This is a genomic window from Salmonella sp. SSDFZ69, assembly GCF_004010755.1.
GTDB lineage: Bacteria > Pseudomonadota > Gammaproteobacteria > Enterobacterales > Enterobacteriaceae > Salmonella > Salmonella enterica.
In genome coordinates this window covers 2,412,202-2,873,574 of the sequence record NZ_CP034831.1, presented here as the reverse complement: position 1 = coordinate 2,873,574, position 461,373 = coordinate 2,412,202, and the positions used below count along the sequence as shown (strand labels likewise).

The window sequence follows — 461,373 nt, the reverse complement described above, 5'->3', positions numbered from 1 at the left end:
ATGTTAAACAACCCCATCCGGCACGGAGCCAGGTGGACGTTAAATATGAAACCTGAAGATTAAACATGACTGAATCTTTTGCTCAACTCTTTGAAGAATCCTTAAAAGAAATCGAAACCCGCCCGGGTTCCATCGTTCGTGGTGTTGTTGTTGCTATCGACAAAGACGTAGTACTGGTTGACGCCGGTCTGAAATCTGAGTCTGCCATTCCGGCTGAGCAGTTCAAAAACGCCCAGGGCGAACTGGAAATCCAGGTTGGTGACGAAGTTGACGTTGCTCTGGATGCAGTAGAAGACGGCTTCGGTGAAACTCTGCTCTCTCGTGAGAAAGCTAAACGTCACGAAGCATGGATCACGCTGGAAAAAGCTTACGAAGATGCTGAAACTGTTACCGGTGTTATCAACGGCAAAGTTAAGGGTGGCTTCACTGTTGAGCTGAACGGTATTCGCGCGTTCCTGCCAGGTTCTCTGGTAGACGTTCGTCCGGTGCGTGACACTCTGCACCTGGAAGGCAAAGAGCTTGAATTCAAAGTAATCAAGCTGGACCAGAAACGTAACAACGTTGTGGTTTCTCGTCGTGCCGTTATCGAATCCGAAAACAGCGCAGAACGCGATCAGCTGCTGGAAAACCTGCAGGAAGGCATGGAAGTTAAAGGTATCGTTAAGAACCTCACTGACTACGGTGCATTCGTTGATCTGGGCGGCGTTGACGGCCTGCTGCACATCACTGATATGGCCTGGAAACGCGTTAAGCATCCGAGCGAAATCGTGAACGTTGGCGACGAAATCAACGTGAAAGTGCTGAAATTCGACCGCGAGCGTACCCGTGTATCTCTGGGCCTGAAACAGCTGGGCGAAGATCCGTGGGTTGCTATCGCTAAACGTTATCCGGAAGGTACCAAACTGACCGGTCGCGTGACCAACCTGACCGACTACGGCTGCTTCGTTGAAATCGAAGAAGGCGTTGAAGGCCTGGTTCACGTTTCCGAAATGGACTGGACCAACAAAAACATCCACCCGTCCAAAGTGGTTAACGTTGGCGACGTAGTGGAAGTGATGGTTCTGGATATCGACGAAGAACGTCGTCGTATCTCCCTGGGTCTGAAGCAGTGCAAATCTAACCCGTGGCAGCAGTTCGCAGAAACCCACAACAAGGGCGACCGCGTTGAAGGTAAAATCAAGTCTATCACTGACTTCGGTATCTTCATCGGTCTGGACGGCGGCATCGACGGCCTGGTTCACCTGTCTGACATCTCCTGGAACGTTGCAGGCGAAGAAGCAGTTCGTGAATACAAAAAAGGCGACGAAATCGCTGCAGTTGTTCTGCAGGTTGACGCAGAACGTGAACGTATCTCCCTGGGCGTTAAACAGCTCGCAGAAGATCCGTTCAACAACTGGGTTGCTCTGAACAAGAAAGGCGCTATCGTAACCGGTAAAGTCACTGCAGTTGACGCGAAAGGCGCAACCGTAGAACTGGCTGACGGCGTTGAAGGTTACCTGCGTGCTTCTGAAGCATCCCGTGACCGCGTTGAAGATGCGACTCTGGTTCTGAGCGTTGGCGACGACGTTGAAGCTAAATTCACCGGCGTTGATCGTAAAAACCGCGCAATCAGCCTGTCTGTTCGTGCGAAAGACGAAGCTGATGAGAAAGATGCCATCGCAACTGTTAACAAACAGGAAGATGCAAACTTCTCTAACAACGCAATGGCTGAAGCATTCAAAGCAGCTAAAGGCGAGTAATCCTCTGAAACTTCGGGCCTTTTAGTCCGAAGTATAACGAGATTACTTGACAGATTGCAGGTTTCGGCCTGTAATCAAGCACTAAGGGCGGCTACGGCCGCCCTTAATCAATCTCACGGCTGCAGCCAATTTGCCTTTAAGGAACCGGAGGAATTATGACCAAGTCAGAATTGATTGAAAGACTTGCAACCCAGCAATCTCACATTCCCGCTAAGGCGGTTGAAGACGCGGTAAAAGAGATGCTGGAGCATATGGCCTCGACTCTTGCGCAGGGCGAGCGTATTGAAATCCGCGGTTTCGGCAGTTTTTCTTTGCATTACCGCGCGCCTCGTACCGGACGTAACCCCAAGACCGGCGATAAAGTGGAACTGGAAGGAAAATACGTTCCTCACTTTAAACCGGGTAAAGAACTGCGCGATCGCGCCAATATTTACGGTTAAGTTTTAACGCAAAACTTGAACCCGAAAAAAGCACCGTCAGGGTGCTTTTTTCATTTATACGCCGTCAGGCGCAAACGCTATTCGACCGAAAACTGGAAAACGTTTCGCATTTTTTGCTGCGTCTTACATTTATCAGGTAAAAAACCTGGAATCCGCGCCGTATAGCACAAAATCCCCTCCAGACAATGGCGTCCTGAACCTGCACACTTTCCCGCACAGGGAGGTGTCTATGAAGATAACGACGGTCAGCGTATGCGTAGTATGCGGAATACTTCCGCTCATGATATTGCCAGTATTACCTGACACGTGGATTCTCGCGGTGCTGTTTTGTCTGGCATGTTTGCTTTGCCTCATACCCCATCACTATGCGCGCTACGCGGCATTAACTTTGCTCTTTTTCATGTGGGGGATATTTGCCGCCAGGCAGGCCATCTGGGCGGGAAACGTCCTGCCCGCCGCGACGCAGGAGGCGACAGTCGTCATTACTGCCACCGATCATATGACCACTCATTATGGGCGAATCACCCATTTGCGCGGAAAGCCGCTCTTTCCTGCTGTAGGGATTGTCCTGCATGGCCAGTACTTACCCACGGAAGTGTGTGCCGGACAACAGTGGGCGATGACGCTGAAGGTCAGAGCGGTACACGGACAGCTTAACGAAGGCGGTTTTGATAGCCAACGTTACGCGCTGGCGCAGCATCAACCGTTGACCGGGCGTTTTCTACAGGCTAAAGCGATTAACCCTGAGTGTAGCTTGCGAGGGCGCTATCTTGCTTCGCTTCGCGCTACGCTTGCGCCTTATCCGTGGCAGCAGGTTATTCTGGCGTTGGGAATGGGGGAGCGGGGAGCGGTGTCGCAGGAGGTGAAGGCCGTTATGCGCGATACGGGGACGGCCCATTTGATGGCGATTTCCGGCCTGCATATCGCTTTTGCCGCGTTATTGGCTGCCGGATTAATCCGTGGCGGACAATTCTTTTTGCCGGTCAGATGGATTCGTTGGCAGACGCCATTGCTGGGCGGCATTCTTTGCGCGATATGTTATGCCTGGCTTACCGGCTTACAACCGCCTGCGCTGCGCACGGTGGCGGCGCTGAGCGTCTGGGGAGGATTAAAATTAAGCGGACGACAGTGGAGCGGCTGGCAAGTCTGGTGCTGCTGTCTGGCCGCGATTATTTTCGCCGATCCTGTGGCGGTTATATCACAAAGTCTTTGGCTGTCAGCATTTGCGGTTGCCGGCCTGTTATTCTGGTATCAGTGGTTTCCTGCGCCAAACGGAAATTTTCCACGGGGCTTACGTTGGTTGCTTAACCTGCTTCACCTACAGGCAGGCATTACACTTCTGCTTTTGCCTCTCCAGGTGGCGCTTTTTCATGGCATAAGCGTTACCGCAATGCTGGCGAATCTTTTTGCCGTACCCTGGGTCACATTTGTGACGGTTCCACTCATCCTGGCGGGAATGATTCTGCATTTAACCGGGCCGTTTTTTCTTGAAGAGTGGGTATGGTACCTGACCGATCGCGCGTTAGCCGCGCTATTTTACCTGTTGAATGCTTTACCGCAGGGCTGGGTGAATATTGATAACCGTTGGCAGTGGCTGACGTTTTTGCCCTGGCTAATGCTTATCGCGTGGCGATTAAACGTCTGGCGTACCTGGCCGGCGGTCTGTTTATGCGGGTTATTGTTGATGAGCTGGCCACTCTGGCGGCCGATAAACGCCAGCGGATGGCAGGTGCATATGCTGGATGTCGGTCAGGGGCTGGCGATAGCGATCGTCAGGGGCGATAAAGTAATACTCTACGATACCGGTCGGGCATGGCCGGAGGGCGACAGCGGGCAACAGGTTATTATTCCCTGGTTGCGCTGGCATAATCTGACGCCGGAGGGCGTTATTTTGAGTCATGAGCATCTGGATCATCGGGGCGGGCTGCGTTCGCTACAGCAGGTCTGGCCGTCAATGTGGATTCGCAGCCCGTTAGGCTGGCAGGGACATTTGCCCTGTTTTCGCGGCGAGCAGTGGCAATGGCAGGGGCTAACGTTTCAGGCGCACTGGCCGTTACGCGAAAGTGCCGATCGAGGAAATAACCGTTCTTGTGTGGTCAAAGTGGATGACGGTGTACATAGCATCCTGCTCACGGGCGATATCGAAGCGGGCGCTGAACAAAAAATGCTAAGTCGTTACTGGCGACATCTTGCGGCGACGTTTATCCAGGTGCCGCATCATGGTAGTAATACGTCGTCGTCGCTACCATTTATTCAGCGCGTACATGGTGAAGCGGCGCTGGCGTCCGCATCGCGCTATAACGCATGGCGGCTGCCGTCCCGCAAGGTAAAACAGCGCTACCGACAGCAGGCGTATCAGTGGTTTGATACACCCCACCAGGGGCAAATTTCGCTGCTGTTTTCTCCGCAGGGCTGGCGCATACAAGGCTTACGGGATCAAATTTTACCTCGCTGGTATCATCAGTGGTTTGGCGTGTCCGAGGATAACGGGTAGAATATGCGGCTATTTCAACAAATGCTGGTTTTTTGAATGCATAACGATAAAGATCTCTCTACGTGGCAGACCTTCCGCCGACTGTGGCCAACCATAGCGCCTTTTAAAGCAGGTCTGATCGTGGCGGGCATAGCGTTAATTCTCAACGCAGCCAGCGATACCTTCATGCTATCGCTCCTCAAGCCATTACTGGATGATGGTTTCGGTAAAACGGATCGCTCAGTGTTGCTGTGGATGCCGCTGGTGGTTATTGGGCTGATGATATTACGAGGCATCACTAGCTATATCTCCAGCTACTGTATTTCATGGGTGTCAGGCAAGGTGGTAATGACCATGCGCCGTCGCCTGTTTGGCCATATGATGGGAATGCCCGTCGCCTTCTTTGATAAACAGTCTACCGGTACGCTGCTGTCGCGTATTACTTACGATTCAGAACAGGTTGCCTCTTCTTCATCTGGCGCGCTGATTACCGTGGTGCGTGAAGGGGCATCGATCATCGGATTGTTTATCATGATGTTCTATTACAGCTGGCAGCTGTCGATCATCCTGGTTGTTTTAGCGCCGATTGTGTCGATTGCGATTCGCGTTGTCTCAAAGCGGTTCCGCAGCATCAGTAAAAATATGCAGAACACGATGGGACAAGTGACTACCAGCGCTGAACAAATGCTGAAAGGACACAAAGAGGTACTGATTTTCGGCGGTCAGGAAGTCGAAACTAAACGCTTTGATAAAGTCAGCAATAAGATGCGACTGCAAGGCATGAAAATGGTCTCTGCCTCGTCAATTTCCGATCCTATCATTCAGCTCATTGCCTCGCTGGCGCTGGCGTTTGTCCTCTATGCTGCGAGCTTCCCAAGCGTAATGGATAGCCTGACGGCAGGGACCATCACCGTGGTGTTCTCCTCCATGATCGCGCTGATGCGTCCATTAAAATCGCTGACAAACGTTAACGCGCAGTTCCAGCGTGGGATGGCGGCTTGTCAGACGTTGTTTGCGATTCTGGACAGTGAACAGGAGAAAGATGAAGGTAAACGTGTCATTGACCGCGCGACCGGCGATCTCGAATTCCGCAATGTGACGTTTACTTACCCGGGCCGTGAAGTGCCGGCATTGCGTAACATCAATTTGAAAATTCCTGCCGGGAAAACCGTGGCGCTGGTGGGGCGTTCCGGATCGGGTAAATCAACTATCGCCAGTCTGATCACCCGTTTCTACGATATTGATGAAGGACACATCCTGATGGATGGTCACGATCTACGCGAATACACTCTAGCCTCTCTACGTAATCAGGTGGCGCTGGTTTCGCAAAACGTGCATCTGTTTAACGACACGGTCGCCAATAACATTGCTTATGCCCGGACGGAAGAATACAGCCGCGAGCAGATTGAAGAGGCGGCGCGCATGGCCTATGCCATGGACTTTATCAACAAGATGGATAATGGCCTGGATACCATCATCGGCGAAAACGGCGTACTGCTTTCCGGCGGTCAACGCCAGCGTATCGCGATCGCCCGCGCCTTACTGCGCGACAGCCCGATTCTGATCCTTGATGAAGCTACGTCCGCGCTGGATACCGAGTCCGAACGTGCGATTCAGGCCGCGTTGGATGAGCTGCAAAAAAACCGTACCTCTCTGGTGATTGCGCACCGTCTCTCCACCATCGAACAGGCGGATGAGATCGTTGTAGTCGAAGACGGTATTATCGTTGAGCGCGGCACTCATAGCGAGTTGCTGGCGCAACACGGCGTTTACGCCCAGCTACATAAGATGCAATTTGGCCAATGATTGCGCGTATCTGGTCGGGTGAATCCTCGCTATGGCGGTTACTGCTGCCGCTCTCCTGGCTGTATGGCCTGGTGAGCGGGGCGATTCGTCTGAGCTATAAGCTTGGTTTGAAACGCGCCTGGCGAGCGCCAGTACCGGTGGTTGTGGTAGGGAATCTTACGGCTGGCGGTAACGGTAAAACCCCCGTAGTTATTTGGCTGGTGGAAAAGCTGCAACAGCGTGGCGTGCGCGTGGGGGTCGTTTCCCGCGGCTACGGCGGGAAAGCTGCCGCTTATCCGCTACTTCTGACGCCGGAGACGACAACCGCAGAAGCGGGAGATGAACCGGTATTGATTTATCAACGGACCGGCGCGCCTGTCGCGGTAGCGCCTGAACGCGCCGCGGCGGTGAAAGCGATTCTGGCGGCGCATAATGTGCAGATTATTATCACCGACGATGGGTTGCAGCATTACCGGCTCGCGCGAGATATTGAAATTGTGGTGATTGACGGCGTGCGCCGTTTTGGCAACGGCTGGTGGCTTCCTGCCGGTCCTATGCGCGAACGCGCCAGTCGCCTGAAAACCGTAGACGCCGCTATCGTCAATGGCGGCGTCGCCCGGGCGGGCGAAATCCCCATGCAGCTAGCGCCTGGACTGGCGGTGAACTTACGTACGGGAGCGCGTTGCGATGTGGCGCAACTGAGCAATATTGTGGCGATGGCGGGCATCGGTCATCCGCCGCGCTTTTTCGCGACGCTGGAAGCCTGTGGCGCGCATCCGCAAAAGTGCGTCCCGCTGGCCGATCATCAAACGCTCGCCCCTGCTGACGTTCAGGCGTTGGTCGGTGAAGGACAGACCCTGGTAATGACGGAAAAAGACGCGGTGAAATGCCGTGCTTTTGCCGAAGATAACTGGTGGTTCTTACCGGTTGATGCGCGTTTGTCCGGTGAGCAGCCTGATAAGTTGCTTGAACATATCACCTCGCTGGTTCGCTAGCGTCCCCCAATGCAGCGGCAGTGATGAATTTATGGAGTCATGAATGTCATTGCCGTACCTTTCTCTTTCCCAGGCCCGGTGTCTTCACCTTGCTGCGCAGGGGCTATTGAAAAAGCCACGCCGTAACGTGCTGCCTGGCGATGTTCTTGCCGCCATCTCACGCATGGCGTTGCTGCAAATTGATACCATCAATGTTGTCGCACGTAGCCCCTATCTGGTGCTGTTTAGCCGTCTCGGTTCGTACCCGCAGGCCTGGATGGATGAGGCGCTGCGACGCGGCGAGTTAATGGAATACTGGGCGCATGAGGCCTGTTTCTTACCACGCCGCGACTTTAAACTTATCCGCCATCGTATGCTGTCGCCGGAAAAAATGGGCTGGAAATATCGCGCGGCATGGATGCATGAGCACGCGGAGGAAATAGAACAGCTAGTGCGGCATATTCAGGAGCACGGTCCGGTGCGATCTGCCGATTTTGAACATGCGCAGAAAGGCGTCAGCGGCTGGTGGGAATGGAAACCACATAAACGCCACCTTGAGGGTTTATTTACCGCCGGAAAAGTCATGGTTGTTGAGCGGCGTAATTTTCAACGTGTATATGATTTAACGCCCCGTGTGATGCCGCACTGGGATGATGAACGCGATGGACTGTCACAGCCGCAGGCGGAAAGCATGATGCTGGATAATAGCGCGCGCAGTCTGGGGATTTTCCGTGAACAGTGGCTGGCGGATTACTACCGCCTGAAACGTCCTGACCTTAAGGGATGGCGGGAGAGCCGGGCGGAACAGCAGCAGATTATTCCGGTCGAGGTGGAAACGTTGGGGCGGATGTGGCTTCATGCCGATCTTCTTTCGCAGCTGGAACCGGCGCTGAATAACGCCTTAAAGGCGACCCATAGCGCAGTGCTGTCGCCTTTCGATCCTGTGGTATGGGATCGCAAGCGGGCAGCGCAGCTTTTCGGATTTAACTATCGGCTGGAATGTTATACGCCTGCGGCGAAGCGCCAGTACGGTTATTTTGTGCTGCCGCTATTATACCAGGGCCGTTTAGTCGGGCGAATGGATGCCAAAATGCACCGTAAAACGGGGGTGCTTGAGGTTATCTCGCTGTATCTGGAGGACGATATCCGCCCTGGCGTTAATCTGCAAAAAGGAATCTGGCAGGCTATTAGCGCGTTTGCTGCCTGGCAACGGGCATCGCGCGTGACGCTGGGACAATGTCCGCCAGGCCTGTTTAGCGCCATGCGTCATGGCTGGGAAATAGACCCTGCACCCTAACCGATTATGTTAATATTGAAGGATTCACAATCCGGTCCATCTGGAGGAACTATGGATCATCGTCTGCTTGAAATCATCGCCTGCCCGGTATGTAACGGCAAACTCTGGTATAACCAGGAACAGCAAGAATTAATTTGCAAACTGGACAATCTCGCTTTCCCGTTACGCGACGGCATTCCTGTATTGCTGGAAAATGAAGCTCGCGCCCTGACATCTGATGAGAGTAAATCATGAGTTTCGTCGTCATCATTCCGGCCCGTTTTTCATCTACCCGACTGCCAGGCAAACCATTAGTGGATATTAATGGTAAGCCCATGATTGTTCATGTCCTGGAGCGGGCGCGCGAATCTGGCGCGGAACGCATTATTGTCGCGACCGATCATGAAGACGTGGCTCGTGCGGTAGAAGCGGCTGGCGGCGAAGTGTGCATGACGCGCGCCGATCACCAGTCCGGCACCGAACGGTTGGCGGAAGTGGTAGAGAAGTGCGGATTCAGCGACGATACCGTTATTGTGAACGTTCAGGGCGATGAGCCGATGATCCCGGCGGTTATTATTCGCCAGGTCGCGGAAAATCTGGCGCAGCGCCAGGTTGGCATGGCGACGCTGGCGGTGCCGATTCACAGCGCCGAAGAAGCGTTTAACCCGAATGCGGTAAAAGTCGTGCTGGATGCTGAAGGCTATGCGCTTTACTTTTCCCGGGCGACGATTCCCTGGGATCGCGATCGCTTTGCAAAAAGTCTGGAAACGGTAGGGGATACTTGCCTTCGTCACCTGGGCATTTATGGCTATCGCGCGGGATTTATCCGCCGTTACGTGAGCTGGCAACCCAGCCCGCTGGAACATATTGAAATGCTGGAGCAACTCCGTGTGCTGTGGTACGGCGAAAAAATTCATGTCGCCGTCGCCAAAGCGGTGCCCGGCACGGGCGTAGACACCGCCGACGACCTGGAGCGCGTGCGCGCTGAAATGCGTTAACATGATCCTGTTCATGATCGTCTTAGACGGTCATGAACAGCGCAGTATGATAGCGCAAAGATGAATACTCACGTCTGCTCATCAGTGGCGGCTTTCTCGTACCGTTACGATTTTCCTCATTTTTCTTTTCTTCCCTTGATCTGATACGGGTGACATCTGTCCATACGACGCTCATTATTAAAGCAGTAGCACTAATGGGGGTAATCTGGAATGGAACAGTTGCGGGCCGAACTCAGTCATTTGTTGGGTGAAAAACTTAGCCGTATAGAGTGCGTGAATGAGAAAGCGGATTCCGCATTGTGGTCATTATATGACAGCCAGGGCATTCCGATGCCGCTGATGGCGCGAAGTTTTACCACTCCCGGCGTTGCGCAGCAACTGGCATGGAAAACCTCAATGCTGGCGCGTAGCGGTACGGTGAGGATGCCGGTAATCTATGGCGTATTGACGCATGAAGAGCATCCTGGTCCGGATGTGCTGCTGCTGGAACGGCTGCGCGGTGTGCCGGTCGAGGCGCCGGCGCGCACTCCGGAACGCTGGGAACAGCTAAAAGATCAGATTGTCGAAGGATTGTTAGCCTGGCATCGGCAGGATAGCCGCGGTTGCGTTGGCGCCGTAGACCATACTCAGGAGAATATCTGGCCTTCCTGGTATCGTCAGCGGGTGGAGGTGCTGTGGACGACGCTAAATCAGTTCAGCAATACCGGCCTGACGATGCAGGACAGACGCATTCTGTTTCGTACCAGAGAATGTCTTCCTTCGTTATTTGAAGGGTTTAACGACAACTGCGTACTGGTGCATGGCAACTTCTGCCTGCGCAGTATGCTTAAAGACGCCCGTAGCGATCAGCTTCTGGCGATGGTCGGCCCCGGGCTGATGCTGTGGGCGCCGAGAGAGTTCGAACTGTTTCGCCTGATGGATAATCCATTGGCGGAGGGATTGCTTTGGCATTATCTGCAACGCGCGCCAGTGGCGGAGTCATTCATCTGGCGGCGTTGGCTCTATGTGCTGTGGGACGAGGTTGCGCAATTGGTCAATACCGGACGTTTTAACCGTACCAATTTTGATCTGGCGGCGAAATCATTACTCCCCTGGCTTGCCTGATATGCCTTTCAGCCATTGCCAAAGTCGCCCTAATGTTTCATACCCAGCGCGATCGCTGTGCATCAGCCAGACCGGGGACGGAATTGCCCGCTCCCAGGGATTGAGCGGCGAATCGATCGCCAACTGATTCGCCGGCGCGGGAAGCGGATTCAGCCCGGCATGCTGAAAGAAAATCATCGCACGCGGCAAATGCGAGGCGGAGGTTACCAACAGGAAAGGGGCGTCGCCGATGGCCTGCTTAACGGCGGCGGCTTCTTCTTCCGTATCTTTTGGCTTATCCAGCGTAATAATATCGCTACGCGGTACGCCCAGCGACTGCGCCACCCGCGCACCGACTTCCGCCGTGCTTACCGTATTGGTTTTTGCTACGCCGCCGGTAAAAATCAGCCTGGCTCCCGGATTCGCGCGCCACAGCCGAATGCCTTCCGCCAGCCGCGGCAAGCTGTTGTTAATTAAATTAGAGCTCGGCGCCCACTGCGGGTTCCAGGTATAGCCGCCGCCGAGAACCACAATATATTCCACCTTTTGCGGACCCTGCCAGGTAGGGTAGCGGTTTTCTATCGGACGCAGCAGATGGTCGGAGACGGGTTGCAGGCTTAATAGCAATAGCGCCAGCCAACCTACGCTGATAAATACTTTTCCGGTTTTTTGAAAGCGGCTAAACCAGAGCAGCGCCAGGCCGACGCCAATGATCAGCAACATCAGCGGAAGCGGCAATAACATACCGCCAATCACTTTCTTTAGTGTAAAAAGCATCCTTTTTGGTTCCTTTTTTAACCATATAGCGGAGGATTAACGGTGATATTACACCAGACAGGTTCATTCTCGCCGCGGCTGTGACAAAATAGCGGTTTTATCAGATAACGCCTGAGCCAGCCTGTGGAGAGTCCGATGCAGGATCGCAATTTTGATGACATCGCTGAAAAGTTTTCCCGTAACATTTACGGCACGACCAAAGGACAACTGCGGCAAGCCATTCTGTGGCAAGACCTGGACCGCGTGCTGGAGGAGATTGGCGGGCGAAAACTGCGGGTACTGGATGCCGGCGGCGGCGAAGGGCAAACGGCGATTAAGATGGCGGAACGCGGCCATCAGGTGACGTTATGCGATCTGTCTGGCGAAATGATCGCCCGCGCGCGGCAGGCGGCCGAGGCAAAAGGTGTGAGCAAAGACATGCATTTTATACAATGCCCGGCTCAGGACGTCGCTTCGCATTTGGAAAGCCCGGTTGATCTGATATTGTTTCATGCTGTGCTGGAGTGGGTAGCCGATCCTGTCGGCGTATTAGAAACGCTCTGGTCAGTATTGCGCCCTGGCGGCGCGCTGTCGTTGATGTTCTATAACGCTAACGGTTTGCTGATGCACAATATGGTGGCGGGTAATTTTGACTACGTGCAGGCGGGGATGCCTAAACGCAAGAAGCGCACGCTGTCGCCTGACTACCCGCGCGACCCCGCGCAGGTGTACCAGTGGCTGGAGGCGATTGGCTGGCAGATTACCGGTAAAACCGGCGTGCGTGTGTTTCATGATTATCTGCGTGAAAAACACCAGCAGCGTGACTGTTATGAGACCCTGGTCGAACTGGAAACGCGTTATTGCCGCCAGGAGCCGTATATTAGCCTTGGGCGCTACATTCATGTCACCGCGATTAAAAGCCCGGCGCTAGCCGCAGATGCAAGGATAACCTATGAGTGAATTTTCCCAGACAGTCCCCGAACTGGTTGCCTGGGCCAGAAAAAACGACTTTTCCATCTCGCTGCCGGTAGACAGACTTTCCTTTCTGCTGGCGGTCGCCACGTTGAACGGCGAACGCCTTGACGGCGAGATGAGTGAAGGCGAGCTGGTGGATGCATTCCGCCATGTGAGTGATGCGTTTGAGCAAACCAGCGAAACCATCGGCGTGCGCGCTAATAACGCGATTAACGATATGGTGCGTCAACGTCTGCTGAACCGCTTTACCAGCGAGCAGGCGGAAGGCAATGCGATTTACCGATTAACCCCGCTCGGGATTGGCATCACCGATTACTACATTCGTCAACGCGAATTCTCTACGCTGCGTCTTTCTATGCAGTTGTCGATTGTGGCCGGCGAATTGAAGCGCGCGGCGGATGCGGCAGCGGAGGGTGGCGATGAGTTCCACTGGCATCGCAACGTTTACGCGCCATTGAAATATTCGGTGGCGGAGATTTTCGACAGTATCGATCTCACCCAGCGCATCATGGATGAACAGCAGCAGCAGGTGAAAGATGATATCGCACAACTGCTGAATAAAGACTGGCGGGCGGCGATTTCCAGCTGTGAACTGCTGCTTTCCGAAACGTCCGGTACGCTGCGCGAATTGCAGGATACGTTGGAGGCGGCGGGCGATAAGCTGCAGGCTAACCTGCTGCGCATTCAGGATGCCACGATGACGCACGACGATCTGCATTTTGTCGACAGGCTGGTGTTTGACTTACAAAGTAAACTCGACCGCATTATCAGTTGGGGTCAGCAGTCTATTGATTTATGGATCGGTTACGATCGTCACGTGCATAAATTTATCCGTACCGCGATCGATATGGATAAAAACCGTGTCTTCGCCCAGCGGTTGCGCCAGTCCGTGCAGACTTATTTTGACGATCCGTGGGCGCTAACTTACGCGAATGCCGATCGTCTGCTGGATATGCGCGATGAAGAGATGGCGTTGCGTGACGATGAAGTCACCGGGGAGTTGCCGCCGGATCTGGAATATGAAGAGTTTAACGAGATCCGCGAGCAGTTAGCGGCCATCATTGAAGAACAGCTGGCTATCTACAAAACCAGACAAACGCCACTGGATCTTGGGCTGGTGGTGCGCGAGTATCTGGCGCAATACCCGCGCGCGCGTCATTTCGACGTGGCGCGTATTGTTATCGATCAAGCGGTACGTCTTGGCGTAGCGCAAGCAGATTTCACCGGACTGCCAGCCAAATGGCAGCCGATTAATGATTACGGAGCCAAGGTACAGGCGCATGTCATTGACAAATATTGAACAAGTGATGCCGGTTAAGCTGGCGCAGGCGCTGGCGAATCCGTTATTTCCGGCGCTGGATAGCGCATTACGTTCGGGCCGCCACATTGGGCTGGACGAACTGGATAATCATGCCTTTCTGATGGATTTTCAGGAATACCTGGAAGAGTTTTACGCGCGTTATAACGTGGAGCTGATTCGCGCGCCGGAGGGGTTCTTCTACCTGCGTCCACGTTCTACCACGCTTATCCCGCGCTCGGTGTTATCCGAACTGGATATGATGGTCGGTAAAATTCTCTGCTACCTCTATCTTAGCCCGGAGCGTCTGGCCAACGAAGGGATCTTTACTCAGCAAGAGTTGTACGACGAGCTGCTTACCCTTGCGGACGAAGCCAAACTGCTAAAGCTGGTGAATAACCGCTCGACGGGATCTGACGTTGATCGTCAGAAACTGCAGGAAAAGGTGCGTTCTTCTTTAAACCGCCTGCGTCGTTTGGGCATGGTATGGTTTATGGGCCACGACAGCAGCAAATTCCGCATTACCGAATCGGTCTTCCGCTTTGGCGCGGATGTCCGCGCCGGCGACGATCCTCGCGAGGCGCAGCGTCGTCTCATCCGCGACGGGGAAGCGATGCCCATTGAAAACCATCTGCAACTTAATGATGAGACCGAAGAGAATCAGCCGGACAGTGGAGAGGAAGAATAATGATTGAACGCGGTAAATTTCGCTCGCTAACGCTGATTAACTGGAACGGTTTTTTTGCTCGCACTTTTGACCTGGATGAACTGGTCACGACGTTATCCGGGGGCAACGGCGCCGGGAAATCCACGACGATGGCGGCGTTCGTCACGGCGCTGATCCCGGATCTCACATTACTGCACTTTCGTAACACCACGGAAGCCGGCGCCACCAGCGGTTCGCGCGATAAAGGTCTGCACGGTAAGCTGAAGGCGGGCGTCTGTTACTCCATGCTCGACACCATTAATTCCCGCCATCAGCGGGTGGTGGTCGGCGTGCGTCTGCAGCAGGTCGCTGGGCGCGATCGCAAAGTGGACATCAAACCGTTCGCTATCCAGGGGCTGCCGATGTCGGTACAGCCGACACAACTGGTGACGGAGACATTAAACGAACGTCAGGCGCGCGTACTGTCGCTTGCTGAGCTGAAAGACAAGCTTGACGAGATGGAAGGCGTGCAGTTTAAGCAGTTTAACTCCATCACCGATTATCATTCGCTGATGTTTGACTTAGGGATTATCGCCCGTCGTCTGCGCTCCGCTTCCGATCGTAGTAAATTCTATCGTTTGATAGAGGCCTCGCTGTACGGCGGGATCTCCAGCGCCATTACCCGGTCGCTACGCGATTATTTATTGCCGGAAAACAGCGGCGTGCGCAAGGCGTTCCAGGATATGGAGGCGGCGCTGCGCGAGAATCGACTCACACTGGAAGCGATTCGTGTTACCCAATCCGATCGCGATCTGTTTAAGCATTTGATCAGCGAAGCCACCGATTATGTGGCGGCGGATTATATGCGCCACGCCAATGAGCGTCGGGTTCACCTTGATCAGGCGTTGGCGTTTCGACGCGAACTGTACACATCGCGCAAACAACTGGCGGCGGAGCAGTACAAGCACGTCGATATGGCCCGTGAGTTGGGCGAACATAACGGCGCCGAAGGTTCTCTTGAAGCGGATTACCAGGCGGCGAGCGATCACCTGAATCTGGTGCAAACCGCGCTGCGCCAGCAGGAAAAAATTGAACGCTACGAAGCGGATCTTGAAGAGCTGCAGATTCGACTCGAAGAGCAAAACGAAGTAGTGGCGGAAGCCGCCGAAATGCAGGACGAAAATGAAGCGCGTGCCGAAGCCGCCGAGCTGGAAGTCGATGAACTCAAAAGCCAGCTTGCGGATTACCAGCAGGCGCTGGATGTACAGCAAACGCGCGCGATTCAGTATAACCAGGCGATATCAGCGCTCGCCCGCGCTAAAGAACTTTGCCATCTGCCTGATCTAACGCCGGAAAGCGCCGCCGAATGGCTGGATACTTTCCAGGCAAAAGAGCAGGAAGCTACGGAAAAACTGCTGTCGTTGGAACAAAAAATGAGCGTGGCGCAAACCGCGCACAGCCAGTTTGAGCAGGCTTATCAGCTGGTGGCGGCGATCAACGGCCCGCTGGCGCGTAGCGAAGCCTGGGACGTGGCGCGCGAGCTGTTACGGGACGGCGTGAACCAGCGTCATCTGGCGGAACAGGTACAGCCGCTGCGGATGCGCCTGAGCGAACTGGAACAGCGGCTGCGCGAGCAGCAAGAGGCGGAACGTCTGCTGGCGGAGTTCTGTAAGCGACAGGGCAAAAATTTTGATATTGACGAACTGGAAGCGCTGCATCAGGAGCTGGAAGCCCGCATCGCGTCCTTGTCTGATAGCGTATCGTCAGCCAGCGAACAGCGTATGGCCTTGCGTCAGGAGCAGGAGCAGCTTCAATCCCGTATCCAGCATCTGATGCAACGCGCTCCTGTCTGGCTGGCGGCGCAAAACAGCCTGAACCAGCTTAGCGAACAGTGCGGCGAGGAGTTTACGTCCAGCCAGGAAGTGACCGAATACCTGCAACAGCTACTGGAGCGTGAGCGCGAAGCCATTGTCGAACGCGACGAAGTGGGCGCGCGTAAAAATGCGGTTGATGAAGAGATCGAACGTTTAAGCCAGCCGGGCGGCGCGGAAGATCAGCGTTTGAATGCGCTGGCGGAGCGTTTTGGCGGGGTACTGCTGTCGGAAATCTACGATGATGTCAGTCTTGAAGATGCGCCGTACTTTTCCGCACTGTATGGCCCGTCGCGCCATGCGATCGTCGTACCGGATTTATCGCAAATAGCCGAACAGCTTGAAGGTCTGACCGACTGCCCGGAAGATCTGTACCTGATCGAAGGCGATCCGCAGTCTTTTGATGACAGCGTATTCAGCGTTGACGAGCTGGAAAAGGCGGTGGTCGTGAAAATTGCCGACCGTCAGTGGCGTTATTCGCGTTTCCCGTCGCTGCCTATTTTTGGCCGCGCGGCGCGTGAGAACCGTATTGAGAGTCTCCATGCGGAACGGGAAGTGCTTTCCGAGCGCTTTGCCACGCTCTCGTTTGACGTGCAGAAAACCCAGCGTTTGCACCAGGCGTTCAGCCGTTTTATCGGCAGCCACCTTTCCGTTGCCTTTGAGGACGATCCGGAAGCGGAAATTCGCCGACTGAACGGGCGTCGCGTCGAACTGGAGCGCGCGCTGGCGACGCATGAAAACGACAACCAGCAGCAGCGCCTTCAGTTTGAGCAGGCGAAAGAGGGCGTTTCCGCGCTTAACCGTTTGCTGCCGCGGCTGAATTTATTGGCCGATGAAACACTGGCCGATCGGGTCGATGAAATTCAGGAACGGTTGGATGAGGCTCAAGAAGCGGCGCGATTTGTGCAGCAATATGGCAACCAGTTAGCCAAACTGGAGCCGGTGGTTTCCGTTCTGCAAAGCGATCCGGAACAGTTTGAGCAGTTAAAAGAAGACTATGCATGGTCGCAGCAAATGCAGCGTGACGCGCGCCAGCAGGCTTTTGCGCTGGCTGAAGTCGTCGAACGTCGGGCGCATTTCAGCTATTCCGACTCGGCGGAAATGCTGAGCGGCAACAGCGATCTCAATGAAAAGCTGCGCCAGCGACTGGAGCAGGCGGAAGCCGAGCGTACCCGCGCCCGCGAAGCGTTGCGCAGCCATGCCGCGCAGTTAAGTCAGTACAGCCAGGTTCTGGCCTCGCTAAAAAGCTCTTATGACACGAAAAAAGAGCTGCTTAACGATTTGCAGCGCGAATTACAGGATATTGGCGTTCGCGCCGACAGCGGGGCGGAAGAGCGCGCCCGCCAGCGTCGCGATGAACTGCACGCCCAGTTGAGCAATAACCGTTCGCGTCGCAATCAGCTTGAGAAAGCGCTCACCTTCTGCGAAGCGGAGATGGAGAACCTGACCCGTAAGCTGCGCAAGCTGGAGCGCGATTATCATGAAATGCGCGAGCAGGTTGTGACCGCGAAAGCCGGCTGGTGCGCAGTCATGCGGATGGTGAAAGACAATGGCGTGGAACGCCGTCTGCACCGTCGTGAGCTGGCTTATCTGTCGGCGGATGAACTGCGCTCCATGTCGGATAAGGCGTTGGGCGCGCTGCGCCTGGCCGTCGCGGATAACGAACATCTGCGCGACGTATTGCGTCTGTCGGAAGATCCGAAACGCCCGGAACGTAAAATCCAGTTCTTTGTGGCCGTTTACCAGCATCTGCGCGAACGTATTCGTCAGGATATTATTCGTACCGACGATCCGGTTGAAGCCATTGAACAAATGGAGATTGAGCTGAGCCGTCTGACGGAAGAGCTGACATCGCGTGAGCAAAAGCTGGCGATCAGTTCCCGCAGCGTGGCAAACATTATCCGCAAGACTATCCAGCGTGAGCAGAACCGTATCCGTATGCTGAACCAGGGTTTGCAAAGCGTCTCGTTTGGCCAGGTGAATAGCGTGCGGTTAAACGTCAACGTGCGTGAAACGCATGCCACCTTGCTGGATGTGCTTTCAGAACAGCAGGAGCAGCACCAGGATCTGTTTAACAGCAATCGTCTGACCTTCTCCGAAGCGCTGGCGAAACTGTACCAGCGTCTGAATCCGCAGATCGATATGGGGCAACGCACGCCGCAGACCATCGGCGAGGAGCTGCTGGACTACCGTAACTATCTGGAAATGGAAGTTGAAGTTAACCGAGGGTCCGACGGCTGGCTGCGTGCGGAATCCGGCGCGCTATCAACGGGGGAAGCTATCGGGACCGGGATGTCAATTCTGGTGATGGTGGTGCAAAGCTGGGAAGACGAAGCGCGCAGACTGCGCGGGAAAGATATTTCGCCATGTCGCCTGCTATTCCTCGATGAAGCGGCGCGTCTGGATGCGCGTTCTATCGCCACGCTGTTTGAACTATGCGAACGTTTGCAGATGCAGCTCATCATTGCCGCGCCGGAAAACATCAGTCCGGAGAAGGGCACGACCTATAAACTGGTGCGTAAAGTGTTTCAGAATACTGAGCATGTTCATGTTGTCGGGCTGCGTGGCTTTGCGCCGCAGCTTCCGGAAACGCTTCCCGGTACGCAGACGGAAGATACGCCTTCAGAAGCGAGTTAAACACGGCAGAAACGATGACGTGCCTGATGGCGCCTCGCTTATCAGGCAAGGCCGGATAAGTCGGTTACGCCGCCATCCGGCACAACAAGTTCTGTTTTATCATTAGCCTGGGGCGGCGAAAGCCGCCTTTTTCTTTATCTGAAAAATCTCTCCGGGTAGTGCATTTTCTTTAAACTTCTTTACATTAGGTTAGGCAAAAACGTAACGAACTTTATATACTGGAGTTAAGCCTGACGAGTGAGCAGGCTGACTCGTCATACTAAACAAAAGCATTGGTTGCGGTTGACCCGCGCTGCGGGCAGCGCAGTCATGCGGAGTATGATAACGAAAACAGGGGGCAAGGGATGTTGCTTAACAAGATGTGTGGTCGTTGTCTGTCGGCAATCAGTTTATGCCTGGCCGTAACATTCGCTCCACTGTTCAATGCGCAGGCCGATGAGCCTGAAATGATACCTGGCGATAGCGCCGTTGCCGCGACGGATCAGGCTGGGCCGCAGAAACAATCAGCCGCGACGGCGATTATGGCCGGGATTCAGCCGCTGCCGGAGGGCGTTTCAGCCGAGAAAGTCCGGGCTGATTTACAGTCGCAGCTTCCTTCCGGCTATACGCCGGTCTATATGAGCCAACTGACATTGCTGTATGCCGCGCGCGACATGAAGCCCATGTGGGATAATCGCGATGCGGTGAAAGCCTTCCAGCAACAGTTGGCGGAGGTGGCGATTGCCGGATTCCAGCCGCAGTTTACCGCCTGGGTGGCATTGTTGACCGATCCCGCCGTAAACGGTATGGCGCGCGATGTTGTGTTGTCAGACGCCATGATGGGCTATCTCCATTTCATTGCGAATATCCCCGTCAAAGGCCAGCGCTGGTTATATAGCAACAAACCTTACGCATTGGCGACGCCGCCAGTCTCGGTGATTAACCAGTGGCAAATCGCGCTGGAAGAGGGCCAGTTGCCGATGTTTGTCGCCAGCCTGGCGCCGCAGCATCCACAGTATGCGCCCATGCATGACGCGTTGCTGAAGCTGGTGGCGGACTCTCGCCCGTGGCCGCAGTTGGCCAATACCGCGACGCTGCGCCCGGGGCAATGGAGTAACGATGTGCCTGCGCTGCGCGAAATATTACAGCGTACGGGGATGCTGGATGGCGGTCCAAAGATAGCCTTACCCGGCGATAACACTGCTGATAGCGCCGTCGTCAGCCCCTCCGCCGTGGTCGACGAAATATCGGTGGCGCAGCCGGTCGACGAACCAACGGCCCGCCGTAGTAAGTCGGCTCCGGCGGCACGCGCCTACGATCGTGAACTGGTCGAGGCGGTAAAGCGTTTTCAGGCATGGCAAGGGCTGGGGGCGGATGGCGTTATTGGCCCGGCGACGCGTAACTGGCTTAATATGACCCCCGCGCAACGCGCAGGCGTACTGGCACTGAATATCCAACGTTTACGCCTGCTGCCGGCGGAACTCTCTACCGGTATTATGGTAAACATTCCCGCTTATTCGCTGGTCTACTATCAGAATGGCAACCAGGTGCTGGCTTCGAGGGTGATCGTCGGGCGTCCCGATCGTAAAACGCCGATGATGAGCAGCGCGCTGAATAATGTGGTGGTGAACCCGCCGTGGAACGTTCCGCCCACGCTTGCGCGTAAAGACATTTTACCGAAGGTGTGGAATGACCCAGGCTATCTGGAGCGCCATGGCTACACCGTGATGCGCGGCTGGAACAGCAAAGAAGCGATCGATCCGTGGCAGGTTGACTGGGCCACCATTACGCCATCGAATCTTCCGTTCCGTTTCCAGCAGGCGCCAGGCGCGCACAATTCGCTGGGGCGTTATAAATTTAATATGCCGAGCTCAGATGCGATCTATCTGCACGATACGCCTAACCATACTCTCTTTCAGCGTGACGCCAGGGCGTTAAGTTCCGGCTGCGTGCGGGTCAATAAGGCCTCTGAACTGGCGAATATGCTCTTGCAGGATGCTGGCTGGAACGATGCGCGGATCTCAGGCGCCCTGAAGCAAGGCGACACGCGGTATGTCAATATCCGGCAGAACATTCCAGTAAATCTTTACTATCTGACCGCGTTTGTCGGCGCAGATGGACGTATGCAATATCGTACAGATATTTACAATTACGATCTCACAGCGCGATCCAGCGCACAAATTGTGCCAAAGGTTGAACAATTAATCAGGTAAATGAAGAAGTTCTGGTAAATATGTTGTCCTAATGTTTGGCTTCAACGGGGCGTTTCGCTGTAGACCCCCGTTGTGGCTGGGGGAGGGCCATCTTGACGCGGGCTTTATCGGCAGTTAAGGTGCCTTTCGTGCGCCAGAAGTGCATATACAACAACCTTTAAGTCGACCGGGCCGTTCAGAAGTCTGTGCCAGCCGATCATGTCTGCTTAAAGGTAGAAGTGTATTAACGATAACATTGACCTGTAGACCTGATTATCATGGACAAATTTGACGCTAATCGCCGCAAGCTGCTGGCGCTTGGTGGTGTCGCTCTCGGCGCCGCCATCCTGCCCGCGCCAGCGTTTGCCACACTCTCGACCCCACGCCCGCGCATTTTGACGTTAAACAATCTCCATACCGGAGAGTCAATCAAGGCGGAGTTTTTCGATGGAAGAGCCTACATTCAGGATGAATTAGCAAAGTTAAACCATTTTTTCCGTGACTATCGCGCGAATAAAGTCCGATCAATCGATCCCCGCCTGTTTGACCAACTTTACCGACTTCAGGGGCTGTTAGGGACGCGTAAACCTGTGCAGCTCATCTCAGGCTACCGTTCTCTTGATACCAATAATGAATTACGCGCCCGTAGCAGCGGCGTAGCGAAAAAAAGCTACCATACAAAAGGGCAGGCGATGGATTTTCATATTGAAGGCGTGGCGCTGAGCAATATTCGCAAAGCGGCGTTATCTATGCGCGCAGGTGGTGTAGGATATTACCCACGTAGTAACTTTGTGCATATTGATACCGGGCCGGCGCGGCACTGGTAATCAGCGAGGCTTAATCAAAGGAGCAGTATGAACTATCGTATTATTCCGGTCACCGCGTTCTCCCAGAACTGTTCATTAATCTGGTGCGAACAAACTCGGCTGGCGGCGCTGGTCGATCCGGGCGGCGACGCGGAAAAAATTAAACAGGAAGTGGACGCCAGCGGCGTGACGTTGATGCAAATTTTACTCACGCATGGGCATCTCGATCATGTCGGCGCGGCGAGTGAACTGGCGCAGCATTACGGCGTTCCTGTTATCGGTCCGGAAAAAGAAGATGAGTTCTGGCTGCAAGGACTGCCGGCGCAAAGCCGCATGTTTGGTCTGGATGAGTGTCAGCCGCTGACGCCTGATCGCTGGTTGAACGACGGCGATCGCGTCAGCGTGGGGAATGTGACGTTACAGGTGTTACATTGTCCGGGACACACGCCGGGACACGTGGTTTTCTTTGATGAACAGTCGCAACTGCTGATCTCCGGCGATGTGATTTTCAAAGGTGGCGTCGGGCGCAGCGATTTTCCTCGCGGCGATCACACCCAGTTGATTGACGCCATTAAGCGTAAATTATTGCCGCTTGGCGATGATGTGACCTTTATTCCTGGCCACGGCCCGCTCTCTACGCTCGGATACGAGCGTCTGCATAATCCCTTCCTGCAAGATGAGATGCCGGTCTGGTAAGCAGAATGAAAAAGCCTGCAATGTGCAGGCTTTTTTATCGGTCACGCCAGTCGGCAGCTTTTTATAGTACCGCGACAATGGCTTCGCACAGCGGCGCCATATTATCCGGGGTCATGCCCGCCACGTTCACGCGACCAGAAGCCACGGCATAAACGCCAAACTCTTCACGCAGACGCAGCACCTGATCTTTGGTCAGACCGCTGAATGAGAACATCCCGTTCTGCTTGATAATAAAGCTGAAGTCACGGTTCGCGCCTTTTTCCTGCAAGGTATTCACGAACAGTTGACGCATACGCTGAATACGCTGGCGCATGTCCGTCAGTTCCTGTTCCCAGATAGCGCGCAGGGCGTCATTACTCAGGATAGTCGCGACGATGGACGCGCCGTGCGCTGGTGGGTTGGAGTAGTTAGCGCGAATGGCGGATTTCATCTGGCTAAAAGCGCGATCCACGGTTTCCGCATCGGCAGCCACGAGGGTGCAGGCACCGACGCGCTCATTATATAAGCCGAAGTTTTTGGAGTAGGAGCTGGCGACAATGAGCTCTTTATGCAGCGCTGCAAAGGCGCGCAGACCTTCCGCATCTTCTTCCAGGCCGCGGGCAAAGCCCTGGTAGGCGAAATCGAATAGCGGCAGCCACCCTTTTTCAACGGAAAGCTCAGCCAGAACCTGCCACTGTTCCAGAGTAGGGTCAATGCCGGTTGGGTTATGACAGCAACCGTGGAACAGAACCACATCGCCGGCCTGTGCTTCGCTCAGGCTGGCTTGTAGCGCTTCAAAATCCAGCGTGTGATTTTCCGCATCGTAGTAAGCGTACTCCCGAACTTCCAGGCCGGCAGCGTTAAACACGCTTTTGTGGTTCGGCCAGCTGGGGTTGCTCACCCACACCCGTTTTACCGGAGTATTTTTTGCTAAAAAGTCGGCGGCAATGCGTAACGCGCCGGTACCGCCCGGCGTTTGCGCCGTGCGTGCGCGCTTATCGTTAATCAGCGCGCTGCCTTTGCCGAACAGCAGTTCCTGAGTGCAGCGAGCAAATTCCGGAATCCCGTCAATGCCGAGATAGTTTTTCGTCGTTTCATTTTCCAGTAAATACTGCTCGGCTTTTTTAACGCTGGTGAGCACCGGTGTTTTGCCGGTTTCATCTTTATATACGCCAATGCCAAGGTTAATTTTCCCTGGACGGTCATCGGCGCGAAACAGATCGGCCAGGCCCAAAATCGGGTCGGCAGGAGCGGCGGTTATGTTCTCAAACATGACGAGGTTCCATTATAGTTACAGAAGGGAAATCCGCTATCAGGTTAACGGCAGATTTACAAAATGCCAACCGTTAGCGCTAAAAAGCCCGCCTGTTTTTGAAAGACGCACATTTTCTCTAAGAGAGATAAAAAAACAGGACCGAAGTCCTGTTTTTGAGGCATAAAACAAAGGGGTCTGCTGATCAGAACTGGTAAGTAATACCGACAGCCGCCTGATCGTCGGTGCCAACGTAGCTGGAGCTGTAGTCGTTTTCGTCCAGCAGGTTGAAACGGTAGTCAACCCATACGTTCATGTTTTTGTTGAAGTAGTAAGTCGCGCCCGCCTGAATATATTTCGCCAGATCGGCCGAGCCGTCGGCGCCGTTCAACTGCTTACCTTTACTCTGCACATACGAGATTGCCGGACGCAGGCCGAAGTCAAACTGGTACTGAGCGACCACTTCCAGGTTCTGCGTTTTGTTTGCCATTTCCACGGTATCGGTAACCGTATTTTCAACAATGCTCATATTGCGGGTTTCAGCATATACGGCAGCCAGGTAGACGTTGTTTGCATCATATTTCGCGCCAACGGCCCATGACTCTGCGCGATCGCCATTACCATCGCGATCCTGCTGATCGTTAGTACGCTTGCTGTTGCTGTACGCTGCGGTGACGCCAAAGCCGTCGAACTCATATGCCATGGTGTAACCTACGCCATCGCCATTCTGAGAGTTAATGCTGTGGTTGTCCTGATTTTTACCCTGATACTGGATACCGAAAGAGAGACCGTCCACCAGACCAAAGAAGTCAGAGTTACGGTAGGTCAACAAACCGCCAGCACGGCTGGTCATGTAGTTATCAGTATAGGCGCCGCCCCAGGTTTCGCCGGAGAAGTAGGGGGCCATATCGGTATAGGATTCAACATCGTAAACGATACCGTAGTTACGACCATAATCGATTGAACCCACTTCCGCGTATTTCAAACCCGCGAAGGCCAGACGGACCAGATTCGAGTTCTGCTGTTCGCCTTCAGCGCGGTCTGCTTTAGTACGGTATTCCCACTGACCGAAACCGGTCAGATCGGTGTTAATCTGCGTTTCCCCTTTAAAACCAATCTGGGCATAAGTCTGGTCGGCATTTTTGCTATCGCCGGTCGTTGTCCATACGTGACGACCCACGGCTTTACCGTACAGATCCAGCTTATTACCATCTTTATTATAAATTTCTGCTGCGTTTGCGGTTGCAGCAGCCAGCAGGGCAGGGATCACCGCTGCCAGGATTTTGCGCTTCATCATTATTTATTACCCTCATTGGTTTTTTTATATGACACCTGCCACTGCCGTCAATAAATTCCGTCAATAAAACTTTACAGAAATATTGATGAGAGTTTGGTGTCTTTATGTGTCTGACAGGCATCTTTCCATTCAAACTAACGTTTCGCTACCGTGAAAGTGCTACAAATATAAAGATTTAGTTTCAAAAGGAAAAAATATGTAAACAAATGTTATTTTCGCGGAACTTTGTGAACAACGTCAAACTTCCCCTGAGTTCTCGCTTTGGTTTGATCATTTTTATTTTATCGCTATGATTTTATTGCATTTATTGGTTTGGGGCACCGTTGTGTCTGAAAAAGCAGCAGACGAGCTATTTCATAAAAATAGCCATTTAGAAGTCTTGATGTCTGAAATTGTGGTGAAAAATTGTGCTATTAGAACAGAAAAATCTAATCCGCAATAAAATTAAGGATTAATTTTTATGTGTAAATATTTTAGTGAAATATACAGTAACAAGATGTGGTAATTCAGAGGGTTGTAATTAAATTTATTTACTTATCGATAATAAAGCTGACATTCAGGCGAAAAAAAAGGCCAGCATAGCTGGCCTTGAGTGTGACGTAAAAATCAGAAGCTGGCGTTGCGTGGGGTCCGTGGGAACGGAATAACATCGCGCACGTTTTGCACACCCGTGACGTAAGCGATAAGGCGTTCAAAGCCCAGGCCAAAGCCGGAATGCGGTACAGTACCGTAGCGACGCAAGTCGCGATACCACCAGTAATCCTCTTTATTCAGCCCCATTTCGGCCATACGGGCATCCAGCACATCCAGACGCTCTTCACGCTGGGAACCACCGATGATTTCGCCGATTCCTGGCGCCAGCACATCCATGGCCGCCACGGTTTTGCCATCTTCGTTAAGGCGCATGTAAAACGCTTTAATTTCCTTCGGATAGTTTTTCACCACTACCGGCGCTTTGAAGTGCTCTTCCGCCAGATAGCGTTCGTGTTCGGAAGAGAGGTCGACGCCCCAGAACACCGGGTTTTCAAATGTCTTACCACAGCGTTCCAGAATGGCGACCGCATCGGTGTAATCCACCTGAGCGAAGTCGGTGGAGACAAAACGCTCCAGACGAGCGATAGCGTCTTTATCCACGCGTTCGGCAAAGAACTTCATGTCATCCGCACGCTCTTCCAGAACCGCCTTGAAGACATATTTCAGCATGGCTTCCGCCAGACGGGCGTTGTCTTCCAGATCGGCGAACGCCACTTCCGGCTCCAGCATCCAGAACTCCGCCAGGTGGCGGCTGGTGTTGGAATTTTCCGCGCGGAAGGTCGGCCCAAAAGTATAGATTTTGGACAGCGCACAGGCATACGTTTCACCGTTTAGCTGGCCGGAGACGGTCAGGAATGATTCTTTGCCAAAAAAGTCTTTGTCAAAATCTACTCTGCCCTGGTCGTTACGCGGCAGGTTTTCCAGATCCAGCGTTGAAACGCGGAACATTTCGCCAGCGCCTTCGGTATCGGAAGCGGTAATCAGCGGGGTAGAGACCCAAAAGAAACCCTGCTCATCGAAGAAGCGATGCAGCGCCTGCGCCAGAGTATGGCGGACGCGCGCTACCGCGCCAATCAGGTTGGTGCGCGGGCGCAGATGCGCGACTTCACGCAGATACTCAATGCTATGGCGTTTTGCCGCCATCGGGTAGGTATCCGGATCTTCCACCCAGCCTGCGACCTCTACTTTCGTGGCCTGGATTTCGAAACTTTGCCCCTGTCCCGGCGACGCGACAACCTTACCTGTTACTACCACGGAGCAGCCTGTCGTCAGGTGTAATACTTCTTCATTATAATTGGGCAGAGAATTATTAATGACAGCCTGTACAGGATCAAAGCAGGAGCCGTCATAAACGGCGAGGAAGGAGATGCCAGCTTTTGAATCTCGGCGGGTACGCACCCATCCGCGCACGGTGACTTCTTGGTCAACGGCTACGCGGCCCTGGAGTACGTCGGCTACAGGCACAACGCTCATAATATTCTCTCTAGTTAATAGTCGGAAAAAATAAACACTTGTCCACCCGAAATGGGGGTATTCCTATGTTACCTGGCATCTGCAATCAGACAAGCAGAAATCGCATCTGGAAGCAGGTTTTCAGAAAGAAACCTGTAAAAAGTTCGCACCTGCTCGCGAACCATTGAGAATTTAGGCTGGTTTTGCAAGCTTTGCGCACGTTACTCGATCAGGACGCGCATCTCTTGCTTGGCGTTTTGCATCACGACAATCGTTTTAAAAGACTTAATATTGCCTGAGGAAAAGAAAAGCTCACGGGTAAGCGTTTCATATTCCGCCATGTCACGAACATTGAGCACCAGTAAAAAGTCGAAATCGCCCGTTACGTAGTAGACCTGCTGCACCTGCGGGCAACTGACAAACCGTTGACGAGCCTCTTCCAGTAAATTGAATCGCTCGTTTTCGATCACCACCTGCACCACAATCGTGACCGGGCGTCCCACTTTGCCAGCATCAACAAGGCTGACATTGCCTTTAATTATGCCCGCCTCCACCAGTGCCGCGATACGACGATTCACTGCCGAAGGTGAAAGATTGACCTGTTCGGCGATTTCCCGCTGAGAAAGACGATTATCGCGCTGCAATAATGTCAGAATGTTTTTATCCCAGGCGTCAAGCTTCATATCGCAAATAACCTCTTTAATGTGATGACTATCACTGTGCGCAATTTTGCCGCGTCCAGGCCGTTAAAAAAAGGTGAAAATTGCACGACGATGGGCATTTTCGCGCCATTTAACAGCAATAAGCATAGTACTATCATAATCAGCGGAATAAAGAAAAGGACGTAATAGATATTGTGCGACTCTTTTATCAGTACGTTTATTAAAGTGAGCATAACCACTACTACAGCCACAAAACGCGAGTTCTTTACTTGTTTCTACTCAATAATTGCCAAAAACGTATTATTTCAATAAATAAACTTTAACAAAAGGTATCATTATGCATGAGCTTATTAAATACCAGTTTAATACACGTCGGAAAAAATATGGTACAGGAGCGGCCTTAAGTTTGCTTAACGGAAATGTTGGGCGTGAGGTGTTAGCATTTCATAAAAAATTACCCAATTATGCCGTTACGCCGTTACATAATCTGGCGCATCTAAGCCGGCGGCTTGGACTAGGGTCCATCCATATTAAAGATGAGTCCTGGCGTTTTGGTCTGAATGCTTTTAAAGGTCTGGGCGGCTCTTATGCTGTAGGAAAATATCTCGCTGATAAATTGCAATGTGATATTAACTCGTTAAGTTTTGCTGCCCTTAACACTCCTGAGATTAAAGAAAAAATTAAAGATTGTGTTTTTGTTACCGCGACGGATGGCAATCATGGCCGTGGTGTGGCGTGGGCGGCAGAGCAATTAGGTCTAAAAGCCGTCGTTTATATGCCTAAAGGATCATCGTTAATCCGGGCAGAGAATATTCGCCATCATGGAGCTGAATGCACCATCACCGATCTGAACTACGATGATGCAGTGCGACTGGCCCATAGAATAGCGCAAACAAAAGGCTGGGTGCTTTTGCAGGATACAGCCTGGACAGGGTATGAAGAGATCCCAACGTGGATTATGCAAGGCTATATGACACTAGCGGTTGAAGCTTATGAGCAGCTCGCAGAAACAAACAGTCCGTTGCCAACCCATCTTATTTTACAAGCGGGGGTGGGATCGTTTGCTGGCAGTGTTATGGGTTATTTTGTTGAAAAAATGCAGGAAAATATACCTAGTATTATTGTGGTTGAACCGCATCAGGCCAACTGTCTTTATCAATCCGCAGTTATGAATGATGGTCAACCTCACTGCGTCACTGGCGATATGGCGACGATAATGGCCGGGCTTGCGTGTGGGGAGCCGAATATTATCAGTTGGCCTATTATTCGGGACAACACCAGTTGTTTTATTTCCGCTGATGATTGTCTGGCGGCTAAGGGTATGCGCATTTCTGCCGCGCCGCGTCCAGGCACTGATATGCCTTTTATTTCCGGCGAGTCCGGAGCTATTGGCGTAGGGTTACTTTATGAGTTGATGAACAATATGCATTATCAGGATCTTGCTAATCGCTTACAGCTTGATGCCAATGCTCATGTTTTGCTTATTAGCACCGAAGGCGATACGTCCCCAGATATTTATGAAGATATAGTCTGGAACGGACGCAGTGCTTAAACATTACGACTAAAAAATTAGATAATAAAGGCAGCATGTAAAAAACGCGTTTTTTATACGCATAATAAACCTAATGCAGGAAGCAAAACTTCATAACAATATACCATTAAAACGGCATTTAGTGAGTAAGGGATGCTCCTACCCGCTGACTTTCCAGTTTAGTGTTGTTGGCAAAATTCAGGATTACGCTGAACTGGAAAGATTATTTCTGAGACTGAACGAATTAATTTAAATCCGAGGTCATTATGTTAGAGCAACTTTCACAACTCTTTGAATTTCTATGGGGTGGCCCATTATTTTTGTGTGTTATCGGCATTGGCTTTTATTTCACAGTACGCCTCAAATTTTTCCAGATTATCAATTTAAAAGAAATTTACCGTAATACAATTGGTACACTTGCCGGAAAAAATAAACAAAACACTACTGGCGAGGCAGCGTCTAAAAAATCCTTAAAATCAATAGAGGTGGCTGCCACTGTGCTATCCGGCTCATTAGGCGCGGGAACGATCGCAGGTGTTGCTGCGGCTATTGCGGTTGGCGGACCTGGGGCAATTTTCTGGATGTGGATCATTGCGGTCGTGGGTATGATGACCAAAATGGTTGAAGTGACGCTGGCGGTGAAATACCGAAGTAAAGGTGAGAATGGCGAATATTATGGCGGCCCAATGCATTATATTAAGAAAGGGCTCAATAAAAAATGGCATCCCCTGGCAGGATTATATGCGTTTGCATTAATGATTCTGGTTATTACGGATGCCTGTTTTGTGCAAACTAATACGATGGCGGCGGTCATTCACTATACGTTTGACATCCCAACAAGCGTCATCGGGGGATTTATTGTCATCGTAGGCGCGTTGGTTATTTTAAAAGGACTCGCCAGTCTTGGTAAATTCTGTACGATTGCACTTCCACCGATCACCATTGCCTATTTCATTGGTGCCGCTGGTGTAGTGGTATTGAATATCGAGGCTATCCCACAGGTTATAAAAAGTATTTTCTATTATGCCTTTGCCCCTGCGCCAGCAGCCGGTGGCTTTGTCGGGTCAACCATCATGATGGCCATCAGTAAAGGAGCCAGTCGCGGAATATTCACTAACGAAGCCGGCATGGGTACCTCGGCCACAGTACATGCTACTGCCAACGTGGATTACGCTTTCCGTCAGGGAATGTGGGGGGCAGTGGAAGTATTTTTTGTCTCAATGATTACCTGTAACTTTACCGCATTTGCTGTACTTGCTTCTGGTATGTGGACAGACGGCAGTTATCAAGGTATTCAGATTATCTTTGCCGCCTTAAAAGAAACATGGCATCCGATTATTGTTCAGGTTCTCTGTCTCGGTGTGGCGTTGATTCTGTTTACTTCTTATCTTGGTTCATATATTAAATTTCGCACTTCGATAAACTATATCTTTGGCGATAAGCTAGAACGCATCATTAAATGGCTATATTTTTTGCCGCCACTGATTGCCGTTAATATGGAAATCCCGGTAATCTGGTTAATGGCTGATATTGCTGTCGGTTTTCTGGTTATCCCCAACGTAATTGCTCTGTTCTTGCTGCGTAAAGAATTTATTAGCGAATTCAATATATTCAGAACGCGTACACAGCGGGACACTAATTCTGTAAAAACAACGCAAATCACGCACGTAAATATGTCGAAGAGTGAAGGGAAAGAGGAGTAACCATCGCGGCCAGAACAGGTAAGATGGTCAGAAGAGTAACAAAGCGCCCACTTTCCGGGCGCTTCGCACAGGCATGGTTAACTTGCTTTACGCACCTGCGGGAGATCGAACGCTTTACGCAGCGCGCGCACAAACGCTTTATCATGACAGATCGTTTTACCGGGGCTGTCGGAAAGTTTAGCCACCGGCTTTCCGTTACATTCCACGAGTTTAATCACGATATTGAGCGGTTTTACCTGAGGGATATCACAGGTCAGTCGGGTACCGATGCCGAAGCTTAACTGCACGCGAGAGGCGAAATGGCGATAGAGCTCGACCGCCTTTTGCAGATCAAGGTTATCTGAAAAGACCAGCGTTTTTGTCAGCGGATCAATCCCCAGCTTTTCATAATGGGCAATCGCCTTTTCGCCCCATGCGACAGGGTCTCCTGAGTCGTGGCGTAACCCCTGATAACGGCTGGCGAATTCAATGCCGAAATCGCGTAAAAACGCATCCATTGTAATGCAATCTGTCAATGCGATACCAAGCTGGTCCGGATATTCGTTAAGCCAGGCGGCCAACGCGGCACGCTGGCTGGTCGCCAGGTCCGGACTGATTTGTTGATGCGCCTGGAACCATTCGTGCGCCTGAGTGCCCATCGGCGTCAGCGCCAGGCGACGCGCGAGATCATAGTTGCTGGTGCCGACGAACCATGACTCCTGCTGGAGACGTTTAACTATCGCCTGCTGCACTTCACGAGAGAAACGGCGGCGGGTGCCGAAGTCCATCAGGTGGAAGCGGGACATATCGAGATTGGCGGTTAACGCAGTGAAATCAACCAGCTTACTTTCCAGCGCGTCGAGCGCCTGATCAACACCCGCGTTTGGCGAGCGGTAGTGATGAACCAGCTCACTGATCACGGCCAGCAGCGGCACTTCCCACATAATGACTTCACGCCACGGGCCAGTTAAGCGAATATTCAGCTTGCCGTTATCGTTGGTGACACAGACTTGAGCCGGGTTATAGCGAAACTCGCGTAACCAGTTCAGATAATCCGGTTTAAAAAAGGGCAGGCCGGAGAGCCACTGGAACTCGTCCTCCTGGAGGCGCAGGTGCTGCATCGCGTCCACCTGCTCGCGAATAGCATCGGCATAAATACCCAGCAGGTCGTCGCCACGGCAACGAAACTCAGCCGCTACCTGCACATCATAGTAGTGGTGAAAAACGGCTTGCTGCATATGCAACTTATAAGCATCTGTATCCAGCAACGAGTGCAGAACAGGAGAAGCGAATTGTGTCATAGGTGCGCTGTTGCGTCCTCTCACGGGAGCGTTTAGTACAATAAACAACTAAGAAAACCGCTGGAGTATACCTTGTTTAGCGATTTATTGAACCCCGATCACACCATAAGCTGTCTTTAGGGTCGAGCGCATTTCGTGCCCCATGTTATAAAAATGTAGCAAATAGGCCGTTTGTGCCTGAAAAGATGAACATTCTGCGTAGCGCGATTTGCGCAACAGGAATAGACTGGAGTCGACACTCTACACAAAGATGCGAAAGGTTTTTTATGACACAACAGCCACAAGCCAAATACCGCCATGACTATCGCGCGCCGGATTACCAGATTACTGATATTGACTTGACCTTTGACCTCGATGCCGAAAAAACCGTGGTCACCGCAATAAGCCAGGCTGTTCGTCATGGCGCGCCTGATGCGCCTCTTCGCCTTGATGGGGAAGATTTAACGCTGGTATCTATCCACGTCAACGATGCGCCGTGGACAGCATATAAGGAAGAAGAGGGCGCGCTTATCATCAGCGACCTGCCAGAGCGTTTTACGTTACGCATTGTCAACGAGATAAGTCCGGCGGCGAATACGGCGCTGGAAGGATTGTACCAGTCCGGCGATGCGCTCTGTACCCAGTGTGAAGCGGAGGGCTTCCGCCATATTACCTGGTATCTTGACCGCCCGGACGTACTGGCGCGATTTACCACCAAAATTATTGCCGATAAAAGCAAATATCCGTTCCTGCTTTCCAATGGCAACCGTGTTGCGCAGGGTGAACTGGAGAATGGCCGTCACTGGGTTCAGTGGCAAGATCCGTTCCCGAAACCGTGTTATCTGTTTGCGCTGGTGGCCGGTGATTTTGACGTGCTGCGCGATACCTTTACCACCCGCTCCGGGCGTGAAGTCGCATTAGAACTGTACGTTGACCGCGGCAATCTGGATCGCGCGCCGTGGGCAATGACCTCGCTGAAAAATTCCATGAAATGGGATGAAACGCGTTTTGGGCTCGAATATGACCTCGACATCTATATGATTGTCGCGGTGGATTTCTTTAATATGGGCGCGATGGAGAATAAAGGTCTCAATATCTTTAACTCCAAATACGTGCTGGCGCGAACCGATACCGCGACGGATAAAGATTATCTCGATATTGAGCGCGTGATAGGTCATGAGTATTTCCACAACTGGACCGGCAACCGCGTCACCTGCCGCGACTGGTTCCAGTTGAGCCTGAAAGAGGGGCTAACCGTGTTCCGCGATCAGGAGTTTAGCTCTGATTTGGGGTCACGCGCGGTGAACCGCATCAGTAACGTGCGTACCATGCGCGGTTTACAATTCGCGGAAGACGCCAGCCCGATGGCGCATCCTATCCGCCCGGATAAAGTAATCGAAATGAATAACTTCTACACCCTCACCGTTTATGAAAAGGGTGCGGAAGTCATTCGCATGATCCACACGTTGCTGGGTGAGGAAAATTTCCAGAAGGGGATGCAGCTTTATTTTGAGCGCCATGACGGCAGCGCCGCGACGTGTGATGACTTCGTACAGGCGATGGAAGATGCTTCTAATGTCGATTTGTCCCATTTCCGCCGCTGGTACAGTCAGTCCGGCACGCCGATTGTAACGGTAAAAGATGATTATAATCCGGAAACCGAGCAGTACACGTTGACCATCAGCCAGCGCACTCCGGCGACGGCGGATCAGGCGGAGAAGCAGCCGCTGCATATTCCATTCGCCATTGAACTGTACGATAACGAAGGCAACGTCATTCCGTTGCAAAAAGGTGGTCATCCGGTCAATGCCGTGCTGAACGTCACGCAGGCGGAGCAGACATTTACCTTCGATAATGTCTACTTCCAGCCTGTTCCGGCCTTGCTGTGCGAGTTTTCAGCGCCGGTGAAACTGGAATATAAATGGAGCGATCAGCAGTTGACGTTCCTGATGCGCCATGCGCGCAATGATTTCTCCCGTTGGGATGCGGCGCAAAGTCTGCTGGCCACATACATTAAACTGAATGTGGCGCGTCATCAGCAGGGGCAACCGCTATCGCTTCCGGTGCATGTCGCTGATGCGTTCCGCGCAGTACTGTTGGATGAGAAAATCGATCCGGCGTTGGCCGCAGAAATTTTAACGCTGCCTTCGGCCAATGAAATTGCGGAGCTGTTTGAGGTTATCGACCCGATCGCCATTGCGCAAGTTCGTGAAGCGCTAACGCGTACGCTGGCGGCAGAACTGGCGGATGAGTTCCTGGCTATCTATAACGCCAATCATCTGGATGAGTATCGTGTTGATCACGGCGATATCGGTAAGCGCACGCTGCGCAATGCTTGCCTGCGCTTCCTGGCGTTCGGCGAGACGGAGCTGGCTAATACGCTGGTCAGCAAACAGTATCGCGACGCCAATAATATGACCGATGCGCTGGCGGCCCTGTCTGCTGCGGTGGCGGCGCAGTTGCCGTGCCGCGATATGCTGATGCAGGAGTATGACGATAAGTGGCATCAGGACGGCCTGGTGATGGATAAATGGTTTATCCTGCAATCCACAAGTCCGGCGGAAAATGTACTGGAAACCGTACGCGGCCTGCTCAAACACCGTTCTTTCAGTATGAGCAACCCGAACCGCATCCGTTCATTAATTGGCGCGTTTGCTGGCAGCAACCCGGCGGCGTTCCATGCGCAAGACGGTAGCGGATACCAGTTCCTGGTCGAGATGCTGACCGATCTGAATAGCCGTAACCCGCAGGTAGCATCTCGCCTCATTGAACCGCTGATTCGTCTGAAACGTTATGATGATAAGCGTCAGGAGAAAATGCGCGCGGCGCTGGAGCAGTTAAAAGGACTGGAGAATCTTTCCGGCGATCTGTACGAGAAGATAACTAAAGCGTTAGCCTGACAGTATCCGTTATAAAGAGGTAAGACATGCCCGGTAAGCGTTAGCGCTGCCGGGTATTTTTTTGCCGGACGATGACGCTCGCTGGCGAAACGTGAAGTGAGAATGAAGGAAAACGATTGCTATTTATTGCCGTAGGTCAATTCCCTTTTGCCTTGTTATCGCCCATAATACGCCCCCGGTTTGCACACCGGGAATCCAGGAGAGTTCATGTACTATCCCTTCGTTCGTAAAGCCCTTTTCCAGCTCGATCCAGAGCGCGCTCATGAATTTACATTTCAACAATTACGCCGCATTACAGGTACGCCGCTGGAAGCGCTGGTGCGCCAGAAAGTACCGACAAAGCCGGTTACCTGCATGGGACTTACCTTTAAAAATCCACTGGGGCTGGCTGCCGGTCTGGATAAAGACGGGGAGTGCATCGACGCGTTAGGCGCGATGGGGTTTGGCTCCCTGGAAATCGGCACCGTGACGCCGCGCCCACAGCCGGGTAACGATAAGCCGCGTCTTTTTCGTCTGGTGGATGCTGAAGGTCTGATCAATCGGATGGGCTTTAATAATCTGGGCGTCGATAACCTGGTCGAGAATGTTAAAAAAGCCCATTTTGATGGTATTCTGGGAATTAACATCGGTAAAAATAAAGATACGCCTGTCGAAAATGGCAAAGATGACTACCTGATTTGTATGGAAAAAGTCTATGCTTATGCGGGTTATATCGCCATTAATATTTCTTCGCCGAATACGCCAGGGCTACGTACGCTCCAGTATGGCGATGCGCTGGACGATCTGTTAACTGCCATTAAAAATAAGCAAAACGATCTTCAGGCGATCCACCATAAATATGTGCCGGTGGCAGTAAAGATCGCGCCGGATCTTTGTGAAGAAGAATTGATCCAGGTTGCCGATAGCCTGCTTCGTCATAATATTGATGGGGTGATTGCGACAAATACCACCCTCGATCGTTCTCTGGTACAAGGAATGAAAAATTGCCAGCAAACGGGGGGATTAAGTGGCCGGCCATTACAATTAAAAAGCACAGAAATTATTCGCCGTTTATCCCAGGAGTTAAAGGGACAATTGCCTATTATCGGCGTCGGCGGCATTGACTCAGTTATCGCCGCGCGCGAGAAGATAGCGGCAGGAGCTACGCTGGTACAAATTTATTCCGGCTTTATTTTTAAAGGCCCGCCATTGATTAAAGAAATCGTAACGCACATCTAAACTTTAGCCTTTATCAGACAACCAGGGCTTTATTTCCGGCGCTGGTTGTTTTATATTTCTCCACTGTTGCTTATTTAGACATTTTAGGCTTTTATTATTGGGGTAATAAACGAAGCGGCAAAAGGACAATGCTGTTACGAGTTGCTTAAAAGCGGGAGAGAGGTAATGCGAATTAAACCTGACGATAACTGGCGCTGGTATTATGATGAAGAGCACGATCGTATGATGCTCGATCTCGCCAATGGTATGCTTTTTCGCTCGCGCTTCTCTCGTAAAATGCTTACGCCGGACGCGTTTTGCCCGACCGGTTTTTGTGTGGATGATGCCGCGCTCTATTTTTCCTTTGAAGAAAAATGCCGGGATTTCGAATTAACCAAAGAGCAACGCGCGGAGTTGGTATTGAATGCGCTGGTGGCGATTCGCTATCTCAAACCGCAGATGCCAAAAAGCTGGCATTTTGTAGCGCATGGCGAAATGTGGACCCCGGGAACGGGCGATGCCGCAAGCGTCTGGTTAAGCGATACGGCGGAACAGGTTAATTTGCTGGTCGTTGAGCCGGGAGAAAATGCCGCGTTGTGTCTGCTGGCACAGCCGGGCGTGGTGATAGCAGGCCGAACCATGCAGCTTGGCGATGCGATTAAAATTATGAACGACAGGCTGAAACCGCAGGTTCACTGTCACAGTTTCAGCCTTGAACAAGCGGTTTAATTTTCCAGTCGTAACGCGGTCTTAGGCACGCAGCTACAGCTCAGAATCGTACCATCGTCATCCATAGCCGATTTTTTCAGCGGACTTACTTCGCCTTCCAGCAAACGTATCCGGCAGCAACCACAGATACCAGCCCGGCAAGAATACGGAATACGAATCCCCTGATTCTCCAACTGTTCCAGTAGTACCTGTTGATTATTCCCGCAGAAGGTTTGCCCCTGCCAGTCGATGGTTACACTCGCGTCCGGGTGTTTATCTGGCGTAACGCTGTCGTCGACCGTTGTGGCGCCATAAGCTTTTGCCGGAGCTGTCGCCAGAATCTCCACTTCATCGCCGACGCGAACGACGCCGCTATTGCGGGCAATCAGATTCTGACCGAAATCCACATCGCCATTGTCCTGGGCGGTACGAAAAGCTTGCAGTGTCGCCAGCGGTTCTCCGGAAGGATGTTTTTGCCCCTTTTCAGGGCTGACGGTTGTAAAAATACAGCGGCTACAGGGCTTCACGACGTCAAAAATCACATCGCCAATGCGAAGCACTTTCCAGCTATCTTCCTCCCAGGCCGCTACGCCGGAAACCACTAAGTTTGGGCGAAATTGTTCCATTTGTACGCCTGCCGGACAACGCTGTTGCAGATCGCGCAGCGAGGCTTCGTTGGTCAATAAATACGGGTAGCCATCGGCAAATCCCAGCGGCACCGCGTTATGTCGTTTGACCCGGCGCGTCAACTGCGGCCCAACCCAGCGCAACTGGACATCGCGGGAGAAAAAGCCGCTCAACCATTGATTAATCGCCGTCGGGGCGACGCGAGCGGTAAAATGGTTTCCCCAGACCTCGGTCGGCGCATCCTGCGGGGTGAAATCCGTAAAGCGAACCAGCGCGCTACTGCCGTCTGGCGCGGTCAAATGGAGGCCGTCGTGTAAGGGAGAAGGGGTAAAACGTACCATTTGTGGAAACTGGCGGGCGGTAATAAATGTGCCGTCAGGCTCGGTCACCATGAAGATGCGATCAAAAGCCAGGCCGCTGATATCTGCCAGCGCATGAGTCAGGCCAATGCCGCGCATGGATTTGACCGGATGAATAAAGAGCCGTGATAACGTCGCCACCGTACAGTCCCTCAAATGAAAATAAGCCTTCAACTTTATGACATGGGCGTGAGATTAGCTATAATGCGCAACAATTTTCTTAGCGTAAAAGTGACAATATGAATTCTCTGTTTGCCAGTACGGCCCGCGGGCTGGAAGAGCTGTTAAAAACTGAACTGGAAAAACTGGGCGCCGTAGGGTGTCAGGTTGTTCAGGGTGGGGTCCATTTTCAGGGCGACACGCGGCTTATTTACCAGAGCCTGATGTGGAGCCGCCTGGCCTCGCGTATTATCCTGCCGATGGGTGAGTGCAAGGTCTACAGCGATCTCGATCTTTACCTCGGCGTTCAGGCGATAAACTGGACAGAGATTTTTAATCCTGGCGCGACGTTTGCGGTGCATTTCAGCGGCCTGAACGACACCATCCGTAATAGTCAGTATGGCGCGATGAAAGTTAAAGACGCGATTGTCGATGCGTTTACGCGGAAAAATCTTCCGCGTCCAAATGTGGACCGCGAATCGCCGGACCTCCGTATTAACGTCTGGCTGAATAAAGAAACGGCCAGCATTGCGCTGGATCTCAGTGGTGATGGCCTGCACCTGCGCGGTTATCGCGATCGCACCGGGCTGGCGCCAATTAAAGAGACGCTGGCGGCAGCGATTGTTATGCGTTCCGGCTGGCAACCAGGTACGCCGCTGTTCGACCCTATGTGTGGTTCGGGGACACTGTTGATTGAGGCCGCGATGTGGGCGACCGATCGCGCGCCGGGCCTGCACCGTGGTCACTGGGGATTTAGCGGCTGGGCGCAGCATGACGAGACTATCTGGCAGGAAGTGAAAGCCGAAGCGCAGACCCGGGCGCGTAAGGGGCTGGCGGAGTATTCCTCTCATTTCTACGGTTCCGACAGCGATGCGCGCGTCATTGAGCGGGCGCGCAGCAACGCCCGTCGCGCCGGTATCGGGGAGCTTATCACCTTTGAAGTGAAAGATGTGGCGCAACTGAGTAATCCATTGCCGAAAGGCCCGTATGGTACGGTGATCAGTAACCCGCCTTACGGCGAACGTCTGGACAGCGAACCGGCGCTGATTGCGTTGCACAGCCTGCTGGGCCGTACCATGAAAAATCAGTTTGGCGGCTGGAACCTGTCGCTGTTCAGCGCTTCGCCCGATCTGCTGGGCAGCCTGCAATTACGTGCCGACAAACAGTTTAAAGCCAAGAATGGCCCGCTGGACTGCGTGCAGAAAAACTATCATATTGCGGAAACCACGGCGGACAGTAAGCCGGCGACGGTGGCGGAAGATTACGCTAATCGCCTGCGTAAAAATCTTAAAAAGCTGGAGAAATGGGCGCGCCAGGAAGGGATTGAATGCTATCGCTTGTATGATGCCGACCTGCCGGAATATAACGTGGCGGTAGACCGTTACGGCGACTGGGCGGTGATTCAGGAATATGCGCCGCCGAAAACGGTGGATGCGCAAAAAGCGCGGCAGCGTCTGTTCGATATTATTGCGGCAACCTTGTCAGTGCTCGGTATTCCGCCGAATAAACTGGTGTTAAAAACCCGTGAACGGCAAAAAGGAAAAAACCAGTATCAGAAAATGAGCGAGAAGGGCGAGTTCCTTGAGGTCAGCGAATATAATGCGCGCTTATGGGTAAATCTGACGGATTATCTCGACACCGGTCTGTTCCTCGATCACCGTATTGCCCGCAGAATGCTGGGAGAAATGAGCAAAGGCAAAGATTTCCTGAATCTCTTTTCTTATACCGGCAGCGCCAGCGTACATGCGGGTCTGGGCGGCGCGCGCAGCACCACAACGGTGGATATGTCCCGTACCTATCTGGAGTGGGCCGAACGTAATTTGCGTCTGAACGGACTGAGCGGCCGCGCGCATCGCCTGATTCAGGCCGACTGCCTGGGCTGGCTGCGCGAGGCGAATGAACAGTTCGATTTGATCTTTATCGATCCGCCGACGTTCTCTAACTCAAAACGTATGGAAGAGTCGTTTGATGTTCAGCGCGATCATGTCGCGTTAATGAAAGATTTAAAACGCCTGCTGCGTAAAGGCGGCACCATCATGTTCTCAAATAATAAGCGCGGATTCCGTATGGATCTGGAAGGGCTGGCGGAACTGGGGCTTACCGCACAAGAAATTACGCAAAAAACGCTCTCCCCGGATTTTGCCCGTAACCGTCAGATTCATAACTGCTGGCTGATCCGCGCCGCCTGAAAGGAAAAGTAAATGTCATTAATCAGTATGCATGGCGCATGGCTGTCGTTCAGCGACGCGCCGCTTCTCGATAACGCAGAGTTGCATATCGAAGATAACGAACGCGTCTGTCTGGTGGGGCGTAACGGCGCCGGGAAATCCACCTTGATGAAGATCCTCAACCGCGAACAGGGTCTGGACGATGGACGTATTATTTATGAGCAGGATCTGATCGTCGCGCGTCTGCAACAGGACCCGCCCCGTAATATTGCGGGCAGCGTCTATGACTTTGTCGCCGAAGGTATCGAAGAACAAGCGGAATACCTCAAGCGCTATCATGAGATTTCCCGTCTGGTGATGACCGATCCCAGCGAGAAAAACCTCAATGAAATGGCGCGCGTACAGGAACAGCTCGATCATCATAATCTGTGGCAGCTGGAAAACCGTATTAATGAAGTGCTGGAGCAGCTTGGACTCGATCCTAACGCCGCGCTGTCGTCGCTCTCCGGCGGCTGGCTGCGTAAAGCCGCGCTGGGTCGGGCGCTGGTCAGCAATCCGCGCGTATTGTTACTGGATGAACCGACTGACCATCTGGATATCGAAACTATCGACTGGCTGGAAGGGTTTCTGAAAACCTTTAACGGAACGATTATTTTTATCTCTCACGATCGTTCGTTTATTCGCAATATGGCAACCCGCATTGTCGATCTCGATCGTGGCAAACTGGTCACCTATCCGGGAAATTACGATCAATACCTGCTGGAGAAAGAAGAAGCGCTGCGCGTAGAAGAATTACAAAACGCGGAATTTGATCGCAAACTGGCGCAGGAAGAAGTCTGGATTCGCCAGGGTATCAAGGCGCGCCGCACCCGTAATGAAGGGCGCGTGCGGGCGTTAAAAGCGATGCGTCGTGAACGCAGCGAGCGCCGGGAAGTGATGGGCACGGCGAAGATGCAGGTCGAAGAGGCGACGCGCTCCGGTAAAATCGTTTTTGAGATGGAAAACGTCGATTACCAGGTAGAAGGAAAACAACTGGTAAAAGATTTCTCCGCTCAGGTACAGCGCGGCGACAAGATTGCGTTAATTGGCCCGAACGGCTGCGGTAAAACCACGCTACTGAAACTGATGCTGGGACAGCTTCAGGCTGACAGCGGGCGCATCCACGTAGGAACGAAGCTGGAAGTCGCCTACTTCGATCAGCATCGCGCCGAACTGGATCCGGAAAAAACCGTGATGGATAACCTTGCGGAAGGCAAGCAAGAGGTGATGGTAAACGGTAAGCCGCGCCATGTACTGGGCTATTTGCAGGACTTCCTGTTTCACCCCAAACGGGCGATGACACCCGTCCGCGCGCTTTCCGGCGGCGAACGTAACCGTCTGCTGCTGGCACGACTATTCCTCAAGCCGAGCAATCTTTTAATTCTCGATGAACCAACGAACGATCTTGACGTCGAAACGCTGGAACTATTAGAAGAATTAATTGATGGCTATCAGGGCACGGTACTACTGGTCAGCCACGATCGGCAATTTGTCGATAATACCGTGACGGAATGCTGGATTTTCGAGGGCGGCGGCAAAATCGGACGTTATATCGGCGGCTACCATGATGCGCGTGCGCAGCAAGAGCAGCATCTGGCGACGAAACAGCCGATGGCGAAAAAAAATGAGGAAGTTATTGCCCCTAAAGCAGAAATTGTAAAACGTGGCAGTAGCAAACTAAGCTATAAACTGCAGCGCGAGCTGGAGCAGTTACCCGGTCAGCTTGAAGACCTGGAAGCGAAGCTGGAAGCGCTACAGGCGCAGGTTGCGGATGCGGCCTTTTTTAGCCAACCCCATGAGCAAACGCAAAAAGTTCTGGCCGATTTAAGTCAGGCGGAGCAAGAACTTGAGCAAGCCTTCGAACGTTGGGAGTATCTTGAAGGCCTGAAAAACGGGGCATAACGAAAGGAGCGCCTATGTGTGAACATCACCATGCTGCGAAGCACATATTGTGCCCGCAATGCGACATGCTGGTGGCTTTACCCCGCCTCTCGCATGGGCAAAAAGCAGCATGTCCACGATGCGGCGCAACGTTAACGACCGAGTGGGACGCGCCCCGGCAGCGTCCTACCGCCTATGCGTTAGCGGCACTATTTATGTTGCTGCTTTCTAACCTTTTTCCCTTCGTGAATATGAATGTCGCGGGCGTCACCAGCGAAGTCACGCTTCTGGAAATCCCCGGCGTCATGTTTTCTGAAGATTACGCCAGCCTCGGCACGTTCTTTTTGTTATTTGTCCAACTGGTGCCGGCATTTTGCCTGGTGACCATTCTATTACTTGTCAACCGCGCCAGTCTGCCGTTGTCGGTAAAAAAAACGCTGGCAAGGATCTTTTTCCTCCTCAAATCGTGGGGAATGGCGGAAATATTTCTCGCCGGGGTGTTGGTCAGTTTTGTTAAGCTGATGGCCTACGGCGATATCGGCATCGGCAGCAGTTTTATTCCCTGGTGCTTATTTTGTCTCGTTCAACTGCGGGCGTTCCAGTGTGTCGATCGCCGCTGGTTGTGGGATGATATCGCCCCGCAGCCTGTACTGGCGCAGCCGTTAACGCAGGGGATTACCGGTATCCGGCAGTCTTTGCGTTCTTGCGCCTGCTGTACGGCGATCCTGCCTGCGGAGAGTCTCGTCTGTCCGCGTTGCCATACGAAAGGCTATGTCCGGCGTAAAAACAGTTTGCAGTGGACGCTGGCGTTATTATTTACCTCGATCATGCTTTATCTGCCCGCCAATATTTTGCCGATTATGATTACCGACTTACTGGGCTCGAAAATGCCGTCGACCATTCTGGCTGGCGTGATTTTGCTGTGGAGCGAGGGGTCTTATCCGGTGGCGGCGGTTATCTTTCTCGCCAGTATTATGGTGCCGACGCTAAAAATGATCGCCATTGCCTGGCTTTGTTGGGATGCGAAAGGCCACGGTAAGCGCGACAGTGAACGGATGCATTTTATTTATGAAGTAGTGGAGTTTGTGGGGCGCTGGTCAATGATTGATGTCTTTGTCATTGCCGTACTCTCTGCGCTGGTGCGTATGGGAGGGTTAATGAATATTTATCCTGCGATGGGTGCGTTGATGTTTGCTTTAGTCGTCATAATGACAATGTTTTCTGCGATGACCTTTGATCCGCGTCTGTCGTGGGATCGTGAATACGAACCAGGCCATGAGGAGTCCTGATAGCATGGAACCTAAAAAAGGGGAAGCCAAAGTACAAAAGGTGAAAAATTGGTCGCCTGTCTGGATATTCCCGATTGTTACTGCGCTTATCGGAGCCTGGATTCTGTTTTATCACTACAGCCACCAGGGACCGGAAGTGACCTTAATTACCACCAATGCGGAAGGCATTGAAGGCGGAAAAACGACGATCAAAAGTCGCAGCGTGGATGTCGGCGTGGTTGAAAGCGCGACGCTGACTGACGATCTGACCCATGTACAAATCAAAGCACGGCTTCATTCCGGTATGGAGAAGTTGCTGCATAAAGACTCGGTATTTTGGGTCGTAAAACCGCAGGTGGGGCGTGAAGGCATCAGCGGGCTTGGGACGTTGTTATCAGGCGCGTATATTGAACTACAACCAGGAAGTAAGGGCAGTCAGCCGGAAAGCTATCAGCTTCTTGACTCACCGCCGTTGGCGCCGCCCGATGCCAAAGGTATTCGTGTGATTCTGGACAGCAAAAAGGCCGGTCAGCTCAGTCCCGGCGATCCCGTTCTGTTCCGGGGTTATCGGGTAGGGTCCGTTGAAACCAGCTCTTTCGATCCGCAAAAACGGACAATGAGTTATCAGTTGTTCATTAAGGCGCCAAACGATCGATTGGTCACCAGTAATGTCCGATTCTGGAAAGATAGCGGTATCGCTGTGGATCTGACATCGGCGGGAATGCGCGTGGAAATGGGATCGTTGACGACGTTGTTTGGCGGCGGCGTGAGTTTTGATGTGCCGGAAGGACTTGAGCAGGGGCAACCCGTCGCCGAAAAAACGGCGTTTAATCTCTACGACGATCAAAAAAGTATTCAGGATTCGCTGTATACCGATCATATCGATTACCTGATGTTCTTTAAAGATTCGGTGCGCGGATTACAACCCGGCGCGCCGCTGGAGTTCCGCGGTATTCGTCTGGGGACGGTAAGCAAAGTGCCTTTCTTTGCGTCTAAAATGCGCCAGGTATTTAACGACGATTACCGTATTCCTGTGCTGGTGCGCATTGAACCGGAGCGTCTGAAAGCGCAATTGGGAGAAAATGCGGATGTTGGCGCGCATTTGACGGAACTGCTTAAGCGCGGTTTACGCGCTTCGCTTAAAACCGGTAACCTGGTGACCGGGGCGCTGTATGTCGATCTGGACTTTTATCCTAAGGAGCCGCCGATCACCGGGCTACGCGAATTTGATGGTTATGAAATTATTCCCACCGTCAGCAGCGGCCTGGCGCAAATTCAACAGCGACTGGTGGAAACGTTGGATAAGATCAACAACCTGCCGCTGAATCCGATGATTGAACAAGCGACCAATACGCTGTCTGAAAGCCAGCGTACTATGCGTCGGCTGCAAACCACGCTGGATAATATGAACAAGATTACCTCCAGTCAGTCGATGCAGCAGCTTCCGGCAGATATGCAAACGACGTTACGCGAACTTAACCGCAGTATGCAAGGCTTCCAGCCTGGATCGGCGGCGTATAACAAAATGGTGGCGGATATGCAGCGTCTCGATCAGGTGCTTCGTGAGTTACAACCGGTGTTGAAAACTCTGAACGAGAAGAGCAACGCGCTGGTATTTGAAGCGAAGGATAAAAAAGATCCTGAGCCTAAGAGGGCGAAACAATGAAAAAATGGCTAGTCGTGATAATGGCGTTCTGGCTGGCGTCATGTAGCTCCGGCGGAGAGAATAAAAGCTATTATCAGCTCCCGATAGCGCAAAGCGGTGTGCAAAGCACCGCAAGCAAGGGCAACCGTCTCTTATGGGTAGAGCAGGTTTCCGTACCTGACTATCTGGCAGGTAACGGCGTGGTGTATCAAACCAGTGATGTCCAGTATGTGATTGCCAATAACAATCTGTGGGCCAGCCCGCTGGACCAGCAATTACGTAACACGCTGGTGGCGAATCTTAGCGCCCGGCTTCCTGGCTGGGTCGTCGCTTCCCAGCCGTTGGGAACCACCCAGGATACGTTGAACGTTACCGTAACCGGATTCCATGGACGTTACGATGGTAAGGTTATCGTCAGCGGGGAGTGGTTATTAAACCACAACGGACAACTGATTAAGCGGCCTTTCCATATCGAAGCCAGCCAGCAGAAAGATGGCTATGATGAGATGGTCAAAGTACTGGCAAGCGCATGGAGTCAGGAAGCAGCCGCTATCGCAGATGAGATAAAGCGCCTTCCCTGAGATAAAAGTAATGTAAATTTAACCGCTTCAGGTCGTGCGCCTGAGGCGGTTTTTTTATTTTTGACGCCGGAAAAATAGTTGTTATGGCTCACATTTTTTGTACAAATGATTTACCGTATAGCTCACAAATATGACATTGGTGTGAATTTTGCGCATTGACGGGCGATCCATTTAGAGGTATTCGTGTAGTGTGATTGCACATTTTGTAATCACTGTTTTCTTTTCCACCAGATACAAATATGAGGGAAACGAGGCATGAAGAGACAAAAACGAGATCGCCTGGAACGGGCACATCAACGTGGATATCAGGCCGGCATCGCCGGACGATCAAAAGAAATGTGTCCCTATCAGACGCTGAATCAACGGTCATACTGGTTGGGAGGTTGGCGACAAGCCATGGAGGACAGGGCGGTAATGGCCTGATTCTGTCTCTTTAGAAAAAGAAACCTCCGCAGTGCGGAGGTTTCGCCTTTATTGGCTTTGCAAGCATGATACCGATAGCGCGGAATATCAATTCAACACTTAGAACGCGGAAGTATCCTGGAACAAACCGACTTTCAAATCGTGTGCGGTATAGATCAGACGACCATCAACCAGAACCTCACCGTCCGCCAGACCCATGATCAGGCGACGGTTTACGATACGTTTGAAATGAATGCGATAGGTGACTTTCCTGGCTGTCGGCAGAACCTGGCCGGTAAATTTCACTTCGCCCACGCCCAGAGCGCGGCCTTTGCCTTCGCCGCCCAACCAGCCCAGGTAGAATCCCACCAATTGCCACATAGCATCCAGACCCAGACAACCGGGCATCACCGGATCGCCGATAAAGTGGCATCCGAAGAACCATAGATCCGGATTGATATCCAGCTCGGCTTCAACATAGCCTTTGTCGAAATTGCCGCCCGTTTCGGTCATCTTAACGACGCGGTCCATCATCAGCATGTTCGGCGCAGGGAGTTGCGGCCCTTTAGCGCCAAACAGTTCACCACGACCAGAGGCAAGAAGGTCTTCTTTTGTATAGGATTCGCGTTTATCTACCATGTTTTATGTAAACCTTATTTTATTGAAGCACGCAGGATAGCTAACACGTGTACGCTGAACAAGTCCGATCAGTTCGGAATAAAAGCGTTCAGCCAACGTAATGGCCACGGGAAACGATGACGGCCTTCCTGTTGCGTCGCCTGCGCGATACGCTCCTGGATAGTCTGCATCAACGTCGTTTGACCTTCGCCATCCCACACCAGATTTAACAGTAGCGGTAAGGCGTCGGTCACGTCGTCTACCGCCCAGATAGTGAACTTATCTTCTTTAACCGCTTGCAGCAGTTCAGATTTAAGACTGAGATGGCGGACGTTGGCGGCAGGGATAATTACGCCCTGTTTACCGTTTAATTCCCGCTGCTCGCAGATGGCGAAGAAACCTTCAATTTTTTCGTTTAGCCCGCCCACCGGTTGCGCGCGACCAAACTGATCGACCGAGCCGGTAATCGCAATGTTTTGATTCACTGGCACATTGGCCAGCGCGCTGATGAGCGCACATAATTCCGCCATTGAGGCGCTATCGCCATCCACTTCGCTGTAGGACTGCTCAAAGGTTAACGAGGCAGAGAAGGGAATTTGTTGCTCCAGCTGCAACTCCGACATCAGGAAGGCCTGCATAATCATCATTCCCTTAGCGTGGATATTCCCGCCAAGTTCGGCCTTGCGCTCAATATCGTTAAATTCGCCATCGCCGATATGCACAACACAGCTAATTCGCGACGGTTCGCCAAAGGCGCGCGGATGCCCGGGAAATTCAATGACGGAAAGCGCATTGATTTGTCCAACGCGTTCGCCTTCGGTTTCAATCAGGATCTGCTCTTGCAGAATCTCATCCTGCATCCGTTCCGCCAGAAAGCCTTCTCGCCATTCGCGTCGGGCAAGCATCAGGCTGAGCGCTTCTGCGCCGCAGGTATCGCCTTCGCATAAAGGCGACGCCTCCTTAAACTGGCGGGCTATCCACAGTGGGCAAAGAGGCAGCGTATCCTGTTCGCCGGTATAGCGCACAGCCTCGCGTATCAGAACGGGCCAGGCGTCCGGTGCCGGAGGGGGCAAATTATCGCGTAAAGCGATACGCGTCACCCATTGACACCACAGGGTCATAGCTTCTGCGTCCGCTATCTGTAAATTGTCTTCAAATTCACTGTAGATAGCCTGTTCCGCGAGCTCCGGTTCCATCTCCTGAAAATCAGCCAGTGATTCACGTTCGCCAACCAGAATCACCTTCAGTTTGAGCGGCATTGACGGCACGGAGACCGGTAATGGACGCGACTCGTCAAAGGCCACCCAGTCAAAACGCTCGCGGCTAACGATGGCTTTCAGACGCATCCACAGTAACGGCTGCGCCAGAAGGGTTCGTAAGGAAATAATCAGCACGCCGCCGTTCGCCTGATGAACCAGTCCCGGCTGCAGGATAATGTCGCCGTTATACTGCCGCAGGCAACCAAAGAGCTGTTCGGCTTCGACCCAGTCCGCGCTGACGACTTGTGTGACGGTGGCAAAGTTGTCTTGCGCATTCTGCGCGGCGCGGTAATGAACAGTATGCCCGGAAACGTCATAATGTCCGCCGGTTAATTGTCCGGCATCGGTTTGCAGAGCGCGGACGGCATCTGAAAGTAAAGTGAGATACTCTTGCTCTTCAGGCGCTTTAGTCAGCATAAAAGAGGATGATGCCCACGGCTGTATAAGTTGCTCAAGCGCAAATTGCAGTCGTGGCTGAGTATCACTGAGTAAGGTGTCGTTTTCGTCAGTCGCGTGTGGCTGTGCAAATATCTCCTGATAGCTTTCGCTATCCGGAACCAGATCACGCCATGCAAGTTTCGTAATGGTCAAAGTTGAGGTTTTTTAGTCTGTTGTAAAAGGGGGGATTATAGCCTAACCCGTCACGCTGCACACGCGGAAAGCGAATGCAAAGTAATATGAAGACGTGTAACCATTCACAGGTTAGAGATTCTTTTCTTCAGATGGCTAAAAAACTGATATTCTGATAACAGTTACACGGTAACGTTGGGATCGCAATGAAATATCAACAACTTGAAAATCTTGAAAGCGGTTGGAAATGGAAATATCTGGTGAAAAAGCACCGCGAAGGGGAGTTGATCACCCGCTACGTGGAAGCCAGTGCTGCCCAGGAAGCCGTCAATTTGTTGTTGGCCCTCGAAAATGAACCGGTGCGGGTAAATGTCTGGATAGACAGGCATATGAATCCTGCCTTGCTTAATCGGATGAAACAAACCATTCGGGCAAGACGCAAACGACACTTCAATGCGGAACATCAGCATACGCGCAAAAAATCTATCGATTTAGAGTTTATGGTCTGGCAGCGTCTGGCGGGCCTTGCGCAGCGACGCGGTAAAACATTATCCGAAACGATAGTGCAACTGATAGAAGACGCGGAGCATAAAGAGAAATATGCCACGCAAATGACCACGTTAAAGCAGGATTTACAGGCGTTATTAGGCAAGAAGTAACGCTGAAAGGCGTTGTCACCCAGACCAGAGCAAAAAACCCCGCGACGCGGGGTTTTTTATCAGACGGAAACTTAAGCCTGCGGCTGAGTTACCACGTCTTTAACGCCTTTAACTTCGATCTCTACGCGACGATCCGGAGCCAGGCAATCGATCAGGGCAGCGCGAGGTTTCACGTTGTCACAGGTGTTGCCGGTAACCGGGTTAGATTCGCCCATACCACGTGCGGAGATTTTGTCAGACGGAATACCTTTGGAGATCAGGTAATCAACAACAGACTGAGCACGTTTCTCGGACAGACCCTGGTTGTAAGCGTCAGAACCGATACGGTCAGTGAAGCCCAGAACGACAACGGAACCGTCTTTCGGATCCAGGTTGCTCAGCTGGCTGTACAGCTGATCCAGAGCCTGCTGGCCTTCCGGCTTCAGGGTAGATTTGTTGAAGTTGAACAGTACGTCAGACTTCAGAGTGAAGTGCTTGGTCTGTACTTCCGGAGCCGGAGCCGGTGCCGGAGCGACTACCGGAGCAGCTTCTTGCTGGCCGAAACGGTAGGAAACACCTACGCTCAGCAGGCCGTTGTCCGGACGGGTGCCGATGGTGTTGGCATCACCGATGTTGTTAGTCCACTGGTATTCCAGACGGGTTGCGATTTCAGGGGTGATGGCATACTCGATACCGCCCGCGAATACCGGGGAAACGCCGGTGTCGTGGTCTTTAGTAGACGGGCCGCCAGGGACGTTAGACTTGGTGTCTGCACGCCATACCATACCACCCAGACGGGTATAAACGTCCAGATCGTCAGTGATTGGATAACCCAGTTTAGCGGTCAACTGAACGCCCTGAGCTTTATAAGCGCCATTGATGTTGTCGCCTTTGTACGGCATACGGCCTAACCAGTCGTAGCCCATTTCAAAGCCAACGTACGGGTTAACCTGGTAACCACCAAAAGCACCTGCGCCCAGTTGGTTTTCATGAGTCGGGCCATCATTGTTAATGAAGCCGGTGTCATGGTACTGAGACCAGCCCAGTTTAGCACCAGCGTACCAGGTGTTATCTTTCGGAGCGGCCTGCGCTACGGTAGCGAAACCAGCCAGTGCCACTGCAATCGCGATAGCTGTCTTTTTCATTTTTTGCGCCTCGTTATCATCCAAAATACGCCATGAATATCTCCAACGAGATAACACGGTTAAATCCTTCACCGGGGGATCTGCTCAATAGTTACTCTACCGATATCTACGGCTTATGCTGAGCACCCCTGGCGATGTAAAGTCTACAACGTAGTTGGAAACTTACAAGTGTGAACTCCGTCAGACATGTGAAAAAAACATGACGGATATACACATCATTTAACAGTTTCAGATGATAAATCGTACAGCAAAAATTGCGGAAACCGCTTCTGACAAGCGTTCTCGCAAAAAAAACGTTAGCACTCAAAGGAGATACGTTCGCGTAAAAAAAAGTCCAGGATAAATCCTAATTTTACTTAATGATACAAATTAGAGTGAATTTTTAGCCCGGAATGCTGTCTCCTGGGTAAAGCGTGCGCACGTATAGGGCGCATGATAAACCCTACCGCATTACCTACCTTCGCTGCTTCAACCAGGCTGGCATGTTCTTCTTCTGTCAGTTCTTCAGTCATCCAACCAATTACCACGCTGTAATTTCCTGTACGCAAAGCGCGGATCATCGACTCCAGCGTATGACGAGGCGCAAGCTGGCTAATTTGCATCACTTTCGTTAATGGCAAACCTGAAGACTGTACCCATTCACGGCTGAGCTTTTGCTGCGGCGTGAGCCAGAGCTGCCAGCGTGATTGTTGGCCTAACTGACGGAGTAAAGGCAAAAGCAGGAGTTGCGCCATCATGGGCTGGTCTTCGTGGTAGACAACTTCACTGACCAGTCCTGCCGCGGCATTTTCCGTAGCGGTGCGCGCAGCGTTGTGGGTAGTGGTAGGAAATGACGAAGAACGATTTGCATAACCTGAAGTGTACATAATCAATCCAGCCCTGTGAGTTACTGTATATTCATACAGTACCCCTGTGGCGATGAAAGATCAACTCTATTTTCGGAAACTGTCTCGCAATTTTTATTCTTAGTGGCGTCAAAAATAAAAATCATCTTGCTCGCGGAGTATAAGTTGCCTATTTTCGTCATTAACGGATCCGTTACTGCAAATCATTCTTTTACTTTATGATTTAAAAGGAATTTTATGAGAGCACTCTCTTATGACAGGATCTATAAATCGCAAGAATATTTGGCCTCTTTGGGGACGATCCAGTATCGATCTTTATTCGGTAGCTATAGTCTGACCGTGGAGGATACCGTCTTTGCGATGGTGGCTAATGGCGAGCTTTATCTCCGCGCCTGTGAAGAAAGCGTACCCTACTGTGTGAAGCATCCTCCCGCCTGGCTCATGTTTATGAAATGTGGACGTCCCGTTATGCTCAACTATTACCGGGTGAATGAAAGCCTGTGGCGCGATCAGCAGCAGCTGGTGCGTTTATCGAAGTATTCTCTTGACGCGGCAATGAAGGAAAAACACAGCCGTATTTTACAGCACAGACTCAAAGATCTCCCCAATATGACCTTCCATCTGGAAACATTGCTCAATGAGTCAGGGATAAAGGACGAAAATATGTTACGCATACTGGGCGCGAAAATGTGCTGGCTAAGGTTGCGACAAAGCAATCCCTTGCTGACGGTGAAAGTTTTGTATGCCCTGGAAGGCGCAATTGTCGGCGTACATGAAGCGGCGCTCCCGGCGAGTCGTCGCCAGGAGCTTGCCGACTGGGCTCATTCGCTTACGGCTGGGTAATTAATGTAGAAGTCGGCGGTGAAATTTGCCGTTGCAAGCGTCCAATCTCGGGCAGTAAGGCAATGAGCAAACCAATTTGTTGAACAACCAGAGGTTCTTTGCTGTCCGGACGTGTTTCCAGTGACTGAACTCGCTGCTTTAAACCCTCCAGCGCCTGGTGTACGCGCTGTTCGTCTTCAGGTTGATGATGAAGCGCATCATCAACGTAGCAGACCGCGTCATCCAGAAGCCCCAACACGTCCGGATTACTGAGCTTTTCGCGGTGCGCGCCGAGGGCGGAGATATAGCTGGTAAAAGTGTGATTGAGGCAAAGCAGCCTGAACGCCGCCTCCCGGGTTTCAGCCGTGACGTCGGGTTCGCTCGACATATTAGAAACCACGGATGCCAGTTCTGCATCGCGGTTGTGCGCGTCGCGTCTGGCAATGCGATAGGCCAGGCGGTTATCCCGTCCCTGGTGATATTGCTCAAGGATCGCATCAAGGTAGCGGCAATTAGCATCGGTGGCGCGCTGGAGTACCCGGGGAAGGTTGCGAAAGCGCCAGTCCGGCCAAATAAAGCTGACCGCAGCCCAGGCGATAGCGCAGCCAATTAACGTGTCGACGACGCGCGGTAACGCTACCTCGAAGCCTTCGCCCAGGAGGTTAAAGCAGAGTAATACCAGCAGGGTGATGAACATCGTCGCATGGGCATACTGCACATTACGGAATGCGAAGAAAAGCACGCCGGTAATCACCAGCAGAACTAACTGTCCTTCAAGCGAAGGGACAAACCATAAAATCGGCAGGCCGATCGCAACGCCTACCAATGTACCGATAATCCTGAGCGCAAGGCGATGGCGGGTCGCGTTATAGTTAGGCTGACAAACGAACAGGCTGGTGAGCAATATCCAGTACCCGTGGCGCATCCCGGTAATTTGGATGAGAGCATAACCGATGCACAATACCAGCGACATGCGTACCGCATGGCGAAAGAGAGCGGATTCCGGGGTAAAATTACGGCTCAGACGCAGCCAGATGTCGCTAAACCCGTGCAGGCTATCATCAGCCAACTGGTTTTCTGACTCATTGCGCGGCATTGCCTGGGCCTGCTCCGACTCGATCGTCGCCAGTTGCGCATCAATAGCGCGTAGGTTGGTTAATAAGAACCCAAGCGTATTTAACAGCTCTAAAGAAGCGCCGCTGGCGCGCATACGTTCAAGCGCGGCGTCAATGTGGGTAAAGACGCGTTCAAAACGCGGATCATGCTGGTACGGCGTACGCAGTAAGATACAGCGCGCCAGCTGCGTACAGGCCTGCGCCTGCATCGACATCAGACGCTGAAAGCGGAACATGACGTCGCTATGGCGAAAATAATCGCGCAGTGTCTGGTATTGAATATGCGAAGAACTGGCGCGTTCATGAATATCCTGCGCCACAAAATAGTAATGGAGGGTGCGGCGCGTACCGCGTTGACCGCGATCGCCGCGCAGGCGACTCAATAACGACACTTTCGTTTGGTTCAGCGTCGCCATTAACTGCCCGTTCGCTAACGCTAAATCATAGAGCGGCGCCTGGCTTTCATCTTCAATATCAGGATCAAACAGACGTGATTTCAGTTCCAGATAGTGCGCTAACTGTTCGTAACTGCGTGCCAGATTATCCTGCAACGGACGGATCGGAAATAGCAGATGCCCGGTTAGCGTCAGTAGGTTATACCATACTGCGCCTGCCAGCAGGAGCAGTGGTTGTTGATACCAGTGATCGTATAGAGAGGTACCCAGCATCGTATAGATGGCAATGAGTAACGCGCCGAACGCGATGGTGGCATAGCGTTGCCCTAATCCTCCCAACAGAATAAACCCGCTGGTGGATAACGTTAAGCCCAACGCAAATAGCCACGGCCAGGGAAAGAGCAGCTCCACAGAAGCCGACGCGATAAAAAAGCAAATTAAGGTAATGATTAAATTACGCAAGCGTCCGGCAAGGCGGTCGTCGAGATCGGTTAGCGCCGCGGCAACCATACCGAGCGTGAGCGGGATGGTAAGTTTGACGTCGCCCAGCCACCAGGGCAGGGCGGTGGTGCCGCACAGAGCGATAAAAATGCGGATGTAATACAGCCAGGTACTGTTCCAGGTATAACGGCGAATCAACGGACTTAACATAAAGGCTATTTGTCCCGATCATTCAAAACGGCGGCGCGCGTTAGCTTCTCGCGCGGCGCGAGCGGTTTCTACAGAGACGACGCGGCGACCGACAGGCCAAAGCGCAATCGCGGCAATTTTAAAGTTCGCAATACCGACAGGTATCCCGATGATAGTGACACACTGCGCGATACCGGAGGCAATGTGCATCAGGCATAGCCACCAGCCGAAAAAAAGTAACCAGAAAATATTCAGCAAGGTACCGCCAGTATTCATTAATACGCTTTTCGCCGCCGGATTAAGTTCGTCAACGTGAATGGCTTCATTACCGTAAGGGAACAGGGACAGTTTGGTTATCTCCCAGCAGGAGCGGGTCAACGGCAGGGTAAAAATAAGCACAATACTGACCAGCGTCGCCAGCAGCCAGGCCAGCGTAGTGGCAAAGCCGCCCAGTACAAAGTTTAAAATATTCAGAACGGTACGCATAAACCCTCAGTTCATTCCGGTTTTCTATCACTGCGGGCAATTGTAACGTTTTTTTAGACTGGAGCACGTTTTCTCTGGCGGTTACACTGATAAGCACATCTTTACGTCTGGATTCGCTGAGTCATGGAACTGAAAGCTACTTCTCTTGGAAAACGTCTGGCGCAACACCCGTATGATCGTGCCGAGATCCTCAACGCTGGGGTGAAAGTGTCTGGCGACAGGCATGAATATCTTATTCCATTCAATCAGTTATTGGCGATTCACTGTAAGCGTGGGCTGGTATGGGGCGAGCTGGAGTTTGTCCTCCCGGAGGATAAAGTCGTGCGTTTGCACGGTACCGAGTGGTCGGAAACCCAGCAATTCCATCGCTATCTGGACGCGCACTGGCGTCGCTGGAGCCAGGAGATGAGTGATGTCGCCGCGCAGGCATTACAAGAGCAATGGGCGCGTATTAGTGAGCGAACGGGCGAAAACCAATGGCTTACCCGTGAACGCGTTCGGGGGCTGGAACACGAAATTCGCCAGACGTTTGCCGCTTTGCCGCTGCCGGTCTCACGTCTGGAGGAGTTTGCTCACTGTCGCGAGATATGGCGTAAGTGTCTGGCCTGGTTACAGGATAGCGAGGGAAGTCGGCAGCAGCATAATCAGGCGTATGCTGATGCCATGCTGGAAGCGCATGCCGACTTTTTTACGCAGATAGAATCTTCTCCGCTTAATCCTTCCCAGGCCAGGGCGGTGGTTAACGGCGAATCATCGTTACTGGTACTGGCGGGCGCGGGAAGCGGTAAGACCTCGGTGCTGGTGGCGCGCGCGGGTTGGCTGTTGGCGCGCGGACAAGCAGATGCGGGGCAAATTCTTTTACTGGCGTTTGGTCGCAAGGCGGCAGAGGAGATGGATGAGCGTATCCGCGAGCGCTTACATACGGAAGAGATTACTGCCCGTACGTTCCATTCGCTGGCGCTGTATATTATTCAGCAAGGCAGTAAAAAAGCGCCGGTTATCAGTAAGCTGGAAAGTGACGCCACCGCGCGGCATCAGCTATTTCTGCACACCTGGCGTCAGCAATGTAGCGAGAAAAAAGCGCAGGCCAAAGGCTGGCGTCAGTGGCTGGAAGAGGAGATGCAGTGGGTAGTGCCGGAAGGTAATTTCTGGGACGATGAGACATTACAGCGGCGTCTGGCCCCTCGCCTGGATCGTTGGGTCAGTTTGATGCGTATGCACGGCGGCGCGCAGGCAGAAATGATCGCTGGCGCGCCAGAGGAGTGCCGCGAGCTGTTTGGCAAACGCATTAAGCTGATGTCGCCGCTGCTAAAGGCCTGGAAAAGCGCGTTGAAAGCGGAAAATGCCGTTGATTTCTCCGGGCTGATCCATCAGGCAATGGTGATCCTCGAAAAAGGGCGTTTTATCAGCCCGTGGAAGCATATTCTGGTCGATGAATTTCAGGATATTTCCCCGCAACGGGCGGCGCTGTTAGAGGCGCTGCGCAAGCAGAATAGCCAGACTACGCTGTTTGCCGTTGGCGATGACTGGCAGGCGATTTACCGTTTTAGCGGGGCGCAGCTCTCCTTAACGACGGCGTTTCATCAGACGTTCGGCGAGGGCGAGCATTGCCACCTGGACACCACGTACCGCTTTAACAGTCGGATTGGCGATATTGCCAATCGCTTTGTACAGCAGAATCCGCACCAACTTAAAAAACCGTTAAATAGTCTGACCCCAGGCGATAAAAAAGCGGTGACATTATTGGATGAAAGCCAGTTGGACGCGTTACTGGATAAATTATCCGGCTATGCGAAGGAAGATGAACGTATCCTGGTGCTGGCGCGCTATCACCATCTGAAACCCGCGAGTCTACAAAAAGCGGCGACTCGCTGGCCGAAGTTACAGATAGACTTCATGACTATCCATGCCAGCAAAGGCCAACAGGCCGATTACGTGATTCTTGTCGGATTGCAAGAGGGTAACGACGGTTTCCCCGCCCCGGCGCGAGAATCCATTATGGAAAGTGCGCTTCTTCCTCAGGTTGAGGATTTTCCGGACGCTGAAGAGCGGCGTTTGTTATATGTGGCGTTGACGCGCGCGCGTGCGCGGGTCTGGCTGCTTTTCAATAAAGATAATCCCTCGCGCTTTGTGGAGGCGCTTAAACAGCTGGATGTGCCAGTGGCGAGGAAGCCCTAAAGCGCGGGCGGTACAGCATCCCGCCCGCGTAGCGGTTATTTCAGGCGCTCGGCCAGATAACGCGCATAATCCGGAATAAGAATATCTACAGCGTCATTAAAATGCGGGGACTGGATGATAAAGTCCGCCGTTGAGACGTTAGTGGCGACAGGGATATTCCATACGGTGGCCAGACGCAGTAGCGCTTTGACATCGGGGTCGTGCGGTACCGCGTTAAGCGGGTCCCAGAAGAATATCAATACGTCGATTTTCCCTTCTGAAATGAGCGCGCCAACCTGCTGGTCGCCGCCCATCGGGCCGCTCAGCATCGCATTAACGTCCATACCGGTTGCGCGCTGGATCAGATTCCCCGTGGTGCCGGTTGCATAAAGAACGTGTTTTTCCAGCAACGGCTGATGGCGTTCCACCCAGTTCATTAACATCTGTTTGCAGTGGTCGTGAGCAACCAACGCGATATGTTTGCGCGTCGGCAAGGTGCGAGTCGTCAGTTCCATAATTCGATTCCGTAGTTAACCTGTCTACAGATTACTGGAAGCGCTTGATGCTGCAAGAGAAAGACAAAAAAATTGCGCGCTGGGACAACTCATATCAAGAGGGCGGCTGTTTTTCCGCCCATTGCAGAAAATGATGGCGTGTCTGCGGGTCGGCCAGTCGGAACCAATATTTCAGCCGTTGTTCTGTCAGAGTTTGTGATTGCGGCGGTACGGTATCAAGCTCTGAGACGTCGGAAAGTAATGTGCTGTCGTCTGCCATCATCGTGGCGAACTGAGGAAGCGAGGCGCGTTTCGCCGATTTATTATAACGCTCGGTCTCTATTTCATAATCGACCACTTTAGCCGTAGAAGTAATGGCCAGAATATCGAGTTTTACCGGAATGGGCATGGCGTCGCCGTCCAAAAGCGCCAGACGCGGCGCCGCGTTAAAATGCGAGGCTTCGCGCTCGTTTTCCAGCCGCGGGAGCTGGAAATTGACCTGACTTATCAACTGGGTATCGAAACTTATCACCAGCGGCGGAGAAATATAAAGCCGCTCTTCATTACCGGACAGGCGGATGGTTTTTTCCACCCGGAAAACGAGTTGATGCGGCCCGTTTTCCAGTTCGATGCTCTCTGCGCCGCGTAATAAAGAGCTGGACACCTTTTTGCCGTCCAGCACCAGCAGATCAACCTCATTAGACAAACGGAGCGTTGTGGCAAAAACAGTCACCGGCAAACAGAGAGCAAGGAAGGTGGTTAGCGCGCCGGTTTTCATAAGGTTCTCCTGTCCAAAGGCCGTCTGGCTAATAATGTATCGAAATTTTTCTTAGATCATGTTTACTAACATATAGACATATTTTGGCGTTTTGCTCTCATACATCGGTATGGGATGAATGGTTGCTATGTCAGGTTTGTCGTACACTTTGCAAAACAGCCAGGAGAAAGATGATGAAAGAGACCGATATTGCTGATGTTTTGACGTCCACTCGCACTATCGCGCTGGTAGGTGCGAGCGATAAACCCGATCGTCCAAGTTATCGGGTAATGAAATACCTGCTTGAACAGGGCTACCATGTGATTCCGGTTGCGCCAAAAGTCGCGGGTAAGACATTGCTGGGGCAACAGGGGTATGCCACGCTGGCGGATATTCCCGAAAAAGTCGATATGGTGGATGTTTTTCGCAACTCTGAAGCTGCATGGGGCGTCGCGCAGGAAGCTATCGCCATCGGCGCAAAAACGCTGTGGCTACAGCTTGGCGTGATCAACGAACAGGCGGCGGTACTGGCGCGGGATGCAGGCATGACCGTGGTGATGGATCGCTGCCCGGCGATTGAGATCCCTCGCCTGGGGCTGGCGAAATAAAAGTTTAAATGGCCGGATATCGCTCTCCGGCCTTTTACATACAATCAGTTACGTAGTCGCGGCGCCTGAAGCTGCTTGCGAATGGTACGCGCCAGTTCATCCATCGATGGCTGTTCTGGATGCTCGTCCCGCATTTCGCTTCGCAACTGGGCCTCGGCCAGATAAGTATGCACTGGCTGACCATCATCATCTTCCATTACCACGTGGTACCACGGAGCGGCGCGAAGTTCGTCGTTAACCGCCAGTTCATCAGGCGACGGTTCATCAAGCGAATATTCCGGGTCGATATCGACGACCACTCCGAGGTAACCTAACAGGGAATGGCGGACCTGTTGGCCGATACCGAATTTGCTGGCTATCATAGTCACCTCCCGGGAAATAGATACCCTTTATATGAGGATACTATTCCACTTTTCAAGTTACATGACGCGACAGGCAAACCCTTTCAGATACAGCCCTTCCGGGTAGGTGGCGATCACCGGGTGATCGGCGGCCTGACGGAACTGCTCTATAAATTGTACATCACGACCGGCATCTATTGCGGCATCGGCAATGATTTTCTGAAATAAATCGCTGGTCATCAGTCCGGAGCAAGAGAATGTCAGCAGTATGCCGCCCGGATTGAGCAGTTGAATCGCTAACATGTTAATGTCTTTATAGCCCCGGCAGGCCCCCATTAACTGGCTTTTATTTTCGACGAATTTGGGCGGGTCCATGATGATGACGTCGAATTTTTCGCCGTGTTCACGGTAAGCGCGCAGCAACTTAAACACGTCATCGCGCACGAATTCGGCTTTGCTCAAGTCCAGTTGGTTCAGTTCAACGTTTTGCCTGGCGATATCCAGCGCATCCTGTGAGGTATCCACGCTGACAACCTGGCGACAACCGCCCATTAATGCCGACACGGCAAAACCGCCGGTATAAGAGAAGCAGTTCAGTACCCGCTGATTTTCCACGTAGCGGCGCGTCGCCAGACGACTGTCGCGCTGATCAAGATAATAACCGGTTTTGTGGCCGCCCTGGATATCGACCAGTAATTTCATACCGTGTTCTTCAATTGGCAGAAGCGCAGGCGGCAGTTCGCCAGTGACCGGACCTTGCGTCAGCGCCATCCCTTCTTTTTTCCGCACGGCGACGTCGCTGCGATCGTAAATAGCGCAATCCGGATAGCATGTTTGCAGAGCGCTAATTAATGCGGCACGTTGATATTCGGCCCCGGCGCTGAGCAGTTGCAGCACCAAAAAATGACCAAAACGATCGATAGTGACGCCAGGCAGGCCATCGGACTCACCGGCGATCAGACGATAGCTATCCAGGCCGTCTTTTTTTGCCAGCCAGTCGCGCCACTGCTGCGCCTGGCGCAGGCGGCGGGTGAAAAACGTAATATCAATGGATTCTGCTTTATCAAATGTCCAGACGCGCGCGCGGATCTGGGATGCTGGCGACCAGGCGCCGCGTGCTAACCACTTTCCCTGATGGTCGACGATATCGATAGTTTCACCGAGGTTGGCTTTGCCTTCCAGGCGGGAGACGGCGCCGGAAAAGACCCATGGGTGGCGGCGGAGTAAAGATTTTTCTCGCCCTTTGCTGAGGACTAAACGGGGATATTGCGGAAATGTAGATTCAGTCATGCGGAGTAACCTCTCACAAACAGTGACGCGAGCCGGATAATAGCTCCAGCCAGGGACCGTGAAAACGAAATGGCGCGTAGGGTAGCACAGATAAGAGGGGCAATCACCAGCGTATGGTGGTGAGCGTTTCTGCACAAAATAGAATCGTAAAGGCACAGTTTCTTCAGCGGGCGCTTTTTATAGTGTTATTTCTTTATATGAAGAAGGAAATACAATGAAAACAGTCTTCTCTTTGACCGCAGCCGCAATGATGGCATTAAGTGGCAGCGTATCTGCCGCGTCGGCGTTTAGCCTCAGTAGCGCGGATATTCCGGCGGATTTTCGTTTAACGCAACAGCACGTCTTTAAAGGATTTGGTTGTAGCGGAGAAAATATTTCGCCGCAGCTGAGCTGGCGCAATTCGCCTGCCGGAACCAAAAGCTACGCTATTACCGTCTTCGATCCTGATGCGCCCACCGGAAGCGGCTGGTGGCACTGGACGATGGTGAATATTCCTGCGCAGATTCACGACCTGCCGACGGGGGCTGATAAAAAAACGTTACCCGCTGGAGTGGTGCAGGGACGGAATGATTTCGGTTATGCTGGCTTTGGCGGCGCCTGTCCGCCGCCGGGCGATAAGCCTCATCGCTATCAGTTTACTGTGTGGGCGCTGAATACGGCAACACTGCCGCTCGACAGTGAGTCGAGTGGCGCGTTGGTAGGGTTTATGCTGAACGCGCATGTGATTGCGAAAGCACAATTCACGGCCACATACGGAAGATAAAACAGAGGACGGCACGGTGCAGGAGATGCATATTCGACATCAGGATCTTACGACGGCAGAGGTGCGTTCCAGTCATCTGCACCGTTTGCATCGTGTTACGCTTTTTTCCGCCGCTATCTGCCATATTACGCAGGGCAGTAAAGTCATCATTCAGGATGATAGCCGCCTTGTCGCCGGGTCGGGCGAGTTGATTATTATTCCGGCGAACACGCCGCTGGAGATTATTAATCAGCCTGCGCAGAACGGTTTTCGCTCCGACCTGTTGTTACTTTCACCGGAGATTATTGCTCGCTTTAAAACGATGTACGTTCAGGATTATCCACCGGCAAACCTGACATCGCTGTGTACGCCGATGAGCCGTAGCCTGACATTTATGTGGGAGAACGTGTTGGATGCTGTGCGCCAGGGTTTACCCGTTGGGCTACAGGAACATCAGGCGATGGGGTTACTGTTAGCGCTTTTGCATGATGGCGCGGCAGGACCGCTGCTTATTGAACGGCGTTACACCCTCACGGAGCAGGTGCGGCAACTGATTATGCTCTCGCCTGCTAAGCTATGGACAGCCCAGGAGATAGCCCGCCGTCTTGCTATGGGAACATCGACGCTGCGTCGGCGTTTGCAGCGCGAATCGCAGAGTTATCGACAAATTGTTGAAGAGGTGCGCATGTCCTGCGCGCTTTCTCAACTGCAATCGACGACGCTGCCGATCGGCGAAATAGCGCTACGGTGCGGTTACCTGTCGGGGTCGAGATTTACGGCCAGATTCCGCCAACATTATGGGTGTCTGCCCAGTCAGGTACGTTAAGTATGTCCTGTATGAGCCTCCACCACTGATTATGAAAGGAGAACCATCATGTCGAACGTCTGCATTATCGCCTGGGTTTATGGTCGAGTTCAGGGAGTCGGGTTTCGCTATACCACGCAGCATGAGGCGCAGCGGCTGGGGTTAACCGGCTATGCGAAGAATATGGATGACGGAAGCGTAGAAGTGGTGGCCTGTGGCGACGCGGTGCAGGTGGAAAAACTCATCAAGTGGCTGAAAGAGGGCGGGCCGCGCTCTGCTCGTGTGGACAAAATCCTTACTGAACCGCACAGCCCTCGCGAGACGCTAACAGGCTTTAGTATTCGGTATTAAATACATTTTACCGGCTTGGGCAGACCGGCGATTTTGGTCGCTTGCTTTGCCGGGCCTTTCGGGAACAGACGATATAGATAGCGGCTGTTGCCTTTTTCTTCGCCGAACTTATTCGCCATCGCTTTTACCAGCATTCGGATGGCGGGAGAGGTATTAAACTCCAGGTAAAATTCGCGCACGAAGCGCACGACTTCCCAGTGTTCCGCAGAGAGCTCAATGCCTTCATTGGCGGCGATAGCGACTGCCAGCGCTTCACTCCACTGCGTCGTCTCTTTCAGATAGCCTTCGCTATCAGTACTGATTTCTTTACCTTCAAAGATCAACATAACGTTTCACTGCGTAATCAACACGGACGGCAGTGTAGCAAAAAATAAAGCCCTGCATAAGCAGGGCTGGAAGAGGGGAATGTCGATTAGTCGCGGCTGGCGAAGCCCAGAATGCTGAGCAGGCTGACAAAGATGTTGTACAGCGAAACGTACAGGCTGACGGTCGCACGAATATAGTTGGTTTCACCGCCGTGAATGATGTTACTGGTTTCATACAGGATAGCGCCCGAGGAAATCAGGATAAACACCGCGCTAATCGCCAGGTGCAATGCAGGTAGTTGCAGGAAAATATTCGCCACCATACCAATCAGCACGACGACGATCCCGGCCATTAACATACCGCCCAGGAAAGACATATCCTTACGGGTGGTCAGAACGTAAGCGGAGCAGCAGAAAAATACTAACGCGGTACCACCCAGCGCCAGGCCAATGACATCGCCCATGCCTGCTGACAGATAGGCGTTAAGAATCGGGCCCAGGATATAGCCGAGGAAGCCGGTAAACGCAAAAGCAGACAGGATACCGACCGGCTTATTGGCGGTTTTATAGGTCAGGAACATCAGCCCATACATACCGACCAGCGTCAGAATCAGGCCGGGGGAGGGCAGCATCAGTACCGTACTGGCTGTCGCGGTAATTGCGGAGAAAGCCAGCGTCAGGCTCAACAGAAAATAGGTGTTGCGCAGTACTTTGTGCGTACTCAGTAGCGAGCTACGATCACGCGATGATGTAATGATACGATCCATTAGTCACTCTCTTATGACAGATGTAATTAATAAAGGAGAATAATAAAAACAGTCACTGTCACCCAGTGGTTTTACCCATCTTTACGCATTCGTTTACGTTTAGTTTCCTTAAGAGATTTCAGGTGATTACCATCGTTAAAACGGTCTTCTCATGCCTGGCGCTACGCCATAAAACAGGCGGCAGCTTCAACCACGCGTTACCGATAAAAAATTGATAATCACAGCGGTAAAACAGCGGGGACGATCAACACGTATTCAGCCAGTTTTTGTGTTGAAGAAATGGTCAATGTGCCGCTATTTCAGGCAATTAACGAAAATTTGCCTGTTTTTCACGCAAACGAACACATTCGGTCTTTACATGACGCACCGGGATGTTTATAGTGCGCCTCATTCCGGAAGTGTGGCCGAGCGGTTGAAGGCACCGGTCTTGAAAACCGGCGACCCGAAAGGGTTCCAGAGTTCGAATCTCTGCGCTTCCGCCAGATTAAACAAGGGGTTACCGAAAGGTAGCCCCTTTGTTTTTTGGGCGCTTAGAATATAGTTAGAAAATACTGCCAGAACATTTCCCGAAAAAACGGACTACGTGGGTTTTTAGTTTCTTTTCGTTTCCTGATGTGTCTATTTATTGAAGATGTAGACCATTCTGGGAGGTGAAGGATGCCCCATCTCTTTCAGAATAATGTTGGTATATTCGACAACAGGGCCTCTTGGATGATTTTCTTCTTTATCCTGAAGATGGGTCAGTGCATGTACAACTTCATGAATAAATGAACGTTTTGTGTCAAAAAGTTGTCTTCCTTCGTTACTTTCATAATGTTCGGTATATGAATCATCAGAATCGTCCAGATTGAGACAAATAACTTTCCTGCCTTCTGAAAGTTTGAAGTGTTCCTGAGCCACGGTAGTTTCAAAGGCTTCGCCTGCCCCCAGTAGCCAGCGCTGCTCCACATCATGTAGTTCTTTTTCATATGCGTAATTCATCAGTCTGCGGAATGTTTCGCTTTGGGTATACGCATTTTGAAGTACGGAGGATAGTTCATCGTAGCATTCGTCATAAGTGTCGTCATCAATTTCTGTATCAGGGTCTATTCCACCCGCGCCTGAGATAAGGTACTTCACCACACACTCTGGCTCCAGACGGAATTCACTGTTTATGGCAAGGCTGTCATGAGCAAGGCGTAGCCGTGAGGGGTTTGGTACATGTTCGGGAATATCGGGGAAAACAGGTGTATCTGCGGTATTTAATCCATATGTGGATACTCCGCTTTGAGGTATTAATCTGTAGGTGACCGGAAGCATAATTTCTTATTCCCTGACTACAATTATGAATTATTTAAATTAAACAATAATAGTGTTTTTAGTTAATGTGCCACATACAGATAACGCTATGATTCAGACAAAACCAACAAGTAATACGCTGAAAATGTTATTTATAATGAAACTTAGGGGTGGGGTTTGTTTAATAAAACAAGGGGGGCTTCTGCTTGAATACTTCTTGTTTATAAAATCCCTTTATCTCGACTAAAATATCGGATGGGGGAAAAGCGTTTTATCATTGTAATCCGGGAGTGGAGTAGGGGTATGTTGACTACCTGTCAGATCGGCTCCTGTTAATGCTTTCGCTAAAGTTAGAGCTATCTTATCTAATTTTGCACCATTTAGTTTGGTGTCAGTTAAGTCTGAGCCGAATAGAATTGCAGCGGTTAAGTTTACACCGGACATGTTAGCGCAAGTCAGGTCTGCGTGAGTCAGGTTTGCTTTAGTCATGTTTGAACCCATTAGATTTACAGCGTGTAGATTTGCACAACACAAATTTGCACCGACTAAATTTACATTAGAAAGAGTTGTTTCACGGAAATCTGCATTAGAAGCATCTATTTTTGACAAATCTTCCCCCTGGAAATCTTTATGAGCCAGGTTTACTCCGCGCAGGTTCAGAAAACCATCCTCGGTTATAAGTGAATCAGGCTGTTGTATATTATGTTTACTCATCAGCTTTAACATTCGACATACATTCCAAAATCTCTCACTATCAACGTTATCCGTTACAGTTTTTCCATTTTTGTTCACTTCAATAATGACCATGGGATCCGTATTTTCGGATGCTGCTCCACATGACAGACATATAGTACACCCGTTGACGTCCTCCAGAAATATTTTATTACCATCAAGGAAAGCATCTTTATTTACATATAATAATGATGTGGTCAGTTTTCCAATTACCTCCCGAAAGCATCTTTCATTGCTTCTTCTTACTCCACCACAGGTAAAAAAATTGACAAGCCACTCCAGTATACCGCGTGGTGAAGTTGCACTTTTCATTGCTTCTTTCGTACCGGTACCGGCCGCATGCAAATATCTTAATATATTTTCTGGGGACGCGTTAGTTATTGGCATTTTGATTCCTTCTTATGGAAGTGAGCCGATTCCTTATAGGTGTGAGTCAAGTCACATTTATACAAGGAATAATAAAAAAAGATATAAGGTGATTTTTGTATTTAGAGCTTTGGTTGAGTATGAGTAGGTGTCTGGCATCTGACAAGAGGCGATGATATCTGCCATAACGGTGAAGCAGAAGTAATATCACCCGTGAATAATAAGATTATCCTTGCTATTGACTTCCTTCATTTCCAGCATAGCTTACGCTTCATCATCATTGAATAAACAATTAAGTTTGTTGAGCGAAAATTTACTTAAAGAAAAAATAATAAGTACCAATATTTTTTGCAGCATTTCAACTTATAGCAGAATAAATGTGCGTAGATGGCGTAAAAACCTGATGAGCAGGAATACTTACACACTAAAAATGCTCCCGCAAACAGAGCAAAATGAGAAAGAGGAACGTTTGCCCCTTACATCTCCACCAAAGATTCTGGTTTTGTCTCTTGTAAAGGGCATACGTATCGCGTTTTATCTCATTAAGAAAGTATGTTGACGTATTAAATTATGCATAATGCTCTTTCAATTGCTTCACGTTTGAAATGAATAATTCAAAACCAGTGAGCGCCTCTTCTTCGGTACTGGTTTGCGGCAAGCGATAAAGCGCCACTAAAGCAGTATTGTCTGCGTCAGCGCCGATAGTGACGGCGCTGGTGTAGTTAAGACGTAAAAAATGCTGCAAAGTCAGGATGTCGTCAGGCAGTGGCATAAAGGGACAGCACATTTCCAGTGTATGATCGGATTCATTAAAATAAACCTGTATCCCATCATCAATGATAAGCAGTGGCTCATCTTCTGGCGCATCCAGGCCTAACGCGTCATATAAACGATTTAATAGACTTTCCATATAGTTACCTCAAGACTCAAGATGTGATTAATGAAGAAATACCTTTTACTGACTGCCAAATATTTTCATCCCCAACTCGTTTTTGATAGGAAAGATTGAGCACCTCTGGCGATAAATTTTTCATTACTTTGTTTCCCGCCCCGCCCGTATTTTGTTTCTGAATCTCCAGGTTACCGCTATTCAGTAATACTTTTTGGAAAATTTTCTGTCCACCGCTATCTGGAAGACTACCAGGCGCACTTAACATATGGGTCTGATGTAAAGAAATGTGCTCTCGCTTGATTTCTGAATCCATCATCCCTGTACGATCTTTGCCGCTTTTACAATTCCAGGCGGGCACCGCGTCAATTTCATAGGCTAACATGGCAAGGCGTTGTGCGAGTTTATAGGGTTCGCCGCCATCTTTATGATGTTGGTTATTTTTCCAGATATCCTTAATCTGGCGCGCTAATGTATTGACGACCTCATAATTATCCGGGTATTGCGCCAGCCATTCGCCAACCCAGCCACCTGGTCTGGCTTCAGGGCGTAAATCATTGCCTAATAACTGATGTAGCGCTTCGGCATTATATCTATCCGATGCTTTAAGGCCAAAGCCGAGCTTGAGCGCTAGCTCATTAACACCCACATTAAATGCGGCGACGTCCGGTTTTATTTTTACCGTCTGTAGATCGCCATCTTTATTGCGGATTTTTAAATGAATCATTTTTCCCGGCTGGGTCAACGATTGCCATGCGCGCATTTGATCCTCGACCATCGTTCCCTCTTTGCCGAAAATATTCGACGCGGTGAGTAACCCGACGGATACCAGTTTCAGGCTTACCGCTTCGCCCGCTAAGGCTCTGTTAAGCAACTCAGGTTTACTAAAAAGTGCCGCAGTTAATACTTCTTTGGCTTTGTTTTCAGCGCCGACCTGACGCAGAAGCGGATCTTTTTCATGATAGGGGGAAAGCACGCCATGACGTATCCCGCAAAAAAGCGTTTTATCTTTACCGTCCTCATGTACACTCACCGTGGACATCCACAAATTATTGGCGTGATGAATATTCCTGGTATCCCAACTGCATACGCCCTTTCCCTGATAAGCACTGGGAAAGATATCTTTTGCGCCGATTTTCATCTCTGCGGCAGGGAGCTGCGTGTTGGTATAGTGATGCCCGTTATGCGTGAGTGTATTTTTTATGGTTTGCCAGGGCTGGTTATTAAGCTGCTTGACCTGAGCATCTCTAAACGCTACTGCCGCAAAGCGATGAGCTTCTTTTGCAGGTAAGCCATCCTGCTGCTGAGTGCGTGCTGCAATAAGTTCGATAAGATTTTTCTTCAATGCTTTTGCCGCGGCTTCTTCTTGTTTTGTTGCTGGCCGGTCCGCTTTAACTTTGGCTAACTCCATTTGGTTTGCCATTGACGTTAGAACCGGGTCTTGTTTACCCAGAACGGTTGCCGCGACGGTAAGAAGATCGCGCTGTAAGTTATAGAGGTTATGCAGCGAGTGGTTAGACGTCTTCTGATGCTGTAGATAATTCCCCCATGTCGCGCCGGGTTCTCGCAGGACAATAATTTCCGGGCGAACGTCGGGCGCTTTAGCCGGCGCTTTGCCCTGGCCTGAGAGAATCTGCATTCCGTTGTATAAGGTTTTTTGTAGGCTTTTAAAAGCCTCCTGGGTTTTTAGTGAAGCTGAGTGATAGAAGCTCTGTATTTGCATAGCGTTTTTAATATTCCTGAATAGGGGAGTGGGAACATTCAACAGGGTTAACAACCCTTTAAAAGGATGTGACTTTTATGCACCAGGAACTTTAAAAAAATGTCCTTTTTAATGAGGAAACGCTTCTGATCAGGCGGGGAGGCATCCTGACGTCCATACGTAGTGGCGATCATGGGGGGAGATCGGTACATCAAATGTTCATAAAATCTACAAACTTCACAATTTATGGCACAACTTTTATTGAAAACCTACCTTCTTGACTCAGATCAAATTCACCGATTTACTCCTGCGTAAAGTAACGGCGTTACATCAAATGTTATACAGGTGTGTGTATGCCAGCAAAGCCCCGGACAAGTAAGACCGTGACGAAGAATATTCGTTTTTCCTATTCCATGCTTGAACAGATAGAATTCGCGTTGAAATCTGAAAAGACGCGGAATTTTTCAGCATGGGTAAAAGAGGCCTGTCGGGAAAAGTTATGTAACACGGGACATAAGTTGTAGTTATCGTTTTATGCGAGAGGAGGCGGCCATTTTGAAAAGAACAACGTGCTTATATACCTCCTGGTTTTTTGCCGCTTTTGTCTCTCTGCTGATATTTGCCTGGAGTGTCATAAACTATCCTCTCTATGAATCCATAATAATTATTGTCTTTTATATCTGGCTAATTCTGGTGCCGCTTTATCTTATTGTGTATGAGTGGCTAATAGATTGTCATTGAATTTATGGTTGCGTACTTGAAAAGTGATATTTCATATCTGTGCGGTAAGTCATTGTCGTAATAATATTATTGGTCAGGCGACGGGCGAGCGTCTGCGCATTTTGCATCGTTTTATCTTCAAAATTTTGCAGTAAGCGTTGCGCTTCTTTCGGATGCGACGCATATAATCTCAGATAGCTCTGTTCCATCTTATACTGCTGCTTAGCTGTTTGCTGTTCAAATGTTTTCCAGGCGTGTTGCACATCTGGCGCAAACGCATTGTAGTCCTGCATAACCAGCGTTTGCAGCGTGCGGAATGTCCAGTAGGTAGAGTCGTTGCTCGCCCGATCGGTTCCTTTATCATCTCCGGGTTGATAATGACGCATTCCCTGATAATAGGGGAGATAGACGCTAAGAGATGGCATTCCATAGGCGATGTATTCTACATTGCCGATAGCCTGCGGTAATTTCGGTCTGACCTGTAAAATATGTGACTCCTGGGTACGAAAAACGGATATGGGTCGCCATGGTTCTTGTGGGTTATGACTGGCATAAGGGTCGTGCGACGTTCCCTGATAGTGATTGCGTAACGCGTTTTTTACTGCCGCTACGCTAATTTTCGTTATTGGCGTTAAAAAAACAGGAAATGTTTCCCCTTCGCTAACGACCGTATCCAGATGCGGATTAAACTGATGTTGTAGCGTCCAGACGCGCGGATAATTATAGGTGGTATCGTTTTTGTTATCCTGCGAATAGGCTTGATGAAAGTCGAATTCGCCGCGGGCCGGATCATATAATCCCTGCTTTTTCGCAAAGCTTACTAACGTTGGTGACGCCATATAATTCGCGTTATCATTCGGATCGTAATGGCGTAAACGTCCCTGATTGGCGGAAACGAAATAGCTATCTGCCGGAAGTCGTACTGCCAGCCATTGATGACCGCTTCCCGTCTCCAGATACCATATCTCTTTGCTATCAATAAACGCGACGCCGAAACCTTCGCCCGCGCCTTTTTGTTCAATAATGTCTCCCAGTAATTTGGCGCCCTGACGCGCCGATTGCGCCACTGGCAGGATCACGGACTCAATGGCGTCTTCCGTGATTCCCGTTTTTGTCACGTAAGGATCGGCAGCCAGCGCCGCTCTGCCGTTATAAATGGTTTCCGTTGCGCTCATTCCGACGCCCGCCGAATTGAAACCGGCTTCACCCATGGCGTTATCGTTAGTATCAAAGTCATGAATTGCCGTATAGCGCATCGCTGTCTCCGGAAGCGGCCAGCTAAAATTGTTCCGATGTGCTTTATACTCGCCTTGTTGATGAAACGCGACGGGATGAATAACCTTATGCTTGGCGTTATTTGCCGAGCCATCTTCGTTGCGCGCGATAATGAAGGAGCCGTCAGCCGAAGCCTGATTGCCTACCAAAAGGGTAGTACAGGCGATGGCTTTACCCATACCCAGCAGCGTAACGGCGAATGCAAGATACTTTTTCATAAAGGTTCCCACTGAATAACGCGTTATGGGATGAATTGACCCTGGATTGGAAACCGAGAAAGTGATCGAGCCAGCAATATTCTTTGCCGGCATCCTTTATTTTCTTTTTATTGAGGTTGTATTGATAACCACAGCTCTGTGGCAGGGAAGGGAAACAGAACCTGTACTGACCTTAGCTATCACCGCTATCGGGCAGACGAACCGAAAAGATATTATGTTCATCGGCATAGCGGTAAGATGCCGAACCACCGTGTAATAGAGCAATCGCGTTAACTAACGATAACCCCAGGCCGAAACCGGCAGTGTGGCGGGCATTATCTCCTCGCCAAAAACGCCGGAAAAGCTTATCCGCATCGGCGGGGTGGCTGCCCGGATTAGCGACCCGAATTTCTGCAACGTTATCATCATAAGCGCTTTCAATACGTATCACGGCGTTTTCATCAGAATAACGGATGGCATTCGTCAGCAGGTTTGAGAGCACTCTTTGTAATAATATTTCGTCAGCCCATACCGTTCCCTGACATTGATTTATAAAACAGATGCGCTTCTCTTCGGCAAGGGGGCTAAGATAATCCAGCATATTTTCGACCAGCGCATTGAGCGAAACAGGCTGTTTTTTTACCGCTATATTCTGGTGCTCCGCGCGTGCCAGAAAGAGAATATTTTCTGTCAGTCGCGACAGTCCCTCCAGCTCTTCAATATTATCGACAAGGGCTTGTTGATACTCTTCGGCGCTGCGTTCCTGACTCAGCATCACCTGGTTTTTCCCCAGTAAAATATTAACCGGCGTGCGCAGCTCATGCGCCAGATCGTCGGCAAATTGGTTCAGGCGTTCAAAATCGTCGGAAAGCTTCTGGCGCATGGTATTTAGCGCTTGTCCAAGCGGTCTGAGCTCGACGGGTAACGCCTGTTCCGCCAACGGCTGGCGAAGTGTGCCGCTATCTGTCGCCGCGGTGAGTCGGCTGAGCGACGTAATGGCCCGCAGCCCGTTTCTGATGACTAATGGACTGAGCGCCGAACAGACGAGGATCGCGATAAGGCTAATCAGCAAACTGTTGCGGCGATATTGCGCCAGCATTTGCCGCCTTTCCGTCGCCAGCCTGGCGATAGTAAGGGTCAGTGGGTCATCGCCGCTTCTGGCGTTTACTCGTACCGCGGTCAGCTCCGTGCCTTGCACCGCCTGGCGAAATAAGGTTTCGCGGGTGATGTTTTTAGCCAGCGGAATCTCGTTAAAGCGTTGGTCGGGGATGCCGCTATGATTAATCGCAACATTGTGGCCTGTTGCAGAATGGATCAATAAGATATCCTGCTTCGTATCCACCATCCGATTGAAGTAGAGCGGCAGATTTTCCGGCCTGGCGCCATCCAGTAACAGTTGCTGCATTTGCGCCGCCCGATTTATTAGCGTCATATCATCCCGATACGTTAATTCTTTGCTCAGCGCGTTATAGAGCGTCCAGCTAATGCCGGTACAGGCGAGGATAAGTATGGCGATAAAAGAAATTGTCAGGCGCAGCGTCATTGATAACTTAACCATTCTGCGACGTTTCCGCCTGTAATCGATAACCCATCCCCCGGACGGTCATAATGAGCTTCTTTTCAAATGGATCGTCTACTTTGGCGCGCAGCCGACGAATCGCGACATCAACGGTGTTGGTTTCACTATCAAAGTTAATTCCCCAAACTTCGCTGGCGATCGCGGTTCGGGGCACAATTTCTCCTGCCCGGGACGCCAGTAACCAGAGGAGCAGGAATTCTTTGCGGGTCAGGGAAATCGGTTTGCCATTTCGTGACACCGATTGCTTTGTGGCATCCATGTCCAGACCATTGATCGTCAGTCGGGTAAAGACCGGGACATGCTGTCTGAGTTGAGCTCTCACCCGGGCCAGCAGTTCGGCGAAGGAAAAAGGCTTAACAAGGTAATCATTAGCGCCCGCCTCAAGACCTTTGACGCGATCCTCAACCGAGTCGCGCGCCGTCAGGCAAATAACAGGGGACTGATGCGCAGTGCGTAACGCGCGTAAAACCTGCCATCCATCAAGCCCCGGCAGCATAATATCAAGAATAATCAATGAATAATGTTCCTGAAGGGCCAGGTGTAATCCGTCTCGTCCATCACAGGCATAATCAACCACATAGCCTGCCTCCGTGAGTCCCTGACGTACCCACTCAATGGTTTTCTGGTTATCTTCAATCAATAAAATCTTCATCAACGCAGTATGCCATAGGCTTGTTAGCGAATCCGTAAATCTCCAACAAGATGACATAATTGTCATGTCCGTGTAAGGTTAATCCTGGACGCACCAGATATATTTTCCTGCATCAATACCGTAAAGGAGTGAAGCATGAAACGATATATACTGGCTACCGCGATAGCATCTCTTGTTGCAGCCCCGGCAATGGCGCTGGCCGCTGGCAACAATATTCTCAGCGTACATATTCTCGATCAGCAAACAGGCAAACCGGCGCCCGGCGTGGAGGTGGTACTGGAACAGAAAAAGGATAACGGATGGACGCAATTAAACACCGGGCATACCGACCAGGATGGACGTATTAAAGCACTGTGGCCCGAAAAAGCTGCCGCGCCGGGGGATTATCGCGTTATTTTTAAAACCGGCCAGTATTTTGAAAGTAAAAAACTGGATACGTTTTTCCCGGAGATTCCCGTCGAGTTTCATATCAGCAAAACGAATGAGCACTATCATGTGCCGCTGTTATTAAGTCAGTATGGTTATTCAACCTATCGCGGGAGCTAATTTAGAGCCTATCCCATTAGGGCTATTTTACTTGCCATTTTGGACCTGGGCAGTGCTCGCCAAAACGCGTTAGCGTTTTGAACGCCGCTAGCGGCGGCCCGAAGGGCGAGCGTAGCGAGTCAAACCTCACGTACTACGTGTACGCTCCGGTTTTTGCGCGCTGTCCGTGTCCAAACTGGCTGCGCCAATAACGCCTGGTGGGATAGGCTCTTAGATTGTATTAATCGCCGCGATTTATGGCGAGCAAACATCGCGGCGGGAATAAAAATCTTCAGCGTATCGACTCTTCTCCCACAAGCAGTGGTTATCCCGCTTGTGGGCATGAGTGACGGTTAAACAGGCGCTTCCATCTCAAGTCTGACCGGATGAAAACGGCGTTTGAAATAAATCAGGCCATGCCCATCCTGGCTAAGAATAATATTTTTGATCGCCACCAGATACACCAGATGCGTGCCAATGGTTTGTACCTCGCTGATCTCGCCTTCAAGACCGGCCAGCGCGCCGTTAAGTACCGGCTGGCCCAGCGGCCCGTTTTGCCAACATGGCTGGTGAAAACGCTCTTCCATCGCCATCCCCGTCATACCGGCAAAGTGGCGCGCCATCAGCTCCTGCTCATGGTTAAGTACATTAATGCACAGCCTGCCGTTGCCCTGAAAGACGGGGTTCATGGCGCTATTGGCATTAATACATACCATCACGGAGGGCGGCGTATCGGTGACGGAACAGACCGCTGTTGCGGTGATACCGCAGCGTCCGGCGTGACCCGCCGTGGTTACGATGTTGACCGCTGCCGCCAGACTTGCCATCGCATCGCGAAAACGCAGACGTTGTTCATCTACTTGCATGAGAACCTCCTGCCGCGTTATTTCAGCAGCTTATCCAGTTGATTGATGTCGTCGTTATTGTGCAAATGCGAAACCGTCCAGCCATTCTGATCGTATTCGGAGAGGCAGCGATCGACCATTGCCATCATCTTATCCATATTGCCGGAGCTCTGGGCCTGACGCAGGCACTGCAGACGAATTTCATCCTGGCTGCCCGAGTAGTTAATCTCGTACAGCTCATGGCGACCGCCAAACTCGCTGCCGATGGCATCCCACATCAATTTAAGAATTTTGATACGTTCAACATGGTCCATTCCGTTAGAGCCGCGTACGTATTTCGCCAGGTACTGGTCGATTTGCGGATTATTCAGATCGCGGGCGCTGGAAGGCAGGTAAATCAGGCCGCTGGTAACGTTACGTTCAATAATATTTTTAATTTTCGCGTAGGCCATTGGGGCCATCACACGATAGGTTTGCAGCGCGGCGTGGTCCGGTAGCCAGGCGCCGTTTACCCACGGGGTTGCTTCAGAACACATAGAATCGCTCAATGCCCAGAACATATTGCGCCAGGCTACGACTTCGCCGAGATCGGCCTGCACGCCCCGGAACTCTACGGTACCCGTACATTCGAGCGATTTTTTCAGCAGCGCGGTAATGAAATCAAGTTTAACCGCCAGACGAACACAGGCTTGCAGTGGATACATACGGGCAAAACCGCCTTCCATCGTCCAGCGACGGCAACGATCAAAATCACGGTAAATTAATACGTTTTCCCACGGGATCAGCACCTTGTCCATCACCAGAATGGCATCGTTTTCATCAAAGCGGCTGGAGAGTGGATAATCAAACGGCGAGCCCGTCGCGCCCGCGACCATTTCATACGAGGCGCGCGAAATAAGTTTTACGCCTTCGGCATCCATTGGCGCGACAAACATCAGAGCGAAATCCGGGTTTTCGCCCATCACCTGGGCTGAGCCGAAACCAATCATGTTGTAGTGAGTCAGGGCGGAGTTAGTGGCGACGACTTTCGCCCCGCTGACAATAATCCCGGCGTCCGTCTCTTTCTCCAGCTTGATATAGACGTCTTTCACTTCGTCGGCAGGTTTGTGGCGGTCAATGGGCGGGTTGACGATAGCATGGTTAAAGTACAGGCCGGTCTCCTGAATGCGGGTGTACCAGTTGCGGGCGTTCTGCTCAAACTGGCCGTAGAAGGCTGGGTTAGCGCCCAGAGCGCAACCAAAGGCGGCTTTGTAATCCGGTGTGCGTCCCATCCAGCCGTAACTCAGGCGTGACCACTCGGCGATAGCATCACGCTGTTGGCGCAGATCGTCAGCGCTTTTCGCCACGCGGAAAAATTTATGCGTATAACCGCCGCTGCCGGTATCAGTATTCCAGCACAGGGTATCTTGCATCGACGGTTTATGTAATGCGTCATATAGTTGTGCGACAGAGGCTGCGGCATTGCGGAATGCCGGATGTGTCGTAACATCTTTAACGCGTTCGCCGTAAATATAAATTTCCCGCCCGTCCTGCAGGCTTTTTAAATACTCTTCGCCCGTTAACGGACGCTTGTTATCAGTACGAAAATCTTCAGGTTTCATTGCGGCCTCTTCCTCGTTAATCGGAATGTTTTGTTAATAATATGTTTCTTATTTGTTGTTTAATTGAATAGGCAGAAGCGTAAACTGTGAAGAGACTTTCAGGACAACGGCGGGTACTTTTCAGATGAACGTCGAAGAAGAAGAGTAAAATGCGATCGCCGTCAACGTTGTAAGCGGGAGGGGGTTCCCGTGTCGGCGGCGTGGGAAGGTAAGAATACTATGCTTCCGCTTCGCTATCAGGATGCTGGCGCCCCAGAGCAATAAGATCGTCCAGCAGCAGCATCAATTGCTGTGTTTTTTCGGGCGTGAAATCGGCCTCAATTTTTCGATAAGCCTCTTCTACCTGGCTTCGGGCACGGGCGTACAACGTTTGTCCCTGCTCCGTCAACATGACATATAACTTACGCTGATCGTTAACCGGCTTGAGTCGCAACACCAGTCCGTCTCGCTCCATGCGCGTCAATATTCCGGTCAGACTTGGACGCAAAATACAGGTACGAAAGGCCAGCTCGTGAAAATCCATAGAGGGGCTATCGGCCAGGATTCGCACAATGCGCCATTGCTGGTCGGTCAGATTGTGGCTTTTAACGATGGGGCGGAAATAGGTCATTGCCGCTTCGCGCGCCTGAAGCAAGGCGATGGTTAATGAATCATGCATAAGCGTTTCTCTTTTGCAGAATTATTAATACCTGAATAATCGTGTTTACCGATGTGAGCTATGACATCTGTTTTATGTCCAAAGTTTAACAGAAACAAAGGCTTTTATTTAACTGTTTGATATATATGTATTTAATAATAAATTTGTGAAAATATTGTTAATCACATCACAAATACTTTACTTCAGCTTGCTAAATGTACAGCGAAAGCATAAATCTAATCATTAATATATTAATGAAATCACAGCCCGTTAAATCGGCCTGAGGAGTTTATGTATGAAGGGTACTGTTTTCGCCGTTGCGTTAAACCATCGCAGTCAGCTTGATGCCTGGCAAGAGGCTTTCTCTCAGCCTCCCTATAATGCGCCGCCTAAAACCGCAGTGTGGTTCATCAAACCGCGTAATACGGTGATTCGTCACGGCGAACCCATTCCTTATCCGCAGGGAGAAAAGGTACTGAGCGGCGCGACAGTGGCGCTCATTGTGGGGAAAACCGCCAGCCGGATACGCCCTGAAGCGGCGGCGGACTATATCGCCGGGTATGCGCTGGCTAACGAGGTCAGCCTGCCGGAAGAGAGCTTTTATCGCCCGGCGATTAAAGCGAAATGTCGCGATGGCTTTTGCCCGCTGGGTGAAATGGCACCGCTGAGTGATGTGGATAACCTCACCATTATCACGGAAATCAACGGACGAGAAGCGGACCACTGGAATACTGCCGATTTACAGCGTAGCGCCGCACAGCTGCTTAGCGCGTTAAGTGAGTTCGCTACGCTTAACCCTGGCGATGCGATCTTACTCGGTACACCGCAGAATCGCGTTGCGCTGCGTCCCGGCGATCGGGTGCGTATTCTGGCGAAAGGTTTACCCGCTCTGGAAAATCCGGTTGTCGCAGAAGATGAATTCGCCCGCCACCAGACGTTTACGTGGCCGCTGTCAGCGACGGGAACGTTATTTGCGCTGGGGTTGAACTACGCCGATCACGCCAGCGAGCTGGCATTTACGCCGCCGAAAGAGCCGCTGGTATTTATCAAAGCGCCAAACACCTTTACCGAACATCACCAAACGTCGGTGCGCCCGAACAACGTCGAATATATGCACTACGAAGCCGAGCTGGTCGTGGTGATTGGCAAAACGGCGCGTAAGGTGAGCGAAGCCGAAGCTATGGAGTATGTGGCCGGTTACACCGTCTGCAACGACTACGCGATCCGCGACTATCTGGAAAACTACTACCGTCCGAATCTGCGGGTAAAAAGCCGCGACGGCCTGACGCCGATAGGCCCGTGGATTGTGGATAAAGAGGCGGTTTCTGATCCGCATAACCTGACGTTACGCACCTTTGTCAACGGTGAGCTGCGCCAGGAAGGGACGACCGCCGATCTGATCTTCAGCATCCCGTTCCTGATTTCTTATCTGAGCGAATTTATGACGTTGCAACCGGGCGACATGATTGCCACCGGTACGCCGAAAGGGCTGTCCGATGTGGTGCCGGGGGATGAAGTTGTCGTGGAAGTAGAAGGCGTGGGTCGCCTGGTTAACCGAATCGTCAGTGAGGAGAGTGCAAAATGAAGAAGATAAATCATTGGATTAACGGCAAAAACGTTGCAGGTAACGACTACTTCCAGACCACTAACCCGGCGACCGGTGACGTGCTGGCGGAAGTAGCCTCCGGCGGTGAAGCAGAAGTGAACCAGGCTGTCGCGGCGGCCAAAGAGGCGTTCCCGAAATGGGCCAATCTGCCGATGAAAGAGCGCGCGCGCCTGATGCGTCGTCTGGGTGACCTGATTGACCAGAACGTACCGGAAATCGCGGCGATGGAAACCGCCGACACCGGCCTGCCTATTCACCAGACTAAAAACGTGCTGATCCCGCGCGCCTCGCATAACTTCGAATTCTTCGCCGAAGTGTGCCAGCAGATGAACGGCAAGACCTATCCGGTTGACGATAAAATGCTCAATTATACGCTGGTGCAGCCCGTCGGCGTCTGTGCGCTGGTGTCGCCGTGGAACGTGCCGTTTATGACCGCGACCTGGAAAGTCGCGCCGTGCCTGGCGCTGGGCAACACCGCGGTGCTCAAAATGTCCGAGCTGTCGCCGTTGACTGCCGACAGGTTGGGCGAGTTGGCGCTGGAGGCAGGAATTCCGGCAGGCGTGCTGAACGTGGTGCAGGGCTACGGCGCGACGGCGGGCGATGCGCTGGTACGCCACCATGACGTGCGTGCGGTGTCGTTTACCGGCGGTACCGCCACCGGTCGCAATATCATGAAAAATGCCGGCCTGAAAAAATACTCGATGGAGCTGGGCGGCAAATCGCCGGTGCTGATTTTTGAAGATGCCGACATTGAGCGCGCGCTGGACGCCGCGCTGTTCACCATCTTCTCGATCAACGGCGAACGCTGCACCGCCGGGTCGCGCATCTTTATCCAGCAGAGCATTTACCCTGAGTTCGTGAAGCGCTTTGCCGAACGCGCGAATCGCCTGCGTGTCGGCGATCCGACCGACCCGAACACCCAGGTCGGCGCGCTGATTAGCCAACAGCACTGGGAAAAAGTCTCCGGTTATATCCGCCTCGGCATTGAAGAGGGCGCAACGCTGCTGGCGGGCGGTGCGGAAAAACCCACTGGCCTGCCTGCGCATCTGAAAGGCGGTAACTTCCTGCGCCCAACCGTGCTGGCCGATGTCGACAACCGTATGCGCGTCGCGCAGGAAGAGATCTTTGGGCCAGTTGCCTGTCTGCTGCCATTCAAAGACGAAGCGGAAGGGTTACGTTTGGCGAACGACGTCGAATACGGTCTGGCCTCTTATATCTGGACCCAGGACGTGAGCAAAGTATTGCGCCTGGCGCGTGGGATTGAAGCCGGCATGGTCTTCGTCAACACCCAGAACGTCCGCGACCTGCGCCAGCCGTTCGGCGGCGTGAAAGCCTCCGGTACCGGGCGCGAAGGCGGCGAATATAGCTTCGAAGTGTTTGCGGAAATGAAAAACGTCTGCATCTCAATGGGCGACCATCCTATCCCAAAATGGGGAGTTTGATATGGGCAAGTTAGCGTTAGCAGCAAAAATTACCCACGTGCCGTCGATGTATCTTTCTGAACTGCCAGGAAAAAATCACGGTTGTCGTCAGGCAGCCATTGATGGGCATATTGAAATTGGCAAGCGTTGCCGCGAAATGGGCGTTGACACCATTATCGTATTCGACACCCACTGGCTGGTGAATAGCGCTTACCACATTAATTGTGCCGACCATTTCCAGGGCGTCTATACCAGCAACGAATTGCCGCACTTTATTCGCGACATGACCTATGACTATGACGGTAATCCGGAGCTCGGCCACCTGATCGCCGACGAGGCAGTCAAACTGGGCGTGCGCGCTAAAGCGCATAACATCCCGAGCCTGAAGCTGGAGTATGGCACGCTGGTACCGATGCGCTACATGAACAGCGACAAGCACTTCAAAGTGGTCTCCATCTCGGCGTTCTGCACTGTGCATGATTTTGCCGACAGCCGCAGACTGGGCGAAGCCATTCTCAAGGCGATTGAGAAATATGACGGTACCGTAGCGGTATTCGCCAGTGGTTCTCTGTCGCACCGTTTTATTGACGACCAACGGGCGGAAGAGGGGATGAACAGCTATACCCGCGAGTTTGATCATCAGATGGACGAGCGCGTGGTCAAGCTGTGGCGCGAGGGCAAATTCAAGGAGTTTTGCACCATGTTGCCGGAGTACGCCGACTACTGCTACGGCGAAGGCAACATGCACGACACGGTCATGCTGCTGGGAATGCTGGGTTGGGACAAATACGACGGCAAGGTGGAGTTCATCACCGACCTGTTCGCCAGCTCCGGTACCGGCCAGGTGAACGCTGTTTTCCCGCTGCCTGCGTAAGGGGGGGTTATGCCGCACTTTATTGCTGAATGTACTGAAAATATTCGCGAGCAGGCTGATTTACCCGGCCTGTTCAGCAAGGTAAACGAGGCGCTGGCCGCCAGCGGGATTTTCCCCATCGGCGGTATCCGCAGTCGCGCCCACTGGCTGGATACCTGGCAGATGGCTGACGGTAAGCATGATTACGCGTTTGTGCATATGACGCTGAAAATCGGCGCCGGGCGCAGCCTGGAGAGCCGTCAGGAAGTCGGCGAAATGCTGTTTGGGCTGATTAAAGCCCACTTCGCCGACCTGATGGAGAACCGCTATCTGGCGCTGTCGTTTGAGATTGCCGAGCTACATCCGACGCTCAATTACAAACAAAACAACGTACACGCGTTATTTAAATAGCACACTCTTTCGCCCGGTGGCGCTGCGCTGACCGGGTCTACAAAAAAACGATGCACGAAGCAATACCGAACCGTAGGCCGGGTAAGACGCACCCGCGTCGCTACCCGGCGCAGCAGCACCGAATGACGTAACAGGAAGCAACTATGCTCGATAAACAGACCCATACCCTGATCGCCCAGCGACTTAATCAGGCTGAAAAACAGCGTGAACAGATTCGCGCAGTGTCGCTGGATTATCCCAACATCACTATTGAAGATGCCTATGCCGTACAGCGCGAATGGGTCAATATCAAAATTGCCGAAGGGCGCACGCTCAAAGGCCACAAAATCGGCCTGACCTCAAAAGCGATGCAGGCCAGTTCGCAAATCAGCGAACCGGATTACGGCGCGCTGCTTGACGATATGTTCTTCCATGACGGCGGCGATATTCCCACCGACCGTTTTATCGTCCCGCGTATTGAAGTGGAGCTGGCGTTCGTGCTGGCGAAACCGCTGCGCGGCCCTCACTGCACGCTGTTCGACGTCTACAATGCCACGGATTATGTGATTCCGGCGCTAGAACTGATTGACGCCCGCAGCCACAACATCGACCCGGAAACCCAGCGCCCGCGCAAAGTGTTCGACACCATTTCCGACAACGCCGCCAACGCCGGGGTGATCCTCGGTGGTCGTCCCATCAAACCAGACGAGCTGGATCTGCGCTGGATTTCCGCGCTGCTCTATCGCAACGGCGTGATCGAAGAAACCGGCGTCGCCGCAGGCGTGCTGAATCATCCGGCCAACGGCGTGGCGTGGCTGGCGAACAAGCTTGCCCCCTACGATGTCCAGCTTGAAGCCGGGCAGATCATCCTCGGCGGCTCGTTCACCCGCCCGGTGCCGGCGCGCAAGGGCGACACCTTCCATGTCGACTACGGCAACATGGGCGCGATCAGTTGCCGGTTTGTGTAAGGAAAAAACGATGAAAAATGCTTTCAAAGACACGTTAAAAGCGGGGCGTCCGCAAATCGGTTTGTGGCTGGGGCTTGCCAACAGTTACAGCGCTGAACTGTTAGCGGGCGCCGGCTTCGACTGGCTACTGATTGACGGTGAACACGCGCCAAACAACGTGCAGACGGTGTTGACCCAGTTGCAGGCGATTGCGCCTTATCCCAGCCAGCCGGTGGTGCGTCCGTCATGGAACGATCCGGTACAGATTAAGCAACTGCTCGACGTCGGCGCGCAAACGCTGCTGATACCGATGGTGCAGAATGCCGATGAAGCGCGAAACGCCGTGGCGGCTACGCGTTATCCGCCTGCCGGTATTCGCGGCGTGGGCAGTGCGCTGGCGCGGGCATCGCGCTGGAATCGCATCCCGGACTATCTCCACCAGGCCAACGACGCCATGTGCGTACTGGTGCAGATTGAAACGCGTGAGGCGATGAGCAATCTGGCGTCAATTCTCGACGTGGATGGCATTGACGGCGTGTTTATTGGTCCGGCGGACCTCAGCGCCGATATGGGCTTTGCCGGCAATCCGCAGCACCCGGAAGTGCAGGCGGCGATTGAGAACGCCATCGTGCAGATACGCGCGGCGGGGAAAGCGCCGGGGATTCTGATGGCCAATGAAGCACTGGCGAAACGTTATCTGGAACTGGGGGCGCTATTTGTCGCCGTCGGCGTTGACACCACGCTGCTGGCGCGCGGCGCGGAGGCGCTGGCGGCGCGCTTTGGCGCAGAAAAAAAACTGTCCGGTGCGTCCGGCGTCTATTAAGCCTGGCCCGGTAAGCGTAGCGCTACCGGGCAACCGTAGTACCCTACAAAAATTCCCATCAGAGGAAAAAAAATGAGCGACACATCATCTGCACTTCCGGAAAGCCCCGAGTCTGTCAGTTCGCACAACGCGCTCAGCACGGGTCAACAAACCGTCATAAATAAACTGTTCCGCCGACTGATCGTATTTTTATTCGTGTTGTTTATCTTCTCGTTTTTAGACCGTATCAACATCGGTTTTGCCGGGTTGACGATGGGGCAGGATCTGGGGTTAAGCGCCACCATGTTTGGCCTTGCCACGACGCTGTTTTACGCCACCTACGTCATTTTCGGCATTCCCAGCAACGTGATGTTGAGCATCGTCGGCGCCCGCCGCTGGATTGCGACCATTATGGTGCTATGGGGCATTGCATCTACCGCCACGATGTTCGCGGTGGGACCGAAAAGCCTGTATGTGCTGCGAATGCTGGTGGGCATTACCGAAGCGGGCTTTTTGCCAGGAATATTGCTCTATTTAACCTACTGGTTCCCGGCATTTTTCCGCGCCCGCGCCAACGCATTATTTATGATTGCCATGCCGGCCACTACCGCGTTGGGGTCGATTGTCTCCGGCTATATTTTATCGCTGGACGGCATATTCAATCTGCATGGATGGCAGTGGTTATTCCTGCTGGAAGGATTTCCGTCAGTTTTGTTAGGCATTATGGTCTGGTTTTACCTGGATGATACCCCGGCAAAAGCCAAATGGCTGACGGCAGAGGATAAAAAATGTTTGCAGGAGATGATGGATAATGACCGCCTGACGCTGGTTCAGCCGGAGGGGGCCATCAGCCATAACGCCATGCAGCAGCGTAGTCTGTGGCGCGAAGTATTCACGCCAATTGTACTGATGTATACGCTGGCCTATTTTTGCCTTACCAATACGCTTAGCGCCATTAGTATCTGGACGCCGCAAATCCTGAAAAGTTTTAATGAAGGCAGCAGCAATATCACCATCGGCCTGCTGGCGGCGATCCCGCAGATTTGTACTATTCTGGGCATGATTTACTGGAGCCGCCATTCGGACAAACATCAGGAGCGTAAACATCACACGGCGTTGCCGTTCCTGTTTGCCGCCGCGGGCTGGCTGCTGGCGTCGGCGACCGACCATAACTTGATCCAGCTCCTGGGGATCGTGATGGCATCCACGGGTTCCTTTAGCGCGATGGCGATCTTCTGGACCACGCCGGATCAGTCGATCAGTTTACGCGCCAGGGCGATAGGCATTGCGGTCATCAATGCCACCGGCAATATTGGCTCCGCACTCAGCCCATTTATGATTGGCTGGCTAAAAGATATCACCGGTAGCTTCAATAGCGGACTCTGGTTTGTCGCTTCTCTGTTAGTCGTCGGCGCCGCCATTATCTGGCTCATTCCCATGAAAGCATCGCGTCCGCGCGCCACCCCTTGAGGAGAAACTATGTGCCAACGTGCGATCGCCAATATTGATATCAGCAAAGAGTATGACGAAAGCATGGGCAGTAACGATGTGCATTATCAGTCGTTTGCTCGTATGGCGGATTTCTTTGGTCGTGATATGCAGGCGCATCGCCACGACCAGTTTTTTCAAATGCACTTTCTTGATACTGGGCAGATTGAGCTACAGCTCGACGATCATCGCTATTCGGTGCAGGCGCCGCTATTTGTGCTTACGCCGCCCTCGGTGCCGCATGCTTTTATTACCGAATCGGATAGCGATGGTCATGTTCTGACGGTACGCGAAGAGCTGGTTTGGCCGCTGCTGGAAGTGCTTTATCCCGGCACCAGAGAGGCCTTCGGCCTGCCGGGAATCTGTCTGTCGCTGGCGGATAAACCCAACGAGCTGGCGGCGCTCAAACATTACTGGCAGCTAATTGAGCGGGAGTCCACGGAACAACTGGCTGGCTGCGAACATACCCTGGTGCTACTGGCGCAGGCGGTATTTACCTTGCTGTTGCGTAATGCGAAGCTGGACGATCACGCCGCAACCGGGATGCGCGGTGAACTGAAACTTTTTCAGCGCTTTACCCTGTTAATTGACAACCACTTCCATCAGCACTGGACGGTGCCCGATTATGCCTGCGAGTTGCATATTACCGAATCTCGTTTGACCGATATTTGCCGACGTTTTGCTAATCGCCCGCCTAAACGCCTGATTTTTGATCGGCAATTACGCGAGGCGAAACGACTGCTGCTTTTTTCCGACAATGCTGTCAACGAGATCGCCTGGCAATTAGGTTTTAAAGATCCGGCTTATTTCGCCCGTTTCTTTAATCGCCTTGCGGGCTGTTCTCCTTCGCAGTTTCGCCAACGTGAAGTTCCCTCTTTTCTCAACTAAGAAGAGTAAAAACATGATGAAAAAAAGCGTCGCTATGCTGGCGGTTTGTATGCTGGCGCAAAGCCACCTTGCCATTGCTGCCGGTACTCCTGCGCCTCAAGAGATCAACATTGTTTTACTGGGCACCAAAGGCGGGCCTTCTTTGCTCAATACAGCCAGACTACCGCAAGCGACGGCGCTCACTATCGGCGATAAAATATGGCTGATAGATGCCGGCTACGGCGCCAGTCTGCAACTGGTGAAAAACGGCATTCCACTGCGCAACATCAATACTATTTTGCTCACCCATCTGCACAGCGACCACATACTGGATTATCCTTCCTTGCTGATGAATGCCTGGGCAAGTGGTCTGAAAGACCATACCATACAGGTGTATGGCCCGCCGGGAACCCAGGCGATGACGAAGGCTAGCTGGAAGGTCTTTGACAGGGATATCACGTTACGCATGGAAGAAGAGGGGAAACCCGATCCGCGCAACCTGGTTAAGGCGACCGATATTGGCCAGGGCGTCATCTATAAAGATGAACTGGTCACAATAAGCGCGCTGAAAGTGCCTCATTCCCCTTTCCCGGACGGTGAAGCGTTTGCTTACCGTTTTGATACCCAGGGTAAGCGAATCGTCTTCTCTGGCGATACGTCCTGGTTTCCGCCGCTTGCAACATTTGCCCAGGGGGCGGATATCCTGGTACATGAGGCGGTACATGTCCCCTCGGTAGCAAAACTGGCTAATAGTATTGGCAACGGAAAAACGCTGGCTGAAGCGATTGCGTCGCATCACACCACGATTGAAGATGTCGGTAAGATTGCTCGCGAGGCCCACGTGAAAAAACTGGTGTTAAGTCATCTGGTGCCTGCGACGGTTGCGGATGACGTCTGGCAACAGGAAGCCATGAAAAATTACCCGGGCCCTGTCATTGTCGGTCATGACAATATGACGATAAGCGTACCGTAAGTATCAGGGCAGGGGTAAACCCACGGGCTGACATGATGTCAGCCCGTTATGCTTTTGGCGATCAGCATGACGCGCAGAGCTTTTGTCTAAAACATTATTTTTTCTAAACACTACTTGCTGATTTTTATGCACAATAAAGGTAAGATGATTGCTCTGGTGAAATATTACGAAATAAGAATGTCACGGATGGAATTTATACAGTGTTAAAAGCAATGCGTTTCTTTGTCTGCCGGCCATCAGTAATATCCTCTGTACCGGCTCCTCGTTGCCAAAGTGAAGGTTAGATTAAACGAATCAAAAAACATCCGAACTGTACAATTTTTATATCAAACATATTTAACTGCAAAATACTGCAAACGTGCGCGAATACACTTAATCAGTAGTATGGCTAATGCATACTTTATTTCCTAAACTTTCTTATTATCTATTTGAATATTTCTGGTTAAACCAAATGGACAAACGGATACCAGACACTCGAAAGGATAACTGCAGGCTTCTGGTTTAGGATTGCAGTTACCAGGACAGTGGCTATTTTCTTTAAGCGATTTCCATAGAACAGGATTAAACCTGGTAACGTTGTAAACAGTAACGGGATAAAGTTTATCGTTTATTAAGACCCCCTTATTAAAGGGGATGATAATGCTACCTGGAGGCATGTAAACATCTGCCTGATACCATAAGGTCAATCTAAGATTTTTTAGGCTATGTATGCATGAGAACGACACTCCGGTAGAGGGACTTATAACTGTATCAACGACCTTCCATTCCATTACAGAAACCTTTTAAGTGAAATAGTCAATGGTGTAAATTACATTTTCCGCAAGCCTATTCAGGATAGATGAAAATCTGAGAAACATAACTCGTTGAAAACGATCGTTTTTTATTGACCACTCTATTTATATTGATTTTTTAATAAGTTATTTATTTTATGCTCTTATTTTGTTTACATTCTATTACATTTTTGTATTTTAGGCGTGGTGTAAATATTGGGCGGCAGTGGATGTTATAACGCTCAATTATTAAACTGTAAGTGACTGTTGTATTTCTTATTTATAAATACCGCAACCTGTAAGCGTAGCGGTACATTTTACCCGGCATTGACAGGGAGAAGGTGCGTATCAACCAGAGAGTACAAAACAGTGAAAGAATATATTCTTCAGGCAATAAATGATCGCTAACGTGTAAAAATAACCGACGTATCTAAAAAATGTGAACGTGTGGCTGGTCTTTATTTAAACGATGATCTTCGCAATGGCGCATTAATGGCTGACATTGGCGGTTCGTTGATCGGGTTGTGCGCGGTGAAAGGCTATATTTCTTCCGTTGGGGGAAGTATGTCAGAGGCATTCTGGTATTATACCGGGTGCATGTAAATCCGGGGTGGGCAGAAAGCCCACCCTCGGTTTATTGCCTTTATCGTGGATTAGGGATGCGAGATAAAGCGAGAAAGGCGTTGCAGCAGTAACCGGTTTTCTTCGCGCAGCCGTGAATTCTCTTCCAGCAGCGTTAACGCGACCGCGATCCCAGGCCAGTCGAGCGCCAGCTCCTCGCGTAAGCGTAGCGCGCGTTGTACCACGCTCGCTGCGCGATCGTCGAATTGCCAGTCGGCGTTATCGTCTTCGTAAGGCTCAATTACGCCAAGTCCGACGATTTCGTTTAGCTCCTCTTCCGTCACGCCGGTGTGCAAACAAAATTCGGTGATGGTAAAGGTGACAGTGATGTTAGCCATTATGCTTTCCCCCATTGCTGGCGTGGGTCAAAGGACGACTGCGCGTCCGCCAGTTGTTGCCACAGGGCAGCTGTCTTCTCGTCAGGTTTCGGCGGCATAACGATTTTGATGATGGCATAGAGATCGCCAGTGTGCTTTTTACTGGCTAATCCTTTTCCTTTGATACGCAGCCGCTGACCTGCCTGGCTGCCGGGGGGAATGGTTAGCAAAATACGCTCTTTAAGCGTTGGCACAGACACCTTAGCGCCGAGCGCCGCCTCCCATGGGGCAAGCGGAAGGACGACTTCCAGATCCTGATTGACGATATCAAAGAGCGGATGCGGGGCAATATGGATAACGAGCCATAAATCGCCATTAGGTCCGCCGTTTTCCCCCGGCGTGCCCTGGCCTTTCAGTCTGATTCGTTGCCCGTTGCTGACGCCAGCCGGGATTTTCACATTCAATGTTTTGGGAATTTCCCGCTCCACCAGGCCGAACGCGTTATAAACGGGGACGGAATAGCTAATCGTACGCTGGTGCTCTTCCAGCGTTTCTTCCAGGAATACCGCCACTTCAATTTCGATATCATGACCGCGTGCGGCGTGGCGGTGGTGCGAATGACGACCGTGCTGACCAAAAATAGACGAGAAAATATCATCAAAATCTTCGGCGTTATACGGCTGGCCTTCGTGTTGCTGGAACTGGCGATTAAATTGTGGATCGTTACGGTGTTGCCATAACTGGTCATACTCGGCGCGCCGTTGCTCATCACTCAGCACTTCCCATGCTTCAGCAACCTCTTTGAAACGGGCTTCGGCATCGGGTTCTTTGCTGACATCTGGATGGTACTTGCGGGCCAGTCGGCGATAGGCGGTCTTAATCGTCTTGAGATCGTCCGTCGGTTTCACGCCCATAATGGCGTAATAATCCTTAAGTTCCATAGCATCATCTCGCTAAATCAATACATACAGAAGGGACCCCAAAAAGGTTTCTCCACTAAGTGTAGGGTAAACCTGAAAAGTGCGTATGAAAACACCAGTTATATCATTAGTAAGAATAAATTACGTTGTTCGACTATCAGAAGGTTGCGCAGCGCGCCGACATAACTTTACAGGGGAAAGGTTGCCAAAACCGCGCCAGTGGCTAAGATAACTCGCGTTAAACAGTGAGGGCGCAATGGCGAAACAACAACGGATGGGCTGGTGGTTTCTTTGCCTTGCATGTGTCGTGGTAATGGTTTGTACCGCGCAACGCATGGCGGGCCTGCACGCCTTGCAGATGCAGGCGACGGCCTCTGCTGCGGTGGTCAGCGCTCCCTCCTCGACAGATGACGGCTCGCCGGTCACCCCCTGCGAATTAAGCGCCAAGTCGCTGCTGGCGGCGCCTCCGGTACTCTTTGAAGGCGCTATCCTTGCGCTTTGTCTACTGCTTTCCTTACTGGCGCCTGTCCGGGTCATGCGCCTGCCGTTTTCGCCTCCACGGGCTATTTCGCCGCCCACATTACGGGTACATCTACGATTTTGTGTCTTCCGTGAATGACAGACCGGTTATTGCTAACGGTTAATTACTCATTCACGGAGAAAAAATATGATGATTTTGTTCAGGCGGATACTGTTCTGCCTGTTATGGCTTTGGCTGCCCGTCTCCTGGGCGGCGGAAAGCGGCTGGCTGCGTTCGCCCGATAACGACCATGCCAGCATACGGCTACGTGCCGATACGTCCGCTAACGGTGAGACCCGGCTGTTGCTGGATGTCAAACTGGAAAACGGCTGGAAAACCTACTGGCGCGCGCCGGGGGAAGGGGGCGTGGCACCCTCTATCGCCTGGAAAGGCGACATGCCTGAGGTAAGCTGGTTCTGGCCAACCCCCTCGCGCTTTGATGTGGCGAATATCACCACCCAGGGATATCACGACGAGGTGACCTTTCCGATGATCGTGCGCGGTACGCCGCCGGCGACCTTGAGCGGCGTGTTGACGTTATCAACCTGCAGCAATGTTTGTCTGTTGACCGATTACCCCTTTTCCGTGACGCCTACTGTGCAGAATGCCGATTTTGCCCATGACTATGCGCGGGCGATGGGTAAAGTTCCGCTCCGCAGTGGACTAACGGACTCGCTTGACGTCGGCTATCGCCCGGGAGAACTGGTGGTCACTGCTACGCGAGCGGCGGGCTGGTCATCGCCCGGGCTCTATCTTGACACCATAGATGACGTCGATTTTGCGAAGCCTCGCCTGCGCGTAGAGGGCGACAGGTTACAGGCGACGGTGCCGGTGACGGACAGTTGGGGCGAAAAGGCGCCCGATTTGCGCAACAAATCGCTGACCCTCGTGTTAGCCGATGGCGCTATCGCCCAGGAGAGCACGCAAACCATTGGCGCTGCGCCAGCGCAAACGCCGGACAATGCGGCGCTACCTTTCTGGCAAGTTGTAATGATGGCGCTGATCGGCGGACTGATTCTTAATTTAATGCCCTGCGTACTGCCGGTTCTGGGCATGAAACTTGGCTCTATTTTATTGGTAGAGGAAAAAAGCCGCTCTCACATCAGGCGACAATTTTTGGCTTCGGTCGCCGGTATCATTGCGTCATTTATGGCGCTGGCGGCGTTTATGACCCTCCTTCGCCTGTCAAACCATGCGCTGGCCTGGGGAGTCCAGTTCCAGAATGCATGGTTTATTGGTTTTATGGCGCTGGTGATGTTGTTGTTTAGCGCCAGCCTGTTCGGGCTTTTTGAGTTCAGGCTTCCCTCATCTATGACCACGAAACTGGCCACTTACGGCGGTAACGGTATGTCGGGACATTTCTGGCAGGGGGCATTCGCCACGCTGCTGGCGACGCCTTGTAGCGCGCCGTTTCTGGGCACGGCGGTCGCCGTGGCGCTCACGGCGTCGCTGCCGACGCTGTGGGGGCTGTTCCTTGCGCTTGGCCTGGGAATGAGCGCGCCGTGGCTACTGGTCGCGATACGACCAGGGCTTGCGCTACGTTTACCGCGCCCCGGGCGTTGGATGAATGTCCTGCGCAGGATCCTCGGTCTGATGATGCTGGGATCGGCTATCTGGCTGGCGACGTTACTCCTGCCGCATTTCGGCTTCACTGCGTCAAAGAGCGCGCAAGACACGGTTCAGTGGCAACCGTTGAGTGAACAGGCAATCCAGTCGGCGCTGGCGCAGCATAAGCGGGTATTTGTCGATGTCACTGCGGACTGGTGTATTACCTGTAAAGTGAATAAATACAACGTCCTGCAAAAAGAGGATGTGCAGGCCGCCTTGCAACAACCGGATGTTGTGGCGCTGCGGGGAGACTGGACGCTGCCGTCCGATGCCATTACAGATTTTCTGAAAACGCGTGGCCAGGTCGCCGTGCCGTTTAATCAGGTATATGGCCCCGGCTTGCCGGAAGGGGAGGCACTGCCCACTTTGCTGACCCGCGATGCGGTATTACAAATGTTGAAAAAAGCGAAAGGAATAACCCAATGAAATACATGATTGTTTTGCTGCTGGCGCTGTTTTCGACGCTGAGCATCGCACAAGAAACCGCTCCTTTTACGCCGGATCAGGAAAAGCAGATTGAAAATCTGATCCATGCGGCGTTGTTTAACGATCCTGCCAGCCCGCGGATAGGCGCTAAACACCCTAAGCTGACGCTGGTGAACTTTACGGATTACAACTGCCCGTACTGCAAACAGCTCGATCCGATGCTGGAAAAGATTGTGCAGAAATATCCTGACGTTGCGGTCATTATTAAACCGCTGCCATTTAAAGGAGAGAGTTCCATACTGGCGGCGCGTATTGCACTGACCACCTGGCGCGATCATCCGCAACAGTTCCTCGCGCTACATGAAAAACTTATGCAAAAGCGCGGTTACCATACGGATGACAGTATTAAACAGGCCCAGCAGAAAGCAGGGGCGACGCCAGTGACTCTGGATGAAAAAAGCATGGAAACGATACGCACTAATTTGCAGTTGGCAAGGCTGGTCGGCGTGCAAGGAACGCCAGCGACGATCATTGGCGACGAGCTGATTCCGGGCGCAGTGCCCTGGGATACGCTGGAAGCGGTGGTGAAAGAAAAACTGGCGGCTGCCAATGCCGGGTAAACTGCGGCGTTGGCTGCGTGAAGCCGCGGTTTTTCTGGCGCTCCTCATCGCGATAATGGTGGTCATGGACGTCTGGCGCGCGCCGCAGGCACCTCCGGCGTTTGCCGCGACACCGTTACATACGCTGACGGGAGAGTCGACAACTCTGGCGACCTTGAGCGAGGAACGCCCCGTACTGCTCTATTTTTGGGCCAGCTGGTGCGGGGTATGCCGCTTTACTACGCCTGCGGTCGCTCGCCTGGCGGCGGAAGGGGAAAACGTCATGACCGTTGCGCTCCGCTCCGGCGATGACGCTGAGGTTGCCCGCTGGCTGGCGCGCAAGGGCGTTGACTTCCCGGTCATCAATGATGCTAACGGCGCCTTATCCGCTGGATGGGAAATCAGCGTGACGCCAACGCTGGTGGTGGTTTCACAAGGTCGGGTTGTGTTCACCACCAGCGGCTGGACCAGCTATTGGGGCATGAAGCTTCGGCTGTGGTGGGCAAAAACGTTCTGAATATGCGCCGGGGTTTCCCGGCGCTAACGCGTTTACTGTAAGAAAAACCCCCGTTTTGCGAAATCGTTCCCGGAAAAATGATCCATTTCTGTCACACTCAGAACGATTTGATAACAACAAGAGGTCATAGGGATGAAAAAATCATTACTCGCTGTTGCTGTGGCAGGGGCTGTTTTGTTGTCATCCGCCGTACAGGCGCAGACAACGCCGGAGGGTTATCAATTACAACAGGTGCTGATGATGAGCCGCCATAATCTGCGGGCGCCGCTGGCGAATAATGGCAGCGTACTGGCGCAGTCGACGCCGAACGCCTGGCCGGCGTGGGACGTTCCCGGCGGGGAACTGACGACGAAAGGCGGCGTGCTGGAAGTCTATATGGGACACTACACACGTGAATGGCTGGTCGCGCAGGGGCTGATACCGTCGGGAGAATGTCCGGCGCCCGACACGGTATATGCCTATGCGAATAGTTTGCAGCGCACCGTCGCCACCGCGCAATTTTTCATTACCGGCGCTTTCCCCGGCTGTGATATTCCTGTTCATCATCAGGAAAAAATGGGCACTATGGACCCTACCTTCAATCCGGTGATTACCGATGATTCCGCCGCGTTCCGGCAACAGGCCGTACAGGCGATGGAAAAGGCGCGTAGTCAGTTACATCTTGATGAGAGTTATAAACTGCTTGAGCAGATAACGCATTATCAGGACTCGCCGTCCTGCAAAGAGAAGCATCAGTGTTCGCTAATCGATGCGAAAGATACCTTCAGCGCGAACTATCAGCAAGAGCCTGGCGTGCAGGGGCCGCTTAAAGTAGGGAACTCGCTGGTGGATGCGTTTACCCTGCAATATTACGAAGGGTTTCCGATGGATCAGGTCGCCTGGGGCGGGATCCACACCGATCGGCAGTGGAAGGTGCTGTCAAAACTGAAAAACGGCTATCAGGACAGCCTGTTTACCTCACCCACGGTGGCGCGCAATGTCGCTGCGCCGCTGGTGAAGTATATCGATAAGGTGCTGGTTGCCGATCGCGTTAGCGCGCCGAAGGTTACCGTGCTGGTGGGGCATGATTCCAATATCGCGTCGCTGCTGACGGCCCTGGATTTTAAACCCTATCAGCTCCATGACCAGTATGAGAGAACGCCGATTGGCGGTCAGCTTGTCTTCCAACGCTGGCATGACGGCAACGCTAACCGGGATTTGATGAAAATCGAGTATGTCTACCAGAGCGCCCGGCAGTTACGTAACGCGGAAGCGTTAACGCTCAAATCGCCCGCGCAGAGGGTAACCCTGGAACTGAAAGGATGTCCGGTGGATGCGAACGGCTTCTGTCCGCTGGATAAGTTCGATAACGTCATGAACACTGCTGCAAAATAGCCATATGCCCCCGCGCAGGCGGGGGCGTTTGTGTTATACGTTTTTACGTTCGATGATTTGTTCGCCCCAGAAGAGCGAGTCTTTGTCCGTTTTCTCAAAGGCTTTGATCAGCACCTCATCGCTACCTTCTTCCCATATTTTTTCTGCCAGTTTCTCGTCATAGTGAGCGACTTCAAAAATGGCTTCGGCAATTTCCGGCGACGTATTACGCAGGCTTGCCCATTCGCCGACGCGGTGCGCTTTTGCTTCTTGAGTTGGCATTCGAATCCTCCTGTTGAAGATTAGCCGTTGAGTTTGACTGCCAGACCGGCGACGTATTCCCCCTGATAGCGAGCGATAGAGAGTTCCTCCTGGCTTGGTTGACGTGAACCGTCGCCTCCGGCGATAGTCGTTGCGCCGTAAGGCGTGCCGCCGCGAACCTGGGAGACGTCAAAGAGTTCCTGTGCGGCATAGCCTATCGGGACGATCACCATCCCATGATGGGCAAGCGTAGTCCAGGTCGAGGTGATGGTCTGCTCCTGGCCGCCGCCCGTTCCGGTAGAACTGAACACGCTGCCGAGCTTGCCGTATAGCGCGCCGGATGCCCACAGTCCGCCGGTTTGGTCCAGGAAGGTACGCATCTGGCCTGACATATTGCCAAACCGGGTTGGCGTACCAAAAATAATGGCATCGTAATCCGCCAGCTCCTGTGGGGTGGCAACCGGTGCGTTTTGTGTTTTACCGCCAGCTTTTGCGAAGATTTCAGGCGGCATTGTTTCTGGCACACGCTTTATAATGACCTCTGCGCCGTCGACTTTCTTTGCCCCTTCCGCCACCGCGTGCGCCATGGTTTCAATGTGTCCGTACATGGAATAATAGAGCACCAGAATCTTTGCCATTTGTACTACTCCTCAGATTAATCAGGTGTGTAGCGATTCGCTACGTCTATTTAAAGATATGCCCTCCTGTGAAGAGTGCAAATTTCAGCGCCATTTCTTTGATTTATAACAATAATTAATTTGGCGACCTTTGTTGCAAAATGATACATTTTTAAGCGCTTTGATTTTTCCAAATATAAGAATAACTTATTTATTTCTTATGGTTATTATTCTACGTATTCGGCTTCCGATGTTGCAGAATATTTCGGTAAGCGACCTACCACGGCGTTTTTTACTATGCTTAATGTTACGCGGCGTTACTGATGATATCGTTCATACGCTGCGCGAGGAGATACTCCTCATTACCTATGCAATATGATGTCTAATCTATGACGGAGGTCAGTAATGGCAAACCATCGTGGCGGTTCCGGTAATTTTGCGGAAGACCGCGAAAGAGCATCAGAAGCAGGTCGTAAAGGTGGTCAGCACAGCGGGGGCAATTTTAAGAATGACCCGCAGCGTGCATCCGAAGCAGGCAAAAAAGGGGGCAAAAGCAGTAACCGTAATAGCTAGCCTGCGTCACAACAGCAAGACGCTGAGCGTTTCACGCTAAAAAGCGTCATGCGCCACCGCCGCCGGATTTCCGGCGGTTTTTTTGTTTATAAGCCGGATTTGGTATGCTTGCGTCCTGACAAAAAGGAGAGGGCGCATGTCGCAACGCACAGAGAAAAAAATCGGGAAACGCTCGCAGGCCACCGGTGCAAAACGGCAGCTTATCTTAACCGCCGCGCTTGCTGTTTTTTCCCAGTATGGTATCCATGGCGCGCGTCTTGAGCAGGTCGCCGAGCGGGCAGGCGTCTCCAAAACCAATCTGCTTTATTATTATCCTTCGAAAGAGGCGCTGTATGTCGCGGTAATGCGACAGATCCTGGATGTCTGGCTGGCGCCGCTCAAGGCGTTTCGCGCAGAATTTTCCCCTCTGGAGGCCATCAAAGAGTATATCCGTCTCAAGCTGGAAGTTTCGCGTGATTATCCGCAGGCGTCGCGGCTCTTCTGCATGGAGATGCTGGCGGGCGCGCCGCTCTTAATGGAGGAACTGACCGGCGATCTAAAAGCGTTGATAGATGAAAAATCCGCGCTGATTGCCGGATGGGTGCACAGCGGGAAACTGGTGCCCGTCTCCCCGCACCATTTGATCTTCATGATTTGGGCCGCCACGCAACATTACGCCGATTTTGCCCCTCAGGTTGAGGCGGTAACCGGCGCGACGCTTCGCGATGAAGCCTTTTTTAACCAAACGGTCGAAAGCGTTCAGCGCATTATTATTGAAGGGATTCGCGTGCGTTAACCGGCTGGCGGCAGTGGGCAGCTCAAATCACCCTCTTCACATTGCAGCAGCGAGGCTAAAAACGCTTCGCGTTCGTTCGTTTTATCGGTCAGGCACTGGCTGGCGATCATGGGTTGCACGCTGCCGCCCTCCGTACCTGAGCGAATCAGAGCGCAATCGGCGTCCCGCAGTGCAATCCATGCCACCTGCGCTTTTTGCAACAGCTCGCGCTGCGGCGGTTGCGCACGCTTAATCGCGCTTTGATAGGTTTCGTTCAGCTTTTTATCTGCCGCCTGGTATTGCGCGGCGGCGCAGCGATTCATTTCCAGCTGCGTACTGGCGCTGGCACACTCATCGGCCAACGCCTGACTGCTGAACAACAACGCCGCGCAGGTAAGGAAAATTCGTTTCATACGGTCCTCTGACGCGAGTAAAAAGGCTCCATTGACGGAGCCTTAATTAACCACAGTATTAGCCAATTGTCATCAGGCTGGCATTACCGCCAGCGGCGGCAGTGTTTACGCTCAGCGAACGTTCAATATAGAGCCGTTCCAGCAGTATATTGCTTTCGCCGCGGGCGAACCCCTGTACCGACACTATCGCGCCTTCGCGGGCGGCGACGGCTTCGCACACGGTTCGCAGCTTGTCGGAGTCGCCGTGGAAAATCACCGCGTCAAACGGCTGCGCCATCAGCGTTTCCGCTTTCGCAAACTGGACACGCGCCGCGACGGCGGCGGGGAGACGTTTCGCCAGATCGCGGTGGAAGGCGTCGTCTGACCATAGCGCCTGACTGCCGACGGCGAGAACGGCGGCAAGCTGCGTCAACGCGTCCTGTTCGTCATCAGCCAGGCATAATACCCGTTCACGCGGCAACAGCGTCCAGGTATTACGCTCGCCGGTCGGTCCCGGTAGCAGGCGCTGCGTGCCGGCCTGCGCCAGATCGGCGAATTGTCGGCAGAGCGTCTGTAGCGCCGGGCGATCCGCCGCCCATTGCGTCAGGGCGGTCAACGGCGCGAGTAGCGTGGTTTTAAGCTGCGCATCTACCGGGTAACGCGCATCCTGACGAGTCAGCGTCGTATTGAGCGCATTGGGCGGGCGGTGTGCCAGCAGGCGGTAGAGATAGAGCGGCCCTCCCGCTTTTGGCCCGGTACCGGACAGTCCTTCGCCGCCAAACGGCTGGACGCCGACGACCGCGCCCACCATATTACGGTTAACGTACAGGTTGCCGACATGGGCGGAACCGGTGACTTGCGCAATGGTTTCATCAATACGGGTATGTACGCCCAGCGTTAGCCCGTAGCCGGAAGCGTTAATCTGTTCGATAAGCTCCGCCAGTTGGTTACGGTTATAACGCACGACGTGCAGCACGGGCCCGAAGACCTCTTTTTCCAGTTCTGCGAAGTTTTCCAGCTCAATAAGCGTGGGCATAACAAACGTACCGGTCTGCCATTCCTGCGCGTCATCGCTGTTTTCACGCGCGGCCTGGAAAACCGGGCGGCCTTTGGCGCGCATCGTCTGGATATGACGTTCAATGTTGGCTTTGGCCTCGCTATCGATCACCGGCCCGATATCGGTCGTCAGACGGCCTGGATTCCCCATCCGACACTCCGCCATCGCGCCGCGTAACATTTTCAGCGTATGTTCGGCGATATCGTCCTGCAAACACAGCACGCGGAGCGCGGAACAGCGTTGTCCGGCGCTGTCGAAAGCGGAAGCCAGCACATCCACGACCACCTGCTCGGTGAGCGCGGAAGAGTCGACAATCATAGCGTTCATACCGCCGGTTTCCGCAATCAACGGAATAGGGCGGCCCTGGGCGTCAAGACGCGTGGCGATGTTGCGCTGCAACAACGTCGCGACCTCCGTGGAACCGGTAAACATCACGCCGCGTACACGCGCATCGGCGGTAAGCTGGGCGCCGACGGTTTCTCCCCGTCCCGGCAACAGTTGCACGACGCCCGGCGGTACGCCCGCTTCCAGCAAAATGGCAATGCCCTGGGCGGCAATCAGCGATGTCTGCTCTGCCGGTTTCGCCAGAACGCTGTTACCTGCCGCCAGCGCGGCGGCGATTTGGCCGGTGAAAATGGCCAGCGGGAAGTTCCACGGACTGATGCAGACTACCGGCCCTAACGGGCGATGCGTTTCGTTATCGAAATCGTCACGCACTTGACCGGCATAATAATGGAGGAAGTCTACCGCTTCGCGCACTTCGGCAATGGCGTTGCTGAACGTTTTCCCCGCTTCACGCACCAACAGGCCAATCAACTGCTGCATTTGGTCTTCCATCAATACCGCCGCCCGCTGCAAAATGGCGGCGCGTTCTTGCGGCGGCGTCGCAAACCAAACCGGCGCCTGATTGACCGCGTTTTGCAATGCCTGTTCAACCTCGCTTTCTGTCGCTTCGCGTCCCCAGCCGACAATATCTTTCGGTTCCGCCGGGTTGATAACCGGCGTCATCTCACCGTCGGCCACCGGTTGTTCCAGCACAGGTTTGGCCTGCCATTTCTGCATGGCGTTGCTTAACAGGGCAGAAGAAAGCGAGGCGAGGCGATGCTCATTCGCTAAATCAAGTCCGGCGGAGTTTATCCGACCTTCGCCGTACAGATCGCGCGGCAGCGGAATTTTCGGATGCGGTATGCCAGCCTGACCTTCCTGCTGCGCCAGTTTTTCCACGGCCTCGACCGGGTCGGCCACCAGTTCATCGAGCGGTAGGGTGGCATCGGCGATGCGGTTGACAAAAGAGGTGTTGGCGCCGTTTTCCAGCAGGCGTCGTACCAGATAGGCCAGCAGGGTTTCGTGTGTTCCCACCGGCGCGTAAATACGGCAGGGACGGTTAAGTTTTCCGTCCGCCACTTTACCGGTGACCTGTTCATACAGCGGTTCGCCCATGCCGTGCAGGCACTGGAATTCGTACTGACCCGGATAGTAATTTTGCCCGGCCAGATGATAAATCGCCGCCAGTGTGTGAGCGTTATGGGTCGCGAACTGCGGGTAGATCAGATTAGGTACGGCGAGCAGTTTTTTCGCGCAGGCCAGATAAGAGACATCGGTATACACTTTGCGGGTATAAACCGGATAGCCCTCCAGCCCTTCCATTTGCGCGCGTTTGATTTCGCTATCCCAGTAGGCGCCTTTCACCAGACGAATCATCAGCCGACGGCGGCTACGGGAGGCCAGATCGACTAAATAATCAATGACCAGCGGGCAGCGTTTCTGGTAAGCCTGGATCACAAAGCCAATGCCGTTCCAGCCCGCCAGTTCGGGTTCGAAGCAGAGTTTTTCCAGCAGATCGAGCGAGATCTCCAGACGATCCGCCTCTTCGGCGTCGATATTGAGACCAATGTCGTACTGGCGCGCCAGCAGCGTCAGGGATTTCAGGCGCGGATAAAGCTCCTCCATTACCCGATCGTATTGCGCGCGACTATAGCGTGGATGCAGGGCGGACAGCTTAATCGAGATGCCTGGCCCTTCGTAAATACCGCGACCGTTAGACGCTTTGCCGATGGCATGAATCGCTTGCTGGTAAGAGACCATATAGGCCTGCGCATCGGCGGCGGTTAACGCGGCTTCGCCCAGCATATCGTAAGAATAGCGGAACCCTTTCTCTTCCAGTTTTCGGGCATTCGCCAGCGCCTGAGCAATGGTTTCGCCAGTCACGAACTGCTCGCCCATTAAACGCATCGCCATGTCGACGCCTTTGCGGATTAACGGTTCGCCGCTCTTGCCGATAATGCGGTTCAGCGAGCGCGATAGATTGGCTTCGTTATGCGTTGAGACCAGTCGGCCGGTAAAGAGCAGCCCCCAGGTGGCGGCGTTTACAAACAGCGACGGGCTACGGCCAATATGCGACTGCCAGTTGCCATTACTGATTTTGTCGCGAATTAACGCATCGCGCGTAGCTTTGTCGGGAATACGCAGCAGCGCTTCCGCCAGACACATCAGCGCAACGCCTTCTTGCGAAGAGAGGGAAAACTCCTGCAACAGGCCTTGCACCATACCCGCGCGACCGCTGGCGGATTTTTGATTGCGCAATTTCTCCGCCAGTTGATACGCCAGTTTATGCGCCTGCTCAGCGACAGGCGGCGACAGGCGCGCCTGTTCCATTAGCATTGACACCGCATCGGTTTCCGGGCGGCGCCAGGCGGCGGTGATGGCGGCGCGAGAGACGGATTGGGGAAGAATCTGTTCGGCAAACTCCAGAAAGGGCTGATGCGGCTCATCCTGCGGCGCGACCGGCTCCTCGCTTTCATTTGCCGCGCCGGCAAACAGCGCAGGTAGCTCCGGTAGCGTATCGCTATTTTCCAGCTTGTCCAGATAGCTAAAGATTGCCTGTTTTATTAACCAGTGCGGCGTGCGATCGATACGCGACGCGGCCATTTTGATCCGTTCGCGCGTGGCGTCGTCCAGCTTAACCCCCATCGTGGTGGTTCCCATACCCTCTACTCCTGTTATTCGCTCTGTCTGCTAACCAATAGTTAGCGGAAAATATCCACTATGTTGCAACTTTGTGCAACCGCGTTAAATGTGACCTGCGTTGCAAGCTTAAAAATGAATAAATTGTTAAAAAAAGAAAGTGGGAGTCTGACGGGGAAAACCATCTGGATTTATTTTCTCTGCGGTAGTTAACACTTTTAAAAGGTGCAACCGCAAAAAATGTGAGAGAGTGCAACCTGGAGAAAAATAGTATCCCTCTGCAATCAAATTTGATGTAAATGGTGTGTTAAATCGATTGTGAATAACCACCGCTTCCGGCAGGATACGGTCGCCCTGGTAAACATAACACCCTTGCCACGTTCCGGCAGGGTACAAAACGGCACGCTACGGTAGTGCCAATAAATAAATTTGGAGAACCTTGATGGCTATTAGCACACCGATGTTGGTGACATTCTGTGTCTATATTTTTGGCATGATATTGATTGGGTTTATCGCCTGGCGCTCAACCAAAAACTTTGATGACTATATTCTTGGCGGTCGCAGCCTGGGGCCGTTTGTTACGGCTTTATCAGCCGGCGCGTCGGATATGAGCGGCTGGCTGTTAATGGGGCTGCCTGGCGCTATCTTTCTGTCGGGGATCTCTGAAAGCTGGATCGCCATTGGCCTGACGTTAGGCGCATGGATTAACTGGAAGCTGGTGGCCGGGCGCCTGCGCGTGCATACCGAATTTAACAATAACGCGCTCACGCTGCCGGACTATTTTACCGGTCGGTTTGAGGATAAGAGCCGAGTCCTGCGTATTATTTCCGCGCTGGTCATTCTGCTGTTTTTCACTATCTATTGCGCATCAGGTATTGTCGCTGGGGCACGACTGTTCGAAAGCACCTTCGGTATGAGCTATGAAACCGCACTGTGGGCGGGGGCCGCGGCAACCATTATTTATACCTTTATCGGCGGGTTTCTTGCCGTTAGCTGGACGGATACCGTTCAGGCCAGCCTGATGATTTTTGCGTTAATCCTGACGCCGGTGATGGTTATTGTCGGCGTAGGCGGTTTTAGCGAGTCGCTGGAGGTGATCAAGCAAAAGAGCATCGAGAATGTCGACATGCTCAAGGGGCTGAATTTTGTCGCTATTATTTCTCTGATGGGCTGGGGACTGGGTTACTTCGGTCAGCCGCATATCCTGGCGCGCTTTATGGCGGCGGATTCCCATCACAGTATTGTTCATGCGCGTCGTATCAGTATGACCTGGATGATTCTGTGTCTGGCGGGCGCGGTGGCGGTGGGCTTCTTTGGCATTGCGTACTTTAACAATAACCCCGCGCTGGCCGGGGCGGTGAACCAAAACTCAGAACGCGTATTTATTGAACTGGCGCAGATCCTGTTTAACCCGTGGATTGCCGGTATTTTGCTGTCTGCTATCCTGGCGGCGGTGATGTCGACGTTGAGCTGTCAGTTGCTGGTATGCTCCAGCGCGATTACAGAAGATTTATATAAGGCTTTTCTGCGTAAAAGCGCCAGCCAGCAAGAGCTGGTATGGGTAGGGCGAGTGATGGTGCTGGTGGTAGCGCTGATCGCCATTGCGCTGGCGGCGAACCCCGATAACCGTGTGCTGGGGCTGGTGAGCTACGCCTGGGCTGGATTCGGCGCGGCATTTGGGCCTGTTGTCCTGTTTTCTGTGATGTGGTCGCGTATGACACGTAACGGCGCGCTGGCGGGAATGATTATTGGCGCGGTGACGGTTATCGTCTGGAAACAATATGGCTGGCTGGATCTGTATGAGATTATCCCTGGCTTCATTTTCGGCAGCCTGGGGATCGTAATCTTTAGCCTGCTAGGCAAAGCGCCGACAGCAGCGATGCAGGAACGCTTTGCAAAAGCGGACGCGCATTATCATTCCGCGCCGCCGTCGAAGCTACAGGCGGAATAACCGACATGTCCGATAGCATTATTGCCATCGGACATATTTTACCAGGCGGCGTTATACGCCTGCCTGGTCCTCTGATAAGTCCCGTACCGATTGACTGAAGATGTTCAGGTAAATGAGGACGCACTCTCAAACTATTTTTAGCCCTTGAGCGCCGTTAACGCGGGCGTAATACGTCTCGAGTAATCACTAACTGGCCATATATGAAATCGCCTGTTAATGGTACCAATAGCCTTGGCGCAATAGAGTAATGACAAAAATTAAAACGAGTTAGCGTTACCGGCGTAAGTATGCCGCACAAAATTTTGCATAAATAATGCCGTTTTAGCGATGGGAGAGAGGACACGTTAATTACTCCGTTTTAACCTTTTATATGTTGAATATTCAATGGGTTATGGGGAGTTTCACCATTAATACCCATAGTAGCTAATGATTATCTTTTTTAGTCTTCTGCCGATGAAATAATCGTGTAATCTTTCTGTAAGAGACTGACAATGACGCAATAATGTTTGGTTAATGTTTGGTGAATATATTGTTGCATTATTGATGTTTTGTGTTGTACTTAGTAGTAATAGCGGTAGTTCCCCGGCAGTGATGGTCACTCACTATGGAGATCGCGAATGGTAATGTCCGCACCAGGACACATTGTTTACAGTAGTTACAACACCCTGTACGGACATTCTCTCTCCGGTGGTGGTCTTGTCACCTTAAAAGCTCTCATCATTTCTCTTACTGTCCATACCCATGACGTCATATGTGGTGCGCGTAGCCGTGTGTGGCGTCGTTTCAAAAAGCAAGCTAAGGCTTACAAGGAAGCCAACCCTCAGATGTGTGTGCGCATAATCGCGTTCAAGAGAACGCGGGTGATGTATACCTACAACTCAAGGTGCTATCCATGGGAAGACAAAAAGCAGTGATCAAAGCTCGTCGTGAAGCAAAGCGTGTGTTGAGACGAGATTCGCGTAGTCATAAGCAACGTGAAGAAGAATCGGTCACGTCACTGGTACAGATGGGCGGAGTAGAAGCCATTGGCATGGCGCGCGATAGTCGCGATACCTCTCCTGTTAAGGCGCGAAATGAAGCACAGGCGCATTATCTGAACGCTATCGACAGTAAACAGCTTATTTTTGCGACCGGCGAAGCCGGCTGTGGAAAAACATGGATCAGTGCGGCAAAGGCGGCAGAAGCATTGATTCATAAGGACGTCGAGAGGATCATTGTGACGCGTCCGGTATTGCAAGCTGATGAAGATCTTGGTTTTTTGCCCGGTGATATCGCTGAAAAATTCGCGCCTTATTTTCGTCCCGTCTACGATGTCCTGCTTAAACGGTTGGGGGCGTCCTTTATGCAATATTGTTTGCGCCCGGAAATCGGTAAGGTAGAAATTGCCCCGTTCGCCTATATGCGTGGGCGTACTTTTGAAAATGCGGTCGTGATCCTCGACGAGGCGCAAAATGTGACTGCGGCGCAAATGAAAATGTTTTTGACGCGACTAGGCGAAAATGTCACGGTCATTGTCAATGGCGATATTACGCAATGCGACCTGCCGCGCGGCGTGCGTTCCGGGTTGAGCGATGCGTTGGAACGCTTTGAAGAAGATGAAATGGTAGGGATTGTGCATTTCAACAAAGACGACTGCGTGCGCTCGGCGCTTTGTCAGCGAACGCTCCACGCATACAGCTAATATAGCATTGACTTTCAGAGCCCGGGAGACCGGGCTTTGTTGTCTATAAAGCGTCCAGCAGACTCATGGACAAAAAAGGAAAATGACGCCTGTACGTGAAGGGAACTATTTTGTCATGTCCAGGGCATTCATTGTCCGTAATTTGCTTTCTCGGGCCTGTTCCGGCGAGGACTGTACAAGAAGGGTATAGAGCAGGTCAAAGACGAAAAGCTGCGCGGCTTTCGTACCGATCGAGTCACCCTGCAACATTCCTTGCCGATTACCATTGATCAGGCAAAAATCGGCTTCTTCACATAATGGAGAACCCAGATTATGGGTAATGGCGACTGTGGTGGCGCCAGCCTGTCGGGCTAATCGGAGTGAATGCACTGTTTCTGGCGATGTGCCCGAGTGACTGACACCCATCGCGACATCGCCTGCTTTTAATAGCGTAGCCTGCATGTACATAAAATGGTTATTGCTTACCGCATCGCCCCGTAAACCAATACGCATTAGCTTGTGTTTCATATCCAGCGCCGTGATCCCCGATGAGCCCACACCAAAGATATAAACTGAGTGACAGTGACGTAGGGCGTCCACGACACCGAGAACCTGTTGCATATCAAGCAGATTTAGCGTTTCAGATAATACATTACTAATGGTGTTCTGCAATTTTAAACCAATGGCGTGGGCATCGTCGGATTCGCTAACTTCGGCATCCAGTAGAGGACTACTGTCATCAGACTCGGTAGTGGCAAGTTCAATGGCCAGGTCCATTTTAAAATCCTGAAAACCTTTATAGCCCAGGGTGCGACAAAAGCGAATAACCGTGGCTTCTCCGGCCTGTGTGTCGCGCGACAAATCGGCAATAGATGACTGTGTCACCTGTCTGGGGAAGGCTAAAATATATTGCGCAATACGCTGGGAGGCACGTGTCAGGCTTTTTTGCATAGCACCCAGAGTGTCAAGGATTTTTCCGGGTTTAAGACGTGGGGGTTGAGGCTCCATATAGTTCCTGCTCTTGAGGGCTGATTGCGGCACAAAGCCTGCAATATCGAACAGAGCAGAGCCTATCAAGTCTGCGGCATGAAAAAAAGCGCGATGTAAGTAAAGGAGGGGGAATATTTACATCGCGTTGCCAACTTATGACAGAACATCACTGGAGAGTAATCTGTTTGCTCTTACGGTGTTTATAGCGCGCCATCTGACGGATGGTTTATATCTGGCCCGGTATTGTCGCCCCGGGCGTTGGCGTCACCGTGTGCTGTGTCGGTATAGCGTGGTATCATGAAATCATAATGTCACCTTTGGCTCAGGTTTTTCATCCAGCGTCAATGGCGGTGCCGGGGCAAATAACGGGGCGAAAATAACGCCGCTGATCACCACGCTTAGCGAGCCAATGACCCCATAAAAGAAGAAGTTAAGGTCAGTGGCATAGCGTGCGCCCAGCACGGTAATGACGCTGATAATAATTCCTAAAACCGCACTCCCGGCATTTGCTCGTTTAAAGAAAATGCCCAGCATGAACAGACCGGTCATTGGCCCTCCCATCAGACCTATCAGACTATTAAATGCATCCCAGATTTCTGATTCATCGGCCATGACCAGCCATACCGAGGCCGCGCTACTTATCAGGCCCGCGACCAGAATAACTAACTTAGCTATTTTCATACGGTTTTCTGGCGTTCTTTTTTTATGACTCAAACGCTGATAGATATCGGAATTAAAACAACTGGAAATGCTGTTTAAGCTGCTGGAGATGCTGGACTGCGCGGCAGCGAAAATAGCGGCGATTATCAACCCTGCAATGCCGACTGGCATTTCGGTGACCACGAATAAGGGCAAAATGCCGCCAGTGTTGAATCCCGCCGGTAATAATTGTGGATGTTGCTGATAGTAGACAAACAATGCCGAGCCGATAGCAAAAAAGAAAACAGGGATCACAGCAACCAGTTTGGCATTTGTAAGTAATGTTTTCTTCGTTTCCTCTATGGAGTCAGTCACGATATAGCGTTGGACCACATCCTGACTGGCAGTAAATTGCTGAATATTGGCAAACAGAAAACCAATCATCAATACAGGTACTGTGCTTTCCGTCCAGCTCCAGTGGAACTGCGTAGCCGGAAAGAATTTATCCGCCTGCTGCGTCACCGTAAAAATTTCACCAATGCCGCCCTGGACTTTGAGACATATCACTATAAAAATCAGTATCGCGCTGCCAGAAAGTAAGAGGCCTTGAATAACATCAGTCCATATTACTCCTTCAATTCCACCCATCCAGGTATAAATGATACACATCACGCTAATCAACAGTACCAAAATCACCGGGTCTATAGCGATGAAGGGGCGCAAGGCCAGCACGGTGAGGAAAGTGATAATGGCGATACGTCCGATATGAAACAACATAAATGACATGCTGGCGAATAGACGGCAGCGCACATCGAACCGTGCTTCGAGATATTCATAGGCTGATGTGACTTTCAATTTCCGAAAAAACGGAATATAGAAATAAAAAACCAGCGGTAAAACTGCGATAGCCAGATACTGACCAATGATAAACGTCCAGTCGGAAGTAAACGCTTTGGCAGGAATTGACATAAATGTAATTGAGCTTAACGTAGTAGCAAATACACTGACCCCAGCCGCCCAACCAGGAACCCGGCCACCACCGCGAAAATAATCGTCTGCTGTTTTTTGCCGTCTTGAAAAATAGACACCGACTAACATCATGGCCAGGAGGTAGCCAAATAATACAAGATAATTAACGATGCCGAAAGAATGTGTAATCATAGTTCTTTCCTGCTTATGGTTTTGAGTAGAGTTGCGGTCATCGTCTGTGTATTTTTATCTTCCCATCATTCAGACGATACGATATTCAGATCAAGTAATAGTTTTTGTTAATCTCAATGACGCTAATCATGAGATGTAAAAGGCAGAGCATTTATGCTCCTGATGCCAAGACGTATGTCCTGCCGGATACCTGAAATAGCAGCTATCTGATATTGCGTTCAAACAGGCTTCAGGCCTGGGTATCGTATTTGCCGATAGCATTATTAACGTCGGATTATTCTCTGAGACATACATATCAATAGTAAGCGTGTTCATTTTCTTTTCCTGTTCAGCGTTTTACTGCGTGACTGAACCACTGACAGATATGCTCGATACGGGTGATAGCGGAACCAACGGTAACTGCCCAGGCACCATGCTCAATAGCATTGGCCGCCAGTGCAGGCGTGTTATAGCGCCCCTCGGCAATAACACGACAACCTGCATGGCTCAGTTGTGTCACCATTGCCAAATCTGGCTCAACCGGCGTGATGGGGCCGGTATAGCCAGACAGTGTTGTACCAATGAATTCGATTCCTTTCTGATGGCAACTTATGCCTTCATTCACGGTTGAACAGTCTGCCATCGCCAGTAATCCATGCAGGCGAATACGTGTCAGTAAACTATCAATATCAACCGGGCGAGAGCGGAATGAGGCATCAAAAGCGATAATATCGGCACCTGCCTGCGCCAGGGCGTCAACATCCTGTAAATATGGAGTGATACGGACTGGCGACCCTGTAAGGTCACGTTTAATTATCCCAATAATAGGAACAGAAAGATGGGGACGAACAGTCCGCAGATTCTCAATGCCTTCAATGCGCACAGCGACCGCACCCGCCGAAGCCGCTGCCTGTGCCATTGCAGCCACAATTTCAGGTTTATCCATAGGGCTGCCTGGTACCGGTTGGCATGAGACAATCAGCCCACCGTTTTCGTGTACACTTTGTTCCAGCCTGGCTAATAGTGACATCCAGTTCCGCCTTATATGTTTTGAAGTTTTGCTCCGTTTTATGTTATGCTGTGGAGTGTTGCTGCATCAAGCAAAAAGATAGAAAAATGTGAACACAGTCATAAGGTATGTTTGTTATTCAATTACTGCGCCAGCGGATTTGAGGCTATAACCTGAAGCTACAAGACAAATACAATTCACTCTGATGGCAGCATGCTGTATTTTATTAACTGCTTCCGGCATAAAGATAAAATGCTCAGAAGGAGCTTATACGCCACGGGATAGCCAGTATGAAATGCATCACATAATTCTTGTTGTATTTATTCGAATGCTATCACTAATGAGTTTGACCATAACAGGTCACCCATAATCACTTCTAACATCACCATGGTGTGCTTTTACCTCGCACATGATAACCCCATGTAATTATTTTTAGCGCTTGGTCACATTTTGTCATTATCATTGTTGAAATTGTGCACCATAAGATCACTAATGATGAAGCTTTACTCCAATTGTATTTCTTCGCATGGGGATGCAGATGAAAAATTTTAAGAAAATGATGACGCTAATGGCGCTATGTTTATCAGTCGCTATCACCACATCAGGATATGCAACGACGCTTCCTGATATACCAGAACCACTGAAAAATGGTACTGGCGCTATTGATAATAATGGCGTGATTTATGTCGGCTTAGGTACCGCAGGGACATCCTGGTATAAAATTGATCTTAAAAAGCAACATAAAGACTGGGAGCGTATAAAGTCGTTTCCTGGTGGAGCTCGTGAGCAATCCGTGTCGGTATTTTTAAATGATGAGCTTTATGTTTTTGGTGGCGTAGGGAAAAAAAACAGTGAATCACCGTTGCAGGTTTATAGCGATGTGTACAAATACTCACCGGTGAAAAATACATGGCAAAAAGTTGACACTATATCTCCAGTTGGATTAACAGGGCATACGGGAGTAAAATTAAACGAAACGATGGTACTTATTACCGGAGGGGTTAATGAGCATATCTTTGATAAGTATTTTATTGATATAGCGGCTGCGGCTGCGGATGAAAGTGAAAAAAATAAAGTCATCTATAATTATTTTAATAAACCTGCCAAAGATTATTTTTTTAATAAAATCGTATTTATCTACAATGCTAAAGAGAACACATGGAAGAATGCCGGTGAGCTGCCAGACGCGGGGACGGCAGGATCGTCATCGGTAATGGAAAATAATTTCCTGATGCTGATTAATGGTGAGCTCAAACCGGGTTTACGTACCGATGTGATTTACCGCGCCATGTGGGATAACGACAAGCTAACATGGTTGAAGAACAGCCAGTTACCGCCATCGCCTGGAGAACAACAGCAAGAAGGGTTGGCCGGAGCATTTTCGGGCTATAGTCACGGTGTCCTGCTTGTCGGTGGTGGCGCGAATTTTCCGGGAGCAAAACAAAATTATACCAATGGAAAGTTTTACTCCCACGAAGGAATAAATAAAAAATGGCGAGATGAAGTCTATGGTTTGGTTAATGGCCATTGGCAATATATGGGTAAAATGAAACAACCTCTCGGCTATGGTGTATCAGTAAGTTATGGTGATGAAGTTTTCCTTATTGGTGGTGAAAATGCTAAAGGGAAACCTGTTTCGTCTGTAACCTCCTTTACCATGCGTGATGGTAATTTATTAATAAAATAATTTTTTAAATACAAAAATAAAGTTAATTGATGAGCGGAGTATTTTATGAAAATCAATAAATATCTTCTGGGTATGGTTTCGTTTATAGCATTTTCATCATATCTACAAGCGGCAACCCTTGATTATCGGCATGAATATGCTGATAGAACCAGAATTAATAAAGACCGTATTGCTATAATTGAAAAGCTTCCTAACGGCATTGGTTTTTATGTCGATGCCAGCGTTAAATCGGGAGGAGTAGATGGTGAGCAGGATAAGCATTTAAGCGATCTCGTCGCAAACGCTATAGAACTGGGCGTAAGTTATAATTATAAAGTTACGGACAATTTTATTTTGCAGCCTGGATTTATATTTGAAAGCGGTCCAGATACTTCAATTTATAAGCCTTATTTAAGGGTGCAATATAATTTTGATTCTGGTGTTTATATGGCTGGTCGTTACCGTTATGACTATGCAAGGAAGACAGCTAACTATAGTGATGATGAGAAAACGAATAGATTTGATACTTATATAGGTTATGTTTTTGATGAGTTGAAATTAGAATATAACTTTACCTGGATGGATAGCGATCAAATTAAATTTGATAACAAAAAAACAAACTATGAACATAATGTGGCTTTAGCCTGGAAACTGAATAAGTCATTTACACCATACGTTGAGGTCGGAAATGTAGCGGTGAGAAATAATACCGATGAGAGACAGACCCGTTATCGCGTTGGATTACAATACCACTTTTGAGAAAGGTTAAAGAGTTACTGTACTAATCTTTGCTTAGTATTCATATCGATAATCTTATAGCCCGTGGCTACGTTACAGAACGTTAGACTTTGTCTTGAGTATTCACGTCCTTAACGTAGCTACGGATAAGGATGATAAACAATGAATATACGTCTTACATAGCTACGATCTCAGGCGGTTGTCGGAAAGTGCCGGTTGATTGTGTCTTATTCGGCAATTGATATGACTTAAAAATTAATTCCGTAAGCATTTCAGACGGTAACAGCAAATAAGGGTTTTATTGTGATAGCAAAATTCTTCCCGTGGTATAGCGAGATAACTCGTCCACAAAAAAATGCTTTATTTTCAGCATGGCTGGGTTACGTTTTTGATGGCTTCGACTTTATGCTGATTTTCTACATTATGTATCTGATCAAGGCTGACTTAGGATTGACAGATATGGAGGGCGCATTCCTTGCCACAGCGGCCTTTATTGGGCGACCATTTGGCGGGGCGCTATTTGGTCTGCTGGCAGACAAATTTGGCCGTAAGCCGTTGATGATGTGGTCGATAGTTGCCTATTCTGTAGGTACAGGGTTAAGTGGCCTGGCTTCCGGTGTAATTATGCTGACGCTTAGTCGCTTCATTGTCGGTATGGGGATGGCGGGGGAGTATGCTTGCGCTTCTACTTATGCCGTGGAAAGTTGGCCAAAGCATTTAAAATCTAAAGCGAGCGCATTTCTGGTTTCAGGTTTCGGTATTGGTAACATCATAGCAGCCTATTTTATGCCGTCATTTGCCGAAGCGTATGGTTGGCGTGCTGCTTTTTTTGTCGGTTTGCTACCCGTCCTTTTAGTAATCTACATCCGGGCCAGGGCTCCTGAATCTAAAGAGTGGGAAGAAGCCAAACTCAGTGGTCCCGGAAAGCATTCACAAAGTGCCTGGTCAGTTTTCTCTTTGTCAATGAAAGGGCTATTTAATCGAGCTCAATTTCCACTGACATTATGTGTATTTATTGTTCTGTTCTCTATTTTCGGCGCAAACTGGCCGATCTTTGGTCTACTGCCTACATATTTGGCGGGAGAGGGCTTTGATACGGGCGTGGTCTCTAATTTAATGACGGCGGCGGCATTCGGCACTGTATTGGGAAATATCGTTTGGGGTCTGTGCGCAGATAGAATTGGTTTGAAGAAAACGTTCAGCATTGGTCTTCTCATGTCCTTTTTATTCATTTTCCCGTTATTCAGAATTCCGCAAGATAATTATTTACTGCTGGGCGCATGTTTATTCGGTTTAATGGCGACTAACGTAGGTGTTGGCGGGTTGGTTCCCAAATTTCTCTACGACTACTTTCCTCTTGAGGTTCGTGGTTTGGGTACTGGGCTGATTTATAATCTTGCTGCGACATCAGGCACATTCAATTCAATGGCGGCGACCTGGCTTGGAATAACAATGGGGCTAGGCGCTGCGCTAACGTTCATTGTTGCTTTCTGGACCGCAACAATTCTACTCATTATTGGCCTATCCATTCCGGATAGACTAAAAGCACGTCGTGAAAGTTTTCAATCAACAAAAGAATTTTAATAGAGGATAAATGATGACGAAATACGGTGTTGTAGGTACAGGTTATTTTGGCGCTGAACTGGCGCGATTTATGTCTAAGGTTGAAGGGGCGAAAATCACTGCGATTTACGATCCGGTAAATGCGGCTCCGATAGCGAAAGAGTTGAACTGTGTCGCCACTGCAACGATGGAGGCGCTTTGTACCCATCCTGATGTGGATTGCGTAATTATTGCTTCACCAAATTACTTACATAAAGCGCCAGTCATTGCGGCGGCTAAAGCGGGTAAACACGTGTTTTGTGAAAAACCTATCGCCTTAAATTACCAGGATTGTAAGGATATGGTTGATGCCTGCAAAGAAGCTGGTGTTACCTTTATGGCGGGTCACGTTATGAACTTTTTTCACGGGGTTCGCCACGCTAAAGCGCTCATCAAAGCTGGTGAAATTGGTGAAGTTACACAAGTTCACACTAAACGTAATGGTTTTGAAGACGTGCAGGATGAGATCTCATGGAAGAAGATTCGCGCAAAGTCAGGTGGGCATCTGTACCATCACATTCACGAGCTAGATTGTACACTGTTCATCATGGATGAAACCCCATCCCTGGTTTCAATGGCGGCGGGGAATGTTGCGCACAAAGGTGAAAAATTTGGTGATGAAGATGATGTTGTCCTAATCACCCTTGAGTTTGAAAGCGGTCGTTTCGCGACACTTCAGTGGGGATCATCGTTCCACTACCCTGAGCACTATGTATTAATTGAGGGCACGACAGGTGCAATTCTCATTGATATGCAAAACACGGCGGGTTATCTAATAAAAGCGGGCAAAAAAACACACTTTCTTGTGCATGAAAGCCAGGCGGAGGATGATGATCGTCGCAACGGTAACATATCCAGCGAGATGGATGGCGCAATCGCTTATGGTAAACCCGGTAAACGTACGCCGATGTGGCTCTCATCAATTATGAAACTGGAGATGCAGTACTTGCATGATGTGATAAACGGTCTGGAGCCAGGCGAGGAGTTTGCTAAATTGCTAACGGGAGAAGCGGCGACAAATGCCATTGCTACCGCTGATGCTGCGACGCTTTCCTCAAACGAGGGGCGCAAAGTTAAACTCACTGAAATTCTTGGCTAAAATTGAAAGCCGGATGGTGGTGTTATTGGCCGGTGGCGCTGCGCTTATGTAGACCGGATAAGGCGCCCGTGAACTGTGCCGCCATCCGGCAATGGACGGGTCATATGTGAAAAAAAAGCCCGTACTTTCGTACGAGCTCTTTCTTGAATATGGCGGTGAGGGGGGGATTGACTCGCTGCGCTCGCCCTTCGGGCAGTCTCCTCGCAAGCTCGTCGTCTGTCCAACTGGCTGCGCCAGTTGTCGAACCCCGGTCGGGTGTTCTCATCCCCCCTTGGTTTGGGGGATACATATAAGCAAAAAGCCCGTACTTCTGTACAGGCTCTCAACTTAAATATGGCGGTGAGGGGGGGATTGACTCGCTGCGCTCGCCCTTCGGGCAGTCTCCTCGCAAGCTCGTCGTCTGTCCAACTGGCTGCGCCAGTTGTCGAACCCCGGTCGGGTGTTCTCATCCCCCTTGGTTTGGGGGATACATATAAGCAAAAAGCCCGTACTTCTGTACAGGCTCTCAACTTAAATATGGCGGTGAGGGGGGGATTCGAACCCCCGATACGTTGCCGTATACACACTTTCCAGGCGTGCTCCTTCAGCCACTCGGACACCTCACCAAATTGTCGCTCCAGCATTACTGGAACGGGCGCTAATGTAGGGAAATATCTTTTCTACGTCAATCAACTTTTTTAAAAAAAAGCGCGTTTATACAAACTTCCACCAATCTGTGGTTTTAATAAGCGAAAACTGCTTTTTTTGCCCGCGCCGGGAAATTTGCTATGCTGCACATCCCGTTGAAAACGCTGATAACAGGCGCAATCACATTCCGCACAATACTGCTCAGGAGATAACATGGAGATAATTTTTTATCACCCGACATTTAACGCCGCCTGGTGGGTAAATGCGCTGGAGAAGGCTCTCCCACATGCGCGCGTTCGTGAATGGAAGGTCGGTGATAACAACCCCGCAGACTATGCGCTTGTATGGCAGCCCCCGGTTGAAATGCTGGCCGGAAGACGCTTAAAAGCCGTCTTTGCGCTGGGCGCGGGGGTGGATGCAATTCTGAGTAAATTAAATGCGCATCCGGAAATGCTGGACGCCTCCATTCCTCTATTCCGTCTGGAAGATACCGGAATGGGCCTGCAAATGCAGGAATATGCCGTAAGTCAGGTATTACACTGGTTCCGTCGTTTCGATGATTATCAGGCGCTGAAAAATCAGGCGCTATGGAAACCGTTGCCGGAATATACCCGCGAAGAGTTTAGCGTCGGTATCATGGGCGCAGGGGTACTGGGCGCAAAAGTGGCAGAAAGTCTACAGGCATGGGGGTTCCCGTTACGTTGCTGGAGTCGTAGCCGCAAATCCTGGCCTGGCGTGGAAAGTTATGTTGGGCGTGAAGAGCTGCACGCTTTCCTGAACCAGACGCGGGTGCTGATTAATCTGCTGCCGAATACGGCCCAAACGGTAGGAATTATTAATAGCGAATTGTTGGATCAATTGCCGGATGGCGCTTACGTGTTGAATCTCGCGCGCGGCGTGCATGTTCAGGAGGCGGATCTGCTGGCTGCGCTTGATAGCGGTAAGCTAAAAGGCGCGATGTTGGATGTCTTTAGCCAGGAACCGTTACCGCAGGAAAGTCCATTATGGCGCCATCCGCGAGCCGCCATGACGCCGCACATTGCGGCAGTCACCCGTCCAGCGGAAGCCATCGATTATATTAGCCGCACCATTACCCAGCTGGAGAAGGGAGAGCCGGTGACGGGGCAGGTGGATCGGGCGAGAGGATATTGATATCAACCCGGCGCGGGCCGGGTTTCGCTAAAAAACGCTGGCGATACCTGCTATCCTTGTCGGAAATGACTACAGGAGAGAGCAATGTATCCCGTTGACCTGCATATGCATACCGTCGCCAGCACTCATGCCTACAGTACTCTGAGCGATTATATCGCGGAAGCCAAACGTAAAGGCATTAAACTTTTTGCGATTACCGATCATGGTCCGGACATGGAAGATGCGCCGCATCACTGGCATTTTATTAACATGCGCATCTGGCCGCGTCTGGTTGACGGCGTGGGGATACTGCGTGGCATTGAGGCGAATATCAAGAACATTAACGGTGAAATTGATTGTTCCGGAAAGATGTTCGACTCGCTGGATCTGATTATCGCAGGCTTCCATGAGCCCGTTTTTGCGCCACATAATAAAGAAACCAATACCCAGGCGATGATCGCGACCATCGCCAGCGGCAAGGTGCATATAATTAGTCACCCCGGAAATCCAAAGTATCCAGTGGAGGTTAACGCCATCGCGCAGGCGGCGGCGAAACACCATGTAGCGCTGGAAATCAACAACTCTTCTTTTCTGCATTCGCGTAAAGGAAGTGAAGATAATTGCCGCGCGGTCGCTGCCGCCGTACGCGATGCGGGAGGCTGGGTAGCGTTAGGCTCTGATTCCCATACGGCCTTTACGCTTGGCGATTTCACCGAATGCCGGAAAATTCTGGATGCGGTGAATTTTCCGGAAGATCGAATCCTGAACGTCTCGCCGCAGCGCTTACTGGCCTTTCTCGAATCACGCGGTATGGCGCCTGTACCGGAATTTGCCGAACTTTAATCGTTATTTATGGGAAGATATCAATGAATGAGTTTTCAATCCTGTGCCGTGTGCTGGGATCGTTGTTTTACCGCCAACCGCAAGATCCTTTACTGGTTCCGCTGTTTACGTTAATCCGTGAAGGTAAACTGGCGGCAAACTGGCCGCTGGAGCAGGATGACATGCTGGCGCGTTTACAGAAAAGCTGCGATATCACGCAGATTTCCACTGATTACAATGCGTTATTTGTTGGGGAAGAGTGCGCGGTAGCGCCATACCGCAGTGAGTGGGTCGAAGGCGCGGAAGAGTCTGAGGTGCGTGCTTTTTTAACGTCGCGAGGGATGCCGCTGGCCGATACGCCTGCCGATCACATTGGCACTTTATTGCTCGCGGCCTCCTGGCTGGAAGATCAGTCTGCCGAAGATGAAAGTGAAGCGCTGGAAACCTTATTTGCCGATTATCTGCTTCCCTGGTGCAATACCTTCCTCGGTAAAGTTGAAGCCCATGCCGTTACGCCATTCTGGCGCACTCTGGCGCCGCTAACGCGTGATGCGATAGGGGCCATGTGGGATGAACTTCAGGAAGAAGATGAAGAATAATGTGATGTAAATCACCATTAACTGCAACGACTTTTACATCATTGCATAAAATGTGTGCGCGATCTCATTAATGTGCCGCTTTTCTGTTATGATGCGCGCCATGAACATACTTCTTTCTATTGCTATCACGACGGGCATCCTTTCTGGAATATGGGGATGGGTGGCCGTCTCCCTGGGGTTACTAAGCTGGGCCGGTTTTTTAGGCTGTACGGCTTATTTCGCCTGTCCGCAGGGCGGCTTTAAGGGATTGTTGATTTCCGCTTGTACGCTGTTAAGCGGTATGGTGTGGGCGCTGGTCATTATTCACGGTAGCGCGCTGGCGCCGCATCTGGAAATTGTCAGTTACGTGTTGACGGGGATCGTGGCATTCCTGATGTGTATCCAGGCAAAGCAGCTATTGCTTTCTTTTGTTCCGGGAACATTTATCGGCGCCTGCGCGACATTTGCAGGGCAGGGTGACTGGCGGTTGGTATTACCGTCGCTGGCGCTGGGGCTAATCTTTGGCTATGCCATGAAAAATAGTGGGCTATGGCTGGCATCACGCCGCGAGCAACATTCAGCGAATACGGCGGTCACAAAATAAAAAAGCGTGGGGTTCTTCCCCACGCTTTGTCGTATTCATCAGGATTCTGGCGGTACTGACAGCTCACGGTATTTCACCAGAATATCATTTTGCCTGTCCGCTTTATTCTGCAAATCCCACAGTCCGCGATCGATACCATCATTAATGAGGAAGATAACGCCGGTTTCAATGGCTGACATCAGACACAGCATCACCGGTTCGTTCGAGGTATAGCCGATTTCGCCTTCCAGTAAGCGCTGGTAATCAATAAAACGGAACACGCCTGCCTGTACTTCATAGGAAAGGATCGTTTTACTGGTGTTCACCGAAGAAAGGATCTCGCCCGTACTGACGTTAACCACGCGCAGGTTGACAGCAATCTGATCCAGCTGATACTGCGTATCGGCGCCAATACCGAAATATCTTGCGCCGACCCCGCCGGATTTGACGTTACTTTCATAACCAATAATAGAACCTTCCACCATAATATTTGCCGCCGTCAGCGACTGAAGCGGGATACGGTTATTCATCGCCACGGTGCCGTTTTCCTGGGCTGCGCGAATAATTTTCCGTTCATTCAAAAGATTCTGTAAGCCTTGTCGTTCCAGCGGGATAAACCAGCGCGAATCTTTCAGCGCAGTGACCAACATAGCGGTGGCGCTCTGCGGCACAGCCGTAGAAAAGTTACTTGCCGGGTAAGGTTTAAATTGGCCCGTTTCATCCTGAATGTTATATACCGAAACAAAGATCTTACCGGTGGGAGCAGGTAAGTGCGTCAAATCTTTGTAACTTTGTGCGCGGGGCATTAATGTCGGTTTCGCAGCTTGTTTCGGCGGGGCAGTTAAGCATCCGCTCAACAATAAAACGGCAACCAAAATAAGTAAGCGCGGCATGATTTATATCCTTTAGTGACTATAGCTTAAAAATCGGTTGACTGAGTTTGTAAACCTGACACTTCGATGGTCGAGGTTCTTCCCGTTTTTCTGTCCGTGACGTTGAGCTGGAGCTGTCCGTCGCGATTAGCGATATCGATAATAAAATCGTTGGTCACCATACGTCCTGGTTTCCCGGTATTAATATTGGTCAACAAGCCGCCCAGAATTTGCGATTGAATAGCCTGTGTAAAGTTATCCAACGCTGAGGGGGTTTCGATACCAAAATCGTTATCATAAGCGGGGTCTTTATATGAATTTTGCGCCTGGGCGCTATTCAATAAAAAGGAACCGTTATTGGGGTTTCCACCAAAGTTAGGATTACGGAACTGGAACGTCATATTTCCAGCCCAGGTTAATGGCGAAAAAAGCATGAGCAGCACTACTGCATGTTTAACACGCATGACAGCCTCCGGATAAAAATCATGTTTTAGAATTCATCACGCGCTAAATCACTCGTACTTAATAGCGTTTGATCTATTTGTCGGCGATTTAATGCTTCCTCTGTTTGCGCTAATGCGAAGACGACGGTTTTCTCGAAGTCTCTTTTCATTGGAAATAAAAAGGTCTGGAAAATAACGTCCTGATTTACCGTTATGGTGATCCAGCTTCCCCAACGCGCACTGGGTCTTTCATTAATGGTCAGATTGCCGGTGTATTCGCTTTCCCATTTGTCGCTGAATGCACGATAGAATTCATGTCCTATCGAAGAGACGGTATGGTCGGTTAACAATCCGGGAACCTCGACTTCAACTTCATTGGCATGCAGGTTTCCGGTAGCGAACAGTAACTCTGCTGCTACAATCCAGGTCAGATAGCGTTTCATGGCCTTACCGCCTGAGATTATCGTTTGCCCATGAAACTGCCTGGGTGCGATTTTTGACAGCTATCTTTTTGAAAAGATTATAAAGATGTGTCTTAACCGTATTCTCGCTGATAAATAGCGACCTGGCGATTTCATTATTAGAGGCACCAATACGTAACTTATTGAGGATCTCTTTTTCGCGATGAGTGAGTAATGCGGACTCGGTGCTGTTGTAGCGGTAATTTCCTGAGTGTGTAATCAGGTAACTGGCTAATTTTTGTGAAAAATAGCATTCGCCCCGCAGAATACCCTGTAATCCGCTGACCACGTGTTCCTGGTCTTCAGTGGCGTAAAACACGCCGTTAATATGAGGCCAGTTTTCAATTTCACGGTAGGGATAATCGTCAGGGGTATTTAACAATAATGTTTTTATATTATTGTTTTTGCGGCTTAAATTATCCTGCCAATAGTGGATAAGCTTCTTATCCGCTTCCATCATATCCATTAAAACAATGCAACCGGCTGAGATATCTTCCAGAGAACGTTGAATATTATGCAGTTTTCCGGTTATGGCCAGCGATTGCTTTAAATGTTGCAATAATGCCGTAGCTTGCAGAGATGGCTTTGTGATCAACAATAGTGTGTGACCATGACTACTATGGACTTCATTAAACATGATGAAACTCCACTTTTTTTAATCGCACATCTGACAGCTGCCCCCATAAAATAAAGGCACCAGAAGTACTGACAGATGTTGCACTGCTGTGGGTTGAAATAGCCCATTATCCAGAAAGAGAAAAATATTTACGAAAATACTTTTAACTGTTTTCAATCTAGCCATTACAAATCTTAAAGCAAGTGTTAAACTTGTAACAAGATGTAAAAATATATATTAAAATGTTGTTTTTGGGTTTTTTTGAAGTTTAGATTTGATAGTAAAGTTGTACATTTCGCTGTTATTGCATAGATTTAAAAAATCATACAAATTATAATAATTCATTGATTTTTAATCATTTTAATTATTGTGTGTCATGTTTTGATTTTATTTTTTCTTAAAATTTGAGACGTGGCATTAACCTGGACAGCACAAAGACAAAAAAAACGAAGTGTGTCACGTCTTGTGCGTATTGCCCCCATAGGAAGCATAAGAACATCCCCATGGCGGCATAACACACACCAACACTTCATTTTTTGGGTTCGCGATACACTATCTTCTATGGCCAAAAATCAATTATAAAAAATCACATGGCTATCGTTTTATTAGCACTTTGGTATGAGCTTAAATAACAAAATACCACGCGTGGGTGAGTTATTAAAAATTTTTCCACGGACATACTCTTCATCGTAACGACGCGTTAACAAAAAACGCATGTCGCTAACAAGGTAATAGATAATTTTCGCTATGTACGACCAGGTCCAGGGTGACAGCATGAAAAACAAATTGTTATTTATGATGTTGACAATACTGGGTGCGCCTGGGATTGCAACCGCGACAAATTATGATCTGGCTCGTTCAGAATATAATTTTGCGGTAAATGAATTAAGCAAGTCTTCATTTAATCAGGCGGCCATTATTGGTCAAGTCGGCACGGATAATAGTGCCAGAGTACGCCAGGAAGGATCAAAACTATTGTCCGTTATTTCACAAGAAGGAGGAAATAATCGGGCGAAAGTCGACCAGGCAGGGAATTATAACTTTGCGTATATTGAGCAAACGGGCAATGCCAACGATGCCAGTATATCGCAAAGCGCTTACGGTAATAGTGCGGCTATTATACAGAAAGGTTCTGGAAATAAGGCCAATATTACCCAGTACGGTACGCAGAAAACAGCAGTTGTAGTGCAGAAACAGTCGCATATGGCTATTCGCGTCACCCAACGCTAATACCGTTACGACTTTTAAATCAATCCGATGGGGGTTTTACCATGAAACTTTTAAAAGTGGCAGCATTCGCAGCAATCGTAGTTTCTGGCAGTGCTCTGGCTGGCGTCGTTCCACAATGGGGCGGCGGCGGTAATCATAACGGCGGCGGCAATAGTTCCGGCCCGGATTCCACGTTGAGCATTTATCAGTACGGTTCCGCTAACGCTGCGCTTGCTCTGCAAAGCGATGCCCGTAAATCTGAAACGACCATTACCCAGAGCGGTTATGGTAACGGCGCCGATGTAGGCCAGGGTGCGGATAATAGTACTATTGAACTGACTCAGAATGGTTTCAGAAACAATGCCACCATCGACCAGTGGAACGCTAAAAACTCCGATATTACTGTCGGTCAATACGGCGGTAATAACGCCGCGCTGGTTAATCAGACCGCATCTGATTCCAGCGTAATGGTGCGTCAGGTTGGTTTTGGCAACAACGCCACGGCTAACCAGTATTAATTTAGCGTCTGCGCTAATAAAAAAACAGGGCATAAGCCCTGTTTTTTTTCGGGAGGAAATTATGCATACTTTATTGCTCCTTGCCGCACTTTCAAATCAGATTACGTTTACCACGACTCAGCAAGGCGATATTTACACGGTGATCCCTCAGGTCACATTAAACGAACCCTGCGTCTGTCAGGTGCAAATTCTCTCTGTGCGCGACGGCGTCGGGGGACAAAGCCATACACAGCAAAAACAAACGCTATCTTTACCTGCTAATCAACCGATTGAGTTGTCTCGTCTTAGTGTAAATATATCTTCAGAGGACTCGGTTAAAATTATTGTTACTGTTTCGGACGGACAATCACTGCATTTATCACAACAATGGCCGCCTTCTGCACAGTAGTTTTTGATGGTGGCGGAAATGGATTGGCTGACCTGGGTATAAAGAGGCGATAAAAGCGTCTCATCGTCTCGGCATGTCGCTATAAGGTAACGCCGAACCCTCGAGGATGACTAATCATTGAGGAGTTAACATGTCCGTAATCAAGAAAAATATCCCTGGCATAGGCCTGTGTATCTGCGCTTTTTTTATCCATTCTGCGGTAGGGCAACAAACGGTACAGGGCGGCGTTATCCATTTTCGCGGCGCGATTGTTGAGCCACTGTGCGATATTTCTACTCACGCCGAAAATATTGATTTAACCTGCCTACGCGAAGGTAAAAAGCAAATGCACCGGATTGACCTTCGGCAGGCATCTGGATTACCGCAGGATATTCAGTCCATTGCGACGGTACGGCTGCATTATCTCGATGCGCAAAAAAGCCTGGCGGTGATGAATATTGAGTACCGTTAACGGCGGTGTCATAGATATAAAAAGAGCGACTCTGTTGAAAGCCCTGCTGTACACTTTGCAGATAAGGTGAGACAAAGGGGGGGTTATGACATCACGTCTTCAGGTCATACAGGGTGATATCACTCAACTTAGCGTCGATGCGATTGTGAATGCCGCTAACGCATCATTAATGGGCGGCGGTGGCGTAGACGGCGCGATTCATCGCGCGGCGGGGCCGGCATTGCTGGACGCCTGTAAACTCATCCGTCAGCAACAGGGCGAATGTCAGACGGGACATGCGGTTATCACGCCTGCTGGCAAGCTTTCGGCAAAGGCGGTTATTCACACAGTGGGGCCCGTCTGGCGAGGCGGCGAACACCAGGAAGCTGAGCTACTCGAAGAGGCATACCGGAATTGTTTGCTGCTTGCCGAGGCGAATCACTTTCGTTCCATCGCTTTTCCGGCAATCAGTACCGGCGTTTATGGCTATCCACGCGCCCAGGCCGCTGAAGTCGCCGTCAGGACGGTTTCAGATTTTATTACCCGTTACGCTCTGCCTGAACAGGTATACTTTGTCTGTTATGATGAAGAAACTGCCCGGCTTTACGCAAGATTACTTACTCAGCAAGGCGACGACCCTGCCTGATAAAACACGCCTGGAGCGTGCCGTTGAACCGCTATGCGCGCGCCATCCCGGAGAGTGCGGCATTCTCGCGCTGGATAACAGTCTGGACGCTTTTGCCGCCCGCTACCGCCTGACCGAAATGGCGGCGCGGACGCTGGATGTGCAGTATTATATTTGGGAAGACGATATGTCCGGGCGGCTGCTCTTTTCGGTACTGCTGTCGGCGGCGAAGCGCGGCGTTCATGTTCGTCTGCTGCTGGATGATAACAATACGCCTGGTCTGGATGATACGTTGCGCTTGCTGGATAGCCATCCTAATATCGAAGTTCGTCTGTTTAATCCTTTCTCTTTTCGTACGCTACGCGCGCTGGGATATTTGACGGATTTTGCGCGGCTGAATCGGCGGATGCACAATAAAAGTTACACTGCCGACGGCGTAGTGACGCTGGTCGGTGGGCGCAACATCGGCGATGCCTATTTCGGCGCTGGCGAGGAGCCGCTATTTTCCGATCTGGACGTGATGGCCATTGGCCCGGTGGTCAATGATGTCGCCAATGATTTTGAACGTTACTGGCGCTGTAGTTCAGTGTCGACATTGCAGCAAGTATTATCCCTTTCTGAGCAGGAACTGACGCAGCGTATCGAACTTCCCGAATCCTGGTATAACGATGAGATCACCCGCCGTTATCTGCATAAGCTGGAAACCAGCCAGTTTATGGCGGATCTCGATCGCGGAACGTTGCCGCTGATTTGGGCAAAAACACGCTTGCTTAGCGATGACCCTTCTAAAGGCGAGGGGAAGGCGCAGCGCCATTCGCTTCTTCCGCAGCGATTATTTGACGTGATGGGGTCGCCGACGGAGCGTATCGACATTATTTCCGCTTACTTTGTCCCTACGCGCGCAGGCGTGGCGCAGTTGCTTAATCTGGTCAGGAAAGGCGTGAAGATCGCCATCTTAACTAACTCTCTGGCGGCCAACGATGTGGCGGTCGTTCACGCAGGGTACGCGCGCTGGCGAAAGAAGTTACTGCGCTATGGTGTGGAGCTCTACGAACTGAAACCGACCCGCGAACATGAAACCGCCGTACATGATCGCGGACTTACCGGGAACTCAGGTTCCAGCTTACATGCTAAAACGTTCAGTATTGATGGTAGTAAGGTGTTTATCGGGTCGCTTAATTTTGATCCCCGTTCAACGCTTTTAAATACCGAAATGGGCTTTGTCATTGAAAGTGAAACGCTGGCGACGCTTATCCATAAGCGTTTTACACAGAGCCAACGCGATGCGGCCTGGCAACTGCGGCTGGATCGCTGGGGACGAATTAACTGGATCGATCGTCAGCAAGAAGAGGAAAAGGTGTTAAAGAAAGAACCCGCTACGCGTTTCTGGCAGCGAGTTCTGGTACGGTTGGCGGCAATTTTACCTGTGGAATGGTTGCTGTGAACCCGCGCGCGGAAAACTACCCGATCGCGGCGCGGCTTTCTTGTTTTACCGGCGGTTTACCTGAAAAGAGAAATTTCAGGAGCGGGATGCGTAAATGAATTTCATACAGAATTAACGCAATACCCATAACAAATATCAGCCCGCACAAGAACCCGATCAGGTTGGAGGAGATATGCGGCGTAATATACGCGCCAAAGAAAAGCGTTAAGGGATGATGCACCAGATAGATAAACAGCGAAGCATTCACGAAATAGGTGACACGCGCGGACTGGAAGTTTAACAAGCGATGCCCCAGTGAGAATACCACGTTCACCATCCACAGCCCCATTACCATCGTAATCACGGATTCGGTTTCGTACATCCAGGCGTCGCCGCTCCCATAACGTTGATTCAGCAGATACGCGATAAAAGCAACGGCAGCGCCTAAAGTGCATCCGCGTGAGGGCGTGGTGAAGCGCGCTTTCAGATCGGGGTGAATGAAGGCCAACGCGCCGAGAATAAAAAATGGCACATAAAATAGCGTTTGCATCACAATAAAATTGAACATGCCGTCACTGAGGATTGCCGGATATACGATGAAAATAATGCGCCTGATAGCGGCGTAAGCCATCCCCAGCAGGAAAAAAATAAGCGAAAGCCTGGCCAGTGAAATAGCGGCGGGACGAGGCTTGCTTGTTTCCTGCCTTTTTTGGAACCAGGTAAAAATCCCGATGCTGACGGTGGTTAATATCACCAGCACCAGTAAAAACCACAGATGTGAAATGAGTTCCCACGCTAACGTATTATATTTTTCATAGGCAGAGAGTGTAGGCCAGTTCTCTGTTTTCTCTTTGACATATTGCAACAGGATAAATTGCGGCAAGGTAAGCAAAGGGATTGCGGTAAGCATAGGAATACCCACACGTTCTACCCGTACTTTCCACCAGCGTTTTAACGGATAACGTAAAAACAACATGTACGAAAAATAACCAGAAATAACAAAAAACACCTGCATACGAAAAGCGTGGATAAAATCGTTAAACAGGGTTAGCCACCACGATGGCGTGGCGCTATTGACATGCCAACTGTGAGTGGAATAGATCAACGAGATATGAAAGGGAATCCCTAACAACATCAGCCATGCGCGGATAGAGTCAAGAAAATATTCACGCGGCGCGGGTACAGAGCTCATATAAGGTCACGTATTCTCAGATTTTTCACCTTATCCATAAGGCGAATTATAGTTACATTCGGTAGCAACCCTACACCAACTCCGACAACCTGTCTCCAGGATAAGCACGCAAAGTGAAAACAGGCGCGGGAGGTGCTTAATCCATGAGCCAGCGCGCTGAACAAAGCCTGGATTCAGTTGTCGTAATGCCTGATTATCCATTAAAATGGATCGGATCGATATAAGCACACAAAGGGGGAAGTGCTTACTTATTATGAAACATAAACGACAAATGATGAAAATGCGTTGGTTGGGCGCAGCTATTATGTTAACGCTCTACGCATCATCGAGCTGGGCGTTCAGTATTGATGACGTGGCAAAACAAGCTCAATCTTTAGCCGGGAAAGGCTATGAGGCGCCTAAAAGCAACTTGCCCTCCGTTTTCCGCGACATGAAATATGCGGATTATCAGCAGATCCAGTTTAACAGCGATAAAGCCTACTGGAACAACTTAAAGACCCCTTTTAAGCTCGAATTTTACCATCAGGGGATGTACTTCGATACGCCGGTCAAGATTAACGAAGTGACGGCGACGACGGTCAAAAGAATCAAATACAGCCCGGATTACTTCAATTTTGGCAATGTTCAGCACGATAAAGACACGGTAAAAGATTTAGGCTTCGCCGGGTTCAAAGTTCTGTACCCCATCAACAGTAAAGATAAGAACGACGAAATCGTCAGTATGCTTGGCGCCAGCTATTTCCGCGTTATCGGCGCAGGCCAGGTATATGGCTTATCTGCGCGCGGCCTGGCGATTGATACCGCCTTACCATCTGGTGAAGAGTTTCCCCGCTTTCGCGAGTTCTGGATTGAGCGTCCAAAACCCACCGATAAGCGTTTGACCGTCTATGCATTACTGGATTCTCCGCGCGCGACCGGCGCTTACCGTTTTGTGATCATTCCTGGCCGCGATACCGTGGTGGACGTGCAGTCAAAAGTCTATCTGCGCGATAAAGTAGGCAAGCTGGGCGTTGCGCCATTAACCAGTATGTTCCTGTTTGGGCCAAACCAGCCGTCGCCGACGACCAACTATCGTCCGGAACTGCATGACTCGAACGGCTTATCCATTCATGCGGGTAATGGCGAGTGGATTTGGCGTCCGCTGAACAATCCAAAACACCTCGCTGTGAGCAGCTATGCAATGGAAAACCCTCAGGGATTCGGCCTGTTGCAGCGTGGTCGCGAGTTCTCGCGCTTTGAAGATTTAGACGATCGCTACGACCTGCGTCCAAGCGCCTGGATTACCCCGAAAGGCGACTGGGGCAAAGGTAAGGTTGAACTGGTTGAAATTCCGACCAATGATGAAACCAACGATAACATCGTCGCTTACTGGACTCCGGATCAACTGCCGGAACCGGGTAAAGAGATGAACTTCAAGTACACTCTGACCTTCAGCCGCGATGAAGATAAACTTCATGCGCCGGATAATGCCTGGGTGCTGCAAACACGCCGCTCAACGGGCGACGTTAAACAGTCGAATCTGATTCGCCAGCCCGACGGCACTATTGCCTTTGTGGTGGATTTCGTTGGCGCCGACATGAAAAAACTGCCGCCGGATACGCCTGTCGCTGCGCAAACCAGCATTGGCGATAACGGTGAAATCGTTGACAGTAATGTACGCTATAACCCAGTCACTAAAGGCTGGCGTTTAATGCTGCGCGTGAAAGTCAAAGACGCGAAGAAAACCACGGAAATGCGTGCCGCATTGGTGAATGCCGATCAGACGCTAAGTGAAACCTGGAGCTACCAGTTACCTGCCAATGAATAAAACAACTGAGTATATTGACGCACTGCTGCTTTCTGAACGTGAGAAAGCGGCATTGCCGAAAACTGACATCCGCGCCGTGCATCAGGCGCTGGATGCCGAGCATCGGACTTACTCGCGAGAAGACGATTCACCGCAGGGTTCCGTAAAAGCCCGCCTTGAACACGCCTGGCCGGATTCATTGGCGAAGGGGCAGTTAATTAAAGATGATGAAGGGCGCGATCAGTTGCAGGCTATGCCAAAAGCGACGCGCTCTTCGATGTTTCCCGATCCCTGGCGAACCAACCCGGTTGGCCGTTTCTGGGATCGTCTGCGTGGGCGGGATGTAACGCCGCGCTATGTTTCTCGTCTGACAAAAGAAGAGCAGGCGAGCGAGCAAAAATGGCGTACCGTCGGCACTATACGCCGCTATATTTTGTTAATTTTGACTCTGGCGCAAACCGTCGTCGCGACCTGGTATATGAAGACCATTCTGCCTTATCAGGGATGGGCGCTCATCAATCCTATGGATATGGTGGGGCAGGATATTTGGGTCTCCTTTATGCAGCTCCTGCCCTACATGCTGCAAACCGGTATCCTGATTTTGTTTGCCGTGCTGTTCTGCTGGGTGTCAGCCGGATTCTGGACGGCGCTGATGGGCTTCCTGCAACTGCTTATCGGGCGCGATAAGTACAGCATCTCCGCGTCTACGGTTGGCGATGAGCCCCTCAATCCGGAACACCGGACGGCGCTGATCATGCCTATCTGTAATGAAGACGTTAGCCGCGTTTTCGCCGGTCTGCGCGCGACCTGGGAGTCCGTTAAAGCCACAGGCAACGCCGCGCATTTCGACGTCTATATCCTTAGCGACAGTTATAACCCGGATATCTGCGTGGCGGAGCAAAAGGCGTGGATGGAGCTTATCGCGGAAGTGCAGGGCGAAGGCCAAATTTTTTACCGTCGCCGCCGCCGCCGTATGAAACGCAAAAGCGGCAATATTGACGATTTTTGCCGCCGCTGGGGCAATCAGTACAGCTATATGGTGGTGCTGGACGCGGACTCAGTGATGAGCGGCGAGTGTCTGAGTGGGCTGGTGCGCCTGATGGAAGCGAATCCAAACGCCGGGATTATCCAGTCTTCGCCGAAAGCGTCGGGAATGGATACTCTGTATGCCCGCTGCCAACAGTTCGCGACCCGTGTTTATGGGCCGCTGTTTACCGCCGGGCTGCACTTCTGGCAGTTGGGGGAGTCGCACTACTGGGGGCACAATGCCATTATCCGCGTGAAGCCGTTTATCGAGCACTGCGCTCTGGCGCCGCTGCCGGGAGAAGGTTCGTTCGCCGGATCGATTCTTTCCCACGACTTTGTGGAGGCGGCGCTAATGCGTCGGGCAGGGTGGGGCGTCTGGATTGCCTACGATCTCCCCGGTTCCTATGAAGAGCTGCCGCCAAACCTGCTGGATGAGCTTAAACGCGACCGCCGCTGGTGTCACGGCAACCTGATGAACTTTCGTCTGTTCCTGGTGAAAGGAATGCACCCGGTGCATCGCGCCGTGTTCCTGACGGGGGTAATGTCATATCTGTCCGCGCCGTTATGGTTTATGTTCCTCGCGCTTTCTACCGCGCTGCAGGTCGTTCATGCGTTAACAGAGCCGCAATATTTCCTTCAGCCGCGCCAGCTTTTTCCGGTCTGGCCGCAGTGGCGTCCGGAACTGGCAATCGCGCTGTTTGCGTCAACGATGGTGCTGCTGTTCCTGCCGAAGCTGCTCAGTATTATGCTGATCTGGTGTAAAGGCACCAAAGAGTATGGCGGTTTCTGGCGCGTTACGCTGTCGCTGTTGCTGGAAGTGCTGTTCTCCGTGTTGCTGGCGCCGGTGCGTATGCTGTTTCATACCGTGTTTGTGGTCAGCGCGTTTCTCGGCTGGGAAGTGGTCTGGAACTCACCGCAACGCGACGATGATTCTACGCCGTGGGGAGAAGCCTTTATGCGTCACGGCTCTCAACTGCTGCTGGGGCTGGTCTGGGCGGTGGGTATGGCGTGGCTGGATTTACGCTTTCTGTTCTGGCTGGCGCCGATTGTCTTTTCGCTGATTCTGTCGCCATTTGTTTCGGTGATCTCCAGTCGTTCAACGGTAGGATTACGCACCAAACGCTGGAAGCTGTTCCTGATCCCGGAAGAGTATTCGCCGCCTCAGGTGTTGGTCGATACCGATAAATATCTGGAGATGAATCGCCGCCGTATTCTGGACGATGGCTTTATGCATGCGGTATTTAACCCGTCGCTGAATGCGCTGGCGACCGCGATGGCCACCGCGCGTCACCGCGCCAGTAAGGTGCTGGAAATAGCCCGCGATCGCCATGTGGAGCAGGCGCTAAACGAAACGCCGGAGAAACTGAACCGCGATCGGCGTCTGGTTTTGCTCAGCGATCCGGTGACGATGGCGCGTTTACACTATCGGGTCTGGAATGCGCCAGAGAGATACTCTTCCTGGGTAAACCATTATCAGTCTCTCGTCCTGAATCCGCAGGCGTTGCAGGGGCGAACATCGTCAGCGGGATAAGGTCTGGAGTGAGGTGAAAAATACCGGCGTGATGCCGGTATTTTTATAGTGAAATGAGGTATCAGGTGCGTATATTCGCGGTGAGCATAATGGTGATTACCCTGAGCGGCTGCGGCAGTATTATCAGCAGAACGATCCCCGGACAAGGACACGGCAACCAGTATTACCCTGGCGTGCAGTGGGATATGCGTGATTCCACATGGCGCTATATCACTATCCTCGATCTGCCCTTCTCACTGATCTTCGATACACTGCTACTGCCGCTCGATATTCACCACGGGCCTTATGAGTAATTAACGCTCATCCCATTCGTCTGCCGCAGTACGGCCTTCCTCGGTATCAAGCGGGGGTTCAAGCTGGAATTCCCCTTCATCCCATTCATGCAAGGTATTCTCTTCCTGCCACTCCTGGCGGATCTCTATCTCATCATAATCGCCGTCAAACACGCTCTGCGCGGCTTCACCACTCAGCATCGGCAGACATTCGCCATCTTCACCTTCATCGGCGAAAAATTCGACCTGCCACATAATGTCCCCATCCTGCAGTACATATTTCTGAACGTTGAACTGCTGCACATTCGCTTCATCTTGTTCGAGGCCTGGATGGTCAGCCAGAAATTCTTCCCGGGCTGCATCGATAGCTTCTTCCAGCGTGGCATACATGGTCATCAGTGTCTCCCTTTGATTTGACGAGGTATTTAGGGAAAGAATAGCTGATTCTGTGATATTGCAAGTATGAAAGCGCAAAAATCATTCTATTGCCAGTCTGCGCCGTCGTAAGCTGTTCCATGAATAGATGGCATTGAACAACACCACGCCTGCCGTGACGCAGAATACGGCGCGGAAGCCATAGCTCGCGGAAATTGCGGCGCCCATGAGAGGGCCGGTGACGTTGCCGATATCGCGGAAAGATTGGTTGTAACTGAATATGCGCCCGGCTATCTGGTTGGTAGAGTTGTAAACCAGCAGAGTTTGAACGGCTGGCAGCAGCGCGCCATCCGCCGCGCCAAGCAGAAACCGCAATAGCGCGAGCTGCCATGGCGTTTGCACAAAAGACATTGGAATCAGCAGCAGTACGGAAATAATCAGCGCGACGATAAGGATCTTTTCCGGGCCAATTCTGTCGCCAAGCTTGCCGAGCCGGGGGGCGCTAAGTAATGCCGCCACGCCGGGAACGGACGCTATCATCCCGCTAATGAACGCAATATTACTGACATTTCCCGCGAGTTCGCGCACATAGAGCGTCAGGATGGGCGCAATAGACCCCGTCGCCACCTGAATAATCAGCGTGGTGACAAACAGGCTTAACACCAGGCGGGGATTTTTTAACGAGGCGACCACTTCCCGAACGTGAAGCATCTCTTTTTTGCTCACCGGCAGGAAATTCTCGCGAATAAAAAAGAAGGTGAGCAGAAAACAGATAAACAAAACGCTGGCGGTAATAAAAAAGACCGGGCGAAGGCCGTAATGGTCGGCGAGCAGACCGCCCGCAAGTGGGCCAAGCAGAGCGCCGCTGACGCCGCCAGTAGAGAGCGTCCCTAACGCCCAGCCGCTTTTATGGCGTGGCACCTGAGTGGCGATGAGCGCATTGGCGTTGGGAATAAATCCGCCCAGCAGGCCTAATAACGCGCGGAGGATCAGAAATTGCCAGATATTTTGCGCCATGCCCATTAACAGCATCACAATGGCCATGCCGAGAGCGGAACGCAACAGCATGATCTTACGTCCTTTACGATCCGCCAGGCCGCCCCAAAAAGGGGAAGCGATAGCTGAAAAGAGGAACGTAATACTAAAGACCAGCCCGGACCACATGTTGAGCGCGCTATGGCCTGTTACGCCGAGTTGCTCAACGTAGAGAGGGAGAAAAGGCATGACCAGACTGAATGCCGCGCCGGTTAAAAAACAGCCCAGCCAGGTAACGGTTAGATTGCGTTTCCAGTTTATGGGGACATCAGAGGGTGACATAGCGTTCCACAGTATGATGCGCGGTTTGCGCTATCATCAATTTAATTATGAGCGTACTAATTATAATTATGCGCCGACCTTACCAGCCTCGCAATGTGGGGAGCTTTTAAAGCTAAAAGAGGGGAAAAATTGCAGCCTGACGGCTGCAATCCTGTCAATAGCGCGACGGTACGCCTTCAGGGCGAGTTTTAAAGCGGCGATGCAACCACATATACTGCTCTGGCGCCATCATAATGCACTGCTCAACAATCTTATTCATCCATGCGGCAGTCGCTTCTGCGTTCTCCAGCGGAGGCGAATATTCCGCAGGAAGAATGATCAGTTCGTAGCCTTTTCCATCGGGTTTACGGCGAGGCACGAAGGGGATAATACAGGCTTTAGACATGCGCGCGAGCATCCAGGTACCGGAGGTCGTGGCAGCCTGGTCGACAGCGAATAATGGTACAAAAACGCTGGCGCGCGGGCCATAATCGTGATCCGGCGCATACCAGATCAATTCGCCGCTTTTCAATGCCTTAACCATGCCTTTCAGATCTTTGCGATCCAACATTGATTTATTGGAGCGTAAGCGTCCCCAGGTCTGTAACCAGTCGAGCAACGGATTATCATTCGGGCGATAAACTCCGATCCCCGGGTTATGCATACCAAACATGCGGGCGCCAAACTCAAGGGTAAGAAAATGTATTCCTACCAGAATGAACCCCAGCCCCTGCGCCTTAACTTCACGGATATGCTCCAGACCGCTCGCTTCCATCCAGCGGTTCACTCGCCGATCGGGCCAGAACCAGGCCATGCCGGTTTCCATCACGCCCATACCGACGGATTCAAAGTTTTTGACCACCATGGTGTGGCGTTCCTGCGCGCTCATTTCCGGAAAGCATAATTCAAGGTTGCGATAGGCGATTTTTGCGCGGCGTTTCATTACGCGTCGCGCCAGGTGGCCCAATGCGCAACCCAATTTATAGATGACCGGGTAGGGGAGTTGCACGACCAACCAAAGCGCGCCTATACCCAACCAGGTTAACCAATAGCGCGGGTGCAGTAAGGCCACGGAGAACTTAGGCAACTTCGTCATTTCTATCCTGTCTTTCAACGAACAATTCCCCGTATTCTCGCATCTTTTTGCGTTGAGCAAAAATATGTAGCAGGAGAGTGGCGATTAAATCGACAATTGTTGTTAATTATTTAGTGTAAAGCAGGAAATGTAGCGCAAAATGTGTGGATGTAAATTGGCGAGACTTGCCTTATCATGCCTGCCCACTTTATTTTTTGCTGATTGCAGGATACGTACACCATGCCAGTGTTACACAACCGCATCTCTAATGACGAGCTGAAAGCCAAAATGCTGGCGGAAAGCGAGCCGCGTACGACAATTTCTTTTTATAAATATTTCACTATCGCCTCGCCGCAACAGACGCGGGACGCGTTGTATCAGATGTTTACGGCGTTGGACGTTTTTGGTCGCGTTTACCTGGCGCATGAGGGCATCAATGCGCAAATCAGCGTGCCGCAAAGCAAGGTCGAGACCTTTCGTCAACAGCTTTATACGTTCGACCCCGCGCTGGACGGGGTGCGTTTAAATATCGCGCTGGAGGATGACGGAAAGTCATTTTGGGTGCTGCGTATGAAAGTTCGCGACCGTATCGTCGCTGACGGTATTGACGATCCGAGTTTTGACGCCAGTAATGTCGGCGATTATCTGAAGGCGGCAGATGTGAATGCGATGCTGGACGATCCTGACGCGGTCTTTATTGATATGCGCAACCACTATGAGTATGAAGTCGGCCATTTCGAAAATGCTCTGGAAATCCCGGCGGATACGTTTCGTGAACAGTTGCCAAAAGCGGTTGAAATGCTGCGGGAACATGCAGATAAAAAGATAGTGATGTACTGTACCGGCGGTATTCGTTGTGAGAAAGCCAGCGCCTGGATGAAACACAACGGTTTCAATAAAGTCTGGCATATTGAGGGTGGCATCATTGAATACGCCCGTCGCGCGCGCGAGCAGGGGCTTCCCGTTCGCTTTATCGGCAAAAATTTTGTATTTGATGAGCGAATGGGCGAACGAATCTCGGATGAGGTTATCGCGCATTGCCATCAGTGCGGCGCGTCCTGCGATAGCCATACCAACTGCAAAAACGACGGTTGCCATCTGCTGTTTATCCAGTGTCCGCAGTGCGCCAGTAAATTTAACGGCTGCTGTAGTGAACAATGCTGTGAAGAGTTGGCCTTGCCGGAGGAAGAACAGCGCCGACGTCGCGCGGGTCGCGAGAACGGCAACAAAATTTTTAATAAATCGCGTGGTCGGCTTAATAGCAAACTGAGCATTCCCGATCCGGCTGAGTAATATTTTGCCGGATAGCAGCGTAAAGGCCGCTATCCGGCATTTCGCCAGGCGTTACTTCTGCTGAACGCCTTCTACTGAGATGATAAGCTCAACCTCTTGTGAGGCCGGGCCGAGATCGGTAGTTATATTGAAATCCTTCAGCTTAATTTTTCCTTCGGCCTCAAAGCCCGCGCGCTTACCGCCCCACGGATCGTCGCCCTGGCCCATCAGCTTCGCTTCCAGCGTTACCGGTTTAGTCACGCCATTGAGCGTCAGATTGCCGGTAATATCCAGTTCATCGCCCTCTTTTTTCACGCTGGTAGAGGTGAAGGTTGCCTGCGGGAATTTCGCAACATTAAGAAATTCCGCGCTACGCAGGTGTTTGTCACGTTCGGCATGGTTAGTGTCGACGCTATTGGTGTTAATGGTCACGTTCACTTTGTCTGCCGACGGATTTTTTTCGTCAAAAGTGAACGTGCCGTCGAAATCTTTAAAGGTGCCGTATAGCCAGCTGTAGCCCAGATGCTGGATGCGGAAATTGACGAACGCATGTTGGCCTTCTTTATCAATTTTATACTCCGCCGCCACGGCGGAACCGGTCGTGAATAACAAGGATGCGAGGGTGAATCCCAGCAGGTTTTTTTTCATTTTTGAGCTCCATAGTCAGATGACGACATTCCTGTCATACGTTTCAGTGTGTCGTCTTTATCGATGAAATGGTGTTTTAGCGCCATAACCCCATGCGAGAGCGAGATAATGACCAGCGACCAGGCAAACCACAGATGCAGCGTTCCGGCGATGTCAGCCTGCGCGCCCGCGTCCGTAAGCGTGGCCGGAATCTCAAACCAGCCAAAGACGCTAATCGGTTTACCGTCGGCGGTGGAAATCAGGTAGCCGCTAATGATTATCGCAAAGAGCAGGAGATACAGGAGAAGATGACCCGCGGCGGCGCCAGCGCGCGTTAAACGGGAATAGCTGGTCAACGCAACGGGCGGTGGCGAATAAAGCCGCCAGATAATACGCACGATCAGCGCCATCATCAGTAACATGCCAATACTTTTATGTATTTCTGGCGCCTGGTGATACCAGCCGTCGTAATAACTGAGCGTGACCATCCATAAACCCAACGCAAACATGCCATAGACCACCAGGGCGGTCAGCCAGTGGAGCGCGGCGGAAACCACGCCATAACGCTGTGGAGTATTTTTAAATTGCATAAACACACCAATGAATATTTCACGAGAGAATGAAAATGGCGTGGAAAAGCGCCGAATGCAACTTATAAATAAGAATTTGAATGATATTTATTTTTATTTCAATAATTTTGATGTTGTTTGCGGTTCAGCTTCAGAAGTTTCGAGATATTTCACTCCTGTAACCGCGCAACGGCAGGAACTGGCATTATTGCCGTGCTTCAACGTTATGAAATAAAAAGTGAGGAATTTTCAGGAAGTGTCAGTTAACGTCAATGAAAAGCAATCAGAAGAAAAGGAGATAAACAATATCCATCACCGCCAGCAGTGACCAAAGAATAACGTAAAGCATGAAATGTTCGCGAATATTATTCATCAGAAAATGAAAGAGACGGCGCATAGCTTACCTTAATAAACAGCCCCTTTACGGGGCCGACAAATTATTGGCTAAAACGGGAAAGCCGGAACGGCGTCAGATCAAAGGAGGATGTTTTTCCCAACGCAAAATCCGCAGCGATTTCTCCTAACACCGGGGCGAATTTAAAACCATGTCCGCTGAGTCCAGTGATGACAAGCGTGTTCTCATGGCCAGGCAGCGTATCGATAATAAAATCCTCGTCCGGCGAATTATCATAGGTACATGCCGCCCCATGTAAACAACCGCCGATACCCGGCAGTACGTTACGCAGGAAAGGAAATGCTTCCGCGCCATCGCTGGCAACGGCGGCAAAGGGCTTGCGCTCTTCCTGAGCCTGTATTAGCTGTCCGCCATTGTGTTTGCCGATTTTTAACTCGTCGTTCTCCGCCGGGAAGCCGTAATATTGATCGCCGTTGGGCATTTCGCCGGTAAAGGCCGGAAAGCGGTTTTTAGTGCTGTAACGTCCATCCGCCTTAAACCAGGCAAAAACTTTACGTACGGGCTGAACGGGCAGCTCCGGTACCAGCGTTTTGACCCAGGTGCCCGCGCTAATCAGCGCCTTGCTGGCGTGGTAGCAGCCTTCACTCGTCTCTATCGTCACACCGTTATCATCATGGTGAATATGGCTTACCGGGCTGTTAAATAGCTGTGCGCAGCCTGCTTCTCGGGCCAGACGAAGCCATGTGGTAATGGCTAATTCGCTGCGCAGGAAACCGGAGTCAGCTTCAAACAGCCCGATATAATTATCGGGCACGCGAATTTCCGGCCAGCGCGTCATGAGGGCCGTCGCGTCCAGGCGCTCGACGTTCAATTGCCACTGTTGTGCGCTTCGTGCGACGTTGGCTAAGAAAGCGGAATCGGCCGGGCCGAGGTTAACGACGCCGGAGCGGACAAAAATAGGCTCTTCATTGTGTGTGGAGAGTTCATCCCAAAGCGCCTGGGCGCGAAGCACCAGTGGGACATATTTTTCGCCTTCACCATAAGCGTGGCGGATAAGTCGGGTATCGCCGTGGTGGCTGCCCTGTTGATGAGGCGGCATATGCGCATCGGTCATCAGGACCTTTAGCCCGGCGCGGGTGGCGTAATAACCAGCGGCGGCGCCAACCGAACCGCTGCCGATAATAATAAGGTCGTATTTCATCAGCTTCTCTCTGCTATCGCGATGATTTCAGGGTAAATAACTGCGCTGAGATATACAAGCCAGAAATAAGTGAGGCACCTTACGGTGCCTGAGAGAGGGGGAGCGCGTCACGCTAATGGCGACGATACTCGTTTTCCTGGTAATCACCTGATTCTATTTTGGCGATGCCGGCTTCTAATATTGAAATAAATTGCCTGGCTACATCTGTCGTTAACCAGAGCGTTTGACCAACTTCAGTCCCTTCCGGTTCCGGACGATTTGGGGTCTGGTAGTGTAAACGCAGCATCAGCGCATCATAGCTATCGACGGTGCTGATGTCCCATCCTACAAGCGGATGGGTCTGAATGACTTCATTATTCTTTTCCATCATGCCCCCTTGGTACGTGTTATAAGACAACGGTTCTCGAGGTTCAATGCGTGTTTTTCTTCTGAAGCAACTTCAGTATACCAATTAATAAGGCTATTCACTGCGTTTTTAAAGAGACCGGAGGATAAATTTCTCTTTTTAAGAATTATATGAACAATAAAGCGGCAGTTCATTCATATTTTTTTAGGATGTTGTGCAATTATTTTGAGGGTCAGGCGAAATATTCATCAGTTGCGCAAATAAAAAAGCCGGGGCGACCCGGCAAACATACATCACTGCATATCATTTTTTATTCATTGATGAACCAGTCATCAGCGCTCTCCCAGGTCTCCTGGAGAATCTCGCTAATGCGTTCTTTGTCCTCTTTTGATGCGCCAATGACGGACAAGTTGTTGGCGGTAGCGTAACGTACGGTGACGTTACCCAAGTTCTCAGGAAAATGATGGCTAATACGACGGGAGAGTTCGCCCGCCAGCGCATCAATCGCACCGGCAGGCAGAGGTGACGTTTTGGCTATAGTGACTTCAATACGCATAATGGCCCCCTGTTGAATATACTGGATATATATACAGTTAAATCCAATATATAGCAACAGGTAAGCGCATTTTTTATTTTTTTACTGACCAGCGTACTGTTTCACCCGCTAAAAAAGGCACCAGCGAATCATCAGCCAGCGCGATATTTTCCGGTACCTGTTGTTCATCGCGAACCAGTTCCACCCACCCCGTATTCACCGGCAGGCCATAGAATTGCGGGCCATTCAGTGAACAGAACGCTTCAAAGTGCGCCAGCGCGTTCATTTCCTCAAACACGGCGGCATAACTGCCAAGGGCGGAGGGGGCGTTGAAACAACCGGCGCAGCCGCAACTGGTCTCTTTACGATGACGTGAATGCGGCGCTGAATCCGTCCCCAGGAAGGCGCGCGTAAAACCACTGGCAACCAGGTCGCGTAACGCCTGCTGGTGAATATTGCGTTTCAGAATCGGCAGACAGTACAGGTGAGGACGAATGCCGCCGACCAGCATATCATTACGGTTAAACATTAAATGTTGAGGCGTAATGGTAGCCGCCAGGTTGTCGTTGCCGTCACGGACATACTGCGCGGCATCTTTGGTCGTGATGTGCTCAAAGACCACTTTAAGCGCGGTCAGACGCTGGCGTAGCGGTTCCATTACGGTGTCGATAAAACGCGCTTCGCGATCGAAGATATCAACCTCCGCATGGGTCACCTCACCGTGGACCAGCAATGGCATTCCGAGTTTTTCCATCCGCTCCAGTACCGGCATGATAGCGTCGACTGACGTTACGCCATGACTGGAGTTAGTGGTGGCATTGGCCGGGTAAAGCTTAGCCGCAGTAAATACGCCTTCATGGAAACCACGCTCCAGTTCATCGGCATCGAGCGAATCCGTTAAATAGCAGGTCATTAACGGCGTGAAATCATGCCCGGCGGGCACCGCATCGAGAATACGCTGGCGGTAGGCGATCGCTGCATCAACGGTCGTGATGGGGGACGCCAGGTTCGGCATCACGATAGCGCGACCATAAATTTCGCTGGTATAGGGTACGACCGTTTTTAACATGTCGCCATCGCGAAGGTGAACGTGCCAGTCGTCCGGGCGGCGGATCTTTAAAACCTGGGATGGTGCAGTCATTAATAAGCTCCGGCTGAGGAATAGTCTTTTTGCCGGAAACAAAGGATAAGCGGAAACGTTTTCGTTTGCACGTAAAAAAAGGGCGCGAGCGCGCCCTCCGAAATCAATTGGTGAAAGGAATAACGATTTCACCAGGTTTAACTTCAATGCCTTTCGCGAGTTTCTTCGCTAACGCTTCGCCTTTACTGCTGTCCTCACGCAACACGTAAGAGGGCCGCTGGTTAAAGTAGCTACGTAAAGACTGATTTAAATAGGGCAGGAGCGTTTGTAGCACCGATTGCATTTTCTCCGGCGTCACGGTGGCATCTACTACTTCCATCTCCTGAAGATAGATGGCGCCTTTTTCTTTATCAAAGACCGGCAGGGCTTTTAGCTTGAGTTTCATCGTCGCTTTTTGACTGCCAAACAGGGAATTCATATCCAGCCTGGCATCGCCAGTAAGGGTGACTTTATTAGGTTCTTCCCGACCAATCTGGCTGACAAGGTTAGTCAATACGATATGCGCGTCGGCAATGCCGGGCAGACCAATATCTTTTGAGAAATTATTCCGTTTTTCAAGCGCTTGATTGATTTCTTGTTCGCTAATGGTGTATTGCGTAAGTTGATTACAACCCACTAACAGGCCGCTAACTACCAGCGCAGCGGCAAAAAAAAACTTTTTCATGGCGTTCCTTAGCATGTTGCCTGTGCCCTAATCTTGACACAAAGCAGCATGTCGCGCCAGCGGACATGGTGCCACTAGAAAAAGCTGAAAAAGGCGGCAAGAAAGGGTTGCCGCCTGGCGGGAGTTAGATAGCCATTGAGGAGAGTAAATTAATTTGCGTCTGCTTCGCCATATTATCGCGATAGTCCGCGACTTTTGTCGGCCAGTGGATACCGGCGACCAGCGTCAGATTACGCAGAAGCGGAAACAGATGAATATCATCTTCCGATAATTCGCCGTTAACGGCGTTAGGCTGTACGATGAGTTTATCCAGCAAACGTAAATCATCGCCGATCTTTTTAATCAGTCCGGCAGAGTGCGCAAGATGGTTGTCAAAACTGCCAGATGAGGCCTCTTTTTTGCGGATAAAATACTGGCGCGCCGCAGGGGTAGAAAATTCATCGAAAGCGGATTTTGCAAATCGCGGCAGCAGTAGCTGATTAACGTAACCGTTAACTTTGCGCAACCACTCTTCAATGGCTGGATTGCGTTTCCCGGTTAACAGCGGTTTGCCGTCGAGGTTGTCGACATAATGTACAATATCCATACTTTCAGGAAGGTAGCGACTATCATCTTTTTGCAGGATGGGCACCATCTTTTGACCAATCATCCGGGTGGGCGTCGCCTCGTCGTCATTTTGTAACACGTTAAGTTCAACGGGGATGTTCTTCAGGCCGAAAATCATGCGGGCTTTAACGCAGAAAGGGCAATGATCGTAAATATAAAGCTTCACGTTTCTCCTCCATTTGACTGCCGGTATCTGACCAGTATGGAGGAGATAGCGACAGGTATCAAATCAGGCGCCGGGTTCCAGCATCCGGCGCGGCGTGCGTTTATGACTAAATTGCCAGCCTAAAGCCAAAAAGGTGATGAAACCGATAATACCGAGCATCATCCACGGTAGTTCAGGCTGCGCAAACGCTTTACCCATATCAAACAACCAGCCGCCGCCGATATAACCAATCGCGCCGCCAATGGCTAATCCCAGACGGCTAAAGCCCATATAGCTTCCCCGCGCCCTCGCGTCCGCGAGCGACGCGCTGAGCGTTTCGCGCGCCGGTTCGGCGATAACCGAGCCGATGTAGAAAGCGCAAATAAGCGTAAAAAGCTGCTGTAAATTGCCCACCATCCCGATGGGGAGCATGCTCAGCGACATGACGAGCAAACCGGCCATCAGCCGATGCTCCAGCCGAAAACGCTTTTCGCTCCAGCGGGCAATCGGGTAGAGCAACGTCAGCGAGAGACACGCCTCAATAGCATACATCCATTTCACGGCAGCAGGCGAACCGGCGATATCGTTTACCATAATCGGCAGCATTAACATGACCTGTACCGCCAGCATATAGTAGCCCGCCAGCGTCAGCACGTAGGTGACAAACCTTTTATCGCTCATGACGCGGCGCATTCCTTCACGCACCGGCGTTCTGACCGTTGATAGCTTCCAGGCCGGAAGCAGCCATGCATTGAAAAGGGCGCATAATATGAACAAAATAGCGCCTGTCGCGCAGACCAGGCGAAAATCGTATTGTAGCAACCAGCTTCCCAGCAGCGCGCCAATCACCGCGCCCGCGCTGTCCTGCATCATCAACAGAGAGAAGAAGCGGCCCCGTTGCTCCGGACGAATTAATTTGACCACCAGCGCTGAACGCGGCGGGTCGAAAAGCGTACCGCCGAGACCGGAAAGAAAGCAGGAAAACCACAAGAGCCAGGGCTCATGCGCGATACCCATGGTGGCAAAGCCTGCGGCGCGCATCAGCATACCGGTGACAATCATCGGTTTCGCGCCAAAGCGATCGGCGATGGCGCCGCCAAAAATGCCCAGACCTTGTTGAATAAACTGGCGCAGGCCGAGCGCGATCCCTACCATTACGGCAGCCCACCCCATTTGATCGACAAAGCGAATAGAGATGAGCGGGAAGACGACGAAAAAACCCAGCACCACTAACATGTTATCGATGAGAAGAAAATATTTACCCAGGTTCCTCGCCTGCGAGACGCGCGACATTTCCCCTCCCGGGAAATAAAAGATGAGCGTCTTCTATTCTGCGGCGGCGTTTCGTTTTTTCCTACCGTTAGCGGGACAATATTTTTTTATCAAAAGTCCTTTTTAATCGAGAGTTTTCATCAAAATGTGGCAGCAATTCAAAAAATGACGATTTGCGCTTTTCACAGAGCTTGGTTGCGCAGGTATAGTAATGTTACTGGCGTGCTGAAGACGTTACAGGAAGGAGTAGGTATAGAATGTTTGGCTATCGTAGTAACGTGCCAAAAGTGCGCTTAACCACCGATCGTCTGGTGGTACGTTTAGTGCATGAGCGTGATGCCTGGCGTCTGGCCGATTATTACGCGGAAAATCGTCATTTTTTAAAACCCTGGGAACCGGTCCGTGATGAAAGTCATTGTTATCCTTCAGGATGGCAGGCGCGTCTGGGAATGATCGGTGAATTTCACAAACAGGGCTCCGCCTTCTATTTCGCGCTACTTGATCCGGAAGAAAAAGAAATTATCGGCGTGGCGAATTTTTCCAATGTGGTGCGCGGTTCTTTTCATGCCTGTTATCTGGGCTATTCCATTGCGCAGAAGTGGCAGGGGCAGGGGCTGATGTTTGAAGCCTTAACCGCTGCGATTCGCTATATGCAGCGCACTCAGCATATCCACCGTATCATGGCGAACTATATGCCGCACAACAAACGTAGCGGCGCGTTGCTGGCGCGGCTTGGCTTTGAGAAAGAAGGCTATGCGAAAGATTACCTGTTGATTGATGGACAATGGCGCGACCATGTCCTGACGGCGTTAACCACGCCGTTATGGACGCCGGGGCGTTGAGCGGCTTACGGAATGAGAGGCAAAGGGAGAAAACGATGAAATATGAATTAACCGCCACTGAAGCGCGAGTGATTGGCTGTCTGCTGGAAAAGCAGGTGACAACGCCGGAACAGTATCCGCTTTCCGTCAACGGGGTGGTGACAGCCTGTAATCAGAAAACCAACCGTGAACCGGTGATGAACCTGACGGAACAAGAGGTACAAGAACAGCTCGATAACCTGGTGAAACGCCACTTTTTGCGTACGGTCAGCGGGTTTGGCAATCGCGTCACCAAATATGAACAGCGTTTCTGTAATTCCGAATTTGGCGATCTGAAACTTAGCGCGGCGGAAGTGGCGCTTGTCACTACGCTGCTGCTGCGCGGCGCGCAAACGCCCGGCGAGTTGCGTAGCCGGGCGTCGCGGATGCATGAATTCAGCGATATGGCGGAAGTTGAATCCACGCTGGAACGGCTTGCCAGTCGTGAGGACGGCCCGTATGTCGTCCGTCTGGCGCGTGAACCGGGTAAGCGCGAAAGCCGTTATATGCACCTTTTTTGCGGCGACGTCGATGAACTGTCTCTCCAGACGTCTGCGCCGGAAAGTGCGTCGGGCGATCTTCAGTCGCGCGTCGAAGCGCTGGAAAGCGAAGTGGCGGAGTTAAAGCAGCGGCTGGATTCTTTGTTAGCTCACCTGGGAGAGTAATGTGAGAACATTACGGATTGGCATTGTTGGGTTAGGCGGTATTGCGCAGAAGGCCTGGCTGCCGGTATTAACCAACACCGCCGGATGGACGCTACAGGGCGCCTGGTCTCCTTCGCGGGATAAAGCCTTACGTATCTGCGAAAGCTGGCGCATACCGTATGTGGATTCGCTGGCGAATTTAGCGTCCGGCTGCGATGCGGTCTTCGTCCACTCCAGTACCGCAAGCCATTATGCCGTGGTCAGCGAACTTCTCAATGCCGGCGTGCATGTTTGCGTGGATAAACCGCTGGCGGAAAATCTACGTGATGCCGAACGGCTGGTGGCGCTGGCGGCGCAAAAAAAATTGACGCTGATGGTTGGCTTTAATCGCCGTTTCGCGCCGCTGTACCGCGAACTGAAGACGCGCCTCGGCACTGCGGCGTCACTGCGTATGGATAAACATCGTACCGATAGCGTCGGGCCGCACGACTTACGTTTTACTTTGCTCGATGACTATCTGCATGTCGTGGATACCGCTCTGTGGCTGGCGGGCGGCGAGGCGCGCCTTGCCAGCGGCACGTTGCTCACCAGCGAGTCCGGCGAAATGTGCTATGCGGAACATCATTTTTCCGCCGACAAACTACAAATTACCACCAGTATGCACCGGCGCGCCGGAAGTCAGCGTGAATCGGTCCAGGCCGTCACCGACGGCGGGCTGTATGACGTGACGGATATGCGTGAATGGCGCGAAGAGCGCGGGCAGGGTATTCTCATCAAACCCAGTCCGGGTTGGCAAACGACGCTTGAACAGCGTGGTTTTGTCGGATGCGCGCGGCATTTCATTGACTGCGTACAAAATCAGACGGTTCCGGAAACGGCGGGGGAGCAGGCGATTTTGGCCCAGCGCGTCGTGGAGGCGCTGTGGCGGGACGCCATCAGCGAATAACCCTCTGTAACATCTGGCGGTAGTAATTCATCGTAATCCAGGTACTATACCCTCAATAATTCGAGTTGCAGAAAAGCTAACGCACATGCAGCTCGAAGTATGGCGGGTATATATGCCCACTCTACACAATACCTCTTTTCACAGTGAATAATGGCAAACCGTGGGGGAGTCTGTAAGGCCTGATAAGACGTTTTAACGTCGCCGTCAGGCGCGGTGATACAGCCGGATACGGCAGAAGTTGCGTTATCCGGTCGATGGATCAGCCATGCAGGAGTTTTACGCCAGGGTCTGGAATACAAAAGAAATGAATTTATTGAAATCGCTGGCTGCCGTCAGCTCGATGACTATGTTTTCACGCGTGTTGGGCTTTGCCCGTGATGCGATTGTCGCCAGAATTTTTGGCGCAGGGATGGCGACCGACGCCTTTTTTGTGGCGTTTAAACTCCCTAATTTACTACGCCGGATCTTTGCCGAAGGCGCTTTTTCTCAGGCCTTTGTGCCTATCCTGGCGGAATATAAGAGCAAGCAGGGTGAAGAAGCGACGCGGATCTTTGTCGCTTACGTTTCCGGCCTGTTGACGCTGGCATTGGCCGTCGTGACGGTGGCCGGTATGCTGGCCGCCCCGTGGGTGATTATGGTAACCGCGCCGGGTTTTGCCGATACTGCGGATAAATTCGCGCTGACGACGCAACTGCTGCGGATTACGTTTCCCTATATTCTGCTGATCTCGCTGGCTTCACTGGTTGGCGCCATTCTCAACACCTGGAATCGCTTCTCTATTCCCGCTTTTGCGCCGACATTTCTTAATATCAGCATGATCGGTTTTGCATTATTCGCCGCGCCATACTTTAATCCGCCGGTGCTGGCGTTAGCCTGGGCAGTCACCGTCGGCGGCGTGCTGCAACTGGTGTATCAACTTCCGTATTTGAAAAAGATCGGTATGCTGGTGCTGCCGCGCATTAACTTTCGCGACACCGGGGCGATGCGGGTGGTCAAACAGATGGGGCCGGCGATTTTGGGCGTTTCCGTCAGTCAGATCTCCCTTATCATCAATACCATTTTCGCCTCGTTTCTGGCCTCCGGCTCGGTCTCATGGATGTACTATGCCGATCGGTTGATGGAGTTCCCGTCCGGCGTGCTGGGCGTGGCGTTGGGGACCATCCTGTTGCCGTCATTGTCGAAAAGCTTTGCCAGCGGCAATCATGATGAGTACTGCCGCCTGATGGACTGGGGGCTGCGTTTGTGCTTTTTACTGGCGTTGCCAAGCGCGGTAGCGTTAGGCATTCTGGCGAAGCCGCTGACGGTCTCGCTGTTTCAGTACGGTAAATTCACCGCCTTTGATGCGGCGATGACGCAGCGGGCGTTAATCGCCTATTCGGTGGGGCTGATTGGCTTGATCGTCGTAAAAGTGCTGGCCCCGGGCTTCTATTCTCGCCAGGATATTAAAACGCCGGTGAAAATCGCCATAGTGACGTTAATCATGACGCAGTTAATGAACCTGGCGTTTATTGGACCGCTGAAACACGCCGGGCTGTCGCTCTCTATTGGTTTGGCGGCATGTCTCAATGCGTCGCTGCTGTACTGGCAACTGCGCAAACAGAATATCTTTACGCCACAACCGGGTTGGATGTGGTTCCTGATGCGTCTGATCATTTCCGTACTGGTGATGGCCGCCGTATTGTTCGGCGTGTTGCATATTATGCCGGAGTGGTCGCAAGGGTCGATGCTATGGCGTTTGCTGCGTTTGATGGCGGTAGTGATCGCGGGTATCGCGGCCTATTTCGCCGCGCTTGCCGTGCTGGGCTTTAAAGTGAAAGAGTTTGTTCGCCGGACGGCGTAAATTCAGTGCCTGATAGCGCTGTGCTATCAGGCCTACAAGGCATTCAGGCCGGAAAGGCGCAACGTCGCCATCCGGCAATGATTAGATAGAAATTTTTTTACCGCCGCGGTGAGAGACGGAAGTCTGACCGTCAGCCCCGTACAAGGTCGGCTCCTGGTGAGGTTTCAGCACCTCCAGCGCCTGTTGATTACGCTCGATTTGCCCTTCCAGCAGCCAGCCGTTGTGCTGGTTGAGGTCGCGAAGATGCTGCGTTTTTTCGGTAATCGCCTGCCAGCGCTCTGCAATGTCATCGTTTGCGCTACGCTGCGCGTTCTGCTCCAGACGGCGCTGTTGTTCCAGATAATCCAGCGTCGCCAGCAACGAGCTTTTTTCTTCTGTAATACGCTGTAGCTGGCTGCCGTTAATCTGGCCTACGGAAAGCTGTTGTTGCTCGGCGTCCATCACCGTCTTCAGGTCATTCAGGACGGTGGTCATCTGGTCAAGTATTTCTGACAAACGAGTCATACGCTTATTTACTCTGTAAGTAGCTCTGCGCCTCGCGAATGAGCGAGTCTGCTATTTTTCCCGTATCCATTTTTAACTCACCGTTACGGATAGCCGTTTTTAATGCTTCGACGCGTTCCATATTAATGTCGCTGACGCCTGGCTGCATGAGCTTCGCTTGCGCGTCGCTTAACGTTACGCTGGCGCTCGTCGCGGCGGACGTTTTTTCCTGACGCGTTTTTTGTACCGGCGTATCGCTGGTTTCGCGCGTCTGGACAGTGCTAACGGGTTTCAAAGGTGAGGTACGGTCAATGCTCATTTATTTATCCTCATCGAGGGTTACGTTGTAGCGGCCAGCTACCATCATGGTTGAATATCTCATCGGCAGCCGCGACAAAATCTTTACACAATTATAGGTTAATAAGAATATTCCCATCAGAATCGACGGTTCCACTCACGATTTGACCCGATGTCATGCGTACGCGCGCATTTTGCGCGACGGCGGCATTATTCATCGCCTGACCTTCCGCATTGACGCTAAACCCCTCGCCATTGGCGATGACCTGTACTCGTTGCCCCGCTTTGACGCGCCAGGCCTGACGTATCATCGTAAGCTGTACCGGCTGCCCGGGAGCGAGATCGCGCAAACTGACGGCATCCTGAATCTGACGGATATCCAGTACCGTCCTCGGCGGTAACTGATCCAGCCTGCCACGTTTTAGCGTGACGTTGGCCGGCGTCAATTTTCCGCCGCGCGCGACGGGCGCGGCAACGGCGACATAATTGCCGGTCGCTTGCACATTCACCTGCAAATAACGTTTTTCATTGGCGCAGCGCGCCACCACATTGACGTTGCCCCACAGCTTCGCGCTGCCCGTCATGCTGAAGGCTGGCTGCTCGCAGCTCGGCAGCAGATTGGGCGATGAACGGAGCGTGACAACCACCTCGTCGCTGAAGCCAGCCAGACGCTGGGAAAACCACGTGGCCAGCTGGGCGTTGATGTCCTGCGCCATTGTCAGGGGGCTGAACAGCAAAGCCGCCACGGCGAATCCTCGTTTTAACGTTTGCATGGTACTTCCCCCTGGTTGATGTCATGACAGGATTCTACCCGTGTGAAGCAAGCATCAACGCAATAAATAGCGACGCATTTTGCGTTTATTCCGGCGATAACGCGCGCGTGAAGGCATTTAAGCTGTCGGCTGAATTTTGCCATTTGCGGAGGAGATATGCTCGACAGGCTCGATGCCGCCTTACGATTTCAGCAGGAAGCGCTAAATCTGCGCGCGCAACGTCAGGAAATATTAGCGGCGAATATCGCCAATGCCGATACGCCGGGGTATCAGGCGCGCGATATTGATTTTGCCAGTGAGTTAAAAAAGGTGATGGTGCGTGGACGGGAAGAAACCGGCGGCGTCGCGTTAACGTTGACTTCCTCTCACCATATTCCCGCCCAGGCGGTCTCTTCTCCCGCAGTGGATCTGCTTTACCGCGTACCCGATCAGCCTTCTTTGGATGGTAACACCGTAGATATGGACAGGGAACGTACGCAGTTTGCGGATAACAGTCTCAAATATCAGATGGGGCTTACCGTTCTGGGTAGCCAACTGAAAGGCATGATGAATGTGCTACAGGGAGGAAACTAATTCGTGGCGCTGTTAAACATTTTTGATATTGCCGGATCGGCGCTTGCCGCACAGTCCAAGCGGTTGAACGTTGCGGCCAGTAACCTGGCGAATGCGGATAGCGTCACCGGCCCGGACGGACAGCCTTATCGCGCCAAACAGGTGGTTTTTCAGGTGGACGCCGCGCCGGGTCAAGCCACTGGCGGGGTAAAGGTCGCCAGCGTGATTGAAAGTCAGGCACCGGAAAAGCTGGTTTATGAGCCAGGCAACCCGCTGGCGGACGCTAATGGTTACGTCAAAATGCCCAACGTCGATGTGGTCGGCGAAATGGTTAACACGATGTCAGCCTCGCGCAGCTATCAGGCAAATATCGAAGTCCTGAATACCGTAAAAAGCATGATGCTTAAAACGCTGACATTAGGCCAGTAAAGGAGGCGCGTATGTCTATTGCCGTAAATATGAATGACCCGACCAACACGGGCGTCAAAACGACGACCGGCAGCGGGTCGATGACCGGAAGCAACGCTGCCGATCTGCAAAGCAGTTTCCTGACCTTACTGGTCGCGCAATTGAAGAACCAGGACCCGACTAACCCATTACAAAATAATGAGTTAACGACACAGTTGGCGCAAATCAGTACCGTGAGCGGCATTGAAAAACTGAATACGACGCTGGGGGCTATTTCCGGGCAAATCGATAATAGTCAGTCCCTACAGGCGACCACGCTGATTGGACATGGCGTTATGGTGCCTGGCACCACAATTCTGGCGGGTAAAGGCGCGGAAGAAGGGGCCGTGACGTCCACGACGCCGTTTGGCGTGGAATTGCAACAGCCTGCGGACAAAGTGACGGCAACCATTACCGATAAAGATGGCCGGGTGGTACGGACGCTGGAGATCGGTGAGTTGCGAGCCGGGGTACACACCTTTACCTGGGATGGTAAGCAAACGGACGGAACAACGGTACCGAATGGTTCTTACAACATTGCGATTACCGCCAGCAATGGCGGGACGCAACTGGTGGCGCAGCCGCTGCAATTCGCTCTGGTACAGGGCGTGACGAAGGGCAGTAACGGCAACCTGTTGGATCTGGGTACCTACGGCACCACCACACTCGACGAAGTTCGGCAAATAATCTAAGCCCTTACACTTATCAGGAGTCAGTCATGTCTTTTTCTCAAGCGGTTAGCGGCCTGAACGCTGCGGCCACCAACCTTGATGTTATCGGTAATAACATCGCCAACTCCGCCACCTATGGCTTTAAGTCCGGTACGGCATCATTTGCCGATATGTTCGCCGGTTCCAAAGTGGGGCTGGGCGTAAAAGTGGCGGGGATTACCCAGGATTTTACCGACGGTACGACAACGAACACCGGGCGCGGGCTGGATGTCGCGATTAGCCAGAACGGTTTTTTCCGCCTGGTAGACAGCAACGGTTCCGTGTTCTATAGCCGCAACGGCCAGTTCAAACTGGACGAGAACCGTAACCTGGTCAATATGCAGGGGATGCAGTTGACCGGCTATCCGGCCACCGGTACGCCGCCGACCATTCAGCAGGGGGCGAATCCTGCGCCGATCACCATTCCGAACACGCTGATGGCGGCGAAATCGACCACCACCGCGTCAATGCAGATCAACCTGAACTCAACGGACCCTGTACCGTCTAAAACGCCCTTTAGCGTGAGTGATGCGGATTCGTATAACAAAAAAGGCACCGTCACCGTTTATGACAGCCAGGGTAATGCCCATGACATGAACGTCTATTTTGTGAAAACCAAAGATAATGAATGGGCTGTGTACACCCATGACAGCAGCGATCCTGCAGCCACTGCGCCAACAACGGCGTCCACTACGCTGAAATTCAATGAAAACGGGATTCTGGAGTCTGGCGGTACGGTGAACATCACCACCGGTACGATTAATGGCGCGACAGCGGCCACCTTCTCCCTCAGCTTCCTTAACTCCATGCAGCAGAACACCGGGGCTAATAACATCGTCGCCACCAATCAAAACGGCTATAAGCCGGGCGACCTGGTGAGCTACCAGATTAACAACGACGGCACCGTGGTTGGCAACTACTCCAACGAGCAGGAGCAGGTGCTGGGGCAGATTGTGCTGGCTAACTTCGCCAACAACGAAGGTCTGGCATCCCAGGGCGATAACGTCTGGGCGGCGACGCAGGCTTCCGGGGTTGCGCTGCTGGGGACTGCCGGTTCCGGCAACTTCGGTAAGCTGACGAACGGCGCGCTGGAAGCCTCTAACGTGGATTTGAGTAAAGAGCTGGTGAATATGATCGTCGCGCAGCGTAACTACCAGTCGAATGCGCAGACCATCAAAACTCAGGACCAGATCCTCAATACGCTGGTTAACCTGCGCTAAGCGCCTGACGGGATAGCTTAATGGATCACGCAATTTATACCGCTATGGGGGCGGCCAGCCAGACGCTTAACCAGCAGGCGGTAACGGCCAGCAACCTGGCTAATGCCTCAACGCCGGGCTTTCGCGCGCAGCTTAACGCGTTACGCGCGGTGCCTGTTGATGGCCTCTCTTTAGCAACGCGCACGCTGGTTACGGCGTCGACGCCCGGGGCGGATATGACCCCGGGTCAGTTGGACTACACCTCCCGTCCGCTGGATGTCGCGTTACAGCAGGACGGCTGGCTGGTAGTGCAAGCGGCGGATGGCGCTGAAGGATATACCCGTAACGGGAATATCCAGGTGGGTCCGACCGGGCAGTTAACCATTCAGGGACATCCGGTTATCGGCGAAGGCGGCCCGATTACCGTTCCTGAAGGGTCGGAAATCACCATTGCGGCAGACGGCACGATCTCCGCGCTCAATCCCGGCGACCCGCCAAACACGGTGGCGCCCGTTGGGCGACTGAAGCTGGTCAAAGCGGAAGGCAATGAGGTGCAGCGGAGCGATGACGGTTTATTCCGCCTTACCGCCGAGGCACAGGCTGAACGCGGGGCGGTACTGGCCGCCGACCCGTCAATTCGCATTATGTCGGGCGTGCTGGAGGGCAGTAACGTCAAGCCGGTTGAAGCCATGACCGACATGATCGCCAACGCACGTCGTTTTGAAATGCAGATGAAGGTTATCACCAGCGTAGATGAGAACGAAGGGCGAGCTAACCAACTGCTGTCGATGAGTTAATACAGGACATTTTATGATCAGTTCATTATGGATCGCCAAAACCGGTCTGGACGCGCAGCAAACCAATATGGATGTGATTGCCAATAACCTGGCAAACGTCAGCACCAATGGTTTTAAGCGTCAGCGCGCGGTATTTGAAGATCTGTTGTATCAGACCATCCGCCAGCCGGGCGCGCAGTCGTCCGAGCAGACGACGCTGCCTTCAGGGCTGCAAATCGGTACCGGCGTGCGTCCGGTCGCCACGGAGCGTCTGCACAGTCAGGGGAACCTGTCGCAGACCAACAACAGTAAAGATGTGGCGATTAAAGGGCAGGGCTTTTTCCAGGTCATGCTGCCGGACGGTACGTCTGCTTATACCCGCGATGGCTCTTTCCAGGTGGATCAGAATGGTCAACTGGTGACGGCGGGCGGTTTTCAGGTGCAGCCGGCAATCACCATTCCGGCCAACGCGTTAAGCATCACGATTGGCCGCGACGGCGTGGTCAGCGTGACCCAGCAGGGGCAGGCCGCGCCGGTTCAGGTCGGGCAGCTTAACCTGACCACCTTTATGAACGACACCGGGCTGGAAAGCATCGGCGAGAACCTCTATATCGAAACGCAATCGTCCGGCGCGCCGAACGAAAGCACGCCGGGGCTCAACGGCGCGGGGTTGTTGTATCAAGGGTATGTCGAAACGTCGAACGTTAACGTGGCGGAAGAGCTGGTGAATATGATTCAGGTTCAACGCGCCTATGAAATTAACAGTAAAGCAGTATCGACGACCGATCAGATGCTGCAGAAACTGACGCAACTCTAAGGGGCCGCCGGTGGGGGATACGCCACCGGCTCCCTGATTTTGAAGATGAAGGTAATGCAAAAATACGCGCTTCACGCTTACCCAGTTATGGCCCTGATGGTCGCGACGCTGACAGGATGCGCCTGGATACCCGCTAAACCGCTCGTGCAGGGGGCGACCACGGCGCAGCCGATACCTGGCCCGGTACCGGTGGCGAATGGCTCCATATTTCAGTCTGCGCAGCCGATTAATTATGGCTATCAGCCGCTTTTTGAAGATCGTCGACCGCGTAATATCGGCGATACGCTCACGATTGTGTTACAGGAAAACGTCAGCGCCAGTAAAAGCTCGTCGGCAAATGCCAGTCGCGACGGCAAAACCAGCTTTGGTTTTGATACGGTACCGCGTTATCTGCAGGGATTATTCGGTAATTCCCGCGCGGATATGGAGGCCTCCGGCGGCAACTCTTTTAACGGCAAAGGCGGCGCGAATGCCAGCAATACCTTTAGCGGCACGCTGACCGTGACCGTCGATCAGGTTCTGGCCAATGGCAATTTACACGTCGTGGGGGAAAAACAGATCGCGATTAATCAGGGAACGGAATTCATCCGCTTCTCCGGCGTGGTAAATCCACGCACCATCAGCGGCAGCAACTCTGTTCCCTCGACACAGGTGGCGGATGCGCGGATTGAATATGTCGGGAACGGCTATATTAACGAAGCGCAAAATATGGGCTGGCTGCAACGTTTCTTCCTTAATTTGTCGCCGATGTAAGCGAGGTGTATGTGTTTAAAGCTCTTGCAGGAATCGTTCTGGCACTGGTTGCCACTCTGGCGCACGCCGAGCGTATCCGGGATCTGACCAGTGTCCAGGGAGTACGGGAAAACTCGCTGATCGGCTACGGGCTGGTGGTCGGGCTGGACGGTACGGGCGACCAGACGACCCAGACGCCATTTACCACCCAGACGCTGAATAACATGCTGTCACAACTGGGGATTACGGTCCCCACCGGCACCAATATGCAGTTGAAAAACGTGGCGGCGGTGATGGTGACGGCGTCGTATCCGCCTTTTGCGCGACAGGGACAAACGATCGATGTCGTCGTTTCCTCAATGGGGAACGCTAAAAGTCTGCGTGGCGGGACGTTATTAATGACGCCGTTAAAAGGGGTGGACAGCCAGGTGTATGCTCTGGCGCAGGGCAATATTCTGGTCGGTGGCGCGGGCGCTTCCGCAGGCGGCAGTAGCGTGCAGGTTAACCAGCTTAATGGCGGACGCATCACTAACGGCGCGATTATCGAACGCGAGTTGCCGACTCAGTTCGGCGCTGGCAACACCATTAATCTGCAATTGAACGACGAAGATTTTACGATGGCGCAGCAAATTACCGACGCCATTAACCGCGCCCGCGGTTACGGCAGCGCCACTGCGCTTGATGCGCGAACGGTACAGGTGCGCGTGCCCAGCGGCAACAGCTCGCAGGTGCGTTTTCTGGCGGACATTCAAAATATGGAAGTCAACGTGACGCCGCAGGATGCAAAAGTCGTGATCAACTCGCGTACCGGTTCGGTGGTCATGAATCGGGAAGTCACGCTGGATAGCTGCGCTGTGGCGCAGGGCAATTTGTCAGTGACAGTCAATCGCCAGCTCAACGTCAACCAGCCGAATACGCCATTTGGCGGCGGGCAGACCGTGGTGACGCCACAGACTCAGATAGATTTGCGTCAGAGCGGCGGATCGCTACAGAGCGTGCGTTCCAGCGCCAATCTGAACAGCGTAGTGCGTGCGCTGAATGCGCTTGGCGCGACGCCGATGGACCTGATGTCGATTTTGCAGTCCATGCAGAGCGCGGGCTGTCTACGCGCCAAACTGGAAATCATCTGATGATCGGAGACGGTAAATTGCTGGCCAGCGCGGCCTGGGATGCGCAATCTCTGAACGAACTGAAAGCGAAAGCGGGCCAGGACCCGGCGGCGAATATCCGTCCTGTGGCCCGTCAGGTGGAAGGGATGTTTGTGCAGATGATGCTGAAAAGTATGCGTGAGGCTTTACCCAAAGATGGTTTATTCAGCAGCGATCAGACGCGTCTGTATACCAGCATGTATGACCAGCAGATCGCCCAGCAGATGACCGCCGGTAAGGGATTGGGGCTGGCGGATATGATGGTTAAACAGATGACGGGCGGGCAGACGATGCCTGCAGATGATGCGCCGCAAGTACCGCTTAAATTCTCCCTGGAGACGGTAAACAGCTATCAAAATCAGGCGCTGACCCAACTGGTGCGCAAAGCCATACCGAAAACGCCGGACAGCAGCGATGCGCCGCTCTCCGGCGACAGTAAAGACTTTCTGGCCCGGCTTTCGCTCCCGGCGAGGCTGGCCAGCGAACAAAGCGGGGTGCCGCATCATCTGATTCTGGCGCAGGCGGCGCTGGAGTCCGGCTGGGGGCAGCGGCAAATCCTGCGGGAGAATGGCGAACCCAGCTATAACGTATTTGGCGTGAAAGCGACCGCCAGTTGGAAAGGGCCGGTGACGGAAATCACCACCACTGAATACGAAAATGGCGAAGCGAAAAAAGTGAAAGCGAAATTCCGCGTCTATAGCTCGTATCTGGAGGCGTTATCGGATTATGTCGCGCTGTTAACGCGTAACCCACGCTACGCTGCCGTGACCACTGCCGCCACGGCAGAGCAAGGCGCAGTGGCTCTGCAAAACGCCGGATACGCCACTGACCCGAATTACGCGCGTAAATTGACCAGCATGATTCAGCAGTTGAAAGCGATGAGTGAAAAGGTCAGCAAAACCTACAGCGCGAATCTCGACAATCTCTTTTAAATTGCTCAAGTCCACGTAGTCGCTGCCGATAACAACGAGTATTGAAGGATTAAAAGGAACCATCATGTCCAGCTTGATTAATCACGCCATGAGCGGACTTAACGCCGCGCAGGCCGCGTTAAATACGGTCAGTAATAACATCAACAATTATAACGTTGCGGGTTATACCCGGCAGACAACTATTCTGGCGCAGGCAAACAGTACGTTAGGGGCTGGCGGCTGGATAGGTAATGGCGTTTACGTTTCAGGCGTACAGCGCGAATATGATGCGTTTATCACTAATCAGCTACGCGGCGCGCAAAACCAGAGCAGCGGCTTGACCACGCGCTATGAACAGATGTCGAAAATCGACAACCTGCTGGCCGATAAATCCAGCTCACTGTCTGGTTCGTTGCAGAGTTTTTTTACCAGCCTGCAAACGTTAGTCAGTAATGCGGAAGATCCTGCGGCGCGTCAGGCGCTGATTGGTAAAGCGGAAGGGCTGGTAAACCAGTTCAAAACCACCGATCAGTATCTGCGCGATCAGGATAAACAGGTCAATATCGCGATTGGCTCCAGCGTGGCGCAAATCAACAATTACGCGAAGCAGATAGCTAACCTGAACGATCAAATCTCCCGTATGACGGGCGTAGGCGCGGGCGCATCGCCGAACGACCTGCTCGATCAGCGTGATCAGTTGGTCAGCGAGCTTAACAAGATCGTTGGCGTCGAGGTGAGTGTACAGGACGGCGGCACCTATAACCTGACGATGGCCAATGGCTATACGCTGGTGCAGGGGGCGACGGCGCGTCAGTTGGCGGCGGTTCCCTCCAGCGCCGACCCGACGCGAACGACTGTCGCTTATGTCGATGAGGCCGCCGGTAACATCGAAATTCCGGAAAAGTTGCTGAACACCGGTTCGCTCGGCGGGCTACTGACGTTCCGTTCTCAGGATCTGGATCAGACTCGTAATACGCTGGGCCAGTTGGCGTTGGCGTTTGCCGATGCGTTTAACGCGCAGCATACCAAAGGTTATGACGCCGACGGCAATAAAGGGAAAGACTTCTTTAGCATTGGCTCGCCGGTGGTATATAGCAACAGTAATAATGCCGATAAAACGGTATCGCTAACCGCTAAGGTGGTCGACAGCACGAAGGTTCAGGCGACGGATTATAAGATTGTTTTTGACGGTACAGACTGGCAGGTTACTCGCACTGCGGATAACACCACCTTCACGGCGACAAAAGATGCTGACGGAAAACTGGAGATTGACGGTCTGAAAGTGACGGTAGGGACCGGCGCACAGAAAAACGACAGTTTTCTTCTCAAGCCGGTCAGCAATGCTATCGTCGACATGAACGTTAAAGTGACGAATGAAGCCGAGATTGCGATGGCGTCTGAGTCAAAACTCGATCCTGACGTGGATACCGGCGACAGCGATAACCGCAATGGTCAGGCATTGCTGGACTTACAAAACAGCAATGTAGTGGGCGGCAACAAAACTTTTAACGATGCTTACGCCACGTTGGTCAGCGATGTGGGTAACAAAACGTCAACGCTGAAAACCAGCAGCACCACGCAGGCGAATGTGGTTAAACAGCTTTATAAACAGCAACAGTCGGTTTCCGGCGTTAACCTCGACGAAGAGTACGGCAATTTGCAGCGTTATCAGCAGTATTATCTGGCGAATGCGCAAGTATTGCAGACCGCGAATGCGCTGTTTGATGCGTTATTGAATATTCGCTAAAGGAGAAGGATGACATGCGTATCAGTACCCAGATGATGTACGAACAAAATATGAGCGGCATCACTAATTCTCAGGCCGAATGGATGAAGCTGGGCGAGCAGATGTCTACCGGTAAGCGCGTTACCAACCCATCTGACGATCCGATCGCCGCGTCGCAGGCGGTAGTACTCTCTCAGGCGCAGGCGCAGAATAGCCAGTACGCCCTGGCGCGTACGTTTGCCACCCAAAAAGTGTCGCTGGAAGAAAGCGTACTCAGTCAGGTGACGACGGCGATTCAAACCGCGCAGGAAAAAATCGTCTACGCCGGAAACGGCACGTTAAGCGACGATGACCGCGCGTCGCTGGCGACGGATTTACAGGGCATCCGCGATCAGCTGATGAACCTGGCAAACAGCACTGACGGCAATGGTCGCTATATCTTTGCCGGGTATAAAACGGAAGCGGCGCCATTCGACCAGGCGACAGGTGGTTATCATGGCGGCGAGAAAAGTGTTACCCAGCAGGTGGATTCCGCACGCACGATGGTAATTGGCCATACGGGAGCGCAAATTTTTAATAGCATCACCAGCAATGCGGTGCCGGAACCGGATGGCTCGGACTCCGAAAAGAATCTGTTTGTCATGCTCGATACGGCAATTGCCGCACTCAAGACCCCGGTGGAAGGCAATGACGTGGAAAAAGAAAAGGCCGCTGCCGCCATTGATAAAACCAATCGCGGCTTAAAAAATTCGCTTAATAACGTCCTGACCGTTCGTGCGGAACTGGGAACGCAACTGAGCGAACTCAGTACGCTGGATTCACTGGGAAGCGATCGTGCGCTGGGACAGAAACTGCAGATGAGCAACCTGGTAGATGTGGACTGGAACTCGGTCATTTCCTCCTACGTCATGCAACAGGCGGCATTACAGGCGTCCTATAAAACGTTTACCGACATGCAGGGAATGTCGCTTTTCCAGTTGAACCGGTAACGCCTCTTTTTGAAACATATCACGAAACTGGATATGTTTTGTCTGCCCGCGCCATCCACCCCGGCGCGGGCATTTTTTTAGTCGTCATTGAGTTAGTGGTCATATTGTCGCGCCCGTAGCGACGCCATCCGTACGTATTATCCCGCCCGATCTCATAAACGCCTGGAGTGACTAAAAGACGCCATGGGGTGAGGCATCGCCCTGTAAGGGGCATAATAAATATCCTCCGGCATAGCCGGAGGTTTTTCTGATGCGCCTGTAAGGCTCTCTTACCAGCCGCGCCCTAACAGGCGCATACGATCTGACATTTGCATCAAACTTCGTTACTTACGGCCCGTAAACGGGCTGCCCGGATAAGGGATCGATAATTGCTCACCCATTTTATCCTCTTCAAGCTGGTGCTTTATGTAGTCCTGTATCTTCGCCGTGTTCTTACCCACCGTATCGACATAGTACCCTCTGCACCAGAACTCCCTGTTCCTGTATTTGAATTTTAGATCCCCAAACTGCTCGTAAAGCATCAGACTACTTTTACCCTTCAGATATCCCATGAAGCTCGACACACTCATCTTCGGCGGGATCTCCAGAAGCATGTGAATATGATCTGCACAACATTCTGCTTCCAGAATTCGTACGTTTTTCCATTCACACAATTTTCTTAATATGCTGCCTACTGCCCTACGCTTCTCTCCATAGAACGCTTGTCTTCGGTATTTGGGCGCGAAAACTATGTGATATTTACAGTTCCATCGGGTGTGCGCTAAGCTCTTTTCGTCCCCCATTGGGACCCCCTTTTGATTTCTTGTTGAACTTTTGCAGTTGCCAGACCGCAAGATGTTTTAACAAATCAAAAGGGGTTTTAATAACTGGCTTAAAGCTGAAAGCTTTCCGGAACCCCCAGCCTAGCTGGGGGTTTTCCATAGACAAAAAAGCCGACCTGGCGGTCGGCTTTGTATCAGCATTTACATCATTCTACCGGCTGTGGGCGTGTCGCCGGGGCGCTGGCATGACGTGTAGCGCTGTGTCCGCCTGCCGCGCCTTTACCTTCAAAGTGGAAGGAAGGGCGCTGCCAGTCGCTATGGTGCGGGGTTTCCGGCACATATTCCGGCGCTGGCGCACGCGTCATCGGCGCGCTGGCGTGGTTATGATCGTCGTCAACGCAGACAACGTCCTGCGGCTTTTCCACTACCTGGGCCGGTGCGATAACTGTTTCTTCTGCCGTGTGCTCCACAACAGCCGCTTCCGCTTTTGTCTCTTCTTCTGGCTCGACAACGACAACATCAGCCACGTTTTCAGCCACCGTAATGGACGCGTCGGCGGTTTCTGCTACCGGTTCGGCGTCAGCAATAACCTCTTGCGCCACCGGCGTATCGCTTTCGGCAATCAGTTGCGGCTGTTCATCAACCGGCGCGGCAATGACTTCCGGATGCGTTGTCTCGACCTCGACGACTTCCGGCGCCTGTGGTTCGGCGACGGTCTGCGGCTCAACGGCAACGTTTTCTACCGCCTGTACCGACGCTTGTGGTTCTAACGCTACGGTCGCAGCGATAACCTGCGGTTCAGCGACAACCGGTTGTGGCAGCGCCAGATCTGCTTCACGCTGCTCTTCAACAACCTGCGTTTCCTGAGGACGGACAATCGGGTAGCGGATCCAGACTTTACCGGACGCCATTTCCGGCGACGCGCAGGCGACGGTTAACGGCATCGGCGATTGTGTCGGGTAGCGCTCGTCACGATAGCGACGGCGACGCTGACCGCTTACGCGCAGGTGGCGCGGAGAACGGCGGGAGCGACGCGGCATACCGGTATTATCGCGAGGTTCTACGCTATCATCCTGCTCCGGCGCGATATCGGCGACGACAGGTAAATCAACTTTCGCCAGCTCGGTACGCGGCGCTGGAACGGGCTGTTCAACGTTTTCAACCGGGCGTGGTTCGTCGACGACGACCGGCGTGTCAACCGTTTCAACCACTGCGCTGTTGGTAAAGCGGACTTTCTGATTAAGCTGACGCTGCTTGCGGCGCGGCTGAACCTGCTGAACGCGTTCTTCCTGCTCGGTCTCCTGGACAGGCTGTTCTTCGCGGTTAAGCGCTTTTACTTCCTGCTGCGCCTGGCGCTTGTCATCATTGCGGCGGCGGCTTCGTTCGCGACGCGGCGTCTGTTGCTGCTCATCGCCGGTTTTCACTTTTTCCGCCGTTTCCTGCTGGCGGGTATCGCGCGCTTCCGCATTTTGCTGCTGCGCCTGGCGACGGTTACGACGATTATCGTCGCGGCTCTCGCCGCCGTCACGTCCGGCACGGTTATCACGGGTGTCGCGGCGTTCGTTACGATCGCGACGGTTGTTCTGCCGTGGCTTGCGACGATCCTGCTGACGCTCCGCTTTTTCTTCCGCTTTCGGCGCGGCTGTTTCGACGGCTTTCGTTTCTTCACCGCTGAACAGTTGTTTCAGCGCGTTAAGGAAGCGGCTAAACAGACCCGGCTGGGCAGGCTGCGCGGCGGCAACATTATCCTTTTTCGCCGTGGCGACGCTAACCGCCGGTTCGACAGGCGTCGGCGCCGGAGGCACATCTGGCATAGCGAATGTCGCCAGCGCAGGCTGTTCCGGGCGTTTACGCTCGGCGTACTCTTCTTCAGAAGGCAGCGCCATCGCTTCTTCGTGCAGCTTCGGCAGCATGTAGCTCAGGGTCGGCGTTTCTTCCCCTTTGCGTACGCGCAGCACGGAATAGTGCGGCGTTTCCATCTGATCGTTCGGGACGATGACACAGCGGACGCCATCCTGACGCGTCTCAATAGCGTTCACTGCCGTCCGTTTTTCGTTAAGCAGATAAGAGGCGATCGGCACCGGAACAATGGCATGGACTTCCTGCGTATTCTCTTTCAGCGCTTCTTCTTCAATCAGGCGCAGAATGGACAGCGACAGAGATTCGTTATCGCGCACGGTGCCGGTACCGCTACAGCGCGGACACACGTGATGGCTGGATTCGCCCAGCGACGGGCTCAGGCGCTGACGAGACATTTCGAGCAGGCCGAAGCGGGAAATATGGCTAATCTGAATACGCGCCCGGTCCTGACGTACCGCTTCACGCAGACGGTTTTCTACCGCGCGCTGGTGACGTACCGGCGTCATATCGATAAAGTCGATAACGATCAGGCCGCCCAGGTCGCGCAGACGCAACTGACGGGCAATCTCATCGGCCGCTTCGAGATTGGTGTTGAACGCGGTTTCTTCGATATCGCCGCCGCGAGTCGCGCGGGCGGAGTTGATATCGATGGCGGTTAACGCTTCGGTACTGTCAATGACGATGGAGCCGCCGGAGGGCAGGCGCACTTCACGCTGGAACGCAGACTCGATCTGCGATTCGATCTGGTAATGGCTGAACAACGGGATTTCACCGGTGTATAGCTTAATTTTGCTGCTAAAATCCGGGCGGCCCAACGCGGCGATATGCTGACGCGCCATTTCCATCACTTTGGGATTGTCGATCAGGATTTCACCGATATCCTGACGCAGATAGTCGCGAAACGCGCGTACGATGACGTTGCTTTCCTGATGGATCAGGAACGGCGCGGGACGGCTTTCAGCGGCTTTCTGAATGGCTTCCCAGTGTTTCAGGCGGAAGCTTAAATCCCACTGCAACGCTTCGGCGGATTTACCCACGCCTGCGGTACGCACGATAAGCCCCATCCCTTCAGGAAGTTCCAGGCTGGCCAACGCTTCTTTTAACTCGGTACGATCGTCGCCTTCAATGCGACGGGAAATACCACCCGCGCGCGGGTTATTCGGCATCAGTACCAGGTAGCTGCCCGCCAGACTGATAAAGGTGGTTAACGCCGCGCCTTTGTTGCCGCGCTCTTCTTTATCGATTTGAACAATGACTTCCTGGCCTTCGCGTAACACGTCTTTAATGTTCGGGCGACCATGAGCGCTGTAGTTAGCGGGGAAATATTCGCGGGCAATTTCTTTTAACGGGAGGAAACCGTGGCGTTCTGCGCCGTAATCAACAAAAGCCGCTTCCAGGCTCGGTTCAATACGGGTAATTTTGCCTTTATAGATGTTCGCTTTTTTCTGCTCGTGTCCGGGGCTTTCTATATCCAGATCGTACAGACGCTGCCCATCTACAAGGGCGACGCGCAACTCTTCCTGCTGAGTCGCGTTGATTAACATTCTTTTCATCGTAACTTACTCATTATTCTTACGTTGACGACTAAGCTGCGGGCATGGTGACGCCTTACCGGGCATGAACCGATGGCCTCGTGACTATTTCGCGTCGCCAACCTCACGGTTATCGTCAGCTCAAAGAGGCGCAGAGTGTCGGTTGCCTGTATTTCATACGGAAACACAGCGCAATTATCAGGGAAGCAGCCTGGGCATTACTCTCCAGAGAAGATCCTATCTACCGGTAAGGACTGCAACCCGCAGCCCGCTAACTGTCTGAAAAATCAATACGTCTTACGCCATTGCTGCGTTGATGATCGGTCAGACAAAATGGGTTATTCCGCTAAACTTTTTGTTTTAACAAGTTTCGGTGCGGAAACCGCATCATTATTCCACTGCTAACCTTGTTATAGCAAGATGACTTTTACCATTTATCACCCGCTTACTCACAGTTTTTTCACCAGCGTGAGCCAATCGCTTTAATAACCAGCAAAACCGCAGTGAAAAATGTTCATCCACTGGCGTAGACGTCTCTATAAGCATAGAAAAATGTGTGGCGCGAATCTCACAGGCTATTTAGAATCGCCCCCCATGAAAACAGAAACGCCATCCGTAAAAATTGTTGCTATCGCCGCTGACGAAGCGGGGCAACGCATTGATAACTTTTTGCGCACCCAACTGAAAGGGGTACCAAAAAGTATGATTTATCGCATCTTGCGTAAAGGCGAGGTGCGGGTGAACAAAAAACGCATTAAACCGGAATACAAACTGGAAGCGGGTGATGAAGTCCGCATTCCGCCGGTTCGCGTTGCTGAACGCGAAGAAGAGGCCGTGTCGCCGCATTTGCAAAAAGTGGCGGCGTTGGCGGACGTCATTTTGTATGAAGACGACCATATTCTGGTGCTGAATAAGCCTTCCGGCACCGCCGTACACGGCGGGAGCGGGTTAAGTTTTGGCGTCATCGAAGGGCTGCGGGCGTTGCGTCCGGAAGCGCGATTCCTGGAACTGGTGCATCGTCTTGACCGCGATACCTCCGGCGTGCTGTTGGTGGCGAAAAAACGCTCCGCGCTGCGTTCGCTGCATGAGCAACTGCGCGAAAAGGGAATGCAGAAAGATTATCTGGCGCTGGTGCGCGGCCAGTGGCAATCGCACGTTAAAACCGTACAGGCGCCATTATTAAAGAACATTCTGCAAAGCGGCGAACGCATTGTCCGCGTGAGCCAGGAAGGTAAACCGTCAGAAACGCGCTTCAAGGTGGAAGAGCGTTATGCCTTCGCCACGCTGGTGCGCTGTAGCCCGGTCACGGGCCGTACGCATCAGATTCGCGTACATACCCAATATGCCGGTCACCCTATTGCGTTCGACGATCGCTACGGCGACCGTGAGTTTGATCAACAGCTTACCGAAGCGGGAACCGGTCTTAAACGTCTCTTTCTGCACGCCGCGGTGCTGAAGTTCACACATCCGGGAACGGGCGATGTCATGCGCATTGAAGCGCCCATGGATAACGCCCTGAAGCGCTGTCTGCAGGTGCTGCGTAACGCAAAATAGTTCCTCTCTCGGGCAGGTTATCTGCCCGAATCTCACTTTTCTCATAATATTTTTGTTTTGCTGTATCCGACGCATTTTTACCGTTGTGTACTGTTTATTCTTGCGATCCGGATTTCGGCGTGTTTAAGGACGAACAGATGGCCAATACTAGCTGGATGCGCTCATTTACTCAGCGTTGGGGAAAATACGTTATCGTGCCGCTCGTGATCGCGATGTTGGCCGGTTGCGAAGGGAAGGGCGATAGTTCACGACGGGCTTTCGTTGAGTATTTGAATACGCAAATCATTACGTCTCCCGTGGTGGGCGTCTGTGAGTTGACGCCAGCCCAACGTCAGGCTTTTGGTCATTACGCCGATGACTACGATGTACTATTAACTGCCTACGGGCAAATCTTTGCTGTGGTGTATGAGACCGGCCAGGAGGATAAGATCACCGGTGTTATCCAGTCTGAGCGTGATAATCTGGTTTTCCTGAACGAGCTACGTGTGGCTCGTGACGTAAACAATCGATTTATCCTTCGGTTGAAAAATGTGAGTAGTGAAAACAGAAAAAAATATTCTGCTTTAAAGCTCCCCTCTGATGTGAAGCCTGTCTTTGACGCTGCGTGGAATAAAACCGTAACACCGCTGGATGAGACGATGACTCGCTATTATTTTCTGCGCGGAAAGCGGCTCGACCAACTGGTCGCAATGGGCGAGTTTCTGCAAAAACAGGGAAATAAAGTCCGCTTTGAAACGAATGGAAAAGCGGTTTTTGCCGACCAGGCAGCAAAAGAACACTTTCAGGATCAACAAGTTAATTTTTTCATTACGCAGAATGATATAAACCATCTTACGCAGCAGATGGTTGAATTTATAAATAGTCAACAAGATGCGGCTGATGCTGGCGGCGTTAATTAAAGGAATGTGTCGTGAGGTGAAGCAATGTTAGGGGGGGCGTAAACTCATCGCGAGATGGAATTTAACGAGTCGCAAAGGGAAGGTTTCAGGACAGTAAACGTCCTGAGAGTTGCTCGCGAGAATAAGTTTGTAAGCCGCTTTTGACGCCGTAGAGCGCGTCAGGCGAGTATTGAGAACATGTGTTTTTACAAAACTGAACTGAGATGGGGAATTCATTAACGCGCACGTACACCGCTGTTGATACCCTATGGGATAAAACGCACCGTACATCGGTTCGTAATACCAATGCTTTTTTTCTGGTCGGTGAATGGATTGACCAGGAAACGGGCCCGCACGAAGAGAGTGAAGATCGGCAGGCGCTAAATTGTTCACAACAAGCGCTTTCCAGTTGGTTAGAACTGGAAGCGGTCGAAACTGCTCCCCAATAAACGGGAGATAACTACCAACACGTGCAGAAACGGCTTTTAGCGGTATTTGAAAAGCCTACAGAATATCCGTTTACTGCAGTAGCGGGTTGAAGCCTTCCCGTCGCAGCATCTGGCACAGAGCAATAAGCGGCAAGCCGATCAGCGTGTTCGGATCGCGACCCTCCAGGCGCTCAAATAATGCAATGCCTAAACCTTCGCTTTTAAAACTTCCCGCGCAGTGCAGCGGATGCTCTTTACGGACATAGTCGTCTATTTCCGCTTCGCTTAAATGGCGAAAATGAACGTCAAAAGGCTCCACTTCGGTTTGTAAGTGCCCGGAGGCGGAGTTATACAGTGCCAGTCCGGTATAAAACGTCACAATATTTCCGCTGGCTTTGGCTAATTGCTGACGCGCTTTTTCTTCCGTCAGCGGTTTGCCGGTGATTTCACCGTCCAGAACACAAATTTGGTCGGAGCCAATAATCAAATGATTCGGGAAACGCGCGGCGAGCGATTGCGCCTTCGCCTGCGCCAGCCGCAGCACCAACTGACGCGGCGCTTCGCCCGGCATGGGGGTTTCATCAACATCCGGCGCGGCGCATTCGAAAGGAATCGTCAGCTTTTCCAGCAGCGCGCGACGCCAGGGAGAGGTAGACGCAAGGATGAGACGGGGCATATTTTTTCCCTCAGATATAGCGTAATGATGAGAGCCATCTTAAACTATGCTCTTCGGTCTTCAAGCCTGTCATACTGACTCGTCTTGAGCGAAAATAAGTCTGTAACCCGCAATGTGTGCGAATTATTGGCAAAAGGCAACCGCAGGCTGCCTTTTTCTTTGACTATATGACGTTACGAAGTTAATATGCGCGCCCTATGCAAAAGGTAAAATTACCCCTGACTCTTGATCCGGTTCGTACCGCTCAAAAACGCCTTGATTACCAGGGTATCTATACCCCCGATCAGGTTGAGCGCGTTGCCGAATCTGTAGTCAGTGTGGACAGTGATGTGGAATGCTCCATGTCGTTCGCTATCGATAACCAGCGTCTCGCCGTTTTAACCGGCGATGCGGTCGTTACGGTGTCGCTCGAATGCCAGCGTTGCGGGAAACCGTTTACCCATCAGGTTCACACAACGTATTGTTTTAGCCCTGTCCGTTCCGACGAGCAGGCTGAAGCACTGCCGGAAGCGTATGAGCCGATTGAGGTAAACGAATTCGGCGAAATCGATCTGCTGGCGACGGTTGAAGATGAAATCATCCTCGCCTTGCCGGTAGTTCCGGTGCATGATTCTGAACACTGTGAAGTGTCCGAGGCGGACATGGTCTTTGGCGAACTGCCTGATGAAGCGCAAAAGCCAAACCCATTTGCCGTATTAGCCAGCTTAAAGCGTAAGTAATAGGTCTTCCCCGCGGACGCAGGGATAAACCGTAATTGAGGAGTAAGGTCCATGGCCGTACAACAGAATAAACCAACCCGTTCCAAACGTGGCATGCGTCGTTCCCATGACGCTCTGACCGCAGTCACCAGCCTGTCTGTAGACAAAACTTCTGGTGAAAAACACCTGCGTCACCACATCACTGCCGACGGTTACTACCGCGGCCGTAAGGTCATCGCTAAGTAATCGCGCGATACTCGATGCCTTTTGCATCACAGGCGTGCCTGTGGTGTAAAAGCCGAAGAGTACAAGCGTGATAAAGCTTAGTGAGGATTTCTCCGCGTAAGCGGAGAACACCGAACCAGGCAGCGACGATACCTTGACACGTCTAACCCTGGCGTTAGATGTCATGGGGGGCGATTTTGGTCCTTCCGTGACGGTGCCTGCAGCATTGCAGGCACTGAACGCTAATTCGCAGCTCACTCTTCTTTTAGTCGGGAATCCCGATATTATCACGCCATTACTTGCCAAAGCTGACTTTGAACAACGTTCGCGTCTGCAGATTATCCCTGCACAGTCAGTTATTGCCAGTGATGCCCGGCCTTCGCAGGCGATCCGCGCCAGTCGCGGGACATCCATGCGTGTGGCCCTGGAGCTTGTGAAAGAAGGCCGAGCCGAAGCTTGCGTTAGCGCCGGTAATACCGGGGCGCTGATGGGGCTGGCGAAATTATTGCTCAAGCCTCTTGAGGGGATTGAGCGTCCGGCGTTGGTGACGGTATTACCGCACCAGCAAAAGGGCAAAACGGTAGTGCTTGATTTGGGTGCCAACGTCGACTGTGACAGTACCATGCTGGTGCAGTTTGCCGTGATGGGCGCCGTTTTGGCGGAAGAGGTCGTCGGGATCAAAAATCCCCGCGTGGCGCTACTCAATATCGGGGAAGAAGAAACCAAAGGCCTCGACAGTATTCGCGAAGCCTCTTTAATGTTAAAAACAGTCCCAACCATCAATTACATCGGCTACCTTGAGGCGAATGAGTTACTGACGGGAAAAACCGATGTACTGGTGTGTGACGGCTTTACAGGCAATGTCACACTTAAAACGATGGAGGGGGTTGTCAGAATGTTCCTTTCACTGCTGAAATCACAGGGCGAGGGGAAAAAACGGTCGTGGTGGCTGCTGTTATTAAAACGTTGGTTACAAAAAAGCCTGACGAGGCGATTCAGTCACCTCAACCCCGACCAGTATAATGGCGCCTGTCTGTTAGGATTGCGCGGCACGGTGATAAAAAGTCATGGTGCGGCCAATCAGCGAGCATTTGCAGTCGCGATTGAACAGGCAGTGCAGGCGGTGCAGCGACAAGTTCCTCAGCGAATTGCCGCTCGCCTGGAATCTGTATACCCAGCCGGATTTGAACCGCTGGACGATGGCAAAGGCGTAAACCTGCGGGCGCACAGATAATATCGCTGTCTCCCCGGCGCCGCCAGCGTGCCAGACGTTTACAGGTAACGGTATATAACCGAAAAGTGACTGAGCGTACATGTATACGAAGATTATTGGTACTGGCAGCTATCTGCCCGAACAAGTGCGGACTAACGCCGATCTGGAAAAAATGGTTGAGACCTCTGACGAGTGGATTGTCACTCGTACAGGTATTCGTGAACGCCATATCGCCGCGCCGAATGAAACTGTCGCGACGATGGGCTTTACCGCTGCGAATCGCGCGATTGAGATGGCGGGGATCGATAAAGACCAAATTGGCTTGATTGTGGTGGCTACCACATCAGCAACGCATGCATTTCCAAGCGCGGCATGTCAGATTCAAAGTATGCTCGGTATTAAAGGTTGCCCGGCGTTTGATGTCGCGGCAGCGTGCGCAGGTTTCACCTACGCGTTAAGCATCGCCGACCAGTACGTTAAATCCGGCGCGGTTAAACACGCGCTGGTGGTCGGTTCCGATGTATTAGCCCGCACTTGCGATCCTGGCGATCGCGGTACGATCATTATTTTCGGCGATGGCGCAGGCGCGGCCGTACTGAGCGCTTCTGAAGAACCGGGTATTATCTCCACTCATCTTCATGCCGATGGCCGTTACGGTGAATTACTGACCCTGCCGAATGCCGATCGCGTAAATCCGGATAACCCGATTTACCTGACGATGGCGGGCAATGAAGTCTTTAAAGTGGCGGTCACTGAACTGGCGCATATTGTCGATGAGACGCTGGCGGCTAATAACCTGGATCGCTCAGAACTCGATTGGCTGGTGCCGCATCAGGCTAACCTGCGTATCATTAGCGCGACAGCGAAAAAACTCGGCATGTCGATGGACAATGTCGTCGTCACGCTGGACAGGCACGGCAATACCTCCGCGGCTTCTGTGCCGTGCGCGCTGGATGAAGCTGTGCGTGACGGGCGAATTAAAGCCGGTCAGCTGGTATTGCTTGAAGCCTTCGGGGGTGGATTCACCTGGGGCTCCGCGCTGATTCGTTTCTAGTATAAGGATTTAAACATGACGCAATTTGCATTTGTGTTCCCCGGTCAGGGTTCTCAGAGCGTTGGGATGTTGGCCGAAATGGCGGCAAATTACCCTATCGTAGAAGAAACGTTTGCTGAAGCTTCTGCGGCTCTGGGATATGATCTGTGGGCGCTCACCCAGCAAGGTCCAGCGGAAGAACTGAATAAAACCTGGCAGACGCAGCCGGCGTTATTAACCGCTTCCGTCGCGCTTTGGCGCGTTTGGCAGCAGCAGGGCGGTAAAATGCCTGCGTTAATGGCAGGTCACAGCCTGGGCGAATATTCCGCGCTGGTTTGCGCTGGCGTCATCAACTTTGCTGATGCCGTTCGTCTGGTGGAAATGCGTGGTAAATTCATGCAGGAAGCGGTTCCGGAAGGTACTGGCGGCATGTCTGCGATCATCGGTCTGGATGATGCCTCTATTGCTAAAGCCTGTGAAGAATCTGCCGAAGGGCAGGTTGTATCGCCGGTTAACTTTAACTCGCCGGGACAGGTGGTTATCGCCGGGCATAAAGAGGCGGTAGAACGCGCGGGCGCAGCCTGTAAAGCCGCTGGCGCGAAACGCGCGCTGCCGCTGCCGGTGAGCGTACCGTCGCACTGCGCGCTGATGAAACCAGCGGCAGATAAGCTGGCGGTTGAATTAGCCAAAATTACCTTTAACGCGCCAACGGTGCCGGTAGTAAACAACGTTGACGTGAAATGTGAAACCGATGCCGCCGCTATCCGCGATGCGCTGGTTCGCCAGTTGTACAATCCGGTACAGTGGACGAAGAGCGTGGAATTTATCGCGGCGCAGGGCGTTGAACATCTTTATGAAGTGGGTCCAGGTAAAGTCCTCACTGGTCTGACGAAACGTATTGTCGACACCCTGACAGCGTCGGCGCTGAACGAGCCGGCGGCGCTGTCTGCGGCACTTACGCAATAAAAGAGGAAAACCATGAGCTTTGAAGGAAAGATTGCGCTGGTGACTGGTGCAAGCCGTGGCATAGGCCGCGCAATTGCAGAGACTCTCGTTGCCCGCGGCGCGAAAGTTATCGGGACTGCGACCAGTGAAAATGGTGCGAAGAACATTAGCGACTATTTAGGTGCTAACGGGAAAGGTTTGATGTTGAATGTGACCGATCCTGCATCTATTGAATCTGTTCTGGAAAATATTCGCGCAGAATTTGGTGAAGTGGATATCCTGGTTAATAATGCCGGTATCACTCGTGATAATCTGTTGATGCGAATGAAAGATGATGAGTGGAACGATATTATCGAAACCAACTTATCATCCGTTTTCCGCCTGTCAAAAGCGGTAATGCGCGCTATGATGAAAAAGCGTTGTGGTCGCATTATCACTATTGGTTCTGTGGTTGGTACCATGGGAAATGCAGGTCAGGCAAACTACGCTGCGGCGAAAGCGGGCCTGATCGGTTTCAGTAAATCACTGGCGCGTGAAGTTGCGTCCCGTGGTATTACTGTCAATGTTGTGGCTCCGGGTTTTATTGAAACGGACATGACGCGTGCGCTGTCTGACGATCAGCGTGCGGGTATCCTGGCGCAGGTGCCTGCGGGTCGCCTCGGCGGCGCTCAGGAAATCGCCAGTGCGGTTGCATTTTTAGCCTCTGACGAAGCGAGTTACATCACTGGTGAGACTCTGCACGTCAACGGCGGAATGTACATGGTTTAATCACGATTGAAAAATATTTGCGTTATTAGGGCGAAAGGCCGCAAAATAACGTAAAATCGTGGTAAGACCTGCCGGGATTTAGTTGCAAATTTTTCAACATTTTATACACTACGAAAACCATCGCGAAAGCGAGTTTTGATAGGAAATTTAAGAGTATGAGCACTATCGAAGAACGCGTTAAGAAAATTATCGGCGAACAGCTGGGCGTTAAGCAGGAAGAAGTAACCAACAATGCTTCTTTCGTTGAAGACCTGGGCGCAGATTCTCTTGACACCGTTGAGCTGGTAATGGCTCTGGAAGAAGAGTTTGATACTGAGATTCCGGACGAAGAAGCTGAGAAAATCACCACCGTTCAGGCTGCCATTGATTACATCAACGGCCACCAGGCGTAAGTGAACATCTCCAGGCGGTCGTTCGACCGCCTGAGTTTTATCTTTTTGTCCCACTAGAATCATTTTCCCTCCCTGGAGGACAACCGTGTCTAAGCGTCGTGTAGTTGTGACCGGACTGGGCATGTTGTCTCCTGTCGGCAATACCGTAGAGTCTACCTGGAAAGCTCTCCTTGCCGGTCAGAGTGGCATCAGCCTGATCGACCATTTCGATACTAGCGCCTATGCAACGAAATTTGCTGGCTTAGTAAAGGATTTTAACTGTGATGACATTATCTCGCGCAAAGAACAGCGCAAGATGGATGCCTTCATTCAATATGGAATTGTCGCTGGCGTACAGGCCATGCAGGATTCTGGCCTTGAAGTGACGGAAGAGAACGCAAGCCGTATTGGCGCCGCTATCGGCTCCGGTATCGGTGGTCTCGGTCTGATCGAAGAAAACCACAGTTCGCTGGTAAAAGGCGGACCGCGTAAGATTAGCCCGTTCTTTGTCCCGTCGACGATTGTTAACATGGTAGCAGGCCATCTGACTATCATGTATGGCCTGCGTGGGCCAAGCATCTCTATTGCGACTGCCTGTACTTCAGGCGTGCATAACATCGGCCATGCCGCGCGTATCATCGCCTATGGCGATGCGGACGCGATGGTGGCAGGTGGCGCAGAAAAAGCCAGTACGCCGCTGGGCGTAGGCGGTTTTGGCGCAGCGCGCGCGCTGTCGACCCGCAACGATAACCCACAGGCGGCGAGCCGTCCGTGGGATAAAGAACGCGATGGTTTTGTACTGGGCGACGGTGCCGGTATGTTGGTGCTTGAAGAGTACGAACATGCAAAAGCGCGTGGTGCGAAAATCTATGCTGAAATCGTCGGCTTTGGTATGAGCAGCGATGCTTACCATATGACGTCGCCGCCGGAAAATGGCGCAGGCGCTGCGCTGGCGATGGTTAACGCGTTGCGTGATGCCGCGATTGAGCCTGCTCAGATTGGCTATGTCAACGCGCACGGCACGTCGACGCCTGCCGGCGACAAAGCTGAGACGCAGGCAGTTAAGTCAGTCTTTGGCGATGCTGCAAGCCGAGTGATGGTGAGCTCGACCAAATCGATGACCGGCCATCTGTTGGGCGCCGCAGGCGCAGTAGAGTCTATTTTCTCTATTCTGGCGCTGCGCGATCAGGCCATTCCGCCAACCATTAATCTGGATAACCCGGATGAAGGTTGCGATCTGGACTTCGTGCCGCATGAAGCGCGCCAGGTCAGCGATCTGGAGTACGCTCTGTGTAACTCCTTTGGCTTTGGCGGAACTAACGGTTCCTTGATTTTTAAAAAGATCTAAGTTAAGCCAGAGACAGACATTAATAAAAAGGTCCGCTTGTCGGGCCTTTTTTATCAGGCATATCACCTCTTGTTCTGCGTTATTCATCCTGCCACACTAGCAGGCGACGGATAAGGAGCCACTATGTTTTTAATTAATGGCCATGCGCAGGATCAACTTGCTGTAAGCGACCGGGCGACGCAGTTCGGCGATGGCAGTTTTACGACCGCACGTATTGTTGATGGCAACATTTGCCATCTGGAAGCGCATCTTCAGCGCTTGCAGGTTGCCTGTGAAAAATTACGGATCGCTTTTAGCCATTGGTCGACCCTTCGGCAAGAGATGACAATGTTGGCCACAGGGCATGATTCAGGCGTGTTGAAAGTGATCATTAGCCGTGGCAGCGGCGGCCGGGGATACAGCGCCATGAATTGTCAGGCAGCTACCCGAATCCTCTCCGTTTCTGCTTATCCCGCTTATTATTCTCAGTGGCGTAAGCAAGGCATCACTCTTACCCTTAGTCCCATACCGCTTGGGCGCAATCCTTATCTTGCCGGATTAAAACATCTGAACCGTCTCGAACAGGTGTTGATTCGCTCTCATCTTGAGCAGACGGACGCCGATGAGGCGCTGGTTCTTGACAGCGAGGGATGGGTTACGGAATGCTGTGCGGCTAATTTGTTCTGGCGTACAGGCGACATTGTTTTTACGCCGCGTCTGGATCAGGCTGGGGTGAACGGCATTATGCGACAATTTTGTTTACGCCAACTGGCGCAATCTCCTTTCCAGGTTCTTGAAGTACAGGCGAGAGAGGAGGCAGTCAGGCAGGCGGATGAGATTATCATTTGCAACGCGCTAATGCCGATTATTCCCATACGCGCCTATCACGGGACGTCGTATTCTTCGCGAACACTGTTTCAATTTTTAGCCCCATTTTGTGAGCATCCGAATTAGTTATGAAAAAATTGTCAGGCGTTTTCCTTCTGCTGTTGGTTGTGCTGGGTATTGCCACGGGCGTGGGGATGTGGAAAGTTCGCCATCTGGCGAACAGCACGTTACTTATTAAAAACGAGACTATCTTTACGCTCAAGGCGGGAACGGGTCGGCTGGCGCTTGGTGACCAGCTTTATGATGAAAAAATCATTAATCGTCCCCGGGTATTTCAGTGGCTGCTGCGCGTGGAGCCTGAGTTATCGCACTTTAAAGCAGGAACTTACCGTTTTACGCCGGGGATGACCGTACGGGAGATGCTTGAGTTGCTGGAGAGCGGCAAAGAAGCGCAATTCCCGTTGCGGTTTGTGGAAGGGATGCGCCTTAGCGATTACCTGAAACAGCTACGAGAGGCGCCGTATATTCGCCATACATTGCCGGATGATGACTATGCCACTGTCGCTCAGGCATTAAAGCTTGCGCACCCGGAATGGGTAGAAGGGTGGTTCTGGCCTGATACCTGGATGTATACCGCCAACACCAGCGATGTCGCTATTCTCAAGCGAGCGCATCAAAAGATGGTGAAAGCTGTCGATACTGTCTGGAAAGGTCGGGCCGAGGGGCTGCCTTATAAAGATCAGAACCAACTGGTGACAATGGCCTCGATTATTGAAAAAGAGACGGCTGTCGCCAGCGAACGCGATCAGGTGGCCTCAGTCTTTATTAATCGCCTGAGAATCGGTATGCGCCTTCAGACCGATCCCACCGTGATTTACGGGATGGGGACGAGTTATAATGGTAACTTGTCGCGTGCGGATCTGGAAAAGCCGACGGCTTATAACACGTATACCATAACCGGGCTGCCGCCAGGACCGATTGCATCGCCCAGCGAAGCGTCATTGCAGGCGGCGGCGCATCCGGCGAAAACGCCGTATCTCTATTTTGTGGCCGACGGTAAAGGCGGTCACACATTTAACACCAATCTTGCCAGCCATAATCGGTCAGTGCAGGAGTACCTGAAAGTGCTTAAGGAAAAAAATGGGCAGTAATTATATCGTCATCGAGGGCCTGGAAGGCGCCGGAAAAACCACTGCGCGCGACGTGGTGGTGGAGACCCTTGAGCAACTGGGTATTCGTAATATGATTTTTACCCGTGAGCCGGGCGGTACGCAGCTTGCCGAAAAACTAAGAAGTCTGGTGCTGGATATCCGATCGGTAGGCGACGAAGTGATTACCGATAAAGCGGAAGTGCTGATGTTTTATGCCGCTCGCGTACAGCTCGTCGAAACGGTAATCAAACCCGCGCTGGCGCAAGGCATATGGGTGATCGGCGATCGCCACGATCTCTCGACCCAGGCGTATCAGGGGGGAGGGCGCGGCATTGATCAAACCATGCTGGCGACACTACGCGATGCCGTGCTGGGCGATTTTCGCCCTGACCTGACGCTGTATCTGGATGTCACGCCGGAAGTCGGGCTAAAACGCGCCAGAGCGCGCGGCGATTTGGATCGCATTGAGCAGGAATCTTTTGATTTCTTTAACCGGACTCGCGCGCGCTATCTGGAACTGGCGGCGCAAGACTCGCGTATCCGCACCATTGACGCGACCCAGCCGCTGGATGCCGTCATGCGCGACATTCGCGCCACGGTGACGAAGTGGGTGCAGGAGCAAGCGGCATGAAATGGTATCCATGGTTACGGCCCGCCTATGAAAAACTGGTAGAAAGTTACCAGGCGGGACGTGGGCACCATGCGCTACTGATTCAGGCCTTACCTGGCATGGGCGACGAGGCGCTGTGCTATGCGCTGAGCCGTTATCTGTTATGCCAGCAGCCTGAGGGCCACAAAAGCTGTGGGCATTGCCGTGGCTGTCAGCTTATGCAGGCTGGCACGCATCCGGACTATTACACGCTGACGCCGGATAAAGGCAAAAGCAGCCTCGGCGTAGATGCGGTACGCGAGGTCAGCGAGAAATTGTACGAGCACTCCCGTCTGGGCGGCGCGAAGGTGGTGTGGATTGCGGATGCGGCGCTATTAACCGACGCCGCCGCCAATGCGTTGCTCAAAACGCTGGAAGAGCCGCCGGAGCAAACCTGGTTTTTCCTTGCCAGCCCGGAGCCTGCTCGTCTGTTGGCGACATTACGCAGCCGCTGCCGGCTGCATCATCTGGCGCCGCCGTCCGAATCGTATGCGATGTCATGGCTGTCGCGAGAAGTGACGGCGTCACAAGAAGCATTGCTCACGGCGCTACGCCTGAACGCGGGGTCGCCCGGCGCCGCGCTGGCGCTGTTGCAGTCTGAACGTTGGGCGCAGCGTGAGGCGCTGTGTCAGGCGTTGATGGACAGTTTACATACGGGCGACTGGTATGCGGTATTAACGGCGCTCAATCATGAGCAAGCCCCGGCGCGCCTGCATTGGCTGGCGACGCTGCTGGTAGACGCGCTGAAACGTCAGCACGGCGCGTCGTACCTGACAAACGTTGATGCGGACGCGGTTGTTGCCGCGCTGGCGGGGCCGCTATCCCCGGCGCGTATTCAGGCAATCCTGAACGATGTTTGCCATTGTCGTGATCAATTACTTCATGTGACCGGATTAAACCGCGAACTGGTATTAACCGATCTCATTCTCCGCATCGAGCATTACCTGCAACCAGGCACCTTGTTGCCTGTTCCTCATCTTTGAGAGAGACATTATGTTTTTAGTCGACTCACACTGCCATCTTGATGGTCTGGATTATCAATCTTTGCATAAGGACGTGGACGATGTGCTGGCGAAAGCCGCCGCGCGCGATGTGAAGTTCTGTTTAGCGGTGGCGACGACGCTGCCGGGGTATCGCCATATGCGCGAGCTGGTGGGCAAGCGCGATAATGTGGTCTTTTCCTGCGGCGTGCATCCGTTAAATCAGGATGAAGCATATGACGTAGAAGAACTGCGCCTCCTTGCTGCAGAAGACGATGTGGTGGCGATGGGCGAGACCGGGCTTGATTACTTTTACACGCCTGAGACCAAAATCCGCCAGCAGGCGTCTTTTATTCATCATATCCAGATTGGCCGCGAATTGCATAAACCGGTGATTGTCCATACTCGCGACGCGCGTGCCGATACGCTGGCTATCCTGCGCGAAGAAAAAGTGACGGATTGCGGCGGCGTACTACACTGTTTTACAGAAGACAGAGAAACGGCCGGCAAATTGCTGGATCTGGGGTTTTATATCTCTTTTTCCGGCATCGTAACGTTCCGTAACGCTGAACAGTTGCGTGATGCGGCGCGCTATGTGCCGCTGGATCGGTTGTTAGTCGAGACCGATTCTCCTTATCTGGCGCCGGTGCCGCATCGCGGTAAAGAGAACCAGCCTGCGATGGTACGCGACGTCGCAGAATATATGGCGGTATTGAAAGGGGTTGCCGTTGAAGAACTGGCGCAGATCACCACCGATAACTTTGCTCGCCTGTTCCATATTGACGCGTCTCGCCTGTCATCAATCCGTTAAACGAGTTTTTTTAAAGCTCGTAATTAATAAGCAAAGCGCGTAAAGTTCACCGCCACAAAAGGGGCGGTGAGCGAGCTTATGGAAACATTCGGAAACTCATTTTGGCAGAATGTGATACTTTTTAGGCTATCTGGCGCTGAAACGTGATAGCCGTCAAACAAAATCAGACGTATTTATTTTACTCTGTGTAATAAATAAAAGGGCACTTAGATGTCCTGTCCACGGCGGGGTTCTCCCCCCTCGCCAATGCGTGAGAACGTAGAAAAGCACAAATACTCAGGAGCACTCTCAATTATGTTTAAGAATGCATTTGCTAACCTGCAAAAGGTCGGTAAATCGCTGATGCTGCCGGTATCCGTACTCCCTATCGCAGGTATCCTGCTGGGTGTCGGTTCCGCTAACTTCAGCTGGCTGCCAGCCGTTGTATCGCACGTTATGGCAGAAGCGGGCGGATCTGTTTTTGCCAATATGCCGCTGATTTTCGCTATCGGCGTGGCGTTGGGCTTTACCAACAACGACGGCGTTTCGGCTCTGGCGGCGGTAGTAGCGTATGGCATCATGGTGAAAACCATGGCTGTGGTTGCGCCGCTGGTTCTGCATTTACCTGCTGAAGAGATCGCCGCTAAACACCTTGCTGATACGGGTGTTCTCGGGGGGATTATCTCCGGTGCGATCGCTGCGTATATGTTTAACCGCTTCTACCGTATCAAACTGCCTGAGTATCTGGGCTTCTTTGCGGGCAAACGCTTCGTGCCGATCATTTCGGGTCTGGCCGCTATTTTTACCGGTGTGGTGCTGTCTTTCGTATGGCCGCCAATCGGTACGGCTATCCAGGCGTTCTCGCAGTGGGCGGCTTATCAGAACCCGGTTGTCGCGTTTGGTATTTACGGTTTTATCGAGCGTTGCCTGGTGCCGTTTGGTCTGCATCATATCTGGAACGTTCCTTTCCAGATGCAGATCGGCGAATACACCAACGCAGCGGGTCAGGTATTCCACGGCGACATTCCGCGCTATATGGCGGGCGACCCGACGGCAGGTATGTTGTCTGGCGGCTTCCTGTTCAAAATGTACGGTCTGCCGGCTGCGGCCATTGCTATCTGGCACTCTGCTAAACCGGAAAACCGCGCAAAAGTGGGCGGTATCATGATTTCCGCCGCGCTGACCTCGTTTTTGACGGGTATTACCGAGCCTATCGAGTTCTCCTTCATGTTCGTGGCGCCGATCCTGTACATCATTCACGCGATTCTGGCAGGTCTGGCATTCCCGATCTGTATCCTGCTGGGGATGCGTGACGGTACGTCGTTCTCCCACGGTCTGATCGACTTTATCGTGCTGTCCGGTAACAGCAGCAAATTGTGGCTGTTCCCGATTGTTGGCGCCGGTTATGCGATTGTGTACTACACCGTGTTCCGCGTGCTGATCAAAGCGCTGGATCTGAAAACGCCGGGTCGTGAAGACACTACTGATGACGCAAAAGCGGGCGCGACCAGCGAAATGGCGCCGGCTTTGGTTGCGGCGTTTGGCGGTAAAGAGAACATTACTAACCTGGATGCCTGTATCACGCGTCTGCGCGTGAGCGTAGCCGATGTAGCGAAAGTGGATCAGGCTGGCCTGAAGAAACTGGGTGCGGCAGGCGTTGTCGTCGCGGGTTCCGGCGTTCAGGCTATTTTCGGTACGAAATCCGATAACCTGAAAACGGAAATGGATGAGTACATCCGTAACAGCTAAGCAGTAATGATGTTGGGGAGAATTAAGGCAGCCATTCGGCTGCCTTTTTTAATGGCGCTTTACATGCCGCTCTCCGACAGTCTGTCAGAACTGATAATTGGCGGTGAGGCTGACGTTACGCGGCGCGCCGTAAACAATGGAACCATCAATATTGGTGTCGTAGGTTTTATCAAACAGGTTGTTGATGTTTCCCTGTACGGAAAAATTTTTCGTCACCTGATAGCGGGTAAACAGATCGACCAGCGCATAGCTGCCCTGTTCGGCGCGGAAAGTACCGTACGGCGTCGTGGTATCTTTGTAAACCCGATTCTGCCAGTTCACGCCGCCGCCGACCGTCAGCTCCCGTATCGCCGGCAGACGATAGCGGGTGAATAACTTCACGCTGGTGCGCGGAAGATTAGGGTTCACGGCGTTACCTTCATTGTCCTCGGCAACATACCGGGTAGCCCCGAAAGTCATCTGCCAGTTATCGGTAATTGCGCCGTTTACTTCAAATTCGACGCCTTTGCTCACCGTTCCGTCAGTAGACTTCCAGGCAAACTCCCCATTACTGCCAGGGATGGGAATAGTGGTTGCCTGAGCGACGTTATTCTGCTCAATGCGGAACACGGACAACGTGGTGGTGAGGCGGCTGTTCATCCAGTCGGACTTCAGACCCGCTTCATAGTTATTACCGGTAATCGGAGCCAGATATTGACCCGCTTTGTCGCGTTTATTCTGCGGCTGAAAGATAGAGGTATAACTGGCATAAGCGGACCAGTTGTCGTTGATATCATAAATCAGCCCGGCATACGGCGTGGTATGGTTTTTCTCCATGCTGTAGGTCAGTGTATCAACACGCCAGTTGGTATAACGAGCGCCAAGAATCAGATGCAGCGGGTCGGCCAGCGAAATGCGCGTAGCGGCATACAGCGATTTCATATGCGTGGTATCGTCCTGCGCCAGATTTTGTGGCGCCCAGTGGGTTTGGGGGAAATTACCGTTAAAGGCGCTGAAGTTGCCAATGTCGTCCGGAAAGACGTTCGCCCAGGCGCTAAAATAGCGGTTATTCTGTTTACTATAACTGCCGCCAAACATCATATTGTGCTGACGGCCAAACAGCTCATAAGCGCCATCGGCAAAGAGATCTATGGCATCTACTTTGCGCTTGCCGCTGTTCCAGCCCGTACCGCCGACCACGGGGTAGCTTGCGCCATAAGGACTCACCAGCGTACCTGTCTCTTTATCGACTAACGCATCGATATACATCATTTTACTGTCGAATTTGACCTCAGTATGGGTCGCATTCAGGGTCGCCTGCCAGCTTTCGGCAAAACGCTGTTTAAGCGTGACGAAGAATTTATTTATCTCTTTGTTGTTATAAGCCCAGTCCGGGGCGGTACTACGCGCGCGGTCATAGCTATTTTTGCTGCCATCGGTGTTCCAGCGCGGCAGACCGCCCCAGGTCGGGCTGTTGACATCAATTTTTTGATATTCATAACCGGCTGAAAGGCTGGTAGTTGCACCCAGATCGGCATCGATAATTCCGGAAAAGAACGCTTTCTCACTGTTATAGCGGTCCAGCCAGGAATCATTATTCTGATAACCCGCCACGATGCGCCCACGGACATTACCGTCTGCGGTGAGCGGACTTTGCAGATCCATGACGTAACGCTGCTTATTCCAGCTACCGTATTCTGTGGAGACGTTACCTTTGAACTCCCGACTGGTGGCGTGTTTACGGATCATATTAATTGAGGCAGAAGGATTGCCGGTTCCGGTCATCAGCCCATTCGCGCCGCGAACCACCTCCACGCGCTCATACAGCGCGGTATCCGTTAGCGCATCGCCCAGATTCCAGCGGGACTCAAAATACGTTGGAATACCGTCAACCATATAGTTGTCAATTTCAAACCCGCGCGAGTAATAGCTGATGCGATCGGAGTCAGCCTGGCTTCCGCTGATCCCCAGCGTATTGGTCATCACCTCGCCCAGGGTTTGCAACTGCTGGTCTTCCATACGCTGTTGGCTGACAATACTGACCGACTGCGGGATATCGCGCTGAGTCATCGGCATTTTGGTGCCCGCTGCGGGCGTTTTCACGCTGTAATCCTGTTCTTCACGGTTTACGGCGTCAGCGGTCGTCGCGCCTTCGACAATAACGGTATCCTCAGCCGCGAAGGCGGCAGGCATAAATGCCATCGCCATACCCATAGCTAACAGCGACGGTGCGGCGGTGGACGGAAGGTGTTTGTCCCGGCGGTATTGAATGAAAGACATCTGAAAATCCTTGCTTGTTATTGGGGTAAGTTCAGGACGTATGACGTTGAACCTTTTCATTCTTTGCTAGTTAATGCGCATAAAAATGCAAATGAGAAATATACGCATTTGTATTAAATGTGTAAAACGGTATAACCAGGGAAACTAGAAATATTTTTTAAGCGTACAAAGGCGTCATGGCAGGGGGATATGGCGGTAAGTCCAGCATGTAGTCATTTTTCGCTTAATAAATCGTGGGTTAAAGTTGAAAGAGCGTCGGTAACTCGCTCATACTCTATACTCGCAGTATGGCTCGGCGTAGCATGTGCGCTGCAAGGGCTATTATGAAAAAGGAAAACGTCGTGGCAGAAGAAACTATATTCAGCAAAATTATTCGTCGTGAAATCCCTTCGGATATCGTTTATCAGGATGAGCTGGTCACCGCCTTTCGTGATATTTCACCGCAGGCGCCGACGCATATCTTGATTATTCCCAATATCCTGATCCCAACCGTCAATGACGTGACGGCGGAACATGAACAGGCGTTAGGTCGGATGATCACCGTGGCGGCGAAAATCGCCGAACAGGAAGGCATTGCCGAAGATGGGTATCGTTTAATCATGAATACCAACCGTCATGGGGGCCAGGAGGTTTATCATATCCATATGCACCTACTGGGCGGCCGCCCGCTAGGCCCGATGCTGGCGCATAAAGGCTTGTAAGTATGATCAAAGGATGCATCGCGGTTTCTCTGGGCTTGCTGCTGCTTACCGGCTGCCGGTCACACCCTGAAATTCCGGTAAGCGACGCGCAGTCGCTGGTGATGGAGTCCACGGTTCTGGCGGCGGGCGTCACCGCAGAGCCGCCTGAACTGACGGCGTCTGATATCCAGCCATCAGCCTCTTCCCGCGTCTATAACGAAAGGCAAGAGCCCATAACCGTTCATTATCGGTTTTACTGGTATGACGCGCGGGGGCTGGAGATGCATCCGCTGGAGGCGCCGCGTAGCGTAACCATACCCGCGCGTTCGTCGGTAACGCTATTTGGCAGCGCCAATTATCTGGGGGCGCATAAGGTCAGGCTTTATCTTTATTTGTGAGGAGTGAATTTTGATGACAAAAATGCATCGCTACGCCGCCATCGCTGCGCTGGCGATATTTCTCTCCGGGTGTATGGCGCAACGTCAACCTGCGCCAGTTGAAGAGGTAAAACCAGCGCCAGAACAACCCGCGCAGCCGCCGCAGCCTCCTGTTGTGCCGTCTGTGCCAACGATTCCACAGCAACCGGGGCCGATCGAACATGAAGATCAAACGGGCCAGCCAGCGCCTAAGGTGCGCCACTATGACTGGAACGGCGCGATGCAACCGCTGGTCAGCAAAATGTTGCAGGCTGATGGCGTGACGGCCGGAAGCGTATTGCTTGTTGACAGCGTGAATAACCGGACGAATGGGTCGTTAAATGCGAACGAGGCAACGGAAACGTTACGTAATGCGCTGGCGAACAACGGTAAATTTACGCTGGTGTCCGTACAGCAACTCTCGATGGCAAAACAGCAGTTAGGATTGTCTCCGCAGGATAGTCTGGGAACGCGCAGTAAAGCTATTGGCATTGCGCGCAATGTCGGGGCGCAATATGTACTTTACTCCAGCGCATCCGGTAACGTTAACGCGCCTGCATTACAGATGCAGTTAATGCTGGTGCAAACTGGCGAGATAATCTGGTCAGGTAAAGGTGCGGTCCAACAACAATAATCCCTTAACGCGCGACGAGATCCTGTCGCGCTATTTTCCCCAGTATCGTCCCGCCGTCGCCACATCGCAGGGGCTAAGCGGCGGGAGCTGTATTATTGCCCACGATACTCACCGTGTCGTGCTGCGCCGTCATCACGACCCTGACGCTCCACCAGCCCATTTTTTACGTCATTACCGCGCCTTATCCCAATTGCCGGCCAGTCTGGCGCCGCGAGCGCTTTTTTATACTCCAGGCTGGATGGCGGTAGAATATCTGCATGGTGTGGTAAATTCCGCTCTGCCAGATGCCGACGAACTGGCGGCCTTACTGTATCATTTGCATCAACAGCCGCGTTTTGGCTGGCGTATCGCGCTATCGCCACTATTGGCGCAGTACTGGTCGTGTTGCGATCCGGCAAGGCGTACGCCGTTTTGGTTGCGGCGGCTCAAACAGTTGCAAAAAAACGGTGAACCTCGCCCGCTGCGGCTCGCGCCTTTGCATATGGATGTCCATGGCGACAATATAGTATTAACGTCCGCCGGGTTGAGACTGATTGACTGGGAGTATGCCGGCGACGGCGATATTGCGTTGGAGCTGGCGGCAGTATGGGTTGAGGATGAACGCCAGCACCGACAACTGGCAGACGCTTATGCCGCGCGCGCGCGAATCGACGCCCGGCAGCTATGGCGACAGATACGATTATGGCACCCCTGGGTCATTATGCTAAAAGCAGGGTGGTTCGAATACCGCTGGCGACAAACCGGCGAGCAACAATTTATCAGGCTGGCCGATGAAACCTGGCGCCAGCTACGTATGAAAGGATAAGGAGAGCAGTGTGGGCCCAGTAATGTTGAATGTCGAAGGATGTGAGCTGGATGCGGAGGAGCGCGAGATACTGGCGCATCCGCTGGTTGGCGGGCTTATTCTGTTCACGCGTAATTACCATGACCCGGAACAGCTGCGCGAATTAGTGCGCCAGATTCGGGCGGCATCGCGTAACCATCTGGTGGTGGCCGTCGATCAGGAGGGCGGGCGCGTACAGCGTTTCCGTGAAGGGTTTACCCGCCTGCCCGCGGCGCAATCTTTTTTTGCGCTGCATGGGCTGGAAGAGGGGGGACGACTGGCGCAGGAGGCAGGGTGGCTGATGGCCAGCGAAATGATCGCGATGGATATTGATATCAGTTTTGCGCCAGTGCTGGACGTCGGGCATATCAGCGCGGCAATTGGCGAGCGCTCCTATCATGCCGATCCCGCAAAAGCGTTGGCAATGGCAACGCGCTTTATTGACGGCATGCATGACGCCGGGATGAAAACGACCGGTAAGCATTTCCCCGGCCACGGCGCGGTCACGGCGGACTCCCACAAAGAGACGCCGTGCGATCCACGTCCTGAAACGGACATCCGTGGCAAAGATATGTCGGTGTTCCGCACGCTGATTAGCGAGAATAAACTGGATGCGATTATGCCTGCCCACGTGATCTACCGCGCTATCGATCCACGCCCGGCAAGCGGTTCGCCGTACTGGCTGAAAACGGTGCTGCGTCAGGAGTTAGGCTTTGACGGCGTCATTTTCTCCGACGATCTGTCTATGGAGGGCGCGGCGATTATGGGCAGCTATGCTGAGCGCGCTCAGGCGTCGCTGGATGCGGGTTGCGATATGATTCTGGTCTGCAATAATCGTAAAGGCGCAGTCAGCGTGCTGGATAATCTGTCGCCGATCAAAGCAGAACGTGTTACACGTTTGTATCATAAAGGTTCATTTTCACGCCGGGAGCTCATGGACTCAGCACGCTGGAAAACAGCCAGCGCCCAGCTCAACCAGTTACATGAACGCTGGCAGGAAGAAAAAGCAGGTCATTAACTCGAGTTTTCGTGAGGGTGCCAGATGATTATTTATTTACACGGTTTTGATTCAAATAGTCCGGGCAACCATGAAAAAGTGTTGCAATTACAGTTTATCGACCCGGATGTTCGGCTGGTAAGCTACAGTACGCAGCATCCTAAGCACGATATGCAGCATCTGCTGAAAGAAGTGGACAAAATGTTGCAGTTGAATGTGGACGAGCGCCCTTTAATCTGTGGCGTGGGGCTGGGCGGTTACTGGGCGGAGCGGATTGGCTTTTTGTGCGATATCCGTCAGGTGGTTTTTAACCCGAACCTGTTCCCCTATGAAAACATGGAGGGGAAAATCGATCGCCCGGAAGAATATGCGGACATCGCTACAAAGTGCGTGACCAACTTTCGTGAAAAAAATCGCGATCGTTGTCTGGTGATCCTCTCGCGTCATGACGAAGCGCTGGACAGCCAACGCTCAGCGCAAGCGCTTCACCCGTTTTATGAAATTGTGTGGGATGAGGAACAGACTCACAAATTCAAAAATATTTCGCCGCATTTGCAACGTATCAAAGCGTTTAAAACGCTGGGATAACGCCCCCGGCAATATGGCGTTATCAGTGACCGGATAACCAGCCTTGCGGCTGGTTTTTTTATGCTCAATTCTCGCAAACTGTCTATCTTTTCAGCATGAAAACTTGATGCACATCAATTTTGGTATGACCAATGCACCGTTCATGCTATTCTCATATCAGAAGCTTATTCTCATTAACGTAACTTGTTGTTAATTAAAGGCTATGCTAATAACTTTTAATTAACAATTGGTTAATAAATTTAAGGGGGTCACGTTGACTACACCATTAAAAAAGATCGTGATTGTCGGCGGCGGCGCTGGCGGGCTGGAAATGGCGACGCAGTTAGGCCATAAACTGGGGCGCAAGAAAAAAGCGAAAATCACGCTGGTAGACAGAAATCACAGCCATCTGTGGAAACCATTGCTGCACGAAGTAGCGACTGGCTCTCTGGACGAAGGCGTGGATGCGCTGAGCTATCTGGCTCATGCGCGTAATCATGGTTTCCAGTTCCAGCTGGGGTCGGTGATGGATATCGATCGCGAAGCGAAAACCATCACCATTGCCGAGTTGCGTGATGAAAAGGGCGAACTGCTGGTGCCGGAGCGCAAAATCGCGTATGACACGCTGGTGATGGCGCTGGGCAGCACCTCTAATGATTTCAACACGCCGGGCGTGAAAGAGCACTGTATCTTCCTCGATAACCCGCATCAGGCGCGCCGTTTTCACCAGGAGATGCTGAACCTGTTCCTCAAGTATTCGGCTAATCTGGGCGCGAACGGTAAGGTCAATATCGCCATCGTTGGTGGCGGTGCGACGGGGGTTGAGCTGTCGGCTGAACTGCATAATGCGGTAAAACAGCTGCATAGCTATGGTTACAAGGGGCTGACCAACGACGCGCTGAACGTGACGTTGGTTGAGGCTGGCGAGCGTATTCTGCCTGCGTTGCCGCCGCGTATCTCCAGCGCCGCGCATAATGAACTGACCAAACTGGGCGTTCGCGTGCTGACGCAAACTATGGTCACCAGCGCCGACGAAGGCGGTCTGCATACGAAAGAAGGTGAATATATTCAGGCCGATCTGATGGTGTGGGCGGCGGGTATCAAAGCGCCAGATTTTATGAAAGAGATTGGTGGTCTGGAAACGAACCGCATTAACCAACTGGTGGTGGAACCGACGCTGCAAACCACGCGCGATCCTGATATTTATGCGATTGGCGACTGCGCTTCCTGCGCACGTCCGGAGGGAGGTTTTGTGCCGCCTCGCGCTCAGGCGGCGCATCAGATGGCTACCTGCGCGATGAATAACATTCTGGCGCAGATGAATGGCAAACCGCTGAAAGCTTACCAGTATAAAGATCATGGATCGCTGGTCTCTCTGTCCAACTTCTCTACCGTGGGTAGTCTGATGGGGAACCTGACCCGCGGTTCAATGATGATTGAAGGACGTATCGCCCGCTTCGTGTATATCTCGCTATACCGTATGCACCAGATAGCGCTGCATGGATACTTTAAAACCGGCCTGATGATGCTGGTGGGCAGTATTAACCGCGTCATTCGTCCGCGCCTGAAACTGCATTAATTTCTCTGCGCCTCACCGGCTGCTCGCGCCGGTGAGCGCTTCTCCATCTCTTGCTTCGGAGTTGTCCGAATCCTTCAGCTTTACCGCCTCATCCCGCATTTTTCATCCTCATTCCGATTGGCTTTGTTCGCATACTGGTTGCAAAATTGTTACCAATAGCAACGAAGGAGGAACTCCCGTGAATAAATCAATGTTGGCGGGTATAGGGATTGGCGTAGCGGCTGCGCTGGGTGTGGCGGCAGTGGCCAGTCTCAACGTATTTGATCGTGGTCCGCAATATGCGCAGGTGATATCGGCTAAACCGATTAAAGAGACGGTAAAAACGCCGCGTCAGGAGTGCCGTAATGTTACGGTCACGCATCGCAGACCGGTTCAGGACGAAAACCGTATTGCCGGCTCGGTGCTTGGCGCAGTAGCAGGCGGCGTGATTGGACATCAATTTGGCGGCGGTCGTGGTAAAGATGTGGCGACGGTCGTCGGGGCGCTGGGCGGCGGTTATGCTGGCAATCAAATCCAGGGATCAATGCAGGAAAGTGATACCTACACTACCACGCAGCAACGCTGTAAGACGGTGTATGACAAATCTGAAAAGATGCTTGGCTACGACGTGACCTACAAAATTGGCGATCAGCAGGGCAAAATCCGCATGGATAAAGACCCCGGAACGCAAATTCCCCTCGACGGCAATGGCCAACTGGTTCTGAATAACAAAGCATAAAAAAGCTGTACTCTGCAAGTTAGCCCCTCATTCGCTCAGGCTGAGGGGCTTTTTTTATCCGAAGCCGCGTCGTTCAGGACTTGAGCAGTTCAGGCCAGATGCGCAGAGTCGTACGCGTAATTTGCATCAGTTGTTCGAAGGTGGCACCTTCACGGGCGCTGATCGACATTCCCTGTAAAATACAGTTTATATATTCTGCGAGCGCCTGCGGGTTACAGTGCGCCGGAATTTCACCGCGCTCCTGACGTTGGCGCAGAAACTGGATGAGCGTCTGTTCCTGCATGGCGTGGCGTGATTTTACCGTGCGGGCGATATCGCGCGAGGAGGCGGCCAGGGTGGCGGACGTATTAATCATAAAGCAGCCAGCCGGCGTGTCTGTACTGGTAAAGCAGGCGGCAATTTCTGTGAAGTAATCTTCCAGCGCCGATTCCACGCTTTTCTCTTCACAAAAGAGCTGGGCTTCGTGCTTTGAGGCAAAGCGAGTGATGTAGCGATCCAGGACAGCGCGAAATAATCCTTCTTTGTTAGTGAATTCCGCATAGAGAGTAGGCGCTTTCGCCCCGGTAGCCTCTACGAGATCGGCAAGCGAAGTTGCTTCATAGCCGTGCTGCCAGAAGAGAGTCATGGCCTTATCAAGCGCGGCTTCCCTGTCGAACACTTTTGGTCGGCCACGGCTTTTCTTCGCGCAACTCGTGGTATCCGTTGTCATGATGCCGTTGTACCTGTTTAAAGAGCGGTCTCTCTATTATAAAAACAAACCACTTCTGGCTCCAGAGTATTCATTAGAAAAATAAATCAATTCTATTCACATGAAAAATAACATCTTTATAAATTATATAACGATCATTATAAAAAGAAGTTGACGTGTGATGTAGATCACATCTATGATTAACTTATCGATCGTTAAGTTAATGCTTACGACACCCATTCATCTGCTAAAGGTCATCACTATGAAAAACGTAAAAACCCTCATCGCTGCTGCCGTACTGAGTTCGCTCTCATTCGCCAGCTTCGCCGCCGTTGAAGTTCAGGCAACGCCAGAAGGTCAACAGAAGTTCGGCACCATTTCCGCGAATGGCGGCACGAATCTGGGCTCGCTGGAAGATCAGCTGGCGCAAAAAGCGCAGGAGATGGGGGCGAAGTCTTTCCGTATTACCTCTGTTACCGGCCCGAATACCCTCCACGGTACGGCGGTAATCTATAAGTAAGCATTAACCCTCATTAATGCCGCTGCGATTGCCACAATAAAAAGAAAAAGCCTCGCGATGCATCGCGAGGCTTTTTTGTCGGTCAGCTATTCACGCTTACAGCGACTGCGGTTTCGCCTCTGCTTGACGGGTTACATCCACCGGCATTCCGGAACGCACTTCCATAACATGTTCCATCACCGCAGCATCGGTCTGCGGCGCGTCCTTAAAGGCCTGCATCGGGCCATTCAGCACAATCGGCAACACCTGCGGATCGTCGCCTATATTTTTAGACAGCGGCTGATGAACTTCCACCAGTCGCACGCCGCCTGGCTCCACCGAGGCTTTAATCGGCGTATTGATAATATTCACTTTGGTTCCCGGCGTGACCTGACGGAACAATGTCTCTATATCACCGTCGCGCAGACGGATACAGCCGGAACTGACGCGCATACCAATGCCAAAATCGGCATTCGTGCCATGTAACAGATAGACGCCGCCGTAGGCCGCTAAACGAATCGCGTGATGCCCCATTGGGTTATCGGGACCGGCAGGCACCACGGCGGGGAGATCGATGCCTTGCGCTTTATAACGGGCGCGAATATTGGCGGTCGGCGTCCAGGTTGGATTGGCGCGTTTATCCGAAATGGTCGTCACCATCGTTGGCGTCAGGGTATCGCCGCCCAGTTGGCCAATCCCGATAGGGTAGACCGTGACCGTATTTTTCCCCGGTTGATAATAGTAAAGCCGTAATTCCGCGAGGTTAATGACGATACCTTCACGTGGCGCGTCCGGTAGCAGCGTTTGCAGCGGAATCGTTAGCACGCTGCCTGCGCGTGGCACGTAAGGATCAATGCCGGGGTTGGCCTGTAACAGGGCTAAAAAGCCCACGTTATATTTTTTGGCGATCGCCTCCAGCGAGCCGCCGTCGTCTTCAACGACATGGAATTTATTTTCTCCCACCAGTCGACTGCCGGGGGGCGGAAGAGGCCACGTATTCGCCTGCGCGGGAAGGGCAAGCATGATGGTCGCGGTAAGCGCAAGCAACGCCCACCAGCGAGAGAGTCGCGTATTGTTGAACATTATAATAAACCCATGATTATTATGTGGTTATTTTTATAAAAGAGGAAATAAGAATTATGGCGGCTGGCTGTGTCTGGAACTGCAGGGAAGTGCAAAGAATTTGTAAAGATTAGGCCGGACGCAGAGTAATGACGCCCGGCCTGACGCTTATGCAATAGCGTTTTCTTCCAGTTGCTGCATAAACTGGCGTACCCAGTCTATACGCGTTTTACGTTCGCTTAAATCCTGAATAAACTTGAGGCGCGTCGGACCATCCAGACGGAAATGCTGCGGCTGTTTTTGCAGCAACCCGATAAGCCAGGCGGGGTCAACGTGGTTTTTCTCGGCGAACTCAATCGTTCCGCCTTTCTCGTTACCCTCCAGTTTTCGGATGCCGAGCTTTTGCGCCTGTTGGCGCAGGCGGGCGATATCCAGCAGATTACGCGCCGGATCGGGCAGCAGGCCGAAGCGGTCGATCAATTCCACTTTGATCTCTTCCAGCTCGTTTTCGTTCTTCGCGCTGGCAATGCGTTTATAGAATGACAGCCGGGTATTAACATCCGGAATAAAATCATCCGGCAGTAACGACGGCATTCGCAGCTCGACTTCCGTTTGCTGACTGGTGAGATCTTCCAGCGAGGGTTCGCGGCCTGCTTTCAGCGCATCGACGGCGTTTTCCAGCAATTCCATGTAGAGTGAGAAGCCGATGGTTTCCATTGAGCCGCTTTGCTCTTCGCCAAGCAGTTCGCCCGCGCCGCGGATCTCCAGATCGTGAGTCGCCAGCGCAAACCCGGCGCCTAAATCCTCCAGCGACGCAATCGCCTCCAGCCGTTTTTGCGCATCGGTGGTCATGGCCTTAGGATGTGGCGTCAACAGCCAGGCGTAGGCCTGGTGGTGCGAGCGCCCAACGCGGCCACGCAGCTGGTGCAACTGCGCGAGGCCGAAATGATCCGCGCGTTCAATGATGATCGTGTTAGCGGTGGGAATGTCGATCCCCGTTTCGATAATGGTAGTACACACCAGCACGTTAAAACGTTGATGGTGGAAATCATTCATGACCCGTTCCAGCTCACGTTCGCGCATCTGCCCGTGGCCTATAGCGATTCGCGCTTCCGGCACCAGTTCCGCCAGCCGCTCTGCGGCTTTCTGAATATTTTCGACGTCATTGTACAAATAGTAAACCTGACCGCCGCGCAGGATTTCACGCAGAATCGCTTCCCTTACCACCAGGCTATCATACTCACGGACAAAGGTTTTTACCGCCAGACGACGGGCAGGGGGGGTGGCGATAATGGAGAGATCGCGCATACCGCTCATCGCCATATTCAGCGTCCGCGGGATCGGCGTCGCCGTGAGCGTCAGAATATCGACATCGGCGCGCATCGCCTTAATTCGCTCTTTGTGGCGCACGCCGAAACGGTGCTCTTCATCGACAATCAGCAGGCCGAGGTCGCGCAGCTTCACATCGCTTTGTAGCAGTTTATGCGTACCGATCAGAATATCGATCTTACCCTCGGCGGCTTCCGCCAGGATTTGCGTCTGCTCTTTGGCGCTGCGAAAGCGGGACAGCATCTCAATGCGTACCGGCCAGTTGGCGAAACGGTCGCGGAAGTTGTCATAGTGTTGCTGCGCCAGCAGCGTAGTCGGCACCAGTACCGCTACTTGTTTATGGTTTTCCACTGCCAGGAACGCGGCGCGCATCGCCACTTCGGTTTTGCCGAAGCCGACGTCGCCGCACACCAGCCTGTCCATCGCCAGCGGTTGGCACATATCGCTCAATACGGCGTTAATCGCCTGTGCCTGATCGGGCGTCGTTTCAAACGGGAAGCTGTCGCAGAATAACTGATACTGCTCACGATCATGCTTAAAGGCAAAACCCTCTTTTGCCGCCCGTTGCGCATAAATATCCAACAGTTCCGCTGCGACATCGCGCACTTTTTCCGCCGCTTTCTGCCGGGCGCGCGACCAGGCGTCGCCGCCCAGTTTATGCAGCGGCGCACTTTCTTCCGCGCCGCCGGCATAGCGGCTAATCAGATGCAATGAGGAGACCGGCACATACAGTTTGGCGTCATTGGCGTAGGTGAGCATCAGATACTCACCCTTGATGCCGCCAGCCTCCAGAGTGGTCATGCCGGCATAGCGTCCAACGCCGTGCTCCAGATGCACTACCGGTTGACCGACGTGGAGCTCCGCCAGGTTACGAATCAACGTATCCGGGTTGATCGTACGACGGGAATCCAGGCGGCGACGCGCCACCCGCTCACCCAAGAGATCGCTTTCACAAATCAGCGCCAGATTGCGTTGGGTGTCGATAAAGCCATGTTCTGCGGCGCCAATCATCAGATAGCGTCCCGCATCCTGCGCCTCGTCCAGGCGTAATATTCGCTTCGGCGCGATTTTTATGCGAGCCAGGAGCTCTCCCAGCGCTTCGCGGCGTCCTTCGCTTTCCACCGAAAAAATCACCGGACCGCTGAAAGATTCGAGGAACTTACGCAGCGCGTCCAGCGGCGCTTTCTGCTGTGCCTGGATAGCCAAATCCGGTAATTTCTGGAAACCGAGATTGGTATTGGCGGCTTTTTCCGGCAGATGGTCGGTTTTAAGCTGGAGGCGAGGCCAGCGTTTAAGCTCGGAAAAGAGCTCATCTACCCGTAGCCAGAGGGCTTCCGGCGGCAAAAGCGGGCGCATAGGATCGACGCCGCGATTTTCAAAACGCGCCAGCGTATCGGCCTGAAAGCGTTCGGCGCTGGTTTCCAGCGAGCCAGTATTCACCACCAGAGTATTGGCGGGGAAATAGCTAAATAATGGCGGTAACGGTTCGCTGAAAAAGAGCGGCTGCCAGTATTCGATCCCGGCGGGCAGGGTGCCTTTGCTGACCTGCTGATAGATGTGCTCGGCGTCGCGTTTTACCTCAAAGGTATCGCGCCACTGGCTACGGAAAAGCTCAATAGCGGCTTTGTCGGTAGGAAATTCGTGCGCGGGCAACAAATTGATGGCCTCGACCTCCTCCAGCGTACGTTGGGTATCCGCGTCAAACAGACGCAGGCTGTCGATTTCATCATCAAAAAAGTCGAGGCGATAAGGCTGTTCGCTGCCCATCGGAAAGAGATCCAACAGCGCGCCGCGCGTCGCGTATTCGCCATGCTCCATCACCTGATCGACATGCCGATAACCGGCGCTGTCAAGCTGCGCGCGCAGAGCGTCGCGGGACAGCCGCTGGCCTTTTTTCATCACCAGCGCATGACCATGCAGATAGCTATGCGGACAAACGCGCTGCATCAGGGTGTTTACCGGTACAATCAAGACGCCGCGCTGCATTGACGGCAACTGGTAGAGCGTGGACAGGCGCGAAGAGATAATTTCCTGATGCGGGGAGAAGCTGTCATACGGTAGCGTTTCCCAGTCCGCCAGGTTCATCACCATCTGATCGGTAAACTGGCGGATTTCATCATGCAATCGCAGAGCATTTTGCATGTCAGGCGCTATGAGTACCACCGGACCGGCATGGCGTTCGGCTATCTCCGCCACCAGCGTAGCGCAGGCGGCACCGGTAAGTTCGCCCAACTGGCGCTGATCGCCCGCTTTTGTCGGCAGCGTGTAACGTTGTTTTTCAGGCATAACGGTTGTCAGTATCTCTTTTTGTTTTACGCCGCACTCTACGCGTCACCCTTCAGGCTGCTTCATGGTTGGCTGCACGCCAGGACAGCATGAAGGACTCAGGTATTCAGGGGCATATGACTGATAAGCAATGTTCTTTATTATCCGCGATCGTTGTTTATTAGCAAATTGAATCCGCCGCATAACACGCCGAACAGGTAAAGTATGAACATGTAAGTGACTTGATTTGTCGGCCTTTTTCAGAATAGCGCTGACGAACTCTTACGGTTCAGACATTTACGCATTCCGCTTTCGCTTATATACTCGGGACTTTGCTAACAGCAACCAGACGGATTACATGTATCAACCTGTCGCTCTATTCATCGGCCTGCGTTACATGCGCGGGCGTGCAGCAGATCGCTTCGGTCGCTTCGTTTCCTGGCTTTCCACTATCGGCATTACCCTGGGGGTGATGGCGCTGGTCACGGTATTGTCGGTGATGAACGGTTTTGAGCGCGAACTGCAAAATAACATTCTTGGTTTGATGCCTCAGGCCATCCTCTCTGCTGAACATGGCTCTCTTAACCCGAATCAGATGCCGGAAAAAGCGGTGAATCTGCAAGGCGTTAACCGTATTGCGCCGCTGACGACGGGCGATGTCGTACTGCAAAGCGCGCGTAGCGTTGCGGTTGGCGTGATGTTGGGTATCGATCCGGCGCAAAAAGATCCGTTAACGCCGTATCTGGTCAATGTGAAGCAAAGCGAATTACAGCCGGGTAAGTATAATGTCATCCTCGGCGAGCAGCTCGCCGGACAGTTAGGGGTCAACCGCGGCGATCAGATTCGGCTAATGGTGCCATCTGCCAGCCAGTTTACGCCAATGGGACGTCTGCCCAGCCAGCGTCTGTTTACGGTGATTGGCACATTTGCCGCCAATAGCGAGGTCGATGGCTATGAAATGCTGGTCAATATTCAGGACGCGTCGCGTTTAATGCGCTATCCGGCAGGCAATATTACCGGCTGGCGTCTATGGCTGGATGAACCGCTGCAAGTCGATACCCTCAGCCAACAGACGCTGCCGCAAGGCACTAAGTGGCAGGACTGGCGCGAACGCAAAGGCGAGTTGTTCCAGGCTGTGCGCATGGAAAAGAACATGATGGGATTGTTGCTGAGCCTCATCGTGGCGGTCGCGGCTTTTAACATTATTACTTCGTTGGGTCTGATGGTCATGGAGAAGCAGGGCGAAGTGGCGATTTTACAAACTCAAGGGCTGACGCCGCGACAAATTATGATGGTCTTTATGGTGCAGGGCGCCAGCGCCGGGATTATCGGCGCGCTGTTGGGCGCCGCGCTGGGCGCATTGCTTGCCAGCCAACTGAATAACCTGATGCCGATCATCGGCGCGTTTCTGGATGGCGCTGCGTTGCCCGTGGCGATAGAGCCGTTACAGGTGATCGTTATCGCTCTGGTGGCAATGGCCATTGCGCTGCTTTCTACGCTTTATCCTTCCTGGCGCGCTGCCGCCACTCAACCCGCTGAGGCTTTACGTTATGAATAAGATCCTGTTGCAATGCGACAACCTGTGCAAACGCTATCAGGAAGGCACCGTACAAACCGACGTGTTGCACGATGTCAGCTTCAGTATCGGCGAAGGCGAAATGATGGCGATCGTCGGCAGTTCCGGTTCGGGTAAAAGTACGTTGCTGCATCTGTTAGGCGGGCTGGATACGCCTACCTCTGGCGATGTGATTTTTAGCGGCCAGCCGATGAGCAAACTCTCTTCTGCGGCAAAAGCGGAATTACGTAACCAGAAACTGGGGTTTATCTATCAGTTTCATCATCTCCTGCCGGATTTTACGGCGCTGGAAAACGTGGCGATGCCATTATTGATTGGCAAAAAGAAACCGGCGGAGATTGATGCTCGGGCGCGAGAAATGCTGCACGCCGTAGGGCTGGAGCATCGCGCAACCCATCGACCTTCGGAACTTTCCGGCGGTGAGCGCCAACGTGTCGCGATAGCGCGCGCGTTGGTGAATAATCCGCGTCTGGTACTGGCGGATGAGCCGACCGGTAATCTGGATGCGCGTAATGCCGACAGTATTTTTGAGCTTCTGGGCGAGTTAAATCGTCTGCAGGGAACCGCGTTTCTGGTGGTGACTCACGATTTGCAACTGGCGAAACGTATGAGCCGCCAGCTTGAGATGCGCGATGGCCGCCTGACGGCGGAACTGAGCCTGATGGGGGCGGAGTAATGGCGTCGCCTTTATCATTGTTAATTGGCTTGCGTTTCAGCCGTGGACGGCGGCGCGGCGGTATGGTTTCGCTCATTTCCGTCATTTCTACCATCGGTATCGCGCTGGGCGTGGCGGTATTGATTGTCGGTTTAAGCGCGATGAACGGTTTCGAACGCGAGTTGAATAACCGTATTCTGGCGGTGGTTCCGCACGGGGAGATTGAAGCGGTCAATCAGCCGTGGACCAACTGGCGTGAAGCGCTGGCAAAAGTGCAGAAGGTGCCGGGCATTGCCGCCGCCGCGCCGTATATCAATTTTACCGGCCTGGTAGAGAGCGGGGCGAATTTGCGCGCCATTCAGGTTAAAGGCGTCGACCCTAAGCAAGAGCAGCAGCTTAGCGCGTTACCGTCATTTGTGCAAAATCACGCCTGGGATCATTTCAAAGCGGGCGAACAGCAGATCATTATCGGCAAAGGCGTCGCCGATGCTCTGAACGTGAAACAGGGCGACTGGGTGTCCATCATGATCCCCAATGCGAATGCCGACCATAAGTTGCTCCAGCCCAAACGCGTGCGTTTGCATGTCATCGGGATTCTGCAACTGAGCGGCCAGCTCGATCACAGCTTCGCCATGATCCCGCTTGAGGATGCGCAGCAGTATCTGGATATGGGGTCCAGCGTTTCCGGTATCGCGCTTAAAGTCCATGACGTGTTTAATGCGAACAAACTGGTGCGTGATGCGGGTGAAGTGACTAACAGCTATGTCTACATTAAGAGCTGGATCGGCACCTATGGCTATATGTATCGCGATATCCAGATGATTCGCGCCATTATGTATCTGGCGATGATTCTGGTGATCGGCGTGGCCTGTTTTAATATCGTTTCCACCTTAGTGATGGCGGTAAAAGACAAAAGCGGCGACATTGCGGTATTAAGAACGCTGGGGGCGAAAGATGGTTTGATTCGTGCCATTTTCGTCTGGTACGGACTACTGGCGGGCTTGCTGGGCAGCTTGATTGGCGTGGCGATCGGCGTTGTCGTTTCGCTTCAGCTTACCGCCATTATTAATGGGATTGAAAAGGCGATCGGGCATCAGTTTTTGTCCGGCGATATCTATTTTATCGACTTCCTGCCATCCGAATTACATTGGCTGGACGTTGTTTACGTACTGGTCACGGCGTTGTTGTTAAGCTTACTGGCGAGCTGGTATCCGGCGCGGCGAGCGAGCAACATTGACCCTGCGCGAGTATTGAGCGGCCAGTAATCGCGGAATATAAAAACAAGGAGCGGTGATGTATTACGGGTTTGACATTGGCGGAACAAAGATTGCGTTAGGCGTATTTGACTCAACGCGGCGGCTGCAGTGGGAAAAACGGGTTCCCACGCCCCATACCAGCTATAGCGCCTTTTTAGACGCCGTGTGCGAACTGGTCGCGGAAGCCGACCAGCGATTTGGCGTAAAAGGGTCGGTAGGGATTGGCATACCCGGTATGCCGGAAACCGAAGACGGCACGCTGTACGCCGCGAATGTCCCGGCAGCCAGCGGTAAGCCGTTGCGCGCCGATCTCAGCGCCCGACTGGATCGCGATGTGCGTCTGGACAATGACGCTAACTGTTTTGCCTTGTCCGAAGCCTGGGATGATGAATTCACGCAATATCCTTTGGTTATGGGGCTTATTCTCGGCACCGGCGTCGGCGGTGGCCTGGTGCTAAACGGGAAGCCGATTACCGGTCAGAGCTATATCACCGGCGAGTTTGGCCATATGCGTTTGCCGGTTGACGCGCTAACGTTGATGGGGTTTGATTTTCCTCTCCGCCGTTGTGGATGCGGCCAGATGGGCTGCATTGAGAATTATCTGTCCGGGCGCGGGTTTGCGTGGCTATACCAGCATTATTATGATCAATCGCTGCAGGCGCCGGAGATTATCGCGTTGTGGGAGCAGGGCGATGAGCGGGCACACGCGCATGTTGAGCGCTATCTGGATTTACTGGCGGTTTGTCTGGGGAATATACTGACGATTGTCGATCCCGATTTATTGGTGATCGGCGGCGGACTATCGAACTTTACGGCAATAACAACGCAACTGGCGGAAAGACTGCCGCGCCATCTCCTCCCTGTTGCCCGCGCGCCGCGCATTGAGCGTGCGCGGCATGGGGATGCAGGTGGGATGCGCGGTGCTGCTTTTTTACATCTTACCGACTAATCAAAAAAAGAGGTTGTTATGCAGTCGCGTCGGTTTCATCGATTAAGCCGCTTTCGTAAAAATAAACGTCTGTTGCGTGAACGTCTGCGCCAGCGGATCTTTTTCAGAGACAGAGTGGTGCCGGAAATGATGGAAAACCCAAGAGTATTAGTCCTTACAGGTGCAGGAATTTCTGCAGAGTCTGGTATTCGTACGTTTCGCGCGGCGGATGGCCTTTGGGAAGAGCATCGGGTTGAAGATGTGGCCACGCCGGAAGGATTCGCCCGTAATCCGGGGCTGGTGCAGACATTTTATAATGCCCGCCGTCAGCAGCTTCAACAGCCGGAAATACAACCCAATGCGGCGCATCTGGCGTTAGCGAAGCTTGAAGAAGCGCTTGGCGATCGCTTTTTGCTGGTGACGCAAAACATCGACAATTTGCATGAACGCGCGGGCAATCGCAACATCATTCATATGCATGGCGAGCTGTTGAAGGTGCGCTGTTCGCAAAGCGGCCAAATTCTGGAATGGAACGGCGATGTGATGCCGGAAGATAAATGTCACTGCTGCCAGTTCCCGGCGCCGCTACGTCCGCACGTGGTGTGGTTTGGCGAGATGCCGCTTGGCATGGATGAAATTTATATGGCGCTGTCGATGGCGGATATTTTTATCGCCATTGGCACATCCGGTCATGTCTATCCGGCTGCGGGTTTTGTGCATGAAGCAAAACTGCACGGCGCACATACGGTGGAACTGAATCTTGAGCCAAGCCAGGTCGGCAGCGAGTTTGAAGAGAAGCACTACGGCCCGGCAAGCCAGGTTGTGCCGGAATTTGTTGATAAATTCCTGAAAGGGCTGTAGTGCTGTTTGCCCGGTAACGCCTTATCCGGCCTACATTTCACGTTACGTTCATCTGTAGGCCCGACAGGCGCTTTGGCTGAATTAGCGTCCTGCTTTTAGCTTCTGATAATACTCTTCATAAATGGCGCTGGCGTCGCCGACATCGTTTTGCCACTCGCCTTTGCTGATGGTTTGCGCATCCGGATAGAGCGACTTATCATTGGCGACCTCCGGGCTTAACAGCTTACGCGCCGCCAGGTTGGGGGTAGGGTAGCCGATGGTTTCTGCCACCTCTTTCGCGACGTCAGGACGCAGCAGGAAGTTGATTAGCTTCAGCGCGCCCTCTTTATTTTTCGCGTTCGCCGGAATAGCCAGGCTATCCATCCAGAAAATACCGCCTTCCTTCGGCCAGACGACCTCCAGCGGCGTGCCAGCCTGACGAGCAACGAAGGCCGAACCGTTCCACACCATCCCCAGATTGACTTCTCCTTCCATATACGGATTCGCCGGATTATCGGAGTTGAAGGCCGCTACGTTCGGCATCAGTTTTTTCAACTCTTCATATGCCGCTTCGATCTCTTTCGGATCGGTAGTGTTACCGGAATAACCTAGCTTGCGCAGCGCCATCTGGAAGACTTCTCGCGCATCGTCGGTTAAAAGCAGGCTGTTTTTATATTCCGGTTTCCACAAGTCAGCCCAGCTGGTAATGGTTTTTGGATCGATAGCATCGCTGTTCACGCCAATCGCCGTTGCGCCCCAGATATACGGGACAGAATAATCGTTGTTGGGGTCAAACGGTTTGTTGAGCATTTCCGGATCGAGGTTGTGGAAATTGGTTAATTTCGACTTATCGATCTTCTGGATCATGCCTTCTTTGCGCATTTTGTCGACATAGTATGTAGAAGGAACAACCAGGTCATACGCGCCATCTTTATAGGTTTTGAGTTTGGCATACATGGTTTCGTTCGACTCGTAGGTCGAATAAATCACCTTAATGCCGGTCTCTTTAGTGAACTGTTCCAGCAGGCCCGGCGGTACATACTCAGTCCAGTTATAGAAATAGAGCGTGTCGTTGTCGGAGGCATGAGCGGCACTCATACCCAGCGCCAGGGCGCCCGCCGCGAGCAGGTGGCGTGACCATTTTTTCATTTAACGTCCCCTGAATTACGGGCCTTATCGGCCCTTGGTTTTATCACGAGCAATAAGCTGGCTGGCAATGACCATTACCAGAGACAGCACCAATAAAACGGTCGCCAGCGCGTTCACTTCTGGTGAAACGCCGACTTTTACCATGGAATAAATCTTTAAGGGTAAAATTTCATAGCCCGGCCCGGTGACAAACGACGAGACCACTACATCGTCCATCGACAACGTAAAGCTCAGCAACCAGCCCGCCGCCACCGCCGGCATCGCCAGCGGCAGAATGATTTTGCGTAAAATCGTTACCTCACTGGCCCCCAGGTCTTTTGCGGCTTCCAGCATTCTGACATCAAAGCCTTTCAGGCGCGAATAGACCGTGACGACCACAAACGGCAGGCTAAAGGTGATGTGCGAGAACAGCAACGACCAAAAGCCCAGTTGAATGCCGAGTAACATAAACAGCACCAGCAGGGAGATCGCCATCACGATATCCGGCGACATCATTACTACAAACAGCATCCCGCTGACGAATGGCTTCCCGCGAAAGCGGTAGCGATAAAGCGCCACCGCGGTTAACGAGCCAATCAACGTGGCGAAGGTCGCTGAAAAAATCGCCATCGTCAGTGAATGTTGAGCGGCCTGCAACAGACTGTCGTTATTGACCAGTAGTTCGTACCATTTAGTGGTAAAGCCCTGCCAGTTAATGCCGAACCGCGAACTGTTGAAGGAGTTCACGATCAGAATAATGATGGGAATATACAGATACGCATAGATGGCAGTCATGAAACCGCCACGGAGCAGCCGACCGATCATTCAAGTTCCACCTTCTTATTCAGAGGATGGGGTGCTTTTAGAGTATTGAAAATGATCAATTTTTTCTCTTCTCCAAAATCTCTCCAAAACGTCTCGCGGTTATCAGCAGCCGGGAAGAAGCAAGCTGCCGCTTGAAGCCGCGAATTTTACAACAAATTGCCAGACGAGCGGGAAAAAAAGGCCATTTAAATGACTATTCTCATCCGATCCGGTCATATGCGGCATTATTGCACCAGGCAAGAGGTTACTCTGTAGGCAAACATGGAGTACGTGAGTAAACCCTGAACGTGACGTTTGAGAAAGCGTCGTCTGATTTTATAAAAAACAACATAAACAGCCGCTTTGTTGTTCTGAGCGAACGTGTAGCGTGGTTAACTGTTCTTCCGCCATTTTTTGTATAGCCTGGGGGGCTATTCTAAAAATGGCGTGAAAAACCTGATCAGAGAGGGTTTCGATTATCTCAGCTAACATGCTTAGGCTGGCGCTGGGATCCGTTACAAGGAACGCCTGAAACGTCTTATCCGCCAGTAAAACCTCTTCTACCATTTTTTCAATAGGTATGTGGGTATGTGGTGGTGGTATTTCAAGCTGTTTTAAGCCACACATCGTCATTGTTTCTAAAAATGCGTTTTGCTGAGTACTTTCGGATATATTCGCATGCTGTAAAATGCGCGTTGTCTTTTCAATCCCAGACTGAATTTTCGCTGCCAGGTAGGTTACCTTTTCTTGCGTTTTCCACTCATCTAAATGTCCTTTTCTCCATTCAGAATATAAATACCCCTCTATGTTGTCTAATGGAACCGATAATGTCGGCGCGCCAGCAGGGTTGAGACATAATGTCGAAGGGAGGGGGTAATCTACGATTTCGCTATATCTTGTATTAATCATGGCCGTCATTTGTGGATGCGATTTTAAAATGTCCGGGCGATCTTTTATTAAAAAATAAGCATTCCCCATGACTTCACAGGTAAAGGCATCGGTATTTTGAGTGATACGTAACAATTCGTTCTCTTCGTTTTGATCCATGATGCAAAGAATAATAGTGTCATCATTTTCATTAGGATTATAAACCTGAAATCTATCTCTTTGTGATGCGCAGGCTAACTCTTTTAACTCAAAAAAAATCTCTGTAAGCCGCTCTCGTGTGGGGGTGCGATCGGCAAACAACATCTCATGTAGACAACGGTCCGCTTTTGCTTTGCCAGTAGAAAAAAAGAAGTCTTTAATTTTTTCCCATAAAACTTTCCACCATGCTTCTTTCGTATTCCTTGGGGAGTTGGTAAGGATTTCACTTTTTAAAAAACCATTCCCTATAGTAATCGGCATATTAATCTCACTTAAACTGGAGTAAAAATGACTACATAATTGATTAAATCGACCCTTTTTATCTCAACTGCGGGCGCATCGGATGTAATATAATTTTTAAAAGAGACTGACAATCAGTATAAAACCTGAGAGCTTCGCGTATAAACGCATTACTGTCTGTGATAGCGCCGCTACAGGTAAAAATAAAAGAAGGCATGGCGCGGATGATGTTGTAGATTTGCAATACTGGCGGCAACTGCTTTCATGCGTTTTTTATGCCGGAGGCATGAAGTTTACCCTTGAATAAACTTCATGCCTGGATGCGTGTGGATTTGTTAGCGTTGCGCAATTAATCGCTTATATCACTCACCTTCTTATTCAATAAGCGGGAAGCCCGCCAGTAAATCAACAGCATGAGTCCCATCACAATGGTCAGCGTAATGCTGGTCGCCGCGCCAAACGGCCAGTCGCGAATATTCAGGAACTGTACCTTAATGACGTTACCAATCAGCAGGTTTTTCGCGCCACCCATTAAATCGGAGACGTAGAACAGGCCCATTGCCGGTAGCATCACGAGCAGGCAACCGGCGACAATGCCCGGCATGGTTAATGGAATAATGATGCGGATGAACGTTTGCATTTTACTGGCGCCGAGATCGCGTGCGGCCTCCAGTAGCGGTTTGTCGAGCTTCTCAATGCTGGAGTAGAGCGGCATGACCATAAACGGCAGCAAAATGTAAACCAGGCCGATAATAACGGCGCTCGGGGTGAACATGATGCGAATCGGCGTATCAATCACGCCCAGCCACAGCAGGAATTCATTGAGATAACCTTTAGTGCTCAGGAATATTTTTAGCCCATAGATGCGGATCAGTGAGTTGGTCCAGAAAGGAACGATCAGCAAAAACAGCAATAACGGACGTATCTTTTCCGGTAACTTCGCCAGGAACCAGGCAAAAGGATAGCCCAGCACCAGGCAGGAGAGGGTGGCGATCAGCGCCATATTCAGAGAGTGCAGGAGCACTTCAAAATAGAGCGGATCGAGCAGGCGTGCGTAATTATCCAGCGTAAAGACCATCTTGACGAAACTGGCGTCGTCACGGGTCAGAAAGCTGGTGCCAATGATCATCAGGTTGGGCAGAAAAACAAACAACACAAGCCAACCGACGATAGTGACAATCACTACATTCTGGAATTTACTTGTGTTCTTCATCAGCCAGTACGACCTCCCAGCTTTCTACCCAACTAATGGCCATTTTTTGGTCAAGTGAATGGTCGAAGTCAGGATCGTCTTCGTTGAAGAATTCGCTGACCATCACCATTTTGCCATTTTCCAGTTCAACCACCGACTCCAGCGTCATACCTTTATAATTGCGCTCGCGCACGTAGCCGATAAGCCCTTCGATGTGGTTATCATCGTTGATCTCTTCGACGCGTAGATCTTCCGGTCGCAGCAGGACGTTCAGTTTTTGGCCCGGTTCGACAGCGAAATTGACGTATATATTGCACTCCCGACCTTCTACGCTGGCGCGGACGCGCTGTTCATCAAGCCGTTCAATGACGGTTGCGTCAAAGCGGTTAATTTCGCCGATAAAACCGGCGACAAACAGGTTTTTTGGCTCTTCATAGATTTCACGCGGCGTGCCGTCTTGCTCAATCACGCCATTACGCATTACCACGATACGATCGGACATGGTGAGCGCTTCTTCCTGATCGTGAGTGACAAAAACAAACGTGATACCGAGTTTACGCTGTAATGCTTTAAGCTCGTTCTGCATTTGTTTGCGCAATTTATAGTCCAGCGCGGAGAGCGATTCATCCAGTAATAACAGGCGAGGTTTATTCACCACCGCGCGAGCGATAGCCACACGCTGCTGCTGTCCGCCGGATAGCTGGTGCGGTTTACGTTGTGCAAACTCTTCAAGCTGCACCATACGCAGCGCATCGGTCACGCGAGGCGCTATCTCGGCGGCTGGCGTTTTTTGCATCCGTAAGCCAAACGCGACATTTTCAAACACCGTCATATGCGGAAATAAAGCGTAGCTTTGAAATACGGTATTTACATAACGATTTTCGGCGGGAACGTGGGTGATATCCTGGTTATCCAACATGATATGCCCGGCATCAACGGTTTCCAGGCCGGCAATCAGGCGAAGAACGGTTGTTTTACCGCAGCCGGAAGGGCCAAGCAGCGTGAGGAATTCGCCATTGTTAATGGTCAAATCCAGCTGTGAAATGACCTCTTTGCCATCGAAACTTTTGCTAATTCCCGACAAAAGCACCAGCGGTGAAAGCGAACGCGGTTGATTATTCAATTTCTTACTCTGTCCCATGTAAACGCAACGGATGGCTGACCGCTGCGGGGTTTGTGGTTAACCACCTTAATCACTCTTAATGAGGGCGGTCATTCTACGGCAAACCACTGTGATCGCCAATCCTTGTTGCGAATTACTGACTTAGCTTTATAGTCAGAAAGCGTGTCAAAGTGAAATATTCTTGTTTGCAGGGATAAAAGTGACCTGACGCAATATTTGTCTTTTCTTGCTTATTAATAATGTTGTCACGAAAAGTGAGGGTGACTGCATGGATAAACTACTTGAGCGTTTTTTACACTACGTATCGCTGGATACCCAATCAAAGTCGGGTGTTCGGCAGGTTCCCGGCACTGAGGGGCAGTGGAAGTTACTACGTTTGCTCAAACAGCAGCTCGAAGAGATGGGGCTGGTTAACATTACATTAAGTGAAAAAGGGACGTTGATGGCGACGCTCCCGGCCAATGTTGAGGGGGATATTCCCGCCATTGGTTTTATCTCCCATGTGGATACCTCTCCGGATTTCAGCGGTAAAAACGTTAATCCGCAGATTGTCGAGAATTATCGCGGCGGCGATATAGCATTAGGGATTGGCGATGAGGTGTTGTCACCCGTGATGTTCCCGGTACTGCATCAATTACTGGGACAGACGCTGATTACTACCGATGGTAAGACATTGCTGGGCGCGGACGATAAAGCCGGTGTTGCGGAGATCATGACCGCGCTGGCGGTGCTGAAAGGTAATCCTATTCCCCACGGCGACATTAAAGTGGCGTTTACGCCTGACGAAGAGGTAGGGAAAGGCGCGAAGCACTTCGATGTTGAGGAATTTGGCGCGCAGTGGGCCTATACGGTCGACGGCGGCGGCGTGGGCGAACTGGAGTTTGAAAACTTCAATGCCGCCTCGGTGAATATCAAAATCGTCGGCAATAACGTGCATCCTGGTACGGCGAAAGGCGTGATGGTCAATGCGCTGTCGTTGGCGGCGAGGATTCACGCGGAAGTGCCGGCGGATGAAGCGCCTGAAACCACTGAAGGTTACGAAGGGTTTTATCATCTGGCCAGCATGAAAGGCACCGTTGACCGGGCCGAAATGCACTACATCATTCGCGATTTCGACCGTAAGCAGTTTGAAGCGCGTAAACGCAAAATGATGGAGATTGCCAAAAAAGTCGGTAAGGGGCTGCATCCGGACTGCTATATCGAACTGGTGATTGAAGACAGTTATTACAATATGCGCGAAAAAGTGGTTGAGCATCCGCATATTCTCGATATCGCCCAGCAGGCCATGCGCGACTGTCATATTACGCCGGAGATGAAACCGATTCGCGGCGGTACAGACGGGGCGCAACTGTCGTTTATGGGCTTGCCGTGTCCTAATCTCTTTACCGGCGGATATAACTATCATGGTAAACATGAGTTTGTGACGCTGGAGGGGATGGAAAAAGCGGTACAGGTGATTGTACGTATCGCGGAGCTGACGGCGAAGCGCGGCCAGTAGCGAATGTTACGCATTGTGGTGAAGCGTTTTATTATTTATGGCGGGATATTTTCCGCCATCAATTTTTCTGCCTGGAGCGCCGAATATCCGCCTTCCTGGTCCCAGCGCCAGCAACAATCTGCAGCATGTTTTATGACCGGCGATGAAACCTGCATGACGTTTATTGATGATGCGGTGAGGCTGGCCTCGCGGCAATATGGCAAACGCTCAATACAGCTTGTTCGTAGCCTGCTATTACAAAGCGATATTTATCAATGGCTGGGTAAACCTGAATTAACGCCGCAAATGCTGCTGCGAGCGCGGGCAATCATGAAAACATTTCCGGCGGGCACTTATCCGGGCGATCGGGCCGATATGTTTGAACACCTTGCGGCCTTTAATGTTTACAGTGACGATCGCCATATAGAGTATTCATCTACAGAGCAGTGGCGATACGAGATCAAGGTTGATTACCGTCAGCGAATAGCCTGGCAAGAGCAGGCATTAACGTGGCGTCTTAAAGACAAAAAGGCATCGACGGAGGCATTGGTTTATACCTTAAACAGGATGCGCGACGCTTATTCTGATGCGCTGGAAGAGCGGGATGTCGAATGTGATAGTGCGCGTAAAGCCTATTATTTGGCGAAGATAGACGCAACGGAGCGGCAGTGGTTGGGCGTTATTTTACGGGATAAAACCTGGGATAATCGTGAGCGCGTCGCCTCTTTTTTGCAGCAGAAAGCGGATATTGCTTATAATGCAGGACATATTAGCGAGGCGATTAATGCGCTAAGTCAGGCGCTAAAAATTAAGCAAACGCTTTATGGCGCCGAATTCGGCGAAATGACGGTTGACAGCAATAATCTTGCTGGCTTTTATGCACAGGGCCATCATTATAAGGAAGCGAAAGATCTCTACCTTAAACTTATCGCGTATTACCAGAGCCGTTTAACGCCAATGGCGACGGTAATATCACGATTACGCTTTTATTTGCCCGAAAACATCGACCTGGACAGTACTTCCCTCTATCTCCCATTGCTGGAAGAATATAAACGTCGGCAGTCTGACGTATCAATGGTGTTGTATGGTATTTCGCTGCTTTATCAGAATAATCAACAGCTTGAACAAGCAAAAGACTTTGCGGAACGCGCCTTTACGCTTGATGCCGTAGCTTATCCAGCAAAGATGCAGTATGAACGATTACAGCAACTGGCTAATATTGCCGAAGGTCTTGGCGATAACGTACTGGCGCGGCGCTATCGGCAAATGTCATTTCGCCATCGAATGGCCCACTCGATTTATCCGGGCGATCCGCAATATAACGATTTCGCCAAACCTGGCGGCGATCGTTGTGGATAGTTTGCGTCAGCCCGGCGGTCGCCGGGCATTGCGATGTTCTTATCCTTCGAAGAACCAGTACCCGCTATTCACCAGCGCCGCCAGCATCGCGAGGAAGGACGGGTCTTCCAGCGCATCGCCGAAGTTTTCAGCGGTCAGTGCAATATGACTGGCGAGCGCCTCCAGAGCGGGGCGATGCGGAGAGTCTATTTTTTCGCCATTCGCATAGACCTCATCGCCGATACGCAATACGCGAAGCCCGCCGAGACGTACTAATACCTCGCCTTGCTTTAAGGCATCGTAAATTTCATCAGGCTGATACGGCGGCTCCGGCGGCGCAATATCCAGTTCGTGGCGTGACTGAGAGAGAAACTCGCCAAGCCACTGTTGGAAATGCGCGGGTTGATTGATCAAATCGAGCATCATATTACGCAGTTTATCCATCTCCTGCGGCAGGATATCCGCCGGATGCTTGCGGGACGGCATATCCGGATCGCTGTAGTATGTATTGCCCAACTCCCGTTGCAGGACGTAGTCGGCAAAACCGCTGATCAGCTCACGGCTATTGGGCGCGCGAAAACCGACCGAATAGTTCATGGCGTTTTCCAGCGCATAGCCTTCATGCGGGAATCCTGGCGGAATATACAGAATGTCGCCCGGCTCCAGCTCTTCATCAATAATGGCCTCGAACGGATCGACTTGTAACAGGTCGGGATGCGGGCAGTGCTGACGCATTTGCAGCTTTTCGCCCACGCGCCAGCGACGGCGACCGGTTCCCTGGATAATAAACACATCATACTGATCCAGATGCGGGCCAACGCCGCCGCCGGGAACGGAAAAGGAGATCATCAGATCGTCGATACGCCAGTCCGGCAGAGCGCGGAACGGGCGCATCAAGGCGGCGGTGGGTTCGTGCCAGTGGTTTACCGCCTGTACCAGCAGCGACCAGTTGCTCTCACCCAGATGATCGTAGCTTTCGAAAGGGCCATGGCTGACCTGCCATTTGCCATCCTGATGGCTAACGAGACGGCTGTCGATTTCGCTTTCCATCGCCAGCCCCGCCAGCTCATCCGGCGAGAGCGGATCGATAAAGTTGCTAAACCCACGTTTTAAGACCACCGGGCGTTTTTGCCAGTGGCGTTCAAGAAAGTCGGGCCAGTTAAGAGTTAATTGGTATTCCATGTTAAGTATCCGCAGGCTGGTATCTGACACCGATTATAACGGATGCTTAACGAGATGCGTGGAAGAACGCGCAGAAATGTTTATTCCTCTTTCTGTGTGGGATGCTGTCGGCCAAAAACGACCTCCATACGGGCGCCGCCGAGCAGACTGTCGCTGGCAATGATCTGCCCGGCGTATTGTTCCGTAATCTCGCGCGCGACAGCCAGCCCCACGCCTTGTCCTGGTCGCAGGGTATCGGCGCGCTGACCGCGATCAAACACCAGGGAACGTTTGCTGTGGGGAATGCCTGGGCCGTCATCTTCGACGAAAATATGCAAATGATCGTCGGTCTGGCGAGCCGAAATCTCGACAAACTCCAGGCAATATTTACAAGCGTTGTCCAGTACGTTGCCCATTACTTCGACAAAGTCGTTTTGCTCGCCGACAAAACTGATCTCTGGTGAAATATCCATACTGATATTCACCCCTTTACGCTGATAAACTTTATTGAGCGCGGAGATCAGGTTATCTAACAACGGCGCGACGGGATGCAGTTCGCGGCTTAACAATACGCCGCTACCGCGCATACTGGCGCGATGCAGATAATAGCCGATCTGCTGGGAAATCCGGCTGATCTGTTCCAGCATCACCGGTTCAGCTTTGCTGACGCTCATCTTTTCGTTGCGTAAAGAGCGTAACGTACTCTGCAAAACCGCGAGCGGCGTTTTTAAACTGTGCGTCAGGTCGGTCAGGGTCGTGCGGTATTTGTTATAACGTTCACGCTCGCTTTTGAGCAGTTGATTAAGGTTGCGCACAAGGCTGGTCAGCTCACGCGTCGTCTCCGGATTGAGCATTTCGCGGTGATGATCTTCAAGCTCGCGGACTTCCCGCGCCAGCGCCTCGATAGGGCGTAAGCTCCACCAGGCGGCGATCCATAGTAAAGGAATGACTAACAGTAAATTGGCGGCCAGCACGTATACGAACCAGCTCCACACCATATATGAGCGTTTTAGCTCTATCGGAATGGTATCGACCACCACGATGGTTAACTGCGGCATCCGCGCCGTGGCAGGATAAATATTTACCGCTACCGAGTGGGTCATCTCCGCATCATCGTCATCTTCACGTACTTCTTTGAGTTTTTCCTGCGCGGAATGGTCTTCGCTCAACAGCGTGCTGGTGGCGTCTACGTTGGTTTCAATTTCATGGAAGCCGTTCGTTTTTAACCATTCCGGTTGAATGCTTTTAATCAGCCAGGGAATGTTGCGCTGCGTCCATAATAATTTGCCCGTTTCATCGTAAATCAGGGTCATGGTCGGGCTTTGCATGTCCAGATTTTCAGGCAGCTCAACGCTGATTTTATTATTTTCCCATTTGGCGAGGGTATAAAACAGGTTGCTTTCGCCGCGCAGCAAACGAAAGGTGGTTTTATCAAAACTTACGCTATAGCCGACCAGCGCCACTATGCCATATGCCAAAGAAAGCACCAGCACGACGCCGGCTGTCGCCAGCAAAAAACGAACCCGCAGCGACAGCGGCAGAAAATGGCGAGCAAATTTATTCATTAGCGCAATTCAAAAAGATATCCTTGTCCGCGTACGGTGGTAATGACATCGTGCGGATACTGGGCCTGTATTTTTTTCCGCAGACGCCCCATGAGAACATCAATGGTATGACTTTCCCGCAGTTCCGCATCCGGATACAGTTGAAGCATCAGCGAATCCTTGCTGACCACTTTACCGTTGTTACGGATAAGCGTTTCCATAATGGTGTATTCGAACGCCGTGAGTTTGATGACCTCTTCATTGACGGATAATTCCCGACGTGAGAGATCCACCTGGAAAGGCGGGATGTTGATCACCTGGGAGGCCAGACCGCTATTACGGCGCATTAACGCCTGCATACGAGCCATTACCTCTTCGATGTGGAATGGCTTCGTTACGTAGTCATCGGCCCCGGAGCTGAGAACCTCGACTTTATCCTGCCAGCCTTCGCGCGCGGTTAACACCAGAACCGGCAGTGAAACATCACTGCTGCGCCAGCGGCGTATCAAGGAAAGGCCGTCTTCATCCGGCAGACCTAAATCGACAATAGCGATATCCGGAAGGTGTTCATTAAGGTAGTAATCAGCTTCCCTGGCATCTTCTGCGGCATCGACCTGGTGACCTGAATCCTGGAGCTGAACCTTCAGGTGGTGGCGTAATAATGCATTATCCTCTACAACCAGTACGCGCATCATCTCTTCTCCCTTGTGTTAACAATAAGAACAGTCTAGCGTTGATTATGGTGCTTTGGGGATAAACAGTTAATAAACCAGACAAATAGTCACCCTCTTTCTGAAGAAAAGAGGGTGAGGCAGACATTATTTAAGTTCGTCGACCAGAGTCACAGCGCGACCGATATAATTTGCCGGCGTCATGGCTTTAAGGCGCGTTTTTTCTGCTTCCGGCAGGGCCAGACTATCAATAAACTGTTTCATTCCTTCGGCATCAACACGCTTGCCACGGGTCAACTCTTTCAGTTTTTCATATGGTTTTTCAATACCATAGCGGCGCATGACGGTCTGGATCGGCTCGGCTAATACTTCCCAGTTGTGATCCAGTTCGTCAAGCAGATGATCGCGGTTTACTTCCAGCTTGCTGACGCCCTTCAGGGTGGACTGATAAGCGATAAGCGCATAGCCGATGCCGACACCCAGGTTACGCAGAACGGTTGAGTCGGTCAGATCGCGCTGCCAGCGGGAAACCGGCAGTTTGTTTGCCAGATGGTGCAACACTGCATTAGACAGACCGAGGTTGCCTTCTGAGTTTTCAAAGTCAATGGGGTTAACTTTATGCGGCATAGTAGAAGAACCGATCTCCCCGGCGATGGTTTTCTGTTTGAAATGGTTCAACGCAATATAGCCCCAGACATCGCGATCGAAATCGATCAGGATGGTGTTAAAGCGCGCGATACAGTCAAACAGTTCCGCAATATAATCATGCGGTTCAATCTGGGTGGTGTAAGGGTTCCACTGGATGCCCAGCGAGGTGACGAACTCTTCGCTGAACTGATGCCAGTCAACTTCCGGATAGGCGGCGATATGCGCGTTATAGTTGCCTACGGCGCCGTTAATTTTACCGAGGATCTCCACCTGGTTGAGCTGGCGGAACTGACGCTCCATACGGTAAGCCACGTTAGCCATTTCTTTGCCCAGCGTAGACGGGGTGGCAGGTTGACCGTGGGTACGGGAGAGCAGAGGAATATCGCGATACTGCGTGGCGAGATCTTTAACCGCGTTAATCACCTGACGCCAGTAAGGCAGGATCACTTCATCGCGCGCGGTTTTGAGCATTAACGCGTGCGACAGGTTGTTAATGTCCTCAGAAGTGCAGGCAAAGTGGATAAATTCGGAAACGTCATGTAGCGCCGGGATCGCGGCGACTTTTTCTTTCAGAAAATACTCAACCGCTTTCACATCGTGATTCGTGGTGCGCTCAATGGTTTTAATGCGCGCGGCATCTTCTTCATTGAAGTTTGCCACAAGCGTATCCAGGTAACCGTTTGCGTCGGCAGCAAAAGCAGGAACTTCCTTGATCGCTGCGTGCGCGGCTAATTTCTGCAGCCAACGTACTTCGACTTGTACACGAAATTTCAGCAAACCGTATTCGCTAAAAATTCCGCGCAGCGCGCTGACTTTATCGCCGTAGCGTCCATCGACAGGGGAAACGGCGGTCAGTGAGGATAATTCCATAGATCATAACTCCGGGGTTAAATGAGCAAGAATTTGTTTTGCCTGAGTCGTCAGGCGATGACGAGAAAACATAAGTTGTAGGCGACCACCGCCTACCTGATGCCAGAGCACGGCTGCACGGATGCCTGCCAGTAGCGAGGCGCGGACTTTGGCCTGCACCTGCGGACTTTGCAGAACGGCCGGGGAGCCCGTCACCTGAATGCGCGGGCCCAATGGGCTAATCACATCCACGTAGATGCCCGCCATGGCGCTCATTAACGTGTCTGACTGTAAATCAAAATGATCAAGCTGGCGCTGCAGGCCGTTAATGCGATCGCCTAACGTATTCAATGCGCCTTTGGCGGATGACAGCTTGCGCTCCAGCACCATCAGGCTAAGCGTATAACGCGTCAGTTCGGCGTTAAGTCCTTGTCGGCTGCTGGCATTCAGCACGCCGAGCAGTGTTTCCAGACCAAGACGCAGGTTGGCTTCGCTGCCGCCGAACACGCCCAGAGTAGAACTGGGATTCATATCAATGACACTGTTGAGTGAAACGTGCAACGCGTCGGCATCACAGTGCCCCTGGTGCGCCAGTTGTTGCACCAGGCGTGCCGACTGGCAAATGCCAGACAGCGCGAGGGTGATGTCATAATAATTCTTTGCCACAATCACTGCTTCCTTGTATCAAATAAAATACACTTCATCTTTATAAGCCGCTTTGAGGCGACTTGAATGGTGTTGTGTATTGAATAATCAGACCGTCAGCGGCAGTCGCTGCTCGATAATGCCGCCGCCCAGGCAGACTTCGCCGCTGTAAAAGACAGCGGACTGGCCCGGCGTAACGGCGGCAACCGGCTCGTCAAAAATGACCTCGATACGATCGTCATCCCGCGCGTTAATCGTGCACGGAATATCGGTCTGGCGGTAGCGGGTTTTTACCGTACAGCGCAGGGTGCCGGTGAACGGTTCGCGATCGACCCAATGTAGCTGCTGGGCGATGAGGCCTACCGACATCAGGCGTGGGTGCTCATGCCCCTGGGCGACAATTAACACATTGTTTTCAACGTCTTTATCCACCACATACCAGGGGTCTTCGCTACCGTCTTTGGTGCCGCCGATTCCCAGCCCTTTACGCTGACCGAGCGTATGATACATCAGACCCTGATGCTCGCCGATTTCATCGCCGTCAACGGTAATGATTTTCCCCGGCTGCGCAGGCAGATAGCGCCCTAAAAAGTCGCGGAATTTGCGCTCGCCGATAAAGCAGATACCGGTAGAATCTTTTTTCTTTGCGGTTACCAGCCCCAGATCTTCGGCGATTTTACGCACCTGCGGTTTTTCCAGCTCGCCAACCGGGAACAGACTTTGCGCAATCTGCTCATGGCCAAGTGTGTAGAGGAAGTAGCTCTGATCTTTGTTGCCGTCGAGCCCGCGCAACAACCGGCTTTTGCCGTTTACATCCGCGCGGCGAACGTAGTGACCGGTGGCGATATAGTCGGCGCCTAAATCTTCTGCGGCAAATTCAAGGAAGGCTTTAAATTTGATCTCTTTATTGCACAGAATATCCGGGTTCGGCGTACGGCCTGCTTTGTACTCTTCAAGGAACAGTTCAAAGACGTTATCCCAATATTCTGCGGCAAAATTAACGGTATGCAGTTCAATGCCAAGCTTATCGCACACGGCCTGCGCGTCAGCCAGATCGGCTGCTGCGGTACAGTATTCCTCACCATCGTCCTCTTCCCAGTTCTTCATGAACAGGCCTTCTACCTGATAACCCTGTTGTTGCAACAGCCAGGCGGAAACGGAGGAATCGACACCGCCGGACATGCCGACGATCACTTTTTTTGGGCTTTCTGACATTGGAATACTCGCGACATTGAACTTCAAGGCGGCGTATTCTACCACGCAGCCCTTTACTTGACACCCTCTGTAAACGGCCAGTTAAATTCGCCCACTATAGATAAGGGGTAACGTTGTCCCGTTTGATAACTGCGAATGCTTTCAGCCACCAGCGGAGAACGTAAATTCGGCGCGTTCAGAATCTCGTCGGCGCTCACCCAACGGCAGCAATCGATGTCATTGTCATGGGGTTCGGTCGCGCAAATATGATCAAGCTTGATAGCGAATAAAAAGCGCAGGAACGGGGTCTTATCCGGCGCAATCCACTGATGCATACGGATAAAATACTGTGGTTGCGCCGTGATGCCAGTCTCTTCCCACAGTTCACGCGCGGCGGCCTGCGCCAGCGTTTCATCTGCCTCCAGGTGTCCGGCAGGTTGATTCCATAACGATTTACCGTTGATGGTCTCTTCCACCACCAGAAATTTATCTTCGGCATGTACGATGCAGGCAACGGTCACGTGCGGCTTGAACATAGGCATCCTTATTAAAGCGGTTTATCAATGTGGTCATAGATCGCGTCAAGCTGTTTCAGACGCTCGTTATAAGCTTTTGTCAGGCAGGTGACGTCGGCCTTGCACTGCTGACGCTGTTTAAGCCAGCTCTGCTGGGCGTCCTGCAGGGCGCCGCGACTGCCCATCGCGAACAACCCTTTCAGAAACTGATATTTGGTGTGCATTTCCACGTCTTTATCATTCAGCGTCAGGTGCGCGCAGATAGCCTTTTCATCCGCAGCCTGCGCTTTCTGGCAGTCGAAGCTGGCCGCATTAACGGATAACGGTGTTAATAAAGCAAAAGCAATGAGAAGCCGTTTCATCTGTCTTTCTCCTGTGCGATCTCGCGCCACTGTCCATTATCGAGGCCGTTGAGCGTGTAGTCGCCCATGCTGTAACGAATTAATCGTAGAGTGGGATGACCGACATGCGCTGTCATGCGTCTTACCTGGCGGTTGCGGCCTTCATATAAGGTGACTTTTAGCCAACTGGTGGGAATATTCTTCCGTTCGCGAATCGGCGGGGTGCGCGGCCACAGCCAGTCAGGCTCCGCGACAATCTCAATACCGGCGGGCAGGGTAGGGCCATCGTTGAGCGTGACGCCAGTACGAAGCGCCTGTAGCGCTGCATTATCCGGGATACCTTCTACCTGAACATAGTAAATCTTGCCGGTGCGTTTGCCCGGTTGCGTGAGGCGCGCCTGCAGCGCGCCGTCATTAGTCAGCACCAAAAGCCCTTCGCTGTCGCGGTCCAGGCGGCCTGCGGCATAAACGCCTTGCACAGGAATAAAATCTTTTAACGTGCGGCGACCTGCTTCATCCGTGAACTGCGGCAACACATCGTAAGGTTTATTGAACAAAACCACGCGTTTTGGCTGGTTTTCTTTCCGTGATTTAGATGCTTGTCGTGAGCTGAATCGCTTAACGTAGTGATTTCTAAAAGAAGTTTTTTGCATGGTGTTTTCAGAACTTATTAATTGCCGCATTATAGCGCAATAATGAGTGTCTTTCATGGCGGCAAACAATAGGGTAGTATTGACATGCTCATTACAAAACATTAACAAAAAATTGCTCTAACGCAGTCGTGCAGCAGGACGCCATTGCACATGCAGCGCGATGACAGACGAGCAAACCAGAAGCGCTCGAAGGAGAGGTGAATGGAAAGCAAAGTAGTTGTTCCGGTGGAAGGTAAGAAGATCACCCTGCAAAACGGCAAACTCAACGTTCCTGAGAATCCGATTATCCCGTTTATTGAAGGCGATGGTATCGGTGTTGATGTCACTCCAGCCATGCTTAAAGTGGTCGATGCCGCCGTCGAGAAAGCCTATAAAGGCGAGCGTAAAATTTCCTGGATGGAAATTTACACCGGAGAAAAATCCACACAGGTTTACGGCCAGGATGTCTGGCTTCCCGCTGAAACCCTTGATTTAATTCGTGATTACCGCGTAGCGATTAAAGGTCCGTTGACCACGCCGGTTGGCGGCGGTATCCGCTCTCTGAACGTTGCCCTGCGTCAGGAGCTTGACCTGTACGTTTGTCTGCGTCCCGTTCGTTACTATCAGGGCACGCCAAGTCCGGTGAAACATCCGGAGCTGACCGATATGGTCATCTTCCGTGAAAACTCTGAAGACATCTACGCCGGAATTGAATGGAAAGCTGACTCTGCAGACGCTGAGAAAGTGATCAAGTTCCTGCGCGAAGAGATGGGCGTGAAGAAAATTCGCTTCCCGGAGCACTGCGGTATCGGTATCAAACCGTGTTCTGAAGAAGGCACTAAACGTCTGGTTCGCGCGGCGATTGAATACGCTATTACCAACGATCGCGATTCCGTTACGCTGGTACATAAAGGCAATATCATGAAGTTCACCGAAGGCGCGTTTAAAGACTGGGGCTACCAGTTGGCGCGCGACGAGTTCGGCGGTGAGCTTATTGACGGCGGTCCGTGGCTGAAAATTAAGAACCCGAACACGGGTAAAGAGATCGTGGTTAAAGACGTTATCGCCGATGCGTTCCTGCAACAGATCCTGTTGCGTCCGGCGGAATACGACGTTATCGCCTGTATGAACCTGAACGGTGACTATATTTCCGATGCCCTGGCGGCTCAGGTTGGCGGTATCGGTATTGCACCGGGTGCGAATATCGGCGACGAATGCGCGTTGTTTGAAGCGACTCACGGGACTGCGCCGAAATATGCGGGCCAGGATAAAGTCAACCCAGGCTCCATTATTCTGTCTGCGGAGATGATGCTGCGCCACATGCAGTGGTTCGAAGCGGCGGATCTGATTGTTAAAGGTATGGAAGGCGCGATTGCCGCGAAGACCGTGACCTATGACTTTGAACGCCTGATGGAAGGCGCTAAACTGCTGAAATGTAGTGAGTTTGGCGACGCGATTATCGCAAATATGTAATAACGATAATTGTTAAAAACAAAAACGGGGACTTAACGTCCCCGTTTTTATTGTCTATGGAAAACCCCCAGCTAGGCTGGGGGTTCCGGAAAGCTTTCAGCTTTAAGCCAGTTATTAAAACCCCTTTTGATTTGTTAAAACATCTTGCGGTCTGGCAACTGCAAAAGTTCAACAAGAAATCAAAAGGGGGTCCCAATGGGGGACGAAAAGAGCTTAGCGCACACCCGATGGAACTGTAAATATCACATAGTTTTCGCGCCCAAATACCGAAGACAAGCGTTCTATGGAGAGAAGCGTAGGGCAGTAGGCAGCATATTAAGAAAATTGTGTGAATGGAAAAACGTACGAATTCTGGAAGCAGAATGTTGTGCAGATCATATTCACATGCTTCTGGAGATCCCGCCGAAGATGAGTGTGTCGAGCTTCATGGGATATCTGAAGGGTAAAAGTAGTCTGATGCTTTACGAGCAGTTTGGGGATCTAAAATTCAAATACAGGAACAGGGAGTTCTGGTGCAGAGGGTACTATGTCGATACGGTGGGTAAGAACACGGCGAAGATACAGGACTACATAAAGCACCAGCTTGAAGAGGATAAAATGGGTGAGCAATTATCGATCCCTTATCCGGGCAGCCCGTTTACGGGCCGTAAGTAACGAAGTTTGATGCAAATGTCAGATCGTATGCGCCTGTTAGGGCGCGGCTGGTAAGAGAGCCTTACAGGCGCATCTGAAAAACCTCCGGCTATGCCGGAGGATATTTATTATTAGCATTCGAACGGTTATCAAAATTTTATCAAAAAAATTTATCAAAACTCCCTCAATTCTGACCGCAATAGTAATCCATCCTTTACGCCGATCGTCATGATAACCTGAGACCCCCTGAAAGCTGATAGTTACCGATTTTGATTGTGGTGGTTTTCTTTATGATGTGTGGTTTGGCTATTTTTTGAAAGTGCCTTACCAGATTTATTGTTATTATCAGGGGATTATTTCAATAAAAGGTGATGATTTATTGCCTGCAATAGTGGGTAGATTAAGCATTTTATGAAATTATTAGTGTCTTTATTTGCACTTCTATAAGGCTGTTAAGATGTGTTGAAATATCAGCCTGGTAAAGAATACGTCAGCGAAAGTGAATGCTATATTAGTCATAAAAATTCAGGAGACATATGCTCAAACTTATCTTCTACAGTGGAAGTGTGAAGGTTCCGGAATATCTGGAAACAGATAAGGAAAAAAATGTCGGACGTACTCCTCTGTCTTCAGACATTCAGCAAATTAAAAATTTTGTTGAAGATGTTCCGCCATTTCCAGAAAGCAGAGCGGCGAGAGGTTCTGTAAGCGCAGCGTACAGGCTTTCTTTTGACGAAGTGTTTTGCGGTCTCAGCAATGAAGAGCGTAAAAAGGTGTATGGTCGCCTTTTTGGAAAACAAGTACTTGCGCATATTCATTCCAGGTGTCAGCGCGACGCTGACATAATAAGAGAAAAAGCGCTCAGGCGGATAAGTCGTGAGTGTGGTGCCGAAATAGATTGCGCTCTCTTACTAAATAAGATGGTGGATATTTTACAAAATGCCCGGCTGACAATAAATTTTAATGCAGCAAAAATTGACTTTGTCTCTCTCTTAAAAAATAAAGAATATCTGAACTCTTATGCATTAGGTTGCAGACCGGGAGATTTACCTGCTTATAATGTCGGGCGTGATTCAGTTGAAACTAAAGCATTTGAACTGGAGAAGCTTGCAGATTCACCTTATGCCCCATATGGTCAGACAGGCGGTTTTTCCGTTGCATATACTCCCAACAGTAAAACTTTTAGCCCTACAAGCAGACCAATTTATGCTGCACTGGACTTTCTGAACGGTGAAAATGGAGGTGCCAGCGCCTATGGGAAATCATTTTTTGAATTAAATGATAATGTAAAAACAAATTGTACATTCTCACCTTTTGATATCTACGGCCACAGATTTGGCCTGGATACTAGTAAATTATCTACATTTTGCCATATGGAGAACCTGATTGCATCCTGTCAAAATGATTTTTTTGGTTATAATTGCTTTAAGAGTTTGGTTAAAATGGCTAAGGGCGAAAAATTTTTAGCTCATTCTAATTATGGTACAGGCTATGAAGGGAATTATATAGAGGCTCATATTCATGGTGATGTATGTTTATTCAGAGATATAAAGCACGTTTATTTGTCTTTGCAAGAAAACTCTTACTCGGAAAGTCAACTATATGATTATGCAAAACAAATAAACCAGGCGCTTAATAGAGACTGCATAATATTATATTGACAAGCTTATTATCAGGCTCTTTAAAAGAGCTTTAAATGATCATGAGCACATACTTCTTAAGGTAGGCAGTAACTGCTATCTGTTTATATTTATTAGCTTAGGATCAATCTGGCAGATACCTGGTGGCGCTCCAGTATGGCCTGGCAAAATGGAGGAATATGGACCAGCAGAAGCGCCTGCTGGCTATCGATATTCCTGCTCATCAGGTTTTTACGCCATCTACGCACATTTATTCTGCTATAAGTTGAAATACTGCAAAAAATATTAAGGCTTATTATTTTTTCTTTAAGTAAATTTTCGCGCAACAAACTTGGATGTGGGAATATTTGAAATGTCATTGTTTTATACTAGATCTCAGAGACCTACAACTCACAACTTTATTAGATCATCTTTCTGAACATATTACTTTTCTGGCGGTTATCAACAATAGGCTGACTAAATTGCCGGACACTTTATCTGGAGGGTACAGACGGATTACGCGGGTAGGATCACTACACCGGAAAAAGATTGCTAATTAATAAGATGTCGTCCATGATTCAGTTGGATGATAATGATTTATTCCCCACTCTTTGATCCTATAATAGTCATCTGATAGTTATCCAGAACGTTCTTACAGAGGGTGGGCTTGTTAAATAATCATCAAGTTATTAATGAGTTATGTCCTGCTTTACTGAAAATGAAAACCAGTAGACAGACGACGGCGATCAATATGAGTCGGAAGTGCCTGTGTTATTCCCGTGGCGTGAATTCTGTAACTGATAAAGTAGGTGTGGCTTATTATCAGTAATGAAATTTTTTATATATGTATTATTACTATTCACAGGTAATTTGATTGTTTGTTGTGAGTAACATTGTGTTGAAGTAAACCATGATAGACTGGATTGTGATGTGATGAGATATAATGAATTTGTGCTTTGTTAATTATTTTAAAGGTACAGGAGAGTAGTATGTATATAAATAAGTTTGTGCCTGTTTATACATTATTAATTCTCATTTATTCTTTTAATGCCAGCGCTGAGTGGACAGGAGATAATACGAACGCCTATTACTCAGACGAAGTTATCAGTGAATTACATGTTGGTCAGATAGATACTAGTCCTTATTTTTGCATAAAAACGGTTAAAGCTAACGGTAGTGGTACACCAGTTGTTGCATGTGCGGTATCAAAGCAAAGCATATGGGCACCCTCCTTTAAAGAACTTCTTGACCAGGCAAGATATTTTTATAGTACAGGGCAATCCGTAAGGATTCATGTTCAAAAAAATATCTGGACCTATCCGCTTTTTGTAAATACCTTTTCAGCAAATGCTCTTGTGGGACTATCATCGTGCAGTGCGACACAATGCTTTGGACCCAAGTAAGAGGGGAGAAGAAATAATGAAAAAGTTAATATTCTTAACCTTATCTATAGTTAGCTTTAATAACTATGCAGTAGATTTTGTGTATCGTGTGGACTCAACCCCGCCGGACGTTATTTTTCGCGATGGGTTTTCACTACTTGGGTATAACCGTAACTTTCAGCAATTTATCAGTGGAAGGTCATGTAGTGGTGGAAGTAGTGACAGTCGCTATATTGCAACAACCTCAAGTGTTAATCAAACATATGCTATAGCCAGAGCGTACTATTCTCGCTCAACATTCAAAGGTAATTTATACAGATATCAGATTCGTGCAGATAATAATTTCTACAGCTTGCTCCCATCCATCACCTATCTGGAAACGCAAGGTGGTCACTTTAATGCTTATGAAAAAACGATGATGCGATTGCAAAGAGAGTATGTTTCCACATTATCTATTTTACCCGAGAATATTCAAAAGGCCGTGGCGCTTGTTTATGATAGCGCAACAGGTCTGGTAAAGGATGGTGTAAGCACAATGAATGCCAGTTATTTAGGTTTAAGCACTACGTCTAATCCTGGCGTGATACCTTTTCTTCCGGAACCGCAGACGTATACCCAACAACGAATTGATGCATTCGGCCCATTAATAAGTTCATGCTTTTCAATAGGTAGCGTATGTCAATCACATCGAGGGCAAAGAGCTGACGTATACAACATGTCTTTTTATGATGCAAGACCTGTAATAGAACTTATACTTTCTAAATAAATGAAACTTACCTATGTTGCCTATTAAATTAAACAGACCGTTTATTAGTGGTCTGGTTAATATTGTTTATTAAGTTGGTTATCCACTTAAATATAAATTGTTTATATACTTCAATAGTTTTTTATCAGATTCATTGCATTATCAATCATAGCATTCAGGTACGTATTTTATTAATATTAGAAGGAGTCATTATGACTAAAGATGAAATCTTTGCAGCTATCCTTAGTAGAGAAGGCGGTTACGTTGATCACCCTGACGACAGGGGGGGCCAACGCATTGGGGTATAACCCTGACGACGGCCCGGGCTAATGGCTATATGGGGGATATGCGGAATCTTACCCGTAATCAAGCATTAAAAATCCTTGAGGCAGATTATTGGTATGGTCCACGACTTGATCAGGTTGCCATTATCTCTCATTCTATCGCAGCTGAGCTTTGTGATACTGGTGTGAACATGGGACCCTCAATCCCGATTAAGTACTTCCAGCGTTGGCTTAATGTTTTTAATGATCAGCAAAAAATTTATCCGGATTTGATAGCAGATGGTCAGATTGGGCCACGGACGCTTTCGGCACTAACATTTTTTCTCTCTCACCGGAGAGATGAGGGCGAAATGATACTTATCCGGGCATTGAATTGTAGTCAGGGACAACGCTATCTGGAGTTAGCTGAAAAGCGCCAGGCGAATGAGTCATTTGTTTATGGATGGATAAAGGAACGAGTAAGGTTGTAATTCCCTTACTTACCACTATGGCGGTTTGTGATGATAGCATATAATGATATATTCACACAGAGAACTGGTGAAAGCCACTAAGTCTCATTATTACTATATTAAGGCGTCAGGTTTTTCTATAGTTCTTTGTGTGTTAAAAACGAGAAATTAATTATGTTGTATGGTATGAGAATGATAGTATTTCCAGCCAAATATTCTTACGGCTAAATACATTATTATCCTTTTCCATTTTGGCACGCCCAGAACTTTCATCCCATCCAGGAATATGAGATCGGACTCTTTTCTGTTACGTAATGGATAATGATACAGGTAGTCATGAATGATTGCCGCTTTGGCATATTCACCATCCGGTGGCAATAATGACCAGAAAATACGCGGAACAGTGGCAAGGTCGGTAACGAATCCTACCGGTACTTCAATGACATCATTTTTATCTTCACTGAGATAAAACCTGAATGGCTCATAAACACGCCATTTATAATGACCTAACATTTCCATAATTGCTGGACTGGTAAAACAACTCATAATTTTACCTTATAATAAATATATATTCTGCACCTTACGCTCAAAGTACATGTCGTCAACGCTATTTACTCATTAACAGCTTCGTGCCAAAAAGGCTACGGGATAATGATCAGAAGCGAGTTGTGGATTACGTAATGCTTCAACCCTTTGTGAATAAGGTGCTCGATCGACAATGACCCCATAATCTAAAATACCACCGCCAATTTGCGTGGGTGCTGTAGGTGCGAGTACGGTTACAACTCGTTCCAGGTGCTCAGTCATCAGGTCATTTTCAAGTCTGTCTGGGCTGCGATTAAAATCCCCGGCAAGAAACCAGGATAAATGCCGCATCTGAGGTTGTCTAAAAAAATTAATGGTAACCCTGACAATAGCTGCAGCATCCGGACCTCCACTAGCCAGTGCGTGCGCTGTCAGAAAAACATCATTACCCAGTCCGATGCCAATGACGGGGCGAGATGCGACAGTTGTCGGACGCAAGACATAAACATTATCCGCTCTTTGTCTGGAAACTATTGCCAGATTAACACGGCGTGCTCCAACATCAATAGCCGAGTGGTAGATATATCTTATATCCTGACGGCTGGTGGTTCCGAGATTCCAGGTGTATTCATCAATGGGAATACCCACTCCAAAAGGCTGAATATGTCGTCCGGTAGGAACCGCTGAGGTGGGAACAGCACCGGCCTCCTGTACCATAAGAATATCCACACCGGCAGTACCACTTAAAAGCTGTCTGACATTGACATTCCATTTACTTTCTGTAGATGCTGAAGAGCCTTGAAGATTCCAGGTCATAACTTTGTAGTCACTGATATTAGCGCAGGCAAAAGAAATATAGCTGCAGATGATCATGGTCAGAAGGAAAAAAACAGGTTTTTTCATGATATCTACTCTCCCGATTATTACTTCTTTATCTGAATGATGTATGTGTTCATAACCCAGTGTTTCATGACGTTGATTTTATTCTGGCAATGCCTGACTTGTTTCTGGTTCTATGTCTTGTGCAGATAGTAAGATACATAGTCTAACGTCAATAAAACTAAAATAGATGTCTATTACAGAGGTAAAATGATAGTTTATTCAGTACAATCAATTAATTATTGTTAATACCAAAGAGACAACTATAGATAAACAACTAACTGAATTTAAAACTACATTCACTTATCTCATTGTAACTGTATTGGGTTGATTTATATGCGGAAATAGAGATTCGATATCATTAGTACTTTATAAGTAAACATAAATTTTTCATTACCAGGATTATTATATCCCTGTGTGGAAGGTAACATTTCATCTATTCTCATTCTTGTAATGACACAGTAAATTTGGTCACCTGATTAAAGGTGATATTCTCACCTCAACACAAAACAGGTGACTTAATGAACAAGAAAACCGGACAAATTAATGGATACATCTTGAACGACGACAATAGCGTCAGACCTCACCATTATAACGGTGCACTGATGCCGGAAGAACCTGAGAACAGGTACCGTTTTTACTGTAAAACCGTGACCAATAGTGTCGATGCGCAGCAAAACGTATAATTCGTTGATAGGGCGTACAGGCGTGGCACTGGGCAAAACGTTCAGTGGCAAGGACTGGCGCTGGAGCAGTCGGCATTTGGCAAATAGCATGTTGACCATGCGATAAACGCCAACTTCCGCTACATGTTCTGAGTGGTGGCGTTTGCGTTATATCGTCACAGACAGCGCCTCAGGGCGCTGTTTTCGATCGGACATGTCGCTTTCGCAGGAGGGGACGTTATTCGGCGACCAGCCACATATCAGCCTCTTCAAACATCTCTTCCAGCATACGGTGCAGTCGTTCTTTCTCGGTTTTTGTACAGTCACTGTTTAATGCGTTCGCCTGCATTGGCTTAACTTTCACTTGCGCATCGGGAAAAAGTTGATGTACGCGTTTTGTGAGTTCATTGAGGATGATTTCGCGTGCGCCTGGCAAACCTTCAACATTTCGCTTGTCATAAACGAGTTCGACGAACATCGCCATTTCCTTTTTACTGGTTGGATGACCAGTATTTAAGCTGGGTATATAACTGGTGTCAAGGTTTAGCCGCCGTTTTGTCATCCTGACGTTGCGGACGTGACCGCACGTGGAAGTAAAGGTCGCTAACCTGTTATTGTGTCATGAGGTTAGCGGCCCTCTCTTCACAGCGATGTCCTGCTACCTGATGGTAAATTCCAGGGCGCGACTAAAATCGCAATCGGCCAACACAACAGGGTCGCCTTTTCTGACAATAATGCTATTTGTGCCCAGGCATTTTCGGCTCTGTTTCCCCTTAATTTTGTTATCATCAGTGAGCCAGCGCTGGTTATCATTACCCGTGCATGAATAAAGAATGATTGGTGTGCCTTCTTTTGTACCTTGTCCTGCGGCATCCAGACATTTCTCACCCTGCGTGATTCTGTCTCGGTGAAATGAGAAAAGCTGAGATTGCACATGCTTACACTCCCGCAGCGTCAAACGATTCTGTTGATCTGAACCTGTATCAAGGCACAGACCATCAGTTGTCCGAATTTGTTCCGCGTCATTTATGTAATAACCACCGGAATTAATTTGGTTTTGTGTAATGACCGGGAACGACAAATTAATACTATAAGGTGCGGGTAAGCCGTTCGTCGTACATCCACATAAAATAGAGGAGAGGCAGAGAACCAGTGTGGTTTTTCCTGAAAGCAAAGTCATTCAATTATTACCCTAAAAATAAATAGCGTTACAACTATATTGGCGATTTATACCCACTGAATATGACGTAGCATTGAGCGACAATAGAGATAATTCCGATAGAATCACATAAATACTTCGGTTAAATGCGCGCAGCCAGCCACTCCTGTGACGATGGGTATATAGCGTTAAATACTTTTGCAATATTAGATGCTATCACAGTGAAAAACGGCTGTACATTTCTTCACGTTAAACAAAGTGAGAAGGGGGGGACACACGATATATGATAAAAGAGGTCACAGGAGTCATTAGCAAAATAAATCTTTTAGATTTTCGCCACTGAAAACATTCTGCAGCCTTTCAGGCAAAGCCTCATAGCAGACTGCGGAGGTATACGGGCTCGCTAAATTTTTCTGAAAAAATGCCGAGTGACGAATTATGAAAGATAAACGTTGGCGGCGGTAGGTCCGCGGAGGCCATTAATACGACAAAACTCAACGCGTATACCGGGGATAAGCGCTTCTGTTTCGTGTTGGCGACATGCTGAAATGTGGACCTGAACATCTTTGCGTCCATCGGAGGGGGTGATGAGACCTTTACCGCTCTTACAATCAAAGGTTTTGACAATTCCTGTCATTTTACGAGACAAACAAATTCCTTAATGGGGATAACGAGGCGCACTATACACGTCAGGAAAAATAATGCCAGCTATATTTGATGACAATCAAGATTTCCGGATGGCTAAAAGTGGTCGTTCGGCACCATTGTAGATAAATAACATTATGTTCTGGAGAAAGTATTCCCTTTCCTGGCGTCGTTGGGTGGTGCGGACATCATGGGTTTTGTCGTCGGGCAGGATGGTGAACTAATCTGCCTGGCTTGCTTTTTATCAGTATTTGTAGGTGGTTGCGGGGTTTTACTACCAAAATCGTAGATAAAAATATCCCATGATGCCTGTTGTAAATCAGAACAATGGCCTGAACTGGCCAAAACATGGAATGAAAAAATAAGTAATGACCAAAGCATAAAAGCATGATGTTTCATAGCACCTCCTGTTATATGTAATGACTTGTGAAGTTCATCTAATGAATTATGGAACGTCATTGGCATTTTTTATTCAACGAAGAGTTAACCACTCTTAATAATAATGGATTTTATAGCGAAATAGACTTTTTTATCGCGCGTTCAATATTTGCGTCCGTTATTATTTTTCTGGAATGTAAATTCTCTCTCAACACAGGTGATATTTATGTTGGAATTGTGGTGTTGATTCTATTCTTATAACAAGAAATGTTGTAACTGATAGACATATTAAAAGATTAAATCGGAGCGGGAATAAATCGTGCTAAGCATCATCGTGAATATGATTACAGCGCTGCGATGGCATATACGGTATTGCGGCTGGAGCGTCACGTGAGGACTGTGAAGCACAATGCGATATGTTCTGGTTATATGGCGAGTTTGCTTAATGACATGTTTTAGCCGTTCGGCGTCAGGTTTCTTAATGTAGTTGTGATGTTTTTTCTTTAAATATCAAAGAGTTGTATGGTGAACTTGTTGTTCTATAGTGGCTAAACACTTTATGGTTTCTGTTAAATATATATGCGTGAGAAAAATTAGCATTCAAATCTATAAAAGTTAGATGACATTGTAGAACCGGTTACCTTAATGAGCGATAGAGCGCTTTGGTAGTAAAAATATCTTTCAGGAAGTAAACGCATCAGGAGCGATAGCGGTGAATTATTCGTGGTTTTGTCGATTCGGCATAGTGGCGATAACTGAATGCCGGATCGGTACTGCAGGTGTTTAAACACACCGTAAATAATAAGTAGTATTAAGGAGTTGTTATGAAAAATATTATTTTATCCACTTTAGTTATTACTACAAGCGTTTTGGTTGTAAATGTTGCACAGGCCGATACTAACGCCTTTTCCGTGGGGTATGCACAAAGTAAAGTTCAGGATTTCAAAAATATCCGAGGGGTAAATGTGAAATACCGTTATGAGGATGACTCTCCGGTAAGTTTTATTTCCTCGCTAAGTTACTTATATGGAGACAGCCAGGCTTCCGGGTCTATTGAGCCTGAAGGTATTCATTACCATGACAAGTTTGAGGTGAAGTACGGCTCTTTTATGGTTGGGCCAGCCTATCGATTGTCTGACAATTTTTCGTTATACGCGCTGGCAGGTGTCGGCACGGTAAAGGCGACGTTTAAAGAACATTCCACTCAGGATGGCGATTCTTTTTCTAACAAAATTTCCTCAAGGAAAACGGGATTTGCCTGGGGCGCGGGTGTACAGATGAATCCGCTGGAGAATATTGTCGTCGATGTTGGGTATGAAGGAAGCAACATCTCCTCTACAAAAATAAACGGCTTCAACGTCGGGGTTGGATACCGTTTCTGAAAAGCATAAGCTATGCGGAAGGTTCGCCTTCCGCACCGCCAGTCAATAAAACAGGGCTTCTTTACCAGTGACACGTACCTGCCTGTTTTTTCTCTCTTCGTCATACTCTCTTCGTCATAGTGACGCTGTACATAACATCTCACCAGCATAAGCACAGATAAAGGATTGTGGTAAGCAATCAAGGTTGTTCAGGTAGGTGATAAGCAGGAAGGAAAATCTGGTGTAAATAACGCCAGATCTCACAAGATTCACTCTGAAAAATTTTCCTGGAATTAATCACAATGTCATCAAGATTTTGTGACCGCCTTCGCATATTGTACCTGCCGCTGAACGACTACTGAAAAGTAGCAAGGTATGTATTTTATCCAGGAGAGCACCTTTTTTGCGCCTGGCAGAAGTCCCCAGCCGCCACTAGCTCAGCTGGATAGAGCATCAACCTCCTAAGTTGATGGTGCGAGGTTCGAGGCCTCGGTGGCGGTCCAATGTGGTTATCGTATAATGTTATTACCTCAGTGTCAGGCTGATGATGTGGGTTCGACTCCCACTAACCACTTCAGTTTTGAATAAGTATTGTCTCGCAACCCTGTTACAGAATAATTTCATTTATTACGTGACAAGATAGTCATTTATAAAAAATGCACAAAAATGTTATTGTCTTTTATTACTTGTGAGTTGTAGATTTTTCTTATGCGGTGAATCCCCCTTTGCGGCGGGGCGTCCAGTCAAATAGTTAATGTTCCTCGCGAACCATATTGACTGTGGTATGGTTCACCGGGAGGCACCCGGCACCGCAATTTTTTATAAAATGAAATTCACACCCTATGAGTCAGAGCGGTGTCTTTTTACATCAGGTGGGCAAGCATAATGCAGGTTAACGTGAAAGATACGAGAAATAGCAGAGACCAGTGATTTCGTTTATGGCCTGGGGATTTAACCGCGCCAGAGCGTATGCAAGACCCTGGCGCGGTTGGCCGGTGATCGTTCAATAGTGCGAATATGAATGGTTACCAGCCGCTGCGAATTCTACCTGGGTCACTTAATAAAGCAAAACATTTAAACGCTCAACAACGACAATTCAGACAGTTCGAACTTTTCTTTAAAAATAGGATTAACCATGTTCAAAGGTGGTTACTAATTAGCCATTATACTATGGTAGTGATTCACATATTCTTTAACGTTACGTTACAGGAAGGTTGAAGTGGAAATGCCTGATGAGCCTTCAGGCATTTCTTAAGGTTAGTTAGCTAAGGAACAGTTACTGAGAACAGGTTTATCATCACCTTCCACCAGTTCAGCCGTTTTGCCTTTGGTATAAAGTTTATAAGTATAATTTTTGTCTATGGCTTCGTAATTTGCTCCGGAGGCCATTTTCATTAACCGCATCGGGATCATCTCGTTTACCTGACTGATAATCGCATAGGCGTTTCCAGCCTCGGTGTTGACGTAAATCACCTCCATAACCTGGTTATCATTACAGGTGTATATAGATTTAGAAATCTCCTGCGAAGCTGCTATAGAGGTGGTACTGGCGCTAAGCGCAGCGAGAAAGAGGGTAAATGGGATCAATTTACGTTTCATCATTAGTATCCTTTGTGCATAAAATTGTCGTTAATTCCCTGAAGAACGGGAGATAAAGCGGCATCAATACGATGAATGCTGTAGTATTCCTGTTACTGACGAAAAGTGCGCCAGAAAAGCGTATTATAATTTATCCATCACTGACATATGTGATGAGTAGACAAATCTTAAAATCATAAACTATAGGCTGCAAATCATTATGGCGCGATAGAAAATGATTGTCACCACTGCTCAATACTATGGCATAAAAACCGAAGAAAACGGTACTGTTCACTGTCTCGTTTCATACGGTATCTGTCAGTGAAACTATTTCTTCAAATGATGGTCTTTTTATTATCGATCAGATAATGGCATCAACAGGGGTTATTCAGGAGTATATGTGAAAAAGTGGCTTATAGGAGGGATATTGATCGCAAGTTTTCTGACCGGTTGTCTGATGTGGCACAACATTGATAAATGGTTTAATAAAGATATCGAATTTTTCTACGTCGGAGACGATAGCTAAAATTCCTGTGAGTTGGCAACGGGTGTCATATCTTCAGGTATGGCGCCCGGAGTAGCCGGGCGCAAATTGTAGGTGTATAAATGTCATTTCATTAAAATTTTAGCGACAACATGGACAGTCACTACCGCGTGCTAGCGACCCTCTGAAGTCACAAGATGAATAAGCCAGTTTTTTGTTTCAGCGGTGACTGAAACATATTTTGCTCCTGGTGGGCTTACCGCCAGTTGCTGAAAAAGACAACGATGATGTAACTGTTGCAGAGACTGACGAATACGACGACCGTGAATTTTATTTTTGGCGACCATATTTCCTCCCAAAAGGCCGCCCGAAGGCGGCGCTGGGTTTGATAATGGAGAAGGGCGTTGGTCACTGCCATAACCAACCTGTATACACTAATGCAATTGATAATCATTATCAATTGTGATGGTGAAGAAAAATTGTAAAGATGAAGGGACAGCGGAAATGGCAATGAACGGGATGAGACTTTTCGTTAACTACTTAAATTCGTGACTAAAAAAAGGCTTTTATAGACTTGAAAATGTTTTTTCCGTCCCTATGTAGTCAGTGGACAAGCAATGCTTGCCTTGATGTTGAACTTTTGAATAGTGATTCAGGAGGTTAATGATGGCACTCAGAACCTTGTCAGCACTTCCCGTGTTTGCTGATTCTCTTTTCTCTGACCGTTTCAACCGTATTGATAGACTTTTCAGTCAATTAACAGGAGATACGCCAGTCGCTGCGACGCCAGCTTACGATCTGCAAAAGCGCGATGCGAATAACTATCTGCTTACCGTGAGCGCTCCTGGCTGGAAAGAGGAAGAGCTTGAAATTGAAACGGTTGGCGGCAACCTGAATATTACGGGTAAACACACTGAAGAGACGGTAGAGGATCAGACGCACTGGATTTATCGTGGTATTCGTAAGGCGGATTTCCAGTTGAGTTTTTCTTTGCCTGAACATGCTAAGGTGAATAATGCGAAACTGGAACAGGGCCTCTTGTTGGTCGAGATTTACCAGGAGATCCCTGAAAGCGAGAAACCGAAAAAAATTGCCATAGAAAGCAAACCAAAGGCGATTGAACACAAATCATAATCGCGTTAATAGAGGCCCGTTTAGACGGGCCTTCATTGCCTGTAGCGAAAAGTATCCCGTCATGCTTGTAGGCACAGATCGCTAAATATTATAGCCCTGACCTCTATATTATCCCGTGCCACTGACCTCGTCGCCATTGGACGGCGGTAAGTTGGAATTATCCGCGAGGTCAGTCCAATTTTTGTCCACTCTCGACATTCTGCCTGTTATGGGCGCGATATCTGAACATAAATTCGTATAGCAGTTCATCGTTTTCACCGCGTTGATGCTATTTCTGCTAACACTACTTTCATACATAAAAAAGCTGATGCTTTTTACCTTATTTAATAGAGGCAGGTATGAAATTAGCGCTCGTCAATCGGCAGGTCATTTTACCGGAAAGCAGAACCGAGTCCTTCCAGTGCCATGCCTCTACGCTTGTTCGCTTACCGTGCGGTACGCTCGTGGCCGCATGGTTCGCGGGGTTGCGCGAAGGAAGCGAAGATACAGCCATCTGGCTATCTCGCTATGAACATAATATCTGGACAACACCGCAGCGAGTGGCGGCACGCGAGGGGGAAGCGCACTGGAATCCGGTGTTATTTTACCCGTCGGATAAATTGTGGTTATTTTATAAAGTAGGCAGCGACGTACACGTGTGGAAAACCTGGTTTATCACCTCCAGCGATCGAGGATTTACCTGGAGTACGCCAGCTCCGTTGGTTAACGATGATATTTTGCCGCGCGGTCCCGTAAAAAATAAACTCCTGCTGGCATCAAATGGCGCCTGGATTGCGCCAGGGTCGATTGAAAGTCCTGAACGGTGGAGGGCATTTGTGGATCGATCCTCTGACGAAGGAAAACACTGGAATATCTCTTTTGTTCCGCTGGAGCCTGATAACGCTATTTCCGGGACAAACGTAGCGTTGTGGGATGGTGTAAAAAAGGGGATGTTGTGGGAATGTTGTCTGGAAAACCTCCTGCGCTGGGATGGCGTTATTCAGCCTACGCTGTGGGAGTCTTCTCCGGGGCATATCCATATGTTGTTACGAAGCACACGCGGGGCAATTTTTCGCAGTGATTCAATCGACTATGGCGCTACCTGGTCTGTTGCCCGCGCGACATCTTTACCGAATAATAATAGTGGTATCGATCTGGTTAGTATGCAGGACGGTACGCTGATTCTTGCGTTAAATCCGGTCAACGGCAACTGGGGAAAGCGCTATCCGCTTTCACTGATTGCTTCCCAGGATAATGGCGAATCATGGCTACCGCTACTGGACCTGGAAAGTGACCACGGTGAGTATTCTTATCCCGCTATTATTAGCGAGGGCGGCGTCGTACATATCACCTACACGTGGAACCGGAAAAATATCGTATATTGTCGATTACAAACGGTATAAGGCGCTATCAGTCGAAACCGATAGCGCTGGAATAATAATGCCTTGCCCGGCGTGCTCTCTCACGCCGGGATGGCCGAAATAGTCATGATTTACCGGGTAACATCCTTGAAAATGTATCATCTTTTTGTATGTAATGGTGAAACAACGCCGCTGCTGCATGCATGGCAATCAGGAAATAGCCGATATTGGCCAGCATTTCATGAATACGCTTTATATCCGATTTTAGGGTGCTATCTGGCGTCAAAAATACCGGTACAGTAAAACCAAAAAAGCTCCAGCTTTTCCCGCCTGACGCCATCATCGCGACGCCCAGCAGCGGTAAGGCGAGAAAAGTGAGATAAAGCGCGATATGCATTAATTTAGCGGCTACGTGCTGCCAGTGAGGAGGGGGAGGCGTAATGACCGGATCCGGGTATTTGTGTTTAAGATATAACCGTAAAAACATCAGCGCCCAGACCAGAACGCCCATGTCATAGTGCATGTCTTTCATAAACAGGTAAACGCTGGAGCCTTTTGGCGCCCACCCCCGTAACTCAATAGCCGCATATGCGATGCCTGTCAGGAGCAGTGTTAACCAGTGAAGCGTTATTTGCAGTCTTGAGAAATGTGCCATTATTATTATCCTTTATTAACAACTGCTTGTAGGGTATGCGTAAAATCTTAACAGAACCTTAAAGCGGGGGCTGAGTCGCAAGGAACAGACAGAGATAGCGGCACGTAAAATGGGATAAAAAGCCGGCGGCATCGCCGGCTTACTGTTGTTATTGTCCTCTTACGACAACACAGGTTTTACCATAAAACGGATATGAGCCTGTAGTTTCATAATCAACACTCGACACTAAAGAAATATCGCCCGCTTTTTTCGCTGAATCAATAGATGCGTCGCCGGTATTTACAATACCCAATACCGTTTGCGCACACGTTTTACCGGTTTTGGTTGCCGGGAGACTCGTGGCAGTAATTGGCCCTTTAACATCCGTATATAAGCCAATCCCTGTCGGTGATGGTCCTGTAGCACACCCCGTTAAAAGAGAACCAATAAAGATAATTGAAAAAATGTGTTTTTTATTTGTCATGGGATTAGTCCATTATAAATTAATAGAAAACTTACCGTCCGAAAATGTCCGGACAGTCATTTAAAAAGTGGTGTATATTAAATATGCGATATTACTCTTTGCACCCTCCTGTTGATGTCGTACCTGATGGACAAATATCCGTTGAAGCCGGATATATTCCCCATGCCGTGTTTTTATAACTTGCGCATCCTGTCAGCAATGAGAACAGTACGGCTAAAAAAATCATCACGAGCCCTGGCGGCGTTAACATTTTTCGGTTGGACTCCATAGCATGTCATTTCATCGGGTTGCCATATGACTGGCGTTCTGCTGGTAAGTTTCATTAACGCCCGGTTCGTTTAATATTGGTTTAGGTTTAAAGCCAGGAAGCGCTAATTACGATACCTTCTTACATTTCAATACTGACTAATAACGTTGAGAAAATGAACAGCGTCGGATGGGAAGACGTAATACAGAATAGAAAGGAAATAAGAGAATAAGATGGCGTTAATTAACCCGGTATTCCTGGCGTCATTTCCCTTGCGTTTTATCCCCGTCAAAAGCGGCCTTTAGCCCACGTTGGCGCTCCCGACGTTTGTGCGTATGATGTTTTTAAAAGATCGTCATACTTTCTGTTCTGCATCAATTTTTTCCTTACAAATGCTCGCCATAATGTCGTCCTCAGGAGGTCTCCCGACGTTTATGCTGCGCCGGGAGAAACAAAAACAACGCATAATCTGGGACAAATTGATGATTAAAGGCAAACTGGCGCTCGTGACGTGCGCACTGACTCTGGTATTCACTTCGTCGCTTTTCGCCGCGTCGGACACGGCAGACGGTCGTACCCTGAAGCTGGCCATTGGCCCTGAGCCAACGGAAGGCTTTGATCCTATGCTGGGCTGGAGCCACGGCAGCTACTTATTGCTTCATGCGCCGTTGCTTAAGCAAAACGCCGACATGAGTTGGGGTAATTTACTGACGGAAAAAGTGGATACCAGCCCCGACGGTAAAATCTGGACGCTAACCTTAAAGCCCGGGCTGAAATTCTCCGATGGCTCGCCATTAACTGCCGAAGATGTCGTATTTACATACAACAAAGCGGCGAAGAGCGGTGGTAAAATTGACATGGGCAATTTTAGCCATGCGCGAGCGCTGGATGCGCGCCGAATTGAGATGACGCTGAGCCATCCGCAGAGCACCTTTGTGAATGTACTCGGGTCGTTAGGGATTGTTCCGGCCAGCCGTTATGATGAAAAAACGTTCGCCCGCGAACCGATAGGCGCCGGTCCATACCGACTGGTCAGCTTTCAGCCGGGTCAGCAACTGATCGTTGAAGCTAATCCCTGGTATGCGGGTAAAAAGAATGACTTTAACCGGCTGGTTTTTGTCTTTCTGGATGAAGATAATGCTTATGCCGCCGCGCGCAGCGGACAGTTAGGTCTGGTGCGCATTGCCCCTTCTATGGCGGTGGCCCCGCAGCAGGATAATCTTAAACTCTGGGTACGCGATAGCGTTGAAAACCGGGGCATTGTCTTCCCGATGGTGCCTGCCGGTAAAAAGGATGCTAACGGTTATCCTGTCGGCAACGATGTGACCGCTGATGTCGCTATCAGACGCGCAATTAACTATGCCATTAATCGTAAGCAACTGGCGGAACAGGTGATGGAAGGCCATGCGATACCCGCTTATAGCGCGGTGCAGGGATTGCCGTGGCAAAATCCTTCAGTGATATTCAGCGATGGCGATATTGCAAAAGCGCGCGCCATCCTGGAAGAGGCTGGCTGGAAGATAAACCGTGCGGGCGTGCGTGAAAAAGCAGGTAAAGAAGCGCGTCTGACCTTATGGTATGCCAGTGGCGACAGCACCCGGCGGGATCTGGCCGAAGCGGTGCGCGCCATGTTACAGCCTTTAGGCATTGTCGTCTCGTTGCAGTCGGGAAGCTGGGAAACCGTAGAGCGCCATATGCACGCTAACCCTACGCTGTTTGGCTGGGGAAGTCTGGACCCGATGGAACTCTTCCATCACTACAGCAGGAAAGCCGCTGGTGTGGAATATTATAACCCGGGCTATTACAGCAACCCTGCGGTAGAAGCACATCTGAAACAGGCTATAGATGCGCCTGACTGGCAAAAGGCGATTCCTTTCTGGCAGCAGGTTGAGTGGGATGGGAAGCAGGGCGCGGGCGTTCAGGGCGATGCGGCATGGGCATGGCTGCTTAATATTCAGCATACCTATCTGGCCAACCCCTGTATTGATCTGGGAAAAGGCGCGCCAGAAATACACGGTAGCTGGTCGGTGTTAAACAATCTTGATGACTGGACCTGGACCTGTCGGTGATGAAATTGTTCTTCAGTCATTTTTTGCGGCTGATTATTCTGTTGGTGCTGGTGGCTGCCGGCACCTTCATTTTGCTTAGCTTTTCGCCCGTTGATCCTATCCGCGCTTATATTGGCAACGATCTGCTCCATGTTCCGCCAGAACAATATGCGCGGATTGCGGCGCGCTGGGGGCTTGACCAGCCGCTGTGGGAGCGTTTCGGTCACTGGTTTTGGCGTCTGCTCCAGGGTGACATGGGGTATTCCATGCTGTTCAACATGCCTGTCGCCAGCGTGATCCGGGAACGTTTTGCGACGTCATTCGCGCTGTTGGCAGGCGCCTGGCTATTGTCTGGTGTGCTGGGCGTGACATTGGGTTTTCTGGCCGGACGTTTTCTCCACCGCTGGCCGGATAAGATGATTTGCCGTATCAGCTACTTATTGTCATCGTTGCCCACTTTCTGGATAGCAATGCTGTTGCTGGCGCTGTTTGCCGTCCGCTGGCCGGTATTACCTGTTTGTTGCGCCTGGGACCCCGGAAATAATGCAGGAACAGCTCTTTTATCGGAACGTTTACGCCATCTTGTGTTGCCGGTATGTGCGTTAAGTCTGTTGGGCATGGGACAAATTGCGCTGCATACGCGAGAAAAAATAGCCAGCGTAATGAAGAGCGAATTTATTCGTTTTGCGCGCGCTCAGGGGGATAAAGGATGGTCGCTGTTACGTCACCAGGTGTTACGTCATGCGATTACCCCAGCGCTCTGCTTACAGTTTGCTTCTCTGGGCGAACTGATGGGGGGGGCGTTACTGGCAGAAAAAGTCTTTGCGTATCCGGGGCTGGGGCAGGCCACTATCGATGCCGGCCTGCGTGGCGATGTCCCGCTACTCATGGGGATTGTTTTATTCTGTACGCTATTAGTGTTTGCCGGAAATACGATTTCAGCCTGGCTTGTGGTGGGGCTTAATCGATCGCTGGAGCGTCCCGATGCTCTATAATCCTGCCCCGACGTTGTTTCGTCTGATCCTCTCCGTTACCTGTCTGCTGTTTATTGCCGGATACGGTTATGCCACGTTGAGCCAGCCGCCAGAGGTTAATCTGCTTGCCCGGCATCTGTCGCCTGATATCCAGCACTGGTTTGGCACCGATAATCTGGGGCGTGATGTATGGCTTCGTTGCTTTCAGGGGGCCTTCACCAGTTTACAAATTGGCGTTGGCGCCGCGCTGTGCAGCGGCGTTATCGCGCTAGTGATGGCGGCAGCGGCGCGCATTCATCCCCGGCTGGACCTCCTGATGCGGCTGATAACCGATGCTATGCTCGCCATGCCGCATTTACTTTTGCTGATCCTTATCTGTTTTACGCTCGGCGGCGGTAAAAGCGGCGTCATTGCGGCCGTGGCGTTAACGCACTGGCCCCGTCTGGCGCTGATTCTGCGCGCCGACGCGGAGCGGGTAGCGCAGAGTGACTACCTGACACTGACCTATCGTCTGGGGCATGGACACCTTTATTGCTGGCGATATCACTATTTTCCGGCGCTATTGCCGCAATGGTTGACGGGAACGTTATTGATGTTTCCTCATGCGGTATTGCACAGCGCGGCGTTAAGTTTTCTGGGGTTTGGGCTGGCGCCGCATGAGCCTTCGCTGGGGCTGTTGCTGGCGGATGCGTTACGGTTTATTAGCCATGGAAACTGGTGGCTGGTGCTGTTTCCCGGCCTAATGTTATTCACGCTGGTGATGCTCTTCGATCAGTTTGCGCGCGCCATTCAGCGGCTGTGGTTAAGGAGTGACGTATGCTGAGTTTACAACAGGTTACGCTGGAAAGCGCGCGTTATCGCTGGTATGGCGCGAGACGCTGGTCGCCGTTATTACAGAATGTCTCTTTTGATATCGCGCCCGGCGAAATGGTGGCATTGGTTGGCGGCAGCGGGGAGGGAAAAAGTCTGCTGCTGCAATGCCTGCTCGATCTGCTGCCGGAAAACTTACGCTTTCGGGGGGAGATTACGCTTGATGGCAACCGGCTGGACAGACATACCATCAGGCAGCTTAGGGGCAATACGTTTAGCTACGTGCCGCAGGGGGTACAGGCGCTTAATCCCATGCTGAATATCAGAAAACATTTGAACAGAGCATGTCATCTGACCGGACGCGCCTGGGATGAGACGCAAATGGTACAGCTATTACAGCAAAGCGATCTTGCACCGACAGTCCTGGAACGCTTTCCCCGCCAGCTCTCCGGTGGGATGGCTAAACGAATTCTGGCGTGCCACGCCTCGCTTAGCCAGGCACGTTATATTCTCGCGGATGAGATCACCGCCTGGCTTGATACGGCACTGGCAAACCAGTTGCTCGAGCACTTGCGAGGTCTTTGCAAGCGGGGATGCGGCGTGCTGTGGGTGACTCATGACCTGCTGCTGGCGGCGCGGTATGCCGATCGCATTGTGGCGCTGCATCAGGGTTATATCACGGACAATATCCGCTGCGAGCAGTTACAGCCGGAAGAGATGAGTGAGCCGTTAAAACGGCAATGGCAAGCATTGCCTGAACTAAGCCCGTTATTTATGCCGACCGGAGAGGGAATAGAATGTTGAGCTGCCGCGACCTCGTTATTCGTCAGGGCGGGAAAGTCTTATGGCAGAACCTGACGTTTACGATTTCTGCCGGTGAACGGGTAGGAATTCATGCGCCAAGCGGAACGGGGAAAACAACGTTGGGGCGCGTCCTGGCCGGATGGCAAAAGCCGACGGCGGGCGACGTTCTGCTGGACGGCAGCCCGTTACCCCTGCATCAGTATTGTCCGGTACAGCTTGTTCCCCAGCATCCTGAACTGACGTTTAATCCCTGGCGAAGCGCCGGAGACGCTGTGCGTGATGCCTGGCAGCCTGATCCGGAAACGATGAGGCGTTTGCATGTGCAGCCCGAGTGGCTGACGCGTCGGCCAATGCAGCTCTCAGGCGGGGAGTTGGCGCGTATTGCGATACTGCGCGCGCTTGACCCACGAACGCGTTTTCTGATTGCCGACGAAATGACGGCGCAACTCGATCCGTCTATTCAAAAAGCGATATGGGGATACGTGCTTGAGGTGTGCCGCAGCCGTTCATTAGGGATGTTGGTGATTAGTCATCAGTCTGCGCTACTTGATCAAGTCTGTACCCGCCATTTACAGGTGGAATAGCCGCAAGTCGTTTCTCCGCATTGCCGTGTCGCCGTTAACGCACCGGGAACCCATGGGTTCCCGGTATTGTCGGCAGAGATTTTACTGCATGACGCGTTTATCTGCGTTTTTTGCATCAGCGGTATTACTGTAGTCCCTGGTCTCTTCAACCTGTACAGGGGCTCTGACGACCAGACTTGGCAGCGCCAGTTCGATATCATTCTCAATGAGTTTTTCAATAATACGGATATTTATCTCTTGCTGAATATCCATGTATTTATTGTAATCCGCGGTATTGACGATATGCACCACCTCATAGGTCAGCCGATCCTGACCAAAGGCCAGTAGATGGGCGCGGTCGAATTGTGTTTCGCCGACATCGGTAATAATCTTTTTCACCATATCGCCGATGAGGCGTAACTTTTCCGGCGGTGTCGCAGTGGCGACGCCAAAAGTAAACACGATACGACGCGTTTGCATCCGCTTATAGTTGTGTATGGTTTGCTGCAACAACTGCGCGTTCGCACAAACGATCTGTTCGCCGCTGAGGCTACGGATGCGAGTGGTTTTCAAACCGATATGTTCAATCGTACCGGCTACATCATTAAAGACGACGAAATCGCCGATCTCGAAGGGCTTATCGAAACCAATCGACAGCGAAGCGAAGACATCGCTCAGAACGGTTTGTACCGCCAGGGCAATAGCAATACCGCCCACGCCGAGGCTGGCTACCAGTGCGGTAATATCCACGCCGACGTTCGCCAGGATGGAGAGCAACATCATAGACCAGACGAGCACGCGCAAAATCATACCAAGAATGACTAACGTCACCGGGTTTTTATTGGAGCCTGGGGCATACAGTAAATGACGCATCCATGACTGTACGCCCTGATCAAGCCAAATCGCCATTTGAATCGCAACCACTAAAAACCAGGCGTGAGAGAGGGTAGAGAATAACCGGTCGGGCAGGGCGACAAAGCGCAGGCTAAAGAGAAATGCGGCAAAAAAGATTAGCATCTTACTGGTCTTTTTCAGCATCTCGAAAACAATAGGCCGCAGCCGCCCATGAGCATCATTCTTTTTATCCGGGCGTTGTAGCGCTTTATAGACCACATTAAGTAGCCAGTTGATGAGCCAGTAAGTAATGAGGGTGACGAAAAAAACGACCGCCAGATTGATCCAGAACGTCGTTGACATCAGCATCGCAACGATATTTAGTCGTGCTAAATACTCCATTTTACCTCCGATGAAAAGCAGATGAACATTACAGTATAGACGTCACATCACGGAGGCCGATTTCCGGCTTTACTATTGCTGTTTTATTCAGCACTTTTGTTCAAAAAGTATGAAAAAGAGGGGTAGCCGTTTGGCTATCCCGGCGTTTCTGTGCAGACTTATCTACTCCTCTTAATAAAATAAGGAGTCATTTATGCAACAAGAACATCGTGAGTGTATTGAGCAGTGTTATGAATGCGCGGCGGCGTGTGATATCTGCGCCTCTTCTTGTCTGCGTGAAGATAACGTCGAAATGATGAAGCACTGCATCCAGTTAGATATGCAATGTGCGGCCATTTGTCGCCTGGCGGCGCAATTTATGGCATTGGAAAGCGAGTACTCACAAAAATTATGCCGCCTGTGCGCGGATATCTGCAAAGCCTGCGCCGAAGAGTGTGCAAGGCACGATCACGACCATTGCCAGAATTGCGCGCGGGCATGCAGCCAATGCGCAGACGCCTGCCTTAAAATGGCCGCGTAATTTTTCTTCCGCCATTAGCTCAACCGGATAGAGCATAGAGCTTCTACCTCTAAGGTTCGGGGTTCAATTCCTCGATGGCGGACCAGTTGATATCAAAAAAGGCCACCTGCGCGGTGGCCGCTGAGTTTCTGTTGAAATAAATGCAATGTTATAATATAACAATCATCTTTCTAAGAAAGATGAGGGTAACGTTTTGGTGATTCATTTAAAAAAACTGACAATGCTTCTGGGAATGCTGTTGGTAAATAGTCCTGCCTTCGCGCATGGTCATCATGCTCATGGCACGCCGATGACGGAGGTTGAGCAAAAAGCGGCAGCGGGTGTGTTTGATGACGCTAATGTACGCGATCGCGCGCTCACCGACTGGGATGGTATGTGGCAATCCGTCTATCCTTATCTGGTCAGCGGCGAGCTGGACCCTGTCTTCAGACAAAAGGCGAAGAAAGACCCGGAGAAAACGTTTGAGGATATTAAAGCGTATTATCGCAAAGGATACGCGACGAATGTTGAGACGATCGGCATTGAAAATGGCGTCATAGAATTCCATCGCGACAATAACGTTGCATCCTGTAAATACAACTATGCCGGCTATAAAATTTTGACTTACGCATCGGGTAAAAAAGGGGTGCGCTATCTGTTCGAATGTAAAGATGCGAATAGCAAAGCGCCTAAATATGTTCAGTTTAGCGATCATATCATTGCCCCGCGCAAATCGGCGCACTTCCATATCTTTATGGGAAATATCTCGCAGCAGGCATTGTTGCAAGAGATGGAAAACTGGCCTACCTATTATCCTTATCAGTTAAAGGCGAATGAGGTCGTTGACGAAATGCTACATCATTAAGTCTGATTGCAATGTTAAAAGCTCGCTATTCATAGCGAGCTTTTTTCTGCCGTTATGCCATATTTCTGGCAATCAATATAAAAAATACCTGCGCCCCGGAGCAATGATGACGCTGTCCATACCGCCCTCGATTCAATGCCAAACGGATGCGGCGTGTCGCCTGATTACTCGTGTCACAGGCGATACGTTGCGTGCTATTCATTTATATGGTTCCGCTGTCGCGGGCGGTCTGAAGCCAAACAGCGATATTGATCTGCTGGTGACAATATGCCAGCCGCTGACGGAGACCCAACGCGCAACGCTGATGCAGGAATTGCTGGCGCTTTCATCGCCGCCGGGGGCGTCGGCAGAAAAACGCGCTCTGGAGGTCACTGTCGTGCTTTATTCGCAGCTGGTTCCCTGGTGTTTTCCACCTTCCAGGGAAATGCAATTTGGCGAGTGGCTAAGAGAGGACATTTGTCAGGGGATTTATGAACCAGCGCAGCAGGACTGGGACATTGTGTTACTGATAACCCAAATTCTGGAAACCAGTATACCGCTAAAGGGCGAACGCGCGGAACGGCTGTTCACGCCAGCCCCTGCGGCGCAGTTGCTGAAGGCCTTGCGTTATTCCCTCGACCTTTGGCAATCCACGGCAGATGTGCAGGGAGATGAGTATCATATCGTTTTAACCCTGGCGCGTATCTGGTACACCCTTTCTACCGGGAGATTTACCTCTAAGGATGCGGCGGCTGACTGGCTGTTACCTCAGTTGCCAGAAGAGTATGCTGCTACGTTGCGTGCGGCGCAGCGTGAATATTTAGGTCTGGAGCAGCAGGACTGGCATATTTTGCTGCCTGCGGTCGTACGCTTTGTGGATTTTGCGAAAGCGTACATCCCCACGCAGTTCACATAAGATGCCCCAGGACGTCTGTCAGGTTGCGCAAACGGCGTTCCTCAACTACTACTTAATAGGTTCTCATCGCTGAAGTAAGCAGATGATCTTATGCGGGCCATCGAATGGATATTTCCACATGGCTCTCGTTTTGTTGAGGTGGATATGACTGGTTCCGCATCATCTGTTTTAAAGACAGATACAAGACTATTGAGCGAAAACCTGTTTCTTAATTATGGTCTGGAGTCCTTATTTAAGGACGTCGCAATAATAGCTGGTAACGTAAATTATATTATTTTTGATATCGACGATTACTACACCGTACAGCAGTATATTACTTCCGCATTTAAAACGGTACTCATTGGGATTGTTACCCATAATGAATATAACTTTATTGATGAACATCATGCTATATATCGAATAAAGGTCGATGCCTCTATTGCTGAGTGGCGCGAATTACTGATTTTGGCCGCTGCTGGTCAATTTTTTCCCAGGTCAGAGAAAGTCAGATTAACGGCGAATGAAAGAAATGTTTTGGCGATGCTTGTTAAAGGAATGGATATCCGACAAATAAGCTGTGAGCTGAATGTACATTTAAAAACTATTTACTCAGTACGCTACCATGTTCTGACTAAATTAGGTTGTAGAACAGTTCTGGATTATCAAATACTGTCCGTCTCTAAAGCCTTTATGCACTGGCTTACAATAAATAATGTTGATAATGCAATTTCCCATGTAAATAGTAAGGTCGTTACTTAATAATGATTTGCTTCTGATGGCGTTTAGGTTCACTATGCTTTCTTACATCATCATGAGGCCAGACAGGCATGGCTACTTTTAGTATTAGCGCAATGGCGGCGCAGTGTGGTGTCACAACAGCAAATATCAGGTCCTGGGAACGCTATGGCCTGCTTCAACCTACCAAAGATGAAGCTGGCAATCGTTTTTATTGCATAGAAGATGCTATCAGAATACAGCATATTATCGACGCGTTAAGCAAAGGCTTTTCATTAAAAGAGATTAAACCTGCCCTCTATGGTGAAGAAACGCATTGCCGCTCGGGATGGTTATTCTACCAGGAAGAGATTTTAGCGCAGTGTAGAAAATTCGAACCCGCCAAATTGCGAAAATTACTCTGGCGTTATGGTCGGGAAATTCCGCCGTGTATCGTAATTGAGTCAATACTGCGTCCTTTACGGCTGTGGTTGTCCGCAGGCGATGATGATGCACGCCGATTTGAAAAGGCATTACTGGATACTGCGATTATTGAATACGCCACGTTCCAGCTAAGTAGCGTACGAAAGGCGCCAGCAGGCACAATGCTTATTGCTGCGTTTTCGCTGAACGACCCCATTGAGCTATGGCTGGAAACGATTAAATATTGTAGTGAAGGTATGCGAGTTGAAGTCATCCCCTGGCAAGCGCCGATGCCCGATCTTTTATCAACGTCTTTCGAGCATATTGTTCTGTGGCATGATGAGACATTAACTCCCGCGCAGGAAAATCTTATTCAGGCTTTAAAAGAATCGGGTAAATTTAGTCTTCATGTGAAAAATGGCTCAGGCTTAACATTACTGCCAGCCGTATACCGGCAGCATGAGATGCCAGAAAGCATGCAGCATGTTGCACCGCAAATCCATGCAAACGGCTACGAAAAATCAGGCACCGCACGTTGAGGCATCTGCATTATTAACGAACAGGGGAGGAGTAACCCCCTCCCTTGTTTATACCCTTCATACTTCAAGTTGCTTATATGTTGGCTACGGATTACTCGGCCCATCCATGGGCCTCGCCCTGACGGGCCGTCGCACGCGACGTTCAAATCTGCTCCCGGCAGATTTGTCGTTCACCCCAGTCACATCGTTATCTATGCTCCTGGGGACTCACTCCCTTGCCGCCTTTAAGCAACTCGAATTATTTTGGGTATATATTAGATGTCGTCAGGTGTCTGAAACAAAACGGCTTCTAAGGCATTACGGTAAATATCAAGCTGCACTACGTCTTTTTCTGTTTCCAGTTTTTCAATAAGTTTGGCGATGATATCCTTATTTGAGACATGCTGCTGCGATTGCAATAGTTCGTAAGTAATTTCCTGAATAGCTCGCTGTTCACATAACATATGTGCAGAAAAAGGATTGCCAGTACTATTTTGTTCGTTGACTAGTGTAATGGTAGTCATATTTCACCATATTCGATGTAAATTGAAGCCGATCTCCCTGAGCGGGGGAGAGAAATTAGTGACTTATTAAAGTTAGACCTATATCATAAAACTGTAATAAAAAATCATAAAAACGTGATATGCATCACATTTGTGTGATTTGTTGTATATTTTATACACTTTAAATGAAGGTGAAGATTCCGCAGAATCAACGGCCTGTTCTTTTTATCACTCCAGTTTAAACGAATAAGCATTAATACCCATCTGTAATAATTACTTAATGTTATCTTAATAAAGGTAAATTACTGTCAGGCCTCCGTAAAAGGAGGTTGATTAATGATTCGTCATATCGCCATTTTTCTTTGTTCTTTATTGATGTGCAGCACCACTTTTGCCGATTCGGTAACGTCGGTATCGCTTGGCGCGCTCTTAACCGCGCTCAATGAACGCATGTTATTAATGAAAGATGTGGCTGCTTATAAAATGAAGCACCATCTGCCGATAGAGGATTTCACGCGTGAACAAAATGTTTTTGCCGAGGCTGAAGAAGAAGCGAAAAATAACGGTCTGGACCCGCATTCGATAACCCCTTTTATTCGTTCGCTAATGGATGCCAGTAAAGCGATACAGTACCGCTATTTAGCGCAGTGGCGAACCGGCCCAGAACCCTCCTTTCCTATACAAACCTTGTCGGTCACCCGGCAACGTATTCGACAACTTGATAATCAAATGTTGATCATTATCAGCCAGCGCCTGATGGTCGGCGCTTTCAGCCATGAGGATATGGTGTGGCTGAGAACGCACTTTAATGCGCCGAATCTGAATGAGAGCGATATCAGTGATGTGTTGGCATCTCTGTCTTTGGTGCGACGCGCGCGTTAATTCCCCATGAGGAAACGTGGGCCAATACCTGGTGATTGCCTGCGGGGGGCGCGATACAAGAACGTTTTTGGGTGATGTGGATATAAGCGTGGTGGAATAGCGGCTGGAGAGACGTGGTTTCGCTTCCCATCTTCCGGTGCATTCGTTAGCATACTGTTTCGCAGCTAAGCGTAAATGTTTTCAGGAAGAGGTTAATGTGTTCGCGGAGTATGGTGTTCTGAATTATTGGACGTACCTGGTCGGGGCGATTTTTATCGTTCTGGTGCCGGGGCCGAATACGCTTTTTGTGCTTAAAAACAGCGTGGGACGCGGGGTTAAAGGAGGATATCTTGCCGCATGTGGCGTGTTTATCGGCGATGCGATATTAATGTTTCTGGCGTATGCGGGCGTGGCGACGCTGATCAAAACAACGCCGGTTCTGTTTAACATTGTTCGCTATCTCGGCGCGTTTTATCTGCTCTACCTTGGCGCAAAAATCCTTTACGCCACGCTGACCTCAAAAGGGCGTGCGGCGACGGAAACGGTAGTTCCTTTTGGCGCTATTTTTAAGCGTGCTTTAATTCTTAGCCTGACGAATCCTAAAGCCATACTTTTTTATGTTTCCTTTTTTGTGCAATTTATTGACGTTACTGCGCCGCATACTGGGGTGTCATTTTTTATTTTGGCTACCACCCTTGAAATTGTCAGTTTTTGCTATCTGAGCTTTTTAATTCTTTCTGGCGCTTTTGTAACCCACTATATTGGTACCAAAAAGAAACTGGCAAAAGTGGGCAATTCTTTGATTGGCCTTCTTTTCGTCGGGTTTGCCGCCAGGCTGGCAACGCTCCAGTCTTAACCCCCTGGACCCGTCGTCAACGGCGGGTCATTGCTCTCCTTTCGGTTTTATTGCGTGGAAAACAGCAAAATAGTAACCAATAAATGGTATTTAAAATGCTGTTTTTGGAGCGTAACCTTTTTACGACAGCGATGAGATTATCGCTGAGTAACCTGCGGGAAGAGGGAAGCAAATGCGGCAAATTCCACAAAATCATATCCATACACGTTCCACGCCCTTCTGGAACAAAGAGACGGCGCCTGCCGGAATTTTCGAACGCCACCTTGATAAGGGAACGCGACCCGGCGTTTATCCTCGCCTCTCAGTGATGCAGGGGGCGGTCAAATATCTCGGATACGCTGATGAACATTGCTCTGAGCCGGAAGAGATCATGGTGATCAATGCCGGCGAGTTTGGCGTGTTTCCTCCGGAAAAGTGGCACAATATTGAGGTCATGACGGATGATACCTATTTTAACATCGACTTTTTTGTCGCGCCGGAAGTACTGATGGAAGGGGCGACCTCACGAAAAGTCATTCATGCCGGGAGAGAATAATAATGGGAAAAGCTACTTATACCGTCACGGTCACGAATAATAGCAATGGCGTCTCTGTGGACTATGAAACGGAAGCACCGATGACGTTGCTGGTACCTGAAGTTGCGGCAGAAGTTGTGAAGGATTTGGTCAATACCGTGCGTTCCTACGATACCGAAAACGAACACGACGTTTGCGGTTGGTAAGGATCTTGTAGTATCTATTTGATATAAAGTGATTTTTTAAATCAGAAGCCGCATCGCGCGTCGCCAGCGTGATGCGGTTTTTGCGTATTGAAAAGCGCTGTTTATTTACATCAGACATGGGTTGAAAAGAAACATTAAGAAAACATTAAGAATATCGCATTGTTTGCTAATGAGAGCGTATTCATAAAACTTATGATTGGGTATTAAAAACCAGAAGAGTCTTATAATCATGAAACTCGATACCCGATTAACTTCGTCAGCACTTACTCTTGCGCTTGCCGCTGTGGTCATCCCGTTTACAGCGGACTGGCAATTGCCTTTGCTTAACGGCGTGGTGGTCCGATGGATTGAAAACGGACAAGCGTTATGGTTACTGTTTGGGGCGCTATTTACCGCCTGGTATATACGGCCACTTTCCCGTCCCGAAGGGGCAAAGCAGTTTTGGCTATGGGCTGTTGTCTGGTGGGTGGTGCTATTGGGTAGAAGCACCAGTTGGGGGCGTGACTATTTCCCTGACGAGCCGCGTATGCTGTTCAGAACGATTTCAGTGCTATTAATTGCTGCGTTAGTCTTGCCAGTCCTGTTTTCTGCCGGGCTACGTAAGGAGATTGTTCGTCGTCTGCGGGACGTTCCTCTGCCATTGTGGCTGTTTACCGTGACGGCATGTTCATATCTGATTTCCGACACTGTCGAGCATCATCGGTGGTTGTCGCCGATATTCCTGCATAACGCTCGTTACACAGATTTGATTGAAGAGCTTTATGAAGTGCCATTTATGATCGGTTTGTTTATGGTGACCGTGGGTTTTATGCAGCAGGACAAGCAGGATGAATGTACTGCGCTGGAGATGACCCCGTATCACGCAAAATAGCGCGGCTGAAAAAGACCATGAATTCGGCATGGGATAGATAGCGGTTAGCAAAAAAAGCCCGCACTCGGTGAGGCGGGCAAATAATACTGGAAGCAATGTGAGCAATGTCGTACCGAACAGGTGGGTTATAAACTCAACCACTCGGTATTGATAAAGATAATCGTTATCATTAATGATTGCAACCCTGATATTTATGCGCTTTTATCCACGACGCTAAAAGGTGATGGATATCACAAACTTCACTTTCCTGACGATGTGCTATTCTTTTTAACGGCAAATAAACCGCTAACGTTAAGACATAAGTGAGGAAAAAATGGGCATTCTTTCATGGATTATTTTTGGACTTATTGCGGGTATTTTCGCTAAGTGGATCATGCCAGGTAAAGATGGCGGCGGATTCTTTATGACGATCATTCTGGGGATCGTTGGTGCGGTAGTCGGAGGATGGATCAGTACGTTCTTTGGCTTTGGCAAAGTGGATGGTTTCAACTTCGGCAGCTTTGCAGTCGCGGTGATCGGTGCGATTGTCGTGCTGTTAATCTACAGAAAAATCAAAAGCTAAACGCAGAACTTTCAGAGATAATAAAGGCTACGACAGGTAGCCTTTATTATTCAAAATGAATTTACCACCAGCCCAGTTCGGTACCCGCCGCCGCAATTAGCGCGATGCCCATCAACACCATCGTTGTTTTCCTCATGGTTATGCTCCCGGCGCGGCGTAACCGCCAATAAAAAACCATGCCAAAAATAATATTGCCGTAATGAAAATGACGACAGGGAAGAGGATACCCACTCTCATGCTATTACCTTCACTGTTCAGGGGGCGCCAGAATAGCAGGGTTTTCTCAGCGACAAAAGGTCGGTTGCTTTGTGACAGGGCGTGGCTATTACTGACTTAACCCGGGATAAACACCCACTAAAGCGCTGACAGAAAGTATGGAAATAGCGTACCCGCCAGGTTATCCTGGACAAAATATCGCTTTAAGGAGTCGTTATGAAATTTACGTGGATTGCGTTGCCAGGCGTATTGCTGCTGAGCGCTTGTTCATCGTCGCAACCCAACGCCCCCCGGCCGCCGCGCATTGGGATGCCTAATCCGGCAGCCGTCTACTGTGAGCAACAGGGCGGTACGCTGATGCCGGTGCAGACCCCACAAGGCGTGCGTTCCGATTGCAAATTGCCCAATGGCGAAATCATTGATGAGTGGACATTATGGCGCAGAGAGCACCCTGATACGAAAAAGTGACAACCTGCGGTCCGACGGGATATGATTAAGAACAATCTGATAATGAGTTTCATGCGGCGCAAGAAAATATGTTTCAGTTAAAGCCGGGCGCGTTGGCAATAGTTATTGGCGCTAAAACACCCGCCGGACGGCAGAATATTGGTAAATCGGTTGAGCTATTTTGCCTGTGTCAACCCGGAGATGAATTCATTAACCCGGTAAATGGACACGTCACCTTACTGCCGAAAGAAGCGCCTCGGGCGCTGTGGCTGGTCACGGGCGATGTAGCCTCCGCCGATGGCCAGCACGGTTTTGCCTGGGTGCGGGCAGAACATTTGATGCCGTTGTCCCCGGACAGACAACCAGGCCAGGCGGCGGCACGACAATCACAGCTCTCGTAGCCACTCTGCCAGCACAATGGCATGGTTCTGGCGAGTATCTTTAGCGGCGTATAGCAACGTTAGCGGTTGGTGTCGGGCAATATCCGCCAGACGTTTGCCTTCTTGATGCTGTTGCGCAAGTTCTGCCCGGTATTGCTGCGCGAAGTGGTTAAAATCAATCAGTTCGCTATGAAAGGCTTTGCGCAATTCGGTGGAGGGCGTAATGGCCTTATTCCATTCATCATAGACCAGCGCTGCTTTTTTAATGCCTCGCGGCCATAGCCTGTCAACCAATACCCGATAACCATCGTCTTTTTCCGCCGGGAAATAGACGCGCTTACACTGGATTCGCATTTTTCCCTCCTGTGATGGTGTCGCTTACGGTACTTTTGTCGGATAGCGGTAATGATTTTAATGGATCAGGCCTGATAAACGAAGCGTCATCAGGCATTCAAGTGGGTATCAGGTTTATTTATGACGCTATCTCTCGATCGCGTCCAGCGTAGAGGCCGAAAATCGCCATGATGATAGCCAGAACCGTCACGCCTGACAGCGGTAGATACCAGCTACCGCTGGCATCATGAAGTTTTCCCATGACGGGCGGCCCACATGCCGCCAGTAAATACCCGACCGACTGCGCCATGCCGGAAAGCGCCGCCGCCTGATGCGCCGAACTGGCGCGCAGGCCGATAAACGTCAGGCCGAGGATCATCGTCGCGCCTGAACCGAAGCCGAACAGTAGCGTCCAGATGATCGCCTGGCCCGGCACAAACCAAAGCCCCGCCGCGCCCACTGCGCACAATAGTGAGACCAGCGCGGCAATCCAGCGTTGATCGTTAAAGCGATGCAAAATAAGCGGAATAGCTAACCCAGGCGCCGCGGTCGCCAGTTGCAGCAGGCCATGTAGCGATCCTGCCTGTGCTTCGCTGTAACCGTGGCTGATGAGTATTGTTGGTAACCAGCCGATAATCACATAATAAATCAGTGAGTTAAGTCCCAGAAACAGAGTAACTTGCCAGGCTAAAGGCGAACGCCAGATACCGCGTTCATGTAATGCCCGGGAGCTACTCAGGTTAGCTGAGCGGGTAGTGCGCCACTGCGGCAACCAGATAAGAAACGCCAACAGCGGAAACAGCATCAGCATTAACAGCGCGCCGCGCCAGCCAAAACCGTGCAACGCCAGCGGAACCACCAGCGCAGACCCCAACGCGGCGGCGGCGCCCATCGTCAATGAATACGCGCCCGTCAGCCTGGCGACATGTTGTGAAAAATCGCGCTTAATCAATCCTGGTAGCAGCACATTACCCAGCGCTATCCCGCACCCAATAATGGCAGTTCCGGCAAACAACAATGCAGCGGAGGGCAGGGAGCGGAGGGCAATACCCGCGCAAATCAGCAGCATTGCGGCAAACAGACTTCGTTCCATCCCAAACCGGCGGGCAATACCGGCCGCCAGCGGCGAAACCAGCGCAAACGCCAGAAGCGGCAAGGTTGTTAGCAGGCCCGTCTGGGCGGTGGAAAGACCGTAATCCGAACGGATTGTCTCCAGCAACGGCGCAGCGCCGGTAAATGTTACGCGCAGCGTAGTGGCTATCATCAAAATACCGGCAATCAGTAAAGCGCCCTGTTTGCCGCGTGGTGAAAGGGCTGTCGTCATCGTTTTCTCATCTCGTCAGGCGAGGCGATACCTTAACAGTTTTTACTGTTTGGATGAATCAAGCTAAAATGACAATTTATCGCTAAAATCGGACAATATAATGATTGGCCTGAGACTGGACGGTTACGATCCCGACCTTCACCACGATGCCGCTGTGGCCTTTTGTATTCGCGCCAGGGATGATGAACTGTTTAGCCCTCGCCATCAGCATCGCAAGGGACAGTTGATTCTCGCTCTGCACGGCGCGATTACCTGCGAGGTGGAAAATGCGATGTGGATGGTTCCGCCCCAGTATGCCGTCTGGCTCCCCGGCTCGCTGCCGCACAGTAATCATGTGACCGCAGGGGCGGAACTGTGCTTTTTATTTATTGAACCTGCAGCGGTCGTCATGCCGGAGCGTTGCTGCACGCTGAAAATTTCGCCGTTATGCCGGGAGTTGATTTTGTCGCTGGCGCGCAGAACCGATTCCGAAAGAGCGCAAATGCCGACGCAGCGCCTTATTCAGGTGTTGTTTGATGAACTGCCGCAGCAGCCGCAGGAACAATTGCAATTACCGGTATCGGGGCATCCGAAAATCCGCCAAATGGTTGAGACAATGGCGCAGGAGCCCGCGCGATGGAATACATTAGGGCAGTGGGCCAGCGTATTCGCGATGAGCGAGCGTAACCTTGCCCGGCTGGTCGTCAAAGAGACGGGACTAAGCTTTCGTCGCTGGCGTCATCAGTTGCAATTAATCCTGGCGCTACAAGCGCTGATCGCGGGACGTAATGTACAACAGACGGCGCAAATGCTGGGTTATGATTCCACCACGGCATTCATTACCATGTTTAAAAAAGGCCTGGGGCAGACCCCAGGCCAGTATCTGGCGGGCGAGTTACTGCTTCCCCACAATTAAAGAGACCAGCCCCGCCGCAATCAGTGGGCCGACCGGCACGCCGCGAAACAGCGCGACGCCAAGTACCGTACCGACCAGCAGCCCGGCGACGAGCTGCGGTTGGTTTCCCATCAGCGTAATGCCGCGACCGCCCAGCCAGGAGACGAAAACGCCGACGGCAATCGCGACCAGCGATTTCCAGTTCACAAAAGAGTGGATCAATGTGGAGGGCGGTAGGGTTCCGCTGGCGATGGGAGCCATTACGCCGATGGTCAGAATGATAATCCCGACGGTGAGTCCCTGTTTTTCAATCCAGGGAAAAAAGGTATTCAACGGGGTTACGCGGACAATAATCAGCACCAGAATTGAGACGGCGACAGTGGTGTTGTGGCTGATAAATCCCAGAGCTGCCAGTCCGAGCAGGATCAGCAGAGTGACATCAAACATTATGGTTTCCTTGCCAAAAAGTAAGCCTGACTACTTTACGCCCAAACGGGAAAGCGCACAGGCCTTTTTAACGATTGATGCGGATTTCAGGCAACTGCCTGAAAGACAATCTCTACGTGAAAAACGGCGTTATCATTAAATTGTCATCAACGCCGCGTATTGCTAACAGGTGAACCGTCATTGTTGTCTTCCTGAGGATACAATTATGTACGATCCACCGTTTCTTGAAGCGCTGATGATTACGGCGTCGTTTTTCGCCATTTTTATCATTATCGTTGTGTCGGTATTGCTCCTTGAAGAGGGAGGGGACTAAGCCGTTGGCGATGACTGAAAGCGGCGGAAGACTGCCAGTTCTGGTCGGGCGATGCGCAGATAGTCCTGTGTATTCATAATGACTGATTTTTCCAGCAGGCCGGCATTAAAGGCAATTTCATCGAAACGCTCAAACAGGAGCGGATCGGCGACCAGTTTCAGATTAGGGTGAAAACTGAAAGGCGGGATCGCGCCAAAAACGCAGCCGGTCAGCATATCGACTTCCGCCGGGCTGGCAAGGGAAGCGCGTAAGCCGCCCAGATGTGAAGCAAGCTGAGAGAGGTCGGCTTGCTGATCGGCCGCCAGAATAGCAAGAACGTGCTGGTTGACGCCGTTGCCTTTGACTTTACAGACCAGCGCTTTTGCGCCCTGGCCCAGCGCAGTACCGCGTATTTCAGATACCGCTTCGCATTTCCCTACCGCTTCATGGTTCACCACACGATAGCGCGCGTTCTCCTGGGTTAATAAAGCCACTAAACGTTGGTGTGTAGCGACACCCTTCGCGACTTCAGTCATTTCGGCCATTTCTCACTCCTGGTGCAATATGAACATTTACTGCGAAGCACTATGATGAACGATGTTGTTTTTGTTGTTTGTTCAGATAGAGCTGCGCATCGGAAGCCTGGTAGGCATCATTAATCGTATCATTGGGCTGCATATTATAAATCCCGGCAGAAAAATGGACTGTCTTATCCGGTGCGATAATTTGCAGGTTACGAATAATACGCTCCGGCAGATGGATAGCCAAATCCGCCGCGTAATCAACAAGAATAATACAGAACTCATCGCCGCCGAGGCGAATGGCGTAATCGCTTTTACGAATCGATGTTTTAATCGCTTTCGCCAACAGGGTTATAATTCGGTCGCCTTCCTGGTGCCCCTGGGTATCGTTGATCAGTTTTAACCTATCGCAATCAATAGCGACAAATGTCACTGGCGTCCCGGTATTGACCAGGCGTTGCAGTCGCTGTTCCAGCACCGGTGTTAATATTTTACGGTTGTAAAGCCCGGTCATGGCATCGCTAATATTTTCGCGTGTGACGTTGCGATAAAGCCGAAAGTGCATCCGTACCATATTAAGCAGGAGCGCCGTTGCCAGTAAGTAAAAGGCCAGCGCTTTCCAGGACGAGACAAGGAAATAGGTTAAATCAAGGGACAACGAAACGCGCAGTCCACCCGGGATATCATGGCTATAATTCACATATTGAAACAGATTATTTTTGCTTTGATTAATAATAATTTCTTTTCCGGAGTCCATATCCTTTAGTGTTACGTTAAGATAACGCCAAACCAGCGGACGGTCCTGGGTATAAAAAATATTTTTTAAATTATCCTGGTTAACATCCACCATCACGATACCTTTTAACGTTCCCGCCAGATAGACTGGCGTTAAAAAGCTCATGACGTTTTCCTGGGTAATATCATCCATGTAAATACTTGAAATAACCGTACGGCCGGTAAAAAGTTTATCTATATCTTTTCTGTTAATACCCATTGTGCCTTTTTGTAAAAAAGTCCAACGATGCATGGCGAAGCGCCGTGAGTTGATTAAATCATAGAAATAGACATAATGTTTATTTAAATCAACGTAATAACGGAATTTAAGCTCCAGTGTGCCCAGCCCGTGACTGTGGTCGTCCTGCGAACGGTTGATGCTTACCGCCTGATCAAATGCAGGCAGTAAAAGGGCGTCATCAAGATTATCGGTACATTGTGTAGCGGCAGTTTGCAGGGTGCCATGTAGCGCCGGGTAATTATGCCGGGTCAGGTTGACGCCGTGCGTACCGTTAATAGCCTCAAAGGCGTCGCAAAACGCGCGGCGTTTTTCTGCGGTGACGGGGTCTCCCGGCGCTTCAAAAGTTCGCATCAAATGTGCGGCGATGCTTTGATTCTGGTACTTATCGTACAAAAACGACGAATCGGCTCTCTCCATGATATAACGCATATAGGCATTCATTGCCCTGTCGCTGGCAATAAGTTCGTAAATCAGGAAGGACGATGTCAAAACGATGACGCTTGCCGAGATAAAGTGCCTGAGCGCTTTATGATGCAAATTCATGATGAACTACAGCCCTGAAAGTCGGATACGTTAGTTTACCATAGCGATGAGAATTCCTCTAATAGACTGTTTAAAAATAAAACGTGTTGATGTTATGGAATAAAAATCATTCTCGGTTTAATTACGGCAATAATTCGATGTGTTGATATTTTCAATGGTTATTAATGGTAGCGAAAGTAAATTTTCAGGTAACGATGTTACGTTATTTCTTTTAAAAATAGGAAAACCATTATTATTACCGTGAAAGGAGCGTCGAGCGGTAAGGATAATTTAGTTATTCTCTTATTCCTGTAGGGGGAATGATGAAAAAGTTGAAAGAAATGGCTGCTATCTCGCTTTTTACATTATTGGCGGCGGGTTTTTCCGCATCGGTTATGGCAGACGACCAGGCGCCTGAAAGAGTTCCAGCAGCTAAAGTTAAGCCCGTTGGTGAACATGTACACTGGTGTACTCTCTTTGGTCCAGGTGATATGGAGTTGCCGCCGTTGCCAGACAGGGGATGGCCGTGGTGTTCTTAATATTAACGCAAAGGCATAGCGCTAACGAATCAATTTGTAACATAGGCCAGAACAGCTTCATTCACGCTATACGCGGATAATGACGTCAGCCGCGAAGGGTGAACGTTAAGTTGCTAATAAACCTGCCCGTAATAACAACGGGCAGGTTTAGGATTATGCACTTTGATTGGCGCTCTGTTTCTGAAACAATTCGCGGAATACCGGATAAATATCCTCCTGATCGCGAATATGCTGCATGGCGAAGTTATCGAACGTCGCCTGCAGATGTTCATACTCGCGCCATAAGGTCTGGTGGGCGCGGCGGGTAATCTCGATATAGCTGTAATAGCGCACTACCGGCAGCAGCTTTTTCGCCAGAATCTCATGACACAGCGGTGAATCGTCGGCCCAGTTATCACCGTCTGACGCTTGCGCCGCATAGATGTTCCACTGACCGGGGTCGTAGCGCTCTTTAACCACTTCGTCCATGAGTTTAAGCGCGCTGGAGACAATCGTCCCCCCGGTCTCTTGCGAATAAAAGAACTCATGTTCGTCCACTTCCTTCGCCTGGGTATGGTGGCGGATATAAACCACTTCTACGTTCTTATACGTTCGGCTCAAAAACAGATAAAGCAGAATGTAAAAACGCTTGGCCATATCTTTGGTTGCCTGGTCCATCGAACCCGAGACGTCCATCAGACAGAACATCACCGCCTGGCTGGAGGGCTCAGGCCGTTTTTCATAATTTTTATAGCGTAAATCAAAGGTGTCGATAAACGGCACTCGCTCGATTTTAGCCCGTAGTTCGGCAATCTCCCGACGTAATCGCTCCTCTTCAAGCAGTTGCGCTGGTTCGCTGTGGCTGATGGTCTCCAGTTCCGTTTCCAGGGCGTGCAGTTCGCGGCGTTTTCCTGCCGTCATTGCTGTACGGCGCGCCAGAGAGTTTTGTAGCGAACGTACCACGCTGATATTGGCCGGTACGCCGTTTGAGGTGAAACCGGCGCGGTGAGTTTTATACTCGTTAAGCTGGCGATGCTGGTTTTTCTTCAGATTAGGCAGCGCTAAATCTTCAAAGAGCAGATCCAGATACTCATCTTTTGAAATCTGAAAAACAAACTCATCCTGGCCTTCGCCGTCCTGGCTGGCCTGACCTTGACCGCTACCGGAACCGCCGCCGCCACCGCCTTGCGGACGCTCAATGCGATCATTCTGGATAAAGTGATCGTTACCCGGATGGACGCGATGGCGCAGACCGCCGCGCCCCTGATGAAACATCGGTTCGCTAATATCATCGGTTGGAATAGAGACGGACTCTCCGCTGTCGACATCGGTCACAGAGCGTTTATTAATCGCTTCGGAAATCGACTGCTTAATTTGTGCTTTATAACGACGCAAAAAGCGCTGGCGATTCACCGTGCTTTTATTTTTGCCGTTAAGACGTCGGTCTATGAACCAGGTCATATGCCCCCCGTACTGCCAACTGAGCGCCTGTTCTGTTAGTGCCGGATAGCGCTAACGCTTAGCCAGTCTATAGAACATTACTTTGTAGGCCCGGTAAGCGCAAGCGCCACCGGGCATTAACATCACGACGATTTACGCACGCGCAGGTACCACTCGCACAGCAAACGAACCTGCTTACGGGTATACCCTTTTTCCATCATCCGATCGACAAAGTCGTCATGCTTTTTCTGCTCGTCAGTCGACGTTTTGGCGTTAAAAGAAATGACCGGCAACAGCTCTTCAGTATTAGAGAACATTTTTTTCTCAATCACCGTGCGCAGCTTCTCGTAACTGGTCCAGTTTGGATTACGGCCGCTATTGTTGGCTCTGGCGCGCAGGACAAAGTTTACTATCTCATTACGGAAATCTTTCGGGTTACTGATACCCGCTGGTTTTTCAATTTTTTCCAGTTCGGCGTTCAGCGACTCGCGATCGAACAGTTGACCGGTATCTGGGTCGCGATACTCCTGATCCTGAATCCAGAAATCCGCATAAGTCACGTAACGATCAAAAATGTTCTGCCCGTACTCAGAATAAGATTCGAGATAGGCCGTCTGGATCTCCTTGCCGATAAATTCGGCGTATTTCGGGATCAGGTAGCCTTTCAGGAACTCCAGATAACGCTCAGCTTGCTCCTGCGGGAACTGCTCGCGCTCGATTTGTTGTTCCAGAACGTAGAACAGATGTACCGGGTTTGCCGCCACTTCCGCATGGTCGAAGTTGAATACGCGGGAGAGGATCTTAAAGGCGAATCGGGTGGAGAGACCGTTCATCCCTTCGTCCACACCCGCATAGTCGCGATACTCCTGGTACGATTTAGCTTTGGGGTCGGTATCTTTCAGGCTTTCACCATCATAAACGCGCATTTTCGAGTAAATACTGGAATTTTCCGGCTCTTTCAGGCGGGAAAGAATCGAGAAGCGCGAAAGCGTTTCCAATGTGCCCGGCGCGCAGGGCGCATGAGCCAGCTCGCTATGATTAAGTAGTTTCTCGTAGATTTTGATCTCTTCGGAGATTCGCAGGCAATAAGGCACCTTCACAATATAGACACGGTCGAGGAACGCTTCGTTATTTTTATTGTTACGGAAAGTCACCCATTCAGATTCGTTTGAGTGGGCAAGTATGATGCCATTAAAGGGCAGGGCGGAAATACCTTCCGTACCATTGTAGTTACCTTCCTGAGTTGCGGTCAGCAAGGGGTGCAGCACCTTAATAGGCGCTTTAAACATCTCGACGAACTCCATGATCCCCTGGTTAGCGCGGCATAGCGCGCCAGAGTAACCATACGCATCCGGATCGTTCTGGGCGTGATGTTCGAGTTTACGAATATCCACCTTGCCGACCAGCGCCGAAATATCCTGGTTGTTTTCATCGCCGGGTTCCGTTTTGGCGATGGCAATCTGCTCCAGAATGGAGGGCCAGACTTTCACCACGCGGAATTTAGTAATATCGCCGCCAAACTCATGCAGGCGTTTGGCCGCCCACGGGGACATAATCGTACCGAGATAGCGGCGCGGAATACCGTACTCTTTTTCCAGAATCTGCGCGTCTTCCTGCGGATTAAACAGGCATAACGGATGATCGTTGACCGGACTACGCTCGCCGTTGGCGCTTAAAACATAAATTGGCACGCGCTGCATTAGCGATTTCAGCCGTTCAGCGAGCGATGATTTGCCACCCCCCACAGGTCCCAGCAAATAGAGAATTTGCTTCTTCTCTTCCAGCCCTTGCGCCGCATGTTTCAGATAAGAGACAATCTGTTCAATCGCGTCTTCCATGCCGTAAAACTCTTCAAACGCAGGATAGCGAGCAATAACCCGGTTGGAGAAGAGTCGGGAAAGTCGGGGTTCCTGGGCAGTGTCGACCATATTAGGCTCGCCGATAGCCATTAATAGCCGCTCTGCCGCGTTGGCATAAGCACTGCGATCTTGCCGACAAATGGTAAGAAAATCCTGCAGTGTGAACTCTTCGTCCTTGGCAGCTTCGTAACGCTGGCGATAGTGATCGAATATATTCATGATATGCCATCCTTTCGTTTTTTCGCACATGTTAAGAGCCGTTCATATGAATAGTAGAGGCTCCCGGAAGAGGTAGACTGAACGCCGTCTCTGCTAAGGAAAAAAAAGCAACTCTCATGCCATTTTATTGGTCAGAAGATCAACGTGTCCGGTGATACACCTTCTTAACATTAAGCGTAGATGGCATTTGCAAAACTTGCCTGTACGCGTCAGTGGATTTCGATGACATATCAATAACTCATCAGGTAGAAAAGGCTGGTGGATATCAGAAAAAGCGTTCCCGGTCACATAACGATCATCAGCCGATCATCTGAAAATAATCGGTGGTGGTGATATTAAACGGTTACATTGTGTAAAATAGTTGGGCTTACAGGTATTGGCGGTTACACTTTTGCCGCAGAACATTTGAATAAGGAATTATGGATTGTGACCAAACTTAAACTTCTGGCTCTTGGCGTGTTTATTGCAACATCCGCCAGCGTCGCGCACGCTGAAAGCAACCTGACGTTGGGCGCAGGCGTTGGTGTGGTTGAACACCCTTATAAAGATTACGATAGCGATGTTTATCCGATACCGGTCATCGCTTATGAAAGCGAAAACTTCTGGTTCCGTGGTCTGGGCGGCGGGTACTACTTGTGGAATGACAATGCCGATAAGTTGTCAATCATGGCATACTGGTCCCCGATGTACTTCAAACCGGGCGACAGCGATGACCATCAGTTGCGTCGTATGGACAGGCGTAAAAGTACTATGATGGCGGGCGTTTCTTACTCGCACCACACCCAGTATGGATTCCTGCGTACCTCACTGGCAGGGGATACGTTAGATAACAGTAACGGTATTGTCTGGGATCTGGCCTGGCTGTATCGGTATACCAATGGCGGGCTGACCTTAACGCCAGGTATCGGGGTTGAATGGAATAGCGAGAACCAGAACGATTACTATTACGGCGTATCACGTAAAGAATCTTCGCGTAGCGGCATGCGCGGCTATAACCCGAACGATAGCTGGAACCCGTATCTTGAACTGAGCGCTAACTATAATTTCGCCGGTAACTGGAGCGTATATGGTACTGCGCGCTACACCCGCCTGTCGGATGAAATTACCGACAGCCCGATGGTGGATAAATCCTGGACCGGTATCCTTTCTACTGGCGTGACCTATAGATTCTGATTGATTGAATTTGCCGGAAAAACCACGACAAAGCCTGCGTTATGCGGGCTTTGTGCTGTCTGAAACGCGAACATGGCGGCTTGCATAAATGCGCTGTTGACCGGGTATGGCGCAGCCTTACGTGATTTATACTTTGTTACATCAATTTAAAAAACTAGCCTTTTATATGAAAAATCCAGGTGATTACAACTGCGCTAACAATTAGCGTAATAATTGTTGCAATGCTGGCTGATATCGCCCTGTCACGTCCCGCTTATGCTATACCCATTCTTCACAGCGAGTAAGACGAATGAGCATAGTATTCAATACCGTAGCCAAGCCCAGCGGCAGTCTGTGTAACTTATCCTGCAAGTACTGTTTCTATCTTGATAAACCCCGGGGCCAGCGCGTCATGTCTGACGATGTGCTGGAGACGTATATCCGCCGGGTAATTGATGATACGCCATCATCAGAGGTCTCGTTTTGTTGGCAGGGGGGAGAGCCGACGCTATGCGGTCTTTCTTTTTATCAAAAAGTGGTGCGCTTGCAGCAACGCTATGCCAACGGCAAAACTATTTACAACAGTCTGCAAACCAATGGCGTATTAATCAATGAAGAGTGGGCGGCTTTCTTTGCGCAGCACCAGTTCCTGATTGGTATATCGATTGATGGGCCGCAAGTCGTTCATGATAATTACCGGAGAACGCCGTCAGGGCGGGCGTCTTTTTCCCGAGTCGTTAATGCTATCCGCCTTCTGCAGGCAAATGATGTCGAGTTCAATACGCTCACTGTCGTGAATGATGCATCATGCCGCCATGGCAACGCTATTTATCATTTTTTGACGCAGGAACTGGAAAGTAAACACCTGCAATTTATTCCCATTGTTGAGCCGCTCGCGCAAAAAGCGCAGCGTTCTTTGACGTTATCTGACAATGAAGATTCGCCTTCGCTGATGCCCTTTTCCGTCACGCCTGAAGGGTGGGGCGCCTTTATGTGCGATGTTTTTGATCAATGGATACGTCACGATGTCGGACGCATATTCGTACAGCTTTTTGACAACTTACTTGGCGTCTGGATGGGGGAGCCCGCCACGCTTTGTACGATGCAGTCGACCTGCGGGCAAAGTTTGCTGGTGGAGCAGAATGGCGACGTGTTTAGCTGCGACCATTTTGTTTTTCCCGCCTATAAACTGGGCAATCTGCAGCAACACTCTTTAGAAGAAATGGCGGCTTCTCCTTTTCAGCAGCAGTTTGGCGCGGCTAAAGCAAACCTTTCTTCACGCTGCCAGAACTGTACGTGGCGCTTTGCCTGTCACGGCGGTTGTCCGAAACATCGAATTTGCATGGACGGCGGCGAACGGCAAAATTATCTCTGTAAAGGATATCTGGAGTTCTTTCAACATGTGACGCCCTATATGAATGTGATGCGTCAATTATTACTGAATCAGCGACCCGCCGCGCATATTACCCGCATCGTCGACATGATTGCGGATGACGTTCGTCAGTGACAAGAAAATCGCCCCCTTGCGCGGTATGATGCCGGACATTACCGTAGGGTCTAAGAGTCCTGTATTGTTTTACCGTCGAGTGACATTGAAAAGGAAATGAAATCAGTGAAAAACGTAACGTTTTGCGGGCAGGTGACGCTTCCTGCCATCGGACAGGGAACATGGTATATGGGCGAGCGCGCGGATCAACGTCAGCGCGAGGTTTCGGCGTTGCGCGCGGGGCTGGATTTGGGGTTACGCCTTATTGATACGGCGGAAATGTATGCCGACGGCGGGGCGGAAAAGGTCGTGGGCGAGGCGCTGGCAGGGCGACGCGATGAGGCATTTCTGGTGTCAAAAGTGTACCCGTGGAACGCTGGCGGCCAGAAGATAGTTGCCGCCTGTGAAGAAAGCCTGCGTCGTCTGAAAACAGATTATCTCGATCTCTATCTATTGCACTGGGCCGGAAACTTTTCATTCGAAGAGACCGTTGAAGGTATGGAGCGGCTAATCGCGCAGGGGAAAATTCGCCGTTGGGGAGTCTCTAATCTTGATTATGACGATATGCAGGCGCTGTGGCGCATCCCCGGGGGACAGCAATGCGCGACAAATCAGGTGCTCTATCATCTGGCGTCACGCGGTATTGAGTATGATTTATTGCCGTGGTGTCAACAACAGCGAATGCCAGTGATGGCCTATAGCCCGCTGGCGCAGGCTGGCCGGTTACGTAGCGGTTTACTGAATCATCCGGTGGTGAATGAAATTGCGCAAGCGCATAACGCTACGGCGGCGCAAATCTTACTGACGTGGGCGATTGCGCATCCGGGCGTGATGGCGATCCCGAAAGCTGGAAGTACAGAACACGTGAAGCAAAATGCGGCGGCGCTTGAGATCGCCTTGTCAGCAAACGAACTTGCCTTACTGGACAACGCCTGGCCTGCGCCAAAAGGGAAAACCGCGTTGGATATGGTGTGACGCCGGATAAAATGTGTAAGCGCCGCCATCCGGCAGGTCATGCCTGATGGCGGCTGACGCCTTTCAGAGCCTATAGCAACGCCGTTATCCATTCACTTTTAGCGTTTAGCGACGCAGATAGTCTGCGCCAGACGAGAGGGTTTTTCTTCTGTGGCTTGTTGCGGCGCAGTAGCGTAAACCGTTTCAACGCAGACAAACGTTTTATAGCCGTCATCCGGCATGTCGCCCATGCTGATGGACAACGTCGGGCCAGGGTTCCAGCCTACGACGTTAAGGTGATGGTGGTGAACTACATCAATCGTGCGGTTTAATGTCGCATCGTGGATCACGCTACATGCTTCAGGATTGAGGTAAACGCGATCGGTACGGTCCGGAAAGGTTTGTATACCGTCGGCCAGGACATCTTCTTTAGCGTCGTTAACTTTATCAATAAACCGATCGCCGAGTCCGCTGACCTTAACGTTGGCGATGTCGCCAACGTTAAAATAGCTGTGGAGCGCGGATGTGGTTGCAAATTCGCCATGCGCTTCCAGTTCAATTTCACAGGTTTTACCCACTTTAAAACGTGCCAGCAGCGTGAAATCGTGCGGCCAGTATTTCCGGGTGGCCTCACTGCTTTGCAGCTCAAATGTCAGCATTACGCCATTATCATCTTCATTATGCGCTTTTAGCGCCCACGGAAGATTACGCGCAAAGCCGTGTGACGGCAGACCCTGTTGAGCCGCAGGTCCAAACCAGGGCCAGCAGATCGGTACGCCGCCGCGTAGCGCCACGCCGGTTTTGAAAGGCGTATTATTACTGAGCCACAATACCTCTTCCTCGCCAACGGGTTTCCAGGAGAGAAGGTGCGCGCCCTGTAATGCAAAAGAGGCTTTCACCTGCGGATGGTCAACGACGATCAGATCCAGGTCATCAAGCTGACGACGGGAAAGGACAGGGGTAAGCTGTTCGATAACCGGGAGGGCAAAAATTTTATTAATCATTACGCAATCCTCTTAACCCTAAATAATTCGAGTTGCATGACAAGGCGCTTGTGCCTTGACCAGTGCTTGCGCTGGCCCGTAGAGGCGAGGCCGCAGGCCGAGTAACGCGGCAAGTGAACGACAAATTCATCGGGAACGAATTTGAACAACCGTAGGTCATCTCCGGCCAGGGACATGGACATCCCTGATTCATCCCGATAAGTTCGACTTCCGTCAGTGATTCGGGTGAGAAAGCATAGCCAACACACCTGCAACTTGAAGTATGACGGGTATATCTTTAAGCAAAAAAAAGAGCGACCTGAGTCGCTCTTACCAATGACTGTGTCATCTCAACTTATTTGGAGATGTGAGCAATCAGGTCCAGTACTTTGTTGGAGTAACCGGTTTCGTTATCGTACCAGGAGACCAGTTTCACGAAGTTGTCGTTCAGCGCGATGCCTGCTTTAGCATCGAACACGGAAGTGCATACTTCGCCGTTGAAATCGGTAGATACAACGTCGTCTTCGGTGTAACCCAGAACGCCTTTCATTTCGCCTTCGGCAGCAGCTTTAACAGCAGCTTTGATCTGCTCGTAGGTAGCCGCTTTTTCCAGACGAACGGTCAGGTCAACAACAGATACGTTCGGAGTAGGAACGCGGAACGCCATACCAGTCAGTTTGCCATTCAGTTCCGGCAGTACTTTACCTACCGCTTTAGCAGCGCCAGTAGAGGACGGGATGATGTTCTGAGATGCGCCGCGGCCGCCGCGCCAGTCTTTGTGAGACGGGCCGTCAACGGTTTTCTGGGTTGCGGTAGTCGCGTGAACAGTGGTCATCAGACCTTCGATGATGCCGAAGTTGTCGTTGATAACTTTAGCCAGCGGCGCCAGGCAGTTGGTGGTGCAGGAAGCGTTGGAAACGATGTCCTGGCCTTCGTATTTGTCAAAGTTAGCGCCTTTAACAAACATTGGGGTGTTGTCTTTAGACGGACCCGTCAGAACCACTTTTTTCGCGCCAGCGGTGATGTGTTTACGCGCGGTTTCGTCAGTCAGGAAGATACCGGTAGCTTCAGCCACTACGTCAACACCAACTTCGTCCCATTTCAGGTTAGCCGGATCGCGTTCAGCGGTAACACGGATTTTTTTACCGTTAACGATCAGATGACCGTCTTTCACTTCAACAGTACCGTCGAAACGGCCGTGAGTGGAGTCATATTTCAGCATGTATGCCATGTACTCTGCGTCTAACAGGTCGTTGATTGCAACGATCTCGATGTCAGAACGTTTCTGAGCAGCACGGAAAACAATGCGACCGATACGGCCAAAACCGTTGATACCTACTTTGATAGTCATATATTCCACCAGCTATTTGTTAGTGAATAAAAGGTTGCCTGTAAAATTACAAAAACCTTACGCAGCGTCAAGCGGAATCGTGTCAATCATTGCGACAAATCAATCCTCTGCACAACCTTTGCGCGGCTGATTCGCCTCACTCTTCCTTTCGGCTTGAAACCACATGGGGGCGCCGCCCCGAATTTTAAAGGCCAACCGAGATAATAATGTGACATCAGTCACGATTCGTGAGCCGCCATTTCGCAATGATCAAGTTTAGAACAAAAGTTGGTACTGAGGTGTTAATGTTTTGTTAGAATCGGTCAGGCAATGTGAGCACGTTTAAAGTGAGATGTGAGCAAATGGCTAACCAACCTTCAGCAGAAGAACTCAAGAAAAAATTGTCCGAAATGCAATTCTATGTGACGCAGGATCGTGGCACAGAACCGCCATTTACCGGACGCCTGCTACATAATAAACGCGATGGGGTTTATCACTGCCTGGTCTGTGATACGCCGCTTTTTCACTCCCACACCAAATACGATTCAGGCTGCGGCTGGCCTAGCTTTTACCAGCCCGTCAGCGAAGAGGCGATTCGTTACATAGACGATTTTTCTCATGGCATGCAGCGTGTCGAAATTCGTTGTGGTAACTGCGATGCGCATCTCGGACACGTTTTCCCGGACGGGCCGCAGCCAACCGGTGAGCGCTATTGCGTTAACTCGGCCTCGCTGGCCTTTTCTGACGAGAAAAACGGCGATCAACTGAAAGGCTGAAAAAACGATTCAGCAAATTATTCCACAGGAGCGGACACATCATGAATCTTGATGAGATCATTAACAGCATGACGCCGGAAGTGTATCAACGTTTATCCACCGCCGTTGAGCTGGGTAAATGGCCGGATGGCGTGGCGTTGACGCCGGAACAGAAAGAAAACAGCCTGCAACTGGTGATGCTATGGCAGGCGCGGCACAATACCGAAGCGCAACATATGACGATCGATACTCACGGTCAGATGGTGATGAAAAGCAAGCAGCAGCTCAAAGCGGATTTCGGTATTACGTCAAAGCCGATTGCGACATTGAAAATGCAGTAACGGCAGCCGGATTAAGAGGTAGCCGCCATCCGGCGGTTTCATTGCCGATGCGTTGTGCTTACCGGGCCTGCACATTGCTGTCAGGCACAGGCCCGCCATATTTTTACCCATTACGCTTAATGTCCAGCGAGTCCGCCAACTGTGTCGCTAACTGATTATTGTCATCGGTGCCTTATTCCCAGAACATTGCGCCAGCCAGCCCGCGCTTTTTAATCTGTTTTGTTAGAAGCGCTCTCCAGCCTGCGTTGAGCTTTGCCTGGTAGCGACGCTGACGTGACGTATCCGGCCCAAAGATCTATGCAATGGTCTCACTGTTGCGTGATGTATTGACCGGATACGATACCTGCTCCGCTACCTGGCGACAGCCTGGCCCTGCGTCTCTTCCCAGTCTGCCAGCGTATACAGCGTCGCGCCTGCCGCCGACATCTCCATAAACGCGTGTGCGCTATCCTGCGGGTGAATATTCACGCCGCGACAGCCATCGGTGATAACGTTAACGGCATAGCCCAACTCTAGCGCATCCAGCACCGTAAATTTTACGCAGTAATCGGTCGCCAACCCCATCACGATAAGCTCGGTAACGTCATGCTCGCGAAGCCAGGTATCAAGGGTAGTTTTCTGCCGATGTTCGTTGTCAAAAAACGCGCTGTAGCTATCAATCAGCGGGTTTTCACCCTTATAGATGCAGGCGTCAATCGCATGTTGGTTAAGCAGGGGATGTAACGCCGCGCCGTCGGTATGTTGAACGCAGTGATCCGGCCAGAGCGTTTGCGGCAGCCCGTCCAGCTCTCCCTGACTATAGGGTTCCGCCTGATGCTGGCTGGCGAAGCTGCCATGCTGCGCGGGATGCCAGTCCTGGCTGGCCAGCACCGGAATCTGCCGGGGCTGGCACCAGTCAATAAGAGCGTTGGCGATGTCGATGGTGCTGTCGCCTTCCGCTACAGCCAGCGCGCCGCCGGCGCAAAAGTCATTTTGCAAGTCGACCAGTAATAAGGCCCGGTTTGTCATTATCTTCTCCTTGTCGTCGGGATTTTTTAATCATCCGGCGTCAATTCACCACGCAAGTTTTGCGCCATCGCGCTACGAATCGCCTGAGTGTCCAGACCCTGGCTTAACAAATAATGCAGTTTGGTTAAGGTAGCTTCGACGGTCATATCGGCACCGCCAATCACGCCAGCGTGCGCCAGCGCATTACCGGTAGCGTACCCGCCCATATTGACTCGCCCTGACATGCATTGCGTCAGGTTAACCACCACGATGCCGCGCGAACTGGCCTCTTTCAGCTCCTGTAAAAACGCTTTATTTTGCGGCGCGTTGCCTACGCCATAAGAGCGCAGAATCAGCGCTTTTACCGGCTGACGCAGAAAGTTACGTACTACCTCGGCGGAAATCCCCGGATAAATCGTCACTACGCCTATCGGCTGCGGCGTAATAGGGTGCACGATTAATTCACCAGAACCGTAGGGCGCGGGAGGCGTATTTAAACGGCGAATGTGAATTCCTGCTTCCAGCAAGGGCGGCAGATTAGGAGAGGCAAAAGCGTCAAAACCATCCGCATGGGCTTTGGTCGTGCGATTACCGCGGAACAGACGATTATTAAAAAACAGCGTTACTTCATTAATAGGGTAGTTGGCGGCGACATAAAGCGCATTCAGCAAATTAATTTGCCCGTCGGAACGCAGCTCAGCCAGCGGAATTTGTGACCCTGTCACAATAACCGGTTTACCCAGATTTTCCAGCATGAAAGAGAGCGCCGATGCGGTAAACGCCATCGTGTCGGTGCCGTGCAGAATAACAAAACCGTCATACTCATCGTAGTGCGCTTTGATATCTGCAGCGATATGCTGCCAGTCTTCCGGCGTCATATCTGATGAATCCATCAGCGGGGCATATTCATGGATGGTAAAATCCGGCATCTCCGGGCGGTGGAATTCCGGCATCAGCGCCAGCTGACGCTGAAGGTGCCCGGACACCGGGATATACCCTTTATCTGAGCGCTGCATACCGATAGTGCCGCCGGTATAGGCAACGTAAATTGATTTCTTTTGCATGATAATGTTCAGTCGTGTCGCGAAGGACGTATTAATGATTATCGGATGGCGGCTATGAGCAGACGCCGCCATCCGGTATGGCTATTGATGAAGCATTAGCGAACGTTCGCGCAAGTCAAACAGAACGCATAACGGTTTTGCGGATCGTTAAATGCCGCCAGTTTATCCCCCTCGGCCTTCACCGTGTTGGCGGCGGAAACGAGCGGCGCCGGGAGCATCGCCTGAATGGCCTCCGGCAGCATGGCGCGTACTGATCCGGTCATACTGTCCATGACCATATCAAGGACCGTCGGTTCGTCCTGATAGTAATCAAGATGCCACTGTTTCAGTTTCGCCAGCTCCGCCGCTTTGGCGACGGCGTCGTCAAAGTCGCCGAGACTGTCCACCAGACCATTGGCTTTCGCGTCTTCTCCGGTCCAGACATGGCCTTGTGCGATTTTATCAATCTGCTCCGGCGTACGCTTACGCGCGTCTGCCACCAGTGTGATAAAGCGTTTGTAGCCGTACTCAATACTGAGTTGCATCATCTGCTGCACTTCCGGTGACAGCGCTTTGGTCATCGAAATATCCGCCAGCGGCGAGGTGGAAACGCCGTCGCTGTGTACGCCAATCGACGACAGGCTGTTTTCTACCGTATTGATGACGCCGAAGATGCCAATTGAACCCGTCAGCGTGCTGGGGCTGGCCACGATATAGTTTGCCGGCGTAGAGATCCAGTAACCGCCGGAGGCCGCCATACCGCCCATTGAGACCACCACCGGTTTGCCAGCCGCTCTTGCTGCCGCCAGTTCGGCGCGGATAACTTCGGAGGCGTTGACGCTACCGCCTGGACTATTGACGCGCAGCACAATCGCTTTCACTTTAGGATCAAGGCGTGCGTCGCGGATCTGCGATGCCGTAGTGTCGCCGCCGACATTCCCTGGCGTTTCTTCGCCATCCATAATCGCGCCATTGGCGAAAATAACCGCAATAGTACCGCCGGTATCCGCAGGCGTTTTCAGCGAATAATCGTAATAGCTGATCGCGCGATAGTTATTTTCGGTTTTGCTCCAGCCAAACTGCTTCGTCAGCGCTTTTTCAACATCTGCGCTGGAGGCGAGGGCGTCCACCAGTTTATGGTCGAGCGCATATTTGGCGGTGTCGCCGCCCACGCTGGTTAACCCGTCGATAATAGCCTGCGCGCCGGGGAAGAGTTGTTGCGGCGAAATCTGGCGATTGGCGGAAACGGTATGCAGGTAGTTCTGCCACAGTTCGCCTATCCAGCGGCTGTCGGCCTCGCGGGCGGCGGGCGACATATCGTCGCGGATAAACGGCTCGACGGCGGATTTATAGGTGCCGACCCGGAAAACGTGGGTAGAGACTTTCAGTTTATCCAGCAGCGTTTTGTAGTACAGGCCATTCGTAGCGAAGCCGTGAAGATCTACCAGACCCTGTGGGGAAAGCCAAATTTTATTGGCGAAACTGGCGAGGTAATACTGACCCTGGCTGTAGTTTTCACCCACGGCGAAAACCGGTTTGCCGCTATCGCGGAATTCGCGCAGCGCTTTACCGATATAGCGCATTGACGGCTGATCGGCACCGGTGAAGTTTTTCAGATCCAGAACGATACCCGTGATGTTACGGTCATCTTTCGCCTGACGAATAGCGTTGACGATGTCAAACAGGGAGTTTTCCTGCAGACGGTCGGAGCTGGCGCCAAATAACTGGCGTCCCAGCGCGCCCAGACGGTGATTGGTGGAGGGTTTATCCACAATGACGCCGGAAATATCCAGCAGCAGAGCGCCGCGCGCGGTTTGCTCACTGTTGCTGCCGTTACCGATCTGCATCCAGATCCCAACGCCCACCAGAACCAAAAAAATAAAGAACAGGTTGAGTACCATTTCACGGACGAGGTTCAACACTCGCCACGTCCATTTAAAAAATCCGGCAATAAATCGCCACAGGGTTCGCATGTATTCTCCCTATCTGAGTAACAACGCTTATACCTTGGTGAGGATAAAGCATTAAGATGTGGCTATCGTAATGACCCATCAGGCAGTTGTCAGCAGGAATCACTGCCTGCGCTGTAACAAAATCCGCTCCCGTGTTAATTTTGTGAATAAATATCATTGCTGGAGTTAATCAAATGGATGCACTAGAACTGCTGGTCAACCGTCGTAGCGCCTCTCGTCTCGCAGAACCGGCGCCTGTCGGCGAGAAATTACAGAACATTCTGCGGGCGGGAATGCGTGTTCCCGATCATAAGTCTCTACAGCCGTGGCGTTTTTTTGTGATTGAAGGAGAGGGGCGCGACCGCTTCAGCGCCGTGCTTGAACAAGGCGCTGTCGCTGCCGGGGGCGATGAGAAAGCAATCGAAAAAGCGCGTAATGCGCCGTTTCGCGCGCCGCTGATCATTACCGTGGTGGCGAAATGCGAAGAAAACCATAAGGTTCCCGTGTGGGAACAGGAGATGTCTGCCGGATGCGCGGTGATGGCGATGCAAATGGCGGCGATTGCGCAAGGGTTTAATGGTATCTGGCGTAGCGGCGCATTAACGGAGAGCGCTATCGTGCGGGAAGCCTTTGAGTGCCGCCCGCAGGATAAAATTGTTGGTTTTCTCTATCTCGGCACGCCGCAGCTCAAAGCGTCAACGACGATCAGTACCCCCGACCCCACGCCGTTTGTGCGTTATTTCTGACGCTGAGGGATAAAACTGTCTGGATTCTGAGCAAAGGCGCGGTAATTCAGACAGTGATACTTACCACATCAGGGAATGAGCGCTACCATAGCGCGAATGCAATGACAGGAGATGTCCATGAGCGAGCAAGCCATTCGTTTAACGCAATACAGCCACGGCGCTGGTTGCGGTTGTAAAATTTCCCCTAAAGTGCTGGAGACTATCCTGCATAGCGAGCAGGCGAAGTTCGTCGACCCGAACCTGCTGGTGGGTAATGAAACCCGCGATGATGCGGCGGTTTACGATCTGGGTAATGGCACCAGTATTATCAGCACCACCGACTTCTTTATGCCGATAGTCGATAACCCGTTTGATTTTGGCCGCATTGCGGCAACAAACGCCATCAGCGATATTTTTGCGATGGGCGGCAAACCGATTATGGCGATCGCGATCCTTGGCTGGCCGATTAATACCCTGTCGCCCGATATTGCGCGTGAAGTGACCGAGGGGGGGCGTTTTGCCTGCCGTCAGGCCGGTATCGCGCTGGCGGGCGGACACTCTATTGACGCCCCGGAGCCGATCTTTGGTCTCGCGGTCACAGGCGTAGTGCCGACCGAACGGGTGAAGAAAAACAGTACCGCGCAGGCGGGATGCAAACTCTTTCTGACCAAACCGTTGGGGATTGGCGTGTTGACCACCGCCGAGAAAAAATCGCTGCTTAAGCCTGAACATCAGGGGCTGGCGACGGAAGTCATGTGTCGGATGAACATTGCTGGCGCGGCGTTTGCCAATATCGACGGCGTAAAAGCTATGACTGACGTTACCGGTTTTGGCCTGCTGGGGCACCTGAGCGAGATGTGCCAGGGCGCAGGCGTGCAGGCGCTGCTTTGCTATCAGGACATCCCTAAACTGCCGGGCGTGGAAGAGTATATTGCTCTGGGCGCCGTACCGGGCGGCACAGAGCGCAACTTCGCCAGCTATGGTCATTTGATGGGCGACATGTCGCGTGAAGTTCGTAGCCTGCTGTGCGATCCGCAAACGTCAGGCGGTCTGTTGTTGGCGGTAACGCCGGACGCCGAAGACGATGTTAAAGCCACCGCGGCGGAATTTGGTATCGATCTGACCGCGATTGGCGAACTGGTCGAGGCCCGCGGCGGTCGCGCTATGGTTGAGATTCGTTAACCTGATGCGGTTGTTTATTGCCGAAAAACCGAGTCTGGGGCGCGCCATTGCGGATGTGCTGCCAAAACCGCACCGTAAAGGCGATGGTTTTATTGAGTGCGGAAACGGGCAGGTCGTCACCTGGTGTATTGGTCATTTGCTGGAACAGGCGCAGCCGGATGCGTATGACAGCCGTTATGCGCGCTGGAATCTGGCTGACCTGCCTATCGTGCCGGAAAAATGGCAGCTTCAGCCTCGTCCTTCCGTCACCAAACAGCTCAATGTGATTAAGCGCTTTTTGCATCAAGCCGGTGAAATTATTCACGCCGGCGACCCGGATCGCGAAGGGCAGCTTCTGGTTGATGAAGTGCTGGATTATCTCCAGCTTCCTGCCGAAAAGCGCCAGCAGGTGCGGCGTTGTCTGATAAACGACCTTAACCCGCAGGCGGTCGAGCGTGCTATCGACAGGCTGCGGGCGAACAGCGACTTCGTGCCGCTGTGCGTCTCCGCGCTGGCGCGAGCGCGAGCGGACTGGCTGTATGGCATTAATATGACCCGCGCTTACACGATCCTGGGCCGTAATGCCGGCTATCAGGGCGTGTTATCCGTGGGACGCGTGCAGACGCCGGTACTGGGGCTGGTGGTGCGGCGAGACGAAGAGATTGAGAACTTCGTCGCCAAAGACTTCTTTGAAGTGAAGGCGCACATCGTTACGCCTGCCGACGAGCGTTTTACCGCTATCTGGCAGCCGAGCGAGGCGTGCGAACCTTATCAGGATGAAGAGGGGCGCTTGCTGCATCGTCCGCTGGCGGAGCATGTAGTGAACCGAATCAACGGTCAGCCCGCGCTGGTAACCAGTTATAATGATAAACGGGAATCAGAATCCGCGCCGCTGCCGTTTTCGCTCTCGACGCTACAGATTGAAGCCGCTAAACGCTTTGGCCTGAGCGCGCAAAACGTGCTTGATATTTGTCAGAAGCTCTATGAAACCCACAAACTGATTACCTATCCGCGTTCCGACTGCCGTTATCTGCCGGAAGAACACTTTGCCGGACGGCAGGCGGTCATGAACGCGATTAGCGTCCACGCCCCGGATTTACTGCCGCAGCCTGTGGTTAACCCTGATACGCGCAATCGCTGCTGGGATGACAAAAAAGTGGATGCGCACCACGCGATTATCCCGACGGCGCGCAGTTCTTCTGTCCATCTGACGGAAAACGAAGCGAAAGTGTACACCCTGATTGCGCGTCAGTATCTGATGCAGTTCTGCCCGGACGCGGTGTTTCGTAAATGCGTTATTGAACTGGAAATCGCCAAAGGAAAATTTGTCGCCAAAGCGCGTTTTCTGGCGGAGGCCGGTTGGCGGACGTTACTGGGCAGTAAAGAGCGCGACGAGGAAAACGACGGTACGCCGCTGCCGGTTGTCGCCAAAGGTGATGAGTTGCTGTGTGAAAAGGGGGAAGTGGTCGAGCGCCAAACCCAGCCGCCGCGTCATTTCACCGATGCGACATTGCTTTCCGCGATGACCGGAATTGCCCGCTTCGTGCAGGATAAAGATCTGAAAAAGATCCTGCGCGCGACCGATGGGCTGGGGACGGAAGCCACGCGCGCCGGGATTATCGAACTGCTGTTCAAACGTAGCTTTCTGACCAAAAAAGGGCGCTATATTCATTCTACCGATGCTGGCAAAGCGTTAATACATTCGCTGCCGGAAATGGCGGCCCGTCCAGATATGACCGCGCACTGGGAATCTGTTTTGACGCAAATCAGCGAAAAACAGTGCCGTTACCAGGATTTTATGCAACCGCTGGTCGGCACGTTATATCAGCTGATCGAGCAGGCTAAGCGCACGCCGGTGAAGCGCTTCAGAGGGATAGTCGCGCCAGGCGGCGGAGAAAAGAAAAAGAGCGCGCCGCGTAAGCGAGCGGGCAAAAAAAGCCCGCCTGCTGAGGAGACAGGCCGTCAGACCGAATAAGCGTAAAGCTATCTGGCCTGACGACGGGATTAAATGACGCCCTGCGCCAGCATGGCGTCGGCGACTTTCACGAAACCGGCGATGTTGGCGCCCTGAACGTAGTTGGTATGCTTATTGTCGCCGCCGTACTCGACACAGGCGTGGTGGATGTCCAGCATAATGTGATGCAGACGGGCGTCCACTTTCTCGGCTTTCCAGCTCAACCGCGCGGCGTTCTGCGCCATTTCCAGCCCCGATGTCGCCACGCCGCCCGCGTTGGCGGCTTTACCCGGCGCAAACAGTACGCCCGCCTCAAGGAAGAGATCGGTCGCTTCAATCGTGGTTGGCATATTTGCCCCTTCCGCCACGGCTTTTACGCCATTGGCAATCAGTACGCGCGCGGCGTCAACGTCCAGTTCGTTCTGCGTCGCGCATGGCAGGGCGATATCCACCGGTACGCTCCAGGGCTGCTGGCCTTCCAGATAGGTTAAGCCAAACTCACGGGCGTAGTCAGCGACGCGACCGTCACGGCTGGCTTTAATTTCACACAGACGCGCCAGCTTCTCTGGCGTGAAGCCACTTTCATCGACCACCGTCCCGCTCGAATCCGACGCGGTAACCACGCGCGCGCCAAAGGCCATCGCTTTCTCAATGGCGTATTGCGCTACGTTGCCGGAGCCGGACACGGCGACGCGCATCCCTTCGAAACCGAGACCATGACGTTTAAGCATTGCTTCGGTGAAGTAGACCAGGCCATAGCCCGTCGCCTCCGGGCGAATCAGGCTGCCGCCGAAGGAAAGCCCTTTGCCGGTGAAGACGCAGGCGCTGTTATTGGAAAGCTTGCGCATCATTCCCGCCATAAAGCCCACTTCGCGCCCGCCCACGCCGATATCCCCGGCAGGCACGTCGGTATCCGGCCCTAAATGGCGATACAGTTCAGTCATCAGCGCCTGGCAGAAACGCATCACTTCGCCTTCGCTTTTCCCTTTCGGATCGAAATCGCTGCCGCCTTTACCGCCGCCCATCGGCAACGTGGTGAGGGCATTTTTAAAGGTTTGCTCAAAGCCGAGGAACTTAAGGATGGAAAGGTTTACCGAAGGATGGAAGCGCATACCGCCTTTATAGGGGCCGATAGCAGAGTTGAACTGCACGCGCCAGGCGCGATTTACCTGCACCTGGTTTTTGTCGTCCAGCCACACTACGCGAAACTGAATTACGCGCTCTGGTTCAACCAAACGTTCCAGTAAAGACATGTGGCGGTAACGGGGGTTTTGTTCAAGAAACGGCCACAGGGTGGTCATGACTTCACGGACGGCTTGCGCGAACTCGGTTTGATGCGGGTCGCGCTTTTGTACATGGTTGAGGAACGATTCCAGAGAACATGTCTGATCCATAGATATAAAAACCTCTTATATATTAATGTGGTTGTATTTGCGTTTTATCAGAATATGTATTTGCAGTTTTCGACTATACCATCAGCAATGTGACGGTAAGCAAGAAAAAAATGACGCTGCTAAGTAAATTCATAACGGGGCGAGGGTCATAACTAAAAGCGATGACAAAAGAGGATTAAAGTTTTCACGGCGGCTTACCGTTATACTGAGAATATACTTAGAAAAATAAGGAACTCCTATGTGCCGAAGCCTCGTGGTCGCCGTGATGGCGATAATGCCAGTGGTCGGGCTGGCAAACCAGAACAGTCGTCCTGATATTCAGGTGAATGTCCCGCCGGAAGTTTTCAGCACGCGCGGTCAGTCGTCCCAGCCCTGCATTCAGTGCTGCGTTTACCAGGATCAGAATTACTCCGAAGGCGCGGTAATAAAAGTGGAAGGCGTCTTGCTCCAGTGCCAGCGTGACGAAAAAACCATCAGCACGAATCCGTTAGTCTGGCGTCGCGTAAAGCCATAAACGCCTGCAATAGCGGAATATCCGCCGGGGCGAGGGGGTACTCCAGCGCCTCTTCCGGCGTACACCAGGCTAATGCCTGATGTTCCAGCGCACGTATCAGACCGTTAAACGCAGGCACATGCCAGGCGTGCAAATGAATTCGTCGGCCAGACACGTCGCGTTGATGGCTGGCGATATAGACGCCGGGCGTGGCGTCAATCCCTAACTCTTCGCGTAGCTCGCGGATAAGCGCCTGCGGCTGGGTTTCGCCGGGTTCGACTTTACCGCCGGCAAACTCCCATAAACCGGCTTGATCCGCATGAGCTGGGCGCTGGGCCAGCAGAATTTTGCCGTCGCGTTCAATGATGGCGGCAACAACATCGAGTTTTTTTATCATTGTCGTTAAGGTCGTTATTCCTGCCGGGAAGCGTCGCGCTATCCCGGCCTTACGGTTAATCAGAAAGCGGAATCAAACACGAAACGTCGCCCAGACCGGCGCATGGTCGGAGGGTTTTTCCATACTGCGAATGTCGTAGTCTATACCGGTTTCTGCGCAACGTTCCGCCAGCGGAGCGCTTGCCAGCAAGAGATCGATGCGCAGTCCGCGATTATCCACGAAACCTTTTGAGCGGTAATCAAACCACGAAAATTTATCCATCGTTTGCGGATTCGCCTCACGGAACGTGTCCACTAATCCCCACTTCAGTAACCGTGACATCCATTCACGCTCCTCCGGCAGGAAGGAGCATTTACCGGTACGCAGCCAGCGTTTGCGGTTCTCTTCGCCGATGCCAATATCCAGATCGGTCGGACTGATATTCATGTCGCCCATAATTAATACCGGATTATCGCACTTGAGTTCCGTTTCAAGATAGTTTTGCAAGTTCTGATAAAACTGCGCTTTCGCGGGGAACTTCAACGGATGATCCCGGCTTTCCCCCTGCGGGAAATAGCCGTTAATGACGGTAATATTACCCAGCGGCGAGGGGATTTCCGCCATGATAATGCGGCGTTGCGCCTCTTCGCCATCATCCGGGAAACCGCGTCTGACGGAAATGGGCGTGGCTTTTGTTAGCAGCGCGACGCCGTAATGGCCTTTTTGTCCATGATAGAAAACGTTATAGCCCAGCTTCGCGACCTCTTCGAGCGGGAACATTTCGTCGTGGACTTTTGTCTCCTGTAGGCCGATCACATCGGGCTGGTGTTTTTCGACAATCGCTTCAAGCTGATGGGGACGGGCGCGCAGGCCGTTGATATTAAAAGAGACAAATTTCATAGTCACTGCCACTTTGCAAGGTGAATCGTGTTGGGATGGTAACAGAAATTTTACCGGGTGACTGCCACTCATCGTCAGATTCGGCCAATGGAAGCGTATGGTGTTTTCTATAGCGCGAAAATGGCACAGTTTGCGTGCAGATGCGCCAGAACGGGGCGGTAATTTCCAGTAAATTTCGTATAAGATCACAATTCCAGAATTATATTTGGCAACTGAATAATATTTCGCTTTTTCCTCTTTTTAGCCACCGATTATGCGGGAATATTCACTTTTCATGCAGTAAAAGTGAATATCGCTACGCTGTAACCCATTGATTTACCGTTTATCACTTCTGTTTATGCAATGTTAACGCTGGCTGGCACGAATGCTGCAATCTACATTTACAGCGCAAACACTCATATTAATTAACATATAAATAACTTTATTTTTACTAAAAGAGGTCGCTATGTCTCTGTCAGTTACGCGCGAAAACTTTGATGAATGGATGGTGCCGGTATATGTTCCCGCGCCTTTTATTCCTGTACGCGGAGAAGGCTCACGCCTGTGGGATCAGCAGGGGAAAGAGTATATTGATTTTGCTGGCGGGATCGCGGTCAACGCCTTGGGACATGCGCATCCGGCGCTGCGCGAGGCGTTAAATGAACAGGCGAATCGCTTCTGGCATACCGGGAACGGTTACACCAATGAACCGGCGCTGCGACTGGCGAAAAAACTGATCGACGCGACCTTCGCCGAACGCGTTTTCTTTTGTAATTCAGGCGCTGAAGCAAATGAAGCAGCATTAAAACTGGCGCGCAAATATGCCCACGATCGTGTCGGCAATCATAAAAGCGGCATTGTGGCCTTTAAAAACGCGTTCCATGGTCGCACGCTCTTTACCGTCAGCGCTGGCGGTCAACCCACCTATTCACAGGACTTTGCGCCGCTGCCGCCGGATATTCGTCATGCAGCCTATAACGATCTGAACTCCGCCAGCGCGCTAATTGATGACAATACCTGCGCCGTGATCGTAGAACCGGTGCAGGGCGAGGGCGGCGTGATCCCCGCCACGAAAGCTTTTTTGCAGGGGCTGCGTGAATTGTGCGACCGGCATCAGGCGTTACTGATTTTTGATGAGGTGCAGACGGGCGTCGGACGTACCGGCGAACTGTATGCATATATGCATTATGGCGTTACGCCCGATATCCTGACGACCGCTAAAGCGTTGGGCGGCGGCTTCCCGATCGGCGCGATGCTGACCACGCAAGACTATGCCAGCGTCATGACGCCAGGCACGCATGGCACCACCTACGGCGGTAATCCGCTGGCGACGGCAGTTGCCGGAAAAGTACTGGATATCATCAATACGCCGGAGATGCAAAACGGCGTCAGACAGCGCCACGATGCGTTTATTGAACGTCTAAATACCCTTAATGTGCGTTTTGGCATGTTCAGTGAAATTCGCGGGCTGGGGCTACTGCTTGGCTGTGTGCTACAGACGGAGTTTGCCGGAAAAGCCAAACTCATCGCCCAGGAAGCGGCAAAAGCAGGCGTGATGGTGCTCATTGCCGGTGGCGACGTGGTGCGTTTTGCGCCAGCGTTAAATGTGAGCGACGAGGAGATAGCCACCGGGCTTGATCGTTTTGCCCTGGCGTGCGAACGCCTTCAGACGGGAGGCGCATCATGCGGGTGATTCGTCCTGTCGAACATGCGGATATCGCCGCGCTGATGCAGCTTGCAGGCAAAACGGGCGGCGGCTTAACCTCGCTACCGGCAAATGAAGCGACGCTGGCGGCCCGCATTGAACGCGCGCTAAAAACCTGGTCCGGCGAGCTGCCAAAAGGCGAACAAGGGTATGTATTCGTTCTCGAAGACAGTGAAACGGGTGAGGTCGGCGGGATCTGCGCCATTGAGGTCGCGGTCGGCCTTAACGACCCCTGGTATAACTATCGTGTCGGTACGCTGGTTCATGCCTCCAAAGAGCTGAATGTATATAACGCGTTGCCAACATTATTCCTGAGTAATGATCACACTGGCAGCAGTGAGCTGTGCACGCTGTTTCTCGATCCCGAATGGCGTAAAGAGGGTAACGGCTACCTGTTGTCAAAATCGCGCTTTATGTTTATGGCCGCGTTTCGCGATAAATTCAATGAGAAAGTGGTGGCGGAAATGCGCGGCGTCATTGACGAGCACGGTTATTCTCCCTTCTGGCAAAGTCTCGGCAAACGCTTTTTCTCTATGGATTTCAGCCGGGCGGATTTTTTATGCGGTACCGGGCAAAAAGCGTTTATCGCCGAGCTGATGCCCAAACATCCTATTTATACCCACTTCTTATCTGAAGAGGCACAGGCCGTGATTGGCGAAGTCCACCCGCAAACGGCGCCAGCCCGCGCGGTGCTGGAAAAGGAAGGTTTTCGCTATCGCCACTATATCGACATCTTCGACGGTGGGCCGACGCTGGAGTGTGATATTGACCGCGTGCGGGCCATTCGTAAAAGCCGACTGGTGGAAGTCGCGGAAGGGCAACCCGCGCCTGGCGACTATCCGGCATGTCTGGTCGCCAATGAAAACTATCACCACTTTCGGGCCGCGCTGGTGCGTGCCGATCCGCAGACTTCACGACTTGTACTTACCGCCGCGCAGTTGGATGCGCTGAAATGTCGCACGGGCGACCACGTTCGGCTGGTACGCCTTTGCGCAGAGGAGAAAACCGTATGACGCTATGGATAAACGGCGACTGGATAACCGGTCAGGGCGAACGCCGCCGCAAAACGAACCCGGTGAGCGCGGAGATACTTTGGCAGGGGAATGACGCTAATGCGGCACAGGTCGCCGAGGCCTGTCAGGCGGCGCGCGCGGCGTTTCCTCGTTGGGCCAGACAGCCTTTTGCCGCACGACAGGCTATCGTAGAGAAATTTGCCGCCCTGCTGGAGGCGCATAAAGCCGAGCTCACGGAGGTCATCGCGCGTGAAACCGGTAAACCGCGCTGGGAGGCGGCAACGGAAGTGACGGCGATGATCAATAAGATTGCCATCTCGATTAAGGCTTACCACGCCAGAACAGGCGAACAAAAAAGCGAACTTGTCGATGGCGCCGCGACGTTGCGCCATCGTCCTCACGGTGTGCTGGCGGTATTCGGCCCTTATAACTTTCCCGGCCATTTACCGAATGGCCATATTGTGCCCGCGTTGCTGGCAGGCAATACGCTGATCTTCAAACCTAGCGAGCTAACGCCATGGACCGGGGAAACGGTAATAAAACTCTGGGAACGGGCCGGGCTACCGGCAGGCGTTCTTAATCTGGTGCAGGGCGGCCGGGAGACCGGACAAGCGCTAAGTTCGCTCGACGATCTCGATGGGCTGCTGTTTACCGGCAGCGCCAGTACCGGATATCAGCTTCATCGCCAGCTATCCGGCCAGCCGGAAAAAATCCTGGCCCTTGAAATGGGCGGAAACAATCCGCTCATTATTGAGGATGCGGCAAATATAGATGCGGCGGTACATCTGACGCTGCAATCGGCGTTTATTACCGCCGGACAGCGCTGTACCTGCGCGCGACGCCTTCTGGTAAAACAGGGTGCGCAGGGAGATGCATTTCTGGCGCGGCTGGTTGACGTCGCCGGACGTCTGCAGCCCGGCAGATGGGACGACGATCCGCAGCCGTTTATCGGCGGACTGATTTCAGCGCAGGCGGCACAGCATGTGATGGAGGCCTGGCGTCAACGAGAGGCATTAGGCGGTCGCACGCTACTGGCGCCGCGGAAGGTCAAAGAGGGAACCTCTCTGCTGACGCCTGGCATCATTGAGCTGACGGGCGTCGCGGATGTGCCGGATGAAGAGGTGTTTGGTCCGCTGCTGAGCGTCTGGCGTTATGCGCATTTCGATGAGGCGATTCGTCTGGCGAATAATACCCGCTTCGGTCTGTCGTGTGGGCTGGTGTCGACGGATCGCGCGCAGTTCGAACAGCTCTTGCTGGAGGCGCGGGCAGGGATCGTTAACTGGAATAAACCGCTCACCGGGGCAGCGAGTACTGCGCCGTTTGGTGGTATCGGCGCGTCTGGCAACCATCGGCCCAGCGCCTGGTATGCCGCCGATTATTGCGCCTGGCCGATGGCCAGTCTGGAATCTCCCGAACTAACGTTGCCTGCGACATTAAGCCCCGGCCTCGACTTTTCTCGCAGGGAGGCGGTATGACGGCGCATGAAGTTAATTTTGACGGGCTGGTGGGGCTTACGCACCATTATGCCGGGCTATCCTTCGGCAATGAGGCATCGACCCGCCACCGTTTTCAGGTGTCGAATCCTCGTCTGGCAGTAAAGCAGGGGCTGCTAAAGATGAAGGCTTTGGCGGATGCCGGCTTTCCCCAGGCGGTGATCCCGCCGCATGAGCGGCCTTTTATTCCGGCGTTGCGTCAGCTCGGCTTCACGGGTAGCGATGAGCAGATTCTGGATAAGGTTGCGCGTCAGGCGCCACGCTGGCTTTCCAGCGTGAGTTCCGCGTCGCCAATGTGGGTTGCGAATGCGGCGACGGTTTGCCCATCGGCAGACGCGCTGGACGGGAAAGTTCACCTGACGGTGGCGAATTTAAACAATAAATTTCATCGCGCTCTTGAGGCGCCTGTTACCGAAGCGCTGCTACGCGCCATATTTCGCGATGAAAGTCAGTTTTCAGTGCATAGCGCGTTACCGCAGGTCGCATTATTGGGAGATGAAGGCGCGGCGAATCATAACCGTCTGGGCGGCGAGTATGGTTCGGCAGGCGTGCAGCTTTTTGTCTATGGGCGCGAAGAGGAGAATGAAATACGACCCGCTCGTTATCCGGCGCGCCAGAGCCGCGAAGCCAGCGAGGCCGTGGCGCGTCTTAATCAGGTGAATCCGCAACAGGTTATCTTCGCTCAGCAAAACCCGGAGGTCATCGATCAAGGCGTATTCCATAATGATGTCATCGCCGTTTCGAATCGACAGGTATTGTTTTGTCACGAAGCGGCGTTTGCCCGTCAGAAAGTGCTCATTAATCAGTTGCGTACGCGCGTTGACGGTTTTATGGCGATAGAGGTGCCCGCCGGCGAGGTTTCTGTATCAGATGCTGTGGCGACCTACCTGTTTAATAGTCAGTTGTTAAGCCGTGACGACGGCTCAATGCTGTTAGTGTTGCCGCGGGAATGTCAGGACCATGCCGGCGTCTGGCGCTATCTGAATAAGCTGGTGGCGGAGGATAACCCCATCAGCGCGATGCAGGTGTTTGATTTGCGAGAAAGTATGGCCAACGGCGGCGGCCCGGCCTGTCTGCGATTACGCGTGGTGTTAACAGAAGAAGAACGAAGGGCGGTGAATCCAGCGGTAATGATGAATGACGCTCTGTTTACGGCCCTTAACGCGTGGGCGGATCGTTATTATCGCGATCGCCTGACCGCTGCCGATCTGGCCGATCCGTTATTATTGCGAGAAGGCCGGGAGGCGCTGGATGTGTTAACGCGTCTGCTGGATTTGGGGTCGGTTTATCCTTTCCAGCAAACGGGGGCGGCTGATGGATAACTTTCTGGCGTTGACGCTAAGTGGCACGACACCACGGGTGACGCAGGGGAAGGGCGCGGGTTTTCGCTGGCGCTGGTTAGGCCATGGTCTGCTTGAACTCACGCCCGATGCGCCGGTCGACCGCGCGTTAATTCTTTCTGCGGGGATACACGGCAATGAAACCGCGCCGGTCGAGATGCTGGATAAGCTGCTGTCGGCGCTGTATTCAGGCAGCTTGACGTTAACGTGGCGAGTGCTGGTGGTACTCGGCAATCCGCAGGCGCTGGCGGCGGGAATACGCTATTGTCACAGCGATATGAACCGTATGTTTGGCGGGCGTTGGCAGTCCTTTGCCGAAAGCGATGAAACGCGGCGGGCGCGTGAGTTGGAGCTAAGTCTGGAAACCTTCTTTTCATCTGGCCAGGCGCGGGTACGCTGGCATCTGGATCTGCATACCGCCATTCGTGGCTCGCATCATTTGCGTTTTGGCGTATTGCCGCAGCGCGACCGCCCGTGGGAGGCGGATTTTCTGGCGTGGCTGGGCGCGGCAGGACTGGAGGCGTTGGTATTTCATCAGGCGCCCGGCGGTACGTTTACGCACTTTAGCTCTGAACATTTCGGCGCGCTTTCCTGTACGCTGGAGTTGGGAAAGGCGTTGCCGTTTGGGCAAAACGATCTGACGCAGTTCAGTGTAACCTCGCAGGCGTTGTCGGCGCTGCTGAGCGGTGTCGAAACGTCAACCTCGTTTTCGCCGCCGCTACGCTATCGGGTGGTGTCGCAAATCACGCGTCACAGCGACAAGTTCGCGCTTTATATGGATGCGCAAACGCTGAATTTTACTGCCTTTGCGAAGGGAACGTTGCTGGCCGAGGAGGGGGATAAACGTGTGACGGTGACGCATGACGTTGAATATGTTCTCTTTCCTAATCCCTCTGTCGCCTGCGGATTGCGGGCTGGATTAATGCTGGAAAGACTTCCCTGATAAATGTCCCTGTAAGCTCACGTTAGGATTACAGGGATGATTTGGGACACAGTTTCATGCTATTACGGATTATTCCTGGAGAATTGCTTTATTAATAAGCGTTGCTGCGTTATAGTTCTGCATAATTTCTGCTATATCATGCTGTTGTATATTTCTCTTTCAACTCTGCGCAATTTATTCTTTTTTTCTTCACAATTGGCGAAAAAGTGTTTTTTATACTTTCATTGTTTTACCGTTGTTATGACTAATTGACGCTAAGACGGTTAAAGTTAATCACGACAACACGGCGCTGTTTTAAATATGCCGTAAAAATAACTGAAAGGAAGGATGGAAATATGCGTAAACTGACTGCTCTATTTGTTGCCTCTACCCTGGCGATGGGCGCTGCGAATCTGGCTCATGCCGCCGAGACTACCACCGCCGCGCCAGCGGATGCGAAGCCAATGATGCAGCATAAAGGTAAATTTGGCCCACATCACGATATGATGTTTAAAAACCTGAACCTGACAGACGCACAGAAGCAACAAATTCGCGATATTATGAAAGCGCAGCGCGAGCAAATGAAACGTCCGCTGCTGGAAGAGCGTCGCGCCATGCATGATATTATTGCCAGCGATACCTTCGATAAAGCCAAAGCCGAAGCGCAAATTACGAAAATGGAAGCACAGCGCAAGGCCAATATGCTGGCGCATATGGAAACCCAGAATAAAATTTATAACGTTCTGACGCCGGAGCAGAAAAAGCAATATAACGCTAATTTTGAGAAGCGTCTGACAGAACGCCCGGCGCAAGAAGGTAAAATGCCTGCTGCGGCAGAATAACTTTCCGCATAATTTAAGACCGCCGGTCTTGTCGACAACACAATCGTTGAGGTGGACAGGATCGGCGGTTTTCTTTATGACTGGCGACAGTCGGTGTGCAGTTCAATGATCTCATATTGACCTGACATTAGTGGCTTACAGAGAATTTTATAGCCATCCTGATCAAAGCCCGCAGGGGTGCGCACCAGGGTGGCGGCCTCATCCAGCGAGGGTACCGCCCCCAGCCATAACCAGTTGTTGATAATGTGGAACTGGGTCATTTGTGGGCGGCTCTCTTTTAACGCGATAGCGCCTTTCCAGGGCCAGCAAACCACACGTAACCGTTCCAGTGAGGCCTGCAGACGAAGAAAATGCGCCTGCGGGGTTTCTTGCCCACAACACGCGCCAGCGCAGCGCTTCAGCGCGAAACGAAAACAGGCGCGCCCACGGCTTACCGGTTCAAGCCCCAGCAGGCCATAACACAATTTTTGCTCATCGGCGAGGTTCTGTAAGCTTTGCAGCGCTGCCCGACGGTTGGCGAAGAGCCCAAACAGGTTCGGCTCATGGGAAAAATCGACGCTGCGGGCGGAAACGACCTCAATCTTTTGTTCGCTCAACTGTAGAGAGCAAAGCTGGCGATTACGCCGTAACCGCTTGTTAAACAGCGGCTGTTGTTCTTTGATCAGCCGCGCCTCCAGCAGCAACGCGCCCATTTCCCCAGCGGTGCAGATCCAGCTTATCCGCCGCGCCTGTCGCAGCATAGCGGCCTCGTCAGGCGTTCGTAGATGTGAGAGCACCCGGCTGCGAATATTTACGCTTTTACCGATATAAAGCGGCAGCGTATCGCTTTCGCTATGAAATATATAGACGCCCGGTAAGGCTGGCGCTTCGCTGAGGAAAGGACGTAAATGTTCTGGATATTCGTAAATGGCCGCTGCTTCAAACTCAAGGCGGGGGGCTGATTGACGCCGTACCACAGTGATCTCCGCTAACTGGTTATGCATCCAGTATAACAGCGGATGGGTGATTAAAAAAGAGGCTGGGAAGAGAGGAGGCCGGATAGACGAGCGATATCCGGCACAACAGTAGAAGTACGCTTACTTTTTCCAAAAGTCGTCGAATACCGTAATCGGCAAACGGCGCTTATGTTCAGTTTTTACATACCAGCCTTCGATAGTTTTAGCGATGGCGGAGTCCAGCGTTTTGCCTTCCAGGTAATCGTCAATATTGTCATACGTTACGCCCAGCGCGGCTTCATCAGGCAGTGAAGGGCGGTCGTCTTCCAAATCGGCGGTGGGGACTTTTTTATACAGATGCTCAGGACAGCCCAGCGCTGCGAGAAGCTGTTTGCCCTGGCGTTTGTTAAGGCGATGAAGTGGGTTAATATCGGTACCGCCATCGCCATATTTGGTGAAGAACCCGGTTATCGCTTCCGCCGCATGGTCGGTGCCCACCACGACGCCGTGAGTCATACCGGCGATGCTATATTGCGCTTTCATTCGCTCACGCGCTTTTTCATTGCCGCGAACAAAATCGCTCAGCTCAATTCCCGCTTCGCGCAGCGCCTGCTCGCTGGCGAGGACGGCGCCTTTAATATTGACGGTGAGTACTCTGTCCGGCTGAATAAAAGCAATGGCGTCCTGGCAATCCTGTTCATCGGCCTGCACGCCATAAGGCAGACGAACGGCGATAAACTGCAGCGCATTATCACCAGTCTCTTCCCGCAATTCGGCGATAGCCATCTGGCTGAGTTTCCCGGCCAGCGTCGAATCCTGCCCGCCGCTGATGCCTAACACCAGCGATTTCAAAAAGGGATAGGTTTTCAGGTACGCTTTAAGAAAATCCACGCTGCGGCGAATTTCTTCTTCAGGGTTGATATGCGGTTTCGCGCCAAGCGCCTGGATTATCTCTTGCTGCAGAGTCATTTAACCCCCTTCGACATTAAAAAAATGAATCTTTACCCTGTTAAAGCTAACCCTTCGCCGCTGAAACGACAAGGTTTGGCGGGCTAAGCGGTGTTTAAAACAACATATCGCTGCGTTAGAGAATTTTCCGAAAGACTTTTTGTGGCGAGGCGCGGCTTGAAAAATGTTCTGATGTATTCCAGGCTTACATAACACGCTGATAAACAAGAGGACGGAAAATGAACAAGAACGTAGCAGGAATTTTAAGCGCAGCGGCGGTAATGACTATGCTGGCAGGCTGTACGGCGTATGATCGTACAAAAGACCAATTTGTTGAGCCTGTCGTTAAAGATGTTAAAAAAGGAATGAGCAGGGCGCAAGTTGCGCAGATTGCGGGCAAACCGTCATCTGAAGTGAGCATGATTCATGCGCGTGGTACCTGTCAGACCTACATCCTGGGTCAACGTGATGGTAAAGCGGAAACCTACTTTGTTGCGCTGGATGATACCGGGCACGTGATTAACTCCGGCTACCAGACCTGTGCGGAGTACGACACTGACCCACAGGCGCCGAAGCAGTAACAACTGTACATTGCCTGAACATTCAAGGAAACCGGCCTGCGAGCCGGTTTTTTTGTGCCTGCCATAACCTTATTTATTATCGCGAATTATTTGCCCGAAATGTGAGGGGGGTCATAACGCCAGGTCAATGAGAGACAATTTAGTGGGTCAAGGAAATACCATCCGGCGGTCCGATCCCGTATACTCATTTCAGCCACCTAAAAAAGTAAATCCGGTTACGCAAGTCGCCCAGAGTATGGATGCAGGTTGAGGCTTGCGGCGTATCTGGTTGACAGATAATCGTACATGAGGAAGGTTTTTATGGAAAAGAAACACATTTATCTGTTTTGTTCTGCGGGCATGTCAACATCGTTACTGGTATCAAAAATGCGCGCTCAGGCTGAAAAATATGAAGTGCCGGTGATTATTGAAGCATTCCCTGAAACCCTGGCCGGTGAAAAAGGCCCGGCAGCGGACGTCGTGTTATTAGGCCCGCAAATTGCTTATATGCTCCCCGAAATTCAGCGTTTATTACCCGGTAAACCGGTAGAAGTCATTGATTCAATGTTGTACGGCAAGGTAGATGGCTTAGGCGTGCTTAAAGCTGCGGTAGCGGCAATTAAAAAAGCCGCCGCGAATTAATTATTTTTTAATTTTTCCCGTCAAAGAGTTATTTCATACACTAACCGCAATATTTTATTGCGGTATTTAAGGGTATTTTTCTATGAGTAACGTTATTGCTTCACTTGAAAAGGTACTCCTTCCTTTTGCTGTAAAAATAGGAAAGCAGCCACACGTTAATGCAATCAAGAACGGCTTTATTCGTTTAATGCCATTAACCCTTGCGGGGGCGATGTTTGTATTAATTAATAACGTTTTCCTGAGCTTTGGGGAGGGGTCGTTTTTTTATTCCATGGGTATTCGGCTTGATGCCTCAACTATTGAAACTCTTAATGGATTGAAAGGCATCGGCGGGAACGTCTATAACGGCACATTGGGCATTATGTCGCTCATGGCGCCATTTTTTATCGGCATGGCGCTGGCGGAAGAGCGCAAGGTTGATGCGCTGGCCGCCGGATTGCTTTCCGTGGCGGCATTTATGACCGTAACGCCGTATAGTGTCGGCGAGGCCTATGCCGTAGGCGCTAACTGGCTGGGCGGCGCGAATATTATCTCCGGTATTATTATTGGTCTGGTGGTCGCGGAAATGTTTACATTTATTGTCCGGCGCAACTGGGTGATTAAACTACCGGACAGCGTACCGGCTTCGGTGTCTCGTTCATTCTCAGCATTAATTCCCGGCTTTATTATTCTCTCTATTATGGGGATTATTGCCTGGGCGCTGTCTAATTACGGTTCTAACTTCCATCAGATTATTATGGACACTATCTCTACGCCGCTGGCATCGCTGGGTAGCGTGGTAGGGTGGGCATATGTCATTTTTGTACCGCTGCTGTGGTTCTTTGGTATTCATGGTTCGCTGGCGCTGACCGCGCTGGATAGCGGCATCATGACGCCCTGGGCGCTGGAAAACATCTCTATTTACCAGCAGTATGGCTCCGTCGATGCGGCGCTGGAAGCCGGTAAAACGTTCCATATCTGGGCGAAACCGATGCTGGATTCTTATATCTTCCTCGGTGGCAGCGGCGCAACGCTGGGTCTGATCATCGCTATCTTCCTGGCATCCCGTCGCGCGGACTATCGCCAGGTGGCAAAACTGGCGCTGCCGTCAGGTATCTTCCAGATTAACGAACCCATCCTGTTTGGCCTGCCGATTATTATGAACCCGGTGATGTTTATCCCCTTCATTCTGGTACAGCCGATTCTGGCGGCGATTACGCTGGTGGCTTACTATTTGGGTATTATTCCGCCGATTACCAATATTGCGCCGTGGACCATGCCAACCGGGCTGGGGGCGTTCTTTAACACCAACGGCAGCGTTGCCGCATTACTGGTTGCGCTATTTAACCTGGCGGTCGCTACCCTGATTTATCTCCCCTTCGTGGTGGTGGCTAACAAAGCGCAGAACGCCATTGAGCAGGAAGAAAGCGAAGAAGATATCGCTAACGCACTGAAATTCTAAACTCCGCGTCGGCATGGGATGCCATGCCGGGCTGAATCAGAGGAAAGACTATGTTTGATCTTGAAAATGTTGTAGATAACCAGACAGCGGCTGAGGAACTCGAAGAAGTCGTTATGGGGCTTATCATCAATTCTGGTCAGGCGCGCAGCCTGGCATATGGCGCGCTCAGAAAAGCGAAAGAAGGCGATTTTGAGGCGGCGAAAGCGATGATGGACCAGTCGCGCATAGCGCTCAATGAAGCGCATCTTGTGCAGACAAAACTCATCGAAGGCGATCAGGGCGAAGGCAAAATGAAAGTCAGTCTGGTCCTGGTTCACGCTCAGGATCATTTGATGACATCAATGCTGGCTCGTGAACTGATCGCTGAGTTGATTGAGCTCCATGAGAAACTGAAATAACAGGGGGCGGATGATGCAGCTACAGGTTAACGCAACGGAAATCAAAACGGTTTATGAGCAGCAGCTCTTCAATGGCAAAAATTTCCATGTGTTTATCTATAACAAGACGGAAAGCGTCACCGGGCTGCATCAGCACGACTACTATGAATTTACCCTGGTATTAACCGGACGTTATTACCAGGAGATTAACGGGAAGCGTGTGCTGCTGGAACGTGGAGATTTTGTTTTTATCCCGGTGGGGTCGAATCACCAAAGTTTCTATGAATTTGGCGCAACACGTATTCTGAACGTAGGAATTAGTAAACGTTTTTTTGAACAGCATTATCTTCCGTTACTGCCGTTTTGTTTTGTGGCATCGCAGGTATACAGGGCGAATAGCACCTTCCTTACCTATATTGAAACGGTGATTGCGTCGTTGAATTTTCGCGGCAATGGGCTCGACGAATTTATCGAAGTGGTGACATTTTATATTATAAACCGCTTACGCCATTACCGCGAAGAGCAGGTTTATGATGATATTCCACAATGGCTGAAAGCAACCGTGGAGATAATGCATGATAAAACGCAGTTTGGCGAACATGCGCTGGAAAATATGGTGCGCCTGTCGGCAAAATCCCAGGAGTATCTGACGCGCGCCACCCGACGTTATTACAGCAAAACGCCGATGCAAATCATTAATGAGATTCGCATTAATTTTGCCAAGAAACAGTTGGAAATGACCAACTATTCGGTTACGGATATTGCTTATGAAGCCGGGTATAGCAGTCCAAGTCTGTTTATTAAAACGTTTAAGAAGATGACCTCATTTACGCCGAATAGTTATCGGAAGCGATTGACGGAAATTAATGAGTAACGGTTTGCATTGCTCGATTAATTACATTTCACGCTTGCCCCAATAGCGCGGGGAACGTCACGCTATTTCTTACGAGCGGGCATAGCGTAATACATATCAGTGTCATACACTGAAGGGAGATATTATGAGCCAGAAATTAAAAGTCGTCACTATTGGTGGCGGGAGCAGCTACACCCCTGAATTACTTGAAGGCTTTATTAAGCGCTACCATGAATTACCTGTCACTGAATTATGGCTGGTTGACGTTGAAGACGGGAAAGAGAAGCTGGGCATTATTTATGATCTCTGCCTGCGAATGATTGATAAAGCAGGCGTTCCGCTAAAATTGTATAAAACGCTGGATCGCCGGGAAGCGCTGAAAGACGCTAATTTTGTTACTACCCAGCTACGCGTTGGTCAACTCAAAGCCCGTGAACTGGACGAGCGTATCCCGCTTAGTCACGGCTATCTGGGGCAAGAAACCAACGGCGCTGGCGGTTTATTTAAAGGGTTGCGTACCATTCCGGTTATTTTTGACATCATTAAAGATGTTGAAGAATTATGTCCGAATGCGTGGGTCATTAACTTTACTAACCCGGCGGGGATGGTGACGGAAGCGGTTTATCGTCATACCAACTTTAAAAAATTCATCGGCGTATGTAATATTCCTGTCGGCATGAAAATGTTTATTCATGACGTGCTGGCGCTGAATGAGAATGACGATCTTTCCATTGACCTGTTTGGTCTAAACCATATGGTCTTTATTAAAGATGTGCTGGTGAATGGCACCTCACGGTTCGCAGAATTACTGGATGGCGTGGCGTCCGGTCAGTTGAAAGCGTCAACCGTAAAAAATATCTTTGATCTGCCGTTTAGTGAAGGATTGATTCGCTCGCTGAACATGCTGCCGTGCTCTTATTTGTTGTATTACTTCAAGCAAAAAGAGATGTTGGCGATTGAAATGGGCGAATATTACAAAGGCGGCGCGCGCGCTCAGGTCGTACAGAAAGTGGAGAAACAACTCTTCGACTTGTACAAAAATCCTGAGCTAAACGTGAAGCCGAAAGAGCTTGAGCAACGCGGCGGCGCTTATTATTCCGATGCCGCTTGTGAAGTCATTAACGCTATTTATAATGACAAGCAGACTGAGCATTACGTTAATATTCCACATCATGGGCATGTCGAGAATATCCCGGCGGACTGGGCGGTGGAAATGACCTGCATTCTGGGACGCAATGGCGCGACGCCGCACCCGCGTATCACCCGTTTTGACGAAAAAGTGCTGGGGCTTATCCACACTATTAAAGGATTTGAGGTCGCGGCCAGCAATGCGGCGCTGAGCGGAAACTTTAATGATGTGCTGCTGGCGCTTAACCTGAGTCCGCTGGTGCATTCCGACCGAGACGCAGAAGTCCTGGCGCGTGAGCTCATTCTGGCGCATGAAAAATGGCTGCCTAATTTTGCCGCTTGCATCGAAGCGCTTAAAGGTAAGCACCACTGACAGAGGTAGGCTATGGAACGCGTGTTGATTGTGAATGCCGATGATTTTGGCCTGAGTAAAGGGCAAAATTACGGCATTGTTGAAGCATATCGCAACGGCGTTGTGACCTCCACGACGGCGCTGGTCAATGGCGAGGCTATTGACCATGCGGCGCAGCTTAGCCGCGAGCTGCCTGCGCTTGGGGTGGGAATGCATTTTGTTTTGACGTTAGGCAAACCGGTGTCAGAGATGCCGGGCCTGACGCGAGACGGCCTGTTGGGGAAATGGATCTGGCAAATGGCGGAGGAGGATACGCTTCCGCTGGATGAAATTGCGCATGAACTGGCGTGTCAGTATCAGCGTTTCATCGACGTATTTGGCCGCGAGCCAACGCATCTCGACAGTCACCATCATGTGCATATGTTCCCGCAAATTTTCCCCATCGTCGCCCGCTTTGCGGCGCAGCGCGGGATTGCGTTACGTATTGACCGCCAGACGGTGTTGAACGCAGACGATCTGCCGTCGGATTTGCGCAGCACTCAAGGATTTAGTAGTGAATTTTACGGCGAGGAGATCACCGAAGCGTGCTTTTTACGCATTCTGGATGCCTCGGCGCATCGAGGAGAGGCCTCTCTGGAGGTGATGTGTCATCCGGCGTTTGTGGACAACATTATTCGCCAGAGCGCCTATTGTTACCCCCGCTTAACTGAACTGGAGGTGTTGACGTCTGCGTCACTCAAGGCAGCGATTGCGGAACGTGGATATCGTCCTGGCAGTTTTCTTGATATTTAGCTCCTGAGTTTGCGGCGCAAGAATGCGCCGCATTTTTTGCCGTTTATGCAGGAATCGCGTTAATTTTCCCCGCACGCGACCAGACACGATGTGCCGCCATCAGCGTCAACAGAGTGTCCATAAAGTGGTGGTCAACGTTATCGGCCTCAACAAGTCCTTCTTCCCCCTGGCTATCAATGTTTAAAAGCGCCTTAAACCGTCGGGCGTCGCCTGCCAGTGCGATGGGCTTCAGATGTTTGTAGGCTTCCAGAAGGTAGTAGCGGGCATCGCCGCAACTCTCGATATCGGCAATATTGCCGCACGGTACTATTACCGCATCGACCGTTAGCGACGGCGCGCCGGCAAAGGTTGCCGCAATCGTTAATGTTGAACCGTCATCAGCCGTTACTTCACCCATCCGTGAATAGAGCAGTTTTGCGTGGACGCCTTTGGCTTTTAAAGCCTGCAAAATGGTCAGCAGATCGGCGGCGTTAACCTTGTCGTTCAGCAGAATAGCGACCACTCGGCCTTTAACATCGCCGTCCGGCACCGCATACAGGCTGAGCGCCGGATCTTTTTTCAGACCGTTGACATCAGGAGGCGGGGCAATTTGCGTTTGCTCATGGGTGAGTGAAAAACCGAGATTATGCGCGACGCCCTGAGCCAGCGTGACATCAATATGCGCTAACTGATCGACCACCCGCTCCCGAATATACGCGCGGGCGACTTTACCCAGCTCAAAGCTGAACGCGTCAATAATATGCTGCTGTTCTATCGGCGTCTGACTGAGCCAGAACAGGCGAGGATGCGAGTAATATTCACCGAAAGAGGGGCTGCGTTCGCGGATTTTATTGCCATCCACGCGTTCCTGGTATGATTCGAAGCCGCCGCGTTTTGGCGCTGGCGGCGTTTCGCGTGGCCAGTTGTCATTAATGGAGTTTGGTTCATAGTTCGCCGGATTGGTGTCGATATCCATCCGGTGCATACCGTCACGCTGGAAGTTATGGTAGGGGCAGGTAGGGCGGTTAATCGGAATTTCGTGGAAGTTTGGCCCGCCCAGACGACTGATTTGCGTGTCGGTATAAGAGAACAGACGCCCCTGTAACAGCGGATCGTTGGTAAAATCAATGCCGGGAACAATATGCCCTGGATGAAATGCCGCCTGTTCGTTTTCAGCGAAAAAGTTATCCGGATTACGGTTTAACACCATTTTGCCGACGCGTTGTACTGGCACCAGCTCTTCCGGAATCAGTTTGGTCGGATCGAGCAGATCAAAATCGAATTTAAATTCATCCTCTTCGGCAATGAGTTGTAGGCCCAGCTCGTATTCCGGGAAATCGCCCGCTTCGATGGCCTCCCACAGATCCCGGCGGTGAAAATCCGGATCGCGACCGGTCAGTTTTTGTGACTCATCCCACACCAGCGAGGCTTTACCTGCCAACGGTTTCCAGTGGAAACGGACAAAGGTCGCTTTCCCTTGTGCATTGATCAGACGGAAGGTGTGAATGCCGAACCCTTCCATCGTCCGATAACTCCGTGGAATACCGCGATCCGACATTGCCCACATGACGTTGTGCAGCGTCTCAGGCTGTAAGGAAACATAGTCCCAGAAGGTGTCGTGCGCGCTCTGTCCTTGCGGAATAGCCCAATGTGGTTCGGGCTTAACGGCGTGCACAAAATCCGGAAACTTATGCGCATCCTGGATAAAAAAGATCGGCGTGTTATTACCGACGAGATCGAAAATTCCCTCTTCGGTATAAAATTTGGTCGCAAAACCGCGGATATCACGTACGGTATCAGCAGACCCCGCGCCGCCCTGTACTGTCGAAAAGCGAACAAAGACCGGGGTAATTTTCTGTGGATCGCACAGAAACGCGGCTTTCGTGATGTCGCTCAGGTCTTTATATGGCTGGAAATAGCCGTGCGCTGCAGATCCGCGGGCGTGAACGATCCTCTCCGGGATACGCTCATGGTCAAAGTGGGTAATTTTCTCGCGCAGGATAAAATCTTCCAACAGCGTAGGGCCACGGCTGCCGGCGCGAAGAGAATTTTGATCGTCGGCGATGCGCACGCCCTGATTGGTGGTCAGCGCATAATTTTCGCTGCCTTTACGAAAGGCGTCGAGGGCAGTGAGCTTATCATTCGCGGTCTCGGGCGCTTTTAAGCTGCCGGGGGCCGTTGGTTGCGCGCCCGGCGGCGTCGGTTCTGGCGTGGGGCGATGTGAACCGTCTGACGGCGCCAGGGAGTCCAGGCCGGGCTGTGATTCACGGGTATCATGCACGGGGGACTGATGGGGGGATTTCTCATTATGCGACATTGAACTCGTCTCCTGCTTTCATCACTGAAATGGGCGTGGTAGTAGTCAAAATCACTCTAACTATAGAACATTTCAGCAATTATGCCGGGGGAGAGCGGAACGGCAGACAAGGCTCAATAGGGAAATCGCACGCGCGGAACAGGACGTCGGGGGCGAAGATCGGCTAAAATAGTGTTTTTCTGATTTTTAGCCTTAGAGCCTATCCCAGTAGGCGTTATTGGCGCAGCCAGTTTGGACACGGACAGCGCGCAAAAACCGGAGCGTACACGTAGTACGTGAGGATTTTGAGCACTGCCCAGGACCAAAATGGCAAGTAAAATAGCCCTAATGGGATAGGCTCTTAGCCTCTTTTAGTGAAGCATTAATGATGAAACCTCTTCGCCAGCAAAATCGCCAGATTATTAGCTATATTCCGCGTGTTGAACCCGCGCCGCCGGAACATGCGATAAAAATGGATACGTTTCGCGACGTCTGGATACTGCGCGGTAAATATGTTGCCTTTGTTCTGACGGGGGAGTCATTTCAACGGTCGCCTGCCTTTAGCGTGCCAGAATCGGCGCAGCGTTGGGCGAATCAGGTTCGCCAGGAAAACGAAATCGCTGACTAAGAAAAAAACAAAACGCCGGTACTGGAGACCGGCGTTTTTAATGACAGACATTTTGAGTTGCTGATCGTCGTGTCTCAGACGATGTGAACGCCCGATAATGTATTATCGATGCGCCAGTTCGGCGTCTTCTTCGCTATCGAGAATGGTTTTATCGGTCTGCTTCAGCCACTGGCTGGTCAGCGTACCCGCGGTCATTGAGCCGCTCACGTTCAGCGCGGTACGGCCCATATCAATCAACGGTTCGACGGAGATTAACAGCGCGACCAGCGTGACCGGTAAGCCCATGGCAGGCAGCACAATCAGCGCGGCGAAGGTCGCGCCGCCGCCAACGCCGGCAACACCCGCCGAACTTACGGTAACGATACCCACCAGCGTGGCTATCCATACGGGGTCTAAGGGGTTGATGCCGACCGTCGGCGCAACCATTACCGCTAACATTGCAGGATAAAGACCGGCGCAACCGTTTTGGCCGATGGTCGCGCCAAAAGAGGCAGCAAAGCTGGCGATGGACTCCGGCACGCCCAGGCGGCGGGTTTGCGCTTCGACATTAAGTGGAATGGAGGCGGCGCTGGAGCGGCTGGTAAAGGCAAATGTCAGCACCGGCCACACCTTGCGGAAATATTTCAGCGGGCTAATCCCGTTCACGCCCAATAGTATGCCGTGAACCACAAACATTATCGCCAGACCAAGATATGACGCTACCACGAAGCTTCCAAGCTTAATGATGTCCTGCAAATTAGAGCCGGCAACCACTTTCGTCATCAGCGCCAGTACGCCGTAAGGCGTAAGTTGCATCACCAGACGCACCAGCTTCATCACCCAGCTTTGCAGGGTATCGATAGCAACAAGCACACGCTCGCCTTTTGGCGCATCATCTTTCAGCAGTTTAAGCGCGGCCACGCCCAGGAATGCGGCGAAAATCACCACGCTGATAATAGACGTAGGATTTGCGCCAGTCAGATCCGCAAACGGATTTTTCGGTACAAAAGACAGCACCAGTTGCGGCACGCTGAGATCGGCCACTTTGCCGACATAGCTCGTCTCAATGGCATTCAGACGCGCGGTTTCCGCGCCGCCCTGAACCAGACCTTCCGCCGTCAGTCCGAACAGATTGGTGACCAGCACGCCCACCAGCGCTGCGATAAGGGTAGTAAACAGCAGCGTGCCGATAGTCAGAAAACTGATTTTCCCCAATTGAGAGGCGTTATGCAGTCGTGCCACGGCGCTTAAAATAGAGGCGAATACCAGCGGCATCACAATCATTTGTAGCAATTGCACATAACCGTTGCCGACAATATTGAACCACTGAATGGAGTCTTTTAACACCTGACTGTCAGCGCCATAAATGGTGTGCAGGGCCAGACCAAAGACCACGCCCATCACAAGGCCGACAAGCACTTTTTTAGCCAGACTCCACTGTTTATGACGGGCCTGCGCCAGTACAAACAGCAGAATGACGAACACCGCAATGTTCGCAATTAATGGAAAATTCATCCCCGTTCTCCTGATTTTTTTATTATGAAGCGCTGTGTTTTAGCGATTCTGTTCGCGCAAGATTAGCAGAACTGTGAGCTGGCTCTTATATTCAAATGGAATGGTTTATACCAAAAATGACTTTGGCGTTGATTTACTAATCAATCTGGTGATTTATAAAACGATTGAACTGCATTTGCAGGATAGTGATCATCTGCGAAGACCAGCGTATGACGTTGTTTTCCGGCATGGACTGCGGCATCCACACCGCCCAGGCAAACAACGCCATACATAAAAATCGCTCCAGTTGATTGCCCTTGCGCGGCGCCAGAATAGGCAGGCGGAAACGCCAGCGGCACGGCCACAGTAAGGGAACGCCTGCGGGGGTGAGCATATCCGCGACGATATGGCTTAAATAGCCGAGTACCATGCCTTGCAGCGCATCCGCCGGGATAATCCACGTATCCGGAACCTTGAGATAAAAGGTCGCCAGTAGGGCAAAGACCGCCAGCAGACTATGGGTAAACCCCCGGTGACCGAACGCGCGGGCGATCGGTTTCGATACCCATTTCAGGCGCTGACCAAGAAAAGATTTGGGGTGGTCGATATCCGGCAGCAGACAGGTCAAAATAGCCGAAGGAATAATATGCCACCAGTCGCCGTGCGCAAGGACGGGCGTTAACTCGGCATTCTTGGCGAAAACCGCGCTGGCTATAGAAAAAAGAAGATGTCCTTCCGCCGTCATGATAAAACCCATTAAACTGTCAATTCATACAGTATAGGGTTTTTATACAGTAGGCGGAAGTGGTGACGTTGTAACTCTTTGTCTCTGTCAAAGCCGCTTGCCGTCTGGCTCAGCGGCTAATTGCCCGTTGACTTTGTTTCGGAAACATCTTAACCGAGTAGATGCGCTGCCGTCAGCTCTGTCAGTGAGTTAAGTTTGACATTCGCCAGCGCAAAGCGCGGATCATGCTGGTTTTCTTCTGCTGGCACCACAATGGCGCGCATTCGCGCCGCCTTTGCCGCGATTAGACCATTCACCGAATCCTCCAGCGCCACGCAGGTTAATGGATCAACGCCTAATTTGGCCGCACAATCCAGATAGACCTGCGGATGCGGTTTGCTGTAGGGCAATTTTTCCGCAGAGGCCAGCGCGTCAAAACTGTCGCGCAGCTCAAACATGGTGAGCACTTTTTCCAGCATATGCAGCGGCGATGCCGAGGCAAGCCCCACTAATAGCCCCTGCGCTTTACACAGCGCCACGGCCTCACGCACACCCGGTAAAAGAGGGCGCGTCTCTTCGATAAGCGTAATCGCGCGGGCAATAACACGGTTTGTCACTTCCTGGCGATCGGGGCCGCTCCACGGTTGCTGCGCAAACCAGAGATCGACAACCATATCAATGCGTAGCCCAAGCGTGTCTGGCAGTTCATGGCGCCGAGTAATATCTACGCCTAAACTTGCCATCACGTCCAGTTCAGCGCGATCCCAGAGCGGTTCGGAATCGATCAGTAGTCCATCCATATCGAAAATTGCAGCAAGAATTTGACGTGGGGTTGACATCACAACCTCTCCTGTTGAGATTAAAAAATAACGAATTAAGCGTTCATTATGACCATGTTCTTAGTATATCGCCCTTAAAGATCAGGCGAAAACGGGAATCAACAGGTAGACTTAGGCCAAAACGACGCGTCTTTATCAAGGGGAACTCATGACGTATCAACAAGCTGGACGCATTGCAATCCTAAAAAGAGTTGTTGGGTGGGTTATTTTTATTCCGGCACTGCTTTCCACGCTCATCTCAGTCCTTAAATTTATGTATGCGCACAGTGAAAAGCAGGAGGGGATAAATGCGGTAATGCTGGATTTTACCCACGTAATGATAGACATGATGCGCGTGAATACGCCGTTTCTGAATGTTTTTTGGTACAACTCGCCGACGCCGAATTTTCAGGGAAGCCTGAATATCGGTTTCTGGCTCATTTTTATTCTGATTTTTGTCGGGCTGGCGATGCAGGATTCCGGCGCCAGAATGAGCCGCCAGTCACGTTTTTTACGTGAAGGCGTGGAAGATCAGTTGATCCTGGAAAAAGCAAAAGGCGCGGAAGGACTAACGCGTGAGCAGATAGAGTCACGTATCGTGGTGCCGCACCATACCATCTTTTTACAGTTTTTCCCGCTCTATATTTTGCCGGTCATTATTATCGTGCTCGGCTACTTTTTCTTTTCCTTGTTAGGCTTCATGTAAACTGAAAAATGCCGGATAGCCCGTATCCGGCATGGGCTGTACCTATACCGCAAGCAGCCGATCCATCGCTTTTTGCGCAGTAGCCAGGTGCTGACCGCCAAACAGCCTTGCCCGATTAAGCAGGGTGTAGAGCTGGTAAATCGGCTGCCTGTCGAGAAAATCCAGCGGTAGCGGCGAAACGGACTGATAGCCGTCATAAATCTGCGGTGGCTGATCGGTATGCAGTGGCAGCATCGCCAGATCGCATTCTCTGTCACCCCAATAGCAGGCTGGATCGAAGATATAGGGGCCGTCAGGGCCAAGCGCGCAGTTCGCCGACCATAGATCGCCATGCAAAAGAGAAGGCTGCGGTTGATGCGACGCCAGACGTTGCTGAACATGTTCAACAATGGCGTCAATATTACCAAAGGTAATGCCTTTTTCCGCGGCGAGTTCAAGTTGCCAGCCAATGCGCTGTTCGGCGAAAAAAGTCGACCAACGGCGTTGCCAGGTATTCGGCTGCGGCGTGGTAGAGAGCGCGTTGTCAAAATCGAGGCCGAATTGAGGTTGGTCGCTCCATTGGTGCAGGCGCGCCAGCTGTTGCCCAAGAATAAACGCATTATGGGCATCCAGCGGGCGGGGCGAGAGGTAGTCCATGACTAAAAAGCTGTAATCCCGATCCGAACCTACCGCCCATACCTTAGGCACAACAACGGTTTTACTGCGGGAGAGCAGCTCCAGCTGATCGGCTTCAGCGGTAAAACCGCGAAGCATTTCTCGTTCATCGCACTTTACGAAAAAGTCATGGCCTGCATAACGTAAATGCCATGCGGCATGAACTTCTCCGCCTGGCAGTTCATTACGCAGTTCGATTTCGCCTTCACCGACTTGCTCGCTTAAAAGACGACTGATAGCTTGCCACATAATGTCTCTCCCCACGTTGTCTGCCAGATCATAAGGTTAGCGCAAAAATGCGGTTAAAAAATACGAACTAACGCACATCACGGACGCGCCGCGGCGGGAATGGCACTTATTGTGCGTTTTTACTCCACGCCTCCCAAGTAGCCACGGTAATGTCGACATCCTTATCTAACGCGCTTTTCGCAAGTCCGGCGACAAGCGCTTTGATTTCATCAGCGCTCTGAGCGCTAACAAAGCCAAACGTATTGGTGCCGAGCTCATGCACATTCCCTTCATCGTCCGTTAATGTCAGCAAAAAACCGCTACGCGTCAGATGGTTATTGAGTTCGTTAATCTCGGTCAGGGAATCTTCATGGAAGGTTACGGTAATAACATAACGGGTAATATCGCCACTGGCCATCGTTCACCTCGTTGGGAGCAACTGTGTTTTTAACAGCGGCGGATGCGCCGCCCGTTAACCGATTTTCCGGTATCCCCCTCGCCGGGGGGATACGATTATTGCGCGGAAAGATAGGCGTATATTTTTTGGGTATCGTCACGGGAACACAAACGCGTACCTTGATTGAGCGTAGCGGCGCTGCCTGCCGCCACACCGAAGCGCACCATCTCTTCCAGCGACGCGTCTTGCGCCAGTTTTAACGTCATCGCGCCCACCATACTGTCGCCTGCGCCGACAGTACTTTGACTTTTCACCGGGGGAGGAACAACCTGGATGCAATTCTCACTGTCTATGCCCAGCGCCCCTTGCGGCCCCAGAGAGACCACTACCCGGCGAGCCTTGCCGCTTTGCACTAATTCCTGGGCCGCTTTACGCACATCATCAGGCTGCGTCAGATCGCGATTGACTAACGCGCTCAATTCTTTCAGGTTAGGTTTCACCAGTTCGATATCGCCAAGCGCCAGCGCGGCGGTGAGCGCGTCGCCAGAGCTATCAATAATGCAGCGAATGCCTTGCTTCTGTGCGGCGGAAATCAGTTGCGTGAGTTTCTCGACCTTAACGCCGGGCGGAAGGCTGCCGCTGATAACCAGAATTGCCCCGGATTCAATTTCCAGTACCTGTTCTTCAAGCTGGCGAAATTCGTCATCGTCCAGCGTGGCGCCGGGCATAACAAAACGATACTGTTCGCCGCTGGACTCGACGTGGACGTGCAGGTTCTGACGCGTCCAGTCTTTCGCATCGACGGTAGACACGGGGACATTTTCGTCAGCCAGTAGTGCGACCAGATGTTCGCCGGTAGCGCCGCCAGCCGGGAAAATTGCGGTCGCGGTGCCGCCAAGATGCGCAATGGCGCGAGCGACATTAATACCCCCGCCGCCGGGTTCGAATACCGGCGCGGAGCACCGCAGTTTACCTTCGGGATAAATTTGCGGCGTGATTGTTGCGCTATCGAGAGAGGGCGCAAGCGTCAACGTATAGATACGTACCATCGTTACCTCCTGTTAGGCTGATTTCAGTCTGGCACTTAATCCCCGGAAAGTGAAGGAATTAACAATATGATTTTCCGGATCTTTATTTAAAGAAGTACGATGTAAAGTTATATAAATAAATGAATGCTTCGGGAGGGTTCTTATTCAAAAAATGAAATAGTAATTGATTGCTATGTTATTCGGGGCTTCTTATAATTCGCTACCTTTCCAGGGGCGTTTGTCATTGATCCCTATGAAAGTTTCCGGGACCGTCGTGGTCTCTTTTTTAGTTGTACGGACTCTATATAAATGAAGCTTTTGAAGGCAGTACCCGCTGTAGTTATGCTGGCGGGTGGCGTGTTCGCGTCTCTGTATGCCGCCGCCGATGATTCCGTTTTTACTGTCATGGATGATCCCTCCACCGCGAAAAAACCTTTTGAAGGTAATCTGAATGCGGGCTACCTTGCTCAGTCAGGCAATACTAAAAGTTCTTCCTTAACGGCTGACACGGCGATGACCTGGTATGGACAACGTACCGCCTGGTCATTATGGGGCAATGCCAGCAATACCTCCTCTAATGATGAACGCTCTTCAGAAAAATATGCGGTAGGCGCGCGTAACCGTTTTAATATGACGGATTATGATTATACCTTTGGCCAGGCCAGTTGGCTGACAGACCGTTTCAACGGTTATCGTCAGCGCGACGTACTGACCGCCGGTTACGGGCGGCAGTTCCTTAATGGTCCAGTGCACAGCTTCCGTTTTGAATTCGGTCCTGGGGTTCGCTATGACGAACATACGGACGATACTACTGAAACGCAGCCGTTGGGTTATGCTTCCGGCAGCTATGCCTGGCAGTTAACTGACAATGCTAAGTTTACACAGGGGGTGTCAGTATTTGGCGCAGAAGACACCACACTAAATTCGGAAACAGCCCTCAATGTCGCCATTAACGAACATTTTGGTCTAAAGGTGGGGTATAATTTAACGTGGAACTCGCAGCCGCCTGAATCAGCGCCTGAACATACCGATCGCCGCACTACGGTAACGCTGGGCTATAAGATGTAATATTGCGCCGGGTTACGTTACGTAACCCGGTTATTCCGTGGTGACGCCTCAGAAGAAGAAGGTGATGTCGCCGTTGATATAAGAATAGTCGTCTCCGGTGCGAAATTCCGACGTGACTTTGTTTAAAGAAAGAGAAAATGCGACGGGAGAATAGCCGATGGTGGCACCGACGCGATATTCATCCACGGTTTTATTAATATCCACCGTTTCCATTTTTGTTTGCAGCGTTTTCCCCTGTAACGTGTAGTTTTTATCAACTTCCCTGCGCTCAACGCCAGCAAATACTTTATAGATCAATCCCTCTTTTTGAGTGTGTATTAACCCTCGGCGGGACAGTAACCCAAACCCATTATCAGAGTTGAAGGTCTTATCATTTCCCAGCGCAACGGTTGCGCCGTACCCCAAATACTGGAAGAGATTGCCGCCGACAGCAGAGACTTCTGGATAGAAGCCCACATTGACACCCAGAATATCAATAGCTGGCGTAAGGGAGACCATTCCTTTTGCCGTGTAACCATAACGGTTTTCAATTTGATCCTGCCAGGCAGGGTATTTTTCTGCGCCTATTATTCGATGCGCCCGATTCTGAACCTCCTGACCGCCTGCGTCAGGACCAATAACGCCGATATCGGTACCTAAACGATAACGTAACCAATTGGTGGCTAATGAATTCCACTCCAGTCCGGTATGAAGAAAGGCGCTGAACGCGCGGTCGCCTTTGACGGCTTCAGGCTTTCTCTTATTGGCGCCTGATGGAGAATAAATATCTTGCGCGATATGAAAAGAGAGTTGACTGGCGTCAGTGAGATCGTGGCTGTAGCCTAAAAAGAGCCCGGCAGTATAATCACCCCGGTCTGCAGCCTTGTGCCCGTAAAGGGCATTTAAGGATGGTTGAAATATACCTGCATCATCATTCGCCACTGAAATAGCAAGGCTACTGGCATTGGCCATTGTGGTCGTACTGAGTATGGCGGCAATCATCGTTGCGCAATAGCTGTATTTGTTCACTTTTTACCCCTGAATATGAAAGTGAATACTCTTATTTTTACAAAGTAATAAGCACAGCAGCATGATGCGCAGTGCTTATTAAACCTTTAAATATAACTAAACTCCTGCCAGCAGCGAGTCATTGAGAGGATACGTTGCCTTAATGTTGAAAAATGGTGTTGAAAAACATGCGCCAGATATTATTGAATATCCATTTTTCATTCGCTATCTGAGTGCGAGAAATTATTGGCTTCACGATTATGCATATAATACGATGTTTTTTGGTATCAATATGAATATCACGTTGTATTCTTTTGAGCTCATTTTCTATGATGGCTTCGATGTTTATCTGTTATTAATTTTTACCGTGATAGTGTTGTCTTTAATGATGAGAGTATCTAACGGCTGGTAGGGTAATATAACCAAATTATTACTATCTGAATTATTAGGGCAGTTATTATTAAGGAAGCAAAAGTGAATAAGACCATTAATCTGCTAAAATTACTGCCCGTAGTATTATTAAGCGCATGTACTACATCGTATCCTCCCCAGGATACAACATCGGCACCCGAGTTACCCCATCGTAACGTACTCGTTCAGCAACCTGATAACTGTAGCGTTGGCTGTCCTCAAGGAGGAAGTCAACAAACAATCTATCGCCATGTCTATACGCTCAATAATAATAGCGCCACGAAATTTGCCAACTGGGTTGCCTATAGCGTGACAAAGACCAGCCAGGCAAGCGGTCGCCCGCGGAACTGGGCGCAGGACCCCGATTTACCGCCCTCGGATACGTTGGCCCCTTCGGCCTATAAAAATGCCCATACGCTATTAAAAGTCGACAGGGGACACCAGGCGCCGTTGGCAGGATTGGGCGGCGTTTCGGACTGGCCGTCGTTAAATTATTTATCGAATATTACGCCGCAGAAATCCGCCCTGAACCAGGGAGCATGGGCTGCACTGGAAAACCGGGTGCGCGAACTTGCCAAACAGGCTGATGTATCTGTAGTGCACGTAGTGACCGGCCCCCTTTTTGAGCGGCATATCGCCACATTGCCAGAAGATGCGACGGTAGAAATTCCCAGCGGGTACTGGAAGGTTTTATTCACCGGAACGGCGCCGTCAAAAAGTGAAGGAAATTACGCTGCGTTTATTATGGATCAGAATACGCCCCGTTCGGCGAATTTTTGCGACTATCAGGTTACCGTGGAGGCTATCGAACATAAAACGAAGCCAGTGCTGACGCTGTGGTCTGCTTTGCCTGAAGCGGTAGCCCGCGAGGTGAAAACAACAAAGGGGAGTCTGGCGCAGAAGTTAGGTTGTCGATGAGAAGCGCTATAGGGCGCGTAGAAAGATAACGGAGAAATCCTGTCAAGGGTCTTGATTTGCTACAGAGTGATGCAATCTCCCTTTTTTTAGTGTTACCATCGTCATGCCGGACGAAAATAGCGATTTTCGTCTGTGTCGAAGGTTGTGCGCCAATTTAGCAATGGTTGGCTAGATGGATACACAACTCACTGTCAATAAATTCATTTTCTCTTTGTATGTGATCTTGCGTATGGGTCACCACTGCAAATAAGGATATTACATGCCTGTTATTACTCTTCCTGATGGCAGCCAACGCCATTATGACCACCCTGTAAGCCCGATGGATGTTGCTCTGGACATTGGTCCTGGCTTGGCGAAAGCCACCATTGCGGGCCGTGTGAATGGCGAGCTGGTTGATGCTTCCGATCTGATTGAAAATGATGCGACGCTTTCCATCATCACCGCAAAAGATGAAGAGGGTCTGGAGATCATTCGTCACTCTTGCGCGCATCTGTTAGGTCACGCTATCAAGCAACTTTGGCCGCACACGAAAATGGCGATCGGCCCGGTTGTCGACAACGGTTTTTACTATGACGTTGATCTTGACCGCACGCTAACTCAGGAAGATGTCGAAGCGCTCGAAAAGCGGATGCATGAGCTCGCCGAGAAAAATTACGACGTTATCAAGAAGAAAGTCAGCTGGCACGAAGCGCGTGAAACCTTCGTGAAGCGTGGTGAAAGCTACAAAGTTTCCATTCTTGATGAAAACATTGCTCATGATGACAAGCCAGGCTTGTACCATCATGAAGAATATGTCGACATGTGTCGTGGTCCGCACGTGCCGAATATGCGTTTCTGCCATCACTTTAAGCTGATGAAAACTGCCGGCGCATACTGGCGCGGTGACAGCAATAATAAGATGTTGCAGCGTATTTACGGTACGGCATGGGCAGATAAAAAAGCCCTGAACGCTTATCTGCAGCGCCTGGAAGAGGCCGCAAAACGCGACCACCGTAAAATTGGTAAGCAGCTCGACCTGTATCATATGCAGGAAGAAGCGCCGGGCATGGTGTTCTGGCATAACGACGGCTGGACTATCTTCCGCGAGCTGGAGGTCTTTGTTCGTTCTAAACTCAAAGAGTACCAGTATCAAGAAGTTAAAGGCCCGTTCATGATGGACCGTGTGCTGTGGGAAAAAACCGGGCACTGGGACAACTATAAAGATGCGATGTTCACCACATCTTCAGAAAACCGCGAATATTGCATCAAGCCGATGAACTGCCCGGGCCACGTTCAGATCTTTAACCAGGGTCTGAAATCCTATCGTGATTTGCCGCTGCGTATGGCGGAATTCGGTAGCTGCCACCGTAACGAGCCATCAGGCGCGCTGCATGGTCTGATGCGCGTACGCGGCTTTACGCAGGATGATGCGCATATCTTCTGCACCGAAGAGCAGATCCGCGATGAAGTTAACGCTTGTATTCGTATGGTCTACGATATGTACAGCACCTTTGGCTTCGAGAAGATCGTCGTCAAGCTTTCCACTCGTCCTGACAAGCGTATCGGCAGCGATGAGATGTGGGATCGTGCTGAGGCGGATCTGGCGGTTGCGCTGGAAGAAAATAATATCCCGTTTGAGTATCAACTGGGTGAAGGCGCATTCTACGGTCCGAAAATTGAATTTACCTTATATGACTGCCTCGATCGTGCATGGCAGTGCGGTACAGTACAGCTGGACTTCTCCTTACCGTCTCGTCTGAGCGCCTCCTATGTAGGCGAAGACAACGAGCGTAAGGTGCCGGTAATGATTCACCGTGCGATTCTTGGGTCGATGGAACGCTTCATCGGTATCCTGACCGAAGAGTTCGCTGGTTTCTTCCCGACATGGCTCGCGCCTGTTCAGGTAGTCGTGATGAATATTACCGATTCGCAGTCTGAATACGTTAACGAATTGACGCAGAAACTACAAAATGCGGGCATTCGTGTAAAAGCAGACTTGAGAAATGAGAAGATTGGCTTTAAAATCCGCGAGCACACTTTACGTCGTGTCCCTTATATGTTGGTCTGTGGTGATAAAGAGGTGGAAGCAGGCAAAGTTGCCGTTCGCACCCGCCGCGGTAAAGACCTGGGCAGTCTGGACGTAAATGACGTGATTGAGAAGCTGCAACAAGAGATTCGCAGCCGCAGTCTTCAACAACTGGAGGAATAAAGTATTAAAGGCGGAAAACGAGTTCAAACGGCGCGTCCGAATCGTATTAATAGCGAAATTCGCGCGCAAGAAGTTCGCTTAACAGGTCTGGAAGGCGAGCAGCTTGGTATTGTGAGTCTGAGAGAAGCTCTGGAAAAAGCTGAAGAAGCCGGAGTAGACTTAGTCGAAATCAGCCCTAACGCCGAGCCGCCGGTTTGTCGTATAATGGATTACGGCAAATTCCTCTATGAAAAGAGTAAGTCTTCTAAGGAACAGAAGAAAAAGCAAAAAGTTATCCAGGTGAAGGAAATTAAATTCCGTCCTGGGACAGATGAAGGCGACTATCAGGTAAAACTCCGCAGCCTGATTCGCTTTCTCGAAGAGGGCGATAAGGCCAAAATCACGCTGCGTTTCCGCGGCCGTGAGATGGCCCACCAGCAAATCGGTATGGAAGTGCTTAATCGCGTGAAAGACGATTTGCAAGAACTGGCAGTGGTCGAATCCTTCCCAACGAAGATCGAAGGCCGTCAGATGATCATGGTGCTTGCTCCTAAGAAGAAACAGTAAGGCCTTCAAGTAACAATTCTGTGAAGCCTTCGGGCTTCACAGGTTTTGTTCGCCTATGTTTCGTTTATTAACAATGCGAAGTGGAAGTTATTAAAATGCCAAAAATTAAGACCGTACGCGGTGCTGCTAAGCGCTTCAAAAAAACCGGTAAAGGTGGTTTTAAGCACAAGCACGCTAACCTGCGTCACATTCTGACCAAAAAAGCGACTAAACGTAAACGTCACCTGCGTCCGAAAGCCATGGTTTCTAAAGGCGATCTGGGCCTGGTTATCGCGTGCCTGCCGTACGCATAAGCCGTTAACGTTTTTAACTTTTTAATTAGAATAGATACAGGAGAGCACATATGGCTCGCGTAAAACGTGGTGTAATTGCACGCGCACGTCACAAGAAAATTTTGAAACAAGCCAAAGGCTACTACGGTGCGCGTTCTCGCGTATACCGCGTTGCCTTCCAGGCAGTTATCAAAGCTGGTCAGTATGCTTACCGTGACCGTCGTCAACGTAAGCGTCAGTTCCGTCAACTGTGGATTGCGCGTATCAACGCAGCAGCACGTCAGAACGGTATTTCTTACAGCAAATTCATCAACGGCCTGAAAAAAGCCTCTGTTGAAATCGACCGTAAGATCCTGGCTGATATCGCCGTATTCGACAAAGTCGCGTTCACCGCGCTGGTTGAAAAAGCGAAAGCAGCTCTGGCATAAGCCAGTGAAAAGAGGGAGCCTGGCTCCCTCTCTTTTATTTACTGTTCAGTGAGTTGACAATTGACCTGTAACCCTTTTCAATAAAGGATATTCGGTTTTACCACATAAGGTAACGCAAGCATGAACGCTGCTATTTTCCGTTTCTTTTTTTACTTTAGCACCTGATTCCAGGAGGCTAGCGCGTGAAAAACGAAACGAAAAACAGCGCAAAAAAGCCTCCTGATGGAGGCTTTTTTTGTATCTGAAATCGAGAGATTACGTCCAATGAACCGGTGTCTTCACCGACACAATGAGGAAAACCATGTCACATCTCGCAGAGCTGGTTGCCAATGCAGCGGCCGCCATTAACCAGGCGTCAGATGTTGCCGCGTTAGACAATGTACGCGTCGAATATTTGGGCAAGAAAGGGCATTTAACCCTTCAGATGACGACCCTACGCGATCTGCCGCCGGAAGAGCGTCCGGCAGCCGGGGCAGTCATTAACGCCGCGAAAGAGCAGGTACAACAGGCGCTTAACGCACGTAAAGCCGAGCTGGAAAGCGCAGCGCTTAACGCCCGTCTGGCCGCTGAAACCATCGATATCTCCCTGCCGGGGCGCCGTATTGAGAACGGTGGTCTGCATCCGGTCACGCGTACCATTGACCGTATTGAAAGTTTCTTCGGCGAGCTTGGTTTTACCGTAGCGACTGGCCCGGAAATTGAAGATGACTACCATAACTTCGATGCGTTAAACATTCCGGGTCATCACCCGGCCCGCGCCGATCATGATACCTTCTGGTTTGACGCGACCCGTTTGCTGCGGACCCAGACGTCTGGCGTCCAGATCCGGACGATGAAAGCGCAGCAACCGCCGATCCGTATTATTGCGCCGGGCCGTGTATACCGTAATGACTACGACCAGACGCATACTCCGATGTTCCATCAGATGGAAGGTCTGATTGTTGATACCAACATCAGCTTCACCAACCTCAAAGGTACGCTGCACGACTTCCTGCGTAATTTCTTTGAGGAGGATCTGCAGATTCGCTTCCGTCCTTCTTATTTTCCGTTTACCGAACCTTCTGCGGAAGTGGATGTGATGGGGAAAAACGGCAAATGGCTGGAAGTGCTGGGCTGCGGGATGGTGCATCCGAATGTGCTGCGTAATGTCGGTATCGATCCGGAAATCTATTCTGGCTTCGCTTTTGGTATGGGGATGGAACGTCTGACCATGTTGCGTTACGGCGTCACCGACCTGCGTTCATTCTTCGAAAACGATCTGCGTTTCCTTAAACAGTTTAAATAAAGGCAGGATAAAACAATGAAATTCAGCGAACTGTGGTTACGCGAGTGGGTTAACCCGGCAATTGATAGCGATGCGTTGGCTAACCAGATTACGATGGCTGGCCTGGAAGTAGACGGCGTTGAGCCGGTCGCGGGAAGCTTCAATGGCGTTGTGGTTGGGGAAGTGGTTGAGTGCGCCCAGCATCCGAACGCTGACAAATTGCGTGTAACGAAAGTCAACGTTGGCGGAGAACGCCTGTTGGATATCGTCTGCGGCGCGCCAAACTGTCGTCAGGGGCTGAAAGTAGCGGTGGCCACCATTGGCGCTATTCTGCCGGGCGATTTCAAAATTAAAGCGGCGAAACTGCGCGGCGAACCGTCTGAAGGGATGCTGTGCTCCTTCTCCGAACTGGGGATTTCCGACGATCACAGCGGCATTATCGAACTGCCGGCGGATGCGCCGCTGGGTACCGATATCCGTGAATACCTGAAGCTTGACGACAATACCATCGAAATTAGCGTCACGCCGAACCGTGCGGATTGCTTAGGTATCATCGGCGTTGCGCGTGATGTGGCGGTACTGAACAAAGCGCCGCTCCAGGAGCCTGAAATGGCGCCGGTTACGGCAACCATCAGCGATACGCTGCCGATTACGGTAGAGGCCGCTGATGCGTGTCCACGCTATCTTGGCCGGGTGGTAAAAGGCATCAATGTTAACGCGCCGACGCCGCTGTGGATGAAAGAGAAACTGCGTCGCTGCGGTATTCGCTCCATCGATGCGGTGGTTGACGTCACGAACTATGTGCTGCTCGAACTGGGTCAGCCAATGCATGCTTTCGATAAAGATCGCATTGATGGCGGTATTGTCGTGCGGATGGCAAAAGAGGGTGAAACCGTCGTCCTGCTGGACGGTAGCGAAGCGACGTTAAATGCGGACACGCTGGTGATCGCCGATCACCATAAGGCGCTGGGGATAGCCGGTATTTTTGGCGGCGAACATTCCGGCGTGAACGGCGAAACGCAAAATGTGCTGCTGGAGTGTGCGTACTTTAATCCGCTGTCTATCACCGGTCGCGCTCGCCGCCACGGTCTGCATACCGATGCGTCTCACCGCTACGAGCGCGGGGTGGACCCAGCGCTGCAATATAAAGCGATAGAGCGCGCTACTCGTCTGCTTCTTGATATCTGTGGCGGTGATGCGGGTCCGATAATTGATGTGAGCAACGAAGCAACGTTGCCGAAACGCGCCACCATTACGCTGCGTCGCAGTAAACTGGATCGCCTGATCGGGCATCATATTGCGGATGAGCAGGTCAGTGATATTCTGCGTCGTCTGGGCTGTGAAGTGACCGAAGGGCAGGACGAGTGGAAAGCCGTAGCGCCGACCTGGCGTTTCGATATGGAAATTGAAGAAGATCTGGTGGAAGAGGTTGCCCGCGTTTACGGCTATAACAATATTCCGGACGAGCCAATCCAGGCCGGTTTAATCATGGGGACGCACCGTGAAGCCGATCTGTCGTTGAAGCGGGTTAAAACCATGCTGAACGACAAAGGCTATCAGGAAGTGATTACCTATAGCTTTGTCGATCCTAAAGTACAACAGCTCATCCATCCTGGCGCAGAAGCGCTGCTGCTGCCAAACCCTATCTCCGTTGAGATGTCGGCGATGCGTCTGTCTCTGTGGAGCGGATTGTTGGCGACGGTGGTCTATAACCAAAACCGTCAGCAGAATCGCGTGCGTATTTTTGAAACCGGTTTACGTTTCGTTCCGGATACACAAGCCAATCTGGGTATTCGACAGGATCTGATGCTGGCTGGCGTGATTTGCGGTAACCGCTATGATGAGCACTGGAACCTGGCAAAAGAGACCGTTGATTTCTATGATTTGAAAGGCGATCTGGAAGCAGTACTGGATTTAACCGGCAAACTGGGTGATATCCAGTTTAAGGCGGAGATGAATCCGGCTCTGCATCCGGGACAGTCTGCGGCGATTTATCTGAAAGATGAACGTATTGGTTTTATTGGGGTTGTTCACCCTGAACTGGAACGTAAACTGGATCTGAATGGTCGTACGCTGGTGTTTGAACTGGAATGGAATAAGCTCGCAGACCGTATCGTGCCGCAGGCGCGGGAGATTTCACGCTTCCCGGCCAACCGTCGCGATATTGCGGTTGTTGTTGCAGAAAACGTTCCCGCAGCGGATATTTTATCCGAATGTAAGAAAGTTGGCGTAAATCAGGTAGTTGGCGTAAACTTATTTGACGTGTACCGCGGTAAGGGTGTTGCGGAGGGTTATAAGAGCCTCGCTATCAGCCTGATCCTTCAGGATACCAACCGTACACTCGAAGAAGAGGAGATTGCCGCTACCGTCGCCAAATGTGTAGAGGCATTAAAAGAGCGATTCCAGGCATCATTGAGGGATTGAACCTATGGCGCTTACAAAAGCTGAAATGTCAGAATATCTGTTTGATAAGCTTGGGCTTAGCAAGCGGGATGCCAAAGAACTGGTTGAACTGTTTTTCGAAGAGATCCGTCGTGCTCTGGAAAACGGTGAGCAGGTGAAACTCTCTGGTTTTGGTAACTTCGATCTGCGTGATAAAAATCAACGTCCGGGGCGTAACCCGAAAACGGGTGAAGATATTCCTATTACAGCACGGCGCGTGGTGACCTTCAGACCCGGGCAGAAGTTAAAGAGCCGGGTCGAAAACGCTTCGCCCAAAGAAGAGTAATCAGATCCAGGCATAACATCCATCAGGGTGTATTGCGGCAGATACGCTGCCATCCCGAAAGTAGATCAGCGGGATGACAGCGTATCTGTCAGCCTGAAAGATGACCCGTATAACTAAAAAGGCCGCATTGCGGCCTTTTTTCTTTCAAGTAAAGGATACCCACCGTAAAATCACGCTACCTCTTTTCAGCTGAATGGATAACATGCTGACTTTTGCCCGCCAACAACAGCGACGAAACGTTCGCTGGCTTCTGAGCCTGTCACTGCTGGTGCTACTGGCTACACTTCTGAGCTTATGCGCAGGCGAACAGTGGATTGCCCCCGGTGACTGGTTAAGCGCCCGGGGGGAACTGTTTGTCTGGCAAATTCGCCTTCCCCGCACGCTTGCGGTATTGCTGGTTGGCGCTGCGCTGGCGCTATCTGGCGCTGTGATGCAGGCGCTGTTTGAAAACCCACTTGCTGAACCGGGTCTGCTCGGCGTTTCGAATGGGGCCGGTGTTGGGCTTATTGCCGCCGTCTTACTGGGGCAGGGGCAACTGCCAGGATGGGCGCTGGGGCTGTGCGCTATAGCCGGCGCGCTCATTATTACGTTAATCCTGCTGCGTTTTGCGCGTCGCCATCTTTCTACCAGCCGCTTGTTGTTGGCGGGCGTCGCGCTGGGCATTATCTGTAGCGCGCTGATGACGTGGGCTATCTATTTTTCCACCTCTTTCGATCTGCGGCAATTAATGTACTGGATGATGGGAGGATTTGGCGGCGTTGACTGGCAGCAGAGCTGGCTAATGATTGCGCTCATCCCGGTACTGATCTGGATATGTTGCCAGTCGCAACCGCTGAATATGCTGGCGCTAGGGGAAACCTCGGCGCGGCAGCTTGGCCTGCCGCTGTGGTTCTGGCGCAATTTGTTGGTCATCGCCACCGGCTGGATGGTGGGCGTCAGCGTGGCGATGGCGGGGGCGATTGGTTTTATCGGTCTGGTTATTCCGCACATCCTGCGTTTATGTGGTTTAACCGATCACCGGGTTTTACTTCCCGGCTGCGCGCTGGCCGGGGCTATCGCCCTGCTATTGGCTGATGTGGTCGCCCGACTGGCGCTGGCGTCGGCTGAACTGCCTATCGGGGTGGTCACCGCCACATTGGGGGCACCAGTGTTTATCTGGCTGCTACTCAAATCCGCGCGTTAGCGCATCGGTAAACAACTGCTTTCATCATTCGCAGTCTATGATTAAAGGCTAACGATGAAACCCGCTATTTTACCGACATCAGGGAGACACCATGCAAAACTCGCTTCTTAATACTCACGTTACGACGATTGATGGAGAGGTCACTACACTTGAAAAATACGCCGGAAAAGTGCTGCTCATTGTAAACGTCGCCTCCAGATGTGGCCTGACGCCGCAATATGAACAGTTGGAAAATATCCAGAAGGCGTGGGCAGAACAGGGGTTTGTCGTGTTGGGTTTTCCCTGCAACCAGTTTATGGGGCAGGAGCCAGGCAGCGAAGAGGAGATTAAAACCTATTGCGCCAGCACCTGGGGCGTCACGTTCCCGATGTTCAGTAAAATTGATGTGAATGGCGACGCGCGCCATCCGCTGTATCAAAAACTGATAGCCGCTGCGCCAACGGCAGTCGCGCCGGAGAAGAGCGGCTTTTACGAACGGATGGTAAGCAAAGGGCGTACGCCACTCTATCCGGATGATATTCTGTGGAATTTTGAAAAATTTTTGGTAGGCCGGGATGGTCAGGTGGTACAGCGTTTTTCGCCGGATATGACGCCTGAAGATCCTATTGTGATGGAAAGCATAAAAATCGCGTTGGCAAAATAATGTCTCAATTGATGCAATTAAAGGATGTCGCCGAGAGCACCCGCCTGGGGCCGCTTTCCGGCGAAGTAAGCGCAGGAGAGATCCTTCATCTTGTCGGGCCGAACGGTGCCGGGAAAAGCACGCTACTGGCGCGTATGGCGGGGTTAACCTCCGGCGAGGGGAGCATCAGGTTTGGCGGAGCGCCGCTGGAGGCATGGGCGACGGCAACGCTTGCCCAACACCGCGCTTATCTTGCGCAACAGCAAAATCCGCCGTTCGCCATGCCGGTCTGGCATTACCTGACATTGCATCAACCTGATAAAACGCGAACCGGGCAGCTTAACGAGGTGGCCGATATGCTTGGATTGGGCGACAAACTGGGGCGAAGCGTGAATCAGCTTTCCGGTGGCGAGTGGCAGCGTGTTCGCCTTGCTGCCGTTGTACTACAAATTCATCCCGACGCTAATCCGGTCGGTCAATTATTGCTGCTTGATGAGCCGATGAACAGTCTCGATGTTGCGCAACAAAACGCTCTGGATCGGGTATTACATCATTTATGTCAGGCAGGAATTGCGATTGTGATGAGTAGCCACGATCTGAACCACACGCTGCGCCATGCGCATAAAGCCTGGTTACTAAAGCGCGGTAAACTCATTGCCTGCGGCCGCCGGGAAGAGGTGCTCACCCCCTCTTATCTGGCGCAAGCCTACGGTTTGCGCTTTCGACGACTCGACGTCGAGGGGCATCCAATGCTCATTTCGGCCACTTAAGTAAAATCGTTTCTTGAAAAGCAGGTAATTTCGACGCTAAATTAATACCAAAATAAAAACAGAGGATTGTTGCGGCATGCGTTTTTGGCTTCTTGTTATCACAGCATTGTTCCTGGCAGGATGCAGTACTCATCGGGCACCGGCGCCAAATGCCAGATTATCAGACTCCATTACCGTCATTGCGGGTCTGAACGATCAGTTGCAGTCCTGGCGCGGTACGCCATACCGCTACGGCGGCATGAGTCGCAGAGGCGTGGACTGTTCCGGCTTTGTGGTAGTCACTATGCGCGACAAGTTTGATTTGCAGTTGCCTCGTGATACGCGTGAACAATCAAAAATCGGCACCAGAATCGATAAAGATGAATTGATGCCCGGAGATTTGGTTTTCTTTAAAACCGGTTCGGGCGAAAGTGGTTTACATGTTGGTATTTACGATACAAATAATGAGTTTATTCATGCCTCTACCAGTCGTGGCGTGATGCGTTCATCGCTGGATAATGTGTACTGGCGAAAAAACTTCTGGCAGGCACGGCGAATTTAACCCCGCAGACGATATAAATTTTATAGTCTATTTTTAACATATCGCCGGTTGAACTTATGACATCTGTTGTCATCATATATAATGATATAACCGTAGCATTTACAAACGTACTTTTATTAAAAACGGGCGTGCTCACGCCCTGTTAAAAGTACAACATTGGATATTGGTTTATAATCAGAGTAAGTTAAAAAAAGGAACCGGTTCACCGGTAAACAAGAAAAATGATGACGCTTCAATTAGTATCTGAAGTTACGTCTGTTTCCGTCCGTAGTGACTGGATGGCGAATAGCGCCCTAACCATGGGACTGGCGTAATGATTGCTTCACTTGATGAGCTTTACCATTCCGAACTCTTTTTCCTTCCCGTCATGGATGAAAACGCTCGGCTTGTTGGTTTAGAGATTATTGCAACGTTTGCCGCTGAAGACGGCGCCGTGCGGATGCCGACTGAGTTGGTAGCGCCTCGCCTTTCGGTGGAGGAACAATACTGTCTGTTTGTTGAAAAACTGGCGTTGTTAGAAACCTGTCAGCACTTTTTTATTCAGCATAAACTTATTGCATGGCTTAATTTACCGCCTGCAATTAGTGACTTATTATTATTAGATAGCGAACTTTTTTCCCGGGCAGCGCGCTTTCCGTTTCTTGAATTAGCTATAAATGAGAATTATCCTGGGTTAAACCAGGGCAAAAACAATGAAACGTTAGCTAATCTGGCAATGCATTTCCCATTAATGCTGGCAAATTTTGGGGCAGGCGAGGCGTCGACTAAAGCTATTTTCGATGGGCTTTTCAAACGAGTCATGTTGGATAAAAATTTTATTCAGCAGCGAGCTGAAATGATCTCATTCGAACCATTCATGCACGCTATTGTTGCCCAGATCTCCTCCAGCTGCGAGTCGCTGATGATTGCCGGTATTGATACTGAGGCGATGTTTGCGCGCGCAGCGCCATTGGGGTTTAGCGCATTCCAGGGCGGACTATGGCCTTCGGTGCCGGTAAGCCAGCTCATTAAACTCGTTCAGCGATAACCTTTCTGTTTGCCGGTGTTTAACCGGTGATTAACCGTCTACACTGAAGACAGGAGGCCCTATGACCCTGTCTTTTACTGCCCGTTGGCGCGATGAATTGCCAGCAACGTATACCGCGCTTTTACCCACACCGTTAAAAAATGCGCGACTGATTTGGTATAACGACGAACTGGCGCAGCAGTTAGCCATTCCCGCGTCGTTATTTGACGCTACTAATGGCGCTGGCGTTTGGGGCGGCGAAACCTTATTACCCAGTATGTCGCCTGTCGCGCAGGTATATAGCGGGCATCAGTTCGGCGTCTGGGCGGGGCAACTCGGCGACGGACGCGGTATTTTGCTGGGCGAACAGCTCCTGGCGGATGGCTCGACCCTCGACTGGCATCTGAAAGGCGCCGGATTAACACCTTATTCGCGAATGGGGGATGGGCGCGCCGTCCTGCGTTCAACCATACGAGAAAGTCTTGCCAGCGAAGCCATGCATTATCTGGGTATTCCCACGACGCGCGCGTTATCTATCGTAGCCAGCGATACGCCGGTTCAGCGAGAGACGCAGGAAACGGGCGCGATGTTAATGCGTTTGGCACAAAGTCATATGCGTTTTGGTCATTTCGAACATTTCTATTACCGCCGTGAGCCGGAAAAAGTTCAGCAACTGACTGATTTCGCTATTCGTCATTATTGGCCGCAATGGCAGGATGTCCCGGAAAAATATGCTTTGTGGTTTGAAGAGGTGGCGGCGCGTACCGGAAGACTCATCGCCGAGTGGCAAACCGTCGGTTTTTCGCACGGCGTTATGAATACGGATAACATGTCGATTCTGGGGCTGACCATCGACTATGGTCCCTTTGGTTTTCTTGATGACTACGATCCCGGCTTCATTGGTAACCATTCCGATCATCAGGGACGTTACCGCTTCGATAATCAACCGTCGGTGGCGCTGTGGAATTTACAACGTCTGGCGCAGACGTTAACCCCTTTTATTGAGATCGACGCGTTAAACAGAGCGCTGGATCGTTACCAGGACGCGTTGTTAACGCACTATGGGCAGCGAATGCGCCAGAAGCTGGGCTTCTTTACCGAGCAAAAAGACGATAACGCTTTACTGAATGAATTGTTTAGTCTGATGGCGCGCGAAGGGAGTGATTATACCCGTACATTTCGGATGTTAAGCCATACGGAGCAACAGAGCGCTTCCTCGCCGTTGCGGGATACGTTTATCGATCGCGCGGCGTTCGATGCCTGGTTCGACCGCTACCGGGCGCGATTGCGCACAGAGGCGGTTGATGACGCGCTGCGCCAGCAGCAGATGCAACGCGTGAATCCTGCGATTGTGTTGCGCAACTGGCTGGCGCAACGCGCGATAGACGCGGCTGAACAGGGAGACATGGCGGAACTGCATCGGTTGCATGAAGTTTTACGTCAACCTTTTACCGATCGAGATGATGACTATGCCAGCCGACCACCGGAGTGGGGAAAGCGGCTGGAGGTCAGTTGTTCAAGTTAGCCTGACGCCAGTAGCATCGTCTGCTGGCGCAGCGTTATTTGGTTAACAGTAGCTTCCCGGCCTGAGTTTTGCGCAACAGATACTCCTGACCGTTGTGATCGATGATGACTTTGCCGTCCGGACCTAATAGCGCCTGACTGTTGACGCGCCGCTCAGCGGCAGGGAGAAGCGTTTCATTGTCCATTTCCTTAGGGTGAGACAGCTCGGTGTTATCCATACGCGACATGCTATTTATTAATAATCAAACTCACAATGATTATTATTATCAATAATTAATGCGATAACAGCAAGTGCTAATTCTGCGGAGTGATATACGCGCGCGGAGAGAAAAGGGCGGGTAACGCATCGAAGAAACGCCCATCCCGGCAGGATGGGCGAGCTATTAAAAGCGGCTGTCTACCGCTTCGGCCAGTTTTTCCAACAGAACTTCCGTATCTTCCCAGTTCAGGCAAGGATCGGTAATGGACTGACCATAGATTAATGGTTGACCGCTGATAATTTTTTGCGTGCCTTCCCGTAAAAAACTCTCGGCCATAATCCCGGCAATTGCCGTGGAGCCATTACGAATCTGCTGGCAAATATCATCACATACCTCCAACTGGCGGCGATGCTGTTTTTGACAGTTGCCGTGGCTGAAGTCGACGACCAGATGTTCCGGCAGATCAAATTCATGCAACGTGTCGCAGGCGGCGGCAATATCTTCAGCGTGGTAGTTCGGTTTTTTACCGCCGCGCATGATGATGTGCCCATACGGGTTGCCACTCGTCTGGTAGATGGTCATCTGTCCGTCTTTATCCGGCGAGAGAAACATATGGCTGGCGCGGGAGGCGCGAATAGCGTCAACGGCAATGCGAGTATTGCCATCCGTACCATTTTTAAAGCCGACCGGACAAGAGAGCGCAGAAGCCATTTCCCGATGGATTTGGCTTTCGGTGGTACGCGCGCCAATCGCTCCCCAACTGATCAGATCGGCAATAAACTGGCCAGTGACCATATCAAGAAACTCTGTGGCGGTCGGTACTCCCAGTTCGTTCACCTGCAATAGCAAGCGACGCGCCAGTTCAAGCCCATAATTGACGCGGTAACTTCCATTCAAGTCGGGATCGGAAATCAGGCCTTTCCATCCCACGACGGTGCGCGGTTTTTCAAAATAGGTGCGCATGACGATTTCCAGACGCGCCTGATGCTTTTGGCGTTGTGCCTGGAGCTGCGTCGCGTATTCCATGGCAGCATTCAGATCGTGAATCGAACAGGGGCCAATGACGACCAGTAGCCGTGGATCTTCACCATTTAAAATCTTTTCTATCCGGCGTCGGGAGTCGGTAACGTGACTGGCGACGGAGGACGATACAGGATACCGCTGCGCGAGTTCGGTCGGTGTTACCAGGCTGTCGATACGCGCAGTACGGAGTTCGTCGGTTCTGTTCATTACAAGTCTCAGAAATTTGTTGCTTCAACGGCAGGACTACCGGGAAGTGATGGGCATCACGATAAACCAATCCCTGCTGATTTCAAGTGCGAGGCGTGTCACACCTCGCAGGCAGAACGGCATGATAACAAAAATCAACCCATTAAACTAGTTTGCTAGTACATCCTGCGGTTAAGCCCCATAATGTCGAGAATCTTGGTGGCTATCTCTTCAACGGAATAATTGGTGCTGTTCAGGCAGGGGATCTGATTCTTACGATACAGCGCTTCGACCTCCGCCACTTCCATGCGGCACTGACGCAACGAGGCATAGCGACTGTTTTCACGGCGTTCTTCGCGAATTGCCGCCAGGCGTTCAGGGTCAATTGTCAGGCCGAACAGTTTATGTTGTAGCGGTTTTAACGATGTGGGCAGCGTCAAATTATCCATATCATCGGCGATGAAAGGGTAGTTAGCCGCACGAATACCGAATTGCATTGCCAGATAGAGGCTGGTGGGCGTTTTTCCACAGCGCGAAACGCCAAGTAAAATGACCTGGGCCTGATCGAGGTTACGCAATGAAATGCCATCATCATGCGCCAGGGTATAATCGATAGCGGCAATACGGGCGTCATACTTGTTCAGGTTACCCGGATTAAGCCCATGAGTACGATGAGCGATCGGCGTCGGATCCAGTTTCATCTCCTGCTGAAGCGGCGCCACCAGCGCCTGGACGATATCCTGGCAGAAACCTTCGCTCTGTAAGATGATGGCGCGAATTTCAGGTAAAACAATCGAGTAAAACACCAGCGGGCGAACGCCGGTTTGCTGATAAATGGCGTCAATTTGGTCTTTGACGGCGCGGGCGCGACTTTCGTTTTCCACGAATGGCAGCGTGATGCTGCTGATCGTCACCGGAAACTGCGACATAACCGCGTGACCCAGGACCTCGGCGGTGATGGCGGTACCATCAGAAATATAGAAAACATGGCGATCAACAACATTATCCATTCTGTTCATCCTGAAGAGTAAACATAATTATCTGAAAGCATAAATTAAAAGTAACGGGAAACGTATAACTTGTCGCTTATTTTATAAAATGACAGGCGCTTTTTATAATTAATGAAAAGTGTGTTTCATTTCCTGGAAACGCAGTTTATACCGGGGGTGATTAAGGGAATGCCGTGCTATGCGCGGGTTTGCGCAACTACGTAAACAATCTGAAAAAATGAAAAAATAAATTTGCTTGAACGATTCACCGTTTTTTTCGCGGGTTTAAGTATGCCAGGATAAATACGCAACTATGTGTTTCTTAAACTCGTTCATTTATCACAAAAGGATTGTTCGATGTCCAACAATGGCTCGTCACCGCTGGTGCTTTGGTATAACCAACTCGGCATGAATGATGTAGACAGAGTTGGGGGCAAAAATGCCTCCCTGGGTGAAATGATTACTAACCTTTCCGGCATGGGCGTATCCGTTCCGAATGGTTTTGCAACCACTGCCGATGCGTTTAACCAGTTTTTGGATCAAAGCGGCGTAAACCAGCGCATTTATGAGCTGCTGGATAAGACAGATATTGATGATGTCTCCCAGCTGGCGAAAGCGGGCGCGCAGATCCGCCAGTGGATTATCGACACTCCTTTCCAGCCGGCGCTGGAAAACGCCATCCGCGATGCCTATGCACAGCTTTCGTCGGATGATGAAAATGCCTCTTTTGCCGTGCGTTCCTCCGCCACGGCGGAAGATATGCCAGATGCTTCGTTTGCGGGTCAACAGGAAACGTTTCTTAACGTTCAGGGCTTCGACGCGGTGCTGGTGGCAGTGAAACACGTATTTGCTTCTCTGTTTAACGATCGCGCCATCTCTTATCGCGTTCACCAGGGATATGATCATCGCGGCGTAGCGCTTTCCGCTGGCGTGCAGCGGATGGTTCGCTCCGATCTCGCCTCGTCAGGGGTGATGTTCTCTATCGATACCGAATCCGGCTTTGACCAGGTGGTCTTTATCACCTCGGCATGGGGACTGGGTGAAATGGTGGTGCAGGGCGCGGTTAACCCGGATGAATTTTATGTCCATAAGCCAACCCTGGCGGCAGGCCGTCCGGCCATCGTACGCCGCACCATGGGGTCGAAAAAAATCCGCATGGTTTACGCCGCCACCCAGGAGCACGGCAAGCAAGTGAAGATTGAAGATGTGCCGCAGGAACAGCGCGACATTTTCTCGCTCACCAACGAAGAAGTGCAGGAACTGGCGAAACAAGCGGTGCAGATTGAGCGGCACTATGGCCGTCCGATGGATATCGAATGGGCGAAAGACGGTCATACCGGTAAGCTCTTTATTGTGCAGGCACGTCCGGAAACCGTGCGCTCCCGTGGCCAGGTGATGGAGCGTTATACGCTACATGCGCAGGGGAAAATCATTGCCGAAGGTCGCGCCATTGGTCATCGTATCGGCGCAGGTACGGTAAAAGTTATTCACGATATCGGCGAAATGAACCGTATTGAGCCTGGCGATGTGCTTGTCACCGATATGACCGACCCGGACTGGGAACCGATCATGAAAAAAGCGGCGGCAATTGTCACTAACCGTGGCGGGCGCACCTGTCACGCGGCGATTATCGCCCGCGAATTGGGCATTCCGGCGGTAGTCGGCTGCGGCGACGCCACCGAACGCATGAAAGATGGCGAAAAAGTAACCGTCTCCTGCGCAGAAGGTGATACCGGTTATGTTTATGCCGACATGCTGGATTTCAGCGTAAAAAGCTCCAGCGTAGACACCATGCCAGAGCTACCGCTGAAGGTCATGATGAATGTCGGCAACCCGGACAGGGCATTTGACTTTGCCTGCCTGCCGAATGAAGGCGTAGGTCTGGCGCGACTGGAATTCATCATTAACCGTATGATTGGCGTTCACCCACGCGCGCTGCTGGAGTTTGACGACCAGGATGCCGCGCTGCAAAACGACATTCGTGAGATGATGAAAGGGTTTGACTCGCCGCGTGAATTTTACGTTGGTCGACTGACGGAAGGGATCGCGACGTTAGGCGCCGCCTTCTACCCGAAACGCGTCATCGTTCGCCTGTCTGACTTTAAGTCCAACGAATACGCCAACCTGGTCGGCGGCGAACGCTATGAGCCGCATGAAGAAAACCCGATGCTGGGCTTCCGCGGCGCGGGTCGTTACGTCGCAGAAAGTTTCCGCGATTGTTTTGCGCTGGAATGCGAAGCGGTGAAACGCGTGCGCAACGATATGGGCCTTACCAACGTCGAAATCATGATCCCGTTCGTGCGGACGGTCGACCAGGCGAAAGCGGTCATCGAAGAGCTGGCGCGCCAGGGGCTTAAACGCGGCGAGAACGGGCTGAAGATCATCATGATGTGCGAGATCCCGTCCAATGCCTTGCTGGCTGAACAGTTCCTCGAGTATTTTGATGGATTCTCGATTGGTTCTAACGACATGACGCAGCTGGCGCTGGGGCTGGATCGCGATTCCGGCGTGGTGTCTGAACTGTTTGACGAGCGTAACGACGCGGTGAAAGCGCTGCTGTCTATGGCGATCCGCGCGGCGAAAAAACAGGGCAAATATGTTGGAATTTGTGGTCAGGGTCCGTCCGACCATGAAGACTTTGCCGCCTGGCTGATGGAAGAGGGGATCGACAGCCTGTCGCTGAACCCGGACACCGTGGTTCAGACTTGGCTGAGTCTGGCGGAACTGAAGAAGTAGTGTAATACCGGATGGCGGCGTTAACGTCGCCATCCGGCAATTTATACCGCAGTGTGCTCCTGGCGCAGCCGCTCAATAATATCCTGCCGCAACAGAAACTTCTGCAATTTGCCAGAGGCGGTTCTGGGCAGTTTTTCTACGATGACGATCCGTTCCGGATATTTATACTTCGCTACCCGTTTTCGACTGAAAAAAGCGATCACCTCTTCCAGCGTCAGCGAAAGGTGCGGCGGTTTTAAGACTACATACGCGCATGAACGTTCGCCTAAGCGTTCATCAGGCATAGCAACGACGCAAGCATCGTGTATGCGGGGGTGTTGCAATAAAATATCCTCCACCTCGCGACTGCTGATATTTTCACCTCCACGTATAATAATATCCTTTTTGCGCCCGGTAATTTTGATATAACCGTCTTCATCCATGCGGCAGAGGTCGCCGCTGTAATACCAGCCCTCATTATCCAGTGCGCGGGCGGTAAGTTCCGGCTCGTCCAGGTATCCCATAAAAACGTTCGGCCCGCGCGAGGCTTCTTCGCCTTCGTGGCCTGCTGGAAGCGTATTGCGATCTTCATCCACGATTTTAATTTCTACACCGGTGGCGGCATAACCATCGGTGTTCATCATGCGTGAAGTCGAATCACCCAGATTAACCATCGAGTGTGGAGAACTTTCTGTAGAACCGTAAATACTCAATAATTTGATACCGCGCTGCTGGCAGTCGCGGGCAACCTTTTTGGGAATAGTCGTGCCGCCGCATAAGAAGAATCGCAGTGAGGAGAGGTCGGCAGGCTGTTGCTCAACGGCACAAAGCAGATCGTAAATAAACGGCGTCGCGCCTGACATACAGGTACAGCGTTGCTGCGCTAATAAGGTAAGGCAGGCTTCTGGGGTAAAGATGTCCAGCAATACGCTACGCGCCCCGATTAAAAAGGGCGCGGTGACGCCGTGTAAAAATCCGGTGGCGTGGCCCAGTGGCGCAGGCATCAGGAACACATCTTGCCAGGTTAAATTCAACCGCGCGCAATACGCCCGTTCGCTGGCAAGAATATTATTGTGGGTCAACATCACCCCTTTCGGCATTCCTTCTGTGCCGGAGGTAAACAGCACTGCCGCCAGCTCATCACCGTGAATGTTAATGTCTGACTGCAACGGTTCGCTGCGGTCGATGATTTGACTAAGCGCAAGCGCTGTGGTGGCAGGCGCCAGTTTATCCACGCCGACAATATGCGTCAGATGGCGCAGTTGATTTTGTAGCGGAAGGATAAGATCGACCGGACGATTCTGTTTGAATACGGTGGGGGCGAAGAATATTTTAGCCTGACATTTGTTCAGCACCCAAACCAGCTCTGCTTCTCGCCAGGCGGGAAGTAGCGGGACAGATACCGCGCCCGTTTTCAGGCAGGCCAGATAAATGAGGGTAAACTCACACCAGCCCGGAAGCTGAAAGGCCACGCGATCGCCCGGTTGAATCCCCTGAGACAGTAACCAGTTTGCCAGGCGGCTTGCCGCGTAGTCGAGCGCGGCGTAGGTCCAGGACGCGCCATGATTATCGACCACGGCGATTTTATCGGGTACGGCGCGTGCGGTTTGCCGCCAGTAGTCGCCCAGTGAAGCATCGCCCCAGTAGCCGGACTCGCGATAGGTTTTCCGCCTTGCGGCGTCAAACGTTAATGTAACACTCATTGACTTGTTCTCTATTAATACAAATGACGTAATCTCCGGGGGCAAACCGAATAAGACGCCGTAGCGTCGTTATCCGGTGTTTCAGAGCGTCAGCCGTAGCGAAACTCAACGCCGAACGTTCCCGCCGGGTATTCCCATTTTTCGAGAAGAGTATTGCCGCAGAGAACCCTGCAGGTCCCGCACTCCAGGCAGCCCGCGGAGTCAAAATGAATATTTCCCGCATCGTCCAGCTTATAGAGTCCGGCAGGGCAGGCTTTTATTAATTTATTAAACTCCTGCATGTCAGGCGAGGAGCGCAAAATGATATGTGGGTGTCCTTCATCTACGTAAAATTTATTTACGCCCAATTTGACGTCAACATTCACCTTATTGTCCGAACTCATAATGCCGTAGCCCCTTTTATGCCGTCTTTTAATAGATTCACCAGTCCAATTTTTTTCGCATGTGACAGGATAGTTTTACGCAACGGTGGGACTGGACCGCCATCAACGGTGAACAGATCGCCCACAATGTTTGCCGCCATTCGCGGGTACTCGGTAAAAAGCCGTGGGTTTTCCATTAATCCGGGGAGTTTGCGGAAATGCCGCATATCGCGTAACACGCCGTTTTTCTCCAGCGCGCGTTTGTAACCGGCAAGACTCGCGGCGGAAAAATCTTGCCGCGCTTTAGCGTCAATGGCGGTTTGAGCGGCCGCTTGCGCGGACGCGATGGCTAAATCCATGCCGCGGACGGTATAACCGAGATTCAGGCAAAGACCGGCGGCGTCGCCGACAATCATCACGCCGTCATTTGCCAGCTCCGGCATCATTGCTATGCCGCCTTCGGGCACCATATGAGCGGAGTATTCAAGCAGTGTTCCCCCCTGAATCAAAGGGCGTATTGCCGGATGCTGTTTAAAATCTTCCAGCATTTGCGGTACGCTTTTGGTCGCGTGAGCAATGTCGCCCAGGCCACATACCAGCCCCAGAGAAACCGAATCGCGGTTGGTATAAAGAAACCCGCCGCCCATGAGCCCGTTGGAGGGCGCGCCAGCGAATAACCAGGCGGCGCCTTCATGGGACGCCAGATTAAAGCGCTCTTCAATAAGTGCCGGAGAGAGCCCAATCAACTCTTTTACGCCGACGGCATAGTGATGCGCAGAAGAGGCAGGCACCATGTCCAGCGAACGGCCCAGCATGGAATTCACGCCGTCCGCGAGAATCACAATATTCGCATCCAGAATATCATCCCCGGCCTGAACGCCAGTGACGCGATTGCCTTCACGTACCAGAGCGTCGACCCGTACACCTGGGATAAACTGCGCGCCAGCCTGTTCCGCCTGCGCCATTAGCCACGGGTCCAGTTTGTTGCGCAGTACGGTATATGACGTAAGGGGCGGAGTAGGGGGCGCGCGGTGAAAATCAAGTGTGACGGCGCTTTCTTCGGTTAAAAAGGAGATTTTTTCACGGGTAACGACACGTTCGATGGGGGCGGACGTTGCGAATCCCGGCATAATACTTTCGATACTGTGAGCGTAGAGCCGCCCACCGGTCATATTTTTGCTGCCCGCGCTGTTTCCGCGTTCAATAACCAGTACATCCAGTCCCGCTTTTGCCATCACATACGCAGCGACCGTTCCTGCTACGCCTGCGCCCACCACAATAGCGTCAAATTTATCATCCGACATGCTTTATGCTCCTTTCCCGCCGTATCGACGACGGGAGATGTGCGTTGAAAAAGGAATTAGCGGCTTAACTGGTCGATGAGGGCAGGAACAACCTTATAGATATCGCCCACCAGACCATAATCGGCATAATTGAAAATGGGCGCGTTTTTATCTTTGTTTATTGCGACAATAATTTTTGCGCCGTTTCCACCCACCATATGTTGAATTTGGCCGGAAATGCCCAGCGTCAGATAGAGATCGGATTTCAACAGAACGCCGGATACGCCAATATAACGCTCGCGTTCCATCCAGTTTTCACCTTCCGCAATGGGGCGGGAACAGCCCACTTCTGCGCCGAGGACGGTCGCCAGTTTATGCACCATATCCAGATCGCTTTGCGCCGCCAGGCCTCGTCCTACGCCGATGACCCGTTTGGCTTTGCTCAAATCGACGCTGCTTAACGATTTCGCGCGCCGCTGCTGGCACAATACCTCGTGGCGTGGGGCAATATATGCCAGCGTGGTCTGCGGGCAAGTATGACCGGGGAGAGGGGCGGCGGGTTCCAGCACGCCGGGTGCCAGCGTAATAATCGCCTGCGGGCTGTTTAATTTCTCTTTGCCGAAAGCAAGTCCGCCGTACATGCGATGCTCTGCGTGTAGCGTCCCGTCGAGGAGGTCAATAGACGTCGCGTCGTTCACCATCACGGCGTCAAGCTGGATGCTCAGCCGGGCGCCCAGCGCTTTACAGCGCTTGGTCGCCGCCATGAGCAGCAGCCCATTTTGGTCGCCTAATAACGAGGCCAGCGTTTCGGCATAGTTTTCCACGCGCTGCAAATCCGTATGCGATTCAAGAATGACTATCTCATCAGCGCCAAGCGCTTTCACGTAGTCGATCTCCGTGTTTCCTTGCACGATGGCGTAAACTTTTTCTCCCCACTGCCGCGCGCCGGTCATTAATTCGGCATAACGCTCTACGTTATCGCTAAATACCCATACGTTAGCTAAATGATTCATGATAATTTTTCTCCGTTGGGTTTAGTTCAGGGATTTTTTCAAATGGTCGGCCAATGCGGTAATGGCTTCCGGCGAATCGTTATCGAGAATGATATGCTTGCGTTCTGTCTGCGGCGGTACCGAGATGGCGACCAGTTCCGCCAGTGGCGTGGTTGGGGTCCAGTGGATATCGCTCGCCAGCCACGACGTAACGGCTTTTTTCCCGGCGCCGAGAATGGCTTTCATTGACGGGATGCGTGGAACGTTAATATCTGAGGTCACGCAAAGCACCGCGGGCAGCGTGAGCTCGATAATTTCAACGTCTTCTTCCAGTGTGCGTTCAACGATGATTTTGTCGCCGTCGCGTTGAATATGGCTTACTGCGTTGATGACGGGGAGTTTCAGGAGTTCGCCAGTCAGCAGGCCCACCTGTTGGGCATAAATATCGCCGGAGCCCTCTCCAAAGAGCAGCAGGTCAAAGCCGATTTTCTCCGCCGCGGATGCTAGCGCCAGCGCGGTTTCTTTGGGCAGGGCGTGCTCCAGCTGCGCATCCTGAACCATAAAAAGCGCATCTGGCCCGCGGGATAACACATCTTTGCGGACTTTTGAATTTTGTAACAGAGAGCCGCCGACGATGAGCGCGGCGATCTCGTCGCCATCGCCAGCTAACTGCGCGGCGGCCTCAAGTGCATTTAAATCAAACTGGCTGATTTTGGCCTCGGCACGATCAAAATTGAGCGAATGCTCCGGGGTCACGGTAATGTCCTGTTCTTCAGGCACCAACTTAAAGCAGGTTATTATTTTCATTGCATCTCCAGTGAGTCGCGTGCGGATAAGTAACGTAAATCTGACTGAAAATAGTCTGCGGCAGTCTGAAGAGGTTTACGATGGGTCAATCTGTTTTCCTTGCCAACAATCTTGCACAAAAAATCTGCGAACAGAGAATCGTTAGCAACCATCTGAAAAGGGCGTCATAAAAATATAAATACGGTAGTGAGAATAATAAGTGCGAAGCATATCATCATTTTTTAACATGAAACGTGCGATGTTGTTTCTGTGAGGTTAAAAGAAAACATCAAAGATATGTCGGCTATGTATTTTTGTCTGATAATACGCTATCGACAGGTAATCTGAGCTGTCTGCAAAAGAACATAATATCTTGCATTCGGAACGAATAATCTTGTTTTGCTGGTAATCTCCACGGTTGTACAACACTGACGCTCGCTTTATTTTATCCTGGTTATCTTTTTAAACCTGACAGAGGTTATTATGTATCAGCGCTGTTTTGACTCCGCCGCGGAGACGATTTTTGAACAGGACAAGACCCCTCGATTTTCACGTTTTGTCATTAGCGATGATCCAAACTGGGAGTCTGGCCATCATATGCATGATAATGAAACAGAGCTTATTTACGTCAAAAAAGGGATAGCCAGGTTAATTATTGACTCTTCACTCTACGTCGCGCATGCGGACGATATTGTCGTCGTTGAGCGGGGGCGGCTACACGCTGTAGCATCCGACAGCAATTCGCCGGCTACCACCTATACCTGTGCGCTGTATGGGTTTTGTTTTCCAGGTTGGGAAGAAAACCAACTATTGCAGAGTCATTCCTGTCCGGTGGTTTCCGTGGTTCAGGGGAAAGAGGTCATTAAAAGTATCTTTAATGAATTAAGCGTGTTACTTCCGCAGGGGAAAAACGTATTGGCTTCCTCTGTATACGATGCATTTGCTTACACTCTGACCGCACTTTACTATGAAAATTTTAAAAATGCCTATCGTTCTGAACAAGGCTACATTAAAAAAGATGTATTAATTAAGGATGTGCTTGTTTATCTCAATAATAATTATCGTGAAAAAATCACGCTTGACCAGCTATCGAAAAAATTTCGTGCCAGCGTCAGTTATATATGCCATGAATTTGCCAAAGAATATCATATATCCCCTATCAACTATGTTATTCAACGACGTATGACCGAGGCCAAGTTTGCGCTGACAAACACTGAGTCGCCACTGGCAGAAATTTCATGGCGGGTAGGATATGAAAATGTGGACCATTTTGCCAAATTGTTTATGCGGCATGTAGGATGTTCTCCCAACGATTATCGTAAGCAATTTAAAAATAGTCTGGTTGAGCAGGCGTATTTGCTGCCAAATACCTGACGGCGAAATTTATCTGATTTATTCGGCCTGATGCCGTAAAGCAGTCAGGCCGAATAAGACGTTCCGGTACGATCCTTACTTGTTCTGATAGTCTTTCAGAATTTGGCGTCCTGCCACATAGATCATAATTTCATCCGTGCCGCCACCGATACGTTCGCAGCGAACATCGCGCCAGAAGCGGGAGACACGGGCTTCGTCAGTATAACCAAGCCCACCCATAATCTGAATCGCATCGTCAATCACTTCCATCGCTGTGCGTGCGCAGTACAGTTTAGCCAGCGCGGCGCTGGTACGCAGTGACTCTTCCCGATCGGCCTGCCAGGCGACTTTCAACACCATATTGCGCATGTTTTCGATTTTGATGGCCATTAACGCCAGCTTTTCCTGGATCATCTGGTTATGGCCGATGGGTTTACCAAAGGCGATACGCTGGTTGGCGTAACGGGCGGCATCTTCAAATGCGCATTCGGCGAAACCTGTACTGCGCGCCGCATTAATCAAACGCTCCATTTCAAAATTGTACATGACATTGAGGAAACCCATGCCTTCTTCACCGACCCGGTCGCTTTCGTCCACCTCGACATTATCGAGATAAACTTCGCATGTACTCAACATGTGCCAGCCAATTTTGTGCAGCGGATTAATCTTTATGCCCGGTTTATTTGAGTCCACCCACCAAAGCGTGAACGCTTTTTTAGGATCTTTTGGCTCCGTATCGCGCGCCAGAACCAGCATGTAAGGATATTCTTTTGCACCGGTGATAAATGTTTTTTGGCCGTTAAGATAAACCTTGCCGTTTTTACGCGTCCAGGTTGTTGTGGCGCTATTATTATCAGAGCCCGCGCCAGGTTCTGTTAAGGCTAGCGCATATGCTGGATCGCCGGTGACCAGAGTACTTTCTGCTGTTTTACGCAGTTGTTCTGCGGAACCAAAACGGCGCATACTGTGAATGCATTGGCCGTTGGTAATCAAAAAGGCCGGAGCGCCGCATTTTGAGATTTCCATCAGCGCCAGCATTTGCGTTACATAGTCAGCCGGAATGCCGCCGAATTCTTCCGGGACGCCCAGCATCGAAATACCGTTTTCCGCCAGCGCCTGCATAAATTCTTTGGGATAGGTGCCCGTTTGATCGCAGGTACGGAAATACTCTTCCGGAAAATTGCTGGTGATTAACTCGCGAATACTGGCCAGTAATAGTTCTTGTTCTTCAGTTAATGAAAAATCCATATTTGTACTCCTTTTAATGTGTTGCGTCAGGAAGCGTGAATCCCATAGTGCTATCGGTAAATAATCTTGTGTCCATCAGTTTTAAATCTGGTGAGATAACCGGTGAAAAATCCATCTTGTCAAGAATATCCCGTTGCAGATCGACGCCAGGCGCAATTTCAATTAAATGCAGGCCATCTTGTTTGAGAGTGAAAACCGCACGTTCAGTGATGTAACGCACATCTAACCCGCGCTCAAGCGCAATTTTTCCACTGAACGTAATTTCCGGCAGTTCGCTGACGAATTTTTTGACGCGACCTTCCTGCAGAATATTTAATTTGCCATCGGTAATTTCAGTTTTTAAACTTCCGGCCGTCAGAGTTCCGCAGAAAATAATTTTTTGCGACGTTGCGCTAATATCGATAAACCCGCCGGTGCCCATAATTTTGCCGTTGAATTTATGTACACCGACATTACCGTGTTGATCCACTTCGGCAAAACTTAAATAGCAGACATCGAGCCCACCGCCGTGATAAAAATCAAATTGTGAGGTCATATCAAGGATCGCGCGGGTATTGACATTGGCACCGAAGGCCACGCCCTGAGAGGTAATACCGCCCACCGGGCCTGTTTCCACGGTCAGCACGAAGTCATCGGCGCAGCCTTCCTCGCGAGCGACCAGACCAATACCGTCGGCAATGCCTACGCCCACATTGCCTACCGCGCCTTTACGCATTTCAAACAGCGCGCGTCGGGCTACCAGCTTGCGCTGATTAAGGGGCAGGGTAAGCTGGGTACTGTCATCAAGAGTAAAATCCCCGGAGATAAATCGGTTCACCGGCGCGCCGCCATAGAGTTGCGTCTGGTCGGCGTCGACAACCACAATATCCACCAGATAGCCGGGAATACGCACGGATTTTGGATGCAGCGTGGCTTTTTTTACCATTTTCTGCACCTGCATCATTACAATACCGCCATTATTGTGAACGGCCTGGGCGATCACCAGCGCATCAAGATACATCACCTCATCTTCAAATGATGCATAGCCTTCGCTGTCGCAGGTGGTGGCGCGGATAAAAGCCACATTAGGCGCTATCGCTTTATAATAGAGATATTCTTTATTATCGAACTCTACCAGCTTAATGAGATCTTCTTTAGTCACGTCGTTTAATTTTCCGCCCTGTTGGCGAGGGTCGACAAAGGTACCAATACCGATATCGCTCAGAATACCCGGCTGGTGTGCGGCACTGGCGCGCAGCGTCTGGGTTAATACGCCTTGTGGGTAGTTATAGGCGGCGATTTTATTTTGTTCAGCCAGTTCAGAAATACGGGGAGATTGCCCCCAATGTCCGCATAGCGCCCATTTTACCAATCCCTCCTGCGCCAGCGGGCTGATGCCGCGATCGGCGCGGTCACCTAATCCGGTAGGGCTAATAATAGATAAATCTCGTGGTGACTGGGTTGTTTGATATTTATCTGCCAGTGCGGTAATTAATGTTGTCGCTTCGAGAATGCCGCCGCCTGCGCCCAGAATACATAAAGTGGCCTCGTCCGGGATATAATTTACTGCTTCTTGTGCAGAGAGCACGGGAACGCGGCCATTAATGCGTGATGGCTTATTGATTTTCATATTTACTCCACTATTATCCCTGAAAGCAATATCGATATAACCGTGTTAAGGTAATAAAGACAGCGGCTTTCAATGAATATGGAACATATTCATATCAGATAACTATTTATTTTATTGTGGCAGAAAGAGAATATTCCGCCACACGATAAAGTATTACGCCTGGTGCAATATAGTTAATACGGTACGCAGATCGGCTACCGATATTTGTCCCGGCGCAGATGCTTTTTTCACCGCGCCAAACGTTGCTGCAGAACCGAACACTTCGCCGGCAAGACGAGATATTACCCCGGTTTTCGACATCGACATGGTAATAATCGGACGATCCGCATAGCGCTCCTGCATTTCTACAGTGGCGGTAAGTAAGGTCAGGACATCGGCTTTAGTCTGTGGCATGACGGCGATCTTCGGAATATCGGCGCCCAGTTCCTGCATTTTACGCAGACGCTGAACAATCTCTTCCGCTGCGGGCGTTTTATGAAAATCATGGTTAGACATGATCACCGCAACATTGTGTTGATGAGCATAGCCGACGGTGGCTTTCACCTCATCGTCGCCGGTAAAAAGCTCAAGATCGATCATATCGACCAGACCGCTGTCAACCGCTGCACGATTCAGAGCGATATACTGTCCGGTGGTTAGCGCCTGTTCGCCGCCTTCTTTCGCGCTGCGGAAGGTAAATAGCAAGGGTTTATCGGTAATAATCTCCCGGATGGCGCCGGCGGCCTCAAGTACGCTTTCCGCCGTTGTCACGTTGGCAAAATGGTCAACGCGCCACTCCAGAATATCGAAATCCGCTTCACGGTAGGCGAGTGCTTCCGATTTCACATCGGTAATGGTTTTTCCCATTAGCGACACAATGATCTTTGGCGCGCCTTCGCCAACCACGAGATCTCTTACAGTTACGGTTTTCATTTGGTACCCTTCATTGTCATTCGTCGCAATTATAATTTTACCGGTCAGGCTGTGAATCCCATCACCTGCTTCACATAGTCCAATGGAAACGCTTTTCCTGTCCACAGTTCAAACTGTTCGGCTCCTTGCCATAACAACATGCCGTAACCATCAATTGTTTTGCAACCAGCTTGTTGCGCCTGCTGCAATAACTTTGTCATATGCGGATTATAAACACATTCGGTGACCAGCAATTCAGGGCGGAGCAGGGAAACATCGCCGATCAGGGATTCGTTCTCCAATGGTTTCATGCCAACTTTGGTGCCGTTCGTCAGAATATCTGCGCTGGCAAGCGCTTCAGTAAAAGCGTGCTGATCGGCAAGATCGGTGACGGTAACGACGCAATCGGTGTTTTCATTCACCCGCTTCGCAAAGGCAACCGCTTTTTCGAAAAAGTCATCTTTACGGTTAAACAGTTTAATTTCCTTAATGCCTTCAATGGCTGCCTGGGCGCCAATGGCGGTAGCCGCGCCTCCCGCGCCGAGCAGCACCATGGTTTTTCCCCGAATATCGAAACCGCTTTCTTTAATTGCCCGAATATGGCCCGTACCATCCGTGTTGTAGCCGCGTAGATAGCCGTCATCGTTAACAATGGTGTTGATAGCGCCAACCAGTTTTGCTGCTGGCGTTAATTCATCGACATACTCACACGCGAGCTGTTTGTTTGGCATGGAGACGCCCGTACCGCGCATTTTTAATGCTTTCAGTCCTTCAATGGCGCTGGCAAACGTCGTGTTATCCACTTCGAAAGCCATATAGGTATACGGTAGCCCCGCTTTTTCTAACGCTTTGTTTTGCATTTCGGGCGATAAGCTATGACGGATAGGATACGCCATAAGACCAATTAATTCATATTTTGCGGTAACATCCATTTTATACTCCTTAATAAGTGGACAGTGCAGAGCAGGGCGCATGCCTGTTGCGCATCGTTAACATTTTTACTGGAAATAACGCTCGCCAAATCGGACATCGTTTTGCGGGATCTTAAATACGCGATAATAGCGAATAAATACAATAATGGCGGTGATAAATGTCAGTAGTGCAAAGGCAAAATCTAACAAAATGATATATTGCAGGCCAATAGTAGAGAGATAACCGGTGATCAGTGGAATAATAAAGTTAGCTACGCCCCCCATCATCATATATATACTGGTGACTTTAGCTTTACTCTTAGGGAAAAATTCCGACATTACCGATACACCTAATTGTAAAATACCTCCAGCAGCGGAAAAACCAATCACGAAGGCGCCAGCATTACAGATCAGTGGAGAGGGATACAGGTAAATTGCCGCAGCGGTGAGTGTCGCCAGCCCGGCATTGAAAACATTGGCCCAGATAGGGCGAACCATTTTTTTCAGCAATGCGGCAAAAATAAACACGCAAACCAACGATCCCATACTGTAATAAGAGATGGTTTTCAGCGCGTCGGATTCCGCCATTCCGGCGAAGGCCATCGCATATTTAGGCATCCAGACCACAATCACATAGAAGGTTGAGAACGCGGCGACGCCAAATAAAACGGAAGCTACGCCTTCCAGCCAGACGAGGGGAGTACTGTTCATCTGGGGTAATTCTTTCGCAATACTGGCATCGACAAGTTGGCTGGGAAAGCGGCTTTTCAACAGCATCAACGTGATGAGGACGAAAAGGATACCGGGGATTACCACCGCGTAGCCGTACCAGATATGGTTGACTAACAAGGCGCTGACAATAAGGGGATAAATCATTTGCCCAAAAGAGACCATCGCTTTAACCAGAATAACTGCCGAGCCCGATGCTTTGGGAAAACACTCCATTAATGCAGGGTATCCGCCGGTATCCAGCGCGGAGTTCGCCACGCCGACACATACCGCTAATATGAAAGCGATCATCAGATTAGGACTGGCGGGAATACCGAAGAAAAACAGCATATATAGTACGGCGCCAAGCAGTATTATTGCCCGACGGCCAAATTTATCGGACAGTACGCCAAAGAATAAAATACTGACCAGACGGCCAAGACCAATGCCAGAGATTAAATAGGCGATACCGGCACTATCCGTGGAGAATTTCTGTGCAAGGGAGGTCATGTTCTGGGCTAGTGTAATAACACTCATGCCGTGGAGAAAGTAACTAAAATAAATGCAGATAACAGCCAGCAAATATGGCATGTTGCGAGCCTTGTTCTGAGACATTTGTTCACAGCTCCTTGCTGATGGTTTGATTCAATGTCCTGCTTATTACTGCTTTACTACATGCAGCGATTGTTCAGTAACACTATAATTCGGTACTGTCGTTATATGTACATAACATGGCGTTTAAAATGCTAGGTTTATTGCATTGATAGCATTTCATTTGTTAGCCAGGAAATATAAAAATTGCTGCGAATTTGTTGTTTAATACATATAACTCGTGATGCTCATCGCAATTTTTCTGATAAGTGTGAAGATAATGAATAATAATTAACACGAAAATTACATTTTTTGTTTCCCGGTGATAATGGCTAACGTTTTATTTTGCATAGCAAGGCAATAATATTGCAGTTGGCACGCTAACATTTATTGCGCAGCTGACGCTGCTTCAGCGTGATGTTGTGATTCAGCCCGACTTCGGTAACCGATGAACAGTGCGAGGAGAAATCCCACTGCGGCGATACCGGTATCAAACCACATAATATGTGCAATGCTCATTTCTGAAATCCGCGCTGTGATCAACGGAATAGTGAACGTCGCGATACTGCCGGCGCTGTAATAAATGCCGGTCGCTTTACCTTTCTCCTGTGGAAAACGGGCCGCCATCAGCGTCAGGCCGATTTGTACTACGCCACCGGCGGAAGAGAATCCAATGACGAATGCGAAGATCATAACAACATAGGCCTGAGGATGCAGGCAGACCGTCAGAAGCGCAATAAAAGAGATAAAGGTATAAAACATCAATAATGTGGTAGAGCGAATTGTTTTTCTGACCAGCGGGGCGGTTATAAAAACGCACAGTAGCGAGCCGCAGGTATAAATACTTAACAGTTTGATGGATTGGGTATACGACATTCCTGCGACGAACTGTCCATACTGCGCCAGCCACTGGCTGATAAGGTAAAAGGTTGCCATCGAGATATAGCCATAAAGGGTGTAGCTGATAAGATCGATGAGGGAGCAATGATGTACGCCTGCGACAGGCGCTTGCGAGATTTTGGGCTTCAATATCCGACCAGGATAGGGTGGAAAAGGACAGCGTAATAAAAACAGAGCATTAATAAGCATGATCGCCCCGGCAAGCAGGAAGGACCAGCCAAACCACATATTAGCCCAGACTAATAAACTGATAATAATGGGCAACAAGAATTGCCCGCCAGAGACAAATGCTTTGATCAGAATATTTGCCGTACTGGGGGAGCGAGGGAAGGCTTCCATCAAACTGGGATAGGTACCTGCATCCAAAAAACTGTTGGCCATACCCGCTAAAAAGCCACAGGCATAAGCGACAAAAATCGTCTGAGCATAAAGAATGCCAATGAAAAAAATCAGGTAACAGGCGGTCCCCAGAATGATAAAAGGACGGCGACCAAAGCGATCGGAAAGCATACCGGCGATTAACAAAACGCTTAGCCGGCCAATACCAAGCGAAGAGATCACAATAGATACGCCTGCGGCACTGGTATGCCATTGCTGTTCAAGCGATGACATGTTCAGGCTCATCAGGATAACCCCCATGCCATGTACAAAGTAATTAAAATACAACCCTACAGCGGTAGGGAAATAACGATTTTTCATATTATCTGACTCAGAGATGCCGCCTGAAAGTTACAGTGGTATACACAGGCAGGAAGCATATTGGATAGGGTGACAAGTCAATGTCGTGATTGTGTGGTTTTCTATCCGGTATCAATACGATGCGGCGATAAAGTTTACGTCTAACACAGCCGCTCCAGATCATGTGCGAAAAGTTCGGCAGCAACAGATTGATAAATTTTCCACTCGATAAAATCACCCTCTGTATAAATGGACTGAAAAGAAGATAAATCAGGGAAGTAACGCATTGTATTATTGCCGATGCGGTTATTTATTTTGTCAACAATGGCGTTAATTCGTCGCTGTCTCCTGGCTTTCATTTCCTTCAGCCTGGCAATGATTTCTGGAGAGATGGGAGTGTCGCCAGCTTCCCATCGTTGCCAGGTTGCCGAATTATTATCCTGGGTGATATAGATTGTGCATTCTTCAATCGTCATATCAAAAATACGCCGTAGTGCTTGTAGTTCTAACGCGTTCATCATTTTTTAGGCTTTTATATGAAAAAAGTGATGCTATAAATAGCACCACCGACACCGTTTCGACTTGAACAGAATCACACTATTTTGTGCAATATTATTTGTTCGTTGCAGATATCGCGGTGTTGAAGGGAAACGGGAGCTGGCTTATGTAACAATGCAGCGAAAAAAGTTAAAAAAAAAGCCCATCGTAGGAGACGGGCAAAGACTACACACAGCAATTCGTTGTTTCACTCAGGGGATTTCCATGCTTATAAATCAATGTGTTGATTTATAACCGTGTGCTAATAGTAGGCATGAGCACTTTTTGCGTCGATCAGATTCGTCTCAATAGTTTAAAAACTGTAACGGATTTGCGACAGAAATGAGATGCGGCGGGGAACAGACGGGCGAATCAAAATGGGGTGTGCGTTGAATTGATAAACGTCGCTAAAGCATTGGGCGGCAATGCCGCCCGACGGGATTATGACTGCTTGTTGGCTTCCTCGATATCATCCAACTCTTCAAGGATCTCCTCTGGTTCATTCGTCGGCGCCGGAACTTCATGTACCCATGCGGAGAACAAACGCCAGGTCACGGCCAGAAGCACCGGTCCAATAAACAGACCAATCATACCGAATGCAATCAGGCCGCCGATTACCCCGGAAAGGATCAGAAGCAGCGGTAAATCGGCGCCCATGCGGATGAGTACCGGGCGAATCACGTTATCCAGAGTGCCGACGACGGCGCTCCAAACCAGCAGCACGGTGCCCCAGGTGGTGTCGCCTGTCCAGTAAAGCCAGATAATGGCTGGAATCAATACCGGCAACGGCCCCAACTGAACCAGACACGAAAGGATCATCACTACCGTCAACAGGGTAGCGTAAGGCACGCCGGAAATCGCCAGCCCGATGCCGCCAAGTACCGCCTGTACCAGCGCGGTGACCACCACGCCAAGCGCCACGGCGCGGATCGCCTGGGCAGCCAGCAGAACCGCCGCATCGCCGCGTTTAGCCGCGAGACGACAGGCAAAATGGCGTATTCCCATCGCCACTTGTTCGCCGCGCCAGTAAAGCAGGGCGCTAAACAACAGCATCAGGGCGCAGTGCATCATAAAGCGTCCGATATGCGCCGCCTGACCGACAAACCAGGTCGTGGTTGTGCCGATATAAGGCCGCACTTTCGCCATAATAGCGCTACCGCCCATATCCAGCAGGCTATGCCATCCGGCATACAGTTTGGCGCCAACCAACGGAATATTATTTAACCATGCCAGATCGGGTAGCGTCATATCGCCGCCGGTCACTGCATGGATGAGCGGGCCGCTACCGTCGACAATGCTGTTCACCAGCAAGGCGACGGGAATAACGAAGAGCAGCACTAACAGCAGCGTCATGACCAGCACGGCAAGCGAGCGGCGGCCCCACAATATTTTTTGTAATTTCAGCAAAACGGGCCAGGTCGCGATAACAATCGTACCTGCCCATGCAAACCCCAAAATAAAAGGCTGTACTATCCACAAACAGGCCACAATCATGATGGCTAAAAACAGCACCGATAGCAGCACTTGCGCAATATCCCTGGGCTGACGAACATTTACCATAAATACTTTCACCTTTGTCTTTGCGCCAGAACGTTGGCGCGACGTGAACATGCAAACCACACCCTATAATGATGAGCAATTTCAGCGGTTTTTAACAGGCCGATTCTGCATGTAATTCTGTTGGGCGCACAGGAAAAAAATGTGATACAACAAATAACGCAACACGCAAACGATTAAGCATCCCTTCCTGTGCGTAGACCGCTCGCGCTCGCCGGGTTGGGCGCCACCGTTCACAACATAGACCGCAGGAAAAGGTCAATATAATGATTCCACAAATTTCTCAGGCACCCGGCGTCGTTCAGCTGGTGCTCAATTTTTTGCAGGCGCTGGAGCAGCAAGGGTTTACGGGCGATACGGCAACCAGCTATGCCGACCGTCTGACAATGTCGACCGATAACAGTATCTACCAGCTTCTTCCCGATGCTGTTGTGTTTCCCCGTTCTACGGCGGATGTCGCGCTTCTTGCCCGTCTGGCGGCGGAGCCGCGCTTTACGTCGCTGATATTTACCCCGCGAGGCGGCGGTACTGGCACGAATGGCCAGGCGCTAAACCAGGGCATTATTGTTGATATGTCCCGCTATATGAACCGCATTATTGAAATTAATCCTGAAGAGGGATGGGTGCGGGTAGAGGCGGGGGTGATAAAAGATCAGCTTAATCAGGCGTTAAAGCCGTATGGCTATTTTTTTGCGCCGGAACTTTCCACCAGTAATCGCGCCACGCTTGGCGGTATGATTAATACCGATGCCTCTGGTCAGGGTTCGCTGGTCTATGGGAAAACGTCAGATCACGTCTTAGGCATACGGGCCGTATTGTTGGGGGGCGATATCCTTGACACGCAATCGATGCCCGTAGAGCTTGCCCGGACGCTGGGTGAAAACACGACGATGCCAGGCCGCATCTATCAGACCGTCTATCAGTCCTGCCTGGAAAACCGTCAACTTATCCTCGATAGCTTTCCAAAGCTCAATCGTTTCCTGACAGGCTACGATTTACGCCACGTCTTTAACGATGACATGACCCGCTTCGATCTTACCCGCATCTTAACGGGGTCGGAAGGGACGCTGGCGTTTATTACTGAAGCCCGGCTGGATATTACCCCAATACCCAAAGTCCGCCGTCTGGTGAATGTAAAATACGACTCCTTTGATTCCGCGCTGCGTAACGCCCCTTTTATGGTTGATGCGCGCGCCTTATCCGTCGAGACGGTCGATTCCAAAGTCCTTAACCTCGCGCGGGAAGATATTGTCTGGCACTCCGTTAGCGAATTGATTACCGATGTGCCGGATAAAGAGATGCTTGGCCTGAATATCGTGGAATTTGCGGGTGACGATGAAGCGCTTATTGACGGACAGGTCGAGGCGCTGTGCCATCGGCTGGATGGCCTGATGGCACGTGCGGAAGCGGGCGTGATCGGCTGGCAACTTTGTACCGATTTGACGGCTATTGAGCGTATTTACGCGATGCGTAAAAAAGCGGTAGGGCTGCTGGGTAATGCGAAAGGCGCTGCCAAACCGATTCCTTTCGCGGAAGATACCTGCGTGCCGCCTGAACATCTGGCCGATTACATCGCCGAATTTCGCGCTCTGCTGGATGGTCATGGCTTAAGTTACGGCATGTTCGGCCACGTGGATGCCGGGGTGCTGCATGTGCGTCCGGCGCTGGATATGTGCGATCCGCAGCAGGAACTGTTGATGAAACAGATCTCCGATGAGGTCGTCGCGCTGACCGCCAGATACGGCGGGCTGTTGTGGGGCGAGCATGGAAAAGGTTTTCGTGCGGAATACAGCCCGGCCTTTTTCGGCGAAGTTCTGTATGGCGAGCTGCGCAAAATAAAAGCGGCTTTTGATCCGCATAATCGACTTAACCCGGGTAAAATCTGTCCGCCGCAAGGGATAGAGGCGCCGATGATGAAGGTGGATGCGGTAAAACGCGGCACCTGGGATCGGCAAATCCCGCTGGCGGTACGGCAGACCTGGCGCGGCGCTATGGAGTGTAATGGTAACGGCCTGTGCTTTAATTTCGATGCGAAAAGCCCGATGTGCCCGTCGATGAAAATTAGCCTTAACCGGATCCACTCGCCGAAAGGGCGGGCGACGCTGGTGCGGGAATGGCTCCGTCTATTGGCCGATCGCGGCGTCGATCCATTGAAGCTGGAAAAGGAGTTGCCGGAAAAACGCGCCAGCTTACGCACGCTGATTGCCCGCACCCGGAATAGTTGGCACAAACGCAAAGGCGAGTATGACTTTTCCCATGAAGTTAAAGAGGCCATGTCCGGCTGTCTGGCGTGTAAAGCCTGTACGACCCAGTGTCCGATTAAAATCGATGTTCCGGAGTTTCGTTCACGTTTCTTACAGCTTTACCATACGCGTTATCTGCGTCCGGTACGCGATCATCTGGTGGCGACGGTCGAGACCTACGCGCCGCTGATGGCGCGTGCGCCAAAGACCTTTAACTTTTTTATTAACCAACCGATGGTTCGCAATCTGGCGAAAAAACATATCGGTATGGTGGATTTACCTCTGCTTTCTGCCCCTTCATTGCAACAGCAACTGGTGGGCCATCCGTCTGCCAATATGACGCTTGAGCAACTGGAACGCATGAGCGCCGAGCAAAAAGCGAAAACGGTACTGGTGGTTCAGGATCCGTTTACCAGCTACTATGACGCCCGGGTCGTGGCGGACTTTATCCGCCTGGCGGAAAAACTGGGCAGGAGGCCGATATTGTTACCGTTCTCGCCGAATGGTAAGGCGCAGCATATTAAAGGTTTTCTTAATCGCTTTGCGAAAACGGCGAAAAAAACCTCTGAGTTCCTTAATCGGATCGCCGCGTTGGGGATGCCAATGGTGGGCGTCGATCCGGCGCTGGTCCTGTGTTATCGCGACGAATACAAATTGGCTCTGGGCGAACAGCGCGGCGATTTTCATGTGTTGCTGGTGAATGAATGGCTGGCGCAGGAAATAAATGCAAGACTGTCCGTCGAGGTGAGCGGCGAACCGTGGTACTTTTTTGGCCATTGTACGGAAGTCACGGCTTTACCCGGCGCGCCTGCGCAGTGGGCCGCCATCTTTGCCCATTTTGGCGCGAAGCTGGAAAATGTCAGCGTAGGCTGCTGCGGTATGGCGGGCACTTATGGACATGAACTCACCAATCATAAAAATTCGCTGGGAATTTATGAGCTATCCTGGCATCAGGCGATGCAACGTCTACCGCGAAACCGTTGCCTGGCAACCGGCTATTCCTGCCGAAGCCAGGTTAAACGCATTGAAGGTACGGGCGTGCGTCACCCGTTGCAGGCATTACTGGAGATTATAGGTTGATCTGGAAACGTGAAGTGACCCTCGATGCGCTTAATGCGATGGGGGAAGGGAATATGGTTGGCCTGCTTGATATCCGCTTTGAGCGTATTGGGGACGATACGCTGGAAGCGACAATGCCCGTCGATCATCGCACCAAACAGCCGTTCGGCTTGCTGCATGGCGGAGCGTCTGTGGTGCTGGCGGAAAGTATCGGCTCGGTCGCAGGCTATCTGTGTACGCAGGGGGAGCAAAAGGTGGTGGGGCTGGAGGTGAATGCCAACCATGTACGGTCGGCGCGTCAGGGGCGCGTACGAGGCGTCTGTAAAGCGTTGCATACCGGGGCTCGCCATCAGGTCTGGCAGATAGAGATCTTTGATGAACAGGGACGTCTGTGCTGTTCTTCGCGCCTTACTACGGCGATTGTGTGACGTTGTCACCATAAAAGTGTGATGCATATTGCTTTTGGTCAAAATGTGCGCAGAAAAAGGTGATATACTGTGCACGTTTACACATAAGCGAGGATGATATGTCTACTGATTTAGACCCAACCCAACTGGCGATTGAATTTTTACGCCGTGATAAAACCGAACTTTCTCCCGCGCAGTATTTGAAGCGTTTAAAACAGCTGGAGTTAGAGTTTGCCGATCTCCTCACCCTCTCTGCAACCGAACTGAAAGAAGAGATCTATTTCGCCTGGCGGTTGGGCGTGCATTAATAAAGTCTGTGTAGGCCGGATAAGGCGTTAGCCGCCATCCGGCTATGTTACCAGGCGATCTCACCAGACACTGTCCCCCGGTAATAGATAACCCCCTTGATTTTGTTTAAAAAAAATACAGATCGCCATTTGTGCTAAAAAGGCGCGCGCTCTTTATGAGATTATTCTTATGCCCCTTCAAGAGCTAAGCCATTAAGAGTGCCGGAGATAAGCGCCGGATGGGGCCGGAACCCTTAAGCCTGTATTGAACAGACTTAAGGGTTTTTCTTTTCCGGGCGCGTAAAAAACTAAGGTCTGTCAATAACCGCTGGCATGTCGTCAGCCGTATGATTATTCAAAATACGGTTAGCCAGCACACCTGACATCATCGATCCGTTAACGTTCAGTGCCGTGCGGGCCATATCAACGATAGGTTCGATGGCAATAAAAATACCGACCAGCGCAACGGGAAAATTCAATGTCGACAGGACAATCAGCGCCGCGAACGTACCACCGCCGCCGACGCCGGCTACGCCAATAGACCCTAGCGCAATGGCAGGCAACATCGCGGCCAGAAAATGCAGCGAGAGCGGATCAATGCCGATGGTGGGCGCAATCATCGCTACCATAATAGCCGGATAAATCCCGGCGCAGCCATTTTGCCCCATACTGGAGCCAAACGAGGCGGAAATATTGGCAATGGTGCTTTGTACGCCAAATTTTTCCTGGGCGGAAATGGCCAGCGGGATAGAGGCTGCGCTGCTGCGGGAAACAAACGCAAAGGTTAAGACGGGCCAGACCATTCTGAAATAACGCGCTGGATTATTACCGCTGAGGATCAGCAAGATGGCATGCACGATAAACATCATGAAAATCGCGATATAACAGGCGCAGATAAAACCAAGTAAGCTGGCGAATTGTTCAAGGCGGTATGATGAAAATACGGTAGTCATTAATGCCATGACGCCATAGGGCGTTAATGCAATAACGATACGTACCATCTTCATGACCCAGATCTGAATAGCGTTAATGCCTGCGCTTAATTTCTGACCTTCTTCCGGCGCCTCTTTTTTGACCTTTAACAGGGCGATCCCCGCTATTAGCGTGAAGATAACGATGCCGATAACGGAAACACTTCTGGCCCCCGTAAGATCAAGAAAAATATTAGTCGGAATCAGCGATGTCACTAACTGGGGAATCGACACCGCGGCAGTCTTATTGACTTCTTCCGTAGTTAACATTGACGGCATGTGCACAAAAGCGCTGGCGTCAAGCCCCAGCACATGAGCGGTCAGTAATCCGATAAAACCGGCAACCATCACCAGGCATAACATGCATCCGACGATCGTCAGCGACATTTTTCCGATGCCGGCACTATTTTCCAGTTTATTGATGGCGGAAAGAATAGAAATAAAAATTAGCGGTATAGCGACCAGTTTTAACAGGTGGACGTAACCATTGCCGACGATGCTGTACCATTCGATAATAGTTTTAGTGTGATTTGCTGAAATAAAATGCAGGGATAAACCAATAACAGCCCCTAAAAAAATAGCGATAAAAACGCTTTTCGACAGGGAATCGCTTTTTTGATTAATTCTCAAGATGACCCACGAGAAAACCAAAAAAAGTGCGATATACGCGAGCGTAACAACCATATTTTAAGCCTCTTGCCTCATTCAGCACCTGAAATGCCGGAAAGAGTTTACATAAACCTATAGCTCAAACTGAGTTATAGAACCGCAGCGGATTATAAAGAGCGCAACGCCAGGTATCCATACAAAAAGTGGGGTTCTGACCTCGCCGCCCGGCAATGTCGACAGCCTATTAATTAAATAGTCATTTTCTATACATCTTTTCGTTTTTGACCTGTCAGAACGGTTAATATTTTATAAATCATTACTTATCAAGAAGTTAATCGATTTTTTGTCTGTCGTATGACCTGACGGACAGGGTCTATGCTTAATAAAAGGCGCTCAATATAACCATTTGTTGGAAAGCCCCTGCGGTTAAGGGGTTGAAGTGATAATCATTATCACTAACATGCTGTTATATCCTGGTGATTTAGAACGCGAGGTAACTCTATGGAATTGCATTCAGGCACGTTTAACCCGGAGGACTTCCCCTGGCAAGGGCTGACGCTAACGCCAGCGGCGGCAGCGCACATACGTGAACTGGCAGCAAAGCAGCCGGGCATGTTGGGCGTGCGGTTAAGCGTAAAACAGACGGGATGTGCCGGATTTGGCTATGTTCTGGATACCGTTCGGGAGCCGGATAAAGACGATCTGGTTTTTGAAGCCGAAGGCGCAAAGCTTTTCGCACCGTTACAGGCGATGCCTTTTATTGACGGAACAGAAGTGGATTACGTACAGGAAGGGCTGAACCAGTTATTTAAATTTCATAACCCCAAAGCCCAGAATGAATGCGGCTGCGGCGAAAGTTTTGGGGTATAGGCGGTACTATGTCTCGTAATACTGAAGCAACGGAAGAGGTCGGCATCTGGACAGGCGGACGCCTTAATTACAAAGAAGGATTTTTCACGCAATTACCCACTGATGAACTGGCAAAAGGCATCAGCGAAGAGGTGGTGCGCGCGATTTCCGCAAAGCGTAACGAACCAGAGTGGATGCTGGAATTTCGTCTCAATGCCTATAGAGCCTGGCTGGACATGGATGAACCGCACTGGCTGAAGGCGCACTACGATAAACTGAACTATCAGGACTACAGCTATTACTCTGCGCCATCATGCGGAAACTGCGACGATAGCTGCGTTTCCCAGCCGGGAGCCGTACAGCAAACGGGCGCGAATACCTTTTTGAGTAAAGAGGTTGAAGACGCCTTCGAGCAGCTTGGCGTTCCGGTTCGCGAAGGGAAAGAGGTCGCCGTCGATGCGATTTTTGATTCGGTCTCCGTAGCGACCACATACCGTGAAAAACTGGCGGAACAGGGCATTATTTTCTGTTCTTTTGGCGAAGCGATACACGATCACCCTGACCTGGTCAGGAAATATCTTGGCACCGTCGTGCCGGGGAACGATAACTTTTTTGCCGCGCTGAATGCGGCAGTCGCTTCCGATGGGACATTTATCTATGTTCCCAAAGGCGTGCGTTGCCCAATGGAGTTATCCACCTATTTTCGCATTAACGCTGAGAAAACCGGTCAGTTTGAGCGCACGATTCTGGTGGCGGATGAAGGCAGCTATGTGAGTTATATCGAAGGCTGCTCCGCGCCCGTACGCGACAGTTATCAGCTACACGCCGCGGTAGTGGAAGTCATCATCCATAAAGATGCTGAAGTAAAATATTCCACCGTACAAAACTGGTTCCCGGGCGACAACAATACGGGCGGCATTCTGAACTTTGTGACCAAGCGGGCGTTGTGCGAAGGGGAAAACAGCAAGATGTCGTGGACCCAGTCGGAAACCGGTTCGGCGATTACCTGGAAATACCCGAGCTGCATTCTGCGCGGTGATAATTCTATCGGCGAGTTCTATTCCGTTGCGCTGACCAGTGGACATCAGCAGGCTGACACCGGCACCAAAATGATCCATATCGGTAAAAACACGCGCTCAACCATTATCTCAAAAGGCATTTCCGCCGGCCACAGCCAGAACAGCTACCGTGGGCTGGTAAAAATTATGCCGACGGCGACCAACGCCCGAAATTTCACCCAATGCGACTCCATGTTGATTGGCGCGGACTGCGGCGCGCATACGTTCCCGTATGTTGAATGCCGCAATAACAGCGCGCAGCTGGAGCACGAAGCGACAACATCACGCATCGGTGAAGATCAGCTTTTCTATTGTTTGCAACGCGGTATCAGCGAAGAAGACGCTATTTCGATGATCGTCAACGGTTTCTGTAAAGACGTTTTCTCGGAACTGCCGCTGGAGTTTGCCGTTGAAGCGCAAAAACTGCTGGCGATTAGCCTTGAGCACAGCGTCGGTTAATGATGAAGGAAAACCCATGTTAAGCATTAAAGATTTACAGGTCAGTGTGGAAGAAAAAGCGATTTTGCGTGGCCTGAATCTGGAGATTCGCCCCGGCGAAGTTCACGCCATTATGGGGCCGAACGGTTCCGGGAAAAGCACGCTCTCCGCCACCCTGGCGGGACGTGAAGATTATGAGGTCACCGGCGGCTCGGTTACGTTCAAGGGTAAAGATCTGCTTGAACTGTCGCCGGAGGAACGGGCGGGCGAAGGGATTTTTATGGCCTTCCAGTACCCGGTAGAAATCCCCGGCGTCAGTAACCAGTTTTTCCTGCAAACCGCGCTGAATGCCGTGCGCGCCTACCGCGGGCAGGCGTCGTTGGATCGCTTTGATTTTCAGGATCGGATGGAAGAAAAGATCGCATTGCTGAAAATGCCGGAAGATTTACTGACCCGTTCGGTAAACGTCGGTTTTTCCGGCGGGGAGAAAAAGCGCAATGATATTTTGCAAATGGCGGTGCTGGAGCCGGAACTGTGCATCCTTGATGAGTCTGACTCCGGACTGGATATCGATGCGTTGAAAATTGTGGCGGAAGGCGTCAACGCGTTACGCGACGATAAACGCGCTTTTATTATCGTGACCCACTATCAGCGCATACTGGACTACATCAAGCCTGATTACGTCCATGTCCTCTATCAGGGGCGAATTGTCCGATCCGGCGATTTTACTCTGGTCAAACAACTGGAGGAGCAGGGTTATGGCTGGCTTACCGAACAGCAGTAAAGCGCTACAGCAATGGCAGCATCTCTTTGAAGAAAAAGGAGAAAGTCGAACTGAGCAGGCAAGACAACATTTACAACAGATGTTACGTCTGGGATTGCCGACGCGTAAACATGAAGACTGGAAATACACGCCGCTGGAGGGCTTAACCCATAGCCAGTTTATCCAGCAGTGTGCGACTATCAGCGCCGCACAGCGTGATGCGCTGGCGCTGCAAATCGATGCCGTGCGGCTGGTGTTTGTCGATGGTCGGTTTATGCCAGAGCTCAGTGATAGCACGCAAAACAGCGGATTTGACGTTAGCGTCAGGGATGAGCGCCAGACGCTTGCCGCGCCGGTACATCCCGAGGTTTTTCTGCATCTGACGGAAAGCCTGGCGCAATGTGTCACGTATATACAGGTACGGCGAAATCAGCGTCCGACCAGGCCGCTACTGTTAATGCATATCACGCAGGGCGTGGATGGCGACGAGCTGAATACCGCGCATTATCGCCATCATCTGGCGCTGGCGGAAGGCGCGGAAGCGACGGTTATTGAGCATTATGTCAGCCTTACAGCGGCAAAACATTTTACCGGCGCGCGTCTGACGATGAACGTTGCAGACAATGCGCAACTGCGCCATATCAAACTGGCGTTTGAAAATGCGTCCAGCTATCACTTTGCGCATAACGATCTTCTGCTGGCGACTGACGCCTCGGCGTTTAGCCACAGTTTTCTGCTGGGCGCCGCAGTACTACGTCACCACAGCAGCTCACAACTGAATGGTGAAAACGCGACGCTTCGACTGAATAGTCTGGCGATGCCGGTGAAAAATGAAGTCTGCGATACGCGGACATGGCTGGAACATAACAAAGGCTACTGTAACAGCCGCCAGTTGCACAAGACCATCGTCAGCGACAAAGGACGCGCGGTTTTTAATGGCCTGATTAACGTGGCGCAACACGCCATTAAAACCGACGGCCAGATGACCAATAATAACCTGTTGTTGGGGAAACTGGCTGAAGTCGATACCAAACCGCAATTAGAGATCTATGCCGATGACGTGAAGTGCAGCCACGGCGCGACGATCGGGCGTATTGACGATGAGCAGATGTTTTATCTGCAATCACGCGGCATCAGACAGCAGGAGGCGCGGCACATGATTCTTTACGCGTTTGCCGCAGAGTTAACGGAAGCTATCCATGATAGCGCCCTTAAACAGCAGGTGCTGGCGCGAATCGGCCAGCGACTGCCTGGAGGCCTGGTATGACATTTCCTGTAGAAAAAGTACGGGCGGATTTTCCCATACTGCAGCGTGAAGTTAACGGCCTGCCGCTGGCTTACCTGGACAGCGCAGCCAGCGCTCAAAAACCTAATCAGGTGATTGACGCTGAACCTGCCTTCTACCGTCACGGCTATGCTGCGGTACATCGGGGTATCCATACGTTAAGCGCGCAGGCGACCGAAAGCATGGAGAATGTGCGTAAGCAGGCGTCGCGGTTTATTAACGCCCGCTCCGCAGAAGAACTGGTGTTCGTGCGCGGTACGACGGAGGGCATTAACCTTGTCGCCAACAGTTGGGGAACGGAAAATATTCGCGCCGGGGATAACATTATCATCAGCGAGATGGAGCATCACGCCAACATCGTTCCCTGGCAGATGCTGTGCGAGCGCAAAGGCGCTGAACTGCGCGTGATCCCATTGCATCCTGACGGTACGCTGCGGCTGGAGACCTTAGCTGCGCTGTTCGATGACCGGACCCGACTGCTGGCCATTACCCATGTTTCCAATGTGCTGGGGACGGAAAACCCGCTGCCGGACATGATTGCGCTGGCGCGCCAGCATGGGGCGAAAGTGCTGGTGGATGGCGCCCAGGCCGTGATGCACCATGCTGTTGACGTCCAGGCGCTGGACTGCGATTTTTACGTTTTCTCCGGCCATAAACTTTACGGGCCGACCGGCATCGGTATTCTGTATGTTAAAGAGGCGTTGCTGCAAGAAATGCCGCCGTGGGAAGGGGGCGGGTCGATGATCTCGACCGTCAGCCTGACGCAGGGAACGACATGGGCGAAAGCGCCCTGGCGTTTTGAGGCGGGAACGCCGAATACTGGCGGCATCATCGGTCTCGGCGCGGCAATTGACTATGTGACGTCGCTGGGACTGGATAAGATTGGCGATTATGAGCAGATGCTGATGCGCTATGCGCTGGAGCAACTGGCGCAGGTGCCTGATATCACGCTGTATGGTCCGGCACAGCGGTTGGGCGTCATCGCGTTTAATCTGGGTAAACACCATGCTTACGACGTCGGCAGCTTTCTTGATAATTACGGCATCGCGGTACGAACGGGGCATCACTGCGCGATGCCGCTCATGGCCTGGTATGGCGTGCCGGCAATGTGCCGGGCTTCGCTGGCGATGTATAACACCCATGAAGAAGTGGACCGACTGGTGGCAGGATTAACGCGTATCCACCGCTTATTGGGATAACAGTGAGGTTTTATGGCTGCGCTACCGGATAAAGAAAAATTGCTGCGTAACTTTACGCGTTGCGCTAATTGGGAAGAGAAATATTTATATATTATTGAGTTGGGGCAGCGCCTGGCGGAGTTAAATCCGCAGGATCGCAATCCGCAAAATACGATTCATGGCTGTCAGAGCCAGGTGTGGATCGTGATGCGGCGAAACGCCAACGGCATTATCGAATTGCAGGGCGACAGCGACGCGGCGATCGTTAAAGGCCTTATGGCGGTGGTATTTATTTTGTACCACCAGATGACGGCGCAGGATATTGTGCATTTTGATGTCCGGCCATGGTTCGAAAAAATGGCGCTTACGCAGCACCTCACGCCTTCTCGTTCTCAGGGGCTGGAAGCAATGATTCGCGCAATTCGCGCTAAGGCCGCCACTCTTAGCTAAACTGTACAGACAGCGTTCTACCTGATGTCAAATCCTTTGTCGGACGGCGACGTCGCTTTATCCAGAGTGGACAGAGCGTATATTTTGTTGTTCTGATAAGCGAAGCGCTACCAGTCGTCGCAGAGGGCATCACCAGGAATACAGGAGGTTTGGTATGAAACGTGCGTCTTTCATTACGCTAACTATTATCGGCGCGTATAGCGCGTTACAGGCAGCCTGGGCGGTTGATTATCCATTACCGCCCGAAGGCAGCCGTCTTATTGGTCAGAATCAAACCTATACCGTACAGGACGGTGATAAAAACCTGCAGGCTATCGCCCGGCGTTTTGATACGGCGGCGATGCTCATTCTTGAAGCGAACAATACGATTGCGCCGGTGCCTAAGCCCGGTACGCTAATTACCATTCCCTCGCAGATGCTATTGCCGGATGCGCCCAGGGAAGGCGTTATCGTCAACCTCGCGGAGCTACGGTTGTATTATTACCCGCCGGGAGAAAACCGCGTTCAGGTGTATCCCATCGGCATCGGTTTGCAGGGGCTGGAAACTCCCGTCATGGACACCCGGATAGGGCAAAAGATCCCCAACCCGACGTGGACGCCGACGGCGGGCATACGCCAACGTTCGCTTGAGCGGGGGATCACGCTGCCACCGGTGATCCCTGCCGGGCCAAATAACCCGCTGGGACGCTATGCGCTGCGTCTGGCGCACGGTAATGGGGAATATCTCATTCATGGCACCAGCGCGCCGGATAGCGTGGGTCTGCGCGTGAGTTCCGGTTGCATTCGCATGAACGCGCCGGACATCAAAGCGTTATTTGCGCAGGTCAGAACGGGGACGCCGGTAAAAGTGATTAACCAGCCGGTGAAATTCTCTGTCGAGCCGAATGGCATTCGTTATGTAGAGGTACACAGGCCGCTATCGCCGGAAGAAGAGCAAAACGTGCAGACGATGCCCTACGTGTTGCCTGCGGAATTTACCGCATTCAGAAACGCGCAAGGGGTGGATAGCCGCCTGGTCGATAAGGCGCTATACCGGCGAGCCGGGTATCCAGTCAGCGTGAGCGCCGGGCAGACGCCAGCGGTAAATACGACCGCAGTCGAATCCGCTCAGAATGGTTTTGTCGGGGAAGAGGGGCAAACGCGCGCGACGCAGTAGCCTTCGCAGCAAACGACGGACAAAAAAATGGCGCACGATGTGCGCCATTTTATATTGTGCGTCAAATTATTTACAGATGCGGAATACTTTGTTGTCCAGACGCTGGTTCGCGCGAGCGGCGTCGTCTTTAGCAGCCTGAACGTCGGAACGCATTGCATTTACGTCATTACTCAGTTGATCAACTTTAGCGCTCAGCGTCTGTACATCGGAAGACAACTGATCGATTCCAGCGTTGCTGGAACAACCTGCCAGTAACGTGGAACCCAGAACTACTGCACCTAAGATCAGTTTGTTAGTGCGGTTCATAACAATAACCTTATATTTTGTGTGGTTATATAGGTAAAAAAAATGGCGCACGATGTGCGCCATTTTTATTACGCAGGTACTATTACTTACGGTATTTAGTAGCCTGGTTGTCCAGACGCTGGTTAGCGCGAGCTGCGTCGTCTTTAGCAGCCTGAACGTCGGAACGCATTGCGTTCACGTCGTTGCTCAGCTGGTCAACTTTAGCGTTCAGAGTCTGAACGTCAGAAGACAGCTGATCGATTTTAGCGTTGCTGGAGCAACCAGCCAGCAGAGTAGAACCCAGGATTACCGCGCCCAGTACCAGTTTAGTACGATTCATTATTAATACCCTCTAGATTGAGTTAATCTCCATGTAGCGTTACAAGTATTACACAAACTTTTTTATGTTGAGAATATTTTTTTGATGGGAATGCACTTATTTTTGATCGTTCGCTCAAAGAAGCATCGAAATGCATGAAAGTCCCTAAAAAACCGAAAGAAAACAGGGGGCTTCCATCGGATTCTTCTTAGATAATCCGCAATTAGATAGTAAAATCCGATTTGATTTTTTTATTAATAGTGGCTATCGATTAAATAAAAAAAGCGCCGGAAGGGCGCTTTTTTAAACAAATTAATTCACACAACAATTATTACAGTACGTGAACAGAGGCGGTGTTAGTGGTGCCGCTTGGAACCAGCGCGCCGGAGACCATCACTACGACGTCGCCTTTCTGGGCGAGGCCGCTTTGCAGGGCGACATCTTTGCCCAGACGGTAGAAATCATCAGTAGAATTGATTTCTTTCACCAGCTGCGATACCACGCCTTTGCTCAGTACTAACTGACGGGCGGTCACTTCATTGGTGGTCAATGCCAGGATGGTGGCGTCCGGGAAGTATTTACGCACGGCGCGAGCGGATTTACCGCCCTGGGTCGCTACCACGATCAGCGGCGCTTCCAGTTTTTCGGCGGTTTCTACCGCGCCGCGGCATACTGCTTCCGTAATGCGCAGTTTACGGCTGTCGTTGTTGTAGTCCAGACGGCTGTTCATGACGCGGTCGGTACGTTCGCAGATGGTCGCCATGATAGAAACGGCTTCCAGCGGGTATTTCCCTTTTGCGGATTCGCCGGACAGCATAACCGCATCCGTACCGTCGAGGATGGCGTTTGCAACATCGCCTGCTTCTGCGCGGGTCGGACGCGGGTTTTTGATCATAGAATCCAGCATCTGAGTCGCGGTGATCACGACTTTACGTGCGCGGATACATTTTTCGATCATCATTTTCTGCGCAAAGATCACTTCTTCAACCGGGATTTCTACGCCCAGGTCGCCACGCGCAACCATGATGCCGTCGGAAGCTTCGAGAATTTCATCGAAGTTGTTCAGGCCTTCCTGGTTTTCGATCTTAGAGATAATCTGGATGTTTTCGCCGCCGTGGGCTTTCAGATGCTCGCGAATTTCGACAACGTCAGAACGTTTACGGATAAAGGACGCCGCAACAAAGTCAACGCCCTGTTCGCAACCGAAGATCAGGTCCTGTTTGTCTTTTTCAGCCAGCGCCGGCAGAGCAATAGAAACGCCCGGCAGGTTAACGCCTTTGTTCTCGCCCAGATCGCCGTTGTTCAGCACCTTACAAATGACTTTATTGCCTTCGATGGCGGTCACTTCCATACCGATCAGACCATCGTCAACCAGGACGGTGTTGCCAACGCTCAGGTCGCTGGTGAAGCCTTCATAGGTGACGGCAACGATTTCATTATTACCGACCACGGATTTGTCGGTGGTAAAAGTAAAGGTTTGGCCCGCTTTCAGCGAAACGTCGTTACCGCCTTCCAGTTTAATGGTGCGGATTTCTGGTCCTTTAGTATCAAGCAGAATAGCGGCTTTTTTACCAGTTTTGCTCATCACGTTGCGCAAGTTCTGGATACGCTGACCGTGTTCTGCATAATCGCCATGAGAGAAGTTCAGACGCATCACGTTCATGCCCGCGTCCAGCATTTTGCTTAACATCTCTTCGGATTCGGTTTTCGGACCGATAGTACAAACAATTTTCGTCTTTTTCATGACAGTCTTAGTCTTTAAGTTGAGGAGGATATGGAAATCTGGCTTCGGGCGCGCACGGCCCGGAAGCTAAGCCTGTGTTGCTAAAGTGATGATGCCTCGCTCTAAGGATAGGTGACATCGAAAGAGCGTGCAGAGGAATGTGTGCTCGCGTTTCAGCCCAACGGGAAGGGGATAATTTTAGTCGTTGAGTTTTACAGTCCAATGCGCTGAAACCATTCAAGAGACAATTGGCGCGCATTATACGCTGAAATTTACAAAAAAGGAAAATGAAAACCCTGTTTCAAAAGACATCTGTGCAGATCCACAATGGTTTGTTATTACGCTGTTTACGATGTCGCTGGCGATGACGCCGCCCGAACAGGGGCGGCGTTGCGCAACAGCTGGTGTTGTTGCGCATAATGTCAATCGAGCAACTTTTTGCCTTCCAGGTCGATGGCGATGTTTTGGTTGTGTGCTTTTCGGTAGCACAGTATCGCTATCCCGATCGCCGCCCAGCTAATTCCGAGTATCAGAGCATGAATGTTCATGTTTAAACAGACGTAGCCGATGACGATCATCCCCATGATCGGCGAAATGACATGGGCGAAAATGCGCCGCTGGGCTTTCATCCGGAAATTGAACAGGATAAACACACACAGGTTCACGACAAAAAAAGCGAAAAGCGCGCCAAAGTTCACCAGCGTGGAGATAGATTCAATCTTGCCGGAAAACAGGTAGCTGAGCAGTAGGGTGACGCCGCCGGTAAACAGAATGGCATAATCCGGCGTTTTACGCGTGGTATGGACGTGAGCGAGGAAGGCGGGCAACATTCGGTCGCGCCCCATTGAAAATAGCACTCTGGACACCGCCGTTTGCGCGGTAATAATGTTGCCGACGGCGCACACAAACGCCACAATGATGGAAAACGCCACTTTGAGCCAGATACCGCCAACGTTGCCGGCAATGGTGAAAAATGCTTCATTCGTCGCATTACCTTCCGCGAAGCGGTCGACATTACCGGTGGCGAACGCCGCAAACGCCACAACGATAATAAACAGTACCGTCGCCAAAACTAACGCCAACAGCGTTGCTTTACTGACGGCGCGTCCCCCGCCTTCGCTTTCTTCACTTAATGTACTGATAGCGTCAAAGCCGAGAAAGTTCAGCGCCGCCACCGAAATCGCCGTCGCGATGAGCCCTGGGGTGAACCACTGTGAATCGAAAAAAGGCCGGAAGGAAAGCGTTATCTGACTACTGTCCAGCATCATCAGACGGACAATGAGTAGCACGAAAATCGCCAGAATACCGAGTTGAATAAAGACCAGTAACTTATCGAATTTCGCCGTTTGCTGTATCCCGAGATAGTTGACTCCGGTGCCAACAGCCACATAAATCAACGGCCAGACCCAGACCGGGATTTGCGGTAAAATAGCGTGGACCGCGACGCCGCCCAGCACCGCCACGAGCGTAGGGAACAAAAGATAATCCAGCAGTAATATCCATCCGGTCAGAAACCCTACGGCGGGATTAATGCATACGCCAGCATACGCATAGGCCGAACCCGACGAGGAGATATGCTGCGATAAGGTAGAGTAGCTGTACGCGGTAAAAAACATCGCGATAGCGCCAATAATATAAACCAGCGCAACCATACCGTGCGAAAGATTATAAACGACGCCATAAAGAGAGACTGGTGCGATAGGCACCATAAACACCAGACCATAAAGCACTAAATCGGTAAGAGACAATTTTTTGACTTTTTTCATGATAAATACCTTAATGGCTTTTTATGCCAGATCGCGTAAAAACGCGCTTACCGCTGCGAGGCAGGGCGCGATATTTTCTTCATGCGGGTTATGGCTGCTGCCAGGAATAGTGACCGCGCGGCAGTCTGAAATGTGAGAGAGAAGCGGAGAGACGACGCGCTCGGTTGCCTGATCGTTTTCGCCGCGCAGTACCAGAACAGGACAGCGTATCTGGCACAAATGGGGCGTAATATCCCAGTCGGCAAGTTTGCCATTTGCCGCCAGTTCATTGGTTCCCCATAAAATGTGATAACCCGTAGGGTCGGCGGCGAACTGCGCATTAGATCGCTGAACATGAACGGCTTCTTCCGCGAGGGTATAAACGTGTCTGGCATAATAAGCGACCAGCTGTTCCGGTGGGTTTTGATAAATGACGGCGGGCATAATGACGTTTTTGATATCGTCATCGGACATTGGCGTCAGAGCGTTAAAGAGCCGTATGGCTTCCTGTTGCCACAGGGCGATACTGGCCGGCGAACTGGCCAGTATCGTCCCGCGAAGCCCGGCAGGCTGTAAGCAGGCGTGCTCTGCGGCAAGCATTCCGCCCCAGGAATGTCCCAGTATCGAATACCCTTGTCCGATACCCAGGTGATTAATTAATTGGGTTAATTGACGGAGATAACGCGCAATAGTCCAGAAAGACGCGTCGGCATGAGGAAAATGCGTTGAACGACCGCAGCCATATTGATCGTAAAATATTACCATGCGCCCGTCATCAGCCAGATGGCGATAATTTAATAAATAATCAAAGCCGCCAGAAGGGCCGCCGTGAAGGATAATGAGCGGCGTGAGTAATGATTTTCTGTCTCCATAAATCCGATAGCTTGTCAATATGTTTTCAGAAAACATTTCGCCATAGAGATAAGTATCATTCATATTCTTAATGACTCAGTGTGTGGCAGGGCAGGCGAAATTTATATTCGCCTGGGTAATATTATTTTTTTATTGTGTGTAAAACATTACACCAGAAGGTGGCGTAATGTTCCCATTGCAGAAACTGCGGGCTTCCCCAGTGCGGTGAACAATCACTGGCAAAGCAACATACTTTCCCTTTATGGTAAGTACCCATAACTAACAGTGGATCGCCATTAATTTCAGCAAGGACCTGACTATTTTCTTTGGCGATAAGCTTGTTATAGCCCAATAGCGGCGGCCATTCGCTAAATGGCTGGGTAATAACATGCTCTACCGCAGTATTTACTGCTTTACATCCTTGCGGTAGTTCTACGCGGTCATCTACATCCAGCATATCAACCGGCAATACCTCCGCCAGAACCGTATTTTTATAATTGGCTTTTGCTTCTATTCCCGTAAAGGATAAATACCCGCCGATCATTAACAGACCGCCGCCCTCAGCAACATAATCGGCGATAAGTTGTAATGCATCAGGAATAATGTCCATATTATAAAACGTTCTGTTTTGTAGCAGGAACGTATTGCTACCGATATCACTGATGACGATCGCATCATAGCAGGCTAATGCTTCGGCGGTTTGTGGAAAACGAGTTTGCACAATATGGGCAGGCATGTAGTCCACATCGATATTACCCTGGCGTAAGCAGGATAATAAATAGTCTGCGCCTTCTTCATATTTGCTCGATGTAAAGCTATCAAAACCTTTAGAGTGAATCATATGAATGTGCCAGGATTCGCCAATAAATAAAATTTTCATTATGTCACCTGTTAATTAATGTTAATGACTTTATTAGATTGGGTACGCATTCGATGTAAAACCTGCAAGTGCTGAGGCATACTCGACGCACCGACTTGTTCCACCGCCAGAGAAGCGAAAGCGGAGGCATATTGAATGGCTGCGACCATATCTGCTTGTCGCGCCAGCGCGGCGGCTAAGGCGCCATTAAAAGCGTCACCGGCCCCGGCGGCATCTTTTACCACGGCGCTCCACGCAGGAATATACAACGTGCGGGCGTGCTCACAGAGCAGAGAACCACGGGCGCCAAGGGTAATAATGACTTTTTTCACCCCGGATTGCAGAATAATATTTCCGGCTTTTTTCGCATCATTAATATCAGTAATGGTTACGCCGGATAAAAAAGAGGCTTCAGTTTCATTCGGCGTGATGATGTCAATATCAGATAATAAATGCGTCACCTGTTTCGTATAGGGGGCAGGATTCAGCATGATCATTTTATTTTCTTGTTTTCCCAGGCGAATAAATTCAGTCAACGCTTCAATGTTCGTTTCGAGCTGCATTAACATAACGTCAGACTCGGCGATATAACGGTGTTGCTCGTTAATCTCTTGCGTGGTGAGCATCATATTGGCGCCAGGGTAGATGGCGATAATATTATCGCCATCCACGGCGGAGACATAGATCAATGCGCTACCGGTGGGCGCTTTATCTGTTTGATACGCGCTGTATGAGGCGATACCTGATTGAATAATATGATTCATAGCAAATGCGCTGAACTGATCTTTGCCCACTTTAAAAATAAAATGTGCCGCAGCGCCGGCATTGTTCGCCGCTAAAGCCTGGTTGGCTCCTTTACCGCCAGGATAGAATCCAAATTGACTGGCCAGAATGGATTCTCCGCTTTGTGGAAACCACGGCACGGTTGCTGAAACATCAATATTGAATGAGCCTAAAACACACACCTTGCCTGCTTTTTTTGTGTTTTCCCGGCGCAGTTTTGCATCCTGATGGATTGGCGTGGCGATAGTGCTGGAGATATCAATCTTATTTTCAGTGATAAGCTTACTCAGCGCGTCACGGTTTAAAATCCCTCCGCCATAGCAACGCTGAAGCATACCTGATTTCTGGAAATAGCGTAGATCGGAACGAATAGTCTCCTGGCTAACCTTATAAAGGTCTGAAAGTTTACTGACGCTAACACTATTATCCTTTATCAGTAAATTAATGATGGCATGACGTCTTTCTTCTTTAAACATATTGCCTCCGGGTAGTGAGTTGAATTGTATTTATGGCAATGTTGTCATGCGGTGAATTCAATCACAGATTATGCGGTCAACCGGAAGTAACCCCAAATGAATGTCAATAATCAGAAGCGCAGCCAATGTGTTAAATATTAATTGCTTACAGAAGGGGAAAATAGTTTTGTGAGTGTTGTCATATATTTTCTATGTAATATGACGGGGTGAACGTAAAATAGTTGGGCTTGCACGATTCAGTGAGTATATGCAGCCGGACAGCGTTCGCTTATCAGTCGCTACCCTCGACGAAATAAGACCATATCGCTCTCCGGCCCTGGGGTTATATACGCTCGATTTTTGCCGGCAGCCCCTGACGTACTGCCGCACCGGAAACCCAGTCGAGCCAGGTGTTGGTAATGGTTCTTGTCGGATCGGCAAAGCCCAGATCGTTAAGATTTATGCCTGCCCTGATTTGTGGATCATACGGCATAGGCACGCCATCCAGAGAGTGCTGCGTTGCACCCATCTCGCGGTGACCATATCCGTGTTCAATGGCGATGACGCCTGGCATCACGCCATTTAACAAACTGATTTGCGCCACGACCTGACCGCCCGGCGTAATGATCCGTACCCGATCGCCATGTTGCAGTCCATAACGCTCGCCGTCTTGCGGATTCAGCGCCACCAGGTTTGCTGGCTTCACATGGTGTAAGCGCGGGATGACGGCTGTTGAGCTGGACATGGTATTTGATTTAAATGAAATCAGTTTCAGCGGCCATTGCCCAATGGGAAACTGGTCGTCAATCGCACGACCATCTGACAAACGCGCCGGATACCAGACCGGGCAACCGCTGAAACGCTCCCCGGTGATGGCGTGACGGTGGGCGGCGACATCTGCATTCCAGATCTGTAAGGGTTTTTTCCACGCGTTACCTAACCGTTGCTCCGTATAGCCGCTATCCTCGGGCGCAAACCGGCCGCCACGCGAGTAGATAAACGCCACGCGACCGACCTCATCAGCTTTAAGCGTGTGCTGAATTGCTGGCAGAATGCGGCTGACGCCGGTAAGCGAAATATCTTCCTGATTTGCCGGCGCGACCGGCGTCTTGCCCATAAAGGCGATATTAGCGGCTACGCGCAGATAGAAATCTTCCGCCCGGTTCAGTGGAAAAGTATTGCCCTGCGGATCGGTTATCGCCCGGTCGCCGAAGCCGGGCAGACGGAGCCGTTTTGCTACCGCAATACAAAATGCTTCCATTGAGACAGGTTGCCCGTCCGCCGTTCGGTGAGTGGCGGGGGCGACAACCGGCCAGCGGGCGGTAGTGGCTTTACTGGCTACGCCGCCCCAGGGTGCCGTAAAGCCCCAGCTCTCAAAATTGTGCGTATCCGGCACAATGTAATCCGCCAGCGCCGTCGTTTCATTCATAAAGGCGTCAATCGCGATAAAGAGCGGCAGTCGGCGAGGGTCTTTTAGCTTTTCTTCCGCCACGGCGCGTAGACCGGGAACACCGTAAAACGGGTTGCTCATATTGGAAATCCAGGCTTTAAGCGGATAAGGATAGCCTTCGAGCGCGGAGGTCAACAGTTCGGTAAGCTGGCCTGCCACAAAGGGATACCACGGCGCTTTGGCTGGATAAGGGGATTGCCCGCCGGCAATTTTGTCGCGGTATTCTTCCGATGCTTCATAAGCGGTTTTGCTACGGGCAATACTTAACCCGGACGGTTTCACTTTTCCGGCAAAACTGTTCATGTTGTAGCGGGGGCCGTCGCTAACGCCGTTGAATTTGCCGCCGCCGACAAAGACGCCGCCGGACAAGCTGAGGTTGCCGATCAGCGCGTTAAGCATCATGACCGACCAGGCGTTATAAAACCCATTGCCGGCCATCATGCCGCCGTGACTGATGACCGCAGCTTTACGTCCGTGACTGGTAAAGGTTTCCGCCAGCGCGATAATTTGCGCTTCCGGCACGCCGCACTGTTCGCTGTATTGCGCCAACGAGAGCTTTTCTGCCGCCTCTTTCAAGCGTTGCAACCCGCTCTTCACCGTGACCCGCTGGCCGTCGGCGAGCGTAACGTACTGCGTCACGAAAAGCCGTGCCTGTCGGCAAGCGGATGCATCGACCAACTCGCCGTCGGTATTCAGTACGACAGGGGTCTCTTCGCCATCGGGCGTAAGATGGCGCAGCGTCAGGTGTTGTCCGGCAAGCGTCGGCAGTTCATCCGCAATGACCAGGTGCGTGGCGTTGGTCCAACTTTGCTCGCCGGCCTGCTGCATCGCCTGTACGCCGGGAATCGCCAGATAATCAGCATTATAACGTTGATTATCCATGATCCAGCGGATCATCCCCATTGCCAGCGCCGAATCGCTGCCGGGCATGACCGGTTGCCAGCGACCGCGAGGATCGGCGAGCACCGTTGATAAGGGGAGGGCGGGGGCGACCACGACGTATTGAAAATTCTCACGCAGCCGGGCGCTCGCCAACTGACGCGCCTGGCGTTTAAAGGGATTACCGGACTGTGCCGGGGAGGTGCCCATAAAGAGCGCAAACTCCACGTTTTCCCAGTCGGGTTTGACATGCGGGTTTTTATCCAGATCGCCCATCAGCGCCCCGGAGCCGGCCCGGTAAGCCAGTCCACAGTAGGCGCCATGCGCGCCGAAATTCTTGCTGCCGAAGCTATTTAGCGCAAAACGACGCAGAAACGCATCGCGGCCTTCGTCGCTGGTATTCGTGACCAGTAACTGATTGGTTTTGGGCCCGAAACTGGGATGCTTTGCGTCAATTGGCGTATCCGGCGCATGAATAGCGCGCAGTCCGTCCACATGACCTTCGCCAAACAGATCGCCGCCTTCCACGACTTCTTCAATAAGCTGCTCAAAGCTGATGCGCTGCCATTTCCCTTCGCCGCGTTTACCCACGCGTTTCATTGGTTCAAGCAGTCGCAGCGGACTGTACAGGCTTTCCAGCAGCGTGGCGCCGCGCGCGCAGGCGGTTGAGCGGGCGTCAAGACCGCTTTCTCCCGCCAGTTGCTCCATGGCTTCGCTAAAAGGGACGGACGAGTCAATCGGGTGTTCCTGCGACAAGGGGTGATAGGGATTGCCGGCGATGCGTATCACTTTGCCATCGGCATTAACCCGGGCGCGGATACCGCACTGTGTCCAACAGCCGAAGCATTGCGTCATGGCGATGGTTTGTTGTGGATTTTGCTGCCAGTGCGTTTGCGCCTGCGCCTCCGGAATTAACGCATTGCCAAAGATGCGGTCGCGCGTTACCTTGCCGGACGTCCCGTTTAACAGGCCATCAATTGCGCGTTTCGCCACATCACGGTAGCTCAGACCAAAAGTGACCATCCCACCGACGGCGAGACCGACTTTTAGCCACTGACGACGGGTTAAATTAGCCATGTTGTAATCTCCTGGTGAGTCCGTTCAGCGTTTCACGAATAATAATCAGTAGCGCTATCCACAGGCCGAAGGTGCCGAGAATAGCCAGCCAGCCATCCGTTCCGCCTGGTAACGAGTAAGGGTTAAATTGCGCGTTGAACTTGGGTACGGTTTGTACCTGAATCAACAATGTCCAGCGCATCAGCCAACATAGCGCCAGCGCGCTCAGAACCAGCAGGACGCGTCTTAGCTGCGATAACGGATGACGTAGCGCCAGGCTACAGAACAGTAGTGTGAATACCCACAGCGCTAGCCAGCCGACAGCGTAATATTTGGCTGACAGGGCGACGGAAATCCACTGACGGATTGCCGTGCCGGAAAGCGTATCGCCGCTCACCCACATGGCCACCACCAGCCCCAGCGCCGCCAGCGTCCAGAGTTGTCCCCACAATATTTTTGGCAGCCTTACCGAGTCGCGTCGGGCGGCGACAATCATCAGCGCGAAGAACGCCTGTAAGGCGCTAAGAAACATCGCCACGGGGAAGGCGTAGCTAAACCAGATTGGGCGCGCCAGCACAACGGAGACTTCGCGGCCGGTATAAATCAACAGGCCCACCGCGCAAAGCGCGCTGGCTAACGCCAACCATTTAGTGACGTTGTAACTTTTATTGAATAATCGTTTTATTTGCTGCGCCAGGAACCACAGAGCGAGAAACCCGGTAAACAGCGGCAGGAATAACGCCCCCCAGGGCATCCACGACCAGGGCGTCGGCCAGGCATAGAAATGCCAGACGCGGGCGGTCTGGTGCAGATCCGCCGTCAACGCCAGCGGTGCGGTAATCGCACAGGTAATGGCAATCAGTAATGCCCGATTTTCTTCTGTTGCGGCGTCTTTTTTCAGCCAGTGAAGATAACAGGCAAACAGTGCGGCGCAGGCGGCAATGCCAATAAAAAAGAAATATTGTACCGCCCACGGCAGCCAGCTAATGTCCTGCGGGTGAGCCAGCACTTCTTCAATGATGAGTGAATGCGTCATTCAGACCTCCTGCCAAAGCGCGGGCTGCGCACGGCCCATTAATGGGGTGACAAAGGCGTCGTCCAGACCCAGGTAAAAAACATGGGGCGACGTGCCGTTTTCCGGCTTTAATACCTTGATAGCGTCGCGATGTTGATGAAGCAGGGTGGAGATGCGGCTATGGGGATCTTTGATATCGCCAATAATACGCGCGCCGCCGACGCAGGACTCTACGCAAGCGGGTAACAGCCCGGCTTCCAGACGATGGACGCAAAACGTGCATTTATCGGCAGTTTGCGTTTCATGATTGATAAATCGGGCGTCGTAAGGACACGCCTGTACACAATAGGCGCAGCCGACGCAGCGTTTGTTATCCACCACCACAATGCCATCTTCCCGCTGAAAGGTGGCTTGTACCGGGCAGACCGGCACACAGGGGGGGTTATCGCAATGGTTGCACAGACGCGGCAACAGCACATTCGTGACTTCCTGACTACCTTCACGCTGGACCTGGTATTGGTTCACGGTCGTACGAAACGCGCCCTGCGGCGTTTGGTTTTCAATAGTGCAACTTACGGTACAGGACTGACAGCCGATACAACGCCGCAGGTCGATAAGCATGGCGTAACGGTGTCGGGGAGAGCCTTCATGCCGCTCCGGCGAAAAAGGAAATTTCGCTTCAGCCAGCGGAACCAGCGAGGCGCCAGCGGTCAGGACGCCGAGCTGCTGGAGAAATTGCCGTTTACTGCTGTCCATATTGACTCCCGTCCACATTGCCAACAATGAAACATTTGTCACGATGTTGGTTCATGTGTAATGAATAAAAAACGTTGATGATTTACAGTGTAAAAATCGAGGCGGGGTGCGCTCTATTGTGGTTAACCACATACCCGGCTTGTTGTTGATCTAAAACAACATAATTGACAGGGATATTGGGGTGAGAGGTAAAACCGTAAGGCGCCTGGCGGTGTTGGCGGCAGTAGGGCTACTTTGTCATGGCGCGTGGGCAGGGACGTGGAATATCGGTGTTTTGGCCATGCGCGGCGAGGCGTCTACGCGTAGCCACTGGCAACCGTTGGCAAAGACATTAAGCCAACAGCTTCCAGGCGAAACCTTTCACATCCAGCCGCTGGATCTGCATCAAATGCAGGAAGCCGTTAACCAGGGAACCGTGCAGTTTGTGATAACCAACCCGGCGCAATTTGTCCAACTGAACAGCCATGCGCCGCTGCGCTGGTTAGCTTCCCTGCGTTCCACGCGCGATGGGAAAGCGGTGAGTAATGTTATTGGCAGCGTGATTTTGACCCGGCGCGATAGCGGCATCACCACGGCGCATGATCTCATCGGTAAGACAGTCGGCGCGATTGATGCTCAGGCGTTTGGCGGCTATTTATTAGGCTATAAAGCGCTCAGCGACGCGGGCTTACGCCCGGAGCGCGATTTTCATCTTCGTTTTACCGGATTTCCTGGCGATGCCTTAGTCTATATGCTGCGCGAAAAAGCGGTGCAGGCGGCAATTGTGCCAGTGTGCCTGTTAGAAAATATGGATCAGGAAGGATTGATTAATAAAAAGGACTTTATCGCGCTGCTTGCCCGACCGACGCCCCTGCCTTGCTTAACCAGTACGCCGTTATATCCTGACTGGTCGTTCGCGGCGCTACCTGCGGTAAGCGATGCGCTGGCGGATCGCGTAACGCGAGCGCTATTCAACGCGCCCGCCGCCGCGTCATTTCACTGGGGCGCGCCAGCGTCGACCAGTCAGGTGGAAGCGTTGCTGCGTGATGTTCGTCAGCACCCTCAGCAGCGTCGACTGTGGCTGGATGTCAAAAGTTGGTTAATCCAGCACCAGCTAATGGTCGGCGGCGTGATTCTGGCGTTCCTGTTGCTCACGCTCAATTATATTTGGGTCATGCTGCTGGTGCGTCGACGTGGAAAGCAACTGGAACGTAATAGCGTAGTCCTTCATCAGCATGAGCGGGCGCTGGAAACCGCCCGGCAAATGAGCGTGTTGGGTGAAATGACCTCCGGGTTTGCCCATGAGCTTAATCAGCCGCTTTCCGCGATTCGACATTATGCCCAGGGGTGCCTGATTCGACTGCGCGCTGCAGATGAACAGCATCCCTTACTGCCGGCGCTGGAGCAGATTGACCAGCAGGCGCAACGCGGTGCGGATACTCTGCGTAACCTGCGTCACTGGGTCAGCCAGGCGCAGGGCAACCCGGTGCTAACCGAAGCGTGGAAGGCCATAGCCATTCGCGAGGCGATTGATCATGTCTGGCAATTGTTGCGTATGGCGCAACAATTTCCGACAGTGACTCTGCATACCGAGGTTAGCGCTGCGCTGCGCGTAACGCTGCCGTCAGTGCTGCTGGAACAGGTGCTGGCGAATATCATTCTTAATGCGGCTCAGGCGGGCGCCACCCATTTATGGGTCGTTGCTGAACGCACTGAAAACAGCATCAGTATTGTTTTACAGGATAACGCCGGGGGAATCGATGAGGCACTATTACGTCAGGCGTTTCAGCCGTTTATGACCACCCGTAAAGAGGGGATGGGCTTAGGGCTGGCGATTTGCCAGCGGCTGGTGCGGTATGGGCGGGGCGATATCAGCATCAGGAACCAGACCGCGCCGGACGGTCTGTCGGGAACGGTGGTCACGATACATTTCTTACATGAACATGGGGGCAGGGATGGCGACAATTCATCTACTGGATGATGATACGGCGGTCACTAACGCGTGCGCGTTTTTACTGGAAAGTCTGGGATATGACGTAAAATGCTGGACGCAGGGGGCGGATTTTTTGGCGCAGGCCAGTCTGTATCAGGCCGGGGTCGTATTACTGGATATGCGAATGCCGGTACTGGATGGGCAGGGCGTTCATGATGCGTTGCGCCAGTGCGGAAGTACCCTGGCGGTTGTTTTTCTTACCGGGCATGGCGATGTACCGATGGCCGTGGAGCAGATGAAACGCGGCGCCGTCGATTTTCTGCAAAAACCGGTATCGGTAAAACCGCTACAGGCGGCGCTGGAGCGTGCGCTGACGGTTTCATCGGCAGCGGTGGCGCGCCGTGAGATTATACTGTGTTACCAGCAGTTGACGCCGAAAGAGCGTGAGCTGGCCAGCTTGGTGGCAAAAGGGTTTATGAACCGTGAAATTGCGGAAGCGATGAATATCGCGGTGCGTACCGTAGAGGTGCACCGCGCCAGAGTCATGGAAAAAATGCAGGCCGGTAGCCTGGCGGAACTGATTAGGCGTTTCGAAAAAATGGCCTCGCCAGAGACCAGAATACGAACAACGTATGAGCCATGAATAATAAACCGCGTTATTTCTTTGATTTGCATCAAATTTTGTTTAATTGAGAAGACTGTTATATTCTGTTGGTTTGAGCTGGCGACGAGTAAAACGTATGACAAAACCGACAAAAGATGACGAACTGTACCGCGAGATGTGCCGGGTGGTGGGCAAGGTCGTGCTGGAAATGCGCGATCTGGGGCAGGAGCCTAAATATATTGTTATTGCGGGCGTGTTAAGAACCGCGCTGGCGAATCAACGCATCCAACGTAGCGCGTTAGAAAAACAGGCTATGGAAACCGTGATTAACGCTCTGGCGCGGTCATAGCCGCTATCAGGGTGGCAATAACGAAATCGCCTTTGAATTGTCGCGATTGTCACCATGGCGGGCGGGTTGCCCGCCGTTAGCGATGCGCAGGGTTATCAGGTGATGGCTAAGCGCAGCCCTAATGTATCAGGGTACGGCTCAAAATAATTCTGGCTGCGTAGATAGTCATCCGGATGTTCCGCCAGATAGTGCTTCAGCAGCGTTAACGGTGCCAGGATAGGTAGTCGGCCCGCCCGGTAGCCGAGAATCACCTCGCGTAATTCCGCGCGTTGCCTGCTGTTCAACGCGCGGTGAAAATAGCCCTGGATATGCATCAGCACATTGGTGTGATTTTTACGTGAAGCGGGGTGTCGCAGGATAGCCATCAGTTTTTCTCTGTATCGGACAAAGAAGGCATCCAGATCGTCCCACTCATGCAGACGCGCGACGAAAGGGCCAATTTCGCGGTAGCCGGCCTGGTGGTGGGCGAGAAGCTGAAGTTTGTATCGGCTATGAAACGCGAGCAAACTGTGACGACTCAAGCCCTGCGCGCGTAGCGCATTTAATTCATGTAGCGCGAAAATACGTGCGATGAAATTTTCGCGTAGTACCGGATCGTGCAGGCGACCATCTTCCTCTATCGGCAGCCAGGGATATTTGTCCATCATCGCGGCGGTAAACAGCCCCGTGCCAGCTTTGCGGCCCCTGTTACCCTTTTCATCATACAGGCGAACGCGCTCCATTCCGCAACTGGGCGATTTTGCACACACAATAAACCCCGCCAGTTCGCCTATTGTTGGCAGAAACCGATCGGCAAAGGCATTCATTCGCTCGGTGACGTCATCGTGCGGGGCATGGCTATAGCGCATCCGAATGTCGCCACAGGTCGTCTGGATAAGACGCAGCGCAGGGCGGGGCACGGGCAGGCCGATCGCCACCTCCGGGCAGATCGGTTTGTAGTCCACCCACGGCGCCAGAGAGTTCATGACAAAATCCATACGCTTATGTCCGCCATCAAAGCGTACCGCGGCGCCAGTCAGACATCCGCTAATGCCGACTACGGGTTTGTTATTCATGATTCCCCCTTATTGAAAGTACGACGACTGACGCCAATGGCGCAAAATGTTATCTCACGCTGATTTAAAACTTACACAACTTTGTTTTTTTGTCTAAGTTTTCGCGGAGATTTTTTTGACGTAGTTAAATATCAATAAGATAGAATGAGGGGAAGAAATCTATTTCAGCGCTTATAGTGTGATAACCTCCAGCGAAGCGACCACGTTGCGCCACTGGGCAAGCTGTTTTTTCTGCCCGGCAGTGAGCTTTCCGGTGGTCACCAGGAACCATTTTCTCTGGGCGAACAGCTCGGGCGCCAGCATGGCTGGTGGAGAGGGAAGCACATTGAGCCGCAGCTCTTGTCCGGTACGAGTCAACGCTTCCAGCCAGATTTCACAGTGATCCGAGAGATGCCATCCGCTAATAAAGGCATTGTTGCCAGGCGCTTTTCTGTCGCCTTCAAGGCAAAAAGAGGTGTAGGCAATAATGATGCCATCCAATATTTCGCGCAGCGTCATCACGGCGGGAAGATGCGCGGACACTTTGCTGCGCAACGGACGCAATAAATGGGTCACCAGTTCTGCGCGGGGATATTCCCGGCCACAGTCATAAATCAACTGCCGCAGCGCGTCAATTCGCCCTTCGTGGAGATGTTGAAGCATCGTCTCCTGAATCGTTATCCAGTTATCGCCCAGGCGAATGACCGGACGCGACAGTAAGGGTTTGACCTGGCTTATCGGTACGCCTTTTCTCACCCAGTCGAGGATGCTAAGCGCTTGTCGAATATCGTCATCGCTGTATAAGCGATGCCCGCCATCAGTACGCTGCGGTTTCAATAAACCATAGCGTCGCTGCCATGCCCTTAGCGTGGCGGCATTGATACCGCATAGTCTGGCAAATTCGCCGATAGAATACGACATGGTAAAGCCCGTTAAATAAGGGGATTCTACTATATCATGATTAAATGAAGACTAAGGTAGTGATAAATGGTGCGGCATACCAGGGCATCCGTATGGATTTTGTCGATGATGAGCAATACTGCGTGGCGTAAGGCTCATCAAAATATGACCAATGCTTAATACCATCGGATGCCCCTGGTTAATACTCTATTAACCTCATTCTTCGGGCGCAGTTAAGTAACTCTGTCACTTTATGAACCTGTAGCTTTCTCATCATATTCATCCGATGTGTTTCGACGGTTTTTATACTGATATGTAGCTTTTCGCTGATCCCATGATTGGTATACCCCTCGTCAATAAGTTTAAGAACCTGACGCTCGCGCAAAGTAAGCAGTTGATGATTGGTCGTGTCAGCCTTTAATTCAGCCAGGATAGCTTCCCGATTCAACGTCGGGTCAATGTAACGCTTGTTTACTGCTACTGTTTGCAATGCCGCTAACAGAACTTGCTGACTACTGCTTTTTAAAACATAGCCATTAGCACCTGCGGCTAAAGTTTTAATGGTCATATACTCTTGTTGGTATGCTGTGTAAACCAGAATATTCATTGCTGGCCAACGCTGATGTAATTGAGGAATGATATCCAGGCCATTGATGCCAGGTAAGCTAAGATCAAGGATAAGTATGTCAGGCTCGTATGCGCAACAGGCATTATAAACCTCAAGACCATTTTTAACATGCTCTACAATTTTAAAATGAGGCCAGGGTAATAAGGCATTCATAATGCCGTTAATGATGATTTCATGATCGTCTACTAATAAGATCTTATATTCTTTCATTTTGCTGCCCTCGCGAAAATTAAGATAATATTAAGTAATGGTGTAGTTTTTGAAGATCATACGTATTTTCTGGCGTAAGTCGGTTAGTTCCTCCAGCGCGATGATTTTCCCCATTTTTACGCGATTCTCAATGTCTATGACATAGCATACCAATTCAGTCTGCCCTATTTGACCTAAACAGCCTTTTAATGTGTGAATTAATTGATCGATTTTTTTTCCAGCCGATACGGCATTTTCAATATCAGCCAGCAAGAGGTCCAGTGATTGGAAAATCTTGCTATTAATGACCATATCATCTGTCGCCAGTAGCGCTGAGCAGCGACTTGGATCCTGCTCCTGTAGCTCTATATTTCGTAAAAGTTGGTATTCTGCGGCAATACTGATATAGCGAGCTAAGGTAGCCAACGTCACTGGTTTGGTAATGTAATGATGAATCCCATTTTTTTTACAACGATGAATATCTTCTGTCGCTACGCTAGCGGATAGCGCCACAAACATGCAGTCAGGATCTAAATTATTCGGCTCATCGTGCCATAATTGTACACATTCAATACCATCTATTTCTGGCATTCTAATGTCAATCAGTACTAAATCGAATCGTTGCTGTTGTGATAAAGTCAGAGCCTCGTTACTACTGGCGGCAATAGTGACGTGTTGGCCCAGGCTGACAAGCATTTTGCCGATGATATCCCGATTAATATCGGCATCATCAACCAAAAGAATCTGCAACTGCCAGGGTGGTAACAAATTATTTATTACTGGCATATTTGGTGTACACAATATTAACTGTTGCGCCAGGTCGTAGAGTTTTCCGGGGAAATACAAAAGCTCTGCGTTGAGAAGCGCATTTTGCTGGTGGGGTGGTTCACCGCGTATTCCCCAGCAAGCCAGTTGCCGATGCAGGCAGAACGGCGCTGACAGCGTCCCTTTAATTGGTTGAGGCGGCTGGTATTCTTGTAAGGGTAATACTAGCGAGACACAGGTTCCAACCCCGGGGACACTTTTTAGTGTCAGATTACCGCCCATCATTTTAGCCAGGCTTGACGCAATAGTCAGTCCAATTCCTGTACCTTGCGAATTTGTGTCTGCTTGATAAAAAGCAGTAAAGATTTGAGACTGCTGCTGTATTTCAATCCCTTTACCGCTATCGCTAACCAGAAATATTAATTGTTCCTCATGACGCTTGACCGTCAGACGTATCCCTCCGGTTTCGGTAAATTTTACCGCGTTCCCGAGTAAATTAACCAAAATTTGCCGTAAACGGATACTGTCGGTATGAAAATAGAGAGGGACATGTTGACCGACAAAAGTACGTAATGACAGTTTTTTGCTTTGCGCCGGCCCCTGGATGGTTTGCATTGCCTGGTCCAGTAACGGCAGTAACGCTGTTTCTTCCATATGTAATGTGAAATGACCAGACTCGATGCGTGAAAAATCCAGCAGATTATTAATAATAGCTAACAAAGACAGTGTACAATTCCTGGCGGTATCAGCTAATCCTTGCTGCTCTATGTTTAAAGGGGTGGTTTGTAATAATTCAATCGCACCGAGTACGCCATTCATCGGAGTACGTAACTCATGACTTATTACCGTAAGATGAATGCTTTTACGTTTGTTAGCTTGCTCAGCGCGTTTTTTTGCTTCATTTAGCGCCTGGGTGCGCTCTGCGACTTTGTTTTCCAGATTGTCGTATTGGACTTGTAGAGTATCAAGCAGTTGGTTAAAAGCACCGGCAATACTATCTAATTCATCCAGTCGTTGTGCTGGTAAACGTGTGCTCAGCGGTGCAGTTGCGGTTTTATTAATGACATCGACAAAACGCCATAACGGTTTGGCCAGTGAGCGATGTAGTAACCAGCAAAAAGCCGACGTCATCAACACCAATGCTGTTAATGTAAAGGGGATTTGTTGAAGGATAATTTTTAAGATGCGATTATGTAGATTACCGTATGGGTACAGCGTAACCAGACTCCATCCGGGGCCATGCAAGGTTGTGCGTAATATCAGAAATCCGGGAATTTGCTGCCATCCTTCATGCAGCGTTACATTCTCTAACTGTGTACGTATTTTTTGCGGGATGTATGAAAACGGCAATAAGTGGTTGTTTTGATCCAGCCATACTCGAATACTATCATCTAATGGTAGGTGGCTCTTAGTAATGAGATCGGGAAGTTTAACCGTCACCCCAAAAAATACGCCTTGCTGATCGGCAACCGCAACGGAAGCGTGCCATCCTTTGCCGTTTATGTATTCTGGTTCACTCCAGTAAAACCCGGCATGGGTTGGGTATAAAGGAAAGCTTTTTCGCGTTAAAGGCTGTAGAGTTGAATAATCTGAAGGGTTATCAGTAGATAATAACGAAATCTCATTTTTATGGTTAAGAATAAAACTATCGCGACGAAAGCTTTTTTCATCGATATCAGAGGACTGCAGAAAGAGACGGTGCTTCTCTCCGTTTAGCGTCGGCGTGCAATTTGAAGGACCGACAGAAAGATGCCGGCTCACCTCAGGGAAAATATCGTTATGATGAATCTCAGTCGCTAATGAGCATTGATACATTAAATTTTTAGCGTCACGTTCAGCTTCTTCAAACCGTTGATTGCTTAGTACAATATTCATCTCGGATAGAACGGATAAATCCTCTATTATATGCTGCCGTTTCTGAACCATTGATATATAAGCTGCGGTAAGCACAGATAGCAGCCAAATAATTATTGTTGTTAATAAAAATAAAAAAGTTAGCCTGATTACTAAAGATGTTTGCAGCGTATTCTTGAGATTGAGCAAATTCATAATGCTTTCCTCCAGTTGCCTGTTGCAAAATCTTTGGCACTTGATCACTATCGCAGTACATATAGTTTCATCAGAAGATTAATCGATGGTGTTATCATTAGGAAGATAAATTTCTTCATATATAACCCAGTCGATGACTACAATTACTTTTTAATAAGGTGGCGATGTAAAAACATCGTAACAGTTTATTTAATAAATAATTTTTCAAATTGTAATTTTTTATGTCAATGCTGAAAGTGTAATTGTGAATTTATCGGAAAATCCGAATGATAGAATCGCCTGTGACAAGGTATATGTAGACAGCATCCTGATATTGTACAAGAAGAGTATAGTCGAAATAAATGTGAATCAGGCTTTTTACGGATGTGGTTGTGAGCGAATTTGATAGAAACTCCCATTTATGTCTGAGGAGGGATTCATGCTGGCAGTTTTAAAAGGCATTCCATTAATTCAGGATATCAAGGCCGAAGGTAATAGCCGATCCTGGATAATGACTATTGATGGGCATCCTGCCAGAGGAGAAATTTTCTCAGAAGCATTTTCTATTTCTTTGTTCTTAAATGACCTGGAAAGCTTACCTAAGCCTTGTCTTGCCTATGTGACACTACTGCTTGCAGCACACCCGGACGTCCATGATTATGCTATACAGCTCACAGCGGATGGGGGATGGTTAAACGGTTATTATACCACAAGTAGTAGCTCTGAGCTTATTGCTATTGAGATAGAAAAACACCTGGCTTTAACTTGCATTTTAAAAAATGTAATACGCAATCACCATAAACTTTATTCGGGTGGGGTATAAAATGGTAGTAAATAAACGTTTAATCTTAATTTTACTATTTATACTCAATACAGCAAAGAGTGATGAGTTATCATGGAAAGGTAATGACTTCACCCTTTATGCCAGACAAATGCCATTAGCAGAGGTTTTACATCTGCTTTCAGAGAACTATGATACGGCTATTACTATTAGCCCATTGATAACAGCTACATTTAGTGGGAAAATTCCGCCTGGACCACCGGTCGATATTTTGAATAACCTGGCAGCACAATATGATTTGCTTACCTGGTTTGATGGTAGCATGTTATATGTATATCCTGCATCGTTATTAAAACATCAGGTTATCACTTTCAATATTTTATCTACTGGACGGTTCATTCATTACTTACGCAGCCAGAATATCCTTTCATCACCGGGATGCGAGGTTAAAGAAATTACCGGTACCAGAGCTGTGGAGGTGAGTGGTGTTCCCAGCTGTCTGACTCGTATTAGTCAATTAGCTTCAGTGCTGGATAATGCGTTAATCAAACGAAAAGACAGTGCGGTGAGTGTAAGTATATACACGCTTAAGTATGCCACTGCGATGGATACCCAATACCAATATCGCGATCAGTCCGTCGTGGTTCCAGGGGTCGTGAGTGTATTGCGTGAGATGAGTAAAACCAGCGTACCGGCGTCATCGACGACCAATGGTTCACCCGCTACACAGGCATTTCCCATGTTTGCTGCCGACCCACGCCAGAATGCAGTGATCGTTCGTGATTATGCGGCCAATATGGCCGGGTATCGGAAACTCATCACAGAATTAGATCAACGCCAGCAGATGATAGAGATTTCGGTGAAAATTATCGATGTTAATGCTGGAGATATTAACCAGTTAGGCATCGACTGGGGAACGGCAGTGTCGCTGGGTGGCAAGAAAATTGCATTCAATACAGGTTTGAATGACGGTGGTGCTAGCGGTTTTTCAACGGTAATCAGCGATACCTCAAACTTTATGGTGCGTTTGAATGCCCTGGAAAAAAGCTCTCAGGCTTATGTACTTTCCCAGCCATCTGTGGTGACTTTAAATAATATCCAGGCTGTGCTGGATAAAAATATTACTTTCTATACCAAACTGCAGGGAGAAAAAGTGGCTAAACTTGAATCCATCACTACGGGTTCTTTGTTGCGCGTTACACCTCGCTTGTTAAATGACAATGGCACGCAAAAAATAATGCTTAATCTTAATATTCAGGATGGACAACAAAGTGATACGCAAAGCGAAACAGATCCGCTACCCGAAGTGCAAAATTCTGAAATTGCTTCGCAAGCCACATTATTGGCCGGACAAAGTCTATTGCTGGGAGGGTTTAAACAAGGTAAACAAATCCACTCGCAAAACAAAATCCCTTTATTGGGCGATATCCCTGTCGTAGGTCATTTGTTTCGCAATGATACGACTCAAGTACATAGTGTAATCAGGCTTTTTTTGATTAAAGCCTCAGTAGTAAATAATGGCATATCTCATGGTTAATCCAAAGAGTTCCTGGAAAATACGTTTTTTAGGTCACGTTTTACAAGGCCGGGAAGTATGGCTGAATGAAGGTAACCTGTCACTGGGGGAGAAGGGATGCGATATTTGTATTCCGCTGGCTATAAATGAAAAAATTATTCTGAGAGAACAGGCAGATAGTTTATTTGTTGATGCCGGGAAAGCCAGAGTTAGAGTTAATGGCCGCAGATTTAATCCAAATAAGCCGCTACCATCCAGTGGGGTTTTGCAGGTTGCGGGAGTGGCTATCGCGTTTGGTAAACAGGATTGTGAACTTGCTGATTATCAAATACCCGTTTCCAGATCAGGGTACTGGTGGTTGGCTGGCGTATTCTTGATTTTCATCGGTGGAATGGGTGTCCTGTTAAGTATTAGTGGTCAGCCTGAAACGGTAAATGACTTACCTTTGCGGGTTAAGTTTTTATTAGACAAAAGCAATATTCATTATGTGCGGGCGCAATGGAAAGAAGATGGAAGCCTGCAGTTGTCCGGTTATTGCTCGTCAAGCGAACAGATGCAAAAGGTGAGAGCGACTCTCGAATCATGGGGGGTCATGTATCGGGATGGTGTAATCTGTGATGACTTATTGATACGAGAAGTGCAGGATGTTTTGATAAAAATGGGTTACCCGCATGCTGAAGTATCCAGCGAAGGGCCGGGGAGCGTGTTAATTCATGATGATATACAAATGGATCAGCAATGGCGTAAGGTTCAACCATTACTTGCAGATATTCCCGGGTTATTGCACTGGCAGATTAGTCATTCTCATCAGTCTCAGGGGGATGATATTATTTCTGCGATAATAGAGAACGGTTTAGTGGGGCTTGTCAATGTTACTCCAATGCGGCGCTCTTTTGTTATCAGTGGTGTACTGGATGAATCTCATCAACGCATTTTGCAAGAAACGTTAGCAGCATTAAAGAAAAAGGACCCCGCTCTTTCTTTAATTTATCAGGATATTGCGCCTTCTCATGATGAAAGCAAGTATCTGCCTGCGCCAGTGGCTGGCTTTGTACAGAGTCGCCATGGTAATTACTTATTACTGACGAATAAAGAGCGTTTACGTGTAGGGGCATTGTTACCCAATGGGGGAGAAATTGTCCATCTGAGTGCCGATGTGGTAACGATTAAACATAATGATACTTTGATTAACTATCCATTAGATTTTAAGTGAGTGGAAAATGACAACTCTGACCCGGTTAGAAGATTTGCTGCTTCATTCGCGTGAAGAGGCCAAAGGCATAATTTTACAATTAAGGGCTGCCCGGAAACAGTTAGAAGAGAACAACGGTAGGTTACAGGATCCGCAGCAATATCAGCAAAACACCTTATTGCTTGAAGCGATCGAGCAGGCCGAAAATATCATCAACATTATTTATTATCGTTACCATAACAGCGCACTTGTTGTGAGTGAGCAAGAGTAAAGTAAAAATATCTTAGAGCCTATCCCACCAGGCGTTAATTGGCGCAGCCAGCCTGGACACGGATAGCGCGCAAAAACCGGAGCGTACACGTAGTACGTGAGGTTTGACTCGCTACGCTCGCCCTTCGGGCCGCCGCAAGCGGCGTTCAAAACGCTAACGCGTTTTGGCGAGCACTGCCCAGGTTCAAAATGGCAAGTAAAATAGCCCTAATGGGATAGGCTCTTAGTTAGCACGTTAATTATCTATCGTGTATATGGAGGGGAATGATGATAAAGAAAAAGGCTGCGTTTAGTGAATATCGTGATTTAGAGCAAAGTTACATGCAGCTAAATCACTGTCTTAAAAAATTCCACCAAATCAGGGCTAAGGTGAGTCAACAGCTTGCTGAAAGGGCAGAGAGCCCCAAAAAGAGCAGAGAGACAGAGAGTATTCTTCATAACCTATTTCCACAAGGCGTTGCCGGGGTTAACCAGGAGGCCGAGAAGGATTTAAAGAAAATAGTAAGTTTGTTTAAACAACTTGAAGTACGACTGAAACAACTTAATGCTCAAGCCCCGGTGGAGATACCGTCAGGAAAAACAAAAAGGTAAAGCATAATGTCTTCAGGAAACATCTTATGGGGAAGTCAAAACCCTATTGTGTTTAAAAATAGTTTCGGCGTTAGCAACACTGATACCGGGGGCAGGATGACTTATCCCAGCAAAATCCGTTTGCCGAAGGGTATGGTGTTTTGCTTATTCTCCTTATGGTTATTCAGGCTATTGCAAACGATAAATTTATTGAAGTCCAGAAGAATGCTGAACGTGCCAGAAATACCCAGGAAAAGTCAAATGAGATGGATGAGGTGATTGCTAAAGCAGCCAAGGGAGATGCTAAAACCAAAGAGGAGGTGCCTGAGGACGTAATTAAATACATGCGTGATAATGGTATTCTCATCGATGGTATGACCATTGATGATTATATGGCTAAATATGGCGATCATGGGAAGCTGGATAAAGGTGGTCTACAGGCGGTCAAAGCGGCTTTGGATAACGATGCCAACCGGAATACCGATCTTATGAGTCAGGGGCAGATAATAATTCAAAAAATGTCTCAGGAGCTTAACGCTGTCCTTACCCAACTGACGGGGCTTATCAGTAAGTGGGGGGAGATTTCCAGTATGATAGCGCAGAAAACGTACTCATGAAAAAAGACCCGACCCTACAACAGGCACATGACACGATGCGGTTTTTCCGGCGTGGCGGCTCGCTGCGTATGTTGTTGGATGACGATGTTACACAGCCTCTTAATACTCTGTATCGCTATGCCATGCAGCTTATGGAGGTAAAAGAGTTCGCCGGCGCAGCGCGACTTTTTCAATTGTTGACGATATATGATGCCTGGTCATTTGACTACTGGTTTAGGTTAGGGGAATGCTGCCAGGCTCAAAAACATTGGGGGGAAGCGATATACGCTTATGGACGCGCGGCACAAATTAAGATTGATGCGCCGCAGGCGCCATGGGCCGCAGCGGAATGCTATCTCGCGTGTGATAACGTCTGTTATGCAATAAAAGCGCTAAAGGCCGTGGTGCGTATTTGCGGCGAGGTCAGTGAACATCAAATCCTCCGACTGCGTGCAGAAAAGATGTTACAGCAACTTTCTGACAGGAGCTAAAAATGAATCGAATTCACAGTAATAGCGATAGCGCCGCAGGAGTAACCGCCTTAACACATCATCACTTAAGCAATGTCAGTTGCGTTTCCTCGGGTTCGTTGGGAAAGCGCCAGCATCGTGTGAATTCTACTTTTGGCGATGGCAACGCCGCGTGCCTGTTATCAGGGAAAATTAGTCTTCAGGAGGCAAGCAATGCGTTGAAGCAACTGCTTGATGCCGTACCCGGAAATCATAAGCGTCCATCATTGCCTGACTTTTTGCAGACCAATCCCGCGGTTTTATCAATGTTGATGACGACATTAATACTCAGCGTCTTTGGTAATAACGCTCAATCGTTATGCCAACAGCTTGAGCGGGCAACTGAGGTGCAAAATGCATTACGTGATAAGCAGGTAAAGGAGTATCAGGAGCAGATCCAGAAAGCGATAGAGCAGGAGGATAAAGCGCGTAAAGCGGGCATTTTTGGCGCTATTTTTGACTGGATTACCGGTATATTTGAAACTGTGATTGGCGCCTTAAAAGTTGTGGAGGGTTTTCTGTCCGGTAATCCCGCAGAAATGGCTAGCGGCGTAGCTTATATAGCCGCAGGTTGTGCAGGAATGGTTAAAGCCGGAGCCGAAACGGCAATGATGTGCGGTGCTGACCACGATACCTGTCAGGCAATTATTGACGTGACAAGTAAGATTCAATTTGGTTGTGAAGCCGTCGCGCTGGCACTGGATGTTTTCCAGATTGGCCGTGCTTTTATGGCGACGAGAGGTTTATCTGGCGCGGCTGCAAAAGTGCTTGACTCCGGCTTAGGCGAAGAAATGGTTGAGCGTATGGTAGGTGCAGGGGAAGGAGAAATAGAGGAGTTGGCTGAAAAGTTTGGCGAAGAGGTGAGCGAAAATTTTTCCAAACAATTTGAGGCGATTGAACGTGAAATGGTTTCGCCGGGCGAGATGGAAGAGGAGTCTGCTGAGTTTTCTCGTAAGGTAGAAAATAATATGACGCGAAGCGCGGGAAAAAGCTTTACGAAAGAGGGGGTGAAAGCCATGGCAAAAGAAGCGGCAAAAGAAGCCCTGGAAAAATATGCGCAAGAAGGGGAAAAATTTCTGTTAAAAAATTTTCGTAATAAAGTTCTCTGGAATATGTTCAAAAAAATCCTGTATGCCTTACTGAGGGATTGTTCATTTAAAGGCTTACAGGCTATCAGATGTGCAACCGAGGGCGCCAGTCAGATGAATACTGGCATGGTTAACACAGAAAAAGCGAAGCTCGAAAAGAAAATAGAGCAATTAATAACTCAGCAACGGTTTCTGGATTTCATAATGCAACAAACAGAAAACCAGAAAAAGATAGAACAAAAACGCTTAGAGGAGCTTTATAAGGGGAGCGGTGCCGCGCTTAGAGATGTATTAGATACCATTGATCACTATAGTAGCGTTCAGGCGAGAATAGCTGGCTATCGCGCTTAATCTGAGGATAAAAATATGGAAGCGAGTAACGTAGCACTGGTATTACCAGCGCCTTCCTTGTTAACACCTTCTTCCACTCCATCTCCCTCCGGGGAGGGAATGGGTACTGAATCAATGCTTCTGTTATTTGATGATATCTGGATGAAGCTAATGGAGCTTGCCAAAAAGCTGCGCGATATCATGCGCAGCTATAACGTAGAAAAACAACGACTGTCCTGGGAACTGCAAGTCAATGTTTTACAGACGCAAATGAAAACAATTGATGAAGCGTTTAGAGCATCAATGATTACTGCGGGTGGCGCCATGTTGTCGGGCGTGCTGACGATAGGATTAGGGGCCGTAGGCGGGGAAACCGGTCTTATAGCGGGTCAAGCCGTAGGCCACACAGCTGGGGGCGTCATGGGCCTGGGGGCTGGTGTAGCGCAACGTCAAAGTGATCAAGATAAAGCGATTGCCGACCTGCAACAAAATGGGGCCCAATCTTATAATAAATCCCTGACGGAAATTATGGAGAAAGCAACTGAAATTATGCAGCAAATCATCGGCGTGGGGTCGTCACTGGTCACGGTTCTTGCTGAAATACTCCGGGCATTAACGAGGTAAACATGGTGCAAGAAATAGAGCAATGGTTGCGTCGGCATCAGGTGTTTACTGAGCCTGCATATTTAGGGGAGACCGCCATATTACTTGGGCAACAGTTTATATTATCGCCTTACCTGGTGATCTATCGTATTGAGGCAAAAGAAATGATTATTTGTGAGTTCAGGCGCCTGACGCCCGGGCAACCTCGACCACAGCAATTGTTTCACTTACTGGGACTTTTACGCGGGATATTTGTGCATCACCCGCAGTTAACATGTTTAAAGATGTTGATAATCACCGACGTTCTGGATGAAAAAAAAGCCATGCTGCGCAGGAAATTATTGCGCATCCTGACAGTAATGGGAGCGACCTTTACACAGCTTGATGGCGATAACTGGACAGTTTTATCCGCCGAGCATCTTATCCAGCGACGTTTTTAAATAACCTTCCTGACGTAAATCATTATCACGTGAAAATAACAATCAATAGGTATGATGATGAAAGAAGATCAGAAAAATAAAATACCCGAAGACATTCTGAAACAGCTATTATCCGTTGATCCGGAAACCGTTTATGCCAGTGGTTACGCCTCATGGCAGGAGGGGGATTATTCGCGCGCCGTAATCGATTTTAGTTGGCTGGTGATGGCCCAGCCATGGAGTTGGCGTGCCCATATTGCATTAGCTGGCACCTGGATGATGCTTAAAGAATACACGACGGCCATTAATTTCTATGGACATGCCTTGATGCTGGATGCCAGCCATCCAGAGCCGGTTTACCAAACGGGCGTCTGTCTCAAAATGATGGGGGAACCCGGGTTGGCGAGAGAGGCTTTTCAAACCGCAATCAAGATGAGTTATGCGGATGCCTCATGGAGTCAGATTCGCCAGAATGCGCAAATAATGGTTGATACTCTTATTGCTTAAATAACAGAACGAAATATGAAAATTCATATTCCGTCAGCGGCAAGTAATATAGTCGATGGTAATAGTCCTCCTTCCGATATACAAGCGAAGGAGGTATCGTTTCCTCCCCCTGAAATTCCAGCCCCTGGCACCCCCGCAGCCCCTGTGCTGCTTACGCCTGAACAAATAAGGCAGCAGAGGGATTATGCTATACATTTTATGCAATACACTATTCGTGCGCTGGGTGCGACAGTCGTGTTTGGATTATCGGTTGCTGCAGCGGTAATTTCTGGCGGGGCAGGATTACCCATTGCTATTCTTGCGGGGGCGGCGCTCGTGATTGCTATTGGGGATGCTTGCTGTGCGTATCATAATTATCAATTGATATGTCAGCAAAAGGAGCCGTTACAAACCGCCAGTGATAGCGTTGCTCTTGTGGTCAGTGCGCTGGCCTTAAAATGTGGGGCAAGTCTTAACTGCGCTAACACCCTTGCTAATTGTCTTTCTTTATTAATACGTTCAGGAATCGCTATTTCTTCGTTGGTTATACAACTACAGTTTCCACTGCCCGCCGCTGAAAATATAGCGGCCTCTTTGGACATGGGGAGTGTAATTACCTCCGTTAGCCTGACGGCGATAGGTGCGGTACTGGATTATTGCCTTGCCCGCCCCTCTGGCGACGATCAGGAAAATTCTGTTGATGAACTTTATGCCGATCCCAGTGCGTTATTGGCGGAACAAATGGCATCGCTCTGCCAATCTGCTACTACACCTGCATTAATAGACAGTTCTGGTCATACATCTCAGGGAGAACCATGAAACCTGTTAGCCCAAATGCTCAGGTAGCAGGGCAACGTCCTGTTAACGCGCCTGAGGAATCACCTCCATGTCCCTCATTGCCACATCCGGAAACCAATATGGAGAGTGGTAGAATAGGTCCTCAACAAGGAAATGAGCGGTTATTGGCCGGACTTGCGAAACGAGTGATAGAGTGTTTTCCAAAAGAAATTTTTAGTTGGCAAACGGTCATTTTGGGCGGACAGATTTTATGCTGTTCCGCTGGAATAGCATTAACAGTGCTAAGTGGTGGAGGCGCACCGCTCTTAGCCCTGGCGGGAATTGGCCTTGCTATTGCCATCGCGGATGTCGCCTGTCTTATCTACCATCATAAACATCATTTACCTATGGCTCACGACAGTATAGGCAATGCCGTTTTTTATATTGCTAATTGTTTCGCCAATCAACGCAAAAGTATGGCGATTGCTAAAGCCGTCTCCCTGGGCGGTAGATTAGTCTTAACCGCGACGGTAATGACACATTCATACTGGAGTGGTAGTTTGGGACTACAGCCTCATTTATTAGAGCGTCTTAATGATATTACCTACGGACTAATGGGTTTTACTCGCTTCGGTATGGATGGGATGGCAATGACCGGTATGCAGGTCAGCAGCCCATTATATCGTTTGTTGGCTCAGGTGACGCCAGAACAACGTGCGCCGGAGTAATCGTTTTCAGGTATATACCGGATGTTCATTGCTTTCTAAATTTTGCTATGTTGCCAGTATCCTTACGATGTTTTTATTTTAAGGAAAAGCATTATGGATATTGCACAATTAGTGGATATGCTCTCCCACATGGCGCACCAGGCAGGCCAGGCTATTAATGACAAAATGAATGGTAATGATTTGCTCAACCCAGAATCGATGATTAAAGCGCAATTTGCCTTACAGCAGTATTCTACATTTATTAATTACGAAAGTTCACTGATCAAAATGATCAAGGATATGCTTAGTGGAATCATTGCTAAAATCTGAAGTTATTAGCGACGATGTTCGACGGTTGTTGCTGGAAATCATGTTTGCGGGCGTTAACCATAGCCTGATTTCCCAGGTACATGCGATGTTACCAGCGCTAACGGTTATTGTTCCGGATAAAAAATTACAGTTGGTATGTCTGGCATTATTATTGGCGGGTTTAAATGAGCCGCTAAAAGCCGCAAAAATTTTATCGGATATTGATTTGCCAGAGGCTATGGCGCTGCGCCTGTTATTTCCTGCACCAAATGAGGGATTTGAAAATTGAATATTTCTGATATGAGCGTAGTGCCTGTAAGCACTCAATCTTATGTAAAGTCCTCTGTAGAACCGAGCCAGGAGCAAATTAATTTTTTTGAACAATTGCTGAAAGATGATGCATCCACCAGTAACGCCAGTGCTTTATTACCGCAGGTTATGTTGACCAGTCAAATGGATTATATGCAGTTAACGGTAGGCGTCGATTATCTTGCCAGAATATCAGGCGCAGCATCGCAAGCGCTTAATAAGCTGGATAGCATGACATGAAGGTTCAGCGTATAGTATTTCTTACTGTCCTTACGTTCTTTCTTACGGCATGTGATGTGGATCTTTATCGCTCATTGCCAGAAGATGAGGCGAATCAAATGCTGGCATTACTTATGCAGCATCATATCGATGCGGAAAAAAAACAGGAAGAGGACGGTGTTACCTTACGTGTCGAGCAGTCGCAGTTTATTAACGCGGTTGAGCTACTTAGACTTAACGGTTATCCGCATCGTCAGTTTACAACGGCGGATAAGATGTTTCCGGCTAATCAGTTAGTGGTATCACCCCAGGAAGAACAGCAGAAGATTAATTTTTTAAAAGAACAAAGAATTGAAGGAATGCTGAGTCAGATGGAGGGCGTAATTAATGCAAAAGTGACCATTGCGCTACCGACTTATGATGAGGGAAGTAACGCTTCTCCGAGCTCAGTTGCCGTATTTATAAAATATTCACCTCAGGTCAATATGGAGGCCTTTCGGGTAAAAATTAAAGATTTAATAGAGATGTCAATCCCTGGGTTGCAATACAGTAAGATTAGTATCTTGATGCAGCCTGCTGAATTCAGAATGGTACCTGATGTACCCGCGAGACAAACATTCTGGATTATGGACGTGATCAACGCCAATAAAGGGAAGGTGGAGAAGTGGTTGATGAAATACCCTTATCAGTTGATGTTATCGTTGACAGGACTGTTAATAGGAGTGGGCATCCTGATCGGCTATTTTTGCCTGAGACGCCGTTTTTGAGCCGACCTGATCCCGAGGTGTTGCAACTTTATCGTTATTTCTGGCAACCTGCTCGTTACGCTGTACCGGAATGGCTGGATAAGCTGGGTTTTCATCCTTCAAACTGCTGGCGTTATGGCGATCGGCCCGAGTTGGATCGTCTTCTTGACAGAGCGTTAAATAGACTAAGGGGAAGCTCTGTTATTCCAGCCTGTTTAAATGACAGGCAAAAACGGCAGGTTCGTCTTGCGCCGCGTATATCGGCATTTGCCTTTGGGCTGGGATTATTCAAACTCAGGTGTAGTGACTATTTTATGCTACCAGAGTATCGGCAATTGCTTCTACAGTGGTTTAGCGAGGATGAGATCTGGCAGCTATATGGTTGGTTGGGGCAAAGAGATGGCAAATTACTTCCTCCGCAAGTGATGCAACAAACTGCATTGCAGATCGGTACCGCCATTCTTAATCGGGAAGCGCATGATGATGCGGTTTTACATGCGCTATTAGTATTATTACCCCCTCCGCAGCGTATACTTTGGCCGAAGACTTCTCTTACCGAGATTATCTTCATGGAGCATTTGCTATGAGTTTTACTTCACTTCCACTGACGGAAATTAACCATAAGCTACCCGCTCGAAATATTATTGAGTCACCGTGGATAACATTACAATTAACTTTATTTGCACAAGAGCAACAAGCTAAGAGAGTTTCACATGCTATTGTGAGCTCCGCTTACCGTAAGGCTGAAAAAATCATCCGAGACGCCTATCGTTATCAGCGTGAACAGAAAGTTGAGCAGCAACAAGAACTAGCGTGGTTGCGTAAAAATACGTTGGAAAAAATGGAAGTGGAATGGCTGGAACAGCATGTAAAACATTTACAAGAAGATGAAAATCAATTTCGTTCATTGGTCGATCACGCAGCGCATCATATTAAAAATAGTATAGAACAGGTTCTGTTGGCCTGGTTCGACCAACAGTCGGTAGACAGTGTTATGTGCCATCGTCTGGCACGCCAGGCCACGGCTATGGCGGAAGAGGGAGCGCTTTATTTGCGTATTCATCCTGAAAAAGAGGCATTGATGCGTGAAACTTTTGGCAAGCGGTTTACGTTGATTATCGAGCCTGGTTTCGCTCCCGATCAGGCTGAACTTTCCTCAACACGATATGCCGTTGAGTTTTCACTTTCTCGTCATTTCAACGCGTTACTGAAATGGTTACGTAATAGTGAAGATAAAAGAGGTAGCGATGAATATTAAAATTAATGAGATAAAAATGACGCCCCCTACAGCATTTACCCCTGGCCAGGTTATAGAGGAACAAGAGGTTATTTCGCCTTCAATGTTAGCTCTCCAGGAGTTACAGGAAACGACGGGGGCAGCGCTCTATGAGACGATGGAAGAAATAGGAATGGCGCTGAGTGGTAAACTGCGCGAAAGTTATAAATTCACTGATGCTGAGAAACTGGAGCGCAGACAGCAGGCTTTGCTGCGTTTGATAAAACAAATACAGGAGGATAATGGAGCAACGTTGCGTCCGCTTACCGAAGAGAATAGTGATCCTGATTTACAGAATGCGTATCAAATTATCGCTCTTGCAATGGCGCTTACTGCCGGCGGGTTGTCAAAAAAGAAAAAACGCGATTTGCAATCGCAACTGGATACGCTTACAGCGGAGGAGGGATGGGAACTTGCCGTTTTTAGTTTACTGGAACTTGGCGAAGTGGATACCGCTACGCTGTCCTCGCTGAAGCGTTTTATGCAACAGGCGATAGACAACGATGAAATGCCCTTATCGCAGTGGTTCAGACGCGTGGCAGACTGGCCGGATCGCTGTGAACGGGTCCGTATTTTGCTAAGAGCAATAGCCTTTGAACTTAGCATATGCATCGAACCCTCGGAGCAAAGTCGTTTGGCCGCAGCATTAGTACGTTTGCGTCGTTTGTTGTTATTCCTTGGCCTTGAAAAAGAGTGCCAGCGTGAGGAGTGGATTTGCCAGTTGCCGCCTAATACATTACTGCCGCTACTACTCGATATCATTTGTGAGCGTTGGCTTTTCAGTGATTGGTTGCTTGATAGACTTACCGCTATAGTTTCTTCATCAAAGATGTTCAATCGGTTACTCCAACAACTTGATGCGCAGTTTATGCTGATACCCGATAACTGTTTTAACGACGAAGATCAACGTGAACAAATTCTCGAAACGCTTCGTGAAGTAAAGGTAAATCAGGTTTTATTCTGATACCTGGCTTTCAATATTTAGGTAAATTGGCGTTCTGGCTCATCATGAGGCGGCAGGATGGATTGGGATCTCATTACTGAACGTAATATTCAGCTTTTTATTCAATTAGCAGGATTAGCTCAACGGCCTTTAGCAACCAATATGTTCTGGCGGCAAGGACAATATGAAACCTATCTAAACTATCATAACGGTCGTATTCACTTATGTCAGATACTCAAGCAAACCTTCTTAGACGAAGATCTGCTTTTTAAAGCCTTAACTCACTGGAAACCTGCAGCGTTCCAGGGTATTCCTCAACGATTATTTTTGTTGCGCGATGGGCTTGCAATGAGCTGTTCTCCTCCTCTTTCCAGCTCCGCCGAGCTCTGGTTACGATTACATCATCGACAAATAAAATTTCTGGAGTCGCAATGCGTTCATGGTTAGGTGAGGGAATCAGGGCGCAACAGTGGCTCAGTGTATGCGCGGGTCGGCAGGATATGGTTCTGGCGACGGTGTTATTAATCGCTATTGTGATGATGCTGTTACCTTTACCGACCTGGATGGTTGATATCCTGATTACTATCAACCTTATGTTTTCAGTGATCCTGCTCTTAATTGCTATTTATCTTAGTGACCCTCTCGATTTATCGGTATTTCCGTCTTTATTACTTATTACTACATTATATCGTTTGTCACTCACAATCAGCACATCACGGCTGGTACTGTTACAACATAATGCCGGTAATATTGTGGATGCTTTCGGTAAGTTTGTCGTAGGAGGAAATCTCACCGTTGGGTTGGTCGTATTTACCATCATTACTATCGTGCAGTTTATTGTCATTACAAAAGGTATCGAGAGGGTGGCGGAAGTTAGCGCGCGTTTCTCGCTTGATGGGATGCCAGGCAAACAAATGAGTATCGATGGCGATTTGCGTGCCGGAGTTATCGATGCAGACCATGCCCGTACATTAAGACAGCACGTCCAGCAGGAAAGCCGTTTTCTCGGTGCGATGGACGGTGCGATGAAATTTGTTAAAGGCGATACGATTGCCGGTATTATTGTTGTTCTGGTGAACATTATCGGCGGTATCATTATCGCTATCGTACAATATGATATGTCGATGAGTGAGGCTGTTCACACTTATAGCGTACTTTCAATCGGAGATGGTTTATGTGGGCAAATTCCATCGCTGCTGATTTCCCTTAGCGCGGGAATTATTGTCACCCGTGTTCCGGGTGAGAAACGCCAGAACCTGGCGACAGAGTTGAGTTCTCAAATTGCCAGACAACCTCAGTCGCTCATATTAACCGCTGTGGTTTTAATGCTCCTCGCTTTAATTCCTGGCTTTCCTTTTATCACTCTCGCTTTCTTTTCAGCGTTGTTAGCATTGCCAATTATCCTCATTCGCCGCAAAAAGTCTGTGGTTTCCGCAAATGGCGTCGAAGCACCGGAAAAAGATAGTATGGTTCCCGGCGCATGTCCTCTAATCTTACGTCTTACCCCGACGTTACATTCTGCCGACCTGATTCGTGATATTGACGCCATGCGATGGTTTTTATTTGAGGATACCGGCGTCCCTCTCCCTGAGGTGAATATTGAAGTTTTGCCTGAACCCACCGAAAAATTGACGGTACTGCTATATCAGGAACCCGTATTTAGTTTATCTATTCCCGCCCAGGCGGATTATTTATTGATAGGCGCGGACGCTAGTGTGGTGGGTGACAGCCAGACGTTACCGAACGGGATGGGGCAGATCTGTTGGCTTACAAAAGACATGGCTCATAAGGCGCAAGGTTTTGGACTGGACGTTTTCGCGGGCAGTCAACGTATCTCTGCCTTATTAAAATGTGTCCTGCTTCGGCATATGGGAGAGTTTATTGGTGTTCAGGAAACGCGTTATCTAATGAATGCGATGGAAAAAAACTACTCTGAGCTGGTGAAAGAGCTTCAGCGCCAGTTACCCATTAATAAAATCGCTGAAACTTTGCAACGGCTTGTATCAGAGCGGGTTTCTATTAGAGATTTACGTCTTATTTTCGGCACCTTAATTGACTGGGCGCCACGTGAAAAAGATGTCCTGATGTTGACAGAATATGTCCGTATCGCGCTTCGCCGTCATATTCTGCGTCGTCTTAATCCGGAAGGAAAACCGCTGCCGATTTTGCGGATCGGCGAAGGTATTGAGAACCTCGTGCGTGAATCCATTCGCCAGACGGCAATGGGGACCTATACTGCGCTGTCGTCTCGTCATAAGACGCAGATCCTGCAACTTATCGAGCAGGCGCTGAAGCAGTCAGCCAAATTATTCATTGTCACTTCTGTCGACACCCGACGTTTCTTGCGAAAAATTACAGAAGCCACCTTGTTCGACGTACCGATTTTGTCATGGCAGGAATTAGGAGAGGAGAGCCTTATACAAGTGGTAGAAAGTATTGACCTTAGCGAAGAGGAGTTGGCGGACAATGAAGAATGAATTGATGCAACGTCTGAGGCTGAAATATCCGCCCCCCGATGGTTATTGTCGATGGGGCCGAATTCAGGATGTCAGCGCAACGTTGTTAAATGCGTGGTTGCCTGGGGTATTTATGGGTGAGTTGTGCTGTATAAAGCCTGGAGAAGAACTTGCTGAAGTCGTGGGGATTAATGGCAGCAAAGCTTTGCTATCTCCTTTTACGAGTACTATCGGACTTCACTGCGGGCAGCAAGTGATGGCCTTAAGGCGACGCCATCAGGTTCCCGTGGGCGAAGCGTTATTAGGGCGAGTCATTGATGGTTTTGGTCGTCCCCTTGATGGCCGCGAACTGCCTGACGTCTGCTGGAAAGACTATGATGCAATGCCTCCTCCCGCAATGGTTCGACAGCCTATCACTCAACCATTAATGACGGGGATTCGCGCTATTGATAGCGTTGCGACCTGTGGCGAAGGGCAACGAGTGGGTATTTTTTCTGCTCCTGGCGTGGGGAAAAGCACGCTTCTGGCGATGCTGTGTAATGCGCCAGACGCAGACTGCAATGTTCTGGTGTTAATTGGTGAACGTGGACGAGAAGTCCGCGAGTTCATCGATTTTACACTGTCTGAAGAGACCCGAAAACGTTGTGTCATTGTTGTCGCAACCTCTGACAGACCCGCCTTAGAGCGAGTGAGGGCGCTGTTTGTGGCCACCACGATAGCAGAATTTTTTCGCGATAATGGAAAGCGAGTCGTCTTGCTTGCCGACTCACTGACGCGTTATGCCAGGGCCGCACGGGAAATCGCTCTGGCCGCCGGAGAGACCGCGGTTTCTGGAGAATATCCGCCAGGCGTATTTAGTGCATTGCCACGACTTTTAGAACGTACAGGAATGGGAGAAAAAGGCAGTATTACCGCATTTTATACGGTACTGGTGGAAGGTGATGATATGAATGAGCCGTTGGCGGATGAAGTCCGTTCACTGCTTGACGGACATATTGTGCTATCCCGACGGCTTGCAGAGAGGGGGCATTATCCTGCCATTGACGTGTTGGCAACGCTCAGCCGCGTTTTTCCAGTCGTTACCAGCCATGAGCATCGTCAACTGGCGGCGATATTGCGACGGTGCCTGGCGCTTTACCAGGAGGTTGAACTATTAATACGCATTGGGGAATACCAGCGAGGAGTTGATACAGATACTGACAAAGCCATTGATACCTATCCGGATATTTGCACATTTTTGCGACAAAGTAAGGATGAAGTATGCGGACCCGAGCTACTCATAGAAAAATTACACCAAATACTCACCGAGTGATCATGGAAACTTTGCTGGAGATAATCGCGCGGCGTGAAAAGCAATTACGCGGCAAACTTACCGTACTTGATCAGCAGCAACAGGCGATTATTACTGAACAGCAGATTTGCCAGACGCGCGCTTTAGCAGTGTCTACCAGACTGAAAGAATTAATGGGCTGGCAAGGTACGTTATCTTGTCATTTATTGTTGGATAAGAAACAACAAATGGCCGGGTTATTCACTCAGGCGCAGAGCTTTTTGACGCAACGGCAGCAGTTAGAGAATCAGTATCAGCAGCTTGTCTCCCGGCGAAGCGAATTACAGAAGAATTTTAATGCGCTTATGAAAAAGAAAGAAAAAATTACTATGGTATTAAGCGATGCGTATTACCAAAGTTGAGGGAAGTCTTGGGTTGCCATGCCAGTCTTATCAGGATGAGAACGAGGCGGAGGCGGAACGTATGGACTTTGAACAACTCATGCACCAGGCATTACCCATTGGTGAGAATAATCCTCCTGCAGCATTGAATAAGAACGTGGTTTTCACGCAACGTTATCGTGTTAGTGGCGGTTATCTTGACGGTGTAGAGTGTGAAGTATGTGAATCAGGGGGGCTAATCCAGTTAAGAATCAATGTCCCTCATCATGAAATTTACCGTTCGATGAAAGCGCTAAAGCAGTGGCTGGAGTCTCAGTTGTTGCATATGGGGTATATAATTTCCCTGGAGATATTCTATGTTAAGAATAGCGAATGAAGAGCGTCCGTGGATGGAGATGCTTCCAACGCAAGGCGCTACCATTGGTGAGCTGACATTGAGTATGCAACAATATCCAGTACAGCAAGGGATATTATTTACCATACATTATCATAATGAGCTGGGTAGGGTGTGGATTGCAGAACAATGCTGGCAGCGCTGGTGTGAAGGGGTAATTGGCACCGCTAATCGATCGGCTATCGATCCTGAATTGCTATATGGAATAGCTGAATGGGGGCTGGCGCCGTTATTGCAAGCCAGTGATGCAACCCTCTGTCAGAACGAACCGCCAACATCCTGCAGTAATCTACCACATCAGCTAGCGTTGCATATTAAATGGACAGTTGAAGAACATGAGTTCCATAGCATTATTTTTACATGGCCAACGGGTTTTCTGCGCAATATAGTCGGAGAGCTTTCTGCTGAGCGTCAACAGATTTATCCTGCCCCTCCTGTGGTAGTCCCTGTATATTCAGGCTGGTGCCAGCTTACATTAATTGAACTTGAGTCTATCGAAATCGGCATGGGCGTTCGGATTCATTGCTTCGGCGACATCAGACTCGGTTTTTTTGCTATTCAACTACCTGGGGGAATCTACGCAAGGGTGTTGCTGACAGAGGATAACACGATGAAATTTGACGAATTAGTCCAGGATATCGAAACGCTACTTGCGTCAGGGAGCCCAATGTCAAAGAGTGACGGAACGTCTTCAGTCGAACTTGAGCAGATACCACAACAGGTGCTCTTTGAGGTCGGACGTGCGAGTCTGGAAATTGGACAATTACGACAACTTAAAACGGGGGACGTTTTGCCTGTAGGGGGATGTTTTGCGCCAGAGGTGACGATAAGAGTAAATGACCGTATTATTGGGCAAGGTGAGTTGATTGCCTGTGGCAATGAATTTATGGTGCGTATTACACGTTGGTATCTTTCCAAAAATACAGCGTAAACCTGATAAGAAAAATAATATGCGAACAATATAATAGCGTTCCAGGTCGTGTCATGAGAGATACAGTATGTCTTTACCCGATTCGCCTTTGCAACTGATTGGTATATTGTTTCTGCTTTCAATACTGCCTCTCATTATCGTCATGGGAACTTCTTTCCTTAAACTGGCGGTGGTATTTTCGATTTTACGAAATGCTCTGGGTATTCAACAAGTTCCCCCAAATATCGCACTGTATGGCCTTGCGCTTGTACTTTCCTTATTCATTATGGGGCCGACGCTATTAGCTGTAAAAGAGCGCTGGCATCCGGTTCAGGTCGCTGGCGCTCCTTTCTGGACGTCTGAGTGGGACAGTAAAGCATTAGCGCCTTATCGACAGTTTTTGCAAAAAAACTCTGAAGAGAAGGAAGCCAATTATTTTCGGAATTTGATAAAACGAACCTGGCCTGAAGACATAAAAAGAAAGATAAAACCTGATTCTTTGCTCATATTAATTCCGGCATTTACGGTGAGTCAGTTGACGCAGGCATTTCGGATTGGATTACTTATTTATCTTCCCTTTCTGGCTATTGACCTGCTTATTTCAAATATACTGCTGGCTATGGGAATGATGATGGTGTCGCCAATGACCATTTCATTACCGTTTAAGCTGCTAATATTTTTACTGGCAGGCGGTTGGGATCTGACACTGGCGCAATTGGTACAGAGCTTTTCATGAATGATTCTGAATTGACGCAATTTGTAACGCAACTTTTATGGATCGTCCTTTTTACGTCTATGCCGGTGGTGTTGGTGGCATCGGTAGTTGGTGTCATCGTAAGCCTTGTTCAGGCCTTGACTCAAATACAGGACCAAACGCTACAGTTCATGATTAAATTATTGGCAATTGCAATAACTTTAATGGTCAGCTACCCATGGCTTAGCGGTATCCTGTTGAATTATACCCGGCAGATAATGTTACGAATTGGAGAGCATGGTTGAATGGCACAACAGGTAAATGAGTGGCTTATTGCATTGGCTGTGGCTTTTATTCGACCATTGAGCCTTTCTTTATTACTTCCCTTATTAAAAAGTGGCAGTTTAGGGGCCGCACTTTTACGTAATGGCGTGCTTATGTCACTTACCTTTCCGATATTACCAATCATTTACCAGCAGAAGATTATGATGCATATTGGTAAAGATTACAGTTGGTTAGGGTTAGTCACTGGAGAGGTGATTATTGGTTTTTTAATTGGGTTTTGTGCGGCGGTTCCCTTTTGGGCCGTTGATATGGCGGGGTTTCTGCTTGATACTTTACGTGGCGCGACAATGGGTACGATATTCAATTCTACAATGGAAGCTGAAACCTCACTTTTTGGCTTGCTTTTCAGCCAGTTTTTGTGTGTTATTTTCTTTATAAGCGGCGGCATGGAGTTTATATTAAATATTCTGTATGAGTCATATCAATATTTACCACCAGGGCGTACTTTATTATTTGACCAGCAATTTTTAAAATATATCCAGGCAGAGTGGAGAACGCTTTATCAATTATGTGTCAGTTTCTCTGTTCCTGCCATAATATGTATGGTATTAGCCGATCTGGCTTTAGGTCTTTTAAATCGGTCGGCACAACAACTGAATGTGTTTTTCTTCTCAATGCCGCTCAAAAGTATATTGGTTCTACTCACGCTCCTGATCTCATTCCCTTATGCTCTTCATCACTATTTGGTTGAAAGCGATAAGTTTTATATTTATCTGAAAGACTGGTTCCCATCTGTATGAGCGAGAAAACAGAACAGCCTACAGAAAAGAAATTACGTGATGGCCGTAAGGAAGGGCAGGTCGTCAAAAGTATCGAAATAACATCATTATTTCAGCTGATTGCGCTTTATTTGTATTTTCATTTCTTTACTGAAAAGATGATTTTGATACTGATTGAGTCAATAACTTTCACATTACAATTAGTAAATAAACCATTTTCTTATGCATTAACGCAATTGAGTCATGCTTTAATAGAGTCATTGACTTCTGCACTGCTGTTTCTGGGCGCTGGGGTAATAGTTGCTACTGTGGGTAGCGTGTTTCTTCAGGTGGGGGTGGTTATTGCCAGCAAGGCCATTGGTTTTAAAAGCGAGCACATAAATCCGGTAAGTAATTTTAAGCAGATATTCTCTTTACATAGCGTAGTAGAATTATGTAAATCCAGCCTGAAAGTTATCATGTTATCTCTTATCTTTGCCTTTTTCTTTTATTATTATGCCAGTACTTTTCGGGCGCTACCGTACTGTGGGTTAGCCTGTGGCCTGCTTGTGGTTTCTTCTTTAATAAAATGGTTATGGGTAGGGGTGATGGCTTTTTATATCGTCGTTGGCATACTGGACTATTCTTTTCAATATTATAAGGTTAGAAAAGATCTAAAAATGAGTAAAGATGACGTAAAACAGGAGCATAAAGATCTGGAGGGCGATCCTCAAATGAAGACACGGCGTCGGGAAATGCAGAGTGAAATACAGAGTGGGAGTTTAGCTCAATCTGTTAAACAATCTGTTGCGGTAGTGCGTAATCCAACGCATATTGCGGTTTGTCTCGGCTATCATCCCACCGATATGCCAATACCACGCGTTCTGGAAAAAGGCAGTGATGCTCAAGCTAACTATATTGTTAACATCGCTGAACGCAACTGCATCCCCGTTGTTGAAAATGTTGAGCTGGCCCGCTCATTATTTTTTGAAGTGGAACGTGGAGATAAAATTCCTGAAACGTTATTTGAACCCGTTGCAGCCTTGTTACGTATGGTGATGAAGATAGATTATGCGCATTCTACCGAAACACCATAAATGCCTTTGGTATGCTTCTTCAGGCCACTGCGAAGGTTAAGAGGGTAATAGCGTACAGAGCAGCGCTTGACGATAAAGGTGAGAGACTGAAAATAATCGCTTTTAGTCTGGCACAAGCACCAGATAGCGTATTATAAAATTAAACAAGATAATGGATTGGTGCGTCTGAATGGACTCGAACCATCGACCCCCACCATGTCAAGGTGGTGCTCTAACCAACTGAGCTACAGACGCATTAAAATGATGGTGCGTTCAATTGGACTCGAACCAACGACCCCCACCATGTCAAGGTGGTGCTCTAACCAACTGAGCTATGAACGCAACGTTGTAGGTGACAACGGGGACGAATATTAGCGTCACAACTGCAATGAGGCAAGAGGGAAATCGCAATTTTCTTCCTGAAATCACCTGATTGCGGTGGAAATATGCAACATGTCGAGAAAATAGCCGCCATGCGACGGCTATCGTCGTATTATCGCGCAGCGCGCTGCAAAATGATGGCGGACGGCTGACGTTGTAGATAGCGCATCCGTAGCATCATTAACACCGCCGCCGAGGTCAGGCCGATGATGAACCCCATCCAGAAGCCTGCCGGTCCCATACGATCCACCACCAAATCCGTTAACGCCAGGATATAACCGCTGGGTAAACCTAACACCCAGTAGGCGGTAAAGGTGATAAAAAAGATGGAACGCGTATCTTTATAACCGCGCAGAATACCGCTGCCGATAACCTGTATAGAGTCGGAAATCTGGTAAACCGCAGCGAGCAGCATTAATTGCGCGGCAAGCGCCACGACCTCAGGGTTGTCATTGTAGAGCAAAGCAATATGCTTACGCAGAGTAACGGTAAAAATAGCGGTAACCACAGCCATACAAATGCCGACGCCTAAACCGGTACGCGCTGCGGTTTGCGCATCCAGCGTTGAGCCCTGGCCCAGACGATAACCCACTCGAATTGTTACCGCCGCAGCCAGCGACATCGGCAGCACGAACATCAGCGAGCTAAAGTTAAGCGCAATCTGATGACCCGCGACATCCACAATACCTAATGGTGAAACCAGCAGCGCAACGACCGCAAACAACGTCACTTCAAAGAACAGCGCCAGCGCAATCGGCAACCCCAGTTGAATCAGGCGCTTCATGACGACGCTATCGGGTTTGCCAAAGCCTGTTTCATTACGAATATCACGCATTGAACGCGCGTGTTTAATGTAAGAAAGCATGGCGATAAACATCACCCAATAGACCGCCGCGGTCGCAACGCCGCAGCCGATACCGCCGAGTTCTGGCATACCAAAATGGCCATAGATAAAAATATAGTTCACCGGAATATTTACCAGCAGGCCCAAAAATCCCATCACCATACCCGGTTTGGTTTTGGCCAGACCTTCGCACTGGTTTCGCGCTACCTGAAAGAAAAGGTATCCTGGCGCGCCCCACAGCAGCGCGCGAAGATAACCCACGGCTTTATCGGCCAGCGCCGGATCAATATTATGCATGGAGCGGATAATGTATCCGGCATTCCACAGGACGATCATCACCAGCACGGAGACAAATCCTGCCAGCCAGAACCCTTGTCGAACCTGATGCGCGATACGCTCACGGCGGCCGGAGCCATTGAGTTGCGCAATCACAGGCGTCAAGGCCAGCAGTAAGCCGTGACCAAACAAAATGGCGGGAAGCCAGATAGAGGTGCCGATAGCGACGGCAGCCATGTCCGTAGCGCTATAGCCTCCTGCCATGACGGTATCGACGAATCCCATTGCGGTCTGTGCCACTTGCGCAAGGATCACCGGTATCGCTAACGCTAATAACTGACGCGCTTCACTGGTATACTTCTGCACGTATTCACCTTTTATTTTGTTGTTATATGAAAGACTAAAAAGCCGCCGTAGTGGCAGCCAAAAGAAATAGCAGGGGAAATTTCAGTCTATTGTAGCGGGGTATTACTATTTCTCCAGCGAAAAAACAGTTGTTAACGGCGCATTGCTGGCAAGCTGTTTTTCCACCTGCTATTGTGCTGAACAGTTCTGCTTTTATTTATTTCAGGAGTTGAAGATATGTTTACGGGGATCGTACAGGGTACCGCGAAACTGGTATCGATTGATGAAAAACCCAACTTTCGCACCCATGTGGTGACGTTACCGGACTACATGCTGGAGGGGCTGGAGACGGGGGCGTCGGTAGCGCATAACGGATGCTGTTTGACGGTGACTGAAATAAACGGCAATCAGATAAGTTTTGATCTGATGAAAGAAACGTTGCGCATCACCAATCTGGGCGCGTTGAGGGTAGGTGATGAGGTCAACGTAGAGCGCGCCGCCAAATTCAGCGATGAAATCGGTGGACATCTGATGTCGGGGCATATTATTACGACGGCAGAGATCGCGAAAATCCTGACCTCCGAAAATAACCATCAGGTGTGGTTTAAAGTGCAGGATGCGTCCCTGATGAAGTATATCCTGTACAAAGGCTTTATCGGCGTCGACGGCATCAGTTTGACCGTCGGCGAGGTAACGCCAACGCGCTTCTGCGTGCATCTCATTCCGGAAACGCTGGAACGTACTACGCTTGGCAGAAAAAAACTGGGTGAGCGTGTGAATATCGAGATCGATCCGCAAACGCAGGCGGTTGTCGATACCGTAGAACGCGTACTGGCTGCGCGAGAAAATGCGGTCAGAAATCAGGCCGACATTGGCTAACGGAAAATAAGATTCCCCCGCATGAAATGCGGGGGTGATGATTAGCGAGGAACGCGCAGACCGTTTTCAACGCCGCGCGTAAATACCACCTGCCAAAGCTGGATATCACGCGCGCGAAACGCACCCGCGCAGGCGTTGAGATAATAGCTGAACATACGTTTAAAGCGCTCGTTATAATTGCCCGCAATCTCTGGCCAGGCATTGATAAAGCGCTCATGCCACGCCATCAGAGTCGTGTCATAGTCGGCGCCAAAGTTATGCCAGTCTTCCATTACAAAGTGTGATTCGCTGGCCTCGGCGATTTGACGAACAGACGGCAAACAACCGTTGGGGAAAATATACTTATTGATCCACGGATCGACATTATGATCGGTTTTTTTAGAACCAATAGTATGGAGCAGGAAAAGACCATCCGGTTTTAAATTCCTGTCAACGACCTCAAAATAGGTGTTGTAGTTTTTTGGCCCGACATGTTCGAACATACCGACGGAGACGATTCGGTCAAACTGATCGTTAAGGTCGCGATAATCTTCGAGGAGAATGGAGACATCCAGACCTTCGCAACGCGTCTGCGCCATTTTTTGTTGTTCAGCGGAGATCGTTACGCCCACCACGCTAACGCCATAATGGGTCGCCATATATTGCGACAGGCCGCCCCAGCCGCAGCCGATATCCAGCACACGCATCCCCGGTTGTAGCTGTAGCTTTTCACAAATCAATTTCAGCTTGGCTTGCTGTGCCGCTTCCAGCGTATCGGCATCTTTCCAGTAGGCGCAAGAATATTGCATATAGGGATCGAGCATACGGGAAAAAAGGTCATTACCAAGATCGTAATGTTCCTTGCCGACAATCCAGGCGCGTTTTTTACTTTGTAGATTAATCAGACGCGCGCCGAGGATACGGAGCGTATCTTTAACATGGTGGGGGAGTTGATTTTCAAGACCGGCACGTAAGACTTTGCTGAAGAAAATATCCAGACGCTCGCATTCCCACCAGCCATCCATGTAACTCTCACCTAACCCCAACGATCCTTCCTGAAGGACGCGTTTAAAAAAATCGGGATTCTTAACACGAATGTCAGACGGGGCGGAACCATTAATTGTAATATCCGCGCGACTTAACAATTCGTTGGCGATTCGGTACCAGTTATCATCCGGTACGCTGACTTCTTCTATACACGATGAACTCATAGTTTCTCCATCACTGGACGGTGATCAGAACCTTAAAACAGCGTAGACGCTTTTTTGGCTTTGTGAGAAATCCCACGGGCAATTCCGTGAGCCAGTTATCCGACGTAGAACAGAGGAAGGGAGGAACCCTTGCCGAAAAGGCCATCCATGGTGAATCGGGAACGCTCCGGTTCCCGTTAATGCCTAATAATTATCGTAATATAAACAACCGTGAATCAGTATAGGCCGCAATTTTTGATGATTCAACCGAAAATTGTTAGCGTGCTAATTACCAGCGGTTAACAAGCTTTTAGTGAGACTTGTCGTGGGCGACATTGGCATGGGGAAACCCGGTCTCAGCGCAATCTGCATGAGACTGCATTTTATAGCCTAACGCCGCCAGAACAACGGTAGAGAGCATTACGCTGGTGGTGGTCAGCAGCGGCGTGCTGATGAGCCATGAAACCACCAGGCTTGCCAGGAAACATAACCCCAGCTGCAGCGTATTTTGTAGCGCCGCAGCGCGCCCCGTGGCTTGAGGGAAAGGGCGTAACGCTTGCGCGACGACGATAGGGTAAATTGCGCCATTAGCAATCGCCATTACGCAGAAAGGAATCAGGATCTCCACCAGTGAGGCATTATTCAGAAGGCCCGCTCCCCAGGTGGCGATAACGCTCAGCGCGTACAGCCCTAACAGCCACGGAAGCAATTGGTAGCCCTGCCATTTTTGTAGCGCCGCGCGGCAACCATATCCGCCAATCAGAAAAGCGATGGTTTGCGGAACATAGCTCAGGCCAATCACTGCCGGGCTGTAACCCATCGCGCTGAGAATAAACGGCGACCCTGTTAGCCACGCAAAAAAGCTGGCGGAACAGGCGGCATAAATCAGCACATTACCGCGATAGGTTTTAGAGCGTAACAACGTCGCGAAAGTGAGTTTATCCTGTCCCTCGGTACGCGCTTTTACCGATGGTTTTAAGCGCAGCGCTGGCAACATCAGCAACAACGTAATCACGAACAGGGTGGCGAAAATCGCCTGCCATGAGAAATGCGTCAGTATCCAGCTTCCCAGTAAGGGCGCAAGCGCCGGGGATAATCCCACCAGTGGCATGATAGTGGCGAAGATACGATTAATTTTTTGCGAAGGATAATAATCGGTCACCAGCGCTTGCCAGATTACCGTTGCCGCACAAACGCCGACGGCCTGCACAAAGCGCAGCGTCAGCAGTGCTGCCGCGCTTTCTACCCACAGCATCCCCAGACTTCCGAGTGCAAAGATAGATAACCCCAGCAGTAAAATCGGTTTACGGCCATACCGATCCGATAGCGGTCCCCAGAGGAGTTGCGCGACGGCAAAGCCAGCTAAAAACAGGCTGAGGCTGGCGCTGACAGCGGCGGCAGGCGTTTGTAAATCCGCCTGTATGGCGGCAAACGCGGGCAGGTACATGTCCGTAGCCAGAAATCCCAGCACGCTAAGGCCGGCTAACCAGACTAAAAAACCTTTTCCAGGTTGCATATTTGTTTCTCTTTCTTATCAGACAGACATTGTCGCAGAGTGTAGGGAGTGAAATTACGGTTGTGAAACGTTAATATTTGTCCAGTGAATTCAAAATTTTTGTAGGCAAATTATGTGGTCGGAATACTCGCTTGAAGTGGTTGACGCCGTGGCGCGCAATGGCAGTTTTAGCGCGGCGGCGCAGGAACTGCACCGTGTGCCTTCGGCAGTCAGTTACACCGTTCGTCAGTTAGAGGAGTGGCTGGCCGTACCGCTTTTTGTACGGCGTCACCGTGATGTTGAGCTGACGCCTGCTGGCGTCTGGTTTTTAAAAGAAGGGCGTTCTGTTATCAAAAAAATGCAGATCACTCGCCAGCAGTGTCAGCAAATTGCTAATGGCTGGCGCGGGCAGTTAGCTATTGCGGTGGACAATATCGTCAGACCAGAACGTACCCGGCAGATGATCGTCGATTTCTATCGCCATTTTGACGATGTGGAACTGCTGGTCTTTCAGGAGGTGTTTAACGGCGTCTGGGACGCGCTCTCCGACGGGCGTGTCGAACTGGCGATTGGGGCGACGCAGGCGATTCCGGTAGGGGGGCGTTACGCTTTTCGGGATATGGGGACCCTGAGCTGGAGCTGCGTAGTGGCAAGCGATCACCCGCTGGCGTCGATGCCTGGGCCGTTAAGCGATGATACCCTGCGCAACTGGCCGTCGCTGGTCAGGGAAGACACTTCGCGAACCTTACCGAAACGGATTACCTGGCTGCTGGATAACCAAAAAAGGGTCGTCGTACCGGACTGGGAGTCATCGGCAACCTGCCTGTCGGCAGGACTATGCGTGGGAATGGTGCCGACGCATTTTGCCCGACAGTGGATAGACAGCGGAAAATGGGTGGCGCTGACGTTAGAGAATCCGTTTCCCGATGCGGCCTGTTGCGTGACGTGGCAGCAAAACGAAGCCTCGCCCGCGCTGGCATGGCTGCTGGACTATTTGGGCGATAGCGAAACGCTGAATCGGGAGTGGCTGCGGGAGCCAGAAGAGGCTCCCGACAGTGGGGATTAACGCCGATAGTCGCGGAACGGGCCGTCAGCGACCGAGCGACGCTCAACCAGGCGTGGATGAACTTCAATAGACTGTGACTCTTCACGCTTATTGACGATGCGATCCAATAGCATATTAAATGCGGTTTCACCTAAAGAGTCTTTGGGCTGGTGAATCGTCGTCAGCGCCGGGGTAAAGAAACGGGCGTTACGCACATTGTCATAACCGATCACCGAAACGTCCTGCGGTACGCGAAGCCCCATTTCGTCAGCCGCGCAAAGCGCGCCCATCGCCATAATATCGCCGCCGCAGAAAACGGCGGTAGGGCGATGTGACTGCGATAAGATTTGCTGCATCGCGTGGTAACCGGATTCCGGCTCGAAGTCGCCCTGAACAATCCAGTTGTCCGGCACGTTGATCAGCGCCTCCTCCATGGCTTTCATAAAGCCTGCCAGCCGGCCTGCGCCGGTGTTGCGCTCCAGCGGGCCGGGAATAACGCCGATATCCCGGTGGCCGCGCTCAACCAGATAACGACCCGCCATATAGCCGCCTGCAAAGGCGTTATCAATCACCGTGTCGGTAAAATCGGCCTTCGCTTCACCCCAGTCCATCACCACCATCGGAATATGGCGATACTCTTCCAGCATGGAAAGCAGAGGTTCTGGATACTCAGAACACATCACCAGCAGGCCATCCACGCGCTTTTGCGCCATCATGGACAGGTAGGCGCGCTGTTTTTCCAGGTTATTCCAGGCGTTGCCTAAAATCAGCGTATAGCCTTTCTGGAAACAGTTTTTTTCAACTGCCTCGATAATTTCGGCAAAATAGGCCGCTTCGCTGCTGGTCGCCAGTAAGCCTATCGACTTGGTATGGTTAACCTTCAGGCTACGTGCGACGGCGCTGGGAGAGTAGTGCAGCTCTTTAATTGCCGCCCAGACTGCGTTACGCGTTTCTTCAGCGACAAAACGCGTTTTGTTGATTACGTGTGATACAGTTGTAGTGGAAACGTTTGCTCGTTTCGCTACATCTTTAATTGTTGCCATTACATTTCACTCCAGACCCTCGCTAAGCTCCTGAGAAACGCCAGGTAAACGTTTGCCTACACACACCCTAATCGCAACATCAGGGTTGCGGCACGCCGGAAAAACGACACGGAACGTCAGGAAGGGGTCAATGGCCGTTACGCTAATTCAGTAAGCCTGGAATTTTGTCTGATCTTGAGGAAAAGGGGAAGCGTTAAAAACAGTTATCAATATAAAACATGAGAGATTTTTGGGCGGGAATGTGCAAAAATGCGCTATATCACTTTTTGTGTGGGAATAAAAAGGAGAAAACTTGATGAGTACCGACCTGAAATTTTCGTTGATTACTACGCTGATTGTTCTGGGCGTGATTGTCGCAGGTGGATTAACGGCCGCTCTGCACTGATTTCCTCTCTTCTGAGGGGGGGCGTCTCCTCTATTCTATCCCTCTCTAAAACGCAGAAGGTGTACCTTCTGCGTACTCAGACTTATGCGGCGAGATTTTTCGCAACAAATTCCCAGTTAACCAGCGCCCAGAAATGCTCCAGATAGTTTGGACGGGCGTTGCGGTAGTCGATGTAATACGCGTGTTCCCACACATCAACCGTCAGCAACGGCGTTGCATCCGTAGTCAGCGGCGTACCGGCATTTGAGGTAGAAACGATAGCCAGTTTGCCATCAGCGCTTTTTACCAGCCATGTCCATCCGGAACCAAAGTTTTTGATAGCGGCATCGGTGAACTGCGCTTTAAATTCCGCGAAGCTGCCAAAAGATGCCGCGATAGCATCAGCCAGTTTCCCGGTCGGTTCGCCGCCAGCGTTTGGCGCCAGGCAGTTCCAGTAGAAGGTGTGGTTCCACACCTGAGCGGCGTTATTAAAGATACCGCCTTCGGAGGCGCGCACGATCTCTTCCAGCGATTTGCCTTCAAACGCCGTGCCTTTGATCAAATTGTTAAGATTGGTCACGTAAGTCTGATGATGTTTGCCATAGTGATATTCCAGCGTCTCAGCAGAAATATGCGGCGCCAGAGCATCTTTGGCATACGGTAATGCAGGTAATTCGAACGACATTGCTTCTCTCCTTATTATTAATATTGCGCACGCACAATACCCCTGGTGCGCGTAAGGATAGGGTAGCAAATTGAGAGGTGGCGCAAAAGAAGAAGTTATCCTGTCGTTAAACGACAGGATAAAATATTAGCGAATTGTTTTAGGCGTCATCACCCGACGGGCGCCGACATAATGACGTTGCCAGTACTCTTCGTTCAGTGAGGTGATCTTAATTTCCTGACCGCTGCGTGGAGACTGAATAAACTTACCGTTGCCGACATAGACGCCAACGTGATCGGCGGTGCCGCGCCCCTGCGTACGAAAGAACACCAGATCGCCGTTTTTCAACTCGCTACGCTCAATGGGCGCCGCGTCACGCAGGTGATACATCTCATTCGCCGTTCGGGGGATACGGATCTTCACTAAATCTTTATAGGCATAATAAACCAGACCGCTGCAATCAAAACCGGTGCGCGGCGACGCGCCTCCCCAGTGATACGGTTTACCAATCTGGTTCATGAGTTTGGACATCGCGGTTTTCGTCGCTTTTTGTACTTTTGCACGATGCGAATCGGCAATAGAGACCGGCAATGTTCCTTTCCCCTTCACGCAGTGCGGCTTACGGCCTTTACGCGTCGTGCATTTTTCCGTTACGTCGAGGGCGGCGATTGACGTGGGCGCGGTTCTGTTACGACGATGCGTCGTATGACGAGATTTTGTGGAGGCGGTGGTACGTTTTGGCGTAGAAGCGGAAGAAGAACGGCTGGTTTTTGAGGTTTTTTTTACGTTTTTTTTGCTGGTTTTACTGATCTTTTTCGTTGTGCTTTTCTTTTTATCTGCCGTTTTCGTGACATGAGAAACAGCAGGCGTCGCTTTGGCTTGCCTGGAAGCATGGGCCATTGGCGTAAAGGGGAGAGTAGTAAAAAGTAAAGCACAGAGCGTGATCGAGATTTTGTTTATCCGCGCCACTGAGCAATCCTCTGTTAAAGGCAGGCGATTCATGCCTGCGTATGATTTACAAAACCTGATAATTCTAATCTACAAAAGCACAGATTGGTAATTGCTTTTGGTTTCTGAAGCTGTGTTTCGTTAACAGATGTAAAAAAATAGCAATTAATGCTAAACACGAACGCGTTATCTACAAATCACTGCGCGGCAACCCGCTTAAAAGATATTTTGTATACAACTTATTCCCGCAGACGGTAAAATAATAAGGCATGATGAAAATGTTATTTTCCGTTGCCAGCCTGACCCGTTACAATGACAGGCTTCGGTCGTAAAAGTAGTTTAAGGAAGCGAGACAATGAGCACCACTATCGAAAAAATTCAGCGCCAGATCGCTGAAAACCCGATTCTCCTGTATATGAAAGGTTCACCGAAACTGCCAAGCTGTGGTTTCTCTGCGCAGGCCGTTCAGGCGCTTTCAGCCTGCGGGGAACGTTTTGCCTATGTTGATATCCTGCAAAACCCGGATATTCGCGCTGAATTACCGAAATACGCCAACTGGCCGACATTCCCACAACTGTGGGTGGACGGCGAGCTGGTCGGCGGGTGTGATATTGTGATTGAAATGTATCAGCGTGGTGAGTTGCAGCAGCTTATTAAAGAAACTGCGGCAAAATATAAAACTCAGGAGCCGGACGCAGAGTAATCTGTGAAAGAGGAAAGCGACCTGTAAAGGTCGCTTTTTTACTGCCATCGTGAGCAAGAACGGCGTTGTTAGCCTCGTTATTTGTCCGTCGGCAAAGGTAACGGCCAGCCGCCCAGGCGCTTCCAGCGATTGACAATTTCACAAAACAGCACCGCTGTCCGCTCGGTATCATACAAAGCGGAATGGGCCTTTTCGCCGTCAAACTCCATACCTGCCGCCAGGCACGCTTTTGATAACACCGTTTGTCCCAGCGCCAGTCCGCTCAATGCCGCAGTATCAAAGGTGACGAACGGATGAAACGGGTTACGTTTCAGCGAGGCGCGCTCTGCGGCGGCCATCATAAAACTGTGATCAAAAGTGGCGTTATGCGCGACCATAATGGCGCGACTACAACCGCTGTCTTTGATACCTTTACGCACCATTTTGAAAATAGCGTGTAGCGCCTCATATTCACTCACCGCGCCGCGTAGCGGGTTAGAGGGATCGATACCGTTAAACGCAAGCGCTTCCGGCTGTAAGTTGGCTCCAGCGAACGGCTCTACATGGAAATGCAGCGTCGTGTCCGGCATCAGCCAGCCTTGTTCATCCATTTTCAGCGTGATGGCGGCGATTTCGAGCAGCGCATCGGTTTTAGCGTTAAATCCTGCAGTTTCAACGTCGATGACGACAGGATAAAAACCACGAAAACGGTCGCACAGACCGGAAAGTTGAGCGTTATCGGACATCTGAGTCTCTTAATACGAAAAAATGCAGCGCGTATTATGGCAAATTTTACGCCGGGATGCAGTAAAACAACGGGCGCAGTGACCTGCGCCCGGCGGGGGATCAGTTACCCAGACCGCGGCCTGCGTCTTTAGCTTCAATCAATTCGATTTTATAGCCATCCGGATCTTCAACGAAGGCGATGATGGTCGAACCGCCTTTTACCGGCCCCGCTTCACGGGTCACGTTGCCGCCGTTCTGACGAATGCGTTCACAGGCTTCAGCAGCATTGTCAACGCTCAGCGCGATGTGCCCATACGCATTGCCCATGTCGTAGCTCTCAACGCCCCAGTTATAGGTTAGTTCGATGACCGCTTCTTCCGTTTCCGGACCATATCCCACAAAGGCCAGCGAGTATTTGTATTCCGGATTCTCACTGGTACGCAGCAATTTCATGCCCAGAACGTTAGTGTAAAAAGCGATGGAACGCTGCAAATCGCCGACGCGCAGCATAGTATGCAATAAACGCATTTTCGTTGTCCTTAAAATAGTCAAGATATTCAAAGTATAGCGGCGATGTGAGGCCGCTATCAATGAAATTACAGAGTAGGGTAGTCAGTGTAGCCTTCCGCGCCGCCGCCATAAAAACTTTCGGGACGCTGTGGATTAAGTTCCGCTTTACGTTGCAGACGCGCCACCAGATCCGGGTTAGCGATGTAATCGCGACCAAACGCCACGGCGTCAATCAGCCCTTTTTCGATCAGATCTTCCGCTTTTTCTGGCGTATAGGCGCCAGCGCCGATGATGGGACCGTGGAAACGCGCGCGCACTTTTTCACGGAACGCGTCGCTGTACGGTTCGCCGCCCGCCCAGTCTGGTTCAGACATATGCAGATAAGCGATGCCGCGTTTGCCTAACGCTTCAATCAGATAAAGGGCGTCAGCTTCTTCATTCGGGCCGTTATCGACATTCTGGAAAGTGCCGACAGGAGAAAGGCGGATGCCGATACGGTCCGCGCCCCATTCCTTAATGCCGGCATCAACCACCTCCAGCACCAGACGGGCGCGATTCTCTACGCTGCCGCCGTACTGATCGGTACGGTGATTAGAAGACGGTGAGAGGAACTGGTGCAGCAGATAACCGTGCGCGGAGTGCAGCTCCACCAGATCGAAGCCTGCCTCTCGGGCATTGGCGATAGCCTGGCGGAAATCGTTGACGATCCCGGGGATCTCGTGAGTATCCAGCGCGCGCGGCGTGGAAGTCTCTACGCGGATGGCCTGGCCGTTTTCGTCACGCAAAGAGGTGCGGGTTCCCGCATTGATAGCGGATGGCGCGACGGGCGCTTGTCCGCCTGGTTGCAGGCTGGCGTGTGAAATACGGCCCGTATGCCACAGTTGCACCGCCATATGGCCGCCCTGGGTATGGACTCCCTGAGTGATTTTTTTCCAGGCGGCGATCTGCTCATCGCTGTGTAATCCCGGTGCGCCGGCATAGCCTTTCGCCTGTGCGGAGATTTGTGTGGCTTCGCTGATGATCAATCCAGCGCTGGCGCGTTGACGGTAATATTCCGCCATTAACGGCGTAGGAATGTCGCCCGGTTCAATACTCCGCAAACGCGTCAAAGGCGCCATAAATACGCGATTTGTCGCCGTGATGGCACCCACCTTGAGGGGGGTAAACAGTTTTGCTGATGACATAGTGGCTCCTGATATAAGTAGACCGGTCGTCTTGTAATAAAGGAAATAAAAACGCCCGTTACTGCTCAGGCGTTGCAATGATGGTCTTAACATGCGCCAACGCATTTTCCAGTGGCGCGGCGCTACGGGATATTTTGGCCTGCAAATTGGCGCCCAGCCACAGGGCATAAAGTACCTGCGCCTGTGGCAACGGCTGGCCGGTGAAATGTAAACAGTGGCTATTACGGCCATCTTCCAGCGCGCGTGCAAGCAGTGCCATGATCTCCTGCGCCCCTTTATCCATCGTAGAGCGCATATCCTCCGACAGATCGCAGACCTCCGCTGACAGTTTCACCGTCAGGCAACCGCTAATGGCGCCTTGCTGGCAAAACTGCTTTAACGTTTCCTGATACCAGGCGAGAAGACGATCGCGATGATTACCGGGACCGGAGGTGAAGTGCGCCGTAAGACGCTGATGATAGCAGGCGTAATGTCGCTCAAGCATGGCGACGCCGAAGGCTTCTTTCGAGCGAAAGTAGTGATAAAACGACCCTTTAGGCACCTGGGCGGTTTTGAGCAACTCGCTAAGCCCCATGCCGGTAAAACCCCGTTGCATACAAAGCTGCTCGCCGGTGGCCAGCAGATGTTCGCGGGTATCGTGTTCGGTTTGCTTATTCATAACAGGCAGTATAGTAGACCAGTCGGTCTACTGCAAGCAGAGTTGCCATAATGTCAGTTAGCGTCTTCAATAGTCATAAGCGCCAAACGTTGAGGAGGGGATGTGGCCGAGCAGTTGGAGTTTTTTCCTGTAGCAAGCCCATGTCGCGGTATCTGCCAGTCTGATGAGCGTGGCTTTTGTCGGGGATGTATGCGCAGCCGCGACGAACGGTTTAACTGGCAAAAAATGAGCGATGCCGAGAAACAAAATGTACTGCGGCTTTGTCGCCAGCGTTTCTTGCGTAAAATACGCACAAATAAGCCTCTCCCATCGGAAGATCCTCAACAACCTTCACTCTTTTAAACGCGGAATTGCGTATACTCAACCTCATTATTCTCTATGAGGAATCTGTTATGGTTCAGCGTGTCACCACCGCTCCACAAGGCCCGGAGTTTTCGCGTTTTGTCATGGGTTACTGGCGTTTGATGGACTGGAATATGTCCGCGCGTCAGTTAGTGAGTTTTATCGAAGAACATCTGGATTTGGGCGTCACTACCGTTGACCATGCGGACATTTATGGCGGTTATCAATGCGAAGCGGCGTTTGGCGAGGCGCTAACGCTGGCGCCGCATTTGCGGGAAAAACTGCAAATCGTTACCAAATGCGGTATTGCGACCACCGCCAGAGCGGAAAATAGGCTCGGTCATTATATTACCGATCGCCGCCATATTATTCTGAGCGCCGAACAGTCATTAAAAAATCTGGCGACAGATTATCTGGATATGTTGTTAATTCACCGTCCCGATCCGTTAATGGATGCGGATGACGTCGCCGAGGCGTTTCAACATCTGCACCAAAGCGGCAAAGTGCGCCATTTTGGCGTTTCTAATTTTACGCCAGCGCAATTTACGTTACTGCAATCGCGCCTGCCGTTCACCCTGGCGACCAACCAGGTGGAGATCTCGCCGGTTCACCAGCCTTTGTTGCTGGACGGCACATTAGATCAATTACAGCAACTGCGTATTCGTCCGATGGCCTGGTCATGTCTTGGCGGCGGTCGTCTGTTTAATGATGAGGCTTATCAGCCGTTGCGCCAGGAACTTTCCGTTATCGCGCAAGAACTCAACGCCAGTTCTATTGAACAGGTGGTCTATGCCTGGATTTTACGTTTGCCGTCGCAGCCGCTGCCGATTATTGGCTCGGGTAAAATCGAACGCGTACGCGCCGCACTAGAAGCGGAAACGCTGTCATTGTCGCGTCAACAGTGGTTCCGAATCCGCAAGGCGGCACTGGGTTATGACGTGCCGTAATCGCCAACTCGTTGACTTTCCGTTCATGTTTTCGCTAGTGGTTTACACTTAACAGGCGACCACATGTAACGGAGGTTTTATGAAGCGATTAAGTTTAGCGATGGTGACGCTGTTGGCCTGTGCGGGTGCGCAGGCCGCCAGCGAGAAAGTAGAGATGAACCTGGTGACGGCGCAAGGCGTAGGACAGTCTATCGGCACAGTCGTCATCGATGAAACCGAAGGCGGCTTAAAATTTACCCCACACCTTAAAGCGTTGCCGCCGGGCGAGCATGGTTTTCACATTCATGCCAACGGTAGCTGCCAGCCCGCGATTAAAGACGGCAAAGCGGTTGCCGCAGAAGCCGCTGGTGGTCATCTGGACCCACAAAATACCGGCAAGCATGAAGGACCGGAAGGCCAGGGGCATCTGGGCGACCTCCCGGTGTTAGTCGTTAATAATGATGGTATCGCCACCGAACCGGTTACTGCGCCGCGTCTGAAGTCTCTTGATGAAGTGAAAGATAAAGCGCTCATGATCCATGTGGGCGGCGATAACATGTCCGATCAGCCGAAACCGCTCGGCGGCGGCGGAATGCGTTACGCCTGCGGCGTCATTAAATAACCTGGAGCCAGCGTTCCCTGTGCTGGAGCCTGTTCCAGCTGCGACAGCGAACAGTGTAAACGCCAGATAATCGCCGCCAGCTCATGCGCGGCGGGTTGATGATGATGTGCGAGCGTGTCGCAGATACGCTGTAGTTCCTGTAGCGTGACGGCAAGCGGGCGTTGCTGCACGCCGCGCTCGCTCATCACATCGCGCAGCAGGGATATACAAATATCCCGCACCCGGGAAAGCGGGTCGGAACGCGACTCCCAGGCGCGCAGCTGCCACACCACATGCGAGCAGTTCAGCAGTACCACTCCCCAACGTAATAACCACCGGCGCGCCAGCGCATCCTGGCTATTGCTGAGCTGACTGACGTGATGATAGGTCAGCGATTCAAACTCGCTTTCGCTATGGGAAGGGTGACGGCTAAGCTGATCGACGAAATCCCGGCGTAGCGCGCGGATATGGCGGCGGCTTTTTACGGCATCGGAACCGGGGCGCAAAATCGCAAACGCCAGCCAGGAAATCGCGACGCCGACGATCTTGGCGGTATTATCGTTAAGGAAGTCGGCGAAGTCGTACACCGGCGGATTGGTCACGGCGATGAATGAGCCCATAAAAACGATAAGCTGCCCCCACAGTCCCGCCAGCTTAGGCATCTGCAGTTTAAGCAGTTGCATCGTGACGAACAGCGGAAAAAGGAAAAGCAAGAATTGCCACAGATCGGTGATTTGCACCATCACGCCAAATTTCACCACGAAGCTGAATAAGGACAGCAGCACTAAAGTACGCATCAATAAGGTGAGCGACTTAAACGGAGTGGCGACGATGGAGTAGAGAACGCAACTGATCGCCGCCAGGGTTAATGCGCCGGGCCCGGATTCCCATTGCGCGCCAATACTCCAGGCGCCAATCACCGTGAGCGTGCAAAAGGTACGTACGCCGCTCCAGATGGCCTCTGCGTTATCCGTATGCCGTGCAAGGCCGGGAGTGCGGCGGATATGGATTTGATCCACCGGCGCGCCGCTTTCGATCAGATATAACTGGCGGCTGCTGCGCAGATATAAGTGGCAAAAATAGCGTAATCGCTGCCAGAACGCGAGGTGACGATAATCCTGTTCATCCTGCGGGCGTAGCGGCGCAATAATCCGCGCCACGGTGTAGCTGTCCGCGCGCGGTTTTGCCAACTCAGCTAAGAGTTGTTCAATGACTTCGCGGCTGTTTTCCGGCGGCGTCGGCCAGTTTAAAAGCATTCTACGCAGACTGGAGATCACGCTGGTTAGCCGTAATTGCTGGTGTAGCAATGCATTTAGCAATGCATTCTGGCGGCGAAAACGGTAGTGACTCCAGAAGGCCTGAATACGCAGCAGGTTCATGGTCAGGATTTGCCCAATGACCCCCTCATGCGCGGAGCGGATAGCGTCGGTAGTCTCCGGCTGCCATAGTAGACTGGCATGTTCCAGCAAGCGCGCATGCATGTTTTTCAACGCGGTGAGCAGGGCGGTACCATCCGATGTGCTGGGTAGGATCATCATCATCATGCCGCCACAGAGGATGCCGACGATAACTTCACATACACGTGCCTGGGCGATATCCCACAACTGCGTGATTTCTACAATATTAACCATCGGGAACGCGATGATCGCCGCCGTGTAGCCGGACAACTGGAAAGCATAAGCGACATTATTGGTAAAATGCGCGCAGGCCCAGGTACAAAAACCGATCCAGGCGGCCATGCTAAATAAGAACAACCAGGGTTCATTCAGCGTATGGCCGGCAATAATCAACGCGGCGGTCGCGCCGAGTAAACTCCCGGCAATACGCCCCAGACTTTTACTGATTACGCCGCCTACGGTCGGAAAGCTCACCACTGCGGCCGAAGTCATCGCCCAGTAGGGCTCATCCAGATTGAGATAATAAGCGAATGTCAGCGCGAGACACATGGCAATGGTATTGCGCAACGCGTAACGCCACTGGCCGGAGGTCGCTTTAAACCAGGGCGTATTTCGCAGGGCCGGCAGGGAGAGTTTCATTACCGCTGTCCAATGGCTACGCTGCAGGTAGTGCCGGAGACGAGCGTGATATCCTGCGGCAAAGCGTCAAATTCGATACGTACCGGTACGCGTTGCGCCAGACGTACCCACGGTACGTTGGGTTTGATATCGGGCACTAAACCGGAGTCACTTTCCACGCTTTGATCGTAAATAGCGCGCCCGATACTGCCAACGTGACCCTGTAACTTAACATTGCCACTATACAGTGTTATTAATGCAGGCTCACCTTCGCGGATGTGGCGTAGTTTGGTTTCTTCGAAATATCCCATTACATAAAATGAATGGCTATCTACCAGGGCGAAAAGTGGCTTACCGGTACTGGCATAATCACCGGTACGCGTGGAAAGGTTGGTCACCCAGCCGGATACCGGCGCTTTTACTTCCGTCTGGCTAAGCTGCCACTGCGCCTGTTTTAACGTCGCCAGTGCGACATCTACGCTGGCCTGCATCGCTTTAACATTCAGATTGGCGCTATCCAGATCTTCAGCAGAGATGTAGTTACGCGATAAATGTCGACGTCGATCGGCTTCATTATTCGCTTTTGCCAGATCGGACTGCGCTTTGGCCAACTGCGCCTGCGCGTTAAGTTCTGCAATATGGAAGGGCGTTTTATCAATGACAAAGAGAACGTCCCCGGCGTTGACGAACTGATTATCTTTGATATTGAGTTGGATAATGCTGCCAGAAACCTGCGGCGTTACGCTGACCTGTTCCGCGCGGATTTTACCATCGCGCGTCCACGGTGACTGCATATAGTAATTCCATAACCACCACGCGGCCAGAACGGCGACAACGGCGACAATGAGAGTAGAAAAATATTTTATTGTTTTTAACGACATATTTACCACGCGATCAGTAAAACGAGGCCCAGACATACGCAAAGCGTAAAGAGGGAGAGATCCATTAACAGGGGATGCCAGATTTCATCAGAGTATATCCGGTCACGCAGGAGTCGGTGAATAAACAACCAGATAACGAACCCAAGCGCAAAGGCTTTAAAGAATGGCGGAAAGTAAACAGATGCTCCCAACATGAGATCTTGTAAGGGCAATCCTGTGGCGTTGAGTATACACTTCACAAGCAATGTTCCTTTGCGTCAGACATCGATGCTTTAGTTTTAGCCAAAACTGAAGCTACAGGTGCCAGGTGCGCACTATGTCTGAAAAAATGTCTATTGGTAAGCAAATTTAGCAATACATTTGTTTTGAGAATACAAATACTGCACACTATTCTAAAATCAGCATAATAACTTAGCAAGCTAATTATAAGGAGATGAAATTGGAATCGCCACTAGGTTCTGATCTGGCACGGTTGGTGCGCATTTGGCGTGCTCTGATTGACCATCGCCTCAAGCCTCTGGAATTGACGCAGACACATTGGGTCACGTTGCACAATATTCATCAATTGCCGCCTGACCAGTCGCAGATTCAATTGGCTAAAGCGATAGGCATTGAGCAGCCATCGCTGGTACGCACGTTGGATCAACTTGAAGATAAGGGGCTAATTTCGCGGCAAACCTGCGCCAGCGATCGTCGCGCTAAGCGGATTAAACTGACCGAAAAAGCGGAGCCGCTGATCGCTGAGATGGAAGAGGTCATTCATAAAACGCGCGGTGAAATTTTGGCTGGGATTTCTTCAGAGGAGATTGAGCTTCTGATTAAACTTGTCGCTAAACTTGAACACAACATTATGGAATTGCACTCTCACGATTGAGGTGCAGGGGCATACGTGTGGCCATGTGACCACACGTAAAGCCTGGTTTAGCGTGGAGAGACAGTAACCTGGCTGCCATTGCTGGCCAGCACGACACGCTGACCTGCCGAGAAACGCGTATTTCCTTGTTTCTGCACAACCATAATGGTGTTGCCATCGTCTTTACGAATTTCCAGTTCCACACCCTGGGTTTTATTCATTGCGCTCTGGACGCCCTGGCCCGCTACGCCGCCAGCCACCGCGCCTGCCGCGGTCGCCAGTGAACGACCCGTACCGCCGCCGATAGTGTTGCCGAGGAATCCGCCCAACACCGCGCCGCCGATAGCGCCAATCACGTTAGAATCATCACCGCCCTGAATTTGAACCGGACGAACGTTAACGATAGTACCGTACGTTACATTCTGAACTTGTTTAGCCTCGGATGCGGTATAAACATCACCCGAAAGGCTATCATTGTTAACACACCCAGCTAAGGATAACCCCATCAGTGAAACGGCCAGTACACGTTTAATCATTTACCCATCTCCTGTTCTTCACGAAACGCTATTTCAGCATCCCTATAGCTAAATTATATGGCATTTATGCAGTTAAGGTCATATCTTCTGCCGAAAGAATGTAAAAATCATAATCAGAAGTTAATTAACTAATCTTAAACGAAGTGGGAAGCAAGAAAAGATAGGTTATTGATATCCGTGGACGGCACGGCAAAAAACGTGACGCGGGCATCGCATTGCAAAATACGTTATGCCGAGTGTTAAGGCTTAACTCAGCTTAATAAGGAAGAGGTATGAAATCGGGCCGTTTTATTGGCGTTATGTCCGGAACCAGCCTTGATGGCGTGGATGTTGTACTGGCGGCAATTGATGAAACAATGGTAGCGCAACAGGCAAGTCTCACCTGGCCCATTCCCGTTCATCTGAAAAAAGGCATTCTCGATATTTGCCAGGGACAACCGCTTACGCTCTCGCAACTCGGCCAGCTGGATACCCAGTTAGGCCGGCTTTTTGCACAGGCGGTTAATGCGCTGTTAGCGCAACAACGTTTGCAGCCGCGGGATATCGTCGCCATTGGTTGTCATGGGCAAACGGTCTGGCATGAGCCGACCGGCGAGGCCCCGCATACGCTGCAAATTGGCGATAATAATCACATCGTCGCCCATACGGGGATTACAGTGGTCGGCGATTTTCGGCGGCGGGATATTGCGCTGGGCGGACAAGGCGCGCCGCTGGTGCCCGCTTTCCATCACGCGCTGTTGGGACATCCGACGGAAAAACGTATGGTCCTGAATATCGGCGGCATCGCCAATTTATCTCTGCTTTTCCCCGGACAGGCGGTGCGCGGGTACGACACGGGGCCGGGTAATATGTTGATGGATGCGTGGATTTGGCGACAATGCGCGCAGCCCTACGACAAAGACGCGGCATGGGCGAAAGAAGGTCAGGTTATTCTTCCATTGCTGCAAAAGATGTTGCGCGATCCGTACTTTGCTGCGTCGGCGCCCAAAAGTACAGGACGCGAATATTTCAACTATGGCTGGTTAGAGCGTCATCTTACGGCTTTCCCTGGCGCAGACGCGCGCGATGTACAGGCCACGCTGGCGGAGCTGACGGCGGTCTCCATCGCCCAACAGGTGCTGCTCAATGGCGGCTGCGAGCGGCTGATGGTCTGTGGCGGCGGAAGCCGGAATCCGTTAGTGATGGCCCGTCTGGCGGCGCTGTTGCCCGGTATCGAGGTTTCGACCACCGATAAGGCGGGGATCAGCGGCGATGATATGGAAGCGCTGGCCTTTGCATGGCTTGCCTGGCGAACGCTCGCGGGCCTGCCGGGAAATTTACCTTCCGTGACGGGGGCTGCAGAAGCCAGTGTTTTAGGCGCTATTTACCCGGCTAACCCAATAACTCAGAGTTAACTGAATTTTTCCCGGACCTTATATCGGTAAACTAGCAAGGTCAGGAAGGGGCGTTTGCCCTTCCAGAAGCAGGAGAGCTTTCGGGATATGCCTATGAAAAAGATCGTAATAATGTGTTTACCTGTGCTGCTGACCGGCTGTAGCGTTTATCAACAATTTGTTGAACGTATGCAAACGGATACGCTGGAATACCAGTGTGATGAGAAGCCGCTTACCGTTAAAGTCAATAACCCGCGTGAAGAGGTCAGTTTTGTCTATGACAATAAGCTGCTGACCCTGAAGCAAGGAATCTCGGCCTCGGGCGCGCGTTATACCGACGGGATTTATGTTTTCTGGTCGCAAGGCGAGAGCGCCACGGTCTATAAACGAGACAGAATTGTGCTTAATAACTGTCAGTTACAAAATCCGAAGCGTTGAGATTTTCAGTATGGGGGCGCACAATAGCGCCACCCACTGATTATTTCTGATCAACGCCATGTCTGATAACGACCAATTGCAGCAGATCGCGCATCTGCGCCGTGAATACACGAAAGGCGGCTTGCGTCGCCGCGATTTACCCGCTGAACCGTTAACCTTATTTGAGCGCTGGCTTGGGCAAGCGTGCGACGCCAGACTGGCCGATCCGACGGCAATGGTCGTGGCGACCGTAGATGACAAGGGGCAACCGTACCAGCGTATTGTGTTGCTCAAGCATTATGATGAAAAAGGCCTGGTCTTTTATACCAACCTGGGAAGCCGCAAGGCGCATCAAATTGAGCACAATCCGCGTATCAGCCTGTTATTTCCCTGGCATATGCTTGAACGCCAGGTGATGGTGACAGGCAAAGCCGAGCGTCTCTCCACACTTGAGGTGGTGAAGTATTTCCACAGCCGTCCGCGCGACAGCCAGATCGGCGCATGGGTCTCTAAACAATCCAGCCGCATTTCCGCGCGCGGTATCCTCGAAAGCAAATTCCTGGAGCTCAAGCAGAAGTTTCAACAGGGCGAAGTGCCGTTACCCAGCTTCTGGGGTGGTTTTCGCGTGAGTATCGAACAGATGGAGTTCTGGCAGGGCGGCGAACATCGTCTGCACGATCGCTTTTTATACCAACGCGACGACGGCGCATGGAAAATCGACCGTCTTGCGCCCTAAAGATGCAAAAATCTTGTTTTAAGCACTGGTGCGGATGAATCCGCCGTTTTATGCTATGTCTCTTTCGCGTCTGGCGAAAAGTCGTGTACCGGCAAAGGTGCAGTCGTTTTATACATGGAGATTTTGATGGCAAGCAGTAACTTGATTAAACAATTGCAAGAGCGGGGGCTGGTAGCCCAGGTGACGGACGAAGACGCGTTGGCAGAGCGACTGGCGCAAGGCCCGATCGCGCTCTATTGCGGCTTCGATCCTACCGCTGACAGCTTGCATTTGGGGCATCTGGTTCCATTGTTATGCCTGAAACGCTTCCAGCAGGCAGGGCACAAACCTGTTGCGCTGGTAGGCGGCGCGACCGGTCTGATTGGCGACCCGAGCTTCAAAGCCGCCGAGCGTAAACTGAACACTGAAGAGACCGTTCAGGAGTGGGTGGCGAAAATTCGTAAACAGGTTGCCCCATTCCTGGACTTTGATTGCGGCGAAAACTCCGCCATCGCGGCCAATAACTATGACTGGTTCGGCAGCATGAATGTGCTGACTTTCCTGCGCGATATCGGTAAACATTTTTCCGTTAATCAGATGATCAACAAAGAAGCGGTGAAGCAGCGTCTGAACCGTGACGATCAGGGTATCTCTTTCACGGAGTTCTCTTATAACCTGCTACAGGGGTACGACTTCGCTTGTCTGAATAAACTGCACGGCGTTGCCTTACAGATTGGCGGTTCTGACCAGTGGGGGAACATCACTTCCGGTATCGACCTGACCCGTCGCCTGCACCAGAATCAGGTATTTGGTTTGACCGTTCCGCTGATCACCAAAGCTGACGGCACGAAATTCGGTAAAACCGAAGGCGGCGCTGTCTGGCTGGATCCGAAGAAAACCAGTCCGTACAAATTCTACCAGTTCTGGATTAACACCGCAGATGCCGATGTTTATCGCTTCCTGAAATTCTTCACTTTTATGGACATTGAAGAGATCAATGCCCTGGAAGAAGAAGATAAAAACAGCGGTAAAGCGCCGCGCGCGCAGTATGTGCTGGCCGAGCAGGTGACGCGCCTGGTTCATGGTGAAGAGGGGCTGGTCGCGGCGAAACGGATCACCGAATGCCTGTTCAGCGGTTCACTGAGCGCGCTGAGCGAAGCTGACTTTGAGCAGTTGGCGCAGGACGGCGTACCGATGGTTGAAATGGAAAAAGGCGCCGACCTGATGCAGGCGCTGGTAGACGCCGAACTCCAGCCGTCGCGTGGTCAGGCGCGTAAGACTATCGCCTCCAACGCTGTCACTATCAATGGTGAAAAACAATCCGATCCTGAATACATCTTTAACGATGAGGACCGTCTGTTTGGCCGCTATACCTTATTACGTCGCGGCAAAAAGAACTATTGTCTGATTTGCTGGAAATAAGGCATTAAGTAACAGGGAGTGAGAAATCACTCCCTTATTTTTGATGTTCAGGTAAAAAAATGAAGAATATCCTCGCTATCCAGTCCCATGTTGTTTTCGGACATGCGGGCAACAGCGCCGCCGAATTTCCCATGCGCCGTCTTGGCGCGAATGTTTGGCCGCTGAATACCGTTCAGTTTTCTAACCACACGCAATATGGTAAATGGACCGGCTGTGTCATGCCGCCCAGCCATCTGACTGAGATTGTCCAGGGGATTGCGGACATTGGCCAGTTAGCGCACTGCGACGCCGTACTTAGCGGTTACCTGGGATCTGCCGAGCAGGGAGAACACATTCTCGGTATTGTGCGCCAGGTTAAAGCAGCAAATCCGCAGGCAAAATATTTCTGTGATCCCGTAATGGGGCATCCGGAAAAGGGTTGTATCGTGGCGCCTGGCGTCGCAGAGTTCCATGTGCGTTATGCGCTACCCGCCAGCGATATTATCGCGCCTAACCTGATTGAACTGGAAATTCTCAGCAAACATAGCGTGAATAATGTGAATGACGCCGTGCAGGCGGCGCGTGAACTGATTGCTCAGGGGCCAGAAATTGTACTGGTAAAACATCTCGCCCGCGCCGGTTACAGTTCAGAACGCTTTGAAATGCTGCTGGTGACAGCGCAGGAAGCCTGGCATATTAGCCGTCCGCTGGTGGATTTCGGCTCACGTCAGCCGGTTGGCGTTGGCGATGTCACCAGTGGTTTATTGCTGGTCAAACTTTTGCAGGGCGCGACGTTGCAGCAGGCGCTGGAGCACGTTACGGCGGCAGTCTATGAGATTATGATCGCCACCAAAACGATGCAGGAGTACGAACTGCAGGTCGTGGCGGCCCAGGACAGGATCGCTAACCCTGAACATTACTTCAGCGCAACGCGGCTGTAATTATTGCTGCTAAAAAGAGGCCGGATGGCGCTACAGCGAGCTATCCGGCAACATGACATTAATTCAGTCCTTCCGCTTTAAGCGCTGCCGCAACGGTCGGTCTTTTTGCGACACGCTGCATATAACTTTCAATATGCGTCAACCCGTCCATATTCAGTTTTACGCCATAGGCCCAACGCAATACGGTAAACAGATAAGCGTCTGCGATGGTAAAACGCTGGCCGCAAATCCACTGGTCGTCTGAAAGCGACTCATCCACATACTGCAATTTCTTTTCCAGACCGGCGCGAACGGCGGGTTTAAGTGTTTCCGGCGTGTCAGGGCGGAACAGCGGGGTAAAGCCTTTATGCAGTTCCGTTGCAATATAGTTGAGCCATTCCAGCGTATGATAGCGAGCAAGACTACTTACCGGCGCCAGAAGCTGGCGGTCGGGAACGCTGTCGGCGAGGTACTGCATAATGGCGACGCCTTCAGTCAACAGTGTGCCGTCATCCAGCAGCAGAGCCGGAACCTGTCCTTTAGGGTTGACTGCCAGGTAATCATCACCGTTTTCCAGGCGTTTTTTTGCGAGATCGACGCCATCAAGCGTAAAGTCTTTGCCAATTTCGCGCAGGGTAATATGGGAAGCAAGAGAGCAGGCACCCGGTTTGTAGAACAGTTTCATCGGTAACTCCTTTTTGCTGAGGTTTAAAGTATGGTAGTGCGGGGACGAGCAAAAAAAAAGCCGCTAACGCACAGTTAGCGGCCTGAATGTTGTTTCCCGGAAAATTAAACTGTAGCGGCTTTAGAGCCTTTTTCAGCGGTATCATCGTCCTGGGTCATACGGTTCAGCTTAGGCGCTGTCAGCAGCATCAGGACGGCGATAACGGCGGTTGCTATGCCAATCTGCATAAATACGCGACCATAGACTTCCAGGGACATCAGCGGGTCAGTCACGTCGCTCGGCACAGCCATCAGGTTGGCGACATAACCGCCGATGATGTTAGCGCCTGCCGTTGTCAGGAACCAGCTACCCATGATGAAACCCATCAGACGCTGCGGAACCAACTGTGCGACCATTGCCAGTCCCAGACCGGAGATCATCAGCTCACCGATACTTTGCAGGCCGTAGCTTGCGATCAGCCAGTTTACGGATACGATGCCGGCATCGTTCGCAAATTTGGCGCCCAGCGGCAGAATCAGGAACGCGCCGGAACACAGCACCATACCAATGGCGAATTTCATCGGCATCGGCAGCGTATCGCCCATCCTGTTATAAATAGCGGCCAGAATCGGGCTGCCGATAATGATCCAGAATGGGTTCAGCGCCTGATACTGTTCCGGTTCGAACGCGATACCGAGAATAGAGTGCTCGACGTTACGAATGGCAAAGAAGTTCAGCGACGTCGGCATCTGGCTGTACAGTACGAAGAAGATAATCGCCTGCAGCATCAAAATAAAGGCGACGATCATTTTACGGCGTGCCGCGCCGTGCATGGAAAACGCTTCTTTACCGAAGATAATGACGATGCCAAGAGCGATTACGCCCAGCACCATACGCGCGATATCCTGGTTGTGCAGCAGCCAGGTGGCGACCGCAATCAGAACGACAATACCCACGATTGTCAGCAGCAGATTACGGAAGTTGATCGGTTCAAAGTCGGGTTTGGAACCGTAGCTTTTCACCCAGCGCTGGCAGAAAGCAAAGTTAACGACGGTTATCAGCATACCGACGACGCTAAGCGCAAACGCGGTGCTCCAGCCATAACGCGCCGCCAGCCACGGCGTCGCCAGCATAGAGAAGAAGGAGCCGATGTTGACGGACATATAATACATCGTAAATGCGCCGTCGAGACGCGGATCGTCCTTCGCGTAACAGGTAGACAGCAGGGAAGACGGGTTAGCTTTAAACAGACCGTTACCCACAGCGATAGCCGCCATGCCCATATAGACGATGCCAGCGTCATGACCAGACCATGCGACCAGCGCATAACCGATAGCCAGCACCACGGCACCCAGCATAATAACGCGTTTGGTGCCCAGAATTTTATCACCTAACCAACCGCCAATGGCGACCAGGCCGTACACCAGCGCACTGAAGGAAGAGAAAAGGGTGATGGAATCCGCTTCTGACATACCCAGTTGTTTTACCAGGTAGACGGCCATAATGCCTTGCAGGCCGTAATAACCAAAACGCTCCCATAACTCTATCGAGAAGATGAGATAGAACGCCTTCGGTTGTTTGAAAGCGTTCAAACTGACGCTTTCAGTTGGTTTTTTGTTTGCAGTAGACACTTTTACCTCTTTTTTACGCCCCGTATTAACAGGGATTGTCTGGCGCGTGATGAGTCAGACTCATCCGTCCGATTGTTATATTGGAGGGGAAACGGCAGGTAATGTTCACTATCTTTCCTCTCCAGACAAGAGCTTTGTAATAATCTGTTACATATAACTCTTCTGGTTGAATCGTCCGATGTCAGAAATGTTATCCAGCGTTAAATTTCTTCATTTGAAGAATGGCAGATTTTTACACTGCAAAAAGGCCATTAGTTTGGGTGAAAGGCGATATCTTCTGCTATTTAAGGTGAAAAGCAGTGATATAGGCCATTATCTGAAAAAATGGCAGAGTAATGTTTTGTAGTGAAAACGGGGCGTCAGTCTATCCGGTTGTAAATGTAACCTTAGATGTCATTAAATTTCACATGAAGTTATCAAAGTGATCCTGATCACGGATAGATAGAATTTTTTGCGATTAAAAAAATGATTAACCTGACGTGGAGTGAAAACGAAAGCACATTACATCAGAAAAAGGACAGAGACTGGAATGATTGATGGCTAAAATAGATCCAGGCCGAAGGTGGGAGCGCGCTGGCGTGACGGACGCGCTCCGACCATATCAAATATCGACTTTTTCTTTGTATTCGCAAAGATCTTCAATGAGGCAGGAGCCGCAGCGGGGTTTTCGGGCGATACAGGTATAGCGGCCATGCAAAATTAACCAGTGATGGCAGTCCACTTTGAACTCATTCGGCACCACTTTCAGCAACTTCTCTTCTACCTGTTCGACATTTTTACCCGGCGCGAACTGTGTTCGGTTGCATACACGAAATATATGCGTATCAACGGCGATGGTCGGCCAGCCGAAGGCGGTATTTAGCACCACGTTAGCGGTTTTACGCCCCACGCCGGGAAGCGCTTCCAGCGCCGCCCGATCCTCCGGCACTTCGCCATTATGCTTGTCCAGTAAAATACGGCAGGTCTTAATCACGTTTTCCGCTTTACTGTTAAATAAACCGATGGTTTTGATATAGGATTTCACGCCCTCTACGCCCAGTTCCAGCATCGCGGCTGGCGTATTGGCGACCGGGTAAAGTTTGGCGGTAGCCTTGTTCACGCTGACGTCGGTTGCCTGCGCGGAAAGCAACACGGCAATCAGCAACTCAAACGGCGACGTGAAATTGAGTTCCGTTGTGGGGTGCGGATTGCTGTCGCGCAGGCGCGTCAGAATTTCCAGCCTTTTTGCTTTGTTCATCAGACTTTCCCTGTTTCACCTGCCGGAACTGCGGAAGGCGCGGTTTCGGCGCGGCGTTTCTTCATTTTTTCATCAATAAGATATTTTACCGCCAGCATGAGTCCCAGACCGATAAACGCGCCTGGCGGCAGCATCGCCAGCAGGAAAGGCGAGTCGGTGTGAAATATCTCGACCCGTAATACTTTTGCCCAGCCTCCCAGCAGGCTATCCGCGCCATCGAAAAGCGTACCATTCCCGAGGATCTCGCGCAGTGAGCCCAGCACGAACATCGCGCCTGTCGCGCCCATGCCGATGGAAAAACCGTCCAACGCGGAAAGCCACGGTCCTTTTTTCGCGGCAAACGCTTCGGCGCGACCAACAACAATGCAGTTCGTTACAATCAGAGGAATAAAAATCCCTAAAGACTGATACAAACCGAACGCATACGCATTGATCAGCATCTGTACTGCGCTTACCACCGAGGCAATGATCATGACGTAAATCGGGATACGGATTTCTGCCGGCGTCCAGCGACGTAGTGCGGACACCGTAAGGTTGGTCAGCGTTAATACCAGCGTTGTGGCCAGACCCAGCCCCAGAGCGTTGGTTGCCGTAGACGTCACCGCCAGTAAAGGGCACAGGCCAAGTAGCTGCACCAGAGCAGAGTTATTTTTCCATAACCCCTGAACAACAATGTCTTTTATTTCGCTCATGGCTATTCTCCACAGGCGGTTAAATGGGGGAGCTGAGCGGGCAGTGATTCGGCGTACAGCCCGGCGCGTTTAACCGCATTCACCACGGCGCGCGGCGTTATTGTCGCCCCGGTAAATTGATCAAAATCACCGCCATCCTTTTTCACCGCCCAGTGCGTATCATTTTCACCGCTGATGGTTTTACCGCTAAAGTGGGTAATCCAGTCAGACAAACGGCGCTCAATTTTATCACCTAACCCTGGCGTCTCATGATGTTCCGTCACACGCGTCCCCAGGACGGTACCGTTGAAATCTGCGCCAACAATAAGCTGGATAGCGCCGGAATAGCCATCTGGCGCGGTGGCCTCAATGATGGCCGCTACGGGTTTATCATCCTTGCGAGCGATAAAAACACGGTGTGTGCCTTTGCCGAGGGCGGGCGCATCGACCAGATAACAGCTCTCTTGCAGATTATTATTGTAACGATCTGGCGGCAATACCTGATCGAACAGGGCATGTTGTTGTTGCAGCGCTTGTTCGTGGATGGTTGATTTTGTCATCTGATTAATCACCGCGGTCAATCCCGTAGAGCCTGCGGCAAAAAGCGCCAGCGTAATACCGTGTTTACGAATCGTTTTCAGCATGGTTTATCCTTTGCGATGTCCATAGACGCGGGGGCGCGTGTAGTAGTCGATCAGAGGAACCGTGATATTCGCCAACAGGACAGCAAAAGCAACGCCGTCCGGATAGCCGCCGAAGCTACGAATCAGCCACACTAATACCCCAGCCAGCGCGCCGAAAATTAAACGTCCACGGTTGGTCGTGGAGGCGGTAACCGGATCCGTCAAGATAAAAAATGCGCCCAGCATGGTGGCGCCTGACAGCAGATGAAGCTGCGGCGAGGCCAGCGTAGCGGGCGAGAAAAGCCAGCCTAACGCGGCGCATAGCGCCAGCGTCAGCAGAAAACTGACCGGGATATGCCAGCGGATGGCTTTTTGCCACAGCAGGAATACGCCGCCGACAAGCCAGGCGAGGTTAACCCACTGCCAGCCCACGCCAGCCAGCGCGCCGCTGTATATCGGGTACTGCATGATTTGCTCAACGGAGTGCCCGGCGCGCAAGGACGTTTTAAACGTATCCAGCGGCGTCGCCTGGCTGATACCGTCAATACCGATACGTAGCAGCGTCATATCGCCGCCGCTGGCGGTATGCCCGGTAAAAATCATCCGCAACGTGTCCAGCATATCGGGCGTTGTTGCGGCTATTTCATAAGGCGGCAACCAGCTTGTCATTTGCACCGGAAAGGAAATTAATAGCACCACGTAGCCGATCATGGCCGGATTAAAGGGGTTTTGTCCCAGCCCGCCATATAACTGTTTAGCGATAATAATGGCGAATCCGGTTCCCAGCACGACCATCCACCAGGGCGCAAGCGGAGGGATGCTGACCGCCAGCAAAAGCCCCGTCAATAACGCGGAATAATCCTGCAGGTGACTGGCGACCGATTGTTTGCGCAGCCTGAGGACAATGGCTTCTGCGACGAGCGCCGTGATAGCAGCCAGAACGATCTGGAAAAGCGTTCCCCAACCAAAAAACCACGTCTGCGCGGCAATCCCCGGCAGAGCGGCGATTACTACCAGCAACATGATTCGCGATGTCTGGCGCTGGTTATGGGTATAAGGCGAGCTTGCGATTCTGAATACCATTTAATCCTCGTTAACAACCTGCTGCTGTGCTGCTTTTTTTGCCTGAACGCGGGCGATAGCCGCAGCAACCGCGGCTTTACGCGGGTCGGCCGGTTCGGCAGGTTCGCTTCCGGCCTGCTGCTCCTGCTTGCTGGCTTTGGCGCGGGCGATGGCCGCTTCCACTGCGGCTTTGCGCGGATCGACCGGTTCGGCAGGTTCGCTTCCGGCCTGCTGCTCCTGCTTACGGGCTTTGGCGCGGGCGATAGCCGCTTCCACTGCGGCTTTACGCGGATCGACCGGTTCGGCAGGTTCGCTTCCGGCCTGCTGCTCCTGCTTGCGGGCTTTGGCGCGGGCGATAGCCGCCTCCACCGCGGCTTTGCGCGGATCGACCGCTTTGGCAGGTTCGCTTCCGGCCTGCTGCTCCTGCTTACGGGCTTTGGCGCGAGCGATAGCCGCCTCCACCGCGGCTTTACGCGGATCGACCGCTTCGGCAGGTTCGCTTCCGGCCTGCTGCTCCTGTTTGCGGGCTTTGGCGCGAGCGATAGCCGCCTCCACTGCGGCTTTACGCGGGTCGTCGCCGGGTATCGCGCTGTCAGCCACCGGATGAGCGGCTTGTTTAGCGCGCGCTTGCGCTTTACGCGCTTCACGGGCCGCGATGACGGCGCTATTGTCTGGCAGACTACCCGCCTGAATAACCACCGGTTGCGTGGCCTGCGCCTGTTTCTCTTTTACCCGCGCCAGCGCAGCGGCAATGGCATCCTGATCTTTTGCCGCTGGTTGTACCGCTGCGCTCTTATGACGTGCAAGGCGGGCGGCTTTTTCGCGCTCCAGTCTTGCCTGACGAGCCTCAAAACGTGCTTTGGCTTCGGCGGCGCGTTTTTCTTCAAGCCTGATCGCATTAATCTCCGCTTTTTCCTGACGGAAATATTGGACGAGCGGAATATTACTCGGGCAGACCCAGGCGCAGGCGCCGCATTCTATACAATCAGCAATATGGTGAGCGGTAGCCTTGTCATGCTGCTGCCCTTTGCTGAACCAATAAAGCTGCTGCGGTAAAAGGTCGGCAGGGCAGGCGTCAGCGCAAGCGCTGCAACGAATACAGCTTTTCTCTTCCTGAGGCGCTCCCATTTCAGTCACGGATGGCGCCAGCAGGCAGTTGGTGATTTTTACGACCGGTACGTCAAGCCAGGGAAGGGTGAATCCCATCAACGGGCCGCCCATGATGACCATCTGGTCAGCAGAAGGGCAGAACCCGGCATCGTTAAGCAAATGACGAACGGGAGTGCCGAGCCGCGCCCAGACGTTACCCGGGCGGCTTACCGCTTCACCCGTTAAGGTAACGACGCGTTCTGTGATCGGTTCGCCGTCAATCACGGCGCGTTTAACGGCATAAGCCGTACCGACGTTTTGCATCAGCACGCCAATATCAGAGGAGCGCCCGCCGTGGGGAACCTGTTTTCCCGTCAGTATTTGGGTGAGCTGTTTTGCGCCGCCGGAAGGGTATTTGGTTGGGATCACACGTAACGAAATATCGTGAGCGTCAGCCAGTACGGCGCGCAGCATGGAAATAGCCTGCGGTTTGTTATCTTCAATGCCGATTAATACCTCACGCGGTTGCAGAATATGCGCCAGGATGCGAATACCTTCCACAATTTGCGCGGCGCAGTCCTGCATCAGACGATCGTCCGCCGTAATGTAAGGTTCGCACTCTGCGGCATTGATAATAAGCGTGGTGATTTTATCGCCGCCGCCCTGCAATTTAACGCCGGTGGGAAACCCTGCGCCGCCAAGCCCGGCAACGCCATACTGATGAATGCGTTCAATGAGCGCTTCACGGCTGTGGGCGCGGTAATCAGACCAGCCATCACGCTCAATCCAGCGGTCCTCGCCGTCGGCATCAATGATGACGCTTAACTCCGCCAGCGCCGAAGGATGTGCCGTCGAGTGGGGGGCAATAGCGATAACCGTCCCGGAGGTGGGCGCGTGTACCGGCAGCATTCTCCCACGTCCACGGGTAAGCGCCTGGCCGCGTAGCACGCGATCGCCGACGCTAACGCACAGCTCGCCCTCAGCGCCAATGTGCTGTTTTAAAGGGATAACAAAGCGCGGCGCTAAAGGCACCTGGCGCAGCGGCGTGCCGTTTGACTGGGACTTCATTTCGGGCGGATGAATACCACCGTCGAAATCCCAGATTTTATCTTTTCTGAAAGCGGAAAATAGTTTAAGCATGTTGTTCCACGGGAATGATGCGAACGGGAATGGTGTTCAAATCCCATTTCCAACTGTCGGGCGTCTCATTCACCGGACGTAATTCGATGCAGTGCGTCGGACACGGATCGACGCACAGATTACAGCCAGTACAGAGATCGCTCATGACCGTGTGCATGGCGCGCGTTGCGCCAACGATGGCGTCAACCGGGCAGGCCTGAATGCATTTTGTGCAGCCAATGCAGTTATTTTCATCAATAACTGCCAGCATACGTACTGGCGCAGCCTGCTGTTCTTCACCATCGCATGGTTGCGGCTCTACGTTTAGCAACTCTGCCATTTTCAGCATGACGGCTTCGCCGCCGGGCGCGCAACGATTGATTTTCTCGCCCTGGAGACCCACGGCTTCGGCGTAGGGGCGACAGCCGGGATAGCCGCACTGACCACACTGACTCTGCGGCAAAATCGCATCGATTTTTTCAACAACCGGATCATCTTCAACCGCGAATCGGCGGGAGGCATAACCCAGAATGGCGCCGAACACCAGACCCAGAAGGGTCAGGGCGCCAACGGCAATCCAGATAGTATTCATTACAACTTCACCAAACCACTAAAGCCCATAAAGGCCAAAGACATTAATCCTGCGGTAATCAATGCTATCGCGTTACCACGAAAAGGGGCGGGCACATCCGCCACGGCAAGGCGTTCGCGGATGGCGGCAAACAGAACCATCACTAATGAAAAACCGACGGCGGCGGAAAATCCGTACAGCGCCGACTGAAGAAAGTGATGACCGAGATTAATATTCAGTAACGCTACGCCCAGAACCGCACAGTTAGTGGTAATCAGGGGTAAGAAGATGCCTAACAAGCGGTATAACGCCGGGCTGGTTTTCCGCACAACCATTTCGGTAAATTGCACGACCACAGCAATGACGAGGATAAAGGCCAGCGTCCGCAGATAAATCAGATCCAGCGGAATAAGTATCCAGGTGTCGATAAGCCAGGCGCATATCGACGCCAGCGTCATGACAAAGGTCGTCGCGAGGCCCATCCCCATGGCGGTTTCCAGTTTTTTGGATACGCCCATAAAGGGACAAAGGCCCAGGAATTTGACCAGTACAAAGTTATTGACCAGTACAGTTCCGACAAAGAGCAGCAGGTAATCAGTCATGTTTCGGCCTGAAATAAAAAAGCCGCCTATTATCTGTCAAACTACCACAGGCGACAACAGGTTAACTGTAGGGTTATTACGGATTAACAAACGTTGTTTTGACGCGCGCTGAACGTTTGAGATAAGGCACAATGAGCGCCGTCGCCAACAGTGGGAAGAGTAACTGACGCACGGCAAAGGCATCTGAGACGGGAGAAAAGGCAAATGCTTTAACCGCCAGTAACACCGACACCAGCAGCCAGATAATGTAATGCTTCGGCACGCAGCGTCTGCGTTTGAAGAATGCGATTGTCAACCACAGGGTATAGTACCACATGGCAGTAGCGGTAATAAATGAAATGCCCCATAGCAGTAAATTACCGGTTTCCTGTCCGCTAAGCGTCTTGAACGTTTGCGGTGTGGCAAGCGCCATAACGTAGAGTAATAACGCCAGCGAGGCGCTCAACAACGCGACTAACAGCCAGGCTAACGGGCCAAGAAGCCAGCCTCCAATTCGTTGTGGCGGTGTTGTAGTCATATCTTCTCCGGGGTTACGCGCATTAACGGTCATGCCGCTCATTTTGGGGCAAATATTATAAGGTTTTTGATGTTAAACGCTACTTTCTTTATTGCACATAGCGCCAGACGGATTGCGGAACCTGACCTACATCAAACAGGCGTCCTCCGGAAACCAGTTCGGCACGGCGGTGATCTGCAGCGCGATACATATTAACAATATCCATGTCATCAGTAAGGGTATAGTTAAGGTGGTCGAACAGTTTTTCCAGACTTTCGAGCGAACTAATTTTGCGGAATTTTAATAGATAATCCTGAACAGTCATATAAAGTTGATCCATATTAAATATAATGCCAACGGAGTAGTCACTGATAAAAAATAAACAAAACCGCACCAGTGAGAGGTCAGGGGTGCAGGTAAAAAGGGAATATTCTTACCGGTAAAGAGTCAGGCGCCACATGGCGCCTGGGGCGAAAGGTTAACGCGCTTTCCTACAACAGGCAATAAACGTCAGACCAGATAGGACATATTTCGTTTTTTTTGCCGGTTTTTGACTTTTCTTTGCACCCCCGGGGCGCCGCTTACCGTACCACGCGAAAATGCCTTTACATTATCTGACGCTTACTTCTTCTGAACGGAAGCCGTGGGCTCTGGTGGTTGGTAATTGTCAATATGGTTGGCAATACCTAAAAGAATGACTGAGATAACGAGAACTATCCACCCAGTTAATTCAATAAGACGATTCATTATTGACGACATTTGCTTTGATTTATCCATAAACACAGGGGGTAAATGTTACTTTCCTGGCGAACGGTCGGCAAGAGGGAGGGAAACGTTTTCAGCCTCTGTTCTGTAACAAGTTAATCATTTGATGCTACGTTGATGGTCAGGACGCTATTGCGGCTAATCGCACGATGGTGTGGAATAGCGATATCTAAAACCGGAGGCAGTGAGATGAATGATAAAATCCGCGTTGGGTTAATCGGTTATGGCTACGCCAGTAAAACCTTTCATGCGCCCTTAATTATGGGAACGCCAGGGCTAGAGCTTGCGGCGGTATCCAGCAGCGATGAAACAAAAGTGAAAGCAGATTGGCCGGCGGTTTCCGTGGTCTCTGAGCCCCGACATTTATTTAACGATCCGCATATCGACCTGATCGTGATCCCGACGCCCAACGATACCCATTTCCCGCTGGCGAAAGCTGCGCTGGAAGCCGGTAAGCATGTGGTGGTTGATAAACCCTTTACCGTGACACTGTCACAGGCGCGAGAATTGGATGCGCTTGCGCGGAGCACTGGTCGGGTACTTTCCGTCTTCCACAACCGACGCTGGGACAGCGATTTTTTGACGCTGAAGGCCTTACTGGCGGATGGCGTGCTCGGCGAGGTGTCCTTGTTTGAATCCCACTTTGATCGTTTCCGTCCCCAGGTGCGCGACCGCTGGCGCGAGCAAGGCGGGCCAGGAAGTGGTATCTGGTACGATCTGGCGCCGCACTTGTTGGATCAGGCCATTCAACTTTTTGGCCTGCCGGTCAGCATGACGGTGGATTTAGCGCAACTGCGTCCGGGCGCGCAATCTACAGATTATTTCCACGCGATTTTATCCTACCCCCAGCGCCGCGTGATTTTGCACGGTACGATGCTGGCCGCGGCGGAATCCGCGCGATACATCGTTCATGGTTCGCGCGGTAGCTATGTAAAATATGGCCTCGATCCCCAGGAAGAACGGTTAAAAAACGGCGAGCGTTTACCGCAGGAAGACTGGGGATACGACATGCGTGACGGCGTATTGACCCTGGTTGAGGGAGAGACGCGCAAAGAAGAAAACTGGCTTACGTTGCCGGGTAACTATCCGGCATATTATGCCGCCATCCGCGATGCGTTAAACGGTAACGGTGAAAATCCCGTGCCGGCAAGTCAGGCGATTCAAATTATGGAGTTGATTGAACTGGGCATGGAATCGGCAAAACATCGCGCGACGCTGTGTCTTGCCTGAGATGTCGCATTTCTCCGCCTGGGATAGCATTAAACCGCAGGCGGAGAAGAGCGTTAGTGTCAATAAAGCAATCTTACGCCGCGGCCACTTTTTCGCGCAGCGCACGTTTTTCGCTATCGCTCAGAAAGGCGATTTCCAGACCGTTAATCTGCGCCTGGCGAATCTGTTCGCGGCTCAATCCTGCCGCTGGCGCGGCGACGTGATATTCATGGATAATATCTACGCCCTGAACAGCCGGATCGTCCGTATTAAGACTGGCGAGAACGCCATGCTCAAGGAAGGTTTTGAGTGGATGATCCGCCAGCGATGCGACGGTACTGGTCTGAATATTCGAGGTCAGACAGGATTCAATACCGATACGCTGCTGTGCAAGAAAATCCATTAACGCGCGATCTTCGACAGCTTTTACGCCATGTCCGATACGTTCGGCCCCCAGTTCGCGAATCGCCTGCCAGATACTTTCCGGCCCTGCGGCTTCGCCAGCGTGAACGGTAATATGCCAGCCCGCATCGCGCGCCCGATTAAAGTGCGACAAAAACAGACTGCCGGGAAAGCCCAGCTCATCACCGGCTAAATCCAGCGCGGTGATTTTCTCTCTGTGCGCCAGCAGCGCATCAAGCTCCTGTAAACATGCCGCCTCGCCGAAGGTACGGCTCATAATGCCAATGAGTCGTGCCTCGACGCCAAACGTGTTACAGCCGTCGCGTACACCGTCGATAACGGCTTCAACCACGCCTGCGATCGGTAACTGATGCGCCATCGCCATATAGCCGGGCGAAAAGCGAAGCTCGACGTAATGCAGGCCGTTACGTGCGGCATCTTCAATATTTTCAAAGGCCACACGGCGGCAGGCGTCAAGCGATGCCAGGACTTTTACCCCCCAATCGAGCTTCGTGAGAAAGCTCACTAAATCGGGTTCGGTTGAGGTGACCTGGACATGCGGAATCAGCGTTTCCAGCGTTTGGGCGGGAAGGGCGATGTTGAACTGCCGACCAAGATCCAGAATTGTTTGGGCGCGAATGTTGCCATCAAGGTGGCGGTGGATGTCAGTCAAAGGAAGCGTAATATCAATCATGGGCGCACTCAATTTTTAATAAAAGTGCGCACCATTATACTACAGATCGATAATGCTCTGGAAATTTTGCAAAAACGGAGTCATTACGTTGCAACTTCGCGAGAGCGCGGGAGAAATTTTGTATCATTCTCTTTAACGCGCCCCCGGTCAGCTCACGGGGGCGTCTCTGTTATCGCATCTTAGGATAAAGGGTCAACCCCCCGCCTGTAGACAGTATCAGCGAACGGTGCGGATAGCGTTAATCAATCCGTTGACGCCTTTTTCAAGTTTCAGGTGAGGGCATCCGGCATTCAGACGCACAAATCCCCGGCCTTCTGCGCCATAGGTATCGCCGGGCATAATGGCGACTTTCTCCTGATGAATGAGCGTGTGCTGTAATTTTTGATCGTCAATGCCGAGTGGACGGAGATCAATCCAGGCCAGATAGGTCGATGGCGGCGCTTGCCAGTTCAACGTCGGAAAGGCGCCATTCAGCGCCTGCTCAATATAGCGCATATTAGCCGCCAGCGAGGCGCGTAACGCATCCAGCCACGGCGCGCCGTGCTGATACGCGGCAATATGCGCCGTGAGCGAGAGCACCGCTGGCGAAGAGAGGCCGTCGCGCCCTTTTAAGGCGGCCAGGTAGCGTTCACGGCTTTCACTATTTTCAATGATTCCATAAGCGCCGGTTAATGCCGGAATGTTGAAGCTTTTCGAGCCGGAGGAGAGCAGCGCCCAGTCTCCGCGCGCGACATTGCTCCAGGGAATATGCGGCTGGTTTCCCCATACCATATCCATGTGAATTTCATCGGAAATCACCCGTACGCCATGGCGCTCGCACAGCGTTGACATCGTTTCCAGCTCGTCACGCGTCCACACTTTACCGGTGGGATTTTGCGGACTGCACAGCAGCAGGATTTTGCTTTCCGGACGCGCCAGCGCCGCCTCCAGTTTGGCCATATCGCAATACCAGGTGTTGCCTTCTTTCTCCAGCGGGACGGGAGTGACGATGCGATGGTTGCCTTCAATCGCTTTATAAAAAGCATCGTAAGCGGGGGTATGAACTACCACGCCATCGCCTTCGTCGGACCACTGGCGGATAAGCTCGGACGCCATATAGATAACGGAGGGGCCGTATACGAGGGAGTGGGCATCTATCGTGGTCTGATGGCGTGTCGCAAACCAGTGGGTAATCGCCCCTAAAAACGCCTCATTTTTCCAGCGGCTATAGCCCAGCACACCGTGGGAAAGGCGCTGGTTTAGCGCCTCCAGGATACACGGCGCGGTGGCAAAATCCATATCCGAGATCGTAAAGGGGAGCAGATCGGCTTCGCCAAAACGATCGGCGACATAATCCCACTGCGTACACCATGTCCCGCGACGGTCAACTTCCTGTGAAAAATCGAACATATCTCTTCCTTATGCCTGAACGGTATTCATCAGACCAACCATTTCATCTTTTACCGACTGAACCTGCGGGCCGATAACCACCTGCAAATTATGCTGATTGAGCTGTACGACGCCTATCGCACGATTGTCCTTCAATGCCTGGACATCGACAAGCGACATATCTTTCACGGACAGACGTAGGCGGGTGATGCAGTTGTCCAGACTCACGATGTTTTCCGTGCCGCCTAATGCCGCCAGGATAGCAGGCACGTTGTAGCCGGATTTTCCTGGCGCGCCAGCAATCGCTTTTTCAATGCTGGTGGCGATCTCCGCTTCGCGCCCCGGTGTTTTGAGGTTAAAGCGTGTAATGGCGAAGCGGAAAATGAGGTAGTAAACCGCAAACCAAATCGCTGCCACTACCGGTACCAGATACCATTTTGTTGACAGACCATGCAGGATGCCAAACACCACAAAGTCAATAATATTGCCATCCGTATTGCCGATAGTGACGCCGAGAATAGCCATGATGGTAAAGCCCAGCCCGGTCAGCAGAGCATGAATAACGTACAGCACCGGCGCTACGAACAGGAACAGGAATTCCAGCGGTTCCGTTGTACCGCCGACAACGCAGGCGATTAAACCGGAAATCAATAATCCTTTAATTTTAGGGCGGTTTTCTGGACGGGCACAGTGGTACATTGCCAGCGCGGCGCCCGGCAACCCACCGAGAAACGCCGGCATTTTGCCTTGCGATAAGAAGCGAGTGGCGCTTTCAGAGAAGCCGTGCGTCGTTGGGCAACTGAGTTGGGCCTGGAAAATAGTCAATGCGCCGCTCACGGTATGCCCGCATACCTCTTGCGTACCGCCCGCCTCGGTGAAGCGAATCAGCGCTACCAGAATATGGTGCAGACCAAAAGGCAACAGCAGGCGCTCGCCGGTGCCGAAAATCATCGGTCCAAAGTCGCCGGCGCTATTGATGATATGACCCAGTCCACTAATTCCCATCGCAAAAACCGGCCAGACGAGCGGGATAACCAGGCCGACAAGCCCCATCACAACGGCGGAAACGATAGGTACAAAACGCGTACCGCCGAAAAAGGCCAGCGCATCCGGCAAACGAATGGTATGAAACCGTTCATGCAGCATCCAGACAATAATACCAGCGATAACGGCACCGAGGATGCCGGTATCGATAGAGGGGATGCCCAGAATATTTTGTACGTTATTGGCTTTCAGCACCGCCGCATCGGTGGTCGGCAGAATGCCTTTTGCCGTGAGCCAGAAGTTGACTGCAAGGTTCATGACCGCATAACCGACAAACCCGGCAAATGCGGCGACGCCTTTGTTTTCCCGCGCCAGACCGAGCGGAATCGCGATACAAAACATCACCGGCAGGAAGCTAAAGGCAAAAGAACCTACTTTACTCATCCAGGTGAAGATAGCCTGTAGCAAGGGATTACCCAGCACGGGGAGCAGGGTGATTACATCGTGGCTACTAAGCGAGCTGCCGATACCGAGCATAATGCCGCAGAACGAGAGCAAGGCGACGGGCAACATAAACGTTTTGCCCAGTTGCTGGAAAAATTCCCATAGCGTTATTTTTGGCGTGGTTTTCGTCGTCATCTAACGACTCCTTGTTAATAAAGGCCGGTGTCAGGTTATGATGGCGAAAAGATAAAACGTTTTATCAAATTTTAGTGCGGCATTAATCACATTACTGACCGATAATAACGCGTATAAAGATAACAGATAGGTAAAACGTTTTATCTGTCAGATTCTGGAGCGATTTGTTGACATGGCTATCGCCAAAAAAATCACTATCCACGATGTTGCGCTGGCGGCTGGCGTGTCGGTGAGCACCGTTTCCTTAGTGCTGAGCGGCAAGGGGCGAATATCGGCCGCGACCGGCGAGCGCGTGAACGCGGCAATTGAGCAACTGGGCTTTGTGCGTAACCGCCAGGCGTCCGCGCTGCGTGGCGGGCAAAGCGGCGTTATCGGTTTGATCGTGCGTGATTTATCGGCACCCTTTTATGCCGAATTGACCGCCGGGTTAACGGAAGCGCTGGAAGCGCAAGGCCGTATGGTTTTTCTCCTGCACGGGGGGAAAGATGGCGAACAGCTAAATCAGCGTTTTACCATGCTGCTTAATCAGGGCGTGGATGGCATGGTGATCGCCGGTGCGGCGGGCAGTAGCGAAGCGCTGAGAGCGCAGGCCGACGCACAAGGAATTCCTGTCGTGTTTGCGTCACGCGCCAGCTATCTGGATGATGCGGATACCGTTCGGCCTGACAACATGCAGGCGGCGCAACTCCTGACGGAGTACCTTATTCGTCAGGGCCATCAGCGCATCGCCTGGCTGGGAGGACAAAGCGCATCTTTAACCCGCGCGGAGCGCGTGGGCGGCTATTGCGCGACGTTGTTAAAATACGGTCTACCGTTTCACAGCGAGTGGGTCGTGGAATGCGCTTCCAGTCAGAAGCAGGCAGCAGAAAGCATTACCGCGCTGTTGCGATACAATCCGACCATTAGCGCTGTCGTTTGTTACAACGAAACCATTGCGATGGGGGCGTGGTTTGGCCTGCTGAGAGCCGGACGACAGAGTGGCGAGAGCGGTGTCGATCGTTATTTCGAGCAGCAGGTGTCGCTGGCGGCGTTTGCTGATGTGGCGGAGAACGCCCTCGACGACCTGCCGATTATCTGGGCCAGTACGCCGGCGCGAGAAATAGGCTATACCCTGGCCGAACGAATATTGCAGCGTATTGCTCACGACGAGCACCATGTGCGGAGTCAAACGATAGCCGCTCGCCTGGTAACGCAAAAGTAGAGGCTGCGCGTCGTTCGGCGCAGACCGGGTGCAGCGTCGCGACACCCGGCAAGGCGATTATTGTTGAGGCAGCGCCGGAACGTCCGGTACGGAAAGCGCCGGCATCCCAAACAGGCCGACAAAGTCTTCCAACGGCATTTTTTGTCCGTTGAGCGTGATCTGGCCATTGGCGTACTGCAAACTGGAGGCGATAGTATTATCCTTCAGCGTTGTCAGTCGGAACATCTGACCCATTGCGGACAGCCCCTGCACCTGCTGTTTTGCCAGTTTTTCCGCATCATCCTGCTGATAGCCTTCCAGCTTTGCTATCTGCGTCATAAACTCGACCGCCATGTCCATCGGAATTGCCAGTTTCGCATCCAGCGATTTCACGGAGCGGTCGACTTCCTGCGCCAGCGTTTGCGGTTGTGCCGTTGTGGTTGCCGGATCTTTGAGGAACAGCGACAGATTCAGCGTGGTTTCCCCTTTGGCGTTTTTCCAGCTAAGCGGCGCCAGGGTCAGAACCGGATCGCCTTTTAACAGCACGGGGAGAGCGCTAAAGAACGCTTCAGTGACTTTTTGCTGATAAAGCTCAGGATTCTGCGCCACGTCCGGCTGATTCAGCAGCGCCTGCGTTTGCGCATGATATTGCTGACTAAACTGGTGCCAGGCTTCGCCGTCGATTTGACCGACTTTCAGCGTTAATTTACCGCTGCCTAAATCCTGATTCTGCACTTTCAGGCTGTTAAGCGAGTAATCCAACTGGCTGTTAATGGTTTTTCCGTCGTTGACGAGATCGGACTTGCCGGCAATTTCCATCCCTTCCAGCACCGCCATCTCTTTACCCTCAATGGCGATGGACAGTTTATCCAGCGTTAACTTTTGGTCGCCCACACGTTCGCCAAAGCTTGCCAGTTTACTGGTACCGTCGGTTTTCAAATTATTAAAGGTGAGTTGGACCTTCTGGTTATATTCGTTAACGGCATCGACCAGGCCGCTCTGCGCTTCGCCCGACAGCGAAACCACATTACCGTCTTTATCGGCGTTAAGCTGGAACTCGCCACCGCTAAAGGCGACCTTTTCACCGGCATTCTCGTAGTTTAACGGCTTGAGAGAGATATCGGAGCGGGTATCGCCGCCATAACCAATGCGGGTATTGATAACAAAGGGCGCGTCGCCTTTCGCGATATCAAAGAGGGGTTTTGCCGCATCGTTATTCACCAGGGTGGTTTTTACCGACGCCATAGAAGGGATCAGATTGAGCGTTTTGAGCTGGGCGAGCGGGAAGGGGCCATGTGAAACGGACTCGTCCAGCACAATGCTTTGCCCGGGTTTCAACCAGGTAGTGTCTGCGCCGGCAACCGGTTTGACAACCAGTTGCAGATGGCTACTGAACACGCCACGCTGGTAGTTTTGATAACTTAATTCGACACCGGCCTCCGGCGCAGTACGCTTGAGCTGTTCATTGGCCTGAGTCACCATTTCTGCAAGATGGTTCTCCAGCTTTTTCCCCGTATACCAGGCGCCGCCTGTCCAGACGATGCCAAGTGCAATTACTACACCTGCAGCTACCAGTGTTTTTTTCATATCAATTGTCCATAAAAATGAAACCAGGCGGATTAAACCGCCTGGAGGAGTTTTACGTCTGTTATAAGCTTAGCAAGAGTTGTTAAAAAATTCAGTACGTTGCTACAGCTTGTTATAAACACGCGCTAAACGGCCCGTGCCGCTGGCGTTAACCGGAGACTCATCCGCGCCGATAAAGGCCGATTCACCCGGCTTCAGTACCAGACGCTGTTCATCTTTACGTAACACCGCCTCACCCTCAACGCAGAACAGAATCGCGGCGCTGTGTTGGCCGATGCTCGTCTCCTGAAGCGCCAGGTCGTGCAGTGAAAAAGCAAAATCGTCAACCGGAATTGGGAAGTCCAGCTCCGCGCCGCTTTTCACCGGGGCAGTCAGCAACTTGCCGGCAGGCTTAGGTTCGAACTTCACGTTCGCGACCAGCTCAGGGATGTCGATATATTTTGGCGTAAGGCCAGCGCGCAGAACGTTATCGGAGTTCGCCATGACTTCCAGCGCAACGCCCTGCAGATAAGCATGAGGCGTTTCGGCAAACAGGAACATCGCCTCGCCGGGATTCAGTTTGACCACATTCAGCAACAAAGGAGAGAAAAGCCCGCTGTCGTCAGGATAATACTCTGAAATCACGCGGATCGTTTGCCACGGTTCGCCTTGCTGGCTGTTAAGCGCCGCTTTGAGTACGGCTAACGCGCGGGATTTTTCTTCGCCTTGCATATTCAACAGGCTGGCGAAAAGCTGGCTCAGACGTTCAGCATTCGGCGCCTGCAAAAAGTGGGCGATAGCGGAATGCGCGCCGGCGACAGGTTGCAGTAAAGAGACAATGTCAGAAAATTCGCGGAACGCGTTCATCGCCAGGAAAGGCGTCAGGGCAAAAACCAGCTCTGGTTTATGGTTAGGATCTTTATAGTTCCGCTCTGCGGCATCCATGGGGATACCCGCCGCATTTTCTTTCGCGAAACCGATTTCGGAGTTGCGTTTATTCGGGTGCACCTGAATAGAGAGCGGTTGTGCGGCGCACAGTACTTTAAACAGAAACGGCAGTTCGCCGAAACGGTTGGCTACCGCTTCGCCCAGCATGGCGGTTTTATTCTTTTCGATGGCGTCACGCAGGGAGACGGTTTCGCCGTTGGCGGTGGTGATTCGCGAGCTGCTTTTGGGATGCGCGCCCATCCAGAGTTCAGCCATTGGCTGCTGCTGCGGATTGGCGATGCCATAAAGTTCCGTTAACGCAGTTTTACTTCCCCAGGCATAGTTTTGCACTGAGTTAATGAGTTTTTGCATTATCAAGCCCTGTTTCAATGTGGAGATCAATGGGAGGTATTAAACCAAGAAACCCGCATGAAGTAACCTCCGGGCGTAAAAAGTCGTACTTGTCTCAGTTTTTGTTAAAAAATTGTGTAGGATAGTGTTACTCGCTTTTAGTCGGGCAATGGAACACCTGCCCAGAGAATAACCATACCGAGCGGTAAGTGAGAGCACAATGTCAAACAAACCCTTCTTTTATCAAGACCCTTTTCCCCTCAAAAAGGACGATACCGAGTACTACTTGTTGACCAGCGAACATGTTTCCGTCGCCGAATTTGAAGGACAAGAGATCCTGAAAGTCGCGCCGGAAGCGCTAACGCTGTTGGCGCGTCAGGCCTTCCACGATGCGTCTTTTATGCTACGTCCCGCGCATCAGCAGCAGGTGGCGGATATTCTGCGCGATCCGCAGGCCAGTGAAAACGACAAATATGTCGCGCTGCAATTCCTGCGAAACTCCGATATCGCGGCCAAGGGCGTGTTGCCCACCTGCCAGGATACCGGTACGGCCATTATTGTCGGCAAAAAAGGCCAACGCGTCTGGACTGGCGGAGGTGATGAAGCGGCGCTGGCTCGCGGCGTATATAACACCTATATCGAAGATAACCTGCGCTATTCGCAAAACGCGGCGCTGGATATGTACAAAGAGGTCAATACCGGTACTAATCTGCCGGCGCAGATCGATCTCTACAGCGTCGATGGCGATGAATATAAATTCCTCTGTATCGCTAAAGGCGGCGGATCGGCGAATAAAACCTACCTCTATCAGGAGACAAAAGCGCTTCTGACGCCGGGTAAGCTCAAAAATTATCTCGTTGATAAGATGCGTACGCTGGGCACCGCCGCTTGTCCGCCGTATCACATCGCGTTTGTCATTGGCGGCACCTCGGCGGAAGCGAACCTGAAGACCGTTAAGCTGGCCTCGGCAAAATACTATGATGCGCTACCGACCGAAGGCAATGAACACGGGCAGGCCTTCCGCGATATTGAGCTGGAAAAAGAATTGTTGCTTGAGGCGCAAAATCTTGGCTTAGGCGCGCAGTTCGGCGGCAAGTATTTCGCTCACGATATTCGTGTCATCCGATTGCCGCGCCACGGGGCATCGTGTCCGGTAGGTATGGGCGTGTCCTGCTCCGCGGATCGAAACATTAAAGCGAAGATCAACCGGGACGGGATCTGGATCGAGAAGCTGGTGCGCAATCCCGGTAAATATATTCCAGAGGCGCTGCGCCAGGCGGGAGAGGGCGAGGCGGTGCGCGTTGATCTTAACCGTCCCATGAGCGAGATACTGCAACAACTGTCGCAGTATCCGGTATCAACGCGCCTGTCGCTGAACGGCACGATTATTGTGGGCCGCGACATCGCGCACGCTAAACTGAAAGAACGGATGGACAGAGGCGAAGGTTTGCCGCAGTACATCAAAGATCATCCTATCTATTATGCGGGGCCGGCAAAAACGCCGGAAGGGTATGCCTCCGGGTCGCTTGGGCCGACTACCGCAGGACGAATGGACTCTTATGTTGATCAGCTCCAGTCGCAGGGCGGCAGTATGATCATGCTGGCGAAAGGCAACCGCAGCCAGCAGGTGACCGATGCCTGTAAGAAACATGGCGGCTTCTACCTGGGCAGTATCGGCGGCCCGGCAGCCGTTCTGGCGCAGGGTAGTATCAAGCGCCTGGAGTGCGTGGAATATCCTGAACTGGGTATGGAGGCTATCTGGAAAATTGAAGTGGAGGATTTTCCGGCCTTTATTCTGGTGGATGATAAAGGTAACGATTTCTTCCAGCAGATTCAGTCATCGCAGTGCGCGCGCTGCGTTAAGTAATGTCGCCGCCCTGCGGGGCGGTAACATAATTCGCTATTTTGCCGGAGAACGGCGCAAGCGCCTTATCCGGTCTACACCGTTGTGTTGTTATCGTTAATACTCATAAGACCGCAAACATGTGAGCAATGTCGACACATGATCTCATCAACTTGAGTAAGGAGCAGGTAATGGTAACGGTACGCCGCGAGAAAGATTCAATGGGCGCGATTGAAGTCCCGGCAGATAAACTGTGGGGAGCGCAGACTCAACGTTCGCTGGAGCATTTTCGGATTTCCACGGAGAAAATGCCCGTCTCGCTCATTCACGCTCTGGCGTTGACCAAGCGCGCCGCTGCGAAGGTCAACCAGGACTTAGGGTTGTTGGCGGCGGAAAAAGCCAGCGCGATTATCCAGGCGGCTGATGAAGTGCTGGCGGGAAAACATGCTGATGAGTTTCCGCTGGCGATTTGGCAGACCGGGTCCGGTACGCAAAGCAACATGAATATGAATGAAGTGTTAGCGAACCGCGCCAGTGAAATTTTGGGCGGCGTTCGCGGTATGGAACGCAAGGTGCATCCCAATGATGACGTCAATAAGAGTCAAAGCTCAAACGATGTGTTCCCAACCGCCATGCACGTGGCGGCGTTACTGGCGTTACGCGAACACCTTATCCCGCAATTATCCGCATTAACGGATACGCTTCGCGATAAATCCCACGCTTTCGCCAATATTGTCAAAATTGGCCGTACTCACCTGCAGGACGCGACGCCGCTCACCTTAGGCCAGGAGATTTCCGGTTGGGTAGCCATGCTGGAACATAACCTCAGACACATTGAGCACAGTTTACCGCACGTCGCGGAACTGGCGCTCGGCGGAACCGCAGTAGGGACAGGGCTTAATACCCACCCGGAATATGCCCGGCGCGTGGCCGAGGAACTGGCGACGATTACCGCGGCGCCGTTTGTTACCGCCCCGAATAAATTCGAAGCGCTGGCGACCTGTGACGCGTTGGTACAGGCGCATGGCGCATTAAAAGGACTGGCGGCCTCGCTGATGAAAATCGCCAACGATGTTCGCTGGCTGGCGTCCGGCCCGCGCTGCGGCATTGGCGAGATTGCTATCCCGGAGAATGAGCCAGGCAGTTCCATTATGCCTGGTAAAGTGAACCCGACCCAGTGTGAAGCGGTAACGATGCTATGTTGCCAGGTGATGGGTAACGATGTGGCCATCAATATGGGGGGCGCATCGGGCAACTTTGAGCTCAACGTCTATCGTCCGATGGTTATTCATAATTTTCTGCAAACGGTGCGCCTGTTGGCCGATGGCATGGCGAGTTTTAATAAACACTGTGCGTCAGGAATCGAGCCAAACCGCGAGCGTATTACGCAGTTGCTGAATGAGTCGCTGATGCTGGTCACTGCGCTGAATACGCACATCGGTTACGATAAAGCGGCAGAGATTGCTAAGAAGGCGCATAAAGAAGGGCTGACGCTCAAAGCCTCAGCCGTGGCATTAGGATACCTTAGCGTCGAGGAGTTCGACGCCTGGGTACGTCCGGAGTTAATGGTTGGCAGTATGACGCCGGGACGTTAATCCGCCACATACAGGTGCAGTCGCGGAATAATCAGTCGCAGCGGCTGCGCCTGTGGTTTAAAACGGTGCTGAATATTATCGGCGTCATAGTTTTCCAGCCCGCCAATATCCGGCACGCCAGCGCCGTTGTCCGTGTTGATTAATGCGATAATCGGCGTGGGGCAGGCGTGTTGCACCTGTTTCTGCTGGCCTTTATACCAGATGCGGGCGATCGGCTGTACTTTAACCGGACGCTTAATCTTGAGTCGGGCCTGCTGCGGTAAGGCAGCGATATCCTGATATTCCCGTTCCAGCTTGAATTGCCATTGTTCGCGCGTCCACGGCGGGACGCTGCGCGGTGACGCGAGGCTTTTTTTCAACTGGCTCAGAACCTCATCCCGGCTTAAATTTTTAATAATATGTTTATTTGCCCAGCCGAAACGTATGGTGGCGGGGTTATTGATAAGCGTCAGCGTGCGGTAAGCGTTCAGAGTAATTAAGCCGGGTAGATGCCGATGCACCCACTCAAAACGTGCCGCTGAGGGAAGACCGGACTCTACCGTAACCATCTGCTCGAAGGTGGTTTTCAACTGGTTAATGCGCTGTATCTGATTTTCCAGATCTAACTGTGTCGCATTATCCACTTGATAGCATAAGACGCCAGGCAGGCGGACGGCGGCTTTACTGCTGCGGTTTTCGGACTGCTGTTGAATAAACAAATGGCGATAGTGACGTAGCGCCAGCGCTTCGGCCTCTTTCCCCAGATGTTGCGTTACCTCGATAGTATCCAGCGGCGCATGTTCCGCCTCTTTGGTCACCTGCGGCAGTGAAAAGACACGGGCGATAAGTAGCGAATGCTGCTGTAGATTATCCGTCAGCGCCGCCAGGTGTTGTTCTATCTGGCGAAAAGTGCCATTCAGGCGTTCAACGAGATCGTAGCGGGACATGGTATCATTCACTTTAGTTACAACATACTATATGTATAGCACAGTTCCCGCCGCTCAACCAGCGTGCAAAATGCGTCAGGCAGCGGTCATGTCGGGCATCGCGTGCCAGACCGGCCAGCGAAAGCTAAATTTTGCGCCGCCCAGTTCGCTCTCGTCACAGACGACGCTACCGCCCATCGCCAGGGCGATAGAGTGTACGATGGCGAGTCCAAGCCCGCAGCCGCCTGTCGCCCGGTCTCTACTGGGGTCGAGTCTGACAAAAGGTTCAAATATGCGCTCACGCGCATCCGTTTCAATGCCGGGGCCATCATCTTCGACTATCAATGTTGCCTGACTGCCGTCGAGTAACAGACTGACTTGAACGGTGGTACGACTGTAGCGCAACGCATTATTCAGCAGGTTATCCAGCACTCGCGACATTAACCGCATATCAAGCGCGCCATAATCGCCGATTACACATGTGACAAGGTTTACGGCGCGTTCCGGGGTCACGCTTTGCACGTCCTGCAAATGCGCGAGCAACCAGGCGGGGAGGTCGGGTTCGGTCAACATCAGTTCATTTTGTGGTCGGTCAAGGCGCGCATAGGTGAGCAGTTCTTCAATCAGCGCTTCCAGTTGACCAATATCGCGATTGAGCGCCTGTGATTCCGGCGGTGTCAGATTTTCACTCATTTCAAGCCGATAGCGTAAACGTACCAGCGGCGTGCGAAGCTCATGGGCGATACCGTCAATCAGCTGTTTTTTACTGGCGATCAGGGCATTAATGTTATCCGCCATCTGGTTGAACGCGACGCCCAGACGCTCGAAACTGGAGCCATTATCGAAGTGCAGGCGTTCAGTCAAATGACCCTCGCCAAAGCGCTGCGCGGCGGATTCGAGCCTGAGCATTTCTTGCCAGTGCGGGCGCATCCAGATAAACACAGGAAAGGCGAGAGAAAAGGCAATGAGCGCCATTAAGGCGATATCCAGCAGTCGCATTTGATGCAGGAAATAGAGGTAGGGAACCGGGCCGACCGCCAGGACGTAATGGCTGCGTGGGATACGCTGAATAAAGGTGTATTGATCGTCAAGCGCGACAATATCGCCTTCACGCAGTCGCTGCGTGGTGGCGGCATCAAGCTTATAGTGATTTAACGGTTCAACGCGTAAATCGAAAGAGAGGTTCAGGTCCATCTCTTTTAACGTTTTCCCCCATTCACGCGGCGGAATTTCCCGCAGTTCGCTGCGCATCAGATAGAGCGAACTTTTCATCAGATCGTCGAGCGATTGCCTGCCCGCGCGTTCGGCGGTGAATTTGTACACCAGTCCGACCAATAAGGTCATGACCAGAAAACAGACGAACAGCAAAAGGTAAAACTGCACAAACAGCTTTTTCATCAACGCCCACCGGATCTCAATACATTAGCTCTATCGCGCGCTGACGAAAAAGATTTCCCGTCAGCGCCGCTGGTGGGTTATAAAAGCAGGCTTTGCGTCAACTGACAACCTCATTGTCCGGCGTTAAGGTCCGGGCTTTCGTGAACAATGCGTCCATCGACAAGCGTCAAAACAGCGCGAATGGTATCAATTCTGTCTTCCGGCATCGTCATAAATGGCTGATTGAGTACCGCCAGATCGGCCTGTTTTCCGACGCTAAGCTGGCCCCGGTGTTGTTCGGCAAAGGCGAGCCAGGCGGCATGACGTGTATATAACGCTAGCGCTTCCAGACGCGTGAGCCGCTCGCTGGCGGGTTTACGCACGGAACCGCCTGACGCTATACCGGTGATATGATATTCGATAGCGTGCCAGACACCGGCAATGCCAATACGCGTCGAATCGGTACCGCCAGCCACGACAAGCCCTTTATCCAGCGCCAGTCGAACCGGCGGCGAATTGTCCGTCGCGCCGGGTGGATTGGCGTCACGGATGGCAAGCCCCTCAAAGTAAGGCCCCATTTGCACAGTGTATGCCAGACCCAGCTTACGCATTCGTTCAAGCGTCTGTGGCGAACCGGTATTCAGATGCGCAATAGACCAGCGGAGAGGGCGCAGATCGTACTGCTGCGCTACCTGCTCAAAAATCGTCAATATCGCGTCGGCGCTGTCATCGGTATAGGCATGGATCTCAAGCGGTATTCCCCGTTTTGCCGCAAACGTCGCGACCTGGCGAAGCGCGGTTTTGTCCTGCTCTGAGGAAGAAAACCCTGGGGCCATCCGCACGCCGTCATTCATTCCGGCCACCAGGCTTTCCCCCAGGCCAAGAAAAGCCAGTTGCCCGTCATCGGCACGCGCCGGGCGAAAGGCCATCAGGTTGCTGAACCACTGCGCTTCATGACCTTTCGCTTCTGGCTGTACCGGAATGCGATACCCCACGCGCAGCGGTAAATCCCCCTGGTTTCGCATTGTAAATAAAGGCTCATAAGCGGCGGCAGGCCCGGCAGAGGGGTCAATGATGCCGGTCACGCCGCGAGCGTTCATATCAGCGAAAAATTGCCGCAGACCACCCTCACGATCGGCGTTACTACTTATGCTGGCAAAAAGCTGGTTAAACGCGGCGATGTCACCAAATAATTTCCCCGTGGCGCTACCTTTTGCGTCGCGCTCTACGCGGATTCCCGCTAAATCAGGAGGAGGGGTGTCGTTAAGGCCAAGTACGTCTATACCGCGCTGATTCACTAACGCATAGTCGTACAGATACTGAATATAAGCCGGATGATCGGGAAGGGCGTGGCTCAATTCGGCTACCGTCGGCGCCCGGTTTTCTGCAAATTGTGCCGGTATCCACGATCCCACTACGGCTACCCATTGATCGTGGGGACGACGGTTAGCGTCGGCGCGTAATTTATCCAGCGCGTCTTTAAGCGAAGGGCTGTCGTACCAGTAGGTTTCGAATGTCCAGGTTTGTCCGCCGCGAATGGCGTGGATGTGGGTATCGGTCAGGCCGGGTATCACGGTTTTACCCTGTAAATCGATGGTACGGGTATGGTCGCCGCGCCATTCATTTGTCGCCGTATCATCGCCAATCGCCACAATCCGCGAGCCGGAAATCGCCAGCGCGCTGGCCTGCGGCTGGGCATCATTCAGAGTGATGATATTACCGTTATGCAAAATAATATCCGCTGCCGGGCGGGCGGCGGTGGCTGCGCCTGTGGCCGTGAGCAGAAAGAGAAGCGCGGTTCTGGAAAGCAGAGGCGGGACGAGACTGATCATTAGCATGTTCCTTTTGTCGGGCGATAAGCAAACCATAGAGAGCGAACAAGAATTGTTCAATCTGTGCCCAGGGAACAGTGCGTTCTGTTTTTAGAACGGTGGTAATGAAAAAAGAAAAGCCCGCCGAAACGGCGGGCTTGAGAAGAATTAATGAATAATTAGAACTGGTAAACCATACCCAGCGCGACGATATCATCAGTGCTGATACCGGCATCTTTATAGAACGGGTCGTCATCATCCAGCAGGTTGATTTTATAATCAACATAGGTGGAGAAGTTTTTGTTGAAATAGTAGGTAGCACCTACATCAGCATATTTAACCAGGTCTTTATCATCGCCATTAACGTTGTTATAGGTCAGATCTTTACCTTTAGACATCAGGAAAGAAACCGCCGGGCGCAGACCGAAATCAAATTGATATTGGGCTGTAACTTCGAAGTTTTGCGTTTTGTTTGCTACGCCGCCAGCATAACCCGCATCCGTTTTACCATAAGGCGTCATATTACGGGTTTCAGAATACATAGTCGCTAAATAGATGTTGTTGGCATCATATTTCAAGCCAGCTGTCCATGCATCCGCTTTGTCGCCGCCAGCAATCGTGCCGCCAGCATTGACTTGCTCATTAGTACGATCGGAAGTGGTATACGCAGCGCCTGCGCTGAAGCCCATGCCAATATCATAGGTAGTAGAAATACCGAAGCCATCACCGTTATCGTAACGAATATCGTCGCCATTATTACGGTTATTGGTACCGATATTTACATCGTCAGCGCTTTGGCTTTCATTTTTACCCTGATATTGCAACGCGAAGTTCAGACCGTCTACCAGACCGAAGAAATCAGTGTTACGGTAGGTGGCCACGCCGTTAGCACGACCGGTCATATAGTTGTCAGCGTAAGTATAGGAGTCGCCGCCGAACTCAGGCAGCATATCGGTCCAGCCTTCCACGTCGTACAGGACGCCGTAGTTACGACCATAGTCGAATGAGCCGTAGTCGCCGAATTTCAGGCCGGCGAATGCCAGACGAGTCCAGGAATTAGCGCCTTCGCCTTCGGTAGTGTTAGCCTGAACGTTATATTCCCACTGGCCGTAACCGGTCAGTTGGTCGTTAATCTGTGTTTCGCCTTTAAAGCCGACACGCATATAGGTCTGATCGCCATCTTTAGAAGAGTCATCAGAGAAATAGTGCAGGCCGTCTACTTTCCCGTAAAGGTCCAGTTTGTTGCCGTCTTTGTTATAAATTTCAGCGGCGTGTGCTGCGCCAGCAGCCAGCAGAGCCGGGATGACAAGTGCCAATACTTTTCTTTTCATTTTTTTATCCTTAAAAACTTAACTTATTTGCAAAAGATTGAACTTCTACAGATTCGTTGAATCAAAGGCATCCTAATCTGAATAATATTATTTCAGCAAATGCTAACTTTTCTTATATGTTATTAATTAATACAAAAGTTACTATCGGAAACGCATATATTTATGGTGAATATATTTGTTATTATATATTCATGGTTGTGATTTGTTTTATTTCACAATTTGCGAAAAAAGATGGCAATATAGCGGCGGGCAGACATTCTGTTATCAATTTTGTGAACTGGCTTCGAGTTTTTTTAATTTAATTTTCTTGAGCGAAAAAGACGTAATGAAGAACCGCAACGCAGAGAAAACGGTAATAAAGGGGCTGTTCCGACTAATAAAAATAGCATCCATGTATACAATGTCTGTTTTTTGAACAGTGGCGGTGATGAGCATCGCCACTATGACTTAATAAAGGCAGGTAAAATCTGTCGGCTAACTTATCCCGTCGTTTCGTCCCAGGCATGAGGGGCAAAAAGATAGCCTTTATTGCGAATGGTCTTTATACGATAGGGCTCAGCAGCGCTATCCAGCAGTTTCTTACGCAGGCGGGAAATCGCCACATCCACGCTGCGATCCAGACCATCATAATTGACGCCGCGCAGCGTTTTTAGCAACGCGTCGCGATCCATAATTTGTCCGGCGTGTGTCGCCAGTTCCCAGAGCAATTCAAAATCGGCGGTGGAGAGCGATATGAAATCGCCATTGAGCTGGACCGCCCGGTTAAGGGGATCGATGGTTAACGCGCCAAAACGCAGCGCTTTATGCGGCGTAAGCGCGCTCTCCTGAAGACTTTTTGCCTGTTGCGTTTGTTCGCTTTGCCGCAGGTGTAAGCGCAGACGTGCCAGCAAAACGGCCGGAGGAGTGGTTTTGAGGATGTAGTCGCAGGCGCCCATCTCCAGCGCCAGAATATGATTCATATCACTGTCCAGCGAGGTGAGCAGGACAATCGGGCCTTGCCAGCGGTGGCGTAAATCGCGGCATATCGTCATGCCATCTTTACCTGGAAGCATAATATCCAGTAAAACCAGATCGGGCTGAGTGGTGAGGATAAGATCCTCCGCCCGGTCACCACGCGGCTCAACAATGACATCAATATCATGTTTCGCCAGATAAGCGGCAATGAGAGAACCCACTTCAGCGTCGTCTTCAACAAATACAATGCGGTTCATATTATAAATGGAGAATAGAAAACGCCAACATACACCGCCTCTGTTTTCCCTTCCATAAATCTTTTCTAAACGAGAGCGGTTCCGTTATGCTACACGCTGTTGTTATTAGCATGTTAAGGCAAGGTAATGGGACTCGTGATTAAAGCTGCCCTGGGGGCGCTGGTCGTCGTATTGATTGGTTTGCTGTCAAAAACGAAAAATTATTATATCGCCGGATTAATTCCTCTGTTTCCAACGTTTGCGCTTATCGCGCACTATATCGTGGCCAGTGAGCGGGGCATCGACGCGATGCGTACCACCATCGTCTTTAGCATGTGGTCGATCATTCCTTATTTCATTTATCTTGCAACGCTATGGTATTTCAGCGGCGTGATGCGCCTGCCCGTCGCGCTTGGCGGTGCGGTGGTCTGCTGGGGGCTAAGCGCGTGGCTGCTGATTTTTTGCTGGATTAAATGGCATTAATATTGGCAAAGACCGTGGTTTCCCCATCGTAATACAGACGGATATTACGATGGGGAGGTTGTCAACCCACCAGCATCCACGTAGCCGGAACCGCCGCGACCAGCAATAAACCAATCAGCACGACTTCCTGACGATTTAACACGTTGTCATGCTTGTGCGTCCGACGCGCATACAGGAAAACCAGTAATCCAGGCGCGTACAGCACGACGGACAGCAGCAGGTGCATGGGACCCGACGCATATAATAACCATAAGCCATAAATACAGGCTCCGATACCGACCGCCCGATGGAGGGGACGTGTTGCAATCTTCAGCAGAAATGCGCCGACCAGAAAGTAGGGCACCAGAATCATTTCTGACGCAATCGTCAATAGCGTGTTGTAGTCCGAACCGGTCAGCCAGATCAGCACCAGACAGATTTGCACACAGATATTGGTGAGCCATAACGATGCAGAAGGCGCGCCTTGCGCATTTTGTCGCGCGAAGATGCCCGGGAAGGATTTATAGGCTGCCGCCAGAAATGGCACCTCCGCCGCCATAATAGTCCAGCTTAGATAAGCCCCGCAGACAGACACAATCAGTCCCGCTGCAATAATAATTTCTCCCCACGGCCCCATCATTTTTACCATTAGTCCGGCCATCGACGGGTTGCGCATCTCCGCCAGTTCCGGACGCGCAAGAACGCCAAGAGAAAGCAGCGTGACCAGGAGATATATTCCCAGCGCTGCGAGTACTGCCAGTAGCGTGGCGCGGCCTACATCGCGTTTATTTTTCGCTCGGGCCGAGACGACGACGGCGCCTTCAACGCCAATAAACACCCACAGCGTAATAAGCATGGTGTTCTTGACCTGTTCCCATACGGGAATACCGAGTTCAACACCAGTGAAGTCCAGAGTGAAGGTATCCAGTTTGAACATCATGATAGCCAGCACAATAAACGCGCCGAGCGGCAACAGTTTCGCCAGAGTCGCAACCAGATTGATGCTGGCTGCCGTTTGTACGCCGCGCAGGATGAGGAAATGGACAATCCAGAGCAGGACTGAAGCGCCGACAATAGCCTGCCAGGTATTACCGTCGCCAAACAGACGCAGGGCAGGCGTATCGGTAAAGAAACTCAGCGCTGAAAAAACGATAACCAAATAGGATACGTTGGCGATGACCGCGCACAGCCAATAGCCCCAGGCAGAACAAAAGCCAATCAGTTCGCCGAAGCCTTCGCGGGCGTAAGTAAAGATACCGCCGTCAAGCTCGGAGCGAATGCGTGTAAGGATTAACATGGCGAATGCCAGTAAGAGTATCCCCACGCCGGTAATGGCCCAGCCAATTAACAACGCAGCCGGACTGGCAACGGCGGCCATATTCTGGGGCAGACTGAAAACACCTGCGCCAAGCATTGAGCTTAAAACCAGCGCGGTCAGCGCGCTCAGTCCCAGTTTTTTTTCCATTGGTATCCAGCTATAAAAATTAAATTGGAAGAATAATTATTATGGCAAAACGCATAAAAATGGTGAAAGCCACTAAGGCGCGGGATTTTACGGAGAGAAGGGACCGCATGCAACGGCCTGGATAAGATTTATCGCCAAAAAAGCGAAAAGTGAGATTCATCGCGATATTTGACGGAACTGGCATCCCGCGAGAAAGTGCCGGATGGCGGCATACCTGCCTTATCAGGCCTACACGATCGTTCAACGGTAGGCCTGATAAGCCGCCATCCGGCGAGAAAGCCCGATGGCGACGCGCGCCTTATTTATAGAGGTCGGCGCTGATGGTGATGTTATTACCGCGCTCCTGCCACTGACGCGTAATATGATAATACTTAGCGCCTTTCTTCGCCGCGCGTTTGGCGACCTGGTAGGAGATTTCTGTCATATTGCCGTAGTTGCCGGTGAACTTAACGCTGTCGAAAGGCACCATCATCGCAGCCGTCGCTTTATTCAGCTCCTCAACTTTTGTGCCATCCGGTAGTGTGACAGTGTAACGTCCGCCTTTGGAGGATTGCGTTTCGAAGAAACGGCCTACTTCGGCGCTCGGCGAGGCTGACGTGGCGACGCCTGGAATTTCGACTTTCTTCGCAGCTTCGCCGCCCTGAGCCAGCGCGGCGCGGCCAGCTTCAGAGTCTGCCGGAATAGCGTCTGGGCTCTGGACGATGCGTTTTTTCGCATCTTGTTTATAGATAAATGCAGTGATGCGCTGGTTTCCGCCCTGATTCGCATCTATCTGACGAACAATATAGAAAGCGTATGCGCCTTTTTGTTTCGCCGCTTTCGTAATGGCATCGTTAACTTCCGGCTGGCTACGGTAGAAGCCCTGAACGGTGACGGTATCATACGGTTCTAATTGTACGGCCTGGTCTTTCGGTAATTCCACGATGCCATTAATGACACGATTTTTGGGCGCGTCGGCTTTCGGCGCGTCGGCTTTATACACGTCCGCCACAACACGCCAGTTACCACTGTTGCCGAACTCCGAGGTGTCGACAACATAGAAGGAGGCTGCGCCTTCTTTATCTGCGCGGCGGGACACGGCGGAGACCGCATCGCCAATAGCATTAAAACGACCGGTAATAACGATGCGGTCATAAGGTTTTAGTGCAGCCGCTTGCTCCGGCGTCAGTTCTGTTGCTGCATGGACAGAAAAAGCAGCCGCAGAAAGCAGAGCCGACGCCAGGAGAGTGTTCTTAAGCTTCATAAAAATAATCCTTCGCCTTGCGCAAACCAGGTACTGGTATTGTTATTGACTAGAAACGTGGCTGATTATTGCATTTAAACCATATGGATGTCTGCGGGATTTTTCACGCATCGTGTCATGTATCCTATCTTTGATGATAACATTTGCCGATATGTCGAAAAAAACGGCGTCCGGGCGGCTAAGCTAATGAAGCGCATAAATTTAATAAGTTAATTTAATGTTAATTTCTTGATCTCATCAGGGGTTTAATGATGTTTTGCTGTCAAATTTGAGCGAATTATCAGCCCTCGCAGGCCATTTTCAAGGCATTATGGCTGCTTAGCGGCTGAATCGTTCATGTTTTGCAAATTTGATAAAAAATTCTGTTTTTTGGCGCTAGATCACAGGCGTTATTTTCAGTAGGTTATAGAGAGTTTGTAACGGTTTTATTCTGCTGGGGTAACATTTACCTCAAACGCGGGCAGGCGTACGCTTCTCGCGCTTACTGACAAACCATCATCAAAAATACCGATGGAAGGGAACATTTATGCGAATTGGCATACCAAAAGAGCGGTTACCCAATGAAACCCGTGTCGCTGCGACGCCGAAAACGGTAGAGCAGCTACTGAAGCTGGGGTTTAGCGTCGCTATCGAAAGCGGGGCGGGTCAACTGGCAAGTTTTGACGACAAAGCGTTTGCGCAGGCTGGCGCGGATATTGTAGACGGCAATGCTATCTGGCAGTCGGAAATTATTCTCAAGGTTAATGCGCCTGAAGAAGATGAAATCGCTTTACTGAACCCCGGGACTACGCTGGTCAGTTTTATCTGGCCTGCGCAAAATCCTGGGTTAATGGAGAAACTTGCCGAACGTAAGGTCACGGTGATGGCGATGGACTCCGTACCGCGTATTTCCCGCGCGCAGTCGCTCGACGCGTTAAGCTCAATGGCGAATATCGCAGGTTATCGCGCCATTGTAGAGGCCGCGCATGAATTTGGGCGCTTCTTTACCGGCCAAATCACCGCCGCCGGGAAAGTGCCGCCGGCGAAGGTGATGGTGATTGGCGCGGGCGTAGCCGGTCTTGCGGCTATCGGCGCGGCAAACAGCCTGGGGGCGATTGTCCGCGCGTTTGACACTCGTCCTGAAGTCAAAGAGCAGGTCCAGAGTATGGGGGCTGAGTTCCTCGAACTGGATTTTAAAGAGGAAGCCGGTAGCGGCGATGGTTACGCCAAAGTGATGTCTGAGGCGTTTATCAAAGCGGAAATGGCGCTCTTTGCCGCCCAGGCCAAAGAAGTCGATATCATTGTTACCACCGCGTTGATTCCGGGCAAACCAGCGCCGAAGCTGATTACCCGCGATATGGTCGATTCTATGAAGGCCGGCAGCGTGATTGTCGACCTGGCCGCGCAGAATGGCGGTAACTGCGAATATACCGTCGCCAATCAGGTTGTGACGACGGACAATGGCGTGAAAGTAATTGGCTACACCGATCTACCGGGGCGTTTGCCGACGCAGTCATCCCAACTTTATGGCACCAACCTGGTTAATCTGCTGAAGCTGCTGTGCAAAGAGAAAGACGGCAATATTGACGTGGATTTTGACGATGTCGTGATCCGTGGCGTGACGGTGATTCGCGACGGCGACATTACCTGGCCTGCGCCGCCAATCCAGGTTTCCGCGCAGCCACAGGCCGCGCCTAAAGCAGCACCTGCGCCAAAAGAGCCGGAAAAGCCCACTTCACCCTGGCGGAAGTATGCGTTAATGGCGCTGGCGATCATTCTTTTTGGCTGGCTGGCCGATGTCGCGCCAAAAGAGTTCCTTGGCCATTTTACCGTGTTTGCGCTCGCCTGCGTGGTTGGTTATTACGTGGTGTGGAACGTGTCTCATGCGCTTCATACGCCATTAATGTCGGTGACCAACGCAATTTCAGGGATTATTGTTGTCGGGGCATTATTGCAAATTGGTCAGGGCGGCTGGGTCAGCTTCCTGAGCTTTATCGCGGTGCTTATCGCCAGCATTAATATTTTCGGTGGCTTCACCGTGACTCAGCGTATGCTGAAAATGTTCCGGAAAAACTAAGGGGTAACACATGTCTGGAGGATTAGTTACAGCTGCATACATTGTTGCCGCGATCCTGTTTATTTTCAGTCTTGCCGGGCTTTCAAAGCATGAAACGTCCCGCCAGGGGAATAACTTCGGTATTGCCGGGATGGCGATCGCGTTGTTGGCGACCATTTTCGGGCCGGATACCGGCAACGTAGCATGGATTCTGGTCGCCATGATTATTGGCGGCGCGATTGGCATCCGCATGGCGAAAAAAGTTGAGATGACCGAGATGCCGGAGCTGGTCGCGATTCTGCACAGTTTCGTGGGCCTGGCTGCGGTACTGGTTGGCTTTAACAGCTATCTGTACCATGACGCCAGTCTGGCGCCGGTGCTGGTGAATATCCATCTGACCGAAGTCTTCCTCGGTATCTTTATTGGCGCAGTCACTTTCACTGGATCGATCGTAGCGTTTGGTAAACTGCGCGGCAAAATCTCTTCTAAGCCGTTGATGTTGCCTAACCGTCACAAAATGAACCTGGCGGCGCTGGTTGTTTCTTTCCTGTTGCTGCTGGTTTTTGTTCGTACCGAAAGCGTGGGTCTACAGGTTCTGGCGCTGCTGCTGATGACCATTATCGCGCTGGCGTTTGGTTGGCATCTGGTCGCTTCTATCGGCGGGGCGGACATGCCGGTAGTTGTTTCAATGCTGAACTCCTATTCCGGTTGGGCTGCCGCGGCGGCTGGCTTCATGTTGAGCAACGATTTGCTGATTGTGACCGGCGCGCTGGTCGGTTCATCAGGTGCGATCCTGTCTTACATTATGTGTAAAGCGATGAACCGCTCTTTCATCAGCGTTATTGCTGGTGGGTTCGGTACTGACGGCTCCTCAACGGGCGACGATCAGGAAGCTGGCGAACATCGCGAAATCACGGCGGAAGAGACCGCTGAGATGCTGAAAAACTCCCACTCCGTCATTATTACGCCGGGGTACGGGATGGCGGTGGCGCAGGCGCAGTATCCGGTGGCGGAAATCACCGAAAAACTGCGTGCACGCGGTATCAACGTGCGTTTCGGCATTCATCCGGTGGCGGGTCGCCTGCCGGGGCATATGAACGTGCTGTTGGCGGAGGCGAAAGTGCCTTATGACATCGTGCTGGAAATGGATGAGATCAACGATGATTTCGCCGATACCGATACCGTGCTGGTGATTGGCGCGAACGATACGGTGAACCCGGCGGCGCAAGACGATCCCCGCAGCCCGATCGCCGGTATGCCGGTTCTCGAAGTGTGGAAAGCACAGAATGTCGTGGTCTTTAAGCGTTCAATGAATACTGGTTATGCTGGTGTGCAGAACCCGCTGTTCTTTAAAGAGAATACGCAAATGCTGTTTGGCGATGCCAAAGCCAGCGTGGATGCAATTCTGAAAGCGCTTTAATCTTTTAAACGTGCGACGGCCTCTTTGGAGGCCGTTTTTATACACTTCATCCTTTAAGCTGCCTCTTTGTTGGCTGCGCTCAGAAACCCCGGTCACATCGTTATCTATGCTCCCGGGGATTTCTTCCCTTGCCGCCGCGATGCATCTTGAATGATTTTGTGTATGTATTGCATTTTATCTTTTGTTTAAATCGCTAAGCAGAACGGCGATACTCTGCCCGCCGGTGGTCTGTTCGAGGGCGATTTTGACAATGATGGTTAACGGAACGGAGAGCAACATGCCCACCGGACCTAATAACCAGCCCCAGAAAATTAACGACAAAAATACCACTAAGGTTGAAAGGCCTAAACCACGTCCCATAATTCGTGGCTCAAGGATATTGCCGAAGACCAGATTAATCAGCAGATAGCCTGCCAGCACCAGCAGCGCATCATAAAACCCGTTAAATACCAGCACCTGAATAATGGGCGGCAGGGCAGCGAGCACCGATCCAATATTAGGGATATAGTTCAGCGCGAAGGCCAGTAGACCCCAGACAAAGGCGAAGCGGACATCCAGTGCGGCCAGCATTCCCCATGCGACCAGCCCCGTCACGATACTGATCGCTGTTTTTAACACCAGATAATGGGAAACGCTATCAAGCGCGCGTTGAATTGCCGCCATGCCTTCCGCCGGACGGCTCATCATCTGCTGCAGTTTTTCAGGCAATTGTGGAACCTCCAGCAGCATAAATACCACGGTCAATAGCAATAAAAAGATGGATGACATGGCATTGGACAGTTGGGTGAGCAGGTTCGTTACCAGAGTCATGGCGGCGTTTGGATCGATATATTTCGCCAGCTCATCAACCGACACGCCAATGCCAGCTCGCTGCAACCACGGTTCAATACGTTGCAACGGTATCACCAATGAGGAGCGATATTGCGGTAGGGTACGAGCCAGTTCATTTAATGATGTCCCCAAATAGGCCAGTAGCAGTACCATTAACATAACAATAATCACAATGAGCAATGATACGGCGATAACGCGCGGAATTCGGCATCGGGTCATCCGTTGCACAACGGGATTGAGAACGACTGCAATAAATAACGCCAAAATAAAGGGAACAATGATATCTGCGGCGAAGCGGATACCGCTCAGAATAACCACCAGCATTCCCAGCATAATGACGATTTTTAGACCATTGAGCGTGATGATCGGTTTTGCCATATCAGTCCCTGTTTTCTGATGCCGACACGAATAATAATGTGATGTCGGTCGACCTGTTCTGGTTAAAATCAAACACTTCAGGTAAAGAAGTGAAAATATTTTGAGTTAATTCCTGGCTTATGATACAAATCAGGCGTGTTCAACTACCGAGGACAATTATCATCCGCGATGACGAGAAGCAACACTGCGGATAATTGTAATATTATGGACAATATGTTCAGCGCTTTTTTCTCCACGCAAACGCATCTTCACTCTACCTCCTTTTTCCTGCTTATCGGCGAGCAGCACTGGCGTAACGCACTTTAGTCTCTCACTTCTGCCTGAGCTGGCGCAATGCGCTGTGCTAACTGATTTTATTTTTTAGTTTGCTGCGTGCAGCAGACTCGAAAGAGTATATTCTCATGCAGGAGAAGTGTCATGTTTTACTGGATTTTATTAGCTCTGGCTATCGCGACTGAAATTACCGGCACGCTCTCAATGAAATGGGCTAGCGTGGGTAATGGCAATGCGGGTTTTATTTTAATGCTGGTGATGATCACGCTGTCATATATATTTCTTTCTTTTGCGGTAAAAAAGATTGCCCTGGGTGTAGCGTATGCCTTATGGGAAGGGATCGGCATTTTATTTATTACCATTTTTAGCGTGCTGCTATTTGATGAAGCATTATCAACCATGAAGATAGCCGGCTTGCTGACGCTGGTCGCTGGCATCGTATTGATCAAATCAGGGACGCGTAAACCCGGCAAACCGGTGAAGGAGGCGACTCGTGCAACAATTTGAATGGATACACGGCGCCTGGCTTGGGCTGGCAATAATGCTGGAAATCGCGGCTAACGTTCTGTTGAAATTTTCGGACGGCTTTCGCCGTAAATGCTATGGCATTTTATCGCTTGCCGCTGTTCTGGCCGCCTTCAGCGCGCTTTCCCAGGCGGTTAAAGGGATAGATCTGTCGGTGGCGTATGCGCTATGGGGCGGTTTTGGTATTGCCGCCACGTTGGCGGCGGGCTGGGTGCTCTTCGGCCAGCGCTTAAATCCCAAAGGCTGGGTTGGCGTGATATTGCTGCTCGCCGGAATGGTCATGATCAAATTTGCCTGAGACGATCGCTGCCGGTCAGGCAGCGATTCCCGCATTAATCCTGCGCCAGAGCTTTCAGCTTATCGCGAAAGCCGGTGACGGATATGGCGCGGTTATCGGCGCGCCAGCGATCTTTAGCCGCAGGAGCGGAGCTTTGTACGCCAATGAGCTGCCATCCGCTATCCGTGTGCAATAAGAGCGGCGAGCCGCTGTCGCCAGGTAACGTGTCGCACTGGTGTGAGAGTACGGCATTCTGCGCCCAGCCGGTCACGACGCAATCCTGATGGGAATAGAGCGCATTCAGATGATCTTCCGGATAACCGGACTGCGTGACTTTTCGGTCTGCGGCTTTCAACGCCGCAGTGAGCGCCGCTTTATCGCCGGTAAATAAAGGCACTGGCGTGATACCGGAAGGTGGGTAGCGCAATATTACCAGACCAAAATCCCAGCTTGCCGCGGCAGGCGGCACAATCCAGCCATCGCCATCCGCTTTCAGACGTCGGCCCAGCGACGGTTCAACGCGGCCTTCAATGCCGTGGATTTCATAGCGCCATACTCCTTTTCGCGCCACAAAACGCAGCGCAACCGCCTTGTCTGGTTTTCCTTTCGGTGGCGTTAGCAGGCAGTGACCTGCTGTCAGGGCGATATGCGGGGAGATAAGCGTTGCCGTACACAAATTACCGCTGGCGGTCTCTAGTTGCCCGATGGCATCCCACGGCGATTGGGTAGGATCGGCGACGGGCACCCGATCGTCATGGTTAAAAAAAAGCGTTTTGACGTCGCTGGCATCCGTGGCGTCTGTTTCAGCCCCCCTGGCTTTCGCCATAACCGGTAAAAAACACACTATGCCCAGTAATACAGCAATGGTTTTATGCATATCACACTCTGGTGGGTAATTATGATTATTAACAACAAACCCTCAGTACTACTATAGACGTGACGGTAAGAAAGTGGGAGTAAAATCAGATAACTACACTCAGGAAAGATAGAAATGCGTGGCAATAACGGCGCATAAAATAAGCACGATAAGAATGAGCTCAAAGCGGTAGCGAGACACTTTTTTGCCCTCCTGGAAGGCGGCGCTAAACCAGAACAATTTAGCGCCGTAAAAACGGGCGCGGGGGCGCGCCGCAGCATGTTACGACTTACGCAGCCGGCTGCGAAGTTGTTTTTGACACAGATTTGGCTGGGGCTTTTTTGCCATCTTTTTTCTGGTGTTTTTTAGCCGCCTGCGCTTTTTGCTCAACGGTTTTTTTATGCTGTTTTTTGTGGTGCTGGGTGTTCTGGGTTGTTTTGGCAGGCGTTGCGGTTTTCGCAGGCGTTGCAGTCTCAGCCGCGAATGCTGCGGAAGAGAGACCCATTGCAGCGGCAACAACCAGAGCTAATACTTTTTTCATTTTGATACCCTCGATTTGGTTTTCATTCAACCCCACTGCGGGGCCGGTGAAATGACTATATCGCTGTTATCAAAAGGCTTCCGTGAGTGATTGGTTTCGGCATGTAACGCTATGTACAATCCCCCGGTAACGTGATGTAAGCCCCCACCATAATAGGTAGCTTTACGTTACCGGCCGTTATTTTTGGTCGCAGAGTCGGTAATATCCGCCCTCCAGAATAACAGGCACACCGTATATGAATCCGATAATCTGGGTGGTATTTACGCTTCTGGCGCTGGATGCAATCAGAGAAGTTATGGGCGTATCAAGCCTGACAGGTCTATGGTGAACAGTGAGTCGTGGCGTGAAACCAGCCCGGCGATAGCGCACGTTGCTATCGCCGGATTATTTCTTTTCAGGCGTGAAGACGGTGATGTAACCGCGTCCCGACCAGGATGGCCAGCACCAGCATTAGCGCGATAAAACCGCCTACGCCGTTCCAGCCGTAACTATGCCAGAATACGCCGCCTAGCGTCCCGGCGATACTGGACCCCAGATAATAGCTGAAAAGATAAAGTGACGAGGCCTGTCCCTTCGCCCGGCGCGCACGCGGGCCAATCCAACTACTGGCCACGGAGTGCGCGGCGAAAAAGCCGGCGGAAAAAAGCAGCATCCCGGCAAAAATCAGCCAAAGCGAGGTAAAAAGCGTCAGTAAAAGCCCACCCAGCATTACTGCGGTAGAGAACAGCATCACCGGCCCCCGGCCATAGCGTGAGGTCATTGCGCCAGCTTTCGGCGAGCTCCATGTGCCGGTGAGATAGGCTACGGATAACAGTCCGACCACGGCCTGGCTTAATTCCCAGGGGGAGAGCATCAGGCGATAGCCAATGTAGTTAAACAGGGTGACGAACGCGCCCATCAGTAAAAAGCCTTCCGCAAACAGCAGAGGTAACCCTCGATCGCGCCAGTGGAGACGAAAATTAATAAATAGCGTTTTAGGCCGTAGCGACGTGGGACGGAAATGTTGCGAGGCGGGTAAAATCTTCCAGAACATCAGCGCGGACGCAAGCGCAAAGCATCCGATGGCCGCCAGCGCGATGCGCCAGTTAAAAAAGTCGGTCATGACGCCGCTTAATAAACGCCCGCTCATCCCGCCGATGGAATTACCGCTAATATAAAGCCCCATAGAGAAAGCGACAAAGCTGGGATGGATTTCTTCGCTCAGGTAGGTCATTCCCACCGCGGCGACGCCGCTTAACGACAGACCGATCAGCGCACGCATAATCAGAATACCATGCCAGCTGGTCATCATGGTTGATAACAATGTGCAGCAGGAAGCTAATAACAACGCGGTGACCATCACCGGTTTACGGCCTATCGCATCAGAAAGCGGGCCGGTAAAAAGTAAGCCGATAGCCAGCATGGCGGTAGAAATAGAAAGTGAAACGCTGCTGCTGGCGGGGGAGACGCCAAACTCCTGGGAAAGTACCGGTAGTATAGGCTGAACGCAATAAAGGAGCGCGAAAGTCGCCAGGCCCGCGGAAAAAAGGGCCAGCGTGACGCGCATGAAAGGCGCTGTACCGCGTTTAATAAATTGAACCGGCTGAGAATGGCGTTGTTCATCGATATCGCTCGCCGTGGCGTCATCGAGAATAGTTGTACGACTCACGTTAAATCCTTGCTTTACATCTCCGTCAACAGGAGACGGGTATAACCGACATGTAAAGCATAGAAAAAGCAAAATATTCTGTCTAATATATTAATTGTCTCAAATAAGACGTTAAAAATATGAATATCGAATTACGTCATTTACGTTACTTTGTGGCGGTAGCAGAAGAGCTGCATTTTGGTCGCGCCGCCGCGCGCCTCAATATCTCGCAGCCGCCGTTGAGTCAGCAGATACAAATTCTGGAGCAGCAGGTCGGCGCGCGATTACTGGCGCGGACCAACCGCAGCGTAGCGTTAACCGCCGCCGGGCGACAGTTTCTGGTGGATAGCCGACACATCCTGAGTCTGGTAAACGACGCCGCCGCTCGCGCCGAGCGGTTGCATCAGGGCGAAGCGGGTGAAATCCGTATTGGCTTTACGTCTTCAGCGCCTTTTATTCGGGCGGTATCGCATACCTTTTCGCTGTTCCGCCAGTCCTATCCGGGAGTGCATATGCAAACGCGTGAAATGAATACACGTGAGCAAATCGCGCCGCTCAACGAAGGCGTACTGGATATTGGCTTGCTGCGGAATACGCCGCTGCCCGACACACTTAATCGCGAGGTGATTTTGCATGAGCCGCTTATGGCCATGATCCCGCGCGAACATCGGCTGGCGCAAAAGCCGGTCGTCAGTCTGACAGAACTGGCGGAAGAACCTTTCGTCTTTTTCGATCCACATGTCGGGACGGGCCTCTACGACGATATTCTCGGCCTGATGCGGCGCTATAACCTGTCGCCGACCATCACGCAGGAGGTTGGCGAGGCAATGACCATTATCGGTCTGGTGGCGGCGGGGCTGGGCGTCTCGATTCTGCCGGCATCCTTTAAGCGTGTACAGATGAGCGAGATGCGCTGGGTTCCCTTGGCGGAAGAGGACGCCGTATCTGAAATGTGGCTGGTATGGCCAAAGCATCATGAACAGAGTCATGCCGTACAGCGGTTTTGCCAACTGCTATTACTGGCTGCCCGACGGGATTAATTACGCTTAAAAAGGGTGAAAATGTGCAGTTAATCACACGGCTAAGCAAAAAGTTGACGGCGAGTATTGAAGTGTTTCACCATAGCACACAGATTATTTCGGAGCGCGAAAATAAAGGGAGTGAGCGGTGGTTGCTGATAGTCAGCCTGGGCATATCGATCAAATTAAGCAGACCAATGCTGGCGCAGTGTATCGCCTGATTGATCAGCTCGGACCGGTATCGCGAATTGACCTGTCTCGTCTGGCGCAGTTGGCGCCTGCCAGTATTACGAAAATTGTTCGCGAAATGCTGGAAGCGCATTTGGTTCAGGAACTTGAAATTAAAGAGGCGGGCAGTCGTGGACGTCCCGCCGTCGGACTGATGGTGGAAACGGAAGCCTGGCACTATTTATCTATTCGTATTAGCCGTGGCGAAATTTTCCTTGCACTGCGCGATCTTAGCAGCAAACTGGTGGTAGAAGAGTGTCTGCCGCTGCCGTTAACCGAAGCCACGCCGTTGCTTGAGCGAATTATTACGCACGTTGATCGGTTTTTTACCCGCCATCAGCAGAAACTGGAGCGTCTGACCTCCATTGCCATTACGTTACCGGGCATTATCGATACCGAAAACGGCGTTGTGCACCGGATGCCGTATTACGAAGATGTCAAAGAGATGCCTTTGGGAGATGCGCTGGAGCGGCACACCGGCGTACCGGTTTACATTCAGCATGATATTAGCGCCTGGACGATGGCAGAGGCGCTTTTTGGCGCCTCACGCGGCGCGCGCGACGTTATCCAGGTGGTGATTGATCATAATGTGGGGGCGGGCGTTATCACCGACGGTCATTTGCTTCATGCGGGCAGTAGCAGTCTGGTAGAGATTGGGCATACCCAGGTCGATCCTTATGGTAAGCGCTGTTATTGCGGTAATCATGGCTGTCTGGAGACCATCGCCAGCGTCGATAGCGTGCTGGAACTTACGCAGCTTCGGCTTAATCAGTCGATGAGTTCAATGTTGCACGGCCAGCCGTTAACGGTAGATTCACTGTGTCAGGCGGCGATGCAGGGAGATCTATTAGCAAAAGATATTATTAGCGGCGTTGGCGCGCATGTCGGACGCATTCTGGCTATCATGGTGAATTTATTTAATCCGCAAAAAATTCTTATTGGTTCGCCGCTAAGTAAAGCGGCTGATATCCTTTTTCCGGCCATTGCTGACAGTATCCGTCAGCAGGCGCTGCCCGCCTACAGCAGGAATACGGTAGTGGAAAGCACGCAGTTTACCAACCAGGGCACGATGGCCGGGGCGGCGTTGGTAAAAGACGCGATGTATAACGGCTCTTTGTTGATTCGTCTATTACAGGGTTAACATTTTTTAACTGTTGTACAAAAATTTGCGCTAACTCAAGCTGATTGCCCTTGCCATATCTTAGACTTTCTCCACTGTATTATTTTCCTGGCTTATATTTTCGAAGCATAACGGTGGAGTTAGTGATGCTGAAGCGTTTCTTTATTACAGGTACAGACACTTCTGTTGGGAAGACGGTGGTTTCCCGCGCATTACTACAAGCGTTAGCGTCGGGTGGTAAGAGCGTTGCAGGGTATAAACCTGTCGCTAAAGGGAGCAAAGAGACTGCAGAAGGGATGCGCAACAAAGACGCGCTGGTATTGCAAAGCGTCTCTTCGCTGGAGTTGCCGTATGAGGCGATTAATCCAATCGCGTTAAGCGAAGAAGAAAGCAGCGTCGCGCATAGCTGTCCTATAAATTACACCTTGCTGTCCAACGGTCTGGCGAGCCTGAGCGATAAAGTGGACCACGTGGTTGTGGAGGGTACTGGCGGCTGGCGTAGTTTGATGAATGATTTACGTCCATTGTCCGAATGGGTGGTACAGGAACAGTTACCGGTATTGATGGTGGTAGGGATTCAGGAGGGGTGCATTAATCATGCGCTACTGACTGCGCAAGCTGTCGCTAACGATGGACTGCCATTAATTGGTTGGGTGGCGAATCGTATCAATCCTGGCCTGGCGCATTATGCTGAAATTATTGATGTGCTTGGGAAAAAACTGCCAGCGCCGCTGATTGGCGAGTTACCGTACCTGCCGCGCGCCGAGCAGCGTGAGCTGGGGCAGTATATTCGTTTATCAATGCTCGGCAGCGTGCTGGCGGTAGATAGAATCATGGCGTAACGTTCGCGAGAGCACTGACGCGACTACACAGGCAATCAGCAGACCGGGGAGTAACTGATACTCGCCGGTCATTTCACAAATCATCAGGGTGGACATTATCGGCGCATGGGTTGTCGCCGCCAGTAGCGTCGCCATACCCGCCAGCCCCAATAAAATCGCTATTTCATCCGAGCCTGGCAGCCAGAGTCCCCATATCCGACCCAGAAACATTCCAATGGATAATCCGACAAATAATGTTGGCGTAAAGACGCCGCCCGGCGCGCCAGACCCGCTGCTGGCGAGCACCGCCAGGATTTTGCACACAAAAATTCCGCCAATCAGCGAGAATAGCGGCGGGGAGAGCAAAAATGATTGTACGACGCTATAGCCGTTTCCCCATACCGTGGGCGTGAGTAACGACAGTAATCCGACAATAAGCCCGCCCAACGCCAGTTGCCAGGGCGGGGACAGTTTTAAGCGTAAGAAACTATTATGGCTGGCCGTCATCAGCCACATCAGCAATGGGCCGCACAGACCGGCGACCAGACCGGTACTGACTATCATGACGTACTCCCGCGCGTGGAGATCAACGGTCAGATGTACGGTATAGAGTAGTGAATCGCTACCGTTTAATACATGGGTGGTTAGCAGGGCGACGACGGCGGAAACGACAACCGGGCCGAGGGAAGCCAGC

At 51.1% G+C, this 461,373-nt stretch carries 455 protein-coding genes, 6 tRNA genes, 1 other RNA gene, 6 pseudogenes and 1 other annotated feature (1 of these 469 only partly in view); of the genes and pseudogenes, 269 read left to right on the top strand and 199 right to left on the bottom strand.

Translation table 11 applies throughout. The features are described 5' to 3' along the window. Window positions 1–65: 65 nt before the first annotated feature. The 9 genes from rpsA (at window position 66) to EOS98_RS14425 (ending at window position 10,789) form a co-directional block, all read left to right on the top strand. On the top strand, window positions 66–1,739 hold the full coding sequence (gene rpsA, locus EOS98_RS14465) for a 30S ribosomal protein S1 (RefSeq protein WP_000140324.1): 1,674 nt from the start codon (window positions 66–68) through the stop codon (window positions 1,737–1,739). Window positions 1,740–1,894: 155 nt separating this feature from the next. Beyond that, a complete protein-coding gene (gene ihfB, locus EOS98_RS14460; RefSeq protein ID WP_000167332.1) occupies window positions 1,895–2,179 on the top strand; it encodes an integration host factor subunit beta in 285 nt (94 codons plus the stop codon). Between the two features lie 229 nt (window positions 2,180–2,408). Next, window positions 2,409–4,673, top strand: a complete 2,265-nt coding sequence (locus tag EOS98_RS14455) for a ComEC family protein (RefSeq protein WP_023193417.1) — start codon at window positions 2,409–2,411, stop codon at window positions 4,671–4,673. Between the two features lie 36 nt (window positions 4,674–4,709). After that, on the top strand, window positions 4,710–6,458 hold the full coding sequence (msbA, locus tag EOS98_RS14450) for a lipid A ABC transporter ATP-binding protein/permease MsbA (RefSeq protein WP_000551246.1): 1,749 nt from the start codon (window positions 4,710–4,712) through the stop codon (window positions 6,456–6,458). Further along, on the top strand, window positions 6,455–7,432 hold the full coding sequence (lpxK, locus tag EOS98_RS14445) for a tetraacyldisaccharide 4'-kinase (protein WP_000561702.1): 978 nt from the start codon (window positions 6,455–6,457) through the stop codon (window positions 7,430–7,432). The genes msbA and lpxK overlap by 4 nt, the downstream gene beginning before the upstream one ends. 43 nt (window positions 7,433–7,475) lie before the next feature. Beyond that, window positions 7,476–8,708 carry a winged helix-turn-helix domain-containing protein gene (locus EOS98_RS14440; protein ID WP_127821177.1) on the top strand — a complete coding sequence of 411 codons (1,233 nt, stop codon included), beginning with the start codon at window positions 7,476–7,478 and terminating at the stop codon, window positions 8,706–8,708. Window positions 8,709–8,759: 51 nt separating this feature from the next. After that, window positions 8,760–8,942: a protein YcaR gene (gene ycaR, locus EOS98_RS14435; protein ID WP_000350061.1), complete on the top strand. Its 183-nt coding sequence runs from the start codon at window positions 8,760–8,762 to the stop codon at window positions 8,940–8,942. Further along, window positions 8,939–9,685 carry a 3-deoxy-manno-octulosonate cytidylyltransferase gene (kdsB, locus tag EOS98_RS14430; RefSeq protein WP_000011576.1) on the top strand — a complete coding sequence of 249 codons (747 nt, stop codon included), beginning with the start codon at window positions 8,939–8,941 and terminating at the stop codon, window positions 9,683–9,685. The genes ycaR and kdsB overlap by 4 nt, the downstream gene beginning before the upstream one ends. Window positions 9,686–9,895: 210 nt before the next feature. Continuing rightward, entirely contained in the window at window positions 9,896–10,789 is an 894-nt protein-coding gene (locus tag EOS98_RS14425; protein WP_000436889.1) for a YcbJ family phosphotransferase, read from the top strand. Here EOS98_RS14425 and elyC read toward each other — a convergent pair. Then, on the bottom strand, window positions 10,769–11,545 hold the full coding sequence (gene elyC, locus EOS98_RS14420) for an envelope biogenesis factor ElyC (protein WP_000899554.1): 777 nt from the start codon (window positions 11,543–11,545) through the stop codon (window positions 10,769–10,771). The two genes, EOS98_RS14425 and elyC, sit on opposite strands and share 21 nt — an antisense overlap. 135 nt (window positions 11,546–11,680) lie before the next feature. Between elyC and cmoM the strand changes: the two genes are divergently transcribed. The 7 genes from cmoM (at window position 11,681) to EOS98_RS14380 (ending at window position 22,623) form a co-directional block, all read left to right on the top strand. After that, entirely contained in the window at window positions 11,681–12,484 is an 804-nt protein-coding gene (gene cmoM / locus EOS98_RS14415; RefSeq protein ID WP_001154025.1) for a tRNA uridine 5-oxyacetic acid(34) methyltransferase CmoM, read from the top strand. Continuing rightward, window positions 12,477–13,799, top strand: a complete 1,323-nt coding sequence (gene mukF, locus EOS98_RS14410) for a chromosome partition protein MukF (RefSeq protein ID WP_001288828.1) — start codon at window positions 12,477–12,479, stop codon at window positions 13,797–13,799. Before cmoM ends, mukF begins: the two co-directional genes overlap by 8 nt. Beyond that, the gene (gene mukE / locus EOS98_RS14405) at window positions 13,780–14,484 is read left to right on the top strand and encodes a chromosome partition protein MukE (RefSeq protein WP_000060024.1); all 705 of its coding nucleotides are present in this window, start codon (window positions 13,780–13,782) and stop codon (window positions 14,482–14,484) included. Before mukF ends, mukE begins: the two co-directional genes overlap by 20 nt. Then, window positions 14,484–18,950, top strand: coding sequence for a chromosome partition protein MukB (gene mukB / locus EOS98_RS14400; protein WP_000572733.1), 4,467 nt, complete (start codon window positions 14,484–14,486; stop codon window positions 18,948–18,950). The genes mukE and mukB overlap by 1 nt, the downstream gene beginning before the upstream one ends. Window positions 18,951–19,294: 344 nt before the next feature. Continuing rightward, window positions 19,295–21,142, top strand: a complete 1,848-nt coding sequence (ldtD, locus tag EOS98_RS14390; protein WP_126524159.1) for a L,D-transpeptidase — start codon at window positions 19,295–19,297, stop codon at window positions 21,140–21,142. 257 nt (window positions 21,143–21,399) lie between these two features. Beyond that, the gene (locus tag EOS98_RS14385) at window positions 21,400–21,948 is read left to right on the top strand and encodes a YcbK family protein (protein ID WP_000357052.1); all 549 of its coding nucleotides are present in this window, start codon (window positions 21,400–21,402) and stop codon (window positions 21,946–21,948) included. 27 nt (window positions 21,949–21,975) lie between these two features. Then, complete coding sequence (locus EOS98_RS14380; protein ID WP_001109471.1) at window positions 21,976–22,623, top strand: MBL fold metallo-hydrolase; 648 nt, start codon at window positions 21,976–21,978, stop codon at window positions 22,621–22,623. A gap of 61 nt (window positions 22,624–22,684) precedes the next feature. Here EOS98_RS14380 and aspC read toward each other — a convergent pair whose 3' ends face one another. The 4 genes from aspC to EOS98_RS14360 form a co-directional block, all read right to left on the bottom strand. Next, window positions 22,685–23,875: an aspartate transaminase gene (gene aspC / locus EOS98_RS14375; protein WP_000462653.1), complete on the bottom strand. Its 1,191-nt coding sequence runs from the start codon at window positions 23,873–23,875 to the stop codon at window positions 22,685–22,687. Between the two features lie 184 nt (window positions 23,876–24,059). Then, window positions 24,060–25,151, bottom strand: coding sequence for a porin OmpF (gene ompF, locus EOS98_RS14370; RefSeq protein WP_000977709.1), 1,092 nt, complete (start codon window positions 25,149–25,151; stop codon window positions 24,060–24,062). 606 nt (window positions 25,152–25,757) lie between these two features. Next, window positions 25,758–27,158 carry an asparagine--tRNA ligase gene (gene asnS, locus EOS98_RS14365; protein ID WP_000117867.1) on the bottom strand — a complete coding sequence of 467 codons (1,401 nt, stop codon included), beginning with the start codon at window positions 27,156–27,158 and terminating at the stop codon, window positions 25,758–25,760. Window positions 27,159–27,358: 200 nt separating this feature from the next. After that, a complete protein-coding gene (locus EOS98_RS14360; protein WP_126524158.1) occupies window positions 27,359–27,820 on the bottom strand; it encodes an Lrp/AsnC family transcriptional regulator in 462 nt (153 codons plus the stop codon). A gap of 316 nt (window positions 27,821–28,136) precedes the next feature. Here EOS98_RS14360 and dpaL point away from each other — a divergent pair, with 316 nt between their 5' ends. Together dpaL and EOS98_RS14345 are read left to right on the top strand one after the other, a co-directional pair. Beyond that, a complete protein-coding gene (dpaL, locus tag EOS98_RS14350) occupies window positions 28,137–29,351 on the top strand; it encodes a diaminopropionate ammonia-lyase (protein ID WP_126524157.1) in 1,215 nt (404 codons plus the stop codon). Between the two features lie 245 nt (window positions 29,352–29,596). Beyond that, window positions 29,597–31,033, top strand: a complete 1,437-nt coding sequence (locus tag EOS98_RS14345; RefSeq protein WP_126524156.1) for an alanine/glycine:cation symporter family protein — start codon at window positions 29,597–29,599, stop codon at window positions 31,031–31,033. Between the two features lie 77 nt (window positions 31,034–31,110). Here EOS98_RS14345 and pncB read toward each other — a convergent pair whose 3' ends face one another. After that, the gene (gene pncB / locus EOS98_RS14340) at window positions 31,111–32,313 is read right to left on the bottom strand and encodes a nicotinate phosphoribosyltransferase (RefSeq protein WP_000191406.1); all 1,203 of its coding nucleotides are present in this window, start codon (window positions 32,311–32,313) and stop codon (window positions 31,111–31,113) included. Between the two features lie 266 nt (window positions 32,314–32,579). Between pncB and pepN the strand changes: the two genes are divergently transcribed. The 3 genes from pepN (at window position 32,580) to zapC (ending at window position 37,118) form a co-directional block, all read left to right on the top strand. After that, on the top strand, window positions 32,580–35,192 hold the full coding sequence (gene pepN / locus EOS98_RS14335) for an aminopeptidase N (protein ID WP_000193774.1): 2,613 nt from the start codon (window positions 32,580–32,582) through the stop codon (window positions 35,190–35,192). Window positions 35,193–35,399: 207 nt separating this feature from the next. Continuing rightward, a complete protein-coding gene (gene pyrD, locus EOS98_RS14330; protein ID WP_000291723.1) occupies window positions 35,400–36,410 on the top strand; it encodes a quinone-dependent dihydroorotate dehydrogenase in 1,011 nt (336 codons plus the stop codon). Window positions 36,411–36,575: 165 nt separating this feature from the next. Continuing rightward, window positions 36,576–37,118 (top strand): cell division protein ZapC, encoded by a 543-nt coding sequence (zapC, locus tag EOS98_RS14325; RefSeq protein WP_001220671.1) that lies wholly within the window; start codon window positions 36,576–36,578, stop codon window positions 37,116–37,118. Here zapC and EOS98_RS14320 read toward each other — a convergent pair. Next, window positions 37,115–38,224 (bottom strand): YcbX family protein, encoded by a 1,110-nt coding sequence (locus EOS98_RS14320; RefSeq protein WP_126524155.1) that lies wholly within the window; start codon window positions 38,222–38,224, stop codon window positions 37,115–37,117. The two genes, zapC and EOS98_RS14320, sit on opposite strands and share 4 nt — an antisense overlap. Before the next feature lie 98 nt (window positions 38,225–38,322). Here EOS98_RS14320 and rlmKL point away from each other — a divergent pair, with 98 nt between their 5' ends. The 6 genes from rlmKL to rmf all read left to right on the top strand — a co-directional run bounded on the left by rlmKL (window position 38,323) and on the right by rmf (window position 46,247). Continuing rightward, complete coding sequence (rlmKL, locus tag EOS98_RS14315) at window positions 38,323–40,431, top strand: bifunctional 23S rRNA (guanine(2069)-N(7))-methyltransferase RlmK/23S rRNA (guanine(2445)-N(2))-methyltransferase RlmL (protein ID WP_001675964.1); 2,109 nt, start codon at window positions 38,323–38,325, stop codon at window positions 40,429–40,431. A gap of 12 nt (window positions 40,432–40,443) precedes the next feature. After that, window positions 40,444–42,351, top strand: a complete 1,908-nt coding sequence (locus tag EOS98_RS14310; RefSeq protein WP_127821176.1) for an ABC transporter ATP-binding protein — start codon at window positions 40,444–40,446, stop codon at window positions 42,349–42,351. 14 nt (window positions 42,352–42,365) lie between these two features. Beyond that, entirely contained in the window at window positions 42,366–43,619 is a 1,254-nt protein-coding gene (gene pqiA, locus EOS98_RS14305; RefSeq protein ID WP_080213073.1) for a membrane integrity-associated transporter subunit PqiA, read from the top strand. Window positions 43,620–43,623: 4 nt separating this feature from the next. Continuing rightward, window positions 43,624–45,264 (top strand): intermembrane transport protein PqiB, encoded by a 1,641-nt coding sequence (pqiB, locus tag EOS98_RS14300; RefSeq protein WP_000433414.1) that lies wholly within the window; start codon window positions 43,624–43,626, stop codon window positions 45,262–45,264. Beyond that, window positions 45,261–45,824 (top strand): membrane integrity-associated transporter subunit PqiC, encoded by a 564-nt coding sequence (gene pqiC / locus EOS98_RS14295; protein ID WP_080213074.1) that lies wholly within the window; start codon window positions 45,261–45,263, stop codon window positions 45,822–45,824. The genes pqiB and pqiC overlap by 4 nt, the downstream gene beginning before the upstream one ends. Window positions 45,825–46,079: 255 nt before the next feature. Beyond that, entirely contained in the window at window positions 46,080–46,247 is a 168-nt protein-coding gene (rmf, locus tag EOS98_RS14290; protein ID WP_001537784.1) for a ribosome modulation factor, read from the top strand. A gap of 99 nt (window positions 46,248–46,346) precedes the next feature. On the opposite strand, the gene fabA is transcribed toward rmf, so the two are convergent. Together fabA and EOS98_RS14280 are read right to left on the bottom strand one after the other, a co-directional pair. Next, window positions 46,347–46,865, bottom strand: coding sequence for a bifunctional 3-hydroxydecanoyl-ACP dehydratase/trans-2-decenoyl-ACP isomerase (gene fabA / locus EOS98_RS14285; RefSeq protein WP_000227928.1), 519 nt, complete (start codon window positions 46,863–46,865; stop codon window positions 46,347–46,349). Window positions 46,866–46,933: 68 nt separating this feature from the next. Further along, the gene (locus EOS98_RS14280) at window positions 46,934–48,694 is read right to left on the bottom strand and encodes an AAA family ATPase (protein WP_126524154.1); all 1,761 of its coding nucleotides are present in this window, start codon (window positions 48,692–48,694) and stop codon (window positions 46,934–46,936) included. Between the two features lie 185 nt (window positions 48,695–48,879). Here EOS98_RS14280 and matP point away from each other — a divergent pair, with 185 nt between their 5' ends. Then, window positions 48,880–49,332 carry a macrodomain Ter protein MatP gene (matP, locus tag EOS98_RS14275; RefSeq protein WP_000877172.1) on the top strand — a complete coding sequence of 151 codons (453 nt, stop codon included), beginning with the start codon at window positions 48,880–48,882 and terminating at the stop codon, window positions 49,330–49,332. A 71-nt stretch (window positions 49,333–49,403) separates the two neighbouring features. On the opposite strand, the gene ompA is transcribed toward matP, so the two are convergent. After that, window positions 49,404–50,456: a porin OmpA gene (ompA, locus tag EOS98_RS14270; protein WP_001670727.1), complete on the bottom strand. Its 1,053-nt coding sequence runs from the start codon at window positions 50,454–50,456 to the stop codon at window positions 49,404–49,406. A 356-nt stretch (window positions 50,457–50,812) separates the two neighbouring features. Next, entirely contained in the window at window positions 50,813–51,322 is a 510-nt protein-coding gene (gene sulA / locus EOS98_RS14265; RefSeq protein WP_023195822.1) for an SOS-induced cell division inhibitor SulA, read from the bottom strand. 216 nt (window positions 51,323–51,538) lie between these two features. Here sulA and EOS98_RS14260 point away from each other — a divergent pair, with 216 nt between their 5' ends. Further along, window positions 51,539–52,144: a TfoX/Sxy family DNA transformation protein gene (locus EOS98_RS14260; protein ID WP_126524153.1), complete on the top strand. Its 606-nt coding sequence runs from the start codon at window positions 51,539–51,541 to the stop codon at window positions 52,142–52,144. Here the strand turns inward: EOS98_RS14260 and yccS are convergent. Both yccS and EOS98_RS14250 read right to left on the bottom strand, forming a co-directional pair. Then, window positions 52,131–54,284 (bottom strand): YccS family putative transporter, encoded by a 2,154-nt coding sequence (yccS, locus tag EOS98_RS14255; protein ID WP_000950876.1) that lies wholly within the window; start codon window positions 54,282–54,284, stop codon window positions 52,131–52,133. The two genes, EOS98_RS14260 and yccS, sit on opposite strands and share 14 nt — an antisense overlap. 18 nt (window positions 54,285–54,302) lie before the next feature. Beyond that, entirely contained in the window at window positions 54,303–54,749 is a 447-nt protein-coding gene (locus EOS98_RS14250; protein ID WP_001261222.1) for a YccF domain-containing protein, read from the bottom strand. Between the two features lie 123 nt (window positions 54,750–54,872). Here EOS98_RS14250 and helD point away from each other — a divergent pair, with 123 nt between their 5' ends. Further along, window positions 54,873–56,927, top strand: a complete 2,055-nt coding sequence (gene helD, locus EOS98_RS14245) for a DNA helicase IV (protein WP_126524152.1) — start codon at window positions 54,873–54,875, stop codon at window positions 56,925–56,927. Window positions 56,928–56,962: 35 nt separating this feature from the next. Here helD and mgsA read toward each other — a convergent pair whose 3' ends face one another. Both mgsA and EOS98_RS14235 read right to left on the bottom strand, forming a co-directional pair. After that, window positions 56,963–57,421, bottom strand: a complete 459-nt coding sequence (gene mgsA, locus EOS98_RS14240) for a methylglyoxal synthase (protein WP_000424187.1) — start codon at window positions 57,419–57,421, stop codon at window positions 56,963–56,965. 94 nt (window positions 57,422–57,515) lie between these two features. Then, window positions 57,516–58,178, bottom strand: a complete 663-nt coding sequence (locus EOS98_RS14235) for a DUF2057 family protein (RefSeq protein WP_000847736.1) — start codon at window positions 58,176–58,178, stop codon at window positions 57,516–57,518. A 173-nt stretch (window positions 58,179–58,351) separates the two neighbouring features. On the opposite strand from EOS98_RS14235, the gene EOS98_RS14230 reads away from it, so the two are divergent. Beyond that, window positions 58,352–58,765, top strand: a complete 414-nt coding sequence (locus tag EOS98_RS14230) for a CoA-binding protein (protein WP_001537782.1) — start codon at window positions 58,352–58,354, stop codon at window positions 58,763–58,765. A gap of 44 nt (window positions 58,766–58,809) precedes the next feature. Here the strand turns inward: EOS98_RS14230 and hspQ are convergent, their stop codons facing one another. Both hspQ and rlmI read right to left on the bottom strand, forming a co-directional pair. Beyond that, a complete protein-coding gene (gene hspQ, locus EOS98_RS14225; protein WP_000561983.1) occupies window positions 58,810–59,127 on the bottom strand; it encodes a heat shock protein HspQ in 318 nt (105 codons plus the stop codon). Between the two features lie 57 nt (window positions 59,128–59,184). Then, complete coding sequence (rlmI, locus tag EOS98_RS14220) at window positions 59,185–60,396, bottom strand: 23S rRNA (cytosine(1962)-C(5))-methyltransferase RlmI (RefSeq protein ID WP_126524151.1); 1,212 nt, start codon at window positions 60,394–60,396, stop codon at window positions 59,185–59,187. A gap of 214 nt (window positions 60,397–60,610) precedes the next feature. Between rlmI and EOS98_RS14215 the strand changes: the two genes are divergently transcribed. From EOS98_RS14215 to yccX, 3 genes are read left to right on the top strand one after another with little or no spacing between them, the layout of a single operon-like run. Further along, on the top strand, window positions 60,611–61,159 hold the full coding sequence (locus EOS98_RS14215; RefSeq protein ID WP_024158869.1) for a YbhB/YbcL family Raf kinase inhibitor-like protein: 549 nt from the start codon (window positions 60,611–60,613) through the stop codon (window positions 61,157–61,159). Between the two features lie 25 nt (window positions 61,160–61,184). Then, on the top strand, window positions 61,185–61,964 hold the full coding sequence (locus tag EOS98_RS14210) for an AraC family transcriptional regulator (protein ID WP_023215819.1): 780 nt from the start codon (window positions 61,185–61,187) through the stop codon (window positions 61,962–61,964). Window positions 61,965–62,012: 48 nt separating this feature from the next. Beyond that, window positions 62,013–62,294: an acylphosphatase gene (gene yccX / locus EOS98_RS14205; RefSeq protein ID WP_126524150.1), complete on the top strand. Its 282-nt coding sequence runs from the start codon at window positions 62,013–62,015 to the stop codon at window positions 62,292–62,294. On the opposite strand, the gene tusE is transcribed toward yccX, so the two are convergent. Both tusE and yccA read right to left on the bottom strand, forming a co-directional pair. Further along, window positions 62,291–62,620 (bottom strand): sulfurtransferase TusE, encoded by a 330-nt coding sequence (tusE, locus tag EOS98_RS14200; protein ID WP_000904446.1) that lies wholly within the window; start codon window positions 62,618–62,620, stop codon window positions 62,291–62,293. The genes yccX and tusE overlap by 4 nt on opposite strands. Window positions 62,621–62,706: 86 nt before the next feature. Then, on the bottom strand, window positions 62,707–63,366 hold the full coding sequence (gene yccA / locus EOS98_RS14195; RefSeq protein WP_000374046.1) for an FtsH protease modulator YccA: 660 nt from the start codon (window positions 63,364–63,366) through the stop codon (window positions 62,707–62,709). A 394-nt stretch (window positions 63,367–63,760) separates the two neighbouring features. Here yccA and EOS98_RS14190 point away from each other — a divergent pair. Further along, window positions 63,761–63,848, top strand: a tRNA-Ser gene (locus EOS98_RS14190). 136 nt (window positions 63,849–63,984) lie between these two features. On the opposite strand, the gene pipA is transcribed toward EOS98_RS14190, so the two are convergent. Together pipA and pipB are read right to left on the bottom strand one after the other, a co-directional pair. Beyond that, a complete protein-coding gene (gene pipA, locus EOS98_RS14185) occupies window positions 63,985–64,665 on the bottom strand; it encodes a type III secretion system effector protease PipA (RefSeq protein ID WP_126524149.1) in 681 nt (226 codons plus the stop codon). 222 nt (window positions 64,666–64,887) lie between these two features. Further along, complete coding sequence (gene pipB / locus EOS98_RS14180; protein WP_126524148.1) at window positions 64,888–65,763, bottom strand: SPI-2 type III secretion system effector PipB; 876 nt, start codon at window positions 65,761–65,763, stop codon at window positions 64,888–64,890. A gap of 217 nt (window positions 65,764–65,980) precedes the next feature. On the opposite strand from pipB, the gene EOS98_RS14175 reads away from it, so the two are divergent. After that, entirely contained in the window at window positions 65,981–66,301 is a 321-nt protein-coding gene (locus tag EOS98_RS14175) for a hypothetical protein (protein WP_079943331.1), read from the top strand. A gap of 9 nt (window positions 66,302–66,310) precedes the next feature. Here EOS98_RS14175 and sigE read toward each other — a convergent pair whose 3' ends face one another. Both sigE and sopB read right to left on the bottom strand, forming a co-directional pair. Then, complete coding sequence (gene sigE, locus EOS98_RS14170) at window positions 66,311–66,652, bottom strand: type III secretion system chaperone SigE (RefSeq protein ID WP_000444724.1); 342 nt, start codon at window positions 66,650–66,652, stop codon at window positions 66,311–66,313. Between the two features lie 16 nt (window positions 66,653–66,668). Then, window positions 66,669–68,354: an SPI-1 type III secretion system effector inositol phosphate phosphatase SopB gene (gene sopB / locus EOS98_RS14165; protein WP_126524432.1), complete on the bottom strand. Its 1,686-nt coding sequence runs from the start codon at window positions 68,352–68,354 to the stop codon at window positions 66,669–66,671. Window positions 68,355–68,686: 332 nt separating this feature from the next. Between sopB and EOS98_RS14160 the strand changes: the two genes are divergently transcribed. Then, on the top strand, window positions 68,687–68,857 hold the full coding sequence (locus EOS98_RS14160) for a YlcI/YnfO family protein (RefSeq protein ID WP_001111006.1): 171 nt from the start codon (window positions 68,687–68,689) through the stop codon (window positions 68,855–68,857). Here EOS98_RS14160 and EOS98_RS14155 read toward each other — a convergent pair whose 3' ends face one another. The 4 genes from EOS98_RS14155 to hprR form a co-directional block, all read right to left on the bottom strand. Next, window positions 68,858–68,968, bottom strand: coding sequence for a hypothetical protein (locus EOS98_RS14155; RefSeq protein WP_020898651.1), 111 nt, complete (start codon window positions 68,966–68,968; stop codon window positions 68,858–68,860). A gap of 108 nt (window positions 68,969–69,076) precedes the next feature. Further along, window positions 69,077–70,546 (bottom strand): C69 family dipeptidase, encoded by a 1,470-nt coding sequence (locus EOS98_RS14150; protein ID WP_076932706.1) that lies wholly within the window; start codon window positions 70,544–70,546, stop codon window positions 69,077–69,079. A gap of 172 nt (window positions 70,547–70,718) precedes the next feature. Then, entirely contained in the window at window positions 70,719–72,083 is a 1,365-nt protein-coding gene (locus EOS98_RS14145; protein ID WP_000240026.1) for a heavy metal sensor histidine kinase, read from the bottom strand. Next, window positions 72,076–72,756, bottom strand: coding sequence for a response regulator transcription factor HprR (gene hprR / locus EOS98_RS14140; RefSeq protein WP_000698207.1), 681 nt, complete (start codon window positions 72,754–72,756; stop codon window positions 72,076–72,078). Before hprR ends, EOS98_RS14145 begins: the two co-directional genes overlap by 8 nt. 135 nt (window positions 72,757–72,891) lie before the next feature. On the opposite strand from hprR, the gene hiuH reads away from it, so the two are divergent. After that, complete coding sequence (gene hiuH / locus EOS98_RS14135) at window positions 72,892–73,302, top strand: hydroxyisourate hydrolase (protein ID WP_000833182.1); 411 nt, start codon at window positions 72,892–72,894, stop codon at window positions 73,300–73,302. 332 nt (window positions 73,303–73,634) lie between these two features. On the opposite strand, the gene EOS98_RS14125 is transcribed toward hiuH, so the two are convergent. The 3 genes from EOS98_RS14125 to hpaR all read right to left on the bottom strand — a co-directional run bounded on the left by EOS98_RS14125 (window position 73,635) and on the right by hpaR (window position 76,385). Beyond that, entirely contained in the window at window positions 73,635–74,147 is a 513-nt protein-coding gene (locus EOS98_RS14125; protein WP_001195556.1) for a 4-hydroxyphenylacetate 3-monooxygenase reductase subunit, read from the bottom strand. A 17-nt stretch (window positions 74,148–74,164) separates the two neighbouring features. Further along, window positions 74,165–75,727 carry a 4-hydroxyphenylacetate 3-monooxygenase, oxygenase component gene (hpaB, locus tag EOS98_RS14120; protein WP_000801496.1) on the bottom strand — a complete coding sequence of 521 codons (1,563 nt, stop codon included), beginning with the start codon at window positions 75,725–75,727 and terminating at the stop codon, window positions 74,165–74,167. A gap of 217 nt (window positions 75,728–75,944) precedes the next feature. After that, a complete protein-coding gene (gene hpaR / locus EOS98_RS14115) occupies window positions 75,945–76,385 on the bottom strand; it encodes a homoprotocatechuate degradation operon regulator HpaR (RefSeq protein WP_000543922.1) in 441 nt (146 codons plus the stop codon). 274 nt (window positions 76,386–76,659) lie between these two features. Here hpaR and hpaG point away from each other — a divergent pair, with 274 nt between their 5' ends. The 9 genes from hpaG (at window position 76,660) to EOS98_RS14065 (ending at window position 85,711) form a co-directional block, all read left to right on the top strand. Next, entirely contained in the window at window positions 76,660–77,949 is a 1,290-nt protein-coding gene (gene hpaG / locus EOS98_RS14110; RefSeq protein ID WP_000679210.1) for a 4-hydroxyphenylacetate degradation bifunctional isomerase/decarboxylase, read from the top strand. Then, complete coding sequence (hpaE, locus tag EOS98_RS14105; protein WP_126524147.1) at window positions 77,946–79,412, top strand: 5-carboxymethyl-2-hydroxymuconate semialdehyde dehydrogenase; 1,467 nt, start codon at window positions 77,946–77,948, stop codon at window positions 79,410–79,412. The genes hpaG and hpaE overlap by 4 nt, the downstream gene beginning before the upstream one ends. A 1-nt stretch (window position 79,413) precedes the next feature. Next, the gene (gene hpaD, locus EOS98_RS14100; protein ID WP_000516978.1) at window positions 79,414–80,265 is read left to right on the top strand and encodes a 3,4-dihydroxyphenylacetate 2,3-dioxygenase; all 852 of its coding nucleotides are present in this window, start codon (window positions 79,414–79,416) and stop codon (window positions 80,263–80,265) included. Between the two features lie 9 nt (window positions 80,266–80,274). After that, window positions 80,275–80,655, top strand: coding sequence for a 5-carboxymethyl-2-hydroxymuconate Delta-isomerase (locus EOS98_RS14095; protein WP_001119849.1), 381 nt, complete (start codon window positions 80,275–80,277; stop codon window positions 80,653–80,655). A gap of 143 nt (window positions 80,656–80,798) precedes the next feature. Beyond that, window positions 80,799–81,602: a 2-oxo-hept-4-ene-1,7-dioate hydratase gene (gene hpaH / locus EOS98_RS14085; RefSeq protein WP_000884795.1), complete on the top strand. Its 804-nt coding sequence runs from the start codon at window positions 80,799–80,801 to the stop codon at window positions 81,600–81,602. 10 nt (window positions 81,603–81,612) lie between these two features. After that, entirely contained in the window at window positions 81,613–82,404 is a 792-nt protein-coding gene (gene hpaI / locus EOS98_RS14080) for a 4-hydroxy-2-oxoheptanedioate aldolase (protein WP_000785082.1), read from the top strand. 72 nt (window positions 82,405–82,476) lie between these two features. Then, a complete protein-coding gene (hpaX, locus tag EOS98_RS14075; RefSeq protein WP_001285803.1) occupies window positions 82,477–83,853 on the top strand; it encodes a 4-hydroxyphenylacetate permease in 1,377 nt (458 codons plus the stop codon). Window positions 83,854–83,862: 9 nt separating this feature from the next. Further along, on the top strand, window positions 83,863–84,759 hold the full coding sequence (hpaA, locus tag EOS98_RS14070) for a 4-hydroxyphenylacetate catabolism regulatory protein HpaA (protein ID WP_000336602.1): 897 nt from the start codon (window positions 83,863–83,865) through the stop codon (window positions 84,757–84,759). A 13-nt stretch (window positions 84,760–84,772) separates the two neighbouring features. After that, window positions 84,773–85,711 carry an MBL fold metallo-hydrolase gene (locus tag EOS98_RS14065; RefSeq protein WP_000976561.1) on the top strand — a complete coding sequence of 313 codons (939 nt, stop codon included), beginning with the start codon at window positions 84,773–84,775 and terminating at the stop codon, window positions 85,709–85,711. Between the two features lie 407 nt (window positions 85,712–86,118). Here the strand turns inward: EOS98_RS14065 and EOS98_RS14060 are convergent, their stop codons facing one another. The 3 genes from EOS98_RS14060 to cbpA form a co-directional block, all read right to left on the bottom strand. After that, window positions 86,119–86,481, bottom strand: a complete 363-nt coding sequence (locus EOS98_RS14060) for an anti-adapter protein IraM (protein ID WP_001537781.1) — start codon at window positions 86,479–86,481, stop codon at window positions 86,119–86,121. Between the two features lie 653 nt (window positions 86,482–87,134). Next, window positions 87,135–87,440: a chaperone modulator CbpM gene (gene cbpM, locus EOS98_RS14050; protein WP_001284251.1), complete on the bottom strand. Its 306-nt coding sequence runs from the start codon at window positions 87,438–87,440 to the stop codon at window positions 87,135–87,137. Next, on the bottom strand, window positions 87,440–88,360 hold the full coding sequence (gene cbpA, locus EOS98_RS14045) for a curved DNA-binding protein (protein WP_000420603.1): 921 nt from the start codon (window positions 88,358–88,360) through the stop codon (window positions 87,440–87,442). The genes cbpM and cbpA overlap by 1 nt, the downstream gene beginning before the upstream one ends. Before the next feature lie 235 nt (window positions 88,361–88,595). On the opposite strand from cbpA, the gene EOS98_RS14035 reads away from it, so the two are divergent. The 5 genes from EOS98_RS14035 to agp all read left to right on the top strand — a co-directional run bounded on the left by EOS98_RS14035 (window position 88,596) and on the right by agp (window position 93,383). Next, complete coding sequence (locus tag EOS98_RS14035) at window positions 88,596–88,958, top strand: copper resistance protein (protein WP_001118902.1); 363 nt, start codon at window positions 88,596–88,598, stop codon at window positions 88,956–88,958. 48 nt (window positions 88,959–89,006) lie between these two features. Further along, a complete protein-coding gene (locus EOS98_RS14030; protein WP_109187891.1) occupies window positions 89,007–90,893 on the top strand; it encodes a protein-disulfide reductase DsbD family protein in 1,887 nt (628 codons plus the stop codon). After that, window positions 90,890–91,513 (top strand): DsbA family protein, encoded by a 624-nt coding sequence (locus EOS98_RS14025; RefSeq protein ID WP_080232710.1) that lies wholly within the window; start codon window positions 90,890–90,892, stop codon window positions 91,511–91,513. Before EOS98_RS14030 ends, EOS98_RS14025 begins: the two co-directional genes overlap by 4 nt. After that, a complete protein-coding gene (locus EOS98_RS14020) occupies window positions 91,503–92,009 on the top strand; it encodes a protein disulfide oxidoreductase (protein WP_126524146.1) in 507 nt (168 codons plus the stop codon). Before EOS98_RS14025 ends, EOS98_RS14020 begins: the two co-directional genes overlap by 11 nt. 132 nt (window positions 92,010–92,141) lie before the next feature. After that, window positions 92,142–93,383, top strand: a complete 1,242-nt coding sequence (gene agp, locus EOS98_RS14015; protein WP_000749193.1) for a bifunctional glucose-1-phosphatase/inositol phosphatase — start codon at window positions 92,142–92,144, stop codon at window positions 93,381–93,383. 33 nt (window positions 93,384–93,416) lie between these two features. On the opposite strand, the gene EOS98_RS14010 is transcribed toward agp, so the two are convergent. Continuing rightward, window positions 93,417–93,644 (bottom strand): YccJ family protein, encoded by a 228-nt coding sequence (locus EOS98_RS14010; protein ID WP_001143125.1) that lies wholly within the window; start codon window positions 93,642–93,644, stop codon window positions 93,417–93,419. Between the two features lie 20 nt (window positions 93,645–93,664). Further along, window positions 93,665–94,261 carry an NAD(P)H:quinone oxidoreductase gene (gene wrbA, locus EOS98_RS14005; RefSeq protein ID WP_001062898.1) on the bottom strand — a complete coding sequence of 199 codons (597 nt, stop codon included), beginning with the start codon at window positions 94,259–94,261 and terminating at the stop codon, window positions 93,665–93,667. A 384-nt stretch (window positions 94,262–94,645) separates the two neighbouring features. On the opposite strand from wrbA, the gene EOS98_RS14000 reads away from it, so the two are divergent. Continuing rightward, window positions 94,646–94,813, top strand: coding sequence for a general stress protein (locus tag EOS98_RS14000; protein ID WP_001273663.1), 168 nt, complete (start codon window positions 94,646–94,648; stop codon window positions 94,811–94,813). A gap of 136 nt (window positions 94,814–94,949) precedes the next feature. After that, complete coding sequence (gene rutR, locus EOS98_RS13995; RefSeq protein WP_126524145.1) at window positions 94,950–95,588, top strand: HTH-type transcriptional regulator RutR; 639 nt, start codon at window positions 94,950–94,952, stop codon at window positions 95,586–95,588. On the opposite strand, the gene EOS98_RS13990 is transcribed toward rutR, so the two are convergent. Both EOS98_RS13990 and putA read right to left on the bottom strand, forming a co-directional pair. Beyond that, the gene (locus tag EOS98_RS13990) at window positions 95,585–95,980 is read right to left on the bottom strand and encodes a lysozyme inhibitor LprI family protein (protein ID WP_000821059.1); all 396 of its coding nucleotides are present in this window, start codon (window positions 95,978–95,980) and stop codon (window positions 95,585–95,587) included. The two genes, rutR and EOS98_RS13990, sit on opposite strands and share 4 nt — an antisense overlap. Window positions 95,981–96,038: 58 nt before the next feature. After that, window positions 96,039–100,001 (bottom strand): trifunctional transcriptional regulator/proline dehydrogenase/L-glutamate gamma-semialdehyde dehydrogenase, encoded by a 3,963-nt coding sequence (gene putA, locus EOS98_RS13985; RefSeq protein WP_023234514.1) that lies wholly within the window; start codon window positions 99,999–100,001, stop codon window positions 96,039–96,041. Window positions 100,002–100,422: 421 nt separating this feature from the next. Here putA and putP point away from each other — a divergent pair, with 421 nt between their 5' ends. Together putP and phoH are read left to right on the top strand one after the other, a co-directional pair. Continuing rightward, window positions 100,423–101,931, top strand: a complete 1,509-nt coding sequence (gene putP / locus EOS98_RS13980; RefSeq protein WP_001018463.1) for a sodium/proline symporter PutP — start codon at window positions 100,423–100,425, stop codon at window positions 101,929–101,931. Window positions 101,932–102,823: 892 nt separating this feature from the next. Next, on the top strand, window positions 102,824–103,612 hold the full coding sequence (gene phoH / locus EOS98_RS13970) for a phosphate starvation-inducible protein PhoH (protein ID WP_000533527.1): 789 nt from the start codon (window positions 102,824–102,826) through the stop codon (window positions 103,610–103,612). Between the two features lie 105 nt (window positions 103,613–103,717). Here the strand turns inward: phoH and EOS98_RS13965 are convergent, their stop codons facing one another. The 3 genes from EOS98_RS13965 to EOS98_RS13955 all read right to left on the bottom strand — a co-directional run bounded on the left by EOS98_RS13965 (window position 103,718) and on the right by EOS98_RS13955 (window position 107,390). Next, entirely contained in the window at window positions 103,718–104,599 is an 882-nt protein-coding gene (locus tag EOS98_RS13965; protein WP_000433673.1) for a MurR/RpiR family transcriptional regulator, read from the bottom strand. A gap of 285 nt (window positions 104,600–104,884) precedes the next feature. Further along, window positions 104,885–106,381, bottom strand: coding sequence for a sodium:solute symporter (locus EOS98_RS13960; protein WP_000628091.1), 1,497 nt, complete (start codon window positions 106,379–106,381; stop codon window positions 104,885–104,887). Between the two features lie 328 nt (window positions 106,382–106,709). Beyond that, a complete protein-coding gene (locus EOS98_RS13955; RefSeq protein ID WP_000054243.1) occupies window positions 106,710–107,390 on the bottom strand; it encodes an N-acetylmannosamine-6-phosphate 2-epimerase in 681 nt (226 codons plus the stop codon). 505 nt (window positions 107,391–107,895) lie between these two features. On the opposite strand from EOS98_RS13955, the gene EOS98_RS13950 reads away from it, so the two are divergent. The 4 genes from EOS98_RS13950 to EOS98_RS13935 all read left to right on the top strand — a co-directional run bounded on the left by EOS98_RS13950 (window position 107,896) and on the right by EOS98_RS13935 (window position 112,474). After that, window positions 107,896–109,056, top strand: a complete 1,161-nt coding sequence (locus tag EOS98_RS13950) for an N-acetylneuraminate epimerase (RefSeq protein ID WP_000525756.1) — start codon at window positions 107,896–107,898, stop codon at window positions 109,054–109,056. Between the two features lie 45 nt (window positions 109,057–109,101). After that, a complete protein-coding gene (locus EOS98_RS13945; protein WP_058331353.1) occupies window positions 109,102–109,794 on the top strand; it encodes an oligogalacturonate-specific porin KdgM family protein in 693 nt (230 codons plus the stop codon). 282 nt (window positions 109,795–110,076) lie between these two features. Beyond that, entirely contained in the window at window positions 110,077–111,357 is a 1,281-nt protein-coding gene (locus EOS98_RS13940) for an MFS transporter (protein ID WP_000560758.1), read from the top strand. 10 nt (window positions 111,358–111,367) lie between these two features. After that, window positions 111,368–112,474, top strand: a complete 1,107-nt coding sequence (locus tag EOS98_RS13935; RefSeq protein WP_000988589.1) for a Gfo/Idh/MocA family protein — start codon at window positions 111,368–111,370, stop codon at window positions 112,472–112,474. Window positions 112,475–112,991: 517 nt separating this feature from the next. Here the strand turns inward: EOS98_RS13935 and EOS98_RS13925 are convergent. After that, window positions 112,992–113,079 (bottom strand) — tRNA-Ser (locus tag EOS98_RS13925). Between the two features lie 235 nt (window positions 113,080–113,314). On the opposite strand from EOS98_RS13925, the gene ghrA reads away from it, so the two are divergent. The 4 genes from ghrA (at window position 113,315) to EOS98_RS13900 (ending at window position 116,236) form a co-directional block, all read left to right on the top strand. Continuing rightward, window positions 113,315–114,253 (top strand): glyoxylate/hydroxypyruvate reductase GhrA, encoded by a 939-nt coding sequence (gene ghrA / locus EOS98_RS13915; protein WP_126524144.1) that lies wholly within the window; start codon window positions 113,315–113,317, stop codon window positions 114,251–114,253. Window positions 114,254–114,337: 84 nt separating this feature from the next. Further along, complete coding sequence (locus tag EOS98_RS13910) at window positions 114,338–115,075, top strand: phosphatase (RefSeq protein WP_023193537.1); 738 nt, start codon at window positions 114,338–114,340, stop codon at window positions 115,073–115,075. 23 nt (window positions 115,076–115,098) lie between these two features. Beyond that, window positions 115,099–115,653 (top strand): molecular chaperone, encoded by a 555-nt coding sequence (locus EOS98_RS13905; RefSeq protein WP_023193536.1) that lies wholly within the window; start codon window positions 115,099–115,101, stop codon window positions 115,651–115,653. A 100-nt stretch (window positions 115,654–115,753) separates the two neighbouring features. Beyond that, complete coding sequence (locus EOS98_RS13900) at window positions 115,754–116,236, top strand: DUF1097 domain-containing protein (RefSeq protein WP_001546652.1); 483 nt, start codon at window positions 115,754–115,756, stop codon at window positions 116,234–116,236. A gap of 38 nt (window positions 116,237–116,274) precedes the next feature. On the opposite strand, the gene csgG is transcribed toward EOS98_RS13900, so the two are convergent. The 4 genes from csgG to csgD are packed head-to-tail and all read right to left on the bottom strand — an operon-like array spanning window position 116,275 to window position 118,628. Then, a complete protein-coding gene (gene csgG / locus EOS98_RS13895; protein WP_001137620.1) occupies window positions 116,275–117,108 on the bottom strand; it encodes a curli production assembly/transport protein CsgG in 834 nt (277 codons plus the stop codon). A 26-nt stretch (window positions 117,109–117,134) separates the two neighbouring features. Then, window positions 117,135–117,551: a curli production assembly/transport protein CsgF gene (gene csgF / locus EOS98_RS13890; protein ID WP_001264073.1), complete on the bottom strand. Its 417-nt coding sequence runs from the start codon at window positions 117,549–117,551 to the stop codon at window positions 117,135–117,137. A 26-nt stretch (window positions 117,552–117,577) separates the two neighbouring features. After that, the gene (csgE, locus tag EOS98_RS13885; RefSeq protein ID WP_000833307.1) at window positions 117,578–117,973 is read right to left on the bottom strand and encodes a curli production assembly/transport protein CsgE; all 396 of its coding nucleotides are present in this window, start codon (window positions 117,971–117,973) and stop codon (window positions 117,578–117,580) included. Between the two features lie 4 nt (window positions 117,974–117,977). Further along, window positions 117,978–118,628 carry a biofilm master transcriptional regulator CsgD gene (csgD, locus tag EOS98_RS13880; RefSeq protein ID WP_000481517.1) on the bottom strand — a complete coding sequence of 217 codons (651 nt, stop codon included), beginning with the start codon at window positions 118,626–118,628 and terminating at the stop codon, window positions 117,978–117,980. Between the two features lie 753 nt (window positions 118,629–119,381). Here csgD and csgB point away from each other — a divergent pair. The 6 genes from csgB (at window position 119,382) to EOS98_RS13850 (ending at window position 123,221) form a co-directional block, all read left to right on the top strand. Then, entirely contained in the window at window positions 119,382–119,837 is a 456-nt protein-coding gene (gene csgB, locus EOS98_RS13875) for a curli minor subunit CsgB (protein WP_000791655.1), read from the top strand. A 41-nt stretch (window positions 119,838–119,878) separates the two neighbouring features. Further along, complete coding sequence (csgA, locus tag EOS98_RS13870; protein WP_000771416.1) at window positions 119,879–120,334, top strand: curli major subunit CsgA; 456 nt, start codon at window positions 119,879–119,881, stop codon at window positions 120,332–120,334. Window positions 120,335–120,395: 61 nt separating this feature from the next. Further along, window positions 120,396–120,722, top strand: coding sequence for a curli assembly chaperone CsgC (gene csgC / locus EOS98_RS13865; protein WP_000557256.1), 327 nt, complete (start codon window positions 120,396–120,398; stop codon window positions 120,720–120,722). A gap of 130 nt (window positions 120,723–120,852) precedes the next feature. After that, window positions 120,853–121,173 (top strand): type 1 fimbrial protein, encoded by a 321-nt coding sequence (locus tag EOS98_RS13860; RefSeq protein WP_000111257.1) that lies wholly within the window; start codon window positions 120,853–120,855, stop codon window positions 121,171–121,173. A gap of 85 nt (window positions 121,174–121,258) precedes the next feature. Next, window positions 121,259–121,798: an O-acetyl-ADP-ribose deacetylase gene (gene ymdB, locus EOS98_RS13855; protein WP_000203944.1), complete on the top strand. Its 540-nt coding sequence runs from the start codon at window positions 121,259–121,261 to the stop codon at window positions 121,796–121,798. Continuing rightward, window positions 121,734–123,221, top strand: coding sequence for a phospholipase D family protein (locus EOS98_RS13850; protein ID WP_000976323.1), 1,488 nt, complete (start codon window positions 121,734–121,736; stop codon window positions 123,219–123,221). Before ymdB ends, EOS98_RS13850 begins: the two co-directional genes overlap by 65 nt. Window positions 123,222–123,237: 16 nt before the next feature. Here EOS98_RS13850 and mdoC read toward each other — a convergent pair whose 3' ends face one another. Beyond that, entirely contained in the window at window positions 123,238–124,392 is a 1,155-nt protein-coding gene (mdoC, locus tag EOS98_RS13845) for a glucans biosynthesis protein MdoC (protein ID WP_000100069.1), read from the bottom strand. A gap of 271 nt (window positions 124,393–124,663) precedes the next feature. Here mdoC and mdoG point away from each other — a divergent pair, with 271 nt between their 5' ends. The 3 genes from mdoG (at window position 124,664) to EOS98_RS13825 (ending at window position 129,028) form a co-directional block, all read left to right on the top strand. Next, on the top strand, window positions 124,664–126,199 hold the full coding sequence (mdoG, locus tag EOS98_RS13835; protein WP_001562609.1) for a glucans biosynthesis protein MdoG: 1,536 nt from the start codon (window positions 124,664–124,666) through the stop codon (window positions 126,197–126,199). Beyond that, window positions 126,192–128,735 (top strand): glucans biosynthesis glucosyltransferase MdoH, encoded by a 2,544-nt coding sequence (gene mdoH, locus EOS98_RS13830; RefSeq protein ID WP_001044609.1) that lies wholly within the window; start codon window positions 126,192–126,194, stop codon window positions 128,733–128,735. Before mdoG ends, mdoH begins: the two co-directional genes overlap by 8 nt. Window positions 128,736–128,800: 65 nt before the next feature. After that, entirely contained in the window at window positions 128,801–129,028 is a 228-nt protein-coding gene (locus tag EOS98_RS13825) for a YceK/YidQ family lipoprotein (RefSeq protein WP_126524143.1), read from the top strand. On the opposite strand, the gene EOS98_RS13820 is transcribed toward EOS98_RS13825, so the two are convergent. From EOS98_RS13820 to EOS98_RS13805, 3 genes are all read right to left on the bottom strand, one after another. Beyond that, window positions 129,029–129,403, bottom strand: coding sequence for a MysB family protein (locus tag EOS98_RS13820; protein ID WP_000180050.1), 375 nt, complete (start codon window positions 129,401–129,403; stop codon window positions 129,029–129,031). It lies immediately after the preceding gene. Window positions 129,404–129,484: 81 nt separating this feature from the next. After that, window positions 129,485–130,699, bottom strand: coding sequence for a multidrug efflux MFS transporter MdtG (gene mdtG, locus EOS98_RS13815; RefSeq protein ID WP_000075053.1), 1,215 nt, complete (start codon window positions 130,697–130,699; stop codon window positions 129,485–129,487). Window positions 130,700–130,853: 154 nt separating this feature from the next. Then, window positions 130,854–131,774, bottom strand: coding sequence for a Kdo(2)-lipid IV(A) acyltransferase (locus tag EOS98_RS13805; protein ID WP_000163972.1), 921 nt, complete (start codon window positions 131,772–131,774; stop codon window positions 130,854–130,856). A gap of 219 nt (window positions 131,775–131,993) precedes the next feature. On the opposite strand from EOS98_RS13805, the gene EOS98_RS13800 reads away from it, so the two are divergent. After that, complete coding sequence (locus EOS98_RS13800; RefSeq protein ID WP_126524142.1) at window positions 131,994–133,046, top strand: rhodanese-related sulfurtransferase; 1,053 nt, start codon at window positions 131,994–131,996, stop codon at window positions 133,044–133,046. Window positions 133,047–133,097: 51 nt separating this feature from the next. Here EOS98_RS13800 and EOS98_RS13795 read toward each other — a convergent pair whose 3' ends face one another. The 10 genes from EOS98_RS13795 to mdtH all read right to left on the bottom strand — a co-directional run bounded on the left by EOS98_RS13795 (window position 133,098) and on the right by mdtH (window position 140,507). Beyond that, window positions 133,098–133,673 (bottom strand): YceI family protein, encoded by a 576-nt coding sequence (locus EOS98_RS13795; RefSeq protein ID WP_000739886.1) that lies wholly within the window; start codon window positions 133,671–133,673, stop codon window positions 133,098–133,100. Beyond that, window positions 133,670–134,242 carry a cytochrome b gene (locus EOS98_RS13790; RefSeq protein ID WP_001159791.1) on the bottom strand — a complete coding sequence of 191 codons (573 nt, stop codon included), beginning with the start codon at window positions 134,240–134,242 and terminating at the stop codon, window positions 133,670–133,672. The genes EOS98_RS13795 and EOS98_RS13790 overlap by 4 nt, the downstream gene beginning before the upstream one ends. Before the next feature lie 262 nt (window positions 134,243–134,504). Continuing rightward, entirely contained in the window at window positions 134,505–134,618 is a 114-nt protein-coding gene (locus EOS98_RS13785; RefSeq protein WP_001253282.1) for a YceO family protein, read from the bottom strand. Between the two features lie 40 nt (window positions 134,619–134,658). Then, the gene (gene solA, locus EOS98_RS13780; RefSeq protein ID WP_080212993.1) at window positions 134,659–135,777 is read right to left on the bottom strand and encodes an N-methyl-L-tryptophan oxidase; all 1,119 of its coding nucleotides are present in this window, start codon (window positions 135,775–135,777) and stop codon (window positions 134,659–134,661) included. Window positions 135,778–135,889: 112 nt separating this feature from the next. After that, the gene (gene bssS, locus EOS98_RS13775; RefSeq protein ID WP_000414441.1) at window positions 135,890–136,144 is read right to left on the bottom strand and encodes a biofilm formation regulator BssS; all 255 of its coding nucleotides are present in this window, start codon (window positions 136,142–136,144) and stop codon (window positions 135,890–135,892) included. A gap of 289 nt (window positions 136,145–136,433) precedes the next feature. Continuing rightward, entirely contained in the window at window positions 136,434–136,679 is a 246-nt protein-coding gene (dinI, locus tag EOS98_RS13770) for a DNA damage-inducible protein I (RefSeq protein WP_001217763.1), read from the bottom strand. Between the two features lie 73 nt (window positions 136,680–136,752). Next, complete coding sequence (gene pyrC, locus EOS98_RS13765) at window positions 136,753–137,799, bottom strand: dihydroorotase (RefSeq protein ID WP_023219170.1); 1,047 nt, start codon at window positions 137,797–137,799, stop codon at window positions 136,753–136,755. 103 nt (window positions 137,800–137,902) lie between these two features. Continuing rightward, window positions 137,903–138,463 carry a lipoprotein gene (locus EOS98_RS13760; RefSeq protein WP_126524141.1) on the bottom strand — a complete coding sequence of 187 codons (561 nt, stop codon included), beginning with the start codon at window positions 138,461–138,463 and terminating at the stop codon, window positions 137,903–137,905. Between the two features lie 124 nt (window positions 138,464–138,587). Then, window positions 138,588–139,235 carry a glutaredoxin 2 gene (gene grxB / locus EOS98_RS13755; RefSeq protein WP_000780893.1) on the bottom strand — a complete coding sequence of 216 codons (648 nt, stop codon included), beginning with the start codon at window positions 139,233–139,235 and terminating at the stop codon, window positions 138,588–138,590. Window positions 139,236–139,298: 63 nt separating this feature from the next. Further along, window positions 139,299–140,507: a multidrug efflux MFS transporter MdtH gene (gene mdtH / locus EOS98_RS13750; protein WP_000092177.1), complete on the bottom strand. Its 1,209-nt coding sequence runs from the start codon at window positions 140,505–140,507 to the stop codon at window positions 139,299–139,301. Between the two features lie 236 nt (window positions 140,508–140,743). Here mdtH and rimJ point away from each other — a divergent pair, with 236 nt between their 5' ends. From rimJ to murJ, 4 genes are all read left to right on the top strand, one after another. Beyond that, window positions 140,744–141,328 (top strand): ribosomal protein S5-alanine N-acetyltransferase, encoded by a 585-nt coding sequence (gene rimJ, locus EOS98_RS13745; RefSeq protein WP_000468204.1) that lies wholly within the window; start codon window positions 140,744–140,746, stop codon window positions 141,326–141,328. 35 nt (window positions 141,329–141,363) lie between these two features. Then, on the top strand, window positions 141,364–142,011 hold the full coding sequence (locus EOS98_RS13740; RefSeq protein ID WP_000873047.1) for a YceH family protein: 648 nt from the start codon (window positions 141,364–141,366) through the stop codon (window positions 142,009–142,011). A gap of 1 nt (window position 142,012) precedes the next feature. Then, window positions 142,013–142,936 (top strand): Gfo/Idh/MocA family protein, encoded by a 924-nt coding sequence (locus tag EOS98_RS13735; protein ID WP_076735724.1) that lies wholly within the window; start codon window positions 142,013–142,015, stop codon window positions 142,934–142,936. 304 nt (window positions 142,937–143,240) lie between these two features. After that, on the top strand, window positions 143,241–144,776 hold the full coding sequence (murJ, locus tag EOS98_RS13730) for a murein biosynthesis integral membrane protein MurJ (RefSeq protein WP_001537775.1): 1,536 nt from the start codon (window positions 143,241–143,243) through the stop codon (window positions 144,774–144,776). An 81-nt stretch (window positions 144,777–144,857) separates the two neighbouring features. Here murJ and flgN read toward each other — a convergent pair whose 3' ends face one another. The 3 genes from flgN to flgA form a co-directional block, all read right to left on the bottom strand. Beyond that, window positions 144,858–145,280, bottom strand: a complete 423-nt coding sequence (gene flgN / locus EOS98_RS13725) for a flagella biosynthesis chaperone FlgN (protein ID WP_000197547.1) — start codon at window positions 145,278–145,280, stop codon at window positions 144,858–144,860. 4 nt (window positions 145,281–145,284) lie between these two features. Next, the gene (flgM, locus tag EOS98_RS13720) at window positions 145,285–145,578 is read right to left on the bottom strand and encodes a flagellar biosynthesis anti-sigma factor FlgM (RefSeq protein ID WP_000020893.1); all 294 of its coding nucleotides are present in this window, start codon (window positions 145,576–145,578) and stop codon (window positions 145,285–145,287) included. A 91-nt stretch (window positions 145,579–145,669) separates the two neighbouring features. Continuing rightward, window positions 145,670–146,329: a flagellar basal body P-ring formation chaperone FlgA gene (gene flgA / locus EOS98_RS13715; protein ID WP_020898673.1), complete on the bottom strand. Its 660-nt coding sequence runs from the start codon at window positions 146,327–146,329 to the stop codon at window positions 145,670–145,672. 156 nt (window positions 146,330–146,485) lie between these two features. Between flgA and flgB the strand changes: the two genes are divergently transcribed. From flgB to flgL, 11 genes are all read left to right on the top strand, one after another. Beyond that, window positions 146,486–146,902 carry a flagellar basal body rod protein FlgB gene (flgB, locus tag EOS98_RS13705; RefSeq protein WP_000887043.1) on the top strand — a complete coding sequence of 139 codons (417 nt, stop codon included), beginning with the start codon at window positions 146,486–146,488 and terminating at the stop codon, window positions 146,900–146,902. Window positions 146,903–146,905: 3 nt separating this feature from the next. After that, complete coding sequence (flgC, locus tag EOS98_RS13700; RefSeq protein ID WP_001196448.1) at window positions 146,906–147,310, top strand: flagellar basal body rod protein FlgC; 405 nt, start codon at window positions 146,906–146,908, stop codon at window positions 147,308–147,310. An 11-nt stretch (window positions 147,311–147,321) separates the two neighbouring features. Continuing rightward, the gene (gene flgD / locus EOS98_RS13695; protein ID WP_000020450.1) at window positions 147,322–148,020 is read left to right on the top strand and encodes a flagellar hook assembly protein FlgD; all 699 of its coding nucleotides are present in this window, start codon (window positions 147,322–147,324) and stop codon (window positions 148,018–148,020) included. 26 nt (window positions 148,021–148,046) lie between these two features. Continuing rightward, window positions 148,047–149,258: a flagellar hook protein FlgE gene (gene flgE / locus EOS98_RS13690; RefSeq protein WP_000010567.1), complete on the top strand. Its 1,212-nt coding sequence runs from the start codon at window positions 148,047–148,049 to the stop codon at window positions 149,256–149,258. A 20-nt stretch (window positions 149,259–149,278) separates the two neighbouring features. Continuing rightward, window positions 149,279–150,034 carry a flagellar basal body rod protein FlgF gene (locus EOS98_RS13685; RefSeq protein ID WP_000349278.1) on the top strand — a complete coding sequence of 252 codons (756 nt, stop codon included), beginning with the start codon at window positions 149,279–149,281 and terminating at the stop codon, window positions 150,032–150,034. A gap of 13 nt (window positions 150,035–150,047) precedes the next feature. After that, a complete protein-coding gene (gene flgG / locus EOS98_RS13680) occupies window positions 150,048–150,830 on the top strand; it encodes a flagellar basal-body rod protein FlgG (RefSeq protein WP_000625851.1) in 783 nt (260 codons plus the stop codon). A 54-nt stretch (window positions 150,831–150,884) separates the two neighbouring features. Next, complete coding sequence (gene flgH, locus EOS98_RS13675) at window positions 150,885–151,583, top strand: flagellar basal body L-ring protein FlgH (RefSeq protein ID WP_001174897.1); 699 nt, start codon at window positions 150,885–150,887, stop codon at window positions 151,581–151,583. Between the two features lie 11 nt (window positions 151,584–151,594). After that, a complete protein-coding gene (locus EOS98_RS13670; RefSeq protein ID WP_001518955.1) occupies window positions 151,595–152,692 on the top strand; it encodes a flagellar basal body P-ring protein FlgI in 1,098 nt (365 codons plus the stop codon). Further along, window positions 152,692–153,642 (top strand): flagellar assembly peptidoglycan hydrolase FlgJ, encoded by a 951-nt coding sequence (flgJ, locus tag EOS98_RS13665; protein WP_000578685.1) that lies wholly within the window; start codon window positions 152,692–152,694, stop codon window positions 153,640–153,642. The genes EOS98_RS13670 and flgJ overlap by 1 nt, the downstream gene beginning before the upstream one ends. A 64-nt stretch (window positions 153,643–153,706) precedes the next feature. After that, window positions 153,707–155,368: a flagellar hook-associated protein FlgK gene (flgK, locus tag EOS98_RS13660; RefSeq protein WP_000096422.1), complete on the top strand. Its 1,662-nt coding sequence runs from the start codon at window positions 153,707–153,709 to the stop codon at window positions 155,366–155,368. A gap of 14 nt (window positions 155,369–155,382) precedes the next feature. Then, a complete protein-coding gene (flgL, locus tag EOS98_RS13655) occupies window positions 155,383–156,336 on the top strand; it encodes a flagellar hook-associated protein FlgL (RefSeq protein WP_001223032.1) in 954 nt (317 codons plus the stop codon). A gap of 323 nt (window positions 156,337–156,659) precedes the next feature. Here flgL and tnpA (EOS98_RS13640) read toward each other — a convergent pair whose 3' ends face one another. Both tnpA (EOS98_RS13640) and rne read right to left on the bottom strand, forming a co-directional pair. Next, the gene (gene tnpA / locus EOS98_RS13640) at window positions 156,660–157,118 is read right to left on the bottom strand and encodes an IS200/IS605-like element IS200F family transposase (protein WP_000502119.1); all 459 of its coding nucleotides are present in this window, start codon (window positions 157,116–157,118) and stop codon (window positions 156,660–156,662) included. A 185-nt stretch (window positions 157,119–157,303) separates the two neighbouring features. Beyond that, window positions 157,304–160,510 (bottom strand): ribonuclease E, encoded by a 3,207-nt coding sequence (gene rne, locus EOS98_RS13630; protein WP_126524140.1) that lies wholly within the window; start codon window positions 160,508–160,510, stop codon window positions 157,304–157,306. Between the two features lie 573 nt (window positions 160,511–161,083). Here rne and rluC point away from each other — a divergent pair. From rluC to EOS98_RS13610, 3 genes are all read left to right on the top strand, one after another. Next, the gene (rluC, locus tag EOS98_RS13620; RefSeq protein ID WP_126524139.1) at window positions 161,084–162,043 is read left to right on the top strand and encodes a 23S rRNA pseudouridine(955/2504/2580) synthase RluC; all 960 of its coding nucleotides are present in this window, start codon (window positions 161,084–161,086) and stop codon (window positions 162,041–162,043) included. Between the two features lie 155 nt (window positions 162,044–162,198). After that, complete coding sequence (locus EOS98_RS13615; RefSeq protein ID WP_077905128.1) at window positions 162,199–162,942, top strand: DUF3053 domain-containing protein; 744 nt, start codon at window positions 162,199–162,201, stop codon at window positions 162,940–162,942. A 203-nt stretch (window positions 162,943–163,145) separates the two neighbouring features. Beyond that, the gene (locus tag EOS98_RS13610) at window positions 163,146–163,370 is read left to right on the top strand and encodes a hypothetical protein (protein ID WP_000528430.1); all 225 of its coding nucleotides are present in this window, start codon (window positions 163,146–163,148) and stop codon (window positions 163,368–163,370) included. 70 nt (window positions 163,371–163,440) lie between these two features. Here the strand turns inward: EOS98_RS13610 and EOS98_RS13605 are convergent, their stop codons facing one another. After that, the gene (locus EOS98_RS13605) at window positions 163,441–164,025 is read right to left on the bottom strand and encodes a Maf family protein (protein ID WP_001137604.1); all 585 of its coding nucleotides are present in this window, start codon (window positions 164,023–164,025) and stop codon (window positions 163,441–163,443) included. A 197-nt stretch (window positions 164,026–164,222) separates the two neighbouring features. Between EOS98_RS13605 and yceD the strand changes: the two genes are divergently transcribed. From yceD to ptsG, 14 genes are all read left to right on the top strand, one after another. Beyond that, complete coding sequence (gene yceD / locus EOS98_RS13600) at window positions 164,223–164,744, top strand: 23S rRNA accumulation protein YceD (protein ID WP_001174492.1); 522 nt, start codon at window positions 164,223–164,225, stop codon at window positions 164,742–164,744. Between the two features lie 51 nt (window positions 164,745–164,795). Beyond that, window positions 164,796–164,969: a 50S ribosomal protein L32 gene (rpmF, locus tag EOS98_RS13595; protein WP_000290727.1), complete on the top strand. Its 174-nt coding sequence runs from the start codon at window positions 164,796–164,798 to the stop codon at window positions 164,967–164,969. Between the two features lie 133 nt (window positions 164,970–165,102). Beyond that, window positions 165,103–166,182, top strand: coding sequence for a phosphate acyltransferase PlsX (gene plsX, locus EOS98_RS13590; protein WP_001518286.1), 1,080 nt, complete (start codon window positions 165,103–165,105; stop codon window positions 166,180–166,182). Between the two features lie 79 nt (window positions 166,183–166,261). Beyond that, window positions 166,262–167,215: a beta-ketoacyl-ACP synthase III gene (fabH, locus tag EOS98_RS13585; RefSeq protein WP_000288148.1), complete on the top strand. Its 954-nt coding sequence runs from the start codon at window positions 166,262–166,264 to the stop codon at window positions 167,213–167,215. A 15-nt stretch (window positions 167,216–167,230) separates the two neighbouring features. Then, entirely contained in the window at window positions 167,231–168,160 is a 930-nt protein-coding gene (gene fabD, locus EOS98_RS13580; protein WP_001529843.1) for an ACP S-malonyltransferase, read from the top strand. A gap of 12 nt (window positions 168,161–168,172) precedes the next feature. Beyond that, window positions 168,173–168,907: a 3-oxoacyl-ACP reductase FabG gene (fabG, locus tag EOS98_RS13575; protein ID WP_000007236.1), complete on the top strand. Its 735-nt coding sequence runs from the start codon at window positions 168,173–168,175 to the stop codon at window positions 168,905–168,907. 155 nt (window positions 168,908–169,062) lie between these two features. After that, on the top strand, window positions 169,063–169,299 hold the full coding sequence (acpP, locus tag EOS98_RS13570) for an acyl carrier protein (RefSeq protein ID WP_000103754.1): 237 nt from the start codon (window positions 169,063–169,065) through the stop codon (window positions 169,297–169,299). Window positions 169,300–169,384: 85 nt separating this feature from the next. Then, window positions 169,385–170,626 (top strand): beta-ketoacyl-ACP synthase II, encoded by a 1,242-nt coding sequence (gene fabF / locus EOS98_RS13565; RefSeq protein ID WP_000044664.1) that lies wholly within the window; start codon window positions 169,385–169,387, stop codon window positions 170,624–170,626. Window positions 170,627–170,749: 123 nt separating this feature from the next. Beyond that, window positions 170,750–171,559 (top strand): aminodeoxychorismate lyase, encoded by an 810-nt coding sequence (pabC, locus tag EOS98_RS13560; RefSeq protein ID WP_000478660.1) that lies wholly within the window; start codon window positions 170,750–170,752, stop codon window positions 171,557–171,559. 2 nt (window positions 171,560–171,561) lie between these two features. After that, window positions 171,562–172,584 (top strand): cell division protein YceG, encoded by a 1,023-nt coding sequence (gene yceG / locus EOS98_RS13555; protein WP_031605438.1) that lies wholly within the window; start codon window positions 171,562–171,564, stop codon window positions 172,582–172,584. After that, on the top strand, window positions 172,574–173,215 hold the full coding sequence (gene tmk, locus EOS98_RS13550; protein ID WP_000535396.1) for a dTMP kinase: 642 nt from the start codon (window positions 172,574–172,576) through the stop codon (window positions 173,213–173,215). The genes yceG and tmk overlap by 11 nt, the downstream gene beginning before the upstream one ends. Then, window positions 173,212–174,216, top strand: coding sequence for a DNA polymerase III subunit delta' (gene holB, locus EOS98_RS13545; RefSeq protein ID WP_000872453.1), 1,005 nt, complete (start codon window positions 173,212–173,214; stop codon window positions 174,214–174,216). Before tmk ends, holB begins: the two co-directional genes overlap by 4 nt. A gap of 10 nt (window positions 174,217–174,226) precedes the next feature. Continuing rightward, entirely contained in the window at window positions 174,227–175,024 is a 798-nt protein-coding gene (locus tag EOS98_RS13540; protein ID WP_000480268.1) for a metal-dependent hydrolase, read from the top strand. A gap of 294 nt (window positions 175,025–175,318) precedes the next feature. After that, window positions 175,319–176,752, top strand: coding sequence for a PTS glucose transporter subunit IIBC (gene ptsG, locus EOS98_RS13535; protein WP_000475705.1), 1,434 nt, complete (start codon window positions 175,319–175,321; stop codon window positions 176,750–176,752). Window positions 176,753–176,836: 84 nt separating this feature from the next. Here ptsG and fhuE read toward each other — a convergent pair whose 3' ends face one another. After that, the gene (gene fhuE / locus EOS98_RS13530) at window positions 176,837–179,011 is read right to left on the bottom strand and encodes a ferric-rhodotorulic acid/ferric-coprogen receptor FhuE (protein ID WP_126524138.1); all 2,175 of its coding nucleotides are present in this window, start codon (window positions 179,009–179,011) and stop codon (window positions 176,837–176,839) included. Between the two features lie 341 nt (window positions 179,012–179,352). Here fhuE and hinT point away from each other — a divergent pair, with 341 nt between their 5' ends. The 8 genes from hinT to EOS98_RS13490 all read left to right on the top strand — a co-directional run bounded on the left by hinT (window position 179,353) and on the right by EOS98_RS13490 (window position 185,425). Then, on the top strand, window positions 179,353–179,712 hold the full coding sequence (gene hinT / locus EOS98_RS13525; RefSeq protein ID WP_001532068.1) for a purine nucleoside phosphoramidase: 360 nt from the start codon (window positions 179,353–179,355) through the stop codon (window positions 179,710–179,712). A gap of 2 nt (window positions 179,713–179,714) precedes the next feature. Next, window positions 179,715–180,089 (top strand): YcfL family protein, encoded by a 375-nt coding sequence (locus EOS98_RS13520; RefSeq protein ID WP_000589563.1) that lies wholly within the window; start codon window positions 179,715–179,717, stop codon window positions 180,087–180,089. Between the two features lie 13 nt (window positions 180,090–180,102). Then, window positions 180,103–180,741, top strand: a complete 639-nt coding sequence (gene lpoB, locus EOS98_RS13515; RefSeq protein ID WP_000164359.1) for a penicillin-binding protein activator LpoB — start codon at window positions 180,103–180,105, stop codon at window positions 180,739–180,741. Further along, window positions 180,722–181,546: a thiamine kinase gene (gene thiK / locus EOS98_RS13510; RefSeq protein ID WP_001257342.1), complete on the top strand. Its 825-nt coding sequence runs from the start codon at window positions 180,722–180,724 to the stop codon at window positions 181,544–181,546. The genes lpoB and thiK overlap by 20 nt, the downstream gene beginning before the upstream one ends. A gap of 10 nt (window positions 181,547–181,556) precedes the next feature. After that, complete coding sequence (gene nagZ, locus EOS98_RS13505; protein WP_000529340.1) at window positions 181,557–182,582, top strand: beta-N-acetylhexosaminidase; 1,026 nt, start codon at window positions 181,557–181,559, stop codon at window positions 182,580–182,582. 24 nt (window positions 182,583–182,606) lie between these two features. Continuing rightward, window positions 182,607–183,149: an alpha/beta hydrolase YcfP gene (gene ycfP, locus EOS98_RS13500; protein WP_023206899.1), complete on the top strand. Its 543-nt coding sequence runs from the start codon at window positions 182,607–182,609 to the stop codon at window positions 183,147–183,149. A gap of 253 nt (window positions 183,150–183,402) precedes the next feature. Continuing rightward, a complete protein-coding gene (ndh, locus tag EOS98_RS13495; RefSeq protein WP_000211053.1) occupies window positions 183,403–184,707 on the top strand; it encodes an NADH-quinone dehydrogenase in 1,305 nt (434 codons plus the stop codon). 178 nt (window positions 184,708–184,885) lie between these two features. Further along, window positions 184,886–185,425 carry a glycine zipper 2TM domain-containing protein gene (locus tag EOS98_RS13490; protein WP_001043449.1) on the top strand — a complete coding sequence of 180 codons (540 nt, stop codon included), beginning with the start codon at window positions 184,886–184,888 and terminating at the stop codon, window positions 185,423–185,425. A 73-nt stretch (window positions 185,426–185,498) separates the two neighbouring features. Here EOS98_RS13490 and comR read toward each other — a convergent pair whose 3' ends face one another. Next, complete coding sequence (comR, locus tag EOS98_RS13485) at window positions 185,499–186,134, bottom strand: TetR family copper-responsive transcriptional repressor ComR (protein ID WP_000205986.1); 636 nt, start codon at window positions 186,132–186,134, stop codon at window positions 185,499–185,501. 241 nt (window positions 186,135–186,375) lie between these two features. Here comR and bhsA point away from each other — a divergent pair, with 241 nt between their 5' ends. After that, the gene (gene bhsA, locus EOS98_RS13480; protein WP_000800159.1) at window positions 186,376–186,633 is read left to right on the top strand and encodes a multiple stress resistance protein BhsA; all 258 of its coding nucleotides are present in this window, start codon (window positions 186,376–186,378) and stop codon (window positions 186,631–186,633) included. Window positions 186,634–186,729: 96 nt separating this feature from the next. Here the strand turns inward: bhsA and ldtC are convergent, their stop codons facing one another. Then, the gene (gene ldtC / locus EOS98_RS13475; protein ID WP_000482967.1) at window positions 186,730–187,695 is read right to left on the bottom strand and encodes a L,D-transpeptidase LdtC; all 966 of its coding nucleotides are present in this window, start codon (window positions 187,693–187,695) and stop codon (window positions 186,730–186,732) included. 147 nt (window positions 187,696–187,842) lie between these two features. Further along, the gene (mfd, locus tag EOS98_RS13470; protein WP_001114323.1) at window positions 187,843–191,289 is read right to left on the bottom strand and encodes a transcription-repair coupling factor; all 3,447 of its coding nucleotides are present in this window, start codon (window positions 191,287–191,289) and stop codon (window positions 187,843–187,845) included. Between the two features lie 337 nt (window positions 191,290–191,626). Between mfd and lolC the strand changes: the two genes are divergently transcribed. From lolC to cobB, 5 genes are read left to right on the top strand one after another with little or no spacing between them, the layout of a single operon-like run. Then, entirely contained in the window at window positions 191,627–192,826 is a 1,200-nt protein-coding gene (lolC, locus tag EOS98_RS13465; protein ID WP_001518787.1) for a lipoprotein-releasing ABC transporter permease subunit LolC, read from the top strand. Continuing rightward, the gene (lolD, locus tag EOS98_RS13460; RefSeq protein WP_001033714.1) at window positions 192,819–193,520 is read left to right on the top strand and encodes a lipoprotein-releasing ABC transporter ATP-binding protein LolD; all 702 of its coding nucleotides are present in this window, start codon (window positions 192,819–192,821) and stop codon (window positions 193,518–193,520) included. The genes lolC and lolD overlap by 8 nt, the downstream gene beginning before the upstream one ends. After that, the gene (lolE, locus tag EOS98_RS13455) at window positions 193,520–194,764 is read left to right on the top strand and encodes a lipoprotein-releasing ABC transporter permease subunit LolE (protein WP_000168091.1); all 1,245 of its coding nucleotides are present in this window, start codon (window positions 193,520–193,522) and stop codon (window positions 194,762–194,764) included. Before lolD ends, lolE begins: the two co-directional genes overlap by 1 nt. Window positions 194,765–194,792: 28 nt before the next feature. After that, window positions 194,793–195,704: an N-acetylglucosamine kinase gene (gene nagK, locus EOS98_RS13450; protein WP_023182050.1), complete on the top strand. Its 912-nt coding sequence runs from the start codon at window positions 194,793–194,795 to the stop codon at window positions 195,702–195,704. Window positions 195,705–195,722: 18 nt separating this feature from the next. Then, on the top strand, window positions 195,723–196,544 hold the full coding sequence (cobB, locus tag EOS98_RS13445) for a Sir2 family NAD+-dependent deacetylase (protein WP_001191856.1): 822 nt from the start codon (window positions 195,723–195,725) through the stop codon (window positions 196,542–196,544). Window positions 196,545–196,625: 81 nt separating this feature from the next. Here cobB and potD read toward each other — a convergent pair whose 3' ends face one another. From potD to potA, 5 genes are all read right to left on the bottom strand, one after another. Beyond that, window positions 196,626–197,672, bottom strand: coding sequence for a spermidine/putrescine ABC transporter substrate-binding protein PotD (gene potD, locus EOS98_RS13440; RefSeq protein WP_000759329.1), 1,047 nt, complete (start codon window positions 197,670–197,672; stop codon window positions 196,626–196,628). A 24-nt stretch (window positions 197,673–197,696) separates the two neighbouring features. Then, the gene (potC, locus tag EOS98_RS13435) at window positions 197,697–198,476 is read right to left on the bottom strand and encodes a spermidine/putrescine ABC transporter permease PotC (RefSeq protein WP_000580299.1); all 780 of its coding nucleotides are present in this window, start codon (window positions 198,474–198,476) and stop codon (window positions 197,697–197,699) included. 315 nt (window positions 198,477–198,791) lie between these two features. Continuing rightward, window positions 198,792–199,802 carry an SPI-2 type III secretion system effector SifA gene (gene sifA, locus EOS98_RS13430; protein ID WP_127821175.1) on the bottom strand — a complete coding sequence of 337 codons (1,011 nt, stop codon included), beginning with the start codon at window positions 199,800–199,802 and terminating at the stop codon, window positions 198,792–198,794. Window positions 199,803–200,130: 328 nt separating this feature from the next. Continuing rightward, window positions 200,131–200,994 carry a spermidine/putrescine ABC transporter permease PotB gene (potB, locus tag EOS98_RS13425; RefSeq protein ID WP_000799391.1) on the bottom strand — a complete coding sequence of 288 codons (864 nt, stop codon included), beginning with the start codon at window positions 200,992–200,994 and terminating at the stop codon, window positions 200,131–200,133. Further along, the gene (gene potA / locus EOS98_RS13420) at window positions 200,978–202,114 is read right to left on the bottom strand and encodes a spermidine/putrescine ABC transporter ATP-binding protein PotA (RefSeq protein ID WP_000531607.1); all 1,137 of its coding nucleotides are present in this window, start codon (window positions 202,112–202,114) and stop codon (window positions 200,978–200,980) included. The genes potB and potA overlap by 17 nt, the downstream gene beginning before the upstream one ends. Window positions 202,115–202,364: 250 nt before the next feature. Between potA and pepT the strand changes: the two genes are divergently transcribed. Both pepT and EOS98_RS13410 read left to right on the top strand, forming a co-directional pair. Further along, a complete protein-coding gene (gene pepT, locus EOS98_RS13415; RefSeq protein ID WP_126524137.1) occupies window positions 202,365–203,594 on the top strand; it encodes a peptidase T in 1,230 nt (409 codons plus the stop codon). 3 nt (window positions 203,595–203,597) lie between these two features. Next, entirely contained in the window at window positions 203,598–204,932 is a 1,335-nt protein-coding gene (locus tag EOS98_RS13410; RefSeq protein ID WP_126524136.1) for a hypothetical protein, read from the top strand. Window positions 204,933–204,971: 39 nt separating this feature from the next. On the opposite strand, the gene roxA is transcribed toward EOS98_RS13410, so the two are convergent. From roxA to rluE, 9 genes are all read right to left on the bottom strand, one after another. Continuing rightward, window positions 204,972–206,093, bottom strand: coding sequence for a [50S ribosomal protein L16]-arginine 3-hydroxylase (gene roxA / locus EOS98_RS13405; protein WP_000456514.1), 1,122 nt, complete (start codon window positions 206,091–206,093; stop codon window positions 204,972–204,974). Window positions 206,094–206,173: 80 nt separating this feature from the next. After that, window positions 206,174–207,637 (bottom strand): two-component system sensor histidine kinase PhoQ, encoded by a 1,464-nt coding sequence (gene phoQ, locus EOS98_RS13400; RefSeq protein WP_001031687.1) that lies wholly within the window; start codon window positions 207,635–207,637, stop codon window positions 206,174–206,176. Next, window positions 207,637–208,308, bottom strand: coding sequence for a two-component system response regulator PhoP (gene phoP / locus EOS98_RS13395; protein WP_001537766.1), 672 nt, complete (start codon window positions 208,306–208,308; stop codon window positions 207,637–207,639). The genes phoQ and phoP overlap by 1 nt, the downstream gene beginning before the upstream one ends. A gap of 126 nt (window positions 208,309–208,434) precedes the next feature. Continuing rightward, complete coding sequence (purB, locus tag EOS98_RS13390; protein ID WP_000423763.1) at window positions 208,435–209,805, bottom strand: adenylosuccinate lyase; 1,371 nt, start codon at window positions 209,803–209,805, stop codon at window positions 208,435–208,437. Between the two features lie 3 nt (window positions 209,806–209,808). After that, a complete protein-coding gene (gene hflD / locus EOS98_RS13385; protein WP_001519653.1) occupies window positions 209,809–210,450 on the bottom strand; it encodes a high frequency lysogenization protein HflD in 642 nt (213 codons plus the stop codon). 87 nt (window positions 210,451–210,537) lie between these two features. Next, window positions 210,538–211,644, bottom strand: coding sequence for a tRNA 2-thiouridine(34) synthase MnmA (mnmA, locus tag EOS98_RS13380; RefSeq protein WP_042949869.1), 1,107 nt, complete (start codon window positions 211,642–211,644; stop codon window positions 210,538–210,540). A 53-nt stretch (window positions 211,645–211,697) separates the two neighbouring features. After that, on the bottom strand, window positions 211,698–212,159 hold the full coding sequence (locus EOS98_RS13375) for an NUDIX hydrolase (RefSeq protein ID WP_000476070.1): 462 nt from the start codon (window positions 212,157–212,159) through the stop codon (window positions 211,698–211,700). Between the two features lie 11 nt (window positions 212,160–212,170). Then, on the bottom strand, window positions 212,171–212,500 hold the full coding sequence (locus EOS98_RS13370) for a lysozyme inhibitor LprI family protein (RefSeq protein WP_000825956.1): 330 nt from the start codon (window positions 212,498–212,500) through the stop codon (window positions 212,171–212,173). Next, window positions 212,497–213,162 carry a 23S rRNA pseudouridine(2457) synthase RluE gene (rluE, locus tag EOS98_RS13365; RefSeq protein WP_001249412.1) on the bottom strand — a complete coding sequence of 222 codons (666 nt, stop codon included), beginning with the start codon at window positions 213,160–213,162 and terminating at the stop codon, window positions 212,497–212,499. Before rluE ends, EOS98_RS13370 begins: the two co-directional genes overlap by 4 nt. Window positions 213,163–213,333: 171 nt before the next feature. Here rluE and icd point away from each other — a divergent pair, with 171 nt between their 5' ends. The 3 genes from icd to sopF all read left to right on the top strand — a co-directional run bounded on the left by icd (window position 213,334) and on the right by sopF (window position 216,878). Beyond that, window positions 213,334–214,584 (top strand): NADP-dependent isocitrate dehydrogenase, encoded by a 1,251-nt coding sequence (gene icd / locus EOS98_RS13360; RefSeq protein ID WP_000444508.1) that lies wholly within the window; start codon window positions 213,334–213,336, stop codon window positions 214,582–214,584. A 195-nt stretch (window positions 214,585–214,779) separates the two neighbouring features. Next, entirely contained in the window at window positions 214,780–215,238 is a 459-nt protein-coding gene (tnpA, locus tag EOS98_RS13350) for an IS200/IS605-like element IS200F family transposase (RefSeq protein WP_000502119.1), read from the top strand. 515 nt (window positions 215,239–215,753) lie between these two features. Next, entirely contained in the window at window positions 215,754–216,878 is a 1,125-nt protein-coding gene (gene sopF / locus EOS98_RS13335; RefSeq protein WP_061383022.1) for a type III secretion system effector SopF, read from the top strand. 191 nt (window positions 216,879–217,069) lie between these two features. On the opposite strand, the pseudogene EOS98_RS24885 reads toward sopF, so the two are convergent. Further along, window positions 217,070–217,216: pseudogene (locus tag EOS98_RS24885) on the bottom strand (hypothetical protein); the annotation flags it as partial. 609 nt (window positions 217,217–217,825) lie between these two features. Here EOS98_RS24885 and pltB point away from each other — a divergent pair. From pltB to EOS98_RS13315, 3 genes and pseudogenes are all read left to right on the top strand, one after another. Next, the gene (pltB, locus tag EOS98_RS13325) at window positions 217,826–218,239 is read left to right on the top strand and encodes a typhoid-like toxin S-CDT binding subunit PltB (RefSeq protein WP_011233074.1); all 414 of its coding nucleotides are present in this window, start codon (window positions 217,826–217,828) and stop codon (window positions 218,237–218,239) included. A 16-nt stretch (window positions 218,240–218,255) separates the two neighbouring features. After that, complete coding sequence (pltA, locus tag EOS98_RS13320; RefSeq protein WP_011233073.1) at window positions 218,256–218,984, top strand: typhoid-like toxin S-CDT ADP-ribosylating subunit PltA; 729 nt, start codon at window positions 218,256–218,258, stop codon at window positions 218,982–218,984. A gap of 191 nt (window positions 218,985–219,175) precedes the next feature. Further along, window positions 219,176–219,717 (top strand): annotated as a pseudogene (locus EOS98_RS13315) (glycoside hydrolase family 108 protein). A 147-nt stretch (window positions 219,718–219,864) separates the two neighbouring features. Here the strand turns inward: EOS98_RS13315 and EOS98_RS13310 are convergent. Together EOS98_RS13310 and cdtB are read right to left on the bottom strand one after the other, a co-directional pair. Then, window positions 219,865–220,242, bottom strand: coding sequence for a DUF1353 domain-containing protein (locus EOS98_RS13310; RefSeq protein ID WP_001277616.1), 378 nt, complete (start codon window positions 220,240–220,242; stop codon window positions 219,865–219,867). A gap of 72 nt (window positions 220,243–220,314) precedes the next feature. Continuing rightward, complete coding sequence (cdtB, locus tag EOS98_RS13305) at window positions 220,315–221,124, bottom strand: cytolethal distending toxin S-CDT (protein ID WP_024797574.1); 810 nt, start codon at window positions 221,122–221,124, stop codon at window positions 220,315–220,317. 497 nt (window positions 221,125–221,621) lie between these two features. On the opposite strand from cdtB, the gene EOS98_RS24615 reads away from it, so the two are divergent. Together EOS98_RS24615 and EOS98_RS25125 are read left to right on the top strand one after the other, a co-directional pair. Beyond that, window positions 221,622–221,786: a hypothetical protein gene (locus EOS98_RS24615; protein ID WP_164550761.1), complete on the top strand. Its 165-nt coding sequence runs from the start codon at window positions 221,622–221,624 to the stop codon at window positions 221,784–221,786. Then, window positions 221,761–221,859 (top strand): annotated as a pseudogene (locus EOS98_RS25125) (hypothetical protein); the annotation flags it as partial. The gene EOS98_RS24615 and the pseudogene EOS98_RS25125, both read left to right, overlap by 26 nt. 144 nt (window positions 221,860–222,003) lie before the next feature. On the opposite strand, the gene msgA reads toward EOS98_RS25125, so the two are convergent. From msgA to pagD, 4 genes are all read right to left on the bottom strand, one after another. Next, window positions 222,004–222,243, bottom strand: coding sequence for a virulence protein MsgA (gene msgA / locus EOS98_RS13300; RefSeq protein WP_000497451.1), 240 nt, complete (start codon window positions 222,241–222,243; stop codon window positions 222,004–222,006). Window positions 222,244–222,423: 180 nt separating this feature from the next. Then, window positions 222,424–222,945 (bottom strand): RICIN domain-containing protein, encoded by a 522-nt coding sequence (locus EOS98_RS13295; protein WP_011233071.1) that lies wholly within the window; start codon window positions 222,943–222,945, stop codon window positions 222,424–222,426. Window positions 222,946–223,360: 415 nt separating this feature from the next. Next, window positions 223,361–223,573 (bottom strand): cold shock-like protein CspF, encoded by a 213-nt coding sequence (cspF, locus tag EOS98_RS13290; protein WP_001537306.1) that lies wholly within the window; start codon window positions 223,571–223,573, stop codon window positions 223,361–223,363. A gap of 131 nt (window positions 223,574–223,704) precedes the next feature. Beyond that, complete coding sequence (pagD, locus tag EOS98_RS13285; RefSeq protein ID WP_024134152.1) at window positions 223,705–223,968, bottom strand: virulence protein PagD; 264 nt, start codon at window positions 223,966–223,968, stop codon at window positions 223,705–223,707. 803 nt (window positions 223,969–224,771) lie between these two features. On the opposite strand from pagD, the gene pagC reads away from it, so the two are divergent. Next, on the top strand, window positions 224,772–225,329 hold the full coding sequence (gene pagC / locus EOS98_RS13270; RefSeq protein WP_000789472.1) for a virulence membrane protein PagC: 558 nt from the start codon (window positions 224,772–224,774) through the stop codon (window positions 225,327–225,329). Window positions 225,330–225,734: 405 nt separating this feature from the next. Further along, window positions 225,735–225,811 (top strand) — tRNA-Arg (locus EOS98_RS13265). Between the two features lie 754 nt (window positions 225,812–226,565). Here the strand turns inward: EOS98_RS13265 and EOS98_RS13255 are convergent. Next, entirely contained in the window at window positions 226,566–226,910 is a 345-nt protein-coding gene (locus EOS98_RS13255) for a c-type lysozyme inhibitor (protein ID WP_000977725.1), read from the bottom strand. A 701-nt stretch (window positions 226,911–227,611) separates the two neighbouring features. Between EOS98_RS13255 and EOS98_RS13245 the strand changes: the two genes are divergently transcribed. From EOS98_RS13245 to EOS98_RS13230, 3 genes are all read left to right on the top strand, one after another. After that, window positions 227,612–227,836, top strand: a complete 225-nt coding sequence (locus EOS98_RS13245) for a hypothetical protein (RefSeq protein WP_077677844.1) — start codon at window positions 227,612–227,614, stop codon at window positions 227,834–227,836. A gap of 200 nt (window positions 227,837–228,036) precedes the next feature. Then, the gene (locus EOS98_RS13240; protein WP_164550772.1) at window positions 228,037–228,504 is read left to right on the top strand and encodes an Hsp20 family protein; all 468 of its coding nucleotides are present in this window, start codon (window positions 228,037–228,039) and stop codon (window positions 228,502–228,504) included. Window positions 228,505–228,842: 338 nt separating this feature from the next. Beyond that, window positions 228,843–229,886, top strand: coding sequence for a sialidase family protein (locus tag EOS98_RS13230; RefSeq protein ID WP_000761752.1), 1,044 nt, complete (start codon window positions 228,843–228,845; stop codon window positions 229,884–229,886). An 82-nt stretch (window positions 229,887–229,968) separates the two neighbouring features. Here the strand turns inward: EOS98_RS13230 and EOS98_RS13225 are convergent, their stop codons facing one another. Then, entirely contained in the window at window positions 229,969–230,499 is a 531-nt protein-coding gene (locus tag EOS98_RS13225) for a cytochrome b (protein ID WP_000929974.1), read from the bottom strand. Between the two features lie 148 nt (window positions 230,500–230,647). Then, window positions 230,648–230,962, bottom strand: coding sequence for a TRL-like family protein (locus tag EOS98_RS13220; protein ID WP_024156230.1), 315 nt, complete (start codon window positions 230,960–230,962; stop codon window positions 230,648–230,650). A gap of 681 nt (window positions 230,963–231,643) precedes the next feature. Here EOS98_RS13220 and EOS98_RS13215 point away from each other — a divergent pair. The 5 genes from EOS98_RS13215 to EOS98_RS13195 are packed head-to-tail and all read left to right on the top strand — an operon-like array spanning window position 231,644 to window position 236,429. After that, window positions 231,644–233,278, top strand: a complete 1,635-nt coding sequence (locus tag EOS98_RS13215) for an ABC transporter substrate-binding protein (RefSeq protein WP_094964586.1) — start codon at window positions 231,644–231,646, stop codon at window positions 233,276–233,278. Then, entirely contained in the window at window positions 233,278–234,252 is a 975-nt protein-coding gene (locus tag EOS98_RS13210; RefSeq protein ID WP_001726984.1) for an ABC transporter permease, read from the top strand. The genes EOS98_RS13215 and EOS98_RS13210 overlap by 1 nt, the downstream gene beginning before the upstream one ends. Further along, complete coding sequence (locus tag EOS98_RS13205) at window positions 234,242–235,054, top strand: ABC transporter permease (protein ID WP_000966636.1); 813 nt, start codon at window positions 234,242–234,244, stop codon at window positions 235,052–235,054. The genes EOS98_RS13210 and EOS98_RS13205 overlap by 11 nt, the downstream gene beginning before the upstream one ends. After that, window positions 235,048–235,845 carry an ATP-binding cassette domain-containing protein gene (locus tag EOS98_RS13200; RefSeq protein ID WP_000950206.1) on the top strand — a complete coding sequence of 266 codons (798 nt, stop codon included), beginning with the start codon at window positions 235,048–235,050 and terminating at the stop codon, window positions 235,843–235,845. Before EOS98_RS13205 ends, EOS98_RS13200 begins: the two co-directional genes overlap by 7 nt. Next, the gene (locus EOS98_RS13195; RefSeq protein WP_000947459.1) at window positions 235,839–236,429 is read left to right on the top strand and encodes an ATP-binding cassette domain-containing protein; all 591 of its coding nucleotides are present in this window, start codon (window positions 235,839–235,841) and stop codon (window positions 236,427–236,429) included. The genes EOS98_RS13200 and EOS98_RS13195 overlap by 7 nt, the downstream gene beginning before the upstream one ends. Before the next feature lie 81 nt (window positions 236,430–236,510). On the opposite strand, the gene EOS98_RS13190 is transcribed toward EOS98_RS13195, so the two are convergent. Further along, window positions 236,511–237,644 (bottom strand): mechanosensitive ion channel family protein, encoded by a 1,134-nt coding sequence (locus tag EOS98_RS13190; RefSeq protein ID WP_000456073.1) that lies wholly within the window; start codon window positions 237,642–237,644, stop codon window positions 236,511–236,513. A 193-nt stretch (window positions 237,645–237,837) separates the two neighbouring features. Here EOS98_RS13190 and EOS98_RS13185 point away from each other — a divergent pair, with 193 nt between their 5' ends. From EOS98_RS13185 to EOS98_RS13160, 6 genes are all read left to right on the top strand, one after another. Continuing rightward, window positions 237,838–238,164 (top strand): four-helix bundle copper-binding protein, encoded by a 327-nt coding sequence (locus EOS98_RS13185; protein ID WP_001183699.1) that lies wholly within the window; start codon window positions 237,838–237,840, stop codon window positions 238,162–238,164. Window positions 238,165–238,172: 8 nt separating this feature from the next. Next, a tRNA-Arg gene (locus EOS98_RS13180) sits at window positions 238,173–238,249 on the top strand. 111 nt (window positions 238,250–238,360) lie between these two features. Continuing rightward, the gene (gene zinT, locus EOS98_RS13175; protein ID WP_164550773.1) at window positions 238,361–239,008 is read left to right on the top strand and encodes a metal-binding protein ZinT; all 648 of its coding nucleotides are present in this window, start codon (window positions 238,361–238,363) and stop codon (window positions 239,006–239,008) included. A gap of 106 nt (window positions 239,009–239,114) precedes the next feature. Then, complete coding sequence (gene aadA / locus EOS98_RS13170; protein ID WP_126524052.1) at window positions 239,115–239,903, top strand: cryptic aminoglycoside nucleotidyltransferase ANT(3'')/ANT(9); 789 nt, start codon at window positions 239,115–239,117, stop codon at window positions 239,901–239,903. Window positions 239,904–240,047: 144 nt separating this feature from the next. Further along, window positions 240,048–240,641, top strand: a complete 594-nt coding sequence (locus EOS98_RS13165; protein WP_126524427.1) for a helix-turn-helix domain-containing protein — start codon at window positions 240,048–240,050, stop codon at window positions 240,639–240,641. A gap of 68 nt (window positions 240,642–240,709) precedes the next feature. Continuing rightward, window positions 240,710–241,558, top strand: a complete 849-nt coding sequence (locus tag EOS98_RS13160) for a MerR family transcriptional regulator (RefSeq protein ID WP_000190263.1) — start codon at window positions 240,710–240,712, stop codon at window positions 241,556–241,558. A 254-nt stretch (window positions 241,559–241,812) separates the two neighbouring features. Here the strand turns inward: EOS98_RS13160 and EOS98_RS13155 are convergent, their stop codons facing one another. Then, window positions 241,813–242,061, bottom strand: coding sequence for a biofilm/acid-resistance regulator YmgB/AriR (locus EOS98_RS13155; protein ID WP_000208086.1), 249 nt, complete (start codon window positions 242,059–242,061; stop codon window positions 241,813–241,815). Window positions 242,062–242,139: 78 nt separating this feature from the next. Further along, a pseudogene (locus EOS98_RS24880) lies at window positions 242,140–242,294 on the bottom strand (hypothetical protein). 82 nt (window positions 242,295–242,376) lie between these two features. Between EOS98_RS24880 and EOS98_RS13150 the strand changes: the two are divergent. From EOS98_RS13150 to EOS98_RS13115, 6 genes are all read left to right on the top strand, one after another. Then, window positions 242,377–242,922, top strand: coding sequence for a chorismate mutase (locus EOS98_RS13150; RefSeq protein WP_000617984.1), 546 nt, complete (start codon window positions 242,377–242,379; stop codon window positions 242,920–242,922). Between the two features lie 196 nt (window positions 242,923–243,118). Further along, window positions 243,119–243,757 carry a leucine efflux protein LeuE gene (gene leuE / locus EOS98_RS13145; protein WP_000457190.1) on the top strand — a complete coding sequence of 213 codons (639 nt, stop codon included), beginning with the start codon at window positions 243,119–243,121 and terminating at the stop codon, window positions 243,755–243,757. A gap of 172 nt (window positions 243,758–243,929) precedes the next feature. Continuing rightward, a complete protein-coding gene (gene yeaR, locus EOS98_RS13135) occupies window positions 243,930–244,292 on the top strand; it encodes a DUF1971 domain-containing protein YeaR (protein WP_001248993.1) in 363 nt (120 codons plus the stop codon). A 2-nt stretch (window positions 244,293–244,294) separates the two neighbouring features. Further along, window positions 244,295–244,477 carry a DUF1869 domain-containing protein gene (locus EOS98_RS13130; protein ID WP_000513733.1) on the top strand — a complete coding sequence of 61 codons (183 nt, stop codon included), beginning with the start codon at window positions 244,295–244,297 and terminating at the stop codon, window positions 244,475–244,477. A 229-nt stretch (window positions 244,478–244,706) separates the two neighbouring features. Continuing rightward, the gene (locus tag EOS98_RS13125; RefSeq protein ID WP_020438048.1) at window positions 244,707–245,348 is read left to right on the top strand and encodes a membrane protein; all 642 of its coding nucleotides are present in this window, start codon (window positions 244,707–244,709) and stop codon (window positions 245,346–245,348) included. A 313-nt stretch (window positions 245,349–245,661) separates the two neighbouring features. After that, window positions 245,662–245,910, top strand: coding sequence for a GlsB/YeaQ/YmgE family stress response membrane protein (locus tag EOS98_RS13115; RefSeq protein ID WP_126524053.1), 249 nt, complete (start codon window positions 245,662–245,664; stop codon window positions 245,908–245,910). 138 nt (window positions 245,911–246,048) lie between these two features. Here the strand turns inward: EOS98_RS13115 and EOS98_RS13110 are convergent, their stop codons facing one another. Next, entirely contained in the window at window positions 246,049–246,147 is a 99-nt protein-coding gene (locus tag EOS98_RS13110; RefSeq protein ID WP_001589065.1) for a YoaK family small membrane protein, read from the bottom strand. A gap of 195 nt (window positions 246,148–246,342) precedes the next feature. Here EOS98_RS13110 and EOS98_RS13105 point away from each other — a divergent pair, with 195 nt between their 5' ends. Both EOS98_RS13105 and EOS98_RS13100 read left to right on the top strand, forming a co-directional pair. Further along, window positions 246,343–246,594 carry a DUF333 domain-containing protein gene (locus tag EOS98_RS13105; RefSeq protein ID WP_000673492.1) on the top strand — a complete coding sequence of 84 codons (252 nt, stop codon included), beginning with the start codon at window positions 246,343–246,345 and terminating at the stop codon, window positions 246,592–246,594. 68 nt (window positions 246,595–246,662) lie between these two features. Then, the gene (locus EOS98_RS13100) at window positions 246,663–246,974 is read left to right on the top strand and encodes a hypothetical protein (RefSeq protein ID WP_000487126.1); all 312 of its coding nucleotides are present in this window, start codon (window positions 246,663–246,665) and stop codon (window positions 246,972–246,974) included. Here the strand turns inward: EOS98_RS13100 and EOS98_RS13095 are convergent. Together EOS98_RS13095 and EOS98_RS13090 are read right to left on the bottom strand one after the other, a co-directional pair. Then, a complete protein-coding gene (locus EOS98_RS13095) occupies window positions 246,960–247,307 on the bottom strand; it encodes a DUF488 domain-containing protein (RefSeq protein WP_001222527.1) in 348 nt (115 codons plus the stop codon). The genes EOS98_RS13100 and EOS98_RS13095 overlap by 15 nt on opposite strands. Before the next feature lie 118 nt (window positions 247,308–247,425). Next, window positions 247,426–248,610: a CynX/NimT family MFS transporter gene (locus EOS98_RS13090; RefSeq protein WP_000205341.1), complete on the bottom strand. Its 1,185-nt coding sequence runs from the start codon at window positions 248,608–248,610 to the stop codon at window positions 247,426–247,428. Window positions 248,611–248,710: 100 nt separating this feature from the next. Between EOS98_RS13090 and EOS98_RS13085 the strand changes: the two genes are divergently transcribed. Then, on the top strand, window positions 248,711–249,505 hold the full coding sequence (locus EOS98_RS13085; RefSeq protein ID WP_001633234.1) for an AraC family transcriptional regulator: 795 nt from the start codon (window positions 248,711–248,713) through the stop codon (window positions 249,503–249,505). Here EOS98_RS13085 and EOS98_RS13080 read toward each other — a convergent pair. Next, window positions 249,485–249,931 (bottom strand): DUF441 domain-containing protein, encoded by a 447-nt coding sequence (locus EOS98_RS13080; protein WP_000460698.1) that lies wholly within the window; start codon window positions 249,929–249,931, stop codon window positions 249,485–249,487. The two genes, EOS98_RS13085 and EOS98_RS13080, sit on opposite strands and share 21 nt — an antisense overlap. Window positions 249,932–250,136: 205 nt before the next feature. On the opposite strand from EOS98_RS13080, the gene yoaI reads away from it, so the two are divergent. Then, window positions 250,137–250,244 (top strand): small membrane protein YoaI, encoded by a 108-nt coding sequence (gene yoaI / locus EOS98_RS13075; RefSeq protein WP_000272237.1) that lies wholly within the window; start codon window positions 250,137–250,139, stop codon window positions 250,242–250,244. Here yoaI and EOS98_RS13070 read toward each other — a convergent pair. Beyond that, window positions 250,241–250,759 carry a YbaK/prolyl-tRNA synthetase associated domain-containing protein gene (locus tag EOS98_RS13070; RefSeq protein ID WP_010989016.1) on the bottom strand — a complete coding sequence of 173 codons (519 nt, stop codon included), beginning with the start codon at window positions 250,757–250,759 and terminating at the stop codon, window positions 250,241–250,243. The two genes, yoaI and EOS98_RS13070, sit on opposite strands and share 4 nt — an antisense overlap. Before the next feature lie 49 nt (window positions 250,760–250,808). Beyond that, window positions 250,809–252,302 (bottom strand): diguanylate cyclase DgcJ, encoded by a 1,494-nt coding sequence (dgcJ, locus tag EOS98_RS13065; RefSeq protein ID WP_001048658.1) that lies wholly within the window; start codon window positions 252,300–252,302, stop codon window positions 250,809–250,811. Window positions 252,303–252,601: 299 nt separating this feature from the next. Here dgcJ and EOS98_RS13060 point away from each other — a divergent pair, with 299 nt between their 5' ends. Continuing rightward, on the top strand, window positions 252,602–252,820 hold the full coding sequence (locus tag EOS98_RS13060) for a hypothetical protein (RefSeq protein WP_139754715.1): 219 nt from the start codon (window positions 252,602–252,604) through the stop codon (window positions 252,818–252,820). Window positions 252,821–252,973: 153 nt separating this feature from the next. On the opposite strand, the gene EOS98_RS13055 is transcribed toward EOS98_RS13060, so the two are convergent. Both EOS98_RS13055 and yeaG read right to left on the bottom strand, forming a co-directional pair. Next, window positions 252,974–254,260, bottom strand: a complete 1,287-nt coding sequence (locus EOS98_RS13055; RefSeq protein ID WP_000219714.1) for a YeaH/YhbH family protein — start codon at window positions 254,258–254,260, stop codon at window positions 252,974–252,976. A 122-nt stretch (window positions 254,261–254,382) separates the two neighbouring features. Next, window positions 254,383–256,317, bottom strand: coding sequence for a protein kinase YeaG (yeaG, locus tag EOS98_RS13050; RefSeq protein ID WP_001518010.1), 1,935 nt, complete (start codon window positions 256,315–256,317; stop codon window positions 254,383–254,385). Window positions 256,318–256,743: 426 nt separating this feature from the next. Here yeaG and EOS98_RS13045 point away from each other — a divergent pair, with 426 nt between their 5' ends. The 3 genes from EOS98_RS13045 (at window position 256,744) to EOS98_RS13035 (ending at window position 259,930) form a co-directional block, all read left to right on the top strand. Then, window positions 256,744–257,490 carry a MipA/OmpV family protein gene (locus tag EOS98_RS13045; RefSeq protein ID WP_126524054.1) on the top strand — a complete coding sequence of 249 codons (747 nt, stop codon included), beginning with the start codon at window positions 256,744–256,746 and terminating at the stop codon, window positions 257,488–257,490. A 289-nt stretch (window positions 257,491–257,779) separates the two neighbouring features. After that, entirely contained in the window at window positions 257,780–258,976 is a 1,197-nt protein-coding gene (locus tag EOS98_RS13040) for an anaerobic sulfatase maturase (RefSeq protein ID WP_023233856.1), read from the top strand. A gap of 96 nt (window positions 258,977–259,072) precedes the next feature. Beyond that, window positions 259,073–259,930: an aldo/keto reductase gene (locus EOS98_RS13035; RefSeq protein WP_126524055.1), complete on the top strand. Its 858-nt coding sequence runs from the start codon at window positions 259,073–259,075 to the stop codon at window positions 259,928–259,930. A 98-nt stretch (window positions 259,931–260,028) separates the two neighbouring features. On the opposite strand, the gene EOS98_RS13030 is transcribed toward EOS98_RS13035, so the two are convergent. After that, window positions 260,029–260,913, bottom strand: a complete 885-nt coding sequence (locus EOS98_RS13030) for a D-hexose-6-phosphate mutarotase (protein WP_126524056.1) — start codon at window positions 260,911–260,913, stop codon at window positions 260,029–260,031. A gap of 334 nt (window positions 260,914–261,247) precedes the next feature. Then, window positions 261,248–262,243 carry a glyceraldehyde-3-phosphate dehydrogenase gene (gapA, locus tag EOS98_RS13020; protein ID WP_000153505.1) on the bottom strand — a complete coding sequence of 332 codons (996 nt, stop codon included), beginning with the start codon at window positions 262,241–262,243 and terminating at the stop codon, window positions 261,248–261,250. Window positions 262,244–262,584: 341 nt separating this feature from the next. Between gapA and msrB the strand changes: the two genes are divergently transcribed. Further along, window positions 262,585–262,998, top strand: coding sequence for a peptide-methionine (R)-S-oxide reductase MsrB (gene msrB, locus EOS98_RS13015; RefSeq protein ID WP_001519539.1), 414 nt, complete (start codon window positions 262,585–262,587; stop codon window positions 262,996–262,998). A 41-nt stretch (window positions 262,999–263,039) separates the two neighbouring features. Continuing rightward, the gene (locus EOS98_RS13010; RefSeq protein ID WP_001046864.1) at window positions 263,040–263,318 is read left to right on the top strand and encodes a YeaC family protein; all 279 of its coding nucleotides are present in this window, start codon (window positions 263,040–263,042) and stop codon (window positions 263,316–263,318) included. Between the two features lie 351 nt (window positions 263,319–263,669). On the opposite strand, the gene pncA is transcribed toward EOS98_RS13010, so the two are convergent. The 3 genes from pncA to sppA all read right to left on the bottom strand — a co-directional run bounded on the left by pncA (window position 263,670) and on the right by sppA (window position 267,321). Further along, window positions 263,670–264,326, bottom strand: a complete 657-nt coding sequence (pncA, locus tag EOS98_RS13005) for a bifunctional nicotinamidase/pyrazinamidase (RefSeq protein WP_126524057.1) — start codon at window positions 264,324–264,326, stop codon at window positions 263,670–263,672. Between the two features lie 26 nt (window positions 264,327–264,352). Next, window positions 264,353–265,369: an asparaginase gene (gene ansA / locus EOS98_RS13000; protein WP_001170134.1), complete on the bottom strand. Its 1,017-nt coding sequence runs from the start codon at window positions 265,367–265,369 to the stop codon at window positions 264,353–264,355. Window positions 265,370–265,464: 95 nt separating this feature from the next. Beyond that, window positions 265,465–267,321, bottom strand: a complete 1,857-nt coding sequence (gene sppA / locus EOS98_RS12995; RefSeq protein WP_126524058.1) for a signal peptide peptidase SppA — start codon at window positions 267,319–267,321, stop codon at window positions 265,465–265,467. Between the two features lie 173 nt (window positions 267,322–267,494). Here sppA and EOS98_RS12990 point away from each other — a divergent pair, with 173 nt between their 5' ends. The 3 genes from EOS98_RS12990 to topB all read left to right on the top strand — a co-directional run bounded on the left by EOS98_RS12990 (window position 267,495) and on the right by topB (window position 271,161). After that, window positions 267,495–268,046, top strand: coding sequence for an NAD(P)H nitroreductase (locus tag EOS98_RS12990; RefSeq protein ID WP_126524059.1), 552 nt, complete (start codon window positions 267,495–267,497; stop codon window positions 268,044–268,046). A 117-nt stretch (window positions 268,047–268,163) separates the two neighbouring features. Further along, window positions 268,164–269,207, top strand: a complete 1,044-nt coding sequence (gene selD, locus EOS98_RS12985; RefSeq protein WP_001294888.1) for a selenide, water dikinase SelD — start codon at window positions 268,164–268,166, stop codon at window positions 269,205–269,207. Between the two features lie 4 nt (window positions 269,208–269,211). Next, window positions 269,212–271,161, top strand: a complete 1,950-nt coding sequence (topB, locus tag EOS98_RS12980) for a DNA topoisomerase III (RefSeq protein ID WP_023202067.1) — start codon at window positions 269,212–269,214, stop codon at window positions 271,159–271,161. Between the two features lie 29 nt (window positions 271,162–271,190). Here the strand turns inward: topB and gdhA are convergent, their stop codons facing one another. Then, the gene (gdhA, locus tag EOS98_RS12975; RefSeq protein WP_000372865.1) at window positions 271,191–272,534 is read right to left on the bottom strand and encodes an NADP-specific glutamate dehydrogenase; all 1,344 of its coding nucleotides are present in this window, start codon (window positions 272,532–272,534) and stop codon (window positions 271,191–271,193) included. Between the two features lie 238 nt (window positions 272,535–272,772). On the opposite strand from gdhA, the gene EOS98_RS12970 reads away from it, so the two are divergent. Next, entirely contained in the window at window positions 272,773–273,048 is a 276-nt protein-coding gene (locus EOS98_RS12970; protein ID WP_126524060.1) for a YnjH family protein, read from the top strand. On the opposite strand, the gene EOS98_RS12965 is transcribed toward EOS98_RS12970, so the two are convergent. Continuing rightward, a complete protein-coding gene (locus EOS98_RS12965) occupies window positions 273,008–273,424 on the bottom strand; it encodes a pyrimidine (deoxy)nucleoside triphosphate diphosphatase (RefSeq protein ID WP_000592136.1) in 417 nt (138 codons plus the stop codon). The two genes, EOS98_RS12970 and EOS98_RS12965, sit on opposite strands and share 41 nt — an antisense overlap. A 72-nt stretch (window positions 273,425–273,496) precedes the next feature. Further along, window positions 273,497–274,303, bottom strand: coding sequence for an exodeoxyribonuclease III (gene xthA, locus EOS98_RS12960; RefSeq protein WP_000673951.1), 807 nt, complete (start codon window positions 274,301–274,303; stop codon window positions 273,497–273,499). A 445-nt stretch (window positions 274,304–274,748) separates the two neighbouring features. Here xthA and EOS98_RS12955 point away from each other — a divergent pair, with 445 nt between their 5' ends. The 6 genes from EOS98_RS12955 to spy all read left to right on the top strand — a co-directional run bounded on the left by EOS98_RS12955 (window position 274,749) and on the right by spy (window position 281,597). Continuing rightward, the gene (locus EOS98_RS12955) at window positions 274,749–275,975 is read left to right on the top strand and encodes an aspartate aminotransferase family protein (protein WP_001534648.1); all 1,227 of its coding nucleotides are present in this window, start codon (window positions 274,749–274,751) and stop codon (window positions 275,973–275,975) included. After that, entirely contained in the window at window positions 275,966–277,000 is a 1,035-nt protein-coding gene (astA, locus tag EOS98_RS12950; protein ID WP_023207146.1) for an arginine N-succinyltransferase, read from the top strand. Before EOS98_RS12955 ends, astA begins: the two co-directional genes overlap by 10 nt. Then, window positions 276,997–278,475, top strand: a complete 1,479-nt coding sequence (gene astD, locus EOS98_RS12945; RefSeq protein ID WP_086805339.1) for a succinylglutamate-semialdehyde dehydrogenase — start codon at window positions 276,997–276,999, stop codon at window positions 278,473–278,475. The genes astA and astD overlap by 4 nt, the downstream gene beginning before the upstream one ends. Next, window positions 278,472–279,815 (top strand): N-succinylarginine dihydrolase, encoded by a 1,344-nt coding sequence (gene astB, locus EOS98_RS12940; protein ID WP_000123947.1) that lies wholly within the window; start codon window positions 278,472–278,474, stop codon window positions 279,813–279,815. The genes astD and astB overlap by 4 nt, the downstream gene beginning before the upstream one ends. Then, the gene (astE, locus tag EOS98_RS12935; RefSeq protein ID WP_079842418.1) at window positions 279,808–280,776 is read left to right on the top strand and encodes a succinylglutamate desuccinylase; all 969 of its coding nucleotides are present in this window, start codon (window positions 279,808–279,810) and stop codon (window positions 280,774–280,776) included. Before astB ends, astE begins: the two co-directional genes overlap by 8 nt. 335 nt (window positions 280,777–281,111) lie before the next feature. Continuing rightward, entirely contained in the window at window positions 281,112–281,597 is a 486-nt protein-coding gene (gene spy / locus EOS98_RS12930) for an ATP-independent periplasmic protein-refolding chaperone Spy (RefSeq protein WP_001228998.1), read from the top strand. Window positions 281,598–281,671: 74 nt separating this feature from the next. On the opposite strand, the gene cho is transcribed toward spy, so the two are convergent. Both cho and nadE read right to left on the bottom strand, forming a co-directional pair. Beyond that, a complete protein-coding gene (gene cho, locus EOS98_RS12925; RefSeq protein ID WP_001518228.1) occupies window positions 281,672–282,553 on the bottom strand; it encodes an excinuclease Cho in 882 nt (293 codons plus the stop codon). A gap of 120 nt (window positions 282,554–282,673) precedes the next feature. Further along, the gene (gene nadE / locus EOS98_RS12920) at window positions 282,674–283,501 is read right to left on the bottom strand and encodes an ammonia-dependent NAD(+) synthetase (protein ID WP_000174982.1); all 828 of its coding nucleotides are present in this window, start codon (window positions 283,499–283,501) and stop codon (window positions 282,674–282,676) included. A 218-nt stretch (window positions 283,502–283,719) separates the two neighbouring features. Between nadE and osmE the strand changes: the two genes are divergently transcribed. The 7 genes from osmE (at window position 283,720) to chbG (ending at window position 289,625) form a co-directional block, all read left to right on the top strand. Then, entirely contained in the window at window positions 283,720–284,061 is a 342-nt protein-coding gene (osmE, locus tag EOS98_RS12915; RefSeq protein WP_001039301.1) for an osmotically-inducible lipoprotein OsmE, read from the top strand. A 300-nt stretch (window positions 284,062–284,361) separates the two neighbouring features. Beyond that, complete coding sequence (gene chbB / locus EOS98_RS12905; RefSeq protein ID WP_000412161.1) at window positions 284,362–284,682, top strand: PTS N,N'-diacetylchitobiose transporter subunit IIB; 321 nt, start codon at window positions 284,362–284,364, stop codon at window positions 284,680–284,682. Between the two features lie 82 nt (window positions 284,683–284,764). After that, window positions 284,765–286,123 carry a PTS N,N'-diacetylchitobiose transporter subunit IIC gene (gene chbC / locus EOS98_RS12900; protein ID WP_000073063.1) on the top strand — a complete coding sequence of 453 codons (1,359 nt, stop codon included), beginning with the start codon at window positions 284,765–284,767 and terminating at the stop codon, window positions 286,121–286,123. A gap of 50 nt (window positions 286,124–286,173) precedes the next feature. Beyond that, a complete protein-coding gene (gene chbA / locus EOS98_RS12895; RefSeq protein WP_000459883.1) occupies window positions 286,174–286,521 on the top strand; it encodes a PTS N,N'-diacetylchitobiose transporter subunit IIA in 348 nt (115 codons plus the stop codon). Window positions 286,522–286,531: 10 nt separating this feature from the next. Further along, window positions 286,532–287,374: a transcriptional regulator ChbR gene (chbR, locus tag EOS98_RS12890; protein ID WP_000983393.1), complete on the top strand. Its 843-nt coding sequence runs from the start codon at window positions 286,532–286,534 to the stop codon at window positions 287,372–287,374. Window positions 287,375–287,498: 124 nt separating this feature from the next. Further along, entirely contained in the window at window positions 287,499–288,854 is a 1,356-nt protein-coding gene (locus EOS98_RS12885; protein ID WP_094964575.1) for a 6-phospho-beta-glucosidase, read from the top strand. A 12-nt stretch (window positions 288,855–288,866) separates the two neighbouring features. Further along, the gene (gene chbG, locus EOS98_RS12880) at window positions 288,867–289,625 is read left to right on the top strand and encodes a chitin disaccharide deacetylase (protein ID WP_000442730.1); all 759 of its coding nucleotides are present in this window, start codon (window positions 288,867–288,869) and stop codon (window positions 289,623–289,625) included. A 43-nt stretch (window positions 289,626–289,668) separates the two neighbouring features. On the opposite strand, the gene katE is transcribed toward chbG, so the two are convergent. Further along, a complete protein-coding gene (gene katE / locus EOS98_RS12875) occupies window positions 289,669–291,921 on the bottom strand; it encodes a catalase HPII (protein WP_094964574.1) in 2,253 nt (750 codons plus the stop codon). A gap of 364 nt (window positions 291,922–292,285) precedes the next feature. On the opposite strand from katE, the gene cedA reads away from it, so the two are divergent. After that, window positions 292,286–292,528, top strand: coding sequence for a cell division activator CedA (gene cedA, locus EOS98_RS12870; RefSeq protein WP_000977510.1), 243 nt, complete (start codon window positions 292,286–292,288; stop codon window positions 292,526–292,528). A gap of 102 nt (window positions 292,529–292,630) precedes the next feature. Here cedA and tcyP read toward each other — a convergent pair whose 3' ends face one another. The 3 genes from tcyP to hxpB form a co-directional block, all read right to left on the bottom strand. Continuing rightward, complete coding sequence (gene tcyP / locus EOS98_RS12865) at window positions 292,631–294,022, bottom strand: cystine/sulfocysteine:cation symporter (RefSeq protein WP_001010662.1); 1,392 nt, start codon at window positions 294,020–294,022, stop codon at window positions 292,631–292,633. A 136-nt stretch (window positions 294,023–294,158) separates the two neighbouring features. After that, a complete protein-coding gene (locus EOS98_RS12860) occupies window positions 294,159–294,758 on the bottom strand; it encodes a metal-dependent hydrolase (RefSeq protein ID WP_000505804.1) in 600 nt (199 codons plus the stop codon). Between the two features lie 137 nt (window positions 294,759–294,895). Further along, the gene (gene hxpB / locus EOS98_RS12855) at window positions 294,896–295,564 is read right to left on the bottom strand and encodes a hexitol phosphatase HxpB (RefSeq protein WP_000106854.1); all 669 of its coding nucleotides are present in this window, start codon (window positions 295,562–295,564) and stop codon (window positions 294,896–294,898) included. A gap of 148 nt (window positions 295,565–295,712) precedes the next feature. Between hxpB and EOS98_RS12850 the strand changes: the two genes are divergently transcribed. Beyond that, on the top strand, window positions 295,713–296,249 hold the full coding sequence (locus EOS98_RS12850; RefSeq protein WP_000222158.1) for a YniB family protein: 537 nt from the start codon (window positions 295,713–295,715) through the stop codon (window positions 296,247–296,249). Between the two features lie 42 nt (window positions 296,250–296,291). On the opposite strand, the gene EOS98_RS12845 is transcribed toward EOS98_RS12850, so the two are convergent. From EOS98_RS12845 to pfkB, 3 genes are all read right to left on the bottom strand, one after another. Beyond that, window positions 296,292–297,152 carry a fructosamine kinase family protein gene (locus EOS98_RS12845; RefSeq protein ID WP_000267686.1) on the bottom strand — a complete coding sequence of 287 codons (861 nt, stop codon included), beginning with the start codon at window positions 297,150–297,152 and terminating at the stop codon, window positions 296,292–296,294. Window positions 297,153–297,258: 106 nt separating this feature from the next. Next, on the bottom strand, window positions 297,259–297,549 hold the full coding sequence (gene ghoS, locus EOS98_RS12840) for a type V toxin-antitoxin system endoribonuclease antitoxin GhoS (protein WP_000146133.1): 291 nt from the start codon (window positions 297,547–297,549) through the stop codon (window positions 297,259–297,261). Between the two features lie 95 nt (window positions 297,550–297,644). Continuing rightward, window positions 297,645–298,577, bottom strand: a complete 933-nt coding sequence (pfkB, locus tag EOS98_RS12835; protein WP_000251707.1) for a 6-phosphofructokinase II — start codon at window positions 298,575–298,577, stop codon at window positions 297,645–297,647. A 288-nt stretch (window positions 298,578–298,865) separates the two neighbouring features. Between pfkB and EOS98_RS12830 the strand changes: the two genes are divergently transcribed. Beyond that, a complete protein-coding gene (locus EOS98_RS12830; protein ID WP_000770981.1) occupies window positions 298,866–299,624 on the top strand; it encodes a YdiY family protein in 759 nt (252 codons plus the stop codon). Between the two features lie 48 nt (window positions 299,625–299,672). On the opposite strand, the gene EOS98_RS12825 is transcribed toward EOS98_RS12830, so the two are convergent. Beyond that, complete coding sequence (locus EOS98_RS12825; protein ID WP_001046434.1) at window positions 299,673–300,632, bottom strand: lipid A deacylase LpxR family protein; 960 nt, start codon at window positions 300,630–300,632, stop codon at window positions 299,673–299,675. A 142-nt stretch (window positions 300,633–300,774) separates the two neighbouring features. On the opposite strand from EOS98_RS12825, the pseudogene EOS98_RS12820 reads away from it, so the two are divergent. The 16 genes and pseudogenes from EOS98_RS12820 to selO all read left to right on the top strand — a co-directional run bounded on the left by EOS98_RS12820 (window position 300,775) and on the right by selO (window position 315,013). Continuing rightward, window positions 300,775–301,089: pseudogene (locus EOS98_RS12820) on the top strand (hypothetical protein). Then, the gene (locus tag EOS98_RS12815) at window positions 301,086–301,940 is read left to right on the top strand and encodes a DNA/RNA non-specific endonuclease (RefSeq protein ID WP_094964573.1); all 855 of its coding nucleotides are present in this window, start codon (window positions 301,086–301,088) and stop codon (window positions 301,938–301,940) included. Before EOS98_RS12820 ends, EOS98_RS12815 begins: the two are co-directional and overlap by 4 nt. 259 nt (window positions 301,941–302,199) lie before the next feature. Continuing rightward, window positions 302,200–304,128, top strand: a complete 1,929-nt coding sequence (gene thrS, locus EOS98_RS12810; protein ID WP_001144226.1) for a threonine--tRNA ligase — start codon at window positions 302,200–302,202, stop codon at window positions 304,126–304,128. A gap of 3 nt (window positions 304,129–304,131) precedes the next feature. Continuing rightward, entirely contained in the window at window positions 304,132–304,674 is a 543-nt protein-coding gene (infC, locus tag EOS98_RS12805) for a translation initiation factor IF-3 (RefSeq protein ID WP_001574431.1), read from the top strand. Window positions 304,675–304,769: 95 nt separating this feature from the next. Continuing rightward, window positions 304,770–304,967 carry a 50S ribosomal protein L35 gene (rpmI, locus tag EOS98_RS12800; RefSeq protein ID WP_001124225.1) on the top strand — a complete coding sequence of 66 codons (198 nt, stop codon included), beginning with the start codon at window positions 304,770–304,772 and terminating at the stop codon, window positions 304,965–304,967. 50 nt (window positions 304,968–305,017) lie between these two features. Continuing rightward, the gene (gene rplT / locus EOS98_RS12795) at window positions 305,018–305,374 is read left to right on the top strand and encodes a 50S ribosomal protein L20 (RefSeq protein WP_000124850.1); all 357 of its coding nucleotides are present in this window, start codon (window positions 305,018–305,020) and stop codon (window positions 305,372–305,374) included. Between the two features lie 115 nt (window positions 305,375–305,489). Further along, window positions 305,490–305,613 (top strand) — a sequence feature (Phe leader region). Then, window positions 305,495–305,539, top strand: coding sequence for a pheST operon leader peptide PheM (pheM, locus tag EOS98_RS12790; protein ID WP_001386830.1), 45 nt, complete (start codon window positions 305,495–305,497; stop codon window positions 305,537–305,539). (Overlaps the previous feature by 45 nt.) Before the next feature lie 62 nt (window positions 305,614–305,675). Then, complete coding sequence (gene pheS / locus EOS98_RS12785) at window positions 305,676–306,659, top strand: phenylalanine--tRNA ligase subunit alpha (protein ID WP_000018570.1); 984 nt, start codon at window positions 305,676–305,678, stop codon at window positions 306,657–306,659. A 15-nt stretch (window positions 306,660–306,674) separates the two neighbouring features. After that, window positions 306,675–309,062, top strand: a complete 2,388-nt coding sequence (gene pheT, locus EOS98_RS12780) for a phenylalanine--tRNA ligase subunit beta (protein ID WP_000672402.1) — start codon at window positions 306,675–306,677, stop codon at window positions 309,060–309,062. A gap of 4 nt (window positions 309,063–309,066) precedes the next feature. Continuing rightward, on the top strand, window positions 309,067–309,366 hold the full coding sequence (gene ihfA / locus EOS98_RS12775) for an integration host factor subunit alpha (protein WP_001229266.1): 300 nt from the start codon (window positions 309,067–309,069) through the stop codon (window positions 309,364–309,366). A gap of 202 nt (window positions 309,367–309,568) precedes the next feature. Then, window positions 309,569–310,549: a vitamin B12 ABC transporter permease BtuC gene (btuC, locus tag EOS98_RS12770; protein ID WP_000954982.1), complete on the top strand. Its 981-nt coding sequence runs from the start codon at window positions 309,569–309,571 to the stop codon at window positions 310,547–310,549. 91 nt (window positions 310,550–310,640) lie between these two features. After that, window positions 310,641–311,192: a glutathione peroxidase gene (locus EOS98_RS12765; RefSeq protein ID WP_126524063.1), complete on the top strand. Its 552-nt coding sequence runs from the start codon at window positions 310,641–310,643 to the stop codon at window positions 311,190–311,192. Continuing rightward, window positions 311,192–311,941 carry a vitamin B12 ABC transporter ATP-binding protein BtuD gene (gene btuD / locus EOS98_RS12760; protein WP_000080607.1) on the top strand — a complete coding sequence of 250 codons (750 nt, stop codon included), beginning with the start codon at window positions 311,192–311,194 and terminating at the stop codon, window positions 311,939–311,941. Before EOS98_RS12765 ends, btuD begins: the two co-directional genes overlap by 1 nt. A 76-nt stretch (window positions 311,942–312,017) precedes the next feature. Beyond that, window positions 312,018–312,482 (top strand): C40 family peptidase, encoded by a 465-nt coding sequence (locus EOS98_RS12755; protein WP_001213258.1) that lies wholly within the window; start codon window positions 312,018–312,020, stop codon window positions 312,480–312,482. A 313-nt stretch (window positions 312,483–312,795) separates the two neighbouring features. Then, window positions 312,796–313,509, top strand: coding sequence for an anti-FlhDC factor YdiV (ydiV, locus tag EOS98_RS12750; RefSeq protein ID WP_000562006.1), 714 nt, complete (start codon window positions 312,796–312,798; stop codon window positions 313,507–313,509). A 61-nt stretch (window positions 313,510–313,570) separates the two neighbouring features. Next, window positions 313,571–315,013, top strand: coding sequence for a protein adenylyltransferase SelO (gene selO / locus EOS98_RS12745; protein ID WP_126524064.1), 1,443 nt, complete (start codon window positions 313,571–313,573; stop codon window positions 315,011–315,013). Between the two features lie 34 nt (window positions 315,014–315,047). On the opposite strand, the gene hemP is transcribed toward selO, so the two are convergent. The 3 genes from hemP to ppsR form a co-directional block, all read right to left on the bottom strand. Then, window positions 315,048–315,197 carry a hemin uptake protein HemP gene (gene hemP, locus EOS98_RS12740; protein WP_151527825.1) on the bottom strand — a complete coding sequence of 50 codons (150 nt, stop codon included), beginning with the start codon at window positions 315,195–315,197 and terminating at the stop codon, window positions 315,048–315,050. Window positions 315,198–315,395: 198 nt separating this feature from the next. Next, a complete protein-coding gene (gene aroH, locus EOS98_RS12735; protein WP_126524065.1) occupies window positions 315,396–316,442 on the bottom strand; it encodes a 3-deoxy-7-phosphoheptulonate synthase AroH in 1,047 nt (348 codons plus the stop codon). Window positions 316,443–316,597: 155 nt separating this feature from the next. After that, window positions 316,598–317,431, bottom strand: coding sequence for a posphoenolpyruvate synthetase regulatory kinase/phosphorylase PpsR (gene ppsR / locus EOS98_RS12730; protein WP_000370992.1), 834 nt, complete (start codon window positions 317,429–317,431; stop codon window positions 316,598–316,600). A gap of 336 nt (window positions 317,432–317,767) precedes the next feature. Here ppsR and ppsA point away from each other — a divergent pair, with 336 nt between their 5' ends. Continuing rightward, window positions 317,768–320,146 carry a phosphoenolpyruvate synthase gene (ppsA, locus tag EOS98_RS12725; protein ID WP_000069335.1) on the top strand — a complete coding sequence of 793 codons (2,379 nt, stop codon included), beginning with the start codon at window positions 317,768–317,770 and terminating at the stop codon, window positions 320,144–320,146. Between the two features lie 41 nt (window positions 320,147–320,187). Here the strand turns inward: ppsA and fadK are convergent, their stop codons facing one another. From fadK to EOS98_RS12700, 5 genes are all read right to left on the bottom strand, one after another. Then, the gene (fadK, locus tag EOS98_RS12720; protein WP_126524066.1) at window positions 320,188–321,828 is read right to left on the bottom strand and encodes a medium-chain fatty-acid--CoA ligase; all 1,641 of its coding nucleotides are present in this window, start codon (window positions 321,826–321,828) and stop codon (window positions 320,188–320,190) included. Window positions 321,829–321,917: 89 nt separating this feature from the next. Next, window positions 321,918–322,211 (bottom strand): ferredoxin family protein, encoded by a 294-nt coding sequence (locus tag EOS98_RS12715; RefSeq protein ID WP_000093362.1) that lies wholly within the window; start codon window positions 322,209–322,211, stop codon window positions 321,918–321,920. Then, complete coding sequence (locus EOS98_RS12710; protein ID WP_001278555.1) at window positions 322,208–323,494, bottom strand: FAD-dependent oxidoreductase; 1,287 nt, start codon at window positions 323,492–323,494, stop codon at window positions 322,208–322,210. Before EOS98_RS12710 ends, EOS98_RS12715 begins: the two co-directional genes overlap by 4 nt. A gap of 56 nt (window positions 323,495–323,550) precedes the next feature. Next, entirely contained in the window at window positions 323,551–324,486 is a 936-nt protein-coding gene (locus EOS98_RS12705; RefSeq protein ID WP_001015880.1) for an electron transfer flavoprotein subunit alpha, read from the bottom strand. Window positions 324,487–324,507: 21 nt separating this feature from the next. Next, window positions 324,508–325,272 carry an electron transfer flavoprotein gene (locus EOS98_RS12700; protein WP_126524067.1) on the bottom strand — a complete coding sequence of 255 codons (765 nt, stop codon included), beginning with the start codon at window positions 325,270–325,272 and terminating at the stop codon, window positions 324,508–324,510. Window positions 325,273–325,734: 462 nt separating this feature from the next. Between EOS98_RS12700 and EOS98_RS12695 the strand changes: the two genes are divergently transcribed. After that, entirely contained in the window at window positions 325,735–326,625 is an 891-nt protein-coding gene (locus EOS98_RS12695) for an AraC family transcriptional regulator (RefSeq protein ID WP_000284832.1), read from the top strand. A gap of 75 nt (window positions 326,626–326,700) precedes the next feature. Here EOS98_RS12695 and EOS98_RS12690 read toward each other — a convergent pair whose 3' ends face one another. The 9 genes from EOS98_RS12690 to ydiK form a co-directional block, all read right to left on the bottom strand. Next, entirely contained in the window at window positions 326,701–327,852 is a 1,152-nt protein-coding gene (locus tag EOS98_RS12690; RefSeq protein WP_126524068.1) for an acyl-CoA dehydrogenase, read from the bottom strand. Between the two features lie 13 nt (window positions 327,853–327,865). Further along, window positions 327,866–329,461: an acyl CoA:acetate/3-ketoacid CoA transferase gene (locus EOS98_RS12685; protein WP_127821174.1), complete on the bottom strand. Its 1,596-nt coding sequence runs from the start codon at window positions 329,459–329,461 to the stop codon at window positions 327,866–327,868. 153 nt (window positions 329,462–329,614) lie between these two features. Continuing rightward, entirely contained in the window at window positions 329,615–330,373 is a 759-nt protein-coding gene (gene aroD / locus EOS98_RS12680) for a type I 3-dehydroquinate dehydratase (RefSeq protein ID WP_000860224.1), read from the bottom strand. Between the two features lie 44 nt (window positions 330,374–330,417). Further along, window positions 330,418–331,284 (bottom strand): quinate/shikimate dehydrogenase, encoded by an 867-nt coding sequence (ydiB, locus tag EOS98_RS12675; RefSeq protein WP_000383488.1) that lies wholly within the window; start codon window positions 331,282–331,284, stop codon window positions 330,418–330,420. A 66-nt stretch (window positions 331,285–331,350) separates the two neighbouring features. Continuing rightward, window positions 331,351–332,586 carry an MFS transporter gene (locus tag EOS98_RS12670; RefSeq protein WP_000081209.1) on the bottom strand — a complete coding sequence of 412 codons (1,236 nt, stop codon included), beginning with the start codon at window positions 332,584–332,586 and terminating at the stop codon, window positions 331,351–331,353. Window positions 332,587–332,949: 363 nt separating this feature from the next. Continuing rightward, the gene (locus EOS98_RS12665) at window positions 332,950–334,161 is read right to left on the bottom strand and encodes an MFS transporter (RefSeq protein WP_126524069.1); all 1,212 of its coding nucleotides are present in this window, start codon (window positions 334,159–334,161) and stop codon (window positions 332,950–332,952) included. A 140-nt stretch (window positions 334,162–334,301) separates the two neighbouring features. Then, complete coding sequence (locus EOS98_RS12660) at window positions 334,302–334,661, bottom strand: YdiL family protein (RefSeq protein ID WP_000980455.1); 360 nt, start codon at window positions 334,659–334,661, stop codon at window positions 334,302–334,304. Between the two features lie 167 nt (window positions 334,662–334,828). Next, window positions 334,829–334,936: antisense sRNA RprA (gene rprA / locus EOS98_RS12655), an RNA gene on the bottom strand. 182 nt (window positions 334,937–335,118) lie between these two features. After that, window positions 335,119–336,237, bottom strand: a complete 1,119-nt coding sequence (ydiK, locus tag EOS98_RS12650; RefSeq protein WP_000248613.1) for an AI-2E family transporter YdiK — start codon at window positions 336,235–336,237, stop codon at window positions 335,119–335,121. Window positions 336,238–336,500: 263 nt separating this feature from the next. Between ydiK and EOS98_RS12645 the strand changes: the two genes are divergently transcribed. From EOS98_RS12645 to EOS98_RS12635, 3 genes are all read left to right on the top strand, one after another. Beyond that, the gene (locus EOS98_RS12645; protein WP_127821173.1) at window positions 336,501–339,557 is read left to right on the top strand and encodes an FAD-binding and (Fe-S)-binding domain-containing protein; all 3,057 of its coding nucleotides are present in this window, start codon (window positions 336,501–336,503) and stop codon (window positions 339,555–339,557) included. Next, window positions 339,554–339,964 (top strand): 1,4-dihydroxy-2-naphthoyl-CoA hydrolase, encoded by a 411-nt coding sequence (gene menI, locus EOS98_RS12640; RefSeq protein ID WP_000637930.1) that lies wholly within the window; start codon window positions 339,554–339,556, stop codon window positions 339,962–339,964. Before EOS98_RS12645 ends, menI begins: the two co-directional genes overlap by 4 nt. Before the next feature lie 98 nt (window positions 339,965–340,062). Beyond that, window positions 340,063–340,251 (top strand): YdiH family protein, encoded by a 189-nt coding sequence (locus EOS98_RS12635; RefSeq protein ID WP_001537749.1) that lies wholly within the window; start codon window positions 340,063–340,065, stop codon window positions 340,249–340,251. A 287-nt stretch (window positions 340,252–340,538) separates the two neighbouring features. Here EOS98_RS12635 and EOS98_RS12630 read toward each other — a convergent pair whose 3' ends face one another. Further along, complete coding sequence (locus EOS98_RS12630) at window positions 340,539–341,885, bottom strand: L-cystine transporter (protein WP_048348856.1); 1,347 nt, start codon at window positions 341,883–341,885, stop codon at window positions 340,539–340,541. Window positions 341,886–342,311: 426 nt separating this feature from the next. Here EOS98_RS12630 and sufA point away from each other — a divergent pair, with 426 nt between their 5' ends. From sufA to ldtE, 7 genes are all read left to right on the top strand, one after another. Then, window positions 342,312–342,680 carry a Fe-S cluster assembly scaffold SufA gene (sufA, locus tag EOS98_RS12625; RefSeq protein WP_000418973.1) on the top strand — a complete coding sequence of 123 codons (369 nt, stop codon included), beginning with the start codon at window positions 342,312–342,314 and terminating at the stop codon, window positions 342,678–342,680. A gap of 8 nt (window positions 342,681–342,688) precedes the next feature. Further along, window positions 342,689–344,176 (top strand): Fe-S cluster assembly protein SufB, encoded by a 1,488-nt coding sequence (gene sufB, locus EOS98_RS12620; protein WP_000089383.1) that lies wholly within the window; start codon window positions 342,689–342,691, stop codon window positions 344,174–344,176. Window positions 344,177–344,192: 16 nt separating this feature from the next. Continuing rightward, complete coding sequence (gene sufC, locus EOS98_RS12615; protein WP_023218245.1) at window positions 344,193–344,939, top strand: Fe-S cluster assembly ATPase SufC; 747 nt, start codon at window positions 344,193–344,195, stop codon at window positions 344,937–344,939. Next, window positions 344,914–346,185, top strand: coding sequence for a Fe-S cluster assembly protein SufD (sufD, locus tag EOS98_RS12610; protein ID WP_000907929.1), 1,272 nt, complete (start codon window positions 344,914–344,916; stop codon window positions 346,183–346,185). Before sufC ends, sufD begins: the two co-directional genes overlap by 26 nt. Next, window positions 346,182–347,402 (top strand): cysteine desulfurase SufS, encoded by a 1,221-nt coding sequence (gene sufS / locus EOS98_RS12605; protein ID WP_126524070.1) that lies wholly within the window; start codon window positions 346,182–346,184, stop codon window positions 347,400–347,402. The genes sufD and sufS overlap by 4 nt, the downstream gene beginning before the upstream one ends. A gap of 12 nt (window positions 347,403–347,414) precedes the next feature. Beyond that, the gene (gene sufE, locus EOS98_RS12600) at window positions 347,415–347,831 is read left to right on the top strand and encodes a cysteine desulfuration protein SufE (RefSeq protein ID WP_000729470.1); all 417 of its coding nucleotides are present in this window, start codon (window positions 347,415–347,417) and stop codon (window positions 347,829–347,831) included. A 154-nt stretch (window positions 347,832–347,985) separates the two neighbouring features. Beyond that, window positions 347,986–348,987, top strand: a complete 1,002-nt coding sequence (ldtE, locus tag EOS98_RS12595; protein WP_017441005.1) for a L,D-transpeptidase LdtE — start codon at window positions 347,986–347,988, stop codon at window positions 348,985–348,987. A 66-nt stretch (window positions 348,988–349,053) separates the two neighbouring features. Here the strand turns inward: ldtE and EOS98_RS12590 are convergent, their stop codons facing one another. From EOS98_RS12590 to ttrB, 10 genes are all read right to left on the bottom strand, one after another. Then, window positions 349,054–349,293: a major outer membrane lipoprotein gene (locus tag EOS98_RS12590; RefSeq protein ID WP_126524071.1), complete on the bottom strand. Its 240-nt coding sequence runs from the start codon at window positions 349,291–349,293 to the stop codon at window positions 349,054–349,056. 82 nt (window positions 349,294–349,375) lie between these two features. Continuing rightward, window positions 349,376–349,612 (bottom strand): murein lipoprotein Lpp, encoded by a 237-nt coding sequence (gene lpp, locus EOS98_RS12585; protein WP_001082307.1) that lies wholly within the window; start codon window positions 349,610–349,612, stop codon window positions 349,376–349,378. Between the two features lie 310 nt (window positions 349,613–349,922). Continuing rightward, a complete protein-coding gene (gene pykF, locus EOS98_RS12580; protein WP_000751447.1) occupies window positions 349,923–351,335 on the bottom strand; it encodes a pyruvate kinase PykF in 1,413 nt (470 codons plus the stop codon). A gap of 401 nt (window positions 351,336–351,736) precedes the next feature. Beyond that, complete coding sequence (locus EOS98_RS12575) at window positions 351,737–353,080, bottom strand: APC family permease (protein ID WP_126524072.1); 1,344 nt, start codon at window positions 353,078–353,080, stop codon at window positions 351,737–351,739. A 21-nt stretch (window positions 353,081–353,101) separates the two neighbouring features. Further along, complete coding sequence (locus EOS98_RS12570) at window positions 353,102–353,995, bottom strand: proline iminopeptidase-family hydrolase (RefSeq protein WP_001000506.1); 894 nt, start codon at window positions 353,993–353,995, stop codon at window positions 353,102–353,104. A gap of 58 nt (window positions 353,996–354,053) precedes the next feature. Then, window positions 354,054–354,791, bottom strand: a complete 738-nt coding sequence (locus tag EOS98_RS12565) for a glutamine amidotransferase (protein WP_000697187.1) — start codon at window positions 354,789–354,791, stop codon at window positions 354,054–354,056. Between the two features lie 11 nt (window positions 354,792–354,802). Beyond that, a complete protein-coding gene (locus EOS98_RS12560; RefSeq protein WP_000471816.1) occupies window positions 354,803–356,029 on the bottom strand; it encodes a PfkB family carbohydrate kinase in 1,227 nt (408 codons plus the stop codon). Window positions 356,030–356,351: 322 nt separating this feature from the next. Continuing rightward, window positions 356,352–359,414, bottom strand: coding sequence for a tetrathionate reductase subunit TtrA (gene ttrA / locus EOS98_RS12555; protein ID WP_126524073.1), 3,063 nt, complete (start codon window positions 359,412–359,414; stop codon window positions 356,352–356,354). Beyond that, entirely contained in the window at window positions 359,407–360,429 is a 1,023-nt protein-coding gene (gene ttrC, locus EOS98_RS12550; RefSeq protein ID WP_126524074.1) for a tetrathionate reductase subunit TtrC, read from the bottom strand. Before ttrC ends, ttrA begins: the two co-directional genes overlap by 8 nt. Further along, window positions 360,430–361,164: a tetrathionate reductase subunit TtrB gene (ttrB, locus tag EOS98_RS12545; protein WP_023206656.1), complete on the bottom strand. Its 735-nt coding sequence runs from the start codon at window positions 361,162–361,164 to the stop codon at window positions 360,430–360,432. A 181-nt stretch (window positions 361,165–361,345) separates the two neighbouring features. Between ttrB and ttrS the strand changes: the two genes are divergently transcribed. The 3 genes from ttrS to fumD all read left to right on the top strand — a co-directional run bounded on the left by ttrS (window position 361,346) and on the right by fumD (window position 364,029). Continuing rightward, window positions 361,346–363,124 carry a tetrathionate respiration histidine kinase TtrS gene (gene ttrS / locus EOS98_RS12540; RefSeq protein WP_126524075.1) on the top strand — a complete coding sequence of 593 codons (1,779 nt, stop codon included), beginning with the start codon at window positions 361,346–361,348 and terminating at the stop codon, window positions 363,122–363,124. Beyond that, complete coding sequence (gene ttrR / locus EOS98_RS12535; protein ID WP_000190927.1) at window positions 363,099–363,719, top strand: tetrathionate respiration response regulator TtrR; 621 nt, start codon at window positions 363,099–363,101, stop codon at window positions 363,717–363,719. The genes ttrS and ttrR overlap by 26 nt, the downstream gene beginning before the upstream one ends. 97 nt (window positions 363,720–363,816) lie before the next feature. Further along, entirely contained in the window at window positions 363,817–364,029 is a 213-nt protein-coding gene (fumD, locus tag EOS98_RS12530) for a fumarate hydratase FumD (RefSeq protein ID WP_000165779.1), read from the top strand. A gap of 95 nt (window positions 364,030–364,124) precedes the next feature. On the opposite strand, the gene mlrB is transcribed toward fumD, so the two are convergent. The 4 genes from mlrB to EOS98_RS12510 all read right to left on the bottom strand — a co-directional run bounded on the left by mlrB (window position 364,125) and on the right by EOS98_RS12510 (window position 369,594). Further along, on the bottom strand, window positions 364,125–365,084 hold the full coding sequence (mlrB, locus tag EOS98_RS12525) for a transcriptional regulator MlrB (protein WP_001060723.1): 960 nt from the start codon (window positions 365,082–365,084) through the stop codon (window positions 364,125–364,127). Between the two features lie 171 nt (window positions 365,085–365,255). Further along, the gene (locus EOS98_RS12520) at window positions 365,256–365,984 is read right to left on the bottom strand and encodes a MerR family transcriptional regulator (protein ID WP_000122318.1); all 729 of its coding nucleotides are present in this window, start codon (window positions 365,982–365,984) and stop codon (window positions 365,256–365,258) included. A 178-nt stretch (window positions 365,985–366,162) separates the two neighbouring features. Next, a complete protein-coding gene (locus EOS98_RS12515; protein WP_000666334.1) occupies window positions 366,163–366,801 on the bottom strand; it encodes a two component system response regulator in 639 nt (212 codons plus the stop codon). A gap of 30 nt (window positions 366,802–366,831) precedes the next feature. After that, window positions 366,832–369,594, bottom strand: a complete 2,763-nt coding sequence (locus EOS98_RS12510; RefSeq protein ID WP_126524076.1) for a two component system sensor kinase — start codon at window positions 369,592–369,594, stop codon at window positions 366,832–366,834. 400 nt (window positions 369,595–369,994) lie between these two features. Here EOS98_RS12510 and spiC point away from each other — a divergent pair, with 400 nt between their 5' ends. From spiC to ssaU, 30 genes and pseudogenes are all read left to right on the top strand, one after another. Then, complete coding sequence (spiC, locus tag EOS98_RS12505) at window positions 369,995–370,396, top strand: SPI-2 type III secretion system protein SpiC (RefSeq protein WP_001562740.1); 402 nt, start codon at window positions 369,995–369,997, stop codon at window positions 370,394–370,396. 1 nt (window position 370,397) lies between these two features. Next, on the top strand, window positions 370,398–371,891 hold the full coding sequence (spiA, locus tag EOS98_RS12500; protein ID WP_126524077.1) for an SPI-2 type III secretion system protein SpiA: 1,494 nt from the start codon (window positions 370,398–370,400) through the stop codon (window positions 371,889–371,891). Beyond that, on the top strand, window positions 371,872–373,083 hold the full coding sequence (gene ssaD / locus EOS98_RS12495; RefSeq protein ID WP_000323784.1) for a SctD family type III secretion system inner membrane ring subunit SsaD: 1,212 nt from the start codon (window positions 371,872–371,874) through the stop codon (window positions 373,081–373,083). Before spiA ends, ssaD begins: the two co-directional genes overlap by 20 nt. A gap of 7 nt (window positions 373,084–373,090) precedes the next feature. Then, window positions 373,091–373,333, top strand: a complete 243-nt coding sequence (gene ssaE, locus EOS98_RS12490) for a YscE family type III secretion system co-chaperone SsaE (RefSeq protein ID WP_000210204.1) — start codon at window positions 373,091–373,093, stop codon at window positions 373,331–373,333. 263 nt (window positions 373,334–373,596) lie between these two features. Next, window positions 373,597–373,923: an SPI-2 type III secretion system chaperone SseA gene (gene sseA / locus EOS98_RS12485; protein WP_000972855.1), complete on the top strand. Its 327-nt coding sequence runs from the start codon at window positions 373,597–373,599 to the stop codon at window positions 373,921–373,923. A gap of 6 nt (window positions 373,924–373,929) precedes the next feature. Then, a pseudogene (gene sseB, locus EOS98_RS12480) lies at window positions 373,930–374,519 on the top strand (SPI-2 type III secretion system translocon protein SseB). Then, entirely contained in the window at window positions 374,516–374,989 is a 474-nt protein-coding gene (sscA, locus tag EOS98_RS12475) for a SycD/LcrH family type III secretion system chaperone SscA (RefSeq protein ID WP_000711023.1), read from the top strand. Before sseB ends, sscA begins: the two are co-directional and overlap by 4 nt. A gap of 2 nt (window positions 374,990–374,991) precedes the next feature. Then, window positions 374,992–376,446 (top strand): SPI-2 type III secretion system translocon protein SseC, encoded by a 1,455-nt coding sequence (gene sseC / locus EOS98_RS12470; RefSeq protein WP_126524079.1) that lies wholly within the window; start codon window positions 374,992–374,994, stop codon window positions 376,444–376,446. 15 nt (window positions 376,447–376,461) lie between these two features. After that, window positions 376,462–377,049, top strand: coding sequence for an SPI-2 type III secretion system translocon protein SseD (sseD, locus tag EOS98_RS12465; RefSeq protein WP_126524080.1), 588 nt, complete (start codon window positions 376,462–376,464; stop codon window positions 377,047–377,049). Window positions 377,050–377,051: 2 nt separating this feature from the next. Further along, a complete protein-coding gene (sseE, locus tag EOS98_RS12460; protein WP_000249606.1) occupies window positions 377,052–377,468 on the top strand; it encodes an LcrR family type III secretion system chaperone SseE in 417 nt (138 codons plus the stop codon). Window positions 377,469–377,519: 51 nt separating this feature from the next. Further along, complete coding sequence (sscB, locus tag EOS98_RS12455) at window positions 377,520–377,954, top strand: SycD/LcrH family type III secretion system chaperone SscB (protein WP_126524081.1); 435 nt, start codon at window positions 377,520–377,522, stop codon at window positions 377,952–377,954. Between the two features lie 15 nt (window positions 377,955–377,969). After that, a complete protein-coding gene (gene sseF / locus EOS98_RS12450) occupies window positions 377,970–378,752 on the top strand; it encodes a type III secretion systems effector SseF (protein WP_000690714.1) in 783 nt (260 codons plus the stop codon). Further along, entirely contained in the window at window positions 378,749–379,438 is a 690-nt protein-coding gene (sseG, locus tag EOS98_RS12445; protein ID WP_000805837.1) for a pathogenicity island 2 effector protein SseG, read from the top strand. The genes sseF and sseG overlap by 4 nt, the downstream gene beginning before the upstream one ends. 93 nt (window positions 379,439–379,531) lie before the next feature. Continuing rightward, the gene (ssaG, locus tag EOS98_RS12440; protein ID WP_000350226.1) at window positions 379,532–379,747 is read left to right on the top strand and encodes a type III secretion system needle filament protein SsaG; all 216 of its coding nucleotides are present in this window, start codon (window positions 379,532–379,534) and stop codon (window positions 379,745–379,747) included. Beyond that, complete coding sequence (locus EOS98_RS12435; RefSeq protein ID WP_000444713.1) at window positions 379,725–380,015, top strand: EscG/YscG/SsaH family type III secretion system needle protein co-chaperone; 291 nt, start codon at window positions 379,725–379,727, stop codon at window positions 380,013–380,015. The genes ssaG and EOS98_RS12435 overlap by 23 nt, the downstream gene beginning before the upstream one ends. 11 nt (window positions 380,016–380,026) lie before the next feature. Beyond that, entirely contained in the window at window positions 380,027–380,275 is a 249-nt protein-coding gene (gene ssaI, locus EOS98_RS12430; protein ID WP_126524429.1) for a SctI family type III secretion system inner rod subunit SsaI, read from the top strand. Next, window positions 380,272–381,021 carry an SPI-2 type III secretion system apparatus lipoprotein SsaJ gene (ssaJ, locus tag EOS98_RS12425; RefSeq protein WP_126524082.1) on the top strand — a complete coding sequence of 250 codons (750 nt, stop codon included), beginning with the start codon at window positions 380,272–380,274 and terminating at the stop codon, window positions 381,019–381,021. Before ssaI ends, ssaJ begins: the two co-directional genes overlap by 4 nt. A 17-nt stretch (window positions 381,022–381,038) precedes the next feature. Continuing rightward, window positions 381,039–381,587, top strand: coding sequence for a type III secretion system domain-containing protein (locus tag EOS98_RS12420; protein WP_001531605.1), 549 nt, complete (start codon window positions 381,039–381,041; stop codon window positions 381,585–381,587). Beyond that, window positions 381,584–382,258 carry an SPI-2 type III secretion system apparatus protein SsaK gene (gene ssaK, locus EOS98_RS12415; protein ID WP_080184925.1) on the top strand — a complete coding sequence of 225 codons (675 nt, stop codon included), beginning with the start codon at window positions 381,584–381,586 and terminating at the stop codon, window positions 382,256–382,258. The genes EOS98_RS12420 and ssaK overlap by 4 nt, the downstream gene beginning before the upstream one ends. Further along, on the top strand, window positions 382,224–383,240 hold the full coding sequence (gene ssaL / locus EOS98_RS12410) for an SPI-2 type III secretion system apparatus protein SsaL (protein ID WP_000238886.1): 1,017 nt from the start codon (window positions 382,224–382,226) through the stop codon (window positions 383,238–383,240). The genes ssaK and ssaL overlap by 35 nt, the downstream gene beginning before the upstream one ends. A gap of 57 nt (window positions 383,241–383,297) precedes the next feature. Next, a complete protein-coding gene (ssaM, locus tag EOS98_RS12405; RefSeq protein ID WP_000383706.1) occupies window positions 383,298–383,666 on the top strand; it encodes an SPI-2 type III secretion system apparatus protein SsaM in 369 nt (122 codons plus the stop codon). Then, a complete protein-coding gene (gene ssaV / locus EOS98_RS12400; RefSeq protein WP_001258221.1) occupies window positions 383,651–385,696 on the top strand; it encodes an SPI-2 type III secretion system apparatus protein SsaV in 2,046 nt (681 codons plus the stop codon). Before ssaM ends, ssaV begins: the two co-directional genes overlap by 16 nt. Then, entirely contained in the window at window positions 385,686–386,987 is a 1,302-nt protein-coding gene (ssaN, locus tag EOS98_RS12395) for a SctN family type III secretion system ATPase SsaN (RefSeq protein ID WP_000787210.1), read from the top strand. The genes ssaV and ssaN overlap by 11 nt, the downstream gene beginning before the upstream one ends. Window positions 386,988–386,989: 2 nt before the next feature. Further along, window positions 386,990–387,367, top strand: coding sequence for an SPI-2 type III secretion system apparatus protein SsaO (ssaO, locus tag EOS98_RS12390; protein ID WP_000449089.1), 378 nt, complete (start codon window positions 386,990–386,992; stop codon window positions 387,365–387,367). After that, window positions 387,348–387,722: an SPI-2 type III secretion system apparatus protein SsaP gene (ssaP, locus tag EOS98_RS12385; RefSeq protein WP_061383120.1), complete on the top strand. Its 375-nt coding sequence runs from the start codon at window positions 387,348–387,350 to the stop codon at window positions 387,720–387,722. Before ssaO ends, ssaP begins: the two co-directional genes overlap by 20 nt. Continuing rightward, window positions 387,703–388,671, top strand: a complete 969-nt coding sequence (ssaQ, locus tag EOS98_RS12380) for an SPI-2 type III secretion system cytoplasmic ring protein SsaQ (protein ID WP_126524083.1) — start codon at window positions 387,703–387,705, stop codon at window positions 388,669–388,671. Before ssaP ends, ssaQ begins: the two co-directional genes overlap by 20 nt. Window positions 388,672–388,738: 67 nt before the next feature. Beyond that, window positions 388,739–389,386 (top strand): SPI-2 type III secretion system export apparatus protein SsaR, encoded by a 648-nt coding sequence (gene ssaR, locus EOS98_RS12375; RefSeq protein WP_000056367.1) that lies wholly within the window; start codon window positions 388,739–388,741, stop codon window positions 389,384–389,386. Beyond that, the gene (gene ssas, locus EOS98_RS12370) at window positions 389,383–389,649 is read left to right on the top strand and encodes an SPI-2 type III secretion system apparatus protein SsaS (RefSeq protein ID WP_000999982.1); all 267 of its coding nucleotides are present in this window, start codon (window positions 389,383–389,385) and stop codon (window positions 389,647–389,649) included. Before ssaR ends, ssas begins: the two co-directional genes overlap by 4 nt. After that, window positions 389,650–390,429, top strand: coding sequence for an SPI-2 type III secretion system apparatus protein SsaT (gene ssaT / locus EOS98_RS12365; RefSeq protein WP_126524084.1), 780 nt, complete (start codon window positions 389,650–389,652; stop codon window positions 390,427–390,429). It begins immediately after the preceding gene. Further along, complete coding sequence (gene ssaU / locus EOS98_RS12360) at window positions 390,426–391,484, top strand: SPI-2 type III secretion system apparatus protein SsaU (RefSeq protein ID WP_126524085.1); 1,059 nt, start codon at window positions 390,426–390,428, stop codon at window positions 391,482–391,484. The genes ssaT and ssaU overlap by 4 nt, the downstream gene beginning before the upstream one ends. A 157-nt stretch (window positions 391,485–391,641) precedes the next feature. Here the strand turns inward: ssaU and EOS98_RS12355 are convergent. The 3 genes from EOS98_RS12355 to mdtK form a co-directional block, all read right to left on the bottom strand. After that, window positions 391,642–391,718 (bottom strand) — tRNA-Val (locus EOS98_RS12355). A 10-nt stretch (window positions 391,719–391,728) separates the two neighbouring features. Further along, window positions 391,729–391,805, bottom strand: a tRNA-Val gene (locus tag EOS98_RS12350). A 151-nt stretch (window positions 391,806–391,956) separates the two neighbouring features. Further along, the gene (mdtK, locus tag EOS98_RS12345; RefSeq protein WP_001175081.1) at window positions 391,957–393,330 is read right to left on the bottom strand and encodes a multidrug efflux MATE transporter MdtK; all 1,374 of its coding nucleotides are present in this window, start codon (window positions 393,328–393,330) and stop codon (window positions 391,957–391,959) included. 216 nt (window positions 393,331–393,546) lie between these two features. On the opposite strand from mdtK, the gene EOS98_RS12340 reads away from it, so the two are divergent. Next, window positions 393,547–394,188: a riboflavin synthase gene (locus EOS98_RS12340; protein WP_000493971.1), complete on the top strand. Its 642-nt coding sequence runs from the start codon at window positions 393,547–393,549 to the stop codon at window positions 394,186–394,188. Window positions 394,189–394,229: 41 nt separating this feature from the next. Here the strand turns inward: EOS98_RS12340 and cfa are convergent, their stop codons facing one another. Together cfa and punC are read right to left on the bottom strand one after the other, a co-directional pair. After that, a complete protein-coding gene (gene cfa, locus EOS98_RS12335) occupies window positions 394,230–395,378 on the bottom strand; it encodes a cyclopropane fatty acyl phospholipid synthase (protein ID WP_000098879.1) in 1,149 nt (382 codons plus the stop codon). Window positions 395,379–395,667: 289 nt separating this feature from the next. Further along, window positions 395,668–396,873: a purine nucleoside transporter PunC gene (gene punC, locus EOS98_RS12330; protein WP_001182316.1), complete on the bottom strand. Its 1,206-nt coding sequence runs from the start codon at window positions 396,871–396,873 to the stop codon at window positions 395,668–395,670. Between the two features lie 112 nt (window positions 396,874–396,985). Between punC and punR the strand changes: the two genes are divergently transcribed. Further along, a complete protein-coding gene (gene punR, locus EOS98_RS12325) occupies window positions 396,986–397,918 on the top strand; it encodes a DNA-binding transcriptional activator PunR (RefSeq protein ID WP_000269523.1) in 933 nt (310 codons plus the stop codon). On the opposite strand, the gene purR is transcribed toward punR, so the two are convergent. Next, entirely contained in the window at window positions 397,915–398,940 is a 1,026-nt protein-coding gene (purR, locus tag EOS98_RS12320; protein WP_000190992.1) for an HTH-type transcriptional repressor PurR, read from the bottom strand. The two genes, punR and purR, sit on opposite strands and share 4 nt — an antisense overlap. A 295-nt stretch (window positions 398,941–399,235) precedes the next feature. Here purR and EOS98_RS12315 point away from each other — a divergent pair, with 295 nt between their 5' ends. Next, a complete protein-coding gene (locus EOS98_RS12315; RefSeq protein ID WP_000102277.1) occupies window positions 399,236–399,325 on the top strand; it encodes a YnhF family membrane protein in 90 nt (29 codons plus the stop codon). An 82-nt stretch (window positions 399,326–399,407) separates the two neighbouring features. Here the strand turns inward: EOS98_RS12315 and sodB are convergent, their stop codons facing one another. After that, window positions 399,408–399,989: a superoxide dismutase [Fe] gene (gene sodB, locus EOS98_RS12310; RefSeq protein WP_000007294.1), complete on the bottom strand. Its 582-nt coding sequence runs from the start codon at window positions 399,987–399,989 to the stop codon at window positions 399,408–399,410. A 126-nt stretch (window positions 399,990–400,115) separates the two neighbouring features. Further along, on the bottom strand, window positions 400,116–400,937 hold the full coding sequence (locus tag EOS98_RS12305; protein WP_206612203.1) for a C40 family peptidase: 822 nt from the start codon (window positions 400,935–400,937) through the stop codon (window positions 400,116–400,118). Between the two features lie 334 nt (window positions 400,938–401,271). Here EOS98_RS12305 and grxD point away from each other — a divergent pair, with 334 nt between their 5' ends. Further along, complete coding sequence (gene grxD, locus EOS98_RS12300) at window positions 401,272–401,619, top strand: monothiol glutaredoxin 4 (RefSeq protein ID WP_000108176.1); 348 nt, start codon at window positions 401,272–401,274, stop codon at window positions 401,617–401,619. A gap of 77 nt (window positions 401,620–401,696) precedes the next feature. Here the strand turns inward: grxD and rnt are convergent, their stop codons facing one another. The 4 genes from rnt to EOS98_RS12275 form a co-directional block, all read right to left on the bottom strand. Next, window positions 401,697–402,344: a ribonuclease T gene (gene rnt, locus EOS98_RS12290; RefSeq protein WP_001282272.1), complete on the bottom strand. Its 648-nt coding sequence runs from the start codon at window positions 402,342–402,344 to the stop codon at window positions 401,697–401,699. Window positions 402,345–402,444: 100 nt separating this feature from the next. Beyond that, window positions 402,445–402,852: a lactoylglutathione lyase gene (gene gloA / locus EOS98_RS12285; RefSeq protein WP_001237787.1), complete on the bottom strand. Its 408-nt coding sequence runs from the start codon at window positions 402,850–402,852 to the stop codon at window positions 402,445–402,447. Window positions 402,853–402,920: 68 nt separating this feature from the next. Further along, entirely contained in the window at window positions 402,921–404,018 is a 1,098-nt protein-coding gene (locus EOS98_RS12280; protein WP_000092944.1) for an alkene reductase, read from the bottom strand. Window positions 404,019–404,076: 58 nt separating this feature from the next. Next, complete coding sequence (locus tag EOS98_RS12275) at window positions 404,077–404,676, bottom strand: TetR/AcrR family transcriptional regulator (RefSeq protein WP_001041823.1); 600 nt, start codon at window positions 404,674–404,676, stop codon at window positions 404,077–404,079. A 102-nt stretch (window positions 404,677–404,778) separates the two neighbouring features. Between EOS98_RS12275 and EOS98_RS12270 the strand changes: the two genes are divergently transcribed. From EOS98_RS12270 to sodC2, 3 genes are all read left to right on the top strand, one after another. Continuing rightward, on the top strand, window positions 404,779–405,018 hold the full coding sequence (locus tag EOS98_RS12270; RefSeq protein ID WP_031605363.1) for a DUF1289 domain-containing protein: 240 nt from the start codon (window positions 404,779–404,781) through the stop codon (window positions 405,016–405,018). Between the two features lie 50 nt (window positions 405,019–405,068). Continuing rightward, window positions 405,069–405,965, top strand: coding sequence for an aldo/keto reductase (locus EOS98_RS12265; protein ID WP_058109805.1), 897 nt, complete (start codon window positions 405,069–405,071; stop codon window positions 405,963–405,965). A gap of 79 nt (window positions 405,966–406,044) precedes the next feature. Further along, window positions 406,045–406,566, top strand: coding sequence for a superoxide dismutase [Cu-Zn] SodC2 (sodC2, locus tag EOS98_RS12260; protein WP_000826820.1), 522 nt, complete (start codon window positions 406,045–406,047; stop codon window positions 406,564–406,566). Here sodC2 and EOS98_RS12255 read toward each other — a convergent pair. Genes EOS98_RS12255 through EOS98_RS12245 form a run of 3 tightly spaced genes read right to left on the bottom strand, consistent with a single transcriptional unit; the run spans window position 406,542 to window position 409,680 of the window. Next, entirely contained in the window at window positions 406,542–408,581 is a 2,040-nt protein-coding gene (locus tag EOS98_RS12255) for an FUSC family protein (RefSeq protein ID WP_127821171.1), read from the bottom strand. The two genes, sodC2 and EOS98_RS12255, sit on opposite strands and share 25 nt — an antisense overlap. Beyond that, window positions 408,581–409,441, bottom strand: a complete 861-nt coding sequence (locus EOS98_RS12250) for an HlyD family secretion protein (protein WP_045340932.1) — start codon at window positions 409,439–409,441, stop codon at window positions 408,581–408,583. The genes EOS98_RS12255 and EOS98_RS12250 overlap by 1 nt, the downstream gene beginning before the upstream one ends. A gap of 2 nt (window positions 409,442–409,443) precedes the next feature. Beyond that, on the bottom strand, window positions 409,444–409,680 hold the full coding sequence (locus EOS98_RS12245) for a DUF1656 domain-containing protein (protein WP_000649755.1): 237 nt from the start codon (window positions 409,678–409,680) through the stop codon (window positions 409,444–409,446). A gap of 194 nt (window positions 409,681–409,874) precedes the next feature. On the opposite strand from EOS98_RS12245, the gene slyA reads away from it, so the two are divergent. Continuing rightward, window positions 409,875–410,315, top strand: a complete 441-nt coding sequence (slyA, locus tag EOS98_RS12240; RefSeq protein WP_000764554.1) for a transcriptional regulator SlyA — start codon at window positions 409,875–409,877, stop codon at window positions 410,313–410,315. 47 nt (window positions 410,316–410,362) lie between these two features. On the opposite strand, the gene slyB is transcribed toward slyA, so the two are convergent. Beyond that, window positions 410,363–410,830: an outer membrane lipoprotein SlyB gene (gene slyB / locus EOS98_RS12235; RefSeq protein WP_000597179.1), complete on the bottom strand. Its 468-nt coding sequence runs from the start codon at window positions 410,828–410,830 to the stop codon at window positions 410,363–410,365. A 272-nt stretch (window positions 410,831–411,102) separates the two neighbouring features. Here slyB and anmK point away from each other — a divergent pair, with 272 nt between their 5' ends. The 5 genes from anmK (at window position 411,103) to pdxY (ending at window position 415,677) form a co-directional block, all read left to right on the top strand. Further along, window positions 411,103–412,224, top strand: coding sequence for an anhydro-N-acetylmuramic acid kinase (gene anmK, locus EOS98_RS12230; RefSeq protein WP_000835020.1), 1,122 nt, complete (start codon window positions 411,103–411,105; stop codon window positions 412,222–412,224). A gap of 87 nt (window positions 412,225–412,311) precedes the next feature. Beyond that, on the top strand, window positions 412,312–412,641 hold the full coding sequence (gene mliC / locus EOS98_RS12225) for a C-type lysozyme inhibitor (RefSeq protein WP_001132091.1): 330 nt from the start codon (window positions 412,312–412,314) through the stop codon (window positions 412,639–412,641). A gap of 58 nt (window positions 412,642–412,699) precedes the next feature. After that, a complete protein-coding gene (pdxH, locus tag EOS98_RS12220) occupies window positions 412,700–413,356 on the top strand; it encodes a pyridoxamine 5'-phosphate oxidase (RefSeq protein ID WP_126524086.1) in 657 nt (218 codons plus the stop codon). Between the two features lie 126 nt (window positions 413,357–413,482). After that, window positions 413,483–414,757, top strand: a complete 1,275-nt coding sequence (gene tyrS / locus EOS98_RS12215) for a tyrosine--tRNA ligase (protein ID WP_000168626.1) — start codon at window positions 413,483–413,485, stop codon at window positions 414,755–414,757. Between the two features lie 59 nt (window positions 414,758–414,816). After that, on the top strand, window positions 414,817–415,677 hold the full coding sequence (gene pdxY / locus EOS98_RS12210) for a pyridoxal kinase PdxY (protein ID WP_000789736.1): 861 nt from the start codon (window positions 414,817–414,819) through the stop codon (window positions 415,675–415,677). Between the two features lie 58 nt (window positions 415,678–415,735). On the opposite strand, the gene gstA is transcribed toward pdxY, so the two are convergent. The 12 genes from gstA to blr form a co-directional block, all read right to left on the bottom strand. Then, window positions 415,736–416,341, bottom strand: coding sequence for a glutathione transferase GstA (gene gstA, locus EOS98_RS12205; protein WP_000765727.1), 606 nt, complete (start codon window positions 416,339–416,341; stop codon window positions 415,736–415,738). Between the two features lie 104 nt (window positions 416,342–416,445). Further along, the gene (gene dtpA / locus EOS98_RS12200) at window positions 416,446–417,951 is read right to left on the bottom strand and encodes a dipeptide/tripeptide permease DtpA (protein WP_000100911.1); all 1,506 of its coding nucleotides are present in this window, start codon (window positions 417,949–417,951) and stop codon (window positions 416,446–416,448) included. Between the two features lie 601 nt (window positions 417,952–418,552). Then, window positions 418,553–419,188 (bottom strand): endonuclease III, encoded by a 636-nt coding sequence (gene nth / locus EOS98_RS12195; RefSeq protein ID WP_001030325.1) that lies wholly within the window; start codon window positions 419,186–419,188, stop codon window positions 418,553–418,555. Then, window positions 419,188–419,880 carry an electron transport complex subunit E gene (locus EOS98_RS12190; RefSeq protein WP_001289628.1) on the bottom strand — a complete coding sequence of 231 codons (693 nt, stop codon included), beginning with the start codon at window positions 419,878–419,880 and terminating at the stop codon, window positions 419,188–419,190. Before EOS98_RS12190 ends, nth begins: the two co-directional genes overlap by 1 nt. Before the next feature lie 2 nt (window positions 419,881–419,882). Then, the gene (gene rsxG / locus EOS98_RS12185) at window positions 419,883–420,503 is read right to left on the bottom strand and encodes an electron transport complex subunit RsxG (RefSeq protein ID WP_000920822.1); all 621 of its coding nucleotides are present in this window, start codon (window positions 420,501–420,503) and stop codon (window positions 419,883–419,885) included. Window positions 420,504–420,506: 3 nt separating this feature from the next. Beyond that, complete coding sequence (gene rsxD / locus EOS98_RS12180) at window positions 420,507–421,565, bottom strand: electron transport complex subunit RsxD (protein WP_000231963.1); 1,059 nt, start codon at window positions 421,563–421,565, stop codon at window positions 420,507–420,509. Then, window positions 421,566–423,773 carry an electron transport complex subunit RsxC gene (gene rsxC / locus EOS98_RS12175; protein WP_126524087.1) on the bottom strand — a complete coding sequence of 736 codons (2,208 nt, stop codon included), beginning with the start codon at window positions 423,771–423,773 and terminating at the stop codon, window positions 421,566–421,568. Then, window positions 423,766–424,344, bottom strand: coding sequence for an electron transport complex subunit RsxB (gene rsxB, locus EOS98_RS12170; protein WP_001092600.1), 579 nt, complete (start codon window positions 424,342–424,344; stop codon window positions 423,766–423,768). The genes rsxC and rsxB overlap by 8 nt, the downstream gene beginning before the upstream one ends. After that, complete coding sequence (gene rsxA / locus EOS98_RS12165) at window positions 424,344–424,925, bottom strand: electron transport complex subunit RsxA (protein WP_000133179.1); 582 nt, start codon at window positions 424,923–424,925, stop codon at window positions 424,344–424,346. Before rsxA ends, rsxB begins: the two co-directional genes overlap by 1 nt. A gap of 76 nt (window positions 424,926–425,001) precedes the next feature. After that, entirely contained in the window at window positions 425,002–425,442 is a 441-nt protein-coding gene (locus EOS98_RS12160) for a DUF2569 domain-containing protein (RefSeq protein ID WP_126524088.1), read from the bottom strand. A gap of 88 nt (window positions 425,443–425,530) precedes the next feature. Then, window positions 425,531–425,746: a transcription modulator YdgT gene (gene ydgT, locus EOS98_RS12155; protein ID WP_000217946.1), complete on the bottom strand. Its 216-nt coding sequence runs from the start codon at window positions 425,744–425,746 to the stop codon at window positions 425,531–425,533. A gap of 296 nt (window positions 425,747–426,042) precedes the next feature. Further along, window positions 426,043–426,168: a division septum protein Blr gene (gene blr / locus EOS98_RS12150; RefSeq protein WP_001708800.1), complete on the bottom strand. Its 126-nt coding sequence runs from the start codon at window positions 426,166–426,168 to the stop codon at window positions 426,043–426,045. Between the two features lie 207 nt (window positions 426,169–426,375). Here blr and EOS98_RS12145 point away from each other — a divergent pair, with 207 nt between their 5' ends. Next, window positions 426,376–427,416, top strand: a complete 1,041-nt coding sequence (locus tag EOS98_RS12145) for an oxidoreductase (protein WP_000998242.1) — start codon at window positions 426,376–426,378, stop codon at window positions 427,414–427,416. A 73-nt stretch (window positions 427,417–427,489) separates the two neighbouring features. Here EOS98_RS12145 and add read toward each other — a convergent pair whose 3' ends face one another. The 3 genes from add to malX all read right to left on the bottom strand — a co-directional run bounded on the left by add (window position 427,490) and on the right by malX (window position 431,482). Then, window positions 427,490–428,491, bottom strand: coding sequence for an adenosine deaminase (add, locus tag EOS98_RS12140; RefSeq protein ID WP_000565566.1), 1,002 nt, complete (start codon window positions 428,489–428,491; stop codon window positions 427,490–427,492). Between the two features lie 216 nt (window positions 428,492–428,707). Further along, a complete protein-coding gene (locus EOS98_RS12135; protein WP_126524089.1) occupies window positions 428,708–429,880 on the bottom strand; it encodes a MalY/PatB family protein in 1,173 nt (390 codons plus the stop codon). 9 nt (window positions 429,881–429,889) lie between these two features. Further along, window positions 429,890–431,482, bottom strand: a complete 1,593-nt coding sequence (malX, locus tag EOS98_RS12130; protein ID WP_000208903.1) for a maltose/glucose-specific PTS transporter subunit IIBC — start codon at window positions 431,480–431,482, stop codon at window positions 429,890–429,892. Window positions 431,483–431,654: 172 nt separating this feature from the next. Here malX and EOS98_RS12125 point away from each other — a divergent pair, with 172 nt between their 5' ends. After that, window positions 431,655–432,683, top strand: coding sequence for a Mal regulon transcriptional regulator MalI (locus tag EOS98_RS12125; RefSeq protein ID WP_000951918.1), 1,029 nt, complete (start codon window positions 431,655–431,657; stop codon window positions 432,681–432,683). 57 nt (window positions 432,684–432,740) lie between these two features. Here EOS98_RS12125 and EOS98_RS12120 read toward each other — a convergent pair whose 3' ends face one another. Beyond that, window positions 432,741–434,249: a YdgA family protein gene (locus EOS98_RS12120; protein WP_000753331.1), complete on the bottom strand. Its 1,509-nt coding sequence runs from the start codon at window positions 434,247–434,249 to the stop codon at window positions 432,741–432,743. Between the two features lie 102 nt (window positions 434,250–434,351). After that, window positions 434,352–435,527: a mannose-6-phosphate isomerase gene (manA, locus tag EOS98_RS12115; RefSeq protein WP_001170624.1), complete on the bottom strand. Its 1,176-nt coding sequence runs from the start codon at window positions 435,525–435,527 to the stop codon at window positions 434,352–434,354. 199 nt (window positions 435,528–435,726) lie between these two features. Here manA and fumB point away from each other — a divergent pair, with 199 nt between their 5' ends. Both fumB and fumC read left to right on the top strand, forming a co-directional pair. Further along, window positions 435,727–437,373: a class I fumarate hydratase gene (gene fumB, locus EOS98_RS12110; RefSeq protein ID WP_127821170.1), complete on the top strand. Its 1,647-nt coding sequence runs from the start codon at window positions 435,727–435,729 to the stop codon at window positions 437,371–437,373. Window positions 437,374–437,540: 167 nt separating this feature from the next. Then, a complete protein-coding gene (gene fumC, locus EOS98_RS12105) occupies window positions 437,541–438,944 on the top strand; it encodes a class II fumarate hydratase (protein ID WP_126524090.1) in 1,404 nt (467 codons plus the stop codon). Here the strand turns inward: fumC and tus are convergent. From tus to rstA, 5 genes are all read right to left on the bottom strand, one after another. Beyond that, window positions 438,941–439,870 (bottom strand): DNA replication terminus site-binding protein, encoded by a 930-nt coding sequence (gene tus / locus EOS98_RS12100; RefSeq protein WP_000092489.1) that lies wholly within the window; start codon window positions 439,868–439,870, stop codon window positions 438,941–438,943. The two genes, fumC and tus, sit on opposite strands and share 4 nt — an antisense overlap. A gap of 75 nt (window positions 439,871–439,945) precedes the next feature. Then, the gene (gene rstB, locus EOS98_RS12095; RefSeq protein WP_126524091.1) at window positions 439,946–441,247 is read right to left on the bottom strand and encodes a two-component system sensor histidine kinase RstB; all 1,302 of its coding nucleotides are present in this window, start codon (window positions 441,245–441,247) and stop codon (window positions 439,946–439,948) included. 110 nt (window positions 441,248–441,357) lie between these two features. Then, on the bottom strand, window positions 441,358–443,064 hold the full coding sequence (locus tag EOS98_RS12090; RefSeq protein ID WP_072276072.1) for an amidohydrolase: 1,707 nt from the start codon (window positions 443,062–443,064) through the stop codon (window positions 441,358–441,360). A 152-nt stretch (window positions 443,065–443,216) separates the two neighbouring features. Beyond that, window positions 443,217–444,368 (bottom strand): porin OmpS2, encoded by a 1,152-nt coding sequence (ompS2, locus tag EOS98_RS12085; RefSeq protein WP_023138129.1) that lies wholly within the window; start codon window positions 444,366–444,368, stop codon window positions 443,217–443,219. Window positions 444,369–444,847: 479 nt separating this feature from the next. Further along, window positions 444,848–445,579: a two-component system response regulator RstA gene (rstA, locus tag EOS98_RS12075; protein WP_001080048.1), complete on the bottom strand. Its 732-nt coding sequence runs from the start codon at window positions 445,577–445,579 to the stop codon at window positions 444,848–444,850. 126 nt (window positions 445,580–445,705) lie between these two features. Between rstA and EOS98_RS12070 the strand changes: the two genes are divergently transcribed. Next, entirely contained in the window at window positions 445,706–446,041 is a 336-nt protein-coding gene (locus tag EOS98_RS12070; protein WP_000524877.1) for a GlpM family protein, read from the top strand. 61 nt (window positions 446,042–446,102) lie between these two features. Here the strand turns inward: EOS98_RS12070 and EOS98_RS12065 are convergent, their stop codons facing one another. After that, a complete protein-coding gene (locus tag EOS98_RS12065) occupies window positions 446,103–447,485 on the bottom strand; it encodes an amino acid permease (protein ID WP_000412353.1) in 1,383 nt (460 codons plus the stop codon). Between the two features lie 298 nt (window positions 447,486–447,783). After that, entirely contained in the window at window positions 447,784–448,728 is a 945-nt protein-coding gene (gene ydgH, locus EOS98_RS12055) for a DUF1471 family protein YdgH (RefSeq protein WP_000769294.1), read from the bottom strand. A 526-nt stretch (window positions 448,729–449,254) separates the two neighbouring features. Between ydgH and pntA the strand changes: the two genes are divergently transcribed. Together pntA and pntB are read left to right on the top strand one after the other, a co-directional pair. Next, window positions 449,255–450,784 (top strand): Re/Si-specific NAD(P)(+) transhydrogenase subunit alpha, encoded by a 1,530-nt coding sequence (gene pntA / locus EOS98_RS12050; RefSeq protein ID WP_001219355.1) that lies wholly within the window; start codon window positions 449,255–449,257, stop codon window positions 450,782–450,784. Window positions 450,785–450,794: 10 nt separating this feature from the next. Continuing rightward, window positions 450,795–452,183 (top strand): Re/Si-specific NAD(P)(+) transhydrogenase subunit beta, encoded by a 1,389-nt coding sequence (pntB, locus tag EOS98_RS12045; RefSeq protein WP_000014056.1) that lies wholly within the window; start codon window positions 450,795–450,797, stop codon window positions 452,181–452,183. Between the two features lie 174 nt (window positions 452,184–452,357). Here pntB and EOS98_RS12040 read toward each other — a convergent pair whose 3' ends face one another. After that, window positions 452,358–453,392 carry an AI-2E family transporter gene (locus tag EOS98_RS12040; RefSeq protein ID WP_001118267.1) on the bottom strand — a complete coding sequence of 345 codons (1,035 nt, stop codon included), beginning with the start codon at window positions 453,390–453,392 and terminating at the stop codon, window positions 452,358–452,360. Window positions 453,393–453,809: 417 nt separating this feature from the next. Here EOS98_RS12040 and mdtJ point away from each other — a divergent pair, with 417 nt between their 5' ends. After that, complete coding sequence (mdtJ, locus tag EOS98_RS12030) at window positions 453,810–454,172, top strand: multidrug/spermidine efflux SMR transporter subunit MdtJ (protein ID WP_000500278.1); 363 nt, start codon at window positions 453,810–453,812, stop codon at window positions 454,170–454,172. Then, complete coding sequence (gene mdtI, locus EOS98_RS12025; protein ID WP_001183821.1) at window positions 454,159–454,488, top strand: multidrug/spermidine efflux SMR transporter subunit MdtI; 330 nt, start codon at window positions 454,159–454,161, stop codon at window positions 454,486–454,488. The genes mdtJ and mdtI overlap by 14 nt, the downstream gene beginning before the upstream one ends. Window positions 454,489–454,522: 34 nt before the next feature. On the opposite strand, the gene EOS98_RS12020 is transcribed toward mdtI, so the two are convergent. Beyond that, complete coding sequence (locus EOS98_RS12020) at window positions 454,523–455,344, bottom strand: trypsin-like serine peptidase (protein WP_000549649.1); 822 nt, start codon at window positions 455,342–455,344, stop codon at window positions 454,523–454,525. Window positions 455,345–455,612: 268 nt separating this feature from the next. Next, window positions 455,613–455,864 carry an acid resistance repetitive basic protein Asr gene (gene asr / locus EOS98_RS12015; RefSeq protein ID WP_023193189.1) on the bottom strand — a complete coding sequence of 84 codons (252 nt, stop codon included), beginning with the start codon at window positions 455,862–455,864 and terminating at the stop codon, window positions 455,613–455,615. Window positions 455,865–456,099: 235 nt separating this feature from the next. Between asr and EOS98_RS24870 the strand changes: the two genes are divergently transcribed. Further along, on the top strand, window positions 456,100–456,192 hold the full coding sequence (locus EOS98_RS24870; RefSeq protein WP_001068154.1) for a KPN_01571 family protein: 93 nt from the start codon (window positions 456,100–456,102) through the stop codon (window positions 456,190–456,192). A 66-nt stretch (window positions 456,193–456,258) separates the two neighbouring features. On the opposite strand, the gene EOS98_RS12010 is transcribed toward EOS98_RS24870, so the two are convergent. After that, entirely contained in the window at window positions 456,259–457,512 is a 1,254-nt protein-coding gene (locus tag EOS98_RS12010; RefSeq protein WP_000091796.1) for an MFS transporter, read from the bottom strand. A 119-nt stretch (window positions 457,513–457,631) separates the two neighbouring features. Here EOS98_RS12010 and EOS98_RS12005 point away from each other — a divergent pair, with 119 nt between their 5' ends. The 3 genes from EOS98_RS12005 to bioD all read left to right on the top strand — a co-directional run bounded on the left by EOS98_RS12005 (window position 457,632) and on the right by bioD (window position 460,700). Further along, window positions 457,632–458,531: a LysR family transcriptional regulator gene (locus EOS98_RS12005; RefSeq protein WP_001019577.1), complete on the top strand. Its 900-nt coding sequence runs from the start codon at window positions 457,632–457,634 to the stop codon at window positions 458,529–458,531. Window positions 458,532–458,658: 127 nt separating this feature from the next. Beyond that, window positions 458,659–459,879 (top strand): sugar metabolism global transcriptional regulator Mlc, encoded by a 1,221-nt coding sequence (mlc, locus tag EOS98_RS12000; protein ID WP_000225094.1) that lies wholly within the window; start codon window positions 458,659–458,661, stop codon window positions 459,877–459,879. A 125-nt stretch (window positions 459,880–460,004) separates the two neighbouring features. Beyond that, complete coding sequence (bioD, locus tag EOS98_RS11995) at window positions 460,005–460,700, top strand: dethiobiotin synthase (protein WP_000919206.1); 696 nt, start codon at window positions 460,005–460,007, stop codon at window positions 460,698–460,700. On the opposite strand, the gene clcB is transcribed toward bioD, so the two are convergent. Then, window positions 460,656–461,373, bottom strand: partial view of a voltage-gated ClC-type chloride channel ClcB gene (clcB, locus tag EOS98_RS11990; RefSeq protein WP_126524093.1) — the 3' portion only. It continues 572 nt past the right edge of the window; only the last 718 of its 1,290 coding nucleotides appear in the window; its start codon lies off the right edge, out of view; it ends in the stop codon at window positions 460,656–460,658. The genes bioD and clcB overlap by 45 nt on opposite strands.

Coding starts and splice junctions, on each gene's coding strand:
- rpsA (WP_000140324.1), top strand. CDS start 66: ATGACTGAATCTTTTGCTCAACTCTTTGAAGAATCCTTAAAAGAAATC.
- ihfB (WP_000167332.1), top strand. CDS start 1,895: ATGACCAAGTCAGAATTGATTGAAAGACTTGCAACCCAGCAATCTCAC.
- EOS98_RS14455 (WP_023193417.1), top strand. CDS start 2,409: ATGAAGATAACGACGGTCAGCGTATGCGTAGTATGCGGAATACTTCCG.
- msbA (WP_000551246.1), top strand. CDS start 4,710: ATGCATAACGATAAAGATCTCTCTACGTGGCAGACCTTCCGCCGACTG.
- lpxK (WP_000561702.1), top strand. CDS start 6,455: ATGATTGCGCGTATCTGGTCGGGTGAATCCTCGCTATGGCGGTTACTG.
- EOS98_RS14440 (WP_127821177.1), top strand. CDS start 7,476: ATGTCATTGCCGTACCTTTCTCTTTCCCAGGCCCGGTGTCTTCACCTT.
- ycaR (WP_000350061.1), top strand. CDS start 8,760: ATGGATCATCGTCTGCTTGAAATCATCGCCTGCCCGGTATGTAACGGC.
- kdsB (WP_000011576.1), top strand. CDS start 8,939: ATGAGTTTCGTCGTCATCATTCCGGCCCGTTTTTCATCTACCCGACTG.
- EOS98_RS14425 (WP_000436889.1), top strand. CDS start 9,896: ATGGAACAGTTGCGGGCCGAACTCAGTCATTTGTTGGGTGAAAAACTT.
- elyC (WP_000899554.1), bottom strand. CDS start 11,545: ATGCTTTTTACACTAAAGAAAGTGATTGGCGGTATGTTATTGCCGCTT.
- cmoM (WP_001154025.1), top strand. CDS start 11,681: ATGCAGGATCGCAATTTTGATGACATCGCTGAAAAGTTTTCCCGTAAC.
- mukF (WP_001288828.1), top strand. CDS start 12,477: ATGAGTGAATTTTCCCAGACAGTCCCCGAACTGGTTGCCTGGGCCAGA.
- mukE (WP_000060024.1), top strand. CDS start 13,780: ATGTCATTGACAAATATTGAACAAGTGATGCCGGTTAAGCTGGCGCAG.
- mukB (WP_000572733.1), top strand. CDS start 14,484: ATGATTGAACGCGGTAAATTTCGCTCGCTAACGCTGATTAACTGGAAC.
- ldtD (WP_126524159.1), top strand. CDS start 19,295: ATGTTGCTTAACAAGATGTGTGGTCGTTGTCTGTCGGCAATCAGTTTA.
- EOS98_RS14385 (WP_000357052.1), top strand. CDS start 21,400: ATGGACAAATTTGACGCTAATCGCCGCAAGCTGCTGGCGCTTGGTGGT.
- EOS98_RS14380 (WP_001109471.1), top strand. CDS start 21,976: ATGAACTATCGTATTATTCCGGTCACCGCGTTCTCCCAGAACTGTTCA.
- aspC (WP_000462653.1), bottom strand. CDS start 23,875: ATGTTTGAGAACATAACCGCCGCTCCTGCCGACCCGATTTTGGGCCTG.
- ompF (WP_000977709.1), bottom strand. CDS start 25,151: ATGATGAAGCGCAAAATCCTGGCAGCGGTGATCCCTGCCCTGCTGGCT.
- asnS (WP_000117867.1), bottom strand. CDS start 27,158: ATGAGCGTTGTGCCTGTAGCCGACGTACTCCAGGGCCGCGTAGCCGTT.
- EOS98_RS14360 (WP_126524158.1), bottom strand. CDS start 27,820: ATGAAGCTTGACGCCTGGGATAAAAACATTCTGACATTATTGCAGCGC.
- dpaL (WP_126524157.1), top strand. CDS start 28,137: ATGCATGAGCTTATTAAATACCAGTTTAATACACGTCGGAAAAAATAT.
- EOS98_RS14345 (WP_126524156.1), top strand. CDS start 29,597: ATGTTAGAGCAACTTTCACAACTCTTTGAATTTCTATGGGGTGGCCCA.
- pncB (WP_000191406.1), bottom strand. CDS start 32,313: ATGACACAATTCGCTTCTCCTGTTCTGCACTCGTTGCTGGATACAGAT.
- pepN (WP_000193774.1), top strand. CDS start 32,580: ATGACACAACAGCCACAAGCCAAATACCGCCATGACTATCGCGCGCCG.
- pyrD (WP_000291723.1), top strand. CDS start 35,400: ATGTACTATCCCTTCGTTCGTAAAGCCCTTTTCCAGCTCGATCCAGAG.
- zapC (WP_001220671.1), top strand. CDS start 36,576: ATGCGAATTAAACCTGACGATAACTGGCGCTGGTATTATGATGAAGAG.
- rlmKL (WP_001675964.1), top strand. CDS start 38,323: ATGAATTCTCTGTTTGCCAGTACGGCCCGCGGGCTGGAAGAGCTGTTA.
- EOS98_RS14310 (WP_127821176.1), top strand. CDS start 40,444: ATGTCATTAATCAGTATGCATGGCGCATGGCTGTCGTTCAGCGACGCG.
- pqiA (WP_080213073.1), top strand. CDS start 42,366: ATGTGTGAACATCACCATGCTGCGAAGCACATATTGTGCCCGCAATGC.
- pqiB (WP_000433414.1), top strand. CDS start 43,624: ATGGAACCTAAAAAAGGGGAAGCCAAAGTACAAAAGGTGAAAAATTGG.
- pqiC (WP_080213074.1), top strand. CDS start 45,261: ATGAAAAAATGGCTAGTCGTGATAATGGCGTTCTGGCTGGCGTCATGT.
- rmf (WP_001537784.1), top strand. CDS start 46,080: ATGAAGAGACAAAAACGAGATCGCCTGGAACGGGCACATCAACGTGGA.
- fabA (WP_000227928.1), bottom strand. CDS start 46,865: ATGGTAGATAAACGCGAATCCTATACAAAAGAAGACCTTCTTGCCTCT.
- matP (WP_000877172.1), top strand. CDS start 48,880: ATGAAATATCAACAACTTGAAAATCTTGAAAGCGGTTGGAAATGGAAA.
- ompA (WP_001670727.1), bottom strand. CDS start 50,456: ATGAAAAAGACAGCTATCGCGATTGCAGTGGCACTGGCTGGTTTCGCT.
- sulA (WP_023195822.1), bottom strand. CDS start 51,322: ATGTACACTTCAGGTTATGCAAATCGTTCTTCGTCATTTCCTACCACT.
- EOS98_RS14260 (WP_126524153.1), top strand. CDS start 51,539: ATGAGAGCACTCTCTTATGACAGGATCTATAAATCGCAAGAATATTTG.
- yccS (WP_000950876.1), bottom strand. CDS start 54,284: ATGTTAAGTCCGTTGATTCGCCGTTATACCTGGAACAGTACCTGGCTG.
- EOS98_RS14250 (WP_001261222.1), bottom strand. CDS start 54,749: ATGCGTACCGTTCTGAATATTTTAAACTTTGTACTGGGCGGCTTTGCC.
- helD (WP_126524152.1), top strand. CDS start 54,873: ATGGAACTGAAAGCTACTTCTCTTGGAAAACGTCTGGCGCAACACCCG.
- mgsA (WP_000424187.1), bottom strand. CDS start 57,421: ATGGAACTGACGACTCGCACCTTGCCGACGCGCAAACATATCGCGTTG.
- EOS98_RS14235 (WP_000847736.1), bottom strand. CDS start 58,178: ATGAAAACCGGCGCGCTAACCACCTTCCTTGCTCTCTGTTTGCCGGTG.
- EOS98_RS14230 (WP_001537782.1), top strand. CDS start 58,352: ATGAAAGAGACCGATATTGCTGATGTTTTGACGTCCACTCGCACTATC.
- hspQ (WP_000561983.1), bottom strand. CDS start 59,127: ATGATAGCCAGCAAATTCGGTATCGGCCAACAGGTCCGCCATTCCCTG.
- rlmI (WP_126524151.1), bottom strand. CDS start 60,396: ATGACTGAATCTACATTTCCGCAATATCCCCGTTTAGTCCTCAGCAAA.
- EOS98_RS14215 (WP_024158869.1), top strand. CDS start 60,611: ATGAAAACAGTCTTCTCTTTGACCGCAGCCGCAATGATGGCATTAAGT.
- EOS98_RS14210 (WP_023215819.1), top strand. CDS start 61,185: ATGCATATTCGACATCAGGATCTTACGACGGCAGAGGTGCGTTCCAGT.
- yccX (WP_126524150.1), top strand. CDS start 62,013: ATGTCGAACGTCTGCATTATCGCCTGGGTTTATGGTCGAGTTCAGGGA.
- tusE (WP_000904446.1), bottom strand. CDS start 62,620: ATGTTGATCTTTGAAGGTAAAGAAATCAGTACTGATAGCGAAGGCTAT.
- yccA (WP_000374046.1), bottom strand. CDS start 63,366: ATGGATCGTATCATTACATCATCGCGTGATCGTAGCTCGCTACTGAGT.
- pipA (WP_126524149.1), bottom strand. CDS start 64,665: ATGCTTCCGGTCACCTACAGATTAATACCTCAAAGCGGAGTATCCACA.
- pipB (WP_126524148.1), bottom strand. CDS start 65,763: ATGCCAATAACTAACGCGTCCCCAGAAAATATATTAAGATATTTGCAT.
- sigE (WP_000444724.1), bottom strand. CDS start 66,652: ATGGAAAGTCTATTAAATCGTTTATATGACGCGTTAGGCCTGGATGCG.
- sopB (WP_126524432.1), bottom strand. CDS start 68,354: ATGCAAATACAGAGCTTCTATCACTCAGCTTCACTAAAAACCCAGGAG.
- EOS98_RS14160 (WP_001111006.1), top strand. CDS start 68,687: ATGCCAGCAAAGCCCCGGACAAGTAAGACCGTGACGAAGAATATTCGT.
- EOS98_RS14155 (WP_020898651.1), bottom strand. CDS start 68,968: ATGACACTCCAGGCAAATATCAGCAGAGAGACAAAAGCGGCAAAAAAC.
- EOS98_RS14150 (WP_076932706.1), bottom strand. CDS start 70,546: ATGAAAAAGTATCTTGCATTCGCCGTTACGCTGCTGGGTATGGGTAAA.
- EOS98_RS14145 (WP_000240026.1), bottom strand. CDS start 72,083: ATGGTTAAGTTATCAATGACGCTGCGCCTGACAATTTCTTTTATCGCC.
- hprR (WP_000698207.1), bottom strand. CDS start 72,756: ATGAAGATTTTATTGATTGAAGATAACCAGAAAACCATTGAGTGGGTA.
- hiuH (WP_000833182.1), top strand. CDS start 72,892: ATGAAACGATATATACTGGCTACCGCGATAGCATCTCTTGTTGCAGCC.
- EOS98_RS14125 (WP_001195556.1), bottom strand. CDS start 74,147: ATGCAAGTAGATGAACAACGTCTGCGTTTTCGCGATGCGATGGCAAGT.
- hpaB (WP_000801496.1), bottom strand. CDS start 75,727: ATGAAACCTGAAGATTTTCGTACTGATAACAAGCGTCCGTTAACGGGC.
- hpaR (WP_000543922.1), bottom strand. CDS start 76,385: ATGCATGATTCATTAACCATCGCCTTGCTTCAGGCGCGCGAAGCGGCA.
- hpaG (WP_000679210.1), top strand. CDS start 76,660: ATGAAGGGTACTGTTTTCGCCGTTGCGTTAAACCATCGCAGTCAGCTT.
- hpaE (WP_126524147.1), top strand. CDS start 77,946: ATGAAGAAGATAAATCATTGGATTAACGGCAAAAACGTTGCAGGTAAC.
- hpaD (WP_000516978.1), top strand. CDS start 79,414: ATGGGCAAGTTAGCGTTAGCAGCAAAAATTACCCACGTGCCGTCGATG.
- EOS98_RS14095 (WP_001119849.1), top strand. CDS start 80,275: ATGCCGCACTTTATTGCTGAATGTACTGAAAATATTCGCGAGCAGGCT.
- hpaH (WP_000884795.1), top strand. CDS start 80,799: ATGCTCGATAAACAGACCCATACCCTGATCGCCCAGCGACTTAATCAG.
- hpaI (WP_000785082.1), top strand. CDS start 81,613: ATGAAAAATGCTTTCAAAGACACGTTAAAAGCGGGGCGTCCGCAAATC.
- hpaX (WP_001285803.1), top strand. CDS start 82,477: ATGAGCGACACATCATCTGCACTTCCGGAAAGCCCCGAGTCTGTCAGT.
- hpaA (WP_000336602.1), top strand. CDS start 83,863: ATGTGCCAACGTGCGATCGCCAATATTGATATCAGCAAAGAGTATGAC.
- EOS98_RS14065 (WP_000976561.1), top strand. CDS start 84,773: ATGATGAAAAAAAGCGTCGCTATGCTGGCGGTTTGTATGCTGGCGCAA.
- EOS98_RS14060 (WP_001537781.1), bottom strand. CDS start 86,481: ATGGAATGGAAGGTCGTTGATACAGTTATAAGTCCCTCTACCGGAGTG.
- cbpM (WP_001284251.1), bottom strand. CDS start 87,440: ATGGCTAACATCACTGTCACCTTTACCATCACCGAATTTTGTTTGCAC.
- cbpA (WP_000420603.1), bottom strand. CDS start 88,360: ATGGAACTTAAGGATTATTACGCCATTATGGGCGTGAAACCGACGGAC.
- EOS98_RS14035 (WP_001118902.1), top strand. CDS start 88,596: ATGGCGAAACAACAACGGATGGGCTGGTGGTTTCTTTGCCTTGCATGT.
- EOS98_RS14030 (WP_109187891.1), top strand. CDS start 89,007: ATGATGATTTTGTTCAGGCGGATACTGTTCTGCCTGTTATGGCTTTGG.
- EOS98_RS14025 (WP_080232710.1), top strand. CDS start 90,890: ATGAAATACATGATTGTTTTGCTGCTGGCGCTGTTTTCGACGCTGAGC.
- EOS98_RS14020 (WP_126524146.1), top strand. CDS start 91,503: ATGCCGGGTAAACTGCGGCGTTGGCTGCGTGAAGCCGCGGTTTTTCTG.
- agp (WP_000749193.1), top strand. CDS start 92,142: ATGAAAAAATCATTACTCGCTGTTGCTGTGGCAGGGGCTGTTTTGTTG.
- EOS98_RS14010 (WP_001143125.1), bottom strand. CDS start 93,644: ATGCCAACTCAAGAAGCAAAAGCGCACCGCGTCGGCGAATGGGCAAGC.
- wrbA (WP_001062898.1), bottom strand. CDS start 94,261: ATGGCAAAGATTCTGGTGCTCTATTATTCCATGTACGGACACATTGAA.
- EOS98_RS14000 (WP_001273663.1), top strand. CDS start 94,646: ATGGCAAACCATCGTGGCGGTTCCGGTAATTTTGCGGAAGACCGCGAA.
- rutR (WP_126524145.1), top strand. CDS start 94,950: ATGTCGCAACGCACAGAGAAAAAAATCGGGAAACGCTCGCAGGCCACC.
- EOS98_RS13990 (WP_000821059.1), bottom strand. CDS start 95,980: ATGAAACGAATTTTCCTTACCTGCGCGGCGTTGTTGTTCAGCAGTCAG.
- putA (WP_023234514.1), bottom strand. CDS start 100,001: ATGGGAACCACCACGATGGGGGTTAAGCTGGACGACGCCACGCGCGAA.
- putP (WP_001018463.1), top strand. CDS start 100,423: ATGGCTATTAGCACACCGATGTTGGTGACATTCTGTGTCTATATTTTT.
- phoH (WP_000533527.1), top strand. CDS start 102,824: ATGGGAAGACAAAAAGCAGTGATCAAAGCTCGTCGTGAAGCAAAGCGT.
- EOS98_RS13965 (WP_000433673.1), bottom strand. CDS start 104,599: ATGGAGCCTCAACCCCCACGTCTTAAACCCGGAAAAATCCTTGACACT.
- EOS98_RS13960 (WP_000628091.1), bottom strand. CDS start 106,381: ATGATTACACATTCTTTCGGCATCGTTAATTATCTTGTATTATTTGGC.
- EOS98_RS13955 (WP_000054243.1), bottom strand. CDS start 107,390: ATGTCACTATTAGCCAGGCTGGAACAAAGTGTACACGAAAACGGTGGG.
- EOS98_RS13950 (WP_000525756.1), top strand. CDS start 107,896: ATGGGGATGCAGATGAAAAATTTTAAGAAAATGATGACGCTAATGGCG.
- EOS98_RS13945 (WP_058331353.1), top strand. CDS start 109,102: ATGAAAATCAATAAATATCTTCTGGGTATGGTTTCGTTTATAGCATTT.
- EOS98_RS13935 (WP_000988589.1), top strand. CDS start 111,368: ATGATGACGAAATACGGTGTTGTAGGTACAGGTTATTTTGGCGCTGAA.
- ghrA (WP_126524144.1), top strand. CDS start 113,315: ATGGAGATAATTTTTTATCACCCGACATTTAACGCCGCCTGGTGGGTA.
- EOS98_RS13910 (WP_023193537.1), top strand. CDS start 114,338: ATGTATCCCGTTGACCTGCATATGCATACCGTCGCCAGCACTCATGCC.
- EOS98_RS13905 (WP_023193536.1), top strand. CDS start 115,099: ATGAATGAGTTTTCAATCCTGTGCCGTGTGCTGGGATCGTTGTTTTAC.
- EOS98_RS13900 (WP_001546652.1), top strand. CDS start 115,754: ATGAACATACTTCTTTCTATTGCTATCACGACGGGCATCCTTTCTGGA.
- csgG (WP_001137620.1), bottom strand. CDS start 117,108: ATGCCGCGCTTACTTATTTTGGTTGCCGTTTTATTGTTGAGCGGATGC.
- csgF (WP_001264073.1), bottom strand. CDS start 117,551: ATGCGTGTTAAACATGCAGTAGTGCTGCTCATGCTTTTTTCGCCATTA.
- csgE (WP_000833307.1), bottom strand. CDS start 117,973: ATGAAACGCTATCTGACCTGGATTGTAGCAGCAGAGTTACTGTTCGCT.
- csgD (WP_000481517.1), bottom strand. CDS start 118,628: ATGTTTAATGAAGTCCATAGTAGTCATGGTCACACACTATTGTTGATC.
- csgB (WP_000791655.1), top strand. CDS start 119,382: ATGAAAAACAAATTGTTATTTATGATGTTGACAATACTGGGTGCGCCT.
- csgA (WP_000771416.1), top strand. CDS start 119,879: ATGAAACTTTTAAAAGTGGCAGCATTCGCAGCAATCGTAGTTTCTGGC.
- csgC (WP_000557256.1), top strand. CDS start 120,396: ATGCATACTTTATTGCTCCTTGCCGCACTTTCAAATCAGATTACGTTT.
- EOS98_RS13860 (WP_000111257.1), top strand. CDS start 120,853: ATGTCCGTAATCAAGAAAAATATCCCTGGCATAGGCCTGTGTATCTGC.
- ymdB (WP_000203944.1), top strand. CDS start 121,259: ATGACATCACGTCTTCAGGTCATACAGGGTGATATCACTCAACTTAGC.
- EOS98_RS13850 (WP_000976323.1), top strand. CDS start 121,734: ATGATGAAGAAACTGCCCGGCTTTACGCAAGATTACTTACTCAGCAAG.
- mdoC (WP_000100069.1), bottom strand. CDS start 124,392: ATGAGCTCTGTACCCGCGCCGCGTGAATATTTTCTTGACTCTATCCGC.
- mdoG (WP_001562609.1), top strand. CDS start 124,664: ATGATGAAAATGCGTTGGTTGGGCGCAGCTATTATGTTAACGCTCTAC.
- mdoH (WP_001044609.1), top strand. CDS start 126,192: ATGAATAAAACAACTGAGTATATTGACGCACTGCTGCTTTCTGAACGT.
- EOS98_RS13820 (WP_000180050.1), bottom strand. CDS start 129,403: ATGACCATGTATGCCACGCTGGAAGAAGCTATCGATGCAGCCCGGGAA.
- mdtG (WP_000075053.1), bottom strand. CDS start 130,699: ATGTCACCCTCTGATGTCCCCATAAACTGGAAACGCAATCTAACCGTT.
- EOS98_RS13805 (WP_000163972.1), bottom strand. CDS start 131,774: ATGACGAAGTTGCCTAAGTTCTCCGTGGCCTTACTGCACCCGCGCTAT.
- EOS98_RS13800 (WP_126524142.1), top strand. CDS start 131,994: ATGCCAGTGTTACACAACCGCATCTCTAATGACGAGCTGAAAGCCAAA.
- EOS98_RS13795 (WP_000739886.1), bottom strand. CDS start 133,673: ATGAAAAAAAACCTGCTGGGATTCACCCTCGCATCCTTGTTATTCACG.
- EOS98_RS13790 (WP_001159791.1), bottom strand. CDS start 134,242: ATGCAATTTAAAAATACTCCACAGCGTTATGGCGTGGTTTCCGCCGCG.
- EOS98_RS13785 (WP_001253282.1), bottom strand. CDS start 134,618: ATGCGCCGTCTCTTTCATTTTCTGATGAATAATATTCGCGAACATTTC.
- solA (WP_080212993.1), bottom strand. CDS start 135,777: ATGAAATACGACCTTATTATTATCGGCAGCGGTTCGGTTGGCGCCGCC.
- bssS (WP_000414441.1), bottom strand. CDS start 136,144: ATGGAAAAGAATAATGAAGTCATTCAGACCCATCCGCTTGTAGGATGG.
- dinI (WP_001217763.1), bottom strand. CDS start 136,679: ATGCGTATTGAAGTCACTATAGCCAAAACGTCACCTCTGCCTGCCGGT.
- pyrC (WP_023219170.1), bottom strand. CDS start 137,799: ATGACTGCACCATCCCAGGTTTTAAAGATCCGCCGCCCGGACGACTGG.
- EOS98_RS13760 (WP_126524141.1), bottom strand. CDS start 138,463: ATGAAAAAGTTTTTTTTTGCCGCTGCGCTGGTAGTTAGCGGCCTGTTA.
- mdtH (WP_000092177.1), bottom strand. CDS start 140,507: ATGTCGCGCGTCTCGCAGGCGAGGAACCTGGGTAAATATTTTCTTCTC.
- rimJ (WP_000468204.1), top strand. CDS start 140,744: ATGTTTGGCTATCGTAGTAACGTGCCAAAAGTGCGCTTAACCACCGAT.
- EOS98_RS13740 (WP_000873047.1), top strand. CDS start 141,364: ATGAAATATGAATTAACCGCCACTGAAGCGCGAGTGATTGGCTGTCTG.
- murJ (WP_001537775.1), top strand. CDS start 143,241: ATGAATTTATTGAAATCGCTGGCTGCCGTCAGCTCGATGACTATGTTT.
- flgN (WP_000197547.1), bottom strand. CDS start 145,280: ATGACTCGTTTGTCAGAAATACTTGACCAGATGACCACCGTCCTGAAT.
- flgM (WP_000020893.1), bottom strand. CDS start 145,578: ATGAGCATTGACCGTACCTCACCTTTGAAACCCGTTAGCACTGTCCAG.
- flgA (WP_020898673.1), bottom strand. CDS start 146,329: ATGCAAACGTTAAAACGAGGATTCGCCGTGGCGGCTTTGCTGTTCAGC.
- flgB (WP_000887043.1), top strand. CDS start 146,486: ATGCTCGACAGGCTCGATGCCGCCTTACGATTTCAGCAGGAAGCGCTA.
- flgD (WP_000020450.1), top strand. CDS start 147,322: ATGTCTATTGCCGTAAATATGAATGACCCGACCAACACGGGCGTCAAA.
- flgE (WP_000010567.1), top strand. CDS start 148,047: ATGTCTTTTTCTCAAGCGGTTAGCGGCCTGAACGCTGCGGCCACCAAC.
- EOS98_RS13685 (WP_000349278.1), top strand. CDS start 149,279: ATGGATCACGCAATTTATACCGCTATGGGGGCGGCCAGCCAGACGCTT.
- flgG (WP_000625851.1), top strand. CDS start 150,048: ATGATCAGTTCATTATGGATCGCCAAAACCGGTCTGGACGCGCAGCAA.
- flgH (WP_001174897.1), top strand. CDS start 150,885: ATGCAAAAATACGCGCTTCACGCTTACCCAGTTATGGCCCTGATGGTC.
- flgJ (WP_000578685.1), top strand. CDS start 152,692: ATGATCGGAGACGGTAAATTGCTGGCCAGCGCGGCCTGGGATGCGCAA.
- flgK (WP_000096422.1), top strand. CDS start 153,707: ATGTCCAGCTTGATTAATCACGCCATGAGCGGACTTAACGCCGCGCAG.
- flgL (WP_001223032.1), top strand. CDS start 155,383: ATGCGTATCAGTACCCAGATGATGTACGAACAAAATATGAGCGGCATC.
- tnpA (WP_000502119.1), bottom strand. CDS start 157,118: ATGGGGGACGAAAAGAGCTTAGCGCACACCCGATGGAACTGTAAATAT.
- rne (WP_126524140.1), bottom strand. CDS start 160,510: ATGAAAAGAATGTTAATCAACGCGACTCAGCAGGAAGAGTTGCGCGTC.
- rluC (WP_126524139.1), top strand. CDS start 161,084: ATGAAAACAGAAACGCCATCCGTAAAAATTGTTGCTATCGCCGCTGAC.
- EOS98_RS13615 (WP_077905128.1), top strand. CDS start 162,199: ATGCGCTCATTTACTCAGCGTTGGGGAAAATACGTTATCGTGCCGCTC.
- EOS98_RS13610 (WP_000528430.1), top strand. CDS start 163,146: ATGGGGAATTCATTAACGCGCACGTACACCGCTGTTGATACCCTATGG.
- EOS98_RS13605 (WP_001137604.1), bottom strand. CDS start 164,025: ATGCCCCGTCTCATCCTTGCGTCTACCTCTCCCTGGCGTCGCGCGCTG.
- yceD (WP_001174492.1), top strand. CDS start 164,223: ATGCAAAAGGTAAAATTACCCCTGACTCTTGATCCGGTTCGTACCGCT.
- rpmF (WP_000290727.1), top strand. CDS start 164,796: ATGGCCGTACAACAGAATAAACCAACCCGTTCCAAACGTGGCATGCGT.
- fabH (WP_000288148.1), top strand. CDS start 166,262: ATGTATACGAAGATTATTGGTACTGGCAGCTATCTGCCCGAACAAGTG.
- fabD (WP_001529843.1), top strand. CDS start 167,231: ATGACGCAATTTGCATTTGTGTTCCCCGGTCAGGGTTCTCAGAGCGTT.
- fabG (WP_000007236.1), top strand. CDS start 168,173: ATGAGCTTTGAAGGAAAGATTGCGCTGGTGACTGGTGCAAGCCGTGGC.
- acpP (WP_000103754.1), top strand. CDS start 169,063: ATGAGCACTATCGAAGAACGCGTTAAGAAAATTATCGGCGAACAGCTG.
- pabC (WP_000478660.1), top strand. CDS start 170,750: ATGTTTTTAATTAATGGCCATGCGCAGGATCAACTTGCTGTAAGCGAC.
- yceG (WP_031605438.1), top strand. CDS start 171,562: ATGAAAAAATTGTCAGGCGTTTTCCTTCTGCTGTTGGTTGTGCTGGGT.
- tmk (WP_000535396.1), top strand. CDS start 172,574: ATGGGCAGTAATTATATCGTCATCGAGGGCCTGGAAGGCGCCGGAAAA.
- holB (WP_000872453.1), top strand. CDS start 173,212: ATGAAATGGTATCCATGGTTACGGCCCGCCTATGAAAAACTGGTAGAA.
- EOS98_RS13540 (WP_000480268.1), top strand. CDS start 174,227: ATGTTTTTAGTCGACTCACACTGCCATCTTGATGGTCTGGATTATCAA.
- ptsG (WP_000475705.1), top strand. CDS start 175,319: ATGTTTAAGAATGCATTTGCTAACCTGCAAAAGGTCGGTAAATCGCTG.
- fhuE (WP_126524138.1), bottom strand. CDS start 179,011: ATGTCTTTCATTCAATACCGCCGGGACAAACACCTTCCGTCCACCGCC.
- EOS98_RS13520 (WP_000589563.1), top strand. CDS start 179,715: ATGATCAAAGGATGCATCGCGGTTTCTCTGGGCTTGCTGCTGCTTACC.
- lpoB (WP_000164359.1), top strand. CDS start 180,103: ATGACAAAAATGCATCGCTACGCCGCCATCGCTGCGCTGGCGATATTT.
- ycfP (WP_023206899.1), top strand. CDS start 182,607: ATGATTATTTATTTACACGGTTTTGATTCAAATAGTCCGGGCAACCAT.
- comR (WP_000205986.1), bottom strand. CDS start 186,134: ATGACAACGGATACCACGAGTTGCGCGAAGAAAAGCCGTGGCCGACCA.
- bhsA (WP_000800159.1), top strand. CDS start 186,376: ATGAAAAACGTAAAAACCCTCATCGCTGCTGCCGTACTGAGTTCGCTC.
- ldtC (WP_000482967.1), bottom strand. CDS start 187,695: ATGTTCAACAATACGCGACTCTCTCGCTGGTGGGCGTTGCTTGCGCTT.
- mfd (WP_001114323.1), bottom strand. CDS start 191,289: ATGCCTGAAAAACAACGTTACACGCTGCCGACAAAAGCGGGCGATCAG.
- lolC (WP_001518787.1), top strand. CDS start 191,627: ATGTATCAACCTGTCGCTCTATTCATCGGCCTGCGTTACATGCGCGGG.
- lolD (WP_001033714.1), top strand. CDS start 192,819: ATGAATAAGATCCTGTTGCAATGCGACAACCTGTGCAAACGCTATCAG.
- lolE (WP_000168091.1), top strand. CDS start 193,520: ATGGCGTCGCCTTTATCATTGTTAATTGGCTTGCGTTTCAGCCGTGGA.
- nagK (WP_023182050.1), top strand. CDS start 194,793: ATGTATTACGGGTTTGACATTGGCGGAACAAAGATTGCGTTAGGCGTA.
- cobB (WP_001191856.1), top strand. CDS start 195,723: ATGCAGTCGCGTCGGTTTCATCGATTAAGCCGCTTTCGTAAAAATAAA.
- potD (WP_000759329.1), bottom strand. CDS start 197,672: ATGAAAAAATGGTCACGCCACCTGCTCGCGGCGGGCGCCCTGGCGCTG.
- potC (WP_000580299.1), bottom strand. CDS start 198,476: ATGATCGGTCGGCTGCTCCGTGGCGGTTTCATGACTGCCATCTATGCG.
- sifA (WP_127821175.1), bottom strand. CDS start 199,802: ATGCCGATTACTATAGGGAATGGTTTTTTAAAAAGTGAAATCCTTACC.
- potB (WP_000799391.1), bottom strand. CDS start 200,994: ATGAAGAACACAAGTAAATTCCAGAATGTAGTGATTGTCACTATCGTC.
- potA (WP_000531607.1), bottom strand. CDS start 202,114: ATGGGACAGAGTAAGAAATTGAATAATCAACCGCGTTCGCTTTCACCG.
- pepT (WP_126524137.1), top strand. CDS start 202,365: ATGGATAAACTACTTGAGCGTTTTTTACACTACGTATCGCTGGATACC.
- EOS98_RS13410 (WP_126524136.1), top strand. CDS start 203,598: ATGTTACGCATTGTGGTGAAGCGTTTTATTATTTATGGCGGGATATTT.
- roxA (WP_000456514.1), bottom strand. CDS start 206,093: ATGGAATACCAATTAACTCTTAACTGGCCCGACTTTCTTGAACGCCAC.
- phoQ (WP_001031687.1), bottom strand. CDS start 207,637: ATGAATAAATTTGCTCGCCATTTTCTGCCGCTGTCGCTGCGGGTTCGT.
- phoP (WP_001537766.1), bottom strand. CDS start 208,308: ATGCGCGTACTGGTTGTAGAGGATAATGCATTATTACGCCACCACCTG.
- purB (WP_000423763.1), bottom strand. CDS start 209,805: ATGGAATTATCCTCACTGACCGCCGTTTCCCCTGTCGATGGACGCTAC.
- mnmA (WP_042949869.1), bottom strand. CDS start 211,644: ATGTCAGAAAGCCCAAAAAAAGTGATCGTCGGCATGTCCGGCGGTGTC.
- EOS98_RS13375 (WP_000476070.1), bottom strand. CDS start 212,159: ATGTTCAAGCCGCACGTGACCGTTGCCTGCATCGTACATGCCGAAGAT.
- EOS98_RS13370 (WP_000825956.1), bottom strand. CDS start 212,500: ATGAAACGGCTTCTCATTGCTTTTGCTTTATTAACACCGTTATCCGTT.
- rluE (WP_001249412.1), bottom strand. CDS start 213,162: ATGCGGCAATTAATAAGTTCTGAAAACACCATGCAAAAAACTTCTTTT.
- icd (WP_000444508.1), top strand. CDS start 213,334: ATGGAAAGCAAAGTAGTTGTTCCGGTGGAAGGTAAGAAGATCACCCTG.
- tnpA (WP_000502119.1), top strand. CDS start 214,780: ATGGGGGACGAAAAGAGCTTAGCGCACACCCGATGGAACTGTAAATAT.
- sopF (WP_061383022.1), top strand. CDS start 215,754: ATGCTCAAACTTATCTTCTACAGTGGAAGTGTGAAGGTTCCGGAATAT.
- pltB (WP_011233074.1), top strand. CDS start 217,826: ATGTATATAAATAAGTTTGTGCCTGTTTATACATTATTAATTCTCATT.
- pltA (WP_011233073.1), top strand. CDS start 218,256: ATGAAAAAGTTAATATTCTTAACCTTATCTATAGTTAGCTTTAATAAC.
- EOS98_RS13310 (WP_001277616.1), bottom strand. CDS start 220,242: ATGAGTTGTTTTACCAGTCCAGCAATTATGGAAATGTTAGGTCATTAT.
- cdtB (WP_024797574.1), bottom strand. CDS start 221,124: ATGAAAAAACCTGTTTTTTTCCTTCTGACCATGATCATCTGCAGCTAT.
- EOS98_RS24615 (WP_164550761.1), top strand. CDS start 221,622: ATGAACAAGAAAACCGGACAAATTAATGGATACATCTTGAACGACGAC.
- msgA (WP_000497451.1), bottom strand. CDS start 222,243: ATGTTCGTCGAACTCGTTTATGACAAGCGAAATGTTGAAGGTTTGCCA.
- EOS98_RS13295 (WP_011233071.1), bottom strand. CDS start 222,945: ATGACTTTGCTTTCAGGAAAAACCACACTGGTTCTCTGCCTCTCCTCT.
- pagD (WP_024134152.1), bottom strand. CDS start 223,968: ATGAAACATCATGCTTTTATGCTTTGGTCATTACTTATTTTTTCATTC.
- pagC (WP_000789472.1), top strand. CDS start 224,772: ATGAAAAATATTATTTTATCCACTTTAGTTATTACTACAAGCGTTTTG.
- EOS98_RS13255 (WP_000977725.1), bottom strand. CDS start 226,910: ATGATGAAACGTAAATTGATCCCATTTACCCTCTTTCTCGCTGCGCTT.
- EOS98_RS13240 (WP_164550772.1), top strand. CDS start 228,037: ATGGCACTCAGAACCTTGTCAGCACTTCCCGTGTTTGCTGATTCTCTT.
- EOS98_RS13230 (WP_000761752.1), top strand. CDS start 228,843: ATGAAATTAGCGCTCGTCAATCGGCAGGTCATTTTACCGGAAAGCAGA.
- EOS98_RS13225 (WP_000929974.1), bottom strand. CDS start 230,499: ATGGCACATTTCTCAAGACTGCAAATAACGCTTCACTGGTTAACACTG.
- EOS98_RS13220 (WP_024156230.1), bottom strand. CDS start 230,962: ATGACAAATAAAAAACACATTTTTTCAATTATCTTTATTGGTTCTCTT.
- EOS98_RS13215 (WP_094964586.1), top strand. CDS start 231,644: ATGCTGCGCCGGGAGAAACAAAAACAACGCATAATCTGGGACAAATTG.
- EOS98_RS13210 (WP_001726984.1), top strand. CDS start 233,278: ATGAAATTGTTCTTCAGTCATTTTTTGCGGCTGATTATTCTGTTGGTG.
- EOS98_RS13205 (WP_000966636.1), top strand. CDS start 234,242: ATGCTCTATAATCCTGCCCCGACGTTGTTTCGTCTGATCCTCTCCGTT.
- EOS98_RS13200 (WP_000950206.1), top strand. CDS start 235,048: ATGCTGAGTTTACAACAGGTTACGCTGGAAAGCGCGCGTTATCGCTGG.
- EOS98_RS13195 (WP_000947459.1), top strand. CDS start 235,839: ATGTTGAGCTGCCGCGACCTCGTTATTCGTCAGGGCGGGAAAGTCTTA.
- EOS98_RS13190 (WP_000456073.1), bottom strand. CDS start 237,644: ATGGAGTATTTAGCACGACTAAATATCGTTGCGATGCTGATGTCAACG.
- EOS98_RS13185 (WP_001183699.1), top strand. CDS start 237,838: ATGCAACAAGAACATCGTGAGTGTATTGAGCAGTGTTATGAATGCGCG.
- aadA (WP_126524052.1), top strand. CDS start 239,115: ATGACGCTGTCCATACCGCCCTCGATTCAATGCCAAACGGATGCGGCG.
- EOS98_RS13165 (WP_126524427.1), top strand. CDS start 240,048: ATGACTGGTTCCGCATCATCTGTTTTAAAGACAGATACAAGACTATTG.
- EOS98_RS13160 (WP_000190263.1), top strand. CDS start 240,710: ATGGCTACTTTTAGTATTAGCGCAATGGCGGCGCAGTGTGGTGTCACA.
- EOS98_RS13155 (WP_000208086.1), bottom strand. CDS start 242,061: ATGACTACCATTACACTAGTCAACGAACAAAATAGTACTGGCAATCCT.
- EOS98_RS13150 (WP_000617984.1), top strand. CDS start 242,377: ATGATTCGTCATATCGCCATTTTTCTTTGTTCTTTATTGATGTGCAGC.
- yeaR (WP_001248993.1), top strand. CDS start 243,930: ATGCGGCAAATTCCACAAAATCATATCCATACACGTTCCACGCCCTTC.
- EOS98_RS13130 (WP_000513733.1), top strand. CDS start 244,295: ATGGGAAAAGCTACTTATACCGTCACGGTCACGAATAATAGCAATGGC.
- EOS98_RS13125 (WP_020438048.1), top strand. CDS start 244,707: ATGAAACTCGATACCCGATTAACTTCGTCAGCACTTACTCTTGCGCTT.
- EOS98_RS13115 (WP_126524053.1), top strand. CDS start 245,662: ATGGGCATTCTTTCATGGATTATTTTTGGACTTATTGCGGGTATTTTC.
- EOS98_RS13110 (WP_001589065.1), bottom strand. CDS start 246,147: ATGAGAGTGGGTATCCTCTTCCCTGTCGTCATTTTCATTACGGCAATA.
- EOS98_RS13105 (WP_000673492.1), top strand. CDS start 246,343: ATGAAATTTACGTGGATTGCGTTGCCAGGCGTATTGCTGCTGAGCGCT.
- EOS98_RS13100 (WP_000487126.1), top strand. CDS start 246,663: ATGTTTCAGTTAAAGCCGGGCGCGTTGGCAATAGTTATTGGCGCTAAA.
- EOS98_RS13095 (WP_001222527.1), bottom strand. CDS start 247,307: ATGCGAATCCAGTGTAAGCGCGTCTATTTCCCGGCGGAAAAAGACGAT.
- EOS98_RS13090 (WP_000205341.1), bottom strand. CDS start 248,610: ATGACGACAGCCCTTTCACCACGCGGCAAACAGGGCGCTTTACTGATT.
- EOS98_RS13085 (WP_001633234.1), top strand. CDS start 248,711: ATGATTGGCCTGAGACTGGACGGTTACGATCCCGACCTTCACCACGAT.
- EOS98_RS13080 (WP_000460698.1), bottom strand. CDS start 249,931: ATGTTTGATGTCACTCTGCTGATCCTGCTCGGACTGGCAGCTCTGGGA.
- yoaI (WP_000272237.1), top strand. CDS start 250,137: ATGTACGATCCACCGTTTCTTGAAGCGCTGATGATTACGGCGTCGTTT.
- EOS98_RS13070 (WP_010989016.1), bottom strand. CDS start 250,759: ATGACTGAAGTCGCGAAGGGTGTCGCTACACACCAACGTTTAGTGGCT.
- dgcJ (WP_001048658.1), bottom strand. CDS start 252,302: ATGAATTTGCATCATAAAGCGCTCAGGCACTTTATCTCGGCAAGCGTC.
- EOS98_RS13060 (WP_139754715.1), top strand. CDS start 252,602: ATGATGAAAAAGTTGAAAGAAATGGCTGCTATCTCGCTTTTTACATTA.
- EOS98_RS13055 (WP_000219714.1), bottom strand. CDS start 254,260: ATGACCTGGTTCATAGACCGACGTCTTAACGGCAAAAATAAAAGCACG.
- yeaG (WP_001518010.1), bottom strand. CDS start 256,317: ATGAATATATTCGATCACTATCGCCAGCGTTACGAAGCTGCCAAGGAC.
- EOS98_RS13040 (WP_023233856.1), top strand. CDS start 257,780: ATGAGCATAGTATTCAATACCGTAGCCAAGCCCAGCGGCAGTCTGTGT.
- EOS98_RS13035 (WP_126524055.1), top strand. CDS start 259,073: ATGAAATCAGTGAAAAACGTAACGTTTTGCGGGCAGGTGACGCTTCCT.
- EOS98_RS13030 (WP_126524056.1), bottom strand. CDS start 260,913: ATGATTAATAAAATTTTTGCCCTCCCGGTTATCGAACAGCTTACCCCT.
- gapA (WP_000153505.1), bottom strand. CDS start 262,243: ATGACTATCAAAGTAGGTATCAACGGTTTTGGCCGTATCGGTCGCATT.
- msrB (WP_001519539.1), top strand. CDS start 262,585: ATGGCTAACCAACCTTCAGCAGAAGAACTCAAGAAAAAATTGTCCGAA.
- EOS98_RS13010 (WP_001046864.1), top strand. CDS start 263,040: ATGAATCTTGATGAGATCATTAACAGCATGACGCCGGAAGTGTATCAA.
- pncA (WP_126524057.1), bottom strand. CDS start 264,326: ATGACAAACCGGGCCTTATTACTGGTCGACTTGCAAAATGACTTTTGC.
- ansA (WP_001170134.1), bottom strand. CDS start 265,369: ATGCAAAAGAAATCAATTTACGTTGCCTATACCGGCGGCACTATCGGT.
- sppA (WP_126524058.1), bottom strand. CDS start 267,321: ATGCGAACCCTGTGGCGATTTATTGCCGGATTTTTTAAATGGACGTGG.
- EOS98_RS12990 (WP_126524059.1), top strand. CDS start 267,495: ATGGATGCACTAGAACTGCTGGTCAACCGTCGTAGCGCCTCTCGTCTC.
- selD (WP_001294888.1), top strand. CDS start 268,164: ATGAGCGAGCAAGCCATTCGTTTAACGCAATACAGCCACGGCGCTGGT.
- topB (WP_023202067.1), top strand. CDS start 269,212: ATGCGGTTGTTTATTGCCGAAAAACCGAGTCTGGGGCGCGCCATTGCG.
- gdhA (WP_000372865.1), bottom strand. CDS start 272,534: ATGGATCAGACATGTTCTCTGGAATCGTTCCTCAACCATGTACAAAAG.
- EOS98_RS12970 (WP_126524060.1), top strand. CDS start 272,773: ATGTGCCGAAGCCTCGTGGTCGCCGTGATGGCGATAATGCCAGTGGTC.
- EOS98_RS12965 (WP_000592136.1), bottom strand. CDS start 273,424: ATGATAAAAAAACTCGATGTTGTTGCCGCCATCATTGAACGCGACGGC.
- xthA (WP_000673951.1), bottom strand. CDS start 274,303: ATGAAATTTGTCTCTTTTAATATCAACGGCCTGCGCGCCCGTCCCCAT.
- EOS98_RS12955 (WP_001534648.1), top strand. CDS start 274,749: ATGTCTCTGTCAGTTACGCGCGAAAACTTTGATGAATGGATGGTGCCG.
- astA (WP_023207146.1), top strand. CDS start 275,966: ATGCGGGTGATTCGTCCTGTCGAACATGCGGATATCGCCGCGCTGATG.
- astD (WP_086805339.1), top strand. CDS start 276,997: ATGACGCTATGGATAAACGGCGACTGGATAACCGGTCAGGGCGAACGC.
- astB (WP_000123947.1), top strand. CDS start 278,472: ATGACGGCGCATGAAGTTAATTTTGACGGGCTGGTGGGGCTTACGCAC.
- astE (WP_079842418.1), top strand. CDS start 279,808: ATGGATAACTTTCTGGCGTTGACGCTAAGTGGCACGACACCACGGGTG.
- spy (WP_001228998.1), top strand. CDS start 281,112: ATGCGTAAACTGACTGCTCTATTTGTTGCCTCTACCCTGGCGATGGGC.
- nadE (WP_000174982.1), bottom strand. CDS start 283,501: ATGACTCTGCAGCAAGAGATAATCCAGGCGCTTGGCGCGAAACCGCAT.
- osmE (WP_001039301.1), top strand. CDS start 283,720: ATGAACAAGAACGTAGCAGGAATTTTAAGCGCAGCGGCGGTAATGACT.
- chbB (WP_000412161.1), top strand. CDS start 284,362: ATGGAAAAGAAACACATTTATCTGTTTTGTTCTGCGGGCATGTCAACA.
- chbC (WP_000073063.1), top strand. CDS start 284,765: ATGAGTAACGTTATTGCTTCACTTGAAAAGGTACTCCTTCCTTTTGCT.
- chbA (WP_000459883.1), top strand. CDS start 286,174: ATGTTTGATCTTGAAAATGTTGTAGATAACCAGACAGCGGCTGAGGAA.
- chbR (WP_000983393.1), top strand. CDS start 286,532: ATGATGCAGCTACAGGTTAACGCAACGGAAATCAAAACGGTTTATGAG.
- EOS98_RS12885 (WP_094964575.1), top strand. CDS start 287,499: ATGAGCCAGAAATTAAAAGTCGTCACTATTGGTGGCGGGAGCAGCTAC.
- chbG (WP_000442730.1), top strand. CDS start 288,867: ATGGAACGCGTGTTGATTGTGAATGCCGATGATTTTGGCCTGAGTAAA.
- katE (WP_094964574.1), bottom strand. CDS start 291,921: ATGTCGCATAATGAGAAATCCCCCCATCAGTCCCCCGTGCATGATACC.
- cedA (WP_000977510.1), top strand. CDS start 292,286: ATGATGAAACCTCTTCGCCAGCAAAATCGCCAGATTATTAGCTATATT.
- tcyP (WP_001010662.1), bottom strand. CDS start 294,022: ATGAATTTTCCATTAATTGCGAACATTGCGGTGTTCGTCATTCTGCTG.
- EOS98_RS12860 (WP_000505804.1), bottom strand. CDS start 294,758: ATGGGTTTTATCATGACGGCGGAAGGACATCTTCTTTTTTCTATAGCC.
- hxpB (WP_000106854.1), bottom strand. CDS start 295,564: ATGTCAACCCCACGTCAAATTCTTGCTGCAATTTTCGATATGGATGGA.
- EOS98_RS12850 (WP_000222158.1), top strand. CDS start 295,713: ATGACGTATCAACAAGCTGGACGCATTGCAATCCTAAAAAGAGTTGTT.
- EOS98_RS12845 (WP_000267686.1), bottom strand. CDS start 297,152: ATGTGGCAAGCTATCAGTCGTCTTTTAAGCGAGCAAGTCGGTGAAGGC.
- ghoS (WP_000146133.1), bottom strand. CDS start 297,549: ATGGCCAGTGGCGATATTACCCGTTATGTTATTACCGTAACCTTCCAT.
- pfkB (WP_000251707.1), bottom strand. CDS start 298,577: ATGGTACGTATCTATACGTTGACGCTTGCGCCCTCTCTCGATAGCGCA.
- EOS98_RS12830 (WP_000770981.1), top strand. CDS start 298,866: ATGAAGCTTTTGAAGGCAGTACCCGCTGTAGTTATGCTGGCGGGTGGC.
- thrS (WP_001144226.1), top strand. CDS start 302,200: ATGCCTGTTATTACTCTTCCTGATGGCAGCCAACGCCATTATGACCAC.
- rpmI (WP_001124225.1), top strand. CDS start 304,770: ATGCCAAAAATTAAGACCGTACGCGGTGCTGCTAAGCGCTTCAAAAAA.
- rplT (WP_000124850.1), top strand. CDS start 305,018: ATGGCTCGCGTAAAACGTGGTGTAATTGCACGCGCACGTCACAAGAAA.
- pheS (WP_000018570.1), top strand. CDS start 305,676: ATGTCACATCTCGCAGAGCTGGTTGCCAATGCAGCGGCCGCCATTAAC.
- pheT (WP_000672402.1), top strand. CDS start 306,675: ATGAAATTCAGCGAACTGTGGTTACGCGAGTGGGTTAACCCGGCAATT.
- ihfA (WP_001229266.1), top strand. CDS start 309,067: ATGGCGCTTACAAAAGCTGAAATGTCAGAATATCTGTTTGATAAGCTT.
- btuC (WP_000954982.1), top strand. CDS start 309,569: ATGCTGACTTTTGCCCGCCAACAACAGCGACGAAACGTTCGCTGGCTT.
- EOS98_RS12765 (WP_126524063.1), top strand. CDS start 310,641: ATGCAAAACTCGCTTCTTAATACTCACGTTACGACGATTGATGGAGAG.
- btuD (WP_000080607.1), top strand. CDS start 311,192: ATGTCTCAATTGATGCAATTAAAGGATGTCGCCGAGAGCACCCGCCTG.
- EOS98_RS12755 (WP_001213258.1), top strand. CDS start 312,018: ATGCGTTTTTGGCTTCTTGTTATCACAGCATTGTTCCTGGCAGGATGC.
- ydiV (WP_000562006.1), top strand. CDS start 312,796: ATGATTGCTTCACTTGATGAGCTTTACCATTCCGAACTCTTTTTCCTT.
- selO (WP_126524064.1), top strand. CDS start 313,571: ATGACCCTGTCTTTTACTGCCCGTTGGCGCGATGAATTGCCAGCAACG.
- hemP (WP_151527825.1), bottom strand. CDS start 315,197: ATGGACAATGAAACGCTTCTCCCTGCCGCTGAGCGGCGCGTCAACAGT.
- aroH (WP_126524065.1), bottom strand. CDS start 316,442: ATGAACAGAACCGACGAACTCCGTACTGCGCGTATCGACAGCCTGGTA.
- ppsR (WP_000370992.1), bottom strand. CDS start 317,431: ATGGATAATGTTGTTGATCGCCATGTTTTCTATATTTCTGATGGTACC.
- ppsA (WP_000069335.1), top strand. CDS start 317,768: ATGTCCAACAATGGCTCGTCACCGCTGGTGCTTTGGTATAACCAACTC.
- fadK (WP_126524066.1), bottom strand. CDS start 321,828: ATGAGTGTTACATTAACGTTTGACGCCGCAAGGCGGAAAACCTATCGC.
- EOS98_RS12715 (WP_000093362.1), bottom strand. CDS start 322,211: ATGAGTTCGGACAATAAGGTGAATGTTGACGTCAAATTGGGCGTAAAT.
- EOS98_RS12710 (WP_001278555.1), bottom strand. CDS start 323,494: ATGTCGGATGATAAATTTGACGCTATTGTGGTGGGCGCAGGCGTAGCA.
- EOS98_RS12705 (WP_001015880.1), bottom strand. CDS start 324,486: ATGAATCATTTAGCTAACGTATGGGTATTTAGCGATAACGTAGAGCGT.
- EOS98_RS12700 (WP_126524067.1), bottom strand. CDS start 325,272: ATGAAAATAATAACCTGCTTTAAGTTGGTGCCTGAAGAACAGGACATT.
- EOS98_RS12695 (WP_000284832.1), top strand. CDS start 325,735: ATGTATCAGCGCTGTTTTGACTCCGCCGCGGAGACGATTTTTGAACAG.
- EOS98_RS12690 (WP_126524068.1), bottom strand. CDS start 327,852: ATGGATTTTTCATTAACTGAAGAACAAGAACTATTACTGGCCAGTATT.
- EOS98_RS12685 (WP_127821174.1), bottom strand. CDS start 329,461: ATGAAAATCAATAAGCCATCACGCATTAATGGCCGCGTTCCCGTGCTC.
- aroD (WP_000860224.1), bottom strand. CDS start 330,373: ATGAAAACCGTAACTGTAAGAGATCTCGTGGTTGGCGAAGGCGCGCCA.
- ydiB (WP_000383488.1), bottom strand. CDS start 331,284: ATGGATGTTACCGCAAAATATGAATTAATTGGTCTTATGGCGTATCCT.
- EOS98_RS12670 (WP_000081209.1), bottom strand. CDS start 332,586: ATGTCTCAGAACAAGGCTCGCAACATGCCATATTTGCTGGCTGTTATC.
- EOS98_RS12665 (WP_126524069.1), bottom strand. CDS start 334,161: ATGAAAAATCGTTATTTCCCTACCGCTGTAGGGTTGTATTTTAATTAC.
- EOS98_RS12660 (WP_000980455.1), bottom strand. CDS start 334,661: ATGATGAACGCGTTAGAACTACAAGCACTACGGCGTATTTTTGATATG.
- ydiK (WP_000248613.1), bottom strand. CDS start 336,237: ATGGTAAATGTTCGTCAGCCCAGGGATATTGCGCAAGTGCTGCTATCG.
- EOS98_RS12645 (WP_127821173.1), top strand. CDS start 336,501: ATGATTCCACAAATTTCTCAGGCACCCGGCGTCGTTCAGCTGGTGCTC.
- EOS98_RS12635 (WP_001537749.1), top strand. CDS start 340,063: ATGTCTACTGATTTAGACCCAACCCAACTGGCGATTGAATTTTTACGC.
- EOS98_RS12630 (WP_048348856.1), bottom strand. CDS start 341,885: ATGGTTGTTACGCTCGCGTATATCGCACTTTTTTTGGTTTTCTCGTGG.
- sufA (WP_000418973.1), top strand. CDS start 342,312: ATGGAATTGCATTCAGGCACGTTTAACCCGGAGGACTTCCCCTGGCAA.
- sufB (WP_000089383.1), top strand. CDS start 342,689: ATGTCTCGTAATACTGAAGCAACGGAAGAGGTCGGCATCTGGACAGGC.
- sufC (WP_023218245.1), top strand. CDS start 344,193: ATGTTAAGCATTAAAGATTTACAGGTCAGTGTGGAAGAAAAAGCGATT.
- sufD (WP_000907929.1), top strand. CDS start 344,914: ATGGCTGGCTTACCGAACAGCAGTAAAGCGCTACAGCAATGGCAGCAT.
- sufS (WP_126524070.1), top strand. CDS start 346,182: ATGACATTTCCTGTAGAAAAAGTACGGGCGGATTTTCCCATACTGCAG.
- sufE (WP_000729470.1), top strand. CDS start 347,415: ATGGCTGCGCTACCGGATAAAGAAAAATTGCTGCGTAACTTTACGCGT.
- ldtE (WP_017441005.1), top strand. CDS start 347,986: ATGAAACGTGCGTCTTTCATTACGCTAACTATTATCGGCGCGTATAGC.
- EOS98_RS12590 (WP_126524071.1), bottom strand. CDS start 349,293: ATGAACCGCACTAACAAACTGATCTTAGGTGCAGTAGTTCTGGGTTCC.
- lpp (WP_001082307.1), bottom strand. CDS start 349,612: ATGAATCGTACTAAACTGGTACTGGGCGCGGTAATCCTGGGTTCTACT.
- pykF (WP_000751447.1), bottom strand. CDS start 351,335: ATGAAAAAGACGAAAATTGTTTGTACTATCGGTCCGAAAACCGAATCC.
- EOS98_RS12575 (WP_126524072.1), bottom strand. CDS start 353,080: ATGAAAAAAGTCAAAAAATTGTCTCTTACCGATTTAGTGCTTTATGGT.
- EOS98_RS12570 (WP_001000506.1), bottom strand. CDS start 353,995: ATGAATGATACTTATCTCTATGGCGAAATGTTTTCTGAAAACATATTG.
- EOS98_RS12565 (WP_000697187.1), bottom strand. CDS start 354,791: ATGAAAATTTTATTTATTGGCGAATCCTGGCACATTCATATGATTCAC.
- EOS98_RS12560 (WP_000471816.1), bottom strand. CDS start 356,029: ATGTTTAAAGAAGAAAGACGTCATGCCATCATTAATTTACTGATAAAG.
- ttrA (WP_126524073.1), bottom strand. CDS start 359,414: ATGGCTAATTTAACCCGTCGTCAGTGGCTAAAAGTCGGTCTCGCCGTC.
- ttrC (WP_126524074.1), bottom strand. CDS start 360,429: ATGACGCATTCACTCATCATTGAAGAAGTGCTGGCTCACCCGCAGGAC.
- ttrB (WP_023206656.1), bottom strand. CDS start 361,164: ATGGACAGCAGTAAACGGCAATTTCTCCAGCAGCTCGGCGTCCTGACC.
- ttrR (WP_000190927.1), top strand. CDS start 363,099: ATGGCGACAATTCATCTACTGGATGATGATACGGCGGTCACTAACGCG.
- fumD (WP_000165779.1), top strand. CDS start 363,817: ATGACAAAACCGACAAAAGATGACGAACTGTACCGCGAGATGTGCCGG.
- mlrB (WP_001060723.1), bottom strand. CDS start 365,084: ATGAATAACAAACCCGTAGTCGGCATTAGCGGATGTCTGACTGGCGCC.
- EOS98_RS12520 (WP_000122318.1), bottom strand. CDS start 365,984: ATGTCGTATTCTATCGGCGAATTTGCCAGACTATGCGGTATCAATGCC.
- EOS98_RS12515 (WP_000666334.1), bottom strand. CDS start 366,801: ATGAAAGAATATAAGATCTTATTAGTAGACGATCATGAAATCATCATT.
- EOS98_RS12510 (WP_126524076.1), bottom strand. CDS start 369,594: ATGAATTTGCTCAATCTCAAGAATACGCTGCAAACATCTTTAGTAATC.
- spiC (WP_001562740.1), top strand. CDS start 369,995: ATGTCTGAGGAGGGATTCATGCTGGCAGTTTTAAAAGGCATTCCATTA.
- spiA (WP_126524077.1), top strand. CDS start 370,398: ATGGTAGTAAATAAACGTTTAATCTTAATTTTACTATTTATACTCAAT.
- ssaD (WP_000323784.1), top strand. CDS start 371,872: ATGGCATATCTCATGGTTAATCCAAAGAGTTCCTGGAAAATACGTTTT.
- ssaE (WP_000210204.1), top strand. CDS start 373,091: ATGACAACTCTGACCCGGTTAGAAGATTTGCTGCTTCATTCGCGTGAA.
- sseA (WP_000972855.1), top strand. CDS start 373,597: ATGATGATAAAGAAAAAGGCTGCGTTTAGTGAATATCGTGATTTAGAG.
- sscA (WP_000711023.1), top strand. CDS start 374,516: ATGAAAAAAGACCCGACCCTACAACAGGCACATGACACGATGCGGTTT.
- sseC (WP_126524079.1), top strand. CDS start 374,992: ATGAATCGAATTCACAGTAATAGCGATAGCGCCGCAGGAGTAACCGCC.
- sseD (WP_126524080.1), top strand. CDS start 376,462: ATGGAAGCGAGTAACGTAGCACTGGTATTACCAGCGCCTTCCTTGTTA.
- sseE (WP_000249606.1), top strand. CDS start 377,052: ATGGTGCAAGAAATAGAGCAATGGTTGCGTCGGCATCAGGTGTTTACT.
- sscB (WP_126524081.1), top strand. CDS start 377,520: ATGATGATGAAAGAAGATCAGAAAAATAAAATACCCGAAGACATTCTG.
- sseF (WP_000690714.1), top strand. CDS start 377,970: ATGAAAATTCATATTCCGTCAGCGGCAAGTAATATAGTCGATGGTAAT.
- sseG (WP_000805837.1), top strand. CDS start 378,749: ATGAAACCTGTTAGCCCAAATGCTCAGGTAGCAGGGCAACGTCCTGTT.
- ssaG (WP_000350226.1), top strand. CDS start 379,532: ATGGATATTGCACAATTAGTGGATATGCTCTCCCACATGGCGCACCAG.
- ssaI (WP_126524429.1), top strand. CDS start 380,027: ATGAGCGTAGTGCCTGTAAGCACTCAATCTTATGTAAAGTCCTCTGTA.
- ssaJ (WP_126524082.1), top strand. CDS start 380,272: ATGAAGGTTCAGCGTATAGTATTTCTTACTGTCCTTACGTTCTTTCTT.
- ssaK (WP_080184925.1), top strand. CDS start 381,584: ATGAGTTTTACTTCACTTCCACTGACGGAAATTAACCATAAGCTACCC.
- ssaM (WP_000383706.1), top strand. CDS start 383,298: ATGGATTGGGATCTCATTACTGAACGTAATATTCAGCTTTTTATTCAA.
- ssaV (WP_001258221.1), top strand. CDS start 383,651: ATGCGTTCATGGTTAGGTGAGGGAATCAGGGCGCAACAGTGGCTCAGT.
- ssaN (WP_000787210.1), top strand. CDS start 385,686: ATGAAGAATGAATTGATGCAACGTCTGAGGCTGAAATATCCGCCCCCC.
- ssaO (WP_000449089.1), top strand. CDS start 386,990: ATGGAAACTTTGCTGGAGATAATCGCGCGGCGTGAAAAGCAATTACGC.
- ssaP (WP_061383120.1), top strand. CDS start 387,348: ATGCGTATTACCAAAGTTGAGGGAAGTCTTGGGTTGCCATGCCAGTCT.
- ssaQ (WP_126524083.1), top strand. CDS start 387,703: ATGTTAAGAATAGCGAATGAAGAGCGTCCGTGGATGGAGATGCTTCCA.
- ssaR (WP_000056367.1), top strand. CDS start 388,739: ATGTCTTTACCCGATTCGCCTTTGCAACTGATTGGTATATTGTTTCTG.
- ssas (WP_000999982.1), top strand. CDS start 389,383: ATGAATGATTCTGAATTGACGCAATTTGTAACGCAACTTTTATGGATC.
- ssaT (WP_126524084.1), top strand. CDS start 389,650: ATGGCACAACAGGTAAATGAGTGGCTTATTGCATTGGCTGTGGCTTTT.
- ssaU (WP_126524085.1), top strand. CDS start 390,426: ATGAGCGAGAAAACAGAACAGCCTACAGAAAAGAAATTACGTGATGGC.
- EOS98_RS12340 (WP_000493971.1), top strand. CDS start 393,547: ATGTTTACGGGGATCGTACAGGGTACCGCGAAACTGGTATCGATTGAT.
- cfa (WP_000098879.1), bottom strand. CDS start 395,378: ATGAGTTCATCGTGTATAGAAGAAGTCAGCGTACCGGATGATAACTGG.
- punC (WP_001182316.1), bottom strand. CDS start 396,873: ATGCAACCTGGAAAAGGTTTTTTAGTCTGGTTAGCCGGCCTTAGCGTG.
- punR (WP_000269523.1), top strand. CDS start 396,986: ATGTGGTCGGAATACTCGCTTGAAGTGGTTGACGCCGTGGCGCGCAAT.
- purR (WP_000190992.1), bottom strand. CDS start 398,940: ATGGCAACAATTAAAGATGTAGCGAAACGAGCAAACGTTTCCACTACA.
- EOS98_RS12315 (WP_000102277.1), top strand. CDS start 399,236: ATGAGTACCGACCTGAAATTTTCGTTGATTACTACGCTGATTGTTCTG.
- sodB (WP_000007294.1), bottom strand. CDS start 399,989: ATGTCGTTCGAATTACCTGCATTACCGTATGCCAAAGATGCTCTGGCG.
- grxD (WP_000108176.1), top strand. CDS start 401,272: ATGAGCACCACTATCGAAAAAATTCAGCGCCAGATCGCTGAAAACCCG.
- rnt (WP_001282272.1), bottom strand. CDS start 402,344: ATGTCCGATAACGCTCAACTTTCCGGTCTGTGCGACCGTTTTCGTGGT.
- gloA (WP_001237787.1), bottom strand. CDS start 402,852: ATGCGTTTATTGCATACTATGCTGCGCGTCGGCGATTTGCAGCGTTCC.
- EOS98_RS12280 (WP_000092944.1), bottom strand. CDS start 404,018: ATGTCATCAGCAAAACTGTTTACCCCCCTCAAGGTGGGTGCCATCACG.
- EOS98_RS12275 (WP_001041823.1), bottom strand. CDS start 404,676: ATGAATAAGCAAACCGAACACGATACCCGCGAACATCTGCTGGCCACC.
- EOS98_RS12265 (WP_058109805.1), top strand. CDS start 405,069: ATGGTTCAGCGTGTCACCACCGCTCCACAAGGCCCGGAGTTTTCGCGT.
- sodC2 (WP_000826820.1), top strand. CDS start 406,045: ATGAAGCGATTAAGTTTAGCGATGGTGACGCTGTTGGCCTGTGCGGGT.
- EOS98_RS12255 (WP_127821171.1), bottom strand. CDS start 408,581: ATGAAACTCTCCCTGCCGGCCCTGCGAAATACGCCCTGGTTTAAAGCG.
- EOS98_RS12250 (WP_045340932.1), bottom strand. CDS start 409,441: ATGTCGTTAAAAACAATAAAATATTTTTCTACTCTCATTGTCGCCGTT.
- slyA (WP_000764554.1), top strand. CDS start 409,875: ATGAAATTGGAATCGCCACTAGGTTCTGATCTGGCACGGTTGGTGCGC.
- slyB (WP_000597179.1), bottom strand. CDS start 410,830: ATGATTAAACGTGTACTGGCCGTTTCACTGATGGGGTTATCCTTAGCT.
- anmK (WP_000835020.1), top strand. CDS start 411,103: ATGAAATCGGGCCGTTTTATTGGCGTTATGTCCGGAACCAGCCTTGAT.
- mliC (WP_001132091.1), top strand. CDS start 412,312: ATGCCTATGAAAAAGATCGTAATAATGTGTTTACCTGTGCTGCTGACC.
- pdxH (WP_126524086.1), top strand. CDS start 412,700: ATGTCTGATAACGACCAATTGCAGCAGATCGCGCATCTGCGCCGTGAA.
- tyrS (WP_000168626.1), top strand. CDS start 413,483: ATGGCAAGCAGTAACTTGATTAAACAATTGCAAGAGCGGGGGCTGGTA.
- pdxY (WP_000789736.1), top strand. CDS start 414,817: ATGAAGAATATCCTCGCTATCCAGTCCCATGTTGTTTTCGGACATGCG.
- gstA (WP_000765727.1), bottom strand. CDS start 416,341: ATGAAACTGTTCTACAAACCGGGTGCCTGCTCTCTTGCTTCCCATATT.
- nth (WP_001030325.1), bottom strand. CDS start 419,188: ATGAACAAAGCAAAAAGGCTGGAAATTCTGACGCGCCTGCGCGACAGC.
- EOS98_RS12190 (WP_001289628.1), bottom strand. CDS start 419,880: ATGAGCGAAATAAAAGACATTGTTGTTCAGGGGTTATGGAAAAATAAC.
- rsxG (WP_000920822.1), bottom strand. CDS start 420,503: ATGCTGAAAACGATTCGTAAACACGGTATTACGCTGGCGCTTTTTGCC.
- rsxD (WP_000231963.1), bottom strand. CDS start 421,565: ATGGTATTCAGAATCGCAAGCTCGCCTTATACCCATAACCAGCGCCAG.
- rsxC (WP_126524087.1), bottom strand. CDS start 423,773: ATGCTTAAACTATTTTCCGCTTTCAGAAAAGATAAAATCTGGGATTTC.
- rsxB (WP_001092600.1), bottom strand. CDS start 424,344: ATGAATACTATCTGGATTGCCGTTGGCGCCCTGACCCTTCTGGGTCTG.
- rsxA (WP_000133179.1), bottom strand. CDS start 424,925: ATGACTGATTACCTGCTGCTCTTTGTCGGAACTGTACTGGTCAATAAC.
- EOS98_RS12160 (WP_126524088.1), bottom strand. CDS start 425,442: ATGACTACAACACCGCCACAACGAATTGGAGGCTGGCTTCTTGGCCCG.
- ydgT (WP_000217946.1), bottom strand. CDS start 425,746: ATGACTGTTCAGGATTATCTATTAAAATTCCGCAAAATTAGTTCGCTC.
- blr (WP_001708800.1), bottom strand. CDS start 426,168: ATGAATCGTCTTATTGAATTAACTGGGTGGATAGTTCTCGTTATCTCA.
- EOS98_RS12145 (WP_000998242.1), top strand. CDS start 426,376: ATGAATGATAAAATCCGCGTTGGGTTAATCGGTTATGGCTACGCCAGT.
- add (WP_000565566.1), bottom strand. CDS start 428,491: ATGATTGATATTACGCTTCCTTTGACTGACATCCACCGCCACCTTGAT.
- EOS98_RS12135 (WP_126524089.1), bottom strand. CDS start 429,880: ATGTTCGATTTTTCACAGGAAGTTGACCGTCGCGGGACATGGTGTACG.
- malX (WP_000208903.1), bottom strand. CDS start 431,482: ATGACGACGAAAACCACGCCAAAAATAACGCTATGGGAATTTTTCCAG.
- EOS98_RS12125 (WP_000951918.1), top strand. CDS start 431,655: ATGGCTATCGCCAAAAAAATCACTATCCACGATGTTGCGCTGGCGGCT.
- EOS98_RS12120 (WP_000753331.1), bottom strand. CDS start 434,249: ATGAAAAAAACACTGGTAGCTGCAGGTGTAGTAATTGCACTTGGCATC.
- manA (WP_001170624.1), bottom strand. CDS start 435,527: ATGCAAAAACTCATTAACTCAGTGCAAAACTATGCCTGGGGAAGTAAA.
- fumB (WP_127821170.1), top strand. CDS start 435,727: ATGTCAAACAAACCCTTCTTTTATCAAGACCCTTTTCCCCTCAAAAAG.
- fumC (WP_126524090.1), top strand. CDS start 437,541: ATGGTAACGGTACGCCGCGAGAAAGATTCAATGGGCGCGATTGAAGTC.
- tus (WP_000092489.1), bottom strand. CDS start 439,870: ATGTCCCGCTACGATCTCGTTGAACGCCTGAATGGCACTTTTCGCCAG.
- rstB (WP_126524091.1), bottom strand. CDS start 441,247: ATGAAAAAGCTGTTTGTGCAGTTTTACCTTTTGCTGTTCGTCTGTTTT.
- EOS98_RS12090 (WP_072276072.1), bottom strand. CDS start 443,064: ATGCTAATGATCAGTCTCGTCCCGCCTCTGCTTTCCAGAACCGCGCTT.
- ompS2 (WP_023138129.1), bottom strand. CDS start 444,368: ATGAAAAGAAAAGTATTGGCACTTGTCATCCCGGCTCTGCTGGCTGCT.
- rstA (WP_001080048.1), bottom strand. CDS start 445,579: ATGAACCGCATTGTATTTGTTGAAGACGACGCTGAAGTGGGTTCTCTC.
- EOS98_RS12070 (WP_000524877.1), top strand. CDS start 445,706: ATGGGACTCGTGATTAAAGCTGCCCTGGGGGCGCTGGTCGTCGTATTG.
- EOS98_RS12065 (WP_000412353.1), bottom strand. CDS start 447,485: ATGGAAAAAAAACTGGGACTGAGCGCGCTGACCGCGCTGGTTTTAAGC.
- ydgH (WP_000769294.1), bottom strand. CDS start 448,728: ATGAAGCTTAAGAACACTCTCCTGGCGTCGGCTCTGCTTTCTGCGGCT.
- pntA (WP_001219355.1), top strand. CDS start 449,255: ATGCGAATTGGCATACCAAAAGAGCGGTTACCCAATGAAACCCGTGTC.
- pntB (WP_000014056.1), top strand. CDS start 450,795: ATGTCTGGAGGATTAGTTACAGCTGCATACATTGTTGCCGCGATCCTG.
- EOS98_RS12040 (WP_001118267.1), bottom strand. CDS start 453,392: ATGGCAAAACCGATCATCACGCTCAATGGTCTAAAAATCGTCATTATG.
- mdtJ (WP_000500278.1), top strand. CDS start 453,810: ATGTTTTACTGGATTTTATTAGCTCTGGCTATCGCGACTGAAATTACC.
- EOS98_RS12020 (WP_000549649.1), bottom strand. CDS start 455,344: ATGCATAAAACCATTGCTGTATTACTGGGCATAGTGTGTTTTTTACCG.
- asr (WP_023193189.1), bottom strand. CDS start 455,864: ATGAAAAAAGTATTAGCTCTGGTTGTTGCCGCTGCAATGGGTCTCTCT.
- EOS98_RS24870 (WP_001068154.1), top strand. CDS start 456,100: ATGAATCCGATAATCTGGGTGGTATTTACGCTTCTGGCGCTGGATGCA.
- EOS98_RS12005 (WP_001019577.1), top strand. CDS start 457,632: ATGAATATCGAATTACGTCATTTACGTTACTTTGTGGCGGTAGCAGAA.
- bioD (WP_000919206.1), top strand. CDS start 460,005: ATGCTGAAGCGTTTCTTTATTACAGGTACAGACACTTCTGTTGGGAAG.